The organism is Candidatus Pelagibacter sp. HIMB1611 (assembly GCF_052047715.1).
GTDB lineage: Bacteria > Pseudomonadota > Alphaproteobacteria > Pelagibacterales > Pelagibacteraceae > Pelagibacter.
Genome location: NZ_JBNAJM010000001.1, coordinates 57531 through 516708, shown reverse-complemented (window position 1 = coordinate 516708; position 459178 = coordinate 57531). Strand labels below are relative to the sequence as shown.

The window sequence follows — 459178 nt, the reverse complement described above, 5'->3', positions numbered from 1 at the left end:
TTTGTTATTATTTTGGTTCACAATATTTTTTCAAAAGGAAGTTCTGCATTCATGAAAACAGCAATAAATGTTGAAGTTTTTTTTGATCAAGAACTTTTAGAAATTCAAAATGGAGCTACAGAGAATGAGATTTTAGATGCTGATTTCTATGATGTTACTATTGAGAGCTTGTTAAAAGTTTATCCTGCTAAAAATTTAGATCAAGAAAATCAATTGATTGATTTATTTACTACAGATGCAGAGATTGAAATTAAAAGAGCTTTTTTAGAGAATAACAATTTAATTGGAAAAACATTAAATGTAGAGATAACAGCATCAGATGATATTGATCAATTACATAAAGGAAATTATCCAAGAGATTTACCAGAAGACAGAAGAAGAATATCTGATTTCCAATTAGTTATATACGATACATTGGTTGAAAATAAAAAAATCATTAAAAATTTTAATAATTATTTTTTTAAAAATGGAGATTCTCGTGATCCTGAACTTGCTGGTATTGGTGGTGCTTTAGTTGGATCTTTTTACAGTATAATTATCTGTTTATTATTAGCTTTTCCTGTTGCGGTGTTGGCTTCAATTTATTTAGAGGAATTTGCTCCAAAAAATAAAATTACTGATTTTATAGAAATTAATATAAATAATTTAGCTGCTGTTCCTTCAATAGTTTATGGTTTATTAGCTTTACAAATATTATTAGCCACAATCCAATTACCAAGATCTACACCATTAGTTGCTGGAATAACTTTAGCTTTAATGACTCTGCCTAGAATTATTATACCTTGCAGAGCTTCATTGAAAGCAGTACCTCCATCAATACGAGAAGGAGCTTTAGCAGTTGGTGCTTCCAAATTTCAATCTGTATTTCATCATGTTGTTCCTTTAGCGTTGCCTGGAACTTTGTCAGGAACAATTATAGGATTAGCTCAAGCTTTAGGAGAAACAGCTCCATTAATTTTAATTGGTATGGTTGCATTTGTAGTTGATATTCCTTCAACACCAATAGATCCTTCAGCCTCTCTACCTGTTCAAGTATATTTGTGGTCTGAGTCTGCTGAAAGGGGATTTGTAGAGAAAACATCTGCTACTATCATGATGTTATTAAGTTTTTTAATTGTAATGAATTTCTTAGCGGTATATCTAAGACAGAAATTCGAGAAAAGATGGAACTAATGAACGAAGTAAAAATTAAATCAACGAATTTAAATGTGTACTACGGTGAGAAGCAAGCGTTGTTTGATGTTAATTTAGATTTAAATGAAAAAGAGGTTACAGCTTTAATTGGTCCATCTGGTTGTGGAAAATCTACTTTTATTCGATGTTTGAACAGAATGAACGATGTTATTGATATCTGTAAAGTTACTGGAAATATAGAAATTGACGGTATTGAAATTAATGACAAAAATTTAGATGTTGTATCTTTAAGAGAGAGAGTAGGAATGGTCTTTCAAAAACCAAATCCATTTCCAAAAAGTATTTATGATAACATTTCGTATGGTCCAAAAATTCATGGAAAAGGTGAAACTAAAAGTGAATTAGATGAAATCGTTGAGAGTAGCTTAAGAAAAGCTGCTCTATGGGAAGAGGTGAAGGATCGACTTGACGAACCAGGTACAGGACTTTCTGGGGGTCAACAACAACGACTTTGTATTGCGAGAGCAATCTCTGTAAATCCTGAAGTTATATTAATGGACGAGCCTTGTTCAGCATTAGATCCTATAGCAACAGCAAAAATTGAAGAATTAATCGATGAACTTAAAAAAACATATACAATTGTGATTGTAACACACTCAATGGCTCAAGCAGTTAGAGTTTCACAAAAAACAGGCTTTTTCCATCTAGGTAAGTTAATTGAGGTAGGCAAAACTGAGAAAATTTTTAAAAATCCTGACAATAAAATGACACAAGACTATATTACAGGTAGATTTGGATAAATTATGAGCAATGAGCACACAGTAAAATCTTACGAAGAAGAATTAAGATACTTAATTGATTCAGTGATTAAAATGGGAAGTTTAACAGAGTCTCAAATGGTTGACTCTATGGATGCAGTAATCAAAGTTGATAAAGACTCTATTGATAAAATTATTAAAAGTGATGAAGAAATAAATAAATTTAGATCTAAAATTGATACTCAGATTATGACATTACTAGTCAAAAGAGCACCTATGGCTATTGATTTGAGAGAAACAATCAGTTCTTTAAAAATATCTCAAGATTTAGAAAGAATAGGCGACCTATCAAAAAGTAACGCAAAAAAAGTAAAACCTTTACCATTAGATTTACCTGAGGAACTATTAGGAAATTTAAAGAGATTAGGAGATTTAGTAATTAAACAATTAAATGATGTTCTAGATAGTTATGTAAATAAAAATTATGACAAAGCTAAAGAGGTATGGGAAAAAGATGAACAAGTTGATGATTTGACCTATATAGCTATGGAAAGTGTTATTGATTTTCTTTCAAAAGATAAAAAGAATTTAGATTTCTCTACTCATTTGATTTTTGCAACAAAAAATCTTGAAAGAGCTGGAGATCATATAACTAATATTGCTGAAACAATTTGTTTTTTAATTAAAGGTGAATACTTAAAAGGTAGCAGACCTAAAGGAAAAGTTATTCAACAATAAAAATGAATGGTAGGATATTTATTATTGAAGACGAACCTTCAATAACTCAATTAGTTCAACATAATTTAGAAAAAAACGGCTTTATAGTATCATCCTCATTAAATGGTAATGATGGTTTAAAAGAATTAAAAAAATTTCAACCTGATCTACTATTATTAGATTGGATGTTGCCTGATCTTTCAGGGATAGAAATTTGTAAAAGTATAAGAAAAGATAATAGTTTTAAAAGTTTACCTGTGATTATGCTAACTGCAAAGGGTGAGGAAGAAGACAAAATAAAAGGTCTAGATAGCGGAGTAGATGACTATTTAACTAAACCGTTTAGCTTTAATGAATTAATGGCAAGAATTAAAGCTGTGTTAAGAAGATCTAATCCAAATATAACATCTGATAGTTTAGAGTATGAAGATCTAAGCTTAGATAGAATTGAAAAAAGAGTGTTTAGAGATCAACAAGAAATTAAGCTTGGACCAACAGAATTTAGATTGTTGGAATTTTTTTTAACTAATCCTAAGAGAGTTTATTCAAGAGATCAAATTTTAGAAAATGTTTGGCCAAATAATGTAAATGTTGAAAGCAGAACTATTGATGTCCATATCAGAAGATTAAGACAATCTGTAAATTTAAAAAATAAAAAGGAATTAATTAGAACTGTAAGATCTTCTGGTTATTCACTTATTTAAAAAAACTTTTTTTACTAGATAAACAGCTATTATCATTCCAATCAATTCAGCCATTATATAAAACGGTGTATTCAAATAATTTATACCAGTAAATGATTCTGTAAAAGTTCTAGCTATAGCAACTGCAGGATTTGCAAAGGATGTTGATGAAGTAAACCAGTAACCAGCTGTAATATATAAACCAACTGAAGCAGCTACAGCAATTTTACCTGATTTCATTGAACCAAAAATTATCATTATAAGACCTAATGTAGCTACTATTTCTGATACAAATATATAAATGCCATCTCTTGATTTTGTTGATAGCTCAAATATTTGATGTTCAAAAAAGAAATTAGCTAAAGCTACACCTAACATACAGCCTAAGATTTGAGCAGAAATATAAAATGGAAGTAATCTTTTTTTTAATTTTCCTGTAATTGTCATTGCAATACTAACAAATGGATTGAAATGAGCACCAGATACATCAGCAAATACTGTGATTAATACAAATAAGCCTGCACCTGTTGCTACGGTATTGGCAATTAACATTACAGCTATATCGTTGGTCAAGTTTTCTGCCATTAAACCTGATCCAACTATGATCATTACTAGAAAGCAACTTCCAATAAATTCTGAAAGAAAATATCTACTTTTATTTTTCATTTATCCAATCTTTAATTTTACTACTAATAATATTAAATGTATTTCTAATGATTATTTGTTTTTCTTCATTATTTGCACTTTGAAGTTTGGATACAGGATCTTCAATATCCCAATGTATTATTTGTTCCTTTTGAGGCCAGATAGGGCACACCTCATTATTTGCGTTATTGCATACGGTAAATACATGATCCATTTTAATTTCATTATTTATAAATTCTTCAAAGTTTTTAGAGCTATAATTACTTAGATCATAATTTTTGTTTTTCTCTAAAAAACTTTTAACATCTTGATTGATTGTTCCAGAAGGATTGCTTCCAGCGCTAAAAGCTTTAAATATATTTGAGTATTCGTTGTTTATAATACTTTCAGCTATAATACTTCTTGCAGAATTACCAGTGCATACAAATAAAACATTTTTCATTAAAAAATAATTTTGTAAATACCGATTACAAATAGTGGAATTTGTAATCCAAAATTAGTTAAAATAGCCTTATCCTTTAACAAGAAACCTGAAATTGTCCATCCAACAACACCCAGTCCATGAAAATATATATTCAGTGGATAAATATTAAGATTTGTAAGCAAAATACCAGTTAACACCAAAAATGTGCTGATCCATTTAAGATATTTTTTTATAAACAACATTCAAATTTTATACGAATGTTATGTTAAAGATTTATTACAAAGAATTTAATTTAATTTTTTTGAAGTTCGTAGATAGAAACATAATGTTTCTTCTTTGGTAGTGGGATTATTGTTGGAACTTTAGTTAATCTTGGTTTTATTGATTTATTTCCTACAATAATATTTTTGTCATAATTTTCTAAATTTACTTCAGGATGAGGGTTTCCATCATTTATTAATGGCCAAGCATCGCAAGCTCTATAACCAAATAAAATTAGAGGCCTTGAGTTATTCATAAGATTGTGTCCTGATCCATGAATTGATCTACAATGAAAAAAAACAACTGTTCCAGCAGTTCCAGTTATAGAAACACTATCTTTAGTTCCTATCTTATTTTTTTTAGTATCTATTTTTCCAACAAAATAATTTTCTTTGCTGTGGTGGCTGTATAATTTCTTTTTGTGTGAATTTTTTATTATTTTAAGAGGCCCATTTTTCTCATAGCAATCATCTAAATATATACCAACTGTGATTAAATCATCGTTAGTATGAGGGTAAAAAGCCCAATCTTGGTGCCATCCAATTTCACTCCCTTTTTTCTTATTTGGAAGCTTAAAATTTAATTTACCAAGATGAAATCTAACTGTTCCACCTAACAATTTTTTAGCTATGGATATAATCTTTTTATCTCTAGATAATTCATAGAAGATTTTATGCCTGTTCTGAGGGTTATTTAGTCTTAATATTTCTTTATTTTTTGAAGAGTCTGAATTGTAAACAAAATGGTAATTATTATAGGATTGTGTTCCATTTACACCATTACCATTTTTTTTCTTTTTCTCTTTTGAAATTACTTCTTTAACAATTTTATTTATTTTGTTTATCTTTGTTTGAGAAATTAGGTTTTCTTTAACGATAAATCCATTTTTCTTAAATAAATTTAAGTCTTTCATCAATCTAATTTAATCAAAAATATCTAATCTAGACAATAATTTTTTTAAACATAAGTGTTAAATTATGTTGACAATGATTTGTTATGTTATAACATAACAATATGTCTAATAAAGAATTAGTCTTTAATATAATTAAAAAATCATCCAAGCATTTAACTGCTTATGAGATATTAGATAAGCTGCAAAAAATTAAAAAAACTCAACCAATGACTGTTTATAGAGCTTTAGACAGTTTGATTGAAGAAGAGAGAATACATAAATCAAATCAAACAAAAACGTATATTTTATGTAATCATACTCATGAAGATAATCATAATACAGCTATAGCGATATGTGAGAAATGTGGTGACACAGAAGAACTTAAATCAAATATCTTTTTAGAATTTTTTAAAAAAAACAATATTAAAAAATATGATTTTAATAAATTTAAAATGGAAGTGCTAACAACATGCAGGGAGTGTAATTAATGAAAAAAATATGGTTTTTATCTTCAGCCATCTACTTATTTAGTTTAACCGCTGTTCAAGCTGCAGAGGGACATTCTCATGAATTACCTGAAATCCTTCATTTTATGGAAGAACTAATAGAAGAGCACAGTATTTTAAGGGGAGCAACCTTTGGATTTATTCATACTTTAATTCCTTTGATAGGTTTTTATACAGGTTGGAGTATTAATAGATTTCTTAAAATTATCTCAAATGGAGCAATAGCTGGAATTGTTGGAATTGTTTTTGCACATATTATTGCTGACTTTATAGCAGCTTTAGCCGATCCAGATTTACAAAGTGCAGCTTTTGGTATTGTGATTGGAGGATTTTTACCTTTATTAGCTGTTCCATTCTTGGAAAAATATGTAACTAAAAGTAAATATCATACTGTTGTAGGTGATCACGAAGATCTAAAAAAGGATTTGAAAACCAAACATAAATAATATTTAATGATCGAGTGACTACTGTAGCACTTACATTAGATAAAATTTATGATTTAGCTAAAGAAACTCTTTTGGCTAATGGATGCGATGATGAGACAGCATCAATTTTATCAGATTTAATAAGAAATGCAGAAAGAGATGGCTCAGTATCACATGGTTTATTTAGATTGCCAGCATATGTTACTGGTCTTAAAAGCGGAAAAATAAATGGAAAAGGGAAACCTGAAGTAAAAAAAATATCTCCATCAGTAATTAAAGTTGAGGGAAATAATTGTTTAGCACCTGTTGTTTTAAATAGAGGTTTGCCAGAATTAGCTAAAGCTGCAAAAGAAAATGGTGTTGCCGTATTAGCAATAAACAATTCACATCATATGGCTGCTATGTGGCCTGAAACAGAAAAGTTAGCTGAAGATGGTTTGGTTGCTTTTGCATGTACGTCTTACAAGCCTGCTGTTGCACCAGCAGGAGCTATAAAACCATTATTCGGAACGAACCCAATTTCATTTGCTTGGCCAAGACCTGGCAAAACTCCAGTTGTTTACGATATGGCAACTGCATCGATGGCAATGGGTGAAGTTCAGGTTGCTAAAAGAGAAGGGCACAAAGTTCCACTTGGAACTGGTTTGACTAAAGATGGAAAAGAAACAACTGATCCGGGTGAAATTGCTGATGGTGGAGTATTATTACCTTTTGGTGGTTACAAAGGTTCTGCAATTGCAATGATGGTTGAATTATTAGCGGGCGCTTTAGTTGGTGATAATTTTAGTTATGAAACAGCTGCTAAAGATAATAACGATGGGGGTCCTCCAAGCGGTGGTGAATTTATATTAGCAATAAATCCAGATAAAACTTCAGGAACCGATTGGCAGAAACATACAGAAGAATTTTTTGAGAAGATGAAATCAATGGGTGAAGTAAGATTACCAGGTGAAAGACGTCATAAAAATAGATTGGACACTGGTCCAAGAAATATAAACGAAGAGTTAGTTAATAAAATTAAATCTTTAAGCTAAAGTAATTTCAATAGGAGTGTGGTCAGAGGGTTTTTCTCTTCCACGAGGATCTTTGTTAATGTTTATATCCTTAATTTGATCAATTAGTGAATTTGAAACTAAAAAATGATCAATTCTCATGCCATTATTTTTTTGCCAGGCACCCCTCATATAATCCCAAAACGTATATCCTTCTTTCTCTTCATTAAAATATCTATACACATCATTGAAACCTAGATTTATCATCTCTCTAAATTTTTTTCTGATTTCCAACCTATATAAAGCGTCATCCTCAAAACTTTTTACATTATAAACATCTTCTGCTGATGGAATTATATTAAAATCACCAGCTAAAATTAAATTTGGATTTTTTTTAGATAAAGTTTTTAGTTGTTTGATTAATTGATCAAGCCAATTTTTTTTGTAGTCATATTTTTCAGTATCAACAGGATTTCCATTTGGAGTGTATATATTAATTAATTGAATAGTTTTTTTTTTATATTCAAATTCAGCAGAAATTATTCTTGATTGTTTTAATTTATCTTTAATTAAATCAGTTTTAATATTTTTTAATTTATTTTTAGAAATAATTGCTACACCATTATAACTTTTTTGACCAAATACGTGGCTTTCATAATCCATTGAAGAAAAATCATCATAAGGAAAATTGATATCCTCGGTTTTGATTTCCTGCATCATTAAAATATCTGGTTTATATTTTAATAAATAACTTTTGATATTTTCAATTCGTGCTCTTACAGAATTTACATTCCAAGAAGAAATCAGCATTAAAGTGAGAAAGAAACACCACAACCACAAGAGGATTTTGTTTGTGGGTTAGATATTTTAAATTGTTCACCTATTAATTCAGAAACATAATCAACTTCAGATCCTTTAAGTAAATCTGCAGAAGTTTTATCAATTAAAATATTTTGATAATTTAAATCATCATCTTGTTTTGATTTATCAAATGTGAATTCGTATTGAAATCCTGAACAACCACCACCTTTAATAGCGATTCTAAAAAATGAACCTTTGTCTTTTTTTGCTAACAAACTTTCTATTTGTTTTAACGCATTATCTGTAAATTTAATTTCTTTAATCATGTCTCAACACTGATATTACTAATATAATACTTAATTATTTTAATTAAAGGATGAAAAAAGACGCTTTGTTAGGGGTATACAAAAGTAAAGGCAGACTAATCAAGGAAGCTAACTCAAAATATCGATCTCCTTTTCAAAGAGATAGAGATCGTATTATTCATAGCGCATCATTTAGAAGGTTAAAACACAAAACCCAAGTATTTGTTAATACTGAGGGAGATCATTTTAGAACAAGGATTACTCACTCAATAGAGGTTGCTCAGATTGCAAGATCAATAGCCAAATATTTAAAATTAAATGAAGATTTAGCTGAAACTTTAAGTTTAGCACATGATTTAGGCCACACGCCGTTCGGTCATGCTGGAGAAGATGCCTTACATGAATGCATGGATAATTATGGTGGTTTTGATCACAACCTTCAAACTTTAAGAATAGTTATGTTTTTAGAAAATAAGTATTTTAAGTTCAATGGATTAAACTTGACCATAGAAACGTTAGAAGGTCTTCTTAAACATAACGGACCTGTTGAGGATATTGGTTTAGTTAATAAGTTAATAGGGTTAAAAGCTTTTAAAGGTAAAATTAAATATAATTCATTTCCCTCTCTTGAAGCTCAAATTTCAGCAATTTCAGATGATATTGCATATAACAATCACGATATTCAAGACGGAATAAAAGCCAACCTTTTTAAAATGGAGGAATTGGTTGAAATAGATTTTTTTAAAAATATTCATAAAAAATATAAAAATAAAATTACTAATAAAAATTATAAAATTGCAATTTATCAGATTATAAGAGACTCAATTGACCTCATGGTTAGAGATTTATTGAGCAATACTCAGAAAAATATTCAAAAGCTTAAGATAAAATCCTCAAGAGATGTAGCTAGATCTAATGATTTAATCGTTTGTTTTTCTAACCAAATTAAGAATGCTGAAAAAGAAATTAAATCTTTCTTAAGAGACAAAATGTACGACAACAAGTCAGTATTGAAAAAAAATCATAAAGGTAAATTAATAATTAAGAAATTATTTAAAATAATTAAATCAAATCCAAGAAAATTTTTGTCCAAAGATCAATTGACTAAAGACAAATATAGAGCTATTTCAGATTTTATATCTGGTATGACTGATAGATATGCTATTAACCTTTATAACGATAATAAATGAATATTTTTGAATTATATTTAGACAAAATTAAATCAGTTATTGTTGATTTGAATAAAAATAATCATCTAGAAATTCCAGAGAGTTTTAATGGTATTAATGCAGAAATACCTCCACCGAAATTTGATTGTGATATTTCAACAAATGTTGCAATGGTTTTATCAAAAATCAATAAAACCTCACCATTACAGCTTGCAGAAAAACTTGCTCCTGAAATTAAAAATAATGACAGCGAAATTGAAACAATATCTGTAGCCAAACCAGGATTTATTAATATTAAATTTAAACCATCTTTTTGGTCAAATTTTATTAAAGATATTACAGATAATGCAGATAATTTTGGAATTAATGAGAAAGAAAAGAAAAATAATTATTTAGTGGAGTTTGTTTCGGCAAACCCTACAGGACCCTTACATGTAGGACATTGTAGAGGTGCTATTCTAGGCGATGTTATCTCTAATGTTTTAATTTTTAATAAACATAAAGTTACAAAAGAATATTATGTGAATGATTATGGTAACCAAATTATAAATTTTACTAAATCCGTATATTTTAGAATTAGAGAAGTTCATTTTAAAGAAACATTTCCTGAGGATAATCCTGATTTGTATCCTGGGGATTATCTAATTGATTTTGCAAAAAATATAATTTCAAACAATTCAAATCTTAACTTTGATAATTTTGACGAAATTAGTGATAAATTAACTGCCTTATCAATAGAGCAGGCTCTTCTGCTTATCAAAAACAATCTTAAAAGCTTGGGTATTAAACATGATAATTTTGTTAGTGAAAAAAGTATTGTATTAAACAATGAAGTTGAAAGTGTAATAGATTTTTTAGAAAAAAATAACTTTATTTATAAAGGAAAAATTAAAGCCCCCGCTGGTGAAGATAACAAAGATTGGGTTGAAAGAGAGCAATTATTATTTAAATCAACAGAATTTGGTGACGATAAAGATCGTGCACTTCAAAAATCAGATGGTACATGGACTTATTTTGCAAGTGACGTTGCTTATCATAAAAATAAAGTTGATAGAAATTTCGATTACTTAATCAATATTCTTGGAGCAGATCACGCAGGTTACATAAAACGGATTACTTCATCTGTTGAAGCACTGTCAGGAAAAAAAGATACATTAATTTGTAAAATTAGTCAGTTAGTAAAATTAATAAAAGATAAAAAGCCTTTTAAAATGTCTAAAAGAAAAGGGGATTACATTACGGTTGATGACTTGGTTGAAGAAGTTGGAAAAGATGCAACAAGATTTATTATGCTTAACAGAAGCAGTGATGTTGAATTAGATTTTGATTTCGATGCAGTCAAAGAAAAATCCAAAGACAATCCATTATATTATGTTCAATATTGTTATGCTAGAATTTCATCTGTATTTAGACATATAGATAAAGACTTAAATTCAAAAATTGAATTAAATGATTTCAATTTTGAATATTCTAATGATGAAATTAAAATTTTAAAAAAATTATCTGAGTGGCCAAAATGTATAGATTCTGCAAGCACAAAATTAGAACCACATAGAATACCTGTTTACTTATATGATCTTGCATCGGAATTTCACTCGTATTGGAATTTGGGAAAACAATTTCCAGAAAAAAGGTTCATTAATGATCAAAAAACAGTTTCACCAGATAAATTGATATTTTTGAAAGCTATTTCTAATGTTATTAAAACAGGTATGGATATTGTTGGTGTTGATACACCCAATCAAATGTAATGCTTAAAGAAATAAAGTACTTAATATTTGTTTTAGTAATACTTTTATTTATTTTTTTTACAGGCAAATATTATTTTTCTGATGAACACAAAAAAAAATCATATAGATCTCATCAAAATATTGATGAGAAAATAAAATTATACTCAAAAAATTTACCAGTTTTAGAGAATGATACTCAAAATGTAATTGAGTATGTTAAGCAAACAAACAAAAAGAAAAAGAAAAAATTTAATTTTTGGAAATTATTAGATAATGATAAGTAAAAGAAAATCTTTTATAGTTGGTTTAAAATCAACAAAGTTATCTAAAAATGAAATTTTATTTCTAAAAAAATATAAACCTTGGGGAATTATCCTATTTACTAGAAATATTACATCTTTTGATCAAGTTAAAAAATTAACCTCTAGCATTAGAAAAATTTTTAAGGATAAAAAATATCCAATCATGATTGATCAAGAGGGAGGAAGAGTAAACAGACTAAAAAATTTAATTTCCTTTGATAATATGACATCTGAATATTTTGGAGATTTGTTTAGTAAAGATAAAAAAAAATTTGAAATCGTTTATAAGTTATTTGTAGATAAGACCTCTTATTTATTGAATTTAATTGGTGTGAATATCAATACTGTTCCAGTTTTAGACCTTAGAGTTAATGGTGCAAGCAAAGTAATTGGTGATCGATCTTATTCAAAAAATAAAAAAATTGTCTCTAAATTAGGTGATATTTGTATTGAATTATTTCAAAATAACTCAATAGGAACTGTAATGAAGCATATACCTGGTCATGGTTTAGCAAAAGTCGACAGTCATTATTCAACACCGATTATTAATAAAACATATGGATATCTTCTCAAAAAAGATTTTTGGACATTCAAAAAGAAGAAATGTTTATTTGCAATGACAGGTCATGTTGTTTATTCAAAAATTGATAAAAATAACACCGCCACTCACTCTAAAAAAATAATTAATATTATTAGGAAAAATATAGGATTTAAGAATATTTTAATTTCAGATGACTTATCAATGAAGAGTTTAAGTGATGATTTAAAACTTAATACTATTAATTTATTCAGTGCAGGTTGTAATATAGCACTTCATTGCAATGGAAATATGAAAGAAATGAAGATAGTTGCAGAAAATTCACCTCAAGTGAATAGTTTTATTGTTAAAAAAACATCTCAATTTTATAAAATTTTAAGCTAATATCTTTTCATGTCTGTCACTGATTCTGAATTATTTAATGTAGATATAAATAATTATAATGGACCATTAGATGTACTTTTAGATTTAGCAAAAGCACAAAAAGTTGATCTAGAAGAAATATCTATAACTAAGTTAGCAGATCAATTTCATGAGTATATTACCAATGAAAAAAATTTAAATTTAGAAATTGCTTCTGAATATCTTTTAATGGCTACATGGTTAGCCTATTTAAAATCAAAATTACTTTTACCTGGTACTCCAGAAGAGGAATTTAAAGTTCAAGAAGTTGCAGAAAAGTTAAAATTACAGCTAAAAAAATTAGAATTAATTAGATTATTATCCGAACAAATGCTCAAGAGAAAAAGATTAGGTAGAGAGATAAGAACAAGAGGTATGAAAGGAAATATTAGATCAATTTATAGCACGGAATATAACCTAAGTTTATTTGAACTAATGAAAACTTACTCAACAATAATAATGACTAAAGATTTTCAAAAAATGAATATTCCTAAACTTCCTGTGTTCACAACAGAAGATGGCATCAAAACAATTAGAGAATTTTTTGGCAAACTATTTGAATGGAAAAAACTTGATGAATTAATACCAAGTAATTTTAAAAGTGGTTCAAAATACAAAAGAACTGGTAAGGCTGGGATATTTGCTGGATCATTAGAATTAGTTAAAGAAGGAAATTTATCAATTAAACAAGATAAATTGTTTGATGAAATATATATAAAGGAAATAAATGATTAAAAAAGCAAAAGCTTCAAAAGATAATGTTTTAAAGTTTCCATCAAAACTATCTGATTTAGATAAAGAAATAGAAGCAATTATTTTTGCTGCAGCTGAACCTTTAGATGTAGATACTATAGAAAGTAAAGTTTCTAAAAAAGGTAATGTTCCAGAATCTTTAGAAAAATTAAAACAAGAATATTCAAACAGGGGAATTAATTTAATTTGTATAAAAGATAAGTGGTCTTTTAGAACATCACCAAATTTATCAAGTTTGATGTCCCAAGAAAAAACTGTTGAAAAGAAACTATCTAGAGCTGCAGTAGAGACATTGGCTATAATTGTTTATCATCAACCAGTTACGAGAGCTGAGATAGAGGAAATAAGGGGAGTTGCTTTTGGTACAAATACTTTGGAGATATTAATGGAATTAAATTGGGTAAAACCAGGTGGTCGAAAAGATGTTCCAGGTAGACCAATTCAGTACATAACTACTGATGATTTTTTAAGTCACTTCAACATACAAAAATTGTCTGATCTTCCAACAATTGATGAATTGGGTGCTGCTGGTTTAATTGATAGTTCAAGTGTTGATAATGCTATTTTTGGAACTGGAAAGTTTTACAAAGAAAAGCAAGAAGAGAAAAAAGAGGATATTTATTCCAATATAGATGAAATGCTAAACAGCACTCTAGACCCTGAAGAGAAAGATTAATAAAAAAGTAACTTTCAAAATAACCTTAAAAAGGTTATAAGTTTTTCATGAGTATAGGAATTTGGCAAATAGCTATTGTAGTTATATTGGTTGTTTTATTGTTTGGAAGAGGAAAAATTTCAAGCTTAATGGGTGATGTAGCTAAAGGTATTAAAAGCTTCAAAAAGGGAATGGCGTCAGACGTGACTGACGATACAGAGCCAAAAAATATATCTGACGATAACAAAGACTCGGATAACAAAAATTAATTTAAATGCCTACTATCGGTTGGTTTGAAATTTTAATTGTTGTTGCTATTGCTATAATAGTTCTTGGTCCAAAGGATTTTCCAGTAATGTTAAAAAAAGCAGGCTCGTGGATCGGATCAGCAAAAAGATACGTTAACAATATTCAAAATGAAGTTTCAAATCTAGAGATAGATGAAGAAAAAATTGATAACGAAATAAAAAAAGAAATTAAAAAAGATGAGTAATGAAGATCAGGAAGGTGGATTTGTAAGTCACCTTACAGAATTAAGAAAAAGATTGATAAATAGCTTTATCTTTTTATTTATCTTTTTTGTGATTTGTTACTTATTTGCAGAACATATCTATGGTTTCCTTGTTGATCCATTTGCAAGAGCTGTAAAAGAAGATGGCTCTGATAGAAGATTGATATTTACAGCTTTACAAGAGACCTTTTTAACATACCTTAAAGTATCATTCTTCACAGCTTTTTTTGTTACATGTCCTTTTATCTTGATGCAAATTTGGAAATTTATTGCACCTGGTTTGTACAAACATGAAAAGGTAGCAATTCTGCCTTACCTTATATTAACACCAATATTATTTTTTTTAGGAGGTATGCTGGTTTATTATTTGATAATGCCACTTGCGATTAAATTTTTTCTTTCATTTGAAAGCACAGGTCTTTCTACAAATTTACCAATCCAATTAGAGGCTAAAGTTAATGAATATTTATCACTAGTTATGAAATTAATTTTTGCTTTTGGTATCAGTTTTCAGCTACCAGTCGTTTTAAGTTTATTAGCTAGAATCGGAATAGTTGATAGTCAATTTTTAAAAGAGAGAAGAAAATATGTAGTTGTTATTATATTTGCAGCAGCTGCATTGTTAACACCACCAGATCCAATAACTCAAATAGGTTTAGCAATACCTTTATTAATTCTGTATGAATTATCAATATTTTCAGTAAAATTTATAGAAAATAAAAATTTACAAAAAGAAGATGCATAACATTAAAGAAATACGAAAAGATTTTTCTAAATTTCAAAAATCTCTTGAAAAAAGAAACTTAGAAGTAGATTTTGAAAAAATACAAAAATTGGATGAACAAAATAGAAATTTAATTCAAAAAAAAGAAAGTTTAGAAAAAGAAAAAAAAGACATTTCTAAATCAAAAGATGAGAGCTTGTTTAAGAAATCTAAAGAAATTAGCAGAGAACTCGACAAAATTGTAGAAGATCAAAAACAAATTAAGTTTGATTTAGATAGTATATTGTCTAGCATACCTAATATACCGCATGAAGATGTTCCAAATGGTAAAGACGAAAATGATAATAAAGAAATATTAAAATCAGGAGAGATACCTAATTTAGAATTTAAACCTAAAACACATTACGAATTAGGTGAAAAACTAAATATGCTTGATTTTGATTTAGCTACAAAAACTACTGGTTCAAGATTTGTATTTGTAAAAGATAAATTGGCTCTTTTAGAAAGAGCAATATCAAATTTTATGCTTGATACACATATTCATCAAAATGGTTATAAGGAGATATCACCACCATTAATGGCATCAGAAAGCACTATGTACGGTACCGGACAGTTGCCAAAATTTGAAAATGATCAGTTTGAAATTAAATTTGACGAAGGTTCAGATAGAAAATTTTTGATACCAACAGCAGAGGTCATTTTAACCAATATTGTTAAAGATAAAATGATTGATCTTAATAATTTACCAATGAGATTTGTAGCTTCAACTCCTTGTTTTAGAAAAGAGGCTGGAAGCTATGGAAAGGATACAAGGGGTATGATTAGACAGCATCAATTTTACAAAGTTGAAATGGTAAGCATTGTTGAGAATGAAAAATGTTTAGAAGAATTAGAGAGAATGACAGATTGTGCAACTGACATACTAGATAAATTAGAGTTACCTTATCGGAAAGTAATTTTATGTTCAGGTGATATGGGTTTTAGCGCAGAGAAGACCTATGATATTGAGGTATGGTTGCCATCAGAAAATAAATATAGAGAAATATCATCATGTTCATCTTGTTCAACGTTTCAAGCACAGCGTATGAAGGCAAGATACAAAAACAATAATAAGGAAAATGTTTTTGCAGGTACGTTGAATGGAAGTGGTTTAGCTGTTGGAAGAACTCTGATTGCAATTATGGAAAACTATCAGCAAAAAGATGGTTCTATTATAATTCCTAAAGTTCTAAGACCTTATATGAACAATATGGAATTGATTTCTAACAATTAAAGTTGTTTTAATTAGTGAGATGGTATAAGAATGCCATAATTTAAAGGAGATTTATGGAAGGTTCAGGAATAGGTCAATTTATACCGCTAATTTTAATTTTTGTTATTTTTTATTTTTTCTTAATCAGACCACAGCAAAAAAAAGTTAAAGAGCATAAAGCAATGGTCGAAGGTTTAAAGAGAGGAGATAAAGTAGTCACTTCAGGTGGTATAACAGGAAGAGTAGAAAGATTAATCGATAACGACAAAGTAGAAGTTGAAATAGCTGAAAATGTTAAAGTAGAAATTGTTAAAGCTACAGGTATTCAAAGTCTCTTAAACAATACTCCAGAAGTTAAAAAATAATCAATTAAGATAAGTGCTTTATTTTTCTAAACTAAGAATCTTATTTGTAACTTTATTTTCTTTATTATTTATTTTAATTGCGTCATCAAATTTATTTAAGTTCGATGATAGTTTTTTTAATAAGAAAATAAACCTTGGTTTAGATTTACAAGGTGGTTCTTACCTTTTACTTGAAATTGATAATGAGCCTGTAATTGAACAAAAATTACAAAATTTAACAACCACTATTAGAAATTATTTCAAAGAGAAAAACGTCAAAATTAATAATATTAAAATTGATAATCAAAATATTTTTTTCAATGTTGCTGATTTAGACAAACAAGCAGTACTAGATGTGTTTCAAGATGAAAATAGTGATCTAAATCCTTATTACCCAAGATTTAAATCACACCAACTTGATATCGAAGATAATGGTATCAATTTAAAAGTAAGCTTTTCAAGACAAGGCATAATCAATCTTAAAACTTCATCGCAAGATCAAGCAATAGAAATTGTAAGAAGAAGGGTAGATGAAGTCGGTACTAATGAACCAAATATTTTAAAAAGAGGTAATGATAGAATACTTGTTGAACTTCCTGGGTTAGATGATCCTCAAAGAATTAAATCACTATTGGGAAAAACTGCAAATCTTACATTTAGATTTGTAACCAATGATGAAAGTGACAGATTTGGTGTTGAAAAGTTAAAATTTGAAGATGGCTTAGAAGAGGCAACAGTAAGCAAAAGAATAATCATCAGTGGTGAAAATCTATTAGATGCACAGCCAAAAATGGACACTCAAAACAATCAAACTATTGTGTCATTTACATTAGATAGAGTAGGTGCCAAAAGATTTGGTAAAGCAACATCTACTGGTATTGGAAAACAATTGGCCATTGTTTTAGATGGAAAAATAATTAGTGCACCTGTTGTTAGAGATACAATAGCAAGTGGGTCTGGACAGATCAGTGGTGGATTTACTTTCCAAAGTGCAACAGATTTAGCTTTATTATTAAGGTCTGGAGCATTACCTGCTCCATTAGAAATTATAGAGGAAAGGACTGTAGGTCCTGATCTAGGACAAGATTCGATTAATGCAGGAATGATTGCGTTAGCTATAGGTTTTTTATTAGTTATTATTTTTATGTTTGTTAAATACAAAGTTTTTGGATTAATCACTAACGTAACATTAATAATTAATTTATTTTTATTACTTGGTATTTTAACTTTATTTGAGGCAACACTAACTCTTCCAGGTATAGCAGGGATAATTTTAACCGTTGGTATGGCTGTTGATGCAAATGTTTTAATCTTTGAAAGAATTAAAGAAGAACTTAAGGATGAAAGTAATAATATTTTAGCTTTTGATGGAGGTTACACAAAATCAAGAACAGCAATTATTGATGCAAATATTACCACTTTATTAGCAGCTATAATTTTATTTTTTATGGGGTCTGGTCCAGTAAAAGGATTTGCTGTTACTCTAGGTGTAGGAATATTTACAACTCTATTTTCAGTATATTTTATAGCAAGATTGTTCACTAGTCTTTATGTGACAAGAAATAAAAATAAGGAAAAACTAATCTAATGATAGCTTTTAATAAATACTATAATCACTTTAACATACTATCTATATTCTTAATTACAGCATCACTTTTATTACTAATTTTTAAAGGTTTAAATTACGGTATAGACTTTAAAGGTGGAACATTAATTGAACTAAGGTCATCAGATAGCAAAATTAGCGTAAGTTCGTTGAGAGATAAATTTAATCAAATGGATTTAGGAGATGTTTCTGTTAAAAAATTTGGAAATGATACTGATTTTCTAATTAAATTTGAAAATAAAGATAATAAAAAAAACATTATTGAAGAAATTAAAAAGGATTTAGATAGTTCTTTTGGAAATAACTATGACTTTAGAAGAGTTGAGAACGTAGGTCCTAAAGTTAGTGCTGAATTGCTTAAAGCTGGCGTGATAGCAATTTCTTTATCTCTAGCTGTAATGCTTATTTATATTTGGATACGTTTCGAGTGGCAATTTAGTTTGGGTGCAATTTTGGCATTATTTCACGATGTAATAGTTACATTGGGAATTTTTTCATTATTTAGTCTTGAAATTAATTTATCAATTATTGCAGCTGTTCTAACTATTGTTGGTTATTCTATGAACGACACAGTTGTAATTTTTGATCGTGTTAGAGAAAATTTGAGAAAATATTCAGACATTAAAATTTTTGAATTAACAAACATTTCAATTAATGAAACTTTATCTAGAACAATAATAACCTCAGCTACAACTTTGTTAGCTTTATTGGCGATATTCTTTTTTGGTGGCGAAATTTTAAAAGGTTTTTCTTTAGCAATGATACTTGGTGTTGTGTTTGGAACTTATTCTTCGATTTATATAGCTAATACAGTTTTAGTGAGATTAAGAGTATCACAAAAAACAGTCTTAAGAGAAGACGATAATAAAACTGTTTAATATAAGTTTTGAGCAGCTACCATTGAAAGTAACATTGGTAGAGATAAAAGTGTATTTGTTCTTGAAAATAACATTGCAGTTTTAGCAGACTTAGCTTTAGTTTCCGGATCAGCTTCAACTATTCCTAAAGCTCTTTTTTGGTTTGGCCAAATTACAAACCAAACATTAAAAGCCATTACAATACCTAACCACATACCAATTCCTATTGCTGTATGTTTTGGAACACCAGATCCAATGCTAAAAGTCATAGCATCATGTAAATATCCATTTAACAGAGCTAGAATTAATCCTGAAAGAACAGTAAACGCAGCTGCCCATCTAAAATAAAATAATGCAGCAGGAGCAATTACTTTTCCAATAGCAGGTTTTTGTTCATCAGGTATTTTTCCCATATTTGGAATTTGAACAAAATTAAAATACCACAATAATCCTATCCACATTATTGCAACAACAACATGAATGTATCTAAATAACCAGCTCCAAAAAAGAGTATCGAATGCAATACCATCATTTAAATAGGAAAGACCTAAAAACAATATAATTGCTAATGCAAGCGATGCATGAATTGTTTTAGATAGTGATGATAATAAACTGCTCATGATTCTTAATTAATATACACTAAATTTAGATTTTTTATAAGTTTTTATATTTAGTACAAAAGAGGTTTTAAAAACTGGCCTGTGTAGCTTTCTTTTACTTTGCAAACTTCTTCAGGTTTACCTTCTGCAACAATTTTACCACCTTTAACACCGCCTTCAGGACCCATATCAACTATATGATCAGCTGTTTTTATAACATCTAAGTTATGCTCTATTACAACTACGGTGTTTCCTAATTTCACGAAGGTGTGAAGAATTTCTAGTAATTTTTTAATATCGTGCTGATGTAGTCCAGTTGTTGGTTCGTCTAATATGTACATGGTTCTACCAGTAGATCTTTTTGATAATTCTTTAGCTAGTTTAATCCTTTGTGCTTCACCACCTGATAGTGTAGTGGCTTGTTGTCCAATTTTAATGTAACCAAGTCCAACTTTTTTTAGGGTTAATAATTTAGATTTAATATTTGAAATGTTTTCAAAATATTCACAACCTTCATCAACAGACATATCTAAAACATCGGCTATACTTTTTCCTTTAAACTTAATCTCTAAAGTTTCTCTGTTGTATCTCGTTCCTTTACACTCATCACACTGAATATAAACATCTGGCAAAAAGTGCATTTCATAAGTAATAACTCCATCACCTTCACAGGCTTCACATCTACCGCCCTTAACATTAAATGAGAATCTTCCTGGTTTATAACCTCTAGTTTTAGACTCGGGTAAACTAGTAAACCAATCTCTTATAGGACCAAAAGCTCCAGTATATGTAGCTGGGTTAGATCTTGGAGTTCTACCAATAGGGGATTGATCTATATCAATAATTTTGTCAATTAATTCTACACCTTTGTAACCTTTAAAAGCTTTTGGAGTTTTTCTAGCTTTATTATTAAGTGTTAAGTTTAATGCATGAAATAATGTTTGTAATACTAATGTAGATTTACCACTACCTGAAACACCTGTTACACAAGTGAATGTGCCTGTAGGAATTTTAAGATTAACATTATTTAAATTATTCCCACTAGCACCATTTATTTCTACAAATCTTCCATTTTTGGCTAATCGTCTAGTTTTAGGAATTTCAATCTTTTGTTTATTTGCAAGATACTGTCCAGTTATGCTCTTCTTATCCTTTTTAAGTTCTTCATAAGTTCCTTGAGCTGTTATTTGACCACCATTCGTACCTGCTTCAGGTCCAAGATCAATAATATGATCTGCGTTTTCCATAGTTTCAGTATCATGTTCAACAACAATTACTGTATTCCCAAGATCTCTTAGTCTTTTTAATGCATTTATTAATTTAACATTATCTTTTTGATGCAAACCAATTGATGGTTCATCTAAAACATATAATACTCCTGTTAAACCAGATCCAATTTGTGATGCTAATCTAATTCTTTGAGCTTCTCCTCCTGATAAAGTTCCAGACTCTCTTGAAAGTGTTAAGTAATCTAAACCAACATTAAGTAAGAAATTTAATCTTTCATTTATTTCTTTTAGGACATGTTCTGCAATTTTAAATTGTCTTTTGTCTAAATTATTTTCTAAGCTTTTAAACCATTCAGCGGCATCATGAATTGATTTTTTAGTAACCTCACTAATATTTAAATCATTAATCTTAACACATAATGCTTCTTCTTTAAGTCTATCACCATTACAAGCTTCACATGCAGTATCAGATTGATATTCGGCTATTGCTTCTCTTTTCCATTCACTATCAGATTCTAAGAAACGTCTTTCAAGATTATTAATCACTCCTTCAAAGGTTTTTTTATATGAATATTTTTCATATCCATCATCATAATTAAATTTAATTTCGTCCTCATCTGAACCATATAAAATTATATCTTTTATTTTTTTTGGAAGCTTTTTCCATTTTTCATCAAGAGAAAATTCATAATGTTTTGCAAGAGAAGCCAAAGTTTGCGCATAATATAAAGTTGTCGATTTAGCCCATGGTTCAATTGCTCCATCCGCTAAACTTTTACGATCATCTGGAACTACTAAATTTGGGTCTACATTTAATTTCATTCCTATACCTTCACATTCTTCACAAGCACCATAGGGACTATTAAATGAAAACAATCTTGGTTCTATTTCTTCGATAGTAAAACCACTTTCTGGACAAGCAAACTTTGTGGAGTAAATTAATTTTTCAATTTTTCTAAATTTTTGAGGAAGAGTTTCATCTTCGTATTCAACAAAAACTAATCCATTAGCTAAATTTACAGCTGTTTCTACGCTTTCAGCTAATCTGTTTCCAAGTTTTGAATTAAGTACAATTCTATCAACTAGAATTGAAATGTCGTGTTTTAATTTTTTATCTAGGTTAGGAGATTTTTCTATATCGTATAATACATTATCAATTTTTATTTTTCTAAATCCACGTCTCTTATAGCTTAAAATATCTTTTTTATATTCACCCTTACGACCCCTAACTACTGGAGCATAAATATAAATTGTAGATTTTTTTGGTAATTTTTTAATTAAATCAACAATTTGAGTAATTGTTTGAGAGGTTATTGGCTTACCTGTAAAAGGAGAATAGGGTATGCCTGCTCTTGCATAAAGAACCCTCATATAATCATAAATTTCTGTAACAGTTGCAACAGTTGATCTGGGATTTTTTGAAGTGTTTTTTTGTTCGATTGCTATGGCTGGACTTAAGCCTTCAATTAAATCAACATTAGGCTTTTTCATTTTATCTAAAAATTGACGAGCATAAGCAGATAAGCTCTCGACATATCTTCTTTGACCTTCTGCATAAATGGTATCAAAAGCTAATGAAGATTTTCCTGACCCAGACAAACCTGTTATCACTACAAATTTATCTTTTGGAATTTCTACAGTCACATTCTTCAAATTGTGTTCTTTAGCACCCTTAATAACTATCTTTTTCATCATATTTTTAGTTGCTTTGAGTCAATAAAATTAATATTCAGAAGAATTGTGATATAAATCTTATTAATTAATTTAACAAATATTAAAATATTATGGCTGGAAGTTTAAATAAAGTATTATTAATTGGTCGTTTGGGCGCAGACCCTGAAATTAAACAAATGGTAAACGGAAAGAGTGTAGCTAGACTAAGTCTTGCAACCAGTCAAACATGGAAAGATAAAAATACTGGTGAAAGAAAAGAAAAAACTGAATGGCACCGTATAGTTGTATTCAATGAAGGATTGGTAAATGTTGTTCAACAATATTTAAAAAAGGGCGCACAAGTTTATGTAGAGGGACAACTGACAACACGTAAATGGAAAGATGAACAATCTGGCCAGGATAAGTATTCAACAGAAATTGTTATACAAGGTTACAATTCTTCACTTACAATGTTAGGTGGAGGAAATACAGGTGGTGGAATTCAGAATGACACAACTCAACAAAACAATATTGAGGATTCTTCTCAAGTGTCAAATGATATGGATGACGAAATACCATTTTAATTTCTATGCAAAAAACTGAAGAACCAAAAGATAAGAATATTAATCTAATCTCTATGCATGACGAGATGAGCTCGTCTTATTTGTCTTATGCTATGAGTGTTATTGTAAGTCGTGCATTACCTGATGTAAGAGATGGATTAAAACCAGTTCATAGAAGAATTCTTTATGCAATGTACAAAGGTGGTTATGATTGGTCTAAACAATTCAGAAAATCAGCAAGAATAGTCGGGGATGTAATTGGTAAATATCATCCTCATGGTGATCAATCAGTATATGATGCTTTAGTTAGGATGGTGCAAGATTTTTCAATGAGCTTACCTTTGGTTCAAGGACAAGGTAATTTTGGATCCATAGATGGTGATCCAGCTGCTGCTATGAGGTATACCGAAACAAGATTATCAAAAGTTTCACAATATTTGATTGATGATATCGAAAAAAATACGATTAGTTTTAAAAGTAATTATGATGAAACTGAGAAAGAACCTAGCGTATTACCTGCGCAATTTCCAAATTTGTTAGTTAATGGGGCTGGAGGTATAGCTGTTGGAATGGCAACCAGTATTCCTCCTCATAATCTTGGTGAGATAATTGATGGTACTTTAGCTTTAATAGACAATAAAGATATAAAAATAAAAGAGCTAATGAAACATATTCCAGGACCAGATTTTCCGACTGGAGGAGTAATAATCGGCAAAGATATAATTAAACAAGGTTACAACAATGGTAGAGGCTCATTTAAAATTAGAGGTGAAGTATCAGTTGAAAGCTTAAAGAATGGTAGAGATAGATTAGTAATTACTTCAATTCCATACCAAGTAAATAAAGCTGTACTAAATGAGAGAATTGCACAATTAGTTAGAGAAAAGAAAATTGAAGGTATTAAAGATATAAGAGACGAGTCTAATAGAGAAGGTATAAGAGTTGCTATTGATTTAAGAAATGGTGTTGAACCAGAAACAATTAAAAGACAACTTTACAAAAACACTCAAATAGAGAGCTCTTTTGGTTTTAATACTTTGGCAATAGTAGAAGGGAAACCAAAAACATGTACATTAAAAGAATTTCTTTCTAATTTTTTATCCTTTAGAGAAGATGTAGTAATCAAAAAAACAAAATTTGATCTTCAAAAAGCAGAAGAAAGGGCTCATATCTTAATTGGTCTGTCTGTAGCTGTAGAAAACTTAGATAAAATTATAAAAATTATTAGATCTTCTAAAACACCTGAAGATGCAAAAAATAGTATTCTTAAAACTAAGTGGAAAATAAACAAATCACAAAAGCTAATTTCTTTAGTAGAGGGAAAAAAAGGTAAAAATGTTTATTCTTTATCTGAACCACAAGTTTTAGCTATCTTGGAATTAAGATTACAGAAGTTAACAGCACTTGGTATCAACGAAATTGAAGTTGAGATTAAAAAATTAGCTGAATTAATAGCGAAATATAAAAAAATTATATCCTCTAAAAAAGAACTTTTGAAGGTGATAAGTGAAGAATTAAAAAATATTAAAGAGAAATTTGCTGTTCCAAGAAGAACTAAAATAATTGATGCAGTTTTAAATTATGACATCGAAGAAACAATCCAAAAACAATCTGTAATTATTACTGTAACTTTGCAAGGGTATATTAAAAGAGGTTCATTAAATAATGTAAAACAACAAAAAAGGGGTGGAAAAGGTAAATCTGGAATTACTACCAGAGATCAAGACTCTGTAATACAAACTCTTTCGGTAAATACTCATACATCAGTTTTATTTTTTTCAACAGAGGGGCTTGTTTATAAAATTAAAGCTTGGAAAATACCCGAAGGATCATCAGCGTCAAAAGGTAAATCTTTATTCAATATTCTTCCGCTAAAGAGCCATCAATCCATTAGTTCAATTATGCCAATGCCTGATGAAGATACAGACTCAAAAAATTATCAAATTATTTTTGCAACAGCACAAGGTAAAGTTAGAAAGAATAGTTTAGAGGATTTTTCATCCATTAATGCTTCAGGAAAAATTGCAATGAAACTTGATAACAACGATAAAATTGTTGGAGTTAAAATTTGCAAAGACGATCAAGATATAATTCTAAGTACTAGATTTGGTAAATGCATCCGTTTTGAAGCTAGAAAACTAAGAGTATTTAAGGGAAGATCTTCTAAAGGAATAAAAGGTATTGAACTTGCTTCTGGTGATCAAATTGTATCTTTGTCCGTAATTGATAATGATAAATTGAGTAAAAATGGAAAAAAATCAAAAGATGAAAAATCAGAATTAAAAGCAAAAGAAAAATTTGTTTTAGCAATAAGTGAAAATGGTTATGGTAAAAAGACTTCTCATATTGACTACAGAGTTACTAACAGAGGAGGAAAGGGTATTATTGGAATTATAAATTCACCAAGAAATGGAAATATAACATCATCCTTTCCTGTATTTGAAGGTGATGAAATTTTAATATCTACGAATAAAGGAAGAGTTATAAGAGTGGCGGTTAAAGAAATTAGAACCGCAAGTAGAAATACCCAAGGTGTAAGAATAATAAAATTATCTGGTGATGAAAAAGTTGTTTCTGCAATTAAAATTGATGATAATTTAATTTAATGAGTAAAATTGCTATTTATCCAGGAACTTTTGATCCAATTACTTATGGTCATATAGATGTTATTAAAAAAGCACTAAAGCTTTTTGATAAAATAGTAGTTGGTGTTTCGGATGTAAGTAATAAAAATTATTTATTCTCTTCTGAAGAAAGAATAGAAATTGTAAATAAAGCTTTATTCAAGGATTTAAAATTAAATAAAAAAAAAATTATCGTTGTTTCCTTTGGTTCACTAACCACAGATTTGTGCAAAAAATATAAATCAAATATCATATTGCGTGGCTTAAGAGCTGTATCTGATTTTGAATATGAATTTCAACTTGCTGGAATGAATAGAAAATTGAATCAAGACATTGAAACAATTTTTTTAATGTCAGATGTAGAAAATCAAATTATTTCATCTAGATTTGTTAAAGAAATTGTAAAATTAAATGGAAATATTAAAAAATTTACTACCAAAAGCACAATAAAATCTTTAAAAGAAAAATATGAATAGAATTTTATCATACATATTATTTTTATTTTTTATTAGTGCAAATCAATTAATAGCTGAGGAGAATATAATGATTTTAAAACTAAAAGATGGTGATGTAAAAATTGAATTATTTGAAGACGTTGCGCCAAACCATGTCAAAAGAATTAAAGAATTAGCTAACAGTGGAAAATATGACAATGTTGTATTTCATAGAGTAATCGATGGCTTTATGGCTCAAACAGGAGATGTTAAATTTGGAAATTCAGAGTCTAAAGAATTTGATTTAAGAAGAGCAGGTATGGGTGGATCTGATATGCCCGATTTAGAACAAGAGTTTAATAGTTTACCTCATGATAGGGGCACATTATCTATGGCTAGAGCTCAAGATCCAAATAGTGCAAATAGCCAGTTTTTTATTTGCTTTCAACCAGCTCCTTTTTTAGACAGACAGTATACTGTTTTTGGTAAAGTTGTTGAAGGAATGGAGTTTGTAGATAAAATTAAAAGAGGTGACCAAAATAATAATGGCGCTGTAACAGATCCTGATAAAATTATAAGCTTTAAATCTTTGTAAAATATTAAATGGCATTAAAAAATTTTGCCTTTAAAGTTTTAAACAAAGATAAATTTGCTAGACGAGGTGTTATAGAAACTCATAGAGGTGAGGTTAATACTCCAGCATTTATGCCAGTTGGCACACAAGCAACAGTTAAAGCTTGTACAATCGATGATATAAAGAAAACTGGATCAGAAATAATTCTATCTAATACATATCATTTAATGATCCGTCCTGGAGTGGAAAGAATTCAGTCAGCAGGGGGTTTACATGAGTTTATGAATTGTGATTTACCAATACTTACAGACTCAGGTGGTTTTCAAGTAATGTCTCTATCAAAGTTAAATAAAATAGATCGTGAAAAAGGAGCAATATTTAATTCACACGTTGATGGAAAAAAATTTTATTTAAGCCCTGAAGAAAGTATTAGGATTCAATTAGGCTTAAACTCAGATATTGTAATGATAATGGATGAGTGTCCAAAAAAAACTGAAGATTATAATTTAATAAAAAAATCTATGGATCTATCTTTGTATTGGGCTGAGAGATCTAAAAAAGCTTTTGGAAATAATCCTCACAAAGCTTTATTTGGAATTATTCAAGGAGGATTATTTAAAGATTTAAGATTAAAATCACTTGAAGGTCTTACAAACATCGGATTTGATGGCTATGCAGTTGGAGGATTAGCTGTAGGCGAAACTCAAGAGGAAATGTTTACTACTTTGGATGGTATCAAAGAGCATTTGCCAGAGGAAAAACCTCATTATTTAATGGGAGTTGGTACACCTACGGATATTTTAGGAGCTGTAAAAAGAGGTATAGATATGTTTGATTGCGTTCTTCCAACCAGATCAGGTAGAACAGGCCTCGCTTTTACTTGGAATGGACGGGTAAATATTAAAAATAATAAATACCAACATGATAACACTCCGTTAGATCCTAATTGTGAAAATTTAAATTTAAATAAATATTCAAAAAACTATTTAAATCATTTGTTTAATACCAATGAAATATTAGCATCAATGTTATTAACACTTCATAATATAAATTTTTATCAAGAATTAATGTCTGAAATCAGAAAAAATATTATGAATAATACCTTCGATGAATTTCATGATAAATACATTGATAAGTTGTAGTTTTATTAACTGTGCTATTATGTGTACAACTTTGTAATGAAAATCCCTCATTTATAACGAATTCTTTTTATAAAAATTACATTGAACGAATTGAAATATTAAAATTTATCTATATACAAACCATATTCATTTTCATAAAAATGAATCTTTGTGGGCCGTTAGCTCAGTTGGTAGAGCAATTCCCTTTTAAGGAATGGGTCGATGGTTCGAGTCCATCACGGCTCACCACTATTTGAATTTAACTTATTTCAATCGGTGGATAATCAAGAATTACCTCATTCATCCAATCATTTAATTGTTTAATTCTTGTATCAGATGAAGGATGAGTGCTCATAAATTGAGGAGGTTCTTTGCCTTTATTAAATTCTTTCATTCTTTCCCAAATTTTAACCGTCTCTCTAATATCATATCCTGATAAAGACGAAAAAATCATGCCAAGATAATCAGCTTCGCTTTCTTGTTTTCTATTAAATGGATTCATTAATCCAATTTGAGATAGTAGGCCAACAGTGTCCATTCCAGTTGTTCTGTTGATATCTGATAATATACCTCCACTTGCAATATCAATAATTCTTGTACCTGTGTTAAGTAAAACTCCTCTACTTGCTCTTTCAACAGAATGTTTGGCAACAGCATGAGCAACTTCATGTCCCATGACTGCTGCAAGACCATTAGTATTTTTTGTTACATCAAGTATACCTGTATAAACTGCAATTTTACCTCCAGGCATACACCAAGCATTTCTAACTTTTTTATTATCAATTAATATATATTCCCAATCAAAGTTAGCAGTTGGATCATTTAGATTAGATCTATAGAAATATTCACTAATTGAATCTTCCATTTTTTTTCCAATTTCTTTTATTTCATTTAAAGTTTTTGTGTCATCACTCATTTTCTCTTTTTCTTTAACTTTTTCATAAATTTGAGCAGCTTGAGCATTTAATTTAGCTTCTGGTATTAATTTTAATTGTTTTCTATCAGTAATTGGAGCACTTGTGCACGAAGGTAGAAGTAAGCTTCCACAACCACATCCAACATATGTTAAAAATTTTCTTCTATTCATTTCATTCTAAAATTGGTAATAATTTATCATTATGAATCTTAATAATAAAATTTTAGTTGTATTATTTATCATTGCAATAATTTTTGTTACATATTCTAGTTATAGTTAATAAATGAAAGAAACCAAAAAGAAACCTATAAAAAAAAGAGAAATTATAGGTCTATGGTTTTATATATTATCATTAAAAATTAGGAATTATTTTTTTACAGGTGTTGTTGTTTTAATACCAATAGGACTAACTATTTATTTAAGTAAATTTTTAATAAATACGTCTTCAAAAATTTTACCGTCTCAAATAAATCCAAATTATTATTTGCCATTTAATATACCCGGCCTAGAGATAATTATTTCAATTATTTTCATAACAATCATTGGATTTATATCTTTATCTTATTTAGGGAAAAAATTTCTTCAGTTAATAGACAGTTTATTCAAAAAAATACCACTACTAGGAACTTTTTGGTCTGCAATTAAACAAATGTCACAATCATTTAAAGAAAGTGGCAGTAAAAGTAAGAGTGTTGTTCTTGTTGAATATCCAAGAAAAGGTGTATGGGCTGTAGGTTTTGCTACTAAAGAAAATTCTGGAGAAATTGCTGAAAAAACAAATCAAAAATTAATAAACGTATTTGTTCCAACAACTCCAAATCCAACAAGTGGTTTTTTGCTAATGTTCCCAAAAGACGAAGTTATATTTTTAAACATGACTTTTGAAGAAGCTTCTAAATTTATTGTATCAGCTGGAACAACAACAACAGAAAAAAATTAAGCGATATCGTTAATTATATCTGCTCTATCATACAATTTAATTAATGGTTTAAACTTACTTAAATTTTCATTTTCAAGTTCAATTCTTTTTATTTCTTTTTCAGCTAATTCAAATAAGTCACTATTCTGTATTGGGTCTGCTAACTTGAAATTTTTAACACCACTTTGTTTAAAACCTAATATATCACCAAAACCCCTGATCTTCATATCTTCCTCAGAAATAACAAATCCATCATTGGTCTCTTTCAATATGTTTATTCTTTTTTTAGCATTTTCACTCAAATTTGACTTAAACATCAGAATACAAGTTGCTTCTTTCTCTCCACGACCAACTCTACCTCTTAATTGGTGGAGCTGAGATAGGCCAAACTTATTTGCATTTTCAATTACAATTACATTGGCATTTGGAAAATCTATTCCAACCTCGATAATGGTCGTAGATACTAATATTTTAAACTCTTTATTTAAAAATCTTTTTAAGATTTCATCTTTTTCATTTATATCTGTTTTTCCATGAAGAATAGAGACTTGTTTAGGGAATAATTTTTTTAAATATTCAAATTTTTGAATTGCAGAAGTATGATCTAATTTTTTAGACTCCTCAATTAATGGACAGACCCAAAATATTTGATTTCCTGAATTAATTTCTTTTTTTATAAATTTAATTACATCATCAATTTTACTTTCTAATTTACTGTAAGTTTTTATCATTTTACGGTTTTTAGGTTTTTCTCTAATAATTGATAAATCCATATCACCATAAATTGTCATTGTTAAAGTTCGTGGAATAGGTGTGGCAGTCATCAATAATACATCACAATCATTCCCTCCTTTGTCAGATAATCTTTTTCTTTGATTAACACCAAACTTATGTTGTTCATCAATAATAATTAATCCTAATTTTTTAAATTTAACTGTTTTTTGAAAAATAGCATGAGTACCAAAAATTATATTAATCTTATTATTTATTAATTCATTGAGGATTAATTTTTTTTCTTTGTAGGTAGACTTACCAGAAATTAACTCTGTTGATATGTTTGATGGAAAAATTTTTTTTGCTAAATTATAATGTTGTCTTGCTAGTATTTCGGTAGGGGCCATAACAGCTACTTGGAAGCCAGAATTGATAGTATTAAATGCAGCTAATAATGAGACAATTGTTTTTCCACTTCCAACATCTCCTTGCAACAATCTAAACATTTTAGTTGAGGATGATAAATCTTCATTAATTTCGTTAATCGATTTAATTTGATCGTCAGTTAATGTAAATTCTAATTTATTAATAAGTTGTTTTTGTTTATTTAAATTAATAATTTTATTTTTTTTTTTAACTTTCTTAATTTTTTTTCTTATTTCTGAATTAACTAAAAATGTTGCAAATATTTCATCAAAGGCAAGTCTTTGATAAAAATGATCTTTGTATTTTCCTATATTCTCATGCTTGTGTAATTCTTTAATTGCATCATTCCAATTGATATTATTGAATTGATTTAAAATTTTACTTGAGTGCCATTCTTTTAAGTTAGGTAATTTATCTATTATTTGTTTTATGATTTTATTATAAATTTTCTCAGATATTCCCTCAGTTAACGAATATTTATTATGAACTTGTTTAATTAAACTTGAGTCCTCAGATACATACTTGGGATTGGTAATTTGATATTTATTTTTAAAGTAGCCAATTTTGCCACTTACCGTTATTTCTTTTCCCAAAGGTAGTATTTTTTTAATATATCCCTCATAACTATTAAAAAAGACACAATCTAACTCACCTGTTTCATCTGAACATTTAACTCTATTTGGTAATTTTCTAATTCGTGGAAACAAATATTTATTTGCTACAACGGTAACAGTTTGATTTTCACCGATCTTTAAATCTTTTACTTTTGTTGATAAACTTCTATCTGTATAAGCCTTTGGAAGTTTCCAAAGTAAATCAAAAATATTATTTATATTCTTTTTCTTGAGTAAATTTGTTGTTTTTATACCAACACCATTTAAAGCTGTTAGATCAGATAATAAATATTCAAAATTAGTTTTATTATCCATGATAAATTAATTATATTCTAATAATGAGCCTCAATATAGATGATTTAAAAAAAAAAATTATTTATCGTTCCAATTATCGAGGTACCAAGGAAATGGATAAGCTCTTAGGTAAATTTGTAAAAAAATACATTAATGATTTGCAAAAAGAGGATTTAATTGATTTAGATAAATTTCTTAATATTGATGACACAAATTTATATAATTTCTATAATGGTTTTGATACTGAGTTTGAAATAGAAAAAAACAATATTAGCTTGTTGTTTAAAAATTTTAAATATTAAGAAGATGGCGGAGAGACTGGGATTCGAACCCAGGAAAGAGTTGCCCCTTTGCCGGTTTTCAAGACCGGTGCTTTCAACCGCTCAGCCATCTCTCCGTGAGCAAGGTTTTATAATTATAATTATTTAATTCAACCATAAAATAGTCGAAAAAAACTCATTAACGACTAATATCAAAGCTACATGAACAAAGAATTTAATAAAGGGCTTTTACTTGCTGGATTTGGATCTTTTTGGTGGGGTTTTTTTGGAGTTTTATATTTTAAATATATTACTTTTATTGGTTATATTGAGTTAGTAGTCCACAGATGTTTATGGACAACTTTGACTTTAATATTAACAACTTTCTTTTTTTCAAAGTGGGATATTTTTTTTAAGATAATTAAAAGTAAACAAAATCTTATTTATCTTTTTATTTCAGGTTTTTTGATTTTCATGAATTGGGGTGTATGGATTTATGCAATCGCTACCAACAGAATAATAGATGCGAGTTTTGGTTATTTTATAATGCCAATATTAAGTGTTCTTCTTGGTTATATTTTTTTTAAAGAAAAATTAAATAATAAAAGAATTTTTTCAATTACCTTGGTTATTTTGTCAATTTTATATTTAATTTTTGTAAGTCTAAAATCACTTCCTTGGGTTGGTATACTTGTGGCACTAAGTTGGGGCTTTTATAATTTAGTAAGAAAAAAGGTTAATGTTGATACTGATATTGGACTTTTAATAGAAAGTTTATTTATATTACCAATTGCAATTGTTGCATTCTATCTTATTGCAGTTAATGGTTACAATGATTTTTCGTTATCTAACCCTTCAATGATGTTAATAATATTGTTGGCAGGTCCAATGACGGTAATACCTTTATTTTTATATGTAAGAGGAGTTGAATTATGTGGATTAGGTCCGACTGGGATGATTTTCTATATCACACCAACTCTTCAATTTTTACTAGGTTTTTTTTATTACTATGAAGTTTTCTCATTTAATAAACTAGTAAGTTTCATTTTAATCTGGATTGCTGTAATAATATATTTGAGAGATTTATATGAAACTAATTAAACTTATACTGATTTTATCTCTTTTTTTTCATTCAAACACTTTAGCAGATATCAATATAGAATTCGAAAAATGGAAAAATAATTTCAAAAAAATTGCTCTAGAAAATAATATTTCTGAAGCAACATTTGATCTAGTTATGTCTAATACTAAGTTTTTACCCGATGTAATTAAATATGATAGATATCAACCAGAATTTTATGAAGATACAAAAACTTACATATCAAAAAGAACCTCTGACCAAAAAGTAAAAAAAGGAAAAAAACTTTATATAGATAATTTAAATTTAATTACCTCAGTTGAAAATGAATTTAGCATAGAAAAAGAACTTCTCTTATCATTAATGGGTATAGAAACAAATTTTGGAACTTATGTTGGTAAAATGGACATTCTTTCTTCACTAGCTACATTAAGTTTTGACAAAAGAAGATCAGAATTTTTTACCAAAGAACTTTTAATACTTTTAAATTTAATTGAGAAAAATCAAATTGATTATAAAACATTATATGGATCTTGGGCGGGTGCTTTTGGTTACTTCCAATTTATGCCTTCTACTATGAAAAATTATGCAACAGATTATGATGGCAATGGTTCAATAAATTTAAAAAGTAACCCTGATGCGTATGCTTCAGCGAGTAATTATTTAAAGAAAATAGGTTGGAAATCTAATGAACCATGTTTTTATAGAATTGATTTAAACAATGATATTCCAAAAAAATATTTAAATATTTCTGCAAAAAAATTACATGATAAGAAACAATTAAAGTTTTTTAGACAATACATTCAGAACAATTCAATTATTTCAAATAATTATGATGAATTAGAAGTTGCAATAATAACACCAGATAAAGATATAATTCCTGATGCGGAAACATTAAATCCAGCTTATGTGGTATTTAATAATTATGAAATAATTTTACAATGGAATAGATCTTTAAGATTTGCTTTAGCCGTCTGCACATTGAAGGATAAATTCAAAGATGAACTTTAAAATAATATTGCAATTATTGTTGTTTATTATTTTTATTGGATGCAAACAATTAGAAACAACTCAAAAAAAAACTATTAAGACAGAACCAGATACATCTACAGCAGAAACAACTTTAAAATCTTCAGATGAAGATGAAGAAGATAGTTCTAAATATATTTTTGATAGAGAGTATACCAACCAAGGCTTTGCATTAATTTACGACGACAATCTTTTTAATAAAAAAAGTGTTTCAAAAAAATTAGATAATAGAGGTTTGTTTATTTTTCATACCAAAATTAGAAAAAATTCTTTTGTGAAAATTACTAACCCTGAAAATACAAAAACTGTTATTGCGCAAGTGATATCTAATAAAGCAATTTTTTCAAATTTTTATAATTCAGTAATCACCAAAAGAATTGTTGATGAATTATTGCTTGATGAAAATGAACCCTATGTTGAATTATCTCTAATTTCTAATGAATCAACTTTTGTAGCAAAAAAAGCTAAAACGTTTGATGAAGAAAAAAAAGTAGCTCAAAAGGCTCCTGTGGATGGAATAACCATAGATAATTTAGGAACTGTAGAGAAAAAGGAATTGCCTAAGACTTCTCAAAGTAATTTTCTATATTCAATTAAAATTGCAGATTTTTATTATAAAGATTCAGCTGAAAATATGATCCAAAGAATTAAGGATGAAACAAAGATAACAAATCCTGTTATAAAAAAATTATCTCAAACAAAATATAGGGTATTATTAGGTCCATTTAATGATATAAAAAAAATTCAAGAGTCATTTGACGAAATAGAAAAACTAAATTTTGAAAACCTAAAAATTATTAAAGATGTTTAAAAAATTAAATTTAATTATTTTAATATTCATTTTATTTGCATCTAAATCATTTGCTAATTTTGATGTGAAAGCAAAAACTGCAATAATTCAAGATTATCATTCTGGAGAAATTCTTTTTGAAAAGGAAGCGGACTTATCAATTTATCCTGCATCCATGACGAAAATCATGACTTCAATCATTGCCTTTGACTTAATTAAGTCAGGAGATTTAAGTATGGATGAAAAATTTATCATTTCAGAAAAAGCTTGGCGATTATCTACATCAGGTTATTCCTCAATGTTTATTATGGTAGGTGATGAGGTTTCTGTCGAAAATTTACTAAAAGGTATAATCATAGCATCCGGTAATGATGCTTGTATTGCATTAGCAGAAGGTATAGCGGGTACTGAAGAAGAGTTTGCAATCTTAATGACAGCAAAAGCTAAAGAGTTAGGAATGGACAATACAAACTTTTCTAATTCCTCAGGAATTAATCACCCTGATAATAATTCAACAGTTAGAGACATAATGATCATGTCTAGATACTTAATTAAAGAACATCCAGAATTTTATAAAATGTTTGCTGAAAAAGAATTTACTTGGGATAGAACAGGGGGAGATCCAATAACACAAGGTAATAGAAATCCTTTGCTATATAAAAATCTTGGAGCAGATGGTATCAAAACTGGTTATTTAGCTGTAGAAAAATATTCATTAGCCTCATCCATAGAGAGAAATGGAAGAAGATTAATTGCTGTTGGCAGTGGTTTTAATTCAAAAAACGCCAGATCAAAAGAAAGTACTAAAATGTTAACTTATGGACTTACAAATTTTGATTTAGTTAAAATTACTGAAGCTAATAAACCTTTTCAAAAAATTGACGTATGGTTGGGAAAAGAAGATACAGTTGATGTTTATACAAATGAAGATATTTACAAAACTATTAAAAAGGCCAAAAAAAAATTCTTAAAGGTTTCTGTAAATTATGATGGTCCTGTAGAAGCACCAATAAACAAAGATCAAAAAGTTGCAACATTAAAAGTAGTTTATGACCAAGAATTAGTAGGTGAGTATGATTTGCTTGCTTTAAAAGAAATTAAAAAAGTAAATTTCTTTTCTAGATTGCTTAAATCATTAAACTACTTAATTTGGGGCGATGTCTAAGAAGCCAATAATTGTTTTTGAAGGTATAGAAGGCAGTGGCAAAAGTCATCATATTAAAATTGTTTCAAGGTATTTAGACAAAAATAAAGTTAAATATTTAAAAATCAGAGAACCAGGAGGGAGTTTAAATTCTGAAAAAATTAGAAAATTAATATTAAATAAGAAATCCAATTTTAATGTAAAAACTGATTTACTTTTATATCTAGCTGCCAGAAGTGAAAATATTAATCTTATTAAAAAATATTATAAAAAAAGAGTTATCTTAATTGATAGATTTATAGACTCTACAATTGCATATCAACATTATGGTATGGGTGTTGATATTAAAATTATAAATATAATTAATAAATACTTATTAAAAAATATTAAGGTTAATTTTACATTTCTTAATGTTGTAAATAAAAAAAATCTTTTCTTAAGATTAAAAATGAGAAAATCTTTAAATAGATATGATCAATTTAATACCAGTTTCTATAACAAAGTTCAAAATGGATTTCTTAAGATGTCAAAACTAAATAAGAAAAAATACAAGATAATTGATTCAAATTTAGATATTAAGAAAAATGAAAAATTAATTATCAATCATGTTAAAAAATTAATTAAATGAGCCTATATTCTTCTACACAACTTAATTTGTACAAACATCAAGAGATTTTCAACCATTTATCTAAATTATATTTAAATAATAAATTACCAAATAAAATTCTTTTATCTGGTGAAAAGGGTATTGGTAAAGCAACATTAGGTTATCATCTAATAAACTTTGTATTATCAGAAAATGAAGAACATTCTTATGATGTTGAAAACAATAAAATTAATTTAGAAAATAAATCATTCAAACTTATACAAAATAAATCTAATCCAAATTTTAATCTTATAGACGTAGCTGAAGATAAAAAAAACATTGATATAAATCAAATAAGAGAATTAATTGTTAATCTAAATAAATCTTCATTTAATAATAAAAAAAGATTTGTTTTAATAGATAATATAGAATTATTAAATTTGAATTCTATTAATGCATTACTAAAAGTCTTGGAAGAACCTAACGAAAATATTAATTTTATCTTAATTAATAATAATAAAAGAGTTTTACCAACTCTTAAATCTAGATGTTTAAATTTCAAAATTTTTCTAACGAATGCTCAATCTATTGAAATTGTTAATAAATTAATAAACGATGATGTTTATAATTTTATAAATCAAGATTTAGTAAATTACTTTACAACACCAGGTAAATTATATGAATTATTAAATCTTGCAGAAAACTTTGATTTAAATCTTAAGGATTATAATTTAGACACTTTTTTGCAAAGTCTAATATCAAGTAAGACTTACAAAAAAAACAAACCAATTATTCAATTAATCTATTCTTTTATTGAAGTTTATTTTAGAAACAATATATCTACGAAAAATATTAAATTATTTCACCATTATCATTACTTTTTAAAAAAAATTAATGATACTAAAATTTATAATTTAGACGAAGAGACATTATTTATGGAATTTGAAGATAAAGTTTTAAATGGATAAAAATTTTTATATTACAACACCTATTTACTATCCATCAGCTAAACCTCATATGGGTCACGCCTACTCAAGTATAGCTGCTGATTTTTTTGCAAGATTTAAAATCATTGATGATTATGCAGTACATTTTTTAACCGGTACAGATGAGCATGGTTTAAAAATTCAAAGATCAGCTGAACGAGCAGGGGAGACTCCTCAAAAATTTTGTGATCAAATAAGCAAAACTTTTCGAGATCTTTCAGATACTCTAAATTTATGCAACACTGATTTTATTAGAACAACCGAAGAGAGGCATAAAAAAACAGTGCAATATCTTTGGTCTGAACTTGAAAAGAATGATGATATTTATCTATCAAATTATTCTGGTTGGTATTCAGTATCAGATGAAGCTTTTTATAGCGAAGATGAGATAGAAGAAATAGATGGTAAAAAAATAGCTATATCATCAAAATCACCTGTCGAATGGATTGAAGAAGAGTCGTATTTTTTTAGACTCTCAAAATGGGAAAAACCTCTTTTAAAATATTATGAAGATAATCCTGATTTTATTTATCCAGAGTCTCGACGAAATGAAGTTATTAGTTTTGTAAAAAGTGGTCTAAAAGATCTATCAGTTAGTAGGAAAAGTTTTTCATGGGGTATACCAGTTCCAAGTAATAAAAATCATGTAATTTACGTTTGGCTAGATGCACTTACAAATTATTTAAGCGCACTAAATTACCCAAATAAAGATGATGAATTATTCAAAAAATTTTGGCCTGCATCAATGCATTTAATTGGCAAAGATATACTTAGATTTCATGCTGTTTATTGGCCAGCTTTTTTATTAGCTGCCAAGATTGAAGTACCAAAAAGAGTTTATGGTCATGGTTGGATTTTATCCGGAGAGGAAAAAATGTCCAAATCTAAAGGGAATATTTTGGATCCATTAGAAATAATTGATGAGTATGGGTTAGATCCATTAAGATATTATCTAATCAAAGAAGTTTCTTTTGGCAATGATGGTAATATTTCTCAAGAAAGATTGGAAGATTGTATAAACAGTGATTTAGCAAATAACTATGGTAATTTATGTCAAAGAGTTACCGCTTTTGCGATCAAAAATTGTGATGGAAAAATTCCTTCTGAAATTAAATTTCTAGATGAAGATTTGTTAATTTTAGACAAGTATAAAAAAAATTTAGATAATATTAGATCTAAAATTGATCATCAAAATATTAACTTTTATATAGACTACATTGTTAATTCACTATTTGAGGCAAATAAATATTTTAATGATCAAGAACCGTGGAAAAAAAAAGATGACCAAATCAGATTAAACACAATTGTCTATACTACATTAGAAATTGTTCGAAAAATAAGTTTCTTATTATATCCAATTATTCCAGAGTCTTCTTTAAAAGCACTAAAAATTTTTAATATTAATGAAGATCAAATAAAATTAAATTCCCTTACAGATAATGAGTATTTAACTAAAGGAAATAATATTAATAAAATTGATATATTATTTAAAAAAATAGAAAAAAATAATGATTGATTCCCATTGTCACTTAGATCACGAACCTTTGTTGAGTGATTTAACAAATGTTTTACAAAGGTCAAAAGATGTGGGTGTTGAAAAACTATTAACAATATCAACGTCTCATGAAAGTTTCTCTAAAGTTAAGCAACTAGTTAATAGAGATGAGATGATTTATGGTACAATTGGAATTCATCCACATGAAAGTTCTACAAACATAATTACTGCCAATGAAATTATTGATAACTTAAAAAATAACAAAAAAATTATAGGTATTGGTGAAACTGGATTAGATTTTTATTATAATAATAGTGAAAAAGATAAACAAATTGCCAGTTTTAAAGAACATATAGAAGCTTCAATAAAGACCAATGTTCCTCTAATTGTTCATTCAAGAAATGCTGAAGACGAAACATTTGAAATTCTAAATCAATATAAAGATGAGAATATTAAAATTTTAATGCATTGTTTTACTGGTTCAAAAGAATTTTCAGAAAAATTATTATCTTTAAATTCTTACTTTTCTGCTAGTGGAATAATTACTTTTAAAAATTCAGTTGATTTACAAGAGACATTTAAATCAATCCCAAATGAAAATATTTTAATTGAAACCGATAGTCCCTTTTTGGCGCCAGTGCCAAATAGAGGAAAAAAAAATGAACCATCATTTATCAATTTTACAGCTGAAAAATTAGCTGAAATAAAGAATATTTCAAAAAAAGAACTGATAGAGATTACTACAAATAATTTTAATAAACTTTTTTTTAATTAACAAATATGAAATTTATTATTTTAGGCTGTGGTAGTTCAATGGGTGTACCAAGACCAGATGGTTTTTTTGGAAATTGTGACCCAAATAATAAAAAAAATTACAGAACAAGATGCTCAGCTTTATTGAAAACTACTAATGAAAATATACTAATAGATACTTCACCAGATTTAAGAGAACAACTTTTAAGACATAAAATTAAAAAAATAAATAAAGTTCTGTTTTCTCATATGCATGGAGATCAAACTCATGGAATTAATGATTTAAGATCTTTTTATATAAATAGCAGAAAACAAATTGATGTTTATGCGGATAGTGATACTTCAAAATATCTTAAAAATTCATTTTCATACATTTTCAAAAGTTACTCAAAAGAATATCCAGCAACATTAAATTTAAATAAATTGCCAAAAAATATTTATACAAGAAATAAGAATAAAAAAATTAATATTCAATCTATTACGGTTGAGCATGGTAAGGTTGATTCAAATTGTTTTATTATTGATAAAAAATTAGCTTATATCAGTGATGTAAGTAAAATTTTTAAAAAAGATTTCAAATATTTTAAAAACTTGAAATATTTAATAATTGATTGTTTATGGTACAATTTTCACCCATCACATTTCAACTTGGAAAGTTCACTTAATATAATCAAAATGTTCAATCCCAAAAAAGCTATTCTTACAAATTTATCACCAGTTTTAGATTATAAAGTACTTAAAAAGTTATTACCTAAAAATGTTATACCTGCTCATGATGGTTTAACTTTAGAATTATAAAATATTTTCAATTGATTTAATTAACTTTTTTGACATTGGTTTAGTAAAAGATGCAAATGTATCTTCAACTTTTCCTTCTTTGTTAATTAAAATTTTATGAAAATTCCATTTTGGAACAGCAGATTTACCATGATTATCTTTTGCCCATTTGAAAAGTTCATGAGCATTTTCTCCTTTAACTTCTGTGATTGTTGTTAGTGGAAAATTGATATTGAAATTTACTTCACAGAACTCTTTTACATCTGCATTATTTTTTTTTTCTTGATTAAAAGAGTTTGAAGGGACACCAAGAACAACTAATCCTTTGTCTTTATATAAATCCCATAATTCCTGCAATTCGTCATATTGTTTGGTGAAACCACAAAAACTAGCTGTATTAACTACTAGAATAACTTTATCTTTGTAATCATTTAAATTTATTGTTTCACCGGTTATGCTTTCAATTTTAAAATCATAAAACTTTTTTTCATAGTTTGCTGTTGCTGAGGTTTTAAAAAAAATCATAAATATAGAAAATAGAAATACTACTTTTTTCATTTCTTAGGTTTATTTGGAGTAAGTAATATTAAAAAATAACCAAATAAAGTAGATAGTAAAGAACCAGTCAAAACACCGATTTTTACACCATCCATATATTGCATGTTTTCAACGAAAGCTAAATTTCCTACAAACAAACTCATTGTGAAACCAATACCAGTAAGAACTCCAACTCCATAAAAATTGTACCAACTTGTATCGTTTGGCATTTGGGCTACTTTTAATTTTATTGATATATAAGAGAATATAAATACACCAAGTTGTTTTCCCAAGAATAGACCAAGTACAATACCTAATGGAACTTTATCTAACAATGAAGCGAAAGATAAGCCTTCAAGAGAAACGCCTGCATTAGCAAACGCGAATAAAGGCATTATTCCAAAAGCAACATAAGGACTAATTGCATGTTCTATTTTTATTAATAAAGAAAAATCTTTGTCTTTTTTTCTATGTGGGATTGTAATAGCCAGCAAAACACCAGCAATAGTAGCGTGGATACCTGAGTTATGAGTAAAATCCCAAAGGAAAAGTCCTACTACTAAATAAGGTAAGAATTTTTTGATATTAAATTTATTTATTAACAACAAAACAATAAAAGCTAACAGCATTAATGTTAAATACTTAATGCTTAAATCTCCAGAGTAGAATAGAGCAATTATTACTATTGCTCCTAAATCATCAATTATAGCTAAAGCTGTTAAGAATACTTTTAATGATAAAGGGACTCTTTTTCCAAGTAATGACAAAACTCCTAAAGAAAAAGCTATATCTGTTGCTGAAGGAATAGCCCATCCATTTAAAGTTTCACTATCTCCTAAATTAATAAAAACATAGAATAATGCAGGAACCAACATTCCTCCTACAGCAGCTATGATTGGCAGTAAAGCTTGTTTAATATTAGAAAGTTCACCTTGTAGAAATTCTCTTTTTATTTCTAAGGTGACAAAGAAAAAGAATATTGCCATCAACGCATCGTTTATCCAATGTAATACAGATAATTTTAGACCAAAATTATTAATACCTATAAATAAGTATTTATTTAAAGTAGCAAAATATAAATCTGCTAATCCTGAGTTACTTATAAATAATGCAATTACTGCTGCAAACAAAAGAACGAGTCCACTTGCAGCTTCTAATTTAAAAAACCATCTAAAAGGTTTAGATATATAATTTATCATAAAATTTTAAATTAGGTCTATAATAAATAGTTTTATATCTTGCAATGTTTCAAAAAGGTTGAATAATATTACTTCTAGTCTAGGAAATACATTAATAAGTGGTGTTTTAAGTGTATCAACCAAGATTATTAGAGCAACAAAAGATATAATTAAAACTATCAAATAAGAAAATAATTTAGATTTTTTACTTTCTGACTTTTCAACAGTTTTTAAGTTTTCTTTTTTTATTTCAGCTTCAATTATTTTTTCTTGTTTTGATGGTTTACTAATTTCTAAATTTTTTTCATTTACTTTATTATTTTGTTCAGTTTTATTTGTAGAAACATTATTGTTTAATGTTAAGTGAGCTTCACTTTCATTTTGTGGCTTGTAAAACCAAACTCTTTCACATGATCCACATTGTAGCTCTCGTCCTTCATTGGGAATTAACGAACTATTAATTTTGAATTGTTTCTTTTCGCAAGGACAAGTAATTATCATGCCTCGTTATATAACAGATTTTACTCAAAATTCTTTTAATTTAGGCTTCTTTATACATTGAAATTATCAATAACTACTGTATTAGTACTTCGATCGGAGTGTAGCGCAGCCTGGTAGCGCATCTGGTTTGGGACCAGAGGGTCGCAGGTTCGAATCCTGCCACTCCGACCATCTTTATGAAAAAAGCAATTATTTACATTCCAAATAAAAACCCAATGCAATCAGGTTTAGCTAAAAATGACAAATGGGTATTAGAATTTAAAACAAAAGATCCAACAAAAAACCCTTTGATGGGTTGGGAAAGTTCATCGGATACTTATTCAGAATTAAAATTAGAATTTTCATCAAAAGAGCTTGCAATAAATTATGCAAAAAAAAAGAAAATAGAATTTGAATTAATTGAACCCAGAAAAAGAAAAACTGTAAAAAAATCTTACGCTGATAATTTTTTAAAATAAAAAATGTTTAGGTTTTTCACACAAAAACATTGGATGTTATGGTCATGGATTGGATCAGCGATAATTTTATCTTCACTTTGGATACAGGTAAAAATTGATGTAAAAATTAATGAATGGTTTGGTCAGTTCTACGATATGATTCAAAAAGCATTGGGCGCACCAAATTCTATAACCATAGAAGAATATTGGGCAAGCTTATTATCTTTCATAACGTTAGCTGCTATGTATGTGGGTGTAGCAGTTATTGTTAGTTTTTTTACTTCTCACTATTTATTCAGATGGAGAACTGCTATGGTTGAATGGTATCATAGCGTATATGATAAAGCTCGAAGAATAGAAGGCGCTGCTCAAAGGGTTCAAGAAGATACTATTAAGTTTTCTAGAATAATGGAATCGTTAGGAACTAGTTTAATTGAAGCTTTAATGATACTTGTTGAGTTTATGCCAATTTTATTTGGTTTAAGTGTTGGAATTCCAATTTTTTTCTTTGGTGATTGGGATTATGGATTAATAGTAGGTGCTTTAATCTGGTCAGTAGGGGGAACTATATTTTTAATTATTCTTGGTCTAATTTTGAGATTAGTAGGCGTTGAGTACGATCTACAAAAAAAAGAAGCAGCTTATAGAAAAATACTTGTAATTGCTGAGGATGATGGAACTATTCGTCCAAAAACTATTGAAGAATTATTTGACGGTGTGAGAAATATTCACTTTTTAAGTTATATTAGATACTTATATTTCAACATTGGTAGAATTGCATACTTGCAGGCAAATGTATTATCAGCATATGTTTTTTTAGCTCCAGCGATCGTAGCTGGAGCCGTTACGCTTGGTGTAATGCAACAGATAATTAGAGCTTTTGGTAGAGTTGAAGGTTCTATGCAGTATATATTGAAAGCTTGGCCAACTATAATTGAACTTGCTAGTGTGTATAAACGTCTAAGAGAATTTGAGTCAAAAATTGTACAAGAGGATTTAATTGATAAACAAGCCTAATGGCCATTAATAAAAAATTTATTGATCAATTTGTAAACGTAACCTCAAAAGCAGCAATAGCTTCATCATATTTTGTTGGCAAAAAAGATAAAATAGCTGCTGATAAAGCAGCAGTAGATTCTATGAGATCAGAATTAAATAATATAGATATGACAGGTCAAATAGTTATAGGTGAAGGTGAGTTGGATGAGGCTCCAATGTTGTACATTGGCGAAAAACTTGGAACTAAAAATGGCCCTGAATTTGATATAGCTGTTGACCCATTGGAAGGAACTAATTTTGCAGCCAATAACCTCCCTGGTGCCTTATCAGTAATAGCAATTGCGGAAAAAAATAACTTATTTAAAGCTCCAGAAACTTATATGGAAAAAATCTCAACCAAAGTACAAGAAAAAAATGTTGTTGATTTAGATTACTCAGTTAAAAAAAATATTTTTAATTTAAGCGAATACTTAAATAAAAAGCCAGAGAATTTAACTGCATGTATTTTGGAAAGACCTAGACATGATAAAATTATTACTGAATTAAGAGATTTAAAAGTTAAAACTAAATTTATATCTGATGGAGATGTATCTGGAGCACTATTAGTAACTGATGATAAATACTCTGTTGATATTTTTTTAGGAACAGGTGGAGGGCCTGAAGGTGTCTTGGCAGCTGCTGCATTAGATGCTTTTGATTGTGGTTTTCAAGGTAGATTTCTATTCGAAACGGATAAAGACAAGAAAAGAGCTAAAGAAATGGGAATCAAAGATCTATCAAAAAAATATGATTTAAATGAAATTATTAAAGGTGACTCGATTTTTTGTGCAACTGGGATTACCTCGGGTGATTTAGTTTCAGGCATAAAAAAGGAAGAAGATAAATTTATTTCAGAAACTTTAGTGACACATAAACACTCAAACCTTAAAAAGGTTGTAAAATTAAAACAAAAATTAATACGATAAGCTTGATTAATCATCTTTTTTGCAATAAAAAGCAGCAATTCGGTCCCTTCGTCTATCGGTTAGGACACGTGGTTTTCATCCTCGAAAGAGGGGTTCGATTCCCCTAGGGACCGCCAGATATGATATAAACCTTAATGGTTTATTATGTTTATTTAATTAAAACTTTAGAAAATTACCCAAAAAAGACATACGTTGGCTATACAAATGACCTAAATCAAAGATTAGTCAAACACAATAATAATAAAGGAGCTAAATCTACAAGAGGTTATAAATGGAAATTAATTTATAAAAAAAGATTTTATTCAAAATCAAAAGCGCTTTCATTTGAATATAAGTTAAAAAAAGATAGAAAAGAAAGATCACAGATAATTTATGATTTTACCAAAAAAAAATCTTAAGATCGCAACAATATTACCTTACAAAGAAAATTATTCTTTTAAAAAGGCTTCAGCTGCATCTCTTTGGGTTTCAGAATTTTTTAAAAAATCAAAATATAAAAAAGAGAATATAATTTATGGTCACACTAAACATACTGATTATTTAACTGTTAATTATAAAAACATAAAATTAAATAATATAAAGTCAAAATTTAAAAGTACGACAAATGAATATGCTAATAAATTGTCTAGAGAATTAAATAATCAAGCTTTTGATATAGTAGAAATACATAATAGACCTCAGTTATTATTTAAATTAATAAAGTTAGTTAAAAATAGATTTATTTTTTATTTTCATAACGATCCAATCTCTATGAAAGGTTCGAAAACAGTTAAAGAAAGATTAAAAATTTTAGAGTCAGTTGAAAAAATAATATTTGTAAGTGAATGGGTTCGTAATAGATTTTTTTTAAATTTAGATAAGAAATTACAGACTAAAACTGAAATAGTTTATCCAAGCGTCAATAAGCAAAAAAAAGTTAAAAAAAATAAAAATATAATATTTGTTGGTAGGTTAAATTATTCAAAAGGTTATGATATTTTTAAAACCGCTATACTTAAAATACTTGATGAATTTCCTAATTGGAATGCATATTCACTGGGCGACGAAGATAGAAGAAATATTTATATTAATCACAATAAACATAAAGAACTAGGTTTTCTTAACCACAAAAAAACATTAAATATTTTAAACCAATCAGAGATAGCTATCGTTCCATCAAGATGGGAAGAGCCATTTGGAAGAACATCTCTAGAGGCTTCTTCTCGAGGTTGTGCCACAATAATAAGTAATAGAGGAGGGTTACCAGAGACTACTGATGCAGCAATAATTTTAAAAAATCTTAATTCAAATGACCTTTATTTAGAAATTAAAAAATTGATTAAAAACAATAAAAAAAGGAAATCTTTACAATTAAATGGTCGAAATAATATCAAACATTTAATTAGTGAAAATACAAAAGTAATAGACCAAATACGTGAAAGTTGTGTTCCTTTTTTTAAAATTAATTTTAATAAAAAAAAATTAAAAATAATAAATTTATACAACCAAGGTCAGAAACTTAATCATAGGCTTTTTAATATTTCTTTAGGAAAAAAATTTACTAATGGTTTTGTTAGAAATGGTCATGATGTATTAGAAATTAGTGATAGAGATTTTCTAAAAAACAATAAATCGTTTAGTTTAATTCCTAACAAAAATAATTTTCAAAAATTCTTAATTGAAACCTTTAAAAATTACAATCCAGATATTGTTTTTTTTGGACATACTAAAAATATTGAACTTAATACTCTTGATGAATTTAGATCGATTAATAAAAATCTTATTATGTCACAATGGAATGAGGATCCGATCATGCCTAGTCTTAATTATTCGAAACAAAATATTTCTAATATCAAACAATATTCAAGTTTTGTAGATCATAACTTCATTACAACAGATCCATCGGTATTAAAAAAAGAAATAAACAATAATAATTTTCATTTTTTCTTTGTGCCTGTTGATAAAAATATTGAGAGTTTTGAGGTTTACAAAATGCGTCCTAAAAAAGATTTATTTTATGCAATGAGTCATGGTGTGAATAGAGCCACATTAAAAGAAGGGACAGAAGATGAAAGAATTAACTTTTTAGATAAACTTGTTAAAAAAATTCCAGATATAAAATATGATTTTTATGGATTTTCAAATAAACAACCTATTTGGGGAAATGAATTTAACAATGCTCTTATAAATTCAAAAATGGGTCTTAATCTTAGTAGGGGCAAGCCTACCAAATATTATTCAAGTAATAGAATTGCTTCAATAATGGGAAATGGTTTACTTACATTTATCGATGAGAAAGTTCAAATGAGAGATTTTTTTAATAAAAATGAAATTATTTTTTACAAAAATATTAACGATTTAGCTGATAAAATAAAATTTTATTCTAAAAATAATAAAATCAGACAAAAAATTGCTAGATCAGGACAAAAAAAATACTTTAAATTATTTAATGAAACCAAAATTTCAAAATTTTTTGTAGATATATCTTTGGGTAATAATACAAAGTTACTCTAAAAAAATTTATGTTAAGTTTTCTTGTTAAGATACCAATACTTAAAAGATTAATTCCTTCTTTTTATAAAAAATACATTTTTTTTTCAAAAGATCATGAAAAAACAATAGTTGTTAATGGTGTTTATTTTGATTTAGATTTACGGCATTTAATTGATAGACGTTTTTTTTTTCACAAAGCCTATGAAGATGAGCTATTTAATCCTTTGTCTAATATTATTGAGAAATACAATGTAGATTATTTTTTTGATATTGGATCTTGTTGGGGTATTTATTCCTTAAGATTGGCAAAAAAATTTAATAAACTTAATATTATTGCCTATGATCCTATTAAAAAAAATATAGAAAGATTAGAAAATTCTATAATTAAAAATAAAATTTCTAATATTCATACTTTAAAAGTTGCAATAGGAGATAAAAAAGGTTTTGTTACTTTGGGTGCCACTGAAACTTACTCTCCAAATTATGAGATAAATGAAAAAAATGCTGTAATCACTGAAAAGTGTGAAATTAATACATTAGATAATCTTCATATTAATATCAAAGATAAGTTTATTGTTTTAAAGATTGATACTGAAGGATTTGAATTTAATGTATTAAAAGGAGCTGAAAAATTACTATTAAATAATAAAGTATTTTGTCAAATTGAAATAAAAAATAAAAATTATCAAGATGTTTTCTCATTTTTAAAAAATTACAATTTTAAGTTAGTGTCAATAAATAAATATAATAAGACAGATTATTTTTTTTCTAACTTTTATGAAGAAAATATTACAATCTAAATTTATATTTTTACTTTATTCAAAGCATTATTTTTAAATAAATTTGCTTCTCTTATGTATCTTCTTACCATTTGTGTGGTTTTGTGTCCTGTCATCGCCATAATACTTCTTTCATCTGCACCTGCATCAGCTGCAACAGTAGCAAAACCTGATCTCAAACTATGACCTGCAAAGTTTTTGTTTTCTATGCCTGCCAATCTTAAATATTCTTTAATTAACAAAACTACAGATTGGTCAGTTAATCTATTGTCAGTTAAAACTGATCCTTTTGAAAATCTTCTAAAAATAGGACCAGATTTAATTTTAGAAATTTCCAACCAATTTCTAAGATTAATTACAGGGCAATAGTCTTTGTCATTAAAGTAGGGTAGTCCTTTAATCATTCCCTCTCCAAATTGGTCAGTTTTTGATTTTCTAATAGTTATTTTAAGCCCTTCAGGGACAAATTCTAAGTCTTCATAGTCAATGGATATTAACTCTGTTCGTCTAAATCCACCCCCAAAACCAATTAGAATTATCGCTTTATCTCTAAGCTTCATAGTTTCATTTGACTTTTGCTCATTTATTGAATTAATTATTAATTTTAAATGATTGATTAATATAGGTTTTTTGCCTTTTTGAATGCTTCCTTTTACCCTTCTAATACCCATTAAATTTTCAACAATTATTGGGTGTTTGGTATCCAAATAATGACCTTTAAGTTTATGAACCATGCTAATAGACACTAGACGTCTTCTTAAAGTGCTGAATTTTGAGTTTTTAGAAAGATGAGTCAAATATAACGAAACTATTTTGGGCTCAGTTGGTAATGAGTTTAATCCATGCCTGGAACAAAAAGCTCCAAAGTCTTTAAAATCAGATTTGTAAGCTCTTAATGTATTATTTGCCTTAGAACTTTTTAAATTTTCTAATGTAGCCTCATGAAGAATTTTTAGATCTGTAGATAGCTCATTCATATTATTACTAATGATAACAATTAATTATCGTTAGTAATATATTAATAGAAAATATAAGTCAAGCATATTAGTAATCAATAATGTTAATAAGAATACTTTTTGCTTTAATTATTTTAATTAGTCCAGTTGGTGCTGAAATTAACGAAAAATTTTTTGAAATTAAACTAAAACCCTGTGATCAAAACTATCGAGAATCCGAATTTAAAGATCCTCATTTCTACCATCCAATCAGTTTTGATATAAATTTTAATAAAAAAATCTATAAAAAACCTATTAATTTAATAAAAGCTTGTACCATATCAAAAAAACTTAAGTTTATAATAAATAAATAATATCAGTTATTTAATAATTAAAATTAAAGTAAATGATTAGAAAAATTAAAAGAAAAGATAAGGAAAAATGGATAAAATTGTACTGCGGATATGCAAAATTTTATAAAGTTCCTATGAAACAAGAGATTTTAGATACTTTATGGAGTTGGATACACGATGAAAATCATGTTGTTAATGGAATTTGTTACGAAATTGAAGATAAAATTGTTGGAATTGCACACTACAGAACAATGCCAAGACCAATAAAAGGCCAACACATAGGATTTTTAGATGATTTATTTGTAGATAAACACTTTAGGGGCCAGAAAATAGCTCAAAAACTTATAAAATACCTAGAATCCCTTTCTAAAGAAAATAATTGGGACGGAATTCGTTGGATAACCCACTCTTCCAATGAGACGGCGAAAAAATTATATGATAAGATTGCTAAAAATACAGGATTTGAATTATATGAACTTAAAAGGGACTAAATTTCAGATAAAAGTTTGGAATTATTTAAAAAAAATACCTAAAGGAGAAGTCAGAACTTACCTCCAGGTCGCAAAAGCTATCGGAAAGCCAAAAGCTCATAGAGCAGTTGCAAATGCAGTTGGGAAAAACCCATATCCTCCAAAAATACCTTGTCATAGGGTAATTAGGACTGATGGATCGCTCGGAGGATACTCAGGAAAAGGTGGAATTAAGACTAAACTGCGTTTACTTAGATCTGAAAAAGTGGACATTTAAGGTAAAAAAAGTGTTGAAAATAAAGACTTTTAGACGATTTTCATAAATAATCATGCAAATAGCACCATTCACCCTTCAGTTGTACTACATATCTAAATATAACTAAATAAGTACCCTCTATGGACGATTAAAGAGCATATTCTATTACTGCAATGCTCTACTATTCAATGAAATCAACCCTTTTTTAATGTCTTAAATTTGCTTTATTTTAAAGGTTTTTTAAGTCACCTGCTCTTCAATTTTTGCTTAAAAAATTTACTTTAGAATTTTATTAGTAAAAAAATGTTGGAATTAAACACTTCTAGCAATTTATATTATTTTTCAACGCTTTAACTAAAATTAGTATTTTTTTCTAAATCAATGTGGTCCAAAAAAGCTATTAATATTAATGATTTTAATTAAAAAACCAAAATATTACTCGACTTCAACAAATATTAATGCATTTTAATTATATTTATATATAAATAATTTATTCAATAATTACAATAATTTAGTTGTGTATATTAATGTAAAACATTAATAATTAGTACACAAATAAATACTATTAATTACTCCTTTTTAAAATGTATTCTCTTCTGGTTATATAGAGACCACTTAAGACAATTATAAAAAGACCTAAATAAGTCCAATTATCTGGTAATTCATGAAAGAAATAATAGCTAATTAATATGTTTGTTATGATTTCTGTATAGCCCAAAGGAGCTAATTTTGAAGCATCAGCATATTTGAGTGATAAAATTAAGAAAAGATGGGCTACAGAGGCTATAAGGCCGATTAAAGCCATTAAAATCCAATGATTTGTAGTCGGATTTACCCATACAGAAGGCATAAATAGGCTAATAATGACCGTTCCTATTAAACCTGAAAGCAAAAGCGTTAAAAGAGGGTTATCTGAAGTGCTAAGTTTTCTTGTTATAATAAGGTAAAATCCATAACAAATTCCATTACCTAAAGCAGCTAATGTAGCTAGATTAAGTTCAATAAATCCAGGTCTAATAACAATCAAAGTACCAACAAACCCTAACGATACAGCAGTCCATCTTTTCACCCCTACTTTCTCATTTAAAAAAAATGGAGATAAAGCTGTGACACAAATTGGTGCTACAAATGCTAAAGTTAAAGCTTTAGGGAGTGAAATTTCAGAAATCGCATAAAAGAATAAATACGTAGAAAAAACAAATATCAAACCTCTTATTAGTTGAAGAGCTGGTTTTTTAGTCCAAACTAATGACTGTCTGTAAAATATAAGCATTAAAGACAGAGTAAAAACTACGGTAAAAAAATATCTAGCCCATGTTATTTGCAAAACATCCATTGATGAACTTAAATATTTAGCAAACGCATCCATAACAGGGACAATCATCCAAGCAGACGCATTTAAAATTATAGCCTTCACAGCTGAAAGATATATCTTAATAGAAGTATTTTAAAGCAAAGAATACAACTATTGGAACTGTAATAAATGACATTAATGTAGAAACAACAATTGTGCTAGCAATGTTATCGACTATTTCCTTTGGTGAGTACATTGATCCAATTAAATAATTTAAAATAGCGCTTGGCATAGCAGATTGAATTAAAATTACACCTGCACCAAATCCAGAAAGATCGAAAAAAATTACAATTAAAAAACCAATTATGGGTCCAATGATTACTCTTCCAATAGAGGCAATTATTGAATTGGTGAAAGAAAAAACTTTTAATTTTGTTAATGCAATTCCTAAAGACATTAATATTAAAACAATTGCTGTATATGTTAACAATTCAGTTAAATTAATAATTGCTTTAGGCATCTCCAATTCAAAATAAATAAAAGTAACTGAAAATATAATTGCGTAAAAAGGTGGATTTTTAATTAAAATATTAAAGTCAAATTTTCTGTCGGCTAGAAACACTCCCAATGTAAAGTGAAGTAAAATTATAAGCGAAGATATTGATGCAGCTATTCCTAAACCTTGTGAACCATAAGCAAAAAGACAAATAGGAATACCCATATTTCCATTATTAGGAAGAAGAAAAACTGGGATTTCTCTAATGATATCTTTAGTTTTTAATAGATATAAAATAATTATGCCTGTTAAACCAAAACCAGCAATAGCAATTAAATAATAAATAAAATAACTGGTATATTGTTCAAATGTTATACCTGTAGAAGTAATAGAATATATAACCATTGCAGGCGTACCAACATTTGAGGCAAAAGTAGTAATAAAGGAATTATCGAAATCTGGTTTTTTCTTACCAAGATAATATCCAATCCCAACAACAAAAAATACAGGAAATAATACTTCAATAAGTTTGAAATATATTTCCATTAATCAAGCAATCTAATTAACGTAGGTGATTTTAAGATATTCTTATTTTTTTTAAATATAGATAAACAGCTATTACAATTTAATTCTGTGGTTTTATGAGTAACTATAACGATTGTAGCTTTATTATTTTTTTTATCTGGAGTTTGAATTAATCTTTTTACAGAAATTTTATATTTAGCTAAACGATTGGTTATTTGAGATAAAACGCCTGGTTTATCTTTAACTTCAAATCTTAAATATAGAGAATTAACATAATTATTTACGTTGTAAGTCTTTAAAGTTTTAAGCTTATTTACACTTACACCAAATGGCTTTTTGATATTTCCTCTTAAAATAGATAATAAGTCAGATAATAAAGATGATGAAGTAGGACCTGGTCCAGCACCCTCCCCTTGTAACACACTTTCTCCTACTGGCTTGCCATTAAGGATCACTGCATTCATTACTCCATTTACATTACCAATATATGATTTTTTACTTACAAGACATGGATGAACAGTTTCAAAAAGTTCATTGTTTTTGAGTTCAGAGATACCCAGTAGTTTAATTCTTAAATCTAATTGATTTGCAATTTTAATATCTTTTAAATCAATCTTTTCTATTCCTTCCATTAAACATTTTTTATTTGATATTTTACTATTGAAAGCTAAAGCGGATAAAATTCTCACTTTTGCAAATGCATCAAAACCATTTAAATCTAATTTTGGATTACCTGGTTCTGCATATCCAAGCAGTTGAGCTTTTTTCAAAACATCTACAAAATTTTGCTCAGAATTTTCCATCTCTGATAATATATAATTTGAAGTACCATTTAAAATTCCATAAACTTTAGATAATTTATTAGTAGCTAATCCTTCTTTAATAGATCTCAATATTGGTATCCCACCAGCAACAGATGCTTCGAATTCTAAATTGACATTATTTTTTTCAGCTAGTTTTGCTAAATTATTTCCGTGTTTTGAAATTAAAGCTTTATTTGGAGTAATTACATGAATTTTATTCTTTAAAGCAGTTTCAACTAATTTTTTAGAAACCCCATCAGATTGTCCAATTACTTCAAATAATATATCAACTTTTTCTTTTTTAAAAATATCAAAAGGGTTTTTATAAAAAATTTTTCTATTAATTTTATATTTTCTTTTTTTATTTATATTTTTTGCGGAAATAGCTACTACGTTAACTCTTTTGCCTGTTTTAAGTTCAATATCTTTTTTTTTAGCAATTAGTTCATTGAATAAATAATTACCAACTTGACCAAGTCCAACAACTGCAACATTTACTATATTATTCATTTGCTTATATCTGGATATTTACTTTTTTTAGTATAGTCATCTATATAAATCTCATATTCTTCTAATGTCATTTTTGTTATATCGTCTGACTTTTTAAGTATTTCAGTTATTTTTTTTTGATTTTTTTTATTTTCAGCTGGATGTTCTGTCCAATACTGAGAATCTTTATTTAAAGAGCAATTACATAAAAAAATTAGAAAAATAATTAATAAGTATTTCATTTTAAAGCAGTTCTTTCAGGAAAATTAAATTTATTATTTAAATTTTGTACAGCCTGACCTGCTCCGCCTTTTATTAAATTGTCTATTGCAGAAATAATGATTATTTTGTTTTTATATTTTGATTTACACACTGTGATAAAGCAATTGTTTGTATTTATAACATCATTTGTGCTCAAGAGTTTATCAGAGTCTAATATTTTAACAAAATTTTCACCCTTATAAGACATCTCAAGTGTTTTGATGATTTTTGATTGATTAACATTTTTTTCTAAATCTAAATAAATTGTACTTAATATACCTCTAAACATTGGAGATAAATGTGGAGTAAAACTAAATTGAAAATTTTTATTTGTAAATTTACTTAAAAATTGATGAATTTCAGAATTATGTCTATGAAAACCAACGCCATAAGCACTTAAAGACTCGTATAAATTCTTATCTTTATATTTTTTATGAACTCCTCTACCGGCACCAGAATATCCAGATTTTGAATCAATAATTATATTGTCTAATTTAACTAATTTTTTTTTAATTAACGGAACAAGAGGTAATAATATTGATGTTGGATAACATCCTGGACATGAAATAATATTGTGATTTTTTAATTCATCACGATTTATTTCGGGTAAACAATAAATGCTTTTCTTCTGTAATTTTGGAGCTCGATGTTTTTGTTTATACCATTTTAAATAATCATTAGCTTTTTTTAATCTAAAATCTGCTGCTAAATCAATTAGAGTAATATTATCGTTAAGTTTTTTTGCTATATCTTGAGCTTCACCATTTGGTAGAGCTGTAAAGACAACATCGATACTATTTAACAATTTAGGATTAAATTTTATGATTTTAGGTAATTTTTTTTTTGATAGAGATTTATCATAATAAGAAATATTTTTTCCAACAGATGAATTTCCACATAGATATTTAATATTAATATATTTGTGGTTAATTAATAACTTGATTAATTGAACACCAATATATCCTGTGGATCCGGCAACTAATGCATTAAGCTTAGGCATTTTTTATTATAGCAGTTTAAATTGTAAAAAAAATTATCTTTTAGAAAACTGGAAGCTTCTTCTAGCTTTTCTTCTACCAGGTTTTTTTCTCTCAACAGCTCTAGAGTCTCTGGTTGTGAGCTTTTCAGTTTTCAATGTTGTTTTTAAATTTTCATCAAAGAGAACCAAAGCTTTAGAAATACCATGAACCATTGCTCCAGCTTGACCTGTAGGTCCACCACCTTTTACGCTACATCTAACATCATAATCTGTAGCTTGATTTATAATCTCAAAAGGTCTTGTAATTTGCATTTTGTGAATTTCATCAGCAAAATATTCATTATATAATTTGCCATTTACATAAATTTTACCAGAACCTTTTTTTAACCAAACTTTCGCTATTGAAGTTTTTCTTCTACCTGTCGCGTACTTACTATCTTTAAAATCTAACTTTAATTTTGGAGTTTTAGTGTTTGATTGTACGTTTTCCATATTAGTTTCTTGCAATGTTTTTATTGTTTAGTTTATCTAATTCAATAACTTTTGGATTTTGTGCAGCATGAGGATGTTCACTTCCTGAATAAATTTTTAATTTTGTTAATTGTTTTCTACCCAAAACACCACCTGGTAACATTCTTTTAACTGCTAGTTTCAAAGTTTCTCCAGGTTTTTTTTCATGAAGTTTTTCTGGTGTAGTAACTTTAATTCCACCAGGATGTCCTGTATGTCTATAGTACTTTTTATTTTGAAACTTCTTACCAGTAAATTTTGCTTGTTCGATATTTTTTACTACAACAAAATCTCCATCATCCATGTGAGGTGTATAAGTAGTCTTATTTTTACCTCTAATAATATTAGATACAACGGTCGCTAATCTTCCGACAACTGCATTTTTTGCATCTATCTCATACCAAGATGATGTAACTTGATCTTTTTTTGTGAATTTTGTCATTGTGCGAGGATTAATACTATTAAATTATTCAAAGTCAATTTTATATTTAGCTTGTAAAACATAACTAATATGCTATTTATCAATTGCCGATTTGATCCTATTGCGGGCATAAAACTGCTAAAATGGAATTTTCATAAAATTATAATCGGTAGGCATTTGAACTATATTGTGCGCCTTGCATAAAGCAAAAGCACTAAAAAAGGAGTAAAAATGAGTACAAAAAGAAATAATCCAGAAACTATTGCGATACATGGTGGAGACTACAGAAGTGATCCAGCTACAAATTCAGTAGCAGTTCCAATTTATAGAACAACCTCGTATCAATTTAATAACACTGAACATGCAGCTAATTTATTTGCGTTAAAAGAGTTTGGAAACATCTATACACGAATAATGAATCCAACTAACGATGTGTTGGAAAAGAGAATCGCTGCGCTTGAAGGTGGTCTTGCAAGTTTAACTGTAGCATCTGGGCAAACCGCTTCTACTTTTGCAATATTAAACGTTGCTCAAGCTGGAGACAATATTGTTAGTTCAACAGATCTTTATGGTGGAACAGTTTCTTTATTTACGCATACTTTAAGTAAACTTGGTATAGAAGTGAGATATGCAGATCCATCTGATCCAAAAAACTTTGAAAAAGCAATAGACGATAAAACTAGAGCTTTTTATGGAGAAACATTACCAAACCCATATTTAAGAGTTTTTCCAATTAAAGAGGTTTCAGATATTGGTAGAAAATATAACATTCCATTAATTTTGGATAACACTGCAGCTCCTGTAATTTGTAAACCAATTGAACATGGTGCAGCTGTGGTTGTTTATTCTTTAACAAAATATATAGCAGGTCATGGAACAGTAGTTGGAGGTGCACTAGTAGATGGTGGAAATTTTGATTGGACAGCAGATCCAAAAAGACAACCACTATTTAATGAACCTGATGCAAGTTATGGAGGTGTTGTTTGGGGTAAAGCTGTGCCCGAATTAACAGGTGCAAATGTTGCTTTTGCAGTAAGAGCTAGAGTGACCTTGTTAAGAGATTTAGGATCAGCGCTTTCTCCGGATAATGCATTTGGTGTTATACAAGGACTTGAAACAGTTGCTTTAAGAATGAAACAACACTGTGATAATGCTGCAAAAGTTGTAGAGTACTTAAAAAATCATAAAGCTGTTGAGAGAGTAATTTATTCCACTGAACATAATGAAGAGATATCAAGTCGAGCAAAAAAATATCTGAAAAATGGTAATGGAGCTTTAGTTGGTATTGAATTAGCTGGTGGTATCGAAGCTGGTAAAAAGTTCATTGAGGCTTTAAAAATGTTTTATCACGTTGCAAATATAGGTGATGCTAGAAGTTTAGCAATACACCCAGCAACTACTACTCACAGTCAATTAAATGAGGATGAATTAGCTGCTTCAGGTGTAACTCCAGGATATGTTAGACTTTGTATTGGTTTAGAACATATTGATGATATCATTGATGATTTAGATCAAGCTTTAGACAAATCATCAAAAGGTAATTTAAAAGCAGTTAGTTAATTTTATTTATATGTCTACAAATAGAAATTAATTAATCTGTTTTTTGTATTTTGAAATAAATAAAAAATACAAAGTTGAAAGTATTATCAAAATAGAATTTATCTGGTGTAAAGATGCAAATAACATTTTTACTCCAGATAAAATAGTTATCACACCAAGAAAAATTTGAAATGCTAAAGTCAAACCAATTACAGTAATAGGTTTGTATAATTTTTTGTTTCCAGTGTTAATTACCTTAAAGAAGATTAAGACATAAAAGACAATAATTAAGTATGCTAAATTTCTATGCATAAATTGAACAATAGAGGGATTATCAAAAACTTTTAAATTCAAAAACTCTTTAAAACTACTATCATCTGGAAAATAATTAACTCCCATCAATGGCCAAGTGTTATAGATTTTACCAGCATCCATACCAGATACAAAAGCACCTATAATTAGTTGCAAAAATAATAAAACTAAAAAAATTTTTACTACAAAAAGATTAATTGAAATTGTTTGATTTGATGAGGATGATAACTTTAAAAATTGCCAATATACAATTGATAAAATGATAAATGCTGTTACCAAATGTATTGCTAGTCTATAATGGCTGACATCAATTCTTTCAACTAATCCACTTGATACCATGTACCAACCTAAAAATCCTTGAAAACAAACCAGTAAAAAAATGAGTCCATATTTTTTTATAATCCAAACTCCATGTTTTACTGAAAAATAAACCATTGGGAGCAATACAGTTAAACCAATTATTCTCCCTAACTGCCTGTGTCCCCACTCCCACCAGAATATTACTTTGAATTCATCAAGAGTCATATTGAAGTTTTGTTGGCTATATTCCGGAATTGTTTTATATAAACTAAAGTATTCCAACCATTTATCATCTGTAAAAGGAGGAAAAAAACCAACAAATAATTCCCAAGTAGTAATTGATAGACCGGAGTCAGTTAATCTTGTTAAACCTCCAACCAATATTATTAAAGAAACTAAAACTAATAATGACAGCATCCACAATTTAAGTTGATTATTTAAATGATTATTCTCACTGTACATGCTCAGATAAATATAATAATTATTAAGTATTCCAATAAATTAAATGTCGCCAAATAATAAAAAAAAACTAGATTTAATAAGAGTTAAGCTAGATAAATTAGATAATAAACTGTTATCACTTATAAAATATAGAACAAAACTAGTCGAGGAAGTTTTAAAGCTAAAAGAATTTAAAAAAGAAATCGTAGATAAGAAAAGAATTAATTTTATTTTAAAAAAAATTAAAGCAAAATCCTTAAAACAAGGCATAGATCCAAAAATAACTAATCGCATTTGGAAAAATATGATTTGGTCTTATATTGATTACGAAAGAAGAAATTTTAAAAAAAAATAATTTATTTACTATGTGGTGGAAGCTTTTTCTCCACAAACATTTCGTGTTTTCTAGTATCAGGATTGTATTTTTTTGCAGATAATTTTATTTTAGCTTTTTCGCCACCTGCAGGTTTTTTTACATAATAAAAGTAAGGACTATCTGGTTTAGCTTCAGGTACCATTCTAACTTTTACGTGTGTTTTTTTTGCCATCTATTTTAGTGTTTTTAAAATATTTGATATTTTGGTTAACTTATTTTTTAATTTTTCAGCTTTTATAGATTTATCTGCCATTTCGTCAAGCTTTAAAGTATCTTCATTATCAAGGATCTTTTTAACTCCATTAATTGTCATTCCTTGATCTTTTAGCAAATATTTAATCTTCTTAAGAAGATCAATATTTTTTTCATCGTAATATCTTCTATTAGAATTAAGAATTTTTGGCTTGATTTGTTTAAACTGTGTTTCCCAAAATCTTATTATGTGAGTAGGCAAAGAACCCTTCTTATTGACTTTTAAGTCTAAAATTTTAGCAACCTCACCAATAGTTTTATAAGCTTGATCAGCTTTATCCATAATCTTTAAGATTTATAAACTCTTTAAATTCTTTTGAAGGTTTAAATAAAACAACATCCCTACTAGTTATTACTTTAGTTTCCTTAGTTTTTGGGTTTCTACCAATTCTACTTTTTTTTTGTCTAATAGAAAAAGTTCCAAATTTAGATAATTTTAGCTTTTTTTCAGATTTAATATTGGAAACAATTGTTGATAAAAAATCATCAATTAGATTTTCTGAAATCTGTTTAGAAAAACCTAGTTGCATATAAACTAAATTAACTAAATCTTTTTTAGTTAAATTTATTCTCATTTAAAGATTCTGTTTAATCTTTTCTATCAAATTACCTTTAACAATTCTATGACAAACATCTAATGAGTTAGCAAAACCAACGTAATCAGTACCACCATGACTTTTTACTACAGGAGAGTCTAAACCTATAAAAATTGCACCATTATACAGTCTTGGATCTAATCTTTTTTTAAATTTTTTTAAATTTGAAATGTTTAAAAGAGAAGATAGTTTTCCTATCCAATTTCCAGTCATCGCTTTTTTTAATTCACTTGTAATAAAATTTGCTGTCCCTTCAGCTGTTTTTAATGCTACATTTCCAGTAAATCCATCAGATACAATTACATCAACTTCACCATCCATTATGTGATTACCTTCAATGTATCCAGAAAAATTAAAATTTTCAGGTTTTTTGTCATTAAGAATTTGATATGTTTCTTTTATTACTTCGTTACCCTTTAATTCTTCTGAACCAATATTCAACAAAGCAACATTGGCTATTTCATTTGGATATAATGAATTATAAAGAGCAGCTCCCATAGAAGAAAAATCACTTAAATTTTTTGAACTACACTCAATATTAGCTCCAAGATCTAATACAACACTCATACCTTTTTTATTTGGCCAAAGCGCAGACAAAGCTGGTTTGTCTATATTTTCAATCATTTTAAGATTTAATTTTGATACAACTAATAAAGCGCCAGTATTACCAGCAGATATAACTATATCAGCCTGCTTTTCCTTAACACTCTGAATAGCAAGCCACATACTTGTGTCTTTTCCTCTTTTTGCACCTTCTAAAGGACTGTCCGTACTTTTAATTGCATTCTGTGTATGAAAAATTTCATAGAACTCTTTATTAATTTTATTTTCAATTAATGGAGAAATTTTATTTTTATCTCCAAATATTTTGTAAAAAATGTTTTTATTTGATTGGTGGTTGTAAACAATACCATCAATGACTTTTTTTGGTGAACCATCACCACCCATTGCATCAACTGCAATTTTAATTTTTTCAGACATTAAACTTAATATACTATTCTTTTGGGTCTAAAACTTGTCTACCCTTATACATACCGGTTTTTAAATCAAGATGATGAGAAAGCCTATATTCACCAGATTTTTTATCCTCAACTATATTTTTAGTTGAAAATTTCATTGTTTGTGCCCTTCTCATTCCAGTTCTGGAAGGGGTTTGTTTTCGTTTTGGTACAGCCATAATTACGGGTTACTTACACTTTTTAAATAAGAATTCAAAGTTTTTTTTGATAAATTTAAGTTAAATTCCTCAAAATATTTAAGTAAATCAGCAATATTATTAAAATCAGCTAAAAATATTGATAATTTTTCAATTTTATCAGTTTGAGATAAATTATCCCAAAAATGAATTTCCGAAACCATGGAATGAAACAAATTGATATAATCTTTCATTTTTTTGTTTATAGACTGATCTCCATACCCTATTTCTCTAATACTCAATTCTAATTGTCTGAAGTTAAAATCATAAATTTCTTGTAAGATTTTTTTATTTTCTTCATTTTTATAATTTTTTAGAAAAAATGAAAAATGAAGCAAAAACAAAGTTAATCTATCAGAAAAACTATCTTCCCTGTTTAAATCCTTATATAAATCTTTATTTCTAGTGAAATTAATTAAATTATTATAAATATATATATACTTATTGCTCATGAATAAATTATATATATTTTTTTTATTTTTAATACTCTCAAATTGTTCTCTAAATCCTGTAGTAAAACATCATGGTGTACCATCGTTAGAAAAAAAACAAGTCAATCTAATTATTAACAAAAGTAACAAGAACGATATTACAAAAATTTTAGGAAACCCTTCTACAACCAGTAAATTTGATAATGATGTATGGATTTATATTGAAAGAAAACAAACACAATCGAAGTTAAGTAATTTTGGTCAGATGAAAATTTTTAAAAATGATGTGTTAGTTTTAGAAATTGATAATTATGGAATATTAAAAAAAAAAAATTTTTATAATTTAAATGACATGGAGAAAATAAAAATATCAGAGAATACAACAGAATCGGGTATTACTAAAAACTCTTTTGTTTATTCCTTTATGTCTAGTATGAGACAAAAATTAAATGACCCTCTAGGGAAGAGGGCCAAAAAACGTAAAGAAATTAGCCAGCGATAACAGCTAACAATAATAAAGCTACAATATTTGTAATTTTAATCATTGGGTTAACTGCTGGTCCTGCTGTATCTTTGTATGGATCTCCAACAGTATCACCTGTTACAGCAGCTTTATGAGCTTCTGAACCTTTTCCACCATGATTTCCATCTTCAATATACTTCTTAGCATTATCCCATGCACCACCACCAGCAGTCATAGAAACAGCCACAAAAAGTCCTGTGATAATAACTCCTAAAAGCATAGCTCCAACAGCAGCTAAGGCAGCTACCTGACCACCTATTGATAGAATTATAAAATATAAAACTACAGGTGATAGTACTGGTAATAATGATGGAATTATCATTTCTTTAATCGCAGCAACAGTCAACAAGTCAACTAATTTTGCATAATCAGGTTTTTGTTTTCTTTTCATGATACCTGGAAATTTTTTAAACTGTCTTCTAACTTCTACAACAACGGCACCACCTGCTCTTCCAACAGCTTGCATTCCCATAGATCCAAATAAGTAAGGCAACATTCCACCAATTAATAACCCAACAACAACATAAGGATTTGATAAATCAAAAGTTACAACGATACCTTCTAATGCAGAGCCTGCTTCTTTAGAAAAATGTTTGATATCTTCAGTGTAAGCTGCAAATAAAACTAGTGCACCTAAACCAGCAGAACCAATTGCATATCCTTTTGTAACAGCTTTAGTAGTGTTACCAACAGCATCTAAAGCATCAGTCGTTTTTCTAACTTTTTTATCCAAGTTAGACATTTCAGCTATCCCTCCAGCATTATCAGTAACTGGACCGTAAGCATCTAAAGCTACAACCATTCCAGCTAATGCAAGCATTGTTGTTACAGCAATTGCAATACCAAATAGACCAGCAATAGAGTTTGTAATTAAGATACCAGCAACAATAATTAAGGCTGGTATTGCTGTCGCTTCCATTGACACAGCTAAACCTTGGATAACGTTAGTTCCGTGACCAGTTGTTGATGATAAAGCTACAGATTTAACAGGTCTATAACTTGTTCCTGTGTAATATTCTGTAATCCAGATTAACAAACCAGTAATAACTAAACCAATTACTCCACAGTAATATAAATCCATTCCATTAAATGTATTTCCATTAACGGTGTATTCATTTGTAAAACCAATTACATGATCAGTTACAGGCCATAGAATAGCTAATGATGCAACAGCTGATACAATAAATCCTTTGTATAACGCGTTCATCACATTGTTATCTTTTCCAAGTTTAACAAAGAATGTACCTATAATAGATGTTAATAAACAAGCAGCACCAATTGTAAGAGGATAAATCATCATATTAAGATCACCTACAAAAAAAATTGATGATAAAACCATAGTTGCAACAATAGTCACGGCATATGTTTCAAATAAATCTGCTGCCATTCCAGCACAATCACCAACGTTGTCTCCAACGTTGTCAGCAATTACAGCAGGATTTCTTGGATCATCCTCAGGAATACCAGCTTCAACCTTACCAACAAGGTCAGCTCCAACATCTGCACCCTTAGTAAAAATACCTCCGCCTAATCTTGCAAAAATTGAAATTAAAGACGCACCAAACCCTAAAGCAACTAAAGCATTCACTATTTCTCTTTCATCTACTTCAAATTTCAATAATAAAAAATAATAAACTGCTATTGCCAACAATGCTAAACCAGCAACCAACATACCTGTTACAGCTCCAGATTTGAATGCCACTGAAAGACCTTGAGCTAGACCTTTTCTTGAAGCTTCAGCAGTTCTAACATTAGCTTCTACAGAAACTAACATACCAACATATCCTGCAATACCAGATAATGATGCACCTATTAAATAACCAAGACCAACTAATGGACTAAATGCAATGCTAACAATTACAAGAACAGCTGCACCAACAATTGCAATTGTTTTGTATTGTCTTGCTAGATAAGCTTTTGCTCCGATTTGAATAGCTGAAGCAATATCCTGCATTTTTGCATTTCCTGCGCTTGAATTTAAAATGTTTTTTCCAGTTAAAAATCCATAAACAATAGATAAAAAACCAGCTCCGATTGTGTATAATAAGATAGTTTCGACAGTTGCGTTCATATAACCCTTAGTTGTTGGTTGTTAATTTTTTAAGCCCGGACAATACAAAAAAAGTCAAAAAAGACAATAATTAACTTCAAAATTGGTGGACATAACCACTTACATTTTTGGCGATTTCTCTGCCTTTTTTATCTAAAATTAAAGACTTGTTTTTACCAGATAAAATAGTTCCTATTTTAGAAATTTTTACACCGAGAGATTTACTTAATTTATTTATGATTCTGGCATTGTTTGGTTTAGCAGTAAACAAAATTTGATAATCATCTCCATTAGAAACTAGATCAATTTTTTTTAAATTCTTACTATTGATAAGATTGGTAAGATTTCTTGATACAGGAATAAATTTTTCATAAATTTTATAAGAAACATTTTGCTTATTTATTAGTTTGTTTAAGTCAGTGATCAAACCATCGGATATATCCATAGAACTAGTTGCTAGAGAAAGTAAATTTTTAGAAAACTTATTTTGGATATCTGGCATATAATATTTATTTATAAAATACTTAGTTTTAGATTTATTCAACTTAATTTTATTTTTTAAAACTTGAAGTCCAATAAAACTATCACCTAAATTTCCTGTAACATATATATCATTATTTACATTAGATTGATTTCTGAAGATTATTTTTTTTGAATATCCTACTGAAGTTATTGTAAAGCTAAGTTTATTAGAAAAAGTTGTATCCCCTCCTCCTAATAATAAATCATATTTTTTCTGCTCTTCCTTTAAAGAATTAGATATTTTTTTAAGATTATTTTTTGTGAAGTTTTTTTTGTTACCTGATCCAGCAATAAAATAATATTTTGGATTAACTCCTTTACAAATTAAATCAGAAATTGAAGATCTTAAAATCTTTTTAATAACTAAATCTGGTCTTTTGAAATCTATAAAATGTGTACCTATGTTGTATGTGTCTACTGAAATAACTAATCCTTTTTTTTTGTCAAAAAAAACATCATCGTTTAAATTTAATGCTGCTTTATTTTTTTTGGAAATATTAGAAAAATAATTATTTATTAATTCGAATTCATGCATTTGTTCTTAATTTTTTTCCAACATTATCAAGCAAAGCATTTAGATACTTAGTTTGTGAATTTTCTAAGAAATAATTTGATGAATTTAAATACTCTTTAATAATGATGTTTAAGGATAAATTAGGTTTGTACATTAATTCATATGTAGCAGCTTTTAAAATAGTTTGAAAAACCTTATCTAAATTTTCAAAAACAAATTCATTACCTAATTTATTTTTTAATTCATCTATAATTAAATCATTTCTCTCAATAGTTCCTAGTACAATATCTTTAATAAATTTTTTAAATCTGTGTTTTGGAAACTGTAATTCATCATCTTCGTTATAAAATTTACCATAAAGTTTTTGAATTATTATAACCCTAGGATTATTTTTTGGATTAAAATGTGTTCTCATTTTTGAGATAGAACAGAAATTACTGCTTCAGCTGCTTCCGCACCTTTTTTCTTTCTCGCTTTAGCTTGAGACATATTCAAACAAGTAATTATTCCATTCCCAATTGGTTTTTTACTTGAAATTGATAATTCCATAATACCATTAGTTGCTGCTTGAGAAATAAAATCAAAGTGAGGAGTTTGACCTTTAATAACACAGCCTAGAGCTAAAAAGGCATCATACTTATTTATGTTTTTTGAAATAGTTACAGGTATTTCAAAAGCTCCAGGAACGTTAATCACTTTTATATTATTTTTTTTTGAGATTAATTTTAAAGCACTCTTAAGTAACCCATCTGCAATGTCTTTGTAATAATCAGCTATAACAATTAAAATTTTTTTCTTCATTATATCAATTCTTGTTTAGTAATTTTTATACCATAACCATCTAAACCAATAACTTTTTTTGGAGATTTCGTGATTAGTATCATATTTTTAATTTTTAAATCTTTTATAATTTGAGCTCCAATTCCATAATTTCTTATTAATTTGTCATTACCCTTTTTATAAAAATCTTTATTTTTATAATCTTTCAAAGTTTGTGTTACAGATTTTAAATTAGAGTCTTTAATAAAGACTAATACACAATTGTTATATTTTTTAAAATAATTTAAAGTTTTGTTAAATGAGTTTGGTAATTGTTGATTTATTAAATAATTTTGAACTACATTTGAAGAGATTACTCTTACCCTTGGAGTAATACCCTTTTTTATTTTTCCTTTAATTAGAGCAAAATGTTCTGCACCATCAATTAAATTTTCATAAATTCGAATATTATACTTTTGGTTTTTTACAATTATTGAGCTTTGTTTTTTTAATTTAATTAATTTTTCTTTTTTAAGTCTATAAGCAATCAAATCTTCAATCTTACCTATTTTAAGTTTATGCTTATTTGCAAAATTAAATAAATCCCTACCTTTGGCCATTGTTCCATCTTCATTCATGATTTCACAAATAACAGCTGAATTATTTTTTTTTGCCAATTTTGAAATATCAACCGAAGCTTCTGTATGACCAGCTCTAACAAGTACACCTCCATCTTTTGCTATTATTGGAAACACATGACCTGGAGATACAATTTCATTTTTGTTAGCATTTTTCTTTGAAGCTACTTTAATTGTTTTGGCTCTATCCTTTGCTGAAATTCCTGTTGTAATTCCCTTTTTAGCTTCGATAGAAATGGTAAATGCAGTTTTATTTCTTGATTGATTAATTGGTGACATTAATGAAAGGTTTAATTTTTTGGCCTGAACGCTATCTAAAGCTAAACAAATTAAACCTCTGCCATACTTAGCCATAAAATTTATATTTTTTGAATTAGTATCTGATGTGGATATTACTAAATCGCCTTCATTTTCTCTTTTTTCATCATCAACTAAAATGAACATTCCACCTTTTCTGGCAATACTGATAATAGTTTCTATTGATGCAAAATTATTTTTTGTCATTAAAATAATTTCTTACATATTTAGACAAGATATCAATCTCAATATTTACCAAACTAGATTTTTTTAAAGTAGATAAATTGGTCTCTTTATAAGTATGGGGAATAATCCAAATTTGAAAACCTTTTTTTGTAATTTTTGAAATTGTAAGAGAGATACCATTTACACATATTGACGCCTTCTCTATTAAATGTTTTCTTTCTTTTTTTGGTATCTCAAAATCAAAAAGATAAGATTTATCTATTTTACTAATACTATTAACTATTCCAACCGTATCCACATGACCCTGACAAATATGGCCAGAAATTTTAGTTCCATATTTCAAAGGTAATTCTAAGTTCAAAACATCATTTGTTTTGAGAAATTTAAATTTGGACCTAATTAAAGTTTCATTAGATAAATAAAATTCCATTATTTTTGACTTATAGGAAATTAGTGTGAGACATACCCCATCACATGCAACTGACAATCCCATATCTTTTGATGAAACCTTTAAGTTACTTTTAACAAATATATTGATGCCTTTTGGTCTTCTAGTAATACTTTTGACAGTACCTTGGTTATATATAATTCCGTTAAACATAATTTTTATATAATTCTATTTTATCTTTTTTTAATTTCAGATTTAGTTTTGAAGTATATCTATATTTTGATTTTAAAGTATTTAAACTGTTAAATTCAACAAATTCTGTATTTTTAGATAAATTATTTGAACTTTTAAACAAATAAAACTTATTAAAAATTTTATCATTTATGAATGATTTTGTAAGTTTATCTCCACCTTCAACCAATAAATTTCTACATCCTAAAGTATAAAGTTTTTTTAATATTTCTTTTAATTTGAATTCTTTATTTTTATTAATTTTAGATTTGATTAATAAGACCTTTTTAGATTTAAATAATGAGATTTTTGATTTTGTCGCTTCATTATAAAAAATAATTGTTTTTATTTTAGTTGCAGATTTTATTAAATAAGAGTTTGGATTAGAATTTAGCTTATTATCTAAAATAACTCTTATAGGTGAAAAATTATTTTTGTTTTTAAGTCTACAACTAAGTTTTGGATTATCCTTATTTAAGGTTTTGTATGAAATTAGTATCGTATCATTTTTGTATCTTAAAAAATGCGAAAACTTATCAGAATAAATATTAGTAATTTTTTGCTTTTCTTTACTATAAATTAAATTGTTCTTTGAAACTGCAATTTTACCTGTAACAAAAGGTATTTTGTTTTTTCTGTTAAAAAAATAAGGATAGTAAAACCGACTAATTTCTTTTTTTAAAAGATTTTTTCTAACTTTTATTTTACTTGATTTTAAAACTTTAAAAGATTTGCCACTAACACGCTCATCAATATCAGAAATTGAATAAATAATTTCTGATATTTTTGATTTAATTATTAAATTTGTACAAGGTGGTGTTTTTCCTTTATGACAACAAGGTTCTAATGTGACATACATCTTTGAGCCAGCAACATTTTCAATAGAGTCTTTAATTGCATTTCGTTCAGCATGAGGCCTTCCATCATGAGAAGTCTGTCCTATAGATATAATTTTATTATTTTTAACAATTACACATCCAACAGATGGATTTGTACCGGTTAAACCTTCACGAGCAATTGCCAAATTAAGGGCAATTTGCATGAATTGTTTATCTTTGCTGGTAAAATTATCTTTTTTTGTAGACATCTAATCTGTCCACGAATTGCACAAAGTCTTTTTCTTCTCTAAAATTTCTATAAACGGAAGCAAAACGCACATATGCTACAGGATCAAGTTCTTTTAATCCTTCCATAACCATTGTTCCAATTGTACTTGTTGATATTTCTGTTTGTCCAAGTTCTTCTAATGATCTTGAGATTTTACTTATAAATTTTTCTGCAGTTTCAGTATCAATTGGTCTTTTTTTCAGTGCTATATAGATTGATTTAGATAATTTATCTCTGTCAAAAGAAGATTTTCTTCCATTTTTTTTAACAACCATTAATTCTCTAAATTGAATTCTTTCAAAGGTAGTAAATCTTTCACCGCATATACATAATCGTCTTCTTCTGATTGCAGTTCCATCTTCAGTTGGTCTAGAATCTACAACAGATGTATCACCTTTTTTTTCACAAGGACAAATCATTATTTATAAATTTTTATATATTGGAAATGATGAAGTTAGATTAATAACTTCATTTCTTACTTCGTTTTCAACTTTACTGTTATCATCAGGATTTTCAGATAAACCTTTAATAGTTTTTGTTATCAATTCACCTACAGTTTTAAATTCATTTAATCCAAATCCACGTGTTGTAGCAGCTTGAGTACCCAATCTAATACCCGATGTAATCATTGGCTTCTCTGTATCAAAAGGTATTCCATTTTTATTACACGTTATGTTAGCTCTTGATAGACTTTCCGCTGCAAGATTTCCTTTAACATTAAAAGGTCTTAAATCAACAAGCATTAAATGAGTATCAGTTCCATCTGAATAAATTTTAAATCCATTGTTTTTTAAAGTTTCGGCTAAGATTTTTGCATTAGCTAAAACAGATTTTATATAATCTTGAAAATCTGGTTGAAGAGCCTCAAGAAAACCAGCAGCTTTAGCTGCAATAATATGCATCAAAGGTCCACCTTGATAACCAGGGAAAACAGCTGTGTTAAACTTTTTACCTAGCTCTTCGTCATTAGACAAAATTATTCCACCTCTTGCGCTTCTAAATACTTTATGTGTAGTTGAGGTTACAACATGAGCATAATCACATGGATTTGGATAACCTTTACCAGCCACAAGTCCTGAGAAATGTGCCATATCAACCATTAAATAGGCTCCTACTTTATCAGCTATTTCTCTAAATCTTTTAAAATCTATTACTCGAGAATAAGCACTGCCGCCTGCTATTATTAATTTAGGCTTGTGTTCTAAAGCAAGTCTTTCAACATTATCATAATCAATAAGCTCAGACTCTTTATCAACGTCATAACCTATAGCGTTAAACCATTTACCTGACATAGATATTTTCAATCCGTGTGTTATGTGTCCACCTGAATTTAAACTCATTCCCATAAATTTATCTCCAGGATTTAATAAAGCTAAAAATACAGCTCCATTTGCTTGTGCTCCAGAGTGCGGTTGTGCATTTGCATATTTACAATTAAATAATTTTTTTAATCTCTCAATTGCAAGACTTTCTGCAACATCTACATGTTCGCAACCATTATAGTATCTTTTTCCAGGATATCCTTCGGCATACTTATTAGTTAAAACTGATCCTTGAGCTTCAAGAACTGCTTGTGAAACTATATTTTCTGAAGCAATTAATTCTATATGTTGTTGTTGTCTTAAGAGTTCATCTTTTATAGCTTTATATAATTCAGGGTCCTTGCTAGACAAACCATCTTCAAAGAAACTCTTATAACTATCGTTTAAATAACTTTTTTCACTAGACATAATCAATTATATTTTTTTTACTCTTTTTAAGTGTCTCCCACCTTCAAAATTTGTATTTAAAAAAATGCTAATAAATTTTAATGCATTTTTTTTAGTTAGTAATCTTGATCCTAATGTAATGATATTTGCATCATTATGCAATCTAGATAATTTGGTCGATTTTTCATTAAAGCATTGAGCGGCTCTAACATTTTTATGTTTATTTGCCGCAATATTCATTCCAGTTCCTGATCCACATACCAAAATACCAATATTTTTTTTTGATGAATTTACTTTTCTTGCAACTTTATGTGCGTAATCTGGGTAATCAACGCTATTCTCATTTGAGGGACCAAAATCTTGGAAATTAATTTTTTTCTTTTCTAAAAAAATTTTAATTGCTTCTTTAAGTTTAAAACCAGCGTGGTCTGATGAAATAAATATCTTTTTCAAATTAATTGAATTTATAATCTAGCACACAAGCAACAAGGTGGACTCTATTTTCTTCACCACCATTAAATGCATTATGATATTTTGTGTTATTAGTCACCCACACAGAACCATCTGCTGGCATATGTTTTGCAACATTATCTATAACCATTAAGCATCCAGGATTAGTTACAATTGGAATGTGCAATCTTGGTTCTGGATCTCTATGCCAACTTAAAGTTGATCTTGGTTCTTTTAGCAAAATTCTTACTCTACCCAATTTGTATTTGCTTGATAAAACATCATAAACTTCTTTAAAATAAGTGTTCTCATAATCTTTTATAAATTCAGAATAAGCTGCTTCATCAATTTCAACATCTCTAGAAACTTCTTGTCCAGTTTTATCAGGTTTAGTCCAGTAAACACCTCTAGCTTTATTGCCTTTGATTGAGTCAGGATCACCAGGAATTTGAGTTAATGAAATTGCTCCAAAGTGTGTTATTCCAGCATCTTCGAATTTTTTTGTCTTAATAATTTGGTTATAGGCCTCTTGAAGTTTGTTTATATCAAATTTCAAGTTTTGTTTTTGAAAATCGCTAAAATCTAAAACTCTTTCTTCTTTTTTTAGGTTTAGGTTTACAACTTTTGTGTTATCAATGCTCATAAAAATGGTTTTGTACTTAAATTAAGAGTTATTTGTATAATACATTTGTCGCATTAATAAAGTAAATTTAAACATGATTGTAGGAAAATATCCAAGCCTAAGATTAAGAAGAAACAGAAAATCTTCTTGGACTAGAAAACTAATACAGGAAAATACCCTAAGTCCTAATGATTTTATTCTTCCAATTTTTCTTATTGATGGAGTAAATAAAAAACAACATATAAAATCAATGCCTGGCGTCTACAGGTATTCAGTGGATAGAATCGGTCAAATTATTGATAAAGCGATAAGCAAAGGAATTCCAATGGTTGCTCTTTTCCCAAATACAAAAAAATCATTAAAAAATGAACTGGGATCAGAAGCACTCAATGAAAATAATCTTGTTTGTAGAGCATCAAGAATGATTAAAAAAAAATACAAAAATCAAATTGGAATTATGTGTGATGTTGCATTGGATCCTTATACCTCTCATGGACATGACGGATTAATCAAATCTGATAAAATTTTAAATGATGAAACAATCCAAGTTTTAATAAACCAATCTTTGCTTCAAGCTGAAATGGGTTGTGATGTTTTAGCTCCATCAGATATGATGGATGGAAGGATTGGTAAAATTAGAAAAGCAATCGATCAAAGCAATTTCCAAGACGTTCAGATTTTATCTTATGCAGCAAAATATGCATCCAGCTTTTATGGTCCCTTTAGAGATGCAGTAGGGTCAAAAAATTCTTTAAAAGGAGATAAAAAAACATATCAAATGGATTTTAGAAATTCTGATGAAGCATTAAGAGAAGTTGCTTTAGATATAAAAGAAGGAGCTGATATGGTTATGGTTAAACCAGGAATGCCATATTTAGATATAATTAAATCAATTAAAGAAAAATTCAAAATCCCAGTTTTTGCGTATCAAGTATCTGGTGAGTACAGTCTAATAGAAAATGCTATTAATAAAAACCTTGTAAAAAAAGATGCAGTATATGAAAGTCTAGTGGCTTTCAAAAGAGCTGGTGCAAATGCAATTGTAAGTTATTACGCTGATCGAATTGATAAAATAATAAAATAATCACCTTAAAGTATTTAGAAATAACAATCTATTATTTGGAAAATTAATATTGTTTGGTTTTAAAATTGTTTTATCTAGATAATCATTAACTAACTTCAAACCTTTTAGTAAAATTTTAATATCTTCAACCTCTTTGTCTTTTTCAATAAGAAAGTTTGGAACATATTTTTTTTCGTTTGATGATGAAACATAGTAAACAGTTTCGTTATTTTCAGTATCTTTCACTACTAAGTTTTTTAATTCTAAATCATAACCTAATATTTTGAGTAATTCTAATTCCCAAAAAATATATTTTTTTAACCAATTTTTATCTTGTAAAATTAAAAAGAAATTTTGAATTATGAAAAAAACTTTTTCATTTGATTGTGAGTCTGCTGTTAAAATTTTAATCAAATTCATTGCAGAAGTTAAGCATGATAATTTTTGTCTGTCATCAAAATACAAAGGACTGTAAGCATTTAAAATTTCAATTTTAAAATAGCCAATTCTATTTTCATTTTTTGAATTATAATTAACATGCAACTTATTTCCAATTTGCAGATAATTTTTAATTTTTTTTGATGTTCCACCAAATATGATGCCTGATACTTTACCTTTCTCTTTGGTGAAAATTTCTACAATTAAGGAGTTTTCATTATATCTATTTTTACTTATCAAAAAACCTTCATCAGACCAATTCATATTATTTATTAAAACTATTTAGACACTCCATAGCAGCACTTTGCTCAGCATTTTTTTTGGAATTGCCAATGCCAATAAAGTATTTTGTATTAGGTAATTTTACTCCTACTTTAAATACAGGTTTGTGTCTTGGTCCAGTATTTGAGATTAATTTATATTTAGGAAGACTTTTAAATTTTTTTAATGTTTGCTCTTGTAACTTGGTTTTGGCATCAATTTCGGTAACAACGCTATCACTAATTTTTTCTTCCCACTGCTTTAAAATAAATTTTTCAACAATATTAAAACCTTTATCGAGATAAATTGCTCCTATTAAAGCTTCACAACTATCTGCAATAATTTTATCTTCAATTTTTATTTTTTTATTTCTTGGATTAAAAGTTTTTATATATTTGTCTAAATTAATTAATTTTGCAATTTCAAGACAAGATTTTTTATTAACAAGTGAAGCAAATTTCTTATCAAGTATTCCCTCTTTTTCGTTGGGATAAATTTCTAATAATTTTTTAGCCATGACCAGTCCTAATACACGATCACCTAAAAATTCAATTTTCTCATTATTTTTAGAGGAATTAAAACTTTTATGAGTAAGAGATTGGTCTAATAAATTTTTGTTTTTAAAAACTATATTTATTTTTTTTTCTAGTTCTTGATACTTTATTTTCATTAATTAATAACATTAAAGGTTCTTTTAAATCTTATAGATTTATGCCATTTCCAAAATTCAATAAAACTTCCTATTTTTTTATCAGATGAGAAAAAAATAAATTGAGCCTTACCAACCAAGTTATCTTTATGAACATAACCAACACTTGAAAGAAATCTGCTATCTTTAGAACAATCTCTATTATCACCTAAAAAGAAATAATGATCATCTGGAACTGTAAAAACATCTGAATTTTGATAGGTATAATTCTTTAAATAAACTGTATGAAATTTTTTACCATTAGGTAATTTTTCTTCAAACTTTAAGACATCTATTGTTGTGTCGCCACAATAAATTTTTGTTTTAAGTGGGATTTTAGATTTAAGTATTTCGCTACTATTTAAAAAAAGATTTGCGTCAATAAACTGAATTTTATCTCCTGGCAGCCCAATTAAACGTTTTATATAATCTGTTCTGTTGTCAGCTGGTGTTTTAAATACAATTACATCCCCTCTTTCAGGACTTTTAAACATTATTCTTTTGCTAAGTATTGGCGGACTAAAAGGGAAAGAATGTTTACTATACCCATATGAATATTTAGTAACAAATAATCTGTCACCAACAAGTAATGTGGGTTCCATCGAAGAAGAAGGTATATAAAAAGGTTGCACTAAAAGTGATCTAATTATTACTGCAATTATCAAAGCATAAAATAAAGTTTTTATATTTTCTGAAAAAAAGTTTTTATCTAGTTTCATTATGATTGAATAATAGCAAATGCTGTTGAATATTTTTTTTCATCAGAAATAGATAGAAAACAATTATATTTTTTAATTTTAAATTTGTTTTGGATCATTTTGGTGATTTTTTTATTTGTAACATAATTTGGTTTACCCATTTTATCGTTAACTACTTCTATATCTTTAAAGTTCAATTTCATTCTAAATCCGGTACCCAAAGCTTTTGAAAATGCTTCTTTTGCTGCAAATCTTTTTGAAAAAAAAGCCACTTTATTCTTTGTTAAGTTTGATTGTCTTTGTTCTCTCACACTATAAACTCGATTAATAAAAGATTTACTTTTTATAGCTTCTTTAATTCTTTTATTTTCAATTATATCAACTCCAATACCTAAAATTTTCATTAATTTTTAATAATTTTTTTAAAATCTTTAATTACTTTGGGTAGACCATAAAATATCGACTCTCCAATAATAAAATGTCCTATGTTGAATTCCTCGATTTCTTTAATTTTTGTTAAAATTTTAGTCGTTTTGTAATCTAAACCATGACCTGCATGTACTTCTATGTCTAGCTTAGATGCAAGTTTTGAGCTTTTTTTAATTCTATTCAATTCGCTTGAAAAATTTTTATGCGATTTAACATAATTAGCTAGTTTTCCAGTGTGGATTTCAACACAATCTACATTTAATTTTTTTGAAAGTTTAATATCATTTAAGTTGGGGTTGATAAATAAACTAGTTCTAATATTTGACTTTTTAAATTTAAAAATTATTTCTTTTAATTTTTTATAATTATCTTTTAAATTTAAACCACCTTCTGTAGTTATTTCTTTTCTGTTTTCTGGAACAATACAAATATAATTTGGATTATATCTTAAAGCTTTTTTAATTATTTCACTATTCATTGAGACTTCAAGATTCACCAACACTTTATTCAAAGCACAAATCTCTTTAGTATCTAAATCATTTATGTGCCTTCTATCTTCTCTCAAATGAATAGTTACGGAGTCTGCACCCAATTTTATAACTTTTTTTGCTGCAAATACTGGATTGGGATGTTTTTCACCACGTGCATTACGAAGTGTTGCAATATGATCTATATTTACACCTAGTCTTTTCACTTAATAAATCTACTTCCTGGTGTGGTAATTGGAATTGATTTTAGAGATTTAGGTATATTTTTAAGGTTATAGCTAGGTACATCTATTTTTAAATGAGAAACAATTTTATTTTTTATTTTCAAAGATTTTTTTGTTGATCTGTCAATTATAGAGGCAAATCCAACAAGTTTTGCGTTTGATTTTTTTATAAGTTTCACACATTCCAAACTGGATTTACCAGTCGTAATTACATCTTCTATAATTAAAACCCTTGCTCCCTTTTTTATACTAAAACCTCTTCTGAGAGTAAATTTTCCATTCACCCTTTCACAAAAAATTGTTTCTTTTTTTAAAATTTTACCAATTTCATAACCTATGATCACACCACCCATTGCAGGAGCAAGTATTAAATCTATTTTTTTAAAATTTTTTTTAATTTTATTTGCTAATGATTTGCAAATTTTGTCAGCTAAATTAGGAAAGCTTAAAAGTTTAGCGCATTGAATATACTTTGGAGAATGTAGTCCCGAGGATAAAACAAAATGTCCTTCTAATAACGCATCAGTCTTTTTTAAAATATTTAAGGATTTTTTGAGTGAAAGCATTTCTTTTTTCTTCGTGTCTAATTATCTTAAATTTTATACCTTTTTGCTTTAGCTCTGCAATAAAATTTGTAAAATTCTTAAGATTTCTAATTATTAATCTAAATTTAAAATTAATATAGTTCGGGTTTTTACCTGCCATCTCTAAATTAGAAATGTTAAGTTTATGACTTCCAATTAAAGAACTTATATCACCAAGTTGACCAGGTTTATCTGGTAGTGAAATCCATAGTGTAGTGTTATATTTTTTTGTTTTTTCCTCTTTTTGCTCACCTTTATCATGCCAATATCTTCTAATAGCAGCTCTTGCTTTACCTGTTTTGGTAGTAGGTATCCAATGCAAAGATGGTGAACTATTTTTAGATGTGAGAACGTTTACCCTATCACCATTTCTTAATATTGTTTGTAATTCACTGTTATTTCCATTTACTTCACATCCAATTGCAGAATTACCAATTTTAGTGTGAACAGCATAAGCAAAATCGATTGCTGTTGCATCTTTTGGTAATTTAATTACAGATCCTTTTGGTGTGAAGCAAAAGACATTTTCCTGAAACATTTGAAGCTTTGTATACTCATAAGAGTCCTCAGGATTTTCGTTTTTTTCAATAATCTCAACCAAATCTTTTAACCAATCATACTCTTTCCAACTTAATGAATTGAATTTTTCAGAAGATTTATACTGCCAATGCGATGCAACACCTCTTTGTGCAAAGTCATGCATTTCTTTTGTTCTAATTTGAATCTCTATAGGCTTTTTATTTGAACCAATAACAGAAGTATGAATTGACTTATATCCATTTATTTTGGGTGAAGAGATGTAATCTTTAAATTTGCCAGGAATACAGTTCCATTTCTTATGAAATATACCAAGAGTTTTATAACAGTCATCAATAGTATCTAATATAATTCTAAAGCCAATGATGTCTGTTATCTGCTCTAAAGAAACTCTTTTTTTTTGAACTTTTCTCCATATTGAAAATGGAGTTTTTTCTCTTCCATATATTTCAGCATTAATTTCGTGATCATTCAATATTTCACTAAGTTCATATGATTGTTCTTCAAAAATATCTTTTCTATCTAATTTAATTTCATCAAGTCTTTTTTTTATTAATTTTCTTGCATCGTAATTTAAAATTTCAAATGATAAATCTTCAAGCTCATCACGTATTCTGTGCATACCCATTCTGTCTGCCAATGGAGCATAAATTTCCATTGTTTCTTGAGCGATCCTTTGTCTTTTTTCCACTTTAGTAATCGCTTTAATCGTTCTCATGTTGTGCAATCTGTCTGCAATTTTTACTAACAAAACTCTAATATCTTTTGATGTTGCTAAAATTAATTTTCTAAAATTTTCTACTTTAGAATTTGATCCAGCTGTATTTTCAAAAACAGATATTTTAGTGACACCATCTACAAGATCAGCAACCTCATCACCAAATTCAGCTTTTATTGTTTCATAAGTTGCAAAGGTATCTTCAATAGTGTCATGCAATAACCCAGTGGCAATTGTAGCACTGTCTAATTTTAACTCTGTTAAAATATTTGCAACTTCAATTGGATGTACAGAGTAAGGATCACCGGAAGCTCTCTTTTGACTCTTATGGGCCTTTACAGCAAAATTATAAGCTTTATCTAATTTTTCAGGATTTAAAAATTTATTATAATTTTTAACTTTATTAATTAGTTCATTAGAATTTAGCATAACCCTATTATAACATTAATTTAAATTTGTTTAATAGACCTAATGTCTGCTTCAGAGAGTGAAGAAATCAAGCTTTTAAGATCTTTTTTAATAATTGGATGATGCCATTCTTTTTGAATTTCAAAAAAAGGGATGAGTACAAAATTTCTTTTATGCATAAGTTTATGAGGCAAAGTTAATTTGTTTTTTACTTTTAAAATCTTTTTATTAAAATCAATAATGTCAATATCACAAATACGTGGATCATTTTTTTTACCTTTTTTTCTTCCTAATAAAATTTCAATTTTCTTACATATTTTAAGAAGACTTTCAGGATCAAAACAAAACTTTGCCTTGATAACTACATTTAAAAATTTAGGTTTTTTGGGGTCCGGCCAAGAAGGTGTTTCATAAAAACTTGAGATAGATAAAAAATCCAAATTATTTTCGCTTAAATGAGATTTTGCAATTTCTATATTTTTTTTTCTATCACCCAAATTAGAGCCAATACCTAAGTAAACAATTTTAGCTTGATTTTCTGATATATCTTGCCTTTTCACGGTTCCAGTCTCTGCTCTTTTTTGTTGCTCTTTTATCGTATTGCTTCTTTCCTTTAGCAACTGCTAATTCAATTTTGGCCTTCCCTTTTTTAAAATACATTTTTGTTGGAACAATAGTAAATCCATCTCTTTGCATTTTTCCAATTAATTTATTTATTTCTCTTTTATTTAACAGTAACTTTCTTTCATCGGTTGGGTTATGATTGGAATAACTTGCTTGTTTGTAAGGTGAAATATGAGAATTAATTAAAATTATTTCTCCTTTTTTTTCAACAGCATAAGATTCTGCTATATTAACTTTTCCATCTCTTACTGATTTAATTTCAGAACCTTTAAGAACAATTCCTGCTTCTAAAATATCCTCAAAAAAATAATTAAAACTAGCTTTCCTATTTAAACAAATTATTTTTAAACCAGAATTGGTTTTTTTGTTCATTAAATCAATTTTGCTGACTGAAGAGACTTTTTAACAATTTCCTTAGTTTGATCGGTAACTTTTACCAGAGGCAATCTAACATCATCTTCGCACAGATTTAATAATTTAGCAGCATATTTTACTGGACTAGGATTACTTTCAACAAACATTGAATGATGAATTGGCTGTAAAATTTTATCTAATTTTTCAGCTTCACTAATATCATTTTCAGATTTAGAAAATTTTTGAAAATCTGAACAAAGTTTTGGCGCTATGTTTGCTGTTACACTTATTGCGCCTACTCCACCTCTTTTATTAAATTCTAGTGCATTGTCATCATTACCAGTCAATTGAATAAATTCTTTACCCATTTTTGATAACTGTTGATCAACTCTGTCCAAATCTCCAGTGGCATCTTTTACACCAACTATATTTTTTAACTCGAACAGTCTTGCCATTGTATCAACATTCATATCAATAACTGATCTACCTGGAATATTATAAATTATTATTGGTATCCCACATTTGTCATTTATAGCTTTATAATGCTGGTACAAACCTTCTTGAGTAGGTTTATTATAATAAGGTGTTACGATTAGAGCACCATTTGCACCTGCCTTTTCAGCGTGTGAAGTTAAAGAAATAGCTTCCTCAGTAGAATTTGAACCTGTTCCAGCTATAACTGGAATTTTTCCATTACTTTCTTTTATGCAGAGATCAATTACTTTTTGATGTTCATCATGACTTAATGTTGGGGATTCTCCTGTTGTACCAGCAGGTACAAGCCCACTAGTTCCATTTTCAATATGAAAATGTATTAATTTAATATACGCCTCCTCATCTAAGAGATTGTTTTTAAACGGCGTAATTAAAGCAACATTTGATCCTTTGAACATAAATACTTATAACATAGTTTAAAGATTCATATACCAAAAGATTATGATTAAAAAATTATTATTTTTAATAATAACTTCCTTGATTAGCTTTAATTTCAGTGGTGCACAGATTGTACCTTTAAAAAAACCATCGCTATCCTCTGAGGAATTAAATAAAAAAATAATATTAAACACAATCAAACCTCTAAAAAAACCTTCAAAAGTTAAAGTTGAGAAAAAGGTAGCTAAAAAAGAAACCAAACTTAGTTTTCTTTTACCTAAAAAAAAACCAGTTATTAGAGGATTAATTAATTCAGAAACAGTAAAAATTTCTAAATTTTATAATAAAAAAGATTTTGGGATTGCAAAAAAAGCTATTGGCGAAATGCAAAAAGGCCAGTGGAAATCTGCAATTAAAATCTCAAAAAAAGCTAAAGATAGATCTATATATAATTTTATAAAATGGAGACATTTATTAACTACAGGTAATCAAGAGTCATTTTTTGATTACCAAGTCTTTATCGAAGAAAATTCAGATTATCCAAGAATAGATAGATTGAGATATTTGGCTGAGCATAAACTTTCTACGGAAAAAGTTTCTCCAAGAAAAATAATCAATTGGTTTTCAAAAAATGAACCTTTAAGTGGATATGGTAAGATGATTTTAGGTGAAAGTCATATTTTATCAGGAGATAAAGCAAAAGGTATTGCTCTAATCAAAAATGGATGGATTTCTGCAGATTTATCAAAAAGTGAGTTAAGGTTTTTCAGAAAAAAATATAAAAAATATCTTGATGCAAATGACTATATTAAGAGAGCTGATCATCTTGCATGGAATAGTGATCATTGGGATTTAAAAAGACTAATCAGATATTTACCTAAAGACTATGAATTGCTCTATACAGCAAGACATATTTTGATGACCAAGGGATACGGAGTAGATCAAGCAATCAAAAATGTTCCAAACAAATTTAAAAATGATGCTGGATTAAACTATGATCGTTTAAAGTGGAGGAGAAAAAAGGGACGATTGGAGTCTTCTACTGAAATTTTGCTCAAGATAAGAAATGATAAAGATTATTTAGTTAGACCTGACAAATGGTGGAAAGAAAGAGAAATCATTTCTCGAAAGTTAATTTACAAAAAACAATTTGAACTAGCTTATAAAATTAGTAGCAATCACGGAATGTCTGAAGGGTCTGAATTTGCAGAGGCAGAATGGATGAGTGGTTGGATAGCACTAAGTTTTTTAAATGATCCACTTCTTGCTAAAGATCATTTTAAAAACTTTTTTGATAATGTTAATTATCCAATAAGTGTTTCTAGGGGTGCATATTGGTTAGGTAGATCATATGAAAAACTAAAAGATAAGGATCAATCGGAAAAATGGTATAAAGAGGCTACAAAATATTTAACTACATATTACGGACAACTAGCATTTTTAAAAATTAATCCTAATGGAAAATTTGAACTTGATAAAACAATGTTGGTTCAAGATGAATATAGAAAAGCTTTTTTTAATAAAGAATTAGTAAAAATTACACATCTTTTACATGAGTTAGATAAAGACAAGTATACAAAATTCATCTTAAGACATCTTGCTAATGATAACGTTTCTGAAGGCAGTGAACTTTTAGCTGCTGAACTTGCTACAAGTATCAGTAGATATGATTTTGCAATACAAGTATCAAAAATTGCCTCTTATCAAAAAAGATTTCATAACAAATACAATTATCCATTAATAAGCACACCTAAATACATTAATGGAAGAAAGATTCCTGAAAGCGCATTAATTTTATCAATTATAAGACAAGAAAGTGAATTTGATTTAAAAGCAAATAGTCATGCGGGTGCAAAAGGTTTAATGCAATTAATGCCTTACACAGCAAAATTAGTTGCTAAACAAGCAAAGCTTCCTTATGTAAAATCTCGATTAACAACCGATCCAGAGTACAATATAAATTTAGGATCTCATTATATTGCCGGTTTAATTCAGCAATATGATGGAGCTTATCCATTTGCAATAGCTGCGTACAATGCTGGCCCAAATAGAGTTAAATATTGGAAAAAATTAAATAAGGATCCACAAAAAAAACAAATAAATTATGTTGATTGGATTGAGCTGATTAAATTTAGAGAGACTAGAAACTATGTTCAGCGTGTATTGGAAAATTATAATGTTTACAGATATGTGCTGGAACAAAACCCAATAGTAATGAAAGATTTTTTTAAAGATCAGCCTTTATATTAGTGGCGGAGAGAGAGGGATTCGAACCCTCGGTACAAGTTTCCTCGCACGGTCATTTAGCAAACGACTGGTTTCAGCCTCTCACCCATCTCTCCGTATGACATTGTGTAATAAGTGATTTTATTGAAAATTCAATATTTATAAAGTAATTATTCAATTATTATGGGAAATAAATACTCAGTATTTTCATTAATCAAAAACGCTCTTTCATACCATGAGAATTGGCAAAGAGCATGGAAAGACCCTACTCCAAAAAAAGAGTATGATGCTGTTATAGTTGGTGGAGGTGGTCATGGTTTAGCGACAGCATACTATTTAGCAAAAAAACACAATATGAAAAATATTGCCGTTGTTGAAAAAGGATGGATTGGTGGAGGAAACACTGGTCGTAACACAACAATTATTAGATCGAATTATTTATGGGACGCTAGTGCTGGACTTTATGATCACGCTCTAAAAATTTGGGAAGGATTATCTCAAGAGTTAAACTACAATGTAATGTTTAGTCAAAGAGGTGTAATGAATCTTGCTCACAATTTGCAAGATGTAAGAGATTTAAAAAGAAGAACACACGCAAATAGACTAAATGGCATTGATGCTGTTTATTTGAGCACAGAAGAAGTTAAAAAGTTTTGTCCAATTATAAATACATCTCAAGATATAAGATATCCTGTACTTGGTGGTACATTACAAAGAAGAGCTGGTACAGCAAGACATGATGCTGTTGCCTGGGGTTATGCTAGAGGTGCTGATGAAATGGGTGTTGATATAATTCAAAATTGTGAAGTAAAAGGTATAAAAAGAAATGGTGATAATGTTGAAGGTCTAGAAACTACAAAAGGATTTATTAAAACAAAAAAAATTGGAGTTGTGGCAGCTGGACATTCAAGTGTGATCGCTAATATGGCTGGAATAAGACTTCCTCTAGAAAGTAAACCTCTTCAAGCACTAGTATCCGAACCGGTGAAACCAATTATTGATACAGTTGTTATGTCAAATGCTGTACACGCTTATGTAAGTCAATCTGATAAAGGTGAATTAGTTATTGGCGCTGGAACAGATGATTATGTTTCATACACTCAGAAAGGAAGTCATCAAATAGTTGAAGGTACTCTAAATGCTATTTTAGAATTGTATCCAATATTCAGCCGAATGAGAATGCTAAGACAATGGGGAGGAATTGTGGATATATGTCCTGATGCAAGTCCAATATTAAGTAAAACTTCTATCAAAGGACTTTATTTTAATTGTGGTTGGGGTACAGGGGGTTTTAAAGCTACACCTGGATCGGGAGATTTGTTTGCACACACAATTGCTAATGATGAGCCACACAAACTCAACGCAGCATTTAATTTAAATAGATTTGTAAGTGGAGACCTTGTTGATGAACATGGCGCTGCAGCAGTTGCTCACTAATGTTTGTTATTAATTGTCCATATTGTGGTGAGAGAGATCAGCAAGAATTTAAAGCTGGTGGTGAAGCTCATATTGAAAGACCAAAACAACCGACAGAACTTAGTGATGATGAATGGGCAGAATATTTATTTATGAGAAAAAATATTAAAGGTGTTCAATATGAAAGATGGAACCATGCTCATGGTTGTCGTAAATGGTTTAATATGATTAGAGACACTTCGAATGATGAGATTAAAGCAATCTATAAAATGGGAGAAAAACCCCCTTCGATATAAAACAAATGTCAGAAAATTTAAGAGTTAAATCTAGTCAATATATTGATGAAACAACAAGAGTTTCATTTAAATTTAATGGTACAACTTATTATGGATTTAAAGGAGACACGCTTGCTTCTGCTTTATTAGCAAATAATGTTCATTTAGTAGGTAGGAGTTTTAAATACCACAGACCTAGAGGTATAATGACATCAGGTTCTGAGGAGCCCAATGCAATTGTTCAAATTAATCCAAATACTAATAGAACTGAACCAAATGTTAGGGCAACTGAAGTTGAAATATATGAAGGTATGGAGGCATCAAGTCAAAATTGCTGGCCAAGTGTAAACTTTGATATTGGTGGAATAAATAATTTTTTATCACCCCTACTTCCTGCAGGATTTTATTACAAAACATTTATGTGGCCTGCAAGCTTCTGGGAAAAATATGAATACTTTATAAGACACTCAGCAGGACTGGGGAAATCACCAACATCAAACGATCCTGACATTTATGATCACAGAAATATTCATTGTGATGTTCTTGTAGTTGGCGCAGGTATATCTGGAATTCTAGCAGCTAAAAATGCTGCAAAGAATAACTACAAAACTTTACTTTTAGATGAAAAAAATGAATTGGGAGGATCAACTATTTATGAAAACAATGAAAGTAATAAAATTGATAACAAAATTTCATCTGAATGGTTAAAAAAAGAAATTGAAGAACTTAAAAATATTAAAAATTTAGAAATAAAAACTAGAACAAGTGTTGCTGCGTACCATCAATATAATTATTTACTAGCAAGAGAGAATTTAACAGATCATTTAGAAAAAAAAGATAAGACAAATAAAATTAGACAAAGGTTACTTAAAATAAGAGCAAAGAAGGTGATTTTAGCAACAGGTGCTTTGGAAAGACCGATGGTATTTAATAATAATGATAGACCTGGGATAATGCTTTCTTCTGCAATTAAAAAATATAGTGATTTTTATGGTGTAGCCTGTGGTAGAAAGATTGTATTTTTTACAAATAATGACAGTGCATATGAAAGTGCACTTTCATTAAACGATAAAGGTATCAAAGTTGAAGCAATAGTTGATATTAGAAAGCAATCCGAAACAAATTTAGAAAAAAGAGTTATTGATGTAGGTATAAAAATATACTGGGAACATACAGTTGTTGATACCTCTGGTTATAAAAGATTAAACAATGTCTCAATAATGAAACTATCAAATGATGGAACTTCAGTAACTGGAAATAAAATTTCTATTTCATGTGATTGCTTAGGAGTTGCTGGTGGATGGACTCCAGCTGTTCACCTATATACTCAGTCAGGTAACAAACTTACTTTTGATGAGGATAAAAAGATATTTATTCCAAATAAAAATAATTCAAATCAAATGAGTGTTGGATCTTGTAGTGGTGATTTTAAGCTTGATGAAATACTTAAAAACTTAAATGAAAAACTAAAAGATTTTTTAGAAATAAATAAAACAGATTTTGAAAATATTACTGTTAATAACGACCAAGAGATTTCAAAAAGAAACATATGGTTATTACCGTCTGATAAAGTTTTAGGCAAAACTAAGCCTTTTGTTGATTATCAAAATGATGCAACTGCAAAGGATATAAAATTGGCACTAAGAGAGGGTTTCAGATCTATTGAACATGTCAAAAGATATACAACAACTGGGATGGGAACTGATCAAGGAAAATTAGGAAATATGCATGCTTTGGGAATAATAGCAGATACAGCAGGTGTTAAGATGGGAGAACTTGGAACGACTACTTTTAGACCTCCTTATACCCCTTTAACATTTGGAACAATTGTAGGACGTAATGTTGGTAAGTTTTTTGATATTTTTAGAAGAACACCTATGAATGATTGGCATGTTGAACAAAAAGCAGAATTTGAAAATGTTGGTCAATGGAAAAGAGCTTGGTACTACCCTATCAATGGCGAAACTATGCACCAAGCAGTTCAAAGAGAAAGCAAAGCTGCAAGAGAAAGTTCAGGAATATTGGATGCGTCCACACTTGGTAAGATTGATATACAAGGAAGTGATGCCTCAGAGTTTTTAAATAGAGTTTATACAAATGCATGGTCAAAACTTGGCATTGGTAAATGTAGATATGGTTTAATGTTAAATGAAGATGGTATGGTATATGACGATGGTGTTACTACAAGATTAGGTGAAAATCACTATCTAATGACAACAACAACTGGTGGGGCAGCAAATGTTCTTGGAAAATTAGAGGATTACCTTCAAACTGAATGGCCAGAATTAGATGTATATTTAACTTCAGTTACAGATCAATTTGCTACAGCAAGTTTGTGTGGCCCTAATAGCAAAAAAATTCTTAAAAAAATTATTCCTGATTTAGATTTGTCTGATGAAAATTTTCCACACATGTCTTTTAAAGAAGCGAAAATCGGAAGTATTGTTTGCAGAATTATGAGAATAAGTTTCACAGGTGAGCAAAGTTTTGAAATTAATGTGCAAGCAAGTTATGGAAAAGATCTATGGGAGAAATGTATAGAGGCTGGTAAAGAATTTAATATTACTCCTTATGGTACAGAAACGATGCATTTACTAAGAGCTGAAAAAGGTTTTATTATTGTTGGCCAAGATACAGACGGAACAATGACACCAATAGATTTACAGATGGATTGGATTGTTAGTAAAAAGAAATATGATTTTATTGGCAAAAGATCTCTTTACAGATCAGATACTATGAGAGAAGACAGAAAACAGTTGGTGGGATTATTAACAGATGACCCTAAAGTTGTATTAGAGGAAGGAGCACAAATTGTTTCTGAACTAAATAAAAGTCCTGTTGAAATGCTTGGTCATGTAACATCAAGTTACTTTAGCCCTAATTTAAATAAATCTATAGCCCTAGCTGTTGTCAGAGGTGGGAAAGATATGATGGGTAAAAAACTATTTATCCCTATGGAAGATAAAACAATTAATGTAACTGTTTCAAATCCAGTATTTTTTGATCAAACTAATGAAAGATTAAATGCTTAGTTATAATCAAGTAACAAATAGTGAAATTAATAACAACGGGGTGTCCATAAAAGAAATTGCACCAATAATGAAATTAAATTTAAGAGGCAAAACAAGAGAATTTTTTACAAATGTAGGAAAAACTTTAAATATGATTTTGCCAACAGAAGCAAATACATCCTCATCTAGTGATAAACTTACTGCGATATGGTTAAGTCCAGATGAATGGATGATTGTATCAAATGAGACTACTAGCAAAGAAACCAATACATACCAATTAAATGATATATTATTTAACAATATATCAAAAATATCATTAGGAGCAGTAACTGATGTAACTGACCAATTTGTTCAATTAGAGATAAAAGGTGAAAAAATATATGAACTTTTTTCTTCAGGATGTCCTTTTAATTTTAACTTATTTCGTGAAAAAAAAGGGTCAACTACTCAAACTTTGCTAAATCACATAGATGTTATTATTCACAATAAAGACAAAGATTTTGTTAATTTATTTGTCAGAAGATCATTTGCTAAACATCTTTGGGAATGGATGGAAGACAGTTCTTCAAGACTATAAAGATTAATTTTTTCGCCTGTAATCCCATGGCATTTCAAATTTACCTTGCCAAATGCCTAATTTATTATTTTTGGCATTAATTTCATCAGTTACATATTTTTTAGAATACTTTCTATATGCTACTGCATAGCCATTTGAAACCATCCAAGAATTTAAATTTATATTTCTTTTAAAACACTCTCCTATTAACCTTTTATACCTGTCAACATCTAAAATATTACAATTTAATTTTTGTTTATTAATTTTTTTAATTAACTTTTGAGTAGATACTTCTCCACACATATAATCTTTAGTAAAAGACATAAAAGATATTGTTAAATAAGTTTTTTTACATTTTTGTTTTTTTTCAGGTGCATCAATACCGTATAATCTAATTTTTTTTGAATTGATCTTAATTGTATCTCCATCAACAACTTTAGCAAAACCCGATATTTTATTTATATTTTCAGATCTTACATCGTTGTATGTAAGTATAAAAAATATAGATGAAATAATTATCAAAATTATCAATTTCTTTTTTGTATAAAACATTAACCAGTAGTTAATTTATTGTTAATATAATATTTAACATAAAAGAATAGTAAGATTGATATTAACCATTGCAATATTGCCCAGATATAAAAAAAAGTTTTAAAGTCTGCATCAATAGAACGTGCTATATAATAAGATAAAAATGGAACCAAAACGTTCCTTAATATATTGTTAATCATTGCTTTCTCAGATTTTTTTAAAGCCATAAAAAAACCATTTGATAGAAAAAAAATTGGGTACGCTGGTAAGATAAATGCAGAAATTTTTAAATATATTGACCCATATTCAACAACTTCCGCATTAGATGAGAAAAATTTTGGCATTAGATCTGCAGTCACAAATACCAATACTCCAGACGCTAACATTATAACCAAGCCGTATTTTACTGATGTAAAATAAGATTGTTTTACTCTTTCATAATATTTCGCGCCTATATTCTGTGCAATAATTGATATTATTGCTGTATTTATCCCCAATACAGGCAGTAAGACAACCTGCTCTATCCTTGTTGCTGCTCCATAACCAGCTACGGCATATTCTCCTGTAAATGCAACATAGGTAAATACAATCGTTGCAGCAATTGAGTAACCAAGAATAGCTATTGTAATTGGCATTGATTGGAAAAAAATATTTTTAATGTAGAAGAATTTGATCTTAAAATTTTGAAAAGTGATCTCTTTAATACGTTTATTTTTTAACAATTTAATTACAACGATTATTAGAGAAAGAAATTGGGCAATCAAAGTTGCATAACCTATGCCCGCTACACCAAAGGCTGGGATAAACAAAAATCCAAATATAAATATTGGATTTAATAAAATGTTTAAAAAAAAAGATAATATAAGAGCATTTCTATATGTAACTGTATCTCCCTCAGCATGAAGAAATGAGTTTAATGCAACAACTAGAATAAAGAGAATAGTTCCATAAAATATTACATTAGTATACTCAAGGCCAAGAGTAATTACCTCTCTCGATGAATTCATGGTTAAAAATAATTTTTCAGAAAAACTAAAGCCAATTATTGATACAATTATTGAAATTATTACTGAATAAAGAATGATATTTGTAAAATAACCTAATACATTTTTTTCATTTTTTTCTCCAATACTACTTCCAATTAATGAAGTGCCCGCAACAGTGACACCAATAGATGTAGCAATAATTAGAAAGTAGATTGGAAAGGATTTACTTAAAGCAGATAAAGCTTCAGGTGAAATTTTCCCAGCATAAAAAGTATCAACTAAAGTGTACAATGTTTGAAATAATGTTCCAACACTTGCTGGTATTGCAAGTTTTTTTATAAGTTGAGAGACGTCATCTTTTAATAAATTCATTTATTTAAACTAAAAATATTTTAATATTCTTTTTGAAAGATATGACTTTTTCCAGTTTTTTTGGCAAGGTTAATTTGTTTTTGTCTCATTCTAAATCTTGATTTTTGATCATTTGTTAAATTATCGTGACAATTTGGACAAGAAACACCTTCTTCATATTTTTTAGATTTTTTATCTTTTGGAGAAATAGGTTTTCTACAACCACTACACATTGAGTAAGAACCTATTTTCAAACCATGCTTTAAACTAATTCTGTTATCAAAGACGAAGCACTCACCTTTCCATAAGCTTTTTTTTGGGTCTGTTTTTTTTAAATAATTTAAAATACCACCCTTTAATTGATAGACATTATTGTAGCCTTTGTTTTCCAAAAAAACTGACGCTTTTTCACACCTAATGCCTCCAGTACAAAACATAGCAATAGGTTGATTTTTTTTTAATTTTTTAAGATATTTTGGAAAATCTCGAAAATTATCTACATCTGGATTAATTGAACCTTTAAAAGTTCCAACTTTATATTCAAAAGGCTTTCTTGCATCAATTAAGACTGTTTTTTTGTCTTTTATTAAAGAGTTCCACTTTTGAGGGTTAACATGACTATCTTTTTTTTTAATTCTTTTTTTTAAACTTAAATTCATTGGAACCACTTCTTTTTTAATTTTTACTTTTGGTTTATGAAATGGCTGAAAAGAGCTTTTTGAATTGTTAATACTATCAAATTTTTCAAATTTAAATAATTTGTGTAAATAATTTTTGATCAATTTAATATCTTTGTTTTTTCCAGAAATTGTTCCATTTAACCCTTCCTTGGAAATAATAATTGTTCCTCGCATGTTTTTATTCAATAATTGATCTTGAAGTATTTTTTGATTTTTCTTTAAATAAGAAATTTTAATAAACTTATAAAATCCAAAAACATCAAACATTATAATTTTCTACAAACTGTCATACCATCACCTAATGGAACTATAATTTTTTCAACTCTTTTATCTTTAGAAATATAATTATTAAAATCTTTAATAGTTAAAGTGATTTTATCATCACTATTTTCATCAACAATTTGACCGTACCATAGAACATTATCAATTATTATTAAGCCATTTTTCTTTAAAAATATTAAAGATTTTTCATAATATTCTTTATAATTTTTCTTATCAGCATCAATAAATATTAAATCAAAATCATTTTCTTTTAATTCATTTAAACTTTCTAAAGCAGGTTTAATTATTGTTTGAATTTTATGACTTTGTTTTGCTTTTTCAAAAAATTTTATTGCAATTTCGTTAGTTTCTTGATTTTTGTCTAAAGCAATAATTCTACCATCTTCTGGTAAAGCAAGAGCCATTGACAAAGCACTTAAGCCAGTAAAAGTTCCAATCTCTAGGATTTTTTTAACATTAGATGTTTTTACTATTAAGTGTAAAAATTGAGATTGTGAGATAGATATTTGCATCCTTTTAATATCTCCAAGAGACTCATTATAAGAAATAATCTCTTTTTGAACTGAATGAAGATCTAGTCCATTATTTAAAATGTACTCTTGAATTTTAGTGCTAATTTTTAGGTCTGAGCCCATGAACCTAAAGTTTTTTCTTTAAAATCTCATTTACTAGCTGAGGGTTAGCTTTTCCACCTGAAACTTTCATTACCTGTCCAACAAAGAAGCCAAATAATTTAACTTTACCAGATTTATATTCAGTAGCTTTATCTCTATTGCTATCAATTACTTTATCAATTAAAGCCTCTAAAGCTTTTGGATCACTTTCTTGTTTTAAACCTTTTTCTTCAACAATTTTTTTAGGATCCTTGTCCCCTTCCATCATTTGTTCAAAAACCGTTTTTGCAATTTTTCCAGAAATTGTTCCATCCTTAATTAAATTAATTAATTTTGATAAATTACCGGCACTAATTGGACTATCGGTTATTTCTAAATTTTTTTCATTAAGTGCAGCAAATAATTCACCTATGATCCAGTTTGTTGCTAATTTAACGTCAGATTTTTTAACAACATCTTCAAAATAATTTGAGGTTTCTATATCTGAAACCATGATATTTGCTTCATATGGTGTTAATTTAAATTGATCTATAAATCTCTTTTTCTTTTCATCGGGTAACTCTGGTATTTCTGATTGCAATTGGTTTATGAATTCATCAGAAACTTCTAATGGTAATAAATCAGGGTCTGGAAAATATCTATAATCATGAGCATCTTCTTTTGATCTCATGGATCTAGTTTCATTTTTTTTAGTATCAAAAAGTCTTGTTTCTTGATCAACAGATTGTCCATCTTCAATTAAATCGACTTGTCTATTTGCTTCATATTCAATCGCCATTTGCATGAATTTAATAGAATTAACGTTTTTAATTTCACATCTAGTACCAAAATCTTTTGTTCCTTTTTTTCTTACAGAAACATTAACATCTGCTCTCAAAGATCCTTCCTGCATATTACCATCACAAGTTCCTAAATATCGCATAATTGATCTTAATTTCTTAATATAAGCATTAACTTCCTCTGGTGATCTTAAATCAGGTTTGCTAACAATTTCCATTAAAGCTACACCTGACCTATTTAAATCAACAAAGGTGTTTTTTGGATCTAAATCATGGATACTTTTACCCGCATCTTGTTCTAAGTGTAATCTTTCAATACCAACCTCTTTTTGACCATCTGGCATATCCAAAATAACTTTACCTTCACCAACTATTGGGTCCTTAAATTGAGAGATCTGGTATCCTTGAGGTAAATCAGCATAAAAATAATTTTTTCTATCGAATACTGATCGTTTGTTAATTTTAGCTTTTAATCCTATTCCAGTTTTAATTGCTTGCTTAACACAAAATTCATTAATCACTGGAAGCATTCCAGGAAAAGCAGCGTCTACTAAACTTACCTGTGTGTTTGGTTCAGCACCAAATTTAGTAGCTGAAGTAGAAAATAACTTTGATTGGGAAAGTACTTGTGCGTGAACTTCTAAACCAATAACAACTTCGTATTGATTGTCATTTCTATTAATTAAATATTCTAACTTTTCTTTACTCACTTAATCCACCAATCAGTAATTTTATTTTTAAAATTAATTTTTTCTTCCATTGCATAAGCAATGTTTAAGATATTTTGTTCATCAAATGCTTTTCCAATAATTTGTAAACCTAAAGGGTAACCTTTGGTGTCATGACCAGCTGGAATAGAAATTCCTGGCAAACCTGCTAAATTTACAGGAACGGTAAAAATATCATTTAAGTACATTGAAACTGGGTCATTTGTTTTTTCACCAATTTTAAAAGCAGAACTTGGTGTTGATGGGGTTAATATTGCATCTACTTTTTTGTACGCTTCATCAAAATCATTTTTAATTAGTTTTCTAACTTTTTGAGCTTTCAAATAATATGCATCGTAATAACCTGAAGATAAAACATATGTGCCTATCATTATTCTTCTTTGAACTTCGGCTCCAAATCCCTCAGATCTAGTTTTTTCATACATATCAATAAGATTTTCTCCATCAGCTCTAAAGCCATATTTAACACCATCATATCTTGCAAGATTAGAAGATGCTTCAGCTGGTGCCACTATATAGTAAGTTGGTAAAGCGTAATTTGTATGTGGGAGAGAAATATCAATTATTTCTGCACCACAATCTTTAGCGTATTCAATACCTTTCTGCCAAAGATCATCAATTTCTTTTGGCATTCCATCAACTCTATATTCTTTTGGTATACCTATTTTTTTTCCTTTAATATCTTTTGTTAATTCTTTGCTGTATTGGTTTCTTTTAAAATCAATAGAAGTTGAATCTTTTTGATCGTATGAGCTAATTACCTCTTGCAACAAAGCACAATCTTTAACATTTTGAGCCATTGGACCAGCTTGATCAAGAGAAGATGCAAAAGCAACTATTCCGTATCTAGAACAACTACCATAAGTTGGTTTTAAACCCACTGTACCTGTAAATGACGCTGGTTGTCTAATAGATCCACCTGTATCAGTTCCAATTGTAATTGGAGTTAATTGTGCTGCTACAGCAGAAGATGAACCACCAGATGAACCACCTGGAACTAAATTTTTATCAATCGGATTTTGAACATTGCCAAAAAAACTTGTTTCATTTGATGATCCCATTGCAAATTCATCACAATTTAATTTACCAATAAGAATTGCTCCCTCATTCCAGATATTCTGAGTAACAGTAGACTCATAAGTAGGTACAAAATTGTTTAATATTTTGCTACCAGCTGTTGTTCTAACATTAGCTGTACAAAATAAATCTTTTACAGCCATTGGTATTCCTGGTAATTTTAAATCCAATTTTGGGTTGTCATCAAATTCTTTAGCTTTTTCTAAAGCATTACTAAAATCTTCAGTAATATAAGTGTTTAATTCTTTTGATTTTTCCGATCTATCAACAAAAGCTTGGGTAATTTCTGAAGAAGAGAGTTTTTTTTCTTTAATATTATTAACTAATTCAGAAAGTGTTTGCTTGGTTATATCAGACATTATTCTATAACTTTTGGTACAACAAAATAATCTTCATTATCTTTTGGAGAATTTTTTATTATTTGTTCCCTTAAATTTTTACTTTTAACTTCATCAGGTCTTAATTTTAAAGTCGTTTCAGCCACTGATGTAAGTGGTTCAACATTTTCAGTTTTAAGTTCATTGAGTTTTTCAATGAAGTCAAAAATTGAATTCAAATCACTAGCAAGTTTTTCAGCTTTTTTCTCATCTACTGAAATTCTTGATAATTTAGATATATGCTTTATGGTTTTAAGATCGATGCTCATATGATATTTAAATATGATGCAAACTATCACTATAGTTTAAAATATACAACATGATCACAATAGAAGAATTTAAAAAAAAACAGTCAGAAAAATGTCGTTTGATAGGTTTAGATTTGGGCTCAAAAAGAATTGGTGTATCAATTTGTGACGAAAAGCAATTAATTGCTACCCCTTATAAAACTATACATAAATCAAAAAATAATGAATTAATTGAAGAGTTAAAAAACATTATTCAAGAGAATGACATAAAGGCAATTATCATTGGTTATCCTTTAAATATGGATGGATCTTCAGGCTCTTCAGCACAGTCAGTCAATGATGTGTCTAAAAATATAGATAAAGAGATAGATGTTGATGTATGTCTTTGGGATGAAAGACTATCAACTGTTGGGGCTTTTAATTTATCAAGCCAATTAGATATTAATGTATCTAAGAGAGAAAAGAATATAGATCAGAACGCAGCAGCTTTTATTCTTCAAGGAGCCATAGATTATCTAAATAATTAATGCTTGCCACTCATCGGCTTTATAGTTATAGAGTTAATTTTAATGGCAAAAAACATCAAAGCTATTAAAATTTCTCAAAAACATTTGTTAGGTATCCAAGATCTATCAGTTAGTGATATTAACTACATTTTAGATGAATCTGAAACTTTCATTAAATTAAATCAGAGTAAGAACAAAAAAATTGATGTTCTTAGAGGCAAAACTCAAATTAATCTATTTTTTGAACCATCAACAAGAACACAAAGTTCATTTGAGTTAGCTGGAAAAAGACTTGGTGCTGATGTCATGTCAATGAATATGAACAATTCAGCAATTAAAAAAGGTGAAACTTTAATTGATACAGCAATGACTCTAAATGCGATGCATCCTGACATTATTGTAATAAGGCATCAAGATTCTGGAGCATGCAATTTATTATCTCAGAAGGTAAATTGTGTAGTATTAAATGCAGGTGATGGAAGGCGTGAGCACCCTACTCAAGCATTACTGGATGCTTTAACAATAAGAAATAGAAAGAAAAAAATTGAAGGATTAAAAATTGCTATATGTGGAGATATTCTTCATTCCAGAGTCGCAAGATCAAACATTTATTTACTAACGATGCTTGGTGCTGAAGTAAATATTGTTGCCCCAACAAATTTGATGCCAAAAGAAATTGAAAAGTTTGGTGTTAATACTTTTACCGATATGAAAAAAGGATTGAAAAATTGTGACATTGTAATGATGCTAAGATTACAAAATGAGAGAATGACAAGTTCTTATTTGTCATCAAATAGAGAGTATTATGAATATTACGGTTTAACACCTGATAAATTAGATCATGCTAAACCTGATGCACTAATAATGCATCCTGGCCCAATGAATAGAGGTATCGAAATAGATACTAGATTGGCAGACGATATAAATAAAAGTGTAATCAAAGAACAAGTTGAACTTGGAGTTGCTGTAAGGATGGCCTGTTTAAAAATATTTTGTGAATAAATGAAAAAACGATACTTTATTAACGCAAATATAATTGATCCCCACAATTCAATTAATGAAAATGGAGGATTGATTGTTAGTGAAGAAGGTAAAATTGAAGCAATAGGAAAAAAAGTAAATACAAATAATTTACCATCCAGAGAAAAACCAATTGATTTAAAAGGAAAATATATATTTCCTGGTTTAGTCGACATGAGAGTTTTTGTTGGAGAACCTGGGTATGAGTATAAAGAAAATTTTAGAACCTTAAGTAATGCAGCTGTATCAGGAGGAGTAACATCTGTAGTAACAATGCCTAATACAGATCCTGTCATTGATAATGTTTCAATAGTAGATTTTTTAAAACGAAGAGGACGAGATAAATCTAAGATTAATATATTTCCATGCGCATCTCTTACACAAAATGTAGAGGGAACAAATATGACAGAATTTGGATTGTTAGCTAGTAAAGGGATTGTAGCTTTTACAGATGGTGTAAAGACTATTCAAAATACTAGATTAATGTCAAGAATAATGAATTCAGCAAAGGATTTAGGGTGCCTAATAATGCAACATGCTGAAGATTATGAGTTAGCAAAAAACGGTATGATAAATTCGGGTATAATTGCTACTAAACTAGGATTGTCAAGCATACCAGATGTGGCTGAGAGAATAATTATTGAACGAGATTTAACATTGTTAGAAAATGCAAAGTGTCGATATCACATATCTCAACTATCATCAGGTAAATCAGTAGAAATAATTAAACAAAGAAAAAATGATATTAAATTTTCTTGTGGAGTGTCAATAAATAACCTTTCCTTAAATGAAAATGATATTGGAGATTTTAAAACATTTTTAAAATTATCTCCGCCATTGAGAAAAGAAGAAGATAGATTGGCTTTAGTCCAAGGATTAAAAGATAAAACAATTGATGTCATTGTTTCAGATCATAAACCTGAAGATGAAGAATCAAAACGATTGACATTTTCGCAAGCAGCAACAGGTGCTTCTGGTATTGAAACTTTATTGTCTTTAAGTTTGGAACTATTTCATAATGGATCTGTAAAACTTGAAACAATAATACAAGCACTAACATCTAATCCAGCTAAAATTTTAAATATCAATAAAGGAAATCTTTCAATTGGTAATGATGCTGACTTTTGTATAGTTGATATAAATAAACCTTGGATTGTAAAAAAAGAAAATTTAATTTCTAAATCCAAAAATACATCTATTGAGGATAAAAAACTTCAAGGAAAAGTAACCAATACATTTGTAAAAGGTAAAGAATTATTTAAGATATAAAAATGGAATTATTTACAATAGGTATTATCTCATACCTAATGGGTTCTATCCCTTTTGGGTTAATATTAACTAAAATTTTTTTAAAAAAGGATATCCGAGATATTGGATCAGGTAACATTGGTGCAACAAATGCTCTAAGAACAGGAAATAAATTTATTGGTTATTCAACTTTAATACTTGATGTAGTTAAAGCAGTTATTCCAGTTTTATATGTAAAGGTAAATTTTCCTGATCAGATTTATGTATCAGCTTTATGTGCTTTTCTGGGTCATGTTTTTCCAGTTTGGTTAAAGTTTAAAGGTGGTAAGGGAGTAGCAACTTATGTTGGTATATTATGCAGTATGAATATAATGTTTGGAATAGTTTTTGGCATTTGTTGGCTTGTAACTTTTTTTATTTCTAAATTTTCATCATTAGCATCATTAATTGGATCCTTTTCAGTTCCTGTTTATTTATTTCTGTTTGAATCAACAGAAAATGAATTATTTTTTGGAATAATGTTTATTTTAATATTTTATACTCATAGAGAAAATATTAAACGACTGATAAATAAAGAGGAAAACAAGACTAAAATTTATTAATTTGACTATCAAACACTTTTAAGTAGTTTGTTAAATTATGAATCTAGTCATAGTTGAAAGTCCTGCAAAAGCTAAAACCATCAACAAATACCTTGGTGATAATTATACTGTTTTAGCTAGTTATGGTCATATAAGAGATCTACCATCGAAAAATGGATCGGTTGATCCTGATCATGATTTTAAAATGGAATGGGAAGTTGATAGTTTTTCAAAAAAATATTTAAAAGAAATAACTGATGTTGCAAAAGAATCCTCTAAAATAATACTTGCGACTGACCCTGACCGTGAAGGTGAAGCTATAGCATGGCATGTTAAAGAATATCTTGATGAAAAAAAAATTTTAAAAGATAAAGAAGTTGAGAGAGTTGTTTTTAATGAGATAACAAAAAAAGCCGTAATTCATGGCATTGAAAATCCACGACAAATCGAACCTTTGTTAGTGGATGCCTACATGGCAAGAAGAGCTCTTGATTACTTGGTTGGTTTTAATATTTCTCCAATACTTTGGACTAAACTACCTGGGTCAAAATCAGCTGGAAGAGTTCAGTCTGTAGCTTTAAAATTAATCACTGAAAGAGAGCATGAAATAGAATTATTTAATCCAGAAGAATTTTGGACACTTACTCTTAAATTTGGAGATGATAATAAAAATACTATTACTGCAAGCATCTCACAATTAAATGGTAACAAAATAGAAAAATTTACTTTTAGAGACAAGAATAGCATTGAAAAAGCAATCAAAGAAATAAAAGAAAAAAAATTTCAAATAACAGATATTTCATCAAAAGTTGTAAAAAGAAACCCCTCTGGTCCATTTACAACCTCAACATTACAACAAGTTGCATCTAGTAGATTAGGTTTTGGAGCTTCAAGAACAATGCAAATTGCACAAAAATTATATCAAGGTGTTGAGATTGATGGAGATACTGTTGGATTGATTACTTATATGAGAACTGATGGAACTAACTTATCAGCTGATGCAGTAAGTGATTTTAGAAATTTTATTAAAAGTGAGTATGGCAATGAATATTTGCCAGCTTCTGCAAATAATTATTCTGGTAAAAAAGCTAAGAATGCACAAGAAGCTCATGAGGCTATTAGACCAACAGATATAAATAGAGCACCCGACACTTTAAAAAAATATTTAAGCAGTGATCAACAAAAACTATACAATTTAATTTGGTCCAGAGCTTTATCCTCACAAATGGAAGTTGCTCAATTTGACAGAAATACCATAACAATAGAATCAGAGGATAATCAGACAATATGTAAGGCAAGTGGCTCTGTATTAAAATTTGATGGTTTTTTAAAAGTTTACTCAAATGCAAGCAAAGATGATGATGAAGAAATTTTACCAGAAATGTCTAAAGGACCAATTAATATTGAAGCATTAATTGATGAACAACATTTTACACAACCACCTCCAAGGTATTCTGAGGCAAGTTTAGTCAAAAAATTAGAAGAATTGGGAATTGGTAGACCTTCTACTTACGCAAGTATAATTTCCACAATATCTAATCGAGGTTATGCAGAAATAGTAAATAAAAGGTTTTTCCCCACGGATCGTGGCAAACTTATCTCTGCATTTTTAGAAAAATTGTTTTCTAAATATGTTGATTATAACTTTACTGCAGGCTTGGAAGATCAATTAGATGAAATTACATCTGGTAAAGAAAGCTGGATAAAAGTTTTAGAGATGTTTTGGAAAGATTTTAATAATAATGTTTCTGAAGTTAAGGAGAAAAGAACTAGAGAAGTGTTAGATCTTTTAAATGAAAGTCTAGGAGCTTTAATTTTTGATACTGATAAAGATGGAAATATTGTTCGAAAATGCCAGCTATGCGATACGGGTTCACTAAGCCTTAAAAATAGTTTTAGAGGTGGAGCTTTTATAGGATGTTCAAATTATCCAGAGTGTAAATTTACTAGACCCTTGTCTAAAGCAAAAGCAGCAGCTCAATCGCAGTTAGCAGAACCTAAATTTTTAGGAAAACATGAAAATGGTAATGATATATATCTGAAAAATGGAAGATTTGGCCCCTATCTGCAATATGAAAAACTTAAGGAAGAAGAATTAGAAGAGACAAAAACTAAAAAAAAGAGAAAAACCAAAAAATCTAAACCAGATGTTAATGAATTAATTAAAAATGTTTCTATACCAAAAGGTTTAGAGTTAGAGAGTATAGACTTAGAAAAGGCTCAGTTTTTATGCTCTCTACCAAAATCAATTGGAGTCAACCCTGATAATCAAAAAGAAATTATTTTAAATACTGGAAGATTTGGTCCCTATCTTAAGTGTGAAAATAAATCTGCTAGAATAGAAAATGTAGAAGAAATTTTCTCTATAGGATTAAATCGAGCAATTACCCTCATTGCTGAAGCGAAACCAGGCAGAATGTCTTCTTCAATTATTAAGGATTTAGGAGAACATCCTGAAGATAAAAAACCAGTTAGGGTTATGAAGGGGCAATATGGTCCTTATATTAAATATAAATCTTTAAATGCAACAATTCCTGAAGAAAAAGATCCAACAGAGCTTACTATGGAAGAAGCCTTAATCCTTATTGAGAAAAGGAAAGAATACGATAAAACTAAAAAGAAGAAAAAAACTAAAAAATAATGAAAATTAAATTACTTGCTTATTTATTAATTTTAACACTCTCTAATGTTAACTTATCTTTGGCAGATGATTGTAATAAATTCGATAAATTAAGTAAAGAATATGCAAAATGTACGGCTGAATTAATTAAAGAAAAAACCTCAGAAAAAGCTGAATTGATCAAAGAAAAAACCTCTGAAAAATATAAAGAAGGAAAAAAAAAAATTAATAAATTAAATTTAAAAGAGAAATTAATTAAATTTAAAAATAGTAAATCACACAAAGAATTCACGGAGAAATAAAATGAGCTTTGAAAAAAAAATAGAAGAATTAAATATTATTTTACCAGAAGCCAAACCTCCTGTTGGCTCATATGTTGCAACTAAAGTAACTGGTAATCTACTTTTTATTTCAGGTCAAATATCGATAAACGAAAACGGAGAATTAATTAAGGGAAAAGTTGGTAAAGATTTAAGTACAGATCAAGGCTACGAAGCTGCGAAAAGATGTGGATTGAGCTTGGTTTCTCAAGCAAAGGCTGCTTGTAATGGTGATTTATCTAAAATAAAATCATGCATTAAGTTAACTGGATACGTTAATTCGACAAATGACTTTACTGAACAACCAAAAGTAATTAATGGAGCTTCAGATTTAATTGCGTCAATATTTGGAGATGCTGGCATGCACACAAGAGCAGCGGTAAGTACCAATAGTCTACCACTTGGTGTTTCTGTAGAAGTTGATGCTATATTTGAATTAAACTAAACTATCTTCCAATACCAAAATATTTTATACCTAGTTTCTCTATTTTAGTTGGTGAAAATATATTTCTCATATCGTAAATAATAAGTCTTTTATTCTTAGAAAGTTTTCTAAAATTAATCGATTTAAAATCATTCCATTCAGTATGAATAATTATAATGTCTGAACCAGAAATACAGTTTTGTATTGAATTAGCATATTCAACATTTTTTAGATTATTGAATTCTTTTTTGGAACCAGTGGGATCGTAATATTTAATCTTTGCTCCCTTTTTGGATAAATAAGGAATTATTTTTAAACTTGAGGAGTCTCTCATATCATCAGTGTTTGCTTTAAATGTAACTCCTAAAACTGAAACTTTTTTATTATTAAATTTTTTAATTATTGAATGAAGCCTTTTAAGTAATAAATCTGATCTATTCTGATTAGATTTAATAACACTTTTAATTACTGATAAATTAGATTTAAATTTATCAGCTGTAGATACAATAGCTTTAGTATCTTTTGGAAAACAAGAGCCTCCATATGCGGGACCGGCTCTTAAAAATCTACTTCCTATTCTGTTATCAAGTCCAATTCCTATGGATATATCTTCAACATCGATACCAGTTTTTTCGCATAAATTTGCAATTTCATTTATAAATGTAATTTTAGTTGCTAAAAAAGCATTAGAAGCATATTTAATTAACTCAGCAGCTCGTCGATTTGTAGAAACATATTTTGCACCCTTGGATATTAATGGAGAATATAAATTTCTAAGTATTTTTTTTGATTTTTCTTCGTTTGAACCAACCACAACTCTATCAGGATAAATAAAATCTCTTATCGCCTCACCTTCTCTTAAAAATTCTGGATTAGATACTACTGAAAACAATCTTTTATTTACTTTTTTTGAAATAATCTTTTCTAGTTCATCACCTGTAGTAACAGGAACAGTTGATTTTGTTATTATTATTTTAAATTTGTTAATTGATTTAGATATTTCTTTTCCAACCGAATAAACTTGAGAAAGATCTGCACTGTTACTATTTTTTTTAGTTGGTGTTCCAACACATATAAAAATTATGTCAGATTTTATTACAGATTCTTTTAAATTTGTTGAAAAATTTAATCTATTATTTTTTATATTTTTTTTGACTAATTCTTCTAAACCTGGCTCGTAGATAGGTATTTTACCATTTTTTAAATTATTAATTTTATTATTATCTTTATCTACACAAATAACATCATTACCTAAGTCTGAAAAACAAACGCCACTCACCAAACCAACATAGCCAGTACCTATCATACAAAGTTTCATATTTTTCCTATTTCTTTATTAGAATTAATAAATCCTTGCATTGTCCCACAATCTAAATATTTCCCTAAAAAATTATGAGCAACAAATTTTTCACCTTCTTTTATTAAAGTTTGAATAGCATCTGTTATATGTATTTCACCACCATTACCAGGTTTTTGCTTGGCTAATTTATTAAATATAGTTTTGGGAAGGATATATCTTCCTATTACTGCTTTATTAGAAGGAGCATTTTTAATTGAAGGTTTTTCAACTACATCATCAATAAAATAATCATTTTTGGAAATTTTTTTGTTTAAACTATAGATGCCCCATCTTGAAACTGTTTTAGAATTAACTTTCATACTAGCCATTACAGAGGATTTGTACTTTTGATGTACTTTAATCATATCTTTAGAACAGTTTTTTTTTATTATCAAATCATCTGGTAGCAACATTAAAAAATATTTATCTTTTATATATTTTTTTGTTTTAAATACAGCGTCACCTGTTCCTTTTGGTATATTTTGATATACAAATTTTATTAGTTTTTTATATTTTAATATTTTTTTATATTCAGCAATTATTCTGGGATCTTTTTTTTTTTTAATAATTTTTTTATAAAAAGTATCACTATAAAAATAATTTTTAATCATTTTTTTTTTATTTGATATGATAAAAATAATTTCTTTAATTCCTGCTTCAATACACTCATCTAAAATATACTCAATTCCTGGCTTTCCATTTATTGGAAGCAGTTCTTTTGCAAAAACACTTGTTAAAGGCAAAAGTCTAGTTCCTTGACCTGCTAGAGGAATAATTGCTTGTTTAATCATATAAATGTTTTACTTATCTAGATTTCTAATACAAATGAAAATTATATTAAATAATAATTCATTATTTAAAGTTTTAAGGCCATTTAATGATATTGGCTTTGTTCCCACAATGGGGAGTATACATGAGGGTCATTTATCACTTATAGAAAAATCAAATAGAACTTGCAAAAAGACAATAGTAAGTATTTTTGTTAATCCCAAACAATTTAACAATAAAAAAGATTTTAAAAACTATCCAACAAATATCAAAGAAGATATTAAAATTTTAAAAAAAACTAAAAAGGTAGATTTCTTATACATTCCAAAATTTAAAGATATTTACAATAATAATAAAAAATCAAACATAAAAATCACAAAAAAAGATAAAATTTTATGCGCCAAATTTAGAAAAGGTCATTTTGAAGGGGTGCTAGATGTAATGGGAAGATTAACTAATTTAGTAAATCCAAAAAAAATATTTATGGGCAAAAAAGATTATCAACAATATTTCTTAATTAAAAATTATCTAAAAAATAAATATAAAGCTTCTATTATTCCATGTAAAACGATTAGAAATAAAAACAAAATAGCGTTATCTTCAAGAAATAATCATTTGGATTTAAATGGAATTAAAAAAGCAAGTTTCTTAAGTAAAAGTCTAATTAAATTAAAAAAAAATTTAGCAAATGATAAAAAAATAAAACAAAATTTAAAAATTCAAATGAAATATTTTGAGAAATTTTTAAAAATTAATATTGAATACTTAGAATTAAGATCAATTAAAAATCTTAAAATATCTAATACAGTTAAAGACTCACGTTTATTTATTGCGTATTATATTGATAACGTAAGATTAATTGATAATTTTTAGAGAAAGTAAGCCCCAACACCTAAAAATGATACAAAACCTATAACATCAGTTATGGTTGTAACAAAGACACTCGATGCAATTGCAGGATCAATATTCATTTTTTTTAAAGTAAAAGGAACAAGTATACCAAACAGTCCAGCTATAATCATAGTAAGTACCATTGATATTGAAATGATTATTGAAAGAATACTATCTTGAAACCAAATTTGAACTATTAAAGCACTTATGGCAGCAAATATAATTCCATTTAATATGCCAATTGAAAATTCTTTAAAAACATTTGATGAAAAATTATTTTGAGTTAAGTCATTTGTTGCAATTGTTCTGACTGTAACAGCCAATGTTTGCATTCCTGCATTTCCACCCATTGAGGCAACAATTGGCATCAGGAAAGCAAGAACAACCATTTGCTCAATAGTTGCTCCAAACAAGCTAATACACCAAGTTGCTAAGAAAGCTGTAAATAAATTCAATAAAAGCCAATTGAATCTTCTTTTGGTTTTTGTAACAACACCATCAGTAATTTCCTCATCACCTACACCTGCAAGCCTTAATGCATCTTCCTCCGCCTCTTCTTTCAGGACTGTAAGAACATCATCGTTCATAATCATTCCTACCAATTTATTATTTTTATCAATTACGGCTGCTGAATTTAGATTGTAATTTTCAAATAGATTGGCCACCTCTTCTTTGTCCATATCAACAGGCACTAATAATTGAGACTCAGACATGATGCTTGCCATTTTTGTGTCTCTTGGTGAAGTAAGCACTCTTGATGATGGAACTGTTCCAATAGGTTTAAATTCTTCATTAACAATAAAAATTTCCAAAAATTCTTCAGGCAAATCTTTATTTTCTCTCAAATAGTCAATTGTTTGACCTACAGACCAGTTGCTGGGTATAGCTGTAAACTCACGCTGCATAAGTCTAGCAGCAGTATCTTCAGGATAGCTTAAGCTTTCTAACAGAGCAAATCTGTCTTTAGGAGGTAATGAGCTTAATATAGTGTTCTTGTCTTCTTCAGGTACATTTTCTAAAATTGAAATAGCATCATCTGACTCTAAGTTAGTAAGAATAGTTACAATTGAATCTGAAGATAAATATTTTATTATTTCAATTTGTATAGATTCATTTAATTCTACAAAAACCTCTGCATCAATATTAAAATTATTTAATTTAATTAAACTTTCTCTATCACTAATGCTTAATTGTTCAATTATGTCTGCTGCATCAGCAGGGTGCATTTCATTGAATGAGTCATTAATAAATTTTGCATCATTGTTAGCTATTTTAGAGGTAACAACTCTCAAATATTCTTTATTGAATTCAAAATTTACTTTTTTATCTTTAGTTTTTTTAATTAAAGACATAAATGTACCTATAATTTAGTTGTGCACTATTAATACATAATTAAAATATTACAAATTTTAAATGGATATAGAGATCAAAAAGTCAATAAAACCGGTAAATTATTTTGAGGCAATTGATCTATTAGAGTCTAGATTAAAAAATATTACAGCTAATAAAGAAAAAGAATTAATTTGGATTTTAGAGCATCCTGAAATTTTTACCGCAGGTACATCGTATAAAGAAAATGAAATAATTGATAAATCAATTGATCTATTAAAAACAAACAGAGGTGGAAAAATTACGTATCATGGTCCAGGTCAATTAATTTGTTATTTTGTTATTGATCTAAGAGAAAAAAAAGACATTAGAAAATTTATCACAACCATTGAAAACACAATTATTCAAAGTTTAAAGAAATATAATATTGAAACCTTTCCTGATAAAGAAAATATTGGAATATGGTATAAAGACAAAAATGAAATTAAAAAAATTGCTGCGATAGGCATTAGAGTGAGTAAGTGGATTGCATATCATGGATTTGCAATAAATGTTGATAACAACCTAGAAAATTATAAAAAAATAATACCTTGTGGAATTTCAGATAAAGGTGTTACAAATTTAAAAAAAATTTCAAATCAAGATTATTCTAACTTAAATAATGAAATTATCAAAAATTTTATTTCAAATTTGAAAAAATAAGTCTTTTTGATTTTAACAACTTTTTAAAATATTCTGGTAATAAGGCTGAATAAGTATACTTCATATCATTTATTTTAAATTTAATTTGATACGAATGCAGCATAAGATTTTTATTTATACCTTTATCTGACTTGGATAGTTTGTATTTGGTATCACCAAATATAGGATTTCCGATTGCAAGAAGTTGTTTACGTAACTGATGTTTTCTTCCAGTTATTGGTTTTAGCTCCAATAAAGATGCTTCAGAATTTTTATCTATTACCTTGAATATAGTTTTTGCTTTTTCTATTAACTTTTTATCTCCATCATATCTTATTAATTCATCATCCCAAACACCTGTGTTTTTATTTATTTCTCCTTGGCATATGGCAAGATATGTTTTATGTACTTTTCTTAATCTAAATAATGATGTTAGTAACTGTGCACTCTCTCTATTTTTTGCCATTATAAATACACCAGATGTATCTTTGTCTAATCTATGAACAGAATAAGGTTTTGTTCCTTTAAAAATTTCACTCTTTGCGAAAATATCAACTAAGTTTTTTTTAGATTTTGTACCACCTTGTACTGATATTCCTGATGCTTTATTTAATACAACAAAATTATCATTATCATCAATTATTTGATCTTCGTTTGATTTTATTATTTCTTTAGTTGGTAAAAATTTTATTTTTTTTTGTTCTACCCTGTCTTTAAATTCAATATTAAATATTTTTATTTGATCTCCTTTTTTTATTTTGTGAGAACTTTTAACTTTTTTTTTGTTAATTTTAATTTTTCCTGTCCTAAGATATTTTTCAATTAAACCTTGAGGTATTTTTCCAATATTTAATCTCATCCATCTATCAATACGCATATCATTACACGTTGAATCAACGATGTATGACTTGTTCATGATTTAGGATTTAAGCTGTAGCTTGTTTGTTTTCTTCTGTTTTTGGAGCTTCTTTTGACGTATCTTTTTTCTTCTTATCTACTCTTTTGGCCTCAACATCTCTATCTACAAATTCTATAATTGCCATTGGAGCATTATCGCCATATCTAAAACCAGCTTTAATAATTCTAGTGTAGCCACCTTTTCTATTTGAATATCTTTTTGAAAGAGTTTTTTTTACTTTATTAGCTGATTTAATATCTTGGAGTTGAGATACAAGCATCTTAGTTGTTTGTAATGTATCTTTTTTACCTAAAGTAATAATTTTGTCTGCTTGAGGTCTTAAGAACTTTGCTTTTGGTAATGTAGTTTTGATCTGTTCATATTTTATCAAAGAATTTAACATATTCTTTAATAGAGCTTTTCTATGCTCAGATGTTCTGTTTAGTTTTTTATTGGCTAAGCCGTGTCTCATTAAATTGCTTCCTCTAATTTTTTAGACATTTCTGCAATATTATCTGGTGGCCAGTTAGGTATTTCCATACCTAAATACAGAGACATTCCAGTTAGAACTTCTTTTATCTCATTTAAAGATTTTCTACCAAAATTTGGTGTTCTTAACATTTCACCTTCAGATTTTTGAACTAAATCGCCAATATAAATTATATTGTCATTTTTTAAGCAATTCATTGATCTTACAGATAGTTCTAGTTCATCAACTTTTCTTAATAAATTCTTATTAAACTCAGGTTCAGATGAAACTTCTTTTACAGGAGCTTCAACAGGCTCATCAAAATTAACAAACATTTTCAACTGGTCTTGAAAAATCCTAGCAGAGTAAGCAACAGCATCTTCTGCAGAGATTGAACCATTAGTCTCTACTTCCATTGTTAATTTATCGTAATCAAGAGCCTTACCTTCTCTTGCTGTGCTAACAGAATAAGAAACTTTTTTTACGGGGCTATACAAAGAGTCAATGGCAATTAAACCTAATGGTGGCTCCTCTGGTTTATTAAGCTCAGCTGGAACATAACCTTTTCCAGTGTTTACATTCATTTCCATATGAAAAGTAGTATTTTCATCTAAGTTACAAATTACTAACTCAGGATTTAATATTTCTACATCAGTCACAGGAGCAATGTCTGAAGCTTTTATTTCACCTGGACCTTTTGCATCTAAAACTAATTTTTTTGTACCTTCAGAATTACATTTTAAGGCTAATGATTTAACATTTAATACTATGTCTGTTACATCTTCTCTTACACCTTTAATTGATGTAAATTCATGCAAAACACCATCTATTTGAATTGAAGTAACTGCAGCTCCTCTGATTGAAGAAAGCAAAATTCTTCTTAAAGAGTTTCCTAAAGTTAATCCGTAACCTTTTTCTAAAGGCTCAGCTATAATCTTGGCATGTGTTAAGTCATCACTAATTTGAACATCTAATTTAGATGGTTTAATTAAAGATTTCCAATTTTTAACATTAACGTTTTCTACTTCCATTAAACTCTCCTTTTTTTTGGTGGTCTAGTTCCGTTGTGAGGCATAGGTGTTGTATCTTTAATTGATAAAATTTTAAAACCTCTTGCTTGTAAAGCTCTTAATGCTGTTTCTCTTCCTGAACCAGGCCCTTTTACCTCAACAGATAAAGTTTTCATTCCATACTCTAATGCTTTTGATGCTGCGGAGTCAGCTGCTATTTGAGCTGCATAGGGTGTAGATTTTCTTGATCCTTTAAATCCTTTCTGTCCAGCAGATGCCCAGGATATTACATTTCCATTTGTATCAGCAATTGAAATTATTGTGTTATTAAATGTCGACTGCACATAAGCAATTCCATTTAAAATATTTTTTTTTATCTTTTTCTTTTTTGAATAAGAACTCTTAGCACTTTTTTTAGAAGATTTTTCTACCTTCTGATCTTTATTGTCAGTTTTTTCTGTTTTTGCCATTATTATTTTTTAGTTGGTGTTAATTTCTTTCCTGCAATAGCGATTGCTTTTCCTTTTCTTGTTCTTGCATTACATCTTGTTCTTTGACCTCTTACAGGTAATTTTTTTCTATGTCTTGTTCCTCTATAACACGCAAGATCTATTAATCTTTTAATACTTAAAGAATAATCTCTTCTAAGGTCACCTTCGACTTTAAAATTTTGATCGATATATTCTCTTATTTTTAAAATTTCATCATCAGTTAGCTCGTTCACTCTTTTGGCTCTTGGAATTTCTAGAGAAGAACAAATTTGTTGTGAGAATTTATCTCCAATTCCGTAAATATATGTTAGTCCAATGTGGACAAGTTTATTTTGTGGAATGTTTATACCTGCGATACGAGCCATAATTTTTGTGATAAATTGTGCCTTTTATATAAGAAGATTAATCAAAGTCAACGTCTTAAACATTTATAAAAGTGTCTATTTTCCTTGTTATTTCGTCTATTTCTAAGCTCCCATCAATTTCCTTAAATTTAGGATTCTCTGAGTAGTAATTAAGTACTGGCTCTGTTGTGTTCATGTATGTGTCAAAACGTTTTAGAATAGTATTTGTTTCATCGTCTGATCTATTTTCAATAATTTTTCTTTTCTCTAGTCTTTTTACAACTGTATCTTTATCAACTTTGAGATACAAAATTAAATCTATCTTTTGATTTGATGCCTCGAGTAAGATATCTAAATTTTTTGCTTGGCTCAAAGATCTAGGGTATCCATCAAATATTAATCTATTTTTTTTTTGAGGGTCAGAAACTAAATTTTCAATAAGCTTATTTACAATTTCATCACTTACAAATTTACCATTTTTCATGTCATTGGTAATCATCTTACCAATATCTGAATTTTTATAAATTTCTTCTCTTAAAAGTTCGCCAGTTGAGATCTGAAATGAATTAAGTTTCTTTACTAAATATTTGGCTTGAGTACCTTTACCAGCACCAGGCGGTCCAAACAAAACTATATTCACTTACTTTCCAAATTTAGTTTTTTTAATTAATTGTTCGTATTGAGAACTCATTAATCTTGTTTGAATTTGAGTTACAGTATCAATGGCAACAACAACAACAATTAAAATAGATGCACCACCCAAATAAAAAGGAATTGGGTAATTAGCTATTAAAAATTCTGGCATTAAACATACAAGTGTCAAATATAAAGCACCTATTGTAGTAAGTTTAGTTAGAATATTTTCAATATACAAAGCTGTACTTTCACCAGGTCTAATTCCTGGAACAAACCCACCATATTTTCTTAAGTTTTCTGCTGTTTCAGTTGGGTTAAATGTAATTGAAGTATAGAAAAATGTAAAAAATATTATACCAGATGCATATAGCAACATGTACAAAGGTTGACCTTGAGTAAAATAAGAACTTAAGTTTAAAAAAGTTTCATTATTTGAAAAAGAAAAATTAGAAAAAGTGACAGGTAACAATAATAAAGCTGATGCAAAAATTGCCGGTATTACTCCTGCTTGATTAATTTTCAACGGCAAATGAGAAGACTCTCCGCCATACATTTTGTTTCCCATTTGTCGTTTTGGATAATTGATAAGAATTTTTCTTAACGCTCTCTCCATAAAAACAACAAATAAAATAGTTAATATTAAAAGAACAAAAATTGCTAAGATCATGAAAGTTGATACAGCGCCTGTTCTACCTAATTCAAAAGTTGTAACTAAAGCTCTAGGTATTTCGGCAACAATACCAGCAAAAATAATTAAAGAAATTCCATTTCCAATTCCTCTTTGAGTGATTTGTTCACCTAGCCACATAAGAAAAATTGTACCAGCAACAATAGTTGTAACTGTTGTAATTTTAAAAAATGCTCCTGGATTAATTACCAAATCTGCAGAAGATTCTAAACCTACTGATAAACCATAACCTTGAACTGTAGCGAGTAAAACTGTTCCATATCTTGTTATTTGAGTAATCTTTGCTCTACCTGTTTCTCCCTGTGCTTTTAAATTCTTAAAATAATCTGAAACCCCTGTTAACAACTGAACTATAATAGCAGATGATATGTATGGCATTATACCAAGAGCGAAAATTGCCATTCTACTAACTGCTCCTCCAGCAAAAACATTAAACATACCAAGTAACCCTTTTTGATTACCGTCCATCATGATTTTTAATTGTTCTGGATCAATTCCTGGTAAAGGAACAAATGTACCAAATCTATATACTGCAAGAATTGCTATGGTAAAAATTATTCTATTTCTTAGATCATTTGTTGAAGATGATGCACTCATTTAAACAAATTATTTTTTTAATTGAATAGATCCACCAATTTTTTCTAGTTTTTCTATTGCTGATTTTGATGCTAAGTCAGCCTCAATATTAATTTTATCTCTTAACTCTCCAGTACCTAATATTTTTAATTTTGTAGAGTTTTTGTTTATTAATTTTAATTTTTTTAGAGATGAAGAATTAAGCACTTCATTTGGATTAATATTTTTTTTATCAATATAAGACTGAATTTTTTCTAAATTTAAAATTGCTATGTTTTCTCTGGAAATTGGATTAAAGCCTCTTTTAGGTAATCTTCTATACAAAGGCATTTGACCACCTTCAAAACTTTTAATTGCTACACCAGATCTAGATTTTTGACCTTTAACACCTCTCCCCGATGTCTTACCTTTTCCAGAACCAATACCTCTTCCTACTCTAATTTTGGGTTTATTAATTTTCTGTCTTGTATTTAATGTAATCATTATCCTCTTTTTTCAATAATTTCTGATATTTTTTTATTTCTTATTGCTGAAATTTGTTTTGGTGAATTTTGTTTCATTAAAGCTTTCATGGTTGCTCTAATCACATTGTGTGCATTTGATGTGCCCATTGATTTAGCAACAATATCTTTTACACCCAATACCTCACATACTGCTCTAACTGGACCACCTGCAATAATACCTGTACCTTTTGATGCTGCTCTTAAAACTATTCTACCAGAGCCATCTTTAGCTTTCACATCATGATGAATTGTTCTTCCTTCTCTCAAAGGTATATGAGTTAATTTTCTTCTCGCCATTTCATTAGCTTTTTTTATTGCATCTGGAACCTGTTTTGCTTTAGCGTGTGCTATTCCAATTTTTCCAGCCTGATTCCCTACAACTACGAGAGCTGAAAACCCAAATCTTCTTCCACCTTTTACAACTTTTGTAATTCTGTTGATATGAACTAACTTTTCTAAAATATCGTCTGTTTTTTTGTCTTTGTTATTTTCCATAATTAAAATTCCATCCCATTTTCTCTTAACGTGTCTGCAAATGCTTTAATTCTACCATGATATTTATAAGATCCTCTATCAAAATAAATTTTTTTAATATTTTTTTCATGAGCTTTTTTTGCAAGCTTTTGGGCAACTAATTTTGAAAGCTCTGTTTTGTTAATTTTATCAGATGATTTTAAATCTTTCTCAATGGATGAAGCTGATAACAAAGTTACTTTTTTTGTATCATCAATGATTTGAGCTGAAATATTTTTGGCAGATCTTGAAATACTTAATCTAAATCTATCTTTGGGAGCAACTTTTTTTACTTTATTGCTTACTCTAAATCTTTTTCTAATACTAGTGTTTAGTTTCATTATTTTTTCTTACCTTCTTTTTTAAGAACATATTGGCCTTTTTCTCTAACACCTTTACCCTTATATGGCTCAATTTTTCTAAATGTTTTAATTTTTGATGCAACTTCACCAACTAATTGTTTGTCAGATCCAGTGATCTTAAGTGTAGTTTGTTTTTCTACAGCAATTTTAATTCCTTCTGGAATGTCAAAATCAATATCATGACTGTAGCCTAATTGTAAATTTAGCTGATTTCCTTTTAATGCTGCTCTATATCCAACACCTACAAGCTCTAATACTTTTTCGTAGCCAGTACTTGAGCCAATCACGGCATTATTAATTAAACTTCTGTTCATGCCCCAAAGTCGTTTAGAATTTTGGTCAATTTTTTTTGGTTTTATTGAAATCTCTTTTCCTTCTTTGATATCCAAATTAAACATATCCAAATCAATATTTATTGATTTCTTTCCTAATGGCCCTTCTATATTTATAATATTGCCGGCTAAAGCCACTTTAACTTTTTCAGGTATTGATATATTTATTTTTCCAATTTTAGACATTAAAATACCTTACAAATAATTTCGCCACCAACACGTTGTTTTCTGGCGTCAATATCGGTCATTACACCTTTTGGTGTAGAAACTATTGCAATACCAAGACCGTTATTAATTTTAGGTAAACCTTCGGCACTAGAAAAAATTCGTCTTCCTGGTTTAGAAACTCTTTCAAATGCACTGATAACTGGGTTACCAGAGTGATATTTAAGTTCTAAAGACAATGTTGGTTTATTATCTTCTGAGATAATTTTAAAGTCTTTTATAAAACCTTCATTTTTAAGTATATCTGCAATTTTAGATTTAAAGTTTGATGATGGCAGATCTACTTTTTTATGATTTCTCGCTTGAGCATTCTTAACTCTAGCTATCATATCTCCTATTGGGTCACTTAAACTCATAATTTTCCTTCCTACCAGCTCGACTTAACTAAGCCAGGTATTTTTCCTTGTAATCCTAATTGTCTAAGAGCAATTCTTGATATTTTTAGTTTTCTATAAACACCATGTGGTCTACCTGTTATTTCACATCTATTCATCACTCTTGTTTTAGCTGAATTTCTTGGCAATTTTGATAATTTTTGCTGTGCCTTAAATCTTTCCTCTAATGGAAGTTTTTTATCCATTATTATTTTTTTCAAATTTTGTCTTTTCTTGAACATTTTGTCTGAAAGTTTAATTCTTTTTTTGTTTTTATTTACAGCACTAAGTTTAGCCATTTTTAATTGTCTCCTTTTTTAATAAATGGAAAATTCATTTTTTCTAATAATGCAAAGCTGTGCTCTTTGTTAATTGCTTTTATAACAATAACGATGTCTAAGCCTCTAACTTTATCAGCTCTATCAAAACTAACTTCAGGAAATATGATATGTTCCTTTATGCCAAAAGTGTAATTTCCGAATTTATCAAAACCTTTAGGCGACAATCCTCTGAAATCTTTAATTCTAGGAAGGGCAATATTTACTAATCTATCTAAAAACTCATACATTTTATTTTTTCTTAAAGTTACTTTTAAGCCTGCATTAGATCCTTTTCTTGTCTTAAAATTAGCTACAGATTTTTTGAATTTAGTAGTTACAGGTTTTTGGCCTGTTATCTTAGCCATATCCTCTTCACACGATTTAAGAATTTTAGAGTCTGAACCATCTAAACCAAGACCCATATTTAAAACAATTTTCTCAATTCTTGGCGCCATGTAAATATTTTTGAAGCCAAATTGGTCTTTTAAAGCTGGTTGTATTTCTTTATTAAAAATTTCTTTTAATCTTGGAGTCATTATTTCTTAGCCTCTTTTTTCTTTTCTGCTTTTTCATCTATTAATTTTAAATTTGATAAATGAATAAAACCTTCTTTTGAAAAAATACCACCTTTTTTCTCTTTTGTTGTTTTAACGTGTTTTTTAACCATATTAATTTCTTTTACTTTGGCTCTATTATTCGCTCTGTCGATTTCGATAACTTCACCTTCTTTTTTTTTGTCTTTTCCAGTTAGCACTCTTACTTTTAGACCTTTTTTAATCATCTTATAAAACCTCCGGCGCTAATGAAATTATTTTCATTTGCCCTCTACTTCTCAATTCTCTAGTAACAGGACCAAATATTCTAGTACCAACTGGTTCACCCTTATCGTCAACTAATACTGCTGCATTATTATCAAATTTTACTTTTGATCCATCGTTTCTATGAATTCCTTTTTTAACTCTTACTACTACAGCTTTATGAACAGTTCCTTTCTTTACTTTGCCCTTAGGAATAGCCTCTTTCACAGCAATTACAATTGTATCTCCAATGCTGGCATATCTTCTCTTAGATCCACCCAATACTTTGATGCACTCTATTCTTTTTGCGCCAGTGTTGTCAGCAACTTGTAATTCTGTCTGTACACCAATCATTATTTATTATTCTCCATAACTTGAAACTTTTTATTTTTTGAAAATGGTTTGCTTTCAATAATTGAAACTTTATCGCCTGTTTTAAATGTATTATTTTCATCATGAGCATTGTAATTTTTTCTGACTCTAATGACTTTTTTCAATACAGGGTGTGAATATTTTCTCTCTACCATTACTGTAATTGTTTTATTAGGTTTGTCGCTTATCACCACTCCTGTTAATATTTTTTTAGGCATTTGATTTTCCTTTTAAAATTGTTTTCAATCTTGCAATTGTTTTTCTTGTTTCTCCAATTTTTGCAGGGTTAGTTATTTGAGAATTCATTTTTTGAAATCGAAAATTAAATAAGTCTTTTTTAAGCTTATCAATATTTTTGATAACTTCATCTTTGCTTAATTTTTTAATCTCTTGTTTTTTCATTTATGCAAATCTCTTTATTGTCTTTGTTTTTATTGGTAACTTTGCTGAAGCTTTATAAAGTGCCTCTTTGGCAATTTGTTCTGAAACACCATCAACTTCAAATAAAATTCTTCCAGGTTTTACTCTGCAAGCAAAATATTCTGGTGATCCTTTTCCTTTACCCATTCTAACTTCTATTGGTTTTTTAGAAACTGGAATATTTGGAAAAACTCTTGTCCATACTCTTCCTTGTCTTTTCATATGTCTAGTTAAAGCAACCCTAGCAGCTTCAATTTGTTTTCCAGTAACTCTTTCAGGCTGTAATGCTTTCAAGGCATATGCACCGTAATTAATAGTACTTGCTCTAGTAGCATTACCATGAATTCTTCCTTTATGAGCTTTTCTCCATTTAGTTCTTACTGGCTGAAGCATTATTGTTTACCTTCCTTTGGAGTGACTTTGTTTGTTTCCTGGCTAAATTCTCTTGCAAAAACTTCACCTTTATAGATCCAAACCTTAATTCCAATAATTCCATATGTTGTAAGAGCTTCTGCTTCTGCATAATCTATATCTGCTCTTAAAGTGTGTGATGGTATACTACCATCTCTTAACCATTCAGTTCTAGCGATTTCATTACCGCCTAATCTTCCACTTACTGAAACTTTAATCCCTTTTGCACCTAGTCTAATACATGATTGCATAGCTCTCTTCATGGCTCTTCTGTATGAAATTCTTTTTACTAACTGTTGTGCAATGTTTTCAGCAACTAAATATGCATTTGTTTCAGGTTTTTTAACCTCTTTGATATTTAAGTTCACTTCATTTGTCGTAAATTTTGATAAGTTATTTTTAATTTTATCAATATCACTACCTTTTTTACCAATTACAAATCCAGGTCTAGATGTGTAAATTGTAACGTAGCATTTGTTTGATGTTCTCTCTATCATCACTTTAGATACACCTGAATTAATTACATTTTTCTTGATGTATTCTCTTATTTTAAAATCTTCAATTAGATAGTTGCCAAAATCTTTTTTCTTAGCATACCAAACAGAGTCCCAACCTCTGTTTACACCTAATCTAAAACCTACAGGATTAACCTTTTGTCCCATGTTTCTCCATTTGTTTTTCCTCTGATAAAATTATAGTTACTGTTGACCAAGGTTTTAAAATTGGTGCCGCTCTACCTTTTGCTCTTGGTCTAAATCTTTTCATAACAATTTTTTTTCCACAATACGCTTCTTTGACAATTAAATTGTCAATATCATATTGAAAGTTATTTTCAGCGTTTGCAACAGCTGAGCTAATTGTCTTTCTAATATCTCTTGTAACTCTTTTTTCTGAAAACTGCAGGTCTCTAATAGCTGCATCAACCTTTTTACCAACAATACTTTTTAAAATTGGATTAATCTTTCTTACGCTTGATCTAATTCCATTGTTTATAGACTTTACAGTCTTATCATTGTTTTTATCAATTTTCTTTTTCTTACCCATAATTATTTTTTCTCTGCTGGTTTAGCTTTCTTATCAGCTGGTGTGTGTCCAAAGAAAGTTCTTGTTGGCGCAAACTCTCCTAATTTATGACCAACCATATCTTCTGATACTGTTATTGGAATAAATTTTTTACCATTATATATTTGAAAAGCTACCCCTACAAAATCTGGAAGAATAGTAGATTTTCTAGACCAAGTTTTAATTGGAATTTTCTTAGGATCATCTTTGTACTTGTCTACTTTTTTCATCAAGCTTTCTTCAACAAATGGTCCTTTCCATACAGCTCTAGCCATTACTTAGTATCCTTCCTTTTATTTCTTCTCTTAACTATAAATTTATCTGTTCTCTTATTATCTCTAGTCTTTAAACCTTTTGCTGATTGTCCTGTTGGAGACACCGGATGTCTTCCGCCGGCTGACTTACCTTCACCACCTCCATGAGGGTGATCTACTGGGTTTTTAACAACACCTCTAGTATGAGGTCTTCTTCCCAACCATCTTGATCTACCAGCTTTACCAATTTTAATATTTTTTTGATCAGGATTACTTAATATTCCAATAGTAGCTAAAGCCCTTGAGTCTATTTTACGTACTTCCCCTGATGCTAATTTAATTAAACTATAATTTCCATCTAATCCACTAATCGTAACTGAAGAACCAGCTGCTCTAGCTATTTTACCGCCACCACCTGGTTGAATTTCAACGTTATGAATATTGATACCAACTGGTATATCTTGTAACGGCATGCAATTTCCAATTTTAATCTCTTTTTTTGATCCACTCTCAATCTTATCACCAACTTTAATTTTTTGAGGAGCTAAAAAATATGAATGTGTTCCATCTTCAAATTTAACCAACATTATGTAGCAAGATCTATTCGGATCATATTCTATTCTTTCAACAGTAGCCTCCATGTCGAATTTTTTTCTATAAAAATCAACATGTCTATACATTTTCTTATGGCCACCTGCTCTGTTAATTGAAGTGATGTGTCCATTATTATTTCTTCCCTTCATAGCATTTTTTGGAGAAACAAGAGTTTTAAAAGGTTTACCTTTCCATAGACCTGTTCTATCTACTAAAATAGTACCTCTCGTAGATTTTGTGTATGGTTTAAAAGTTTTTAATGCCATTTATTAAATTCCTGTTGTTAGATCAATGCTTTGACCTTTTTTTAGAGTTATGATTGCTTTTTTGTATCCTGAAACTTTCACTTTTTTACCTCTAGTAAGTTTAGTTCTATTTTGTTTATTAATGATGTTAATTTTAGTGACATTAACCTTAAAAATTTTTTCAATATTTTTTTTCAGGTTTTTTTTGTTAGCACCATCAGGAACCTTGAAAGTAATTTTATTCAATTCAGATAAGTTTGTTGATTTCTCAGTAACAACTGGAAAAAGAATTTTGTCGTATAAATGAATTTTATCCATATTAAGAATACCTTTTCTCCAATTCTTTTACTGAACTTTCTGTAAAAACAACTTTCTTAAATTTTATTATATCGTATGCACTAAAATGATTTACATCAGTAACTTTAACGTTTGGAATATTTCTTACAGATTTTTCTATCTTATCTTTTGAATTTTTATCAAGAATAATTAGTGAATTAGAAATCTCCAATTTGTTAATTATTGAATTCATTTCTTTTGTTTTTTTAATTTCAGAATTAAAATCATTTAAAATCAATAAGTTCTTATTATTATTTTTTTCAGTAATTAAAGAAGCAACACTTTGTTTCTTTTCATTTTTGTTCAACTTTCTTTTTTTATAAGCTAATTCACCTTTTGGACCATGAGCTATACCACCACCAACAAAAATAGGAGCTTTTCTACTAGCGTGTCTTGCTCCACCAGTTCCTTTTTGTGCATAAATTTTTGATGTCGGACCTTTTACCTCATTTTGTTGTTTAGTCTTAGCGTGTCTACCTTTGTAGTTAGCGTTTGTTTTGTACAAAACACTAGCAACTAACTTTTGATTAATTTTTGCAGAAAATATTTTGTCTAGCACTTCAATAGTATCTTTTTTTCCGTCTATGCTAATTTTATCTAATTTCATTATTTTTTCTTCTTATCTGGTGTTTTTTTTGCTTCCTCAGCAGCAGCTAATTTTTCACTGATTGTCATTTTATTTATATTTTTAACTGATCTTTTAACCATCACTTCAGCATTTTTTGATCCTGGAATAGATCCTTTTAAATAAAGTAGCTCATTTTCTAAATCTGTTTTTATTATTTCGATATTTTGCATTGTTCTTAGCTTATCACCCATATGACCAGCCATTTTTTTCCCTTTAAAAACTTTACCAGGATCTTGACTGTGTCCTGTTGAACCATGAGCTCTATGGGAAATAGAAACACCATGACTGGCTCTTAAGCCACCAAAGTTATGTCTCTTCATAGCACCAGCAAAACCTTTTCCAATTGTTTTTGATCTTGTATCTACAAATTTAATATCTTTGAAAATTTCTAAACCAAATTCATTTCCTTCTTTATAGGCAGAAGTATCGTTCACTCTAAATTCTTTTAATTTTTTCTTAGCTTCAGTGTTTTTCTTTGCAAAAACACCTTTCATTGCTTTTGTTAATTTTGAATTTTTTATTTTTCCATATCCAAGTTGAATAGCCTTATAACCTCTTTTTTCTTCCTCAATTACTTGAATAACTCTAGCTTTCTCAACTTTAAGAACTGTAACAGGCACTAATTGACCAGATTTATAAAACTCTCTAGTCATGCCAATTTTCTTACCTAATAATGCTATCTCACTCATAATTATATTTTTATCTCCACATCTACACCTGAAGCTAAGTCTAGTTTCATTAAAGCCTCTACTGTTTGTGGTGTTGGTTCAATAATATCAATTAATCTTTTGTGGGTTCTAGACTCAAATTGCTCTCTACTTTTTTTATCAATGTGTGGAGATCTTAAAACTGTGTATCTTTCAATTCTTGTAGGAAGTGGTATTGGACCCTTTATAGTAGCTCCAGTTCTTTTAACTGTATTAACTATTTCCTCGGTAGAAGCATCTAAGACTTTATTGTCGTATGCTCTTAGTTTAATTCTAATATTTTGTTTTTCCATTAACCTGCTACCTTTTTAGTTACTTCATCTTGAACGTTTTGTGGAACTTTAGAATAATGATCGAAGAACATTGAATATTGCGCTCTTCCTTGTGACATTGATCTAAGATTATTAATGTAGCCAAACATATTAGCTAAAGGGACCATTGCTGTTATAACAGTTGCATTTCCTCTTTGCTCTTGAGTGCTAATTTGGCCTCTTCTACTGTTTAAATCACCAATTACATCACCCATATAATCTTCTGGAGTAACAACTTCCACTCTCATAATAGGCTCTAAAAGCTTTAGTCCACCTTGTGTACAAGCTTCTTTAAAACATGCCCTGCTGGCAAGTTCAAATGCCAGAACGCTTGAGTCTACATCATGATGCAAACCGTCAACAATTGTTACTTTGTAATCAATCATAGGAAAACCTGCTAGTATTCCACTATCAGAAACTGTCTCAATACCTTTTTCAACACCAGGGATAAATTCTTTTGGAATAGCTCCACCTTTTATGGCACTTTCAACCTCTCTACCCTTGCCTGGTTCTTGAGGTTCAACAAATAATTTTACTTTAGCGAATTGGCCAGCACCACCACTTTGTTTTTTGTGTATGTATTCAAATTCAGCTGATTTTTCTATTGTTTCTCTGTAAGCAACTTGTGGAGCACCAACATTTGCTTCAACTTTAAATTCTCTTTTCATACGATCAACAATAATATCTAAATGAAGCTCACCCATTCCTTTGATGATAGTCTGACCAGATTCCTCATCAGATGAAACTCTAAATGAAGGATCTTCTTTAGCTAATCTTGCTAAAGCTTCACCCATTTTTTCTTGGTCACCTTTTGTTTTAGGCTCAACAGCAATTTCAATTACTGGTTCAGGAAATTCCATTGGCTCTAATAAAACAGGATTTTCTTTGTCACACAAAGTATGACCTGTCATAGTATTTTTTAAACCTGCCAAAGAAACAATATCACCTGCATTTGCTTCTTTAATATCTTCTCTAGAGTTTGCATGCATTAAAAGCATACGACCAACTCTTTCTTCTTTATCTGATGAAGAATTGTACACAGCAGTACCTGATTTAATTGTACCAGAATAAATTCTAACAAATGTTAATGAACCAACAAATGGATCATTCGCAACTTTAAATGCTAAACCTGAAAAAGATGATCCATCCTCGAATTTCATTTCAATTTCATCATCTGAACCAAGTTTAGTTCCTTTGATAGATCCAATATCCACTGGACTTGGAAGGTAATTAATAACTGCATCTAATAAAGGCTGAACACCTTTATTTTTAAAAGCTGAACCAGTTAAAACAGGAACAAAGCTAAAATTTAAAGTTCCTTTTCTAATGCACTTAACTAAATCTTCTTCTTTAATTTCATCGCCATTTAAATACGCTTCCATTAACTTTTCGTCTTGCTCAACTGCAGACTCAATTAATTCAGTTCTGTATTTTTCTGAAATTTCTTTTAAATCATCAGGTATATCTTTATATTCCCACTCAGCACCTAATGCTTCATTTTTCCACACTTGAGCTTTCATTTTAACTAGGTCAACAACACCAGTTAAAGAAGCTTCAATTCCAATAGGCACTTGTAAAACTAATGGTTTAGCACCCAATCTATCTCTGATCATATCAACACATCTAAAGAAATCTGCACCAGTTCTATCAAGTTTATTTACAAAACAAATTCTCGGAACTTTATATTTGTCTGCTTGTCTCCATACTGTCTCAGATTGAGGTTCTACACCAGCAACTCCATCAAATACAGCCACAGCACCATCTAATACTTTTAAAGATCTTTCTACTTCAATTGTAAAATCTACGTGGCCTGGAGTATCAATTATATTAACTCTGTGGTCATTCCAGAAACAAGTTGTTGCTGCAGAAGTAATTGTGATACCTCTTTCTTGTTCTTGCTCCATCCAATCCATTGTTGCAGCACCATCATGTACTTCACCAATTTTATGGCTTTTTCCTGTATAGTATAAAATTCTTTCTGTAGTAGTTGTTTTACCAGCGTCTATGTGGGCCATGATCCCAATGTTTCTATATTTATCTAATGTATGAGTTCTAGCCATAATTCTTTACCATCTAAAATGTGCAAATGCCTTATTAGACTCTGCCATTTTATGAACATCCTCTCTTTTTTTTACTGCAGCACCTTTTTTTTCATAAGCATCATACAGTTCGTTAAAAATTTTATCTGCCATGTGTTTGTCTTTTCTTTTTCTTGCTGAATCAACTAACCATCTTATTGCAAGTGCTTGAGCTCTTTTACTTTTTACCTCAACTGGCACTTGATATGTTGCACCACCTACTCTTCGTGATCTAACTTCTACAGTTGGTTTGATATTGTTAATCGCTTCATTGAAAATATTTATTGGTTCATCTTTAGTTTTTGTTTTGATTTTATCTATTGCTTCATAAACTATTTTTGCAGCAATACCTCTTTTGCCATCATACATAATGTTGTTTATTAATTTTGGAATTATAGTTGAATTAAACTTTGGATCAGGAACTATATTTTTTTTGGGTTGAGTTTTTTTTCTAGACATTATTTACCTTTTTTTGTTCCGTATAAAGATCTTCTCTGTTTTCTATTTGCAACACCTTGTGTATCTAAATTTCCTCTTAAGATATGATATCTAACACCAGGTAAATCTTTAACCCTTCCACCTCTAATTAGTACTACTGAGTGTTCTTGTAAGTTATGTCCCTCGCCTGGAATATAAGCAGTTACTTCAAAACCGTTTGACAATCTAACTCTAGCAACTTTTCTTAATGCAGAGTTTGGTTTTTTTGGAGTGGTTGTATAAACTTTAACACAAACACCTCTTTTTAAAGGTTGCTTTTGTAAAGCAGGAACTTTGTTCCTAGAAACTTGTTTAACTCTTTTTTTTCTTAACAACTGATTAATAGTTGGCATAATTTTTTTTTTTAAAATTAATTAATTTATTTTTGAGATGAAAATAACTGACAGGTTATTTTGTGGCAGCGTTTAGTACCTCAAGAGCACTACATTCCAACCAAAAACATCGCCAAAATACTTATTAATCAGCTATTGTCAAACTAAAACTGCAATTTTTAGGTGATTTTTTTATTGATTTACTTGTGTTTCTTCAGGCTCAGAAGCTTCAAGTTTGTCCTGTTCTGCTAAGAAGCTATTATCATCTTCCAAGGCCTTGTTGTTCCATCTGTTCTTGATATTACCCGTACCAGCAGGAACTAATCTTCCAACAATTACGTTCTCTTTTAAACCGTTTAATGGATCAACTTTCCCTTTAATTGCAGCATCTGTTAATACTCTTGTTGTCTCTTGGAAAGATGCAGCAGAAATGAATGATTCTGTTTGAAGTGAAGCTTTAGTAATACCCATTAAAACTCTTTCTCCAACTGCAGGAGTTTTGCCTTCAGCAACTAATTTTTCATTAGTATTATCAAACTTGATTCTATCAACCACTTCACCTGGTAAATAACTTGAATCTCCAGATACCTTAACTTCAACTTTCTTAAGCATTTGTCTTAGAATTGTTTCAATATGTTTATCGTTAATAATTACACCTTGTAATCGATATACTTCTTGAACTTGATTAACAAAATATTCTGTTAATTCTTTAATGCCTAAAATTCTTAAAATATCATGCGGTAATGGCTGTCCATCTAAAAGATATTCACCTTTTTGAATTTTTTCACCGGGATTAAAGTTAATGTGTTTTCCTTTTGGAATTAAATAATTTGATGGTTCTGATCCGTCTTCAGGAACAATCGAAATTCTTTGTTTACCTCTAACTTCTTTTCCAAAAACAACACTTCCATCATTTTCAGCAATAATAGCACTGTCCTTAGCTTTTCTAGCTTCAAAAAGTTCAGCTACTCTTGGAAGACCTCCAGTAATATCTTTGGTTTTCGTTGTTTCTTTAGGCAATCTTGCAATAACATCACCAGCATAAACTTTTTGACCATCTTTAATTGATAAAATTGAATCTGGTACTAAGTAATATCTAGCTTCATTGTCATCTGCTTTTTTAATTACATTTCCTTTTTCATCTCTTAAAGTAATTCTTGGTTTTAAATCTGTACTCTTAGATTGACCTCTCCAATCAATCACAGATTTTGATGAAATACCAGTTGCATCATCAGTAGTTTCTTGAATTGAAACGCCATCTATCAAATCAACATAACTTGCAATACCACTCTTTTCAGCAATAACTGGAGTTGTATATGGATCCCACTCACAAATTTTTGTATTTGCTTTAACTTTATCTCCATTATTAAAAAATAATCTTGATCCATAAGCAACTTTATAAACTGCTATTTGAACTCCTTTATCATCCTCAATAGAAAGCTGAGTATTTCTTCCCATTACAATTAAATTCTTTTTAGAATCTTCTAGAATATTTGAGTTAATAATTTTTAATGTTCCATCGCTTTTGCTGATAATTTGGTTATCTTGTTTAACCGAAGCTGTTCCTCCAACGTGGAATGTTCTCATCGTTAACTGCGTACCTGGTTCTCCAATTGATTGAGCTGAAATCATACCAATTGCTTCACCCACATGTACCATTTTACCTCTAGATAAATCTCTTCCGTAACAAGTGGCACAAACACCTTCTTTAGAACTACAAGTCATTACTGAATAAACTTTTATAGATTTAACACCTGCTGCATCAATTTTATCACAGCCTGCCTCATCAATCATTTCAGACTTTTTGATTATTACCTCACCACTTAAAGGATTTTTCACTTCAGCAGCTGTAACTCTACCTAGTGCTCTTTCTGCCAAACTAACAACTACATTACCACCCTCTAAGATCTCTGATAGTTCAATAAAACCTGGCTCTTCACATTTAATTTTTGTTACTGTTAAATCTTGAGCAACATCACACAATCTTCTCGTTAAATAACCAGAGCTTGCTGTTTTAAGCGCGGTATCTGCTAATCCTTTTCTTGCGCCGTGTGTAGAATTAAAATACTCTAAAGCTGTTAAACCTTCTTTAAAGTTAGATATAATTGGACTCTCAATAATTTCACCTGAAGGTTTTGCAATTAATCCTCTCATACCAGCCAATTGTTTCATTTGAGCTGCTGAACCTCTGGCACCGCTATCAGCCATCATAAATACTGAATTTATTTTTAAACCCTCTTCTGTTTTTTCAGTTGCAGAGATTCTTTTCATCATTTCACCCGCAACTTTATCAGTACATTTAGACCATGCGTCCACAACCTTGTTGTACTTTTCGCCTCTTGTAATCAAACCTTCGGCATATTGAGTTTCATAATCTGCAATTAATTTTTTAGTATCATCAATTAATTGAGTTTTATTTTCAGGAATAATTAAATCATCTTTTCCAAATGAAATTCCTGCTTTAAATGCATGCTTAAATCCTAAATCTTTAAGTTTATCACAGAAAATAACTGTCGTTTTCTGACCACAGAATCTAAAAACCACATCAATTATTTCAGAAACAACTTTTTTTGGTAGCAATCTATCAACTAATGAAAATTTAATATTGCTATTTTTTGGTAATAGGTTGGCTAATAAAAATCTTCCCGCAGTTGATGTATATTTTTCAATTTTCTTATTTCCTTGTTCGTCAACAGTTTCATATCTTGAAATAATAGTGCTATGAACGTTAATCTCACCTGAAGATAATGCAAACTCTATTTGATCAGAATTAGTAAAGTATCCAGATGGTTTATCCGTTACTGGTTCCTGTGAAAGATAATATATTCCTAAAATCATATCCTGACTTGGAACGATTATAGGTTTACCATTTGAAGGAGATAGAATGTTGTTTGTTGATAGCATTAATATTCTTGCTTCCAACTGAGCTTCTAAACTTAAAGGTACATGAACAGCCATTTGGTCACCATCAAAATCAGCATTAAAAGCTGCACAAGTTAAAGGGTGTAGCTCAATTGCATCACCTTCAATTAATTTTGGTTCAAAAGCTTGAACACCAAGTCTATGAAGTGTTGGTGCTCTGTTTAATAAAACAGGGTGTTCTCTTACGATTAACTCTAATGCATCCCATACAGCATTAGTTTCTTTCTCTACTAATTTTTTTGCTTGTTTAATTGTAGATGCTAAACCTAATTTATTTAATCTTGCGTATAAAAATGGTTTAAATAACTCCAAAGCCATTTTTTTTGGTAATCCACACTCATGTAATTTTAAGTCTGGACCAACAACGATTACTGATCTTCCAGAGTAATCTACCCTTTTTCCTAATAAGTTTTGTCTAAATCTACCCTGCTTACCTTTAAGCATTTCTGCAAGAGATTTAAGTGGTCTTTTACCTGTTCCAGTAATAACACGACCTCTTCTTCCATTATCAAAAAGAGCATCAACAGATTCTTGAAGCATTCTTTTTTCATTTCTAACAATGATGTCAGGAGCTTTAAGATCCATTAATCTTTTTAATCTATTATTTCTGTTAATAACTCTTCTGTATAGGTCGTTAAGATCTGAAGTAGCAAATCTACCACCATCTAACGGAACCAAAGGTCTTAATTCTGGTGGAATAACTGGAACCACTGTCATAATCATCCACTCTGGTTTTTGACCAGTTTCGATAAATGACTCTATTAATTTTAATCTCTTAATTGCTCTTTCTTCATTAACTTTAGATTTAGTCTCTTTAATAAAGCTAGCAAGATTTTTTCTTTCTAATTCTAAGTCAAGATTTTTTAACATCTCAAGAACAGCTTCTGCTCCAATACCTGCAGTAAAGCTTTCTTCTCCAAATTCATCTTGATATTTAGCTAATTCTTCTTCATTTAAAAGTTGGTTTTTTTGCAAACCAGTCAATCCCGGTTCGATTACTATAAAGTTTTCAAAATAAAGAACTCTCTCGATCTCTTTCAGCTTCATATCTACCGCAAGTGCAATTCTACTTGGTAATGATTTCAAGAACCAAATATGTGCCACAGGAGTTGCAAGATTAATGTGGCCCATTCTCTCTCTTCTTACATTAGATTTTGTTACTTCAACGCCACATTTTTCACAGATAATACCTCTAAATTTCATTCGTTTATACTTTCCGCATAAACATTCGTAATCTTTGATTGGTCCAAAAATTCTTGCACAGAATAGACCATCTTTCTCGGGTCTAAAGGTTCTATAATTTATAGTTTCTGGTTTTTTAATTTCACCAAATGTCCAAGATTTAATTTTCTCAGGACTAGCTAAAGAAATTTTTATACTATTAAAATTCTGTGCTTCAGAAATTTCACTACCTTTAAATAAATCAGTTAATTCTTTTTTCATTAATTAAGCTCCACGTTTAATGCTAATGATTTAATTTCTTTAACTAAGACGTTAAATGACTCTGGAATACCAGACTCGAAATTCTCTTCACCTTTAACTATAGTTTCGTAAACTTTGACTCTTCCAGCAACATCATCAGATTTTACAGTCAAAATTTCTTGTAAAGTATAAGAAGCTCCGTAAGCTTCAAGAGCCCATACTTCCATTTCTCCAAATCTTTGACCACCTAATTGTGCTTTACCACCGAGAGGTTGTTGTGTAACTAAACTGTAAGGACCTGTAGATCTTGCATGAATTTTATCTTCAACTAAGTGGTGTAGTTTCAACATATAAATTATTCCAACTGTAACTGGTCTGTCAAATTTTTCCCCAGTTCTTCCATCCCATAAATAAGTTTGTCCAGATCCTGGTAAGTTCGCTAACTCTAACATGTCAGTTACATTTTTCTCTTTAGCGCCATCAAAAACAGGAGTTGATATTGCGACACCATTTTGTAAATTTTCACACAGGTCTTTAAATTCGTTCTTACTTAATTTGTCTACTTTTTCATTGAAAGTATCTTCTCCATAAACAGATTTTAAAAATTTTTCTATTTTTTCAGTTCTTTCAATCTTTTTGTTGTTTTCGTTAACTAAATTTTTAATCTGCTCACCAAATTCTTTACAAGCCCAACCTAGGTGAGTTTCTAAAATTTGACCTACATTCATCCTACTTGGAACACCTAGAGGATTTAAAACAATATCAACTGGTCTACCATCTTCTCTATATGGCATATCTTCAACTGGTACTATTTTACTAACGACGCCCTTATTACCATGTCTTCCTGACATTTTATCGCCTGGTCTTAATCTTCTCTTAATAGCCACAAAAACTTTTACCATTTTCATAACACTTGGTAATAAATCATCACCACTTCTAATTTTTAAAACTTTATCTTCAAATCTTTCTGTAATGTCTTGTTTTGCTTTGTTGTATTGATCTTTAAGTTGCGTCAAAGTCGCTTCATCATTTACATTTCCAACTGTTATTTTAAATACATCATTTATAGAAAGATTATTAATTGCATCAAAATCAAGTTTTGTTCCTTCAGATAAATCTTTTACTTTTTTAGTTAATGATGATCCTGATAAAATTTGTGAAGCTCTTTGTTTAATGCTTCTCTCTAAAATTTCTTCCTCTACTAATTTATCTTGCTGAACTTGTTCAATTTCAGCTCTTTCAATAGTTATTGATCTTTCGTCTTTTTCAATACCATGTCTGTTAAATACTCTTACATCAACAACTGTACCACTAGCACCTCGCGACATTCTCAAAGATGTATCAGTAACGTCAATAGCTTTTTCTCCAAAGATTGATCTTAATAGTTTTTCTTCTGGTCCTGATGCTGAATCACCTTTGGGTGTAACTTTTCCAACTAAAATATCACCAGCATTTACTTCAGCTCCAATGTAAACTATTCCAGATTCATCAAGATTTTTTAAAGCTTCCTCGTTAACATTAGGAATATCTCTGGTAATTTCTTCTTCTCCAAGTTTTGTGTCTCTTGCCATTATTTCATATTCTTCAATATGTACTGAAGTAAATACATCGTCAGTTACACATCTTTCTGAAATCAAAATTGAGTCTTCAAAGTTGTAACCTTGCCATGGCATAAATGCTACTGTTACATTTTTTCCAAGTGCCAATTCACCTAATTTTGTTGATGGACCATCTGCAATAATATCACCAGATTTAACTTTATCTCCAACCCTAACAAGTGGTCTTTGGTTAATACACGTATTTTGGTTTGATCTTTTAAATTTTTGTAAGTTATAAATATCTACACCTGATTCACTAAAATCAGTTTCCTCTGTTACTTTAATAACAATTCTCTTACCGTCAATTTTATCAACAACTCCATCTCTCTTAGCAACAATCGTTACACCAGAGTCTAAAGCCACATCACTTTCAATTCCAGTACCAACCAATGGTGATTCTGGTTTTAAAAGAGGAACTGCTTGTCTCATCATGTTAGAACCCATTAGAGCTCTGTTTGCATCATCATTTTCCAAGAAAGGTATTAAAGATGCTGCAACAGAAACAAGTTGTTTTGGTGAAACGTCGATATAATCAATTGCATCTGGTTTTGATAAAAGGAAATTTAAATTTTGTCTGCAAGAAACAAGTTCCTCAACTATCTTTCCATTTTTATCTAACTTTGTATTTGCTTGAGCAATTGTAAATTTGGTTTCTTCCATTGCAGATAAATACTCAACTTTATCTTGCACAACCCCATCTTTTACTTTTTTGTATGGGCTTTCAATAAAGCCATATTTATTTATTTTTGCATAAGTTGATAAACTATTTATCAAACCGATGTTTGGTCCCTCTGGAGTCTCAATTGGACAAATTCTTCCATAATGGGTTGGGTGAACGTCTCGAACTTCAAATCCTGCTCTTTCTCTAGTTAGTCCACCTGGTCCAAGAGCAGAAACTCTTCTTTTATGTGTAATTTCAGATAATGGGTTCGTTTGATCCATAAACTGTGAAAGTTGAGAGCTAGCAAAAAAATCTTTCAACGAAACAGTTAATGGTTTTGCGTTAATTAAATCTTGTGGCATCGCAGACTCAACATCTAGGGTAGTCATTTTTTCTTTAATAGCCCTTTCCATTCTGTAAACACCAATTCTCGCTTGGTTTTCAACTAACTCACCTACAGAACGTACTCTTCTATTTCCTAAATGATCAATGTCATCAACATCATCCTTACCATCACGCAAATCTAACATTTTGTGAATAATTGCAATGATGTCATCATTTCTTAAGATCGTAATTTTATCAGAACACTCTTGGTTTAGTCTTGAATTCATTTTCACTCTACCAACATCAGATAGATCGTATCTGTCTGAGCTAAAGAAAAGATTGTTAAATATTTGAGTGGCTATCTCTATTGTTGGTGGCTCACCCGGTCTTAGCATCTTATATATTTCAGTTATAGCTTCATCTTTAGAGTTATTTTTATCTGCTAAAACAGTTGTTAACAAATATGGTCCTTTATTTATGGAATTTGTTACAGATATTTGTAAAGAGTGAATATTTGCATCTAGTATTTGTTGAATAATTGTATCATTAAGTTCAGTACCAATTTTAAACGTACCCTCTTCTTCATCACTTACCTTAACATCTCTATGTAAGAATTTTCCAAAAAGAGATTCCCTTGAAACTAAAATATCTTTAAGTCCGTCGTTAGCTAATTTTTTAGCATTTAAAAAATTAATTTTATCACCTAATTTTATTACTACTTCACCAGTTTTTGCATCAATTACTTCTTCAGAAAAGTTTTTAGATTTATAATTCTCAGGGTTAAATTTAGTTTTCCATTTTTCTGTTTTAGGATCAAAAGTATATTGCTCACTTTCGTAAAACTCATCTACAATTTCTGATTTTGAAAAACCTAAAGCTAAAAGTAAAGTTGAAGCAAATATTTTTTTCTTTCTATCAATTTTAAAATATAGAAAATCTTTAACATCATATTCAAAGTCTAACCATGATCCCCTGTTAGGTATTACTCTACAATTAAATAATAATTTTCCACTTGCATGAGTTTTTCCTTTATCATGATCAAAGAAAACACCTGGACTTCTATGCATTTGGTTTACAACAACACGTTGAACACCATTGGTAATAAATGTTCCACTATTAGTCATCATAGGTACTTCACCCATGTAAACTTCTTGTTCTTTTGCTGATAAAATATCTTTAGTATTGTTTTCTTGATCTATTTCGTAAACAACTAATCTTAAAGTACATTTAAGAGCTGAAGAATAAGTTAGACCTCTTGTTATACATTCTTCAACATCAAATTTAGGTTTTTCTAACCTGTATGAAACATATTCAAGAGTTGCTTTGTCATTTAAATCTTCAATTGGAAAAATACTTTTAAAAACTCTATCAAAGCCTTTTGTTAACTCGGTTTCAGCATAAAATTCGGTTAATTCTTTGTAAGAATTTTTTTGAACTTCGATAAGATTTGGTATTGATAAGCTTTCTTTTAGTTTACCAAAACTTTTTCTAATGTTTTTTTTTTCAGTAAAAGATAATTGCATCTATATATATTAATACTGATTAAAAATAACCAGTATTTGAATTCTTTCTAATTAATTTATTTAAGTTCTACTTTTGCGCCAGCAGCTTCTAACTTAGCTTTGATCTCTTCAGCATCTTTTTTGTTAACACCAGATTTAACTTCTTTTGGTGCTCCCTCTACAAGATCTTTTGCTTCTTTTAAACCTAATGAAGTAGCTGCTCTTACTTCTTTAATAACGTTAATTTTTTTATCGCCCGCAGAAACTAGCATGATAGTGAAATCATCTTTCTCTTCTGCTGGAGCTGCACCACCTGCTGCTGCTGGAGCTGCTGCTGCCATTGGAGTTACACCCCACTTTTCTTCTAACTGTTTTGAAAGTTCAGCTGCTTCAGCAACAGTCAAACTTGATAAGTCTTCAATAATTTTATTTAGGTCAGGCATATTTTTCTACTCTTTGGGTTGTGTTTCAGAATTTTCTGCGGACAAACTACTCATTTTTTCCGAATGTGCAAGCAAAATACTAATTAATTTTGAGGCCGGAGCGTTTAAAATACCCACAATATTGGCTCTTGCTTCATCTAGTGTAGGTAAACTAGCAACATTTTGGACACCGGCCTGATCTAAGACCTCATCATCCATTATTCCACCGATCAATTTAAGATTCTCGTTATCTTTAGCAAATTTAGACAATATTCTTGCAGACATTATTGCATCTTCACCAAATGCAACCGCTGTTGGACCTGTGAAAAGATTGGATAAATCTTTACACTTAGTTTTCTCCAATGCTAATTTTGTAATTCTGTTTTTAGTAATCTTAAAGACGATACCATGCTCTCTCATTTTTGCTCTTAAATCATCTAATTGAGTCATTGTTAAGCCTTGATAGTGTGTAACCATCACAGCTTTACTACTCTCAAATTTAGAAGTCATTTCTTCAATATAATTTTTCTTTTGTTCTTTGTTCATCATAACTATATCGATTTTCCTAATTTAACTTTGTAAGAAACACCCATAGTAGAAGTCGCAAAAACACCTTTTATTAAATCACCTTTGAGTGTGTTGTTAGATTTTTCTTTTTCAAGTGCATCTATTATTGCATTATAATTTTTTAATAATTGATCATCACTGAATGATTTTTTTCCAATACTTACTCCAATATTTCCATCTTTATCATTTCTAATTTCAACTTGTCCTGATTTTGCATCAGTAACTGCTTGTTTAATATTTTCAGATACTGAACCAAGTTTTGGATTTGGCATTAATCCTTTAGGACCTAAAACTTTTCCTAATTTCGAAAGTTTAATCATCATACCTGGTGTACAAATTAATTTTTCAAAATTTAAGTCCCCACCTTTTATTTGTTCAACAAATTCATCTCCACCAACAATATCTGCTCCTGCATCTTTTGCTTCTTGTGCTTTATTATCTTCACAAACAACAGCAACTTTTACTTTCTTACCTGTTCCTCCAGGAAGATTTACTACAGTTCTAATGTTGACTTCACTTTTCTTTTGCTTGTTATTTATTTGAAAACTTAAATCTAGAGACTCATCAAATTTTGTCGTGCAGTTTTTTTTCAGTTCAGGCAATAATTTTTCAATAGACTCTGAATTTAAGTCTTTAGTTTTTTCTGGTAATTTTTTATATCTTTTTGAAGCCATTATTCTTTCACCTCTATACCCATTGATCTAGCTGAACCTGCAATAATTTTTACTGCTTCATTTATATCGTGAGCATTTAAATCATTCATTTTTTCTTTAGCAATATCTTCTAATTGTTTTTTAGAAATCGAAGCTACAATATTTCTTCCTGGCTCTTTTGATCCACCTTTTAATTTAACAGCTTCTTTTATATAAAAAGATGCTGGTGGTGATTTAATTTTAAAATCAAATTTTTTATCTTTATAAACAGTAATTTCAACTGGAACAGGTTTTCCAGCCATAGATTTTGTTTTGTCATTAAATGCTTTACAAAATTCCATTATATTAACGCCACGTTGACCTAAAGCAGGACCAACAGGAGGAGCAGGATTAGCTTGTCCGCCTTTAATTTGTAACTTTATAAATCCACTTATTTCTTTTGCCATTAGCTTACTTTCTCAACTTGGTTATATTCTAAATCTACTGGTGTTGGACGACCAAATATAGAAACTGACACCTTAAGTCTAGCTTTTTCTTCATCAATTTCTTCAATCATTCCATTAAATGATGCAAATGGACCATCAACAACCTGAACTTTTTCACCAACGCTGTAATCTATACCAGATTTTGGCTGAGCCACACCATCTTTAATTTGGCCTAAAATCTTCTCAACTTCCTTATCAGAAACAGGTACTGGGATGCCTTTTGATCCAAGAAAACCACTAACTCTCTTTATTCCTTTAATCATATGATAAATATTGTTATCCATTTCACTCTTTATTAGTACGTATCCAGGAAAATATTTCTTTTTTCTTTGAATTCTCTTTCCTCTTTTAACTTCCGTAACATCGTGAGTTGGAACTATAATTTCTTCGAATTTCTCACTTATTTTAGCCTTATCCGCTTCTTCTTTAATTAATGAAGCAACTTTATTTTCAAAACTGGAGTGTGATTGAACAATGTACCAATTTTTCATTAAATACTCACCTTTAACAACAACTCTAAGAAGAATTTAAGAACCTGATCTAATAAAAGAAAGAATAAGGACATTACAACTGCCATAACGAATACCATTAAAGCACCTTGCAAAGTTTCTTTCCAAGTAGGCCAAGTAACTTTGAAAGCCTCTTGTTTTACTTCCTGAATAAATTTAATCGGGTTCTTCATAATTCTTTAGCTCAAATTGGCAGGAGCGGAGGGACTCGAACCCTCAGCCTCCGGTTTTGGAGACCGGCGCTCTACCAATTGAGCTACACTCCTATTTATAGAGTTACTCTATAATTTTAGTTACTACTCCTGCTCCAACAGTTCTACCACCTTCTCTAATAGCAAAGTTTAATTTTTCTGCCATTGCAATAGGTGTAATCAGTTTAACAGTGAATTTAGCATCATCACCTGGCATAACCATTTCAGTACCTGCTGGTAATTCTACTTCTCCTGTAACGTCTGTTGTTCTAAAATAAAACTGTGGTCTATATTTTGTAAAGAAAGGAGTGTGTCTTCCACCCTCGTCTTTTTTAAGAATATAGGCTTGAGCTTCAAATTTAGTATGAGGAGTTATTGATCCAGGCTTACAAAGAACTTGACCTCTTTCAATGTCAGTTCTCTCAATACCTCTCAATAAAATTCCTACGTTATCACCAGCTTCACCTGAGTCTAAAAGTTTTCTAAACATTTCTACTCCAGTACAAACTGATTTTTTTGTTTCTTTAATTCCAACGATTTCAACTTCCTCACCAGTTTTAATTACACCAGATTCTACTCTTCCAGTTGCAACTGTTCCCCTTCCTGAAATTGAAAATACGTCCTCAACCGGCATCAAGAATGGTTTGTCAACTTCTCTAGCTGGTTGCGGGATATGTTCATCAACAGCTTTCATTAATTCTAAAATTGAATTTTTTCCAATTTCATCATCTCTTTTTTCAACTGCTGCTAAAGCCGAACCTTTAACGATTGGAGTTGTATCTCCAGGATATTTGTATGAAGTTAAAAGTTCTCTAATTTCTTCTTCTACAAGTTCAATCATATCTTTATCATCAACTTGGTCTACTTTATTTAAGTAAACAACAATTGCTGGAATACCAACTTGTCTTCCTAAAAGAATATGTTCTCTTGTTTGTGGCATAGGACCATCAGCTGCATTAACAACTAATATTGCTCCATCCATTTGTGCTGCACCAGTAATCATATTTTTTACATAGTCAGCGTGACCAGGACAGTCTACGTGAGCATAGTGTCTTTTTTCAGTTTCATATTCAACGTGTGCTGTTGAAATTGTAATTCCTCTTTCTTTTTCCTCTGGAGCTTTATCGATTTGATCGTATGCTACAGCTGTTCCACCACCAGCTTCAGCTAATACATTTGTTATAGCTGCAGTAAGGGTTGTTTTACCATGGTCGACATGACCAATAGTCCCAATGTTACAGTGGGGTTTACTTCGTACGAATTTTTCTTTTGACATTTCTTTTTAACCTCAGTTTTTTTTTTTTGTTTCTTACTTTAATTTCTTGGAGCGGGTAAAGGGAATCGAACCCTTACATCCAGCTTGGAAGGCTAGCGTTCTACCATTGAACTACACCCGCACAACCCCAAGAGTAACACTCCATTGTTATTTAAAATTATATTAAATGGTGGAGGGGGAAAGATTCGAACTTTCGAAGACCGAAGTCAACGGGTTTACAGCCCGCCCCATTTGACCGCTCTGGAACCCCTCCTTTGGGGAAGTGTCCCCTTGTTCAATATAGCTTCAAATAACATGCGTTTTATATATTTTATTTATCCAAATGCAACACGTGATTTATTAAGAAAAACTATTAAAAAACGTGTAAAACACATCATAATTTTATGAATAAATCATCTTTTTTTATTGTTGGTCAACATGCGGTAATGGAAGCATTACGTAATCCAAATAGGAAAGTTTTAAGAGTGTTTTTAACAGAGGATGCTAAAAAAAGTATTCATAGAAAAAATCCAAATAAAAATCTTCTTGAAGAGGTAAAAGTCTATTTTAAATCAAAAAAAGAGTTAGACAAATACTCATCAAAAGAACAATTAATGCATAATGGATATGTTGCTGAGATTGAACATTTGGATCAACCAGAATTAAAAGAATTTATTAAAGAAAAAAATAATTTAACCTTTGTATGTTTGGATGAAGTTACTGATCCAAGAAATATAGGTTCACTCATTAGAAGTGCAGCATCATTTAAAATTGATGGTATAATAATTAAAGAGAGACATTTTCCAAAAGATAGTAAATTAATGTATAAATCAGCGAGTGGATGTATGGAGCATGTAAATATTTTTGAAGTTTCAAATATTAATTCTACTTTAAAAAATTTAAGAGAAAAAAATTTTTGGGTTTATGGTTTTGATTCAAAGGGCCAAAAAGATTTTACTGATGTCAAATGGGAGGGAAATAATATTTTACTTTTTGGATCAGAAGGATTTGGAATGAGGCAACACACTGGAAAATATGCAGACTTTTTTGTCAAAATTGACATCAATGAAGAAATAGAAAGTTTGAATATATCAAATAGTGCAGCAATAGTGTTTCATCATTTAAGTTATTTAAAAAAAAAGAGTTGATTATTTAACAAATAATTAATAATTATTGCGCATGCCCTTGTAGCTCAGTTGGTAGAGCAATTGATTTGTAATCAATAGGTCCGCGGTTCGAATCCGTGCGGGGGCACCACTTCTTTCTTTACCAAGCAGTTAACTTCAAACACTTATCAAAATTCTCGATACGAACATAGCAACCGAAGAATGACATTAATTTAAATGCAAAAAATCCTGCAAATAAAACTAAAGCAACTATTATAATTGGATTAAATTTATTCATTAAATCTAATTTGTTTCTTTTCTTATTTGTTCAATTTTAATTTTTTTTTGTAAACTTCTATTTTTATCATAGAGAAGATTAAACTTAATTTTATTATTTATTTTAACAGTAATAGATTTCGCATTTCTTACTTCCAAATTATCTGCAACTGCACTAATGGGTCTCTTCGATGGATTTAGATTTGTGATAACAATTTTAGATTTATCATTAACTATTTTACCCTTCCACCTTCTTGGTCTAAATGCGCTAATTGGAGATATGGATAATTTTTTTGAATGAAGACTTAATATAGGTCCATGAACAGATAAATTGTAGGCGGTGCTTCCAGCAGGTGTAGACACCAAAACTCCATCAGAAACTAATTTTTTTATAATTTGTCTAGAACCTTGTTTAATTGATAACGATGCTGCTTGTCTGCTCTGTCTTAATACAGAAACTTCATTAATAGCAATAGATTTTTTTATTTGATTATTTTTATTTCTTACAATCATCTCTAAAGGAGAAATTGAAACCATATTTGCTTTGGAAAGGTTTTTTATAATATCTTTTGAGGAAAATTTATTCATTAGAAAACCGTAGTTTCCAGAGTTAATCCCATAGAAAAATTTATTAGAATTTTTGTTTCTTTTAAGAGTTTGGAGCATAAAACCATCTCCTCCTATAACAATAGTTAAATTTTTGTTTTGAAAATTATTAGAACTAATTTTTTTTAATAAAATATTTTTTATACTTAAGGATTTCTTATTTTTATCAGAAATAATTTGTAGTTTGTTCATTTAATGGTGCCCTCGGCCAGACTCGAACTGGCACTCCGCAAGCGGCAAGGATTTTAAGTCCTTTGTGTCTACCAATTTCACCACGAGGGCATTAATGAATTTCACTGTTATATCCACAATTATTTATAACTCAACTATATTAAATTGTATTGGTAATCTCTAGCTTCTATTACCTCTTTTGGTAAATTAAGCTCAACATCACTAATTTTTATTATTTCATCTTTACTGATATTTTTTTTCAATATTGCATTATCGGTTAAACCAAGTGGTAAAATCATTTCATTTTTCGAATTTTGAGATGTAATTAATTTACCTCTTGCACAAAACCCTCCTTCTCCGTCGAGCTTTTCACCAACTTTTAAATCTTTTTTTGCAACACTTGCAACATCTGCATTATAGTTTTTCGTATAACCTGTTGCTCTATTATCAAGCGCTATAGAATATATAGACTGAGCAAGTTCTAAACCAATATAATGATAAGGTCTCCATATTGCCGAGTAGTTTCCAGAGGAATCTGTGACCATTCCATAATCTTTAAAACAATTTTTTACATATTCATTTTGAGCTTTAATTACAATGTATACACCCCACCTCAAGTCATTAGGAATATCTTTTTTATTTAAATCAATACTTGATATAACTTCAACTTGACCTTCAAAATCAATTAATCCACCATCTTTTTTTGGTATTAACATTTTTGCTATGTCATAAACTCCAACTGGAGGAAAAGTTAATCCGTTAGAAGGACATTTAAGATTTGCAGCATTGCTTACTGCGCACATTTCAATTGCAGATTTATCACCACATAGAAAACTATTAAACATTTTTGGATTCATTCCTGACTCATACTCTGCCCTTTCTTTAGTTAAGCCATAATGGCCCCAAACTGTATCGGGTGTGGAATATTCAAAACTTGGATGGTATTTTGTTCCTTTTCCAGCGCAAATAACTTCAAAACCATTAAGTCTAGCCCATTCAATTTGTTCTAGAATTAACGAAGGTTGATCGCCATAAGCCATCGAACAAATAACTCCATTTTCTTTAGCTAAATCTGATAAATATTTTCCACATGTGATATCTGCCTCTACGTTAACTAAAATCAGATGTTTCTTTTCTTTTAAAATTTTTGTAGCGTGGACAGTACCTACAATAGGGTTTCCTGTTGCTTCAATAAAGATTTCAATATTTCTATCAATAATCTGATCAAGAGAAGTTGAAAAATTCATTTTAGATACCTCTTCTTCACTTACTCCACTTTTTAAACAATTTTTTTTTGCTTGATCAATATTGAGGTCAACTATGCTATCAATTTTAATTTTATTTAAGTTGGAATATTGTGATAAAAACATACTTACAAATTTTCCACATCCAACAAAAGCTACTCTTATTGGATGTTTTCGATCCTCTAATTTTGTGTGTAAAAACATTTCAATTAAAATTGTAAGGCTTTTGTGAGAAATTTTTTATCTAACTTGCAATCTTTATATCCTCTTTTAACTATATTTAGATATCTTTCTGTAGGAAACTTAAAAGGAGATTTCTTAACCATTGTATAAGTCATGACTTTTTTTCCATAATAATAAAAATAGTGTTTTTTATATAAAATTGGAAAATCCTCATAAACATCCAACTTTTTCTCATCACTTTTTGAAATTTCAAATAATCCACCTGGTACGATTGAATTTTTTTTTGGCTCAATGTCTGCTGCTCTATATTTGCTTCTAAATGTTAATTTAAAATCTTTTAAATTTATTTTTTTTAAAAAAACACTGTCTTTGCATCTTCGTTTCATTTGAAAATGATGAAGATTGCTACCATAAGCAAAATACAACATTACCGCTCAACTACCTCAATTTTTTTTTCATTTACAAATTTTAAAATCTGCGAATTACAATCATCAATTTTATTTTGATCTTCTGATCTAATAACTATCGATACACCAAGCTTACCGGCATGAAAAAATGGGTAACTGCCAATCTCTACATCCAAATTATTATTTTGTACTTTTGTTAATGAACTTGCTATTTCACTTTCAACTGTTCTTAAACTTATAGTTAAGCTTTTGATTGGTTCACCTCCAACTATATTATTTGTTAATCCACCTAACATGGATTTTAAAATAGAAGGAACCCCTGGTAGAGAATAAACATTCTCAACATTAAATCCTGGAGCACCACTTGTTGGATTTAAAATAAGATTTGCATTTTCAGGCATCCATGCCATTTTCTGTCTTCCCTCATTAAATTCTCCTGGTTGATAATATTCTTCTAGAATTTTGAAAGCTTCTTTGTGAACTTCATATTTTATTCCAAATGCTTTTGAAACTGATTGGGCTGTTATATCATCGTGAGTAGGTCCAATACCACCAGTTGTAAAAACATAATCATATTTTGATCTAAGTAAATTCAGTGTTTCAACTATAATATTTTCTACATCAGGAATTACTCTAACTTCTTCAACCTTTACCCCTATAGAATTTAACCAAATTGCTAATGTTGAAGTATTAGTATCTTGTGTTCTCCCAGATAAAATTTCATTACCAATAATTAAAATTGAAGCTTTAAATTTTGCTTTTTTATCCATATGAAATATATAATTTACTCATGGAATTTACCAAGTCTTTAGTAAAAGGCAAACTAATCAAACGTTACAAAAGGTTTTTTACCGACATAAAACTTGGCAAAGAAATTGTCACAGCTCATTGTCCTAACACGGGTTCTATGAAAGGCTTATTGGATGAAGGTAATGAAGTTTATTTACTACCAAATAATGATCCAAAGAGAAAATTAAAATTTGGACTTGAGATAATTAAATCAAGAAGAAACTTGGTAGGTGTTAATACTCATATGGCTAACAAGATAGTAAATCATGCTATCGAGAATAATTTAATCAATGAATTAAAAAATAGCGATAAAATTAAACCAGAGGTATTCTTTAACAAGGAGACTAGATTTGATTTTTTGCTAGAAAAAAAAGATCAAAAAAGTTTTGTGGAGGTCAAGAACGTTACTTTATTCAGAGATAAAGAAACCGCTGAGTTTCCAGATGCCATTACTTCAAGAGGATCTAAGCATTTATTAACTCTTATTGATGCCATAAATAAAGGTTATGAAGGTTATCTAATATTTTTAGTTCAAATTCAAAATATGAAATATTTTAAAATAGCTAAAGATATCGATGAAGAATATTATGAAAATTATAAAAAAGCTAAAAAAGCTGGTGTAAATTTTCTAGCTTATAGATGTGATATAAGTTCAAAAAAAATTATTATAGATAAAAAACTTAAAATTTTAGATGAGTGATTATAAAGAAAAATTTGAAAAAATGAGAGTTGCTGGTGATTTAGCAGCAAGGACACTTGATATGTTAACTGATAACATTAAGGAAGGTGTCTCTACAGACTATATAGATAAATTAGGATATGAGTTTATAAGAGATAATGGAGGTCACTCTGCTCCACTCTACTATAGAGGTTTTACAAAATCTTTATGTACTTCACTAAATCATGTTGTGTGTCATGGAATTCCTTCCGATAGAATTTTAAGAGATGGTGATGCAGTTAACGTTGATGTTACAGCAATTGTAGATGAACATTATGGTGATACCAGTAGAATGTTTTGTATTGGTAAGACACCAATTAAATTGAATAATCTTATAGACGCTACATACGAATCTATGATGAGAGCAATTCGAATTTTAAAACCAGGAATTAAATTAGGTGATATTGGTTACGAAATTCAATCATTTGTTGAAGAAAAAGGATACTCTGTTGTTAGAGATTTTTGTGGTCACGGTATAAGTACAACATTTCATGAACCACCAAACATTTTGCATTATGGAAGTAAAAACTCAGGACCAGAGTTAAAACCTGGAATGACTTTTACAATCGAGCCTATGATAAATTCAGGTAAATATGATGTTAAAATGTTAAATGATGGTTGGACTGCTGTCACAAAAGATAAATCTTTATCAGCTCAATTTGAACATACGTTAGGAATTACTGAAAATGGTTATGAAATCTTTACAGAATCTGCTAAAGGTTATCAAAAGCCTCCATACTAATAATTAATGATTAAAAGATACTCTCGAAAAGAATTAACTGACATTTGGTCAGAAGAAAATAAATATAAAATTTGGCTGGATGTAGAAGTTGCAGCTGCTGAGGCTATGGAAAAACTTGGTCAAATACCAAGAGGAGTAGCTTCAATTGTTAGAAAAAAAGCAGTCATCAATGTAAATAGGATACATAGAATTGAATCTGAAGTTAAACATGATGTTATAGCTTTTCTTACCTCTGTTACAGAAAAAGCAGGAATTAAAGCAAGATATTTGCATCAAGGGATGACTTCATCAGATGTACTTGATACCAGTTTTAATATTCAATTAGTTCAATCTGGAAAAATAATTCTTAAAGATATCGATCAAATTTTAAAAGTACTTAAGAAGCAGGCAAAAAAATATAAAATGACTCCATGTATGGGAAGAAGTCATGGAATTCACGCTGAACCAGTTACTTTTGGATTAAAATTAGCTTCTTTTTATGAGGAATTTAAAAGAAACAGAAAAAGACTTAGAGATGCAATAGATGAGGTATCAACCTGCGCAATATCAGGAGCAGTTGGTACTTTTGCAAATATAAGCCCAAATGTAGAAAGGCATGTTGCAAAAAAACTAGGTTTAAAAGTTGAACCTATTTCAACTCAAGTTATTCCAAGAGATCGACATGCTTTTTATTTTTCAGTCCTAGGTATTATAGCAGGTTCAATTGAGAGAGTTGCAATTGAGATAAGACATTTACAAAGAACAGAGGTTTATGAATTGCAAGAGTATTTTTCAAAAAATCAAAAAGGATCATCTGCAATGCCTCACAAAAAAAATCCAATTTTAAGTGAAAACTTAACTGGTTTAGCAAGGATGGTTAGAAGTGCTGTGATACCAGCTCTTGAAAATATAGCGCTATGGCATGAAAGAGACATTTCACACTCAAGTGTTGAAAGAAATATTGGTCCAGATGCAAATATTACAACAGACTTTGCATTAGTTAGATTAACAAATATTTTAGACAACATGATTGTTTATCCTAAAAAAATGTTAGAAAACTTAAATGTAACAAAAGGGCTAATTTTCTCTCAAGAAATTATGCTAGAATTAACTAAATCTGGTTTAAGTAGAGAAAAATCTTACAGAATGGTTCAATCGTATGCGAAAAAATGTTTTGCAGAAAACTTAAATTTATTTGATGTGATCTCTAGTGATAAGTTTATTATGAGTAAAATTAAGACAAAAAGGCTTAAATCAATATTTAGTTACGCAAAACACTTTAAAAATGTGAATTTGATCTTTAGAAGAGTTTTTAAATAATGAAAAAAGGAAAAAAACTATACGAAGGTAAAGCAAAAATCATTTATGCAACAAATGATAAAAACTTAGTTATCCAATATTTTAAAGACGATGCGACAGCATTCAATAATCAAAAGAAAACTACAATTGAAGGTAAAGGTGTTTTAAACAATAGAATATCTGAACATATTCTCTCAAATTTATCTCAAATAGGAATTAAAAATCATTTAGTGAAAAGATTAAATATGCGTGAACAAATAATAAAACTAGTTGAGATAATTCCAATTGAATTTATTGTTAGAAATGTTGCAACAGGATCTATCACTAAAAGACTAGGTATTGAAGATGGAACTGTTTTAAAAGAACCATTAATTGAATACTGCTTAAAAGATGACAAATTAGGCGACCCTCTAATTGCAGAAGAACACATAATAGCATTTGATTGGGCTACTAAAAATGAAATTGATAAAGTTAAAAAAATGATTTTGAGAATTAATGACTTTATGATTGGTATGTTTAGAGGAGTTGGAATTAAGTTGATAGATTTTAAACTAGAATTTGGAAGATTAAAATCTAATGGGAAGCAAGAAGTAATACTCGCAGATGAAATTAGCCCAGATACATGTAGACTTTGGGACAGTATTACTGATAAAAAACTTGATAAAGACAGATTTAGAAAAGATTTAGGTGATTTAATTCCAGCCTACACAGAAGTTGCTAAAAGATTAGGTATTTTACATGAACAATCCAATGTAAGTGCCGTAAATGTAACAAAATTATCATCTGTTAAAAGAAAAAAGAAATGAAAATCTCAGTAGTAATCACTTTAAAAAAAGATGTGCTAGATCCACAAGGTAAAGTTATTCATCAAACTTTGGATGGTATGGGTTTTGATGATGTTAATGAAGTTAGACAAGGTAAATATTTTGAAATTGATACAAAAGAAAATGATCCAAAAAAAGCTAAAGATAAAGTTGAAGAAATGTGTAAAAAACTTTTAGCCAATCTTGTAATTGAAAACTATAAAATTATCGATCTAAAGTAATTAATGAAATCATCTGTCATTACTTTTCCTGGATCCAATTGTGATAGAGATATGGATGTTGCTCTAAAAAAATTTGGATTTAAGAATAAAATGGTTTGGCATGATGATGCTGAACTTCCAAAAAGTGATTTAATTGTATTACCAGGAGGATTTTCATATGGTGACTATTTAAGATGTGGGAGCATGGCATCTAAGTCTAAAATTATGAAGTCAGTCATTAATTTCGCTAACTCCGGTGGTATGGTAATGGGAATTTGTAATGGATTTCAAATATTAGTTGAAACTGGGCTAGTTCCAGGTGTGTTATTAAGAAATAAATATTTAGAATTTATTTGTAAAAATGTATTCGTAAAAATTAGTAATAAAACAAATAATTATTTTAATAATATTAAAAATGATGTTTTAGAATTTCATATTGCTCACAATGAAGGAAATTATTTTTGTACCAAAGATCAATTAAAAGAAATTGAAGATAATGAACAAGTTGCAATAAATTATTGTGATGAAAATGGAAAAATAGAAGAACAATTCAATCCAAACGGTTCAATTAAAAATATTGCTGGTATTTTTAATAAAAAAAAAAATGTTTTAGGTATGATGCCTCATCCTGAAAGAATGATTGATAATTTTTTATCAGGAGAAGATGGTTCAATTTTTTTTAATAATTTAATTAATAATTTAAAATGATAGTAAACGAACAAGTAGCTATTGATCATGGTTTAAAAAAAGATGAATATGCTAAAATTTGTGAATTATTAAAAAGAACACCAAATATTACTGAACTTGGTATTTTTTCTGCAATGTGGAATGAGCATTGCTCATATAAATCTTCAAGACTTCATTTAAAAAAACTTCCAACAAAAGGAAAAAAAGTTATTCAAGGTCCTGGAGAAAACGCTGGTGTTATTGATATTGAAGATAATGATGCCATAGTGTTTAAAATTGAAAGCCATAACCATCCATCTTTTATTGAGCCTTATCAAGGAGCAGCAACAGGTGTTGGTGGGATTATGAGAGATGTATTTACAATGGGTGCTAGACCTATTGCAAATTTAAACTCTATTCATTTTGGTTCGCCTCAACACAAAAAGACTAAAAATCTTTTAAGAGGTGTAGTTCATGGAATTGGAGGATATGGAAATTGCATGGGTGTTCCAACTATAGCAGGACAAACAAGTTTCGATAGTTCATATAATGGAAATATCTTGGTTAATGCAATGACCTTAGGTTTGGTTAAAAAAGATAAGATTTTTTACTCAAAAGCAGCTGGTTTAAACAAACCAGTTATTTATGTTGGTTCAAAAACTGGTAGAGACGGAATTCATGGAGCCAGCATGGCTTCAGCAAGTTTTGATGACAAAATAGAGGAAAAGAAACCCACTGTTCAAGTTGGAGATCCATTTACTGAAAAACTTTTACTGGAAGCTTGTTTAGAATTAATGGCTGGAGACTCAATTATAGCAATACAAGACATGGGAGCTGCTGGATTAACATCATCAAGTATAGAAATGGCATCAAAAGGAAATCTTGGAATTGAAATAAATCTAAACAAAGTTCCTTGCAGAGAAACTAAGATGACACCTTATGAAATTATGCTATCTGAAAGTCAAGAAAGAATGTTGATTGTTTTAGAAAATGGAAAAGAAAAACAAGCAAAAAAAATATTTGATAAATGGAATTTAGATTTTGCAGTAATTGGCAAAACTACTAATTCAAAAAAAATACAACTTTACTTTGACAATGAAAAGGTAGCAGACATCCCTGTAAATACATTGGTCGAAAATTCACCTATGTACGATCGTAAATGGAAAAAAGCAAAGCTACCTAAAAAGAATAAAATTAAAAAAGAAGATTTAAAAAATTTCAAAATTATAGATGTTCTGAAAAAAGTTTTAGCAAACCCAAATATTTGTAGCAAAGATTGGATTTGGCAGCAGTATGATCATACGGTTATGGGAGATACTATTCAAAAACCAGGTGGAGATGCTGGAGTTGTGAGAGTGCATGGAACAAATAAAGCTGTAGCTGCTTCAGTCGATAGTTCTGCTGTATATTGTTGGGCTCACCCTCTTACTGGTGGGAAACAAGTAGTTTGTGAAAGTTTTAGAAATTTAATTGCTGTTGGTGCAAAACCTATAGCTATTACTAATTGTTTAAATTTTGGAAGCCCTGAAAATGAAGAAAATATGGGAGAGTTTGTTGAATGTGTTCAAGGAATTGGTGAAGCAAGTGAATATTTAAAATTCCCAGTAGTTTCAGGAAATGTTTCTTTTTATAATCAAACTAAAGATGAAGGTATAAAGCCAACTCCTGCTATTGGAGGTGTGGGTTTGATAGAAGATTATAATAAAATGATCACAATGGATTTTAAAGAGATTGACAATGTGGTTTTGGTTATTGGAAAAACAGAGGGACATTTAGATCAAACTTTATTTGCAAGGAATATATTAGATGAAAAAAATGGTCCTCCTCCTGAAATAAATTTATTTAATGAAAAAAATAATGGAGAAACTTTATTGAAACTTATCGAAAGTAATCTAATCAAAAGTGCTCATGATGTTTCTTTAGGTGGAATTATTACAGCAGTAGCCAAAATGTGCATCAAAGGTAAAAAAGGAATAAATTTAAATAAACCAAAATATTTAATCAATGAATTGGAATATTTCTTTGGTGAAGATCAAGGGCGTTATATTACTGAGGTTAGTAAAAAAGATTTAAAAAAAGTCACAGATATATTGAATAAAAATGCTGTTCATTATGACGAACTTGGTACAATCAGTGAAAATGAACTATATTTTGATGATAAGACAAAAGTTACAATTGACGAATTAACAAGTTCAAATACAAAGTGGCTTACAGATTATATGAGTAACTAATGGCAATGGATTTAAAAGAAATTGAGAGTTTAATTAAAGAAGCAATGCCTGATGCGGTTGTAGAAATTCAAGATTTAGCAGGTGATGGAAATCATTATTCAGCAACTGTGACTTCTTCTCAATTTTCAGGAAAAAGTAAAATTGAACAACATAAAATGGTATATAATTCTCTAAAAGGACGTATGGGAAATGAATTACATGCCCTAGCAATTAAAACAAAGGAGCAATAATGGACGATAATACAAAAAATATAATTCAAAATCATATAGACAACAATGATGTTTGTTTATTTATGAAAGGAACCCCAGATGCTCCACAATGTGGTTTTTCAATGGCTGTTTCAAACATGTTAAAAATTCTTGAAGTAAATTTTAAAGGAGTAAATGTTTTAGAACATCAAAACATCAGAGAAGGTATTAAAGTTTACAGTGATTGGCCAACAATTCCTCAATTGTATATTAAAAAAGAATTTGTTGGTGGATGTGATATCGTAAAAGAAATGTACGAGAACGGAGAACTTAAAAAAGTTCTTGAGGATAAAGGTATTAATTTTAAAAATTAAATTTAGAAATTATCTAGAGTAATATTCAATTACAAGATTGGGTTCCATTATTACAGGATAAGGAACTTCTTCGAATTTAGGAATTCTCACAAATTTTAATTTTTTATTTTTCTCATCCATTTGGATGTATTCTGGTGTTTCTCTTTCTTTATTTGCTAGAGCGATATCAATGATTGCTAATTGCTTAGATTTGTCTCTAATTTCAATTGTATCTTCTTCTTTTACTAAATAGCTTCCAATATTTACTTTCTTACCATTAACTCTTACATGACCGTGGTTAATTAATTGTCTAGCTGAGAAAATAGTAGTTGCAAATTTTGCTCTATAGATAACAGCATCTAATCTTCTCTCTAAGAGACCAATTAAATTTTCACCTGTATCACCCTTAAGCATAACTGCTTTTTTATAAATATTTCTGAACTGTTTTTCGTTAATATTTCCGTAATATGCTTTTAATTTTTGCTTAGCTTGCAACTGAATCCCGTAATCTGAAGGCTTCGATGTTTTTGTTTGACCATGTTGGCCAGGTCCATAAGCTCTAGTATTAAAAGGACTCTTTGGTCTACCCCACAGGTTAACCTTTAACCTTCTGTCTACTTTATGTTTAGAGTTTAATCTTTTTGTCATTTAATAGTGGGCTTTATAGACTTACTCTTACTTTTGTCAATCAACGTTTTTTACCTAAACTGGCAAATACACCAGATAAAATACGCGTTTCTTTAGTTGATAATTCCATTCGGTAAAAGATATTTCTTAAGTTTTCAAGCATTATTGGCTTCTTGTCTTTTGATTTGAAGAAATTAATCTCTTCTAGATTCTGGATACATAAATTAGCCATAGCAACAATCTCTTTTTTAGAGGCAGATTTTACTTTATTTGATTTATTAAAAGAGGACACTTTTGAATTAAGAATACTTGATACATATTGAGCAATAATTATCAAACTATGAGAAAGGTTTAATGACTTGAAATCAGGATTTGTTGGAATTTGAAGGGTGTAATTGGCATAACTTATTTCATTATTGGATAAACCTGATGCTTCTGATCCAAATAGAAAAGCTACCTTTTTTTTATAATTAATTTTTTTTAAATCTTCTAATTGAATATGCTTAATATTTTTATTTCTAAATCTCGCAGATGTTGCAATAACAATATCGATATTCTTTAAAGATCTTTCTAAATTTTCATAATTCTTTGTTTTATTAATAATATTCTTAGCTCCAACAGAAGTTGCTAAAATTTTATCATTTGGAAATATTGGTTTAGGGTCTACAACAACTAATTTCTGAAAATTAAAATTTTTCATTCCTCTTGCGCAAGCTCCAATATTTTCTGAAAGCTGAGGCTTATGTAAAATGAAAGAAATATTATTAACTGACATTAATCAATGCCATGATTTCTGTTATAACTAGAAATAGCAGATGGTTTAATGTCTGTTAAATACTTGGGATCTACAGACCAAATAGAAACTTTTAATGGATAACATTTTGCAACATCAGAAGAGTGTTCAGATCCACAATCTCCTCCAGGACAAGCTGAAAGAGCTCCCAATAAATCTGTTTCAGCAAAAAATTCTAGATAATCTCCTGGTCTAACTGGACTAGCTTTCATAAAGTATTGTTTAGTATCATTAGTAAAACCAGTAAGCATAAATACATTTAATACATCATGAACTATTTTTTCAGCATGATCTAATTGAACATTTTTTTCTTTAACTAGTGCTCTTGTTAGATTTGAATGACAACAATAGTGGTAATCATTATCGCTTAAAAGTTTTGAAGTATAAGGATCGCATCTAGTACCAATTACATCATGGACAGAGCCACCATCTTTATCATAATCATACCAATCCAAAGTGTCCCAAGTTATTGTCGCTAAAGACCTAAGGTATGGAAAGCTGCTAAACATTTTGTCCCCAACGGATAGATGGGTCCCATATAAAGCTCTTGTTTTTCCTGAATAAAATTTTTCCTCTAAATTATTTAAATTAAATAAATTTAAATCACCTACTTGTGGGCCATCTAAACTTTCAATTCTAAAAAACTCACCAAATTTTACCTCAAACGTTTTTGCATCCCTTGGAGGAATAATTACCTCATCTTTTTTAACCAAATACTCTCTTGCAGAATGTAAAGTGCTTAAATTTTTATCTTCAATTGTGGTATTTGGATAACAAACGATAGGCTTTGCTCCAATTCTACTATCGATATCTGTTGGTTTTTCTGAAAATTTTTTAATTTTCATTTTTATAGACTTCCAGGTGCTTTATCCTTAAATAATTTGTAATCTAAACTATCCACTAAAGCTTTAAATGAGGCGTCAATTATATTAGGTGACACTCCAATTGTGAACCAGTTCACTCCTTTGGAGTCTGTGCTTTCAATACTAACTCTGGTAACTGCTTCTGTACCTGTATTTAAAATTCTAACTTTATAGTCAACAAGTCTTAAATCTTTCAAATACTCAGAATATTTAGCAAGTTTATTTACATTCTTTCTTATTGCATTATCTAAAGCATTAACAGGTCCGTTTCCTTGTCCTTCGCATAAAATTTTGTCTCCATCTACCTCTAATTGAGCTTTAGCATAAGATATAATCTCTCCAGTTTTATCTTTTTTTACTGAAACATCATACTCATTAATTGAAATATATCTTGGTATCTCTCCCATCAATCTTCTTGCAAGTAATTCAAAAGATGCATCTGCACCATCATAGCTGTAGCCAATGAACTCTCTATCTTTTACTTCATCTAAAAGTTTTTTTATTTTTGGGTCACTTTTCTGAACATTAATCCCAATTGAATTTAATCTAGACATTATATTTGATTGTCCTGATTGATCTGAAACTACAATATTTCTAGAATTTCCAACCTCTTCAGGATTGATGTGCTCATAAGTTTTTGGATCTTTTTGAACTGCAGATACATGCATTCCACCTTTGTGGGAAAAAGCTGATGCACCAACATAAGGTAAATGTTTGTTAGGTTTTCTATTTAATATTTCATCTAGTAATCTTGAGCATTGAGTTAAATTTTTTAAATTATCTCTCTTGATACTTAGTTCAAATTTATCTGCGAAATCTTTCTTTAAAAAAAATGAAGGGATTAGTGACATCAGGTTTGCATTACCACATCTTTCTCCTAATCCGTTTATAGTTCCTTGAACTTGTCTTACTCCTGCTTGGACTGCAGCAAGACTATTCGCTACTGCATTTTCAGTATCATTATGAGCGTGAATTCCCAAATTTTCTCCTGGAATATTTTTGCTTATTTCAGTTACAATTTTAGAAATTTCATGTGGAAGTGTTCCACCGTTAGTATCACACAATACAATCCATCTAGCTCCATTATCATAAGCAGCTTTCAAACAAGACAATGCATATTCTGGATTTGATTTATATCCATCAAAGAAATGCTCAGCATCAAACATGAATTCTTTACCTGATTTAACAATATGTTTGGTACTTTCGCTTATGTTTGTTAAATTTTCATCGTTAGTAATTCCTAAGGCAACTTTCACTTGGAAATCCCATGATTTACCAAATAAGCAAACAGATGAGCTTTTTGAATTAATTAATGATGATAGCATAGGATCATTTTCAGCACTATGTTCTGATTTTTTTGTCATCCCAAACGCTGTTAATTTTGTTGATTTAAAATTGTGATCTTTATTAAAAAATTCTGTATCTGTTGGATTGGCACCTGGCCAACCGCCCTCTACATAATCTACACCTAACATGTCTAATGCAGATGAAATTTTCTCTTTATCATCAATAGAAAAATCTACACCTTGTGTCTGTGCTCCATCACGTAGTGTTGTATCAAAAATATAAAGTTGTTCTTTACTCATTTAAATTTCCAGGTCGTTTTACCATCTTTATCTTCTATTAAAACACCTTTATCAAAAAGCTCATTTCTAATTTTGTCAGCTTCCTCGTAATTTTTGTTCTCTCTAGCTTTGTTTCTTTCTTCAATTTTTTTTAATATTTCTTCTTCTGAAATAGAAGCTTTGCTCATTTTGAAACTTAACCACTCTTCTTTATTTTGGTTTAAAAGTCCTACAAACTGACAGGCAGAAACAAATATAGCTTTGTCATTGTCATCACCTTTTTGTGCTTTTTCATATAATTTATGTAAATTTGCTATGTAACCTGGTGTATTTAAATCATCATACAGGGGTTCAAGAATTTCATCTGAGATATCTGTATTGTTTCTACTATCTACATAAACATTGTACCATTTATTAATTGTATTATAGCAATTTTCTAAAAGCTTATCGTTCCAATCTAATGGTTGTTTGTAATGTGCACTCATTAAAGCTAATCTTAAAATCTGGCCACTTATCTTATTTCTAAAATCTTTTATTTTTAAAATGTTACCCTGAGACTTTGCCATCTTTTCATTGGACATAGTAATAAATGCATTGTGCAACCAATAATTAGCAAATGTCTTTGTACCATTAGCACATCTTGATTGTGCTATTTCATTTTCATGATGAGGAAATATTAAATCAATACCACCTCCATGGACGTCAAACTCATCTCCTAAAAATTTTTTAGACATTGCTGAACATTCTAAATGCCATCCAGGTCTTCCTTTTCCCCATGGAGAATCCCAAGAAGGTTCGTCACTTGCTGATGGCTTCCATAAAACAAAATCTTCTGAATTTTTTTTATTTTCACTTATTTCAATTCTTGATCCTGCAATTAATTCTTCTAGTTTTTTGTTTGATAGCTGACCATAATCATTGAACTTTTTAACATCAAAATAAACATGGTTGTTATTCTCATAAGCAAAACCTTTTTTGATTAATTCAGAAACCATTTCAATCATCAAATCAATATTTTCAGTTGCTTTAGGTTGATGAGTTGGTGATTCACAATTTAAATAATTACAATCTTCACCAAAACTTTCTGTTACTTTATTTGTTAATTCTGAAATTGAAATATTATTTTCTTTTGATGATTTAATAATTTTATCATCTACATCTGTAATATTTCTAACATAAGTAACTTTTGAATATTTTTTATTAAAAATTTTATAAAGGATATCAAAAACAACTATTGGTCTTGCGTTTCCAATATGAGGATCATCATAAACTGTTGGTCCACAAACATACATTCTTATATTTTGTTCATCTATTGGAACAAATTTTTCTTTTTTGTTTGTTAGATTGTTTGTTAAAAAAATATCATTACTCATAATTTTAGAAATATACTTAAATTATAGATTTGTGAATCTATTTGATTAATTTGGAATTTTGCATACTGGAATAGGCTCCATTTTATGCAAATTTTGTTTTCTAATGATTTCGTATTTTGCTCTATTGGAAGATTTAGGATTATCCATAGCTTCCTCGAGTTCTTCATATTTTAACCCAAGCTGACCTTCATCTGTTCTACCGTCATCCCACAAACCATCAGTAGGTGCTGCTTCAATAATTTCATTTAATATACCAAGTTCTTTGCCGAGTTCCCAAACCTGAGTTTTATTACAATCTGCTATGGGAGAAATATCTACGCCTCCATCTCCATATTTTGTGTAAAATCCTACACCAAAGTCCTCTACCTTATTGCCAGTACCAACTACTATTCCTTTGTTAGCTGCAGCAACTTGGTAAAGAGTAGTCATTCTTAATCTTGCTCTAGAATTTGCCATTCCATGCTCGTTGTCAAATTTAGATAAACTTGAGCTAAATGCCAAAAACAATTCATCTAAATTAATTGTATGTGCTTCAACATTTTTAAAATTTTTTACCAACCATTCCTGATGTTTTAAGCTTAGATCATGTTGATGTGATTTTTGTTTAATTGGCATCGACAAAACTATTGTTTTCAAACCCGTCATAGCACTTAAGGTGCTAGAAACAGATGAGTCAATGCCTCCAGATATTCCAATAACAAGAGACAGTGCCTTTGAAGGCATATTGTCCACATAGTTTTTAATCCAATTAGATATAAACTTAGCTTTTTCTGAGGTGTTCATAGTTTATGATTTATTTTATTATATAGATTTTACAATGCCCTAAGATGCCGCTCTATCTGCATTTTTAGAATATAAGCTATTCTTTTTTATCTCATCTGAAATCATAAATGCTAATTCTAAAGCTTGGTTGGCATTCAACCTTGGATCACAATGAGTATGGTATCTTGAAGAAAGATCTTCTTCAGAAATTTTTTGTGCTCCACCAATACATTCAGTTACATCTTGACCAGTTAACTCAATGTGAAGACCTCCTGCAAAACTTCCTTCACTTTGGTGACATGCAAAAACATTTTTTACTTCATTTAGTACACTATTGAATGGTCTAGTTTTGAAACCTGTTGCAGCTTTAATTGTATTTCCATGACATGGGTCACAAGACCAAATTACATTCAATCCTTCTTTTTTAATTGCTCTAATTAATTTTGGTAAAAATTTTGAAACATTATCTGCTCCAAATCTTGAAATCAAAGTTATTTTACCTTTTTCATTTTTTGGATTAATTCGGTTACATAAATTAATTAAATCATCAGGTTTTAGTGTTGGTCCACACTTTATACCTATAGGGTTTTCAATCCCTCTACAAAACTCTACATGTCCTCCATCAAGCTGTCTTGTTCTGTCTCCTATCCAAACAAAATGTGCTGAGGTATCATGGTTCTCACCTGTGGTAGAGTCTGTTCTGGTCATTGCTTCTTCAAAAGGTAACAATAACGCTTCGTGTGATGTCCAAAAATTCACAGTATATAATCTATTGTTAAAATCTGATGTAATTCCACACGCTTTCATAAATGCTATTGCATCTGCAATTTTATCCTCTAAATCTTTAAATTTTTTTGCCTCTGGACTTTTTTTAATGTAGCCTAAATTCCATAAATGAACTTTATTCAAATCTGCAAAACCACCTTTAGAAAATGCTCTAATAAGATTTAGAGTTGCTGCTGACTGAGAATAAGCTTTAAATAATCTTTTTGGGTCGGGAATTCTTGCTTTTTCGGTAAATTCCATTCCATTTATGTTATCACCTAAATAACTAGGAAGCTCTACACCATCTTTATTTTCAACTGGAGAACTTCTTGGTTTTGAAAATTGACCAGCAATTCTTCCAACTTTAACGACTGGTAAAGAAGCTGAATAAGTTAAAACTAAAGACATTTGCAAAATTAATTTAAATGTATCTCTTAAATTATCAGGGTTAAATTCAGCAAAACTCTCTGCACAATCTCCACCCTGAAGTAAAAATGCTTTTCCATCTACAACATCAGCTAATTGATCTTTTAGGTGCCTAGTCTCACCAGCAAATACCAAGGGAGGAAAAGTTCCAATTTTATCTAAAACTTTATTCAGTTCCTTTTTATCTGGATATTCTGGTATGTGTTTAACAGGATGTTTTCTCCAACTATTTTTTTTCCAATTTTTCATATTCAACCTAGGAGTGTTTTAGCAGAGTTTAAACTTTATTCAACTGTGACCGATTTAGCTAAGTTTCTTGGCTTATCTATATCATAACCCATTTTCAAAGCAGAATAATAAGCAAGCTTTTGAAGTGGAATTGTTAAAAGGAATGGTAATAGATCATCATTGGTATTTTCAACCTCTATAGTTTCCCAAATATTCTCCGAAACAATTTCATCCTTGCTTTTGTTTGTAATTAGAAGAACTTTGGCACCTCTTGCTATAACTTCCTGCATGTTAGAAATTGTTTTTTTATAGTAATTATCTCTTGGTGCTAGAACAACAACTGGCATTCCCTCTTCTATTAAAGCAAGTGGTCCATGTTTCATTTCACCAGCTGGATAACCTTCCGCATGAACATAAGATAATTCTTTCAATTTCAAAGCACCTTCCAAAGCTATTGGAAACGAGAAACCTCTTCCAAGGAACATAGATCCTTTAGCTTCATTAAATGTTGAGGATATTGCTTGAATGTCATTATCTATTAATAAAGTTTTTTCTATTAAGTTTGGTAAGTTTTTAAGATCTTTAATTTTTTTTTGATAATTTTTTTTATCAATCTGATTAGACAAAGATCCAATTTTTAAAGCTAAAATATATAAAACAAGTATTTGACCTAAAAAAGCTTTTGTTGACGCAACCCCAATTTCAGGTCCACAGTGAATTGGTAAAACAAAATTTGAGTCTCTTGCTATAGAGCTTTCGATTACATTAACTACTGCACATGTTTTCATATTATTTTTGTTACAAAGATCCAAAGCTGCATAAGTATCTGCAGTTTCACCAGACTGAGAAACAAAAATATATAAACTATCCTTTTTAAATCTATTTTTTCTATATCTAAACTCTGAAGCTATATCGATATTTACATCTAAAGAAGTTAATTCTTCAAACCAATATTTTGCCATTAAACAAGAATGATAAGCAGTACCACAACCAATAAAAGTAACTGATTTAATTTCATTGATTTTCAATGGAAAATTGAAAATGTTTATCTCATTATTTACATTATCTAAATATTCTTTAATTCCAGTTTTTACTGTTACAGGCTGCTCCTCTATTTCTTTGGCCATGAAATGTTTAAAGTCACCTTTGTCATAATTTAACTCATTAGATGATAATTCTAAAATTTTTTTATTAATTTTTTTTCCCTCTTGATTGTAAAAATGAACTTGATCTTTTTTAACAATACAAAATTCTCCATCATCAAGATAAGTAATTTTATTTGTCATGGATTTTAAAGCATAAGAGTCTGACCCTAGGTAATTTTCATTAGGACCATAACCAACAGCTAGTGGCGATCCTCTTCTTGCACCTACAATTAAATCTGGAATATCTTTAAAAATTATACCTAATGCAAAACTTCCGTGAAGTTGTTTTAAAGTTTTGGTTATTGCCTCTTCCAGCTCCATAGTTTTTAAATTTTCTGTAATTAAATGAACTATTACCTCAGTATCAGTCTGAGATTTGAAAGTATAACCCTTATTAATTAAGTGTTTTTTTAAAATTGTTGAGTTCTCTATTATTCCATTATGGACAATAGATACATTATCTGATGAATGTGGGTGAGCATTAATGCTATTTGGTATACCGTGAGTAGCCCATCTTACATGACCTATTCCTATATTTCCTTTTAAAGATTTTAGATCAAAGTTTTGTTCTAAATTATCAACTCTTCCTTCAGATTTTACTTGATTAATTTCACCATTAAATAAAGTTGCAACACCGGCTGAGTCATAACCTCTATATTCTAGTTTTTTTAAAGAATTTATAATATTTGCAGAAACAGATTTATTACTAGATATTCCTATAATTCCACACATAATTTATTTTGTCTTTCTTTTATAATTTTTAATTTCCACTTGTACAGATCTTGTTAGTGCTAAAGATTTTTTTTTAACATTTTTTGTTATTACAGATCCTGCACCAATGATACTTTCTTTATCAATTTTTATAGGCGCAATTAAAGATGAATTTGATCCTATGAATACTTTATCTTTAATTATTGTCTTACTTTTTTTTAGACCATCATAATTACAAGTAATTGTTCCAGCACCAACATTTACCATCTTGCCAATATCACTATCACCGACATAAGATAAATGATTAATTTTTGATTTATTTCCAACAGTTGATTTTTTAATCTCTACAAAATTACCTACTTTTGAACCTTCTTTAAGAATTGTATCGGGTCTAATTCTTGCATAAGGACCTATCTCAACCTTATTTTCTACCTTACAAGTTTCAAGATGCGAAAAAGATTTAATAACAACATTATTTCCTATTTTAACTTTAGAACCTATTACCACATATGGTTCAATTGTTACTCCTTTTCCAATTTTGGTATCATTTGAAAAAAAAACAGTTTCAGGACCTGTCATTTTAACTCCAGCTTTTAAAAACTTATTTCGAAGTTTATTTTGATTATTTTGTTGCTTTGCATGTTTCATCTAGATTTTCTTTACATTAAGTATATATTTTAATTAATTCACAAATTATTTCTTTAAAATACTTTTAATATGAAACAAAAATTTACAGTATTGTTTGATTTAGATGGAACTTTAATAGACACAGCGCCAGATTTAATAACAGCGCACAACCATGTAATGAAAAAATTTGGTTATCCAACAAAAACATTAGGTGAATTAAAAAATGCAGTTGGCAAAGGTGCAAAAGCTATGATGGCAAAAGCTAACGGTCAATGGAAATGGTTTGATGAAAAAATTCAAAACGAAATGACAGATGAATTTTTGTCTTTTTATGGAAAAAATATTTATAACAAAAGTACTTTAATAAATGGAGTAAAAGAGTTTTTAAATTGGTGTAAGAACGAAAAAATCTCTATGGCTGTTTGTACTAATAAAACTGAGCACCTTGCTGTTGATCTTTTAAAAAAAATTGGAATTTATGATTATTTTGAATATGTGGCAGGATATAATACATTTGATTATTGTAAGCCTGATCCTAGACACTTAACGACAGTGATAGAAATATTGGATGGAGATTTAAAAAAATCAATTATGATTGGAGATAGTGAAACTGATGCAAACTCTGCGAAAGCGGCAGATATTCCAATGATATTGTTAAAATATGGATATACTGAAAAAAGATCTGATGAAATCTACCATAATCACCTCATAAAAGATTTTGTTGGTATAGAAAAAATCATATCTGAATATCTTTAATATTGATTAATTTATTTTAGCTATTAAAACAAAATTACTTATAAGGAGTTATTTTGTTACTACATACAGTTAAAGTTTTTCCATCTAAAATTCATTTACCTAAAAAAAAACAACTTGCCTGGAAAATTGCAGAAATTGCAAGTGATAACGCTAAACTAAACAAAGAAGCAGTTGAAATGGTTATCAACAGAATTATTGATAATGCTTCAGTTGCTATTGCTTCTTTAAATAGAAAACCCGTTATTTCATCAAGAGAGATGGCTTTGAAGCATTCTAGAAAAAATGGAGCAACTCTTTTTGGAGTTAATTCAAAACTAAAATTTGATTGTGAATGGGCAGCCTGGTCAAATGGAACCGCTGTAAGAGAACTTGATTTCCATGATACTTTTTTAGCTGCAGATTACAGTCACCCTGGTGATAATATTCCCCCACTATTAAGTGTAGCTCAACAAAATAAAAAGAGTGGCTTAGATTTATTAAGAGGTATTATTACAGCATACGAAGTTCAAGTAAATTTAGTTAAAGGGATTTGTTTACATAAACATAAAGTAGACCACATAGCTCACCTTGGTCCAAGTGTTGCTGCAGGATTGGGATCGATGTTAAAATTAAATACTGAAACAATTTACCAAGCAGTTCAACAAGCACTACACACAACTATTTCTACAAGACAATCTAGAAAAGGAGAGATATCTAGTTGGAAAGCATATGCACCTGCACATGCTGGGAAACTGGCAATAGAAGCTGTTGATAGAGTTATGAGAGGTGAAGGCGCACCAAGTCCAATTTATGAAGGTGAAGATAGTGTAATTGCAAGGATACTTGATGGAAAAAAAGCAAAATATAAAGTTCCATTACCTAAAAAAGGAGAAAGTAAAAAAGCAATATTAGAAACTTATACAAAAGAATATTCTGCAGAGTATCAATCTCAGGCTTTAATTGATCTTGCAAAGAAATTAAAAACCAAAATATCAAATTTAAATCAAATCAAAAAAATAGATATTTATACAAGTCATCATACACATTATGTAATTGGAACAGGTGCAAATGATCCACAAAAAATGGATCCAAATGCAAGTAGAGAAACATTGGATCACTCTATTATGTATATTTTTGCAGTCGCCTTAGAAGATGGTGATTGGCATCATGTAAAATCTTATACAAAATCAAGAGCTAATAGAAAAAATACTATTAAAATATGGAATTCAATAACAACCTATGAAGATAAAAAATGGACAAAAAAATATCATGATCCAGATCCAAAAAAGAAATCTTTTGGAGCAAAAGTTGTTGTTACATTGAACAGTGGGAAAAAAGTAACTGAAGAACTAGATAGAGCTGATGCTCATCCATATGGAGCAAGACCATTTAAAAGAGAAAATTATATAAATAAATTTTTAACTTTGACAGATGGTATTTTAGATAAAAAAGAGAGTGATCGTTTTTTAAGAAATGTTCAAAATTTAAAAAACTTAAAAGCTGGTCAATTAGATAAACTAAATATTGAGATTAAAAAAAGTAAGTTAAAAAGAAATTTGAAAAAAGGAATTTTTTAATGCACTTTGTTGAAAAAGAACCAGGTCAAAAAAGAATAGATTTTGACCAAAAACTTAAATCAAATAAAATTCTGAGAGTTCCTGGAGCTTACAATCCTCTAACAGCGAAATTAATTGAGGAAATTGGTTATGATGCAGTTTACGTATCAGGAGGTGTTATGGCTAATGATCTTGGTTTTCCTGATATTGGTTTAACAACACTTCAAGATGTGAGTACCAGATCTTATTTAATATCTAGGGTAACAAATCTTCCAACAATTGTTGATATAGATACAGGATTTAAATCTTGTAAAGAAACTATAGAAACTTTTGAAGAGTTTGGATTAACTGGCGTTCATTTAGAAGATCAAATTGAAAGAAAAAGATGTGGGCATCTAGATAATAAAGAGCTTATTTCAACAGAGGATATGGTTTCAAAAATAAAAGAATGTTTAGCTGCAAAAAAAGATCAAAATTTTAAAATTATAGCACGCTCAGATGCAAAAAGTGTTGAGGGAATTGATAAAATGATTGATAGATGTAAAGCTTATATTGATGCTGGAGCAGAAATTATATTTCCTGAAGCTTTGAATGATGAAAAAGATTTTGAAAAAGTAAGAAAAGAACTATCATGTTATTTGTTAGCTAATATGACTGAATTTGGTAAATCCAAATTATTTGACTATAAGGAGTTAGAAAACCTTGGCTATAATATTGTTATATACCCTGTAACTACGCAAAGACTAGCAATGAAAAATGTTGAAGATGGATTGAGGGACATTTATGCAAATGGACACCAAAATAATATAATAGATAAGATGCAGACTAGAAAAAGATTGTATGAATTAGTAGAATACGAAAAATATAATTCTTTAGACGAAAAAATTTATAATTTTAGTACAGAAGGGCATGAATAATGAGTGATGATATTAAAAAAGGTTTACTTGGAATTGTTGTAGATGAAACTGAAGTTTCAAAAGTTATGCCTGAGATTAATTCTCTGACATATAGAGGTTATGCTGCTCAAGATTTATGTGAATATTGCAGATTTGAGGAAGTCGCATATTTAATTTTAAATAAAGATCTACCTAATACTATTCAATTAAGACAATTTGAAAAAGAGGAGAGAAATAATAGAGAGCTTACAAAAAATTTATATGAAATTATAAAACACATGCCAAAAAAATCTCATCCAATGGATGTTGCAAGAACAGCTGTTAGTGTAATGGGATTAGAAGATAAAGAAACCTCCAACTCTACTCCAGAAGCCAATATGCGAAAAGCATTAAGAATTTTTGCAAAAACTCCCACAGCTCTTGCTGCTTTTTACAGAATTAGAAGTGGTAAAAAAATAATTAAACCTAAAAAAAATTTAACATTTGCAGAAAACTTTTTCTATATGTGTTTTGGGAAAGTACCTCAAAAAGAAATTGTTAAAGCATTTGATGTTTCTTTAATATTGTACGCTGAACATAGTTTCAATGTTTCAACTTTTACTGCTAGAACAATTACAAGTAGCTTGTCTGATATTCATGGAGCAATTACAGGTGCAATTGCTAGTTTGAAAGGTCCATTACATGGTGGTGCAAATGAAGAAGTAATGCACATGATGAATAGAATTAAAAAACCAGAGAATGCACTAAAATGGATTAATAACGCTCTTAAAAATAAAGAAGTAGTTATGGGCTTTGGTCATAGAGTTTATAAATCGGGAGACTCAAGAGTTCCAACTATGAGAAATTATTTTGGTAAAGTTGCTAAGCTTAAAAAAGATAAAAAATTTGAAAAGATCTATGATATTGTTGAAAAGGTTATGATCAAAAAGAAAAATATCCATCCCAATGTGGACTACCCTACTGGTCCAATGTATCATTTAATGGGTTTTGATACTGATTTTTTCACACCTATATTTGTTATTTCAAGAATTACAGGATGGTCGGCACATATTATGGAACAGCATACAGCGAATAAACTTATTAGACCCCTTGCTAAATATAAAGGAAACAAACACCGAAAAGTCATGCAATTAAACCAGAGATAAATTAATTTATCTCAATTTTTGCAAATCTATCATTACAAATAACAGACTTTTTGAAATTATTTTTTTTGCAAAACTCATCTATTGCTTGTTTGACACCTGGAGCATAACTTAAATTATAATCGTCACATAAAACAGTTCCATTATTTGTAATTACCTCCAGACAGCAATTTAAATCATTCGTAACCGTAGAATACTCGTGACCACCATCTAAAAAAACATAATCTACTTTAGACATATCAATTTTTTTTAAAACATTATTTGAATTACCTTTTATTAACGAAACATTATCACCAAATTTTTTCAATAAGTCTTGTACTGCCTCTAAACTATATGGGTTTTGTTTTTTGATGTAGTTAAAATAAATCGTTTTCAGTGGATTATTAAACTTTGTGTTGGGAATGATTTCATTAGAATTTTCCTCACTTTCAACAAATAAGTCTAAACCAACATATTTGAAACTATTACTATGTAAGTTTTTTAACAATTCACAAACATTTCTGGCAGTGACACCGTGAAAGACACCTACTTCTAGGAAAGTTTTAGGTTTTTTAAGTGCAATTTCTTTTAAAAAGAAATCACCAACACCTTTTTGTTTTAAACTTGTTTTCCTAAAATATTTTTTGTACTTCAAATTAACTAAATGCTTCTGCCCAAGTACCTTGGGTTGATGCTTTAGAATATTCTGTAGCCCTTCCTTCAAAGAAGTTCATGTGCTCTACAGCATTTAACATTGTATCTAACCAAGTTAATGGATTTTTATCAATGTCATATATTGCTTCTAAACCCAACTGATCTAATCTTCTGTTTGCGATAAAACGAATATATTTTTTAATATCATCAGCAGTTAAACCTTCCATTGGACCCATTTGAAAAGCTAAATCAATGAAAGCATCTTCATGCTCAACAATTGTTCTACATGCTTCGTAAATTTCTTTTTTCAATTGTGGTGTCCATGTTTCAGGATTTTCTTTAATGAAATCTTTAAATAATCTGATCATAGAATTGCAATGCAACGTCTCATCTCTTACAGACCAAGTAACTATCTGACCCATTCCTTTCATCTTGTTATGTCTTGGAAAGTTTAACAAAATTGCAAAACTTGCAAATAACTGAAGACCTTCTGTGAAAGCACTAAATACAGCAATTGTTTTTGCAATATCATGATTTGATTTAACATCAAAACCTTGCATGTAATCGTATTTATCTTTCATTTCTTTGTACTTCATGAATGCTGAATACTCAGACTCTGGCATACCAATTGTATCTAACAAATGTGAGTAAGCTGCAATATGAACTGTTTCCATTGAAGCAAAAGAAGACATCATCATTAATACTTCAGTTGGCTTAAATACATTCATGTAATGTCTTATGTAACAGTTACTAACTTCAACATCTGCTTGTGTAAAAAATCTGAAAATTTGTGTTAATAGATTTTTTTCTGAAGTTGAAAGATTTTTCTGCCAATCTCTAACGTCATCTCCAAGTGGAACTTCTTCAGGCAACCAATGAATTCTTTGTTGTGTTAACCAGGCATCATAGCACCATGGATATCTAAAAGGTTTGTAAACTGGATTTGCAACAAGCAACCCATTATTGTTTTTTTGTGGTTGAATAATTTCTGACTTAACATTTTCTGCTACTGACATGATAAACACTCCTCGTACTCTGGTTCACTATTTTCGGTTGATTTATTTTTATATACATTAGCCATGATGTCTGTTGACTTAGAATCGTTAACATTCTCAGCTCTTTGAATTGATTTTGATCTACAATAGTAAAGGCTCTTTAAACCTTTCTTCCACGCATCAAAATGAATTTTATGTAATTCTTTTTTATGAACATCTGCTGGTAAAAATAAGTTAACTGATTGAGCTTGTGAAATAAAAGGAGTTCTGTCTCCGCTCAATTCAATTATCCAGCTTTGATTAAGTTCAAATGCAGTTTTAAATACATCTTTTTCTAAATCAGTTAAAAAATCTAAATGGTTAACTGAACCTTGGTTTGTAGTAATACTGGACCAAGTTTCCTCATCATTTTTACCGTGACTTTCAAGAATTTCTTCAAGATATCTGTTTCTCACATTAAACGAACCAGATAAAGTTTTGTGAGTATAACTGTTTGCTGCAATGGGCTCTACTCCTGGAGAAGCTCCTCCACAAATAATAGAAATTGATGCTGTTGGTGCAATTGCAGTTTTGTTAGAAAATCTTTCTTGATAACCATACTCTGCAGCATCAGGACATGCTCCTCTTTCTTCAGCTAAATCTTTAGAAGCTTGATTAACTTTTTCGTGAATGTTTTTAAATATTTTTTTATTCCATGATTTTGCCATTACAGACTCAAGTGGAATTCTATTTTTCTGTAAGAAAGAATGAAAGCCCATCACACCTAAACCAACACTTCTCTCTCTTTCAGCGGAGTATTTAGCATCTTTAAATTGTTCAGGAGCTTTGTTAATGAAATCAGACAACACATTATCCAAAAATCTCATTACATCACTAATCATATCTGGATCATCTTTCCATTCTTCATATTTTTCTAAATTTAAAGATGATAAACAGCACACCGCTGTTCTATCTCTACCGTCTTTATCAATTCCTGTAGGAAGAGTTATCTCACTGCATAAGTTAGAAGTTTTAACAGTAAGATTTGCTAACTTATGATGTTGAGGAATTTGTCGATTAACTGTATCTATATAAATTATATAAGGCTCACCAGTTTCAATTCTAGCAGTTAATAATCTTATCCATAAATTTCTTGCAGAAATAGTTTGTTGCACAGTTCCGTCTGCTGGACTTTTTAATGCCCACTGTTCATCTGTTTCAACTGCTCTCATGAAAGCATCTGAAACTAAAACACCATGATGTAAATTTAATGCTTTTCTATTTGGATCTCCACCAGTTGGTCTTCTCATTTCAATAAACTCTTCTATCTCAGGATGATCAATTGGAAGATAACAAGCAGCAGAACCTCTTCTTAATGAACCTTGGCTGATTGCCATTGTTAAAGAATCCATCACTTTAATAAAAGGAATTATTCCTGAAGTTTTTCCAACTCTACCAATTTTTTCTCCAATAGATCTTAGGTTGCCCCAGTAGCTTCCAATTCCCCCACCCTTTGCAGCAAGCCAAACATTCTCGCTCCAAAGATCTAAAATTCCACCTAAGCTATCAGATGCTTCATTTAAAAAACATGAAATAGGTAAACCTCTCTTAGTTCCACCGTTTGATAAAACTGGTGTTGCTGGCATAAACCAAAGATTGCTTATGTAATTATAAATTCTTTGTGCATGTAAATTATCATCAGCATAAGTACTGGCTACTCTTGCAAATAAATCTTGATAAGATTCGTTTAAACCAAGGTATCTATCTTTTAAAGTCGCTTTACCAAAATCAGTAAGATTTGAATCTTTAGAACGATCAATTTTAATTATTATACCTTTGTCGTTTTGAAATAATTCTGTTTCGTTATTTAAAGAAAATAAATCAGGCTTATTCGCTTTTGAAACATCTTTAACTTCTGGACTATATTCGGAGACAGCTTTCTTGAGGGCTTGAGATAGAATCTTGTTCATATTTGTTATTATATTATTTTAGTTTTGCGAAAACAACTATATGTTGTAGGCGCTTTGATTAAGTATACTAAATAAACGTTTAATCAATGGAACATTTATAGAACGCGACAATATGATTATCAATAAAAAAATAAAATTTTTTTAAAGAAATTAACATAAAAAGAGTAAGTAGTGGATAAATGAGTAAAAATTTAAAAATAGATCCTTATGGATTTAGGGAATATGACGCCCGTTGGTTGTATGAGAAGGACATAAACTCAGCGGGTATAGAGAATCTTGGTAAAGGACTTGGGACACAAATAAAAAATCATACCAAAAAAGATCATCCAAGAATTATTGTTGGACATGATTACCGATCTTACAGTGAGGAAATAAAAACTTCACTTAAAAAAGGATTAAAGTCAACAGGATGTCATATAGAAGATATTGGTTTGTCATTATCTCCAATGGTTTATTTTGCACAATTTAATTTAGATGCAGATGCAGTTGCTATGGTTACAGCAAGTCATAATGAAAATGGTTGGACTGGTGTAAAAATGGGTATCAAAAAAGGCTTAACTCATGCGCCTGAAGAGATGAGAGAATTAAAAGAAATAACATTGAGTAAAAAGTTTTCAAAAGGTGATGGAAATGAAAAAGAAATAAAAGATTTCGATAAAATTTATAAAAATGACCTAATTAATAAAAACAAAATAAATAAAAAAATTAAAGCTGTAGTTGCTTGTGGCAATGGAACTGCAGGTGTTTTTGCACCAGATATTTTAAGGGGTATTGGGTGTGAAGTGATGGAGTTAGATTGTAACTTAGATTGGAATTTTCCAAAATATAATCCTAATCCGGAAGATTTAGAAATGCTTCACGAAATTGCTAAAGCGGTTAAAGAAAATAATGCTGATATAGGTTTTGGTTTTGATGGTGATGGAGATAGAGTTGGCGTTATTGATAATGAAGGTAACGAAATATTCTCTGATAAAATTGGTTTAATAATAGCAAGAAACTTATCTACTAAACACAAAAATTCTAAATTTGTAGTAGATGTAAAATCAACAGGTTTGTACTCAAAAGATAAAATTTTATTAGAAAACAATTGTAAAACAATTTATTGGAAAACAGGTCATTCCCATATCAAACGTAAAGTTAACACTGAAAAGGCATTGGCAGGCTTTGAAAAAAGTGGTCATTTCTTTTTCAATCAGCCATTAGGATATGGTTACGATGATGGAATAAATTCAGCCATTCATGTCTGTCATTTATTAGATAACGAAAATAAAAAAATGAGTGAAATAATTAATGATTTACCAAATACTTTTCAAACACCTACGATGGCGCCATTCTGTAAAGATGAAGAAAAATATCAAGTAGTTGAAGAATTAGTTAAAAAAGTAGAACAATTAAAAAATAATAAAACTAAAATTGATGATCAAGTAATAACTGAAGTTCTTACAGTTAATGGTGTGAGATTTTCTTTTGAAGATGGATCTTGGGGATTGATAAGAGCATCATCTAATAAACCTTCATTGGTAATTGTAACTGAAAGCCCAACCTCAGATAATAGAAAGAGGAAAATCTTTGATTTTATTGACGATTTACTTCAAAAAACTGGGAAAATAGGCGAATACGATCAAAAAATTTAGTCCTTAATAAAGTTAATTTTCAACTAATAAGTGTTCATAAAACTGTAAAGAATCATTTAAAAAACTATCTGAGGTGATGGAGGGAGACTAAAGTCACCTCTTTTTATTTTAGAGCTTTTCTTAATTTATCGACTATTTCTTTTAGAGCTGTTTTTGAATAATTTTTTCCTTTAACAACCCATACAGATAATGGCCATGAACTATCTTTTTTACTTCTAGCAATAATATGTATATGCAACTGAGGAACAATATTTCCAATTTTTTCTACGTTAAGCTTCGAAGTTTTAAATAACTTTTTCATTACTTTACTCACATAAACAATTTCTTTCATTAGCAGGGTTTGATCTTTAAAATCAAGGTCGCTTATGTCGGTAATCTTACTTCTTTTGGGAATTAGAATTATCCATGGAAATTTAGAATTATCGTTTAGCCTAATAGTGCATAATTTAAGATTAAAAAGATGATGTGAAGTATTTAAAAATTTCCTATTTAACTTAAACGACATGCTTATAATTTAATATATTCGTAGAAAAACTTAACTGCTACGATTAGTAAGAAAATAGCAAGTAATTTACTAATTTTATTTTTATCTATTCTGTGAGCTGTTCTTGCACCTAGTCTTGCCATAAAAGTTGTAATCGGAATGAAGATTAAAAAAGCTGGTACATTTAAAAATCCAATACTAAATGGTAAATTTGTTTTTAAATAACTTCCTGAAATAAAAAAACCTGTAGCACCGAATAGTGCAATTAAAAAACCAATCGCTGCGGCACTACCAATTGCTTTATTAATTGAATAACCAAAAAATTTAAGGATTGGTACATTCATAACAGCACCACCGATACCTGTTATAGCTGAAATAAATCCAACAATCGCACCAAGTATTATTTTTAAATACAATTTCATTTCAGATATTACATTTTGTTCTTTTTCTTTAATCGTAAGTAAATAAATTCCTAAAAGAAAGATTACGATTGCAAAAAAAAGCACTAATGATTTTGTTTTGAAAGTTGCAGCGAATATTGTTCCTAAAACAACTCCTGCAACTACAAAAATACCATAGCTTTTGACTACATTAAAATCGACAGAATTAAATTTATGATGGGTTAAAACTGAAACTATTGATGTTGGAATTATTATTGCAAAAGAAGTTCCTACCGCTAAGTGCATTATATAAGCTTTATCAATTCCAAGTTTGCCAAATATATAATAAAGAAACGGGACAGTTATTAAACCACCGCCTATACCAAAAAGGCCAGCTACAAATCCTACTGGAATTGCAGTCAAAACCATTAATAAAACTATATAGATATATTCATTTGCTAAGATTGAACTAAGCAGATTAACCTTCTCTCATATCAACATTGTTGTATTTAATTTTATCCATTATGTGATCAATTTTTTTTACATCAGCATCTCTCACACACATATTTTCGCTTAAATATCTTTTCCAATGGCTGGCACCAGATTGACCGTGAAATAAACCTAATGTGTGTCTCATAATTTGATTTAAACGAGTTCCTTTTTTCAATTCATCTTTTACATAAGGAATTAACTGCTCAACAACATCTTGCCTACTAGGAATATCTTCATTGTTAAAAATTTCTTTCTCAATATCTGCCAACAAATAAGGTGTGTGATAAGCAGCTCTTCCAATCATAACACCATTTGTTTTTTCTAAATGTCGTTTAATTTGATCAACTGAAGTTACTCCCCCATTTATAATTATTTCTTCATTTGGAAAATCTTCTTTTAATTTATAAACAAAGTCATATTTTAGTGGTGGAATATTTAGATTTTGTTTAGGTGTAAACTTGCCAAGCATAGCCTTTCTTGCATGAATAATAAAAGTTTTGATACCTGTGGATTTAAGAGTAGATATAAAATTATGTAAGTTTTCGTAATCTTCGACATTGTCATAACCAATTCTAGTTTTTATGGTTACAGGTAATTTAGTTTTTGATTGCATCTCTGTTAAACAATCTGCAACTAAGTTTGGCTCTTTCATTAAACAAGCACCAAATCTATTTTTCTCTACTTTTCTACTTGGACAGCCTAAATTTAAATTAATTTCATCGTAGCCAAAGTCTTCTCCAACTTTTGTCGCCTCCGCAAGTAACTTAGGTGAAGATCCACCTAGTTGAAGTGCAACTGGCTTTTCATTGATATTGAATTCTAGTAATTTTTTTTTATCACCTCTATTGATTGCTTCATCGACAACCATTTCGGTATAAAGAAGTATATTTTTAGATATTAGTCTGAGAAAATATCGTTCATGACGATCTGTACAGTCCATCATAGGAGCAATTGATACTAACCTATTCATAAACTAAGACTTTATATTATTTTTTTATGAGTTTGAAGCTTCTGGATCTTCAGAAGCAACATCTGCTTCTTGATTTTCTGATTCTGAAACTTCATCTAATGAAACTTCACCTTGTTCATTCATAGTTTCTTGACCAACTGAAGCGTCAACTTCAGGTGTAGCTGTTTCAGATAATTCAGCTAAATCTTCCTTTGATACTTGAATTTTTTCTGGAGTTTTTCTTGCTCTTTTTGATGGCAAAATTGGAGTTCCACTTTTTGAAATTTCTCCTTTGTAAAGATTTTCAAAATCGTCACCTATTTCTTCATCATCCTCCACACCGTCATCAACTTGTTCAACGTGTTTTCTAAGTTTATAAACTGCACTTTCGGTTAAATCTGATACTTTGATTTTTTCTTCAGCAATTTCTCTTAAAGATATCACTGTATTTTTATCATTATCTCTATCTATTGTTGGTTCTAAACCAGCATTAAGTTGAGTAGCTCTCTCTTTAGCCACTAAAACTAGTTCATAAGGACTTTCTACTTTATCTATGCAGTCTTCTACTGTTACTCTAGCCATGCGCAGTATCTACACAGTGAGTCTAATAAAATCAAGGGATATTTTTATAAATAATGAGGATTTAACTTATTTTTTATCATGAATAAAAGTACAAGCATAAATCCAACGTATATTGCGGAAAAAGTAGCGATTTGTTCAATACCAAAACCTTTGTCTATTAAAAATCCATATAAAGCAGTTCCAAAAGCAGTTGAGAAAACCATTAAAGCAGAAGTCATAGCCTTTATTCCTCCAATAAATCTTACACCATATAATTCTGCCCATGTAGATGTACCTAAAACATTTGCAAATCCATTGGTCATTCCCAATAATCCTAAAAAAATAAATGAAACAATAGGATGATCAAAAAATATCAATATCAAAGCAGCAATCAACATAGGAATGTTTGTAAAAATTAATAATTTCCTGCTCGAAAACTTATCTATTAAAATACCAGTTATAAATAAAGTCAAAACAGAACATATCGAATAGGCCATAAAAGATTGAGCTATCACATATGGACCCCACCCCTTAGAAATTTGTACAAAAGACTGAAAAACTGCAAAGCCTGTGAAAATCCATGGCATTGCTAATAAGTTTCCACAAATAATATAAAACTTATAATCTTTTAACACTTCTCCTCTGGACCATTGTTTGATTGTATCTTCTTGAGAATTATTATTACTGTCAGATTCTCTAGAATTAATATTTAAATTATTTATTAAGAACATTGATACAACAGGAAGAAATAAAATAATAATTAAAGAAAATCCTACCCATAATTCTCTCCAATGTATGAATGTTAAAAAATATACTATTAAAACTGGTAAAATAAATTCTGCTAAAGACAAACCTAGCCAAGATGTGCTTAATGCTTTTCCTCTTGATTTATCAAAATATCTTGAGACTGTGGTACTAGCAGTATGAGACATTAGCCCCTGACCAAATAACCTCATTAAAAAAATTGCTATAAATAAAAAAACTATTGAATTGATTTTAGAAAATATAAATGAAGATACGCTTAAAGATATAATTACAAAATATGCAAATTTAATTGTACTAAAATCATCTATTTTTTTTCCAACCCATATCAATATAAAACTACTAAATAAAGTTGCGGACGCGTAAATTGAACCAAATTGTCCATGAGATATTGAAAGAGCTTCTCTAATACTAGTGTTAAACAAACCAAGAAAATAACTCTGTCCAAAACTTGAAAAAAATGTAAAAATAAAACCAAATACAATTACTTTTAAACTTAAACTTTTAAACATAGAAAAAAATTATGACTTTTAATGTTGCTTTCATAGGTCTTGGGGTTATGGGCTACCCGATGGCTGGTTATATATCAAAAGCCGGACACAATGTAACTGTTTTTAATAGAACAAAATCTAAAGCTGAAAAATGGATTGGTGAATACAAAGGTAAAATGGCAGATACTCCTGCTCAGGCAGCAGAAGGTGCAGATTTTATTTTTACATGTGTAGGTAACGATAATGATTTAAGAGAAGTAGCTACAGGAGAGAATGGATTATTTAACACAGCAAAAGCTGGATCAATATTTGTTGATAACTCAACTGTATCCGCAGAAGTGTCTCGAGAATTATATAAAGCTGCAAAAGATAAAGGTTTTGATTTTTTAGATGCGCCAATATCTGGAGGTCAATCTGGTGCAGAAGGTGGAATACTAACTGTCATGGTTGGTGGTGATGAAGAAGTTTTTAAAAAAGCAGAACCAGTAATTGGTTGCTACAGTAAAAAAGTAAAATTAATAGGATCTTGTGGAAGCGGACAACTGACTAAGATGATGAATCAAATGTGTATTGCTGGAGCAGTGCAAGGTTTATCTGAAGCAATTAATTTTGGAATAAATGCAGGTTTAGATATGGATAAAGTAATGGAAACTATATCTAAAGGTGCAGCACAGTCTTGGCAGATGGAAAATAGATATCGAACTATGACGGATGATAAGTTTGATTATGGATTTGCAATTGATTGGATGAGAAAAGATCTTAAAATTGCAATTGAAGAAGCAAAAAGAAATGGTTCACCAGTGCCGATTACAGAAATCATAGATGGCTACTATGCTGAGGTACAAGAAATGGGTGGTAACCGTTGGGATAGTTCTGCTCTTATTGCTCGATTAAAAAAGAAAAAATAATCTGTGACTGATAACGTTCCTTATTATGAGGACTTTGTGGAGATCAAAAAGAAAATTTGGTCTATGTTAGATAGAGCTGTTAAAGATAGAAGTTCACCTTTTAGAATACCAGTATTTATATGTGGTAGCCAATCTGACTTAGATGGTAGAATTGTAGTTCTTCGTAAATCAGACCAATCTAATAACTTAGTTCAGTTTCATAGTGATATTCGTTCAGATAAAATTGAAAAGTTAAAGTCTAACAAAAATGCAGCAATGTTATTTTATGACAAAGATGAAAAAATTCAGGTTAGACTGAAAGTAGAGTGTACTATTAATCATAATAACGAAATAACTAAAGAATCTTGGTCAAAAACCCAACACATATCTAGAAAATGTTATTTAGTTGATAATGGACCAGGAACTGAGTCTGATATTCCTACATCTGGACTGAAACCTGAGCTTGATAATTTTGATTATACAAAAGAACAAAGTGAAGAAGGTTACAAAAACTTTACGGTTATTCAGTGTAAAATAAAATCAATAGAATGGTTATATTTGGCTGCTAAAGGTCACCGTCGAGCTAGATTTGATTTTGAAAACAACCTAGGTTCAGAAAATACAATCTCAAGAGATTATTGGCTTGTACCTTAAGGTACTAATTATTTTAAATTAATTATCAATTTTAGAAATGACGATCAAATTGTATTAAATTTTATAAGTTTATTTATCATTTTTTTAGCCTATTTTGAGTAATTAATCGTTAGTGAGCAAAAGTACATTTTTATTGATTAAGTAAGAATTGTATTGTATTTATAAATTCTGTTATGAATGATAATAAGACAGATAAAATATATCCTAAATTTCTGAACCAATTAGCTATTGATTTAAATGTATTTTATAAAAAAATAATTAATTCCAATCTTAATGTTAAAAATAAGAATAAATCAGGAAAATTTAATCCTGTAACCAGTTTCGATAAAGCATTTGAAAAATTTATTAGAAATAAAATAAATAAAAGATTTCCTAGGCACAATATTGTAGGTGAAGAATTTAAAACAAAAAGTAAAAAAAGTGATTATTCTTGGATTATAGATCCTATTGATGGAACTAAATCATTTGTTGTTGGAAATCCAACCTGGTCAAATTTAATTTCATTAAATTATAAAGGTAACCCACAATTTGGTTTAGCTAATTTTCCCGAGTTAAATAAGTACTATTTTAATCAAAGTTCAAATACTGCCTATGTTGTAAAAAATGGTAAAAAAAGAAAACTTAAAGCAAACAAAAAATCAAAATTTAAACAAATGAAATTAGCAGGAGAGTTTCATGGTTGGTTATCTTTAGAGCAACAACTAAAAATTCTAAAAGTTTTAGACTTAATGCAATTTCCATCTTCAGATGCATTAAGTTATGTGAATTTTTGTGAGGGAAAAATAGATTCTGTTATTCAATGTGTGAATAAAATTTGGGATATTCATGCTTTAATTCCAATAATTAAAGCGTCTGGAGGGATTGCTTCTACTTGGGGTAACAAAGATCCAAAGGAAGCAGGCACTATTTTAGTAAGTTCAAATAAAATTATTCACAATAAAATGCTCGGTTATTTAAAACCACTATCTGAATTTATTCCTGGGAGAATAAATTAAGTGATGCTTGGATTGTTTTTTTTTACCCTTAAAATTTTCTCTCCCAAGCATCACTTTATTAATTACTAATTCAAAAATTTAAATTTTAGTTTATTAGTATCTATATGTCTGAAAAATTTAAGATTGGTATTGATTATGGTGGTACAAAAATAGAAGGAATTCTTTTAGATCAAGATGGGAAACAAATTGAAAGAAAAAGATATCTACACAATAAAAATTATATTTCAGGTATCGAAATTGTAAAAAAACTAGTTAATGAACTTGATGATATAAGTGGACAAACTTGTTCAGTAGGTATTGGTATACCGGGTTTTTCATCAAAAGATACTGGCTTAATCACCAATTCTAATGCCCTATGGTTAAATGATAAACCATTTGGGAAAGATTTAGAAATTATACTAAATAGAGAAGTAAGATTGATGAATGATGCTAACTGTTTAACTTTATCTGAAGCAATAGATGGTGCAGGAAAAAATTATGACTCTGTGTTCGGGATAATAATAGGCTCAGGTTTTGGAGGAGGCTTATCATATAAAAAAGAAATTATTGAAGGTTCAAACCAAATTGCTGGAGATTGGGGTCATCAACCCTTACCCTATCCAACTGATGAAGAATATAAAGTAAATGTTAAATGCCCTTCTGGAAATTGTGGAAGACCCTTGTGTGCAGAGCAATTTATTTCAGGAAATGGTTTCACAAATATATTTAATAAAAAATATAATACAAATTTTACAACAACAGAAATTGTTGAACTTGATAAAAAAAATGATGATCGTGCTAATTTAGAATTTTCTTTATACGAGGATAGAATGGCAAGATTACTGGCTGTAATGATTGGTATTTTTGATCCTGGTGCAATTGTGATGGGTGGAGGAATGTCAAATATTGAAAGATTGTATAAAAATATTCCTCTATTAATTCCCAAATATACTTTCGCAAAAAAAATAGAAACCAAAGTTTTAAAAAACTTGCATGGTGATTCCAGTGGAGTAAGAGGAGCTGCTTGGTTATGGAAATAATTTTTTAAATTATAATAGTTTTTCTGCTGTCACTTCATCTGTAATTAAACCATTTACAAGCCTACCATTTAATGCCGCTTTTATTGCAAGAACTCTATCTGATCCTCCTGCAAATGCAATTACAGGTTTCTTTAAATTTGCATCTGGAAGAATAGACATTGGAATATAATTATCAATATTTTTTACTATTTTTCCTTTTTCGTCGAAACACACACCGTTAATTTGTCCCACTACACCTTTTGATTTCATTAAATGATATTTGTCATCGTCTATCAAAGAGTCTCTTAATAAGCCCGCTGTTTTTTTGGATCCAAATCCACCTATAGATAAAAAACAAGCATCAAAATTTTTAATTAATTTTATTGTTTTTTTAACTGGTAAATAATTCAAAAAAAATTTTTGAACTTCTTTACTTGATGAATAAATAGGAACTGTGAATGGAAAAAAATTAGACTCTACATTTTGACTAATTCTACCTAATACGAAATAAGGTGGCTCAAGACCATCTGGACCATGATTGCCTATATTTGATACTATTTTATGTTGTAAGCAAGTAACTGGTGACAGTTTATCGGCAACTTTTGAAAGAATTAAACCTGAGCCAAAAATTAAATTCATGGGCTTTTTTGCCATCAAAAAGGTATCTATAGTTTTTGACGCCAAATTCACTATTCCATCTAATTTGTCTATTTTGTTAGAAACATTTGGAGCAACATCAACATTCATTAAGTTAAATTTTTTTTTTAATTCTAGAGATAATTCTTGGCATGAAACTATTGAGTGATTTATTTTAAAATTAACCAAGTTTTCATTAACAGCTAAGGAAATTAACCTTTGAGCTCTTTGTCTTGAAATTCCCATGGTCTTTGCTATTTCATCTTGGTTCATTTTATAGATGTAATACATCCAAGCCGCTCTTGCTGCGTTATCGTTTTTATGTATTTTCGATCTATTCATTATAAAATAATTATATTGTTTAGTTGGTTTTTTCAATTAATAGTTGCACCAATTAACCCTGTTTGAGTATTTAATCGCACTTGAGCAAATATATTGATTTTCATAACCATCTATGATTAGGTTTCATTTTTAAACTAACAAGGAGAGATATGAATATAATTAGAACTGCTATTGCTTCTATCATCACACTATTCGTTTCTACTATTGCTATTGCTGAAACAATTAAAGTAGCAACAGTAAACAACGGTGACATGATTAGAATGCAAGGGTTAACAAATGAATTCACTTCTAAAACAGGAATAAATGTTGAGTGGGTTACATTAGAAGAAAATGTTCTACGTCAAAAAGTTACAACTGACATTACTACTAAAGGTGGTCAGTTTGATGTACTTACAATTGGTACTTATGAAGTTCCTATTTGGGGAGGTAAAGGTTGGTTAAATGAACTTAACTTTAGCGCTTCATATGATGTAGATGATCTTTTACCAGCAATCAGAAGTGGTCTATCTATAGATGGAAAACTTTATGCAGCTCCTTTCTATGGTGAGTCATCAATGATTATGTATAGAAAAGATTTAGTTGCTAAAGCTGGAATGACTATGCCTCAAAGACCAACATGGGGAGAAGTTTATGATATTGCTAAAGCAATCACTGAAGGTAATGAAGGTGTATACGGTGCTTGTTTAAGAGGTAAACCTGGCTGGGGTGAAGGTGGAGCTTTCATCACAACTGTAGCTAATGCATTTGGTGGTAGATGGTTTGATGAAAACTGGAACCCACAAATGGATAGTCCAGAGTGGAATGCTGCGGTATCGTTTTATGTAGATTTACTTCAAAACTATGGACCTCCAGGTGCGTCATCAAATGGTTTCAATGAAAACTTAGCATTGATGAACGAAGGTAAATGTGGAATGTGGATTGATGCAACAGTTGCAGCAAGTTTTGTAACAAATCCTGATCAATCAAAAGTACATGACAAAATGGCATTTGCTCAAGCACCATGTGCTGTAACTTGTAAAGGTTCAAACTGGTTATGGGCTTGGTCTTTAGCTATTCCTGGTGGATCAAAAAAAGTTGATGCAGCAACTAAGTTTATCGATTGGGCAACTTCCAAAGATTACTTAGAGCTTGTAGCATCTAAAGAAGGTTGGGCAAATGTACCTCCAGGTACTCGAACGTCGTTATATCAAAACCCAACTTATTTAAGTGAAGCACCATTTGCTGAGATGACTTTAAATGCCATTAACACAGCAGACCCTTCATTTAATGGTACTTTGAAGAAAAAACCTTACATGGGTGTACAGTTTGCTGCTATTCCTGAGTTTCAAGGAATTGCAACTTCAGTATCTCAACAAATCTCTTCAGCTTTAGCAGGAAAAATTACTGTAGAAAAAGCATTGAAAAATGCGCAGAAGATTGCTGCAAAAGAAATGAAGAAAGCTGGTTATACTAAATAATAACTAAGCTTTAATTATATTTAAAGGCCACTATTAAATTAGTGGCCTTTATAATAAAATCTTTATCATCAACATCTATGAGAAGTAATTTAATTCCAAAGCTAACCTCTTATCCAACTATTACTTTATTATTTATTTGGATGGCAGTGCCTCTAGGGATGACCATTTATTTTTCTTTTTTAAGATACAGCTTGATGTATCCAGATGTGAGAGAATTTACTGGTTTATTAAATTACGAATATTTTTTAACAGACTTTGCCTTTTTAGAAGCTTTATGGAACACTTTTGTTTTAGTTTTTTCTGTATTAATTTTTTCAATAATATTTGGCACAGGATTTGCAGTTTTATTGAATCAAAACTTCTTTGGTAGAGGTTTGGCAAGAGTTTTGGCAATAGCGCCTTTCTTCATCATGCCAACAGTAAGTGCATTAATTTGGAAAAACTTATTTATGAATCCTGTATCAGGATTATTTGCGTGGCTATTATCTTTATTTGGTCTTGGGCCTATAGATTGGTTTACTCATGTTCCAATGATTTCAATAATAATAATTGTTTCATGGCAATGGACTCCTTTTGCAACACTAATTTTATTAACAAGTTTACAATCAGTTGATAAAGATCAGCTTGAGGCTGTTAAACTAGATGGAGCAAATAGCTTCCAAGCTTTTAGGTATGTTGTGCTGCCACATTTATCAAGACCAATTGCCATAATCATATTAATAGAAACTATTTTTTTACTAACAATATTTGCCGAAATATTTGTTACTACAACAGGTGGGCCAGGTTTAGCTACTACAAATTTAGCATTCTTAGTATTTACCGAAGCCTTGTTAAAATTTGATATTGGTATTGCTTCAGCAGGTGGTGTTGTTGTTGTTATACTTGCAAATATCGCAGCATTCTTTTTGGTTAAAATGATTGGAAAAAATTTACAATAAATATGAAAAAAAAAATTATTATTACTTTTTTTGCTTGGTTCTTTTCTCTGTTAATTTTCTTTCCTATTTTATGGATGATAATTACATCATTTAAAACTGAAATTGATGCAGTGGCAATACCGCCTTTATTTTTTTCATTTGAGCCAACTTTAGAAAACTATGGGATTGTTCAAGAAAGAAGTAATTACCTAAAGTTTGCACAAAATTCTGTAATAATTTCATTTGGTTCATCAATTCTAGGTTTAGTGTTATCAATACCAATAGCCTGGTCAATGGCTTTTCATCCGACTAAGAGAACAAAAGGAACTCTTCTATGGATTTTGTCAACAAAGATGATGCCACCAGTTGGAGTGTTAATCCCTATTTATTTAATATTTAGAGACCTTTCACTTTTAGACACTAAATTGGGGATTGTTATTGTTTTATGTTTTGTCAATTTGCCAATCATGATCTGGCTTTTATATTCATATTTTAAAGAGATACCTAATGAGATCTTAGAAGCTGTGAGAATAGATGGTGCTAGCACACTTCAAGAAATTCTTTATGTTTTAGTTCCACTCTCTTTACCTGGAATTGCATCAACATCTTTGTTATGCATTGTGTTAGCTTGGAATGAAGCATTTTGGACTTTAAATCTTACATCTATTGATGCTGCTCCTTTAACAACATTTATTGCATCTTATTCCAGTCCAGAAGGTTTATTTTATGCAAAACTTTCGGCTGCCTCTACTCTGTCAGTATTGCCAGTTTTATTTTTAGGGTGGTTTACTCAAAAACAATTAGTCAGAGGATTAACTTTTGGAGCTGTTAAATAAATGTCTTTAGAAATAAAAAATCAAATAAATAATCCTAAATTAATTAAAGGTAATTTTGATAAAAATTCTATTCAAGCTGGGATATTGCATATAGGTGTAGGGAATTTTCATAGATCACATCAAGCAAATATTATTGATCAATTTATGGAAAACACAGGCAATTATAACTGGGGAATTGTTGGTTTAAATTTACTATCCGAAACTACTAACTTTCTGACAAATCTAAAAAAACGAAATGGAAATTATGTTTTAAAAACAATTTCACCAAATGGAGAGGTTGTATTTAGAGAAATAAAATCAATTGTTGAATTATTAGATTGGAATTCAGAAAAAGAAAAATCAGAAGAAATTCTTTTTAATGAAAATATACATTTAGTAACCATTACAGTTACAGAGACAGGATATTTTTTAACCGATGATGCTGAATTAGATATTAATCATGAGGTTATTAAAAATGAAATAATGGGTAAAAATACAAATTCACTTTACTCTTATTTAAGAATTGCTCTAAATAAAAGAAAAAATTCAATTAATAAACCAATTACGATTTTATGTTGTGATAATTTAAGAGAGAATGGAAAAATATTACAAAAAGCTTTTTTAAAATATTTAGAACTCTTAAATGAAAATGATTTAATAAACTGGGTTAAAAAAAATGTTTCTTTCCCACCGTGTGTAGTTGATAGAATTACACCAAGATCACCAGAAAAATTATCAAAAGAAATTGAAGATCATTTTGATATTAAAGGAGATAGCACTGTTTTGTCTGAAGATTTCATTCAATGGGTAATAGAAAAAGACTTTGCGGCACCATTTCCTGATCTTGATAAAATTGAAAATGTTAACTTTACAGAAAATGTATTTGATTATGAGGAAACTAAAATTAGAATCTTAAATGGAGGCCATACTTGTTTAACATATCTAGGAGCACTTAAAGGTTTAAAAACTTTTGATGAATGTTTTAATCATGAGGATCTAAAAACTTTTTTCAATAATTTACAAAATAAAGAGATAATTCCAGCATTGGGTAATATAAAGCCGATAAATTTAAATAAATATTTAGAAACAATATCTCATAGATTTCAGAATAGTCATATTAGTGATGCATTGGAGAGAATTTGCATGGATGGTTCAAGTAAATTTTTAATTTTTATAATACCCACTATAAAAAAATGTTTTGAAAATAATATTGAACCTGTAAATTCAATTACAGCTATTGCTAGTTGGTATATATTTATGAAAAAAATTTATGATAAAGAATTAGTATTTAATTATATTGATCCAAAATGGGATTGGTTAAAAACCTTCCTTAAAGATAATAAAATTGAAGAGTTTTGCTCTAACAAAGATTTATGGGGAAATTTGCCTGATAATTATCCATTATTTAAATCAATCTTAAAATCAAAAATAAAAAATTTAGCTATTTAAGAATTAAACTAAATTCCCTTAACTATAATATTGCTACCTTCTGAATTTTGTAATCGTATATCTTTAACTGGTTTGTATTCATCCGAATGATACCATTCTAAAGCTTTTTCATAAGACGGAAATTTAATGATTACTAATCTTGGAAAATTATCTTCACCCTCTACTACTTGATATTCTCCATTTCTAACAAGATATTCTCCACCAAATTTTTTTACAACTTCTGTAACTTTAGCAACGTACTCTTTATAGTTTTTTGGATTTGTTACCTTTAATTGTGCAATTACATATCCTGCTGGCATAATTTTCTCCTTTAAAAAATTGACTTTGAATATTTTTTCCAGTTATCTTGATAGTGTTTAGTGTTTTCCTCTACAGCTTTTTTTTCTTCATCAGTCACCTCTCTTACAATTTTTCCAGGTGAGCCCACTACTAAAGAATTGTCAGGTATCACTTTATTCTCAGTTATTAATGCTTTTGCTCCAATGATACAGTTTTTACCAATATTTGCTTTGTTCAGAATCACTGCACCAATTCCGATTAAACTATTATCTCCAATGGTACATCCATGAAGCATCACTAAATGACCTACAGTAACATTCTTTCCTACCTTTAAAGGACAGCCGGGATCTGTATGTAAGACACTACCATCTTGAATATTAGATCCCTCATCTATATGAATATTTTCTATATCTCCTCTTAGAACAGCATTAAACCAAATGCTTGTATTTTTCTCTAATGTAACATCTCCAATTATAGTTGCATTAGGAGCTACCCAATTTTCGCCAGAGTTTTTTGGTTTTTTATCTTTTAAATCATAAAACATAATTTATATATTCTTACAGTATGCCAATACAAACTCCAATATGTGATTTTGGTCAAAAAGCCATTCCATTTGAATTAAAATCAACTGAAAATAAAATTCTTTCTTTAGATGATATCAGAGGAGAAAATGGAATTTTGATAATGTTTATTTGCAATCATTGTCCCTATGTAAAAGCAGTTACAAAAGAAATAGTTGAGGATTGCAAAGAACTAAAAAAAATTGGAATAAATTCAGTTGCAATTTGTGCAAATGATGCTGAGAATTATCCTGAAGACTCTTTTGAAAATATGATTAAATTTTCAAAAGACAATAATTTTAATTTTCCTTACTTAAACGACGAAACACAAAATATTGCAAAAGCATATGACGCTGTCTGTACACCAGATTTTTTTGGATATAACAAAAATTTAGAACTTCAATATCGTGGAAGATTAAGAGAATTGAGAAATCTTATACCTGTTAAAGAAGGTGAAAGTGATTTGTTAAAAGCTATGAAACAGATTGCTGAAACAGGTGAAGGTCCTAAAGACCAAATTCCTAGTGCTGGCTGTAGTATAAAGTGGAAAACTGATTAATGTATTTAATTGTTACTAGATCTTTTCCTCCTGAGCTTGGTGGAATGCAAAGCTTGATGTGGGGTTTATCAAGAGAGTTGTCTAAAAACTTTATGATCAAAGTTTTTGCTGATCATATTGATAATCATAAAGATTTTGATGAACAAGCTTCGTTTTCAATTGAAAGAGTTGGTGGAATAAAACTTCTTAGAAAATATAGAAAAGCTCAATTAATTAATGAATTTATCAAAGAGAATAAGGTTGAAGGAATAATTGGAGATCATTGGAAAAGTTTAGAGCTTATTAAAACTTCAAAAAAAAAATATTGTCTTATACATGGTAAAGAAATCAATCATCCTAAAGGGTCAACTCAAAATAAAAGAGTTTTAAATGTTCTTAATAATGTAGAAAAAGTTATTGCTAACTCACAATATACTAAAAAACTTGCTATTGAATGTGGTGTTAATGAAAATAAAATTGTTGTTATAAATTGTGGAGTAGATCTACCAAAAGAATTAAACGAAAAATCATTAGAAAAAGTTGAAAGCTTATTAAAAGTCAAAACTCCTAGATTAATTACTGTTTCAAGATTTGATAAAAGGAAAAATCATGAAAAAGTAGTGATGGCTCTTAGAAATCTAAAACAAATTTACCCAGATATTGTCTACATTTGTATTGGATATGGTGATGAAGAAGAAAATATTAAAAAATTAATAAAAGAATTAAATTTAGATGAACAAGTAATGTTTTTTAAAAATATAAGTGATGATTTAAAAAATGCACTAATTGCTAAATCAAATTTATTTGTAATGCCTTCTGTAATTCATAAAAAATCTGTTGAAGGGTTTGGAATTGCTTATGTTGAAGCAGCACAATACGGTGTACCATCTATAGGTGGTAAAGATGGAGGTGCGGCAGATGCAATAGATCATGAAAAAACTGGTTTAATATGTGATGGAAACAATCTTGATGATATTTATTCTTCAATCAACTCAATGTTAGAAAATAAAAAATATTTAGAACTTGGTAAAAATGCAAAAGAATTTGTGAATAAATTTCAATGGTCAAAAATAATTGAGGAATACAAAAAGATACTAAATTGATTTCAAATAATAAATTAGCAATTTTTTTAATTATAATCTCAGTTTTTTGTGGAACATTAATGTTAACCTTTTTAAAATTAGCACAAGAGGAAGTTAATGTTTATGTAGCAGGTTTTTTTAGATTTTTATTTGGTTTCCTTATTATTTTTCCTTATATGTTAAAAACTAAATTTGCAGTTTTTAAATCTAATCATCATAATAAACATTTTCTTAGAGCAGTTTTAAACTTGCCTTCAATGCTTTTATATTTCTCAGCTTTAACAATGATGCCAATTGAAAAAGCTACAGCAATATCTTTTGTTGTTCCTTTCATAGTAACTATTTTAGCTGTTTTGTTTCTTGGAGAAAAAATTTATATCTACAGAAGTTTTGCGCTAGTTTTGGGATTTATTGGTATGCTGGTAATTTTAAGACCAGGTATGATTAACATCTCTATTGGAGTATATATGGCACTGGCATCATCTTTTATGTGGTCAATAGTGATTATAATTACAAAAACTATAACAAAAGACGATAGTTCGATTACAATTTTATCTTATGGATACTGTTATATGACTATTTTTAGTTTTTTTATTGCATTGTTTTATTGGCAAACACCTAGTCTACAAACTTTGGTTTATTTATTTTTTGCAGGTCTATCTGGTACATTGTTGCATCTTTGTATTAATCATGCATATAAACTAGTAGATGTGAGCATGACACAACCCTATTCTTTTCTAAGTTTAGTATTTGCATCTCTAATTGGTTACTTCGTATTTAGCGAAATCCCTGATCTCTTCACTTGGATTGGTGCAAGTATAATATTTTTAGGAGTTTTCATTATGTCTTATCGTGAAATGAAGCTTAATAAAGAAATTATTAGAAAACGAATAGATATTAAATCTTAATTTTTCTTCTTAAAGGTTTTATAAATGTGCCAAACTACAATTAAAATTGTAGTTGCTAGGATACATGCTGTTAATGTTCTGTCCCACAAAAATTCCCACGAACCATTACTCAATAACAAAGAACGTCTCAAGTTTTCCTCCATCAATCCACCGAGTACAAAAGCTAGTATCAAAGGTGGCATAGGGAAATCATATAATCTTAAAAAAGTTGCAACTACAGCTATCCCAATCATTAAATAAATATCAAAATTATTAAATGACATCACATAAATCCCAGTAACAGAGAAAAATAAAATTAAAGGAATTAAATAATTTTTAGGTACAGCAAGAATTCTAGCTATATAGGGAATCAGTGGTAAGTTTAATATAAGAAGAATTACCATTCCAATATACATAGACATAATTATTGACCAAAAAATCTCTGGATTAGTCATATAAAGTCTAGGACCAGGCTGAACACCAAAACCTAAAAGAGCACCAAGCATTACTGCTGTGGTTCCGCTCCCAGGAATTCCTAAAGTAAGCATTGGTACAAAAGAACCAGAGCAAGCAGCATTGTTTGCAGTTTCTGGTGCTGACAAACCATTTACGCTTCCCTTACCAAATTTTTCTTTTTCCTGATCACTAACTACGTTTCGTTCCATTCCATAAGCCAAAAAGGATGCAATTGTTGCGCCAGCTCCAGGTAAAACACCAATTAAAAAACCAATTACTGATGATCTTGGAATTGTTTTATACATTTTAGTTCGTTCTTCTTTATTAATCTTAATTGAGCCTAATTCAGTTAATGAAACTTGTTTAGCAGCAGTTGTTGGATCATTTCTCTTTAAAATAATTGTTAAAGCTTCACTCATCGCAAAAGTTGCCATTACAACTAATACAAAGCTAATCCCATCAGTTAAGTTCATATTGTTAAAAGTATATCTTGTAATATCAGACAAACTATCTTGACCAACTGAAGCTAACATCAAACCCAGAACAACCATCATCATTGCTTTTAAAAATTGTCCCTTAGATGAAAAAGCTGCAATGGCTGTTAAACCTAAAATCATCAAAGCAAAATAATCAGGTGATCTAAAAGATAAACTTACTTTAGATAAACTTGGTGCCATAAATAATAAATAAATTGCAGATAATGTTCCACCAGCGAATGAACTCCATGCAGCTATTGCTAAAGCTTTTCCAGCCTTACCTTGCTGTGCCATTGGATAACCATCAAATGAAGTTGCAACTGTTCCTGGAACACCAGGGGCATTTAATAATATTGAAGAAGTTGAACCTCCAAATACTGCTCCATAATAAACTCCAGCCATTAAAATTAATCCAGTTGCGGGTTCAAAACCATATGTAATAGGTATCATTAAAGCTATTGCAGTCATTGGACCAAGACCAGGAAGCATTCCAATGATTGTTCCAAAAAAACAACCAACCATAACCATTAGTATATTTTGGAATGTAAGTGCTGTAGTTAATCCAATTAGTATTCCTTCAATCATCCCATTACTCCAATTAATTGTAAAAACGGATCTCTTAAATAAATATCAAGAATACCATGAAGCAAATACATAAAGGCAGCAACAAATGGAAAGGATAATAAGAACATTAAAATCCACCTTCGTTCTCCTAAAAAATAATATGAAGCAAATAAAAATAAGGAAGTGGTTAAAAAATAACCAACTTTTAAAATTGTAGCTCCGTAAACAATTGCAATTAATATAAGTATACCAGTTTTTTTATACTCTAAATTTTTATGCTCTACTTTAATTGTATTTGGGTCTGGTAAAATAAGTTTTAATCCAGAAAAAAATAATCCTGCATAACCTAAATAAATTGGAAATGTTCTAGCATTAAATGGAGCATTTTCATCAAATGTAAAAACTTGAATTTGATAAGCTAAATATAAATAAAATGCTGAAAAAATAAAAAAGAGCAGTGATATAATTTTTGTAGTATTTATATTCACTGCTCTAATTTTTATTTCTAACCAAAGGTTAGATAACTCCTAGTTTTTTCATAAGAGCTGTCATTTCTTCAGTTTGCTTTTCTAAGAAAGATACAAACTTACCTTCAGGGTTATAAATATTTACCCATGCATTTCTTGCTCTTACTGTTTCCCATTCAGGAGTTTTTTGTACATCGCCAAGCATTTTTGCAATTGCAGCTTTATCAGAATTGCTCATACCTGGAGGGCCAAAGAAACCTCTCCAGTTAACGAATTGTACATCGTAACCCTGTTCTTTAAGAGTTGGTGCATCTGGTGCATCAGAAACTCTTGAAGGAGCAGTAATACCAATAATTGTTACTTGATCTCTTGCACCCATCAATTCACCTAAACCAGTTGAAATGATTTGAGTTTCTCCAGATAAAAGTCCTGCTAAAGCTTTTCCACCAGCATCATAAGGAATGTATGCAACAGCATTTGGATCTGCACCTGCAGCTTGGAATGCTAAAGCACCAATTAAATGGTCCATACTTCCTCTTACTGATCCACCAGCCATTTTAATTGAGCTTGGATCTTTTTTGTATGCATCAACTACATCTTTAAAGTTTTTGTAAGGTGAGTTTTTTGCAACTGCAATAGCACCGTAGTCACCAATAACACCTGCAATCGGCACAACATCTTTATAAGATAAAGTTCCACTACCTTTTACGTAACCTTCGTGTCTAGTAATAGATCTTAATACTAATGGTGTAGATTGAACTAAAACTGTGTTAGCAGGTTTAGTGTTAATCATGTAAGCAAGTGCTTTACCACCACCACCACCTGACATATTTTCAAATGATGCGCTTTTTAACATACCAGCTTTTGTTAAAGCTTCTCCAGTACCTCTAGCAGTTCCATCCCAACCACCACCAGCACCACCACCAATTACAAAGTGCAATTTATCAATTGCTACTGAGCTAGTAGTTGTTGCTGAGAATAGTAAGATTGCTGAGAATAATACTGAAAATAATTTTTTAAAATTACTCATAATACCTCTCTTCTTGTTTATTAATTAAATTATATTAAACATTTAATATAAAGTAGTGTCAATCATATAGAAATTTAAAGATGAATTCATCAATACAGAAAATTAAAGAAAATTTGTCTCATTTATTTACATTAAAGTTTATAACTGTTTTTTTGATAAGTGTACCAAGTGCAATAATTGCAGAACAATTCAATATTCCTCTTGCTTGGTTTTTAGGACCAATGATTATCACATCAATTGCTGCGTTATCTGGTCTTAAAATTATAATGCCTAAAATTGTATTAAGCTTCATCTTAATAATTTTAGGTTTGCACATTGGAAACTACATTGATGAAAATCTATTTAATCAAATGTTTGATTGGATTTGGACTTCGCTAATTATGCTAATCTACATAATAATTTGTATTTTAGTTGTTGCTAAATACCTCCAAAAATTTGCTAGTTATGGAGAAAAAGCTTCCATCTTTTCGGCAGCTCCAGGTGCGCTGGGTCCTTTAATGATTTTAGCTGAAAATGAAAAAACAGATTTATCTCAAGTTGCAACCTCTCACTTAATTAGATTAATCATCATAATAACCGTTATTCCATTTATTATAGTTAATAATACTGACAACGATATTTTGTTAAATGATGACTTCAATTATTTAGCTCAAAATCATTTAAATTTAATTTTACTTATTGTTGCATCTTTATTTTTTATTTTTGTTTTTGATAAAATTAGAATTCCTGCTGCTTTACTATCTGGAACATTATTTGCGAGTGGTTTATTACAAATTACAGATATAGCCTCATATAAATTGCCAGATGAAACGGTAAATTTTTGTCTGCTAATTCTTGGCTCTTCTGTCGGATGTAGGTTTGCTGAAAAAACTGTTAAAGAGATAGCCAATAATTCTCTTCATAGTATTGTAGCTACCACTATTTTGGTAGTATTAGGTTTGGTTGCAGCCTATGTTGCGACATTCTTTGTTGATACGAATATTTTAACTTTAATATTATCTTTTAGTCCTGGTGGAATTTATGAAGTGGCAGTTATAGCAATAGCTTTTGATTTAGACCCAGACTTTGTTGCTTTCCATCATATTATCAGATTACTTTTTATTCTTTTTACAGTTCCTCTATTTTTAAGATTTCTGGAAAGTGTTAAGAGATGATTTCAGCAAGTCTCTCGAAAACTTTTTCTGCAGATAGTTTAGATAATTCGGGAGCTTGTATTGCTTTAAAGTTGTCTCTTTCAATACTCACTTTAAATGGAGTAGTGTGAGAACCAAATAAAGCAATTCCTTTTGATCCTAAGTGTGCGGTTATATGAGCGGGTCCAGTATCATTAGCGACCACAAACAAGCTATCTTTAATTAATCCAGATAATTGTGAAATATTTAAAGCTTTTCCGTTATCTAAAACACATAAAGCGTTTATATTTTTTGCATCTTTAATTTCATCTGGTCCAGGTGCAGTAACCACTTTAAATTTATTTTCGAATTTTTCATTAATCATATTTATTAGGTCTTTATAGTAAGGCCATTTCTTTGAAGTTAAATGAGGTGAACAAAAAGGAAAAAGTATTATGTATTTATCAAGTTCGTAATTATTTTTTATTTCTGAAATATCAACTGTACTCCATGAAAAGTCTGGTTTCATTGTATGATTGGTATTAATTCCTGAAGATTTTAACTGATGGTCAAATCTTGAAAGAACAGAATCTTTATCAAAATCTTTTTTGGTTGTTCCTTCTGGTAGAGTTGTTTCTGTTGAACTCCAAATGGTTTTGTCAGCTTTGGGAAATAATATATTTTTGTAAAATGATGTTCTGCTAGAATTTTGAAGATCATAAACTTTTGAGAAATTATATTTTTTAATCTCTCTCATTAATAAATATAAATAAATTAAGTTAATCTTTGATAATCTCTTATCTAGAATAACATTTGAAATATGTGGGTTTTTTTTAAATAGGTCAAAATAAGGTTTGGTTGTTAATAAATGAATTTGATCTCCTTTATGATTTTCAGAAATATCTTGTATTGCCCCACATGCTTGAGCTATATCGCCTAAAGATCCATGTTTAATAATTAAAATATTAGACATATTTCTAACAACTTAACATAGTATAAAGTTTTATGAATAAAATTATAGTCGAGGTTTCTGTTGGTGAACTTTTAGACAAGATTTCAATATTAGAAATCAAACAAGATAAAATTAAAGACCCAGAAAAATTAAGTTTTATAAACAACGAGCACTCTATTCTTAAAAATCAGTTAGAAAAAAATGTTAAGTCTGATGAGAAACTTGAAAAATTATTTCAAGACTTAAAAGATATAAATGCCAAACTTTGGGTTATTGAAGATGATAAAAGAGATTGTGAAAAAAATAAAGATTTTGGAGAAAAATTCATAAAACTTTCTAGAGATGTACATTTTTTAAATGATGATCGTGCAAAAATAAAACTAGAAATGAATAACCATACTGGTTCAGTTATTAAAGAGATTAAAGAGTATACTAGTTACTAAAAACTTTTGGAAACCAATCCTCTCTCATCTGATCTCCTGATTTTAAATTAATTCCATCGAATGGTGGTGATGTTGGACCACCTCTTTCAACAAAAGTAACATCATCGCCTATAAATCTCATAGAGAATGCTCTACGAGATTGAGAACTTTGATTTCCTGTGGAACCATGAACAGTTTTAAAATTAAACAAAACTGCATCACCTAATTTTAGGTCGGGAACTAATACGTGTTCTTCAAATTCTTCTTTTTTTGGAAGACTCATAAAAGAACTATCATCTTTGTACCAAGGTTGATCGTTAGACCATTTAGTAGGTCTTAAAAGTTTTTGCCATTTATGTGATTTTAAAATTAATTTAAGGTTATTTTCTTTATTTACTTCATCTAATGGTATCCAAAAACTGCCTGTATCATTTCCATCAACACAGTAATAAGGCATATCTTGATGCCAAGGTGTTTCTTTGTTTGTTCCTGGGTCTTTAATAAAAAGATGATCATGAAAAATCTTTATAGATTTTGAATTTGTAGCCTCAGCAACTATTTGAGCTGCAGGAGAATTAAACATACAATCTTTAAATTCTTTTATTCTTTCCCAATTGCAATAGTCCTCAAAAAACCTTCCTTCATTTTCAGTTGCATTTTCTCTTCCATGTTGACTTGGGTTGTCTAAAACTTTTTGAAAACCTATTCTTAGTGGTTCAATCCAATCTTTAAATGCATCTTTAATTATTATTGCACCAAGATTTTGATAATCATCAATCTGTTTTTGAGATAGATACATTTTATTGTTGGAAACTATATTTTTTTTCTAAATACTTAATCACATTATGAATAACGAAAGTCATAAACAAATATATTCCACCAGCTACAATAAATACTTCTATAGGCTTAAATGTTGTTGATATGATGTATTTTGCAACACCAGTTAAATCCATTAAAGTTACTGTGCTTGCTAATGAAGTTCCTTTCATCATCAAAATTATTTCATTTCCATATGCAGGAAGAGATTGTCTAATCGCAATAGGTATTTGAATTTTATAAAATATAATTTTATTTGAAATACCTAAACTTTTTCCAGCTTCAATAATTCCAGGTTTTATAGTTTGAAATGCAGATCTTAATATCTCTGAGGTATAAGCACCTGTATTTAATGTAAAAGCAATAATTGCACACCAATAAGGTTCTTTTAAAACAACCCATAGAACTGTTGATCTTAAATATTCAATTTGTCCAAGACCAAAATAAATTATAAAAATTTGAACTAATAAAGGAGTACCCCTAAAAACATAGGAATATCCATAAGCAAATTTATTAATAAATATATTTTTATTTAATCTTAAAATTGCAAAAAATAATCCAAGAAATAATCCGAAGAATAAGGACGCTGACAAAAGTTTTAATGTAATTACAGTTGCTCCTAAAAGTTTTGGAAAACTAGAGATCATTAAATCAAAATCCATTAATAACCCCTACTATATTTGACTTCTAATTTATTAATTAACTTCATGCTTATGTAAGTGAGCAATAAATATAAAACTGCTGCAAAAGAGTAAAAAAATAATGGATCTCTTGTAGATCCTGCAGCAATATAAGATTGTCTCATGATTTCGACCAAACCAGTTACTGATATTAAAGAAGTATCCTTTAAAGTAATTTGCCAAACATTACTTAAATTTGGAATTGCCAGTCTTAACATTTGAGGAAGAATAATTTTATAGAATTGACCAAACTTGTTTATTCCTAAAACTTTAGCAGCTTCGAACTGCCCTTTATCAATAGACTGAATGGCTCCTCTAAAAACTTCTGTTGAGTAAGCTCCTGAAATTATACCAATAGCAACTGCACCAGTAATGAACGCATTGATTTCTATATATTCGTAATAACCAAATATTGATGCAACATACATTATTGCACCACTTCCTCCAAAAAATAATAAATAAATTACTAATAGTTCAGGAACACCTCTTATTACTGTGGTGTAAAAATTACCTACAAAGTTTAGTGTTTTATATTTTGAAAGTTTAAGTGGAGTAAAAATTAAAGCAAAAAGAAAACCAACCAACATTGCTGTAACAGATACAGCAACAGTCATTAAGGTTGCGTAAAATAACTCATCCCCCCAACCTGTTTTTCCAAATGCAAGTAGTTCCATATAGACTGGCGACTATATATTATAGTCGCCAAATCCAAAATTAATTACATAGAAGCGTCGAAACCAAAATGTTTAATTGCAAGTTTGCTAATTATTCCTTGTTTTCTAGCTTTGTTAATTGCTTTATTGAAATCTTTTAAGATTTTAGCGTCTCTTTTTCCAATAGCACTATCACTAGCTTGTCTAATTCCAACTCCAACACCATTTCCAAATGCACCACCTGAAAAAGTTGGACCAACTAAAACAACTGGCTTACCAGATTTGTCAGCATAATCTGTAAACGCTACAGCTGCAGCGAGTGCAACATCACATCTTCCAGAAGTTAAATCTAAGTTTACCTCGTCTTGAGTTTTGTAAGTTCTAACATTCACACTCCCAACATCACCAGACTCTAGAAAGTTTTGGTGAATTGTTCCTGTTTGCGTACAGACTGTTTTTCCAGCAAGAGCATCTGTTAGAGTTTTAAGTGCTTTTTTAACACTTGAACCACCTAAAGATAAGTTGATACCTTCTGGTGTGTCCATACCTTCTAAGCTTGAACCTTTCATTACAGCAAGAGATGCAACTTCATCAGCATAACCTTGTGAGAAAGTAATTGTTTTCTTTCTCTCGTCAGTGATTGACATCCCGGCCATGATTGCATCAAATTTTCTCATTACTAATGCAGGTATCATACCATCCCAATCTTGCTCAACGATTGTGCACTCATACTTCATAATTTTACAAAGTTCTTGAGCTAGCTCAACCTCAAACCCAATTAAATTGCCAGAAGCATCTTTTGAATTCCATGGAGGATAAGCACCTTCAGTTCCAATTTTAATTTTCTCAGCAGAAACATTTCCGATGATTAAAAAAGAAGCTAGAACTGTTAAAATAGTTTTTTTGAATATATTCATATTTTCTCCTTTAATTGGAATAATTATTTCACAATTTTTAGAAAGAAAAAAGAAAAATTAATGATTTATTGAGGATGAAAAATTCCAAGCACAATCAAAACTTGGTATGTAAACTCTAGATAATTTGGCATTACCAAAATTTTGATTAAAAACATTTAACCAACTATCAACTTGTTTAGGTTTTTTATCCTGACTTCCAACTTGAGCTGTTATCACCCCTTTTGGTTTTAATATTCTCACCAGAGAGTCCATATTTCTTGCTGCTAGGTCTATACAAAACTGATCATCATTAAGATCAACAAAAATATGATCGTAAGTATCATCAGCTACTGATTTAATACTTTCAAATGCATCTCCCCATACACATTTGACTGAATTTTTTTCTGTAGCTTTTTTTCCAATATCACCAAGATGTTTATTGCAAACATCCACAACTTCTGGATCTAACTCATACCAATCGATAAAATTAAAATTTTTAGAAATACATTCTCTTGCAACTCCACCATCTCCACCTCCGATGATAGCTGCTCTTTCATTATCTTTGTTTAGATTTAAACCTGAACCAACAAATGTTGAGCTATATAAATGTTCATCAGTTGCAGCAACTTGAATTTCACCATCTATAAACAATGATTTTCCAAACTGCTCAAGATCTAAAATTTCAATATGTTGACCAACTTTAGATTTAAAATCCTCCAAAACATCATTTACTACATAAGATTTTTGTAAACCTGGAGAACTATAAATGTCATGATAAAGTGATTTTGTATCTCTATTAAATTCTTTTTTAACAATTCTTGTATGTTCAAACTCCTTTTTGATTATATCAATTGCAACTGATGGACTTACTTTGCCACAAGTAAAAAAATCAAAACTAATAATTCCTTTTTCAGGAAATGTATGAAAGCTGATATGACTTTCAGCAAGAAGAGCTAATATTGTGAAACCTTGAGGTTCAAATTTATATTTAGAAATATTTAATATTGATACTTTTGCAGCTTTTGCAATTTCATGAATTACTTTTTCGTAAACAGAAGGATCATATTCTTTTGTAGTTCCAATGATGTCTAGAGTTATATGTTCTCCAACTTTTGTCATTAGCTATCCTTTTTGTAGTTTTTAGCTTTGGATAAAACTCTATTCATTTCTGCTATAGAAAGAATTTTAGGCTTACCCAATTTCAGGCTCGTTATATACTGAAGCGATATATTTTCAACCTCTTCAGCTAACTCAAAAGCTTTTGGTAAATTATCTTCAAATGCAATCTGACCGTGATTTGCAATTAAACAGGCTTTTCTACCTTTTAGAGCTCTTAAAATATTTTTAGATAATTCTCTCGTTCCAAAGGTTGCATATTTTGCACATTTAATGTCATATCCACCAGCCATTGCAACCATGTAATGAAAAGAAGGGATTCCTTTATTATGAGTAGATACAGCAGTTGCATTTGTTGAATGAGCATGAACAATCGCTTTAGCTTCTTTTTTATTTTTATAAATATCTTGATGAAATTTCCATTCTGAGGAAGGAATACCTTTTTTCTTGTCAAACTTACCCTCTAATGTAACGAAAACTATATCTTTATTTTTTAAAGTTGAGTATTTTTTTCCAGACGGAGTAATTAGAAAACCATTTTTATACCTTACTGAGATATTTCCAGATCTTAAAGCTGATAATTTTTTTGTATTCAACATTTTTGAATATTGAATAATTTCAGAACTTAAATTTTTCATTTGAATAAGTTTTTTAGTCCAACGGTGGAAGCTTCACATACTCCTCTCTCGGTAATTAATCCACTTACATATTTTGCAGGAGTTACATCAAAAGCTAAATTCATTGCCTTGCTTTGTTTTGGATAGATCAAAACTTTCTTAACTTGATTGTTTTCATCAACGCCCTCAACATGAGATAATTCCTCAGAATTTCTTTCCTCAATAGGAATGTCTTTTGCATCTTTGATATTCCAATCAATTGTTGAACTTGGAAGCGCAACATAAAAAGGGACTTTGTTATCATGTGCGGCTAAAGCTTTTAGATAAGTTCCAATTTTATTACACACATCTCCATTGGATAAGGTTCTATCTGTTCCAACAATACACATGTCAACTTCGCCTCTTTGCATTAAAATACCACCAGTATTATCAGCAATAATTGTATTTGGAATTTCTTCCTCATTTAACTCATATGAAGTTAAATTTGCACCTTGGTTTCTTGGTCTTGTTTCATCTACCCAGACATGAACTGGAAGTCCTTTTTTATGAGCATGATAAATCGGTGAAGTTGCTGTTCCCCAATTAATAGTTGCTAACCAACCTGCATTGCAATGAGTTAAAATATTTACTGTACTTTTTTTCTTATTGTAAATTTCTTCAATTATTCTTAATCCATTAATACCTATATTCTCACAAAATTTTTCATCCTCATCACAAATTTCTTTAGCTTCTTTTAAAGCTACATCTAAAATTTGATTACTATTGATGCCAGATAATTTTTTCATCATACGATCAACTGCCCATTTTAAGTTTATCGCAGTAGGTCTTGATTTAATTAATTCTTCTGAACATTTGCTTATAAATTCTTGAGAGTTGTTCTCATGAATAGCTAAAACTATTCCGTAAGCAGCTGTTGCCCCAATTAAAGGAGCACCTCTAACTTCCATAACTTTGATTGCATTTATTGCATCTTTAACTGATTTAAGATTTTTTATTATAAATTGATGTGGAAGCTTTGTTTGATCAATTATTTTTACTATCTTATCCTCGCACCATATTGTACGATATTCTTTTCCTTGAATTCTCATTTAATCAAAACTCTACCTGCAACAGTTTTTAACTTGTGTATTGTTTTTTGGGTTCGTTTTTCCGGAGCAGTAATGATAGCCACATCTAAGCAATTATTAGTTGGATCATTTGGATCTATATGGCTTTCAAAATTATCAATTAAATTTTTAATCATCACTTTTGCTTTTTCAGCATTTCCTAACAAAACTTTTATTACTTGTTGAACATCAACATTTTCATGATCTGGGTGCCAACAATCAAAATCTGTTACCATTGAAACTGATGCATATCTAATTTCTGCCTCTCTTGCGAGCTTTGCTTCAGGCATATTGGTCATACCAATTACATCAGCTTTCCAAGATCTATATAAATTAGATTCTGCCAATGTTGAAAATTGAGGACCCTCCATAACTACATAAGTTCCATTTCTTTGATATTCTATATTAGATTTTTTAATTGCATCTTCGCATGCATTCATTAATCCATTAGATGTAGGATGTGCCATAGATACATGAGCAACAATTTCATCATCAAAAAAAGTTTTTACTCTTGCAAAAGTTCTATCAATAAATTGATCAATAATAACAAATTTTCCAGGTTGCAACTCTTCTTTCAAAGATCCTACGGCTGAAACTGAAACAATATCAGTAACACCCAACTGTTTTAATGCATCAATATTTGCTTTAAAATTTATATTCGATGGAGAAACAAAATGCCCTCTTCCATGTCTAGGTAAAAAATATACTTCTTTATTTTTATAATTAGTTTTTAATATTTGATCAGATGGTTTGCCCCAGGGTGTATTAATTTCTAATAATTCTCTGTCAGTAAATTCTTCAACATCATAAAGACCACTTCCACCAATTATTGCTAATTTATTTGTTGTCATAATTTAAAATATATTTATTTATAATTGAGTATTATGAATTTAAAAGATCATATTAGATCAATTCCTGATTATCCTAAAAAAGGTATTCTATTTAGGGATATAACTACTCTAATTAAAAACGAGGAAGCTTTTGCTGAAACAATTAATCAAATTATTGAAAGATCTAAAAAATACAAAATTGATAAAATTGCTGCAATAGAATCAAGGGGTTTCGTGTTTGCCTCTGCTGTTTCTTATATACTTAAAAAACCTTTTATAATGTTGAGAAAAAAAAATAAATTACCAGCCGAAGTACATTCTGTAGATTTTGAATTAGAATATGGCACTGCAACTATTGAGGTTCATAAAGATTCTATTTTAAAAGATGAGTCTGTTTTAATTATTGATGACTTAATTGCAACAGGTGGTACCGCTGAAGCTGCTGCTAAATTAGTTGAAATGTGTGATGCAAAAGTAGCTGCATTTGTTTTCGTTATTAATTTATTTGATTTAGGTGGATCAGATAATTTGGTAAATAAAAATTATAAAGTTGAAAATTTAATAGAATTTCCAGGACATTAAATGGTAGCGGGAAGTGGGATCGAACCACTGACCTCGGGCTTATGAGTCCCGCGCTCTAACCAACTGCACCCTATCAACATCTAATATTCTTAATTTAGAACACTATTGTTTAGTTAGGTTACATTAGCTCATCACAGACTCCCTGTCAAAAATTTCTAACTGTCCCTACAGTGTCCCCAGAATTATAGCCAATGACTCTCTATGAGTCTGTATGGACTCTTAATCACTATGTTTTAACTAGGGGGTATATGCGGGGTGAACAGGGGGGCGTAGGTATACTATAGATGCTTATATTTTAAATTAGTAATTCACTCTGTTAACCAGATTATATTCCAAATAAATTCTCACGTTTATCCTAAGAGTGTTAACCATAATAATCTAGTTAACAGTTTTGTTCTGAGTATAGATAGGGGATACTATATACACCCTAAGATATGGCCTAGAGATACTACTTTATTAAAGGTATAGATGTTAACCCAGTATCTTTAATAGCATTATTCATAGTATCTATAATAAAATTACTGTTAGTCTCCTCTACTATGAAAGAATCATGAACACTCAATACAGGTATTAAATAACTGTAACATCTATTAATAATCTTCCTAGCTATTTCACTATCCTGAAACTGAAATCTTAGAGCAATCTGTTTGTAAACATAATCAGCTATCTTAGGGTTCATCTCCTTAAATATATTTAATCTTTTCTCTATTTCTTTTTTTCTTGGCTTGTTGCCTATTAGTTTTCCCTTTTTATATTGTCTCAGTAGTGCAGCATTTAAACTCTCCAAATCACTGCAATTCAAAGCTATCTGAATAATCGCTTTATTTATCTTCCTTTCTGTATCTGGAACTCCTCTTAGCAGGTAAGGATCATCTGAGTAAGTATTTTCCTCAAAATAATTTAATCCTACTTCACTGTAAATTTGGTGAATGATCAGGGAGGAGTAATCGTATTCAACAGTCTTATTGTTATTAATAGTTATAAATTGTCTTAGTTCAGAAGGGACATTAAGCCACCAGGGGCCATAGAACCTGCCACCGTGTTTGAAATCTCCATTAAATATTCTTTGGTAACTCTTGCTTTTGAAATCTATATTCTTCTCATTAAGATAATTTTTGACTTGCTTATTTCTTAACAGCCCTATTTTTTTAGAATACAAATAACTGTTATAAGTTAAGCATTCATCTCTTATTTTACTAGTAAAATCATCATCAGGGTAATCCTTGAGATATTTTTCAGAGTTCTTGAGGATTATAACATCTGAGTCTAATCTAAAAATGTGCTGTCTTGTTATAAAATGTTTACTCATTAAGATTAAAAACTTAGAAGTAGGCCTAATTCTTGAGCGATAACTGAGTTCTTTATCATGTTTAACATAGCGTCCTTTTCTATGTTCAATAAACTCATGCTTTATTAGAAGTGCGATGATCTTTTTAATCTTTCTAATTGAGATCTTGAGAGGGTTGTACCTTTCTATACTCTTATAGAAGTTGTTATCCCTAGAGTAATAAACAAATTCCCCCACTCTATTCAAATGAAAGAGCATTAAGTTAGCTGATATACAGGATAAATGATTAGAGTACTTGTTCCGTTTGTTACCTATCAAGCCTAATTGCTCAGACAGATTATAAAGAAAACTATTGGGATGGGACTTGGTTACTAATGAGAGGTTAATATCGAATTTAATATCATTATCATAATTATAGATTTCTTCAGCCACATTTTAGAAATGGTAACTAAAACCAATAGTTCAATAATAAGGTTAAAATTTTTTTAATATTTCACAATTAGACTCTCTGTTCAGGATTTGGTAATCTTGGATTATGGAAATTTCTGTGATTGAATTCATTGGTTTAATTGCGATAGGTGGTGCAATATTTTGGATTGGATTTCAATTAAGTCCTCCAAATACAAAAGAAATTAAAGTAGATTGGGTTTCTCCAAAAGTAAAAAAACAAAGAGCAAAAAAAAAAAGAAGAAAAATTAAATGAAAAAGTTTCTATCGATCCTTGTTCTTAGTTTGTTGTTTGGGGGGAGTGCTTTTGGTGATTTTCATAAAATACCTGATAAATTTATAATTGAATGTAAATCTACAATATCAAAAAAACATAGGGAAATTTATTACGTTATTGAAAATGGAGAGGTTATAAGAGCTGGTGGCTCAACCTTGTTTAGACCTGTTGAATTCTCATCAGTTTCACTTCATCCAGATAGATCAGGTAATTTACTAATTAAAGGTATATATGAAAAATATGCTGTTTATGTCTTTGATATATATTTAGATCTAACAAAGAAAAACCCTACTGGATATTTTAGCCAAACTATTTACCAAGGTGTAACAGGACACAATCAACTTCATAAATATGATGACGCAGTTCAATATTGGAAAAAACATAACCCACCTTTATTAAGTCAATTTTTAATTTGGGTCGGTGAGTACAGAGCTTTAGCTAGTTTATTTGCTTCGACAGATACTGAAACAGATAGTATTCAAAAATCTATGGATAAAAAATATTTATATACCCCTTTTAAGTACGTACAATTCAGAAGTGGAAAATGTAAATTATTAAAAGAACTACCTAAAGAATTAAGCAATTAGACTTCCTGTTCAGGATTTTAATTCTGCCATTATTGAACCAAAAAATAGACTTTAACTATTTCAATAATTGATATGTGCGATTTGCTATAATTTTATTTCTAATACTATTTTCTCAATCCTCATCTAAAGCAGATCATATTTTAAAAGAAGGAGTGTTTAAAAATGATCCTGTATATCATAATGATAAAAAATTTATCCTTAGCTGTACGTATGGAAAATCTGGAAAATATCATGTGATACTTGATATCAACGGAGATAATGCAAATGTTTATAATATTAACAAAAATGAAGTTTATTATTTTAATGATGTAGAAGTATCAGATCCTAACACTGTATACAAAGGTGGCTATGATTGGAATATATTATCGATAGGTGGTTACATAGCTGTTGAATTAAACTTATTGAGAATTCATTATGGTTATGCTTCAAAAGAAGAAGTGCCTAACGGTAAGGATTTATATGGTCCTTGTAGTGAGATAAATGAGGTTAATACTAAAAATATATCAAAAAGATATAATTAGATACTTCAAGCAAATAGACTCTCTTTTCAGGATTTGGTAATGTTATTCATGGCAAAAAGAAAAATAAAAACTGAAGTCAATAACAAACAAAAAACAACTTTTATCATAATTGGTGCTGTTGCAGGAGTATTTTTAATTTATTCTTTATTCTTATCACCTTACGCACAGTGTGTATCTGGATACAAAAAAATCCATACTGGTTATGAGCAAAATGTTAATGCTAGAGCAAAAATACATTGCAAAGCATTAGGTAAGTAAAAATATATTACCTTAAAAAAGTAAATAGCCAGATGAAGAAACTTAATAGTAAATTGGATGAGTTAATTAAATATTCTACCAGTAATAATAAAGCTCTCCCTATTAAATGGTATGAAATTGAAAAAATACTTCACTTAAATAAATTACCAAAATACTGCTACCATCATTACTGTTGTTATGTTTTAGCTTATGCTCATGCATTTAACTTTGAACAAAAAATTGAAAGATTTCATAAGCAATTACAATACGGAGTATTTTGGTCTCATAATCCAAAAGCATATGAGGAATTAAAAGATTATTTAATAAACTTAAAAAGAGAAGATTGGCTTTATAAATGGCCAGATACTGAAAGCTCGTATACTCCTAGAATAAAATTAAATAGCTAGATGTCTCTTACTTATAAAAACGCTGATCCATTAATCTATGGAGAAGTTAAAAATTTAACGTGTATCACCAAGGTAGATAAGCAACCTCATCATGAAGAACAATACTATTATATATTTTGGGTATCGCATATTAATAAAGTTCATATTTCTGGTGGATTAAATAAAAATGAAGTGATTGAAAGATTTAAAATTTCAGCAGAAGAATTTACTAATAAATTAGAGTTAAACGAATTTGTTTGTAAGATTTGTGGCAAAGAGAGTGATACAGCTTTTTCAAGACTTGCCAAGGAAGGTAAAAAGATCTGCTATAATTGTGAAAATAAATGACGACTAAGAAAAAAAAGAAAACAAAAAAGAGAAAAAATAATCCTAGAAGAGATTATTTAACTTACCAACTTTATTCTCCTTTCGCTGAAGAAAAAACATTTCCATGGGGTAAAGTCATATTATTTTTATTTATTGGATTTATTATAATTGGCATATTAACTGATGATGGTTCAAAAGTTGATGAGTGTCAAAAAGGTATATTTAATTTATTACCCTGCCATTGCTACTTGCCTAATGATCCAAATATACCAAGTGCCTGTTACTAAATTAAAATCTAAGCTAAACTCTTAAACTCTATAAATCTTAAATTTCATTTATTTAAAGGTTTTTTTTTTAATAAAGCTTACAGATATTTCTTTTGTTGTTTGATTTTCTCTATCTTGTCTTTCGTACTCGTCTATTAAGCTTTCAGCAAACATACCTATTTTCTCTCCATTTTTTTGTTTTTGTTTCAAAAGTTCGTATACTTCTTTAATTGTCGCCATTTTTTCCTCCAGATACTTTGTCAATAAATTTCCAACCAGCTTTTTTCATAGCTGTTAAAATTTGCTTTCGAATTTCTTTTCTAGAAGTGTTTGGTTTGATTTTTACAAACCACGCGTTTTTACGGTTGTTCATGTTTCTCCTTTAGCGTTATGTTTAAAGTCCTAGCAAGTAGAGTTTTTCTAAATCAGGACTCCTACAAATATACAATAAAGGTTATTATGTTCAAATAATTTATGAAAACTAAATCAAAAAAAGATTATATGATTGATTTTTTTAAAGATAAAAAAAATCACAATAGAGAATTTACCCTTGCTGAATACGATAGTGAGGTCAAAAAAGCATACGAAGCTGACACAGGTACAAATACTATCTATACAAATAGAACACCTAGAAACCTAATTAGGTATGGAGATCCAGATTTAGATGGAATTTTAAAAAGAACTAAAAGGGGAAATTACATTTTTCATCCAGGTGAAAAGTTTGTCATTAAGAAAAGTCCTTTTAGCGAGACAATAAAAAAGAAGATTAAAAAAAGAGATAATTATCAATGTCAATGGTGTGGGAAAAAAGAAACCAAACTAGAAATCCTTGCAGTTGATCATTTAGAACCAGAAGCATCTGGAGGTAAGGGAGTTTATGAAAATGGAATTACTTTATGTAATGTATGCAATAATAGAAAAAAAAATCTTAAAATAAGTTCTTTTGGTCTTAGCATGTTTAAGAAATATTTAGAAAAGTCAAAGATAAATAAAGATGAAAAAGCAATTAAATTCTTAGAGGATATAATTGAGGTGTATAATAAACATAAACTATCTTAATGAACGTAACAGAATACTTTTTAAAAAATGGAAAAATAAATGCTTCAAAAAGTAAAGCTCTAAAATTAATTGAAAAAGTTTGGCCAAATTTAAATTCTAATTCTCATATAAGATCTTCAATGTTCATCAACAATGTGTTTGATAAAATTGAAAAAAAATTTCAACCAAGCAATGCATTACGAGGATCAATTTTTGAATACTTAATAATGTGTGTTTTTTTTAGAAATGATATAAATCCTTTTTTTTATCAAGTGAATTTAAATTTTGTTCACAATGTTACTTTTGATTTAGTTTTGTTTGACACAAACAAAAAACCTATAATTATAAGTTTAAAAACTTCAGGTAAAGATGCGTACAAACAGGTTGAATTAGAGTTTTACGCAGCAAAACAAGTTCACAAAAATTGTAGAACTATATATGTAACATATGAAGATGATGCAGTTAGATTTATTGAAAGAAAAAAAGAACTATCTGAAATACATAGTATTGATGAAATTTATAGTACTCAAGACAAAGATTTTGATAAATTAATTAAAGACTTATCTAGCAGAGATTATATTGATCCACAGAAAATTAACTATGTGAGAACAGGTATATTCCTTGGTGATTAATTGTTTGTTCTTATATGTGAAATAATTTTCCTATTGAAGTAAGATCTATAAAATAACCTAGCCTCATTAGTCTCTTCACTCATGAACATAGCTAGCCAATATTCAGCACCTGTATTATGTCCATCAATATGTCCACCTCTACTTCTTCTTATTTCTCCAGGAATTTGATCTTTGTATTGATCTATAGATCTTATATTTTGTACGTAAATATTTTCATCATCTTGAGCGTCTGGGTCGTTAATTATTTCTTCATAGAAGGGTTTTAAAAAAATTTTTTCACCTATAAGTGAGTGTAATTTTTTTATCATTTCTAATTTATTCTCTTTAATTCCACTTAAATATAAATTTTTTAACTCTTCAGTTAATTTAAATTTTTCAAAATAGATTTCACCACTCTGCTCCACAACATTTGCCTTATCTATACTACTTGGCTGAGTTGTTTTAGTTCTTTTACTACTGAACCATAATGGATGATCAAAATTGTTTACTGTTGCCAAACTCTCTCTGTGTTCTTTAAATACTTGCCACCAGTCATTGTAAAGTTTAGATGGAATTGTTAACTCAAAGTCTTTAAAAAGCTCTTCTCTATTGCCAAACATTCTAGCCCTTTGAATATATGTCCCACTGTCTAGCTTATGTTTAGAGTCTCTTGAAAAAAACATTGATATTAAACCGTGAAACGTAAGACCTCTGGAAATGATATTCCCTCCAAAAATTATTGTAAATGGTGTTTGGGGGTCAGTTCCAGCATCAAAATTTTGTGACTTCATATCTTTATCACTGTTCATAATTACAGGTCTATACTGTTGTTTATTTTCCCATACATACTTTACTATTTCTTCAGAAAGTTTGCTGTCACCAAATTTAGTTTGCGCTGTGTTATAAATTTCCTCTAAAACTTTTGGATGTTTTTCCGTCTCCTCTTTTAAGTGTTTAAATATGTGGTCGTTTACAATTCTAAAATCCTCTTTGTGACCTTCTTTACCTGTGCTTGTGTGAACAATCATTGAGAAATTTTCTTCTGGAATATTTTTTTTAATTTTCTCAATATTTTTTTTTGCAACAGTTACTAAAAATTTATAAACCGCCTTTTTTATATATGAAGGATCGTCACCACTTTCTCCTAAAAATGTTACGTGATAATCAAAGGCCTTTTTATGCTCTTTACGATAGTTTGCGGGAAAAAAATGATACTGACCATAATATTTACTATGAGGTGGTAAATAGACCCATCTATTTGTTTCATTTGCATAGGTGTTATTTAAATCTAATCTACCTGGTGTTGCAGTTACACCTATCCAGATACCATTTTTGTTCATTATATTTTTTATTAAGCCGTTAATTACTGACCTTAGTTCTCTTGCTTCATTTGAATTATCTTTTTTATTTACTTTTGAGTTAGGTGTTGCGTAATCTGCCTCATCATCAATGATTATAAGATCATCTAATTCTGCAAGCTTAGTTTCGTTGATAAGTTTTCTCAACTCAGATGCATTTTTTTTACAAAAAATTATGAAAGGTACTTTTGCTATATTCAAATTATTTTCTTTAACCTCTCTTAAAAAATCTAGATTATCTTGAGGTGTTGGATTAATTCTTGATTTAGCAAATATACCTAAATTTTGATCTCTTAGTTTAACGTTATCTGTAACTAAGAGTAATATATGTTTTTTGCCCTCGTCTAATAATCTAGCCGTAAGAGCAATCATGGTTTCAGTTTTTCCACTTTGTGGTTCACCATAAATTACAAGTGCTTTACATTTTTCGTGAAAAATATTTTTTGAAACTTCCTCTACTACATCTTCTATATTTGAGGTGTCAAAACCTTTCTCATTTTTTAAAAGTTTTATCCTTTTTTTGTATTGATTTGGTTCAGATTTTTTAATTATTTGATCTAAATTGAATGACATAATATTATTTAAACATAAAATTTATATTATGACTATAGACAAATTTGAATTTTATCATGGTGCAGTCTTAACTAAGCTCATTAATTTTGGAGAGAAACTTTCAATTCAAACGTTTCCGTCAGAGAGTAATGCAACTTTCACAATTAATGGAAACATTGGTATTTATATAAAATATTCCGCAAAAAGAATGACACCGTGGGTGTTTACATTTAAAAAAATCCATCAAGTAGAATTGAAAGCGATAAGCGAACTTCATAAGGAGACATTCCTTGTTATGGTATGTGGTTCAGATGGAATAACATGTGTAAATTATAAGAGATTAAAAAAACTTTTAGATGATAATTTTGATTTAGCTGAATGGGTAAAAGCTCATAGGTATCGAAGAGAGCAATACCAATTAAGCGGAAGCGATGGTGAATTAAATTATAAAATTCCTAAGAAAAATTTTCCTGAAGAGATTCTTTCTGCCGTGAAGAAACATTCTATTTAGAAAAATTTTCTAAATGGTATTTAATTAAACTGCCTATTTCTTTAACAACATTTACTGCTACAGAATTTCCTAAAAGTTTCATAGCTTGATTATTTGAAACTGGCATTTTAAATTTTTTAGGAAAACCCATCATCTCTAGACCTTGTTGTGGAGAAATTCTAACAACTTTATTATTAACAACATATCCATCCCAGTTTCTTCTATCATCAATAGGAGATCTTCCTCCCCCTACTCTTAATGTAAAACCAATTTTTCTCTCTTCATTACTGTTAAGTTCTTTTGTAACTTTACCGCCAAAAATATCTGACATAGTTTTTTTCAAAGGTTTTTCTCTTGGGAAAGTAAATGACATTTCATTATACATTTCTTTAAGTCTAGGCTTATAAAAACCAACCATATAAATTCTAGGCCTGTGTTGGGGTAAACCAAACTCAGATGCCTTAATAACTTTATAATCAAATGTATAATTTAAATTCTGTAGGGTTTTATATATGACTTTAAATGTATTACCTTGATCATGGTTTTTTAAATGTCTGACGTTTTCTAAAAAGAAAGCTGAAGGTTTTTTTGCTTTTAAAACTTCCTCAATAGCAAAAAATAAATTTCCATCTTTATTATCCTTAAATCCTTTTTTATGCCCTGCTTGAGAAAAAGGCTGACAAGGAAAACCACCACATAAGATATCAAAGTCAGGTATTTTTTTGTAATCTACCTTCCAAATATCACCAGCGAATAGGTCTGGATGATCTAAATATTTATCCTTAAAGTTTGCTGAATAAGTTTTTCTAGCATACTTGTCTATTTCCGAGGTAAATACACACTTCATATCTAAAGATTTTAAAGCTAAATGAAATCCACCAATGCCAGCAAATAAATCGATAAATTTAAGTTGTTTTTTCATAATGAATCTTAACTGTAAATTTAAACTTATTTATTAATTTATTCGAGTCACTTTGACTCACTATATCTTAGTTTCTTGGCTAAATGCTCAGCTGAAATATGAGTATACCTTTTCAATACTTTAAGATCCTTCCATCCTCCTTGAGCAGATATTTCTGTAATACTCCAACCGTTCATGGATGCTCTCGTTGCAAAAGTATGCCTTGTTGAGTGAAATCTTTTATTAATTCCAGTCCATTTCTTTAACTGTTGCCAATAAAAATCAATCGTATCCCCTCTCTCACAATTAATAAGTTTTCCATTAATATTTATTGGAAGTTTATTGATCTCATCCATAGCTCTTTTAGATACACCTACTCTTCTAGATAAACCATTTTTAGTTTCTCTTAAAATCACAGTATGTTTATTAAAGTCTATATCTTCTCTTCTAATTTTTAGAATCTCTCCTCGTCTTATTCCACAATCTAAACCAAGCATAATAACTAACTTTAACCATTTAGCTTTTGAATGTTCTGCTTTTTCTAAAAGAACTTTCTCTTCATCAGGTTCTATGACTTCACCTTTAAACTCTGGTTCTCTTAAACGTTTAATAAACTCACAAGGATTTGTTGGAAGATAAATTCCAAGTATATGTCTTGCATATTTAATTGTTACATTTATCAAGATAATATATTTGTTTACTGTGCTTGGATTTAAATAACCACATAACTCATCTCTAAATTTAAGAATTATTGATGGATTCAATTTTGCTAAGCTAACTTTAGATATTTCATGCTTACAAAGCTTATTGATTTTATATCCTTCACTTTTCCAACTTTTCTTATTTTTTGTTACATTAGCTAAATATTCCTTTAGCATCTTACCTAGAGTTATTGAGTTTGCCTGACTTAGATCTTCAAAGAAATTCTTTTCTATTTTATTTTCTATTTCCCTTGCCCATTTTAGGGCTATTGATTTCTTTAAAAAAGTTTTGCTTATTTGATTTGAGTTATTTTTTCTAATTCTTACTTGCCACTTGTTGTTTCTTTTAATTATTGTTGCCATATCCTTACCTTTCTCAGTGTCCCCTGAGTGTCCCAAGAATATGTAGATCATCTAGAATGGTAGCGGGAAGTGGGATCGAACCACTGACCTCGGGCTTATGAGTCCCGCGCTCTAACCAACTGAGCTACCCCGCCATTACTTAATCGTGATCATTATCCAACAATCACAACATTTTTTGTTTGCAACATAGTATAAAAAAATAAAATTAAAAGCGATTATTTTCTTTAAAGCTATTACTGTGTGACCATGTGTGGACCAAAAATAGGGTCCCAAATTTAGTTCTTAATTAGAAAGAAAATTAACTTACTTAAATTGTTATTTTGAATGTGATGTTACTTATATTTTGACCTTTAGCCAATATGATCAGTTAGACTCTCTGTTCAGGATTTGTTAATCTTGGATTGTGAAAAAGCTTTTAGTGATCGTGATTCTTGGTTTATTGTTGAATGGATGCGGTGACTCTTCAAATGACTATGACAAAGGATATGAAGATGCCTGGGAGGGATATTCTCCAAAAAAAAGCTCAGAATCATATATGGAGGGTTACGAAGATGGAGAATTTGATGCAGATTGCGATTACTATAAAAGAAACAAATTTTGGGATAAATATAAAAACTTAGGATGCAGATAATTAAAAAACTTTCATCTTGTTATGAATGAAATTTTAAAAGACTTTAAAAAAATTGGATATATAAATCATATATCAATAGCCTTATTAACGATTTTCTTTATTATTGTCTCTAAAAAGATCAGTGTTCAGCTAAATCTTTTTGGGTGTATTTACTGGTATGTTTCAAGTTTATTAGTTGGTCATTATTCTGCTCACAACATTAAACCAACAAAAAAATTCAAGTATGTAAAAAGTAAAAATGATACTTTCGTTGCTTTGCCAATTGTGGGTTTAATTAATATGTTAACTTATGGAATTCCAATCTTAATACTTGATTATTTTTATAAATTTCTATGATTTTTTCATAGCTTTTAAAATTTATTTTTATTAAGATTAATTGTCCGTGATTTAGAAATAACTCTACTTGCTTCGGACATTAAACATTAACGCTAAAGGAGGCAATATGGCAACAGTCAAAGAACTGTACGATCTAATCAAACAAAAACAAAGAAATGGAGAAAAAATTGGTATTCTCCAACAATCAATTGTTAATTCTTATGAAGCAGAGGTACCACAAACAACCAAACAAGTAAGTGCTACTTTCATCAAAAACAAGAAAGGAGATGTATATGGCAACAATTAAAGGGGTCTATGAAGAATTGAAAAAGATGAAAAGAAAAGGTGTAGACATTGGTATGTTTGGAGAAAGTTACATTGAAATGTTTGAGAAAGATAAAGAACAACCTACAACTAAAGAAATCACCGTAAGCTTCATTAAGAACAAAAACGGGGGTAACAATGGCGACAGTTAAAGAGTTATATGACTATATAAAACTACAAGTAAAACTTGGAAAACCAATTACCCCTTTTCACCAAGCAATTGTTGATGCTTATGAAATAGAAAACACTAGAACTACGAAGGAAGTTAACGTTTCATATGTTGTAAATAAAAAATCCAAATAGTGTTTGGTCCGTGAGCCTTGGACAATGAGAAAAGGCTCACGGAACACGGAACCTTGACCGATTAAATTTAAAAAATACCCATGAAAAATATAGAGTTTTAAACAATTCTTTTAATTTAATCAGATCAATATTGGTCAATTAAACCTGGTTAATACCCTCAAGCAGAGACATAAGAAATATAAAGTATATAAAGTCCTTTTAGTCCTAGCTGTCCTTAATTAAAAAGACAGATAAGACTAATAAGACAGCTTTTAATTAGAATGGTACCTTTTTGGGTATTAGATTTCCATCTTTATCTATCTGGGAAAGATCGCACGCCAGCTTGTACTCACCATATTTCTCACCTTGATTTAACTCACTTTTGTCTTTCATTCTTTGCATATTTTTACTGATATTTGATTTTTCTTTTTGTGTCACAAGGTTCAGGGTCGAACACACATCTTTTGGTTTCACTGAATGTCTATTATCCTCAGCTAAGCTTTTCATTGCTAAATAAATTTTTTTCTTATGAAACTCAGTCTTAATTACATATGAGTCACCGGAATAACTATATTTTAATTCTTGTGAATTCCACTCAAGATCAAAGCTAAAATCTTTAAAGTTTCTACCCCGCCCTTTGAGCGTAGCCCTGTTTCCAACTTCATCCCTGTCCAACATATACATTGCATCTGGGACACCTTGGTGACCAGTAGATCCCATAATCCTGTCCCAAGAATAATCCATAGAAGCTTGTTTTAAATGGTGAACATATAAAATAAATAATTTATGTTTATGAGCTAAATCTTTTAACTTACCTAAATAATAATAATCTATTTCATAGGCATTAGCTTTTCCCTGTCCCTGACCTGAGAGTGGTTTTATCTTTTGAAAGGTATCAATAATCACGAACCTTGGATTGCTAACTTTAGAGCACCATTCAGACAAAGATTCTTCCAATCCTTGTGTCAATAACGGACAATTAAAATCCACAAAAGTTGTTGGATGAATTTTATCAGCATATTTCATCCCTTGTATTCTAAGTGCCATAGAGTCTTTGTTATCTTCAAGGGCTAACAAAAGTACATCTCCGTGATCTATCAAGCCTTGATTAAGAAAATTACTTTCTTGATTTTGAACTGAATATGCTAGATCTAAAGTTAAAAAAGATTTCATTGATTTTGGTCTACCTGCTAAAATACCAAGACCTTCTTTAGGGATTATAGGATTTATTAAAAATTCTCTTTTAATTTCCATTTTAAATTCATAACCGAGCATCCTATTAGAAAAAAAATCTACAATCTTTTTGGTGTCTTTTTTTTCTTCATCAGAATTAACTTTTCCTATCCATGAAAATAAATCTTTAGCATAACTAGAACTTACAGAAACTTCCTCAGCAAAAGCTTTGTATCCCGAAGATTTAGTATTTTCCTTGGAGTGATTATTTTCAATAGATTTTAATTTATATTCAATATCTCGCCAATTAAACTTGGGCAGCGTTGAAACAATTGCCTCAACAAACCACCATCTCTCCTTTTGATCCCAATCTGTATACTTCAATAAACATGAGGCCAGCTTAACAAAAGGGATATTGTTAGAATTTCTTTTTTCTAACAAATATCTAAGAGCACTTGCAGCACACAATTTATTAAACTTTTTCAAAAGGTCCTGGTCCGTGGCTATTGGGCCATCCTCCCTAATTGATACTCGCTCTACCCAATCGTTTTTACACAATTTTGATTTAGCAATAGAGGGAGGGCATACAGTATTACCCTCAACTCTAAGCTCAGCAATTGTACTTTTGTCTGGATATTCTCTTTTAAGATATTTTAGATTATTGGAATTCTTATAAAGAAAATGAGTTTTTAGTATTAAACCTTTATGAGGTTTAACTCCAAATATCATAGTATTTGGATTGAGGAACTTAGAACCAAATATCTCAGCGTTTTTTGAATCTAAATCAATATCGACCAAATTACTCAAGCCTATATTTATTCCAACATTATGATTTTCTGTGAAATTATCAGCAGTAAATATTTTAGTCTGCCAACCTTTTACAATACAACCTTTTCCATCATTATTTTTTGTTAAAGGGATTACTTTTAAACCTTTACTAAGGTATTCATTTACTTTTTGGGTTACTTTATTCATGTCTTTTTCTTGTTATGGACTGAACAATTACAGACGACATGAACTGCTCAGCCCATTACAAGTATCAAAAGACTAGATCTAGATTTGATTGGAATTACAAAGAATTGTAAGCCCTGTCCTATCACTTACAAACTTTGAAAGTTAATTTCCAAAAAAACAAAATCAAATTCTTTTTGTCGTCTGCTTATTGTAAATGAATTTAGAGTTTTTAAATTCGTGCGAGCCTTAGTTTTTACAGCGGTCTATTTTATGTCGTGACTTATGGCTTTTTCATCAATTGATGTCCATTGAGTAGCACCCTCGCTTCACTGCGATAAATTTAATTTAATTATTTATTTCTTAAGGTCAATACGTTCAAAAAAGCTATATTTTAGACTCTCTTTTTGAAGCTTATCTTATGATTATAAGATTAAGCATAAAGAATCATGACCAAGAATGATGCATCAAACATCAATAAGTTTATTTAAATCATATAAAGATTTAGGAAAATATTTTTTAAAAACTTCTGGAAAAAGTTCTGAAACCTTATTGTTTTCATACCATGTATAACCATCTTCTGGCATGTTACCTATATCGTATTTAGATAATCTGTTTGGATTATTTAATAAACAAAGTAAAATTGCTTTATATTTCTCATCTTCAATATCTTCATATGGAGATTTTTTTTCAAGAAATTCAATAATTTGACTTTCGCTAAAGTTTTTATTTTGAAAATGAGCCTTAAATTCTGAATAAGATGCTTTGGAAATAAATTCTTTAACTTCCTTAATTATAGGTGTTCCTGGAAAGGTATGAAACATTAAATCAAAAAACTGCTTGTCATTACTAAGTGCAGCCACTCTTATTGCCGTATCTTTCGAATTTGCATAAAGGTATTTAACAGTTTCAAAATCGAGAGAAAACTTTGCAAGGGCCATTAAAACAAGTTTATTATCATCCTTGATAAATTTTTGAATTAATGGATGCTTTAATTTAAATACATATTTATTTTTACTTTCAAAAAATTTATATATTTCATTAGGAGTTGAATTTTCTAAAAATAAAATTGTTTCTTCGGGACTCATTAATTTAATCCAATTTTTTTAATCTCATTATATAAATTTAATATTTTATTTTCATCATCTAATAATTCAGATAAATCTTCTGATAAATTCAAATCATTAATTTTATCTGGATAAAGCCTATTTAAGTAAGCAATATTATATAAAAGTTTAAAATGTAATATCTGAATAGGTGTTAAAGGAATTCGAACGTAATCATCTTTTATTCTTTTTGATTTCAATTTCATTTTATTTTCAACAATATTATCTTCAAATGTTTTTGGAAGAACTTTTTCAACTAATGAATAACCAAATGTTTCGACAAGATTTGCCTGATCAGCATTATAATTTTGTCCATTTTCGTCTGGATTGTGTTTAATATAATATTTAATAAATTTTAATAATGCTAACTCAGTATTCATTTTTTTAATACATCGTTAAATTATTCAGAAATAAAATCAGCACTTTCAAAATAGTTTTCATCAAAGAGCTGTTTTGCTAGTTTTGTGATATCCCTTAAGGTAATGCTATCAATAATAGAATTTAAATAAGTAAGTTTTTCAATATTTTGATTATATTTTGCAGCATTTAAAATTGAACTAAGCCAAAAACTATTAGTTTTTAAACCCGCATCAAAATCTTTCTTTAAAGCAATCTTTTGTTCTTCAAGTATTTTCTGATCAAATTTTTTATTTTGAATATTTTCTAATAATTCTTTTATTTTGCCGTTAATCAAGTCAACGTTATTTGGATCTGCTGTATAATATATATAAAAACTAGTTATTTCTTTTGGTACTTTTTCATCAAAATATTTTGCTGATGAAATAGAATAAACAAGATTATCTTTCTCTCTTATTTGATCAAAAAGCATTTTATCTAAAACAGCTAGCAACAAATATAACTTCGTTTTATCTCGATATGAATATTTGTAATCTTTGAAATAAATCCTGAAAATATTAGCTTTTTTTGCATCTTCCTCTCTGTATTCATTATATTTTTTCGCCTGTGTGTATCTTATGCCATGGTCAATATAAGGATCTTCTCTTTTAAGATCAGATAAACTTCCAATATATTTTTCAATTAAAGGTTCAATAACTGCAAATTCAAAATCTCCAACAATTACAAAATCAAAACTACCCCCATCTATAAATCTATCTTCATAAAATTCTTGAACATCTTTTAAATTAATTTGTTTGAGGACCTCATCAGTTGGATATTGGGTCCTTGGATGGTCTTGGTATAGTTTTTTTCTATATTCTAAATCAGATTGATGTTTGGGGTTCTCTTTATCTATATAATATTGATTAATCTTTATTTCTTTAAAACGGTCTATATGATTTTGTTTCACTCTTAAATCTGTAAAATTTAAGTAAAGCATCTTGAACATATTTTCTAAATTTTCATTGTTAGATTTACCCGTTACACCTTCACCACCTTCAGTAATAGTTGGAAAAACATCTACAAAATTTTCTTGGAATAAGTTTTCTTTTTCTACAACTGAAATTTCACCAAGATCAGCATAGCTTAAAACATCCTCTGCATATTTTGCTGAAGCAAGTTTATCTAAACTAGCTGTAGAAAATCCTCCATAACTAAATGCTTTCAGTTGAATTTCATCTTTTTTAAAATCTGTTTTCTTTAAATAAATATCTGCACCATTTTCTAATGTAAGTTTGGTGATATCTGATCTTGGAAATCTTTTTCTTTTAATGATTTTAGATCCTTTTAGATCTTCATTAATTAATTCAACTTGTTTTATTTCAAACTGGTAGGGCTCAATTTCTTTAGTACTTACTTTTTTAATTAAATTTTCAATCTGTTCTTCTGTTGGCATATTCTCAATTTGATCTTGAGCTACAATGGATATAATTCGATTTTCTTCTTTAAAGAAATTTCTGAAATAATCATTCAAATCTTTTACTGAAATTGTTTTTAAAATATCTTCTGTATACTCAACTTCTTTATCTATTCCCGATATCATCTCATCAAATAGAAAATGATCAGTATATTCTTCAATAAAGTCCTCAGAAGTTCTGGTAGTTTCTTCAATAGATGCTTGTTTTAAATAATCTAAACGTCTTTTTTTAGCTAGTTCCAATTCATTTTCCAAGAAACCATATCTATTTACTTGTTCTGCAATCGTAAGACTATCCTCTATTCCTTGCATGATTGAGTTTTGTTTTAAGGTAGTCACATACAAATAGTACATATCCAAATCAGAAACTTGGTACTCATAGATATAAGCACGATTAAATGCTGCTTCATTAGTTTCATTAATCTCTTGAAGTCTTCTATTATAAATATCATCTGCTAAATAACTGATGATTGCATGTCTGAAGTTTTCAATAGTATTGTATTTTTTAAAATCATCTTTTTTCCAAATACCAAATACGATGTCTTCTTGGACAGCATCTTGATATGAAAAGAACTGATTTTCTTTAAAATCAGGGATTTTATAATTAGGATCCTTAGTTTCTGTAGTATTTTCAAATGCTCCAAAATATTTGTTAATCAAATCTAATATTTCATCAGAGTTTATTTCACCAATAACAAACAAACCCATTCGCTCAGGCTGATACCATTTTTTGTAATAGCTAATGACATCCTCGTATATAAAGTTTTGTATAACCTCTAATTGCCCAATTGGTTTTCGATATAATAATCTCGAATTTTTATGAATATATTTATGTAATTCATCGAAGTAATTACTATAACCACCAATATCTGTTCGATATTCCTCTTCTACTATTTTACGTTCTCTCTCAAATGCTTCAGGTGTAAGATTTAAATTTTTGGCAATATCAGCTAATATTTGAATTGCCGTTTCGACATCTTTTTTATCGTCTGTGGGAATTTCAAAATCATAAGTAGTTTTAAAATAAGATACACCTGCATTATAGTGAGATCCTAAATTCAATCCTATTGAGGATAAATATTCATCTATTTTTCTATCTGGAAAATTTTTAGAGCCGTTAAAGGCCATGTGCTCTAATAAGTGAGCAAGTCCTCTTTGATGCTCTTCTTCCATTATAGAACCTGCTTTGATAAGTAATTTTATGGTTACTTTATCTTCGGGTGCTGAGTTTTCTCTTATGTAGTAAGTTAATCCATTTTCAAGCTTTCCATAATTAATTGCAGGATCTAATGGAAATACACTTTCGGCTTTTAAAGATGTTGTTATTAAAATAAAACAAATTAAAAGAGTCCTCATTATTTTTATTAGCAGAAAAAACTATGTCTGTCTAATTCACTATAAAATTTATATTCTAAAAATGAAAAGATTATTCCTATATTAAATTCGCTTAGACTATTTTATTTTTCTAACAAACCTTAAATTAAAAACTCGTATTACCAATTCATATAAACATAAAAAAATATTTAAAATTATCAAAATTAATAAAATATTGAAAAAACTTACAAAATTAAAACTATTAATAAATTTTAAATTTAAATAATCGATTAAAATATAATTTTCTAAAATCAAATGATTATAAGCAACAAAGCTTGAAAAAGTTATTAATAATAAAATTAACGAAATTGCATAGAATTTTAATAAATTATTTTTTTTATATCTAATCTTCAAATATGAAAAAACTTGATTCATATTATAAGTTTTTAACAAATGATTAATTTCATATCTTTTTATACCTTTGAATTTTCTTTCTTTTAAAGCCATAAATATAGTTTCAGATTTAATTTCATTGAAATGTTCATTGATTTTATCTTTGTTACTTATCTTCATATTTATAAAACCGATCCTCAATTGCACTTAGGTATTCTTTAAAATGATTTTTATTATTTCCAGACTGATCTTTAACTAGAAGATAATGTCTGCAAGTTTCTTTAGTTAATTCAAAAATTTCTTTTGTTTGATTTAAAAATTGATAAGAATTTAGAGAAACATTTTCCACTATACTATTTAAAGGAAGTTCTTTTCTTTCAGCAATTCTATGGGGGTATCTATTGTCAGTATTTAATAACACTATTCCAACATCGTTGATAATAGCATCATATAAATATTCTGGCCTGCTCATGCTGCCTTCTTTCTTCCAGCATGGAGGATAATCATTACCAAATCGTTCTTTGTAATATGCAAGTTGATCTCTAGTTTTCTCATAATCCTCTAATTTATTCATCAACTTTGCAATCTCGCTTTCTTTCTCCTTAATTTCGTTATAATTATCTCTAGCTAAGACTAATTCGCCTATAATTTCTTCTATTTCCATATCAGCAAAGTCACCATTATTTTCTTTTAATTCTTTTATCGCATCCTCAAATTTTCTAAATTCAACAAGCCTAGCTGAATTAACATCTAAATTTTTAAACTCTTCATTTAATAATCTTAAATTTTCAACTTCATTCTCTAAATCTTTGTTTTTCTGAATTAGTGAAGCTGTAATTAATAAAATTAAAAACAATAAAATTAAAATTATCTCAGTGATAGTAAGATTTAATAACTGCCGTCTACGTTCTCTGAGATTAATCACTTATTTTTTTTTAAATTATCCGAAATAAATTTCGCAACATTTACTAAATTTTTAGAGAGAGCTTCTAGAGTTTCCTTACTATTTGCAAATTCCTCATTAAGAAGTTTTGATTGATTTGAAATAGATGCATTTAATGATTTAAAATTTTCTGAAACCTTATGTATTTCACTTTCTGCAGAACTTTTTTTTAAACCAGCTTCTAAATCATTTAAAGTTCTTACTATACTATCTGTAGCATCTTGAAATTCCACAAATTTATCTGTCGGTATATTTATTTTAGAAATTTTTTTTGTAATATCGCTCGCTTTGATATTAAATTCATCAATAACCTCTTTAGATTTTTGGGTACTATCTTGAAGTATCTTGCTATTTTCCTCCATGTATTTTCTTAAACTAGATGAACTATCCTGCAAAGCTTTATCAGTGTTTTTTGAAATATTAACAGATTGGTTTTTTAATATGTCTATTGATGCAATAAGTTGAGTATTTAATTTACGAGCCGACTCTGAAATTTGAGCTTCAGCTTTTTCTTTAATTTCATCTAGATTTTCACGAAATTGACTAAGGACTATTCTTCCAATTAAACCAACCAATGTTGTTGTTATTGCTATACCAAAGTTTTTTAGTAAATCATTTACATCTTCATCAATACCAAACAAGGAAACTGCTAAAGCTGTTAATGTATACAAAAACCCCAAATAGTAAAAACTATCACCCAACTGTTCATCACGGACAAATTTATTAAATTTTTTATTTAGAAATAGTACTCCAAACAAATAAAAGATCATTAGACCAAATAAGATAAAAGTTGTTGTAAATTCTCCAGGAATTTTAAATCCTAAAGCTATTACAATTGCTCCAATTAAATATGTTCCAAAGAATACATATTTTACGGAACTATCATCTAATTTATCAAAATAAAATTTTTTTACTTTTTTCATAATATCTATCCATCAACAAAGGTAAGTTTAAAATCTTTAGCTTTATTTCCATTTACAAAAAATTGAACCCAAAAATTTGTAAACTGCTTGGTTCTTTGCATATTCCTGGAGCCATCTCTTTGAATAACCAAAAGCTCTATGGCTACATTTGACTCAAGATTTGTATGTACTTTTTTATAATATTCACTCTTTTTAAACTCTTTAAAAGGAGTTAATCCATTTTGATACATAGACATCTGTCTTGTATTTTGAATCATGTCTGAAAAAATAATTATATTGTTATCTACACCCTCAAAGCCTTTAAATTCATTTAAAGCAATCAATTGAAACATCTCCATTACCGGAGAAGAACTTTGACCATCTTCTTCTATTATGATGTTATTAATTACATTTGTTATTTGATTAGAAAAACCTTCGTTCCATCTTTTTGTTATTTCTTTTGGATTAATAGAAATCTTTTGGTACGTGGTACTAATATCCTCTATTGTGCCAGGATTACACATATTGATCTTTCTATTCGTATTTAAATCTAGACTTTCGTCTAAGTTATAAATTGTGAGGCTATGGTGTTTTGGTAAATTACTTTTTAATTCTTGAATTTCCTTTAAAAAGAATTCTTTTTGAGCCTTGTTGAGAGCGTCAGTTAAATCTAATAGAACAACTGTTTTTCCATAATTTTCTTTATTTTCTTTAGGACAAAATGTTTTTGGGTCTATTTTGACTTTTTTTTCTTCATTAATAAAAAAATATACACCACCAAATATAAACGCGACAGATACAACGGCTATTATTAAATAACCCATTAAATCTCCTGATCTTTTTTTATCTTTAAAGCTCATTAATTAAGTTTGTTTTTGTTTTCAACTACTCTAAATCTATCTCTAGCTGCTTCATAATTATTTGTAATTTCATTTTTAGCGTTTGTTAGGTGCACTCCTATTTGATCAACATACACAGAAGCTTTTTTTAGAATATTTTTATTTTCTTTTAAATTATTTTTAATTTTTAAATCATCATTAAATTTATATTTTTTCCCAAAATATTTTGGTTTAGGTTTATTTCTATTAGACTCGTTGTTTTCTTGATATTTTCGCAAACATACATTGCATGTCTGTTCTAGATATCTGTGACTATTTTTTAATTTTAACAAATATGTCTCTTCGTCTGCAATTATTGAAGTTGACATATTATAATTTACTCTTAAATCGTCAGATAATTTTGAAACATCTCTTATTTGTTGTTTTTGTATAGAGTCTAATTCTTCTTCAATAATATTTTTAGTTTCATTGTATTCTTGTCGTATATCTTGAAGTTGTCTATGAATTTTTCCATATCCAGGATAATTGTCATCCACGTTATAAGAAGTAACAAAAGCTATAATTGCAGCTACAAATCCAATAAGAAAAAGAAATAAATCATTTAAACTTAGTGGGTGGATTAGTGAAAACATGTTATCAAAAACTTCATTAAATTTGAAAGCTGTTTCATTTACTGTAGCTTTTGTTGCTATAGCTCTATAATTTGCAACAAAGTAATTAAGCACAATAGCTAGAATTATAAAAACTCCAAAAGACGACCAGCCAAACAATCTTTTATTATTATTGACGTGATTTTTGTACCAGAAACAATTTTTTCCAAAGAACCAGCCTAAGACACCTACATTTATTAATGAAAGAAAAAATGCAGTTATTACTCCTCCAATAATATAATCTTCTGAAACATCTTTAAAAAAACTAAAGTTAAAGAAAGTCTCTACCAGAACCTCAATAAATAAAATTGAAAATAGCAATACCCGACTTGGTGGATAATGTGGCTCGTATTCCAATTCATTTTCATTTTTAAATTTTTCATATTTTTTATTAAAACTTTCATAACTTGATTTTGATTGCTGCAATTTATCTGCAGCCTTTTGAATAACTTTTTCAAATGAATTCTTTGCATTTCTTGCAAAAGTATTAAGTTGAGATACCATTTCACTAAGTTTCATGTTCCCAAATTGCCTGTCTAAATCCTGAACATGAGATATTGCTTGATTTTTTCTTTCAGTCAAAACACCTGAGAAACTAGCTATAATTTGCTGTTCGTTAGAGCCGTGGGAAGTTGTTGATGAAGAAGGTATATTTTTTTTTCCATCATCTTCGCCTATTTTTGCAACTCGCCACTCTTCACAAAGCGACTCTACATCTAACAAAGGAAACTCAGTGGAAGAGTTTGTCAGCGCATCCAATGATTTTTTTTTAAAAATATCTGGAAATTTAAATAGGGAGTTTTTTATAGACATTTGTTTTATTCTAACAGTAATTTAATGTAACCTAATATAAAATTATAAAAAACTACCTTTTTTCCCTGAATTTCCAAGGATATTCAAAAATTGTATTCCATAATCCTAATTTATTTGTTTTTGCATAATTTTCGTCCTCGACAAATTTATTTGAATATTTTTTGTAAGCAAAAGCATATCCAGAGCGAACAAGAAATGACGACAAGCTTTGATCATTAACAAAACATTCTGCGATGATTCTATTGTACCGATCTAATCCTTCCTTAACGCATTTTACAATATTTTTAGAAATTTTTTGCTCTAATTTTTTTTTTGCAATAATTCCACAGAAAATTGTTTCTCCATTTAAGCTGCATGTTTGGTTTTTCTCAGGAGCATCTATCCCTGAGAAACGAATTTTTTTATTCCCAAGGTGAATTGTATCTCCATCTATAACTCTAATTTTGGTTGATGTAATTTTGGTCTCTTTACTTTTTTTATTTTTTTTATGACAGTGATAAGTGTTGTCACTTTTTTTATTATGACATCCTTTTGAGTTAGTTCTACCAGAATGAGCAGATACTGTAGATATTAAAAATAAGCTGATAAAAAATATAAAAATTAAAAGACTTACTTTTGTTTGTTGCATTAGGTTTCTAATTAAAATCTTTCTTCATTTAAAAGAATTTATAATGTAAAAAATCACCAATCTGATTATTATTGGTGCAAATATTCCACCAATAACTCCAAATAATATCTGACCTGAGCTATCTTTATTAAATCCACCTATGATAATTAAAGCACCTAATATTACCCATAACCAGAACGCAACATTAACAATTGCTTTTAATCCGTTTCCTATATTCATAATATTATTTTAAAATTTTAATCTGATGATTGCTCACACTCAAGTTTTTAATTCTGGTCCCTAAAAATTTCTATTATATCATTTAAATAGATTTCTTTTGCTTTTTGAACGTTATCTATCTTAAAACTTTCACCATTAACATTTATATCCGTATAAAGACCACTTAAATTTAGTTGTAGAGAAGATCTTTCATTATTAATATAAAAAGTAAAATTATCTTTTAAATTTTCTTTTTTAGAAATATCAAATTCAAATATTTTCCAAAAATATCTTTTGTTCTTAGGATCTATTTTTTTAAAAGTAGATAAGATTTGATTTAATTTGGAGTGAAAACTTTTATTGTTTAATACTTCTTTGTTCCAAATTTTAATTACTTTTTGATGAATTTCTTTTTCTCGCTTCTCAACCTTTTCTCTATGTTTTCTCTTTTTGAACCTAGTTTCTATTATTTTAGTCTCTAAATCTTTTAATTTTTCAGTTAAATTCATACGTATTTGATTGGTCTGAAGCATTTTGTTTACTTCTGAAGCTAACAAATAGAATTTAAGATTTCAAAATAAGATAATGAGTTATCCTCAGATTTTTCAAATAAATTCACCTCTCTCATTTTGATAAGGGTAATCATCTGTAATTCTTCTGATTTTGTCTTTGTATTTGTTTAAATCAACGCCTCTATAGTATTTTAGAAAAGTAGGCATCTCACAAGCTCTATAAATATCAAGTCGTTTGAAAAAATAGTCTAAAAAACTGATAGATCTTTCACAATATAGATCTTTGGCGTCTTGCATCTCCTTGTATTCTAAATGATACATTTCTAGCTGCTCTGGAAACCAATGAGCATCCATATAAGCATCTAAATCAAATAAATCTGAAGGTTTCCAAATTATTTTTCTATTACCAAAACCAAATTCTTTAACTAAATTAGCAAATTTTCCACCTCTTTCTTCGTGTGCGTAAGGTACTCTTGGATGACTTAATGTTCTATCAGTCAGATCTAAAAATATACCCTCCATTTGAAACAAATATGCCCCAACTGTTTTTCCATCTTTCATACTACCATCTTGATTTAATCCAAATGAAAAATCCATATTCATAAATTCCTGAGCTAATTCATAGTCTTGATTAGCAACCATAATATTTGTTCTTTTTTGGAAATAGTTTTGAATGAAATTCATTTTAAAAATTTTTTTTCAGATTTTTCAATAACTTTTGCATGGTCTAAAATTATTTTTTTCAATTTACTTATTGCCTCATCTTTTTTTAGCTCATAAAAAGATTTTCTATCATTGCCAAAACCAAACAATGTATCGAGACCACGATTATACTCGATCCGAAAAAGGTCAACATCAGGATATCCTTTTAATTCTGGAATATCATTAGAATATAGCCTCTCTTGAAATGCTAAATATAATCGAGATGTTACATTGGGTAAGTTATAATGAATTTTTGCATGATTTGGATACCAAATCTTAAAAAAAAATACATATCCATTCTTATATTCATTTTCAAAATGGCAAAATTCATGGCCATCATTATTGGCCATCCAAATTTCTTTTCCATTTTTAAATTTTTCTGTATTTTCAAAAACTTTTTTACCACTGTCAAAATCTGGGTATAGATTGTTTATATATTGTGTTGCACTCAAGATTTCTCGGGAAAAACTTTTATAAAGAGATTTATTCAAATTATAGATATCTTTTTCTTTCATAACTTAATTTTTCAAGTACCTACTATTCAAAAATTCTATAGTTAGCAATTTTTTTTTATTTTTATTTTTTTTAGCTAAAGAAATTCCCTTTTTAAAATCATTAGGCATATCATCAAAAAGTTTTTTAAAATAAGAAAATTCATCCTGCATTAAATCAGTATTTGATTTTCCAAAATAATAAAAAAATACATCAATTAAAAATGTTTGAAAATCAGCAACGCCACCATCATAATAATCTCTCAAATTTTGAAATATTATTCCATTAATCTTTGTGTCAAATTTTCTAAATATAATTCCTTTATTAGGTATAATTTTTTTTTTTCACACGCTTCAGATAAAGCATCACAAACATCGTTTTCTAAATATGAAATTCCCTTATTTATTGCTTTTTCAGAATAACTTAACTCTTCTTTTTTTAACGCTGCCTTCCAAACCCTCAAAGAATTAGACCAAGTCCACAAATTAAATCTAACCATAAGCCAAGATTACCAAATCTTGAACAGAGAGTCTATTTGCTTAATTTCTTAGCTAAATGCTCAGCTGAAATATGAGTATATCTTTTCAATACTTTAAGATCTTTCCATCCACCTTGAGCTGATATTTCAGTAATACTCCAACCATTCATAGATGCTCTTGTTGCAAAGGTATGCCTTGTTGAGTGAAATCTTTTATTAATTCCAGTCCATTTCTTTAACTGTTGCCAATAAAAATCAACTGTATCCCCTCTCTCACAATTAATTAATTTCCCGTTGATATTGATAGGAAGTTTATTGATTTCTTCCATAGCTCTTTTAGATAAACCTACTCTTCTAGATAAACCATTTTTAGTTTCTCTTAAAATCACAGTATGTTTATTAAAGTCTATATCCTCTCTTCTAATTTTTAGAATTTCTCCTCGTCTCATTCCACAATCTAAACCAAGTATAATAACTAACTTTAACCATTTAGCTTTTGAATACTTTGCTTTTTCTAAAAGAACTTTCTCTTCATCAGGCTCAATAACTTCCCCTTTAAACTCAGGTTCTCTTAGTCGTTTAATAAATTCACAAGGATTTTTGGGTAAATAAATTGCAAGAGTTTCCTGCCCGTACTTAATCGCCATCGAAATTAGTGTCGTGTATTTATTTACAGATGATGGTCCGTGGTCCAATAACCACGCATCACGGAACTCTCTTATTTTTAAGACTGTAAGTTTTGATAATTTGATATTTGCTATCTCTTGTCTGCAGAGTTTATCAATTTTATAACTTTCTTCTTTAAATCCCTTTTTCTTAATTGTTTCATCTTTTTTATATCTTTGAAGCAATTCCTTTAAAGTGATCTGATCTGCTTGATTTAAATCTTCTATTAAACCTTTTTGAATTTTAATCTCACATTCTCTTGCCCACTTAACTGCATCCTCTTTTAAGATATATGTTTTTGAGATTTGTTTATCTTTATTAAGCCTTATTCGGGCACTCCACTTGCCATTTCTTCTTCTATAACTTGCCATATATCCTTTCTTGTGTGACCAAGTGTGGACCAATGACACTAAAAACGATTAAAAGGTAATGGGAATGAGGGCAAGAACCACTGACCTCGGGCTTATGAGTCCCGCGCTCTAACCAACTGAGCTACCCCGCCATAAAGTGAAAGATTTATACTACATTTATTAACTCTTTCAACTATAAGTAAATTTCTTATGAAAAAAAAAATTACTTTTCTATTTATCAGTCACTTTTTCTTTTTAATAATTGGGTTTGGTTTAGGTGTATATTTTCTACCAATTTTAACTGCACCAGAGTCAGTCGAGGTAAGTAAAATTAATGAGTATGAAAATAAATCTCAATATCAAACTGAGTTTGTAAGAGATTTAAGAGGAAGTGATCCATTTCATTGGGGAGAAGCAAAAGTTACAATCTCAAACAAAAAAATTACAGTTAACGGTTCAATTTCACCTGGACCTGATTACAAACTTTATCTAACTAATGAATTTACACAACATGAAGATGAATTTTTACCAATTAAAGATGCAGCCAAATATGTTGGAGAGGTCAAAAGTTTTGAAAATTTTGTAATTGATGTTCCTTCAAATGTAGACGTAAGTAAATACAATACCGTAGTTATTTGGTGTGAAAGTTTCAGTGAATTTATAACTGCAGCTAAATACCAATAATTTTTTAATTAACTATTTTTAAAATTAGTTTGCTTTAATGGTTTAAAGATAATTTCAGCAGGATATTTGATTTTTTCAATTTCTATTGAAATATTTCCATTTAGAAGTTCTTCATCTGTATAGTCATTATTTATATAACCAAATGCAAGATTTTTTTTGAAGTTAAAAGAATAATTTCCCGATGTAGTTCTTCCAACTATTTTATCATCAAAATAGATTGGTTCATCGTGAAGCAGAAGAGGTTTTCCTGGTTCATTATTTTTAAGGACAAACATAGCAAATTTCCTATCTACTTTTTTATCTTTAATTTTTTCTAGTGCTTCTCTTCCAATAAAATTAAATTCTTTCTTATAGCTAATTGTAAAGTTAAGACCTGCTTGGTATTGATTTTCCTCTGGTGAAATATCATGGCCCCAATGTAAAAAACCACTTTCCATTCTCATAGTATCTAACGCATGCATTCCACAATTAGATAAATTATATTTTTTACCTTTTTCTATTAATTTCTCATATATATTTTTAGAATCAGAATTTTTAACATAAAGCTCATAACCTAACTCTCCAACGTAAGATAATCTTTGGGTCCATATTTTAGTTCCGTTAATTTCTATATATTTTGAATTCGCAAACTTAAAATTTTCATTACTAAAATCATCTGAACTTAAATCTTGCATTAACAGCCTACTCTTTGGCCCAAATATTCCAAACACACAATAATCATCAGTAATGTCAGTTAACTCAACATTATCCGATAGATGCTTTTTAATATGAAATTTATCTCTTTCTCTTGTTGCTGCAGAACTAATTATTCTAAAATGATTTTGATCAATACAAACTACTGTAAGATCTGTCTCTATTCCTCCATCTTTATTGAGCATATGAGTATAAGTACATTTTCCAGGTTCCTGTTTTATATTTGATGTGCAAATTCTCTGAAGATCTTCATGTGCTTTCTCGGATTTAATTTCAAATTTAGAGAAAGGAGACAAATCATATAGACCAACATTTGTTAGTGTGTTGTTAGTTTCGTATTCAACTGATGGATACCAGTTTTGGTAATTATAACTGTATTCATACTCTGCTTTTTCTCCATCAAGAGCAAACCACATTGGTCTTTCGTATCCAGCTGAAACTCCAAAGCATGCACCAAAACTTTTTAATTCATTGTGGTATGGTAGTTTTTTTACATTTCTTGATGTTTTATGTTGTTTATAAGGCCAATGCATTCCATACAAATCTCCAAGTGACTCCGTAATACGATCTTTAATAAAACCTAATTCTGAATGAAACTTTTGAAATCTCTTAATATCATAATTAAAAATATCTTCGTTAATATGGCCAGTCATTAACCATTCTGCAGTTACTTTTCCAACTCCTCCTCCACTACCAATACCAATGCTATTCAAACCACAGCTAACAAATAAATTTTTAACCTCAGGAACTTCACCCAATAAAGAATTGGTATCAGGCGTAAAAGATTCTGGTCCTGAAAAAAACTTTCTAATTCCAGCTTGCTCTAAAACTGGAAATCGCTTCATGGATTTTTCTAAATATGGTTCAAAATGATCAAAATTTTCTGGAAATTCACCAAATGAAAAATCTTCTGGAACTTTGTTGGTATCTTTAAATGCTGGGATTGATTTACCTTCAAATATTCCAATTAAAAGTTTTCCAGCATCTTCTTTAATATAAGTGCTGCTGTCAAAATCTCTTATTACAGGTAATGTTGGTGAAAGATTTTCAATTGGTTCTGTAATTACATAAAAATGTTCTGCAGGATATAAAGGAATACTAACTCCTATTTTTTCTCCAATTTGTCTAGACCACATGCCTGTTGCAAGGACCACATATTCACATTCAATATCTTGCCCATTAACTCTAACACCACTAACTCTACCATTTTTAGTTAATATTGTTTCAACAGGTGATTGCTCAAATAATTTTGCTCCACCTAATCTTGCACCTTTTGCTAACATGTGTGTAACACCACTTGGATCAGCTGCACCATCACCTGGCATTAAAACTCCACCTTTTAAATCCTCTGTGTACATGATTGGATAATTTTTCTTAATTTGATCTTTATCTAAAATCTTAATATCAACATCATACAATTGAGCCGTAGTTGCTTGTCTTTGAAGTTCTTGCCATCTAGCATCTGTTTGAGCAATAGATAAAGCTCCATTAATTCTTAAACCTGCAGAGTGATCAACTTCTTTCTCTAATTTTTTATAAAGATCTAAAGTATATTTTCTAATTTTTGTAACAGCTGCTGTTGGACCTAATTGACTAACTAGTCCTGCTGCATGCCAAGTTGTACCTGATGTTAATTGATCTCTTTCTAAAAGAACAACATCATTCCAACCAAATTTCGTTAAATGATAAGCAACAGAGCAACCAATAACTCCACCTCCAACAACAACTACCTTTGTGCTAGAAGGATACTTTTTTTCCATTACTAATGTTTGACAGCTTCTCCTGGATCTACAAAGTTGTGACCAAATACATCTGCAACTGCCTTATAAGTAACCATTCCTTTGTGAACATTTAATCCAGCCAAAAAGTTTTTATCTTCACTCAATGCTTTTTGATAACCATTGTTAGCAAGTTTAACTAGATAAGGTAACGTTGCATTGTTTAAAGCTAAAGTAGAAGTTCTTGGAACTCCACCAGGCATATTTGCTACACAATAATGAACAACATCATCAACAATATAAGTTGGTTCACCGTGAGTAGTTGGTTTGCTTGTTTCAACACATCCACCTTGATCAATTGCAACATCAACTATAACAGATCCTCTTTTCATACTTTTGATCATGTCTTTAGTAACTAATTTTGGTGCTTCAGCACCTGGAATTAAAACACCTCCAACTAATAAGTCTGCTTCAGAAACTAATTTTGGAAGATCAATTTTATCACTTTCCTCTGGAATAATTTTATCACCAAACATTTCTACTAATTGTTTTAATCTAGCTTCTGATTTATCAACGATATGCACTTTAGCTTGCATTCCTGTTGCTATTACTGCTGCGTTTTCACCTACAACACCACCGCCTAAAATAACTACAGTTCCACCAGTAACACCTGGGGCACCACCTAACAAAAGTCCTCTTCCACTTTGATTTTTTTCTAAACAGTGAGCACCAGCTTGTACTGACATACGTCCTGCAACTGCACTCATTGGAGCTAATAATGGTAATCTCCCATTATCATCTGTTACTGTCTCGTAAGCAATGTTAACACTTTTTGATTTAATTAATCCTTCAGTTAATTCTTTCGCTGCTGCTAAATGAAGATATGTGTAAACAATTTGATTTTCTCTAATCATATCAACCTCAACTTTTTGAGGCTCTTTAACCTTAACAATTATGTCTGCATCATTAAAAATATCAGCTGCAGTGCTAGCTATTTTTGCGCCTGCGTTTGTATATTGATCATTTTCAAATCCAGCTTCAAACCCACCATTGTTTTCAACAATAACTTCATGACCTTCCGAAACTAAAGTTTTAACACTCTCTGGTGTTAACCCTATTCTGTTTTCTTGAGGTTTTATCTCCTTAGGTACGCCTATCTTCATAAGCACTCTCCATGTCTTTAATTAAACTAATTAGTTCTTTTGGTTTTTTTGATAGTTCGTAATACCTGTTCTTAGTTTATCAATAATCTCATCTATATGTTTTTCTTCACATATAAATTGAGGAGCGATAATTAGACAGTCACCAGTTGCTTTAAAGTTCACACCTGCTTCATAACAAGCTTTAAAACATTCATAACCTGCTTTACCTGGTTTAGTATTCATTTTCATATCAATACCACCCATCATTCCATAACCTCTTATGTTTTCAACAGACTCTAAATCTTGAAGAGAAAATAATCCTTTTTGGAAATAAGGTGCTAAATTTTTTGCTCTGTTAAAAATATCTTCTTTTTCAAAAATATCTTGAACAGCTAAACCTGCTGCTACTGCAACTGGAATTCCTGAATAAGTGTAACCATGAAATAATTCAACAGATCCCATTGGAGAAGCATCCATTACTGCATCATAAATTTCATCTTTACATGCAACTACACCCATCGGAACAACTCCGTTAGTTGTTGCTTTAGCCATAGTCATTAAGTCTGGAGTAACACCAAACTCATGGCTTGCAAAAGAAGAACCTGTTCTTCCCCAACCAGTAATTACTTCATCAAATATTAAAAGAATTCCATGCTTATCACAAATCTCTCTTAATCTTTGCAAATATCCTTTAGGTGGAACTAAAGTTCCAGTAGATCCCGCAATAGGTTCCACTATACATGCTGCAATATTTTCTGGTCCAAAGTTACTTGCAATTCTCTCTAAATCATCTGCAAGATCTCCTCCTGTTTCAGGTTGACCACTAACAAATTTATGTTCTGGTAAATGTGTATGTCTCATATGTTGAACACCTGGCATTAATATACTTGCAAACGTTTTAACATTATTGATCATTCCACCAACTGATACACATCCAATGTTCATTCCGTGATAACCTCTTTCACGTCCTACAAATCTAAATCTATGAGCATTTCCTTTTGCTCTATGATAAGCAATTGCAATTTTAATTGCAGTTTCAACAGCAGTTGAACCACAAATTGTAAAAAACATTTTATTTAAATCACCTGGAGTGTGTTTTGAAATTTTTGTAGCTAATTCAAATGAGCCACCAAAACCCTGTTGAAATGGTTGAGCATAATCTAAAGTCTCTAATTGTTTAGTAACTGCTTCTGTAATTTCTCTTCTTCCATGTCCTAACGGATTGCAAAATAATCCTGAGCTCGCATCAATTTGTGTTTTTCCATGGTGAGTTTTTAAATAAACTCCTTTTGCTTCAGTAATTAATCTTGGGTTTGCTTTAAAATCTTTATTCGATGTAAACGGCATCCAATGTTCATTTAATGAATTTGGAACTGAAGTTCTTGTCTCTGAGCTCATAAATTTTTTTTCTCTCTTTATTAACTGTTATAAATATTCCCAACTATTAGACTAAATCAATTAGTTTGCTAGAAATATTTTGATCACCCAAAATGATGCGTCATATGTATACAACTTTTAATTGAACTTATCTTTTTGTTTTACAACCGCTCAAAATTGAATTTAAATAACGATAATTTAATTAAATTAACATAGGGGAATAAATGAAAAAAATACTAAGTTTTATTCTGGGATCTATTTTTGCTCTTAACCTTTCAATTTCAGTTGCAAACTCTGCAGCTACTGAAGTTAGAGTTGCATACTTTCTAGAATGGCCAAGTCCAAATCTAGAGGACATGCAGAAGAAAAATTTTGCAAAAGCTCTTGGTGTACCAGTTAAGTGGACAAACTTCACTAACGGTGGAGCTATGACTGATGCAATGTTAGCAGGAGATATTGATATTTCTTACTCACAAGGTTTAGTACCTTTCATCAATGCTGTAAAATCAAATGCACCACTTAAGTTAGTGGATATTGCTATGGAATACGGAATGGGTGGAACTACTTGTGTAACATCAAATGCATCTGGAATTACAAAAGCTAACGCTACTGAATTAGAAGGTAAAAAAGTTGCTGTTCCACTTGGAACAATGGCTGAATACGTTTTTGATGAAAGTATGAAAGTTGTTGGTGCTGACAGAAGTAAAATGGATATCATTCAAATGGACCCTGAAGAAGGTGCTGCTGCATTAGTAAGTGGTGATGTTGTAATGGCATGTTTATTTGGTGGTAACTCAATTAAAGCAGCAACTGCAGTTGGTTCAAGATTATTAACTGTAGATGAAGCAAGAGCTGCTGGTATCTTAGGTATAGATATCACATCTGTTACAGATAAATTCATGAAAGAAAATCCAGGAATGCTAAGAACTTTCATCGAAGTAACTCACGAAGCAAACGACAGATACAGATCAGGTAAATCTGATATGAATGCTATGTCAAAAGCTTCTGAAATGACTGTTGCTGACATGAAAGAAACTTTAAGTGGATTTAAATTCTTAACTCCAGAAGAAACTAAAGCTTCTATGGAGAGCGGAAACCTAGATGGGTTCTTAAAAGGAATGGGAACTCCAGCTGGTAACGTAGACACAAGTTTCTTACCTTTATAATTTTAAAGGTTTAAGACTTTTTAAATAGGCACTGATTTAAAAATTAGTGCCTATTTTTTTTAAAAAATTTCTAATATAAGGGCGCTATGAGTGATCTTGTTTCTCAAAATCTAAATATGATTTTTAAAACTCCAAAAGGAGAAACAGTTCATGCATTAAAAGATGTTAGTTTTACTTTAAAAAAAGGAGAACTACTTACTGTTCTTGGCCCATCTGGTTGTGGAAAAACAACTTTATTAAATATTACTGCTGGATTTTTAAGACCTACTTCAGGAAAAATTACTTTAAATAATAATGAAATAGATGGACCTGGTGTTGAAAGAGGAATGGTATTTCAACAAGGTGCTTTGTTTGAATGGTTAACAGTTGCTGAAAACGTGAACTTTGGTCTTCGTATGAAAAGTGAAGATCCAGAAGTAACATCAAAAAAAGTTGAAGAATGGTTAGATATAGTTGGCCTAAAAGGATTTGGTAACACTCCTACTTATCAATTATCTGGTGGTATGCAACAAAGGGTTGCGCTTGCAAGATGTTTGATCAATGATCCTGATTTAATATTAATGGATGAGCCATTAGGTGCCTTGGATGCATTAACAAGAGAAAAGATGCAGTCTTTAGTTTTAAAAATTTGGAAAGAAACTGGAAAAACAATTATTTTAATTACTCATTCTGTTGAAGAAGCTCTTTTACTTGGTGAAAGATTATATGTAATGGCACCAAGACCTGGAAGAATACATAAAGAGTACAATCTTCCATTTGCAGAAATGGGTCTTACTCAAGATTTAAGAGAAATAAAAAAAAATAAAGAATTTTCATCTACTAGAGAAGAAATTTTATCCATGATCTGGAATATGGAAGAAGAAATAATGGGGAAAGATAATTAATGTTAACCCAATTTGTAACAATACTTATTATCGTTTCTGTTATTGGGTGTGTTCTTTATGGAAGAAGATTAATCAGAACTGAAAAAGTAGATGCTGTTTTTGGAAACCCAGAAAGAGCTAAAGGTGGAACGCACTGGGTAATTGTTGGAAGTAGTGCAATCTTAATGCTATGGCTTTATTATTCATGGGATATAGCAAAAGGTTTTTATCCAAAATCAGCAAATGAATTATGTCAGGTTGCTAAAATAAATGAGTCATTATTAGGTTTAAAATATCAGTTCCCTATTGAAGAAAGAGAGTTCAAAAGTACATCTATTATTAAAATTGAAAATAAAAATCTTACAAAAATTGCAAATGAAATAAAAGGATCTCCAGATCTAAATGATCAACAAAAAACAATTCTTGTAAGTTACATTGATAGAACATCTAAATTAATTCCACTGTTAACAAGTGAAGAATTAATGGAAATGGATACCAAAATTAAACTTCAAGAAATAACAGAAGAAATAAAACTTCTAAGTTCTAATTTCCAAAAGAAAGATTACCCTTTTGAGACAGATGCTCAAAAAGCTGAAAGACAAAAACTTATTGATGAACAAGGTGGCTGGGGAATTACCACAATAGACTCTGGAAGTGGTTCTATTGAAAATACAATTGAAATACCAACCGCCCCTCAAACTAATAAAGGTTTAAAATTTCATGCGGCTGCAGCAGAATTAAAAAAAATTGACGACAAGTTTTTTAAATTAAAAAATCATAATCCACCTTTCAAAAGCTCAATTAAACAACTTAAAGATGACATTAAAGCTTACAGAAAAAGTTTAGATGATAGTGAAGAAATAGCATCTGACTATGCAAAAAATATTGTTAAAATTGCAAGAAGAATAGAGTTTGCAAGTATCTATCCTCCTAATGCATTAAATGAAATGCAAGCAGCAATCATAGAATTTGATGAGTTGCAAAATAAAGAACAAGCTGGATTAAGATTAATCGATATACTTTTATTTCCTGCTGGAACAATTGTTGCAAGTGGACCTACTTGTTCAGAACAAGGTTCTGGTAGATGGCTACCTAAACCATCTGATACATTTAATAAGTTTGTATTGATGTCTAAACCAAGTGTTGGATACAAAAATGTTCCTCTTTTATGGATTGAAATGGTTGATGTTAGTAAAATGATTGGCTTCGTTTTACCAGATTGGATAGCTGATATTTTACCTGGTGAGTATCCAGTTCATACAAAAGATGGAATAGTTAAAGAGAATTTTAAAAGCAATGTTTTAAAAGTTGTTACTGGTGACTTTAAATTATTCAAAGTTCCAGTTCCATACGGACATATCTGGGATTCTTTTATGCGGGTATTTTTAGGATTAGTGTTTGGAATTATTATTGGTGTTCCATTAGGATTATTTATGGGTCTAAACAGATTTGCAAAAGGTTTCTTTGATCCATTAATTGAACTTTATAGACCTGTTCCCCCACTTGCTTGGGCTCCGTTAATTATTTCTGTACTTGGAATTGATAACTCTGGAAAGATATTTTTATTATTTATGGTCTCTTTATCTATTATGATTATTTCAGCAAGAGCTGGGGCATCAGGAACTCAATTATCAAAAATTCATGCTGCTCACTCATTAGGAGCTACAAAAAAACAAATATTAAGATATGTAATTTTCCCAAATTCTCTCCCAGAAATTTTAACTGGAATAAGAGTTGCAGTTGGTATGTGTTGGGGAACATTGGTTGCAGCAGAATTTTTAGCTGGAACAACAGGTATTGGTTTTGTTGAGAACGTTGCTAAAAAATACTTCCAGTACGAAGTTATTTGGATAACGATATTTATTATGGGTCTTCTTGGTTTATTATTCGATGTAACTTTAAGAAAAATAATCGATAAAACTATTCCATGGCGTGGAAAAGGATAAATGAAAACTCCTTTGTTAAAAAATCAAGTAATTAAAATTTTTCAAAAATTTGGTTTAAGTAAAGATCATGCTTTAATTTCTGCTAATGCTTTAATCAATGCAGAGTTAGTTGGAGCTTACGGTCATGGTTTATCAAGACTTAAAATGTATTGTGATAGAATTTCTAAAAAAGTAATTAATCCAAAACCAAAAATAAAAATTAAAAAAATTTCATCTTCTATTTCTCATATTGATGCAAATAACAGTATTGGATTTGTTGCTGCTGATCTTGGAATTAAAACTGCTATTAAACATGCTCAAAAAACTGGAATAGGAATGGTTGCTGTAAAAAATAGTGGTCACTATGGTTTATCAGGTTATTACGCAGAACAAGCGGTTAAGAAAAATTTAATAGCGATGATTTATACAAATGCTCCTCCAGCAGTTGCTCCTCATGGTGCATTAAAAACTTTATTTGGAACTAACCCAATTTGTTTTGGAACCCCTACTGGTTCTAAAGTTCCTTTTATTTTAGATACTTCAATCTCAATGATTAACAGAGGTAAAATTAGAGTTGCTGCAAGAAACAATCAAACTATTCCTGCAGGTGTAGCATTAGATAAATTTGGAAAACCAACTACTGATGCAAAAAAAGCATTAGCAGGAGTTCAATTGCCTATTGCTGGATTTAGAGGTTCGGGACTTGCTTGGATGGTAGATATTTTAAGTGGTGTACTAACTGGAGGAAATCATGCAGGTCGAGTTAAAGATCCTTTTGATGATTTTTCAGGACCACAAAATATTGGACATTTATTTATAACGTTTAAAGCAAACTTATTTCAAAAAAATTATAATGAAAGAATTAAAGACAATATTAAAACAATAAAAAAACTTCCTAAGATTAAAGGTGTTAAAGAAATAATGTATCCAGGACAAAACAAATTTAATCGTTTCAAACAAAATCTTAAAAAAGAAATTAATATTCCTGATATTATTAAAAAAGATTTAGAAACTTTAATAAGTAAAAAAAGTTAAAACTCCTAAACAAGCAACAACAGAAGAAACAATGATTGTTCTTTTAACTTTTTCTTTTTTTTTCTCTTCAAGAAGTCTTTGCTTTAGAACATCCACATTCACTCTTTGTGGAGCTTCAATATTTTGAGGGGGGTTCTCAATTTCAACGGATGTTCTATTTAAGCTTTCTGTACTCATAATTTTTAAATACAAAATCATTTAATCATTAATAGTTACATTATTACATATTAGGAATGTCCAAAATGGGTTGACTCTTATTTATGTATTGTCCATATTGGGTTTTTTTAAATCATGAGCACACTACCAAGCATATCTGATGCACTGGATGAAAAAAAGGTTACATCAGTAATCAATAAAAAATTTAATAATTTCGTTCCAGCTTTTTATAAATTTGTATCTGAATGGGTAATTAGTGCTTATTCAAATTTCAAAGACATAGAAATGTATATGATCTTGATCTATTTGGTTAATAATAATTTTAAATTTTTTAAAAAAAATGGAATTCAGGTCGATTACAACACCTTTTATAAAGACAAAACTTTAGAAATCGAAGCAATTAAAATAATTGAAATTTCTAGAGATCTTCAAATGCCTAAAGAAAGTGTAAGAAGAAAGATTATTTATCTAGAAAAAATAGGCGTAATTAGACGAACAAGAAAAAAAATTTTTATTGATAGATCTGCTTATGAAACAGTACAGCCAATAAGTGCATTAAAAAATATATCGTATTTGGTATCAATTTCTTCAAAAATTTTAAAACAAGAAAATAAAATTCCAAACTCTTTTTCTTCCAATGAAATAACAGATACTATTAAGAATAATTTCTCATATTGTTGGTACGAATTTTATAAATTTATTTTTTCTTACTTTTTCAGATGGAGAAAAGAAACAAAAGATTTAGAAACATTATGCGTAGCTTTGCTTATAATATCAAATGCATCATCAAGTAAAAATTTTATTATCCAGGATATAGATATTGAAAAGTGGAGAAAGCGAATATCTTATGCAGATACAGTTGGTTTGAATTCCATGTCAATATCAGAGATTACAGGTATTCCAAGACCGACTGTTGTTCGAAAAGTTAATTTTTTAATTAAAAGAGGTTTTGCAAAAATGGATCAAAAAAAATTAATTTCACTTAAAATTGATGAAAAAATTTTTTCAAAAACCCAAAAAATACAAGAACAAACAATAAAAGAAATTTCAGAACTAATTTATAAAATTTTAAATAAAGCTACAATTAACTAGATCTTCTTAAAATATATATAAAAATAAATCCCGTAATATACATGACTAAAGCATAAGCAGCTGTTGGTATCATGTAAGCAACATCATTAAAAATTTGAGATGCAACAAATACTGCTAAAGTTCCATTTTGAAGGCCGCACTCTAAAGAAATGCATTTTCTCTGAGCAACTCCAGTTGCAAAAACTTTAGCAATATAAAAAGCTAAAATCATCATCACTATATTTAAAATTAAAACCGCTATTCCAGCTTGAGCTAAATAATTAAAAATATTTTCTCTTTCCTCAATCCATATTGTTGCAAATACAATAACAAATAATAAACTAGTAGTTCTATTGACAATGTTAATATTTGAAGAGATAAAATTCTCTGCAAATGCTCTTATAACCATTCCTATAATTACTGGAACAGTTACAACCAGAGCCATTTTAAGTGCAATCCCTGTCATCGTAATATCTGTAGACATTTCAGTAACCCCTAGTATTCCAGCTGAAGTAAAAACTATAAATGGAACTGAAATAATACTAATTAAACTTCCAACAGCTGTTAAAGAAATTGATAAAGCTACATCTCCATCTGCAAACTTGGTCAGAACATTTGATGTAACACCTCCTGGTGCTGCAGCTATAATCATTAAACCTAAAGCTATTTCGATTGGTAATCTTAAAATTAGAACCAATATGTAAGCTACAATTGGTAAAAGAATTAATTGGCAAGTTATTCCAATTAAAAAATCTTTTGGATTTCTAATTACTCTCGTAAAATCTTTTACAGATAAACCAAGTCCTAGGCCAAGCATTATCAACGCTAAAGCTAACGGTGCTATTTTAGTTACAATCTCCAAATATCTACCCTCTCAATAAAAATTTTTATATCATACATCTGATATGGATAACTAAAAAAAAAATTAAACCTGAAGGTGTATTTTGTAATAAAACGGTAACAATTAAATTAAAATCATAATAACTTTCTCGTTAATATAACTTTAGAGAGGATATTATGAATAAACTATTAAAAATAGCATCTATTGTCCTTCTTTTTTCATTAACAATGTTTGGCTTAACAAACAAAGCTTCTGCTGCAAAGTTAACTTTATATTGCAGTGTTGAAATTGATGTTTGTGAAATGCTTGAACAAGCTTATGAAAAAGAAACAGGCACAAAAGTTGCAATGACAAGAGCAAGTAGTGGTGAAACTTTTGCAAAAATTAAAGCAGAAGCTTCTAATCCAAAAGGTGATGTTTGGTTTGGTGGAACTGGTGATCCACACTTAACAGCTGCTCAGGAAAATTTAACTGAAAAATATAAATCAAAACACTTTGATGATTTATTACCAGCAGCTCAAAACCAAGCAAAAAATGCTGACTATAAATCTGTAGGAATTTATGTTGGTGCATTAGGTTTTGGATACAATAAAGATCTTTTAGCAAAAAAAGGTCTTCCAGCTCCTAAATCATGGATGGACTTAACAAAACCTATTTACAAAGGTGAAATCCAAGTAGCAAATCCAAATTCATCTGGAACTGCTTACACAACTTTAGCTACAATTCTTCAAATTTTTGGAGAAGATAAAGGTTGGGATTACATGAAGAAACTTCATGCAAATATAAACACTTATACTAAATCTGGTTCTGCTCCAATTAAAGCAACTGGAAGAGGTGAAAACTTAATTGGTATTTGTTTCCAACACGATGGTGTGAAACAAACTAAGAAAGGTTTACCTGTAGTAACTGTTTCTCCTGAAGAAGGAACTGGTTATGAGGTTGGATCAATGAGTATTATTGCTGGTGCAAGAAATATGAAGGAAGCTAAAAAGTTTTATGACTGGGCATTAAGTCCTGCAATACAAACTATGGTGTTCACTTCAGGAAAATCTTTGCAAGTACCATCTAATACTAAAGCAAAAGCTGATCCTGATGCTCCCGATTTATCAACTATAAACTTGATTGATTACAATTTTAAAGTTTATGGAGATAAAGCAACAAGAGCGAGTCTGTTATCTAAGTGGGATAAAGACGTATCTGTAATTCCTAGATAATTTTAGGAATTAATGAGAGGGCTCGTCATTTGTTGGATACTAATTGGTGGAACAGGTTTCTTTCTCTTTCCATGGTATGTAACAGGTGACGGGTTTTTCTCAATCAATTGGATTTTAGAGTATTCTTTAGAAGATTACGGATCTGCCCTACCTCAAGTTTTTATAAATAAAAAATATTGGTTATTCCCATTAATCTTTCCATTATTTTTACCCCTAACTACAATTAAATTAAATCAAACCAATCCTCTGTATTCAAAAATATTTTTGTACTCAGGTTTATTTGGTTTCTTTTATTTTTTCTTACAAGGTTTTGCTGTTGGGATCAGAGGGTGGAATTATGAAATATTCCAATCAATTTTTGGAGATGTAGAAAATCAATATGGAATGGGTTCAGGTGCAGTACTTACATGTTGTGCTTTTATATTTTATATTACTCACGGCCTTGCATCTCGTGGCTGGTTAAATGGAGATAATTTTATTGTAGGAAGTATTGGAAGTATAATTATTTTAGTATCTACTTTTGTTTTTTTTCCAATATTTAGAATGTTTGGTGTAGCCTTTAAAGGAACTGAAGGTGGTTACGAAATTAGTAATTTTTCAGATAAGATTTTTAACAAAGGGATATGGGGATTAGATTGTTTATATAGTGACTATGCTTGTGGTGTTTTTTGGAATACTATTACCATGGGTACTCTTACTGCTTTTTCATCCACAATTTTAGGTTTAGGTTTTGCACTTTTAATAGCAAGAACAAGTTTTAGATTTAAAAAAACAGTTAGAATATTATCTGTCTTGCCAATCATCACACCTCCATTTGTAATCGGTTTAGCTATCATAATTTTATTTGGAAGAACTGGTGTTGTAAGTTCGTTTCTTGAGTGGGGATTTGATATTGAACCTTCAAGATGGATTTATGGCTTACCAGGGATTTGGTTTGCACAAACTCTTGCTTTCACACCTATTGCATTTTTAGTTTTAATTGGTGTTGTAGAAAGTGTCAGCCCATCAATGGAAGAGGCATCACAAACATTAAGGGCTTCAAAGTGGCAAGTTTTTAAAACTGTTACATTGCCTTTAATGAGGCCAGGAATAGCCAATGCATTTCTACTTGGCTTTATTGAAAGTTTAGCAGACTTTGGAAACCCGTTAGTCCTTGGAGCTGAGTACGATGTTCTATCAACAGAAATATTTTTTGCAATTGTAGGTGCACAATATGATGAAACTAAAGCAGCAATACTTGCAATGATTTTATTGTCCGTAGTCTTAGTTGTTTTTTATCTTCAAAATCAATGGTTAGGAAAAAAATCTTATATTTCAATTTCTGGTAAAGGAGATAGTGGTGTTCATCCTGAGCTACCGAATAAAACAAAATGGGTAATTTATTCAACAGTGCTTCCTTGGGCTTTACTAACTTTTATTATCTACGTCATGATTATGTTTGGTGGATTTGTAGAAATGTGGGGCATTGATCATAGCTTTACTTTAAAACATTACATTGAAGCCTTCAGTGTTGAATGGGTAGAAGATAGAGGCTTTTTATGGACTGGAACTGCATGGAATTCATTTAATACAACATTCACTATCGCTTTGATTTCATCTTTACCAACTGCTGCAATAGGAATTTTAACTGCATATCTTTTAACAAGACATAGATTTAAAGGCAAAAATGCTTTCGAATTTGGAACTATGTTGAGTTTTGCAATACCTGGTAGTGTTATTGGTGTTAGTTATGTTTTTGCTTTTAACGTTCCACCATTAGAGCTAACAGGGACAGGAATTATTTTAGTAATTGCATTTGTATTTAGGAATATGCCAGTTGGTGTAAGAGCTGGAATAGCTGCCATGAACCAACTTGATCCTCATTTAGATGAAGCTTCTTCAACTTTAAATGCATCAAGTGCTCAAACTTTTAGAAATATAATTCTTCCATTGCTTAAACCAGCAATTACTGCTTCATTAGTATTTAGTTTTGTAAGAGCAATGACAGCAATTAGTGCTGTTATATTCTTAGTCAGTGCAAATTATGATCTTGCAGTATCTTATATTTTAGGAAGATTAGAAAATAATGACTATGGTTTAGCGATAGTATATTCATCTGCTTTAATTGTAGTAATGTTGTTTACAATTATGTTAATGCAATTAATAATAGGAAAACGTAAACTAGGAAGAAGAGATCAAAATTCATCAATTTTACAGGGAATTTAGATAATGAAAAAAGCTGAAGTAAAGTTTGAAAATATTACAAAGAAATTTAACGAAACTACAGCTGTTGATAATGTTAGTTGTAAATTTGAAGCTGGAACGTTGACAACTTTGCTTGGTCCATCTGGATGTGGAAAAACAACTTCACTAAGAATTATTGCAGGTCTTGAAAGAGCTACAAGTGGAAAAATTTTAGTTGATGATGAGGACGTAACATTACTGCCTGCAACAGATAGAGACGTGTCTATGGTATTTCAATCTTACGCTTTATTTCCACACATGAGTGTATTGGAAAATGTTTCTTATGGTTTAAAAATGATCAATGTAAATAAAGAGGAATACGTTCAAAAATCATTAGAAACATTAAAACTAGTAAACCTTGAAGGATATGAAAATAGAATGCCTTCAGAATTATCTGGAGGACAACAACAAAGAGTTGCTGTTGCAAGAGCAATTGTATTGGAGCCAAAAGTGCTTCTGTTTGATGAGCCTCTTTCAAACTTAGATGCAAAATTAAGAAGACAGGTGAGAGAAGATATTAGAGAAATCCAACAAAAATTAGGAGTTACAACTATTTACGTAACGCATGATCAAGAAGAAGCTTTAGCTATCTCAGACAAAGTAATCGTAATGAACAATGCAGTAATTGCTCAAGAAGGTAGTCCAAAAGATCTATATAATTTCCCTAGAAACAAATTTGTTGCAAATTTTATTGGTGATGCAAATGTTGTGAAAGCCGAGGTCATAAATAAAAATTCAAATTCATATAATATTAAAATAGCTGAAATGAATATAAAAATTGAGAGTGACAAAGAATTAAATGGAGATATTTCTGTCGCCTTAAGACCAGAAAAAATATCAATTGATAGAAATAAAGGTGATAATTGTATTCATGCTACTGTAAATAATGCATCTTTTGTGGGCAGTAGTTATCAATACATTTTAAATTCTAAAGTTGGAAAATTGTATGTTGTATCAGGTGATACAAATGACATTTTTAAAGTTGGAGAAGAAGTTTTCTTGAGTATAAATGAGCAAGAAGTAAAAATTCTTAACGACTAAAATTATGCTTTCAAACAAAGAAATTGTCTGTCCAAATAAACTATTAGACATAGCTCATAGTAAAAAAGGAGTTAAGGTTGCAGTTGTAAATGCTGGTAAACCCCTACCCATGTTATCTGTTCAAGACGCTGTAAATGAAAATCTAATTGAACCAGTTTTTATCGGTCATGAAGTTGAAATTCAAAAATGTGCTGAGGACCTTGGTTGGGATATATCAAAATATGAACTTATTCATGAGCCAGTTGAAAACAATACAGCAAAAATTGCAGCTAAACTTGCAAGTGAAGGTAAAGTTAAAATAATTGTTAAAGGACATATTCATACTGATGTTCTTATGAAAGAAGTTTTAAAGCGAGAGTACAACTTATTGGGTAAAACTAGATTAAGTCATATCTGGCATATGACTATTGGAAAAGATGATAAGCCATTAATAATAACTGATGGTGCTTTAAATGTATTGCCAAATGTTAAAACAAAAATGCATATTCTAAAAAATGTAATAAATTTTTCAAATCGTATAGGAATTGAAAGACCAAAAGTTTCCGTATTGTCTGCAACAGAAGAAGTTTTAGAAAGTGTACCAAGTTCAATTGAAGCAGCCGAAATAACAAAACTCGCAAAAGAAGAAAATTTGAACGCAGATGTCTTTGGACCTTTAGCTTTTGATAATAGTATTTCTAAAAAATCTGCTGGTATTAAAGGTATTAAAAATTTAGTTGCAGGAGAAGCTGACGTACTATTAGTTCCAAGTGTTGAAACTGGAAATGCCCTAGTTAAAATGATGATTTATTTTATGGGCGCATGTGCTGCAGGAGTTGTAGTAGGAGGAAAAGTTCCAGTTGTAATAACTAGTAGATCTGATGAAGCGCAAGCAAGATTAGCATCTATAGCTGCGGCAGTAGTAGCTTTGGACTAAATGATTAATTGAATTTTTTTAGAAATTAACCTAAAAAACTTTAAATTTTAAAAGGAGAGAAATGGCAATTACATACTTAAAAAAATCACCAAAAACATCATCAACTGATGATACAAAAACAAGAGAAATAGTTGAAAATATTCTTAAAGATATTGAAACAAGCAAAGAAGAAGGTTGCAAAGAACTTTCTAAAAAATTTGATAAGTATGAAGGTGAAGTAGTTATCTCTAAAGAAAAAATTGAAGATATTAAAAAAAATTTAGATCAAAAAACAAAAGATGATGTTCAGTTCGCTCACGAAAGAGTGAGAAAATTTGCGGAAGCTCAATTAAAAAATTATGGTCAAGATTTTGAAGTTGAATTGTCTGAAGGTTTATATGCAGGTCAAAGATTAATTCCTGTTAATACAGCTGGATGTTATGTACCTGCTGGAAGATATGCTCACATTGCATCTGCAGTAATGAGTGTAACAACTGCAAAAGTAGCAGGAGTTAAAAATATTTTAGTATGTAGCTCTCCAAAACCTGGTGTTGGTGTTCATCCAACTATTGTTTACACAGCTGATCTTTGTGGTGCAGATGTAATTATGAATTTAGGTGGAGTTCAAGCAATAGCTGCAATGACAAATGGTTTATTTGGAAATGCGCCTGCTGATATATTGGTAGGTCCTGGAAACCAATTTGTTGCTGAAGCTAAAAGAATTTTATTTGGTAAAGTAGGTATTGATTTATTTGCAGGTCCAACAGAAATTGGAATTATTGCTGATGAAAACGCAGATCCAGAAATTGTTGCAGTAGATTTGGTTGGTCAAGCAGAGCACGGATACAATTCACCAGCTTGGCTTTGGACAACAAGTAAAGAATTAGCAGAAAAGGTAATTAAAAGAGTGCCTGAACTTATTGCTGATCTTCCTGAGTTACCAAGAACTAATGCAGAAGCTGCTTGGAGAGATTACGGAGAAGTTGTTCTTTGTGATACAGACGAGGAAATGGCTACAATTAGTGATGAGTACGCACCAGAACACTTAGAAGTTCAAACTAAAAACTTAGATTGGTTCCACAAAAGATTAAAAAATTACGGGTCTTTATTTATTGGTGAAGAAACAACTGTTGCTTATGGTGATAAATGCTCCGGAACAAATCATATTCTTCCAACTAAAGGTGCTGGAAGATATACGGGTGGTTTGTTTGTTGGTAAATTTATTAAAACTTTAAGTTTCCAAAGAATGACCAAAGAATCTACTGAACTTGTTGGAGCAGCTGCTGCTAGACTTTCAAGATATGAAGGAATGGAAGCTCATGCAAGAACTGGTGATGTTAGATTGAAAAAATACGGTTACTAAACAATTTATTAAATAGGATTTAACATGAAAAAATTTGAAGATGTAATGAGCGTCAGCAATGAAATTGAAAACATCACTGCTGAAGAAGCAAAGAAGAAATTAAATGATCCTAACGTTCAATTTATTGATGTTAGAGATAAAGAAAGTTTTTCTAAAGGGACTATTGGAAATGCAATGCATTTAGATAGAGGTTTGCTAGAATTTTATTTAGCCGAAGGAAGTCCTATTGAAAACGATACTTTTAAAAATAATCCTGACAAAGAATATGTTGTATTTTGTGGTTTAGGTGGTCAAGGAACTCTTGCTACAAAAACAATGAAAGAAATGGGAATTAAGAACGTTAAAAATATTTCAGGCGGTATGTCTGAGTGGGATAAGTTAAAAGATTAGTCCTTAATTAAATCTAAAACATCAATACCTATTTGCTTAAGTATATGTATTAAGTCTATAGGTACCCAGTTTTCTCTAATTTTACCTTCGTGGTGATGGTAAAAATCCATTACTCTCATAGTTACATTTTGATTATCAGATTTGTATCCTAACCAATCATCTGACCCGTAAACTGCTTGTATACTATGCCAGCCAGCAGTCATTGAAAAGTTTCCATCACCAAGTTCACAGTAATGTCCTAGCTTCCAGTAATTTCTTTCTTTAAAAGTTTTTCTAAATGGTAACTGATGATTATCAACAAATCCCTCCAGGTTTCTTCCAGTACCTATTCCACTTGGTCCATACCATATCATTTTATCATGCCAAAATTCACTTTGTGGATGATTAATTAGTTTATCTTTTAATTCTTTATCTGAATTAGTTTCCAACTCTGGCTTTATGTTCAAGCTTCTTTGCATCGTTAAAGATTGGTCTAAACTTGCTTCAGAAACTTTCATATCTTTTTCAAAATAATTTACACCATCGGTATTAATTGGATTTAGCCAATTTCCTTCTGAACCTCTTGAAGGATTTATTGGATTTTTTCCTGTTTGAAATATTAAATCTAATAAATCAATTAAGATATAACTCTCTACAATTTTATCATTTTTCAATTCATGGACTTCGCAGCATTTAAGATTTACCATTTTATTAATTGGCTTTATTCCAAAAATAGGTTTTTTGAATGTGCCTGAAAGCATCGATACTGATCCAACTTGAACTTTATCTCTAAATGTACCCCCAATGACTATCTGTTCTCTTCTCTCAATGTCTGGAAAAGCTTCAAATAGAGGTAGCCAAAATTTTTCTTTAAATGTATTTGCACCTTCAAATTCATTAACAGGGTGAAAACAATTAACTTTTACATCTTTGTCAAAATAATTTTCTATATTTTGATCTAATTTAGATATTCCACCTTCTATAATTGTTTTTAAGTAGCCTCTTACTTTTGTTTTATTATTGAAATTTTCTTCAGGTGTAATTTCTAATTTTTTTACACCTTGCCGTTCTTTTAAACCTGTATCAAATTGTTGTATTGGCATTTATAATAATTTAAGTAGGGTTAATAACATAATTCAATTAGAAAAACATATGGAAAATAGGTTAGCAAAATTTAATGAGTTGGTTCCAAGCACCCTGCCCTTTGTGGAAGGAAAACTTGAAGGTCACAAAGAAAGAAAAAATTATTCTATAGTTGGACCTGGTGTAGCTGAAGATAGCAAACAATTTATAAAAATTGCTATGCCTCATAGTTTTAATTTAGGCGCTGTGTCAGCACTTCCCCAAAATGGTTCGGGCCTACATAGTCACACAACTGCAGAAGTATTTGTTATTTATTCTGGTAGATGGAGATTTTATTGGGGAGCAGAAGGAAAAGATGAAACAATTTTGAATGCTGGTGACATAATTTCAATGCCAACTAACATGTTTAGAGCATTTGAAAACGCAGGTGACGAAGAAGGACTAATTTTTGTTGTTTTAGGTGGAGATGATCCTGGAATAATAACTTGGGTTCCAAGTGTTTTAGAAAAAGCAAAAAAAACTGGTATGGCACTATTAAATGATAATTCATTAATTGATTTATCTGTTAATCAAATTCCAGACGGAAAAACAATTCTCGAGCCTATTTCTCAAGAGGAAATAAAAAAATTTGATAACTATAAATTGGATCAACTAGAAAAGTTTATATGTAAAAGTAATGAAAATTCAAAACATGAAAACAAACTCAATGAGAATGTTAATTTAATTCAAATTCTTGGAAGCAAATTTGAAAAAAAAGAGTTCTCTCCAGTAATAAATCAAGATACCGGATTTAATCATTCAATTTTAAAATCCAGCAAAGGTCATATAACTAATTTAAAATTTGAAAAACCTACAATAATGTTCTCAAGAACTGGAAAATGGGAAATAATGATTGATGATTTTCAGTGTGTTTTAAATGCTAAAGATACAATTTCTATTCCTATCAATTCAAAAGTTAATATTAAAATAGATGAAAATGAGGAATGTTACTTAAATTGTGTAACACAAATCTAATGAAAGGTTTTGATCCAAAATATAAAAACTTTCCTGATTACATACTAAAAATAACTAAACAAATTTGGGAAAATAAAGATGTTGAGTCTATTGGTCAATTTTATAGCGATAACATTCCAGTTAGATCACCATTTGGTGTCATCTATGGAAACAAACCTGTAATCGATGCTACTTATGCGACCTTAAAAGAATTTCCTAACAGACAATTGCTTGGTGAAGATGTGATTTGGAATGGAAATGATGATATCGGTTATCATTCATCTCATAGAATTTTAAGTAAAGGAACACATCTTGGAGATGGTTCATACGGCAAACCAACTGGTAAAGATATTTATTACAGAGTAATTGCTGATTGTGCATGCAAAAATAATCAAGTCTATGATGAATGGATTGTTCGTGATCAAGGTGCAATGGTAAGACAAATAGGATTTACACCAAAAGATTTTGCTCAAATGCTTATAGATAAAGAAGGCGGCGTTGAAAAAGCAAAACAATTATTTAATTCAAATTCTGAGATGAATTCAGATTACAAACAAGGCGTTGTACCTAATGATTCTGTTGGAGGCAAATACTCCAAAATATTAAAAAATATCTTTAAAGGTGATTATGATTTTTCCGATTATGCAAGAGCTGCAACTATTTATTGGCCCGGAAACAAAATAGGACATGGGAGAGAGGATATAATCAAATTTTGGAATGTTTTGAAAAATACTTTAAGTGATATGAAGTTTTCTGTTGAGCACATTGGTTATTTAGAAGAAGCAGATAAAAATCCTAAAGCATCAATAAGATGGTTTCTAGAAGGTAAACATTCTAAAGACACTGAAGAATTTGGAGAAAAATCAAATCAAAATATTTTTATAATGGGTATAAACCATGCAGAAATAATTGATGGAAATGTTATAAGAGAATGGGTTTTGTTTGATGAGGTTGCAATTTGGAAACAAATTTTAATGAAATAAATTATGAGTAAAATTAAAACAACACATGTTGGAAGTTTACCGAGATCAAATGAATTATCCGATCTTTTATTTAAGAAAGATCAAAAAGAAAATATAGATTTAAATGAATTTGATAAAATTGTTCAAAGAGATGTAGATAATATTGTTAAAAAACAAATAGAAGTAGGAATTGACTATATTAGTGACGGTGAAATGTCTAAGATTAGCTATGCAACTTATGTTAAAGATAGAATTGATGGCTTTTCAGGAGAGAGTGAAAGAAAAGCACCAAAAGATTTAGATGACTTTCCATCTTTTAAAGAAAGAATTGCAAGAACAGGTGGCACTCCTACTTACACAAGACCTTGTTGTACAAGTGAATTAAAAATTAAAGATAAAACTTCCCTAACAAAAGATATAAATAATTTTAAACAAGCTTTAGAAAAAAATAATCATAAAGATGCGTTCATGAATGCTGCTTCTCCAGGAGTTATTTCAGCTTTCTTACCCAATAAATTTTATAAAGATGATGATGAATATTTAGAAAATTTATCTAACCTGATGAAAGATGAATATGAAGAAATTACATCAAGTGGATTAAAACTTCAGTTAGATTGTCCAGATTTAGCTCTTGCAAGACACATGACTTTTAAAGATTTATCAGAAGAAGAATTTTTAAGAAGAGCAGAAAAACAAATAGAATGTTTAAATAACGCTATTAGCAATATAGATAGCTCCAAGATAAGAATGCATATTTGCTGGGGAAATTATGAAGGACCCCATTTACATGACATTGCGCTAGAAAAAATTATGCCTATAGCTTTAAAGGCTAATATACAAACTTATTTAATTGAGTCGTCAAATCCAAGACATTCTCATGAGTGGCAAATTTTTGAAAATTTAAAAATCCCAAACGACAAAATAATTGCTCCTGGAGTAATCGACTCAACCACAAACTTTGTCGAACATCCCGAGGTTGTAAAAAATAGACTTGTAACTTATTCAAAAGTTGTTGAGAAAGATCAACTGGTTGCTGGAACAGATTGTGGTTTTAGTACCTTTGCTGGCTTTGGAAATGTTGATGAAAATATTGTTTATAAGAAGCTAGAGTCTTTGGTGCATGGCGCAGAACTTGCGTCAAAAGTGATTTAATTACCTCTTTAATTTAAACTTCTTAATAGATATAGTTTTTGAACTTAAATTATAATTTAACAACAAATATAAAGAGAGAAAACATATGAGAAAAATACTAGTTACTTTATTGTTTTTACTTTTTGGAACTTCTGCAAATGCAGATTGTAACATTAAAAGTGGTTCAATAAATATTTTGGCTAATGATTTTCCTGCATTAAGAACTTTCGTTGAAACTTCTAAACAATGTAAAGGAAGTGCAGATTTTAAAGTGACTCATTCATCTGAGCACAATAAAATCGCAGTGCCAGCTCTTACTGCAAATCCATCTGAATTTTCAGCTAGAATTGCAGCAAACAGTTCAATCGTTCCTTTAATGAACCAAGACTTAATAAGACCTTTGGATGATCTTGTTAAAAAATATGGAAAAGGAATTCAAGACTCTCAATTGATCACAATTGATGGAAAAGTAATGGCTGTAGCATTTATGGCTAATACTCAACACTTATACTATAGAGAGGATGTTTTAAAAGATCTTGGTATAGCTATTCCGAAAACATATGAAGAGGTAGTTGCTGCTTCTGAAAAAATTAGAGCTTCAGGAAAAATGCAATATCCATATGCTGCTGCTTACAAAGCAGGTTGGAACTTAGCAGAAGAGTTTGTGAACATGTACATTGGTCATGGTGGTGAATTCTTTAAGTCTGGAAGTGCAGAACCAAATGTAAATAACGCAAAAGGTGTTGCTACTTTAAACATGCTTAAAAAATTATCTGAATTAAGTAACCCAGATTATTTAACACATGATAGTGAAGCTATCAAAGTTGAATGGGAAGCTGGAAATGTTGCATTAATGACATTGTGGGCTTCTAGATCAGGTACACTTTTAGATGATGAAGGTGATGCTAATATTACTAAAGCTACAAAACTAACAGGTCCAGCTACTGTTGCTGGTGGAAATATCCCTGCTGCAACTTTATGGTGGGATGGTTTCACACTTGCAAAAAATAGACCTGATGCTGATGCTGAAGCGACATTTAGAGCTTTAGCGCATGCTGCATCGAACAAGAAAATGGTTGCTGATGCTGCTGACCAAGCTGTTTGGTTAGTAGAAGGATTTGTTCCAGGACCAAAATCTATTGGTGTAATTGAAGCTGTAAAAATGGGTGCAAAACCATATCCAATGTTACCACAAATGGGTTTAATGCATGGCGCATTAGGAAGTGAGATTGTTGAGTTTTTACAAGGTAAAGAGTCAGCTGAACAAGCATTGAAAGATGTTGAAGCTGCTTACACTAGTAAAGCTAAAGAACAAGGCTTTCTATAAAATCTAATCTTTAAGTGGGGACTTGGTCCCCACTTAACAAAAATTTTCAATGCCTAATAAAACATTTTTTTGGTTTTTTTTACCAACAGGATTAGCAATGGTCCTATTTATTGGGCTTCCTATCATTTCTACTGGAATTCAATCTTTTTATGCTCAACATGATCAAGTAGTTAAAGAGGTTAAAAAATGTGATCCATTTGGCTGTACTGTTTCAATTGTAGTCGACAATGAAGCAACTACTAAAATAAGAGAGGCAAAACCTCTTGGAAAATTTAATGGTTTTGGGACGTATATAGATAGAAATCATTTAGCAACAGAAGAAATAAAAAAATTTTGGAATGAAACAGAAACTTTTGGTGAATTTGTTGACCAAGTAACTAATCTACCATTTTACAAAGCACTAATATTTACATTAACTTATTGCATATTTGTAACTCCAAATGTCTTGTTGTTAGGTTTTATTATAGCTTTGAGTTTAAACGCAATCTCAAGAAAAATTAGAGGTCCTTTAATTTTTGGTACTATTTTACCAATGATTGTAACTCCACTAGTTGGGTCTTTGGTATTATTCTGGATGATAGACTCTCAAGGAATAATTGGAGCTAATATTCAAAATTTAATGAATGATCCATATTTGTCTTTGAAATCGTCTAAAACTCTCACGTGGATAACAATTATTATATATGGAATTTGGCATCACTCCCCTTTTGCATTTGTAGTTTTTTATGCTGCGCTTCAAACAGTTCCTCAGGAACCTATTGAAGCTGCAATTATTGATGGTGCTTCAAGATTTCAAAGAATTAAACATATTGTACTACCTCATATCTACCCGGTAGTAACATTTGTTGCATTAATATCATTGATGGACAATTTTAGAGTTTTTGAGCCAATTATAGGTTTTAGTGCTGAAGGTAGTGCGCAATCTCTTTCATGGTTAATTTACGATAACTTAGTAAATGAAGAGGTTATTTTATTTGGTTCAGCTGCAGCGACATCAATGATGACAATCATCGGAATAGCTATTTTGCTTGCCCCTGTATTAGTTAGAACATGGAAAGAATTTAAAACTGCGAGATAAATATGGATTACGGTTTAGATAAAAAATCAAATACTTTAAAAACATTTAATACCATATTTATTATTTCTTGGTTATTAGTTGCATGCTTTCCATTCATCTGGACTTTTTGGGGATCATTTAAAGTAAGAGCAGATTTTTTCTCAAGGTCAGACTGGTGGTATGCTGTTTCAGCTTTTAATACCTTGATTGAAACTGGAGAAAAATTTACAACAAATGCTTATCATGAAGCTTGGTTTGAGGGTGAATTTTGGAAAGCGTCCAAAAATACGATTATTGTTACTGTGTTTGTTGTTAGTATTTCATTGTTTTTGGGAACTCTGGGAGCGTACGCTCTTTCAAGATCAACTGCGAAATACGCATTTTGGATTTTAATGGCAGCTTTAATCTTTAGAGCTATGCCACATATAACTCTAGTCTCGGGTTATCTATTTCCATTTTTTGAATTACAAATATGGGGAATACTGCCAACAACTATTGTTGTTTTAGTTGCTATTAATCAACCATTTACTTTATGGTTACTCTATTCATTCTTTAAAACAATTCCAAAAGAGCTTGATGAAAGTGCGTTGATTGATGGATGTTCATATTTTCAAGCATTCAGGCATATTATAATGCCAGTGATGTGGCCTGGAGTTATTACCGCTGGACTATTTAGTTTAATGCTTGCTTATAATGATTTCACGGTAACAGCTTTACTACTTAATCAAGAAAATCATACAATGGTTCCAAAGATACAAAGTTATTTAGGAACTAACCAACATGAGGGTAATCTAATGTGGGCAGTTTCAGCGGTAGTTTCTGCAACGGCACCATTATTTATGTTAGTCATGTTCTTCCAGAGACAAGTTATCAGTGGTTTAACTACTGGAGCTGTAAAAGGTTGAAGAAAAATTACAAAGCCTTGTTATTCGGTTCTATTGGAACTCTCGTTGAAACATCAGAAATTCAGAGAAAATCCTTTAATGAAGCATTTAAAAAAAAAGGATTGGATTGGTATTGGACTAAAAAAGAATATATCAAACTTCTAAACAAATCAGGTGGTAGAGATAGAATAACAGAATATGCAAGAACAAAAGGTATTAAAGTTAATGCTAAGCAATTAAGAGATTTAAAAACTAAACTATTCAATAATTATTTAAAAAAAAATCATTTAAAATTAAGACCTGGTGTTAAAAATATAATTAATTTTTGTAATAAAGAAAAAATTAAACTAGCTTTTGTAACTTCTACCTCAAAAAATAATATTAATTCTATTCTTTTCTCATTAAGAAAATCAATTAGTCCAAAAAACTTCAATTTTATTGGAAATTCAAAATTAGTTAAAAATTTAAAACCAAATCCAGACATATACCTTCTTGCATTAAAAAAGCTTAAATTAAAACCTAACCAATGTTTAGCTATTGAAGATTCTCAAGAAAGTTTAAATTCAGCAGTTAAAGCAAAAATTAAATGCATAATTTTTCCAGGAAAGTTTCACTTAAATAAAAAGTTTAAGAACGCTTTTAAAAAATTAGAGAAATTAAATAAAAATATTATTCTGAAATAAAATCATTTACCAGATTATTAAATCTATCTGGTTCTTCTAAGTGAACATTGTGACTGCAATTTTTAAATATTTCTAGACGACTATTTTTAATATTTTTATTTAACGTGTCGACCTGTTCAAAATTGTAAGAGATATCTTTATCACCCCATATAATTAAGGTGTCATTTTTAATGTTTTTCAAATTATCAATACCTCTCCAATTTTTCATTGCGAGTAAAGCGTTATCAGCAGTTTCTAATGAAACATTTTTAACTGCATTAGCACATAAAAAATAATTTTTATCTTTATCCCCTTTTACAAACCATTTAGGTGGAACTCTTGAAAATGATACTTCAGCACCCTCTTTCTTAAGTTTCTCTCTTGTTTCGTCCATAGTTTCAAATCTACCGGGGATATCTCCAATAGATCCTGTTGCAAAACAGATTAATTTATTAACTCTATCACCAATTAATTTTGTTATTTCTTGAACAATCATTCCACCCATTGAATGTCCAATTAAATTAAATTTTTCGATTTTTTTTTCATCTAGTATTTCAATTATTTTTTTTGCCATCGCATTAATAGAATTTAATGATTGCACATTATGACTTTCACCAAAACCAGGAAGTGCAGGAGCAATAACTCTAAAATTTTTTGAAAAGTAATCTTTTTGAAAGCACCACATCTCTGATGAGCCTAAATATCCATGTACTAAAACAAATGGAAAACCTTCACCTTTATCATCTACAAAAATATTACTCATAAAAGCTTAATTATCATTTCCTTTAAAATAAACAAAACTAAAAAACTCATAAAAGCTATGATGAATATATTTATTACCTGCCATATTTTTTTGTCATTAGCATACTTGGAAAGATAATTTGATAAATATCCCAAAATAAAGAAAAACAAAAATGAAGCAAAAGATGCACCTATCGCAAATGAAAGTTTTTGATTTAATAAGTAGTTCTTAGAAAAATTTCCAAGAATAAAAACTGTATCAGAGTAAACATGTGGATTTAAATATGTGAACCCTAATGTTTTTAAGAAAATATTTAACTTTGATACCGCAATAACATTACTTTGAAAATTAACTTCTTTGTAATGAGTTTTAATTTTTGAATAAATAAAATGAATTAAAAAAACCACTAAAAGAAGGTTAAAAATAAATTCAACTATTGAATTAAAAAATTGATTAAAAAAATGAAATAAAAAAATTCCAAAAAAAATTAATATTAAATCAGAAACTGAGCAAATAAAACAAACTAGAAATACATGCTGTTTTTTTAAACCTTGTTCAATTACAAAAATGTTTTGAGCACCAATTGCTAAAATTAAACTTAGGCCAGTAAAAAAACCTAACAGTGCGTATTCCATTGATTTTTCTTAAACTCGTTTTCTACCCTGAACAACTCTATCAAGAATAAGAGCTACAAATAATATTGCTACACCTGCTAAAATACCTTGTCCTACGTTTGCGTATTGAAGCGCTTCTAATACATCTTGACCTAAACCTTTGGCACCGATTAATGATGCAACAACTACCATTGCTAAACTTAACATAACTGTTTGGTTAACACCTGCTAATATAGATGGAGTTGCTAATGGTAAATCTACTTTTCTAAGCAAGTACCATTTAGATGCGCCATAAGCGATTGCGGCTTCCCTAATTGTTTCAGGCACTCCTCTTAAACCAAGAACTGTTAGCCTAACTACAGGTGTTCCACCAAATATCATTGTAATTATAACTGCTGCAACTTTTCCAGTTCCAAAAAATGCTATAACAGGAATCATGAAAACGAAAGCAGGCATTGTTTGCATGAAATCCATAATTGGTCTGATCATTGAATAAAATCTTTGTCTCCTTGCACAAAAAATTCCAAGAGGAATGCCAATTACAATACTTAACACTGCCGCTGTTCCTAAAAGAGCTAATGTTGTCATTGCTTTAACCCAGAAACCTAAAAATCCCATGTAACATAAAAATCCTGCTGAATATATTGCAGCTCTAGGTCCTGCCGCTAATCCCGTTAAGGTTACAATGGTTGTAATAATTACTATCCAGGGAGTTTTTACAAAAAGTAACTCTAAGAAATCTAGTACTGATCTAATACCTATGGTAATTGCTGTAAATAACGCATCTCCTTTCAATACTGCATAATCAAAGATTGTTTCTACCCATTTTATTGATGTTAACCTGATATCTGGATGAGTTGGAAAATCATCCATTAATGAAATTACACCAGGAAAACTATAATGCACTACAGAAAAAAACATAATAACTGCAGCAAACATTGCGCTTGATACAAAATTCTTAACTTGCATTCCAGGTCTTAGGGTTTTGTCTGATAACCATTCTGAATATCTTTTTTCTAATATCGAGTTAGCTAGTATTCCTTGAACAATTTTAATGGCAATTAACAATCCAATACCAAAAATCGTAATCCAAATAGCTGATGCTTCAATTCTTGCTACTTCATCTATATAGCCTTGCATTGCATCTTCTAGTGATTTGATATTTCTTTTATAAACATCAACTTTATCTGGATTATTTGTAATGGCTGCTTCTAACTGCTTATTTCTAAAAGCTATTGTTGATTCAACTTGTTTGATTTTTTCTACAGCTTCTTTGGTAATATTACCAAACAAACCTCTTATTATTTGAACTACAGAAAAAGTCTCTATTATTAGGAAAGCCAAAGCCCAATTCCAAATATTTCTCATTCCAAACCATATTGGTCCTAAAATTCCAGCATACAAATTGAATGAAAATGAAAAAGAAGGTTTGCTACCAATTTTTTGAAATTCTTTAATATAATATTCAGGATTAGATTTTACAAAATCTGTAATTAGTTCTGATCTGGTTGGATTATGAATTTGTTTATTCTCCATCTCCACCTTCTATAACCGCTTTTAAAAGATCTGATTGTGTTAACACACCAATATTATTTTGATTACTATCTTTAACTACCAATGGTCCTTCGCTAGATTTTGATAACTCAATGAGCTTGCTTAATAATTCATTCTCTCCAACACTGTTGCTGTTTTCATTTAATTTTCCATTAGCACTCTCGTGACTCTCAATGGATTGCATAATTGTTTTTGCTTGAACAACTTTTAGTCTTGAAATTCCTTTTACAAAGTCAGCAACATATTCATCTGCAGGACTTACAACTATTTCTTCAGGTGTACCTATTTGGATTACTTTTCCATCTCTCATAATTGCAATTCTGTGCCCTACTCTTACTGCTTCATCTAAATCATGAGTAATAAATACTGTGGTTTTTTTCATTTGTTTTGAGAGTTTGATGAATTCAGCTTGAAGCTGTCTTCTAATCAGTGGATCTAATGCGCTAAAAGGTTCGTCCATCAAAAGAAATTCAGGATCAGCTGCTAGTGCTCTTGCAAGACCTACCCTTTGTTGCATTCCTCCAGATAGTTCGTGAGCAAACTTATTACCCCAACCTTGTAGCTCTACAATTTCTAAAATTTTATTTGCAGCGTCTAATCTATCATTTTTACTTACACCTCTTATCTCAAGCGGCATTGCAATGTTATCAACAACAGATCTATGAGGCATGAGTGCAAAGTTTTGGAAAACCATCCCTATTTTTTTATTTCTTAATTCTTGAAGGTTTTCTCTATCTAAGGCCATTACATCATGACCATTAATTAAAATTTTGCCTGATGTTGGTTCTAAAAGTCTATTAATATGCCTTACTAATGTAGATTTTCCACTTCCAGAAAGCCCCATAACACAGAATATTTCACCTTGTTTAACATCAAATGAAACATCTGAAACTCCAATAACTGAGTTGTAATTTTCTAAGGCTTCTGTTTTTGAAATTTTTTTATTTTGGATTGCATCTAATGCTTCTTTAGAAGTATTGCCAAATACTTTCCAAACATTTTGAATTTGTATTGCTGAACTCGATGAATCCATTTTTGTCTTTTATTATAGGAAAATATACTCGGCAATCTTAAATTGCCGAGTATAGATTTTGATTTAGATTATAGTCCTAACCAACCGTCTACAGTTGATTTATTTGCTTCCATCCAAGCTCTTGCTACATCAGCTGGATCTTTTTTCTCAACTGAAACTGCATAAGCCATTGCAGAAACATCATCAGCTGTTAATTGAAAATTCTTAAAGAATTCTACAATTGCTGGTGATTGACTCTCTAAAGAAGTAGCCCAACCGATTTGAATTTGCTTAAGAGCATCTTTTGATGCAACATAAGATTTCTTGTACCAGTCAGCATCTGCTTTAGGTTGAATCATTTTATATTTCGCAGGATCATATTTTGGTTCTGTTAACATTACTACGTCAGCCATTCCCCAAATTGCATGAGGTTTGTAACAATAGAATGCATAACCTTCACCTTTTTTGATTGAGTCTAGTACTCTTGCATTTTTAACTGCTTCAGCAGCTCTAACTGCTTCGATACCAGCATCATATAAACCATAGTCTCTTAATTTAACTTGGTTAACATTAGCAGAAGCCCAACCATCAGCACCAATCCAAAACTCACCTTTACCATTTCCATCACTGTCCATTGCTTTAACAACTTCTGGTCTAGCTAAGTCTTCAATTGCTGTAATATTCATTTTTTTAGCAAACTGTTGAGAAACACAGTAACCTTGGTTTCCTTCATATGGTTTGCTGCTTAATTTTAAAGTTCCTTTTGGAACTAAATCATTAGTGTAAGCTTCTTGGTTTGGTAACCAAATATCAGGGTGAACATCGATTTCACCTTTTCCTCTGTCAATTGCTGCATAAATTGCAGTATTGTTCCCAGGAACTAATTCTGCTTCACCACCCATTTTGTCTATAACTACTGCAGCAAGTAAATTTGCAATTGCAGTTGCACCTGTCCAACCTGGATCTCCAATTTTAACTTTTTCTGCGTTTGCAGAGAAAATTGATAAAATTGAAATTAATCCAGCTACAAGTGTAGATTTGATTATTTTCATTATCTCTCCTTAATTATTTATAAATAAAGTCTAACGCGAATTGAGAGAAGGTGTCAAAGAAAATAAGTATCTAAAAATTAGATGTATTTTTACTATTCTGGGTTAGATGTAAGAGTTTTAATCTCTAGTATATTTTCGTTAGGGTCTTTTACGAAGAATGTTTCTTGTTCATACTTAGTGCCTTTAAATCTTAAGTATGGTTCGTCATAATATTTAGTGCCACTATCTTTTAATCTTTGTTTAAGTGCATCAAAATCTTTTCTAGATAAGTGTACACCAAAATGGGGTACAGACACATTTCCCATGTCCACATCATGTCTTTCATTATCTAATTTATGATCACTTTTATGAAGTGTTAATTCATTACCCCAAAAGTCAACATCAGCCCACTCTTGTGCAGAATTATCCAATCTACATCCTAAAGTTTCGCTGTAAAATTTTTTTGCGACCTCTAGATCACCACAAGGTATAGCTAAATGAAAACAATTAGTGTTTTTGTACATAATTAATCTTTAATAACAGAATATAATGACTATATAAGCCACTCATTAAAATTTCAAGTGAGCATAAAATACAATGAATGATTATTTACAATCGATAATTGATAGAGATCCTGCAGCAAAATCAAAGCTTAGTTTGATTTTAACCTATCCAGGTGTCAAAGCAGTATTCTTTCATAGAATAGCAAACTTTTTTAGTACTGCTAAATTTTATCTTGTTGCAAGAATCATTTCTCAATTTTCAAGATTCTTAACTGGAATTGAAATTCATCCTAATGCAAAAATTGGAAAAAATTTATTTATAGATCATGGTATGGGAGTTGTGATTGGTGAAACTTCAGATATTGGTGATAATGTTACTATCTACCATATGGTTACATTAGGTGGAATTGCACCAAGTATAAATTCAAATGATCAAAGAAACATGAAGAGACATCCAACAATTAAAGATGAAGTGGTTATTGGATCGGGAGCACAAGTACTAGGTCCGGTAACTGTTGGACGATGTGCAAAAATTGGAGCAAACGCTGTAATTACAAAAGATGTTCCTGAAAATGCAGTGATGGTTGGAATTCCTGCTAAGAATGTTGGAATAGCTGACAGTGAATTTAAACCTTACGGAATTACCCCTGATAGTGATAAAAAATCAGAAAATGAATAATACGCAAAACGATTTTATTTCTGGGATTGGAAATACTCCTCTCATTAAACTTAGAGCTGCATCAGAGATTACTGGTTGTAATATTTATGGTAAGGCAGAATTTTTAAATCCAGGTGGATCAGTAAAAGATAGAGCTGCACTTGCACTAATTAAAGACGCACAAGAAAAAAAATTAATTTCCAAAGGAGGAACTGTTGTTGAAGGTACAGCTGGTAACACTGGAATAGGTTTGGGTCTTTTAGGAAATTCTTTAGGTTACAAGACAATTATTGTAATGAACAACAATCAAACTCAGGAAAAAAAAGATTTACTTAGAAACCTTGGTGCTGAGTTAAGATTAGTTGAACCAAAGCCTTATAAAGATGACAATAACTTTGTAAAGGTTGCTGCAAGACTTGCAGATGAATTAAGACCTTCAAATAACAATGGAGTTATTTGGGCTAATCAATTTGATAATACTGCAAATGCAAAAGGTCATTACGAGGGAACAGGTCAAGAGATCTGGGAACAGACAGATGGTAAGGTAGATGGTTTTGTGTGTTCATCTGGAACTGGGGGCACCATTTCGGGTGTAAGTAATGCATTAAAAGAAAAAAATAAAGATATCAAAATTTATCTTTCAGATCCTAAAGGTTCTGCTCTTTATAATTATATAAAGAATGGAGAATTAAAATCTGAAGGAGGATCTATAACAGAAGGAATTGGCTCAAGTAGAGTTACAGCAAACTTTGGTGAAGCCAAAATTGATGACGCCTACTCGATTGATGACCATGAAGCTCTACCTATTCTTTATGATTTAATTCAAAATGAAGGTCTAAGTTTAGGAACTAGTTGTGGAATAAATATTGCTGGAGCTATTAGAATGGGAAAAGAATTAGGACCTGGTAAAACCATCGTTACAATCCTTTGTGACAGAAGCGATAAATATGCAACTAAAATGTTCAATAAAAAATTCTTAGAAGAAAAAGGTCTACCAATACCTAGTTGGTTTTAGATATAAATCTTATCTGCTAATCCGTAACAAAGTATTGCACTTAACAAAGTTAGAATACCTGGTGCAATAATTCCTTCATTAGATGTTTGTGGTGTGTGACCGAGCTTATTGATTTTAATATTATATATACCAACAATAAAAGCTGAAAGGTTTTGTAAAAACACTAAATTAAAAAATGCCCATGTTCCTTGAAGACCATCAGGTCTAATAAAGCCAACCCATATTGCCATCGCAACAGCACCTATAAACAAAGAACCAAAAAATCTGGTCATTCCAGCACCAGTATCATCAATACCGAACTTATCTAAAAATTTCTTTGTAGCGAAAACGGTTTGATATGCATAAACAGCAAAAACAATAAAATGTACTAAAAATACAATTAAATAAAAAATTCCATTAAATTTTTCGATCATATTAAAACCCTATCAAATTTTATCATCAGATAAAACAACATAATCAGCAATTTTTGTGCTCCTTAATTGCATAACTGACGCGCGTTATAAACACGAGAGACTTTGTCATGAATATGTAACAGTCTTCGATTACTTATAATTAATAATTAAAAAGAAAGATAAAATGAAAAAAATAATAATAGTTTTGATGCTTAGTTTATTTACTACAATTGCTAACGCTGACGGCCATGCAAAAGCGAATGCGTTTGCTATTACTTTGAAAGTTCCAGCTAGTGATGTTGCTAAAGTTGAAGAAATGTTGAAAACGCACCATAAATGGATGAAAGAAACTCATCCAATGACTGGTGAAAAAAAATTAAATTCATATTCAGTTATCAAAGGACCTGAATGGAATAATCCTGCAGATCCTTCACAAGGTATGACTGGAAATATGTATTTTATTTTAACTGAGTATTATGAAAATCCTGCTGGTTTTCAAAATCATCAAGAGCTTGGAAGCAAATGGCCAATGATACAAGAATTTCAACAAATGCTATTCAGTTACGTTGTGGGATACACTTTTCCTGGAACAACTGTTGTTACGATAAAATAAAAAAAAGAAAATTATGAAAAAAATAATATTAACATTAATTAGTATTCTATTTTTGACTTCTTCGTATGCAGGTATGAGTGAAGACGACAAAAAGAAGACAATTGAGTGTGCAGGAATTTATTATGCAAATAGTATGATTCCACAAGCAGAACTTGAATTGGAAAAAATTACACATTCTTTTGCTGCTAAGAAATTTTTAAGCTCTTACTTGGTTAAAGATGGTGTAAATGAAGACAATCTTAATAAAGAATTAATTAAGGTTGTTGATGAACGTTATGGAAAACCATACGAGGAAAATACCACAAAGGAATGTGATAGTTTTGTTTATAAATTAATCCCTAATTCAAAAGAGGAAATAGATAAATTGGTAAAATCAGGGATTTACTAAACAAAAAATTTAGAAACGAAAATATATGAAAAAAATAATAGTGATTTTATTCAGTGTATTATTTCTGACCTCTGCATATGCGGATATGTCTGATAGTGATAAAAATAGAGCTTGGGAATGCAGTGGTATTTATATGGCTAACTATTTCTTGCCAATTGGTGAAACATTTGAATATAGTATGAAAGAAAAATCTATGGCATCAGTTAAAGTTTTAAAAGCTTATGCTTTAGAAGTTGGAGTCCCTGAAAAGCAATGGGATGAAGGAGTAAACAAAGCTGTTGATAAGTTTTATGGATCTAAATTTGACGAGGCTAAAACTAATGCCTGTCATGAATTTGTAAACTCAACAGTACCTAATGGAGAAGATAGAGTTAAGAAAGTAGTTCAAACTTTATATTAATATTAAAAAAGGAGAAAAATGAAAGATATATTAGTGGTAGGAAAACTAAAAGAAGGAGCCTTTGAAAAATTTATGGGCTTTATGCAATCAGATGAGGGTATGGCTGAAAGAAAAAAAGTAGCTGATGTTACTAAAACAATAGCTAGTGTTTCACCTGATAAATCAACAGTAATGTTTAAAATTGTAGTTCATGATATGGCAGCACTTCATTCATTTATGGATGGGTCAAACCCAGTTTCAAAACCTGTATTTGATGAAGCAATGGATGGTTATGAAATTTACGAGTTAGCTAAAGTATAAAAAGAACAGAGACTCCACATGTTGGATTATCTCTGCTAGACTTTAATTATTAAATTAAGCAACAGGAGAAAAAATGTCTAAATTTTATATTATAGGAAAGATCAGTCGTGATCTTGCATTAAGAATGCAGAGCGATCCCAATGCAGATAGAGGAGCAGCAATCAAAGCTATTTGTGATACTGTTGGAGTAAAGTTTCATAGTTATGAGTGGGTTCGAGGAAGATTTGATGTAATCAATGTTATTGAAGGAGATTACGAAAGTGTTCTTGGAATGAAAGTTGCGATTATGAATGCAGGTTTAATGGAAGATATTATGATTCATGAAGTATTTGATTATAATAAAACTTTTAACAAAGCTGCAGATGCTGGAAAAAACTTTAAAAAACCTGGCGAATAAAAGAAAGGAATAAATGTCTATCTTAGAAAAATATAGTGCCGCATTAAAAAATAAAGACGAAGCAGCGATGAATGAGCTTTTGCATGATGATTTTAAATTTACAATGCATAAATCAGGAAATGTTTTAACAAAAGTTGATGTTATCAAATGGGCAATGAGTGGTGATATCAATCAAGATAAAGTTAGAATTGTTTACGAGAATGATGAAGTTGGAATTCATCATGCTTTTGTTACATTTAACGATGGAAATGTTGAGGCTGTAATGGCAGTTTATAAATATGACAATGGAAAAATTGTTAGTTTAGAAACTGGCGCTACTCCAATGCCTAAATAATTATATATATTTAGCGGGATTTCATTTAATATTATTAAATGAGTCTCGCTACTTCATACTTGTTCCTAGGTATTGCTGTATTCCTAGGAGTTACTTCAAATAGTTTTGCTAAAAGTGCTGAAGGATTTACTCTTCTCTTTCCAAGTATAATTACTGCAATTACAATTGTTCTGTGCATGTATGCCCTTTCCTTAGTGATGAAGAATATACCAATGGGTATCACTTACGCTTCATTTGCAGGATTAACAATCATTGCAACAGTTATAGTAGGCGTAATTAAATATAATCAAGTTCCAAATCTTTACTCCATGATCGGATTAGCATTTATTATCATTGGAGTTTTAATGGTTAATTTGTTAGGAAGTAAATAATATGAAGCCTCTTATAGGATATTTGTTTTTAGCTAACGGTATAATTTTTGGAATAGCTTCAAACAGTTTTGCTAAAATCTCTGAAGGTTTTACAAAGCTAACTCCTTCAATTTTATGTATTTTGTTTATGTGTATTACAATGTTTTCAATTGCAAAAGCTATGCATGCAATACCTGTAGGATTTGCTTATTCAATTTATAGTGGTTTGACAGTAACAGGAGTTGTTCTTTTTGCTGTATTAAAATTTAATCAAGTTCCTAATATTTATGGGATAATTGGAATTGCTTTGATTATTATTGGCGTTGTAATGGTTAATTACTTGGGTCGATTAAATTGATATTTTTTTAAAATGTCTGGAAGTTGATAACTTCCATCTTCATTTAAAGATAGTTCATATTCATTAACAACAGTAGTTATATCTAATGGAGAATATAAATGTGGGTACATATCACCATTTGATGCTTGTTCCCAAAGTAAGTGCTCAAGTTTAAAAGCATTTACTCTCAATAAAACTAGGTTTTCTTTATTTGGAAAATGTTTTTTTAAGGTTTCCTCGACCTGATCTTCTTCTGAGAAATGAATATATCCATCTTTAATATCTTTTTCAGATCCACCATAAGTTCCTGATTGCTTAGCTTTTTGCCATTCTTCTTTATCTATGACTTTAAAAATAAATTCTAAATTCATTTTACCAGGAAGAGTTCGGTCCTTTTAAAAATTCTAGTTCTTCTTCAGTAGACTCTCTTCCTAAAATTTCATTTCTATGAGGATATCTATGAAATTGTCTAATAGTTTTGGTGTGGTCTTGCCAAAATTTTTTAATCTTATTGTATCCTTCATGTTCCCTTAAATATTTATTTAATAAGTAATAAGCCATTTCATGATCACTAATTTCTTCACTATGAATTAAAGGTAAAAGCATAAAAAGTCTTTGATCAACATTCATAGCTTCTAAATATCCAGAATACACTGCATCATTTACTATCAATCTAGTTTTTTGATCTTGAGCAAATGCTTTTTTATTATCTCTAAATATATTTCTTGAAAATTGATCAAACAAAATTACTAAAGCTAAACAGCTCATGGGATTATCCTGCCAATCATCATATTCATTTTGACAAGCAAGCTCATAATCATTTAAAAATTTTTCTTTTATCTTTTGATCAAATTTATCATCCTTCTTAAATCTCATTTCAAAAGGAGTTTCTTTAAACCAGAAATCTAAAATTGATTGCGCTCGTTCTGGTATCATTCAGCTAAAGGCTTTAATAATTTTAATATTTGTTTATGATTTGCTTTATTATTTGAGACAATAATATTTCCTCCTACTACAGGATTTCTATTCCCCCACGTAGTTACTATGGCTCCACTTGCTCTCACTATTGGCATTATTGGATGAATGTCCCAAATTTTGTTTGCACACTGTGCAACCATTTCCAATCTACCTTCAGCTAGTTGACAATATGTTAAAGCATCAAAACATGGAAATTGCATTCTTTTAATAAATTTTTGAATTTTGGATTGTTGTTTTAAGGTTAGTTGATTATGAAAAGCTGCAGCTAATTTCGAATTTGCAAAATTTAATTTAGAATTAACTTTTAGTTTTCTTTTTTTATTATTTTCAAAAACGTATGCGGTGTTTTTATTTACATTTAAGTAATATTTTTTCATTTTAGGAAAATTTGCTAATCCTAGAATTGGCTCTCCATTGTAATTTAATGAAATCAAATTACTCCAACTAGGATTACCAACAACATATGATCTAGTTCCATCAATTGGATCTATTACCCATGAAAATTCACTTTTGGTATTTTTGTGACCATACTCCTCACCTATAATTTGATGATCTGGAAATCTTTTAGAAATTTTAGACCTTATAAACTTTTCAAAAGCTTTGTCAGATGTAGTTACTGGATCGTAACCTTTACCTTTCATCTTATTGGTTATCTTGAATGGCTTATCCAACTTAGCATAATAAAATTTTGTTAGATCTTTTGCTAACTGGTTTAAAAAACTTGAAAATACTGGATATTTTTTTGTATCAAAATTATTCACAAAGAACTCATACTATTTAATTTATATTGATTAAAGTTAAATTTTAAATAATGCTCAATGATTATTTATGAAAATTGAGCTTCACGAAAATAAAGTCTACTTCAATAATGGTACTGAAAAAAAAGAAATACATCCTTTTTGGTTAAGAGAAAGAGTGGATGGTGAAGAATTTGTTGATAAAGGAACTCAACAAAGACTTTTTGACCCAACTAGTTTGAGCAATGATATAATCATTAATAAAGCCTCTATTCATGATGAATTTTTAGAAGTTAACTTTAATGATGGAATTAGTTCTAAGCTTAATCTTAGTAAAATTGCTTTAGAATTCTCAAAAGAAGATACGGTTATAAAATCTATAGAAAAAACTAAATGGGATTCCAGTTTAAGTTATATTAAAAATTTTGAATACCAAGATAATTTTTATGAAAGTAAAGAAATGCATGACTTACTGGTTTCTTTCTATAAGTTTGGATTTGTTGTAATTAAAAATATACCAACAACTAAAAATTATATTGTTGAGTTTGCAAACTCAATAGGCAGTGTTAGACGAACAAACTTTGGAGAATATTTTGATGTTAAATCAAAACCTGACCCTAATGATCTTGCATATACTTCTTTAGCTCTTGCACCGCACACAGATAATCCATATCGAAACCCTGTACCATGTATCCAACTTTTGCATTGCATAGAGAGCAAAGTTTCAGGAGGATATTCTACACTGGTTGATGGATATACTGTTACTGAAGATTTAAAAAAAAGTTATCCTGATTATTATAAAATCTTAACAGAAGTAAAAGTAAGATTTAAATTTATTGATAAAGAAGTAATTTTAGAATCTTTATGTCCTTTAATTGAATTAGATGAGTATAAAAATTTTAAACAAGTAAGATTTAGTCCAAGATTAGATTTTGTTCCAATCTTAGATAAAGAAGAATTAGATTTATACTATCAAGCAAGAAAAAAACTGTCTGAAATGTACAATTCAGATAAATATAGAATAGAATTTAAACTTGCTCCAAAAGATTTAATGATGATGGATAATCATAGGTTGCTTCATGGGCGAACAGTTTATGATGCTAATGAAGGAGAAAGATTTTTACAAGGTTGCTATATAGACTACGATAGTACCGAAGGAAAATTAAGACACTTAAAAAGAAAGTTTAATCTATAGAAATATTTTCTATTTGAGCTTCTGCATCCCTAATAGATTTTTCATAGTCTAAAGCCATTTGATCAGCGCTTATAACTTCAACTTTTTCAATTCCAAAAAAATTTAAAATAAATTTTAACCATGGCGTTAAAAAATCTTCTGAGCTATTTAGTTTTGTTCCGCCAGAAGTAATTACAAGGTATGCTTTTTTATTTTTTAATAACCCTTCTCTTCTACCATTAGGTTTAAATTTAAAGGTTTCCCCTATTCTTGCAGCTAAATCTGACCAAGCTTTAAGAGTTGCGGGTGGTCCGTAATTATATATTGGAGCTGAAATTATAATAATATCACTCTCTTTTAATTCTTTTACAAGCTTGTCAGAAAGTTCAAACATTTTCTTATGTTCTGCAGTTTGATCCTTCTCATCAATTTTCATTCCAGATTCTGTTAAGCCACTTACAAAAAGCATTTCATCATCTAAATCTCTATAAATTACTTCATCCTCTGGTTTTTTGATTTTTTCCAAAAGTTTTTTTGCTAATGCTCTTGATGTTGAGCCTTTTTTTCTAGCGCTTGAATCTATTTGATAAATTTTCATTAATTACTTTAACCAAAGTTTTGCATAAAAGGAAAGATCTCAATTAAATAAAAACCAATTGCTTGCAATTTATTTGTAATAATTAATATTCCAGTTACTAAAAGAATTGCACCACCTACTTTTGAGATAATATTTATATACTGACGCATATTTTTTGAAAAAATTAAAAACTTTTGAATTAAATATCCTGATAAAACAAAAGGTATAGCCAAACCTAAAGAGTAAAAACTTAATAAAATTATTGCTCTTGATAAAGTATCTTCAATTGAAGCTAAAGCTAAAATTGATCCTAGTATTGGACCGATACAAGGTGTCCATCCAAATCCAAAAGCAGCACCAATTATCACAGGAAAGAAAAAACTATCAATTTTTTTAAAATCAAATCTTCTATCAATGTTTAAAAATCCAAAATTAAAAACACCTATTAATTGTAGTGAAAAAAATATAACAATTAGTCCTGCAATTAATCTTAAGGATTGAGAATTCTCTAACAATACTTGTCCCAAAAAAGATGCTGAAGCTCCAAAAATTATAAATACTAATGAAAAACCAAAACAAAATTTAATCAAAGGAATAATATTAAAATTTTGTTTCTCAGTTATTTCTTTAAGAGATTGGCCTGATACAAAAGATATATATCCAGGTATCAAAGGTAAAACACAAGGAGATAAAAAACTTATTAACCCTGCCCCAAAAGCAATTAAATATTCAATCATCTATCCAGTGTTTTTCATTGCTGCAGAAATTCCTGCGATAGATGTCATTAAAGCATCGTCTAAATATTTCTTATCTAAATTTTTATATTGTTTATTTGTTAATTTATTCATTATATTTGCCTGCAGAATGTTTAGCATCTCAGTGTAGTTGTTTCTGATAAATAATGCTTTTCTAAACTCTTTTCTCTCTTTTATAACTTCTTTTGGAGTAATTTTATTGTGCAATTTGACCAATGCATCAAATTGAAACCTTAATCTTTTTCCAATTCTTATCAAAGATTTGTCAGCTAAATTATTTTCATAAATTACTGATATTTCAGGATCAACCTTTGAAATCACCATGTCCAAAATATCCATTGTTGATACAAAATAAGGCCAGTTCCTCTCCATGTCTGTCATAGTTTTTTTAAATTTTTTAATTGATCCATATCTCAAAGCCTCAGTTGTACCGAGCCATGCAGGAAGCATTAATCTAATTTGTGTCCATGCAAAAACCCAAGGAATAGCTCTTAAACTTTGAATATTATCAACATTTTTTCTCTTGGTGGGTCTTGAACCAATTGCAAGTTTTCCAAGAGATTTATGTGGAGTAACAGTTTTAAAATATCTAATAAAATCTTCACTTTGATTTAAATACTTTCGGTAAGCAGATGTAGAAATCTCAGACATTTTTTGAATAAGCTCTCGCCAATTTGGTTTTGATCTAGGAGGTGGATTTAAAGTAGCCTCCATTACGGCTCCAATATAACTACATAGATTGTATTCAGCTAAAGGCTTATATCCATATTTTTGCTGTATCACCTCTCCTTGATCAGTAATTCTAATTTTTCCATTTACTGTTCCAGATGGTTGAGATTTAAGAGTTGCCTGAATTGGTCCTCCTCCTCTTCCTGGAGATCCTCCTCTTCCATGAAAAAATACAAGATCTATTTTATATTTTTTAGCTAAATTTCTAAGTTCTTCTTGAAGTTTGTATTGATGCCAACTTGCAGATAGTTTTCCTGCATCTTTACTAGAGTCTGAATATCCAATCATTACTTCTTGTTTTGAGTTGATCATTTTTCTGTACCAAGGAAGTTTAAATAAATTTTGCATAACACCATTGGCATTCTTTAAATCATCTAAAGTTTCAAAAAGTGGTACTACTCTTAACAAATTCTTTGTTTCGGCCTGTAATTGCAATAAATAAACAGATAAAATATCAGATGCTTTTGAAGTCATTGAAATCACATACGCGCCCATACATTGCTCTGGCTCTTTAGATATTTGTTTAAATGTTTTCCAAACTTCTAAATTCTCTTTGTCCCTTAAATTAATTTTATTAACAAAAGATTTTTTTTGTTTTATTGATTTATTAAGTAATTTAATTTTCTTTTCTTCAGGTAATTGTGAATAATTTATTTTATTTTTCTTTTTAAATATTTCATTTAAAAGTTTTTCATGTCTATCAGACTCCTGTCTGATATCTAATCTTGCTAAATTTATTCCAAAACATCTAACTCTTCTTATCAAATCCAACAAATCTGCATTTGCAATATGTTGACCTTTGTTCATGTTTAAAGATGTTCTTACTTCTCTTAATGGATTTATAATTTCATACTTATCTTTTAGTAATTTATTTTCATCTAATGGTTTATTATAATTTATATGTGCTTCAATTAACTGATGTGTTCTTCTTACTTTGTCTCTTAAAGGTCTTAAATAAACTCTATAAGGTTCAAAACTATTTCCAGTAACTTTTTTAATTTTATTAGAACATTCTTCCATTGATAGATCTTGAATTAATTTTGTAAGTTCTCTTTCGTATAACTTTGCAGCTTGCCATCTTGAAAATAAAATTACTTTTTTTGTTACTTCAGATGTAACATTTGGATTTCCATCTCTATCTCCACCCATCCATGAACCAAATTGAATTGGATTAAAGTTTCTAGGAAGATCTTTATTTAAATTTTTTCTGAAAATATCATTCAATCTTTTATAAACTCTTGGAATTGTGTCCCATAAACTATCCTCTATTACAGCTAAACCCCATCTAGCTTCATCTAGTGGTGATGGTTTGGTTCTTTTTAATTCATCAGTTTTCCAAATAATGGCTATCTCAGAATAAAGTTTTCGATCTATTTCAATAATTTTTGCCGGATATTTTTTATAAAGATGGCGTTGCTCCATCAAGGTAGTTAAATTTGCGTATTTTTGAATTAGTGTTCTTCTCTTAACTTCTGTTGGATGTGCGGTGAGAACTATTCCAATATCAAGTTTTGTTGCCTGATCATAAATTTTTTTGTCAGAGATTTTTCTATTTTTAAATAGATTATTAATGATATCCTCAATAAATAGATTTTGTTTTTTGTTCTTAAAATACGGATTATCATATTCATTGAGTTTTCTAGAAGCATCTAACGATTCAGCTAAATTCATTAAATTTAGAATATGTGAAAAAGCTCTAGTGACCTTAAAAGTAATTTCAGGTGAAAGCTTTCTTATATCTTTTGAAATTTTGGAAAATACTTTACTTTTATTTTTATCTAATAAGGTGTTTTTAGATAATAATCTTAATTGCTCAACAATATTGAAAAATTTTGTACCTTCTTGATCTTTGATTACTCTTCCAAGAAAAGTTCCTAATAATCTTATATCTTCTCTTAATAGCTTAGTAGGTATTCGCTCATAGTAAAGATCTCTTTGCTTCATTACTTAAAATAAATTTTTTTTGTAAAACTCCTTTTGTGTTTGTTTTTACACCAAAAAAGAATCCTGAATATCTAAATTTTCGCAAATCAGCCTTGTCCATTCCTTTTGTAGCTGTTGAAACGTACAGTTCTTGATTATTCTTACCACCAAACGCACAATTAGTAATATTTTTGGCTGGAAACTTAATTCTGTGAATTAATTTTGCTCTACTATTAAATACTGAGACACATGCCCCACGAAAATGCGCAACCCACAAATTTTTATTCTTATCTACAGTCATTCCATCTGGAACTCCTTCATCAGGAGTTAACTTTTTAAATATTTTTTTACTAATTATTTTATTATTTTTATTAATCTTAATTTTATAGATTGTTTTTTTAGGACTATCTGTGTGGTAAAAATTATATTGATCGATAAATGCTGGGCCATTTGTAATTCTGTAGTTTTTATCAACTCTAGTTAATTTTAAATTTTTATCTAATTTATACAAAGATCCTTTTTCAATTTTTCTCTCTAAGTTATCCATAGTTCCGAACCAAAGATTTCCAGCAGGATCAGTTTTGCCATCGTTTATTCTATTCAATTTTAATTTAGGTTCTATAGGTATCGATTTTAAAACTTTTTTTGATTTTAAATTTTGAATTCTTAATTTACCTTGTAATCCTAAAATAAATATATGATCTCTTACATGAGCAATGAAACCTATCTCTTTATTAACTTTAAATATTTTCTTTTTTTTATTTTTAATATTTAAAGAACAAATTTTCTTTTTCTTTATATCAACAAAATAAATTGAGTTGTGTTCTTTAACCCAAAGTGTTCCCTCACCTAAAGTACATCTTATTTTCCAAATTGGTTTAGGTTCTGTAGTTTTAATTTTATTCATTTACTTCAAACTCCTTAATAAATTCCTTATTTGGATTTATACCAATACCTACATTGTCTGTCACTGATGCAAACCCATTATTGTTTTTAACTTGATCTAAAATTGAAAAATTTTCTTTTGGTAGATCTGTAATAAAGATATTTTTCTCTGTTGTATCAAATTCTAGCATAGATTTTGTTGGGAATAATCCCCCTGGCATATCTGGTTGTGCGGTCAATAAATGAAGATTTACCGCTATACTTACAGCAGATCCCCAAACATGATTAATTACAGGAACAAAGTTAGCCTGCGCCAAGGCTGCAACTTTCAAATATTCTGTAATACCTCCTAATCCACATACTTCAGGTTGAGCTATATCAATACAATTATTGTTAATTAATTTATTCCAACCATACTTTGTAAATTCTGCCTCACCTCCAGCTACACTAGTTGATATATTTTTTTTCAATTCTCTATAACCGTTGTAATCTTCAGGAGCGACAGGTTCTTCAAACCAATAAACATCTAGTTCATCAAGTCCTTTTCCAACATAAAGAGCATCTTTCAGATTATAAGCATGGTTAGCATCCACCATTAATTTAAAATCTTCGCCTATAGAATTTCTAACTGCTTGAACTAACTTTAAATCTTCTTTTGGACCTAATCCAACCTTCATTTTCATAGCTTTAAAGTTTTTTGATTTAATCTGTTTAGCTTCTTCTTCAAACAATAGAATTAGCTCATCAACTGATTTTTTTTGCAACATCATTCCATATCCATACACAGGAACTTCATTATTACATTTTCCACCAACAAGTTGGTAAAGAGGAGAGTTTGTTTTTTTTCCTAAGATATCCCAAAGAGCTATGTCAACTCCTGACAAAGCTTGTATTGGCATTCCTTTTTGACCACTATCTCTTAAAAGATTGTAAACTTTTTGCCAAATATGTTCTTTATTCAAAGGGTTTTCACCTATTATTAAAGGCTGAATTACCTTTTCAACAATGAACTTATTAGCTAAAGCAATATTACCTGGACCAAAACATTCGCCCCATCCAGTAATACCTTCATCAGTTTGTACTTCGACTAAATGAGCTGTTCTGTGTTTATAATATTGTTGTGAATAACCTAATTCTTTCTCTAACTCATATTTAAGTACATGACTTTTAATAGAAGTTATTTTCACAAAAGATTATAAAGCAACTACTTTAGAGTTTTGCTCTCCTAAATTTTCAATTGATAATCTCATTGTATCACCAGCTTTTAAGAATTGTTGTGGTTTCATTCCCATACCAACTCCTGGAGGCGTACCAGTTGTAATAATATCACCCGGCTGTAATGACATGAATTTACTTAAATAAGATACAATAACGTTAACATTAAAGATCATAGTATTAGTGTTTCCAGTTTGCATTCTTTGACCATTAACATCTAAACTCATTTTTAAATTATTGATGTCAGCAATTTCATCTTTAGTTACTAAATAAGGTCCGATTGGTCCATACGTGTCATGAGATTTTCCTTTAACCCATTGACCCATTTTTTCTATTTGCCATTCTCTTTCACTAATATCGTTTACTAAACAATATCCTAAAATGTGATCTTGTGATTGAGCTTCTGAAATATGTTTTGTATGTTTTCCAATTACAATTCCTAATTCTACTTCCCAGTCTAATTTTTTTGAACCAGACACAATTTCGATATCATCGTTAGGACCATTGATACAACTTGTTGCTTTCATAAAAGTAATTGGCTCAGACGGAACTTCTGCTCCTGTTTCGGCAGCGTGATCTGAAAAGTTTAAACCAATTGCAATAAATTTTCCTGGTTTTGTAATACATGAACCAATTCTTTCACTTGAAGATATCTCTGGAAGACTTGCTAAATCAGCACTTTGTAATTTTGAAATAGTTTCAAAATTTAAATGATCAGGATTTAAATCTGAAATGTGTGAACTTATATCTCTAATTTTACCATCTTTGTCTAAAGCTGCTGGTTTTTCTTGTCCTTTTTGACCTACTCTTAATAATTTCATAATTTTCCTTTTGTTATCTAATTATATTGAAATTCCACCATCAACATGAATTGTACTTCCTGTTGTAAATGTTGCATCATCACTTGCGAGATAAACTGCTACTGCAGCAATTTCTTCTGCTGTACCTAATCTTCCCATAGGTTGTCTTGCTATAAAATCTTTTTTTGCTTGAACAGGATCTGGGCTCTGGTTTACTCTGTCTTGCCAAGATGGTGAGAAAACTGTTCCAGGAGCAATTGAATTACATCTGATATTTTGTTTTACAAAATCTGCTGCAATTGCTTTGGTTAAACCGATAACAGCACCTTTAGTTGTCCCATAAACAAATCTATTTGGAAAACCTTTAAAGCTAGATGCACATGAAGATATATTAATAATACTTCCACCATTTTGTTTGACCATTAAAGGTAAAATAGCTTTACACATAAAATACATCGACTTGACGTTTACATTAGAAGAAAAATCCCAATCTTTTTCTTCACATTCCAATATTGTTCCATGGTGAACAAATCCAACCGCATTAAACAATACATCTACTTTATTAAGAGTTTTAGTAAATTCTAAGATAGCGTTGTTATCAGTTGAGTCTAATTTGGTAACTTTAATATCTGGATATTCTTTATTTAAGTCTGCTAAAGTTTTGTCATTTAAATCCGTAGCTGTTACGTGAGCTCCTTCTTTATGAAATGCAATTGCTGTTGCTTTTCCAATTCCTTGTCCTGCTGCTGTTACAACAATCTGCTTCCCATTAAGTCTTCCACTCATTTTTTATTTATCCTTTCAATTTCGTTATAAAGTGAACTGTGATCAGTGTTACCATGACCATTATCAACTAAAGTCTTATACATTTCTTTAACTAAATTTGAAATAGGTAAATGGGTATTATAAGAATTTGCACATTCCAAAATATTATTCATATCTTTTAAATGGGTTGAAGTTTTTCCTTTTGGACTGAAATCCTTATCTATCATTCTTTTTCCATGTGTTTGAAGTATTTTACTATCTGCCCATCCACCTGAGAGAGCTTTAATTAATTTATTTGGATCTGCTCCAGCTTTTTCACATAATGTTATGGCTTCTGCAACAGCTCCTATTGTAACTCCAACAACAATTTGATTTGCTAGTTTTGATACTTGTCCACTTCCAATAGGTCCAACCAATGTTGGGTTTCCCATTGCTTTTAAAATTTTTTCAGAATTATCAAAAACACTTTGATCACCACCAGCCATGATGGCTAGTGAAGCTTCTTCTGCTCCGATTGTTCCTCCTGAAACTGGTGCATCTAAATAATTTACATTTTTTGATTTTAAATTAGTTCCATGTTTTGTTGCTGTTGTGGGTTTTACAGAACTCATATCAATGACTGTTGAGCCTGATTTTAAATTGTCTAGAAAATCTGAACTAGAAGTTATTGCATCTACAGCACTATCATCAGTTAACATGGTAATGACAAAATCACTATCCTTAACTACATCGCTTATTGTTTTTGAAATTTCTGCGCCAAACTCTTTTAAGGGTTCTGCTTTTTCTATTGATCGATTAAAGGCTTTTAATTTAAATCTAGATTTTAATATATTTTTAGCCATTGGAAGCCCCATTAGACCTGTTCCAATAAATCCAATTGTTATCATGGTTTAGGTTTAAACTCGTGAAAATTTTGTGTCATTATTTCTGGGAAGAACATAACACATGCTAATACAATTAACTGAATTACTATAAACGGAGCAAAACCTCTAAAGATATCTGTTAAAGATATATGTGGAGGAGCAACAGATTTTAAATAGAAAGCAGCGGGCCCAAATGGCGGACTTAAAAATGAAACCTGCATGTTTACACAGAATAATATTCCAAACCAAATCGGATCAAAACCAAGTGCAAGTACAATTGGTAAAAATACTGGCATTGCTAACAATACAATTCCAACCCAATCCATAAATGCTCCCATGATTAAGAACATAATCTGCATCATGAAAATTAAATACATTGGTTTCAAATCATAAGCTAAAATTGTTTCTGCTACATATTTTGGACCACCAGCAAGAGAATAAGCTCCTGCTAAAACTGTTGCACCAAAAGTAATAGTCAAAATCGTTCCAGATGCTTTGAAAGTTCTTGTCAATGCATCTTTAAATAAAAACCATGTAAGTTCTTTTCTTGCAAAGATAATAATTAAAGTAGCAACAACACCCATCCCTGCAGCTTCAGTAATACCAGTCATCCCAGAATAAATTGAACCTAATACAATAATTACAATACCGATTGGTGGAAGTAGACCTGGAAGGTAAGACATTTTTTCTTTTAAAGTTAAAGCCGGCTCATCACTCAATGGAGCTAAATGAGGTTGTAACCTTGTTCTAATAAGTATGTATGTAATAATTAAACCTGAGATCATTAAACCTGGAACAATTGCTTCTTGGAATAACATCGTAATAGAAGTCTCTGTTGTTAATCCATAAATAATTAAAACAATTGAAGGAGGTATCATTGTTCCTAAAGATCCAGATGCACAAATAATACCAATAGACATGTCTTGATCATATTTAAGTCTTAACATTTGTGGTAATGCAATTAACCCTAATAAAACTATTTCTCCTCCAATAATTCCACTCATTGCAGCCATGATGGTCGCCATGATTGCAGTAACTACACCTACTCCACCTCTAGTTTTTCTTAACCACGCGTTTAATGCATCATAAAGATCTCGTGCAATATTAGAGCGTTCGAGCAAGGAGGCCATAAAGATAAATAAAGGCACTGACAAAAATGAATAAGTAACAACCAATGAATAATATCTTGAAAGCAATATTCCTAATGCATGCTCACCTATGTATAAAAATACTAGTACTGCACCCATGAAACCTGATGCAAATCCCATAGGAACACCAATAGATATCAGTGCTAATAATCCAACTATTAATATTATCGAGAGTGTTCCTATTTCAAATTCCATCTTACTTTAATTCTTTAGAAGGGTCGTATTGTTTCTCTTTTGGATTTCTCCAATCAATGATTAAGTTATTTACTGATTGAACTGCAATAAGAAATACGCATAAAAGTGTAAGTGGTTTCATTGTAGCTGGAATTGGAGGATCCCAATAAGTTGCAAATCTCTCCCAGGTAGTAAAAGATCTATGTGCATCTTCCCATCCACCATAAATTACTGCTGTAGCAAAAAGAACAATAATTATAGTACTAATTAAGTCAAAAATTCTTTGAGTTGGTCTTCCAACCCAGTCGTAAAGTAAAACTATTCTAATATGGCTTCTTAATCTTGTTGCGTATATTCCACCAACCAAATAGCAAACACCAGCAAGCCATAAACATAACTCATTTGCCCACAAGGTTGGCTTAAATAAAACATATCGCATAAAAATTTCATACATCATCACAATTACAATTACAGGAATTAGATATTTTATTGTGTGACTTAAAAATAAGGAAACTCTATCAATCCAATTAATTGGAAAATCATCTTTACTCGCTACTTTTTCGTTCTGTTCTTGTAACTCTTTATCTATCATTGAGTAAAAATTTTAGATTTTATTCGAAGGGCCTTTTCAGGCCCTTCAAAAATTATTTATTACATAATACCATTAGCTTTCATGTAAGCTTTGTGTATTTCGATTAAAGCCGCAGCTTCTGGAGATTTAGTCTTCCATTCTTCCCAAGCAGCAAGTGCAGCTGTTCTGAATTTAAGTCTATCTTCTCTAGACCAGTCATGAAGAGTAACGCCCATTTCATTTAAAGCTTTAACAGCTTCAGCGTTTTTTCTCTCAACTAAGCTAGTAATAGTTCTTCCAGCGATTTCTATTCCAGCTTTCATAGCACCTTGCTCATGTGGCTTTAACTTGTTCCATACTTTTGTGTTACAAGCTAAGTGGTCAGCCGGCATAGAGTGGAAACCTGGGTATGTAGCATATTTGTTTTGCTCATAGTGTCCACCAGCATAGTTAGTTGCTAAAGATGAATAGTCAGCACCATCGATTAGACCAGTTTGTAAAGCTGTAGGAACTTCACCAAAGTCCATAACGATTGGCTTCGCACCTAAAGTTGTAAAGATCATACTTTCCATTCCTGGAGGTGATCTAAATTTAAAGTCTTTCAATGAAGCAACATCTGGAATTGGTCTGCTAGATATTAAAGACTCATGTCCTGGTATCCACCAACCAATCAAAGTCATTCCATATTTGTTGTATAATGCATCAACAGCATCTTGAGCACCTGGGTAGTTCAAGAATTCATATTGTTGGTATGGGTTATCGTATCCACCCATTACATCACCTGCGAATTGGAACGCTGCATTTTTACCAGTTTGGTAACCAGCACCAGTCATATCACAATCGATAATTCCAGTTTGTGCAGAGTTAAATACCTCAGCAGATTTACCTGTTACTGAAGATGAGTAGAACATTTCAATTTTCAAGCTTCCACCAGAAAACTTTTCTACATTTTTTGCGAACTGAGCCGCAACTTCACCATTTGGTGAGCTAGCAGTAAAGTGAGTTTCAATCTTTAAAGTCTTTGCATTTGCAGAGCCAAATAAAGCAACTGAAACCATAGCCACCGCTGCTAAAGTTTTAGATATTAATTTAAACATTATCTTCCTCTCGTTTATGTTTTTTCGAAAGTTAATCATAAATGATTTTCTATTTCAATTAAATCAGTTTAGTTATTATATATAGAAATTATATATATTTTATAAACACAGAGACTAGAATTGCTCTAAACTACTTCTGAAATCAGAGGTTTTTTATTGAAAAAACAGTAAATATTATCAACTGCCATCATACTCATTGCAAGACGTGTTTCATGTGTCGCACTACCTACATGAGGAAGAACAAAACAGTTATCTAATTTTAAATATCTATTATCTAAATTTGGTTCATTGTTAAAAACATCCAAACCAGCTGCATAAATTTTTTTATTTTCTAGTGCATCAATCAATGCATCATCATTAATTGTTGATCCTCTTGATGTGTTTATAACAACTGCATGTTTTGGTAATAAGCTAATTGTATCTTTATTGAGAATGTATTTTGTTTCTGCGGTAGCTGGTGTGTGTATACTTACAAAATCACAATTCGGTAACATTGAATTTAAATCTGAATAATATTTTGCACCATCCTCTAAATCTGCAGACAACTTATTTCTATTATAATAAATTATTTTCATGCCAAATGCTTTTGCACTTTTTGCAGCCATTCTTCCTATTCGTCCCATACCAATAATACCTAAAGTTTTGCCAGTAACTGAATTACCAATCATAAATTTAGTTAAGTCAGGTTTTTGATTTTTCCAATTATCAGTTCTAACTAAATTATAAGCTTCACCAATTCTTCTTGATGCAGCTAAAATTAAAAGAATAGTAAGCTCTGCAACAGCTTCATTTAACACGTTAGGTGTATTGGTAACTTTTACTTTTTTTTCTAAAGCTGAGTTAACAGAAATATTATCGTACCCCACTCCTACCTGAGCAATGATTTTTAATTTACCATTTAGATTATTGAAAAAATTTTCTCCAATTTTATCAAATCCTGTAGAAATCATCCCATCATAGTCGTTTATTATCTTAATTAATTCACTTTCTGGAATTGGCTCGTCTTTTGGATTTAATGTTACATCAAATTCTTTGCTTAATTTTTCTTCTGCTAAATCTGAAATTTTTCTAGAAACTAATATCTTTGGTTTCATTTAATGAGAGTCTCTAGGTAAACCTTTTGTATGAGATACATCCAAGTATTTTCCTCTAGAATTAATACAAGCACCATCATCTAATTGACCTACTGTATTTCTGAATATTTCTTGCCAAGGTGTTTGATTATTTGCTTTAAATTTCTTTTTATTTTTTCTTCGCTTCTTAAACTCAGCCTGAGAAATTAGTAAATCAACTCTTCTTTTATTTAAATCAATTTTAATTTTATCACCTGTTTTAACTATTCCTAAATCTCCTCCAACTGCGGACTCTGGAGATACATGAAGTATTGAAGGACTTTCAGATGTTCCACTTTGTCTTCCATCTCCTAAAGTAGGAAGATGTCTGATACCTTTTTTTAACAATCTGTCAGGTGGTTGCATATTAACTACTTCTGCAGAACCAGGGTAACCTACTGGACCACATCCTCTAACAATTAATATTGAGTTCTCATCAATTTTTAATTTCTTATCATTAAGTCTTTTATGGTAATCTTCAGGACCTTCAAAAACAATTGCCTTACACTCAAAAGCATTCGGATGTTTAGGGTTTGATAGATATTGATCTCTAAATTCTTTACTGATTACTGATGTTTTCATTATTGCAGATGAGAAGAAATTACTTCTCATAACTAAGAAACCAGCTTTTTCTGTTAGAGCATTTTTAAATGTTTTGATTACTTTGCTATCTACATCAATTTTCTTTTTCAAATTTTCACCTACTGTCTTTCCAGTTACAGTCTTTATGTTGGTATGAATTTTTTTATTCTTAATTAATTCTTTCATAACAGCTGGTATTGCACCTGCTCTGTGAAAACTTTCCATTAAATATTCACCAGCTGGCTGACAATTGACTAGCAATGGAATATCGTGACCTAATTTTTGCCAATCAGATAAATCAAACTTAATACCCATGTGTTTAGCTATTGCACTTAAATGTGTTGTGCAGTTACTTGATCCACCTATTGCGCTTGCAACTACTACTGCGTTTTCAAATGCTTTACGTGTCATGATTTTAGATGGAGTTAAATCTTCATGAACCATTCCAACAATTCTTTTTCCAGTTTCATATGAAATCTGTTCTCTTTCTCTGTAAGGTGCGGGAATTACAGCTCCTCCAGGTAAAGACATACCTAAAGCTTCTGCAACTGAATTCATTGAAGATGCTGTTCCCATAGTATTGCAATGACCAGCACTTGGTGCTGAAGATGCAACCATGTCCATAAATTCTTCGTATTTAATTTCTCCCTTAGCTAACATTTTTCTAGCTTCCCAAACTACTAATCCAGATCCGGCAAGTTTTCCTTTGTAAACTCCATCTAACATTGGGCCACCTGAAAGAACTATTGCAGGAATATTAACTGTGGCTGCTGCCATTAAGGCTGCAGGAGTAGTTTTATCACACCCTGTAGTTAAAATAACTCCATCGATTGGATAACCATACAAAACTTCTACCAAAGATAAATAAGATAGATTTCTGTCCAACATAGCTGTTGGTCTTTTTCCAGTTTCTTGAATAGGATGAGTTGGAAATTCCATTGGAATTCCTCCAGCTCTTCTGATCCCATCTTTAATTCTTTTTGTTAAAGACATAAAATGTCTGTTACATGGAGAAAGATCACTGCCTGATTGAGCAATACCTATAATTGGATTTCCAGATTGCAATTCTTTTCTTGTAAGACCATAATTTAAGTACCTTTCTAAATATAAAGCCGTCATGTCAGGGTTTTTAGGATTATTGAACCACTGTTGACTTCGAAAACTCTTTTTTCTTTTTTTAGGCATAATTAATATAATGGTTTGTTTAAGTTATTGGTTATATAATAAATTTATGAATAATCTAATAGTTTTAAATGGCAATGACAATGTTGGCGTAAGTCAATTTATCATACCAGAAAAAACAAAAATTGAAGGCCATGATATAAGTACCTTAGATCCAATCCCTTTTGGTCACAAAGTATGTTTAAAAGAGATTAAAAAAGGTGATCCTATTATCAAATATGATCAAATTATTGGATTTGCTTTAAATGATATTAAACCAGGAGAGCATGTTCACTCTCATAATTTAGAATTTAGAGAATTTAAAAGAGATTTCAAAGTAACTGATAAATCACACAATGTTGACGAAAAAGCAGATACTTTTTTCAATGGAATTTTAAGGGATAACGGCCAAGTAGCTACAAGAAATTATATTGGAATTGTAAGTACTGTTAATTGCTCTGCAACAGTTACAAAAATGATTGTTGAAAAAATAAAATATTCAGACATTTTAAAAGATTATCCAAATATAGATGGAATTGTTCCTATTACTCACTCAACAGGATGTGGAATGAATACTGAAAGTGAAGGAATGCAAATTTTCCAGAGAACTATAGATGGATTTAAAAATCACCCTAATTTTTCTCATGTTTTTGTTATTGGTTTAGGTTGTGAATGTGCTCAGGTAAGTTTATTTGACGAGTCATTAAAGAAACATAACCGAATTCATTTTCTAACAATCCAAGATGAAGGTGGAACTAAAAAAATTGTTGATAAAGTATTATCTCAAATAAAAAATCTTTTATCTGAAGCAAATAATGTTCAAAGAACATCTCAGCCTGTTAGTCATTTAACTTTAGCCTTACAGTGTGGAGGATCTGATAGTTATTCAGGAATTACAGCAAATCCTGCATTGGGAGTTGCTGCAGATATTTTAGTTAAAAAAGGTGGAAGCTCAATATTATCTGAAACACCAGAAATTTATGGAGCAGAACATTTATTAATTAATAGAGCTAATTCACAACAAACTGCAGATAAATTAATTAAAAGAATTGAATGGTGGAGACATTATACATCGATAAATAATAGTTCTATGGATAATAACCCCGCACCAGGAAATAAAAAAGGTGGACTTACAACTATTTTAGAAAAATCTTTAGGAGCAGTTGCTAAAGGTGGAAACTCAATTTTACAAGACGTATTGAATTATGCTGAACCTTTAAAAAATAAAGGTTTCAATTTTATGGATTCACCTGGATATGATCCAGTATCTGTTACAGGGCAAGTTGCATCAGGCGCAAATGTAATTTGTTTTACAACTGGAAGAGGATCTTGTTTTGGATGTAAGCCAGTTCCAAGTTTAAAGCTCTCAACTAATTCAGCAATGTTTGAAAGAATGTCAGAAGATATGGATATTAATTGCGGAACAATAGCTGAAGGAAAAGAAAAAGTTGAGGAAGTTGGTCAAAAAATATTTGAATTAGTAGTAAATACTGCATCAGGAAATAAATCAAAAAGCGAAATCAATGGCTACGGTGACGAGGAGTTTAATCCTTGGCAAGTAGGCGTTGTAATGTAAAAAATTTCCTAAAGTGCAAAATCAAACATCTTTATTAAACGTAATTTTATTAGCTGCAGGTGGTTTCTTTATGTTTGTTTGTATGGATTCTAGTGCAAAATACCTAGGTACAGTCATGCCTATTCCACAGGCTATATGGGGAAGATTTTTTTTTCATCTAGTATCTTTAATTGTGTTTTTTTTAATTTTTAAGCCAAAAGTAAACTTAAAAAAAAATTTCAAAGTTCAAATAATTAGATCAACATTAATGGTGACAGCTACAACGTTTATGTTTTTTTCTCTTCAAAAGTTTGACCTAGTAGATATTTATGTAGTTTTCTTTACAGCCCCATTAATCGTTGCTTTGCTTTCTGCTTATTTTTTAAAAGATATTTTGACTTTTAAAGGAATTCTTTTGATGCTTCTTAGTTTCAGTTCAATTGTTTATTCTTTAAGTCCTAGCATGAAAATATTTAGTGTAGATTTAATTTTTCCAATCGTTCCACCTATATGTTGGGCGCTTTACCAATTTTTTACAAAAGTTGTATCAAGTGATAACGATCCATTTGCAGCAATATTTTATACTTCTATTTTGGGAGCAATAATATTTAGTATTTATATTTTTTTTAACTGGGAACCATTAAGTAATAATATTTTTTGGTTATACTTAGCACTGCTTGGTATTGCAGGCTTTGTAAGTCACTCTTTAATTATTTATGCAATTCAATTATCAAATTTATCTTTTGTAACTAATTTTCAATATTCTCAACTAGTTTGGTCTACAATTTTTAATTTTTTCATTTTTGGTGTACCTTTTGATGTAAATAAGATTATGGGTGTTGTGGGTGTAATAATATTTGGTTTATTATTTATAAGAACTGAAGGTAAAAAAAAGTTAAATTAGGAGGTTGGATGAAAAATATTGGTTTTATTGGTGTTGGTTATATGGGTTATGGAATTGCTAAAAACATCATTAAGCACAAAAATAATCTTTTTGTAATTGCTAACAAAAATCGTAAACCTATTGAAAAGATAGTAAATGAGGGAGCTGAAGAAGTTAAGTCATTTGAAGATTTTGCGTCTAAAAATTTAGATGCTTTATTTATGTGTGTTACCAACACACCTATTGCAAAATCTATTTCAGAAAAATTATCAAATATCTTGAGTGATAAAACAATTGTGATTGATATTACTACTCACAATAAAACTGGCTCTATTGAAACTGACGCAATTTTTAAATCAAATAATATTAATTACGTTGAATGCCCAGTGATGGGAGGACCTGTTCAAGCAGAAGAAGGTGTTTTGGGTGGTATAGTTGGGGCGTCAGATGAGAATTTTAAAATAGCAGAGCCTTATTTTAATATATTTTGTAAGGATTATTTTCATTTTGGTCCAGTAGGTATGGGTGCAAAATCAAAACTTTTAAATAACTTTTTATCTTTAGGAAATGGAGCATTAGTAAATCATTTAGCAAAATGTGCTACTGGATTAGGATTAGATCTAAAAAAAGTATTTGATGTTGCAAAGCTAGGATCTGGAAACTCTGCGGCTCTGAACAGAGTTTTTGATAATTTACTTAAAGGTGATTACACAGGATTTAAATTTACTGCAAGTAACTCTGTTAAAGATTTAACTTACATTCAGGATCTTTTAAAAGATTTTCCTGAAGCTGAAAAAGTTGCTGAACTAAATAAAAATTATTTTCAAAAAGCTGTTGATGATGGTTATGGAGAAAATTTTATTAGTGAATTAATTAATAAAAAATAATTGAAGGAAGTTAAATAAGATATCGGGAATCTACTAAAGTGGTAGGTTGTATTCAACTTATATATTTGCATTAAATGCAAATAAATTTATTGAAAATAATTTTGATATAATTACCTTTTTATATGAAGGAGGTTTATGTTAAAATTGCTACCACCTGATACTTAGCTGAAGATCGTTAGATATAAAAAAACTTAAAATAATAAAATCCGTTTGGATTTAATGCCAAAGAGGCGATAAAAAGGGAGCTCTTTAGGTATCAACTAAAGAGCGAACCCTTAAAAAAATTAATTTTTAGACTTTAATATTTCTAGCGGGAGTGGTGCTTCAGGATATTTTTTTTCACATAACTTTTCATAAATTTCACAAAAGTTAAAAATTGTTTTTACAACTTCGTTTTCATCTGTTGAGTTTAATTTTGTAATTAACATATCTCGATCTTTTTCTAACTCTTTAATTTGTTCACCTGAAAAAAATTCTCCAGTTTCAATTTCCCAGTAAGTATCCTCTAATTCTACTTCACTTAATTCATTTAATTTTTTTTGTAACATTATAATTGTTTCATCATCAGTTTCTGTGTTTCTCATAGGAGAATTTTTTAATTTGCCTAAACATTTGTCTCTTAAACCATCAATAAAATGATCATAAGGTTTTCCTAAACTTAATTCTTTAAAATGATTACTAATAAAATATTTTTTGATTGCTGAATCTGTAGAAATTTTTTCTTTACCCTTAATTATTGCAACCTGAACATATATCTCTTGAGAAACGTATTCCTCTATATGATCTGTTACTGATACTGGAAGCATTGTTTATTTTAAGACTTTAGCCTGTCGTTATTTGAATCAAAAGCAGGTTCATCAATAACTTTTGATTTAACATCTTTTCCTTGGATTTTAATAAAAAACTCATTTCCAACTTTAGCAAATTCAGTTTTGACATATCCAAAGGCTAAACTTTTGTTTACTCTATACCCATAAGCCCCTGATGTAGTGAGACCCACTAAATTACCATTAGAGTAAATTGGTTCATTTCCATGAGCATCTGCATCTACAGCATCAACTTCCATATAAACTAATTTAATTTTTGGACCATTTTTTATTAAATTCGATACAATTTTGGATCCTTTAAATTCAGATTTTTTTTCAATATTAAAAAACCTTTCCAAGCCTGCTTCAACTACGCTAATTTCTGGAGTTAATTCTGACCCCCAACCTCTGTATCCCTTCTCAATCCTCATAGAATTCATTGCATGAGCTCCAAAATCTATAATATCAAATTCCTTACCAGCTTCACTTAATAACTCATATAGTTTTTCCATGTCTTTAAAGTCATGATGCAGTTCCCAACCTAGTTCACCCATATAGTTTACTCTTAAAGCTTCTACAGTAATGTTACCTAAACTTATTTCCTTACTTTTTAACCAAGGGAAATTTTCATTTCCTAAATCTGTATCTGTTAATTTTTGTAAAACCATTCTTGATTTTGGTCCTATAATACCAATTACACCTTTGTCTAAAGTTATATTTTTAATTTCAACTTTTTCGTTTTCTTTTTTATTCTGATTTAGCCAATCCAAATCTCTAATTTCTGATACTGCACCTGATAATGCGTAATAATGGTTATCTTTTAATTTAGTTAAAGTTAGTTCAGTTTGAATTCTTCCAATATCATTTAAAAGATGAGTTAAAACAATACTTCCATCTTTTTTTGGAACTCTATTAACACAAAGTCTTTCTAAAAAGTTATAACTATCTTCTCCAGTAATTTCATATTTTGAAAAAGTTGATAGATCTATCAAGCCTACATTGTTGTGAACATGTAGACATTCTTTTTGAATTATGGGAAATAAATTATTTCTTTTGTAACTTAATTCTTCTTTAATATTATCTTTATTAAACCAAGCTGGTTTTTCCCATCCATATAAATCAAAATATTCAGCACCTTTTTCTTTCAACTTTTGGTAAATTGGCGTTGTTTTCATTGGTCTTCCAACCTCTACAACATCATTAGGCATTGGAGTTACATACATTCTTCGATATTGCTCTTTTGATTTTTCAACTGAATAATTTTTATCAACCCAGCTCATGTATCTTCTTGGTTCAAATTCCATCATGTTTATTTCTGAGTCACCATGCACAATCCACTGAGCCATGTATTTTCCAGCTCCCCCTCCATGAGCAATTCCAATACTTGCTGCACAAAACATCCAAAAGTTTTTTAGTCCAGGTGCAGGACCAGCTAAAAAATTATCATCAGGAGTATGTGTAATAGGACCACATATAATTCTTTTAATACCTACATCTTTAAACTGTGGAATACGATCCATTCCTTTTTCTAAGTGTTCTGCAATTCTATCAAGATCTGGATCTAACAACTCCATATCAAATTTCCAATCCATTCCATCTAAAGCCCAAGCTGCTACATCTTTTTCATAAGGACCAATTAAAAGTCCTTTGCCCTCTTGTCTTAGATAAGAAGAAGAGTCTGGATCTCTTACAACTGGCAATTCTTTACTTAATTTTTCTATTTCAGTATGTGCTTCTGTAACTAAGTATTGATGGATCATATTTATACTTGGAACATTTTTTAAACCAACCATCTGTGCTACTTCTGGACAAAAACTTCCTGCAGCATTAACAACATGCTCACAAACAATATCACCCTTTTCAGTAATTACTTTCCACTCTCCTGAAGGCAATTTTTCAATATCAGTTACTCTATTTTTTCTATAAATTTTGGCTCCACCATTTCTTGCTCCTTTAGCCATTGCATTTGTAGTGCTAGTTGGATCTGTGTAGCCATCTTCTGGAGTTAAAAAAGCACCTTTAATTCCATCTAACTTTATAAAAGGATGATATTGATGAATTTCTTCTGTTGATATAATTGAACATGGAGAACCAGCTATATCTAAAATTCCTTTAGTATAATCAAACCACTCAAGATCCTCTTTGGTATATGCTAACCTTAAACTTCCTGTTTCATGAAATCCTGTTGGTTGTTCAGTTTCTTTTTCTAGTGACTTATAAAGGTTAGTTGAATGAAGATGTATTTTGGCAAGATTTAAACTCGTTAACATATGAGGACATTGACCTGCAGCATGCCAAGTTGATCCTGAAGTAAGTTCACTTTTTTCAATCAATACGACATCACTCCATCCTTCTTTTGTAAGATGGTAGAGCAAACTAACTCCCATTATTCCACCACCAATAATTACGAGCTTTGCGTGAGACTGAATTTTATCCATAAAAAAATGAAACTACTTAGATTTTAAATTAATTAAACAAAATTAATTTTAATTAACCAAAATGGGTATATGAATTTATTAATGCTGTTTTCTATATTTGGAATGACAGGCCTTACAATTTGCCCACATTAATTTTCCTAGAGTTCCTCTAATATCATCTGCATCTTCTATAATAGAAGTGAGTTTGATCATATTATCAGCAGATTTTTGCATTAATGCGTTGAAAGCATCTTTTTCTTCCCAAATTACAGGTAGTGCTTCTGTTTTAAATCCTTCTTTAGAATTTTCTGGAAATAGATCTAATAAAGTAATGTAATTTTCACTCATTTCTTTCATTAGTTCTATCGCTTCATCAAAATCTCCATTTGAAGAATAAGACTGTACTTTCTTAGCGGTGCTATAATTCTTACTAAATAGTGCTTTTCTACTTTTAATAATATCTTCTACTGACAACTCAGCATTAGCTAATGAGCCAGAAAACACCATAATTAAAGATAAGATTATTGTACCAAAGATCTTCTTGGTATGTTTTAATAAGTTATGCATGTTAAGAACACCTTAACAGAATATGGACTGATTTCAAAGTTAATGCACTGGTTAAGTGCAATCTTGCTTTTAATTCAAATTCCTCTTGGCTTTTATTTAGTTGGTTTAGATTTTGGTGAGGAAAGGATAACTATTGAAAACATTCATGTATTGATTGGTCTTGGAATATTTTACGTTATAATTTTTAGATTACTTAATAATTTGATTAATCCTGTTCCAAAGTTAGGACCTGCTACTTTTATGGGGCAAAGGTTTATTGCTAAACTCAATCATTTGTTGTTATACATTGCAGTCTTATCAATAACTATTTCAGGAATATTGAAAAAACTATTTAATGGTGAACCTTTGGTGATTTTTTTAAAAGAAATAAAAATAAAAGACAATTTTGAACTTGCTGATCAATTTTATAATATTCATATAATATCAAACTATCTACTTATTGGTTTAGTTGCTTTACATGTAAGTGCCGTAATAATTCATAAATTATTCTTTAAAGAAAATTTATTAAAAAAAATATTATAATAATTAATCATCAGACATGGAAAAATCATCTATTGGATATATTTTAAAATTATCTATTCCAATATTTTTTGCCAACTTGGCTATTCCATTAGTGGCAATTATTGATACGTCTTTAATGGGTAACTTAGGTAATGTTTCTTATTTATCTGCAACCTCTGTTGCAGCAAATTTATTTTCAATGATTTTTTGGAGCTTTGGATTTTTAAGAATGGGAACAGTCGGTATGGTTTCTCAAGCTAATGGAGCTGAAAATTATAAAGAAATTATTAATATTGTTTTAAGAAATTTGTTATTTGTAATTATACTTTCTATTGTCTTATTTTTTGCTCAAAATTTAATTCTTAAGATAAGTTTACAAATATTTGATCTAAATTCACAAACTACTTCTTTTTATGAAGAATATTTTAAAATTAGAATTTATTCAGCTCCAGGTGAACTTACTCTTTATATTATAACAGGTCTTTTTGTTGGATTACAAAAAACTAAAATTTCAAGTATTGCAGTAGGATTTTTCTCAATATTAAATATTATATTGAGCATAATTCTCGTAACTCAATACAATTTAAATATTAAAGGTGTTGCTTATGGAACTCTTTTTTCTGGGATAATTACCTCTACTGTTTTTTTAATTTATACTTTTTTTTATTTAAACAAGCTTACAAAGATTAATTTTATATTAAGGGAAATTGTTGATCTAAATAAATTAAAAAATATTTTTAATATTAATTTTAATATTTTTATTCGAACTATATTACTTACTTTTTCTTTTTTGTGGTTCACATACCTTGGATCAAAAATTGGAGAAGAGTATATAGCTGCTAACGCAATATTAATTAATCTCGTCTTTCTATCAGCATTCATTTTAGACGCTTACGCATTTTCAACTGAAGGAATTATTGGTTATTCATTGGGTAAAAAAGATAAAAATTTATTCAGTTCAATTGTTAAAAATTCTTTTATTTTAAGTTCAGTTACAGGCTTAGGTATTTCTGTTGTTTATTATTTTATTCATAAGAATGTGATTTATATGATGTCTGATATTGATCTAATAAGATCTTTAAGTTTAGATTATTCAATTTGGATGATTATCTTGCCTTTTTTTGCATCTTTTTGTTATCAATTTGATGGTATTTTTATTGGAGCCTCTCAAACAAAAGAAATTAGAAATGCTATGTTTTTTTCTGTTTCTTTATATTTATTAATTTCTTTAGTTCTTACAAATTACATTTCAAATCATGGTGTATGGATATCACTAACGATATTTATGATTTTGAGAGCTTTGTCTTTATTTTATTATTTAAACAAGATTTATTTAAGATTTAATGACAGTTAATCCCGTATTTTTTTAATCTCCAGTAATTGTAGGGCCATGGAGTTAAAAAACCTACTATCAGCATAATTGGAATAACCCACCAAGTTAAAATGGCACCACCTGTTAAAACAAAGTCGGTCAAATTCATCGTTACTTCCATACTAATCATTGAAATCAAACTCATTCCAGAAGCTGTCTTCAAAGCATTATTAAATACAAAACCTTGTCTCATTAGGATTATTGTTTCTAATATTATACTTGTAATTAAACCGTTTATTATTGCTAGAATCATTATACCTAATACTGGAAGAGGAATTTGTGTAAGTTGAAAAAATAAAATTGTTCCAAAATCTCCGATGGCACAACCTAATAGACACCATGCTGTATTCTTTGCACTTCTTCTCCAAGTATGTTTACAAGACCAATGAAAAGTTGATGCTGTCATTAGTTAATTTCTAATCCTTTTTTTTTCCATTTTTCTAGCCCACCAATTAAGTGAAAGCAGTTACCAAAATTATATGATTTAGAAATCTGAACTGCCAAAGTAGATCTGTGTCCATGAGCACAGTAAAAAAGAATTTTTTTATTTTTTAAGCTATCTTTATTTTTTTCAATGTAATCATGCATGGAAGGAAATGGGACTATATTACTGTTATCTAATTTACCTTCTTTATCTATTTCATTTTGCTCTCTTAAATCTATCAGAACTGTATTCTCCTCTTTTTTAATCTTGTTAAACTCCTCTGGCTCAATTCCATTGTTTACTTTTTGACGGTTTAAATCAATGCCCAACTTAAGATTACTTGGAACTGCAACATCCATCATTTTGGGATCTGGTAAATTTAAATTATTCATAATATCCACGTACTCTTCTACTGATTTTACCTGTAATCTTGGATTAAATTGTCTTTCTTCTATAATAGTACTTACCATTTCTCCTTTATAATCATGCGCAGGATAAACTAGAGTTTGATCAGGTAGTTTTAATAATTTGTTAAATATTGAATTATAAGAGTCTTTAGGATCTCCGTTTTGAAAATCTGTTCTACCAGTACCTCTAATTAACAATGTATCTCCTGTAAACACTCTATCACCCATCAAAAAACTAAAGCTCTCAGAAGTATGGCCAGGAGTGTATAAAGCTTGTAGATCAATTCCATCTATTTTGATTATCTCTTCATCTGATACTCTCATTGCAACTACATCGGCAGGAGTTTTATTACCCATAACAGTTACACAATTAGTTTTATCTCTTAGTTCAGCAATTCCAGAGATATGATCTGCGTGAATATGGGTATCTATCACCTTTACTAATTTTAAATCTAATTGATTTAACAAATTAATATACTGATCAACTTTTTCTAAGACTGGGTCTATTATTAAAGCTTCACGTCCCCTTCCAGATGCAATTAAATAAGTATAAGTGCTAGAAACACTATCAAATATTTGTCTAAAGATCATTTTAGATAAATATCAAAAACCAATAAGAAATTAAACCAGACAAAATAGTTGCGATTATATTTCTTGAAAAATAACCAACAATTACAGCAACAATTGCAGCAAATATTTTAGGGTCATCCATTTCAATGAACTGACCGTAGTCATTTATAAAAATTCCTGGAAATATTATTGCAGGAAACACGGCTGATGGAACATAAGCTAACACAGCTTTTATTTTATCTCCCAACATATCTCTACTCACTAAGGCTACCATCGTCATTCTAGTAAAGTAAGTTAATATTCCTGCAACAATAATTGATAACCAGGTCATTTTATTTTTTTAACCTCAATATTAAAGCCGCAACAAACAAAGCGAGTATAGGTGAAATAATTATATAAGATCTAAATGGAGCATCATAAAATAATAACGAACTCAATCCACATACAATCATTACAATTAAGTGATCAAGTTTTTTTAAATCTTGTATTACAATAGCTATAAAAGTAAGTGGTATTGCAAATTTTAGTCCAAGCTCCTCTGGAACAAATGAACCTAAAATAATCCCTGACAATGTAGCAATTTGCCAACAAACCCACATCGTGCAACCTGTACCAATCAAATGATAGTGTAAGTATTGCTCTGATTTGTTTTTTTTAAAAAATTTATTAGATTCTGCAAAACCTTGATCGACAATAATATAAGAGATTAATAATTTTTTTATTAATGATAATTTTTCTAGGTACTCTGATAAAACTGCTCCATACAAAAGATGTCTTGAATTAATAACGCCGACAGATGTTGCTGCCACTAATCCAGACGCACCACCTGATAGTAATTGTAAAAAAACAATTTGTGATGCACCACCAAAAATAATAATAGACATCGCATATACTAATAATGGGTCAAATCCCAATTCAACACCGATAGCTCCACAAATTATTCCAAATGGGATCACAGACAACATGTGTGGAGAAATATCCAACATGCCTCTAGTAAATAATTGTTTTTTTGTAAGCATTTATTTGGGTTCTATTAAAAACAAACTATGTGATCAATATTTATCGGTCGTTTAATCCCAAATTTTTCGTCAATTTCATGTTGATGAACGTGGTGAGAATGAACAAAAACAGGAATTAACAAATCACTACTGGTTTTTAGAGTATATATAAAATTTGTTCCTCTGAACTTTCTGTCTACCACTTCTAATTTTAAATTACTTTTATCATCATGTTCTAAATCTTCAGGCTGTAACAATAACTGGACTTTAGATCCTTTTGGATAATGTTTTGTAAAATTACCTTTAATTGTACCTAAATCATCATTTTCTAAAGTATTTTCATCTGTAACTTTTGCTGGAATTAATATTCCTCTGTTTAAAAAATTAACTACATCAACAGAATTTGGGAAGTGATAAACATTATAGGGATCATCAAATTGTTTGAGTTCTCCGTCTAAAATAATTCCGCATTTGTTACCTAAATAGAATGCTTCGTAAGAGTCGTGTGTAACAATTATTGTTGTAATTTTTAAGTCTTTTAAGATTTGCTTTAACTTTACCTGTATTTCTTCTTTGAAACTTTGATCTATATTCGACAAAGGTTCATCTAATAGTAACAAATCAGGATTTGATAACAAAGATCTGGCTAAAGAGGCTCTTTGAGCTTCTCCAGAACTAATTTCATGAGGATATTTTTCTAAGATTTTTTCTAAATGAAGAAATTTCACTATTTCTTTAAAATTTAAACCTTTCTTCTTTTTTTTATTTCTCTCAGCCCCAAAATTTATATTTTCCAAAACATTGTAGTGAGGAAATAAAGAGTTGTCTTGAAAAGCCAAAGATATATTTCTATCCTCAGGTTCAACATGGTTTTCTCTAGATGAAATAATTTTATTTTTTAAAATAATTTTACCAGACTGAATTTTTTCAAGACCAGCTATTGTTCTTAATATTGTAGTTTTTCCAATTCCAGAGGGGCCTAACAAACAAACTATGTCTCCTTCATTTTCAATATTAAATGAAACATTGGTTACTTTATTTTTAGAGCTTGCAGCAAAAGTAACATTCTCAATTTCTAAAAAATTATTTCTCATTTTATTTATCTTTAAACATATACTTAGATGTAATTAATATAAAAATACTTGCAATCATAATAAGTATTAATGAAGGTGCAGCAGCAGCTTCAAGTAAATCTTGTGAAGCAAATATATAGGCTTGGGTGGCAAATGTTTCAAAATTAAAAGGACGCATAATTAATGTAATTGGTAATTCTTTGATTATTTCGATTGATAACAATATAGCAATTAATAAGACTGAGTTTTTAAGATAAGGGATATGAATATTTAAAAAAGTTTTTAATTTTGAATAACCTAATAGATATGCACTTTCATCAATTGAATAATTAATTTTTAAATATCCAGATTTAATACCGTTGTTAGCTAAAGAATAAAATCTTACAAAATAAACAATTACTAAACCAATTATAGATCCAATAAAAATTTGTTTTATATCAAAAAAATAAAAAACATTTTCATCAAACCAAGAAATAAAAGTTATGAAGGCAACAGCTAATATTATGCCTGGTATCGCGTAACCAGTAATTGAAAAAGTTGTTAGTATGTTTAGTAACTTATTTTTGCTAATTCTATTTCCATAATTTGATATGAAAGATAAAAATATTAAAAGAGAGCCTGATAAGAAGACTAATATCAATGTATTTGACAGTAATTCTACAATATTTAAATCTATAAAATGTTTTGGAAATTTTATTGTCCAATACAACATTTGCAAAACTGGGAATATAAAACTTGCAAGAAATACAAATGAACAAAATATTATTGCCATTAAAGATTTATAACCATTTAATTTTTTGAGAGTTTTCGTTTTAAAATTTCCTTTAGCAGGCGAATGATACTGTGCTTTTTTTCTAGATATATTCTCTAAAAAAAATAATCCAAATATAAAAATTAAAAGAAAAAAAGATATTCTGTTTGCTAAAGCCAAATCATCAAAAGATATCCACGCATCATAAATTCCAGTGGTTAAAGTCGATATCCCAAAAAAAGATACTGCACCAAAATCTGATAAAGTCTCCATAGCAACTAAAGATAATCCAGCAATAATTGCTGGTCTTGCTGATGGTAAAATAATATTAAAAAATGTTTTTTTTGTTGAAAAACCAAGGTTTTTACCAAGTTCTAGCAAATTTTGAGATTGATAATGAAATGAGGTTCTTGTTAACACGTAAACATAACCAAATAGTGAAAATGAAATTGAAATTATAGCTCCTAGCATTCCATCAAATTTAGGTAAAACATTATTATAATTTCCATCACCAAATAAGTTTTTCATAATTGAAAAAGCTGTTCCATAGTTTTCAAAAAAAGCAGTTAATGAATATGCATAAATATAAGCTGGAACTGCAAACGATAAAATTAAAACCCATTTAAAAAAATTAACTCCAGGAAATTTATAAAATGAAACTAAATAAGCAGATCCCACACCAATTACAAAAGTTGTAATTAAAACTCCAATTACAAGAATTATTGAATTAGAAATATATTCAAACAAAAATGTGTTTTTAACTATTGATAAATACTCACCAGTTGGTTCAAAAAAACTAGTAAATACAGTTACAATTGGTATCGCAACTATCATAGAAATGAGCAAAGAGCTCAAAAACCAAATATTAATTTTATTACTCATTTTTAACGAAGTACTATTGGTATTAAGTAGGGTAATAAACTTTATAGCAAAAGTACTTAGTGTTAACCTCTTTTATTTCCAACCAGACATCAACATTACTTCTAATGCATCAGCCTGATTTTTTTTATAGTCTCCAACTTTTGTTTTTAAATCCTGTTTAAAATTTTCACCCATTTTTTTTATAAGAGGGTGTGGTTCAACACCATCTATCATTGGGTATTCAAATGTATTGTTTACTATATGTTGTTGTGCTTCTTTTGTTAAAAGAAATTCTAGTAATTTTTTTGCATTTTCAGGATTAGGAGAATTTTTTAAAATACCTCCACCACTTATATTCATATGTGTCCCTCTATTGTTTTGATTTGGAAAATAAGGTAATACCTTTTGAGCAGCTTCTTTTTGATCTTCTCCTTTTTGACCGGATAACATCAAAGCATAGTAATAAGTGTTTGCTATAGCCAAATCAGCTTCACCAGCAGCAACAGCTAAAATTTGAGCTCTATCATTTCCTTTAGGATTTCTTGCAAAATTTGAAACTAATTTTTTTGCCCATTCTAAAGTTTGTTCTTTACCATTATTTTTGATTAATGATGCAACAAGAGATTGATTGTAAATATTATTAGATTTTCTAATTACAATTTTTCCTTTCCATTTTGAATCTGACAAACTTTCATAAGTTATCCCTTTTAAATCTTCTGAACTTACTCTTTCTGGTGAGTAGTAAATTATTCTTGCTCTTTTAGCGATACCTGTCCAATTATCAGATCTAAAGTTTGCTGGCACTAAAGCTTCAATCTGCGCTGACATAGAGTTCTGAAACATACCTTTTTCGTCAAACGCACCTAGTCTTCCAGCATCTGCTGTAATATATAAATCAGCTTTAGAATCTTTTCCTTCTTCAGTAATTCTTTTTTGTAACGCTTTGTCTTTACCTGAAACTACGTTAACTTTTATACCTGTTTTATTAGTAAACTTTTCATACAACTGAATGTCAGAATCGTAATGTCTTGCACTAAAAACATTTACTTCACCAGCTAAGCTCATTTTGGCAAAGAAAAATAAAATTAATGCTAATAACGTTATTTTTTTCATTTGTATCCTTTTCTTTACCCTAATTTTTTTGCGAATGAGAATTATTCTCAATGCGAATGATTATCAATCGCATATATTGACGCATATATCAATAATTTTTTACAATTGCTAAATGTAGGAAATTTTTATTTCCAGTCGCCGATTTTGCTAAATAAGAAATTTCTAAATGCTTGAACTCTAGCAGTATTTTTTAATGACTGAGGATATACAAAGTGCGCTTCTGTTATAGGCCCTTCTACTTTCGGAAGTACTTTAATTACGTTGTTTGAATTTGTTACTAAATATTCAGGAAGTGCCGCCAATCCTACCCCAGATTCTACAGCTAACAAAAGACCCATTACACTATTTACCTTCATGATTGATTTTCTTTTTTTACCATCATGCATTCCAATTTTTAATGCCCAATCTGGATTATAAACTGGAGAAGGTGCTCCTTTTCCAAACGAAATAAATTTATGTTTATTTAGATCATTTATTGTTTTTGGCATTCCATTTTTTTCTAAGTACTTATTTGATCCATATATATAATATTTAATATCAACTAGCTTTTTTTGAATATAATTAAGCTGTTTTGGTCTTCTCATGAAAATTCCAATATCAGCCTGTCTTGTACTTAGATCTAATTCTTTATCATCAAAGACTAGTTCAATCTCAATCTCTGGATTAAGTCTCATAAATTCTTGAATTCTAGGTGTTAACCAGTGAGTACCAAAACTTCTTACTGTTGTTATGGTTAATTTTCCTGTTGGTTTATTCTTCTGATCACCTAAAGATGTTTCAACTTCTTTCAACTTACTTATTACTTCATGTGCAGTTTTAAAAACATATTCACCGTTTTCTGTAAGAGTTAATCCTCTTGCATGTCTTTCAAAAAGTTGTACTTTCAAATCTTGTTCTAGGGACTGTATTTGTCTACTGATTGCAGATTGGCTAAGGTTTAAATTTACAGTAGCATTTGTAAAACTTCCAGCTTCTGCGACTGCATGAAAAATTTTTAATTTATCCCAATCCATTATTTATTAACATCCACTAATACTCTTCCAGAAATTTCACCTTTTAAAATTTTAGGATAAGTTTCAATTAGTTCTTCTAAACCTACTGTTAAAACTGATTTTTCAAGCAATTCAAAATCAATTAATTTTGAAGCTTCACCCCACATAAATTCTCTTCTTTTTATACTACAATTTGCAGAGTCCATTCCCCAAACCTTAATACCTCGTAACATAAAAGGAAGTAAATTGGTGTTAAGTTCATTACTATTTGCATTTCCACATACAGCTATAATTCCATTAGGTTTTGTTTGTGCAATTGCGTTTGCTAAAATTTTCCCTCCAACGGTATCTACTACTCCATCCCATAAACCTTTATCTATAGGTCTTGGATCTTTGTCAAATTCAGCTCTATTTATAATGTTTTTTGCACCTAAAGATTTTAAATAATCTGACTTACTATCTTTTCCAGATACTGCAGTTACATTGTATCCTAATTTAGTTAAAACCATTATTGCAACACTGCCAACGCCTCCAGTTGCTCCTGTTACCAAAACATCATTTACTTTTTCTCCAAGCAAAATACTTTCTCTTGCTTGAATTGCAAAAGCACTCATTAAAGAAGTTAAGCCTGCTGTCCCTAAAATCATTGCCTGCTTGCTACTTAAGTTATCAGGTTTTTTTACTAGGAAGTCTGCATTAACTTTTGCTATCTGAGAATAACCACCAAAAAATACTTCTCCAACTCTAAAACCAGTTAATATTACTTCATCGCCTGATTTAAATTTTGAATTTTCACTTTCAATTACTTTTCCTGAAAAATCTATTCCTGGTATGTGTGGATACTCTTTTACTAGTCTTCCACCATTCTTTAGAATCATTCCATCTTTAAAATTTAAATCTGAATATTCTACCTGAACAGTTACATCCCCATGTTTTAAAAAACTTCTATCTAAAGATTTTACTTCTCTAGTAAAATTTTCACCTTGTTGATTAAGAACTATTGCTTTGAATTGATCAGACACTTTAATCTTTTAGCGTAGTGCTAATAAATCGTAAATATCTATTTTGAAAACTTAAATCTTCTTTGAATTGACCTAAATAATAATTTGTTACCGTAGTTGCTTGTTCTTTTTTAATTCCTCTCATAGTCATACACTGATGAGTTGAATCAATTGTTACTGCAACACCTTTTGCATCTAATGATTCCATTAAAGTATTTGCAATTTGCATTGTAAGTCTTTCTTGAGTTTGAAGTCTTTTAGAAAATACTTCAACTACTCTTGCAAGTTTACTTAAACCTACAACTCTTTCTTTTGGAATATAAGCAACATGAGCTTTTCCAATAATTGGTGCCATGTGATGTTCACAATGACTTTGAACAGAAATATTTTTTTGGACAACCATGTCATCATATCCCTCTACGTCACCAAAAGTTTTATCCAAAATTTTATCTGGATCTTCTTTGTAACCTTTAAAATATTCTTTAAATGCTTTAACAACTCTTTTTGGAGTTTCTAATAAACCTTCTCTGTTTGGGTCTTCGCCCATCCATGTTAAAATTGTTTTAAAAGCTTCTTCAGCATCTTTGTCTGAAACTTGCTTATTTTCACTTAACTTATTGTCAGTGTCTTTTACTAATTTCATAGCACCTTTTTATACAGTAATTACCTAATTTTAAAATATTTATTATATTTAGATATGTGCTACATAATCACATTCTATGTTCAAAAAAAGAGAAAATATCTACGATATCGAGGAAGGAAATCTTCTTTCACCAAAATTTGATAATGATGGCTTAATACCTGTCATTACAATGTGTTCAAAAACCAAAGACATTTTAATGCACGGCTATATGAATGTTGAAGCATTAAAAAAAACAATAGAAACCAAAGAAGCTCACTACTTTAGTAGATCTAGAAAAACAATCTGGCACAAAGGTAAAACAAGTGGGTTCACTCAAAAAGTGACTGAGATCAGAATTGATGATGATCAAGACTCAATTTGGTTAATAGTTGATATAGGTGACGGCGCTAGTTGCCATGTTGGATACAGATCATGCTTTTACAGATCTATTCCTATGGGACCAATTGATAATGGACGCAAAATAGAAATGGAATTTCTTGAAAAAGAAAAAAAATTTGATCCTGAAGAAGTTTATAAAGGACAGCCTAACCCAACAAAAATATAATTTATGTCGTCTCAAAAAGAAAATGATTGGCAAATTTCTAGGCCTTTTGGTCCATCAGTATTTAAAGTTAAAATTCCTCAAACAATGGTTGATAAATTAAATGAACATATAGATACAATTATATTAGATAATCAAAAATCAAATGAATTAAACTTAGGTTACAAACTTGCAGGTGATGTGACACAAGAGTTTAAATTAGAACAAAATTTTATGAAAGAGTGTGGATGGTTAAACTTTTTAGCGCAGTGTGTTCAAAAATGGATCAAAGTCTCAATAGATAAGGATATTACTAAATTTAATATAATAGAGTCATGGGTAGTAAGGCAATTTCAAAATGAATATAATCCAGTTCACTGGCACGCAGGACATATATCTGGTGCTGGTTTTTTAAAAGTACCGAGTACACTAGGAAAACATATTCAAAATAAAGAAGACGTTGAGTATTTGGGTGGAACTTTAAATTTGATACATGGAACAAGACAATTTTTGTCTAACTCAACTCAAAAAATAATTCCAAAAGTTGGTGATTTTTATTTTTTTCCACATTATCTCATGCATACAGTTTATCCTTTTAAGGACACTGATGAAGAAAGAAGATCAATATCTTTTAATGGTTTAATTGACGAGAGTATTTTTCAAAATTCTAAAATATAACGACAACGAAAATTTAATGACCAATAAAGAAAAAATTCAAAAAAATGTTCTAGGCGAAGATCTAGAAGAATGCTCCAATGATCCATTAACAGGTTGGTTTAGAGATGGATGTTGCAATACAGATGAAAATGACCACGGTGTACATACAGTTTGTGCTAAAGTTACTACCGAATGCTTAGAGTGGATGAAAAAAGCAGGTAACGATTTAATTACTCCACATCCTGAATTTGGGTTTCCAGGTCTAAAAGATGGAGATGGATGGTGTTTATGTGCCAGTTGGTATGCAAGAGCAGTTGAAGCCGGTAAAGGATGTCCAATATTTTTGAAAAGAACCCACGAAAACACTCTTAAATATGTACCTATTGAAACTTTAAAAAAGTTTGCAATAGATTTGTCCTAATTTACATATTTCCATATCTTGGTCCGCCACCACCTTCTGGTGTCACCCAAGTTATGTTTTGTGAAGGCTCTTTAATATCGCAAGTTTTACAATGAATACAATTTTGCGAATTAATTACAAACTTATTAACATCATTTTCTTTCTGCACTTCGTATACTCCAGCAGGACAATATCTTTGTGCAGGTTCATCAAATTTTTCTAAAGTGTATTTGATTGGTAAATCAGGATCTTTAAGTTGTAAGTGGACAGGTTGATTGTCAGCATGGTTAGTTCCTGTAAGATAAACTGAACTAGTTTTATCAAAAGTTATTACATTATCGTACTTTGGATAATCAATTTTAGGCATTTGACTTGCAGGTTTTAATGTTTCATGATCTGCATGTTTGTGTTTAAGAGTGAACGGAAGTTTTCCTCTAAACAAAATTTGATCAATACCTGTAAAGATAATCCCCAAAATTAGTCCCCAACTAAAACTAGGTTTTACATTTCGAGCCTCAAATAATTCTTTATATAACCAACTTTTTTTAAATTTATCTTCATAATTAGATAAATCTTTATTTTCTTTTAAGTGTTCATTGATAGTTTCAGCTGCTATCATTCCACTTTTCATTGCGGTATGAGAGCCTTTAATTTTAGGCATATTTAATGTACCGGCATCACATCCTACTAATAATGCACCTGGCATAAACATTTTAGGTAAACTTTGAAATCCTCCCTCGATTAATGCTCTTGCGCCATATGAAATTCTTTTTCCTCCCTCTATTATTTTTTTAATTGCTGGATGAGTTTTAAATCTTTGAAATTCATCATATGGAGATAAATGTGGATTTTTGTAATCCAATCCTATTACATAGCCTAAAAACACTTGTTTATTTTCAGCGTGATACATAAAGCTTCCACCGTAAGTATTATTATCAAGTGGCCACCCAGCTGTATGCATTACTAGTCCTTCTTCATGATTTTTTTCTTCTATTTCCCAAATTTCCTTAAAACCAATTCCATATTGCTGGGGATCTTTTCCTTTACTCAGTTCAAATTTTTGAATCAATTGTTTTCCTAGATGACCTCTGCAACCTTCAGCAAAAACTGTTACTTTTCCTAAAAGCTCAATGCCTGGTTCAAAGCTATCTTTTTTGTTGCCCTCTTTATCTATACCCATATCTTGAGTAGCTACTCCTTTAACAGACCCGTCATCGTTATATAAAATTTCACTTGCTGGGAAACCTGGAAAAATTTCTACACCCAAAGTTTCTGCTTGTTCAGCTAACCATCTACATAAGTTCGCTAAACTAATAATATAATTTTTATGATTTTGTTGAACTGCTGGCAAAAGCCAAGTTGGCCAACTTAAAGATTTTGTTTTTCCTAAAAATAAAAATTTTTCTTTTGTTACTTTTGTTTTAATTGGCGAGTTAAGTTCTCTCCAATTAGGTAATAACTCATCTAGAGCTCTTGTTTCAAAAACATTCCCACTCAAAATATGAGCTCCTATTTCTGAAGCTTTTTCAAGCAAACAAACATTCAAATTTGAATCTAATTGTTTTAATTTAATTGCAGTCGCTAATCCTGATGGGCCACCACCAATGATTACAACATCGTATTCCATAGATTCTCTAGACATAATCTAATTTTTAACTGTAAGGATTATTTTTGTATAGTGTTTAATTTGTTCAGTTCTTCCATGAACTGAGGCAAAGCTTCAAAGAGATCTGCTTCAAGACCATAATCAGCAACGCTAAAAATTGGGGCCTCACCATCTTTATTAATTGCAACTATAACTTTACTTTCTTTCATGCCCGCTAAATGCTGAATTGCTCCTGATATTCCAACAGCTATGTATAAATCTGGCACAACAACTTTTCCGGTTTGCCCAACTTGATGATCATTGCTTATATAACCTGCATCAACTGCAGCTCTTGATGCTCCAATAGCTGCCCCAAGTTTGTCAGCAATTTCAGTAATTAATTTAAAGTTATCTCCACTTTGCATTCCTCTTCCACCTGATACAACAATTCTAGCTGTACCAAGTTCAGGTCTATCAGATTTAATTTCTTCTCTTTTTATAAATTTTGTATTTGAAAATTCTTCACCAGCATCAATTTTCTCAATTGGTGCTGAGCCTCCTGAGCTTTCACAAGGTTCAAATGAAGTTGGTCTAATAGTTACACATTTTTTTGCATCATTACTTTTAACTGTTGCAAAAGCATTCCCAGCATAAATTGGTCTAACAAAAGTATCAGATGATATTACTTTTATAATGTCACTAACTTGTGAGGTATCAAGATGAGCTGCAATTCTTGGCATTAAATTTTTACCAAATGTATTTGCTGAACAAATGATATGAGAATAATTTTCTGCTAACTTAACCACAACCGGAGCAAAATTTTCTGCAGTGAAATTTTCATAGTGTGGTGCTTCAACGCTTAATACTTTTTTAATTACTGGAAGTTCTGATAATTGTTTTGATGCCTCTGCACTATCATTTCCAATTATCACAGCATGAACTTCACTATCAATTTGTGAAGCGGCTGTAGCCGCATTTAATGTAAATGGTCTTAACTCTTTATTATTATGCTCTGCTATAAGTAAAACTGCCATTATATTACCTTTGCCTCATTTTTTAATTTTTGAACTAATTCTGCTACATTAGCCACTTTAATGCCCGCTTTTCTTTTTGGTGGCTCTTCTACTTTAATTTGCTCTACTCTTGGAGAAGTATCAATACCTAGATCAGATGCAGAAATTTCTTCAATTGGTTTTTTCTTTGCCTTCATAATGTTTGGAAGAGAAGCGTATCTTGGTTCATTTAATCTTAAATCGCAAGTTACAATAGCAGGAACATTTATTTCAATTGTTTCAAGTCCCTCATCTATTTCTCTAGTAACTTCTAGCTTATTATCTTTTACATCAATCTTTGATGCAAAAGTTGCTTGTGGCCAATTTAATAATGCACTCAACATTTGACCTGTTTGATTACAATCATCATCAATTGCTTGTTTTCCCATAAAAACTAAATCTGGTTTTTCATTTTCAACAACTTTTTGTAAAATTTTTGAAACAGCTAATGGCTCTAGTATTCCATCTGCTTTCACATGAATTCCTCTATCTGCTCCAACTGCTAAAGCCTTTCTAACAGTTTCTTGAGCTTTTTCTTCACCTACAGTGATTGCAACCACTTCAGTTGCCTTTCCTGCTTCTTTAATTTTTACTGCCTCTTCGATTGCATTATCATCTGGTGGATTGGTTGACATTTTTACATTGTCTGTAACTACACCAGTGCCATCCTCTTTAACTCTGATTTGAACGTTGTAATCAATAACTCTTTTTACTGCTACTAAAATTTTCATTAAGCTCTCAACAAATTATTTTCTGAATCGTATGGACTTTCATCTAAGACGGTAGCGTCATACATTTCACCCAATATATCAACTTGTAATTTGTCGCCCACATTAGAACAATCAGGTTTTACCATTGCAAGAGCAATTGATTTATCTAATCTAAATCCAAACTCGCCGCCTGTTGCTCTTCCAACGACTTTACCGTCTTTAAATATAGGATTATTTCCTAGAACATCTGCGTCTTTAGTATTGTGAACTTCTAAAGTTACTAATTTGTTATCAAAACCTTTTTCTCTCCATTTATTAAGTGCCTCTAAACCAATAAAGTTTCCTTTATTTGGATGAATAAATCTATCTAGTCCTGACTCGTATGGAGAATATTCAATTGATAATTCTGTTCCTACTAGTTTGTAAGATTTTTCTACTCTTAAACTATTCATTGTTCTTATACCGAATGGTTTAATTCCTAAATCTTTACCAGCTTCCATTAATTTATCAAAAATATGATTTTGATACTCGATTGGATGATGAAGCTCCCATCCAAGTTCACCAACAAAATTTACTCTCATAGCATTAACTGGTGCATATCCTACATTTACATTTTTTGCTGTAAGCCATTTAAAGTTTTCATTAGAAAAATCATCTGTTGAAACTTTTTGCATTAGTTGTCTTGCTTTAGGGCCAGCAACTACCAATACACCTGTGCTATTTGTTAAATCTTCAAAAATTACAGATCCATCATCTGGCATCCATTTTTGAATCCAATCATGATCTAATCTTAAATTTGCTCCAGCTGATACTAAATAGTAACTATTCTCTGCTTCTTTCATAATTGTAAATTCTGAGTGCACACCTCCTTTGGTATTTAATGCGTGGCATAGATTTATTCTTCCAATTTTTTTTGGAAGTTTGTTTGCAACTAAATAATCTAAAAATTCCTCTGCTTTAGGTCCTCTTATTCTGCATTTTGCAAAAGCAGTCATATCTAAAAGACCAACATTTTCTTTTACATTTTGACATTCCTTTTTAATTGCATCAAACCATTTTGATCTTCTAAACGACCAATCATCCTTTTGTTCCATTCCATCTGTTGCAAAAAAGTTAGGTCTTTCCCATCCAAATTTTTGTCCAAAAACTGCTCCTAAATTTTTCATTCTTTCGTAACATGGAGCTGTTCTTAGGGGTCTTGCTGCAGGTCTTTCTTCGTCTGGATAGTGAACTATAAATACATGACTATAAGCCTCTTCATTTTTAGCTTTCAAATAAGATTTTGTTGCATAGTTTCCATATCGTCTTGGTTCAACTCCCAACATATCAATTGTTGGTTCACCATCTACAATCCATTCAGCAAGTTGCCAACCTGCACCACCAGCTGCAGTTATTCCGAAACTATGACCTTCATTAATCCAAAAATTTTTTAATCCCCAAGCAGGTCCAACAATTGGATTTCCATCAGGTGTATAACAAATTGCTCCATTATAAACTTTCTTAACTCCAACTTCTCCAAAAGCTGGAACTCTATGTATTGCTCCTTCAATATGTGGAGCTAATCTATCTAAATCTTCTTGAAATAATTCGTATTCAGAATTCTTTGATGGTCCTTCTACATAACATGCTGGTGCACCATCTTCATAAGGTCCTAAAATTAATCCACCCGCTTCTTCTCTCATATACCATCTACTATCGCTATCTCTTAAAACTCCCATTTCTGGTAAACCGTCTTTTTTTCTTTGTTGAATAGCAGGATGTGGTTCGGTTACGATGTATTGATGTTCAACAGGGATAACTGGAATATCTAATCCAACCATTTCACCAGTTTGTCTTGCAAAATTTCCAGAACAAGAGATTACATGTTCACACTCTATTGATCCTTTATCTGTTTCAACAATCCATCCATCTTTTGTTTGTCTCATTGACAGAACAGTTGTGTTTCTATAAATCTCCGCTCCCCTATTTCTTGCACCAGTAGCTAAAGCTTGTGTTAAATCTGCTGGTTGAATGTATCCATCTTCTGGGTGTTGAATTGCTCCAACTAAATCATCTGTATGACATAGAGGCCAAATTTCTTTTACTTGTTGTGGAGTTAAAAATTTTACATCTACTCCAATCGTTCGAGCAACACCTGCGTACTGATGGTATTCATCCATTCTATCTTTTGTACTTGCTAAACGAATATTTGAAACAACACTAAAGCCAACATTTTTTCCAGTTTCTTCTTCTAAAGTTTTGTAAAGATTTACTGCATACTTATGTAGCTGACCTACAGAGTAACTCATATTAAATAATGGCAATAAACCTGCTGCATGCCAAGTTGAACCTGAGGTTAATTCTTTTCTCTCAACAAGAACTACATCAGACCAACCTTTTTTTGCTAAATGATAAAGAGCACTTACACCAACTACTCCACCACCAACTACTACGACTTTAGTTTTTGTTTTCATTTCGTGATTCCTACTAAATTTTTATTAGTAACGAAACAAAAATGTATCTGTGGATAATCAAATTGAGCTGCCGAGTGGAATTGGACTTGAGACCATTGTGGTCAACCAGCAATCTTTTAAAACTCCTTCTTCTATATATTTTTCAACCTGCCAATTGAACTTGTGATAAATTTTGTCCTTATCTAAAATGATGACCTCAAATTGGGCCCATTTGTCACTACTGCCAAGCTCTGTGATAGTGTGGCTTAAATGGTTAATCATCATGTTATAGGAGGCTCCTTTGATCATTCGCTTAAAATTACCTAGGGGACCTGTTACTCTTTTATTGTTTGGGTGAGCAAAGGTCCAGGTTTGCTCAATCCCTCTGTCTTTATATTCTAAATCATTTTGTTTGAGACCATTAAGTTGAATTTCAACAACTTCTTTTGGAGAAATATTTTTGCTTGGGTTTATCAACTCTGAATATGAATAAACAGTAGTTAATAATAGAATTAATAAAGTGCTAAATATTATTCGCAGTTTTTCTAACATCTTCTAAGAACTCTTGTCTTTTTGAGTCACTTACAAAAGGTACTGCAAAATATCTTCGATAGGTAATGTTATATATGCCACACATATGAAATACCCCTCTTTTAAGTCTTCTAATCGGTAAATTTAAAAAAAATGTAGTGATAGCTAGTCTTGGTGAACCATATGTACAAAAAATTACGGCTTTCTTTTTTCTTAAATTACCAATTGGATAACCATAGTTTCCAACTAGTTGCTTAAATCTAAATGCCCATGGTGGTGCCAACACTTTATCAATCCATCCTTCAACAATTGCTGGCATTCTAAAATTCCATATTGGTGCAACTAATACAATTGTATCACTCTCTTCTATTCTCTTACGATGATCTAAGACTTCAGCGCTTGGGTCCTCACCAGCAAATACAGGATCAAACTTTTCTTTGTATAAATCTACAACGTCTACTTTATTACCTTTTAATTCAGAGTGTTTGATAAATTCATTTTTAATTGCTGCATTAAATGAATTGTCATTATAATGACCATAAACTAGGAAAATTTTTTTCATGATTTTTAATTAACAAAAAAAACCAAAAAAACTATAAAATTATTGTTTATTCTGAGGTTTTGTACTTACTATTGTTAATTATATAGACAAATAAAATAGGCAAAATTAGTGTAAGTAAAGTTACCACAATTAACAATAACCCAAGCTCTGAGTAATCAGCAGTAGTTTGAATTTCACCTGAAACTTTATCTTTTACTTCTCTAGTAACTGTAAAAATTTGATTTAAATATTTTGTTCCTAAAGAACTTGCTGAAAGAGCCAAATTTGTAAAAGAAGCAAAAACTGCAAAAAAAGTTGCTTTAAGATGTGAAGGAGCATTTTTTGCAATCCAAGCTAATAAAGGAATCATTGATACCTGACCCAATGGAGACTCTAAAGCTGTATTAAGTATCGCTATAAATTTAGCATCAACTACACCACCTGTTATTGAAGCGGTCCAATTATGAAATCCATAATACATTCCAACACTTGGTAAAAATAAAATCGCACCAGCTATACTTAATACAACAATAATTTTTGCAATTGAGTTATTGGCCATAAATGGTCTCAATAAAACAATTCCAGCCAATGTTAAAATTGATGCTAGTAAAGACAAAATTGAAAAAAATTGTTCATTAAAACCAAGTTCATCAATTTCAAACCACGTTAGACCAGGACCAGGCCCTGGCATTGCTCTAAATATAAATATAATTACTGCAGTACCAACAATTGTTAATCTTAAATTTTCTGGCAACTCTTTGATGAGCTTAAACATCAAAAATAAAATTATAATGACTGAACCAATGAAAACAATTTCTTGTGCAAAGGGAACTTTGAAGGATCCAATAGATAAAGTGAAAATAACAAAAATTAAGCTTCCTCCAAGTATCCACCAATTAATTTTAGTTTTCTCAGATCCTCTTTCCTCTTTAAATTCAAGTCCTTTAGATTTTAAATTTTGAATTTTCTTATTCCTTAAATATTTTGCTAAAAATACTCCTAAGATTGAAACAACTGGAATAATTAACGCATATAAATAAATTTTACCGTAAAGAGCAATTTTAGCAGCCTGTTCTAGGCTATCTACATCTCTAAATAAAATTACATTCACCAACGCAACTAAAACAGTACCTCCAATAATTGCAAAACGACCAAGGGTTTGCATTGTTGTATGCATAATTTTAACTTGATCTTTACTGTAATCATTTCCACTCTCATCAGTTAATGGGACAGCTTCAACAGTCATAGCATCAGCAACAACATCCTGAATTACATAACCAACAGGTGCTAAAATTACGCTAATCACAAACCAAGTCTCAACTGAGAAAATTTCAGACATGTCTCCTGTATGAATTATAAGTCCATACATAATCAGCAAACTTAAAGCGATTAAAGAGGCGCCAAAGTAAACCATATAATTTTTTCTATCCCATATAAGATCTACCAAATGTCCTAAAGGCATTTTTAAAGCCCATGGAATTCCAGCCCAGAACCCAAGTCCAGCTAAAAAAGCTGCAGATAAATTTAAGTAGTCTTTAACAAAAAAAGTTCCGACTATTCCAGTTAATCCAGAAATACCAGCTGCAACATAAACCATCAAAGGAGGCAAATAAGTCCATTTAAATTGTCGACCTAAATCTAAAAAAGTGTTGTCTAAAAATTTTAAAACTTTATTCATAAAAATTATTTCTACTCATTATAAACAATTAAGAAAAATTATAAATTTATCTTGGGGAGCTTAAATTGAATGATTTAACTAAGTAAAATCCTACAAACATTGAAGCAACAAAAGTTAGTGAGTAAATATTCAATAAAGCAACAGAAGTTATAGCCGGACCAGGACATAATCCTCCTAAACCCCATCCAGCACCAAATAAAGCTGAACCTAAAATTAATTGATTATTAATTGTTTTGTTATTTGAATAATTAAATTTCTCTGCAAGTAGTGGTTTTTCTTTTTTCTTAATTATATGAAACAAAGGAGATGAAATAACCAAAGCTCCAATCATCACAAATGCAAGAGAGGGATCCCAATTTCCAAATAAATCTAAAAAGCCTAATACTTTTGCTGGATTAACCATTTCAGATATCACTAAACCAATACCAAATATTATACCTGAAATAAGGGAAGCTAATTTGTTCATAATAAATTTTTTATAAATACAGTTAATATTCCAACAATCATAAATGTAATTGTTGCAATAATTGATCTTAAAGAAAATCTTCCAATACCACTTATACCGTGTCCACTTGTACAACCACCACTGATCCGTGTTCCGATTCCAACCAACAAACCAGCTGCTATCATCAAGACATAAGAATTAGAAATACTAATGCTAATTTCTCCTTTAGAAAATAAAGAATAAATAAATGGTGCAATAATTAATCCCAATAAGAATAATAAATTATCAAATTTATTTTCTTTCTCTGTTAACGCATTACTTGCGATACCACTAATTCCTACTAAACGACCGTTAAGTAAAAAAAACACCACCACTGCTAAACCAATGATCAATCCACCAGTAAAAGCCGGTATTGGTGTAAAATTTACTATGTTCATAAAATTAATTGCTTAAAACAGGAAAAGCCTGTCTTACTTTTAAAAAAAATTTTTGATATTCCATTTTGGTACATTTGTTTTCTACATATTCTATATTATTTTTTTCTACAAGTGACTTAGCATCTTCGTCTCTTATTCCAAGTTGTAACCATAATACCTTAGCGCCAATTTTCACAGTATCTTCAGCTATGCCAAAGGCTTCTTTAGAAGGTCTAAAAACATCTACAATGTCTATAGGATCTTTAATCTCTGTTATCGAAGCATACACTTCTTCACCTAAAATCTTTTTACCCTTAGCTGATGGATTAACTGGATAAACTTTATAACCATACTCTTGCATATATTTCATGACAATAGTTGAGGGTTTTTTTAAATCATTACTGACACCAATCATTGCTATAGATTTAGAATTTTTTAAAATCCTCTTTATGTCGCTCATTTTGTTATTTGTTTTCTTTTTTAATTTGTTCCTCGCAGAATTTTCTTGCTTCATCCAAATCAGTAATTTTAGTCTCAGATAATTTTTGGCTTCCTGCAATACAAGCATCTACTGCTCTTTTAAAGTTATGATCTTTAAAATTTAATACAAAGTACATTCCAAAAATAACAAATAAAATAATAAGTATATTTTTTTTGTTCTTCATTATTATTTATGTTTCCAATTTGGTTGTCTTTTTTCTAAAAAGGCCGAAATACCTTCTTTGGCATCCATGGCCATCATATTAATAGTCATCATTTTGCTAGTGTGAGAGTATGCTTTTCTTAGAGGCATTTCTAATTGTTTATAAAAAGCTTGTTTTCCAATTTTAATGGTCAAATTTGATTTAGATGCAATTTTTTTTGCAACTTTCAAAACTTCATCATTTAATTTTGATTTGGAAAAATGATCATTTATTAAACCAATTTCTTTTGCATAATTTGCTTTGATAGGCTCTCCTGTTAGAAGCATCTGCATCATTGGTTTACGATTAATTTTTCTACTAACAGCCACCATTGGTGTGCTGCAAAACAATCCAATATTTACACCTGGTGTCGCAAATAAAGAGTCTTTAGTGCTATATGCAAGATCACAACTTGCAACTAACTGACAGCCTGCTGCAAAAGCTGCACCATGAACCTTAGCAATAACTGGTTTTTTTCCCTCAACAATTTGCAACATAACTTTGGAGCAAAGATTAAATAACTTTTGGTATTTGTCTTTATTTTTAAGACTTCTAACTTCTTTTAAATTGTGGCCAGCACTAAATCCTTTACCTGCACCCTCTATGATTATTACTTTAGTTTTTTTATCAGCATCTAATTTTTTTAATGATTTTAATAAATCGGAAAGATTTTTAAATGAAAGAGAATTATATGTTTTTGGTTCATCAATTATAATTGATGAAATCTCTGAATTAATTCTCTTTATTTTAATATTACTTATCATTTAATCAGTTAATCCATCGGATCTAGCCTGATTTCTTTCTATATGAATTGGTAAAACTTTACCATAAATTGCTTTTGAGTGTTCTGGTGTATTTACCCTATAAGGATCTAAGACATAAGCAGGAATACACATATACCTAGATTTTTGACCTTCTACTTTTGTAACTCTATGCAGAGTAAATCTTCCTTTAAAAATTTGAAGATCTCCAGGTTCTAATTTAAGTTGTCTAACTCTTGATCTATCTCCTTCTAATACTTTTTTAACCTCATCAAAATTTTCATTACCTGGTGCTCTAATATTTGGACAATATTCAAAAACACCTCCTTTTTCAGGTTTCTGAATCATCAAGCTTAGAGTGAATTCACAACTATCAAAATGCCAAGGAAGAATTCCATCTGGTTTCATAACGTTGTAAGCATGACAAGCCAAAGGGTCTGCCCATCTATAAATAGGGGAAATACCTAAACATGCAGAAACAAATTTTAAAAGTTCTTCTGTTTCATAAAGATATTTCATTTCTGAATTTTTTGGAAAGCAATCTGAATTTAAATATCCATTATACCTTTCCATAAAATTTCTCTTTGGATGTTTTGCAGGTAAACTTGGATCATCTTTAGCATAAAGATATGCATTGATGCTTTCTTTTGACATATAAACTTCATCAAGTTGTTTTTCTAATTCTGTATTCATTACCTCTAAAGATTTAGGCAAAATAAAATTTGGAATAGTTGAACAACTATATTGGTCTAATTCTTCCTTACATTTTTTTACTAAACTTTTAATGATTGGAGAATTTAAATCGTGAATAGGATATCTTTTTAAATCGACAATAGTATTTAATCTATCGTTCATTAAAAATTATTTTAATTTACCCTCTTCTCTCATTTGAGCTCTAATTTTAGTTGCTGAGATTTTTTGAGTTTCTTCATCTAAAACTATTTCCTCAATTTTATATCCAACACCTCTTCCGTAACAAATATTTGTAATATTAGGAACCAACATAATTTTAAATTGACCTTCAAACTCAGGATTTAATCTTTCTTCAATATTTTTTTTTACAGTTTCAAAATCAAATGGATTATCATCAACACCTTGTACATCTCTTATTTGAATACAAACTTGTCCTGTTTTTTTAATTATTTCTTTAAACAATTTATAGTGCCCATCATGAAAGGGTTGCCATCTTCCTAACATTTGCGCTGTAGGTTTTTTATTATCCCATTGATATGTCATTATTTCTCCTAAATTTTAATTGTATTAAATATCTTCTAACGGATGATGGGACATTAATTCAAGTCCATTTTCACCAATTAGGTATTGTTGCTCAAGCTTAACACCTTCTTTACCACCTACTTTACCAATATAGCTCTCAACCGTTATAGTCATATTTTTTTGAAACGTTCCACTACGTTCACCACCATCTGTTGGATATCTAATCGCAGGCCACTCATCGCAAAGACCTATTCCATGTACCATTACAGAGTATCTATTTGGGTAGTAATCTTCAGGTAAAATCCATGATTTATCTGTGAATTCTTTAAAAGATAAACCATCTTTAATTAATCTTGAATTGTAATCTATTTGTTCAACAGCCATTGAGTAGAGCTTTTTTTGTTCTTCATTAAATTTGTTACCAACAACAAATGCTCTAGAAATATCCGCACAGTATCCATAGGGTCCTACCATGTCTGTGTCAAAAGCGACTAGTTCACCATCTTGAATAACTTTGTTTCCACATTCTTGCATCCAAGGATTGGTTCTTTCTCCTGAGGCTAACAATCTACACTCAATCCATTCACCATAATTTTCTATATTTGTTTGATGAAGTATCGACCATAATTCATTCTCTGTCATTCCTGGTTTTAATTGTTCTCTCATTTTAACAATACCCATTTCAGCAACATCTATTGCTGATCTCATACATTTAATTTCTTCAGATGATTTAATTACTCTTGCTTGTTCTAAAATTAATTTAGCATCAACCACTTGAATTTGTTCTTTATTTAACGCTAAAACTGCAGGGCCGTTTAAAACATCAATGGCAATTTTTTTTGACGTAAAATATGATTTAGATAAATGTTTAACTTCATTAATCCATTTTTGTAGTTGTGCATCTGATTGTTCTCCGTTACTAAAATAATCCCAAGTTATTGCAGGTCTCAATTCATCTATAAGATGAAGATGTTCAGATAACTTTTCACAATTAAAATATTCGTAAAGAATTACAGGACCATTAACAGGAACAAAACAGTATCGAGTTAAATTATGCATATTATAAACACTCATATTTACTGTGTCTAATGCATATCGAACATTTACTGGATCAAATAAAAAGCAAGCTTCTAAATTATTTTTTTCTAATTCTTTTCTAACTCTATCTAAACGATATGATCTCAGTTTATCAAAATCTATTTCATCTTCTCTTAATCTTTTTTTGGTAATAAAATTCTGTTTTGGTTTAAATTCTGGAGCTATTTTTCTACTAAATCTCATTTTGTAACTTTATAAATTCCTAACCATGCGTTTACATTTTTACTAGCAATGTAGTCTGATTTAAAGAAATCTTTTTCTTCCCACAATTTGTTCTTTTTAAATTGATCTATTTTAGTATCAAAACTATATTTCTTAAAAATACCCTCATTTATAGTGAAACCTATATAACCACCTGACTTAGTGATTCTTAAAAACTCATCTAAAGCATTATTTTTGACATGACCAAATGTGAAGGTTCCAACGCATAACACACTATCATAAGTATTATCTGCTTCAGGAATTTCTTTATTTAAATCTAATTTACTTAATTTTTTGTAAAGATTTTTTGGAACTGAATTTAAAAGATCTTGGGATAAATCTATTCCATGAAAATTATTAAACCCAAATTTCTCTAATTCTTGCGCAACTAGCCCTGTACCACAACCCGCATCGAGTATTAATGCATCTTTATTTTGCTGATGTTTTTTAAAAGCTGCAGCTGTTTCTTTTGGACCTGTATAATTCCAATCAATCATATCCTTATTATATTTGTTATTTTCAGCCCAATCTGCGTAATAATTCATTACGTCTTCTGTTTTGTCCAACTTATAAATGTTTAAATTTTTAGATACGTCTTTTTCTTGATCAGACATTAACTTCTCATTTTTTGACCACTTGGATCATAAAGTGGTTCTTTAATAATTGAGCAATTAAATAAATCTCCATTTATCTCTACTTGCACTTTATTTTCAAATTTAATTTTATCCTGATCCACAAAAGTAAAGGCAACACTCTTGTTTACAAAGTGTGCAAAACCACCTGAAGTAACGTAACCTATACTTTGATCTCCATTCATAACAGCCTCGTTATTTGTTACATCAATATCATTGGTTTCAACAATTAAAGGTATAAGTTTGTTTGAAGAGTTTTCCTTTTGTGCACTTTCTTTACCTATAAATTCTTTATCCCAATTTATAAAAACATCTAATCCTGTTTCTTTAGGAGTAAAATCTGGTCTGTAATCTAATGTCCAAGCTCCCCAATTTTTCTCTAATCTCATCGACATTAAAGCTCTTCCACCAAAGGGTTTAATATTAAATTCTTTTCCAGCTTCAACTAGTTCTTCGTATAATTTTAATTGATAATGAGGTGCTACATATATTTCGTAGCCAAGTTCTCCAGTAAATGAAATTCTATTTACTAATGCAGGAACTCCACCAACAAACATTCTTCTTGAGTCTCTAAACTTAAATTTTTCATTTGAAACATCATCTCTTACTATTTTTTCTAAAACCTTTCTTGAATTAGGTCCTGCAATTGATAATCCATGAAACTCATCAGATCTATTTTTATAATTTAAATTAAATTTATCTAAGTGACTTTCAAACCAACGTCTATGCATTTCTTGAGCAGCTCCAGAACCAAACACCATGAATTCATTTTCATCTAAACAAGCTACAGTTAAATCTCCACACAATTTCCCTCTATATGACAACATTGGAGATAAAGATATTCTTCCTGGTTTTGGAAGTCTACCAGCCATTATGTGATCTAAAAATTTTCTAGCATCTGGGCCTTTGAATTCATGTTTTGAAAAATTTGCAACTTCAATCAAACCAACATTCTCTCTTACATTAATAACTTCCTTTGAAACATAATCATGCGATCTAGATCTTTTTATTGTTGGTTCTTCATGAGCATCTTCTTTATTATTTGCAAACCACAAAACATTCTCTAATCCAAAACTATCTCCCATCACAGCTCCTTGATTAACAAAACGATCATAAAGTGCTGTTGTTTTTTGTTTTCGTCCCTTTGGTAAAGTTTCATTAGGAAATGTCATAATAAATCTTCGCTCATAATTTTCTGAAGATTTTATTGTTCCATATTGAGGGGATGCGTAATCTCCAAATCTTGCAACATCCATTGCCCAAACATCAATGGAAGGCTCACCATCAATAATCCATTCAGCAATACATTTTCCAACTCCACCCCCTTGGCAAAACCCAGCCATCACACCAACTGCAACCCAATAATTTTTCATTCCAGGTACAGGACCAATCAAAGGACTACCATCTGGACCAAAAGTAAAAGGCCCGTTAACTATATTTTTTATTCCTGCACGCTCTAAGGCAGGCATTCTCTCAAACCCAATTGCTAATCGATCTTCAATATTATCTAATTTCGGTTCCAATAATTCATGACCAAAATTCATTGGTGTCCCTTGTACTTTCCAGGGAGTAGATTTTGGTTCATAAGTTCCAAGCAACATTCCTTTTCCTTCTTGTCTAAAATAAATATTTCCCTCAAAATCTGTTCCGATAGGCAATCTTTGGTCACCCATTGCTTCAATTTCTGGAATAGGTTCTGTAATCAAATAATGATGCTCCATTGGTTGAACTGGAAGATTTAATCCTGCTAATTGGCCAACTTCTCTTGCCCACAAACCACCCGCATTAATTACTATTTCAGCATTAATGTTTCCTTTTTCAGTAAAGACATCCCAGGTTCCGTCTTCTTTTTGTTTAGTGTCTTTAACAACTGTATGAGTGTAATATTTTCCACCATGAACTTTTGCAGCTTTTGCAAAAGCATAAGTAACACCTGATGGATCAACTTCACCATCAATAGGATCCCATAAAGCTAGAAGATATCTTGAAGGATCAATTAAAGGATGTTTCTTTTTTACTTCTTCTAAAGATATAAATTCTTGGTCAAGCCCCATGTATCTTGCTTTTGATCTCTCTCTTTTTAAATAATCAGCCCACACTTCATTTGAAGCTAAATAAAAACCTCCACTAGGTTTAAATCCTGTTGAATGACCAGATTCTTTTTCAATCTCCTTATATAAACCTATTGTGTATGCCATCATCCGAGAGATATTTGGGTCAGAAGAAATTACATGAACATTTCCAGCAGCATGCCACGAAGAACCTGAGGTTAATTCATTTCTCTCAAGCAAAATGCAATCATTTAATCCAAATTTTGATAAATGGTAAAGAATAGAACATCCAACTACTCCACCACCTATGATTACTACTTTGGCATGTTTTTCCATTAATATTTAATTTCCTTATTTACTTTTTTTAAAGATTTATCTGTACCATGATGAAAATGTTTACTCATGTCTGGCATGTATTTCATTGAAATTGGTTTTTTACCAATTGCAACAGACATTTCTCTGACATGATGAGCTTCAGCACCACAACATATACCAATAAAATTTATTTTATTCTGAACACAATTTTTTGCAAATTCTGCCATTTCAAATCTGTTGCAAAATAAATTATCTAAAGCTACAGGAAATGCATTTCCACCAGGAATACAATCGCAACCATGATCAGTAATATTTAAAAAACCAGGTTCTTCCTCAGTAGTTCTGTAAGGAACTGGAAGACCTGACACATGACAAGAAACTTTGTCTCTAACTTTTTTTAAAAGTTTCATTGTCATCTCTGGTCCTCTGTAACAATTTAATCCAACTACATCAGCACCTAGATCTTCCATCATCTTACATGCATCTTCAGCACTGTGTCCTTCTCTAGTTTTATCACCTCTTGGAATTGCAAAATTACAAACTGCAATTAGCCCAGCGTCCTTAATTGCTTTCAAAGCAATTTTCATTTCATCAGTCCAACTAATTGTTTCAGCAATAACAAAATCAACTCCAGCTTCTTTTGCCCAAGCAACTTGCTCCTCATACATTTGTTGGCACTGCTTATGAGTATTTGCATCACCAGGATCAAATACGTTTGTGTTTGCAACATCTCCACAAACCATCAAATCTAAATCTTTAAATTCAGCTGCAGCATCTTTTGCAATTTTAAGAGCGCCTTTTTGCATTGGTTCTAACAAATGTTCTTTACCAATTATTCTTAGTTTTTCTCTATGACCATAATAAGTAAATGCCTGAACTACATCTGAACCAGCTCTGATAAACTCTCTATGTAATTGAGTTACTACTTCAGGATGCTCCAACACAACTTCAGGAACAAATGGACCTGCTGAAAGATAACCTCTTCTTTCCATTGCAAAAAGGTATCCTTCTGCACACATGATAGGACCCTCATTTAACCTTGTAATTAAATCTTTTTTCATAATTTATCCTTTCATTTTGTTAAATTTGTTGCAACCCATTTGTGAAACATCAAAGTAGGTGTATCCATTACAGGTGAAAAATTTCCACCATTATAAGCAGGTGAGCTTCGCCCTTTTTGCATTCCTTCAATTGCAGTTACATCTTCGTTCATAACTTCTTGCCAAAATGCAAAATTTTTTTCTCTAATCCCTTTAAACTCATCACTCGAAGCGCTTTCATCTCCGATATAATATAATTCAAAGTGTTCTTTTGTCTGATTGTTTGAAATTGGTTCTAACCAAAATGCATAAAAATGATCTATGTGAATTCCCAACATAACATTAGGGTATAATGATACATATTCAGATTTTTCAGATACTTCACTTGGCCAATTAGGAAAACATTTAAATTTTATATTCCCATCGAACTGTTGTGAATATTTATCACTTCCTTGTCCAGAGAAATTAAAATTTTCATCTTCTATATGATAATGATCTGCAATATTTGAAACTCTATTCAGCTCTGGATGTATCCATGGCAAATGATAGCTTTCGCAATAATTCTCTATAGCAAATTTCCAATTACTATTTACGGTCATATTAAAGTAACCATTGTCAGAAGCATGTCTTATTAGTTGTTGATCTTTTTTAGAAATAAACTTAGACCATCTATCTTCTAAAGGTTTAATAAATTCCTCAAATGGTTTTGCGTTAGAATTTATATTTATAAAGATTAAATCCATCCAAACTTTTGATTTTATTTCTTTTAGGTTGCTATTATTTTTTTTAAATCCTCGAACCTCATGTTTTCCTAGCCCACCTATATGAGGAGTAACAGTTAATTTACCATTAAAATCATAAGACCAGGAATGATAAGGACATCTTATTACATTTTTTAATTTACATTCTTGGCCAACTAATTTGAAACCTCTGTGACTACAAACGTTATGAAAAACTTTTATCTCATTATCTTTGTTTCTGACTATTAATATTGGAATATCTAAAAGATTAAATGGCTTTGCATCACCAGGATTTGGAACCGAGCTTGCAACACCAACCATCGTCCAATTATTTTTAAAAACTTTTTCTTTTTCAAATTCTAAATAATCGTCATTCAAATAACACTCATTAGGTAATCCATGAGCTTTCTCTATAGGATTTTTAACAACTTCTATTTTTTTAGGATCTAAGATGTCTGATAATTTTTTATTTAAATTCATAAACCTCCTTTAATTAATTAATTAAAAAATTAATTTAGGGTTTAAAAATTACGACTCTCTAATAATGATTTGCTGAAAAACTGTTTTGCAATTTAAAATATAAACAAACTCTTTGAAAAAAAAATTTGCTGAAAATTTCATATCAAAACCATAACTAAATTTATTGCATAGATAAAGACAATTTGACTTCAACTTATAATTGAATTTAATTTGCAATATTTCCCTCAATATGTTCAATTTAATTTTTAAATGAATCAAATATTGGGAGATATAATGAAAATTAAAAGAATACTTCTTTCCCTAGCCGTTGTTTTTGGTCTTACTTCTTTTGGAAGTGTAGCTAATGCTGCTTGTGGAAATATAACTATCGCTAATATGAACTGGGCCTCAGCAAACTTTATGGCTGAAGTTGATAAAATTATATTAGAAGAAGGTTATGGATGTTCTGTGGAGTTGGTGCCAGGTGCAACAATGCCTACATTTACATCTATGCAAGAAAAAGGTGAGCCAGATGTTGCTCCAGAATTTTGGGCTAACGCTGCAATAGTTGCTTTGAACAAAGCTGTTGATGAAGGCAAAATGCATTCAATCAATAAGGCTCCAATCACTGGTTTAGGTGAAGGTTGGTGGGTATTACCTGCTACTCTAGAAAAGCATCCTGAACTAACAACTGCTGCTGCAATTTTAGAAAGACCAGATCTATTCCCTCACCCTGAGGATCCTTCAAAGGGTGGATTCCACATTTGCCCTCCTGGATGGAACTGTGAATTAAGTAACAGGAATCATTTTAGAGCTTGGGGCATGGAAGAAAAAGGATGGGCAATTGTTGAAACTGGTTCTGCTGCAGGACTTGATGGTTCAATTGCTAAGGCTGCTGAAAGAGGAGAAAATTGGTTTGGTTACTATTGGTCACCAACAGCTTTAATCGGAAAATATGATATGAGAGCTGTAGACATGGGTGAATGGGGTGGTAAAGACAACTGGGACAACTGTATAGTTTTACCAGAACAAGAATGTGCTGACCCTAAAAAAACTTCATGGGTTAAATCAGAAGTTTTCACTATAGTAACAGATAATTTCAAAAACACAGCTGGAAGTTCTGGTATGGATTATTTCAAGAAAAGAACTTATCCTGGTCCAGTGATGAACGGTATGTTAGTTTGGATGGGTGAAAACCAAGCAGAAGGTGCTGATGCTGCAATTGAATTCCTAAAAACACAAGAGGGTGTTTGGTCTAAGTGGGTTTCAAGTGACGCTGCTGCAAAAATTAAAAAAGCACTTTAATAAATAAAATTATCGAACCCGTTGAAAAACGGGTTCGATATTAAAAAAAAATTTATGGATTTCTTTACTAAAATTCCAGTAATGGATAGGACGGCCTTAAGAGAGCTAAAAAAAGGTATTGATTTTAGTTTTAAGGAATTTTCAAGAGCATATGGAGATGGAATAGAGAGTTTTTTTGATCCTCTATTATATTTTTTAATATGGTTAGAAAAACTTTTAGTAAATAGTCCTTGGCCAATTGTTATTGCAGTTTTTGCATTATTGGCATGGATTGGTTCAAGAAGTGTTAAACTTGTTATAGGTACAGTGGTATGCTTTGTTATAATTGGCTATTTTGGAATGTGGAAAAATTGTATGGCTACAGTAGCTATTATATCAGTTTCAACTTTAGTTTGTATCGTTGTTGGAATTCCAATTGGAATTTTAATGTCAAAGTCGCAAAGAGCTGAAAAAGCAATTTTGCCAATATTAGATATGATGCAAACTATACCTAGTTTTGTTTACTTAATTCCAATTATTATGTTGCTCGGTATAGGAAAAGTTCCAGGACTTTTAGCAGTTTGCATTTATGCTTTACCTCCAATTGTAAGACTGACCAATCTGGGAATTAGAGAGGTAGATAAAGAAACTTTAGAGGCAAGTGAGGCATTTGGAGCAACTCCAATGCAGAAACTTAAATCTGTTCAAATTCCATTGTCACTTCCAACAATTTTTGCTGGGATTAACCAAACAATTATGATGGCCTTAGCAATGGTAGTAATTGCATCAATGATTGGTGTAAAAGGCCTTGGAGTGCCTATTTTACAAGCAATTTCTAACCAATATTTGGCATTAGGAATGATGAATGGTTTAGCTATTGTAGCCTTAGCAATTATCTTCGACAGAGTCACTCAGCAGTACGGTCAAAGAATTCAAAAGCACAGAGGTCAGCTTAAAAAGTAGACCAATTGTCATAATCGAATTTTCTAGACTCATATTTCAAAATCAATAAAGATCTAAAGTATGAATTTTTCTTTGGAGATAGGTCCTAAAACAGATCTTGAAACTGTACCTCCATTAAGTGATGTCTATATCACTATGCTTCCAGGAGGAGATTATAAAGAAACAGCAGATAAAGCAGTAGAGCTTGTAAAAAAAGGATTTAATCCAGTTCCACATTTTCCAGCAAGGTCAATGCATGATGAAAATGAGCTTAAAGATTATGTTACAAGATGCAAAGATGGAGGAGTGAAGCAAGCACTAATTATTGGAGGAGGAAGAGAGCCTCTTGGAAAATTTGATAGTTCATTTCAACTTTTAGAAACAGGTTATTTTGAAAAAATGAAAATAGGAATAGCTGGACATCCTGAAGGGAGTCCTGATATATCCGATACAGATTTAGAAAAAGCAATGATAGATAAAAAGCCTTACGCTGATTATATAGTAACACAGTGGTTATTAGATCCTCAGCCTATCATTGATTTTATTTCTAAACAAAGCGTGCCAGTGCATGTTGGAATCACTGGGCCTTTAAAAATATCTAGCTTAATTAAATTTGCTAATATTGTTGGGGCAAAAAATTCCTTAAACTTTCTTAAATCTAATTTTAGTAAGGCGTTAGATTTATTGAAACCTAAAGACCCTAATGATTTAATTGGGAAAGTTAAATCGCACACTGATAACTTCCACATTTATACATTCGGCGGCTTGAAGGAAACTAACAAGTGGTTGAGGGAGAATAGTTATGTCTAATGAATTTGACTATACTAAATTAAAACATGTTACTTCTGTTGATCAGTCAGACAGGGAAGTACCATACAACTTAAGACAAAGTGGGCCAACAAAAGTTGAAATGTTAATTTCAACAAGGGTAAGAAAATCACCTTATTGGCATTTATCAATGCAGGCAGGTTGTTGGAGAGCAACTGTATACAATCGTATTTATCACCCAAGAGGTTATGTAAAACCGGAAGATGGTGGTGCTATGGTTGAATACGATGCTATCGTAAACCATGTAACTATGTGGAACGTTGCTGTTGAAAGACAAATAAGAGTTAAGGGTCCAGATGCAGAAAAATTTACTGATTATGTGATCACTAGAGATGCAACTAAAATTTCACCAATGAGAGCAAGATATGTAATTCTATGTAATGCATATGGTGGGGTTTTGAATGATCCAATTCTTTTAAGAATTTCTGAAGATGAATTTTGGTTTTCATTATCAGACTCTGATATTGGTTTATATCTTCAAGGTGTAAACGCAGATGGAAGATTTGATTGTAAAATTGAAGAAATTGATGTGAGCCCAGTTCAAATTCAAGGTCCTAAATCAAAAGCATTAATGAAAGATTTATGTGGAGATCAAGTAGATTTCGATAATATGCCTTTCTACGGATTAGCTGAAGCAAAAGTTGGCGGTAGAGATGTTGTGATTTCACAATCTGGTTTCTCAGGAGAAGCTGGTTATGAAATTTATCTAAGAAACTCTACTTTATATGCTGAAGATATGTGGAATGCTGTACTTGAAGCTGGAAAAAAACACAGCTTGATGGTCATTGCTCCTGCTCACCACAGAAGAATTCAAGCAGGAATTCTTTCTTGGGGACAAGACATGGATCAACAACACAATCCGTTCCAATGTAATTTAGGTTATCAAGTTTCTTTGTCTGGAAAAGGAGAATGGAACAAAACCGCTGATTATGTTGGTAAGGCTGCACTAGAAAAAATGAGAGAGGAATTAAAAGCAGGTAAAAAACCATACAAACTTCAACTAGTTGGTATGGAATTAGGTGGTAAACCTATTGATAATTATGCACCTGACTTTTGGTTAGTTTCTCCCGAAAGTGGTGGAGATCCAGTAGGATTTTTAACATCACCATGGTGGCACCCTGAAAAGAAAACAAACATTGCAATGGGATATGTTCCTTTTGATGGAACATTGAATGCAAATGGTTTTCCAAAAGGAAAAGTAGGAACTAAATTTAAAGTTCATCTACCTGCAGAATATTCAGAAACTCCAGGAACACCTGTTGATGCTGTAGTAGTGGATATTCCATTCAAAGAGTCTTTCAACGCAAACACAAGAGAAGTTGTAAAAGGCTAAATTTATTTAGGGGGAGTTATTTAAACTCCCCCAAATTTCAATGACAAAAGGGTTTTTAATAGCAATTTGCATTATTATTGCGATTGCTTTAATAGTATTTCCATTAATTGTTTCTTATAAAGCTCAAAAAAATAAAAGAGATAAAAATTAATGTTTGGTGAATTTTTAAATATAGTTTTCAAATCAATAAAATTAGATAAGACACTTTATTCTGATAACAGAAATTTTGGTGAAGCTTCCATATATTTTGCAGGCTTAATAATGATTTTAGATGGAGTTGCTGGTGCAGTAGCAGCTAACACTGTCATTAAAACTGCAATAGGAATGTCAGGTCTAACAGCAATAGTCACTTGGTTAATATGGGCAATCTTCATTTTTGTAATAGGTGTTAAACTTTTTCCAGATAAACAAACTAAAGTATCATTTAAAAAAGTTCTAACCGCAGTTGGTTTTGCTCATGCTCCTGGTTTATTAAGATTTTTTGCAGTAACTCCAGATTTAATGATACCTATAATTTTTCTTACTCAATTTTGGATTTTTGCAGGTTTAATCATTTCAACAAAAGAAATTTTAAATTTAAAATCTAATTTTAAATCTTTTGGTATAGTCTTATTATCTTTTTTGATAATAGCTTTTCTATCAATTACTTTCGTAATGAGTAGAATGAACATGCTTCCAACTAATCAGATTAGCTAGATTGGAAAAATAGTTTTTGAAATTCTACAGGATTTACAAATTTTAAAGCCAGTTAAAATTAAATTTTGAGATACACTCTCATCCTCTTCTTTACACTCATCACAAATATTATTTAAATCTTCACTATTATCTTGATCCTTAACTTCATCAAAGTTATCAGTCATTATCTGTTAGGCCTGCACCTGCCCCAACTTGTTTTAAACTCTCGGATTCTTCAACAAAAGTATCTTCAGATAATTTGTATAAATTCTTCCACTCTTCCTCCGAAAAGTTATCAATATTTTCCAGAAAACTGATTGCTAAATGATTTGCAACAGATGGAAAGTCATAATTAGAAAGATTTGAATAGATATTTAAATTCAAATTTAAAATAATTTCTTTTTTATCAAGACTTAGATGAATTTTTTTACCGATAATTTCTGATGCTCTGCTTACAAAAGCTAAAAATATTGAAGGGTAAGCAACGTTATTTAGTTCAATTTTTTTAAAAGATTCTAAAGATTTTGATTGATCTAAAAAACTAACTCCTAGAATTATTGGACAATAAGATTTTTCTGAAGTTTGATTTTTTTCTAATATTAAATTTAAATTTTGAAAACTATTTTCTTTTCTTTCAGAAAAATATTTATTTATGTGCTTTATACCTGGAAGACCAAAGGATTCTAACAGTCTTACGCACTTTGCTGTTTCTTCAGCAACTCCCCAGGAATATCCACTAGCTTTAGTTGCTCTTTTAACAGTAGTTTCAATTTCACTTAATGATTTCATTTTAAATGTTAGTTTTATATACCCACTGCTCATCATAATTTTTTAATTCATGAGGTAAGGGCGCTCCTTGAAACATGCAAATTCTTAACCACTTGTCAGATCTTGGGTCAAATTTTAAAGCCCCAAAGAAAGATAGCTTCAATCTCAACATATCTATAGGCATTATATTTTTACCAATCGTATTATCTTGAATTTCTGAATAAGGAAATTTTTCAACTACAAAAACTCTTCTAATAACATGTCTCAAATCAGAGTTTTTTATTAAAAAGTCAGACACAGTTTGACTATTTTTTGAAACCATTAGTATTTCGTAAAGTTTTTTTATGTCTCTAGCTATAGCTAAAGGTTGTTCTAATTCTGAACCATGTTCTTCAAATCTATCAGCTAATCTTGGCTCTTCTTTATTTTTTGAGATAAACCAAAAATTTTGATTATTTTCTTTTTTTTCAAAATTTATTTCTAAAATATTTGGATATTTTTTCTCAATTATGTTTCTTAAATCTTCAACAGTTCTGTGAGCTGGTATATTAAAATATTTTTCTTCATCAGAGCTCATTTCTTTTACTAAAGGTTCGGTTATTTCACTATATGGTTCCATCATAATGGATACAACATATTCAATACATTCTTCACATGTTTCTTGCTCAAGCCACTCATAAATATTGTTGAAAGGATATTCCCTTGTAAAATCAAAATCATTTTCAATGAATTTCAAAAATTTTTGAACATCTTTCAGTAGATTATTAATTTTATTTTTTTGATATTCACTATCAGTGTTCCAGCTTGTGATATTTGTTAATGATTTTTTTACGCAATCAATAAAAAGTTCACTATCATTTTTATTTACATCTTTAATTTCTCTAATTTTTTTTAAAGCTATTTCTCTACTTAAGATCCAGTTATTTAAAAGTGTTGGGTGATTAACAATAAAAGGTGCCATTCCTAATCCAGTAGAATTTCCAATACCTAGATTTTTAGAGATTTGCTCGTCTAGTTTAACTGCTTTTTTTGGGTTCTTATGATACGCAACATGATTTACTTGGTCAAAAGTGAACTGTCTTACAAGATAAACCAGCATCATTTCTAATCTAAATGGTCCGTTAATTTCCTCACGATTTTTTATTCTAAACCTATCTGCTAAACCAAATTTACCAGATCCATAAACAGCAGTAGTTCTATATAAATAACCAACTTTTGATAATAAATTTAAATCTGGTTGTAATCCTTGACTTAAATTCTCTGTTACATGATTAAATAATCGTACAGATTTATTCGCTCTTGATAATGTAAGCTCTTTATAAGAAAGTCTTCCTACTTCTTGTTTGGGAACTTCATTTTTTAGTCTTTCAATATCTTTTTTACCTGGTACACCATCATGAAGAGTAAAAGCTGCATCCCATTTAGTAGCTATAACTCTGTCTGATCTTTCCCCATCTTTAATATGATTTGCAAAACAAACTAAAGAATAAACTCTTTTGTCTTTTTTAAATGAATATACTGCCTCACCATAACCATTTTCATCTAAATTAAACAAATCTTGTTTATATTCCCAGTCTTTAAATTCATTCAAAAAACTTCTTAAAAAAGATAATTTAGATTGATGAAAAGATCCCAAACGAGATAATTTCATAATAGTATTTGGATCCCTTAGTTCTACTTGCATAACTTAAATTGATTTATAAAAATTGTACCAATTATTTCCTAGTATCCCATGTGTCTCATCCTCAGAAAATCCAATTTTTTTGAGACCTTTTTCTATATTTGCAAACCCTCGTGTGTCTTCAAACCAATTAGGTTGTTTTGGAAAGCCTGGTTTATTTTTTGATCCTTCTCCATAATTTTTAGTTTTGGTCCAAGTACCATTTCTCATCCACTCAACTACGCTGTCAGGTTGATCAAGACAAAGATCAGACCCTATACCAATTTTACTTACTCCCATAATTTCTGCAGTCTTTGCTACCATTTCACAAAAACTATCAAGAGTACAATTAGTATTTTCTTTCAAGTGATGTGGGTATAAAGATAAACCTAACATTCCTCCACTATCACTTAGCATCTTAAGCAAATCTGAAGATTTGTTTCTTTTTGCAGCATGCCAAAAAGAAGGGTTTGCATGTGTAATTGCAATTGGTTTTTCACTTATTTCAATTGCATCCATTGTGCTTTTTTCTGCAGAGTGAGACATATCAACAACGATGCCTACTCTATTCATTTCTTTTATTGCTTCTCTTCCAAAATTAGTTACTCCGCTATCAATTTTTTCATAGCAACCGGTAGCAAGAAGAGATTGATTGTTGTAAGTTAGTTGCATGAATCTGCAACCAAGTTCATGAACTTTTTCAACCAAACCAATGTCATCCTCAATTGGTGAACAATTTTGAAAACCAAAAAATATTGCAGTTTTGTTTTCAAGCTTTGCTTTTTCAATATCTTTAAAATCTTTCCCTAGAAATATAAGATCAGAATTTGCTTCAAAAATTTTTTCCCACTTATTTAATTCTATTAGTAGTTCATCATAATCTTCATGATAAACTATAGTTACATGAACTGCATCTAAGCCTGCGGCTCTGTTTGTTTCAAAAATTTTTCTAGACCAATTGCAATATTGCAAATTATCGATTTTAAAATTCATAACGAAATAAGATTAATCAATCTAAATTGAAATACTATTAATTTTATTGAAATTTTTGATTAATTTTGAAATAAACAAGAGAGCATTTTCATGAAAAAAAATACTAATAAAAAAGTCTCAATAGTTATGGGTAGTCAATCAGACTACAAAACTATGCAATTAGCCGAAAAAACTCTTAAACAATTAGGTGTCTCGTTTGAAACTAAAATTGTTTCTGCTCATCGTACCCCAAAGAGAATGTACGATTTTGCATTAAAGGCAGAAAAAAATAATATAGGGGTAATTATTGCTGGTGCTGGTGGATCAGCACATTTACCAGGAATGATTTCTGCGTTAACTCAAATTCCAGTTCTAGGAGTGCCGATTGAAAGCAAAAAACTAAAAGGTTTAGATAGTTTACTTTCGATTGCTCAAATGCCAAAAGGGATTCCTGTCGGTACTTTAGCAATTGGAGAAGATGGCGCTATTAATGCTGCATTACTTGCTGCTGAAATAATGGCTATTACTAATTCATCGATCAAAAATAAGCTAAAAAGTTGGAGATCAAACCAAACTAAATCTGTTAAAAGAGCTCCAAAATAAAAATGTCTAATATTACTCTTGGGATTATTGGGGGCGGCCAATTAGGAAGTATGCTTGCAATTGCTGCAAAAAAACTAGGGATAAAGATAATAATTTTTTGTGATGATTTGGAAGCACCAGCTCAAAATTTTTGTGAAGAATTTATTGGTGCAAAATATGATGATAAAGAAAAAATAAATGAATTTGTAAACAAAGTTGATATCGTAACTTATGAATTTGAAAACATTCCATATGAAACATTAAATGATATCAACAAGTTAAAACCAGTTTTACCAAAACCTTCAGTAAATAGACTAATTCAACATCGATTAGCAGAAAAAGATTTTGTAAATAAATTAAATATAAGAACGACTAGATATGTCTCAGTTGAAAATCAATCTGATATTGATGTACTTGAAGATTTTTTACCAGGTATAATTAAAACTACTACATTAGGTTATGACGGTAAAGGGCAGCACCCTGTCTCGTCATCAAAAGAATTAAACAATCTTAAATTAGATTTATCAAGAGGATACATTTTAGAAAAATTAGTCAAACTTAAAAAAGAGATATCAATTATTATAACTAGGTTTAGTAATAATAAATATGAAATCTATGAACCTATAGAAAATACCCATGAAGATCAGATCTTAAAACATTCTAAAATACCTGCAGATATAAATGAAAAAATATTTAATCAATCTAAAGATTGGGCAATTCTTATTGCTGAGGAACTTAAATATGTTGGTACTCTATGCGTAGAATTCTTTATAGATAGAAATGATAATCTTTATGTAAATGAAATTGCTCCAAGGGTTCATAATTCTGGACATTTAACAATTAATGCTTTTAATGTAAGTCAATTTGAAAATCACATCAGAGCTGTTTGTGGACTTGAACAGATACCTTTAAAAAAATTATCAAATGCAAAAATGATAAATTTACTAGGAGATCAAATATCTCACTATAGAAATTCTCCAAAACTTAAAGATAACGAATTCTTTTTTGATTATTTAAAAAAAGAAATTAAAGATAAAAGAAAAATGGGTCATATCACTATTCTGGAATAAAATGTTAAAATCAATTGAAGGAAATTTTGATGATCCAGAAGTTCACAAGCTTTTAACAAAGCATTTTGTTGAACTTAGAGCTGCCTCACCAGAGGGAAGCGCTCATGTTTTAGACATTCCAGGTCTTAAAGTTCCATCTATAAAATTCTGGAGTTTATATAATAACGATCAACTAATGGGATGTGGTGCGTTAAAATTTTTAGAAAAAGGACATGGAGAATTCAAATCAATCAGAATTCATGATAATTTTAGAAAAAAAGGACATGGTGTTATTGTCATCAATCACCTTATTAGTGAGGCAAAAAAATTAGATATTAAAAAATTAAGTATTGAGACAGGTGCTGGAGATTTTTTTATTCCAGCTAGAAAACTCTTTAAATCTTGTGGTTTTGAGCCTTGTGAACCATTTGCTCATTATAAAGAAGATGTTAATTCTGTTTATTTGACTAAATTGATTGCTACAGATTGACAATAAGATCGGATAATTTCTCTATTTTGTTGACAAAACCCATTAAAATCTAAAGAAAGCCAAAATTACTTAATTATAAATTTTAAGTAATAATTAATATAACAAAAAGTAAGAAGAAATAATATGAGTCTAACAGGTAAAGTAAAATGGTTCAATCCAACCAAAGGTTTTGGTTTTATTGAAAGAGAAGACAAAGAAAAAGATGTGTTTGTACATGTTTCAGCAGTAAGAGATGCTGGTATGAACGGTTTAGATGAGGGTCAAGCTTTGACTTTCGATGTTGAAGATGGTCCCAAAGGTCCTTCAGCAGTTAACTTAAAAACTGCATAATTTCACACTTCCTATTGGCTGAAAAAATTTTATTTTTTAATAAATAATTTTATTCAGCCAATACCAAATCTTATAAAAAACAACTTTTAGTCAAAAAATTTAATTATATAAGTTGTATATAAGATAATAAGAATTTTATGATCGGAATTTTAGGTGGAATGGGTACTCAGGCTGGTCTTGATTTTTGCAATAAGCTTGCAGTGCTAAATAGAGGTAAAATTGATCAAGAATATCCTTTATTTGTTTTGTATAACAAATCAAATATTCCAGGAAGACCAGAATCTATAGGTACTCAAACAAAAAACTTATCAAATCTAAATACAAATAAATCCAATAGAACAAAATATAATAAAGTTTTAAAAAGTCTTCTTGAAGGTTGTAAGTTATTAGAAAAGAATAAATGCAAATTTATTGTTATCCCATGTAATACAGCTCATTACTGGTTTGATGATCTGCAAAAAAAAATCAATATCCCAATTATAAATATGCCAAAAGAAGTTTTTAAATTTACAAAAAAGAATTGTAAAAAAAATTCAAAAGTTGGTTTATTGGCCACTGAAGGTACTTTAAAAACTGGAGTGTATAATAAATTTTTTGATCAGAGCTATCAATTAGTTAACCCATCTGAAAATCTTCAAAAAAATTCAGTAAATAAAGCAATCAAGTTTGTAAAAATGGGTAATGTTAGAGCTGCTGAAAAAGCTATCAAACCAGCTATAAAATATTTGCTTAAAATGAAATGTAAAAAAATAATTTTAGGTTGTACTGAGTTGCCAATTGCAATATTCGCTTTTAAATCATTCAAGAATATTAAATCTTCAAAGATATTTTTGGATCCAAATTTAATTCTTGCTCACTCTGCAATGCAGAAACACAAAAGATAAACAGTGACATCTAAAATTGATAAGCCCTATGTTTTAAGAGTTGCAGAACTAATATATTCTAAAATTATTGAGATAAAAAACCAAAATCCTGAAGTTAATAACATCCAAGCATTTGAGATTTTCATGACAACAAAAGATTATGATTTTATTAGCTCAGGAAAATTTCATGAAAATTGGATATCTGAATTAAAAGATAACAATTTTGTTGATAAAATTACTGGTAAAAAAATTAATGAAGAAACATTAAGACTTTTAGACATTCAAAAAGATTCTATGGTTAAATTTTTGCTTAAAATACCAAAATTATACTACACAAAAACCCATTTCCCTTTGGAATTATCACAAAGAGCCTTTAATCATCTTTGGAGAGTTTGTGAAAGTTACGAAATGTGGTGCAAAGAAACTAAGCAAAAAAATTTGATTAAATTAAATTTAATTGATTAAATTTTAAATTAATAATTACTGTGATTAAGGTATTTCCATTTATATTTATTTTACTTTGGTCATCAGCATTCATAACCACGAAACCAATCATTGATTACAGCGATCCTTTTGCTGCATTAGCCTTTAGATTTGCACTAGTAGCATTTGGTTTTCTGATTTTTTCTATCTATTCAAGGCAGAAAATAATTGTAAATAAAAAAAATTTTTTACAATCTTTTTTCAGTGGAGTTCTTTTTCATGGATTTTATTTGGGAGGTGTTTTTTATTCAATTTCTATTGGAATGCCAACTGGTCTTGCTGCTTTAATTGTAACTCTTCAGCCAATACTAACTAATGTATTAAGTGGACCAATACTTAAAGAGAAGGTTTCTATTAAACAATGGATAGGTGTTTTACTAGGATTTATTGGAGCATCATTAGTTCTTGGTTTTGAAATTGGATCAAAAATTCCAACTAATGGATTAATTGCAACTATTATAGCTTTGATAGCAATAACAAGTTCAACTCTTTGGCAAAAAACAATAAGCAACAACCTACCCTTATCAGTAAGTAATATGAACCAAGCACTTGGAGGTTTTTCATTTCATTTATTAATTATAATTTTTTTTGCTGATCCTTACATTGAATTTTCAAAAACATTTATAATTGCAATGAGTCATCAAATTTTTTTAGTGTCCTTTGGAGCATTCACAATATTCATGTTCTTAATTAAAAAAAATTCTGCAAGCAAAACAGTTTCAATATTTTTTTTAATTCCTCCTACATCTGCATTCATGGCATGGTTATTTTTAAATGAGAAATTATCTAATTTAGATCTTTTAGGATTTTTTATAGCTACTATTGGTGTTTATATTGCTACTAGAGAAAAATAATTACTTTGCAATATATCCAAATTCTAAAGATGCATCTGTTATTGAGTGATAAAGAGATTCACCAAAACTTCTTAATCCAAATATTCTAAATTTATCTGGATCATCATCAAGCATATCAATAGTGACTGACATTCCGTTATAAGTAGAATTTAAAGATTGATTTTTTTCTAGCTCACCAAAATTAAATGGGCATCCTTTTTTTAAAACTTCCTTGGCTTCCTTACCTTCAATTTCAATTATTGCTTTTGAATGTGATATGTCTGTTATTGCAAATTCATTATCATTAAATTTTTGCTCTATTTCATTTAAAATATCCTTTTTCTTAGAAACTAAAATCCAATTTCTTGGACTGTTCCAAAGTATTCTTGTGTTATCATTTGAGCTAACTAAAGATGAATTGTCTCTTAAATTTAGACCATCTACCTGCATATTGTCTAATGATGAGTTTGAACTTTTATACTGAACTATCTGTACAATTAATAAATTAGTAGTTTCAGATATTGAAAGTAAATTTTTATCATCTTTACCTTCTAAATCTCCAAATTGACCTTTTGCATGCACATTATTTAAAGCTGAAATTAAACTCATGATCTAACTCTCTCTCCTTTCGGATCAACATAATGTGATGAAACTATTTCTACTGGAATAACTTTGTTTTTTAATGGAGACATTACAAATAATTTTTCTCCAATCATATTTTTTCCATCTTTTAATATTGCTAGTGAAAATGGATTATCATGCTCAACACTCCAACAAGAGGCTGAGATATGACCTAATTTTTTATTAGGTAAAGGAGCGTTAGCGTCTTTAACTAAGTGTGAACCTTCTGGAATACTAGTTTTTTTATCCAATGGAACAACGCCTACAATTCGCTGTCTATCCTCAGCTACAAAAGCTGATCTCTGTAGTGATCTTTTTCCAATAAAATCTTTCTTTTTACTCAATAGCCCTTCTAAAGCATTGTCGTAGGGAATTGTTCTTCCATCTAATTCAGAACCTGCAACATGTCCCATTTCAATTCTAAGTGTAGACAATGCTTCAGTTCCATATGGTTGAATTTGAAACTCTTCTCCAATTTCAATTATTTTTTCCCACATAAATCTTCCGTTATCAGACTCAACATTAACTTCGTAAGCTAATTCACCTGAGAATGAAATTCTGAAAATTCTTGCTTTAACACCAAATAAATCGCCTTCTACATATCCCATAAATGGAAGACCTTCATTGGATACATCTGTTTTAGGAAACAATTTCTGTAATAAATCTCTTGATTTAGGGCCAGCTATAGCAGCTCCTGCCCATTGCTCAGTTGTTGAAACTACATTTACATTAAGTTCAGGCCAAACAAGTTGCAAATAATACTCTAAATGCGAAAGCACATTAGCTGCTTGAGCCGTAGTTGTTGTCATGTGATAGTGGTTTTCTGAAATTCTAGTAGTTGTACCATCATCCATCACTATCCCATCTTCTCTTAACATCACTCCATATCTTGCTTTTCCAATAGGTAACTTCAACCATGCATTTGTGTATACTCTGTTTAAAAATTCTGCAGCATCAGGACCCTTAACGTCAATCTTACCAAGTGTTGTTACGTCACAAACTCCAACGTTTGTCCTTACATTTTTCGCTTCTCTTTTTGATGCTTCGAACAAAGTTTCGTTTCCTCTTTTATAATATCTTGGTCTTAACCAAACTCCTGCATCAACAAAAACAGCGTTATGCTCTTCATGCCAATTGTGAATTGGAGATTTTCTTGTTGGTTTTGAGTGCTTTCCTACTTCTCTACCAACAATAGCACCTATTGAAATAGGTGTATAAGGAGGTCTAAAAGTTGTGTGGCCAACAGACGGAACAACTTTATTTTCAATCTCAGATACTAATTGTAATCCATTTAAATTACTTGTTTTTCCTTGGTCTGTTGCCATACCTAAAGTGGTATATCTTTTTACATGTTCAATTGATCTATAACCTTCTCTTAATGCAATCTCTACATCAGAAACAGCAACATCATTTTGAAAATCTAAAAATCTTTTATAACTTTTACCTTTTGGTAATGGAACACACCAAAACTTATCATGTTTAGAATATTTTTTTTCAACTACATTTGGAATAGATATTTCGTTATCTTTCTCAGTAATTTTTTTTGATAATTCTTTTCCTTTTTCAAATGATGTTTTTAAAGTTTCTTCTAGTGTAAATACACCATTAGCAGCTCCCAAAGTTGTTTCATTTTGTTTTGAAACTCCTGGAACAAACGCGTCTATCTCTTCATTAAATTTAGTTTTATTTCCTGATTGTGATGCCAAATGAATTGTAGGTGTCCAAAATCCAGAAACACATATACAATCACAATTTATATTCTCTATTTTACCAAGTGTTTTCTTGTCTTCAGAAATAGTTGCCACATCAGCTGATTTTACTTTTTTATAACCTTGTGCTGCAACTACTACATATGAATTTTTAATATTAATTCCTAAATTTTTTGCTTCATCAATAATTTCTGATTGTGGATTTGATCTTGAATCTAAAACTATAGGCTCAACTCCGTGTTTTTTAAATTCAATTGCAGTTTCATAGCCACTATCATTGTTTGTAAATACTAAAGGTTTTTTTCCAACTAAGACACCATAAACTTTTAAATATTCTTTAGCTGCAGATGAAAGCATTACTCCAGGAGTATCATTGTTTCCAAAAACAATTGGTCTTTCGATTGATCCAGATGAAATTAGAACTTCTTTTGCTCTAATATACCAAAGTCTTTTGTTTGGATGGTATTTTTTAGTTTTAGGTAAATGGTCACTAACTTTTTCAGACATTACCAACATGTTGTGATCATAATATCCAAAAACTTGAGATCTATTTTTTACGATTACATTTGGCATCTCTTTCAATTCTGAAATAATACCGTCCGCCCAATCTTTTCCAGATTGGTTACCAATATTCACATCACTTGTTAATAATGAACCACCATATCTTGGTTTGTCCTCAGCTAAAATTACTTTGGCTCCATTTTTCGCTGCAGAATACGCACTTGCTAAACCTGATGGTCCAGATCCAGCAATTAAAAGATCGCAATACTCATATTTATGTTCATATCTTTCTTTATCATGTTTTGTTGATGCTACTCCTAATCCAGCTGCTTTTCTAATAAATGGCTCATAAATTTTGTACCAAAAGCTTTTTGGCCACATAAAAGTTTTATAATAAAATCCAGCAGGTAAAAATATTTTTAGAAAATTGTTTATAGCTCCAATATCAAAGTTAACACTTGGCCAACAATTAACACTGCTTGCCTCTAATCCTTCAAATAATTCTTGTTCGGTTGCTTTAATATTTGGCTCCGTTTCACCATTTCTATAAAGTTGAACAACAGCGTAAGGTTCATCAACTCCTGCACCAAAAAACCCTCTTGGTCTGTGATATTTAAAACTTCTACCAACTAAATGAACACCATTTGCTAGTAAAGCTGAAGCTAATGTATCGCCCTCATAACCAAAATAAGATGTGCCGTTGAACTTAAAAGAAATTTTTTTATTTCTATTTATTAAGCCACCTGTTTCTATTCGATAACTCTGAGTCATTAAGCAATTTCTTCGTTAGCTTTATAAGTTTTAAAAATTTCATGTGTTGCAGTATCTCTTTCAACTTTTATCCACTGTCTACAACCAGATAAATGCTGCCAAAGTTCTAAATGTTTTCCTCTAGGACTAACTCTATTGTATACGAAGTTATCCCATTCTTGATCTGTAACTTCTTTATTTAGTTCTGGTCTTTTAACAGTAGCATCTCCACCATAAGAAAATTCATTTTGAGATCTCATTCCACAATGTGGGCATTTAATATGTAACATTTATGAAATCCAAGTTTTTGTACCAAGACCTTTTTCATCAATAAGATGACCAGTACTAAATCTGTTCAAACTGTATCCTGCATTTAATTCATGAACTCTATCTTGAGCAATAGTATGTGCAAATGTCCATCCTGATGCTGGAGTTGCTTTAAAGCCTCCGTAACACCATCCACAATTTAAATACAAACCATCAATATGAGTTTTATCAATTATTGGTGAACCGTCCATTGACATGTCCATAATCCCACCCCAAGTTCTTAGCATTTTTAATTTACTTAAAAATGGCATCATCGCAATTCCTTCAGTTAAAACATGTTGTAATGTTGGAAGATTACCTCTTTGAGCGTAACTATTGTAACCATCAAGGTCTCCACCCATTACCATTTCACCTTTGTCTGATTGACTAATATAAAAATGACCTGCACCAAAAGTTACAACTTTGTCTAAAATTGGTTTCACTGGTTCAGAAACACAAGCTTGCAAAAGATGAGTTTCAATTGGCAAAGTCATATTTAATTTTTCTGCTAAAATATTTGTGCTACCAGCAACGCATAGACCAACTTTCTTTGCTTTAATATTTCCTCTAGATGTTCTGATCCCTTTTATTTTTCCTGCAGAAACATCAAAACCTGTGACTTCACAATTTTGGATTATATCTACTCCCATCGAGTCTGCTTGACGAGCGTACCCCCAAGCAACTGCATCATGACGAGCAGTTCCAGCACTTGGTTGCATCAATCCACCAAAGATAGGAAATCTTACGTTGTCTGAAAAGTCAGCCATTGGAATTAATTCTTTTACTTCTTCTCTGTTTAAAAGAACCGCATCAATTCCGTTTAATCTCATCGAATTTCCTCTTCTTGCGTATGCATTCATTTGTGCATCTGAGTGTGCAAGATTAATAATTCCTCTTGGAGAAAACATTACGTTGTAATTTAAGTCCTGACTCATCTTTCTCCATAGATCCATTCCAAACTCACTGAAAAGACCATTTTCATCATGCATGTAGTTTGATCTAATAATTGTAGTGTTACGTCCAACATTTCCACCGCCAATCCATCCTTTTTCAATGATGGCTACTTTTGTAATTTGATGTTCTTTAGCTAGATAATACGCTGTAGCTAAACCATGACCACCGCCTCCGATGATAACAACATCGTACTCTTCTTTAGGATTTGGATCTTTCCAAGCTAAATCCCAATTTTGATGGCCTGTTAATGCATTTTTAACTAAGCTAAAAATAGAATACTTTTGCATAACAGAATTTTATATTAATGAATTTAAATAGTTCTTATTTTTTTTATATATATATTTTAGAAGTTTCGAAAAATCTCAAATAAGATAATTATTATGCAAAAAAATTTACAATAAAGGATAACGAATGAGCGAAGTAAAATCAGATATACAGATAGCTAGAGAAGCTAAAATGCAACCAATAAATGATATTTTAGCAAAGATAAATGTACCTGATGAAAGCTCTGCGTTTAGTCCTATGGGCAGACATATTGCAAAAATAAATTTAGAATATTTAGAGCAACTAAAAGATAAGCCAGATGGAAAATTAATTTTAGTAACTGCTATTACTCCAACCCCAGCAGGAGAAGGAAAAACTACAACTTCGGTTGGATTAAATGATGGTTTAAATAAAATTGGAAAAAAATCTATTGTATGTCTTAGAGAACCAAGCTTAGGTCCTTCTTTTGGTATGAAAGGTGGAGCAGCTGGTGGAGGTTATGCTCAGGTCGTTCCAATGGAACAAATCAATTTGCATTTTACAGGTGACTTTCATGCAATTACATCTGCTCATAATTTATTATCAGCATTAATCGATAATCATATTTATTGGGGAAATAAACTGGATATCGATGTAAGAAGAATTGTTTGGAAAAGAGTTATGGACATGAATGATAGATCGTTAAGATCCATAAATATAAACTTAGGTGGTGTAGCAAACGGTTTTCCAAGAGAAGATGGTTTTGATATTACAGTTGCATCAGAGATAATGGCAATCTTTTGCTTATCAAATGATCTAGAAGATTTAGAAAAAAGAATTGGAAATATAACTATTGGTTATACCAGAGATAAAAAACCAGTTTACGCAAAAGACTTAAATGCTCAAGGTCCTATGACTGTTCTTTTAAAAGAAGCTATCAGACCTAATGTTACACAAACTTTGGAAAACAATCCTGCAATTATTCATGGTGGTCCATTTGCGAATATTGCTCATGGTTGTAACTCAGTTATTGCAACAAAGACTGGTTTAAAATTAGCGGACTATGTTGTAACTGAAGCAGGATTTGGTGCTGACCTTGGTGCGGAAAAATTCTTAGATATTAAATGTAGAAAATCAAATTTAAAACCTAGTTGTGTAGTAATTGTTGCAACTATAAGAGCTTTAAAAATGCACGGTGGTGTTTCTAAAGATGATTTAAAAAATGAAAATGTTGAAGCTTTAAAAAAAGGGTTAGTAAATTTAGAAAGACATATTCAAAATGTTAAAAAATTTGGTTTACCAGTAGCTGTAGCTGTTAATCATTTTATAAAAGATACTGATAATGAAGTGAAAGCGCTTATAGATTTTTGTGACAATTTAGGTGTTAAAGCTAGTCTATGTACTCATTGGGCAAATGGTGGTGAAGGTACAAAAGAATTAGCTGCTCATGTTTCAGAATTGTGCGAAAAAGATGAAGCTAAATTTCAATTTTTATACGAAAGCAAAACACCATTGTTTAAAAAAATAGAGACTATTGCAAAAGAAATTTATAGAGCAGATGAAGTAATCGCTGATACAAAAATTAGAGATCAACTTAAAAACTTTGAAGAAGCTGGATATGGTGATTTACCAATTTGTGTTGCTAAAACTCAATACAGTTTCTCAACAGATCCAAATCTTAAAGGAGCACCAACAGGTCATGCATTACCAGTGAGAGAAGTAAGGCTATCATCAGGAGCAGAGTTTATTGTGGTTATTTGCGGTGCAATCATGACTATGCCTGGATTACCAAGGGTTCCTGCAGCAGATTCAATTAAACTAAATGAAAAAGGTGAGATAGAAGGATTATTCTAAATTAAGATAACTCAACCAATTTTCTAGTTCTCTCATTCTGGAAATTTTATCTAACTTTTTATTTTCTATTTCTATATTTTTAATGTGATCATCAATATGATTTTGATCTTTAAAAGCACCACGTTCTATAAGTCTATCTTTTCTGAAAATAATTAAGTTAATCATCTTGTTGTAAGTAATTTCTGGATGATACTGAAGGCCCCACACATCACAATTTCCAATTTTAAAATTTAAACCTTGAACGTTATTAATTGGGTTCGAAGCTAGCAATGTCGAATTTTTTGGAAGAGTTACAACTTCATCAAAATTAAATGCTGGAGTATTAAACTTTTTATTTTTGTTTTTATATAATGGATGATTTAAACCATTTTCATTAATTTCAATATCTCTTGCAATCCCTCGGTGAGATCCTCTCTCAGCTTTTTTAACTTCACCTCCAGCAGCAGTTACCGCAACTTGCATTCCCCAACAAATCGCTAGAACTTTTTTAATTTTTTTCTGACACTCTTTCATAAATTCTATTTGTCTTAAAATTTCAGGTGTATTGTTATAAATATTTAAACTACTACCGCCCCAAATAAGACCATCATAACTTTCTAGTGGATCTATATTCTCACTTATATTTTCATCTGAAGAGGGATTAACCACATCTATATTTAGTTGATCAGTAAAATGAGAAAGGCTATGTTTTAAACTTTCTGTATGAGTTTGAATGCCTGCCTCTGTGAAGCTTTGATTTTCCTCTTTTAAATTACCTTCTACAACTAAAATATTCTTCATTAAAATAATTCTCCTGAAATGCTTTTTTTATACATTTCTTTTAAATCTTCTTTTGTTATTTTTTTTGGATTGCCTGCTGTAGATGGGTCTTCAAATGCCATTAGAGAAAGTTTTTCTAAATCTAATTCATTACAGTCCATAACATCTGAAAGTTTATGAGGAATATTTAATTCTTTACGCAAATTTAGTATCCATCCTAAAAAACTTTCAAATGTACTATTTAGATTAAGATAATTACAAATAGATATAATTCTGTTTTCAATGACTGATTTATTGAAAGTTAAAACATAAGGCATAAATATAGCGTTACTTAAACCATGATGTACATCAAACTGTGCATTTATTGGATGACTTAAAGAATGTATTGCACCAAGACCCTTTTGAAAAGCAGTAGAACCCATGCTGGATGCTGCTAACATTTCAGATCTAGCCTCTATGTTCGTACCATTTTTATAAACCTCTATTAAAGAATTTTTAATTAACCTCATACCCTCAAGCGCGATACCATCTGCCATTGGATGAAATCCAGGTGCACAAAAAGCCTCAAGATTGTGAGCAAGTGCATCCATTCCTGTTGCAGCTGTTATTCTTGGAGGAAGATCTTTGGTTAAATTTGGATCTAAAATTACAATAGAAGGTAAAATTTTTGGATGAAAAATTATTTTTTTTATTCCTGTTTCTTGATTAATAATGGCTGAAGCCCTTCCTGTTTCTGATCCTGTTCCTGCGGTAGTTGGAACCGCTATAATTGGAGAAATTTTATTTCCATCAGCTCTTGTCCAATAATCTCCTATATCCTCAAAATCCCATATAGGTCTTTTTTGACCGCACATAAAAGCTATTCCCTTTCCTACATCTAATGCACTACCTCCACCAAAGGCAATTACTCCATCACATTTTTTTTCTAAATATAAAGAAACACCTTCCATTACGTTTTTTCCAGTTGGGTTTCCTGAAAAATGTGAAAATACTTTTAAATTATCAAAGTCATTTTTTAATTTTTCAATTACTTTTGAAGTCATTAGAAGATTTAAAAGATCTTTATCGGTTACAAAAAGTGGATTTTTAATTTTTAAGTTTAAACAGGCGGTTGTAAGATCTTCTATTTTACCTGCTCCAAACCAAATAGTAGTGGGATAATTCCAAGGCATAAAAAAATTATAATTAGTATAATTATATAGATATTTTCTATAATTTAATATTAGAAACTATTTATAATTTACCAATTTTTTTTTGCGACAAATAGTAATCGAAATTTTCGTTTGTAATCGATTTGAAAAATACATAGTCTATCAATCATACATAATAAAAGGAGTATAAATGAAAAAGATTATTATCTCATTAATAATGACGTTTGGAATAATCTCTTCAACTTCATTTGCTGGAACTTTAGTAATAAACACAGATACATCTGATGCAGCACCTAAAGCAGCTTTTGAATATATCATTAAAAAATTTGAAGATGAAAATCCTGATGTCACAGTAAAATGGAATGTTTTTGACCATGAAGGTTACAAACAATCTATTAGAAATTTCTTGAACACTGATCCACCTGATGTGGCAAACTGGTATGCAGGAAACAGGATGTTACCATTTGTAAGAGCAGGTTTGTTTGAAGATGTGTCTGATATTTGGTCTGACTCAGGTTGGGTTGATGGAAACTTAAGTGAAAATATGGAGCATGCTAAAAAATCCATGACAATTGGTGGCAAGCAATGGGGAATTCCTTATACTTACTATCAGTGGGGAGTTTATTACCGAAAAGATATTTTTAATAACTTAGGTATTAGTGTTCCAAAAACTTGGGATGAGTTCGTTAAAGCTTGTGAAACAATTAAAGCAAGTGGAGTAACACCAATAACTATTGGATCAAAATATCTATGGACTACTGCAGGAGTATTTGACTACTTAAATTTAAGAACAAATGGATATGAATTCCATATGGATCTTACTTTAGGAAAAGTTCCTTATACTGATGCTAAAGTTCAAGCAGTTTTTGATAAATGGGATGAATTAGTTAAACCTGGTTACTTTTTAGAAAATCATGCTGCTCTAAGTTGGCAAGAAGCTCTGACACCAATGATTAATGGTGAAGCTGCAATGTACGTTATGGGTAATTTCGCAGTTGCTCCTTTAAAAGAAGGTGGTTTAAATGATGATACTTTAGGATTCTTTCAATTTCCTGAAATAACTCCGGGTATTCCAATGGCTGAGGAGGCACCTACTGATACAGTACATATACCTTCAAAAGCTAAGAATAAAACTGATGCAAAACGTTTCTTAATATTTATGTCTCGAGCTGATGTACAAGAAGAGATTAATAAAATATTGGGTCAGCTACCTATTAACAAAAACTCTGGTGTTAAAGAAGGAGATCCTTTCTTATCAGCAGGATTAAATATGCTTAATAATGCTTACGCAATGGCGCAATTCTACGATAGAGATGCTCCAGCTCAAATGGCATCAGAAGGTATGAAGGGCTTCCAAGAATATATGTCTAATCCAGACAGAAGACAAAAAATCTTGGAAAGATTAGAAAAAGTACGTCAAAGAGTTTATAAATAAACTTTTTAATTAACTTAGGGGCTAATAAGCCCCTAAGTTTAAAAATCGATTTCATCAATTTTTAAAATAGAATTAAATGGAACTAAATAATTCAAAAGCAAAAAGAATTACTTGGTGGCAAAAAAATCAAATTAAAGTAAGCCCATGGATTTTTTTAGCTCCAGGTTTAATATTTTTTTTCATTTATGTAATAGCTCCAATATTTGTATCTATTGGTATATCTTTTTATCAATGGGATGGGCTATCTCCTTCGATATATGTTGGTCTTCAAAATTATATTGAGCTACTAGATGATGAATATTTTTATATTTCACTTTGGAATAATCTTAAATGGCTAGTATTTTTCATGCTAGCTGTTCCTATTGGTCTAGGATTAGCGATATTCTTAAATCAAGTTGTTTTTGGAATAAGATTAGTAAAATCTCTATTTTTTTTTCCATTTGTTATATCTCAAGTAGTTATTGGTCTAATTTTTACCTGGTTTTACCAACCAAATTACGGAGTGATTGCACCATTTCTAAATTTCATTGGGTTAGAGGGATTTTCAATTCTTGCAAATGAAGATACTGCTACTTATGGGATAATATTTGCAGGTCTATACCCTCAAATTGCTTATTGTTTAATTTTATATTTAACAGGACTTAATAATATTAACCCTGAACAAATCGAAGCTGGAAGAATGGATGGTGCTAAGGGGTTTCATTTATTTTGGAATATAGTACTCCCACAGCTTAGACCCGCAACTTTCCTAGCAATTGTAGTTACTGTAATTGGTGCACTAAGAAGCTTCGATATGGTAGCAATAATGACTCAAGGAGGTCCTTATGGATATTCAAATGTCTTGGCGTATTACATGTTTGAGCAAGCTTTAAGTGAATATGGATACAGAATGGGATACGGGTCAGCAATAGCAACTGTTTTATTTACAATAATGATGTTTTATATTTTGTTTTTCATATACAGAATGTATCGAAATGAGAGAGAGGATAATAACTAAATGTTCCCTACTCCTATTCATCAAAGACCAGTTGTAAATCAATATATTTATAAAATATTCTTACCTATCTCGTTAATTATTTGGCTGATACCAATTTTTGGTATTTTAATGACATCTATCAGGGGCCTGGGAGATATTACAGCTGGAAACATGTGGGGAACACCAAGTGAATTTTTACTTTTTTCAAATTTACACGATGTTTTTACTAACACTCCAATGCTTAAATATACTCTAAATAGTTTTAAAGTAACTATACCAACAATGTTAGGAGCGGTTGCTTTAAGCTGTATGACTGGCTTTGCTCTTGCTAACTATAAATTTAAGACAAATTTAACAATATTTTTTATTTTTATAGCTGGAAACTTTGTTCCATTTCAAATTTTAATGATACCAGTTAGAGATCTTACTTTTAAGGTTGGTCTCTACAACACCATTACAGGATTAGTATTATTTCACGTAGCTTTTCAAACAGGCTTTTGCACACTTTTTATGAGAAATTTTATTAAAGCTCTACCTCAAGAACTTATTGAAGCTGCAAGAATGGATGGCGCATCTGAATTTAAAATATTTTGGAAAATAATATTACCTTTAACTAGACCAGCTATAGCAGCACTTTGTGTATTAATTTTTACATTTATTTGGAATGATTATTTTTGGGCAACTGTCTTAATACAAGGTGATCATGCAATGCCTATTACTGCTGGATTGAAATCATTGAATGGTCAATGGATTACAGCTTATCACTTGTTATCAACTGGATCCATTGTTGCTGCTATACCTCCCGTTATTATGTTTTTCTTAATGCAAAAACATTTTATTGCTGGATTAACTCTTGGAGCAACTAAGGGTTAATATGATTAAAGTTACATTTATTGGAGCAGGAAGTACTGTATTTATGAAAAATATACTTACAGATATTTTACTTGAAAAAAATTTCAGTAACTGTGAAATAGTTTTGCAAGATATTGATGAAAGAAGATTAAAAACCTCAAATTTAGTCGCAGAAAAAGTTGCAAAATCGATAGGTGTAAATCCAAAAATTATAATTGAAAAAAATCAAAAAAAAGCACTCAGTGGAGCTAACTTCGTAATATTGATGTTTCAAATAGGAGGTTATGAGCCTTCTACAGTTATTGATTTTGAAATACCAGCAAAGTATGGACTAAAACAAACTATTGGTGACACTTTAGGAATAGGTGGAATTATGAGAGGATTGAGAACAGTCCCTGCTTTGTTGTCCGTTGCAAAAGATATGAATGAAGTTTGTCCGGGCGCAACTATGTTGCAGTATGTTAATCCTATGGCAATTAATTGTTTAGCATTGTCTAAATTTGCCCCTGAGCTTAAATATGTTGGGCTTTGTCATTCTGTACAAGGAACTGCTGAAGATTTAGCAAAAGATATTGGTGAGGATATTAAAAATATTAATTATGAATGTTCAGGTATCAATCATATGTCTTTTTATACTAAGTTTGAAAAAATTAATCCTGATGGAAAAAAAGAAAATCTTTATCCTAAAATTTTTAAAGCTGGAAAAGAAAAAACATTTGGTACCAATTGGGATGGATGCACTAATGAGGTTAGATATAAAGTTTTAGAAAAATTTGGATACTTTGTTACAGAATCATCCGAACACTTTGCAGAATATACTCCTTGGTTTATTAAAAATAACAGAGAGGACTTATTAAGTGAATTCAATATTCCAATTAATGAATATATTAGAAGGTGCAAAAAACAAATTAAAGAGTGGGATCAACAAGAGCAAAATTTATTAGATGGAGAAAAATTTGTTTGTGAGAAGTCTTTAGAGTATGCTTCACGAATAATTGTATCAATTGTAGAAGGAAAAGAAGACACAATTAATGGAAATGTTTTAAATAATAAGTTAATTTCTAATTTACCAGATGATTGTTGTGTTGAAGTACCATGTAAAATAAATAATGAGGGAATTAACCCACAAAAAGTTGGTGATTTACCTATGCATTTAGCAAACCTAATGAAAACTAATATAAATGTACAACAGTTAACTGTTGAAGCTTTAAGAACTAAAAAGAAAGATGCTATTTATCATGCAGCTATGTTGGATCCACTTACTTCTTCTTTATTAAGTTTAGATCAAATAAGTTCTATGGTAGATGAGTTATTAATAGCTCACAAAAATTGGATACCAAAATTTAATTAATATGAAAAATAAATTTCCTGATGGTTTTTTTTGGGGAACTGCAACTGCAAGTTATCAAATAGAAGGTGCTATTGATAAAGATGGAAAGAGTAAAAGTATTTGGGATACTTTCACACATACACCTGGGAAAGTAAAAAATAATGAAAACGGAGATACTGCTGTAGATCATTATCATAGATACGAAGAAGATATTGATCTGATGGCTAATATAAATCTAAATTCTTATAGATTTTCTTTAGCATGGACTAGAATTGTTCCAGACGGGATTGGAAAAACAAATCCAAAAGGAATAGATTTTTATTCACGGTTAATAGACAAATGTTTAGAAAAAAATATTGAACCTTTCATAACTTTATATCATTGGGACCTTCCTCAATCTCTGCAAGATAAAGGAGGTTGGGCAAATAGAGACATGACAAATATATTTGCAGATTATTCGGAGGCTATTGTTAAAAATTTTGGAGACAGATGTAATCATTTTATCACATTTAATGAGCCAGCTGTTTTTACAATTTACGGATATGTAGATGGATACATGGCTCCAGGATACAAAGATTTAGAGAAGTATTTTGCATCAATACATAATGTTAATCTTGCACATGGTAAAGCTTTTCAAGCAATGAAATCTTTAAAAGATAAAATTAAAATTGGCTGTTCATTTAATATGGCACCCTGCATTCCTGCTACAAAATCAAGTGAAGATCTTCATGCTACTAAATTATTTGATACTTATTGGAATAGATCATTTGCTGACCCTATGTATCTTGGAAAGTATCCAGAATTATTAATTGATGATGTCTCAAAACATATTCAACAAGATGACATGAAAACTATTTTTCAAAAAAATGATTTTATAGGATTAAACCATTATCAACATTATAGAATAAAAGCTGATAACAATAATTTGCTCAAGGCAAGAGGGGCAGTTAATGATGAATTACCTTTTGGTCTTGAAGATAAAGATACAAAGTTAACTCTTATGGGATGGGAAATTGTTCCAGATGCTTATCATGATCAAATTATGGATTTAAAAAATAATTATGGGAATCCAGATATTTATTTAACTGAAAATGGTGCTGCATATCCAGATTTAATTGAAAAAAATGGAGAAATTAATGACACGGATCGGATTGATTATTTTAAAAAATATTTAACTGCTGTAAAAAAATCTATTGATGATGGAGCTAAAGTTAAAAGTTACTTTGCATGGACATTCATGGATAATTTTGAATGGGCATTAGGATTTGAAAAGAGATTTGGAATAGTACATGTAGATTTTAAAACTTTAAAAAGAACACCTAAAAAATCATATTTTTTTTTCAAAAAACTTGTGGAAGATAATTCCATTCCACTAGACTTTTAATTTATTAAATCCAAATATAAAGCTGCTGACCAAGAAAAGTTATTAGCACCATAAGGAGTTCCTGATTTACAACTGTAATATTCGTGAAAATTCTTTTCATGTATTATATCTAATGTATGTGATTTGATTTTGTTGGCAAAATCCAAATCTTTTTCCAATAATCCTTTGTATAAAATCCAATTACAATTAATCCAAATAGGTCCTCTCCAATATCTTATCTCCTCAAAATATTTGCTATCAGGCTTTATTGAAGAAAAGAAATATTTTTCATTAGAATTATACTTTTTTAAACTTTGAATTACTGAGTTATTAATTTCTTTATCTTGAATATCTGCAAACAAAATAAAATAATTTGTAATAGAAGGGATATCTAATGATTGCTTATTTAAAACATCGTATGAATAAAACGAATTATCTTTTTGATTATACAGACTAATCAATTTACTTTCAGTTTTTGTTATTTTTTTTTGAATTGATGTACATTCAATATAATTTTTTGATGCAATATCGACTAGATCTTTACAAGCTTTCAAAAACAAAGAATTAAAACCTATATCAGCAACATTAAACATTGAAATATCATAGAGCTTTTCAGGATTATATTTTTCATTTCTGAACTGATTTAAAAGAGTAATATAACAATCATAATCTCTTTTAAGTGGTCGTACATCACTACTTGAAACATCTAAATCTCTTCTTTTGTATTCAAGATTTTCTTCAATTAAAATTTTACTTAAAGGAAAATCCCATAAAGGCGAATTATCTGTGCCACTTTCCCAAGGATGTAATATTGACACTAAACCAGTATCATTTGGGTCTCTATATTTATAAAACCATTCTAAATATTTTTTTGTTTTTTTTATTAAGTTCAAAATTCTTTTCATTTCACTCGAACTAAATTCATGTTTATCCAACATTAATTTTAAAATACTTGAAACTATAGGAGGTTGAGTTATTCCAGATGATGGAATTTTATCGCCACACTGCCAAGTATTATGATTGGGAAAATAATTTTCATCCTTTTGATGAAACAAAATATGAGGAACCATACCGTCTGACCATTGTCCTTCAAACAACTTTTCTAACTCAACTATTGCGTATTCTTTATTAAAATAAGAATAACCGAGTGCTATATATGCTGAGTCCCAATTCCATTGAGCTGGGTACAACTTATTGTTTGTAGGCAGAGTGTATCCCTCACGCCTATTATTTAATAAAATATTCTCAGCTTCTCTTTTTAACAAACTCATTAACCCTTAACGCTCCCTGATGTTAATCCACTAACTAAATATTTTTCAAAATAAACAAAAATAAATAAAATTGGTAAAGTTACAACTACTGAACCAGCCATTAAATATTGTCTTGGTGTTTCAGCTCCTACATTTAAGAACTGTATTGCTCTTGATAATGTAAATGAGCTAGGGCTATCTAAAAACATTAGTGAAAATAAAAACTCATTCCAGGCAATCATAAATACATATAATGCTACAGAGGCAATTGCTGGTAAACTTAAAGGTAAAATGATTTTAACAATTATTCCAATCCAATTTTGTCCATCCATTATACCCGCTTCTTCAAGTTCTTTTGGTATACTTTTGAAATATCCTTGGAGCATATAAATTGCAACTGGCAGTGTTGTGGCTGTATAAATAATTAATAATCCAAATACAGAATTTCTTAGACCTAATTGACTAAAAACTGTGTAAAGAGGAATTACGAGCACTATCGCAGGAAACATATATATAATTAAAATAGATGTAGACAAAAAGTGTTTTCCAAAAAAGTTTAATCTTGCTACTGCATAAGCTGCTGGGATCCCAAGTAATAAAGTAATTATAACCGTGCCTACTGAAACAATTGAACTATTAAGCATGTACCTGCCAAAATTATATTCAGTAAAAACCACAATATAGGATTTGAATAAGGTTTTTATATCTTGTGTTAAATCAACACTGAAATCTAAAGGATTAATTAATAAAAGGGCTTGGGTCTTGAAGCTTGTTACTAGCATCAAGTAAAAAGGGAATAAAATTACAAAAGAAAAAAAGATTATTCCAAATAAGGTTAAAAAATCAAAAAATATAATTTGTGCAGAAAAATCATAATTAAAATGTTTTTTATTATAATTAGATAGCTTATTAACAAAAAATAATAGTATAAGAAATGTACCTATATAATGCCAAACAGGTAAAGAACTATTAATAAAATAATCAACTAAAACAAACACAGATGCTAATAAAATTACTTTAGATAATTTGTTAAATTTTTCACTTAAGAAAATTGAAATAATAGAAATTATAATTCCACTTAAAAAATAAAAATTAAAATTTAAAGTTTGAAGCTCAATTCCTTGTAATGTGGATAAAATTTTCCAAATAGAAATCAGTGAAAATAAAAAAAATGAGGAAATTAGACTAAATGTGATAATTGATTTAATTCTCATTGGCTCTTTTTCCTATAAGCTTAAAATAAATTAACATAAAAAATAAAAGTAATAATACAATCACCATTGATACAGCAGATCCCATTCCAATATTTCCTATTGAAAATCCCTGTTCATAGACATTAATTGGAAGTGTTCTTGTTCCTGACGCACCTCCTGTTAAAAGAAAAATATCTTCGAACTTATTAAAATTCCAAATAAACCTAATCATAAACAAAATTGAAATCACTGCAGTAATCTGTGGCAATGTTATATTCATAAATTTAGTGTAAGGCCCAGCACCATCAATATCTGCTGCCTCATAAAGTTCTTTAGGAACTGCTTGAAGTCTTGCTAATATAAAAAGAAAAGCTAAAGGAAAATATCTCCAGATTTCAAAGATAATAACAGTTGTAAGCGCTAATCTTAATTTAAATTCAAAACCAAAAATAAAAATTGATACATACTTTTGACCTAATAAATTTATTGGCTTATCTATTATACTATAATTCAGTAATAGATTATTTAAAGTACCACTATTAGGATCTAATAGAAGTTCCCATGTAAAAGCTAAGGCCACAACTGGAGCCACATAGGGAAACAATAACGTACTTCTAACAAAGCTTCGACCTCTAAACTTTTGATTTACCATTTGTGCTGACAAAATTCCAAAAACAATCGCACCCACAGTTCCAAAAAAAGTATAATAAAATGTTGTTAATAATAAATCTTTAAATTCATAGTTTGTGATTACTTTTTTAAAATTTGACAAAGTAAAATCACTTGTCAAAAGTATGTTATCTGCTTTTCCCTTTAAATTAGGTTTATTTAATTTAAATTGTTTTTTATCAATTTTTTCACCATTTTTTGTCTCAAAAAAAATTATAAATTGCTCCCTGTATTTTTTTGACCAATTACCAAAATCACACTGAACTTTATTTGAAGCGAACTTACATCTCTCATCTAAATCAATCGGTTTAACATTGCTTGGGAATTTATCTTGAAATTTAACATTTCTAATATCTTGAATTAAGGAACTATTTCTTAATTTATATATAATCTTTATTTTTGAATCTTCGTTTTTAATAGATTTAACTATTTTTTTAGCTCGTGGCTCTGGAATTCTTATATCTTTTAATTGAACTTCCTTAAAACTAATCCAAACGTTTGAAAATATTGGAAATAATACTATTGCAAATACTATTAAAACTGCAGGCAAAGTTAAGGCATAAGCAGTTCTTTTTTCTATTTTTGAAAGTGAATTACTCATAAAAAAAGCGGATAATTAATATTATCCGCTTTTTTAAAAAATTAAAATTAATTGAACTGTGCTAATGCAGTATTGATCATATCAACTGCTTCATCAACATCAATTTGATCATCAATATATAATCTTGTTATTCTATTAATGAATTGAGAATTGATAACTTTAGAAGCTCTAGAAAGTTCACCTTCTTTAACTCCCCATCTATTAGCAGTATCTAAACCAGCTACAATGTTATCGATAACATCTGCTGAATAAAGATCAGTTAATGGAGCTTTTCTATCTACTCCAACTGGAAGTTTTGACCAAGCTTTAGTATACGCAGCTGGATCACTTGCATTACCTCTTCTTACAGGAAATTTTCCTTCAGGAGCAATTGCTAAAGTTGAAGAATATCCTTCATCCATAGAATAAAGAATAAACTGTTTAGCTTCATCCGTATCTGCATCAGCTGTTATACCAAAGTATCTTACATCTGCCCAAGCAGCACCTTTTTTATTGTTCGGTCCACTAAAGTTTGTAATGAAACCAGTTTTTGATGCTAACTCACTTGAAGTTGGATCGTCATTTATTGTTGGAGGAGCAGAATCTCTTAAACCTGCTAACTCATCCATAATAAATGGAGACCAAATAATCATTGGAGTTTTACCTGCAAAATAAAGTTCTCTAGATTGCTTCCAGTATAATTCACCTTCTGGACTAGCTTTTGCAATTGTTTTATAAAACTCTAAAGCTTTTTTAAGTTTGTTTCCTTGTTTTTTAATACCACCTTTTTTAACTACGTTAACTCCATTAGCCAATAATACATGTTCTAAAACCTGACTCATGAAGTTTTCGTCTGTTTTTGTAGCAGCAACAAATCCAAACATATCACTTGAAGATAAAACCTCTATTGCTTTAGTGATATTTGCGTAACTAGTTGGTGGCTCTAAGCCCGCTTTCTCAAAAAGATCTTTTCTATAAACGATCATTTGAGTCCAACCATCAACTGGAACAGCAGCAATTTTTGATCCTTGCTTAGCCATTTTTAATGCTCCAGGTGCAAAAGTTTTCTTACCTAATTCTTTAACTACATCATTGTTAGCATCAACATCTAAAATTCCTGCTTCAGCCCATGGCAATACATATTGAAGTGTATGATAGATTACATCAGGTAAATCACCTGCTGCAGCTGCGGCTGTAGCTCTCTTACCTAATTCTTTTTCATCGATTGGGATAACTTCAACTGCAATACCAGTTTTTGCCTCGAAAGCTTTAGCCATATCTTCTTGCTTAGCCATTCTTGCTGGTTGAGTTTCAGTTGTCCAAAACTTGATATCTGCAAAAGCAACATTGTTGATAAAAAATGCTACAGCAGATAATAATATTAAAGTTTTTTTAAACATAATTACCTCTTGTTGTTTATTTCATTAACCATAATATTTTTTAAATAAAATTTCTTATGCAATAGTGTCATCCCTGTATTGGGGTAATTTCGACAGTATTTGATAAAAACCTTATTTAAAGGCTAAATTATTGCTATCGAATAAATGGCATTTGTTTAGATCGAAACCTAAACTAAGACTATCTCCAACATTGACTTTACTAGCTCCATCAGTTTGAACCACTAAGGGCTCTCCCTCTTTTTCAAGATATAAAAAAGTAGATGAACCTAATTTTTCGATTACGAAAACCTTGCTCTCCCAACATTTTTCACCACTATTGATTAAGATATGCTCAGGTCTGATACCAATTTTAACACTATCACCAGGTGAAACTTTATCTGAAATTTTTGGAACAATAATTTTCCCTTGTCCTGAAATTTCAACTTCTGTTCCAGAATTATTAGAACTTAGAACTTTAGAATTAATAAAGTTCATCTTTGGTGAACCAATAAATCCACCTACAAATAAATTTTCTGGCTCATTATATAATTTTAAAGGTGATCCTTTTTGAGAAACAATACCCTGGTCTAATACAACTATATCATCTGCAAGTGTCATTGCTTCTGTTTGATCGTGTGTAACATAAATCATTGTTGCATTTAATTGATCATGCAATTTAGCTAATTCTACTCTCATCTGAACTCTTAAAGCTGCATCTAAATTGGACAAAGGTTCGTCAAACAAAAATACTTTTGGTTTTCTTGTAATAGCTCTACCAATTGCAACTCTTTGTCTTTGTCCCCCTGATAATTGTTTTGGTTTTCTCTCTAAGTATTCTTCAATTTGAAGAATTTTAGCAGCTTCCATAACTCTTTCTGTAATTTCTTCTTTAGATTTTTTTTCAATCTTTAATCCAAAAGCCATATTATCAAACACTGTCATGTGTGGATACAAAGCATATGATTGAAAAACCATTGCGATATTTCTTTCTTTAGGAGGAAGGTCATTTACAACTTGTCCATCTATTGAAATTGTTCCTGAGTTGATCTCCTCTAAGCCAGCAATCATTCTTAACATTGTTGATTTTCCACATCCGCTTGGTCCAACCAATACAGTGAAAGATTCACTTTTTATATCCAAAGACACATCTTTGATCACATGCGTAGATCCAAAAGATTTATTTATATTAGAAATATTTATCTCAGCCATCTAGAGTTAATAATTATATTGTAATTTTATTTTTAATTTGTTTATATTTGGTAAGCATATTTATAAACTGGAGAAAACACAATGAGTAAAATTGCAATTATTGGAGCAGGACCTTGCGGTCTATCAATGTTAAGAGCATTCGAACATTTAGAAAATAAAGGTGAAAAAATCCCTGAAATAGTTTGTTTTGAAAAACAAGAAGATTGGGGAGGTTTGTGGAACTATAATTGGAGAACAGGTAGTGACCAATATGGGGATCCAATTCATAATAGTATGTATAGATATTTATGGTCAAATGGTCCTAAAGAATGTTTAGAGTTTGCAGATTATTCTTTTGATGAACATTTTGGACAGCCAATTCCTTCTTTTCCACCAAGAGAAGTTTTGCAAGATTATATTCTTGGAAGAGTAAGCAAAGGTAAAATTAAAAATAAAATAAAACTAAACACAAGAGTTACAAATGTAACTTTCAGCAATGAAAAATTTGAAATTACTTATCAAGACAAAGCTAAAGATGAAATTTCAAAAGATACATTTGATTATTTAGTTGTATCTACTGGTCATTTCTCTGTTCCATTTATTCCTGAATACAAGGGAATGAATTCTTTTCCAGGAAGAATAATGCATTCACATGATTTTAGAGATGCAGAGGAGTTTAGAGGAAAAGATGTGATTGTTTTAGGAAGCAGTTATTCAGCTGAGGATGTTGCTCTACAGTGTAATAAATATGGGGCCAAAAGTGTAACTATTGGATATCGAAATGCACCTATGGGATTTAAGTGGCCTAAAGGTATGAAAGAAGTTCATTATCTAGATAGATTGGTAGGGAAAAAAGCAATTTTTAAAGATGGTACAGAACAAGATGCAGATGCAATAATCTTGTGCACAGGTTACTTGCATCACTTTCCATTTTTAGATGAAAGCATAAAGTTAAAAACACATAACAGATTATATCCGCCAAAATTATATAAAGGAGTTGTCTGGCAAGATAATCACAAACTTTTATATCTTGGTATGCAAGATCAATTCCATACTTTTAATATGTTTGATTGCCAAGCTTGGTTTGCAAGAGATGTAATTATGGGAAAAATTAAAATGCCAAGTTCTGATGAAATCAATAAAGATATAGATAAATGGGTTGCTATGGAGGAAAAATTAGAAAACCCAGATCAAATGATTGATTTTCAAACTGAATACACAAAAGAACTTCATGATATGTCTGATTATCCAAAAATAGATTTTGAACTAATCAGAAAACATTTCAAAGAGTGGGAACATCATAAAGTAGAGGATATCTTAACTTACAGAAACAAATCGTTTTCATCACCTGTAACAGGTTCTGTTGCACCTATACACCATACTCCATGGGAAACTGCAATGGACGACTCGATGAAGACTTTTTTAAATAAATAATTAATAGTTAACTTTTAATTTTGTATTTTTTGTGATTGCACTTAATAGTGCATACATAAGCGGTATTTTATTTTTATTAATTTTTTTCAATATGTAGGGTGCAATCTCTTTAGCTAGATCTGCGCCCTCTACTGTGTCATTTTTCATAAATTTATTTTTTGCAACTTTAAAAGTAAAACCTTTTCCTAAATATTTACCCATTTTACTGTTTCTTCCTCCAACTGCACTAACATATAAGTCACCCACTCCAGCTAACCCATGAACTGTTTCTTTTTTACCTTTGAAATATTTTATTAAATATTCCATTTCATCTAATGATTTTCTAAATAAAGCTGAAGCAGTATTTTCACCTTCACCCGATCCAATAATCATTGAATATATATTTTTAATTGCAGATGAAAATTCAACGCCTTTTACATCACTTGAATATTCTGTTTTGTAATATTTAGTTGAGATTAATTTTCCTATATTTTTTGCAATATTAATATTCTTGTTAGCTATCACGGTGTAACTTTTGATTTTTTTTGCCAACTCTTTTGCCAAACAAGGTCCTTTTAAAACTGAAATATTTAAATTTTGATTTCCTTTGTTTAGCTGCTCAGACATAGTAATAATTTTTTTATTATTTCGATCATATTTAAGACCTTTGGTCAAAACGAGAATAGAAACTTTTCTTTTTATATTTTTTAAATGCTTTCTAACTATTTCAATTCCAATAGAACTTACTCCAACAACAACTAAGTCCCATTTTTCATTAAGTAAATCTGATGAAAATTTTTTGACAGAAACTCTTTTAGATAACTTAAGTTTTAATGCTGGATGAAATTTATTTTTTGTTATTAATTTATTTAATAGATCTTTACTGTAAGGCTCGGTTAAAGTTACTTTATGATTATTATCTGCAAGGGGAAAAGTGAATGCAGCACCCATTGCGCCGGCTCCAATTATTAAAATTTTTTTCATAGAACTAGTTACGCTAAAGTTTTTTTAATTGCTAGTTTCCATCCCGCTAAAAGTTCTTTCCTTAATGTTTTTTTAATATTTGGTGAGAAAACACGATCTTTTTTCCACATATTTTTGATTTGATTTAAAGATTTATATTCTCCTATTTGAAGTCCAGCTAATAAAGCTACACCCAAAGCAGTTGTTTCTAATATTTTTGGTCTAACTACTTTTAAATTAATAACATCAGCTAAAAATTGTGTGAACCAATTATTTGCAACCATTCCACCATCTACCTTAACTATTCTTGGTTTCAAGCCATCCTTATTCATTGAATCAAACAAATCAAAACTTTGATAACCAACAGATTCTACTGTTGCTCTAACTATACTTTTCCAATCACTATCTCTTGTTAGTCCTGTAATTACCCCCCTTGCATCTGGTCTCCAATAAGGCGCTCCCATTCCGCTAAAAGCTGGTACAACAAAAACACCATCGTTAATTTTAGATGATTTTGAAATTTTTTCAGTTTCAGGTGCTTTATTAATTAATTTTACTTTATCTCTTAGCCATTGTACTCCTGCGCCAGCTATAAAAATTGAACCTTCTAAGGCGTAAGTATTTTTATTATTTAATCGATAGCAAATAGTAGTCAGTAATTTGTTTTTTGAATTAATTTTCTTTGGACCGGTATTCATAATAACAAACGCGCCAGTACCATATGTACTTTTTATAGATCCTTTTTCAAAACAAGTTTGTCCAAATGCTGCAGCCTGCTGATCACCAAGTACTGCTGAAATTGAAATTTTAACTCCTGTAATTTTTTTGTCTGTTTTTCCAAAATTATCCGCTGAGTTTTTGACTTCTGGTAAAATCTTTTTTGGGATATTTAGTTTTTTTAAAATTTCTTTATCCCATTTATTGTTATTAATATTATATAGCATTGTTCTACTTGCATTAGATGCTTCAGTTAAATGTTGCTTACCTTTTGTTAATTTCCAAATCAAAAATGTATCTACTGTACCAAACAATAAATCATTTGAACTAAGAAGTTTTTTTGAAATTTTAACATTGTCTAAAATCCATTTAATTTTAGTTGCTGAAAAATATGGATCTATAAATAATCCAGTTTTATTTCTAAATGAGTTTTCATAATTTTTTTTCTTAAGTAATTTACAGTAATCTTGTGTTCTTCTATCTTGCCATACAATTGCATTATAAATTGGCTTTCCTGTTTTTTTATTCCATAAAATTGTAGTTTCCCTTTGATTTGTAATTCCGATTGTAAGAATGTGGCCTTTTAATTTTTTTGCTTTATTGATTACTTGTTTTAAAGCTTTAAGTGTCGTGGACCAAATTTCATTTGGATTATGTTCGACCCAACCATTTTTTGGAAAATATTGTTTAAATTCATATTGTGAAACAAAAACAATATTACCTTTTGTATCAAACAAAATTACTCTTGAAGATGTTGTTCCTTGATCAATAGAAATAATAAATTTTTTCAATGGACTAAGCTATACCTAAATATTTTTTTCTTTTCTCAACCCAAGTTCTTATTAAATTGTCAAAAATCAAACCTATGAAAGCAACACAGATACCTAGAGTTAAACCAATTCCAGCTCCATTTTTATCTGACAAAGCTTTTAAAATATATTGTCCAAGATCTTCTGTTCCAATAAAAGCCCCGATAATGACCATAAATAAAGCAAATACTATTGTTTGATTTATCCCAAGCATCATATGAGGGAAAGCCAAAGGAAATTCAATCTTAGTTAATCTTTGAAATTTATTTACACCAGACATTGTTGCAGCTTCATGTAAACCTGCAGGTACACTTCTTAAACCTTCAATAGTATATCTAGTTGCTGGAATTGTTGCATAAACAATTACTGCAATCAAAACTGAAGTATCTGTAATTCCAAATAACATCATTACTGGAATTAAGTATACGAAAGATGGAAACGTTTGAAAAATATCACAAACTCCTAACATAAATGCTGCTGACTTTTTATTTTGGAAACATAAAGTTCCAACTGTAAAACCTATTAAACAAGAAACAACTACGCCAAAAGTTGCCATGTACAATGTAACCAATGCTCTATCCCACCATGGACTTAATGCTATAAATAAAGTTAAAGCAGCAACAACTAATGCTGATCTAATTCCTCCAATTAAATAACCAGCACCCACAGCCAATACTAAAGTAGCAACCGCTGGCATTCTTAAATACAGAGCTCTCATTGGTTGGAGCACTTCTGTAATTAACCATGTGTTAAATGCTTTTATGTAAACAAAGAAAGTATCAAAAATCCAATCAACACCCTTGTTCCAAAAATCAGCTGTTGAAAATCCTTTATTGTGCGGAACTTCAAATAAATAATTAAACGTGTCTTTAAAAATAAACGTTCCAATGTAAGCAAGAATAGCTCCAACTACTATTGATCCACCAAAAAATATAATATTTTTATTTCTTTGGAAAAAAGTAAGATTACCAAAATAATCTTGTTGTTGGTTTGCCCAAGCCAATGACATCTTATCTAATAAGATTGCAATCAAACTAATACACAAACCTGCTTCAAGAGCTAACCCGATATTAAGTTGGTTTAAAGCAAGTAATAAGTTAAATCCTAATCCTTTAGCACCAATAAACGCAGAGATTACTGCCATAGAAAAACAAACCATAATAACTTGGTTAACTCCGATTAAAATATCTCTTCTTGCTGTTGGAATAAGTACTTTTGACATTAACTGCCAGTTTGTGCAGCCACTCATTCTTCCTGCTTCAATCACTTCTGGAGGAACTGCTCTTAGTCCAAGAATAGTTAATAAAATCATCGGAGGAACTGCTACTACCATTGTAATAATTACAGCTGCATGATCACCAACACCAAATAAAACAAGCGCAGGAACTAATACTGCGTATTGAGGCATTGTTTGCATCACCAAAAGAATTGGATACAAAGCATTTTCTACTCGTTTACTTTTGTAAGCTGCAATACCTAAGCCTAATCCGAAAATAAATGAAAGAGGAGCTGCAACCAAAATAAAGGAAAGAGTTTGCATTGAAGGTTTCCACTGACCAAATATTGAAATATAGATCATAGTTAAACCTGCAAATAATGCTAAACCAATACCACTTAATCTATAAGCAAGTATTGCTGCTCCTGCTGCAACGATAGTCCATGGTGTGCCAGGTAATTCTAACCAAGGATAAGCATCAATAAAGTCCCAACTAGTGAATGCAACTATAGTTTCTAATCCTCCGAGCAAAATTTCTCTAATCAACTCAATCAAAAACGTCATAAAAGACGTTAAATTTCTACTTATCTCTAATAACAGCGGTCTTGTTTTAAACTCTTGAGTATCTTCATTCCAAAACTCCATTGGCATCCACTCGTTCATTAAGAAAAATAAAGAGTCGTTTATCCAGATAGGCAACCAACCAAGTAAAGGTGGTAGTCTCCAAAACACATCAAACGCATAATATCTGACTTCTTTACCTAGAAAAAAATAAACACTTTGGTTAGGATCTTTTACAAATTCTGCTTGGCCTCTTATAAATTTATAAGTTTCAGGAACATCTATTGCAAAACATAGAGCAAAAAATACAAACAACAAAAATATCCATTGAAACAACTTTGGGTATTTTTTTAAATATTCCATGGTCTAGCTACTATTTTTTCTTCCTCCAAAAACTGTATCAATAATTGTTGAAGGTTTTATTGAACCAATAATATTGTTATTAGAGTCAACAACCCCTACAATTTTTTCTTGAGTAAGAATTTTTTCTGCAACATTTTCGATAATGTCATCTTTTGAAACTTTTATATCTCCTAAATTATCTTTAGTTGAACTATCCATTACATCTTCAATGACTAAAACTTTTTCTCTTGGAACTTCTTCAGTAAATTTTCTTACGTATTCTGTAGCTGGATTTAAAACAATGTTAGCAGGTGTATCTAGCTGTTCTATAATACCATCTTTCATGATCGCAATTCGATCCGCTAATTTTAAAGCTTCATCAAAATCATGGGTGATAAACATAATTGTTTTTTGTAATTTTTCTTGAAGTCTTAAAAACTCATCTTGCATTTCTTTTCTTATTAATGGGTCTAATGCTGAAAATGGTTCATCTAAGAACCAAATGTCGGGTTCCACTGCCAAAGACCGAGCAATCCCAACTCTTTGTTGTTGACCTCCTGAAAGTTCTCTTGGAAAATAATTTTCTCTACCATCAAGTCCAACTAGTTTAACCATTTCCATTGCTCTACTAATACTATCTTCAGTCTTAATACCTTTTATCTGAAGTGGAAAAGCAATATTTTCTACAACCGTTTTGTGAGGCAACAAGGCAAAGCTTTGAAAAACCATTCCCATTTTATTTCTTCTAAGCTCAATTAATTCTTTATTATTCAATTGAAGTAGATCTTGACCTTCTATGAAAATTTTTCCTCCAGTTGCATCTGTTAATCTTGAAATACATCTAAGTAATGTTGATTTACCTGATCCAGATAAACCCATTACTACTAGCATTTCTCCTTTTGAAACTTCAAACGAAGCGTTGTTAACTCCAACTATGCAACCGTTTTCTTGAAATGTCTTTGCATCTACATTGCCGTCAGACTCTTCTAGCATTTTTTTGGCATTCTCACCAAAAATTTTATAAACTGACTCACACTTAATAACGGTCTCAGACATAAATCTTCTCAAAGTTATATGAAATTCAATAAAATTTAAATGTTAATTATTGTAACCTTTCATCATTAAAAATTCTTAATATAGTAAACTCTAGTATCAATACCTGTACTTAAAAAACTCAAAGCTTCTCCACTAACAGTAATAGTTTCATCTACCCCAACATTGTTTCCACTTACTGTAAAACCTGCATAACACTTACTTTTTTCTTGATCCCATTTGACAAAAGTTTCATCAATTTTATTTCCGTTGATTGTGTAAATCTCGTGTGCTCTAAAATTTAAAAAATTAGCACCCATAATTGCTCGTTGTGGAATTAATTTCGTAGCTTTACATACTTGCTCATATACCTCATCAGTTAATCTATAGTGGTCAGTTCCATCAAAGGATACTAAAATTCCTGAAGGTAATTTAGATATTAATTCACTTAGTTTTCTTTCTTCAGCAATTCTTTGTTCTTCCAATTTCATTTTTTCTACAAGCTCGTCTCCCCCTCCAAATATTCCGTTTAAAACAGCAAAAAAAGCTATCACTATTGCTGTAACAATAACTAAACCAATAAATTGCTTTGTTGAGTTTGAATTGTTTTCAGTTTTATTTAAACTATTTTCTTTTGACATTACTCTTGTAACTTTCCGTTTACCCAAGTGCCTGATTTTTGTTTTCCATCTGCCCAAGTAAATGTTCCTTGTCCATTCATAAAACCTTTGGACCATTCACCGTCATAAGTAGATCCATCTGGAAAAGTCAAAACTCCTTTTCCACTCCATTGACTATTTTTAAATTCACCTTTGTAAATATATCCGTTTGGCCATGTCTCAACTCCTTGACCTTCTTTTTTTGTTGCAACCCACTCACCTTCATAAGTTGTCTTATCGGTATAAATCCATTTACCAAAACCATTTTCACAGTTTCCTTCTTTACATCCTGTACTTCGAGCAAATGCAGATGAGTTAATTAAAGAAATTAAAAATATGAAAATTAGAAATTTTTTCATTTTGTCACTTTACACAAATTAGAATAAAAAAAAATCCCCCCCAACAAGTTGGGGGAGATTTTAATTTTTTTAACTTTTACCCTTATTTAGTAAAAGGTTTCCAAACTGACTCGTTGTCAGCTAACCATTTTTTAGCTGCATCTTCGTGAGTCATTTTATCAACATCAACTAAAGCTGCCATCGCACCAATGTGACTTGTTGAGAATGACATCTTTTTAAATGCTGCTGCTGCATCTGGGTGAGTTTTTGGGAAATCCTCATGAACAGCTTTTTTCAAGTATCCATCAGGAGAACCACATTTACCATCACCACCATCTTCTGGTCTGCAACCTGCTGTGTAAGGAGGGAAGTCAATAAATGTAAAACCAGCACCATCTGTAAAGTTTGGTGTCCAGTTAAAGATTATAGTTCCTCTTCCTTCTTTTTCAGCTGCTGCTAATTCTGCCCAAAGTGCATCTGCACCTCCAGCAAATTTAACCCACCAAAGATCACCCAAACCTAAAGCTTCAACTCTTTGTGGTATTAAATCACCATGCCAACTTTGAGGTCCTTCCAACATTCTTCCTTTTCCATCCGGAGAGTCAGGTGTAGTAAAGTTTTTAGCACAGTCTGGATTTTTTAAAGCTGTCCAATCTGGTAGACCTGGGCATAAACCTTTATCAACAACCCAGTTTGGGTATCCCATATCTTCAAGAGTTCTTGCTTCATGATCACCCCAGTCAAGTAAACCACCTTTATCTAAAGCAGTAGTAAATGACTTACCAAAAGCAGACTCCCATACTTCGTGAGAAATAGTTACGTCCCCAATTCTGATTGATTCATAAACTGCTTGTGAGTCAGCGTTTACATATTTTACATTGTTACCCATGCTTTCAAAAATTCCACCAATAACATAAGCCATTACAATTTGAGATGACCAGTTATGAGTTGGGATTACGATGGGCTTTTTGCTATCAGCGTTAGAAATTCCTGAGAAACTTACTACAGAAATAACTAGAGCAGATAATAATGACATTATTTTTTTCATTTTTTTCCCCTCTATTAATATTAATACCAACACTCTATGTTAAAACGAATGGCGAGGTAAAGGATTATTAGTTCTAAAAAATATATATATATTTAAACAATAAAAATGGTGATAAAAAATATATCAATATTAAAAAGTTTTAAAAATGTTTGGAACAAGTAAAGACATCAAAAACCCTGGATTAAATATTTTACCACCTGGAGTTGAAAGACATATTGTAAATGGTGGTGCTCTAACTGCTTTTCAAATTTTTCCAGATGATGAAATAGAAATTATTAACGATGAAGGAAATCAAGTTTGTGAAATAATTTGTTTTAACAAAGATGGAAAGTCAGAGTTAGGAATTTTAAATTTAAAAGAAAATAGTCAAAAAAATTTCATAAGAGATATTTTAAATGGAAAAGACGAAACAATCTTAGCAACAAATTATCAATTAAAAAAAAGAAACTTAAATATAAAAGAGTCTAAATCATCAATAGTTTTTGATCTTGATACAAAAGCTGAAGAAAAGATTAAACTTAAATCAAAAGATAAATGTTATGCGATCTTTGCTGCACCTGGTGAAGATATGGATGTTACAAAACAAAATCCACCAACAGATTTAACTATTTTTATTAAAAGAGCTAAGGTAAAAAATGATAAAGAGTTAAGTGTTATACCTGATCCGGTTTTTGAACCACTTTATGAAGAAAACATAGATAAAGAAACTTCAACATCTTACCAAGTTAAAGAAGGAGATTTCATTCAAGTCATAAGTCCAACTGGAAGACAATGTTCAGACTTTGTAGCATTTGATACAAAAAAATTAGAAAAAGGAATTGAAAAAGGATTGGATTGGCAAACAACTAGAACTTTTATGGGAAACACTTTTCCTGGTCCTGGATTACATTCAAAATTTTATGATACTGATCATGAACCCTTGGTAGAGGTAATAAGAGATACTGTTGGTAAGCATGATACTTTTAATCTTGCATGTACTTCAAAATATTATGAAGATGCTGGTTACTTTGGTCATCCTAATTGCTCTGATAATTTAACTGAGAGTATGTCTAAATATGGGGTTCAAAAACAAAAAGGATGGCATGCAATTAATTTATTTTTTAATACTTCGGCTGCTGGATTAAACTCAGTAATATCTGACGAATCTTATTCTAGACCGGGTGACTACGTAATGTTTAGAGCACTAAAAGATTTAACAATTGGTACTACAGCTTGTCCTAGCGATATTGATGCTTGTAATTCATGGAATCCTACTGAGATTTTTGTTAGAACTTATGACAAAAATAAAGAATTTAGAAAGTCATTTGCTTTTCGGATGAAAACAGATTCAGAAAAAAAACTAACTAGAAATTCAGGTTTCCACGAACGAACATCTCAACTAACTAGAAATTATGTTGATGCAAGAGGTTTTTGGCTTCCAAATGATTATACAAAACACGGAATAGTAAATGAATATGATGCCTGCAGAAATGATGCTGTTTTAATTGACTTATCTTCTCTTAGAAAATTTGAAATAATAGGTCCAGATGCTGAAGAATTATTAAACTACACACTTACTAGAAACATCAAAAAATTATCAGTTGGCCAAGTTGTATATTCTGCAATGTGTTATGAAAATGGAATGATGTTTGATGATGGAACATTATTAAGATTAAGTGAAACAGGATTTAGATGGATATGCGGTGATGAATATGCTGGAGAATGGTTAAAAGAAATAGCAAAGAAAAAAAATTTTAATGCAAATGTTAAAAATTCAACTGACCAAATTAGTAATGTATCTATACAAGGTCCAAAAAGTAGAGAGATTTTAAAAAAGATAATTTTTACACCACCTACTCAACCATCTATTGATGAGCTTGGTTGGTTTAGATTTACAATTTGTAGAATTGAAGAATTACAAGGTATTCCGCTAATCATTTCTAGAACAGGTTATACAGGTGAACTTGGTTATGAAGTATGGTGTCATCCAAATCATGCTCCTGAAGTTTGGGATAAATTAATGGAAGCAGGAAAAGATTATGGTTTAATTCCTGCTGGTTTTGCTGCTCTTGATAAACTTAGAATAGAAGCTGGGTTAATTTTATTTGGAAATGAATTTGATGGTCAACAAGACCCCTTTGAAGCAGGGATCGGTTTTGCAGTTCCCTTAAAAACAAAAGAAGAGGATTTCATAGGTAAAGAAGAATTAATAAAAAGAAAAAACAATCCACAGAAAAAATTAGTTGGATTAGAATTAATTGGAAAAGAAATTGCAGGTCATGGTGATTGTGTTCATATTGGTAGAGCTCAAGTGGGTATTGTTACAAGTGGATGTCTATCATCAACTCTAAATAAAAATGTAGCTCTTTGTAGAATTGATTCTCAATATTCAGAAATTGGAACAGAAGTTGAAATTGGAAAAATAGATGGTCACCAAAAAAGAATTAGTGCAAAAGTGGTAGGATTTCCATTCTATGATCCAACTAAATCAAGAGTAAGATCTTAGAAAATGCCAAAAGAAAAAAAGACCCTTTTAGATTTTTGGGAAGAACAAATGAAACAATCCCATACGTCTAGTAATTATTTTTTTAGAAAATCACCTTCTCATTATCATATGATGTTGTTAGTTATGTCAGCTTTTAAAGAAGGTACAAAATTATCTGTTGAAGAATTAAAAACAAAATTATTTAAAACATCTAGGCCAAAATCAGCTTTAATAATTACAGAGGCTTGTGAAAAAGGATTCTTTAAACTGGAAAAAACTTCAACTGACCAGCGAATTAAAAATATAGTCCCAAGCGAGTCATTTATTAAAGAGTTTAATGATTATTTAGATACGCTCAAAAACATCAGTTATTAAATAAATTTTGATAACTGAAAAAAATATCTAATTTTTATATATAAAATTTACTTCTATAAATAATTATATTAATTGCTCGCATCAAAAAATAGTGTTTTGATATGACGACATTACCTTCAAAAGCAAAAGTAGTGATAATCGGTGGTGGAATACACGGTTTAAGTACTGCATGGAAACTTTCAGAAACTTACAAAAATCCTGGTGACATAGTTGTATTAGAAAAAAAAGATACAGCTGCTGGTGCAAGTGGAATTGCATGCGGAGTTGTAAGAAATAATTATTTTCAGCCAGCAATGAGAGAATTGATGGCACATTCAGTTTCAGTTTGGGAAAGTGATCCTAAAGCATTTAAATATAATCCTGTTGGATACTTACAAATATCTCCAGAAGTAATGCATGAAGATGTTGCAAGTATATATGAACAACAAAAAGCAATTGGATATGAGTCAGTTTTTATTGAAGGTGAAAAAGATTGCACAAATTACATGAAAGGAATTTTTGATGATTGGCAAGCTCAAGGTATCACTTCTGTACTTCATGAGAAAAAAGGTGGATACGCATTTAATAAAGATTCAATTAAAGCTTTAGAAAGTAAATCTACATCTAATGGTGTTCAAGTTATGAAAGGTGTAAGAGTAACTGGTTTTAAAAAAGGAAGTAACAGTCAAGCAGTAACTGGTGTTGAAACCGACAAAGGAACTATTGAGTGCGAACAAGTAGTTGTTGGTGCAGGACCATGGGCAAGAGATTTTTGGAATATGTTAGAGTTACCAAAGACAGCTCACATAAAAGGTAAAGATGGTAAGATGCATGAAACTGATATGTGGACTTACTGGATGCTTCAAGAAGGAGTTATCGGTGTTGAGCCAGATTTCTTAAAAACAAACGATGGTAGACAACCACCTGTAGTTCACGTTGACTCGACTGCACCTTTATACTCTGACAAAACAAAAAAATTGTTAACAGATAAAATTTGGGGAATTTATTATAAACCTGATATTGAAGGTTTAGGTGTACAAGGTGGAACTTCTCCTTACATTGTTAAAAAACATTTTGATCAAGTAAATGTTGATCCTTATGGAATTGAATCTCCAGAGTATCAAACAACAGATGCTTTTAGTGAAATGTGGTGTTCAGCACTTGCGCATTGCCAAAAAAGATTTGAAGGAAAATCAGACTTATACAGAAAAGGACCATCAGGTGGTTTAGGATGTATGACACCTGACTCTTTTCCTATCTTCGATAGATTTTTTGAAAACGTTTACATGATTGCTGATGCTAATCACGGATATAAAATGATTGGTGTTGGTGAACTTGTTGCAAAAGAAATTCTTGGTACTGAAAGTGATTTATTGAAGCCGTTTAGATTCAACCGTTACGAGAAGGGTGAACTTCATCCGACTTCTAACAGTCCGTTCCCTTGGAGTTAAACTCTAAGCCTAGACACTAATAAAATTTTCAGCTACGCTTGAATAATTAATAATTCATTGAGGGGTGAAAATGACGGATCTAGAAAAACATGTTAACCAGCCAGGTAGAGCTAAACTAGTAAAAAAAGTTCGAGAAAAAATTAACGAACTTGGAATAACTTATATTTATTATCAATTTATTTCTGTAACAGGAAGAGTTGTAGGTAAAGGTATACCTGCCGATCACTGGGAAAGAACAGCAGAAAAAGGATTTCAATTAGTTTATGGAGCAACAGCAAACTTATTTTTAGATCGTCACAATAACTACATTGGTTATGGTCCAGAAGCTATGGAGCTTGTTGGAATACCTGATCCAGAAACTTTTGTGCAACTACCTTGGGACAAAAGAGTTGGAAGAGTTTTTGTAACATGTTTTAGAAACAGAGAAGAAAGACAAAATCCAGGCGGTCACTTAACTTCAGACTGTAGAGGAAATCTAAGAATTTTCATGGATGAATTTAAGAAAAAACATGGTCTAGAATTAAGAGTTGGTACTGAGCCTGAAATGATGTGGTTAACAAAAAATGAAGATGGAACCCCAACAGGTAAAGGTTTTTCTAAGCCATTCTGTTATCACATTGATCAATTTGAATCGTTAAGACCAGTATTTATGAAGGTAATTGAATATGCAAAAGCAATGGGACTTGATATGATTCAAGGGGACCACGAAGATGCACCAGGTCAATTAGAATTAAATTGGACTTATGATAACGTCTTAAGAAATGCAGATAGATTATCAACATACAGACAAATTTGTGCTCAAGTTGCAAGGGAACATAATTTAATAGCTTGCTTTATGACTAAACCTTTTATGGGAGTTTCTGCAAGTGGATGTCATACAAATATGTCTTTGTGGAAAGGTGGAAAAGTTAAAGTAAACAAACTTGGAAACAAAAATCTTCCAGGTGTTGAAGAAGTGTTTAGTTATGTTGAAGGTGGAACTAATACTTTTATGCCTGATACTAAAGACATGCAGTTACCAGGTAAAATTGGTTTGCAATCAATTGCAGGTATCATGGAACACTTGCCAGCACTAACAGCATTAGGATCTTCTACGGTTAACTCTTATAGAAGATTATGGGATCAAGGTTTCTGGGCGCCAGTTTATGCTGACTGGGGATACCAAAATAGAACATGTGGATTAAGGGTTTCTGCACCGGGTAGATTTGAATACCGATCAGTAGACTCTATGCATAATCCATACTTATTAGGTGCAGCATTACTAAAAGCATGTGATCATGGAATTAGTAAAAAATTAAAACCAGCTGCTCCTGAGTCTAGAAATATTTACGAAGCTCAAAAGGCTGGTAAAGATGTTAAAAAACTTCCATTAAGTCTTGGTGAAGCTTTGGCTAGACTTGCAGAGGATGAAGTAATTAAATCTGCAATGCCGGATGAAATGTATAAAGTTTTCCATTGGTACAAAAACGATGAGTGGGAAAGATTCTTGGGTGCTACAACTCAATGGGATCTGGATACTTATCTTGATTGCTTACCGTAGGTCATAAAATAATAGAAAGGGTATAAAAATATGTGTGGGATAGCAGGATTAATTCATAGAGGAAAATCCTCAAATGTTGGAAGCGAATTACAAGGTATGCTTCAAGCGTTAAAACATAGAGGTGAAGACTCAACTGGATATGCTTTGTATGGAGATACAGATGGCAAAAATTTCATCATGCGTTTTAAAGTTGGTGAGAACGTTGGAGAAGGAAGTTCGTCTGTTATGGAAGATGTTTCTGTATATGATGAAAGAAAAAAAGTTGTAGATCAAACTCTAGCTGAGATGGGAGCAAAAGTTGTTAAAGAAGAAAGAACACTTCCCTACTCTTTAAGATATGAGATTGATTACAATACAAAAGATTTGTTAGATTTTTCTCAAAGAATAGAAAGTATTCCAGGTGTAGAAATTTTATCTATGGGTAAATCATTAGAAGTTATTAAAGATTTAGGTAACGCAAAAATGGTTTGTGATAGATATAGTCTAGATAAAGTTGTTGGAACTCATGCAATAGGTCATGCTAGAATGGCGACTGAGTCTGGTGTTGATATCAAATCTGCCCACCCTTTCTGGGGCTATCCTTTTAGTGACGTTTCTGTAGTTCACAATGGTCAATTAACGAACTATTGGAATAACAGAAGAGTGTTGGAAAATAAAGGAATGAGATTTATGTCTGAGTGTGACTCAGAATTAATCGCAGTTTATCTTGCAGAAAAAATGAGAGATGGTGCAACTTTAGAAGAAGGCATGAAAGAGAGTTTAACTGGTTTAGATGGTGTATTTACTTATTTTGTTGCTACAAAAGACTCTTTAGGAATGGCTAAAGACACTATGGCTGCAAAACCTTTAGTTTTATATGAATCAGATGATTTAGTTGCAATGGGATCAGAGGAGATAGCTATTAGATCAGTGTTACCACAAGAAATAGACACATATGATCCATTTGATGGGGAGGTTAAAGTATGGCAAATCTAAAAACAGTATCAAAAAAATCTAAAGCCCAATCAATGGGTATGCATACCGAAGTTCTAACAGGGAGAACTCAACAAAAATTCTTTAACCCAGATGAGGCAGAGAATTTTTATTACTTTGGAACTTATGACGTAGACTTTAACAAAAGAACTGATCTTGACGTTAAAGATATGACTGCTGCAGAGGCTAATAAAGAAATTGATAATTTAATGAGCCAAGGTTACGGAACAATTGTAATCAAAAACCCTCAAGGAAAACATAGTTTGGGTGTGGGTATCCTTAATAAATTAAATTTAATTTTTGAAGGAAGTTTAGGTTATTTTGGAATTGGTTCATGTGATGGACCAATTGTTAGAATCAATGGAAGAGTTGGTTGGTCTTGTGCAGAAAACTTGATGGCTGGCAAAGTTGTAATTGAGAAAAACGCTGGATCTTGTTTTGGTGCAGCTATCAGAGGTGGAGATTTGATCTGCAAAGGTAGCGTTGGTGCTAGAACTGGTATTGACATGAAAGGTGGAACTATCATTATTGGTGGTGACGCAGGTGCTTTCACTGGTTTTATGATGCAAAGAGGAAGAATAATAATTCTTGGAGATGTTGGAATTAACCTGGGCGACTCAATGTACGATGGGACAATATTCGTAGGAGGAGAAATTGGATCTTATGGTAGTGATGCTGTAGACGCTGAATTAACAGCAAGCGACCAAGATTGGCTAAAAAGAAAATTAAAAGTTGCTGAAATTGGTGAAAATTTTGACGTTAGTAAAATGAAAAAAATTGTAGCTGGTAAAAAACTTTGGAATTACGATAATTTAGAACCTACAGAGAAGAAGGGAGCAATTTAATGCCTAAGAAAAAAAATAAAAAGAACGGTAAAGGCGTTGGTGGAAAAGCTGATGTTCATGTTCATGAAGAAGGTAAAAGAAATAAAAGTCTACTAGGACACAATGCTATTTTTACTCCTGAAGTAATAGACGACATTCACATCAAATCTCAATTAGGAAGATACAGAATGCGTGGAATGGCATTAATGAAAAAAATTCCAACATTCGATGATTTGGTATTTTTGCCTGGGACACTTACAAGATTTGTGATCGAAGGTTACAGAGAAAAATGTGAAACTAAAACTGTAATTGGTCCAAGATGTGAAAACCCAATTGAATTAGATATACCTGTTTACATTACAGGAATGAGTTTTGGTGCACTTTCATATGAAGCAAAAACTGCTTTAGCTAGAGGAGCTACTATGGCAGGAAGCGCTACTTGTTCAGGTGAAGGTGGAATGATACCAGATGAGAGAAGATATTCAGAGAAATGGTATTACCAGTGTATTCAATCAAGATATGGTTTTAATCCTCATCACGCTCAATTGGCTGATGGAATTGAAGTATTTATTGGACAAGGACAAAAAGTTGGTATGGGTGGACACTTAATGGGTCAAAAAGTAACCGACCAAGTTGCAGAAATGAGATCACTACCATCTGGTATTGACCAAAGATCACCTGCAAGACACCCTGACTGGTTAGGTCCAGATGATTTAGCTCTAAAAGTTGAAGAGTTAAGACAATTGACAAAGAATAAAGTTCCAATTCAATTAAAACTTGGTGCATCTAAAGTTTATGATGATGTGCGTATGGCTGCAAAATGTGACCCAGACTCTATTTATTTAGATGGTATGGAAGGATCTACTGGAGCAGGACCACACATTGCTGCTGCAAATACTGGAATTCCAGGAATTGCTGCTATTAGAGAAGCGAGAAGAGCAATTGATGATGTGGGAAAAACTGGAAAAGTAACGTTAATCTACGCAGGTGGTGTAAGAGATGGTGCTGATATGGCTAAAGCTTTAGCTCTTGGAGCTGATGCAATTGCTATAGGTACTGGATCAATGATTGCACTTAACTGCAACAAAGATATTCCAGAAGCTGATTTCGAAAAAGAAATGGGTGTAAAAGCTGGGGAATGTTATCACTGCCATACTGGAAGATGTCCAGTTGGTGTTGCTACTCAGGATCCAAAATTAAGATCAAGATTAAATCCTGATGATGCAGCGTTGAGAGTATATAACTATCTACATTCAATGACTTTGGAAGCTCAATTATTAGCTAGAGCTTGTGGTAAGACGAATATTCACTCTTTAGAACCAGAAGATTTAGCGGCTTTAACTTCTGAAGCTTCTGCATTAGCGAAAGTTCCGCTTGCAGGTACAAACTACACTGTTGGTGTTGATAACTATCATAAAATATAAGAGGTAACGATGGCTAAAAAGAAAACTAAAAAAACTAAATCGAAAGCTAAAGTTTCAAAAGTTAAGTTTGGAGTAAAAAAACAAACTGCTAGAGAAAAAATGATAGGCCAGTCGATTGGTTATAGATACGACGTTAACCTGTTGCCTGATTATAAAAAAATAACTCCATTCTTAAAAAAATATATTGAGGCAATGGGATGGGATGATTTAAATTGGTTGGAAGATGTTCACATGGGTTACGAAGAAGGAAGACCTGCAGTGTTTTGTAGAAATGCAAATGGATGGGTAACAATTCCAAAATCAATTAAACTTCCTAACAATCAACAAGACAGAGACATGATTGCAAGAGAGCTTCTGGTTAAGTTTCAAATGTCTCCAAAACATCCTCTTGTTGATTTGAAAAAGGCATATCTAAAATTTTAAATAACAATCAATAGTTGATTTCAATTCTAAAAACCTAGTGACCACACTAGGTTTTTAGTCTCTCTTTATATTTGTAAGTAACCTAATAATTTTATAGGGTTTAGGATAACAAATATGGGGAGAGAATATGACTGATCAGTTAGCTGCTCTTACTACCATATTTACAGAGTTCTACTACTGGGTAACAGTGGTGCTGATGTTCTTAATTCACGTTGGATTCTGTATGTATGAAGTTGGAGCTTCTCGATACAAACACCATCAACATACTCTTATGAAAAACACAATGCTGATACCTTTGGTAACAGTAACTTGGTTTTTATTTGGTTGGTGGATTTACTGGGCTTTTCCAACAGGACCTGGATTAGCACCTTCAATAATGAATGAGAGTACTGCTCTAATCACAGACGAGTCTGCGTTTAGTGCTACTTGGTATACAGCTACAAGTGAACTTATGGCTATCAATCTAGGAGATCACATTTCTGGTGTCTTCTGGGCTGCTTTCCTTCTGTTTTCTTGGACAGCTGCTTCTATCGTTTCAGGAGCAATCATTGAAAGAATTACAACTTTTGCATTTGGTATTCTAGCAATTGCAATCGGATCTGTATTTTGGACAATTGATGCTGCTTGGGGATGGCACTTTGATGGATGGATGTTAAAACTTTTAGGGTATCATGATGCATATGCATCAGGAGTAATTCACGCAATTGCAGGTGGATTTGCTTTAGGTGTTCTTGTGGTTTTAGGTCCAAGAATTGGAAAATTCTCATCAAGTGGTGAACCTAGAAACATAGGGCCTAGAAATCCTTGGTTAGTAACAGTTGGATTATTTTTAATTTATACTGGTTTCTGGGGATTTTATGCTGCATGTAACATTCCAATTTTCGACTTAGGTCCAGAATATGGAATGGAAGGTATATCTTATTGGACAGCTACAAACATTTACGTAACTCCTACTACACTTAGTGGTATTACCTTTAACTTCTTGATGTCGTTATCAGGAGGATTATTGGCCGGATATTGGATTGCTAAAGGTGATCCTTTCTGGACATACTCTAGTGGACTAGCAGGTGTTATCTGTGCTTCAGCTGGAAATGACTTATATCATCCAATTCAATCAATGATCATCGGTATGATCGGTGTTGTGATTGCATACAAACTACATTACTGGGTTGAACGTAAGTTCAAAATCGATGATGCGGTTGGTGCAGTAGCAGTTCACGGTTATGCAGGATTTGTTGGTCTTGTAATTTGTGGTTTTGTTTTATGGGGATACCCTTCATCTGGTTACAGTGTAGGTGCTATGTGGGATGGAACTACTTATGCAACAATCAATCCTCTTGGACAGTTCATCGGAGCAATAATTATGTTTGTTGTTCTTGGACTAATACCAGGCTATGTCATAGCTAAAGTGCTTCACGGTATGGGTAAATTAAGAATCCCTCGAGAAGTAGAAATAGCTGGACTAGATTATGAAATGATGGAGGCTGCTAAAGAAGATGAGAAAGCAGTTTCATCTGCAACCAGGTAAAGGAGAAATATATGGCTACAGTAACAAACTGGATAGATCACCTTAACAAGCCGGCTGAGGAAGTAGTTGGTGCTGTTTACCCTGGTGCTGGATCTAGTGAAGGTATACTGGTAATCATTGCTATAATTTTATGGATTGGTTGGCACGTCTTAACTGCAAAATCTGAAAGTGATGAACTTTCAAGATTAGCAAAGAAAAGACATGGTGCTAACGATCATAAAAGCAATATTACCGATTGGTAATTAAAATAAAAATTTGGGCGCTGTTTTAATTAATAGCGCCCTTTTTAATCTAAATTTTTTATGACAGATGAAAATGAAGAATTAAGACCCTCAAAAATGAGAGGAGTTGCATTTCCTAAAGCTAAATACGGTGTAATTTTAGCAATAATAATTATCATAGTTGTAAATTTGATTTATTATAAAGAAACTATCTTATCTTTTTTTAAATAATTATGTTAAGCTAAATAATGGCTAAAAACTTATTTAAAATTGCAAAACAAAAAAAAATTAAATATTTTTTAATTAGCTTTGTAGATCTTTTTGGAGTTTTAAGATCAAAACTTGTTCCAGCTCATGCAATCAAAGAAATGCAAACTGCGGGTGCTGGTTTTGCTGGATTTGCAGCATGGCTAGATATGACGCCAGCAGACTCTGATATGTTTGGGATCCCTGATCCTGATAGCTTGATTCAATTGCCATGGAATAAAGAAGTTGGATGGTTAGCATCTGATTTATGGATGAACGGTAAACCAGTGGAAGCATCGCCAAGAGTAATGTTAAAAAATCAAATTAAAAAACTTAAAAAACAAAATTTAACAATGAAGTCAGGTGTTGAATGTGAATATTTTTTAACATCACCTGATGGAGAGTCAATTGCAGATCCAAGAGATACTCAATCAAAACCTTGTTATGATCAATCTGCATTGATGAGAAGATATGATTTAATTAAAGAAATTTGTGACTGCATGATTGAAATGGGATGGGGTCCTTATCAAAATGACCATGAGGACGCTAACGGACAGTTTGAAATGAATTGGGATTACTCTGACTGCTTAAAAACTGCAGACAGACATACCTTTTTTAAATACATGGTTAAAACAATTGCTGAAAAACACGGATTAAGAGCAACATTCATGCCTAAACCTTTTAACAATTTAACAGGTAATGGGTGTCATGCTCATGTATCAGTTTGGCAAGGTAAGAAAAATAAGTTTCTAGATAAATCTGATAAACTTGGATTGAGTAAAATTGCATATAATTTCTTAGGTGGAGTAATTAAAAACGCATCATCGTTGTCGGCATTTTTTAATCCAACAATTAATAGCTACAGAAGAATTAATGCACCACCTACAAAATCTGGAGCATCATGGTCACCAAGCAGTATTTCTTACACTGGAAACAACCGAACACATATGATTAGAATTCCTGATCCAGGAAGATTTGAATTAAGGTTAATGGATGGATCTGCTAATCCATATTTATTACAAGCTAGTATTTTGGCTGCTGGCTTAGATGGTATCAAAAATAAAATCAATCCCGGCAATCCTTTGCATTGCAATATGTACGAAGACTTTGCAAAATATCCTGACTTACCAAAATTACCAGATGAGTTAGATCAATCACTTTCTCAATTAAAAGATAATAAAAGTATGAATGAAGCTTTTGGATCAGATGTTATTTCAAGTTATATAAAATTAAGAGATACAGAAATTAAAGAATTTAAATCAAAAGAAAGTTTTGACAAGGCCAAAGCAGTCACTAAATGGGAAAAAGATAACACATTAGATTGTTAGTTTATGAGTATTTTATCTAACGGTCATCAATGGAAATTGACTGAATTTGCTGATAATAAAAAATATTCATTTGATAGAGATCAAATCTTAAGCTCATTAAACTCAACAGATATAGATGATGCTTACAATTCTATCTCAAAATGGGAAGGATACTCCCCTACACCCCTAGTTAAATTAAACAAATTATCTAAAGAATTAAATTTAAAAAATATTTTTTATAAAGACGAAAATAAAAGATTTAATTTAAAATCCTTCAAAGCCCTAGGAGGAGCTTATGCTGTTGAAAAAGTTACCAAAGGAAATAAAGAAATAGTCGTAGCGACTGCTACAGCTGGAAACCATGGTAGGTCTGTTGCTTGGGGTGCAAAAAGATTAGGTTTAAAATGTAAAATTTTTATAAGTGAATTTGTAAGTGATGCAAGAGGCAAAGCTATGGAAGCACTTGGTGCAGAAGTTATAAAAGTTAAAGGCAATTACGAAAATTCTTTGATTGAATGCATAAAACAATCTACAGAAAATAATTGGCAAATTGTTCAGGATGTTGCCTGGAAAGATTATATGCTAGTGCCTAAGTATACAATGGCTGGTTATTCAGTAATGATGAAGGAAATAGCTGAACAAATTAAAAATGAAAAAATTTCTCATATTATTCTACAAGCTGGTGTCGGTGGTATGGCTGGTGCAATGGTAGCTGGGATAGCGAGATACCTAGATAATATTCCTACGATAATTGTAGTAGAACCAGATAGTGCAGCTTGCGTAATGGAAAGTATTAAAACTGGAAAAATTGAAAAAATTGATATTAAACGAGAAAGTTTAATGGGTGGGATGTCGTGTGGAGAAGTGTCACTTGTGCCATGGGAAATCTTAAAAAACTCAGTTAAACACTGTATAAGTTTACCTGACGATGATATTGCAAAAACTATGAAATTACTTGGAAATGCAAGCTTTAGTGAAGAGAGTATAATAGCAGGTGAAAATGCTGCACCAGGTGTAATTAGTTTAATTGCAAGCTGTGAAGATGAAACAATTAAGACAAAAATTGATCTTAATGAAAATTCTAATGTATTAATTTTTGGTTGTGAGGGTGATACCGATCAAGAAATGTATCAAAAATTAGTAAATCAAAAATAATTATAATGAAAAGCACTGGAATATTTTGGATTAGAGAAGATTTTAGAATTGATAATAATCCAGCTCTTTCCTTTGCAACTAATAATCATGAGAATGTGATTGCGTTATATATTTATAACAATAATGAATTTGACAACAAAAGAGAAGCTCAGAAATGGTGGTTATTTAAATCATTAGAGTCAATAAAAACAGAACTTTCAAAATTTAAAATCAATCTAGAAATTTTAAAAGGAGATGAGTTAGATATTTTTTCAAAGCTTAAAAAAAAGGATGATGTATGCATCTATTGGAATAAAATTTATGAACCAGATATAATATCTAAAGGAAAAAAAATAAGAGATCTATTCATAAAAAACGGAATAGAATACAAATATTTTAAAGGTAATATTTTAAATGAATTTCAAGAAGTAACTAAAAATGATGGTACACCATTTAAAGTATTTACACCTTTCTGGAGAACTGCTGAACAAATTTATCTAAATCAACCTCCAAATAAAAATTACACTGTAAAAAAGAAAACTAAAGCCATCAATTTTTTTAAAAATTCTATAGATCTCAAAAATATTTTACCAAATAAAAAATGGTATGAAAAATTTGATAAGTATTGGAAAGTTTCAGAAAATGACTCTCAAAAAATTCTAAAAGATTTGTTAGAAAATAAAATTAAAGATTATGGGACTAATAGAGATATCCCTTCTATAAATGGTACGTCTAGGTTATCCCCATATTTAAAATTTGGTCAAATTCATGTGAATACAATTTGGAAAAAATGTAGTGAGCTAAAATCAAAAGGAATAGGATATAGAAAATATATAAACGAACTTGGTTGGCGAGAATTTTCTCATAGTCTAATTAATTATTTTCCTGAATTCTTAAAAGGTAACTTTCGAAAAGAATTTGACAAATTCCCATGGGTTAAAAATGAAAAATTTTTGAACGCATGGAAAAAAGGTATGACAGGGTATCCAATAGTTGATGCCGGTATGAGAGAATTATACGAAACTGGATGGATGCATAATAGAATTAGAATGGTTGTAGGATCCTTTTTAGTAAAACATTTGAGAATTAATTGGATAGAGGGAGAGAAGCATTTTAGAAACTGCTTACTTGATTTTAATAAAGCTAATAACGTTGCACAATGGCAATGGGTTGCTGGTTGTGGAGCTGATGCTGCACCATACTTTAGAATTTTTAATCCTATTCTTCAGGGTGAAAAATTTGACAAGGAAGGTATTTATGTAAAAAAATGGGTTCCTGAATTAAATAAAGTTCCTGCAAAATTTATTCACAAACCTTGGGAAATGGAAGTCAAATATCAAGAAGCTATTAAAACAATTATAGGTAAAGACTATCCACAACCAATAGTTATTCATGAAAAAGCAAGAGCTGCTGCATTGGATGCATTTCAATCTCTGAAGAAAAAATAACTTATTCTCCCAAAAAATGATGAATTATAGATCTTGTATGAGACTCTAATCTGTGTTCAAACAGATAGAGACCTTGCCAAGTTCCAAGTAATAATTCTTTATTTTTAATACTAAGAGAAATTTGATTATTCGTTAATACAGATTTTATATGAGCTGGCATATCATCTTTACCCTCAGTTGTATGAACATAAAGCGAATTATCCATTGGTGCCAGCTTATCAAAATATTTAATCAAATCAGTTTGCACATCTGGATCGGCATTCTCCTGTACAATTAAAGACGCACTGGTATGCTGGATGCTCAAATTTAAAATTCCATTCTTAAAATTATTTTCATTTATCCAATTAAGAGTTTGATCTGTAAATTCATATAACTTTTGACCATTTGTGTTTATTTGAAGATTAAAAAATTCTTGTTTCATGAATTCATCACTTTAGATGTTAATTCGTATAATCTACTGATTGTTCTTTCAAATGGTTTTTCTAATAGTTTTGATGATGTAAATTTATCCAAACTTTGATTAGCTGTTACTGCAATTGGAACATTATTATCATAAATTATATCTAATAAAGTAATAAATCTTTGCTGTTGGTTAGAATTAAAATTATCAAACTGTGGTATTTGATCGATAACTATAAAAACACAATTTTTAATAATTTCTAAATAATCTTCTGCACCTAAATTCTGATCACATAATGTTTTAAAATCAAATCTAGCCACTCCTTCATAAAAATTTTCTATTTTAAAATTTCTTCCTTTTACATTAATTATTTTCTCAGTTTTTTTTTTATCTTTTGTAACAGTTCTAAAAAATTTATTTATTTTAAAATTAGTCTCTTCATCAAGTGGAAAAAAGTATCTATCTTGTGAATTATTAGATTTTCTATAGTCATCTTCAATTACAAGTTCGTATTGAAAAGATTGATCCTCCATTATTTTTATAAATGGTTTGAACTGATCTCTTTGAAGACCATCTTTATAAAGTTCAGAGATTTTAGTATTTGAGGTTACGATTATTTTTATATCTTCTTTAAAGATTTGATCAAATAATTTTCCTAAAATCATAGCATCAACTATGTTAGTTACCTGAAACTCATCAAAATAAATTAATGATGCTTTTAATTTTAAATCTTTAACAAATTCATTAATAATATTTTCTTGGTTACTACCTTTTCGCTCATGAACAAAATTATGAAAACTCAACATAAACTCATTAAAATGTAATCTTAATTTCTTGTGATCTATTTGATCAAAAAAGAAATCTAAAATCATTGTTTTGCCTACACCAACATCTCCATATAAATAAAACCCCTTTTTAAAAGATTGGCTTTGAAAAATTTTTGATATTAATGATTTGAAATTACCCTCGTAATATTCTTGTAATTTTTTTATTAAATCTATCTGACTAGGATTAATTTCTAAATTTTGTTTTTTACAGTGTGATATAAATTCTTTTTCAAAAGATAGGGCCATTAACTTCTTTTAGTTTTAAAATCGATGCCATATTCTGATCGTGGTCCTTTTCGTAAACCAAATGGTCCTGGAATAAATATTGTCATTGGTTTTGTGCCTGGTGCTAAGTCAACTCTATGAAAAGCATTTGCCGATCTAAAACCAATGTATCCAGGCTTTCTCCAAAACCTTCCATTTTTTGTTGTTTCCCAGTACCCTCCTCTTAAAATTATTGTAATGTATGGGCATAAATGGTTATGCACCCCATCACCATGATCATCATCTAACATTTCGTGAATTAATATATTAAATGGAAACCATTTAGGTCTATTTCTGAATATCACATAATATCTATTCATCCACGGTTTTGCTTGATCAAATTTTGGGTGTGACGGTCCTCTATCTAGAACTACTTTTTTTCTTCCGATCTTTTCTAAAAATTTCAAGATCATATTTAATTGTATTGTACGATAGAACCGTTTCTAACTACATACAAATTATTATTAAATATAAATGGTTCTGAAACAATATCTCCAGAAACTTTTTCTACGTTTAAAACTTTTCCTTCACTTAAATCAGCAATTATTATTTTTCCATCAGAATTTGTTAAATATAGATTGGTATTACCTATAACAAGACCAACTGGTTCAATTTCTTTTCTTTTTTTAATTTTATAATTTTTAAAAAGATCTGTAATTCTAAGAATGTTACCTTTGTTTTTTTCAACTACATGCAAATATCCATCATTAGAAACTGTAAAAATCAAATTACCAGTAATTATAGGAGTAATGTTAGAATTTAAATCATTTATCCAATTAACTACTCCTGTTTTAACATCTACTGAATAAAATTCATTTTTATTATTTGAAAAAAAGATAGATTTTCCATCTGATACTAGTTTTGATATTTTAAAATTATAAGTTTCATTAATAATACTGCTGCTTTGCGTTGGTAGCTGCCAAGTGATTAATCCAGTCTCAACATCAACTGCCGTGATATCTCCAATTGAGTTACTAAACACCACCATTTCATCAATTACAATTAATGAATATTTTGCATTTGATATTGTAAAAGAATCTTCTGTTTGTAAATTCCAACATTCAGATCCATCTTCAATTTTATAACATCTCAAAGTATTTTTATAATCAACTACAAAAATATTGTTTTTATAACTTTTGATATCTGAATTAAATGGATAGGTGTTATTTTTTGTCCAATTCAATTCACCTGTTTCAAGATTAATCGAATAATATTTAGCAATACTGTCCGTTACTAAAATATTGTTTTCTTTAATTGCAAAATTTAACTTAGGTCTTAATTTTTTTTCTGACTTGGTGTAATGATTTTTTTTCCATAACACTTTTTTATTATTATCGTATCTAATAATTGTACCCTTTTTATCAAAGAAAATTAATCCATCTGATAGGAAAATTGGCTTGTAATTAAGATTATTTATTTCATCTAACTTTGAAAATTTAAAACTACCAATTTTTTCTAATTGACCCTCATAGCTTTGAGCACCGTAGTTGTTAGTATTATCTATTATTTTGTTGGTTGTTCTTAATCCAGATAAATCAAGTTTAACTTCTTGATTAAATTCAGAGGCTTTTACCTCTTCCTCTGCAAATATTTTTTTTACATTTTCTTTTTCTGATAAATCTTTTTCCTTGTCTTTCCAAATTCTTGAATTTTCATTGAAAGAACAATTATTTAAAAGAAAAAATGTAATAAATAATGCTAATAGTCTAATCACTCAAATCTCTGTTTAATCTTTTCTCTGATTCTATTCTTATATCTGGATTTGGATTTTCTAAAGTCGTTATTTGTTGAAAAAATTCTTTTGCTTTTTGTTTTTGATCTTGAGCATAAAAATATTCAGCCATTAAGTATAATGCGTGCGATTTCCATACACTTTCTGAATTAATTAATGGATTTAGCATATTTAGTAAATCAGCTTCATTTGCCTGATCTGCATTAAATAGTGCCTTTTTATAGATAACTAAATTTTTAATTTCTTTATCTAGTGATGTTTCATCGATTATGACATCAAATAATTTATTAACCTTGCTTTGATCAGAAAGGAGATTGTTATCAATTATAAAATAAAGAGAGAGTGGAGAATAAGTTGGATCTTTTTGATTAATTATCTCCAATAATTTATTTAAAGTTGTCTCTTTAGCACTTTCAGAATGATCAATAGTAATTGCATTAAAATTATCAGATATCTGTCTTTTTTTATCAGTTGTATATTTATCATAACTGTAAACACCTATTACAATCAAAACTAAAACAATAACTGAAGAAATTAGAACCTTTTTGTTATTAACAAAAAAGTTCTTAATTTTTTCGTTTCTAGTGTTTGCATTTATTATTGATAAATCTTCGTCCATATCAAATCATGTTCCTTAGCACATATTGGAGAATTCCTCCATTTTTATAATACTCCAGCTCATTTTTAGTATCTATTCTAGATAAAGTCTTCACTTTTTTAATTTCTCCAGAGATATATTTGATCTCTATAACAACTTCATCTGAAGGATTTATGCCTTTTTCAATATCAACTACACTTATCAGTTCTGAACCAACTAAATTTAAGCTTTTTCTGTTTTCTCCATCTTTAAATTGCAGTGGTAAAATTCCCATTCCAATTAAATTTGATCTATGAATTCTTTCAAAGCTTTCAGCAATAACTGCTTTTACTCGTAAAAGTTTAGTTCCTTTAGCAGCCCAATCTCTCGAAGAGCCAGTTCCATATTCTTTACCACCTATTACTACTAAATCAGTTCCTCTCTTTTTATACTCAACAACTGCATCATAAACAGGCATTACTTTTTCTTCAGGATATAATTTTGTAAATCCACCTTCAGTTCCTGGTGCCATTTCATTTCTAATTCTAATATTTGCAAAAGTTCCTCTCATCATAACTTCATGATTCCCTCTTCTTGAACCATAAGAATTATAATCTTTAGGTAAAATTTGATGTTCCATAAAATATTCTCCAGTCGGACTATCTTTTTGTATGCTTCCAGCTGGTGAAATGTGATCTGTTGTTATCATATCACCTAATATTAATAACGGTCTTGCATCTTTAATTTCCTTAAATCCTTCTGGCTCATCAGACAAACCTTCAAAGAATGGAGGTTTTTTTACATAAGTTGAACCTTCATCCCATTTGTAAATACTGCTTTTTTCAGTTTTAATTTGTTGCCATTGAGTAGGACCATCAGAAACATTTGAGTATCTTTGAATAAACATATCTGCATTCAAAGATTGTTTTAAAGTATCCTCTATTTCTTGATTTGATGGCCAAATATCTTTTAAAAATATATCTTTTCCATCTTTACTTTTTCCTAGAGGGTCTTTGTATAAATCAAACTCCATGTGCCCAGCAATTGCATAAGCAACCACCAATGGTGGAGAAGCTAAATAGTTTGCTTTAATATGAGGAGAAATTCTTCCTTCAAAATTTCTATTTCCTGATAATACAGAAACAGCATGAATATTTTCTTTTTGAATTGCCTCTACTATGTTTTCAGGCAATGGTCCTGAGTTTCCAATACAAGTAGTGCATCCGTATCCAACTAAATTAAAACCTAATTGATCTAAATAAGTATTTAAACCAGCTTTTTCTAAATAGTCAGTCACTACTTGAGATCCAGGTGCTAATGATGTTTTAACCCAAGGTTTAACTTCTAATCCATGCTCAACAGCTTTTTTAGCAAGCAAACCTGCTCCAATTAAAACATTTGGATTTGAAGTATTGGTACATGAAGTTATAGCAGCAATTAAAATTGAACCATCTTGAATTTCATAATCAGTATTTGAAACTTTTGATATTGATTTTTGATCTTTATTAGTTGCTTCAGATAAAACTTTTTTAAATGAGGTTGGTGCATCAGTTAACAAAACTTTATCTTGAGGTCTTTTTGGCCCAGAAATAGTTGGTACAACCGTAGACATGTCTAATGAAATTACATCAGTAAATTCTAAATCATTACTTGCCCATAACCCTTGTTCTTTAGCATATTTTTCAACTACTTCGACAGTGTGCTGATCTCTTCCTGAAAATTTTAAATATTTTAAAGTCTCATCATCTATTGGAAAAAAACCACAAGTAGCACCGTATTCTGGAGCCATATTTGCAATAGTTGCTCTATCTGCAAGAGTTAGATTTTTTAATCCATCTCCATAAAATTCTACAAATTTTCCAACAACACCTTTATCTCTTAACATTTTAACCACTGTTAAAACAAGATCTGTTGCCGTTGTTCCTTCGGGCATTTTATTTTTTACTTCAAATCCAATCACTTCTGGTATCAACATAGATATAGGTTGGCCTAACATTCCTGCTTCTGCTTCAATACCACCTACGCCCCAGCCTAAAACAGAAAGTCCATTAACCATCGTTGTATGGCTGTCTGTGCCGACAAGTGTATCTGGAAATATATATTTCTCACCTTTAAATTCTTCAGACCAAACTACTTTAGATAAGTATTCTAAATTTACCTGATGACAAATTCCTGTTCCTGGAGGGACAATTCTAAAATTATCAAAAGCTTGTTGTCCCCATTTTAAAAATGAATATCTCTCACCATTTCTATTGAATTCTATATCTACATTTTTTTCAAATGAATCTGCTTTTGCTGATTGATCAACTTGTACAGAATGATCAATAACAAGATCTACTGCTGATAACGGATTGATTGTATTTGGATCTTTATTTTTTTCTTTAACAGCTTCTCTCATTGCAGCTAGATCTGCAACAGCAGGAATTCCTGTATAATCTTGGAGTAAAACTCTAGCAGGTCTATATGCAATTTCAGTTTTTGATTTTTTTGTTTCCAGCCAATTTTTAATTGCTTGTATTTGAGATTTTGTAACACTCAAATCATCCTCATATCTCAATAAATTTTCTAATAAAACTTTTAGAGATTTTGGAAGTTTTTTAATCCCATCTAGCCCATTTTTTTCTGCTTCGCTTAATGAATAATAATTGTACTCTTTGTTATCAATACTAATTTTTTTTAGTGAGTTGTAAGAATTTTTGTTTCCTGGTGTCATATTTTATAAATAAAAAGTTATTATGCTTGTTAAAAGAAGCAGTGACATAGCATAATTAAAATAATTAATAAATTTCTGATTTGTCGCAAATTTCCTAAAGAATTTACCTAAAAATGTCCATAGAGTTATGCTCGTTACTGAAACTAGTAAAGCCATAGCAAGAATTTGAGTCGTATAACTCACAAATGTTTCTCCTGGATTTATATAAGTAGATACAAGAATTATAGATGCAATTACACCTTTTGGATTTAGAAACTGAAAGATAAAAGTTTCATGAAATTTAATTGGATTTTTATTTTTATTTTCTTGGTTTGATGGACCTGAAAAAGAAATTTTATAAGCTAAATAAATTAAAAATAGAGTTCCTAAATATTTTAATATTTCTTGAATTAAAGGATAAAGCTTAAATATATTTATCAAACCTAAAGCTAGGCATAATAATAAAAATGGAAAACCTAGAGTAACTCCGATTATATGTGGAAGTGTTCTAACTATACCAAAGTTAAAACCAGAATAAAAAGCAACAAAGTTATTAGGACCAGGTGTAAATGCAGCAACAATTCCAAATAAAGTTATCGAAAGAATTTCAGGATGCATTACTAAGCAATTGGTAAACCATTCTCAGCTTTTTGTGATGGATGTACTAGTGTAACTTTTCCTTCAGCATCAATTGCTCCTAAAACTAATACTTGTGAGACTACACCAGCTATATTTTTCTCAGGAAAATTACAAACTGCAATGACTTGCTTTCCTTTTAAATTCTCCTCATTATAGTAATGAGTAATTTGAGCTGATGATTGTTTGACGCCAATTTCACTTCCAAAATCAACTTCAACCACTAAAGATGGCTTTCTTGCCTTTTCATTTTTTTTGACTGAAATAACAGTGCCAACTCTAATATCTACTTTGTCAAAAGTGTCATAGGTAATTTGCTCTTTAATCATAATATAATATAGTGTTTTAAGTTTATGAGTATAGATAACAATTTATATGAAAAATCAATCAAGATTTTAACTGACTTAATTGCATTTAAAACTGTCTCAGGCCAAGATAATAGTAGTTTAATAGATTATTGTGAAAACATTTTAAATAGCATTGGAATAGATACTTTCAAAGTTTACGATGATGATAAAAAAAGGGTTAATCTATTTGGGACTTTAAAAGCAAAAAATCAAAGCTCAAAAAAACCAATCATTCTATCAGGACACACTGATGTGGTTCCAGTTTCTAAAGGTTGGAGCACCGATCCATTTGTTGCAACAATTAAAAACGATAAACTTTATGGAAGAGGCTCATGTGATATGAAAGGTTTTATTGCATGTACACTCGCTTATGCACCAATTTTTAAAGAAAGTAATTTAGATAGAGACTTACATTTCTGTTACACTTTTGATGAAGAGACTGCATGTATTGGCGCTCCTCTGTTGATAGAGGAATTAAAAAAAAGAGATATCAAAAATGGAATTTGTATAATTGGAGAACCAACTACAATGAAAATAATAGATGCTCACAAAGGTATGAATGAATACACAGTTCACTTTGGAGGACTAGCAGGACATAGTTCAAAACCACATTTAGGAGTAAATGCTGCAGAATATGCTACTAGGTATGTTGGAAAACTTTTAGAAATAAGAGAAGAACTAAAAAAAAGAGTTAAAGAAAATAGTATTTTTGACCCTCCACATTCAACTTTATCAATCGGAGGTATTAAAGGTGGTATTGCTCATAATGTCATTGCAGACAAATGTAGTGTTGAATGGGAAACAAGGCCAGTTGTTAAAGAAGATGGAGAATTTGTAACAAATGAAATTGATAAATATGCAAATGAAATACTTTTACCAGAAATGAAAAAAGTATTTCCAGATTCTTACATAAAAAAAGAAACGATTGGTGAAGTAGTTGGGTTTAATAGATTAGATGAGTCTGAGGCATGTGAATTTGTATCAAACATAACTGGTGATAATTCTAGGGAAGTAGTTTCTTTTGGAACTGAGGCTGGTTTATTTCAAGAATTAGGTATCAGTACGGTTGTTTGTGGACCTGGGTCCATAGAACAAGCTCATAAAATTGATGAGTTCATAGAATTAAACGAGATGAAAAAATGCCTTAAATTTTTAGAAGGTGTAAAGGATAAATCGATAAATTAACTCCAACCTCCCACAGCTTTTACTTCTAAAAATTCCTCTAAGCCGTGTTCACCTGCTTCTCTACCAATACCAGAGTGTTTAAAACCTCCAAAGGGTGCATCAACTGCAATACCAGCTCCATTAACATCCACCATTCCAGATCTTAATTTTCTGGCGACTCTTTGAACTTTTTCAGAGTCTTGAGTTTGAATATAGTTTGTTAATCCATAAGAAGTATCATTTGCAATTTTAATTGCCTCTTCCTCTGTTTCAAATGGGATAACAGATAGAACAGGTCCAAAAATTTCAGTCCTTGCAACATCCATATCATTATTTACATCTGCAAAAACAGTTGGTTTAACAAAGTAACCTTTATCTAATCCATCAGGTTTACCTGTTCCTCCAGCAACTAATTTTGCACCTTCATCAATGCCTTTTTGGATTAAAGTTTGAATTTTATTGTATTGAGTTTCTGAAATAACAGGACCTATGTGTTCTCCTTCTTTTTTAGGATCACCAACTTCAAAATTTTCAGTATATTTTTTTAATCTCTCAATAGCTTCATCATACATTGATTTTTCAACCAACATTCTTGTTGGAGCGTTACAAGATTGTCCAGAATTTCTAAAACATCTTAAAGCACCTCTTTCAATTGCTTCTGGATCAGCATCTTTGAAAATTATATTTGCGCCTTTACCACCTAATTCTAAGCTTACTCTTTTAAAATCTTTAGCAGCATTTTGAGAAATCAAAGCTCCAGCTCTTGTTGAGCCTGTAAAAGAGATCATATTAATATCTGGATGGCTTGTAAGAGCATCGCCTGTTGTTGCTCCATCGCCATTAACTAAATTAAACACACCTTTTGGAAATTTTACCTCATCAATAATTTCAGCAAGTATCATTGATGAAAGTGGCGCTAATTCTGATGGCTTTAATACCATTGTGCAACCTGCCGCAATTGCTGGCATTACTTTTAAACAAACTTGGTTCATTGGCCAATTCCAAGGTGTTATTAATGCACAAACACCTTTAGGTTCATAAATTAATCTTTGGTTAGGAGCGTGTTCTCCCAATGGTTTTTCAAATTCGAAATTTTTCAAATATCTGATAAATGATTTAATATGACTTGCTCCTGTTCCTGCTTGTAATTTTGTGGCAAAATCTTTTGGTGCACCCATTTCAAGAGTTATGGCTTCTGCAATATCTGCCCATCTTTTCTTATAATTTTCATAAAGTTTTTCTAATAATGCAATTCTTTCTTCTTTAGAAGAAAAAGCCCAAGATTCGTAAGCATCTTTTGCTGCAGCAACTGCTAAATCAACATCTGCTTTATTTCCCAAAGTAATTACAGCACAGTTATCTTCTGTAGCTGGATCGATTACTTTAATTTCTTCAGTACTGTTTGGTTTAACCCAAGCACCATTAATATAAAAATTCTTTTTATCTAACATGATTTAAAATTATCCTTTCCTTATGATTTTGCAAATAAATTTGTTAATTCGTAAACTATTGTTGCAGCTGCAAGAGATGTAACTTCAGCATGATCATATGCTGGTGAAACTTCTACTACATCAGCTGAAACTAAATTTAATCCTGACAACCCCCTTAAAACATTTACCATTTCTCGTGTGGTCATTCCCGCTATCTCTGGTGTTCCTGTACCAGGTGCAAAAGCTGGATCCAACACATCAATATCTATAGATAGATAAAGTGGATTATCTCCCACTCTTTTTCTAATCCTTTCTGCAATTTTATCTGTTCCTTCGGTTTGAAATTCATCACAGTGAATTATTTTAAAACCAAAACTTTCATCATTTTTAATATCATCTCTACTATAAAGAGGTCCCCTTATACCAACATGCATTGAAGCATCATCTAAAAATAAACCTTCTTCTCTTGCTCTTCTAAAAGGAGTTCCATGTGTATATGGAGCACCAAAATAAGTATCCCAAGTATCTAAGTGAGCATCAAAATGAACTAGAGAAACTGGTCCTTTATTTTTTTTATTAATTGCTCTTAACAATGGCACTGCAATTGTATGATCGCCACCTAAACTAATTATTCCACCTACTTTGTTTAATAGATCAGTTGCTCCCTCTTCTATTTGTTTAATAGCTTCATCAATGCTAAATGGATTACACGAAATATCTCCTGCATCTGCAACTTGTTGAATTTTAAAAGGTTCCACATCATAACTTGGATGATAATTTGTTCTTAAATGTCTAGATGCTTGTCTTATACTCTGAGGACCAAATCTCGCTCCTGGTCTATAACTGGTTCCAGCATCAAACGGAACACCAACAATCGCTACATCACAGCTCTCGACATCTCTTAATTCTGGTAATCTTGCAAAAGTACTTGGGCCAGCATATCGAGGTACTTTTGTTCCACTTACTGGTTGAATAGGATTTTTGTTTCTTTCTTTTGTCATTTTTTAATAATCTAAGATAATATTATCTAATCTAGTTCGTCTATAATAAATTAATGAAAATTATTATTTTATTCATCTTAATTTTTCAGTTTTCACAGGTAAATGCTGATGAAATATACAATCTAATCAAAATTCCGAACTTGGAAATCTATAAACTAAAAAATGAGAACAATATCCGTTATTTAAATGCAAAAGGAGATTTTAAAATAGGAGTAGATGACAACATTACTTGCAATAAGACAAATCAAGAAAATCTTAATACAAAATTTCCAACAATTGAGAGAAATATTAAAAGATACAATTTTAAATTTCTTAAAAAAATAAATTTAAAATATGTTGTATTTTGTGAAGGTTTATTTATTTCGAACATCAATACTGGCGGAATACCAGATAATAAAAATAGAACTTTAATATTAGACATAAACTTTAACGAAAAATATTTTGAAAGAATGATTCATCATGAGATTTTTCACATGATTCAAAATAGTTATGAGGATGATTTTAATGATCAAAAATTTTCTTTATTTAATAATTCTGATTTTGAATACGCTGAATGTTCCACTTGCTCAGATAGATTAAATTTGGATTTATATGAAAATACTAATGGTTTTTTAACAGAATACTCTAAATCAATTCCATCAGAAGATATGGCTGAAATCTTTTCTTTTTTAATGGTTAATAAAAATTTGATTGAAGAGAAAATAAAAAACGACTCTATATTAAATAATAAGGTTAATTTTATTAAATTAAATATATCTAAAATCGATGAAAATATTTTATGATTAAAACAATTAAGGCATCAAAATCAGAAAAAATTTTATTTATTTTTTTAATAGTTTTGGCCATTTCTGCTTTTTCATCTTTTTTTTTATTAAAAAGTAAATGTCTATTTATAGACAGAAACGATTTAAAAAAATTAAACTTTAAAAACCCAGATAATATTGCAGTAATGAATTTAGAATGTGGAAATGTTATTATTGAGTTATATCCTGAAATTTCTCCTAAAGCTGTTAAAAGATTTAAAATATTAATTGAAAAAAAAATGTATGATGGCTCAGCTTTCTATAAGGTAGTTGAAAATACTTTAGTACAAGCTGGTGATATTGAATTTGGGAACATTAAATATTTAGATTACTCAAAAATTGGAAGTGGAAAATCAGGATTAGGATTATTAAAATCAGAACTTAGTGATGATTTTGAATTTACTGAAGGTAGTGTTGGTTTTGCAAGATCAACAGAATTTGACTCTGAAGATAGTGAATTTTTTATTACCTTGAAAAATATCCCAATTTATCAAGGAGAATATACTCCGATTGGAAAAGTAAAGTTTGGTCTAGATATTCTTAAGAAAATTAAAACAGGCAATAAAGCTATCTATGTACTTAGACCTGATTATATAAACACTTTTAGAATGTTAAAGACTAATTAACTAAAGGTTTTCCAGTTGAAAGAGTGTGTTTAATTCTATCTTGAGTTTGTTTGGTTTCTATCAATCTCATAAAAGAATCTAACTCTAATTTATATAGATCATCTTCTGATAAAGTTTTATCTAAATTTGTATCACCACCACTTAAAACATTTGCAAGTTCAGTTCCAACATGCATTCCATGATCTAATATTATTTTATCATTATATAATTTCTCTAAGACTTTAATCATCTTTTCTTTCAAGGGTTTTCCAGATAAATTAAATTTACACTCTTCTGGAGGAACAAAATCGTTATTTTGATGAATAAGTTTTCTCGCCTCTTCAAAAAGACTGTTTCTATTCATGATTTTTTTATCCTCAGGTTTTAAGTATTTTAAAGGCTCTGCTTCTACAGGAGAAGTTGCAGTTTTTGCGTATCCAATAATATCAAATACTTTTAAAGGAGCATAATCAGGATCAGATTTTGCTTCTTCTGTTTGTGACCATCTCCATAACATTTCTTTACATCCACCTCCAGCTGGCACTAATCCAACAATTGTTTCTACAAGACCAACCACAATATTTGTGTGTGATGCAACAAAGTTACTTTGAACTAAAACTTCAAAACCACCGCCTAAAGTAAGACCTGAAGGTGCAGAAACTACTGGGTACTTAGAATATTTTAATGTTTTGCAAGTATCCTGAAAGTATTTAATAAATTTTTCTATAGATTTGAAATCATTCTTGTCTGCAAAATTCATCGTATAACTCAAATTCACACCTGCAGAAAATTGCATACTTTCATTTATAACAATGAGCGGTTTGTCAGTTGCATTTTTTAATGCATCCATCGAGTCGTAATCTAACGCGCAAGCTTTTGTAGTAAATTCTACAATATTAAAATCTTTAAAACGGTGAATTTCAGCAGAATTATTTTTATCTACTTTGATTGCTGTTGGTCTTATTTTTCCTAGTGTTTCAATGTCAGTATAAAGTTGTCTTTTTCCATAAAAGTTTTCATCTTTTGACTTAGATAAATTTTCTAAAAATTTATTATTTTCAAAATTATCTATCCTTGAAAAAAACTTTTCAACTCCAATTGATTTTAACATTTCAAAAGGACCCATTGCCCAATTGAAACCAAGTCTCATTGCTTCATCTATATCGTTGAATTTGTCTGTAATTCCTGGAACTAAAGAAGACGCGTATTTAATTATTTTAGAAATTACTTCCCAAGCATATTCTCCATATTTATCTTTTCGATTAATTAAATTATTAATATCTACAGTCTCAACTCCTAAATCTATTTTTTTTGAGGTTGTATATTCACCTGTTTCTAAATTGATAGCTTCTAATACTTTTTGGTTTCCACTTTTATTCATTCTGTAAAAACCACCTTTTCCTTTTCGTCCAGTGTAACCAGTATCAATCAATTTTTTTACTAATGGAATTTCTTTTGCAACAATTTGAAATTCGTCATGATCAGAAAGTTCTTTAATAAAGCTTTTTAAAACATCAGCCATCAAATCAATTCCAATTAAGTCATATAATCCAAAAACTCCTGTTTTAGGTATACCCATTGGTCTTCCAAAAACTGCATCAGCTTCTTCAATTGATAATTTCATTCTAAATGCTTCTGTCATTGCTACCTGCATTGCATAAACACCTATCCTATTTCCTAAGAAACCAGGTGTATCATTACAAACAATAGCTCCTTTGCCTAATTCAATTTCACAAAATTTTTTGAGAGAATTTATTTTATTTAAATCATTATTTTCATTTTTAACAATTTCAAGTAATCCCATGTATCTAACCGGATTAAAGAAATGGGTTATGCAAAAATCTTTTTTTTCTTCCTCAGTTAATTTTTCTGATAATACTTTAATTGGGATAGATGATGTGTTTGAAGAAACAATAGCTCCTTGTTTTCTATTCTTAAATATTTCTTCATAAATATTGTGTTTAATATCAATTCTTTCAACGACAGCCTCAACAACCCAATCAGCTTCTTTTACTACATCGAAATTGTCATTAATATTTCCAACTTTTATATTTTCAATTTTGGTTTTATCTAAAAGTAATGGAGGTCTTGATTTATGTATTCTGTCTCTAGCTTTTTCAGATATCTCTGTCGTTAAATCTAAAAGAGTAACAGGTACATTTGCATTACAAAGGTGTGCTGCAATTCCACTACCCATCGTACCAGATCCGATAACAACTACTTTTTTTATATCCATAATCAGCAAACTTTTATTGAATCAATCAAAAACTTGAAATAAGACAAATTTCCTGATTAATTAAATTGGTAAGCTATATAAATTAATACAATATTAAAGAAAAAAATGTACAATTCAGTAATAGCTGGTTACTCCAGATCACCTTTTGCAATGGCAAATAAAGGAAAATTAATAGATGTAAAACCAGTTAAACTGCTAGCTGAAGTAATAAAAAATCTTGTTTCACAATCAAAAATTAATCCAAAAGAAATTGATGATGTTGTTATTGGTTGCGCTTTTCAGGTTGGTGAACAGTGTTTTAATATTGGAAGATTAGTAACTTTTTTATCAGATCTAGATATTAGAGTTCCTGGTATGACTGTTGATAGATGGTGTGGATCTTCAATGGAAGCAATACATATTGCAGCAGGAAAAATAGCAATGGGATCAGGTAAGATATTTATTTGTGGAGGTGTTGAAAGTATGACAAGAGTTAGAACTGGCTTTGATCCTTTACCCTACCCTTACTCTGATGAAGAAAAACAAAATCCACATTTATATTTATCAATGGGAATTACTGCTGAGAATGTTGCAAAAAAATATAATATTTCAAGAACAGAGCAACAAGAGTTCTCATTAGAAAGTCATAGAAAAGCAAATGAAGCACAACAAAAAGATAAATTTAAAAATGAGATTACTAAGATAGGTGATTGTGAATTAGATGAAAATATCAGACCTAATAGCACAATGGAAAAATTAGATAGTTTAAAGTTAGTATTTGATCATAATGGAACTGTAACAGCTGCAACTTCGTCTCCTCTAACTGATGGGGCTGCCGCAACACTAATATGTGAAGAAAATTTTGCTAAAGAGAATGGTTTAGAAATTCTTGGAAAAATAAAATCTACTGCTGTTGAGGGATGTGATCCAAACTATATGGGATTAGGCCCAATTTCAGCAACCAAAAAAGCTTTGGAAAGAGCTAAACTTTCAATAAAAGACATTGATATTGTGGAGCTAAATGAAGCTTTTGCATCACAATCACTAGCTTGTATCAAAGATTTGGAAATAGATATAAATAAAGTAAATTTAGACGGTGGTGCAATTGCATTAGGACATCCTTTGGGTGCAACAGGTGCAAGGATTACAGGAAAAGCTGCACAACTTTTAAAAAGAGAAAATAAAAAATACGCTCTTGCTACTCAATGTATTGGTTTAGGAATGGGGATTGCAACAATAATAGAAGCAGTTTGATTATCTATTAATTCCTCTTAATCTCTCGGATCTTCTTCTTAATAATTCTGCACTAATTAAAATTAAAGTTGAGAGAATAATTAAACATGTTGCAACAGCTAAAATTGTTGGACTTAACTGTTCTCTCAAACCAGTCCACATTTGTACTGGAATTGTAGTATTTTCTAAACCAGCAAGAAATAAGACCACAACTACTTCATCAAATGAAGTTACAAATGCAAATAATCCACCTGATATTACACCTGGCAATATTAAAGGAAGAGTAATTTTCATAAAAGTATTTACTGGATTACTACCTAAGCTAGCGGCCGCTCTTGTTACACTATGATCAAATCCTGATAAGGTTGCAGTTACAGTGATTACAACAAACGGAGTTCCTAGTATTATATGCGCAAACACTATTCCTGTATGCGTTGCGGCTAAGCCAACTTTTGCCATGAAAAAGAATATTGCAACACCTGATATAATTAATGGAACAATCATTGGAGAAATAAGAGTAGCCATTATAATTCCTTTATAAGGCATGTGCCTACTACTCAAACCTAGTGCTGCCAAAGTTCCAAGAATTATTGAACCAATAGTTGCAAATATAGCAATTATAAAACTATTTTTTGCAGCTAATCCCCATGGGTTTTTAGTTCCATAAATCATATCTTTGTACCATCTCAAAGAAAACGCATCTGGATCTAGATTTTTCATTCCCTCAGAAAAAACTAAAAATTCTTCAGCATTAAATGACAATGGAAATATTACAAACAAAGGTGCAATTAAAAAGAAAAATACAAAAGCACAAACGGCTAAATAAAAATAATGCCAAATTCTATAACGTGTTTCTGTATAACTTGGTAATGCCATAATTATCCTAACTTAATATTATCTACACCAACTAATTTGTTATAAATCCAGTAAATTACTAAAACTCCAGTTAACAACATTAAACCCATTGCAGATGCAAAACTCCAATCCAAAGTTTGCTTCATATGAAATGCAATCTGATTACTAATCAATGTTCCAGAAGCACCTCCTACTAATGCTGGGGTAATGTAATATCCAATTGCTAAAATAAATACCAACAAACATCCAGCTCCTATGCCTGGAATAGTTAATGGGAAATAAACTTTCCAAAACGCAACAAAAGGAGTTCCTCCTAAAGATTTTCCTGCTCTCATTAAGCTTGGTGAGATAGTTTTCATCACGCTGTAAAGTGGAAGAACCATAAATGGTAACAGTATCTGTGTCATCGCCACATAAGTTCCAACTTTATTGTACATCATTTCTGGCCTGTTATCGTCTGCAACTAATCCTATCATGACAAAGAAATCATTAACGACTCCCTGTTGTTGTAACAAAATCATCCAACTAGCTGTCCTAACTAAAAGTGATGTCCAAAATGGAAGAAGGACACAGATCATTAATAGATTTGAGTACTTCATTGGTAATGTGGCTAATAAATGAGCAATAGGATAACCCATTGCAAAGCAAAATAGAGTTACGAAAAAAGCAATTTCAAGTGTTCTTAACCACAAAATTCTATGAATCCTTCTATCCTCGTCTACTTGGGTAATGCTTCCATCTGGTGCATAATACATATCCATACCTTTGAGGTATTTAGCTAATGTATAGGGTGGTGCAGTTCTTTTTATAGCCTGCCAATACTCAACCTTGCCCCAATTTTTATGCACTTTCATCATCTGTTCTTTAATGCTAGCACTTTCATCTATTTTTTTTCTTTTAATACTTCTAAACAATCTTTTAGTTGTTGAATTAAAACCATTTTTTTCTTTATTTAATCTTTGGCCAAGTTTTCCGTGTTCTTGTTTTTCAACAAGTGCCTTGTAATCATAATAAAAACTAGAAAAAATTTCTTCGGGTGGTAATTCTTTTCCATCCCATTTCTCCATTTCCTTAAATGTTTTGGGAAGCATATTGGTAATCATTTTGTCATCAATACTTCTCGTAAACATTTCTCCAATTGGAAATATATAAGTGATGACTAAAAATAATAATAAAGGAGCTACAAGAGCAAAAGCTTTAATTTTGTTTTTTCTCTCAGCTTTTTTTAAGCTAACTTCAAGAGGTATACCGTCGGTAGTTAATATTTTAGTTTCTGAGCTCATAAAAAAAGGGCGGTTATAAAAAACCGCCCTTAAATATTATATAATTTTTAAATTAAAAACTAGGTTTAATTTAAACCTGCTTTCATCGCTTCCCATTTTTCACCAATCTCTGTTCCATAATCAGCCCAGAAGAACGGGTCAACTAAAAAGTAATTTTTAGTGTTAGCAGGAGCTGTAGGCATTTGTGGCATCATTTCAGTTTTACCATCTTTATACCAAGGCTCACCAGCTTTGATTATTTCAAGAGAAGATTTTCTCCATGGAGCGTATGCAATGTACTTCGCGCTACCAGCTAACATTTCAGTGTTAGTCATCATAGCTAAAGCTTTCATAGCATTCTCTTGGTCTGGACCACCATCAACAAGTGCAAAATATTCATAGTCTAAACCTTGACCATCCCATACTTGTTTAATAGGAGCACCTTCACCAACTTCAGCGTTGAAGAATCTTCCGTTCCAACCTGTTGCCATTACAACTTCACCTGCAACTAATAATTCAGGTGGTTGTGCACCAGCAGACCAGAATACACATCCTCCATTTGGATCTTCACAAAGTGCTTTTACTTTGTTCATTGCTCTATCGATGTATCCATCTTTTTCTTCCATAAATCTATAAAGTCTGTCACCACCTTTACCCATTTTAACTCCATCAGCAGCTAAAGCGATTTCAAGGTTAGTTAAAGCACTTTTGTAGATTGCTCTTTTTCCAGGAAACTTTTTAGTATCAAAAAAGTCTTTGATAGTTTTAGGCTCTTTACCATCAAATGCTCTTGTATCAAACGCATAGTTCCAAGAATATAAGATGTTTCCTACAGCACATTCACTTGGCATTCCTGTGAAGAAGTCTTCACTTGCAGGAGTTCCATCTGGTGCAGCTGGGAAGTCTTTGTCAAAATCAAATTTAACAAATAAACCTTCATCACATCCGTTAATTGTATCGAATGCAAATAAGTCTATAATATCCCAAGTAATAGCACCTGCTTCTTTTTGTGCTTTAATTTCTGATAAACCACCAGAGTAGTCAACCCAGTTGACTTCAATTCCTAGTGCTTTAGCAGTTGGATCACCATACCCTAACTTTTGAGATTCAGTATAAGCTCCACCCCAAGATGCAACGGTAACTGCAAATGCTGATGAAGTTATTGAAAGAGCAAAAGAAAGAGTAAGCAACAATTTACTTAATTTTTTCATTATTCCTCCGTTTAAACGTTAATATAAATTAATTTATATAACGAAAGTACACCAAAATGAGCAAGTGAAGTCAACAGCTCATTTTATCTAATGTTATTTTGAATTTTTAAATGAAATTATTTAGGATCTAAAGCTCTGGCATCAACACTATTCCAGCCAATATTAATATCTTCTTTTACTTTTAGCTCAAGATTTGAGGTGCTGTTTGGCACTTTTAAAATAAACTCAGAACTACCAAGTAAGTCTAGTCTAACTCTTGTGTGGTCACCATGGTAAATTACTTCCTCGATTTTTCCAGTGAACATATTATCCATTTTATCAGTTGGATTTATCAATGCTCTTTCTGGTCTTAAAGATACTGTAGTTTTTTCACCTTTTGATTTTACCGAAATAGGGTTAGCTAATATTTCTGCATTACCTAATTTAACTTTACATTTGTCTTTATCAATATCCGATACCTCGCCATTGAATGTATTATTTTCACCAATAAATTCTGCTACAAAAGAGTTTACTGGTTTCTCGTACAGTTCTGCTGGATCAGATAACTGTTGAACTTTACCATCGTTAAATACAGCTATTCTGTTTGACATGGTAAGAGCCTCACTCTGATCATGTGTAACATATACTACGGTCACACCAATGCTTTCATGAATATGTTTAATTTCATATTGCATGCTCTCTCTTAAGTTTTTATCTAATGCGCCAAGTGGCTCATCCATTAAGACAACAGCGGGATCAAAAACTAGTGCTCTTGCAACAGCAACCCTTTGTTGTTGTCCTCCAGAAAGTTGAGCTGGCATTCTAGATTCAAATCCATTTAAGGATACCATCGACAAAGCTTTGTCTACTTTTTTATCAATTTCATCTTTTTCAACTTTTCTTACTCTTAAAGGAAAAGCTAAATTTTCATAAACTGTCATGTGTGGAAATAGTGCATAATTTTGGAACACCATTCCAATTCCTCTTTTATGAGGTGGAATGTTTGAAATAATATTTCCGTCTAATAAAATTTCTCCATTAGTTGGAGTTTCAAATCCAGCTAACATCATTAGACAAGTTGTTTTACCTGAACCAGATGGTCCAAGCATCGTTATAAATTCACCTTCAGCAATATCTAATTGAAGATCTTTAACGACTAGTACTTTACCGTCATAACTTTTGTCTACTTTATCAAATTTTACGAATTCTGGATTTTTAGACATAAAATTGATTATTAAACATTTGTGAAAGTAGATTTCAATAGTAAATTAACTCTTGATATGAAGCTCTTTTGGAAAATTACAAAATAACTCTGAACCGTTTTCTGTAACCCTAATAGCCTCTGACGCCTCAACACCCCAATCACCAAATTGCATCACAGCAATCATATGAAAACAAACATTTGGCTCAAGAACTGTCTTATCTCCTTTATATAAATTAAGAGTATGTTCTCCCCAATCAGGAGGGTAACCAATCCCTATTGAATAACCAGTTCTTGATCTTTTTTCGATACCATATTTATCGAGTATTTTCCAAAAAGCTTGGGCAACATCATCAACAGTATTTCCTGCTTTAATTGCCTGTATTCCTGAGTTTAAAGCTTCAATGGTTTTATTCATCGTATCAATTTTTAATTGATTGGGTTTTCCAAGCAAAACTGTTCTAGCCATTGGTGCATGATATCTTTTATAAACTCCAGAAAGCTCAATAATTGTTGCCTCTCCTTCAACAAATTTATCTTGGGTAGCGGTCAAATGTGAAGCAGAAGTACCTTTTCCTGTTGGAAGAAGAGTTGCAATACTTGAATATTCACCACCAAATTCCTCAGTTCCATAAAATAGTGCTTTTTGAATTTCACCAACTGCATCACACTGTCTAACACCTGGTTTAATAACTTCCATTGCAGTTTTCATTCCTTTTTCAGAAATTTTTGCTGCAGATTTCATGTAATTTATTTCTGCATCAGATTTTGTAAATCTTGCCCAATTCACCAATCGATCACTGTCTTTTATTTTGGCATTTGGCAAACCTTGTTTTATTTTTTCATAACAAAAAGCTGTAAAATAGTGAGCATCCATCTCTAACCCGATTGATAGATTGTCCCATTTTCTCTCTTTAATTATTTCAACTAATCTATCGTAAGGATGTTTTGGCCAAGTATGAATGTATTCTTCATCATACACTAAAATATTTTCATCTTTTAAATAAGTTTTTATATAAGCCCCACCTGCGTCTTGAGCTCTAACAAAACATAATGGCTCATCAGCATTTACATGAACAATAGCGCATTGAGCATAATAGAATGACCAGGCGTCATAACCAGTTAGATAATATAAATTATTAGTGTCATGAGAAATTAAAAGTTCGATGCCTTTTTCTTGCATCATTTTTTGAACTTTTTTTAATCTTTGTTTGTATTCTTCTTTAGTAAATGACATTAGTTTGCCTCAAATAGTTTTCCAAATCCCTCAACAGAGTTATTTTTATTTATTTTTACAAGTGTATCCCAAATTAATGCTTGATTGCTAGATAAAACTATTGTGTTTAATTTTTTTTCAAGTTTATCAATAATTGGTAACACAGGTAATGCTGTACACGAAACAAACAAAGCCTCTGCCCCATTTAAATCAATTTTAGATAATACTTCATATAAATAATCTTGATCTACTTTGCCAATGTCATAATCAGCTTCGATATCAAAGTAAGAATTAGAGGTAATTTCAAATCCCTCAGTTTTAAAATATTCTAAAACCTCATCATTTAATTTTTTACTATAAGGTGTGAACAAAGAAATTTTTTTTATATTTAATTTTTTTAAAGCTTTGATTGCTGCTGTGCTAGGCGTTGTAACATCAGCCATTGGTTTTGCTGCTTTTACTTTTTGTTCAATAGAATTATATCCAGCTGCAATGGTCCCAGAGGTGCAACCATAAACAACACAATCAATATCTTGATCTGGTAAAATATCTTTTGCAACTTCAGTTACTTTATTAGACATTTTAATCAGGTTTTCTCGAGTTAATGGATTGTAACACTCAATACGGTTAACAAAAAAATCAATTTCCCTGTCTTTTATGACATTAATGAAATCTCTCTCAATCATAAAATCACTTGCAAGAGCTATTAAGCCAACTCTTGGATTTGATTTACTAATATATTTTGGATCTATTTTTGTTGAATTCATATTTTAAAAGATGAATATACCAGAAGTTCTTTAATAATCATTAATATTAAATTAACGACATGAATTTAAAAGATACCTTCATTGCATCGCTGGTTCCGATTTTTTTAGGCTTTGGTTTTGTCATTGCAAAACCAGCATTTGAATCTTTTCCACCTATTTTATTAATGGGTTTAAGATTTATATTTGCAGCATCAATTTTAGTCTGGTGGTTTCCAATACCAAGAGGATATTTATTAAAAATATTCATTGCATCTTTAATAGCTAATACTTTGCAGTACAGTATTACTTACTCTGGTTTAGACTTGATTGATGCATCTTCTGCAGTTTTATTAGTTCAAATGGAAGTACCGTTTGGAGTTATTTTTGCTTACTTTATGCTTAAAGAGAAACCAACAATTAGAGCATTAATTGGTATTGGTATAGCATTTATCGGTGTTTATGTTTTAACTGGCTCACCAAATTTAGATGGAAAAATTATCGGTATTGGATTGACGATATTAGGCTCAGCTATTTGGGCTCTTGGGCAAGTGATGGTGAAACCTTTAAGTAAAGAAATAAATCCTTTGGCATTAGTTGCTTGGATGGCATTATTTTCTGGTCCAATTTTAATATTACTATCAGCAATCATTGATGGAAATACTATTGAATATTTTGCTAATGCAAAAATTGATCATTGGATAATTGCAATCTACATTGGTTTTATAATGCAGCCAGTTACATATGGTTGCTTTTATTATGTCATAAAAAACAATCCTATTTATAAAGTTCTGCCTATTGTAACCATGGGAATTCCTCCAACAGGATTATTAGCTGCAATTTTCCTTTTAGGAGAAGAACCGACAAAAGAATTGTTCATTGGTGGAGTAATAATAATTGTTGGTGTCATATTAATAGTTTTTACAAAAAATAAAAAAGAAGAGGTAAAATAATGAAGATAGGTTTTATTGGTCTAGGAAATGTAGGTGCTAAACTTGCAGGAAGTTTATTGAGAAATGGAATTGACTTAACAGTAAGAGATGTAGACCAAAATTTAACAGATCAATTTAAAAGTTCTGGTGCAAAAGTTGCAAACTCTGGAAAAGAACTTGCAAAACAAGTTGATCTTATAATTACTTCTTTGCCATCTCTAAAAGTAAGCGCAGAAGTTATGGAAGCTGAAGATGGAGTACTTCAGGGCCTTTCTGAAAATAAAATCTGGCTTGAAATGAGTACTACTGATGAAGCTGAGGTAAAGAGAATTGGAGAAAAAGTAATTGCAAAAAATGCTATACCTTTAGATGGCCCAGTAAGTGGTGGTTGTCATAGAGCTGCAACAGGAAATATTGCAATTTTTGTAGGTGGTGAGAGAAAAGCGTTTGAAAAAATTTTACCTGTCTTAACAGTCATGGGAAGAAAAGTTTTACATACTGGTGAATTGGGTACAGCAAGTACTCTAAAAGTAATTACAAATTATTTAGCTTCAGTACATTTGGTTGCTTTAGGAGAAGCTTGGACAGTTGCTAAAAAATCTAATCTAGATCTTGAAAAAACATTCAAAGGAATAGCTGCATCATCAGGAAATTCATTTGTTCATGAAACCGAAAGTCAGGTAATCTTGAATGGTTCTTATAATATAAATTTTACAATGGATTTAGTTTTAAAAGATACAGGTTTATTTGATGATCTGGCCAAAAAATTAAATGCTCCACTAGAGATATCTCCAAAAGTTGTTGAAATATTTAAAGATGGGCAAAAAAAGTATGGATCTAGAGCTTGGTCTTCTATGATCGTAAAAAGGATGGAAGATTTAAACAATATTGATTTTAGAGCTAAAGGTTTCCCAGAAGAATTAGTTGATAATGAGCCCGAGGAAAAAGGATATGAAATCTAAATAGTGTGCTAAAATAATATCATGTTAGATAAAAGAAAATTTTATATTGATGGTGAATGGGTAGATCCAATTAAAAAAAATGACTTTGATGTTATCAATCCATGTAATGAAGATCCTTGTGCAGTAATTTCTCTAGGGTCTACAGAAGATACAAATAGAGCAGTAAAAGCTGCAAAAACAGCATTTGAAACTTGGAAAGAAACCTCAAAAGAGGAACGAATTAAATTATTAGAAAAATTATTAACTATTTATAAAAAAAGATTTAATGAAATGGCAGAAGCTATTTCATTAGAAATGGGTGCTCCAATGGATTGGTCAACTGATGTTCAAACAGCATCAGGAAGAGATCATTTAGAGGATTTTATATTAAGACTTAAAAATTTTAACTTCGAAGAACATTTTGATGAAAAATCAAATAACCATATTTGTTATGAACCAATTGGAGTTTGTGGATTAATAACTCCTTGGAATTGGCCAATAAATCAAATCGCTCTTAAAGTTGCTCCAGCATTTGCAACTGGTTGTACAATGATTTTAAAACCCTCAGAAATTGCTCCTATATCGGGAATGTTGTTTGCTGAAATGATCCATGAAGCTGGTTTTCCTAAAGGAGTTTTTAACTTAGTAAATGGTGATGGGGCCGGAGTTGGAACAGATATTTCAAGTCATCCAGATATTGATATGGTTTCTTTTACTGGTTCAACAAGAGCTGGGAGATTAATTTCTAAAAATGCCGCTGATACAATTAAAAGAGTTTGTCTTGAACTGGGTGGCAAAGGTGGAAATATTGTTTTTGCTGACAGTTATAAAGATGCAGTGAGAGATGGTATTAGAAATGTAATGAGTAATTCAGGACAATCATGTGATGCACCTACAAGAATGTTGGTCGAAAAATCTATTTATGAAAGAGCAGTAAAAGAAGCTGTTGATGAAGCTAATAAAATTAAAGTTGATCAAGCGACTAAAAAAGGAGATCACATTGGTCCTGTAATTTCGAAAGTTCAGTACGATAAAATTATAAATCTTATTGAAAGTGGAATTTCTGAAGGAGCAACTTTGGCTGCTGGAGGACCAGAATTACCAAATGGTTTAAATAAAGGATATTTTATTAAACCAACTATTTTCACAGATGTTACTAATGAGATGAGAATTGCAAAGGAAGAAATCTTTGGCCCTGTTTTATCAATTATTCCGTTTGATACCGAAGATGAAGCGGTGAAAATTGTAAACGATACTTCATATGGTTTAGGAAATTATCTTCAAACAGATGACAAAGAAAAAGCACATAGAGTTGCAAAAAAATTAAGATCAGGATGTGTTTATATAAACGGTAATGCAGCTGATGTTGGAACTCCTTTTGGTGGTTACAGACAATCTGGAAATGGTAGAGAAGGAGGAGTTTGGGGATTGGAAGAATTTCTAGAAGTAAAAAATGTAACTGGTTGGAATTAATTTGAATTTTGCAAATATCTCAATCTTCCAATAATTTCATCACGATCCATGTAATATCCTTGAAGGTGCCTGTGACCTGAATTTGGATCAAATTCAGTTCTCCCATGAAGCAATCTTCTGTTGTTAAAAGTAAATATATCTCCTGGACCTAATCTAAATTTAATTTGAAATTTATCATCATGTAATAAATTGCCAAATCGATGATGAGCCTTATAAACTTTATCCATTAAATCAGGATGGCAATCTAGAGCATCCATAGTTGCAACACTAAATCTAATGTCGTGATAATCATTATCTTTAGTTAAAGAAATTGCTGGCGCATAATAACTCCTGACAGATTCTTGAGTATAGTCCATGTCTCTAAATTTAAGGTGAACATTAACTAATGTATCAAAGATTTCCTTTTCATTTTTTCTTAAATAATCTGCAACTGCAAATCCATCTACAGCTGAAGAGTCTCCACCATTTGCAGAATTGACCAAACAGTGAAGAAATTGATAACCTGGAGGCGTTTCAAACCAAGGTAAATCCATATGATTTCTCAAAGCATGTGCTGTATAAGCAGAATTATTTGGTTTTGGAATATTGATTACCTCAAATGGAGTTTTAAAAAAAGTTTCCCTAGTATGACTAATTCTGTTTAAAACTTTAAACCCAGAGTTCTCATCTGTGGGTGCATTTTTTACAATTGCAATTCCTGTATGATGTAAAAGTTCTAACCATTTTATTAAACCTTGATCTGAATTAATAATTTCATCATGATCAATTTCTACAGTTTTTAAGTGATCCTGGAGAGAATTATCCCAAAGCTTATAGGGTGATTTGTATTCTAGATTGTTTTTAATAGTGTAACAGTTATTTCTTAACCAGCTTTGATCGTAATAACTTATATGATCCCCTTCGCTCCACTCAATTTGGAGCTTACCATCATTGTTCAAAGAAAATTTTTTAGGATTTATATCTTTAGATACTTTGAGAATGTTAAACATTCTATGACGAGAATCTTTATCGTGTGCTGTAGGACAATTATCTCTTAACCACAAATAATTAAACTTGCTTTTTTTCCCATCACTCCAATCAACTTCTAAATTAGTAGAATTTTTAGTTATATTTTCAATTTTATAATTTTGTTCCATCAACTTTTATAATTTGAATTTTCACGATCTAGTTTTCTTAATAATGCAGCCCATTCTGTTTTTCCATCATAATTATAATCTTCTGAACTACTCATATTGTCCCAAAAATAAGCAGCTTTTTGTTTATCTATTTCATGTTTAGTTAATCCCATAGATAAGTTTTTAACTTGAACAGTGCATGCTTGTTCTAAATAATAAGCTCTAAAAAATGCTTCTGCAGCAGTTTTACCTACAGTGTAGTATCCATGATTTCTTGTAATTAAAATATCGTGCTTGCCTATAAGGTTTTCAAATTTTTTTCCAAAATCTTTATCTTCAACAAATTCATAATCGATATATCCAATTAAATGATTTAAATATACTGCTGCTTGTGAAAGATACATCAAACCTTCTTTAGTTCCTCCGACTGCCATAACATCGTTAGCATGTCCGTGAACATAAAAGTTAACATCAGAACGTGAATTAAAAATCCATTGTGCAAGATTGATACAACCATCATTTAACCATGGTCCATCTGAATTTATTTTTCTACCATCTTTATCAATCTTTACTAGAGAGGATGCTGTAATCTCTTCATAAAACATTCCATAAGGATGAACAAAAGAACAATCTTTATCTTCAGCTGATCTAGCCCCTGCGCATTGATTAGCTAAATCTGTCATCCCATACATGTGTAAAATTCTATAAAGAGCAGATAGTTCGCATCGAATATCTTGATCTGATTTGGTCATTATTTAAATGATTATTTAAATGACTAACAAAATCAAACAAAATCGAATTTATAAAAATCAATTTTGAGTTGTATAGAAATTGTTTTACATTATGCTCTATGAACTGTTAGAACTTACTGATGTCAAAAATCGAAATCAACAACGTATATAAAATCTTTGGTAATAATCCAAAATCAGTACTTCCAATGGTCAAGCAAGGTTCAACTAAAGATGAAATATTAGAAAAAACTGGGCACACAGTTGGTTTAGATAATGTTTCTCTTAAAATTGAGGAAGGCGAAACGTTTGTTTGCATGGGTCTTTCGGGCTCAGGAAAATCCACATTAATTAGACATTTAAATAGACTTATTGATCCAACTGATGGTGAAATTTTGGTTGAGGGCACAAATGTGATGTCGCTTGATAAAGAAAAGCTAATTGAGTTTAGAAGACACAAAATGAGTATGGTCTTCCAAAGGTTTGGTTTATTCCCGCACAAAACAGTCTTGCAAAATGTTGGATATGGTTTGGAAATGCAAGGTAAGTCCGAAGATGAGAGAAATAAAATCTCAATGGAAAAAATTGATGCTGTTGGATTAAATGGATTTGAAAATCAATATCCAAATCAATTATCTGGTGGAATGCAGCAGCGTGTAGGTTTAGCAAGAGCATTAGCAACTGATACGGACATAATGTTGATGGATGAAGCTTTTAGTGCTCTAGATCCACTAATAAGAAGTGATATGCAAAAACAACTTATTGATCTTCAATCAGAATTAAAAAAAACAATTGTATTTATTACTCATGATCTTGATGAGTCATTGAGGTTAGGTGACCATATTGGAATTTTAAATTCAGGAAAATTAGTACAAGTTGGAACTCCAGAAGAAATTATAATGAACCCTGCAGATGATTACGTAAAAGCTTTTGTTAAAGATGTGAATAGAGCAAAAGTAATCAAAGCAAAAATAATTATGAAAAATTTAAATGAATCTGAAAATATTGATAAATCAAACGTCATTAAAGTGAATGAAGATCAATTTATTGAGGAATTTTTACCTCAAATAGTTTGTTCAGACTCAAATTGTGAAGTGGTTGATAAGAATGGTAATATTAAGGGCTATATTACTAATCAAGAATTGCAGTCTTCTTTAACTAAATCTTAAAATAATTTTATTTAGCAAATCTTTTATATTTTGGAAGTTTGTCATTGATTTGATAAAAATCTGACTTTGAACCTACAAATATATTTCTAAAAGTTTTTAGTTTTGTTTTACCATCAAACATTCCTGCGGAAATTGAAACATTGTCAGATTTATCAACTTTAAAAAATATACTTGCCCCACATTTATTGCAAAAACCTCTCTTGGAATTCTTAGATGACTTAAACCACTTTAAAGTAGTTTTGTTTAAAAACTTAAGTTCTTTGTCTTTAATATTTGTATAGGCTCCAAATACACCATGAGTTTTTCTGCATTGCACACAATGGCAATTAGATACACTTCTTAGTTTATTAAGTGTTTTAAACTTTACACCTTTGCATAAACAACTGCCTGTTAATACTTTTTTCATAAAAACTTTATTATATGATATTAATGTTAAATTAAAAAAATAAATGTCTGTTTTTCTTAAAAGCTTCAATATCACAAAGAACTGGGTTGATTATAACAATCATATGAACATGGCTTATTATGTTTTGATATTTGATGAAGCATGGGAAGTAGCGCTTGAAAAGTTTAAAATGGGAGCAAGTGCAGCAAAAAATCTTAATAGAAGCACTATGGTTGTTGAGACAAACACTAAATATATTAATGAGGTCAAAGAAGGTGAAACTGTTGATATAAACCTCACTTACTTTGACCATGATAAAAAACGATTACATTTAAAAATGGAAATGGTTACAAAAGAGACTAAAAAAATCTCAGCATCGATGGAATGGATATCTCTATACATTGATCTCAACAAAAGAAAGGTTACCGAATTCGAAGAAGAAAAGTTGAAGTTGATGGCTAATTTTATAAAGGAAAATGAAGCTGAATTTTCAAGTGAAAATCTTTTGTTCTCTTCAAAACTGAAGAAATAATTAAATATTATTCATTATCTTATTTTGGTATAGGTGCGAAATGAGTACCGATAATAACTCTAAAGGAATTGTTCTTATTATTATTGCAATGACTTTATTTGCAATGCAGGACTCATTAATCAAATTTATATTTGAAAAAGCAGCATTATATGAAATTTTTTTTGGGAGATACTTTGTTGCTGCAATTTTATTGTTTTGCTACATCAAATTTAAACAGCAAAAGGTTAGTTTAAAAACGCATTATCCAATATTAACTTTGGTAAGAGTAATTTTACATTTTTTAGCTTTTTCTGCATTTTTTATTTCTCTAACTTACATGCCATTAGCAACAGCTAATGCGCTTTTTTTCTCCTGCCCTTTTTTTGTATCAATCTTTGCTAAATTTTTTTTAAAGGAATTTATTGGAATTAGAAGATGGTCTGCAATTGTATTTGGTTTTATTGGTGTGTTTATAGTTTTAGATCCAAATTTTTCAGATTTTGAATACAAAAGTCTGCTTCCTGTCGGATGTGCATTTTTTTATGCAGCCTCGATGACAATTACAAAATACACCTCTGATAAAGATGATGTAAATACTCAATTATTTTATTTCTATTTAATTGCGCTCATATTATGTGGAGTTATTTATCTGTTTATGGGCAATGGTCAGTTTAACAATTCTAATTTTGATCCAACAACTCAATTTATTTTTAGAGAATGGTTTTCTAACTTTGATTACACATGGAAATTTATATTATTTTTTGGTGTAGCAGCATCAATTGCTTTTCTTTGTATATTTTCTGCATACATAGTTGCCTCTCCATCGGTTGTTTCTTTATTTGAATACTCTCTAATTATAATGTCGATGATACCTGGGTATTTCCTATTTAATGAAATTCCATCTGGAAGAACATTTCTAGGTGTTGCCTGTATAATAGCAGCAGGAATATATATCTATTTAAGAGAAAGAGTTAGAGAGCAATACATTGCTACGGAAACACCAATTAGAAGATGACCAAAAATTATATACCTACAATTAACATATCATCACTTATTAAAAATAATTTTGAGACCCAGAGTGCGTTAAAAACAATTAAAGAAATTGAGAAAGCTTGTGTAAATATAGGTTTTTTTCAAGTGACTGGACATGGTCTCAATTTGAAAGAAATTAATAAAATATGTGGAATAGGAAACAAGTTCTTCAATTTGTCAGACAGTAAAAAAAGGAAATTATCACCAAAAAAATGGAATAAAAAAAATAACAATCTTTACAGAGGTTATTTTCCAAATGATGTAAATGGAAAAGAGGGTTTGGATATAGGAGATTTAAAAATTACTAAGAAATATTCTTCAAAAACCAGAAACCAATACATTGAATATTTAGATCTAAATAAATGTTTTAACAAAACTTCTATTCAGGCCTTGAATAAATATTTTGAAAATATTTACAATTTAAGTGAAACTTTGTTTAAAAGTGTAATTAAATTAAATAAACTTGATCCAAATATTTCAAACAAAGCTTTTTCAAGGTTAAAAACTTTAAGTACTTTAAGATTTAATTATTATCCAAATCAAACAAGGCCAGTGGAGATATCAAAACAAGATGGAGTTGCACTTGGATGTGAAACGCATGTAGATAGTGGAATATTTACAGTTCTATATCAAGATAAAAAAGGTGGTCTTCAAGTACAGAATAGAAAAACGAAAAAATGGAATGATGTACCATTTAATAAAAAAGCTTTGGTGGTAAATACAGGAAGAGCTTTAGAGTTTTTAAGTAAAGGTAAATTTAAAGCCACAAATCACAGAGTGCTATGGAACAAAAGCAAGAGACTTTCCATTCCATTCTTCTTTGAGCCTTCTTATGACTTTAAAATGAATAAATCTTTCCTTAATTCAAAAAAATATTCTAATACAGGTCAGATTTACGAAAAATTTCTAAATCAATCTTTAAAAAAATTTATTGAATACCAACGTTAGAATAATTTAAGTCGTTGAAAATTTATTATTACATTTTATAAACAATTCGGTTTGATGTCTAAAGTATTTGATTTATTCATAATAGGTGGCGGTATAAATGGAGCCGGTATCGCAAGGGATGCTTCTGGAAGAGGTTTGTCTGTATGTTTGGCAGATAAAGGAGAAATAGGAGGAGCAACTTCTTCTTGGTCAACAAAATTAATTCATGGTGGTCTTCGTTATCTGGAAAATTACGAATTTAAATTAGTAAGAGAGTCTCTTAAAGAAAGAGAAATTGTTTACAAAATTGCAAGACACATCTCAAAACCAATTCCATTCATTATTCCTCATACTGATAAAATTAGACCAGCATGGTTAATTAAATTTGGTTTACTTTTGTATGATAATTTAGGTGGAAAAACTAATATTCCAAAATCAAAAACATTAGATCTTAATAAAAAATTTCCAAATATTCTTAAGGAGAAATTCAAAACTGGTTTTCAATATTACGATATTCAAATTGATGATAAAAAATTAACAAAACTAAATGCACAAGATGCAAAAAAAAATAAAGCTAAAATACTAGAATACAATAAAGTTAAAAAAGCTGAAATTATTAATAATGAATGGGTCATTAGTCTTCAAGATAGAAAAAAAATAAAATCAAAAGTTTTAATAAATGCATCAGGACCATGGATAAATGAAACTTTGCATAAAAATATAAAAATAAAATCTAAAAATAAAATCAGATTAGTTAAAGGTAGTCACATAATTACAAAGAAATTATACAAAGAAGATGTTGCATTTACATTTCAAAATACAGACAAAAGAATAATTTTTGTAATTCCCTACAAAAAGAAATTTTCATTAATTGGAACAACTGAAGTGGAAGTTAAATCTCCAGAAAATACTGTAATATCAAAACAAGAAACTCAATATTTAATTCGATCAGTAAATAATTATTTAAAAAAACAAATCAGCAAAAAAGATATAGTTGATACTTATTCAGGAATAAGACCACTAATAGAGGATTTTAAGGAAGCCTCAAAAGTTACAAGAGATTATGTTTTTGATTTAAACATTGTAAAGAAATTACCTCTTTTAAACATTTATGGAGGAAAACTTACTACATACAGAAAGCTGTCTGAAAAAGTCCTATTAGATCTTAAAAAGTTTTTACCCAAAACAAAAAAAGGTCCATGGACAGATAAAAAGAGGCTTTTTTAGATTTCCACTGCTATTAAAAAGTGATATCGTTATTTTATAAAGCGATACATAACTCGTCGTTAAAATCAAAGATTTACGAAAGTGGGATCGGTCGTCTTTAAATTAACTTTTAAAGGAGGCTTTATGAAATTTGGTTATTTTTGCAATACCACTAACTGGACACACAAACCATATCATCAATTATTAGACGAAACTAAAGAAATCACAGAATATTGTGATCAAAATAATTGGAACTCTATTTGGTTTACTGAACACCACTTTAATCATGAAGGAATGGAGTCATGCACTAACCCAATAATGATGGGGGTAGATGCAGCTGCGAGAACAAAAAATATTAGAATAGGACAAGCTGCAAATGTAATTACATTTCATAATCCTATAAGACTGGCAGAGGATATTGCTACGCTAGATCAACTTTCAAAAGGAAGAGTTGAAGTAGGTGTTGCTAGAGGAATTTACGGTAGAGAAGCAATCAATTTGAACAAAGAAGCTGATCTTAAAGACCAGGCAAAAAACTTCAGATTGTTTGCTGAAACACTTGAAGTGCTAAAAAAAGCATGGAGTGAAAAGTTTTTTAGTCATCAAGGTGAGTTTTATACATATCCTTCTCCAAATTATGTTTGGCAACATGACATGAGTCCACCAAGTGAAGAATTTATGAATATGGAAGATAACACGATGAAAAAAATTAGTGTTTTGCCACAACCTTTTCAGAAACCTTATCCTCCTATCCATCAAGTAGTTGATGGAATTAGATCAATTGAGTGGGCAGCTGAGAATAATATTAATATTATAATGTGGATACCAACAGTAAAAGCTCTAAAGGCAAAATTTGAAGCTTATAAAAATAAAAGATCTGAAGTAACCAAAAAAAATATTCCTTTAGGTGAAGGTGTATCTCTTGTTAGAGATATGTTTGTAGCTGATACAATGGAAGAAGCTAAAGAAAAAGCTGGTGAACACATGGTAAACTATATGCGTTGGGTTTGTCATTGGCGTGGTCTAAGCAATCATATGGATCCAGGTGAAGAACTTCCAGAAACCAAAGGTAAGCTGGATTTATTAAATTATGAATTTTTACACAAAAGAAATATGTTATTTGGAACGCCTGAATATGTGATTGATAAAATTCATGAATTAAAATCTGAATTAAATTTACAAAACTTACAAGTTTGGTCAAACTTTCCTGGAGTGAAACATAATGATTGCATGAAAAGTATTAAACTTTTTACAGAAAAAGTTATGCCTCATTTTCAAGATGATTTAGGTACTGAAGTTAAAAAAGTTTCGTGATCAATTCCAAAAAAAAAATAAGTGGTGGTCAAGCTGCCGTTAAAGCTCTTAAGAGAGAAAAAACTAAACATGTTTTTGGTTTAATTGGTTCTGCAACAATGGAAATGTTTGATGCTCTTTATCATGAAAAAAGTATAAAATTTATTGGAGTTAGAGACGAAAGAACAGGCACTCATATGGCTGATGGATATGCAAGAGCATCTAATAAGCATGGTGTAATTATTGCAGGCCAAAATGGACCAGGTGCAACAAATTTAGTAACTGGAGTAGCGCAAGCAAAAGCCGCTTTCTCCCCTGTAGTTGCGATTGCAGGTTCTTACTCAACAAAAGATAAAATGGAAGATGCTTTTCAAGGCCTAGATCAACAATCCTTGTTTGCTCCAATTACAAAAAAGACTTGGACTGTAAAAAATTCTAAGATTGTTCCTAAAGTAATTGGCGATGCATTTGATTTATCAATGAAACCAAGAAGAGGACCTGTTTGTATCAACCTTCCAAGAAACATATTGGCGGAAAAAAATAATTACAATATTAATTTAAATAACCCTTCGTTCTCTAGTGAAAGTAATCTTAAAGGAAATAAAGAGAGAATAAATAAAGCAACTAAATTGCTACTGAAATCAAAAAATCCAACAATAATTGTTGGGGCTGGAATTAAATATAACTCAAAATATAGAGAAGTTATTAAATTGGCAGAATTGCTTAATGTTCCAATTGTTACAGCCGCAGGTCATGGAGATGCCATACCATTTAATCATAAATTAAATGCAGGGCAAATGGGACCAAGAGGCAATCCTGTTGCATCAAGATTAGTCAAAGAAGCAGATGTTATTTTGACTATCGGTACTCGACTAGGATTTAATTCAACATTTTACTCTTATGAAAATATAAATAAAAAAGCAAAAATAATTCAAATTGAATTAGAAAAAAAAATGATTGGAAAATATTTTCCAGTATCAATAGGAATTCATGCAGATGCTGCAACAGCAACTGTTCAATTATATAAAGAAATTAAAAAAGCAAAAATCAAATTAGATGCAAAAAAATGGACTGATTTGTATATTAAAGAAAGAAAAGAATTTTTAAATAATAGAGAAAGTGAAAATTTAGGAAAAAATTTTCCAATCCAGCCGAAAGGTTTGTTTAAACAACTAAGAAAAGTTTTACCTAAAAATTCGGCCATCACTTTAGATGCAGGAACCTTGTGCTTACAAGCAACAGACGCTTTAGAATACTATGATCCCCCTTCTCTATTTACACCTTTAGATTTTGGCCTAGTTGGTTTCTCTTTTGCTTGTGGACTTGGAGTTAAAGTTGCAAAACCAAAAAAAACAGTTGTAAGTTTGATGGGCGATGGTGGTTTTGGAATGACTATTTCTGAATTAAGCACAGCTGTTGAATATGGAATAAATACAACAACTATCGTGATGAATAATCAAAGTTGGGGAGCCGAAAAAGCTTATCAAAAAGATTTTTTTGGTAAAAGATATTTAGGTGCTGATATAACAAGTCCATCTTTTGATAAAGTTGCCGAATTATATGGGGCGACAGGATTTAAAGTTAAAAAAGTTTCTGAAATAAATGAAGCAGTTAGAGCAGCAATTAAAAGCAATAAACCCTCTGTGATTGATGTTGATGTAGATCCGAAAGCATTATACAGTTTTAGACGAGATAGTTTTCAACATAGAATTAAAAAATGAAATTAGAACTAAGAAAATTTACAAAATTTGTAGACAAAACTTTTATTGAAGGAGGCAAGGAAGCAAAAGAGCCTGTATTATTAGTATCTGTTGCTGCAGTTTTTAAAAATCCTTGGCATGGACAAGGCTTTGTGGAAAATTTAAGACCTGTGATTTTAGATCTTGCACCAAAATTGGGAGATATACTTGTACCAGAACTGATCAAAGAAATTGGTTCCCCAGAAAAAATACTAGCATACGGTAAAGCAGGAGTGGTTGGATTGGATGGAGAAATAGAGCATGCATCTGCTTTTATTCACACCTTGAGATTTGGAAATAAATTTAGAGACGCTGTGGGAGGCACATCTTATTTAAGTTTTACAAATACAAGAGGACCGGCAGGATCAAAAATTTCTATTCCGATGATGCATAAAACTGACTCTGGGTTAAGACCTTATTATCTAACACATGAATTTACTATTCATGATGCACCATTTAACGATGAAGTAGTTATTGCAATAGGTGGGGCATCTAGTGGAAGAGCACATGCTAGAACTGGTGATCGATATCAAGATATGAAAGAAATGGGTATTGAACCCAAATAAATCTTGATGACCACTGGAACTACTGCTTCTGGAACTTTTTACTCGTATAACAAGAAAGACCAAGAAATTCCAATTGTATTTGTTCATGGTGTAGGTTTAACCCACGAGATTTGGAAACCTCAATTAGATTTTTTTAATGATTATAGTACTCTTACATATGATATTCTTGGTCATGGAAAATCATCTTTAGATAAGCAAATAATTTCGTTTGATGACTTTTCGGATCAATTAATTGATTTAATTAACCACCTTAATATAAAAAAAATTCATTTGGTTGGTTTTTCAATAGGTTCTTTGATTGCGAGGAATTTTGCTATCAGTCACAGTTCACATTTACAATCACTAACTCTTTTATGCTCAATATATAAAAGGACCGAAGAGCAACAAAAAATTGTAAATCAAAGATTTGAACAAGCAAAGAAAGATCTTAAATTGTCAAGACAAGCTCTTAAAAGATGGTTCACAGACAAGTATATTGAAAACCATCCAAGTATTTATGATAAAATTAGCTCTATTTTAGCAGCTAATAATATGGAGCATTTTCTGAAAGTTTATGAGCTGTTTGTAAAACATCAAAATGATGAGGATTTTAATAAAATTCAAAACCACACTTTAGTTATGACTGGAGAATATGACATTGGCTCTACCGTTAAAATGTCTCAAGAATTGAATGCTTTAATACCAAAAAGCCGATTAAAGATAATCAAGGATGGAAAACATCTTTGTGGTATTGAGTGTGCCGATGATGTAAATTCATCTCTAAACAATTTTATCAAAGAAAATGAGTAAACTTAAAAAATATCAAATGTATATTGATGGACAGTGGGTTGATGCTGAAAACAATAAAACATTTGAAACTTTAAACCCTGAAAATAATGAACCTTGGGCAATTGTTCCAGAAGCAAGTGCTAAAGATACTGATAAAGCGGTTAAAGCTGCGCAAAAAGCTTTTGAAGGTGAATGGCCTAAATTACTTCCTAAGGAAAGAGCAAAATTTTTAAGAGCTATTGGGGACCAGTTAAGAGAAAATGCAGAAATGCTTGGGGAAATAGAAACAATAGATACAGGAAAATTGTTTAGAGAAACAAATAAACAAGCAATCTATATTGCAGAATACTATGATTACTATGCAGGTTTAGCTGATAAAGTTGAGGGTACAGTTTTGCCAATTGATAAACCAAATATTCAAGCAATAACCACTAGAATACCGATAGGTGTGGTGGCAGCCATTATCCCTTGGAACTCTCAAATGTTTTTAACTGCTACTAAATTGGCTCCAGCACTTGCAATGGGAAATACTGTTGTAATTAAATCATCAGAACTAGCGCCTGCGGTATTATTTGAATTTGCCAAATTAATTGAAAAAACTGGGATACCCAAAGGAGTAGTAAATGTCATAACTGGATTTGGAGATCCATGTGGAAAAACTTTAACAACTCATGATTTAGTTGAAAAAATTGCTTTCACAGGTGGACCAGAAACCGCAAGACATATAGTTAAAAATTCAGCAGAAAATCTTTCTGAAGTGAGTTTAGAACTTGGAGGAAAAAGTCCAGTGGCTGTTTTTGATGATGCCGAGCAAGAAAATGCAATTAATGGAATTACAGCAGGAATTTTTGGAGCAAGTGGTCAAAGTTGTATAGCTGGTTCAAGACTTTATATTCAAAAAGGTATTTATGACGAATTTTTAAACAAACTTTCTGAAAGAGCTTCTAAAATCAAAATAGGAGCACCTATGGATCCTGAAACTGAAATGGGCCCATTGAGTAATTTTAAACAATTAGAAACAATAGAAAAAAATATTAAAGAAACTATTGATCAAGGTGGAAAAATTAAATGTGGTGGTGAGAGACATTCTTTTTCAAATAAAGGTTATTACTTTCCACCGACTATAATTGAATGTGATAATCATAATTTACCTGTTGCAGAAAATGAATTATTTGGACCTGTTTTATCAGTAATGAAATTTGATACTGAAGAAGAGGTTATCTCAAAAATGAATGACAATCAGTATGGATTATCTTCAGGAGTATATACCAGCAATCTATCTAGAGGTATGAGAGTATCAAAAGCAATTAGAGCTGGAATAACATTTGTTAATACTTACAGATTAATTTCCCCGTCGGCTCCATTTGGAGGTATCAAGGATAGTGGATACGGTAAAGAGGCAGGAATTGACTCAATTAAAGATTACACAAGAGTAAAAACAACTTGGTTCTACACATCGGATGAACCATCTTTAGACCCATTCTCTATTAGATAATACTTTAAAATAAGCCAATTTTGTCATTGAATATTCAGATTATTCATACTTAAATTAGATTTTATAAATTGTTAACAATAATGAGGAAGATAATGAGAAAACTATTTATCGCTGCATTTATGTTTGTATCAAGCTTTGGTTCAAACGTTATGGCAGACGGACATTCGATCAAAATGGGAATCATTTTAGGATTTACAGGTCCTATTGAATCTCTTACTCCAGCTATGGCTGCATCTGCAGAGCTTGCATTTAAAGAAGCTTCAGATTCAGGTTCATTACTTGGTGGAAAAAAAATTGAAGCAATGAGAGCAGACTCAACTTGTGTTGACTCAGCAGCAGCAACAGCGGCAGCTGAAGGTTTAATTTCAGGTGGTGTAGCTGCAATTATGGGAGCTGACTGTTCAGGTGTAACAGGTGCTATTGCAACAAATGTTGCTGTACCAAACGGTGTTGTAATGATTTCACCTTCAGCAACCTCTCCAGGATTAACTACTCTAGATGATAATGGATATTTCTTTAGAACTGCTCCATCAGATGCTAGAGGTGGTCAAATTTTAGCTGACATTACTAAAGACAGAAAAGTAAAAAGCATTGCAATCACTTATACTAACAATGACTATGGAAAAGGTTTAGCTGATGTTTACAAAGCAGCAGTTGAAGCTCATGGTATTAAAGTTACAACTGTAACTGCTCATGAAGATGGTAAAGCAGATTACTCATCAGAAGTAGCAACTCTTGCTTCTGCTGGTGGTGATGCTGTAGCAGTTATTGGTTATCTTGACCAAGGAGGAAAAGGAATTATTCAGGCTTCTTTAGACTCTGGTGCATTTGATACTTTCGTATTATCAGATGGTATGATTGGTCAATCATTAGTTGATGCATTTGGTAAAGACTTGAGCAAATCATTTGGATCTCTACCAGGTTCTACTGGTAAAGGTGCTGGTGTATTTGCAGAAGTTGCAAAAGCTGGTGGTATAGATTCATCTGGTCCTTACACTGGAGAGTCTTACGATGCAGCTGCTTTAATAGTTCTTGCAATGCAAGCAGGTAATTCTGCTGACAGAGCATCTATTGCAAAAAATGTAATGGATGTTGCTAACGCTCCTGGTACTAAAATCTACCCAGGTGAATTAAAGAAAGGTTTAGACTTACTAGCAAAAGGTAAAAAGATAAATTACGAAGGTGCTACTGGAGTATCTTTTACTGAAGTTGGTGAAGCTGAAGGTTCTTTCTTAGAGCAAGAAGTTAAAGGCGGAAAATTCAAAACTAAAAAACAAAGATAATTTAAATCTTATTTTAAAAAGCCCTGGTAAATTAGTTTGCTGGGGCTTTTTTTATATCTGCTCTCAAAATTACAAATAAAATAATTATCAAAAAAGGAATGCACATAAAATTTACCATTTTCCAACTCAACAATGAAATTAAAATTCCTGCTGATAAACTTCCAATTGCTGTAGCAGAAAAAACTATTAGATCATTAAATCCTTGGGCTTTAAATTTTTCTTGCTCATTGTAAGTGGTAACTAACAAGCTAGTTCCTGAGATATATAGAAGATTCCATCCTATACCTAAAAATATCAATGAGGCAAAATAATTTATAAAAGTTGGTTCAAATAAGCTTAATGATATTGTCAAAGCATAAAAAAAAACTCCCATGTACATTATATTTGAAAAACCAAATCTCTTTATTAGGTTACCTGTGAACAATGATGGGAGAAACATTCCAAGTACGTGAAATTGGATAACCAGTCCAACTTTGTCTACACTTAATTTATGGACATAATGCATACTAATTGGAGTAGCTGTCATTAAAAATGCCATAACCACATAACCAAAAGTAGCAGCTACCATTGCTTGTAAAAATTTTGGATCAGAGACAAATTCTTTGTAAGTCCTAACATTGGAATATGTTGAATTATTTTTATTAGTAATTTTTGAATTTTTATAAAAACTTAAAAAAATTGCAGGCATTATAGTAAGACATGCTAATGCGATATACGATCCAACATAAACATGATCACTAATTAAATCTTTTGTTTTATTTGCTAAAGTAATTCCTATAAATGCAGAGACAATTCCAGCTAACAAAAGCATAGAAACTGCCTTGGGTGCTTTATCTTTTTCAACTGTTTCAGCTGCTGCAAATCTATACTGATGAATGAAAGCCATTCCAGTACCAAGTAAAAAACAAGAAAATGAAAATATTATGAAGCTATTAATAAAGATTGAGTAAGCAGCAAGTAAACAAGCTAAAGAGCTACCTATAGATGCCAAAACAAAACCTAAACGTCTGCCAATAATTGACATAACTTTTGCAGCAAAAATAGTAGAGATTGCTATACCAACTACATAAATTGAAGGAGGAAAAGTAGCTAATGATTTAATAGTTGAAAGCTGACTTCCGATTATTCCACTTAAAAAAACTGTTACATTGGCTGCTGTGAAACCAAAAACTTGGCTTGAAATAAGAAGTGAAAGATTTCTGTTCATTAAAACATATACTTGTCAGCCATATACATAGCCCAAGCAATAGCAGCACCTAAAATAATATATTTCATGTTTAATTATTTTATTTCTATTTTTTCTGGAAGTATACCTTTAGGTCGGTACCTCATTATGAATAACAAACCTAAACCCATCAATAAAAATCTAAAATAAGGAACACTTTCAATAAGATGAGCTTTGATAGCGTTTGTTTCAGGAATACCTGCTGTAAAGAAGTTAATTAAAAACATTGAAATTGGTGCTGCTTCGATCCATAAAAACCATACAACAAAGCCACCTAAAATTGCACCAAAATTGTTTCCACTTCCTCCAACAATTACCATTACCCAAATTAAGAATGTATATCTCATTGGTCTATAACTTCCTGGTGTAAATAATCCATCCTGAGTTACTAGCATTGCTCCTGCAATTCCAACAATTGCTGAACCTAAAATAAATATTAGCAAATGTTGTTTCACAACATTTTTACCCATAGCATTTGCTGCTTCTTCATTATCTCTTATTGCTCTCATCATTCTTCCCCATGGAGAATAAAGAGCTTTCTGCGTAAGAATTAAAAGTATTATAACAACAACTAAAAATAAACCTGAGTAACAAAGTTTAACAAATATTGAGGAGCCTTCTATTACGAATTGATTTAAAGCTGCTTGTCTTTCGGATAAATCAGTAATTAGATCTAACTTACTAGATTTAAACTTTTCTACTAAATTTATAAACCAATCAGTGGTCTGCAGATCGACCTCATATGGAGCTGGCCTCTTTAAGCCAATAACATTTTTAACACCTCTAGTTAACCAGTCCTCATGCTTAATTATTGCTATTACAATTTCTGAAATCAATAATGTTGCAATTGCTAGATAATCAGCTCTTAAACCTAAAGCAACTTTTCCAACTATAAACGCTAAACCTCCAGCAAATAATGCACCTACGATCCAGGAGAAAATAATAGGTAAACCAAACCCGCCTAGAAAACCAGTAGTTGCAGGATTTACAGCTTCAATTTTTTCAATACCTGGTTCCGCTGTAACTCTGATAATTATGATAGCTGCAATAATTAGAGCTGCAATACTGTAAGTTCTTAGTTTTGATTTTTCAAAATTTTTCAAAATAAATCTGATAACTAAAACCATTACAATGATGAGCCATAAGCACATTAAAATATCAAATCCACCAGCCCTCCATGCTTCTTGGACAGGATCAACTGAAATTATTACTGCAGCAAGACCTCCTAAAGCTGTATATCCCATTATTCCAAAATTTATTAAACCAGCATAACCCCATTGTATGTTTGCACCCATGGTCATGACTGCTGAAATTAAGCAAAGATTAAATATTGATAATGCAATATTCCATGATTGAAAAATTCCAACTAATAGAATTAGAACCATCATGATACTGTATGCTGCAATAACGTTTAGATTTTTTCTCACAATACTTTCCCTTTGAATATCCCTGAGGGTCTATAAAGTAATACAATCACCAAAATTGAAAATGAAACTGCAAATTTGTAATCGGTTGAAAGTAATTGAATTAGGCCTTCTGGTTCCATACTTTCAGGTAATATGTACATAAAAAATTTCTTATATGCATATGTTAATAAAATTTCTGAAAAAGCAATCACATAGCCACCCAAAAATGCACCAAAAGGATTTCCAATTCCTCCAACAATTGCTGCAGCAAAAATAGGAAGCATATTATTAAAGTAAGTGAAAGGTTTAAAACTTTTATCTAAACCATACAAAGCTCCTCCAATAGTAGCTAAAATTCCTGCAATTACCCAGGTTACCAATACTATTTTCTTAGGATCTATTCCTGAAAGCAAAGCAAGATCTTCATTATCAGAGTAAGCTTTCATGCTTTTTCCTGTTTTAGTTTTATTTAAAAACCAGAACAATAAAGAGACTAAAACTATTGTAACAAAAATAGTAATGACCTGAGTAGATTTAAGGGCGAGTCCTTCGTTTAAACCTGTCATTTCTTTAAATTCTCTAGCCTTGATAATGAATTTTTCTCCATCAAAAAACCTTCTATCTCCTGGACCTATTATAATTCTAACAACTGCTTGGGTCACAAACATCACACCTATACTAACCATAGCAAACTGAACTGGAGGACTTTTTTGAGTTCTGTAATACTTAAAAACAAATTTATCGATTGTAAGCATGTATAAAATCATAAAAAAAATACCAAATGGAAGTGCAATTAAAGCTGTAGGCAGAACTCCAAGAGAAATACCTAAAGATTGAAAATACCAAGTGAATAAAATTGTCATCATGGTTCCAAATGACATCATGTCTCCAGTTGCAAAATTAGCAAATCTCAGAATTCCATAAATTAAAGTAACAAAAATTGCACCCAAAGCTAATTGAGAACCATAAGTAAGTCCTGGAATAAAAATATAATTTAGTAAAAGAATTATTGCATTAATAAGATCCATATTATCCTCCTAAGAAAGAGCTTCTTACTCTTGGATCGTTCAATAATTCTTTGCCTGTTCCTGAATAACGATTTTCTCCAGTAACTAATACGTAGCCTCTATCAGAAATATTTAATGCTTGTTTAGCATTTTGTTCTACCATTAAAATAGCAACATTAGTTCTTTTTACTTTAACGATATGATCAAACAATTCATCCATAACAATTGGTGATACCCCTGCAGTTGGTTCATCTAACATTAGTACTGTCGGTTTAATCATTAACGCTCTTCCAAGTGCTACTTGTTGTCTTTGACCACCAGATAATTCACCTACCATTTGGTTTCTTTTTTCTCTAAGGATTGGAAATAGTTCGTAAATTTCCTCAATAATATTTTTTATCTCAGAGTTTACTAAAAAGGCGCCCATTTCTAAATTTTCCTCAACCGTCATTCCCGCAAAAACATTTTTTGTTTGAGGAACAAATGAAATTCCTTGTTTAACTCGATCCTGTGGAGAAAGTTTTGAAATATCCTTACCATCAATTTTAACTGATCCAGATTTTAAATTTAATAAACCTAACATTGCTTTCATAGCTGTAGATTTTCCAGCACCATTAGGTCCTAGAATAGAAACAATTTCTCCTTTGTTTACTTCAACAGAACAAGAATTAATTATATCTGGTCCATTTCCATAACCACCAGTCATCTCTATTCCTTCAAAATATGCCATTAAACTTCATCCTTTAATTTTGATCCTCTGCCAAGATAACTTTCTATTACCTTTTCATCTTTTTTAGCTTCATCAACCGTACCCTCAAATAAAACCGAACCTTCAGCCATAACAATCACAGGATCACATAATCTCCCTATAAAATCCATATCATGCTCAATCATACAAAAAGTATAACCTTTTTCTTTATTTAGCTTTTCGATTGCAGTACCCAGATCTTTTAATAAAGTTCTATTTACTCCTGCCCCTACTTCATCCAATAATACTAATTTTGCATCAACCATCATGGTTCTTCCAAGTTCTAACAACTTTTTTTGACCTCCAGAAAGATTTCCTGCAAGCTCATTTGACAAATGCCCTAGATTTAAGAATTCAACTACTTCTTTTGCTTTTTCTTTAACTTCCGCTTCCTCTTTTGAAACTAACCCTGGCTTAAATAATGCTGTCATTAGCTTTTCACCTGATTGATTTCCTGGTACCATCATCAAGTTTTCCAAAACAGATAAATTTGAAAACTCATGTGCTATTTGAAAAGTTCTAAGCAAACCTTTTGAGAATAATTCGTAAGATGGAACATCTGTGATATTTTCTTCATCAAACGTTACACTCCCACCTGAAGATTTTAAATTTCCAGCAATTAAGTTAAATAAAGTTGTTTTACCAGATCCATTTGGACCTATTATACCTGTGATAGTACCTCTTTTAACTTTAATAGAACAATCAGAAACTGCTGCAAGTCCTCCAAAATACTTTGATAAATTATTTATCTCTAAAATATTTTCAGACATTTATTTATCTAATCTTTTGTAAATACTATTTAAAGTTTTCTCTAATGATTTATAAAAACCAGATTTTGTCAATTCATTGACACCCTGTTCATTTAATCCTTTAGGTGTTTGTGACTCTTTAACTAACTCTTTTAAATTTTCTTTAGAATGCATAACCGCATCTTCTGACAAAGCTAAAAACAAAGAAGTTATATATTTTTGAGCATTATTTCTTTTTACCCCTTTTTTTACTAACCAATCAGACATTACTCTTTGCGTTTCATAAAAAGGTGCCATCATTCCAGAAGTAGACCAAAAGTTTATCGAAGATTTTTCATTTTTGATTTCCACAGTAGTTCCTAAGTGATTAAAAAAAGCTTTCACTTTTGAATTCGGAGGACAAATTGGAACTGGTCCTTTCTTTAATGATATTGGTGGCAAAGGAATTGCTCTTACTATTTTTGCTTTTACTTTAATGGCTTTTTTTAACTGTGATAGAGTTATTGTAGATATAAAGCTAACAATTGTTTGACTAGACTTAAATTTTAAATCTTTAATTATCTTCTCTCCCACCGTAGGTGTAATAGATAAAAATACCCAAGTAGATTGATCAACAATTTGTTGGTTATCTTTAGCAATAACTATTTTTTTAAACTTTTTTTTTAAACTTTTAGCAATCTGTTTATTCCTTGGAGAAATTATTATTTTATTAAATTTAAGATTAGATTTACATATTCCAGTTATTACTGAAGATGCAATTTTACCCGTACCAATAAAACCTAAAATCATAATATTTTGGTTACTTTATATTGATTATATTGAATTAATTAACAAAAAAAGATCCTCTAATTCTCAACAATTCTCTGCTTAATTCTTTATTTTCTTTGAAAGGTTTTCTTCCATGAAGCCAAAAATAATTATTTGCAATTATAGAGCAACCAACCGGTAACTTTGTAATTACTTTATTTTCACTTCCTTCCAGAGCATCAGATAATCTCTGTAAAAAATTGCCTTGTTCCATGTTTTTTGGTTCAGGAAATTGGTCAATATATGAAATATGTGGTCTTCCTTTATCATCTGAAGAAAAAACTGGATGCTCAACTTTATAATCTACATTTTTACTCTTAGGTGAGCTCCAAAGAAAATCTTGTTTACCCACAGGATCATTTGATAGTTCTTTGCAATGTTCCCAATCATCTAAATGCAACATCGCAGTCTCTCCACCCTCTACATTTTCTTCTTCTAACTTTGTCATAATTAACCAATCAGTAATTTCTTTAACATAAGTTCCATCTGTATGAAGATCCATATTACGGTAAGCTTTTCTTAAATAAGAGTCACTCGCGTCTTCGTGTTTAACATGAAAACGAGCATAGTATTTTCCTGCCATTGAATCATGGTTAGGATTTCCAATTAAATAGGCAATAGCTGTTGATAATTTTACTAAAAATTTATCATTAATTTTTGGTGAAATATTTTTTGGTCCAATTATAAAACAACCAGTTGAACGATCTCTAATTATTGAGTTCATTAGTTTACTAAGTTTATTTTCTGTTAAATCATCTAAACTTTTTGCTATTGTAAACCTTGTAAAAGGCTTTAGTTCTAAAGCTGTTAAGTCAAATTTATTAAATGGAAAAACTAATTTCTTAATAATCTCATCAGTAATTTTAATATTCAAAATTCTTTTTGATTTATCATGTTCTTGAATTTCTAAACCAGGTATTTTTTCCATAAGAAACCTTAAGTTAAGTTTTTTAATAAATCAATTTTATTTAGAAATAATTAATTAATATTGCCATACTTATGGCAGAGAAAATTGTGGGATAAACATAATTTTTTTTAGAAATAAAAAAAACAGTTAAGGATAGTACAACAACAACAAATCTTACTAAGTAGCTTGAGTCATCCATCACACCAACTGGAAAAATTATTGTTCTTGCAATTAGGGCTGCTAAAGTTGCATAAGCTAAACAGTTAAACCATTTAAATATCTTAGAAGTTTCTTTTATACCTTCTGAGCTTATTGCTCCAAGAAATCTTGATAAAAAAGTTGCAAGGGATGTCACCAAAATTGCTAAAACGATACTAGTTGACATTTTTTTCTCCTATTAAGTAAGCAATAGTGCCACCAACTACTCCACCTAATAAAATAGACCATTCAGGTGAAAAAAAATAAAAAACAGGTCCCAAAATAATTCCAAGTAAAACTGATAAAGTTACTTGTCTTGTTTTTGACGCTCCTACCATCATGCATAAAAAATATACAGGATTTAAAATAGCTAAACCCATCATCATTTCTTTGTTTAAATATTCTGAAAAATAAAAACCTATTAAAGTCCCAATTACAGCAACACTCCAAGTAGCGCTTCCAATCCCTATCCAATAATCAATTCTATATTTTTCTGGAATAGTCTTATAATTACTCTTCATAATCAACCAAGCTGATACAGCTATGAAATGGCATGAAAAATAATATTTCCACTTTGGTTGATCTTCATGCATCATTAATGGAAACAAAGAAACAGCCATTGGATATAAACGAGCATTAACAAACCAAACTGCTAAAAAAATATTTAATAAAGAAGCACCAACCAATAAAGACTCTGCCATAACTAGAGATCCTGGCAATGCATAAGTCAGCATGGTAGAAAAAATGCTTTCTTGAATATTGAAGCCAAGATTTTTTAAAAGAGCTCCTATAGCAATAAAACAACAACCTAAAGCTATTGCTGGGCTATCGTGAGCTAGTATTGATTTATAGCCTTTAAAAAAGAAATCTTTATTTATCATTAGCCACCAAGGAATAGTCTACCAACATCAGGGTTTTGCAATAAATCATCCCCTTTGCCAGCAATTGCAGTTTGTCCAGATACTAATACATATCCAATGTCTGCAAATTCTAGTCCTTTTTTGGCATTTTGTTCAACTAATATAATAGTTTTCTTTTCATTTTGTTGAAGATCTCTCAAAATTTCAAAAACCATGTCAATATATCTAGGTTCTAAACCAATTGAAGGTTCATCAACTAATAGAACGGATGGTTTCATAACTAAAGCTCTAGAGATTTCTAACAATCTTCTTTCACCACCTGATAAAACTTTAGCAGGCTGATTTCTTCTATTTCTTAATCTCTCGTATTTTTCTAAAATTCTTTCAGCTTCTTCAAAAGACTCTTCGGTTTTATCTTTAATATATCCACCCATTAATAAGTTTTCTTCAACTGTCATATCTGGGAATACAGAATTGTCTTGTAAGATATATGCAATTCCAACTGATTTTAATTTTTCAGCTGGTGTAAGATTTGTAATTTCTTTTCCTTCTATTTCAATTTGACCAGAGAAGATGTTTGTAAATCCATAAATTGAGTGAAGAATTGTAGATTTACCAGCTCCGTTTGGTCCAATCAAACACAATGATTGTGCTTTGTTCACGAATAAATCAAAATTATGTAAAATTTCCATTTTACCATAGCCAGCATTTAAATTTTTAATTGTAAGATGTATTTCATTTGGAGATAGTTTTTTTAAATCTTCTGGTGTTGGAGCTTTTCCTAAAACTTCATATTGATTTGACATTATTGGGCTCCTAGGTATGCATCGATAACACGCTTATCGTTTTTAATTTCATCTGGTGAACCATTTGCTAACATTTTGCCGTGAGCTAAACAAAATATATTCTCCGCTAATTGCATGATCACTCTCATATTGTGTTCAATAACCAAAAGAGTGATACCAAAATCTTGATTTACTTTTATCAACCTATCAATAATTCCATTGATTAAAGTTGGATTTATTCCTGCTGTTGGTTCATCTAGTAAAAGCATTTCTGGTTCATTCATTAATGCCATAGCAAGTTCTAAAAGTTTTTGTTGTCCAAAAGATAAATCACCTGCTCTAAGTTTTCTCTTTTGATATAAACCAACAAAATTTAGTAAATTTTCTGCTTTTTCTGTAAGCTCTTGAGGTATTTTTGAAAACAGTTTTAATATATTTTCATCACTACCCTTATGACTAATTAGCATATTATCAATGCAGTTCAGTTTTCCATATATTCTTGTTTGTTGAAATGTTCTTAATAAACCTAGCTTTGCTATTACGGGAACAGGAAGTTCAGAAACCTCTTTTCCATTAAATTTAATTGAACCCTGGTCTATTGGATAAGTGCCTACAATTGAATTAAATAAAGTTGTTTTTCCTGATCCATTTGGGCCAATTAATCCTACTATTTTACCTTTTTCAACTGACATGGAGATATCAACATTAGCTTTTACTCCTCCAAAAGATTTACTAACATTATTAACTTCTAAAATACTCATTTTATCTCTACCTGAGCCTTTCGATCAGCTTCATCAACTACCTCTCCAAATCTGTGAGGATATTTTTCTCTTAACCATCCCATTAATCCCTCAGGGAAATAAATTACGATCACCACGATTAATACTCCCAAGGCTACATACTGCCAGCCTAGGAAGAATGTCCAAAATCCTTCTTTAAAAATATGGAATATTGTTGCACCGATAACTGGTCCCCAAAGAGTTCCTTTACCACCTAATATTGCCATTAAAACCATGAACACTCCCATTTCTCTTCCATCAAAAGCAACATCTGTAGAGTCGATATATCCGACTAGTCCACCCATTATTCCTCCTGCAAGACCACAGAAAAATGCAGAAATCATCCAACCAATAATTTTATATTTCATTGTTGCAATTCCCATAGCTTCAGCCTTGTCTTCATTGTCTCTGATTGCATTAAGGATTAACTTAAATCTAGTAGAGTAAATCGCTTTAACAGTTATAAATGTCAAAACTAAAACTATAAAACTTAAAAAGTAAAAGAATTCTCCTCTAGCTTCTAAGCCTCCTACATTAGGAAAAGGTGGAGTAGTAAAACCTTGTCCTGCTCCAATAATTTCAATTCCTCCAGAAATTTCTCCAGCAGCTACTCCTAATCCTAGAGTGCAAATAGCAAAGTAGTGACCTCTCAATCCTAAAATTGCATAACCAATTAAACCAGCAACAATAGTTGGAACTACTGCAGCAACAACAAGTCCCATCGCCATACCTTGGAAAAATTGGGTAGGAGTATGTACAAATGTTTTTTCACCACCACTTTCTGTCCATTCTGCTAATGGAAAAAACATTCCAACCTGAACTGAAGCACACAAATACATACCCAGTCCATAAAACAAAATATTTCCAAATGTATTGTAGCCCATTTCTCCTCCTTGAATATTCCAAGTAGTTGCAAGAACAATTAGAATGCAAAGAATTGATAATTGTACTTTAAATGCTGGAAATATAAATGGTGCTGCTAAACCAAATATTAAAATTCCTATATAAAGTATTAAATTATTTTTGTTCATATAGACTATTAATTTTTTCTCTGAAATTTTGATCTACTGTAAAATAATGACCATCTTCATCATGTACACTTGAGCCTGATGAATGATATTCATCTAAGTGTTTTTTAAATTTATCTATGTCAACTTCAACTGTTTGACCTTGATTATCATTGATTTTAACTTTCCTCATTTTAAGTACTCTCTCTTTCTTGAAAGTTTAAATCTTCGATAAACTAAAATTAATACTAGTAATAAAAATACTGATCCAATTCTAAATTCTGTTCCTAAAATATAATCTGCAAATTCCTCAAAAACTCCTAATCCCATACCTGACATTGCAACACCTGGTAAATTTCCTAAACCAGCAACAATTACAATCATAAAAGATCTAATCGTATAAGGTAATCCCATATAAGGGTGAATAGTGAATGTTATAGAGATTAAAGCTCCAGCTACACCACATAAAGCAGCATTAATTCCAAAAGTTGCCGCATATACTTTTTCAGTATCTACACCTAAAATTTTTGCAGCACGTGCATTTTGAGCAGTTGCTCTAATTGCTCGTCCAAGCTTAGATTTTTTCATATAAATCACTAAGCAAACTGCAAATAAAATACTGATAAATGCTGAAAATATTTTTGAATTAGGAAGAACAACATTATTATCAAACAACATTGTTGTACCATAATGCGAATTTGCAAGCACAACATCTGCACCAAATGCAAAGTTCATTAATTGCATGAATAAAATACTTATTCCAAATGTAGCTAAAATTGAGATAAATAAATCTCTATCGACTACTTTATTTATAACCAGTTTATAGATCGCAATACCTACGAAATACATTATAATTGGAGCAACAATTACTCCCCATGCTGGATGAATACCATAAAGATACATAAAGTACGCAATGTATCCTCCTAAAATAACAAGATCTCCTTGAGCAATATTAATTATATTCATAACACCCCATTGAAGTGCCATTCCATAAGCAATTAATGCGAACAATACTCCTAAAAGAATACCATCCAAGCAAGCTTGAACAGTTATCATTGGGTATTGAAATACAAGAAAATCCATAAAATCTTTTTTGGTTTATATAAAAAAAAGCCCCCTATTACCAGGGGGCTCAATTTTTAATTTTTATCTTTCAGACCACTTAGGCATTGGGTGAATTAACTTAGCAGATGCCCATTTTAATGGAGCAACAACTTTGTTTTCACACTTACCAGCATCATCACACATTACTTGGAAAAGTACCATTGGTTTATCAACGTTCTGACCGCCAGGTGCAAATTTAATATTTCCATAGAATGTTTGCATGTTAGTAGCTGCAAGAGCATCTCTTACTTTCTTTTGATCAAAAGAATTGGCTCTTTCAAATGCATCTTTGAACACCAATAACGCAGCTGAAGACTCAGCAGATTGGTATGGTGGATCATATCCAAACTCTTTCTCAAAGTCTGCAGCATAGGTCATTCCATCTTTAAAGAAATCATCTTTATAAGTCAGAGATTTATGCCATTGAGAGGCACATAGTGCATACTGAGAATTAGCACCATGTTGTTTTGATAATTTCGCTGCATCACAGTGAGTCATAGCCAACATTGGAACATCAACCTTCATTTCAGCAATTTGTCTTACTGCAGTCAATGCACCTTTAGTATGACCTGATACAACTAAAACATCTGGTTTCATTTGTTTAACTTTAACCAAAGTTGCAGCCATATCATTTAACTCTTTAGGCAGTTTGTCATCGATGATGATTTCAGATCCAGTTCTTTCTGCGGCATCTAAAATACCTAATCTAACATCCTGTGAAAAAGCATCTTGTTCAAATGCTTGAGCAATTCTTACTGGTTTTCCACCATTTAGCTCAACTGCTGTTTCAATTGCTACATCAAGATATAAGTTTGCCGGAGCTAATACTGCAAATAGATATTTGTAACCTTTGGTAAACAAAGATCTAGAAGCACCATTCGCCTCTACCATTGGAACACCATATTTTTCAGTTACAGGTGCAATAGCTTTTGTAAGACCTGAACTGTATGGGCCAAGCATAAACTCAACACCATCTTGTGAAATTAATCTTTCTGCAAGCTGTGCAGCTCTCTTAGGGTTTGATTCATCATCGTAATAGATAATGTCAAACTTATAAGTTTTTCCACCAACCTTTACACCACCCATGCTATTAATTCTGTCAACGGCCATGTTATAACCATTTTGAGTATGAACACCATTTGATGAGTACTTACCAGTTAAGGAAATTGCAGCACCTAAAATAATTTTGTCACCAACTACTTTTGCAAAAGATGCAACAGAAGTTGAAAATAAAATTACTAATGCAGAAACAAAACTTAAAATTATTTTATTTAACTTCATTTTATTTCCCCTTTAATTAATTAATTACTAATTAAATAAACAATTTTCACACAATGCAAGTAGGAATAAAGACTTAGTATGAGTTTAATACTGTTGTGTAATAACAATAATTCCAGCAATAATGACTAAAACACTCGCTGAAATTGTATTAATAGTTTTCGGATTTGCAGTAATCCATTTAATCAATTTTTGTGCAAGTATTGCATAACCAATCAGAGATAAAAAATCTAACACAATGTAAGTTGTAATTAAAATTATAAATTGACTTAAAAGATTAGAACTAAAATCAATAAATTGTGGAAATATAAAAGGAAAAAACATCCAAGCTTTAGGACTGGTTCCTGCAACTAAAAATCCATCTCTAAAAAAAGATAAATTACTTTTTGTGACTTCTTCCTTATCTTTTAAATTTTTTGGACGAGACTTATAAATATCATAAGCAAGATATAAAATATAAAGAACTCCAATCCATTTAAAAATATTAAGGATTAATGAATTTTCTGAAAAAAAAGAACCTATTACAAAAATTACCAAAGTAGCTTGAATTAAATTTGCAGTAACATCTCCAAGCGCTGACCAAACACATTTCCCTACACCATAATTCATTGAGTAAGAAATTATAACTATTCTAGGAGTGCCGGGAGTAATGAATAAAAAAATGATAATCTGTAAATAAAGTATGAATTCTAAAGGAAGCATATTTTTAGAGAAGATAGTCCTTAAAAACCGGGAGCTAAAGATGGCTAAGAAGGACTATCTAAATCATAATATCAGAGGGTAAAAAAAATGCATTAAATTTTTTTTTCAAATATAAAGGATTTATGAAAAAAAAAGGCTACACCCCAGTAACTAAAGTTAAAAATCCTGAACCCAGTATTGATGACCCAGACTGGGTAATTTGGGCGGCATGGGCAGACAGAATTACTTTTGAGGAAATTGAGAAAAAAACCGGGAAGCGAGAATCTGATGTAATTAAAATTATGAGAAGATCTTTAAAACCATCATCATTTAGATTGTGGAGAAAAAGAGTAAATCAAAAAAGTATCAAACATAGAAAAAAATTTGAATATTCTAGAAAAGAAATCACTAGTAAAATTAAAAAAGGTGACTATCTATAAGTTATGAAAAAAATTACCATGTATACTGGCCCCCTATGTAACTATTGTGAGGCTGCAAAAAGATTATTAACAAGAAACAATGCTCCATATAATGAAATTGATATTTCAAAAGTTGAAGGTGCAATGGATGAAATGATTAAAAAAGCAAATGGAAAAAGAACAATTCCACAAATTTTTTTTGATGAGCAGCATATAGGTGGCTATGATGAAATAAGGGCCCTAGAAAAAGAAAATAAACTTCAAGATTTGTTAAAAAATTAAAATTATTTTTAAGCTTTTGGTTTAAAAACTAAACAGACACCATTATTGCAATATCTTTTTCCAGTTGGCTCTGGACCATCATCGAATATATGTCCATGGTGACCTCCACATTTTTTACAATGATACTCTGTTCTTCCATAACCTAAATGATAATCTGTTTTTGTTTCAAAAACATCTGGTAAAGATTCATAAAAAGATGGCCAACCAGATCCACTTTCATATTTAGTATTTGAGTCAAATAACTTCTCACCACAATTTGCACAATGAAAACTTCCTTCTCTTTTTTCATGATTAAGTTCACTTGATCCAGCAAGTTCTGTGCCTTCCTCAAACAAAATTAATTTTTGTTCTGCTGTCAGGTTTGGATTAATTTTTTTTGTCATTTAAATATATTTAGCACAAGTTTGATGCAGTATAGAGTGCAATTCTACTAATTTTTCAAAATCTTTATTGTATCCTCCTCCTAAAACTCCACAAAAAGGTATTCTTTTTGAATAAAAATTTTCTATTACTAGCTCATCTCTTAATTTTACACCTTGATCGGAAATTTTTAATTTACCTAATCGATCATTAAAATGAATATCTACTCCTGCAATATAAAAAACAAAATCAAAATTTTCTTGATTTAACTCTGTTAAATAGTGCTTTAACGTTTTGATGTAAGTATCATCCTCTGTGTTATCTTCTAGTTCTACGTCTAAATCACTAATAGATTTTTTTGCAGGATAATTAGTTTTTGAATGCATACTAAACGTAAAAACATTTCTATTTTCTTTAAAAATATCTGAATTTCCATTTCCTTGATGAACATCAAGATCTACAATTAAAATTTTATTTGCTAGGCCCCTGTTTAGCAAATAATGAGCTGCAACTGCTACATCATTAAATACACAGTAACCGGCACCACCATTGTAATTAGCGTGGTGGCTCCCTCCAGCAGTATTACAAGAAATTCCATAATTTATAGCAAGTTTTGATGCCAACACAGTCCCCCCTGTTGCAACCAAAGATCTCTTAACAACACTGTCTACCAAAGGAAAACCTATTTTTTTAACACCATCTATGTCTAAAGTTTTATTTGTGATGTCTCTTATATATTTTTCAGAATGAGCAAATTTTAATGTTTCAGATGAGCATGGATAAGGTTTATGAAACTTTTTGACTACATTTTTTTTAATTAAATAATTTGCAAGTTCACTAAATTTATTTATTGGAAATTTATGATCATCTCCAATTTTTGCAAAATAATCTTCGTGATTTACAACTGGTAACTCCATGGTTACTCTAAAACTCTGATTGGCTTTCCATTAACACAAGCCTCTAATCCCTCGATCATTTGATTGTAAAAAATACTGTAATTTTCTGCTGTTACATATCCTATATGCGGAGTTAACAAAGCGTTAGGTAAAAATCTTAATTTATTATTTTCAGGCAGAGGTTCTTTTTCATAAACATCGATTCCAGCACCAGCAATTACATTAGTTGATAATGCTATAATCAAATCATCTTCATTAACTATTGGACCTCTCGAAGTATTAATTAAAAAAGCTGTCTTCTTCATATTATCCAACTCTTTCAATGTTATACAATCTTTATATCTCTCTCCGCCCTGAACATGAATAGACAATACATCTGAATTCTTTATTAAATCATCTTTACTACATGGCAAGACATCTAGCTCTTTGCATTTATCTAAACTTAAATTTTCACTCCAAGCCATAACTTGCATTCCAAAAGCTTTTCCAATTTTTGCAACTTCACTTCCTACTCTTCCCAATCCAATTAATCCTAATATTTTTCCTTTTAGCTCAACACCAATAGTAGTTTGCCAGTATCCTTGATACATATTATCAAACTCTTCTTTAAAATTTCTAGCTAAGCCAAGAATTAATGCCCAAGTTAGTTCAGGAGTAGGATTGATATTAATATCTGTCCCACAAACTATAATTTTTCTTTTTTTAGCAGCTTCTAGGTCTATAGATCTATTTCTTAATCCACTCGTGATAACAAATTTTAAATCACTTAAATTATCAATTAGATTTTTTGTAATTGGGGTTCTTTCCCTCATTATCAAAAGAGCCTCAAAATCAGCTAATTGATCGATAGCATCTGCCTCATCTACGAAAGGTTCACTGAAAATTTTAAATTCATATTTTCCAGATAATTTTTCTAAATCAACAAATTGTTGAGCAACATTTTGGTAATCATCTAATATAGCTACTTTAAGCATTTTTAATTTTTTTGTTTGATAAAAATAGACCTAATATAATTAAAATAGACCCAATTAAATGAAAAAATAAAAATTTTTCATTAAAAAGTATGATTGCAAAAATTGTACTGAATAAAGGAATTAATGATAAAAAAATTCCTGCCCGATTGGCTCCAATAATCGCCACAGCACCTGCCCAACAATAGTAAGAGCCAATACTTGGAAACAAAGCAATATAAAATAAAATATAAAAAAAGTTACTATTTATCTCTACAACTTTATCTTGAATTATATCGATAAAAAATAAAGGCAAAAGAAATATTAGGCCAAACGTGCATATGATTTGTACAAGGGCAAGTAGAGAAACATCAAAATTTCTTTTTCTTAAATATGCTGAATAAACTCCCCATGCAATTATCGCACCTATCATAAATAAATCTCCTTTATTAAAACTTAAAGAAAGCAAAATATTAAGATCCAATCGTGTGATAATAGCTAAAATACCTAATACAGAAATAAACAGGCCTGATAATTGAAAAATATTTGTTTTTTCAATTTTTAACAAAAAACAAACTAAAATTATTGTAACTGGTATTGCAGTATTAAAAAGAGATGCATTGATTACTTGGGTATGATTTAAAGCATTATAAGTAAATGAAGTAAATATACAAACACTGGTAAAACCAAGGATAAAAAATAAATATAAATTTTCTTTAATTTTATACTTTAATTTAAATATTTCCTGATACGTAAAGGGAAATAAAATTATCCATACAAGACACCATCTTAAAAATGAAAGAGTATTTGGTGGTATGTTTTGCAAGTATGCAAACTTCGCAATTGTAAAATTGCCTGCCCAAAATAATGTTGCACAAACCAACATTAAATATGCTTTGGCGTTCTGACCCACTTAACTAAATCTTAACGAACTGTAAGGTTTTAAATCTAAGTTTGTATTTTCGTTCGCAATCATTCCTGAAACAATCTTTCCAGAAATTGGGCCTAAAGTCCATCCTAAATGATGATGTCCAAAACAATAATAAACATTTTTATAATTTTTTGATGGCCCCATGACAGGTAAAAAGTCTGGTAAAGTTGGTCTAAATCCTAACCACTCATCCTCATGCTCGGGTAAATCACCAAGCATATATTTTGCATTATTAATTAAATTTTTAACTCTAGATTTTGACAAAGGATTTTCTAATCCACCAAATTCAACTGTACCCACTACTCTTAATCCTTGTTCCATTGGTGTAATTCCAAAACCACGGTTTGAAAATATTACTGGTCGGCTTAATAAATGATCACAGTTTTTGAAATGAACATGATATCCTCTTTCAGTATCTAGAGGAATTTGTTCATCTAAATTGTCAGTCAATTTTTTAGAAAAAGCGCCACAAGCAATTACTGCTTTATCAAAAACATAACTTTGTGTTTCAGTTTTAAAAATAGGTTTTTCATCATCAAATTTTATATCTTTAATATTTACTTTGTTAAACTTTCCACCTTTTTGCAAAAATAGATCAAATAATTTTAAAAGGATTCTTTTTGGATTTCGAGCATGTCTTGCATAAGGATAGTAAACTCCAGCATGATAGAAAGGTTTAATATGGGGTTCTAAATCATGAATTTCAGCTTTATTAACTAGTTGCTGCTTTACTCCCAATTCATCTCTAACTCTTATTTCTAATTCCCTACTTTTTAGATCTTGATCATTCCAGATATAAAGTATTCCTTTGTTTTCCACTAATCCTTCAAGATCTATTTCATCAAATAATTCATCATACGCCGGTAGAGCTAAATCTAAAATTTGATGCATATTTTTTGCAGTATGCATCATCTTAGTTTTTGTAGTGTTCATGATAAATTTCATGAACCATGGAATCATTTTTGGAACGTAATTCCATTTTAAAGCTAGAGGACCAGTTGAACTTAATAACATAGCCGGAACATCCGCTAAGACATCAGTTCTATTTAAAGAAAGTGAAGCATAAGGCGAAAAATGTCCTGCATTTCCATAAGAAGCTGCTTGGCTTCCTGGATTATCTCTATCAAATATTGTTACATTAAATCCCTTTTTTTGAAGGAACAATGCATTTGATACACCTTGGATACCTGCACCAACTATTCCAACCTTAATGTTCTTATTCATATGAACGTTATACAATTAAAAAATTAAAGTTTCATAGTGACAAATTATGCTTAATTAAATTAAATATTTTAAGCAATCATCTGTTTATGATTTATCTTGGCGCTAAGAACAATACCAAACCCGATCATAGTTGCTAACATAGAGGAACCTCCATAGGACATTATCGGTAATGGAGAACCGACAATTGGCAATAAACCCAAGACCATCGAAAGATTTACAACAATATAAATGAATATTGCAAAAGCAAATCCAAAACAGAATAACCTTGAAAAATTACTTCTTGAGATAGCACCTATTCTCAAAATTCTGATAATGATAATTGAATACAAAACCAATAATCCTATTGATCCTATAAATCCAAACTCTTCAGAAAATAAAGTGAATATAAAATCAGTATGTTTTTCAGGTAAAAAATCCAAATAACTTTGTGTACCTTTTAAAAAACCTTTGCCCTCTAAGCCACCAGAACCTATTGCTATTTTTGACTGAATTATTTGATAACCAGCACCCAATGGATCTCTATCAGGGTCTAAAAAAGTCAATATTCTCAATTTTTGATAAGGCTTTAAGAAAGAAATTACAAAAGGTAGTGATATTAAAAAAACTATAAAAGAATAAATAAAATATTTTATCTTAACACCTCCCAACCATAAAACAATTAGTCCACTTGATGCAATGAGAATTGAAGTTCCTAAATCTGGTTGTGAGAGCACCATAATAATTGGTATTAAAATAATAGTTATAACTGTCATGATACTTGTAACTGAGTTTACATTTTCAATTTTAACCCTGTGATAATATTTTGCTAAGCAAAGTATAATTGCTATTTTCATTAACTCGGATGGCTGTAAATTAAATAAATATAAATCCATCCATCTTCTTGAGCCTGATGATTTTATTCCAAAAAAAGAAACATAAATTAGTAAAAGAATTACAGCTATATAAAACAAGTATGAAAAGTTGTGCCACCATCTAATATTAAAAAACGCAATTAAAATCATTAAAGGGAAAAAGACTACTATTTTACTAAAATGACTTTTTGTGTGAAATAGAATTTCTCCTCCATCTGTTGAATACATCACAAATAAACTTAATATTGAAAGTAAAAATATACTTATCAGTAAAATATAATCTAACTCTTTAACCTTTTGCCAAAAAGTAAGTTCGTTATTTAATCTATCGTGTTGAAACATCAAATTTCTATTTCTTCAAAATTTTTTTGTTTATTTCTTAAATCGTTTCTATCAATTATTAATTTGAACAATTCTTTTGCAATTGGTGCTGCAGTTTTACTTCCTGAGCCACCATGCTCAACTATAATACTTAATGCGTATCTTGGATTAATATACGGACCATAAGCAACAAATAATGCGTGATCTCGGTCTTTATAAGGAATTTGCTCAATTTTAAGATCAAGTTCTCTTTCTCGCATGCTAATTCTCTTAACCTGCGCAGTACCAGTTTTGCCAGCAAATTGATATTTTGGATCGTCTATTCTAGACTTGTATGATGTTCCGTATAATTCATTAGTTGAACTAAACATGGCCTCTTGGACAATTTTTATATTTTTGGGATTCTCAAATAATTTTTTTTCTTCAGAAAATAAAGACTCTTGTTCAAATTTATTTTTAGCTTCTTCGAAAGAAACAGTATTATTATCAACTATTATTCTTGGTTTTATAGAGTAACCTCCATTAGCAATCTGAGCTGTCATAAGGCATAATTGAAGTGGAGTTGTTTGCGTATAACCTTGACCTATTCCAGTTATTAATGTTTCTCCAAGTACCCATCCTTTTCCAAGATTATTTTTTTTCCATTTAGTGTTTGGAAACAAACCTGGTTTCTCAAAATCAAAATAATCTCCTAACACTTTTTTACCAAGTCCAAATTTTTCAGCTGTAATATTTAATCGATCTACTCCTAGTAATCTTGCAACTTCATAAAAATAAGTATCACATGATTGTTTCATTGCATTTTTTAAACTTACAAATCCATGACCTTTTTCTTTCCAACAGTGAAAAGTCTGTCCATAGAGCTCCATCTTACCAGTGCATTTAACTTTAAAACTTGGACTAACAATTTTGTTTTCTAAAGCAGATAAAGCTACAATTGGTTTTATTGTAGATCCTGGAGAATAAAGTCCTGCAAGTGTCTTATTTACTAGTGGTTTTAATGGATTATTTCTAATTAATGACCAATCATCATTACTTATTCCAAATAAAAATTTGTTTGGGTCATAAGAAGGAGAAGAGTACATTGCTATGATATCACCCGTATAAATATCCATCACACTTATAGATCCAGCTCGGTCATTTAAAAGTTTTCCACAAGCTTTCTGAACCTCCGTATCAACAGTTAATCTTACTCTTAAACCTTGTTTACCTTTTTGATGCTCAAGTTGATTAATCCTTTTTCCATAAGCATTTACTTCATACCTTTGGATGGCATTTGTGCCAATCAAGTAATTTTCTAAAGTTTTTTCTAGACCTAATTTTCCAATTTTCATACCTGGAACAAATCTTTCTTGAACAGTTTCATTAGCCAAAATCTCTTCTTCATTAGGTTGACTGACATATCCTAGAATATGAGTATAAGTTTCGCTAAAAGGGTAGTTTCTTGAAATGGTCATAACTGGTTTAACACCAACTAAGTCATATAAATAATTATTTATTTTTAAAAAATCACTCCAAGATAAATTTTCAGAAACAATAATACTTTCCCAAGGTTTTAATTTATTTTTTAATTTTACAATTTTTTCTATTTTTTTATCACTCAGGTTAAGTAGAGTTTTTAATCGAGTTAACAAATAATTGAAGTTTTCAACTTGTTCTGGAATTATATGAAGTTGATATACTTTTAAATTTCCGGCTATAACATTGCCAAAGTAATCCACTATATCACCTCTTATTGGTGGCAACTTCCACTCTCTAATTCTATTTTTATCTGAAAGAGTAAGATATTTTTTATTTTCGTTAACTTGCAGAGAAAAAAGTCTAGCTATAATTCCTGTAAAAATAATTATTTTTGCAGCACCAATAATAAACATCCGTCTATTAATTACGTCTGTTTTTCTAATACCTGAATTACCGCTAATCATTCTGTTTATTTGAAATTTTGCTATTTAAAATGTTAAATAAAATAAAAAATAATGGGTAAAATAGAAAAGTAAAACCAGAGTTTATTAAGTAGTCCATAAAATCTACCTGATATAAAAATACTAAGTCTAGAATTATTACTTGAATTGAATTGATAAGCAAAACAGCAATGATAAATGAAAGCCAATCATTTATAAATTTTGGACTTAGTGTAATTTGTCTAATATATGAGGTAATGGCACAGATTAGTAAATAACAAAAACTGCTTATTCCAATTGGAATACCAATTACTACATCGTTAATAATTCCTGCTAAGAAAATTGAGAAATATCCTAGGTAATCTGGATTTCTTAAAGTCCAAAAAAAGATTAAAATGAAAATGAAGTTGAATGAAAAATAATCTAACTTTAAATAATTAAAGTCAAATTCATTAAACACTGAAAAAAACAAAAGAATAATCGGCAAATAAGAGAGGAATGATTTAAAAAATGTACTTTTATTCAATGAAGCCATTATTGACCCTCCCCTATTTCAAATTCTACAATCTTTACAAAACTTAATTGTCCGAAATCAGAAAAAAAACTTAGTTGCTCTGAACTATTTGTTATTTTACCAACTGGAATACCTGGTTTAAAAATACCAGCAAGGCCAGAGGTGTATACAACAGCCCCCTTTTCAATCTGATTTTCTATGTACTCATCTTTGGTATATTCAATTATTCCATGATCTTTACCAGTTCCAGATGCTACAGCTTGTAGAAATGGGGGCTGAATTACTACTGGTATTTTGCTATTTAAATCTGACAGAAGTAGAGCTCTTGAATTTGAATAATTTGCCTCAATAATCTGACCGACCAAATAATTTCGATCCATTACTGCCATTCCCATTTTTACATTGTCTTTAGTTCCTCTATTTAAGACTATTGATTTTAAATATGGACTTTCTCTATCAATTAAAACTCTTGCAAATATATCTTCTGAATTTATGCTTTCATCAATCAACTCTCTAAGTCTTTTATTTTCAGCAGTTAAAATAGTATTTAATACTTTAATCTCATCTGCATTCTCTATTTTAATTAATTGGTTTTGATGATTTTTATAAAAATCAAGGTGTGATTTAAATTTAGCTATTGCCTCTTTAATTTTATTTTCTGGCACTGATACAACATAAGAAGATCTATATATTACTTCGTTAATTCCTAACTTAACAAGTTGAATTGGTTTAAAATTAAAATTACTTAAAATTATTATAACAACAGATAAAATAATTAAGCTTATAAGCGAAAACTTTTGTTGATCTTTCCTTTTTAAAAAAACTGATCTTAAGGCAATTACAAAGTCGTCTCTGCCTTTTACCATCTTTTAATATTCAGATAACATAGTAGAAAAAGTTTCTTCCTGATCCAAAGCCTTACCAGTTCCAACTGCAACACAAGATAATGGATCATCAGCAACATGTACTGGTAAACCTGTTTCCTTTGAGAATCTTTTATCAATATTTTTTAATAAAGCTCCACCACCTGTTAAAGTAAGACCCATATCTACTAGATCAGCAGATAATTCGGGAGGAGTATTTTCTAAAGCATCTTTTATTGCACTAACCATTTCTTTCAATATATCATTTAATGCTTCAGCAGTATCTTCCTCGGTAATATTTACTTCTTTAGGAGTGCCTGATCTTAAATCTCTACCTTTTACTGGGTAAGTGTTAGTTCCTGTTGGAACAGCTGTACCCATTTCCTTTTTAATTTTTTCAGCAGTAGTATCTCCGATAAGTAAATTGTATTCTTTTCTCATATAATTAACTATTGCTGTATCCATTGCATCACCCGCAACTCTCAAAGATTTAGAATAAACCAATCCACCTAGGGACATTACTGCTATCTCACTGGTACCACCACCTATATCAACAATCATTGACCCTGTGGCTTCAGAAATTGGAAGTCCGGCTCCAATAGCTGCAGCAATTGGTTCCTCAATTAATTGAACTCTTCTTGCTCCCGCAGCTAATGCGCTGTCTTGAATTGCTTTTCTTTCAACTGGAGTTGAACCAGTTGGTACACATATTAAAATTCTAGGATTAGCGAAAGTACTTCCTTTATGAACTTTTTTTATAAAGTGTTTGATCATCTCTTCTGTAACTATAAAGTCTGCTATAACACCATCTCTTAAAGGTCTGATAGCACTAATATTCCCAGGTGTTCTTCCAAGCATTGTTTTGGCTTCATCTCCAACAGCTAAAACATTTTTCTTTCCGCCTTGATCAACAATCGCAACAACCGAAGGTTCATTAAGAACAACACCTTTTCCTTTTAATACTACTAGTGTATTTGCTGTTCCAAGATCAATCGCCATATCTTGGCTCCATACTTTTTTAACGCTATCGAATAATCCCATTATATTCCCCTTACCTTTTGACTTTCTTGCTCCATTGGAGCTGTTTTATCTCGTTTAATTATCATTTTATTTAAAGCATTTATGTAAGCATTTGCAGAAGCTACTAAAGTATCAGTATCTGCTGCTTGACCTACAGTAGTTTTTCCATTTTCCTCAATTTTTACACTAACAGTAGCTTGAGCATCGGTACCTTCGGTTACAGCATGCACTTGATAAAGCTGTAAATTTACATCATGAGGATAAAGAGTTTTTATACATTTAAATATTGCATCAACTGGTCCATCCCCAGTTTCTGTAGCTTGTTTTACATCTCCATATACATCTAAAGTCATTTCTGCTTTTTGAGGCTCTCCTGTACCAGCAAACACTTTTAATGATTTTAAGTTAATTGCGCTAACTTTATTATCAACAATTAAACTATCATCAACTAATGCAATAATATCTTCGTCATAAACATGTTTTTTCTTGTCTGCCAAAACCTTAAACTTAGCAAATGCATTTCCTACTACATCGTCTGTTAAATCTGGATAACCTAAACTGTTTAATTTGTCTTTAAAAGCATGACGTCCAGAATGTTTGCCCATTACTAATGAGGTTTGTTTAACTCCAACACTCTCTGGGGTCATAATTTCATAAGTCTGTCTATTTTTTAACATTCCATCTTGATGAATGCCTGCCTCATGGGCAAATGCATTTTTTCCAACAATTGCTTTATTATATTGGACTGGAAATCCAGTTGCATTTGAAACTATCTTTGATGCTTTGCTTAATAAAGTTGTGTTAATTCCAGTTTCGTAAGGCATCAAGTCTGGTCTTGTCTTAATTGCCATAACAACTTCTTCTAATGCAGCATTTCCTGCTCTCTCACCTAAACCATTTATAGTACATTCAATTTGTCTTGCTCCTGCTTGAACACCAGCTAAAGAATTAGCTACTGCTAAACCTAAATCATTGTGGCAATGAGTAGATAAAATTGCTTTATCAATATTAGGAACTTTGTTTAAAAGTGTTTCAATGATTGTTGTGAACTCAGATGGTATTGTATAACCGACAGTATCAGGGATGTTAATTGTAGTTGCTCCATTTTTTATTGCAAGCTCAACTGTTTTACACATATAATCCATATCGGTTCTTGTGCCATCTTCACATGACCACTCAACATCATCAGTAAATTTTCTTGCATAAGAAACATGTTTACCAATTGACTCATAAACATCTTCTGGTGACATATTTAATTTATGTTTCATATGTAGAGGACTTGTTGAAATAAAAGTATGTATTCGGAATCTAGGTGCGTGTTTTAGTGCTTCGTAAGCTCTATCAATATCCTTTACTGAATGTCTAGATAATCCTGCTGGAATAGAATTTTTTAAAATCTTACTTACTTCAGAAACAGCCTCAAAATCTCCTGGTGATGCTATAGGAAAACCCGCTTCGATAATATCAATTCCCAGTTCATCAAATACTCTAGCAATCTGAATTTTTTCTTCCAAACTCATAGAAGCGCCAGGTGATTGCTCACCATCACGCATAGTTGTATCAAATATAAAGACTCTATCTTTGTCGCTCATAATAAAAATTTTTGGAAAATCTATAATACAATCTATAAGAGAGATTGCAAAATAATTAGTAATAATAGCTAAATTTTTTCGTCCATTTTAGGTGATACAAAAATTAATTATAAATAGACTCAATTTTAGGCATCAAGTGTAAAAGTTCCTTTGTGTATTCATGGCTAGGATTCAAAAATAAATCCTCAGTATTTGAAACTTCACATAACTTGCCATCTTTTAGAACTCCAATTCTATCGCACATTTGTCTTACAACAGGTAAGTCATGGCTAATAAATAAAATAGTCAAATTTAATTGCTCTTGAAGATCTTTTAACAAATTTAATATTTGTGCTTGAATACTGACGTCTAATGCAGATGTGGGTTCATCACAAACTAAGAGCCTTGGCTGAGTTGCTAAAGCCCTCGCAATCGAAATTCTTTGTCTTTGACCACCAGAAAATTCATGTGGATATCTATCTGCTGATTTTTGAGACATTTCAACAGAGTCTAATAAATCGTAGACATAATTATTTAGATCAGAATTAGATATCGAAGGATTGTGAAGCGTAATAGGCTCAGCAATAATATCTTTTACTTTCAATCTACCATTTAATGATGAATAGGGATCTTGAAAAATCATTTGTATTTGTTTTCTAAATTTCATTAGTTCTGACCTATTTTTTATCTTTGTAATACAAGTGCTGTCAAAAAATATGTCTCCTGAAGATGGTTTAAATAAATTTACAATCATTTTTGCAATAGTTGATTTTCCGCTACCACTTTCACCTACTAATCCAAATGACTCACCTTCTTTTATTTCGAATGAAACATTATTTACAGCTAATACAGAATTTTTAGAATTTTCTGTAAAAAAATTATCATCAAAACTTTTATTTAGATTTTTTACTTGAACTAAATCTTGATTGGTAATTTCTTTTTTAGTCCATCTATTCAAAATTTTGATGTTATTTTCTTTATTTTTATTTTCTTTTTCTACTATTACAAATCTTGAAATTTTCTTGTTGGTAGGTGGAACCGAACTTACAAGACTTTTAGTATAACTTTGTTGAGGAGTTGTTAATATTTTTTTTGTTTCGCCAATTTCAACTAAATTTCCACTTTTCATCACAGCTACACGATTGGCGGTTTCAGCAATAACACCCATATCATGAGTGATTAAAATCACAGCTAAGTTTCTTTCTTTTGTAAGTTTTTTAATTAAATCTAAAATCTGTGATTGAATAGAAACATCTAAAGCAGTAGTGGGTTCATCAGCTATTAATAATTCTGGTTCACAGCATAAGGCTAAAGAAATAACCACTCTTTGTCTCATTCCTCCTGAAAACTGATGAGGATAGTCATTAAATCTTTTTTCAGCATCCTTAATACCAACTTCTTTTAATAAATTAATGGATTTACTTTTTGATTCCTCTTTGTTTAAATTTAGATGAGTTTGTATAGTTTCAATTAATTGTTCACCAACTGTTAATATTGGATTTAAAGATGTTTGTGGGTCTTGAAATATTAATCCAATTTTATTACCTCGATATTTAATTATACTCTCTGAGTTTTCATGAATATTTAAGTCTCCCAAAATTACTGAGCCACTTGAAACCTTTCCTGGCTCATCAATTAAATTAATTATAGCATTTCCAACAGTGCTTTTTCCAGAACCAGACTCTCCAACCAATCCTAAAATTTCACCTTTATTTACCTCTATATTAACATTTTTGGCTGCGTAAACAGTCTCTTTACGCATTTTATAATCAACACTTAAATTATTTATTTTTAAAAAACTCATTTTTTTAATTTTGGATTTAAAGTATCTCTCATCCAATCTCCTAATAAATTAATGGAAAAAGCTAAAATCACCAAAAAAATTGCTGGAAAAAATGTAATCCACCATTCTCCTGAAAATAAAAAATCATTTCCTAATCTTATTAATGTACCTAAAGAAGGAGTTGTTGGTGGAACCCCAACACCCAAAAAACTTAAAGTCGACTCTGCCAATATAGCAAGAGCTAGACCAATTGTACCTATGACCAAAACTGGTCTCATAATATTTGGTAAAATATGTTTAAACATAATTACTATATTTGAAACACCAATTATCGTTGAGGCAGAAACATAATCTTTATTTTTTTCTACCAAAGTTGCTGCCCTAGATACTCTTGCAAACTGTGGCCATTCAGAAATTCCAATAGCAAAAATTAAAACATATATCGCCATTTCATCATGCATTTCTCTTGAAATTAATCCTCTTGCTATCCCATCAACCAAGAGTGCCATCAATATACTTGGTACAGTCAACTGAACATCTGTAAGCCTCATTACTACCATTTCATATTTGCCACCAAAATATCCAGCTGTTAATCCTAAACCAACACCAAGAACTAGACTAAATATAATTGCAGCAAAACCAACAATAAGAGATATTCTACATCCGTATAAAATGGTTGATAACATATCTCTTCCTTGACCATCTGTTCCTAGAATAAATTGTGCTAAACCATCTTCTGTCCAAGATGGTGGTGTAAATGCATCCATCAAAGATAAAGATGATGGATCAAAAGGAGTGTAAGGTGTTAAAAATTCAATAAAAAAAGAACAGAAAAAAATAATAAATAAAATTGCTGAAGATATAATTGCTGTCGGAGATTTTATAAAGCTATGATAGATATCACTATCCTTAATTCTTTCCCATCTTGTTAAATTTAAATTATTATCCACTTGCAGCATCTCCTTTAACTCTAATCCTTGGATCAATAAAATAATAAAGAATATCAACTATAAAATTTATCATCACAAAAACAAATGCAATGAAAACTAAATAAGCCGACATAATTGGTATATCTACAAACTGAACAGCTTGAATAAACAAGAAACCCATTCCAGGCCATTGAAAAACCGTTTCAGTTATTATTGAAAACGCGATTAAAGTTCCAATATTAATCCCAGCAATTGTTATTACGGGTATCAAACCATTTTTTAAAGCATGTTTATATTTAATACTATCTTCGCTAATTCCACGTGCTCGAGCAAATTTTATATAATCAGTTTGTAAAATTTCCATCATTTCAGCTCTTACTAGCCTGATGATATATGTCATTTGAAAAAGACTTAATGTAACTGATGGAAGAATTATCGCTTTAAGACCTGAAACTGTTAAAAAACCTGTTGTCCAAAATCCTATATCAACAACTTCTCCTCTACCAAACGAGGGAAGCACTCCTAGAATTACAGCAAATAAGTAAATAAATAATATCCCAATTACAAATGTGGGGAGAGACACTCCAAGCAATGAAATTGCTAAAACAAAGTCACTTAAAAAACCCTTTCTATTTATACCTGTATAAACTCCTAAAAGAGTTCCTGTCACTAATGCTATCAACGCAGAAATTACAACAAGTTCAATAGTAGCTGGTAATCTCTCAACAATCAGTTCTGATACTGGTCTTCTTAATTGATAAGAAATACCAAACTCTCCTTTAGACGCATTGATTACAAATCTTGAAAATTGAACATGAATTGGGTCCATTAAGCCCAATGTTTCTCTTAATTCAGCTCTTTCTTCATCTGAAGTTTCTTCTCCAACCATGTTGTTTATTGGGTCTCCAACAAAATTGAACAAGGAAAAAGAGACAAAGGCAACAACTAGCATTACCAAAGCTGATTGAAATAATCTTTTAAAAAAATACTTTATCAATTTATGAGGATTTTAAATTTATAAGCCCCTTATAAACTTAAGGGGCTTATAATAATTTTAATTTAATTTACGCTAGCAGCTCTAAATAATGGTTCGTTATTAGGTCTGATAGGAACGTTCACGTTACTTTTAGATGCCCAAGAAATTACTTGGTGGTGTAAAGGAAGATAAGCAATATCATCTTTTACAATTTTCCAAGCATTTGCAATAGCAGCGTTTCTTTTATCTAAATCAACTTCACCTTCCATAACTCTAATTGCAGCATCTACATCAGGGTTACTGAAGTTAACTTTGTTCCAACTAGCACCTGTTTCATATAAATAATGAAATACGTAATGACTGTCTAAAGTTGGTACACCCCATCCAAGCATATAAAAATCACCTTGGTCATCTTTTAGCTCTTTGAAGTGTTTACTTTTTGTTTGAGCAAACAAGTTAACGTTAACTCCAATTTTACCCAACATACCAACAACAGCTGTACAAATTGCTTCATCATTTACATATCTATCGTTAGGACATCTTAGTTCGACATCAAACCCATTAGGATAACCTGCGCTAGCTAAAAGTTTTTTTGCAGCATCAACATCATAAGGTAATCTTTTATCAAGTTCTGCAGTGTAACCATTTACACCTGGGAATGTAATTATTCCAGCTGGCTCACTTAGACCTCTCATTACTTTTTTCTTAATAGCCTCAATGTCAATTGCTTGATAAAGTGCTTGTCTAACTTCTTTTTTCTTGAAAGGATTATCACCAGTGTTTCCAGTTCTTAATTTATCTGCTGCTTGATCCATTCCTAAAAAGATTGTTCTCATCTGCGGTGTACTTACAACTTGGTGTCCTGAAGAAGAACCAATTCTTTTTAAATCTTGAACAGGTGCATCAGTCACTAAATCAATCTCACCGGATAGTAAGGCAGCTACTCTTGTTGCAGCATTTTTAATTGGAAGTAACTCAATTTGCTTTATGCCATCATCTTCCATATCACCCCACCAATGCTTATTTCTTTTAAACACTGTTTTTGTGTTCGGTTCTCTCAAAGTAATTTTAAATGGACCCGTTCCTAAAGCGTTAGTTGCTGAAAAAGTTTCTTGTCCTGCATCCCAATTTTGTGGAGACATTGCAAAATTTTTCTCAGACCAAGCTCTAGACATTATAAATATGTTTGATAATTGATTTAAAAGTATAGGGTTTGGTTTACTTGTTGTGATTTTAACAGCATATTCACCAACTGCTGTCACATCAGATATTGTACTGATATATTCTTTGAAATCAGATGTTCTTTGTTTAGCTCTTAATATACTAAATACAACATCAGCTGACGTCATTTTAGAACCATCAGAAAATTTTACATCTTCTCTTAAATTAAAAATCCAAGTATTAGGATCTGTTGCTGTCCATTTTCTTGCTAACGCTGGTTCAATTTTCATATCTACTGCTCTTTGAACAAGAGCTTCATAAACTTGTCTAGATACTTGTGTAGTTGGACCTTCGTTTTGTGCGTGTGGATCTAGTGTAAGACTGTCTCCTTGCATTGACCATTTGATAGTTTTTGCCCATGCTGAAGAAAATCCAAAAACTAGAACTAATGATAGTAATATTCTTACTAAATTTTTAGCCTTCATAATTAACCTCTTTTTTAAATTTATAAAAAAATTATAAGTGAAAAAAAAAGATTATTACAGATATAAAATTCTATTAATAATTAACTTTTATCGCTATCAACTAATTTTTTCTTACTTATCCAAGGCATCATGGCTCTTAGCTCTGCCCCAACTTTTTCTACAGAATGTTCAGCCAATTTCGCTCTAGTTGCTAAAAAGTTTTTTTGACCAGTTTTGCACTCATCCATCCACTCTTTGGTAAATTTACCTGATTGAATATCTGCCAAAACTTCTTTCATTCTTTTCTTTGTTTCTTCCTTATTGATAATTCTTGGACCAGATTGATACTCACCATATTCAGCAGTATTTGAAATTGAATAATTCATATTTGCAATTCCACCTTCATAGATCAAATCAACAATTAATTTAACTTCATGAACTGTTTCGAAATATGCCATCTCTGGTTCATACCCAGCTTCAACTAAAGTTTCATATCCGTTTTTAATTAGTTCAACTAAACCACCGCATAAAACTGTTTGCTCACCAAATAAGTCTGTTTCAACTTCGTCTTTGAAAGTAGTTTCAATAATTCCTGATCTTCCTCCACCTACTGCTGAAGCATAGGAAAGAGCTAAATCTCTTGCTTTACCAGATCCATCTTGATGAACAGCAAACAAACATGGAACTCCACCACCTTTTTCATATTCACTTCTTACTAAATGACCAGGTCCTTTTGGAGCAACCATAAATACATCTAAATCTTTTCTTGCTTTAATTAAGTCATAGTGAACATTTAAACCATGAGCAAAAGCAATACTTGTTCCTTCTCTCACTCTTTGTTCAATATGATTTTTATAAATTTCAGCTTGTAATTCATCTGGAGTTAATATCATAACAACATCTGCCCAAGCAGCTGCATCAGATAAATTCATCACTTTTAAACCTTTTGATTCAGCTTTAGCAACACTTGATGAACCTTCTCTTAACGCAACAACAATTTCTTTAACTCCACTATCCTTTAGATTAAGTGCATGAGCGTGACCTTGGCTCCCATAACCAAAAATCGCAATTTTTTTATTTTTAATTAAATCTACATCTGCATCTTTTTCATAAAACATTTTCATAATTTATCTCCTATTAATTAGTTAAAAATTTTTGCACCTCTTGTCATTGCAACAGCCCCTGTTCTTGAAGTGCTTATAAGTCCCAAGGGTTTTAATTTTTTGTTCATTTTATCAATCTCTCGTCTAAGTGCTGTTATTTGAATAACCGCAGATGATTTTGTTTCATCCAATACTATTGGGTTAAATTTTTTACAAGCATTTAAACATTTTTCAATTTTATTTTTTTTACCTACAATTTTAAATAAAGCCATTTCTTTAAAAATCACGTCTTTATCGTCTCTCTTAAATTCAGCAACTTTGTGTACAGGAACTAATTTGGTTAATTGCAGTCTAATCTGGTCAATTACTTGTGGTGTTCCAGTTGTTACAATTGTTATTCTGGATATGTTTTTGATAGCATCAATTTCTGCTACTGCCAAAGACTCAATATTATAACCTCTGCCAGAAAACAGGCCAACCACTCTTGCAAGAACACCCGCTTCATTATCTACCCAAACTACAAAAATATAGGTATCTGATTTTTGTTTTATAGATGGAGAGCTATAAGCTGACTTTGATTTTGGCATTTTGATTAAACTAAGGCTTTGCCTTTTCCTTTTATTTTATTCTCTTCTTGATCGTTTGGTCCAAGTATCATTTGATTATGAGGTTTACCTGAAGGTATCATCGGGAAACAGTTTTCATTTGGATCCACATGACAATCAAAAATAACAGGACCATTATGTTCAACCATTTCTTGAATTTTTTCATCAAGCTCTAATGGATTATCAGCCTTAATTCCTTTACAGCCATAAGCATCAGCCATTTTCATAAAATCTGGTAATGCTTCTGAATAACTCTCAGAATAATTCTTTTCATGAAGCAGCTCTTGCCACTGTCTTACCATTCCCATGTACTGGTTGTTCAAAATAAATATTTTTATTGGCAAATTGTATTGAACAGCTGTGGACATCTCTTGCATTGTCATTAAAACTGATGCTTCTCCTGCAATATCAATAACTAATTTTTCTGGATGAGCTACTTGAACTCCAACAGCTGCTGGTAATCCATAACCCATAGTTCCTAATCCACCTGAAGTCATCCATCTATTGGGTTTGTTAAATTTATAATGTTGAGCAGCCCACATTTGATGCTGACCAACTTCTGTTGTTACATAAGTATCTTTATTTTTTGTTAACTCATAAAGTCTTTGAACAGCATGTTGAGGTTTTATGCTATCTTCACTGTTAATAAAATTTAAAGAGTCTTTACTTCTCCATTTTTGAATTTGCTCCCACCATTTTGCAATATTTGGTTTATTTGATTTACCATTACCATTTTTCTTTTTAACAATTGTTTTGTTTACTTTATCAATTACTTTCGTTACATCACCTACGATTGCAAGATCTACTTTAATAATTTTATTAATTGATGATGGATCAATATCAATATGAACTTTTTTTGAATTAGGAGAGAACTCATCAATTTTTCCAGTAATACGGTCATCAAATCTTGCGCCAATGTTTATTAATAAATCACAGTCATGCATTGCATTGTTTGCTTCATACGTTCCGTGCATTCCTAGCATTCCTAAAAACTGATTATCGTCTCCAGGATAAGCACCTAGACCTTGCAAAGTTGAAGTAATTGGAAATCCTGTTAGCTCAACAAATTTTCTAAGAGCTTCACTTGCTTTTGGTCCTGAATTAATTACGCCTCCGCCACTATAAATTATTGGCTTCTTTGCTTTACTAATTAAATTAATTAATTGGTCAATTTCATCAGTTGAAAACTTATTGTGAGATTTGCCATTTAAACTTTTTTCGTTTTTTGGTTTTTTATATTTTGCTTTTGCAAATTGAATATCTTTTGGAATATCGATTAATACAGGACCTGGTCTTCCAGTTGTTGCAACTTTAAATGCTTCATGCATAACATCTGAAAGATCGTTGATATCTTTTACTAACCAGTTATGCTTTGTGCATGGTCTTGTAATTCCTGTTGTGTCACATTCTTGAAATGCATCCGTACCAATAAGGTGTGTTGGAACTTGACCCGAAATACAAACCATTGGAACTGAGTCCATGTATGCATCAGTTAAAGCTGTAACAACGTTAGTGGCACCAGGGCCTGAAGTAACTAAAACAACACCAGGTTTTCCAGACGATCTTGCATAACCTTCGGCTGCATGTCCTGCACCTTGCTCGTGTCTTACAAGAATATGTTTTATAGATGGATGATTTTTTAACTCATCATATATTGGCAGTACTGCACCACCAGGATAGCCAAAGATATGATTTACCTTTTGGTCTTCAAGACACTTAAATACGATTTCAGCTCCGGTTAATAATTTTGGCATTTCGCAATCTAGCTGAAGTTGTGCTGATTGGTCAAGGTTAAGTATGGAAAAATTAAATTTTTTTTAAAAAATTATTAATCTCAGATGGCTTAAGCTTAACCCAATCACTCATGTTTCCTCGAGCCCATGTGCTTTGTCTTTTAGCGTATTGTCTAGTTTTTATTGATATTTTTTCTTTGATTTCATCAATTTTTTTTTCTTTTGCTAAATATTCATGAATTTCATTTATTCCAATTGCTTTACATGCAGTCATTTGTTCATTAATTTTTAGTTTTAAAAATCTTTTAACCTCATTCACGGCACCCATTTTAATCATTTTTCCGGTTCTTTGATGAATTCTTTCAACCAACTCATCACGTGGATAATCAATATAAATTTTTAAAAAATCTTCTTCTAAATAGTTTGATTTAGTATTTTTAAACCATTCATGAAGAGATTTCTTTGTAAACTTTTTAACTTCAAAAGCTCTTATTGATCTTTGGGTATCCGTTGGATTAATTTTATTTTTTGAAAGAGGATCCAGTTTTAATAATTGCTTGTAAAATTTATTTTGGCCAATTTTTTTGTTTAGATTTCTAATTTTATTTCTAAACTTTACTGGAATGTTAGGAATTTGAACCAAACCATCAGTTAATGCTTTAAAATAAAGTCCAGTACCTCCAACAAGAATTGGAATTTTTTTTCTATTTTTAACTTCAATTATTTTTTTATTTGCAATTTTAAGCCAATCACCGGTAGAAAAACTTTTCTTTGCATCTTGGAAACCATATAGATGATGTTTTATTGATTGATAATTTTTTGGGCTAGGTCTTGCAGACAAGATTTTAAGTTGCTTATAAACTTGCATACTATCTGCATTAACAATCTCTCCTTTAATTATTTTTGCAAGTTTAATTGCAAAACTTGATTTTCCAGATGCTGTGGGTCCTGAAATTAAAATTATCTTGGATTTCAAATCCATTACTAATCTAATTTAACACCAATATATCTTCGTTGATTTTGATTGTTATAAATTGCAATTAAAATAGTTTTTTGATTTGAGTTTATTGCTTTCTGAGTGATATCTCTTAAATCATCTGCTGATTTAATTTTTTTCTTCTGAGCTTCAATAATAATACTATTGATCTCAATTGAGTTTACTAAAGGACTGTTATTAGCCATATTGGTAATTACTAATCCTGTAGTTTGGTTTGGTAATTTACGGTTTTTTATATCCTCTTTAGTTAAAGGTCTTACTGATATTCTTAAACTCTCAATAATTTCATCTAAATTATTTTCATCTTTTTTTGGATTTTCACTTACTTTAAAATCATCAGAAGTTTCTAATCTTCCTAACAAAACCTTTTTAGTTATTTCTTTTTTATTTCTCCAAATTTTTACATCTACATTTTTTCCAACTTCTGTTCTTGCAACAATTGCTGGCAACTCTTTCATTTGCTTAATCTCAAATCCATTAAACTCTAAAATAATATCTCCAGCCTGAATTCCTGCTTTTTCAGAAGGACTATTTTCAGCAACACTTGCAACTAAAGCACCTCTTGGTTTATCTAGTTCTTCAACCTCAGCAATTTCTTTTGTTACATCTTGAATTCTTACACCTAGCCAACCTCTTTTTGTTTCACCAAACTCAATTAATTGTTTAATTACTTGTTGAGCACTATTGGATGGAATTGAAAATCCTATACCAATAGAACCATTTCTTCCTAAGATGGCTGTATTAATTCCAATTACATTTCCTTCCATGTCAAATAAAGGTCCACCTGAATTTCCTGAATTTATTGATGCATCTGTTTGAATAAAATCTTCATATCTTGATAACCCAATAGATCTGTTCCTTGCTGAAATAATTCCAGCAGTTACTGTTCCTCCAAGACCAAATGGATTTCCAATTGCTAAAACCCAATCACCAATTCTTGCTTTATCAGAGTCTCCAAAGCCAACTGGTTTAAATTTATCTTCTGTATCTAATTGTAACACTGCTATATCCATTAAAGGATCAGCACCAAGCACTTTTGCTTTATATTCTTGGTCTCCGTTAACTCTAACTATAATATCATCAGCATCCTGAATTACGTGATTATTTGTAACCACTACTCCCTTCTCATCAATAATAAATCCAGAACCCAAAGCTGCTGATTTTCTCTCTTGAGGAGTTCCAAATTCTTTAAACATATCTTCAAATGGAGATCCTGGAGGGAATTGAAATGGAAAAGAGTTATTATTTGTAACCACAGTAGTTGATGTGGAAATATTTACCACAGAAGGCATTAATTTTTCTGCAAGATCTGCAAACGATGCTGGAACAGGCCTAGAGTTTGATTGTAATGAAAAACTTAGAGAAAATATAATTGTTAAAACAATAAATTTTAATTTTTTCATATTAACTTTTAATAAAATAAATAATCACAAAACCTATAACTGCAAAAATAAGTCCTCCTGATCTTAGTTGACTATCTTTAACAAGTTCAAGTTTTTTAAGCATACTTTTCATTTTTGCTGGAAATAAGGCATATAAAATTCCCTCTATAAATAAAAAAAGACCAAAAGCTATGACTAGCTCAATCATCTAAAAATTATTGTTTAATATCGGGAGTTGTATTTCCAAAAAATTTAAAAAATTCACTATCTGGAGACAAGATCATTGAGGTTTCACCTGCAGTAAACGCTTTACTATAAGATTGCATTGATCTGTAGAAAGAAAAGAATTCAGGGTCTTGTCCGAAAGCATCTGCAAAGATTTTATTTCTTTCACCGTCACCTTCTCCCTTCATAATTTCTGATTGTTTTTGAGCATCTGCTAATATCACGGTTACTTCTTTGTCAGCAGTCGAGGTAATTGTTACTGCCATCTCAGCACCTTTTGCTCTAAATTCCTTTGCTTCTCTTTCCCTCTCAGTCTGCATTCTTCTATAAATTGCATCACTGTTTGCTGTAGGAAGATCGGCTCTTTTTATTCTCACATCAACAATATTAATTCCAAAATTTTGAGCTTCATTATTAACGCCATCCTTAATCAAAGACATTTGTTTTGATCTATCTTGTGATAGTAAAGTTTGTAACTCTTCTTGACCCAAAACATTTCTAATTCTTGAGTTTATAATTGTAGATAATCTTGATCTAGCAACTCTTTCATCTCCAACAGAAATATAAAATTTCAAAGGATCCACTATTTGAAATCTCGCAAAAGCATCAACAATTAATCTTTTTTGGTCAGATGCAATTACTTCCTCTGGCGGAGTATCTAAATTTAAAATTCTTTTATCTAAGTAAACAACGTTTTGAATGAATGGAATTTTAAAGTTTAAACCTGGTTTCATTATAATTCTTTTCGGATCACCAAATTGAAGTATTATCGCTTGATTTACTTCTTTAACTATAATTACTGATAGGAATGCTACAACACCAATTAAAACTAGTATTCCAGCTACTATTTTTCCAGCTTTCATTTAATTTGTCTCTTTCTTTTTTAGCTCTGGCAATGGTAGATATGGCACTACACCAGAACCAGACTCTTTATCAATAATAATTTTATTAATATCTGCTAAAACTGTTTCCATTGTCTCAAGAAACATTCTTTCTTGTGTAACTTGTTTTGCTTTAGCATACTCATTGTAAATCGCTAAAAATCTACTAGCTTCACCTTCTGCCTTAGCAACAACTTCTTTTTTATAAGCTTCTGCAGCTTGTAAAATTTTTTGCGCTTCCCCTCTTGCTCTTGGAATCACATCATTTGCATAAGCTTCAGCCTCATTTTTAGATCTTTCCATATCCGCTCTTGCAGCTTGAACATCTCTAAAAGCGTCAATTACTTGATCTGGTGGATCAGCTTTTTGCGTTTGTACCTGAGTAATTTGTACTCCACTTTCATAATCATCTAAAATACTTTGAATAATTTCTTGAGTTTCAATCTCAATACTTGATCTACCTTCTGTTAATATTGGTTGAATATCACTTTTAGCAATTACTTCTCTCATTGCTGTTTCTGCAGCTGCTTTAACAGTTCCTACAGGATCCTGAATTTTAAATAAAAAATTTCCAGCATCTTTAATAACCCAAAATACTGAAAAATCGATGTTTACAATGTTTTCATCACCAGTAAGCATTAAACTTTCTTGAGGAACATCTGCAACTCCTCCACCTGTAGAAAAACCACTATCTCTTTCAGACCTAAATCCAATATCAATTCTATTTACTTTGGTTACTTTTGGAGTTTGAACAGTCTCAACTGGAAAAGGAATATGATAGTTCAATCCAGGTTGAGTAGTTTTAACAAATTTTCCAAATCTTAGAACAACTCCTTGTTCATCCGGTAATACTCTATAAAGTCCACTTGCAAGCCATACAAAGGCGAAGACTAATAAAATTAATCCAATAGACTTTCCACCTGAAGATTTTCCACCAGGTAAAAACTTTCTTATTTTATCTTGAAACTCTTTAATGATTTCATCTACGTTTGGTGGTGTTGGCCCTCTTCCTGAACCATTTCCTCCACTTCCACCTCCTGGAGGTGTTCCCCATGGGCTTCCGCCTCTGCCTCTGAAATCATCTGACATATGTCAAAGTATATAGTGTCTTTATCTCAAAAAACAAGTAAGGATAGTTTTATGTCAGATAAAAAGCCAGAACTTAGTGACGCAATGAAAAAGAAGGTGGAGCCTAGAGTTTTTACAAAAAATCCAATTCTAGGAACTAAGTTTACTATTGCTATATCAAGTGCAAAAGGTGGTGTAGGTAAATCTACATTTGCAACGAATCTTGCTTTGGCTTTAAAAAAAGTTGGATGCAAAGTTGGATTGTTAGATGCTGATATTTATGGCCCTTCAATTCCAAAAATGTTTGATATTAATGAAAAGCCAAAAAGTGACGGTCAAAAATTAGATCCCATAACAAAATATGACATTCAATGTATGTCAATTGGATTTTTAGCAGATCAGCAAACGCCGATGATTTGGCGTGGTCCAATGGTGACGAGTGCAATTAAAACTTTTACTCAGAAGGTTAATTGGAAAGATTTAGATTTTATAATTGTTGATATGCCTCCAGGAACAGGTGACACTCAATTAACTTTTTCACAAGAAATTAAAATGGATGGTGCAATCATAGTATCAACTCCACAAGAAGTTGCTCTTTTGGATGTAAAAAGAGGTATTAAAATGTTTGATAAGCTTGGAGTTAAAATTTTAGGTTTAGTTGATAACATGAGTTTTTTTGTTGGAGATGATGGAAAGAGGTACAAAATTTTTGGAGAAGGCGGAGTAAAAAAAACAGCAGAAGAATTTCAAAAAGATTTTTTAGGTGAAATACCAATAAATCCTGATGTTGGAAATTCTGGTGACCAAGGAAAACCAATAGTCGAATTAAACCCAGACCATCAAATTTCAAAAATATATCTAGATTTTGCTGAGAAGATTAAATCAACTTATCTTTAAGATCAAAAGCAGCCATCAATTCATTCCATTCTCTTTTAGATAGACCTGAGTTTTCAACATCTACATTTTCACCTTTAATAAGTTTTTGAATTATAACTTTTCCCTTAGCAGAAACCTCTGTTCCTCCTACTCTGTAATCCATAAATGCATCATAAGTTATCGGTACCCATTTTTTAACTGTATCTAACATTATGTCTGCATAAACTCTAATTTCATACTGAGCGTGACTATCAGCTCTTAACCTTAAAAAGTTCATTAAATTTAATAAATCAGTTTTCCAATACCACTGGGTATAAGTATTTAATGTTAGGTTCATTCTTGCAAGTTCTCTTGCTAATCCTTTTTTATTCTCGTCAATTGTTGAACCATCATATCTTTCATTAAGCATTGTTTCATAATTATCATAAGTTCTCTCTGCATCACTTTTCAAAAGTTCTAAAACTTCTTCTGCTTGTTTTCCTTCAAGGACATCTCCTCTTCCTTGTCGGTTGCTGGTAGATTGCGCTGCTAAATTTTCTTTAGTTGGTAAATAAAATTCTTTATCTAAAATTGAATATCTTGCAGAGTATTCATTTACGTTGGCAGTTCTATGTCTGATCCACTGCCTTGCAATAAATATTGGAAGTTTAATGTGATATTTTATTTCACACATTTCAAATGGCGTGCTATGCCAATGTCTCATCAAGTATTTTATTAAACCTTTGTCTGTTGAAACTTGCTTTGTCCCTTTTCCATAAGATACTCTTGCTGACTGAACTATAGATGTGTCATCACCCATATAATCAACTACTCTAACAAATCCATGATCTAATGCTGGCAGCGCTTCATAGAGTATTTTTTCAAGCTCTGGAGCGGTAACTCTTTTAGTTTGATTGCTTTGGGATTGCTGGTTTTTTATTTCTTCTGATTGTTCTTTTGTTAATTTCATGATTGTTATTGAATCTGTTGTAATTACTTTTATATTATTAATGTTGGATTTCCAACTACGACGATAAACGAATTTCGTAATAACCATTGCGGACGTGGGGGCAGTACCCACCACCTCCACCATTACAACTTACGGGGGTGAACTAGAATCGACGGGTGACTAAAGGCTATTCTTTCGTTCGGGATTGTTCCACCGTAACGGGCTAATTTATAATTGCTAACGAAAGTTACGCACTTGCTGCATAATTAACTTAGTTAATTAAGCACGGGGTCCGGGGCACCTGGCAACAGAACGCCCCCTGCTTTAAATTAATGATAAATTAATTTTTTTTGAGTATTTTTTTTTAGGTGAATTTTTTATGACTGCTTGTCCGCAACGCATAACACCTCTCTTTTTATCAAATGTCATTTTTGGCTCTCCATATAAAGTCCAACCATTTGATAAAGCTTCTGTTACACGGTGGCAAAACTTTGATGTGTCGTCATCTGTAATAAATCTATATCCTTTCATAAATTTCTCTCTATTTATTTTTTAATTCGGCTTGTGCAGCAGCCAATCTTGCTACAGGAACTCTGTATGGAGAACAAGAAACGTAATTTAGCCCTGCTTTTGAGCAAAATAAAATACTATTAGGGTCACCGCCATGTTCGCCACAAATTCCAAGTTTTATATTTTTATTTTGACTTTTTCCCTTTTCTACAGCTATTTTTATTAAATCTCCAACACCATCATCTATCGAAATAAATGGATCAATTGAAAAAATTTTATTATCTAAATAATCATTTAAAAATTTTCCACTATCATCTCTGCTTATTCCAAATGTAGTTTGAGTTAAATCATTAGTTCCAAAGCTAAAAAATTCAGCATGTTTAGCAATATCTTTAGCTTTTATAGCAGCTCTAGGAAGTTCAATCATCGTACCTACCATAAACTCAATTTTTAATTTATGTTCTTTTTGAACTTCAGTTGCAATTCTAATTACTAGATCTTTCATAATTTTTATTTCTGCTTCAGTAGACACTAATGGAATCATAATTTCTGGAAAAGCAGATTTAATTTTTTCTTTTTTGAGCTCAGCTAAAGCTTCAAATATTGCTCTACATTGCATTTCATATATTTCGGGGAAAGATATTCCAAGTCTACATCCCCTATGACCCAACATAGGATTTTGTTCATGCAATTCATCAATTCTAGATTCTACTTCTTTTACAGGAAGATTTACAATATTTGCGACTTCATTAATTTCTTTATCTGTTCGAGGCAAAAACTCATGGAGGGGTGGATCCAACAATCTTACCGTTACTGGTAATCCACTCATAATTTTAAATATTTCTACAAAATCCTTTTTTTGATGAGGTAAAAGTTTTTTTAATGCAATTGATCTATCTTCTTTAGTTTTCGATAAAATCATTTCCCTTACTGATAAAATTCTTTCTTCATCAAAAAACATGTGTTCTGTTCTGCAAAGACCAATTCCTTCAGCTCCAAAATCTTTTGCTATTTTGGTATCCTTAGGTGTTTCAGAATTTGTTCTAATTTTTAATTTTCTAAAACTATCTGCCCAAGTCATTATCTTGGAAAAATCTCCAGATATCTCTGGTTTAACTGTTGCAACACTTCCTGATATTATTCTACCGGTTGATCCATCTATAGTAATTACGTCCCCTTCTCTAATTTCCATTGAAGATGTTTTAAATGTCTTCATCTCATAATTTATGTCAATTTCACTTGAGCCAGATACGCATGGCCTTCCCATGCCCCTTGCAACTACTGCAGCATGACTCGTCATTCCTCCTCTGGCCGTCAAAATTCCTTTTGCAGCGTGCATTCCTTGTATATCTTCAGGTGACGTTTCTACTCTTACTAAGATAGTGTCTTGCATCATCGAAGTTAATCTTTCAGCTTCCTCTGAAGTAAACACCACTTTCCCACTTGCTGCTCCTGGTGAAGCAGGTAAACCATTTGCTATTACATTGATTGTACTTTTTTCATCAAGTGTAGGATGCAAAAGTGTATCTAAAGAATTTGGATCAATTCTTAATACTGCTTCTTTTTTTGATATTAATTTTTCCTTAACCATATCAACTGCAATCTTTACCGCAGATTTTGCAGTTCTTTTTCCCGATCTAGTTTGAAGCATCCACAGTTTATTATTCTCAACCGTAAATTCTACATCTTGCATATCTTTGTAATGTTTTTCTAATTTTTTTAAAATTTTTTTTAATTCATTAAAAACTTTTGGCAAAGACTCCTCCATTGAAGGTTCTTCAACTTTAGCATTTTTTCTTGCCTTCTTTGTTATATATTGAGGTGTTCTTGTACCAGCAACAACGTCCTCACCTTGTGCATTAATCAAGTACTCACCATATATTTCATTTGATCCATCTGATGGATTTCTTGTAAATACAACTCCAGTAGCACAATCATCACCCATATTACCAAAAACCATTGATTGAACGTTGACTGCTGTTCCCCATTCTGCTGGTATTTGATTTAATTTTCTATAGACTTTTGCTCTATTACTTTCCCATGATAAAAATACAGCGCTAATTGCTCCAAATAGCTGTTGAAATACATCTTGAGGAAATTCTTTTTTTGTTTTTTCTTTTACTGTTCTTTTAAAATCTTCAATTAAACCATCCCAATCATTTTCGTCTAAGTCCGTGTCTAACAAAACACCTTTTGTTAATTTATAATTTTCGATTAACTCCTCAAAATGATAACCCTCTACACCCATCACAACGTTTCCATACATTTGAATAAATCGTCTGTAACTATCTTTGGCAAATCGTCCATTTGAAGTTTTCAAGGCTAACGCCTTTACTGTTTTATCATTTAAGCCTAAATTGAGAATTGTATCCATCATTCCTGGCATAGATACTCTGGCACCCGATCTAACCGA

The 459178-nt window shown here is 30.3% G+C and carries 500 protein-coding genes, 11 tRNA genes, 1 other RNA gene, 1 pseudogene and 1 riboswitch (2 of these 514 only partly in view); of the genes and pseudogenes, 204 read left to right on the top strand and 309 right to left on the bottom strand.

Features of this window, described 5'->3' with window-relative positions:
• The 4 genes in view from pstA to phoB are tightly spaced (at most 3 nt apart) and all read left to right on the top strand, a layout consistent with a single transcriptional unit that may run on beyond the window.
• On the top strand, positions 1 to 1173 hold the 3' portion of the coding sequence (gene pstA / locus ACTTAS_RS02900; protein ID WP_440678263.1) for a phosphate ABC transporter permease PstA. Its footprint begins 90 nt before the window's first position; only the last 1173 of its 1263 coding nucleotides appear in the window; the start codon falls outside the window, past its left edge; its stop codon occupies positions 1171 to 1173.
• The gene (gene pstB, locus ACTTAS_RS02895) at positions 1173 to 1934 is read left to right on the top strand and encodes a phosphate ABC transporter ATP-binding protein PstB (protein WP_440614405.1); all 762 of its coding nucleotides are present in this window, start codon (positions 1173 to 1175) and stop codon (positions 1932 to 1934) included. Before pstA ends, pstB begins: the two co-directional genes overlap by 1 nt.
• A 3-nt stretch (positions 1935 to 1937) precedes the next feature.
• Positions 1938 to 2630 carry a phosphate signaling complex protein PhoU gene (gene phoU / locus ACTTAS_RS02890; RefSeq protein WP_262589241.1) on the top strand — a complete coding sequence of 231 codons (693 nt, stop codon included), beginning with the start codon at positions 1938 to 1940 and terminating at the stop codon, positions 2628 to 2630.
• 2 nt (positions 2631 to 2632) lie between these two features.
• The gene (phoB, locus tag ACTTAS_RS02885) at positions 2633 to 3313 is read left to right on the top strand and encodes a phosphate regulon transcriptional regulator PhoB (RefSeq protein WP_440678262.1); all 681 of its coding nucleotides are present in this window, start codon (positions 2633 to 2635) and stop codon (positions 3311 to 3313) included.
• On the opposite strand, the gene ACTTAS_RS02880 is transcribed toward phoB, so the two are convergent.
• The 4 genes from ACTTAS_RS02880 to ACTTAS_RS02865 are packed head-to-tail and all read right to left on the bottom strand — an operon-like array spanning position 3302 to position 5535.
• Positions 3302 to 3958 carry an aquaporin gene (locus ACTTAS_RS02880; protein ID WP_440678261.1) on the bottom strand — a complete coding sequence of 219 codons (657 nt, stop codon included), beginning with the start codon at positions 3956 to 3958 and terminating at the stop codon, positions 3302 to 3304. The two genes, phoB and ACTTAS_RS02880, sit on opposite strands and share 12 nt — an antisense overlap.
• Positions 3948 to 4379, bottom strand: a complete 432-nt coding sequence (locus ACTTAS_RS02875; protein WP_440678260.1) for an arsenate reductase ArsC — start codon at positions 4377 to 4379, stop codon at positions 3948 to 3950. Before ACTTAS_RS02875 ends, ACTTAS_RS02880 begins: the two co-directional genes overlap by 11 nt.
• On the bottom strand, positions 4379 to 4600 hold the full coding sequence (locus tag ACTTAS_RS02870; RefSeq protein ID WP_440678987.1) for a DUF6552 family protein: 222 nt from the start codon (positions 4598 to 4600) through the stop codon (positions 4379 to 4381). The genes ACTTAS_RS02875 and ACTTAS_RS02870 overlap by 1 nt, the downstream gene beginning before the upstream one ends.
• Before the next feature lie 53 nt (positions 4601 to 4653).
• Positions 4654 to 5535, bottom strand: a complete 882-nt coding sequence (locus tag ACTTAS_RS02865) for a phytanoyl-CoA dioxygenase family protein (protein WP_440678259.1) — start codon at positions 5533 to 5535, stop codon at positions 4654 to 4656.
• 101 nt (positions 5536 to 5636) lie between these two features.
• On the opposite strand from ACTTAS_RS02865, the gene ACTTAS_RS02860 reads away from it, so the two are divergent.
• From ACTTAS_RS02860 to ACTTAS_RS02850, 3 genes are read left to right on the top strand one after another with little or no spacing between them, the layout of a single operon-like run.
• The gene (locus ACTTAS_RS02860; RefSeq protein ID WP_440678258.1) at positions 5637 to 6002 is read left to right on the top strand and encodes a transcriptional repressor; all 366 of its coding nucleotides are present in this window, start codon (positions 5637 to 5639) and stop codon (positions 6000 to 6002) included.
• Positions 6002 to 6466 carry a hypothetical protein gene (locus ACTTAS_RS02855; RefSeq protein ID WP_440678257.1) on the top strand — a complete coding sequence of 155 codons (465 nt, stop codon included), beginning with the start codon at positions 6002 to 6004 and terminating at the stop codon, positions 6464 to 6466. Before ACTTAS_RS02860 ends, ACTTAS_RS02855 begins: the two co-directional genes overlap by 1 nt.
• Before the next feature lie 14 nt (positions 6467 to 6480).
• Positions 6481 to 7479 (top strand): Ldh family oxidoreductase, encoded by a 999-nt coding sequence (locus ACTTAS_RS02850; protein WP_440678256.1) that lies wholly within the window; start codon positions 6481 to 6483, stop codon positions 7477 to 7479.
• Here ACTTAS_RS02850 and xth read toward each other — a convergent pair.
• Together xth and ACTTAS_RS02840 are read right to left on the bottom strand one after the other, a co-directional pair.
• Positions 7471 to 8247 carry an exodeoxyribonuclease III gene (gene xth, locus ACTTAS_RS02845; protein ID WP_440614394.1) on the bottom strand — a complete coding sequence of 259 codons (777 nt, stop codon included), beginning with the start codon at positions 8245 to 8247 and terminating at the stop codon, positions 7471 to 7473. The two genes, ACTTAS_RS02850 and xth, sit on opposite strands and share 9 nt — an antisense overlap.
• Positions 8247 to 8564, bottom strand: coding sequence for a HesB/IscA family protein (locus ACTTAS_RS02840; RefSeq protein ID WP_262589230.1), 318 nt, complete (start codon positions 8562 to 8564; stop codon positions 8247 to 8249). Before ACTTAS_RS02840 ends, xth begins: the two co-directional genes overlap by 1 nt.
• 50 nt (positions 8565 to 8614) lie before the next feature.
• Between ACTTAS_RS02840 and ACTTAS_RS02835 the strand changes: the two genes are divergently transcribed.
• Genes ACTTAS_RS02835 through secF form a run of 13 tightly spaced genes read left to right on the top strand, consistent with a single transcriptional unit; the run spans position 8615 to position 19407 of the window.
• Positions 8615 to 9733 carry a deoxyguanosinetriphosphate triphosphohydrolase gene (locus ACTTAS_RS02835; protein WP_440678255.1) on the top strand — a complete coding sequence of 373 codons (1119 nt, stop codon included), beginning with the start codon at positions 8615 to 8617 and terminating at the stop codon, positions 9731 to 9733.
• Positions 9730 to 11463 carry an arginine--tRNA ligase gene (gene argS / locus ACTTAS_RS02830; protein WP_440678254.1) on the top strand — a complete coding sequence of 578 codons (1734 nt, stop codon included), beginning with the start codon at positions 9730 to 9732 and terminating at the stop codon, positions 11461 to 11463. The genes ACTTAS_RS02835 and argS overlap by 4 nt, the downstream gene beginning before the upstream one ends.
• Positions 11463 to 11726, top strand: coding sequence for a hypothetical protein (locus tag ACTTAS_RS02825; protein WP_262589227.1), 264 nt, complete (start codon positions 11463 to 11465; stop codon positions 11724 to 11726). Before argS ends, ACTTAS_RS02825 begins: the two co-directional genes overlap by 1 nt.
• A complete protein-coding gene (locus ACTTAS_RS02820) occupies positions 11716 to 12666 on the top strand; it encodes a glycoside hydrolase family 3 N-terminal domain-containing protein (RefSeq protein WP_440678253.1) in 951 nt (316 codons plus the stop codon). Before ACTTAS_RS02825 ends, ACTTAS_RS02820 begins: the two co-directional genes overlap by 11 nt.
• A 9-nt stretch (positions 12667 to 12675) precedes the next feature.
• Positions 12676 to 13419 carry a segregation and condensation protein A gene (locus ACTTAS_RS02815; protein WP_440678252.1) on the top strand — a complete coding sequence of 248 codons (744 nt, stop codon included), beginning with the start codon at positions 12676 to 12678 and terminating at the stop codon, positions 13417 to 13419.
• Positions 13412 to 14113 carry an SMC-Scp complex subunit ScpB gene (gene scpB / locus ACTTAS_RS02810; protein WP_440676306.1) on the top strand — a complete coding sequence of 234 codons (702 nt, stop codon included), beginning with the start codon at positions 13412 to 13414 and terminating at the stop codon, positions 14111 to 14113. Before ACTTAS_RS02815 ends, scpB begins: the two co-directional genes overlap by 8 nt.
• A 47-nt stretch (positions 14114 to 14160) precedes the next feature.
• Positions 14161 to 14361 carry a twin-arginine translocase TatA/TatE family subunit gene (tatA, locus tag ACTTAS_RS02805; protein WP_262589223.1) on the top strand — a complete coding sequence of 67 codons (201 nt, stop codon included), beginning with the start codon at positions 14161 to 14163 and terminating at the stop codon, positions 14359 to 14361.
• A gap of 5 nt (positions 14362 to 14366) precedes the next feature.
• Positions 14367 to 14585 (top strand): Sec-independent protein translocase protein TatB, encoded by a 219-nt coding sequence (tatB, locus tag ACTTAS_RS02800; protein WP_262589222.1) that lies wholly within the window; start codon positions 14367 to 14369, stop codon positions 14583 to 14585.
• On the top strand, positions 14578 to 15348 hold the full coding sequence (tatC, locus tag ACTTAS_RS02795; protein WP_262589221.1) for a twin-arginine translocase subunit TatC: 771 nt from the start codon (positions 14578 to 14580) through the stop codon (positions 15346 to 15348). Before tatB ends, tatC begins: the two co-directional genes overlap by 8 nt.
• Positions 15341 to 16600 carry a serine--tRNA ligase gene (gene serS / locus ACTTAS_RS02790; RefSeq protein ID WP_440678251.1) on the top strand — a complete coding sequence of 420 codons (1260 nt, stop codon included), beginning with the start codon at positions 15341 to 15343 and terminating at the stop codon, positions 16598 to 16600. Before tatC ends, serS begins: the two co-directional genes overlap by 8 nt.
• A gap of 53 nt (positions 16601 to 16653) precedes the next feature.
• Positions 16654 to 16944: a preprotein translocase subunit YajC gene (yajC, locus tag ACTTAS_RS02785; RefSeq protein WP_262589219.1), complete on the top strand. Its 291-nt coding sequence runs from the start codon at positions 16654 to 16656 to the stop codon at positions 16942 to 16944.
• A 13-nt stretch (positions 16945 to 16957) separates the two neighbouring features.
• Positions 16958 to 18511 (top strand): protein translocase subunit SecD, encoded by a 1554-nt coding sequence (gene secD / locus ACTTAS_RS02780; protein WP_440678250.1) that lies wholly within the window; start codon positions 16958 to 16960, stop codon positions 18509 to 18511.
• Positions 18511 to 19407 (top strand): protein translocase subunit SecF, encoded by an 897-nt coding sequence (secF, locus tag ACTTAS_RS02775; RefSeq protein ID WP_262589217.1) that lies wholly within the window; start codon positions 18511 to 18513, stop codon positions 19405 to 19407. Before secD ends, secF begins: the two co-directional genes overlap by 1 nt.
• On the opposite strand, the gene ACTTAS_RS02770 is transcribed toward secF, so the two are convergent.
• Complete coding sequence (locus tag ACTTAS_RS02770; RefSeq protein ID WP_262589216.1) at positions 19404 to 20006, bottom strand: urate hydroxylase PuuD; 603 nt, start codon at positions 20004 to 20006, stop codon at positions 19404 to 19406. The two genes, secF and ACTTAS_RS02770, sit on opposite strands and share 4 nt — an antisense overlap.
• 50 nt (positions 20007 to 20056) lie before the next feature.
• A complete protein-coding gene (gene uvrA, locus ACTTAS_RS02765) occupies positions 20057 to 22909 on the bottom strand; it encodes an excinuclease ABC subunit UvrA (RefSeq protein ID WP_262589215.1) in 2853 nt (950 codons plus the stop codon).
• An 89-nt stretch (positions 22910 to 22998) separates the two neighbouring features.
• Here uvrA and ssb point away from each other — a divergent pair, with 89 nt between their 5' ends.
• The 6 genes from ssb to ACTTAS_RS02735 all read left to right on the top strand — a co-directional run bounded on the left by ssb (position 22999) and on the right by ACTTAS_RS02735 (position 28432).
• On the top strand, positions 22999 to 23451 hold the full coding sequence (ssb, locus tag ACTTAS_RS02760; RefSeq protein WP_262589214.1) for a single-stranded DNA-binding protein: 453 nt from the start codon (positions 22999 to 23001) through the stop codon (positions 23449 to 23451).
• Positions 23452 to 23456: 5 nt separating this feature from the next.
• Entirely contained in the window at positions 23457 to 26036 is a 2580-nt protein-coding gene (gyrA, locus tag ACTTAS_RS02755; protein ID WP_440678249.1) for a DNA gyrase subunit A, read from the top strand.
• A complete protein-coding gene (coaD, locus tag ACTTAS_RS02750; protein ID WP_440676884.1) occupies positions 26036 to 26530 on the top strand; it encodes a pantetheine-phosphate adenylyltransferase in 495 nt (164 codons plus the stop codon). The genes gyrA and coaD overlap by 1 nt, the downstream gene beginning before the upstream one ends.
• Entirely contained in the window at positions 26523 to 27083 is a 561-nt protein-coding gene (locus tag ACTTAS_RS02745) for a peptidylprolyl isomerase (RefSeq protein ID WP_440678248.1), read from the top strand. Before coaD ends, ACTTAS_RS02745 begins: the two co-directional genes overlap by 8 nt.
• An 8-nt stretch (positions 27084 to 27091) precedes the next feature.
• A complete protein-coding gene (gene tgt, locus ACTTAS_RS02740) occupies positions 27092 to 28204 on the top strand; it encodes a tRNA guanosine(34) transglycosylase Tgt (protein ID WP_440678247.1) in 1113 nt (370 codons plus the stop codon).
• 152 nt (positions 28205 to 28356) lie between these two features.
• Positions 28357 to 28432, top strand: a tRNA-Lys gene (locus tag ACTTAS_RS02735).
• Positions 28433 to 28442: 10 nt separating this feature from the next.
• Here the strand turns inward: ACTTAS_RS02735 and ACTTAS_RS02730 are convergent.
• Positions 28443 to 29270 carry a M48 family metallopeptidase gene (locus tag ACTTAS_RS02730; protein ID WP_440618428.1) on the bottom strand — a complete coding sequence of 276 codons (828 nt, stop codon included), beginning with the start codon at positions 29268 to 29270 and terminating at the stop codon, positions 28443 to 28445.
• Positions 29271 to 29382: 112 nt separating this feature from the next.
• Here ACTTAS_RS02730 and ACTTAS_RS02725 point away from each other — a divergent pair, with 112 nt between their 5' ends.
• Entirely contained in the window at positions 29383 to 30039 is a 657-nt protein-coding gene (locus ACTTAS_RS02725; protein WP_440634822.1) for a DUF502 domain-containing protein, read from the top strand.
• Here ACTTAS_RS02725 and recG read toward each other — a convergent pair.
• On the bottom strand, positions 30036 to 32087 hold the full coding sequence (recG, locus tag ACTTAS_RS02720; RefSeq protein WP_440678246.1) for an ATP-dependent DNA helicase RecG: 2052 nt from the start codon (positions 32085 to 32087) through the stop codon (positions 30036 to 30038). The two genes, ACTTAS_RS02725 and recG, sit on opposite strands and share 4 nt — an antisense overlap.
• Positions 32088 to 32110: 23 nt before the next feature.
• Here recG and ACTTAS_RS02715 point away from each other — a divergent pair, with 23 nt between their 5' ends.
• Entirely contained in the window at positions 32111 to 32368 is a 258-nt protein-coding gene (locus ACTTAS_RS02715; protein ID WP_440676316.1) for a succinate dehydrogenase assembly factor 2, read from the top strand.
• A gap of 5 nt (positions 32369 to 32373) precedes the next feature.
• On the opposite strand, the gene ACTTAS_RS02710 is transcribed toward ACTTAS_RS02715, so the two are convergent.
• Positions 32374 to 32463, bottom strand: a tRNA-Ser gene (locus tag ACTTAS_RS02710).
• Positions 32464 to 32548: 85 nt separating this feature from the next.
• Between ACTTAS_RS02710 and rarD the strand changes: the two genes are divergently transcribed.
• Genes rarD through ACTTAS_RS02665 form a run of 9 tightly spaced genes read left to right on the top strand, consistent with a single transcriptional unit; the run spans position 32549 to position 40985 of the window.
• Positions 32549 to 33427, top strand: coding sequence for an EamA family transporter RarD (gene rarD, locus ACTTAS_RS02705; protein WP_440678245.1), 879 nt, complete (start codon positions 32549 to 32551; stop codon positions 33425 to 33427).
• Positions 33414 to 34415 (top strand): lytic murein transglycosylase, encoded by a 1002-nt coding sequence (locus ACTTAS_RS02700; protein WP_440678244.1) that lies wholly within the window; start codon positions 33414 to 33416, stop codon positions 34413 to 34415. Before rarD ends, ACTTAS_RS02700 begins: the two co-directional genes overlap by 14 nt.
• Entirely contained in the window at positions 34405 to 35244 is an 840-nt protein-coding gene (locus ACTTAS_RS02695; protein WP_440678243.1) for an SPOR domain-containing protein, read from the top strand. Before ACTTAS_RS02700 ends, ACTTAS_RS02695 begins: the two co-directional genes overlap by 11 nt.
• On the top strand, positions 35237 to 36388 hold the full coding sequence (locus ACTTAS_RS02690; protein WP_440678242.1) for a D-alanyl-D-alanine carboxypeptidase family protein: 1152 nt from the start codon (positions 35237 to 35239) through the stop codon (positions 36386 to 36388). Before ACTTAS_RS02695 ends, ACTTAS_RS02690 begins: the two co-directional genes overlap by 8 nt.
• Positions 36381 to 36995, top strand: a complete 615-nt coding sequence (gene tmk, locus ACTTAS_RS02685; protein ID WP_440614370.1) for a dTMP kinase — start codon at positions 36381 to 36383, stop codon at positions 36993 to 36995. The genes ACTTAS_RS02690 and tmk overlap by 8 nt, the downstream gene beginning before the upstream one ends.
• Positions 36992 to 37921 (top strand): AAA family ATPase, encoded by a 930-nt coding sequence (locus ACTTAS_RS02680; protein ID WP_440678241.1) that lies wholly within the window; start codon positions 36992 to 36994, stop codon positions 37919 to 37921. The genes tmk and ACTTAS_RS02680 overlap by 4 nt, the downstream gene beginning before the upstream one ends.
• A complete protein-coding gene (gene metG / locus ACTTAS_RS02675) occupies positions 37914 to 39455 on the top strand; it encodes a methionine--tRNA ligase (protein WP_440652432.1) in 1542 nt (513 codons plus the stop codon). The genes ACTTAS_RS02680 and metG overlap by 8 nt, the downstream gene beginning before the upstream one ends.
• The gene (locus ACTTAS_RS02670; RefSeq protein WP_440678240.1) at positions 39448 to 40209 is read left to right on the top strand and encodes a TatD family hydrolase; all 762 of its coding nucleotides are present in this window, start codon (positions 39448 to 39450) and stop codon (positions 40207 to 40209) included. The genes metG and ACTTAS_RS02670 overlap by 8 nt, the downstream gene beginning before the upstream one ends.
• A 5-nt stretch (positions 40210 to 40214) precedes the next feature.
• On the top strand, positions 40215 to 40985 hold the full coding sequence (locus ACTTAS_RS02665) for an MBL fold metallo-hydrolase (RefSeq protein WP_075506711.1): 771 nt from the start codon (positions 40215 to 40217) through the stop codon (positions 40983 to 40985).
• Here ACTTAS_RS02665 and ACTTAS_RS02660 read toward each other — a convergent pair.
• The 3 genes from ACTTAS_RS02660 to ACTTAS_RS02650 are packed head-to-tail and all read right to left on the bottom strand — an operon-like array spanning position 40980 to position 43180.
• Positions 40980 to 41522, bottom strand: coding sequence for a glutathione peroxidase (locus ACTTAS_RS02660; RefSeq protein WP_440678239.1), 543 nt, complete (start codon positions 41520 to 41522; stop codon positions 40980 to 40982). The two genes, ACTTAS_RS02665 and ACTTAS_RS02660, sit on opposite strands and share 6 nt — an antisense overlap.
• Positions 41519 to 42700 carry a Na+/H+ antiporter NhaA gene (nhaA, locus tag ACTTAS_RS02655; protein ID WP_440678238.1) on the bottom strand — a complete coding sequence of 394 codons (1182 nt, stop codon included), beginning with the start codon at positions 42698 to 42700 and terminating at the stop codon, positions 41519 to 41521. Before nhaA ends, ACTTAS_RS02660 begins: the two co-directional genes overlap by 4 nt.
• A 6-nt stretch (positions 42701 to 42706) precedes the next feature.
• Positions 42707 to 43180, bottom strand: coding sequence for a zinc-ribbon domain-containing protein (locus ACTTAS_RS02650; RefSeq protein ID WP_440678237.1), 474 nt, complete (start codon positions 43178 to 43180; stop codon positions 42707 to 42709).
• Positions 43181 to 43274: 94 nt separating this feature from the next.
• Here ACTTAS_RS02650 and ACTTAS_RS02645 point away from each other — a divergent pair.
• The 8 genes from ACTTAS_RS02645 (at position 43275) to ACTTAS_RS02610 (ending at position 48853) form a co-directional block, all read left to right on the top strand.
• Positions 43275 to 43351 (top strand) — tRNA-Pro (locus tag ACTTAS_RS02645).
• A 5-nt stretch (positions 43352 to 43356) separates the two neighbouring features.
• Positions 43357 to 43638, top strand: coding sequence for an ETC complex I subunit (locus ACTTAS_RS02640; RefSeq protein ID WP_440678236.1), 282 nt, complete (start codon positions 43357 to 43359; stop codon positions 43636 to 43638).
• A 3-nt stretch (positions 43639 to 43641) separates the two neighbouring features.
• Complete coding sequence (locus ACTTAS_RS02635) at positions 43642 to 44634, top strand: putative transporter (RefSeq protein ID WP_440678235.1); 993 nt, start codon at positions 43642 to 43644, stop codon at positions 44632 to 44634.
• Positions 44634 to 45581: a class II fructose-bisphosphatase gene (glpX, locus tag ACTTAS_RS02630; protein ID WP_440678234.1), complete on the top strand. Its 948-nt coding sequence runs from the start codon at positions 44634 to 44636 to the stop codon at positions 45579 to 45581. The genes ACTTAS_RS02635 and glpX overlap by 1 nt, the downstream gene beginning before the upstream one ends.
• A 41-nt stretch (positions 45582 to 45622) precedes the next feature.
• Positions 45623 to 45697: transfer RNA gene (locus tag ACTTAS_RS02625), tRNA-Glu, on the top strand.
• An 18-nt stretch (positions 45698 to 45715) separates the two neighbouring features.
• Positions 45716 to 45979: a GIY-YIG nuclease family protein gene (locus ACTTAS_RS02620; RefSeq protein WP_440678233.1), complete on the top strand. Its 264-nt coding sequence runs from the start codon at positions 45716 to 45718 to the stop codon at positions 45977 to 45979.
• Positions 45954 to 48074: a glycosyltransferase gene (locus ACTTAS_RS02615; protein WP_440678232.1), complete on the top strand. Its 2121-nt coding sequence runs from the start codon at positions 45954 to 45956 to the stop codon at positions 48072 to 48074. Before ACTTAS_RS02620 ends, ACTTAS_RS02615 begins: the two co-directional genes overlap by 26 nt.
• Before the next feature lie 8 nt (positions 48075 to 48082).
• The gene (locus ACTTAS_RS02610) at positions 48083 to 48853 is read left to right on the top strand and encodes an FkbM family methyltransferase (protein WP_440678231.1); all 771 of its coding nucleotides are present in this window, start codon (positions 48083 to 48085) and stop codon (positions 48851 to 48853) included.
• 2 nt (positions 48854 to 48855) lie between these two features.
• Here the strand turns inward: ACTTAS_RS02610 and ACTTAS_RS02605 are convergent, their stop codons facing one another.
• The gene (locus ACTTAS_RS02605; protein ID WP_440678230.1) at positions 48856 to 49809 is read right to left on the bottom strand and encodes a site-specific integrase; all 954 of its coding nucleotides are present in this window, start codon (positions 49807 to 49809) and stop codon (positions 48856 to 48858) included.
• Positions 49810 to 49889: 80 nt separating this feature from the next.
• Between ACTTAS_RS02605 and ACTTAS_RS02600 the strand changes: the two genes are divergently transcribed.
• Genes ACTTAS_RS02600 through ACTTAS_RS02590 form a run of 3 tightly spaced genes read left to right on the top strand, consistent with a single transcriptional unit; the run spans position 49890 to position 50867 of the window.
• A complete protein-coding gene (locus ACTTAS_RS02600) occupies positions 49890 to 50141 on the top strand; it encodes a hypothetical protein (RefSeq protein ID WP_440678229.1) in 252 nt (83 codons plus the stop codon).
• 32 nt (positions 50142 to 50173) lie between these two features.
• Positions 50174 to 50611 carry an N-acetyltransferase family protein gene (locus tag ACTTAS_RS02595; RefSeq protein ID WP_440678228.1) on the top strand — a complete coding sequence of 146 codons (438 nt, stop codon included), beginning with the start codon at positions 50174 to 50176 and terminating at the stop codon, positions 50609 to 50611.
• Positions 50592 to 50867, top strand: coding sequence for a methylated-DNA--[protein]-cysteine S-methyltransferase (locus tag ACTTAS_RS02590; RefSeq protein WP_440618399.1), 276 nt, complete (start codon positions 50592 to 50594; stop codon positions 50865 to 50867). The genes ACTTAS_RS02595 and ACTTAS_RS02590 overlap by 20 nt, the downstream gene beginning before the upstream one ends.
• 544 nt (positions 50868 to 51411) lie before the next feature.
• Here ACTTAS_RS02590 and ACTTAS_RS02585 read toward each other — a convergent pair.
• Genes ACTTAS_RS02585 through rplM form a run of 7 tightly spaced genes read right to left on the bottom strand, consistent with a single transcriptional unit; the run spans position 51412 to position 56645 of the window.
• The gene (locus ACTTAS_RS02585) at positions 51412 to 52263 is read right to left on the bottom strand and encodes a DMT family transporter (protein WP_440614350.1); all 852 of its coding nucleotides are present in this window, start codon (positions 52261 to 52263) and stop codon (positions 51412 to 51414) included.
• 16 nt (positions 52264 to 52279) lie between these two features.
• The gene (locus ACTTAS_RS02580; protein WP_440678227.1) at positions 52280 to 53182 is read right to left on the bottom strand and encodes an AEC family transporter; all 903 of its coding nucleotides are present in this window, start codon (positions 53180 to 53182) and stop codon (positions 52280 to 52282) included.
• Positions 53182 to 54474, bottom strand: a complete 1293-nt coding sequence (locus ACTTAS_RS02575; RefSeq protein WP_440678226.1) for a homoserine dehydrogenase — start codon at positions 54472 to 54474, stop codon at positions 53182 to 53184. Before ACTTAS_RS02575 ends, ACTTAS_RS02580 begins: the two co-directional genes overlap by 1 nt.
• On the bottom strand, positions 54471 to 54695 hold the full coding sequence (locus tag ACTTAS_RS02570) for a hypothetical protein (protein ID WP_440618395.1): 225 nt from the start codon (positions 54693 to 54695) through the stop codon (positions 54471 to 54473). The genes ACTTAS_RS02575 and ACTTAS_RS02570 overlap by 4 nt, the downstream gene beginning before the upstream one ends.
• On the bottom strand, positions 54692 to 55714 hold the full coding sequence (gene argC / locus ACTTAS_RS02565; protein ID WP_440678225.1) for an N-acetyl-gamma-glutamyl-phosphate reductase: 1023 nt from the start codon (positions 55712 to 55714) through the stop codon (positions 54692 to 54694). The genes ACTTAS_RS02570 and argC overlap by 4 nt, the downstream gene beginning before the upstream one ends.
• Positions 55715 to 55747: 33 nt before the next feature.
• On the bottom strand, positions 55748 to 56185 hold the full coding sequence (gene rpsI / locus ACTTAS_RS02560) for a 30S ribosomal protein S9 (protein ID WP_440614345.1): 438 nt from the start codon (positions 56183 to 56185) through the stop codon (positions 55748 to 55750).
• Between the two features lies 1 nt (position 56186).
• The gene (gene rplM / locus ACTTAS_RS02555; protein ID WP_440614344.1) at positions 56187 to 56645 is read right to left on the bottom strand and encodes a 50S ribosomal protein L13; all 459 of its coding nucleotides are present in this window, start codon (positions 56643 to 56645) and stop codon (positions 56187 to 56189) included.
• 141 nt (positions 56646 to 56786) lie between these two features.
• Positions 56787 to 56853, top strand: a riboswitch (SAM riboswitch).
• 2 nt (positions 56854 to 56855) lie between these two features.
• On the opposite strand from rplM, the gene ACTTAS_RS02550 reads away from it, so the two are divergent.
• Entirely contained in the window at positions 56856 to 58184 is a 1329-nt protein-coding gene (locus tag ACTTAS_RS02550; RefSeq protein WP_440649103.1) for an O-acetylhomoserine aminocarboxypropyltransferase/cysteine synthase family protein, read from the top strand.
• Positions 58185 to 58211: 27 nt separating this feature from the next.
• Here the strand turns inward: ACTTAS_RS02550 and ACTTAS_RS02545 are convergent, their stop codons facing one another.
• Entirely contained in the window at positions 58212 to 59192 is a 981-nt protein-coding gene (locus ACTTAS_RS02545) for a COX15/CtaA family protein (RefSeq protein WP_440678224.1), read from the bottom strand.
• An 88-nt stretch (positions 59193 to 59280) separates the two neighbouring features.
• Here ACTTAS_RS02545 and ACTTAS_RS02540 point away from each other — a divergent pair, with 88 nt between their 5' ends.
• Positions 59281 to 59571 (top strand): chorismate mutase, encoded by a 291-nt coding sequence (locus ACTTAS_RS02540; RefSeq protein ID WP_075506733.1) that lies wholly within the window; start codon positions 59281 to 59283, stop codon positions 59569 to 59571.
• Position 59572: 1 nt separating this feature from the next.
• Here the strand turns inward: ACTTAS_RS02540 and ACTTAS_RS02535 are convergent, their stop codons facing one another.
• From ACTTAS_RS02535 to ACTTAS_RS02510, 6 genes are read right to left on the bottom strand one after another with little or no spacing between them, the layout of a single operon-like run.
• Positions 59573 to 59764 (bottom strand): 50S ribosomal protein L33, encoded by a 192-nt coding sequence (locus ACTTAS_RS02535; protein WP_440678223.1) that lies wholly within the window; start codon positions 59762 to 59764, stop codon positions 59573 to 59575.
• Positions 59765 to 60127: a MerR family transcriptional regulator gene (locus ACTTAS_RS02530; protein WP_440651442.1), complete on the bottom strand. Its 363-nt coding sequence runs from the start codon at positions 60125 to 60127 to the stop codon at positions 59765 to 59767. It lies immediately after the preceding gene.
• Positions 60120 to 60419: an HU family DNA-binding protein gene (locus ACTTAS_RS02525; protein ID WP_262589169.1), complete on the bottom strand. Its 300-nt coding sequence runs from the start codon at positions 60417 to 60419 to the stop codon at positions 60120 to 60122. Before ACTTAS_RS02525 ends, ACTTAS_RS02530 begins: the two co-directional genes overlap by 8 nt.
• Complete coding sequence (gene plsX, locus ACTTAS_RS02520) at positions 60420 to 61421, bottom strand: phosphate acyltransferase PlsX (protein ID WP_440678222.1); 1002 nt, start codon at positions 61419 to 61421, stop codon at positions 60420 to 60422.
• 13 nt (positions 61422 to 61434) lie between these two features.
• Positions 61435 to 61617: a 50S ribosomal protein L32 gene (gene rpmF, locus ACTTAS_RS02515; protein ID WP_023853776.1), complete on the bottom strand. Its 183-nt coding sequence runs from the start codon at positions 61615 to 61617 to the stop codon at positions 61435 to 61437.
• Positions 61618 to 61619: 2 nt separating this feature from the next.
• Positions 61620 to 62087: a ubiquinol-cytochrome C chaperone family protein gene (locus ACTTAS_RS02510; protein ID WP_440678221.1), complete on the bottom strand. Its 468-nt coding sequence runs from the start codon at positions 62085 to 62087 to the stop codon at positions 61620 to 61622.
• Here ACTTAS_RS02510 and bamE point away from each other — a divergent pair.
• Positions 62086 to 62568 carry an outer membrane protein assembly factor BamE domain-containing protein gene (gene bamE, locus ACTTAS_RS02505; RefSeq protein ID WP_440678220.1) on the top strand — a complete coding sequence of 161 codons (483 nt, stop codon included), beginning with the start codon at positions 62086 to 62088 and terminating at the stop codon, positions 62566 to 62568. The genes ACTTAS_RS02510 and bamE overlap by 2 nt on opposite strands.
• On the opposite strand, the gene ACTTAS_RS02500 is transcribed toward bamE, so the two are convergent.
• From ACTTAS_RS02500 to ACTTAS_RS02450, 11 genes are all read right to left on the bottom strand, one after another.
• Entirely contained in the window at positions 62555 to 64660 is a 2106-nt protein-coding gene (locus ACTTAS_RS02500) for a sodium-translocating pyrophosphatase (protein ID WP_440678219.1), read from the bottom strand. The genes bamE and ACTTAS_RS02500 overlap by 14 nt on opposite strands.
• Before the next feature lie 76 nt (positions 64661 to 64736).
• The gene (gene thiL / locus ACTTAS_RS02495; protein ID WP_440678218.1) at positions 64737 to 65696 is read right to left on the bottom strand and encodes a thiamine-phosphate kinase; all 960 of its coding nucleotides are present in this window, start codon (positions 65694 to 65696) and stop codon (positions 64737 to 64739) included.
• Positions 65689 to 66090, bottom strand: coding sequence for a transcription antitermination factor NusB (locus ACTTAS_RS02490; RefSeq protein ID WP_440678217.1), 402 nt, complete (start codon positions 66088 to 66090; stop codon positions 65689 to 65691). Before ACTTAS_RS02490 ends, thiL begins: the two co-directional genes overlap by 8 nt.
• On the bottom strand, positions 66087 to 66476 hold the full coding sequence (gene ribH, locus ACTTAS_RS02485) for a 6,7-dimethyl-8-ribityllumazine synthase (protein ID WP_440614335.1): 390 nt from the start codon (positions 66474 to 66476) through the stop codon (positions 66087 to 66089). Before ribH ends, ACTTAS_RS02490 begins: the two co-directional genes overlap by 4 nt.
• Positions 66476 to 67576, bottom strand: a complete 1101-nt coding sequence (ribB, locus tag ACTTAS_RS02480) for a 3,4-dihydroxy-2-butanone-4-phosphate synthase (RefSeq protein ID WP_440678216.1) — start codon at positions 67574 to 67576, stop codon at positions 66476 to 66478. Before ribB ends, ribH begins: the two co-directional genes overlap by 1 nt.
• Positions 67563 to 68156: a riboflavin synthase gene (locus ACTTAS_RS02475; protein ID WP_440678215.1), complete on the bottom strand. Its 594-nt coding sequence runs from the start codon at positions 68154 to 68156 to the stop codon at positions 67563 to 67565. Before ACTTAS_RS02475 ends, ribB begins: the two co-directional genes overlap by 14 nt.
• Positions 68149 to 69261 (bottom strand): bifunctional diaminohydroxyphosphoribosylaminopyrimidine deaminase/5-amino-6-(5-phosphoribosylamino)uracil reductase RibD, encoded by a 1113-nt coding sequence (gene ribD / locus ACTTAS_RS02470; RefSeq protein ID WP_440614332.1) that lies wholly within the window; start codon positions 69259 to 69261, stop codon positions 68149 to 68151. Before ribD ends, ACTTAS_RS02475 begins: the two co-directional genes overlap by 8 nt.
• Positions 69242 to 69700 (bottom strand): transcriptional regulator NrdR, encoded by a 459-nt coding sequence (gene nrdR, locus ACTTAS_RS02465; RefSeq protein WP_075506746.1) that lies wholly within the window; start codon positions 69698 to 69700, stop codon positions 69242 to 69244. The genes ribD and nrdR overlap by 20 nt, the downstream gene beginning before the upstream one ends.
• A 3-nt stretch (positions 69701 to 69703) precedes the next feature.
• The gene (glyA, locus tag ACTTAS_RS02460) at positions 69704 to 71011 is read right to left on the bottom strand and encodes a serine hydroxymethyltransferase (RefSeq protein WP_440678214.1); all 1308 of its coding nucleotides are present in this window, start codon (positions 71009 to 71011) and stop codon (positions 69704 to 69706) included.
• A 6-nt stretch (positions 71012 to 71017) separates the two neighbouring features.
• Positions 71018 to 71443 carry a ribose 5-phosphate isomerase B gene (rpiB, locus tag ACTTAS_RS02455; RefSeq protein ID WP_440678213.1) on the bottom strand — a complete coding sequence of 142 codons (426 nt, stop codon included), beginning with the start codon at positions 71441 to 71443 and terminating at the stop codon, positions 71018 to 71020.
• Position 71444: 1 nt separating this feature from the next.
• Complete coding sequence (locus tag ACTTAS_RS02450) at positions 71445 to 72083, bottom strand: aspartyl/asparaginyl beta-hydroxylase domain-containing protein (RefSeq protein WP_440614331.1); 639 nt, start codon at positions 72081 to 72083, stop codon at positions 71445 to 71447.
• A gap of 73 nt (positions 72084 to 72156) precedes the next feature.
• Here ACTTAS_RS02450 and hemB point away from each other — a divergent pair, with 73 nt between their 5' ends.
• Positions 72157 to 73146, top strand: a complete 990-nt coding sequence (hemB, locus tag ACTTAS_RS02445) for a porphobilinogen synthase (protein WP_440678212.1) — start codon at positions 72157 to 72159, stop codon at positions 73144 to 73146.
• Here hemB and recO read toward each other — a convergent pair whose 3' ends face one another.
• Genes recO through dapA form a run of 10 tightly spaced genes read right to left on the bottom strand, consistent with a single transcriptional unit; the run spans position 73147 to position 80469 of the window.
• Entirely contained in the window at positions 73147 to 73827 is a 681-nt protein-coding gene (gene recO, locus ACTTAS_RS02440) for a DNA repair protein RecO (RefSeq protein ID WP_440678211.1), read from the bottom strand.
• A 1-nt stretch (position 73828) separates the two neighbouring features.
• Positions 73829 to 74494 carry a ribonuclease III gene (gene rnc, locus ACTTAS_RS02435; RefSeq protein ID WP_440678210.1) on the bottom strand — a complete coding sequence of 222 codons (666 nt, stop codon included), beginning with the start codon at positions 74492 to 74494 and terminating at the stop codon, positions 73829 to 73831.
• Positions 74494 to 75231 (bottom strand): signal peptidase I, encoded by a 738-nt coding sequence (lepB, locus tag ACTTAS_RS02430; protein WP_440678209.1) that lies wholly within the window; start codon positions 75229 to 75231, stop codon positions 74494 to 74496. Before lepB ends, rnc begins: the two co-directional genes overlap by 1 nt.
• Positions 75231 to 75614: a holo-ACP synthase gene (gene acpS, locus ACTTAS_RS02425; protein ID WP_440678208.1), complete on the bottom strand. Its 384-nt coding sequence runs from the start codon at positions 75612 to 75614 to the stop codon at positions 75231 to 75233. Before acpS ends, lepB begins: the two co-directional genes overlap by 1 nt.
• The gene (locus tag ACTTAS_RS02420; RefSeq protein WP_440678207.1) at positions 75614 to 76333 is read right to left on the bottom strand and encodes a pyridoxine 5'-phosphate synthase; all 720 of its coding nucleotides are present in this window, start codon (positions 76331 to 76333) and stop codon (positions 75614 to 75616) included. Before ACTTAS_RS02420 ends, acpS begins: the two co-directional genes overlap by 1 nt.
• Positions 76330 to 76917 (bottom strand): orotate phosphoribosyltransferase, encoded by a 588-nt coding sequence (pyrE, locus tag ACTTAS_RS02415; protein WP_440648546.1) that lies wholly within the window; start codon positions 76915 to 76917, stop codon positions 76330 to 76332. The genes ACTTAS_RS02420 and pyrE overlap by 4 nt, the downstream gene beginning before the upstream one ends.
• A complete protein-coding gene (locus ACTTAS_RS02410; RefSeq protein ID WP_440678206.1) occupies positions 76874 to 78619 on the bottom strand; it encodes a RelA/SpoT family protein in 1746 nt (581 codons plus the stop codon). The genes pyrE and ACTTAS_RS02410 overlap by 44 nt, the downstream gene beginning before the upstream one ends.
• Positions 78620 to 78639: 20 nt before the next feature.
• Positions 78640 to 79158: a 2-amino-4-hydroxy-6-hydroxymethyldihydropteridine diphosphokinase gene (folK, locus tag ACTTAS_RS02405; protein WP_440678205.1), complete on the bottom strand. Its 519-nt coding sequence runs from the start codon at positions 79156 to 79158 to the stop codon at positions 78640 to 78642.
• Positions 79124 to 79594, bottom strand: a complete 471-nt coding sequence (gene smpB / locus ACTTAS_RS02400; protein WP_440678204.1) for an SsrA-binding protein SmpB — start codon at positions 79592 to 79594, stop codon at positions 79124 to 79126. Before smpB ends, folK begins: the two co-directional genes overlap by 35 nt.
• On the bottom strand, positions 79594 to 80469 hold the full coding sequence (gene dapA, locus ACTTAS_RS02395) for a 4-hydroxy-tetrahydrodipicolinate synthase (protein WP_440614322.1): 876 nt from the start codon (positions 80467 to 80469) through the stop codon (positions 79594 to 79596). The genes smpB and dapA overlap by 1 nt, the downstream gene beginning before the upstream one ends.
• Positions 80470 to 80512: 43 nt before the next feature.
• On the opposite strand from dapA, the gene ACTTAS_RS02390 reads away from it, so the two are divergent.
• Positions 80513 to 82699: a lytic transglycosylase domain-containing protein gene (locus ACTTAS_RS02390; RefSeq protein WP_440678203.1), complete on the top strand. Its 2187-nt coding sequence runs from the start codon at positions 80513 to 80515 to the stop codon at positions 82697 to 82699.
• Here ACTTAS_RS02390 and ACTTAS_RS02385 read toward each other — a convergent pair.
• Positions 82700 to 82791: transfer RNA gene (locus tag ACTTAS_RS02385), tRNA-Ser, on the bottom strand. It abuts the gene before it with no gap.
• Between the two features lie 67 nt (positions 82792 to 82858).
• Between ACTTAS_RS02385 and ACTTAS_RS02380 the strand changes: the two genes are divergently transcribed.
• The 4 genes from ACTTAS_RS02380 to ACTTAS_RS02365 are packed head-to-tail and all read left to right on the top strand — an operon-like array spanning position 82859 to position 87954.
• Positions 82859 to 84112, top strand: coding sequence for a sarcosine oxidase subunit beta family protein (locus tag ACTTAS_RS02380; RefSeq protein ID WP_440678202.1), 1254 nt, complete (start codon positions 82859 to 82861; stop codon positions 84110 to 84112).
• Entirely contained in the window at positions 84112 to 84387 is a 276-nt protein-coding gene (locus ACTTAS_RS02375; RefSeq protein WP_075506763.1) for a sarcosine oxidase subunit delta, read from the top strand. Before ACTTAS_RS02380 ends, ACTTAS_RS02375 begins: the two co-directional genes overlap by 1 nt.
• Before the next feature lie 5 nt (positions 84388 to 84392).
• Complete coding sequence (locus tag ACTTAS_RS02370; protein WP_440678201.1) at positions 84393 to 87398, top strand: sarcosine oxidase subunit alpha family protein; 3006 nt, start codon at positions 84393 to 84395, stop codon at positions 87396 to 87398.
• Positions 87391 to 87954, top strand: coding sequence for a sarcosine oxidase subunit gamma (locus ACTTAS_RS02365; protein ID WP_440678200.1), 564 nt, complete (start codon positions 87391 to 87393; stop codon positions 87952 to 87954). Before ACTTAS_RS02370 ends, ACTTAS_RS02365 begins: the two co-directional genes overlap by 8 nt.
• Before the next feature lie 3 nt (positions 87955 to 87957).
• On the opposite strand, the gene ACTTAS_RS02360 is transcribed toward ACTTAS_RS02365, so the two are convergent.
• Genes ACTTAS_RS02360 through gatC form a run of 7 tightly spaced genes read right to left on the bottom strand, consistent with a single transcriptional unit; the run spans position 87958 to position 94607 of the window.
• Positions 87958 to 88485, bottom strand: coding sequence for a thermonuclease family protein (locus tag ACTTAS_RS02360; protein WP_440614317.1), 528 nt, complete (start codon positions 88483 to 88485; stop codon positions 87958 to 87960).
• The gene (locus ACTTAS_RS02355; RefSeq protein ID WP_440678199.1) at positions 88485 to 89822 is read right to left on the bottom strand and encodes an MATE family efflux transporter; all 1338 of its coding nucleotides are present in this window, start codon (positions 89820 to 89822) and stop codon (positions 88485 to 88487) included. The genes ACTTAS_RS02360 and ACTTAS_RS02355 overlap by 1 nt, the downstream gene beginning before the upstream one ends.
• 20 nt (positions 89823 to 89842) lie before the next feature.
• Positions 89843 to 90748, bottom strand: a complete 906-nt coding sequence (gene trhO / locus ACTTAS_RS02350; protein WP_440678198.1) for an oxygen-dependent tRNA uridine(34) hydroxylase TrhO — start codon at positions 90746 to 90748, stop codon at positions 89843 to 89845.
• Positions 90748 to 91398, bottom strand: coding sequence for an O-methyltransferase (locus tag ACTTAS_RS02345; protein WP_440678197.1), 651 nt, complete (start codon positions 91396 to 91398; stop codon positions 90748 to 90750). The genes trhO and ACTTAS_RS02345 overlap by 1 nt, the downstream gene beginning before the upstream one ends.
• Positions 91399 to 91402: 4 nt before the next feature.
• Positions 91403 to 92866 (bottom strand): Asp-tRNA(Asn)/Glu-tRNA(Gln) amidotransferase subunit GatB, encoded by a 1464-nt coding sequence (gene gatB, locus ACTTAS_RS02340; RefSeq protein ID WP_440634567.1) that lies wholly within the window; start codon positions 92864 to 92866, stop codon positions 91403 to 91405.
• A complete protein-coding gene (gatA, locus tag ACTTAS_RS02335) occupies positions 92863 to 94320 on the bottom strand; it encodes an Asp-tRNA(Asn)/Glu-tRNA(Gln) amidotransferase subunit GatA (RefSeq protein ID WP_440678196.1) in 1458 nt (485 codons plus the stop codon). Before gatA ends, gatB begins: the two co-directional genes overlap by 4 nt.
• Complete coding sequence (gatC, locus tag ACTTAS_RS02330) at positions 94320 to 94607, bottom strand: Asp-tRNA(Asn)/Glu-tRNA(Gln) amidotransferase subunit GatC (protein WP_075506772.1); 288 nt, start codon at positions 94605 to 94607, stop codon at positions 94320 to 94322. The genes gatA and gatC overlap by 1 nt, the downstream gene beginning before the upstream one ends.
• A gap of 50 nt (positions 94608 to 94657) precedes the next feature.
• Between gatC and ruvX the strand changes: the two genes are divergently transcribed.
• From ruvX to ACTTAS_RS02295, 7 genes are read left to right on the top strand one after another with little or no spacing between them, the layout of a single operon-like run.
• Positions 94658 to 95113 carry a Holliday junction resolvase RuvX gene (gene ruvX / locus ACTTAS_RS02325; RefSeq protein ID WP_440678195.1) on the top strand — a complete coding sequence of 152 codons (456 nt, stop codon included), beginning with the start codon at positions 94658 to 94660 and terminating at the stop codon, positions 95111 to 95113.
• A 42-nt stretch (positions 95114 to 95155) separates the two neighbouring features.
• Complete coding sequence (locus ACTTAS_RS02320; protein WP_440678194.1) at positions 95156 to 96094, top strand: aspartate carbamoyltransferase catalytic subunit; 939 nt, start codon at positions 95156 to 95158, stop codon at positions 96092 to 96094.
• Positions 96095 to 97381 carry a dihydroorotase gene (pyrC, locus tag ACTTAS_RS02315; RefSeq protein ID WP_440678193.1) on the top strand — a complete coding sequence of 429 codons (1287 nt, stop codon included), beginning with the start codon at positions 96095 to 96097 and terminating at the stop codon, positions 97379 to 97381.
• Positions 97382 to 97383: 2 nt separating this feature from the next.
• On the top strand, positions 97384 to 97962 hold the full coding sequence (plsY, locus tag ACTTAS_RS02310) for a glycerol-3-phosphate 1-O-acyltransferase PlsY (protein WP_440678192.1): 579 nt from the start codon (positions 97384 to 97386) through the stop codon (positions 97960 to 97962).
• Between the two features lie 37 nt (positions 97963 to 97999).
• Positions 98000 to 100582, top strand: a complete 2583-nt coding sequence (gene topA / locus ACTTAS_RS02305) for a type I DNA topoisomerase (RefSeq protein WP_440678191.1) — start codon at positions 98000 to 98002, stop codon at positions 100580 to 100582.
• Positions 100582 to 100863 (top strand): hypothetical protein, encoded by a 282-nt coding sequence (locus ACTTAS_RS02300; protein ID WP_440678190.1) that lies wholly within the window; start codon positions 100582 to 100584, stop codon positions 100861 to 100863. Before topA ends, ACTTAS_RS02300 begins: the two co-directional genes overlap by 1 nt.
• Before the next feature lies 1 nt (position 100864).
• On the top strand, positions 100865 to 101326 hold the full coding sequence (locus ACTTAS_RS02295) for a RidA family protein (protein ID WP_440678189.1): 462 nt from the start codon (positions 100865 to 100867) through the stop codon (positions 101324 to 101326).
• A 1-nt stretch (position 101327) separates the two neighbouring features.
• Here ACTTAS_RS02295 and ACTTAS_RS02290 read toward each other — a convergent pair whose 3' ends face one another.
• Both ACTTAS_RS02290 and ACTTAS_RS02285 read right to left on the bottom strand, forming a co-directional pair.
• Positions 101328 to 102623 carry a UDP-glucose dehydrogenase family protein gene (locus ACTTAS_RS02290; protein ID WP_440678188.1) on the bottom strand — a complete coding sequence of 432 codons (1296 nt, stop codon included), beginning with the start codon at positions 102621 to 102623 and terminating at the stop codon, positions 101328 to 101330.
• Positions 102620 to 103435, bottom strand: a complete 816-nt coding sequence (locus ACTTAS_RS02285; protein WP_440678187.1) for a sugar phosphate nucleotidyltransferase — start codon at positions 103433 to 103435, stop codon at positions 102620 to 102622. The genes ACTTAS_RS02290 and ACTTAS_RS02285 overlap by 4 nt, the downstream gene beginning before the upstream one ends.
• Before the next feature lie 4 nt (positions 103436 to 103439).
• Here ACTTAS_RS02285 and panC point away from each other — a divergent pair, with 4 nt between their 5' ends.
• Entirely contained in the window at positions 103440 to 104285 is an 846-nt protein-coding gene (panC, locus tag ACTTAS_RS02280) for a pantoate--beta-alanine ligase (RefSeq protein WP_440678186.1), read from the top strand.
• Here the strand turns inward: panC and mgtE are convergent.
• On the bottom strand, positions 104282 to 105655 hold the full coding sequence (mgtE, locus tag ACTTAS_RS02275) for a magnesium transporter (protein WP_440678185.1): 1374 nt from the start codon (positions 105653 to 105655) through the stop codon (positions 104282 to 104284). The genes panC and mgtE overlap by 4 nt on opposite strands.
• Positions 105656 to 105716: 61 nt before the next feature.
• Here mgtE and lipB point away from each other — a divergent pair, with 61 nt between their 5' ends.
• Entirely contained in the window at positions 105717 to 106334 is a 618-nt protein-coding gene (gene lipB / locus ACTTAS_RS02270) for a lipoyl(octanoyl) transferase LipB (protein ID WP_440678184.1), read from the top strand.
• Here lipB and ACTTAS_RS02265 read toward each other — a convergent pair.
• From ACTTAS_RS02265 to ACTTAS_RS02060, 42 genes are all read right to left on the bottom strand, one after another.
• Positions 106312 to 107229 (bottom strand): RluA family pseudouridine synthase, encoded by a 918-nt coding sequence (locus ACTTAS_RS02265; RefSeq protein ID WP_440678183.1) that lies wholly within the window; start codon positions 107227 to 107229, stop codon positions 106312 to 106314. The genes lipB and ACTTAS_RS02265 overlap by 23 nt on opposite strands.
• Before the next feature lie 10 nt (positions 107230 to 107239).
• Positions 107240 to 107683: a 50S ribosomal protein L17 gene (rplQ, locus tag ACTTAS_RS02260; RefSeq protein WP_262589113.1), complete on the bottom strand. Its 444-nt coding sequence runs from the start codon at positions 107681 to 107683 to the stop codon at positions 107240 to 107242.
• Positions 107683 to 108711, bottom strand: coding sequence for a DNA-directed RNA polymerase subunit alpha (locus tag ACTTAS_RS02255; protein ID WP_075506787.1), 1029 nt, complete (start codon positions 108709 to 108711; stop codon positions 107683 to 107685). The genes rplQ and ACTTAS_RS02255 overlap by 1 nt, the downstream gene beginning before the upstream one ends.
• A complete protein-coding gene (gene rpsK / locus ACTTAS_RS02250; protein WP_075506788.1) occupies positions 108711 to 109160 on the bottom strand; it encodes a 30S ribosomal protein S11 in 450 nt (149 codons plus the stop codon). The genes ACTTAS_RS02255 and rpsK overlap by 1 nt, the downstream gene beginning before the upstream one ends.
• Before the next feature lie 2 nt (positions 109161 to 109162).
• Complete coding sequence (gene rpsM, locus ACTTAS_RS02245) at positions 109163 to 109546, bottom strand: 30S ribosomal protein S13 (RefSeq protein ID WP_075506789.1); 384 nt, start codon at positions 109544 to 109546, stop codon at positions 109163 to 109165.
• 55 nt (positions 109547 to 109601) lie between these two features.
• On the bottom strand, positions 109602 to 110165 hold the full coding sequence (locus tag ACTTAS_RS02240) for an adenylate kinase (protein WP_440656745.1): 564 nt from the start codon (positions 110163 to 110165) through the stop codon (positions 109602 to 109604).
• On the bottom strand, positions 110166 to 111446 hold the full coding sequence (gene secY, locus ACTTAS_RS02235) for a preprotein translocase subunit SecY (protein WP_075506791.1): 1281 nt from the start codon (positions 111444 to 111446) through the stop codon (positions 110166 to 110168). It abuts the gene before it with no gap.
• A gap of 9 nt (positions 111447 to 111455) precedes the next feature.
• Positions 111456 to 111908: a 50S ribosomal protein L15 gene (gene rplO / locus ACTTAS_RS02230; RefSeq protein WP_440678182.1), complete on the bottom strand. Its 453-nt coding sequence runs from the start codon at positions 111906 to 111908 to the stop codon at positions 111456 to 111458.
• Positions 111908 to 112423 (bottom strand): 30S ribosomal protein S5, encoded by a 516-nt coding sequence (gene rpsE / locus ACTTAS_RS02225; protein ID WP_075506793.1) that lies wholly within the window; start codon positions 112421 to 112423, stop codon positions 111908 to 111910. The genes rplO and rpsE overlap by 1 nt, the downstream gene beginning before the upstream one ends.
• Before the next feature lie 2 nt (positions 112424 to 112425).
• Complete coding sequence (gene rplR, locus ACTTAS_RS02220; RefSeq protein ID WP_440678986.1) at positions 112426 to 112785, bottom strand: 50S ribosomal protein L18; 360 nt, start codon at positions 112783 to 112785, stop codon at positions 112426 to 112428.
• The gene (gene rplF, locus ACTTAS_RS02215; protein WP_262589108.1) at positions 112782 to 113321 is read right to left on the bottom strand and encodes a 50S ribosomal protein L6; all 540 of its coding nucleotides are present in this window, start codon (positions 113319 to 113321) and stop codon (positions 112782 to 112784) included. The genes rplR and rplF overlap by 4 nt, the downstream gene beginning before the upstream one ends.
• A complete protein-coding gene (gene rpsH / locus ACTTAS_RS02210) occupies positions 113321 to 113716 on the bottom strand; it encodes a 30S ribosomal protein S8 (protein ID WP_440618343.1) in 396 nt (131 codons plus the stop codon). Before rpsH ends, rplF begins: the two co-directional genes overlap by 1 nt.
• An 11-nt stretch (positions 113717 to 113727) precedes the next feature.
• The gene (gene rpsN / locus ACTTAS_RS02205) at positions 113728 to 114033 is read right to left on the bottom strand and encodes a 30S ribosomal protein S14 (protein ID WP_075506797.1); all 306 of its coding nucleotides are present in this window, start codon (positions 114031 to 114033) and stop codon (positions 113728 to 113730) included.
• A 2-nt stretch (positions 114034 to 114035) separates the two neighbouring features.
• Positions 114036 to 114590 carry a 50S ribosomal protein L5 gene (gene rplE, locus ACTTAS_RS02200; RefSeq protein ID WP_262589106.1) on the bottom strand — a complete coding sequence of 185 codons (555 nt, stop codon included), beginning with the start codon at positions 114588 to 114590 and terminating at the stop codon, positions 114036 to 114038.
• On the bottom strand, positions 114590 to 114835 hold the full coding sequence (rplX, locus tag ACTTAS_RS02195) for a 50S ribosomal protein L24 (protein ID WP_262589105.1): 246 nt from the start codon (positions 114833 to 114835) through the stop codon (positions 114590 to 114592). Before rplX ends, rplE begins: the two co-directional genes overlap by 1 nt.
• Before the next feature lies 1 nt (position 114836).
• Entirely contained in the window at positions 114837 to 115205 is a 369-nt protein-coding gene (gene rplN / locus ACTTAS_RS02190; RefSeq protein WP_008544079.1) for a 50S ribosomal protein L14, read from the bottom strand.
• Positions 115205 to 115441 carry a 30S ribosomal protein S17 gene (gene rpsQ / locus ACTTAS_RS02185; RefSeq protein WP_428080011.1) on the bottom strand — a complete coding sequence of 79 codons (237 nt, stop codon included), beginning with the start codon at positions 115439 to 115441 and terminating at the stop codon, positions 115205 to 115207. The genes rplN and rpsQ overlap by 1 nt, the downstream gene beginning before the upstream one ends.
• Positions 115434 to 115625, bottom strand: coding sequence for a 50S ribosomal protein L29 (gene rpmC / locus ACTTAS_RS02180; protein WP_075506802.1), 192 nt, complete (start codon positions 115623 to 115625; stop codon positions 115434 to 115436). Before rpmC ends, rpsQ begins: the two co-directional genes overlap by 8 nt.
• Positions 115626 to 116036 (bottom strand): 50S ribosomal protein L16, encoded by a 411-nt coding sequence (gene rplP / locus ACTTAS_RS02175; RefSeq protein WP_075506803.1) that lies wholly within the window; start codon positions 116034 to 116036, stop codon positions 115626 to 115628.
• Positions 116036 to 116716: a 30S ribosomal protein S3 gene (gene rpsC, locus ACTTAS_RS02170; RefSeq protein WP_075506804.1), complete on the bottom strand. Its 681-nt coding sequence runs from the start codon at positions 116714 to 116716 to the stop codon at positions 116036 to 116038. The genes rplP and rpsC overlap by 1 nt, the downstream gene beginning before the upstream one ends.
• Positions 116700 to 117098 (bottom strand): 50S ribosomal protein L22, encoded by a 399-nt coding sequence (gene rplV, locus ACTTAS_RS02165; protein WP_440678181.1) that lies wholly within the window; start codon positions 117096 to 117098, stop codon positions 116700 to 116702. Before rplV ends, rpsC begins: the two co-directional genes overlap by 17 nt.
• Positions 117099 to 117100: 2 nt before the next feature.
• Positions 117101 to 117391, bottom strand: coding sequence for a 30S ribosomal protein S19 (rpsS, locus tag ACTTAS_RS02160; RefSeq protein WP_075506806.1), 291 nt, complete (start codon positions 117389 to 117391; stop codon positions 117101 to 117103).
• Entirely contained in the window at positions 117391 to 118230 is an 840-nt protein-coding gene (gene rplB / locus ACTTAS_RS02155; RefSeq protein ID WP_075506807.1) for a 50S ribosomal protein L2, read from the bottom strand. Before rplB ends, rpsS begins: the two co-directional genes overlap by 1 nt.
• A 3-nt stretch (positions 118231 to 118233) precedes the next feature.
• Positions 118234 to 118527 carry a 50S ribosomal protein L23 gene (rplW, locus tag ACTTAS_RS02150; protein WP_262589101.1) on the bottom strand — a complete coding sequence of 98 codons (294 nt, stop codon included), beginning with the start codon at positions 118525 to 118527 and terminating at the stop codon, positions 118234 to 118236.
• Between the two features lies 1 nt (position 118528).
• Positions 118529 to 119152 (bottom strand): 50S ribosomal protein L4, encoded by a 624-nt coding sequence (gene rplD, locus ACTTAS_RS02145; RefSeq protein ID WP_262589100.1) that lies wholly within the window; start codon positions 119150 to 119152, stop codon positions 118529 to 118531.
• The gene (gene rplC / locus ACTTAS_RS02140) at positions 119152 to 119862 is read right to left on the bottom strand and encodes a 50S ribosomal protein L3 (RefSeq protein WP_440678180.1); all 711 of its coding nucleotides are present in this window, start codon (positions 119860 to 119862) and stop codon (positions 119152 to 119154) included. Before rplC ends, rplD begins: the two co-directional genes overlap by 1 nt.
• 2 nt (positions 119863 to 119864) lie before the next feature.
• Entirely contained in the window at positions 119865 to 120173 is a 309-nt protein-coding gene (gene rpsJ / locus ACTTAS_RS02135; RefSeq protein WP_023853699.1) for a 30S ribosomal protein S10, read from the bottom strand.
• The gene (fusA, locus tag ACTTAS_RS02130) at positions 120173 to 122251 is read right to left on the bottom strand and encodes an elongation factor G (RefSeq protein WP_440676382.1); all 2079 of its coding nucleotides are present in this window, start codon (positions 122249 to 122251) and stop codon (positions 120173 to 120175) included. Before fusA ends, rpsJ begins: the two co-directional genes overlap by 1 nt.
• 6 nt (positions 122252 to 122257) lie before the next feature.
• Positions 122258 to 122728 (bottom strand): 30S ribosomal protein S7, encoded by a 471-nt coding sequence (gene rpsG / locus ACTTAS_RS02125; protein ID WP_262589096.1) that lies wholly within the window; start codon positions 122726 to 122728, stop codon positions 122258 to 122260.
• Positions 122728 to 123099, bottom strand: a complete 372-nt coding sequence (rpsL, locus tag ACTTAS_RS02120) for a 30S ribosomal protein S12 (RefSeq protein WP_075506813.1) — start codon at positions 123097 to 123099, stop codon at positions 122728 to 122730. Before rpsL ends, rpsG begins: the two co-directional genes overlap by 1 nt.
• 171 nt (positions 123100 to 123270) lie before the next feature.
• Positions 123271 to 127443, bottom strand: a complete 4173-nt coding sequence (rpoC, locus tag ACTTAS_RS02115) for a DNA-directed RNA polymerase subunit beta' (RefSeq protein ID WP_440678179.1) — start codon at positions 127441 to 127443, stop codon at positions 123271 to 123273.
• On the bottom strand, positions 127443 to 131528 hold the full coding sequence (gene rpoB / locus ACTTAS_RS02110) for a DNA-directed RNA polymerase subunit beta (protein ID WP_440678178.1): 4086 nt from the start codon (positions 131526 to 131528) through the stop codon (positions 127443 to 127445). Before rpoB ends, rpoC begins: the two co-directional genes overlap by 1 nt.
• Before the next feature lie 56 nt (positions 131529 to 131584).
• On the bottom strand, positions 131585 to 131950 hold the full coding sequence (gene rplL / locus ACTTAS_RS02105) for a 50S ribosomal protein L7/L12 (RefSeq protein WP_262589092.1): 366 nt from the start codon (positions 131948 to 131950) through the stop codon (positions 131585 to 131587).
• Between the two features lie 6 nt (positions 131951 to 131956).
• The gene (gene rplJ, locus ACTTAS_RS02100; RefSeq protein ID WP_428081222.1) at positions 131957 to 132475 is read right to left on the bottom strand and encodes a 50S ribosomal protein L10; all 519 of its coding nucleotides are present in this window, start codon (positions 132473 to 132475) and stop codon (positions 131957 to 131959) included.
• Between the two features lie 5 nt (positions 132476 to 132480).
• A complete protein-coding gene (rplA, locus tag ACTTAS_RS02095) occupies positions 132481 to 133170 on the bottom strand; it encodes a 50S ribosomal protein L1 (RefSeq protein WP_440656754.1) in 690 nt (229 codons plus the stop codon).
• Entirely contained in the window at positions 133170 to 133595 is a 426-nt protein-coding gene (rplK, locus tag ACTTAS_RS02090) for a 50S ribosomal protein L11 (protein ID WP_262589090.1), read from the bottom strand. The genes rplA and rplK overlap by 1 nt, the downstream gene beginning before the upstream one ends.
• Positions 133595 to 134125, bottom strand: a complete 531-nt coding sequence (gene nusG / locus ACTTAS_RS02085; protein WP_262589089.1) for a transcription termination/antitermination protein NusG — start codon at positions 134123 to 134125, stop codon at positions 133595 to 133597. The genes rplK and nusG overlap by 1 nt, the downstream gene beginning before the upstream one ends.
• On the bottom strand, positions 134125 to 134316 hold the full coding sequence (gene secE / locus ACTTAS_RS02080; RefSeq protein ID WP_262589088.1) for a preprotein translocase subunit SecE: 192 nt from the start codon (positions 134314 to 134316) through the stop codon (positions 134125 to 134127). Before secE ends, nusG begins: the two co-directional genes overlap by 1 nt.
• Positions 134317 to 134333: 17 nt before the next feature.
• Positions 134334 to 134409, bottom strand: a tRNA-Trp gene (locus ACTTAS_RS02075).
• Positions 134410 to 134419: 10 nt separating this feature from the next.
• Positions 134420 to 135610, bottom strand: coding sequence for an elongation factor Tu (gene tuf, locus ACTTAS_RS02070; RefSeq protein ID WP_262589086.1), 1191 nt, complete (start codon positions 135608 to 135610; stop codon positions 134420 to 134422).
• 47 nt (positions 135611 to 135657) lie between these two features.
• A tRNA-Gly gene (locus ACTTAS_RS02065) sits at positions 135658 to 135731 on the bottom strand.
• Positions 135732 to 135777: 46 nt separating this feature from the next.
• Positions 135778 to 135863 (bottom strand) — tRNA-Tyr (locus tag ACTTAS_RS02060).
• Positions 135864 to 135993: 130 nt separating this feature from the next.
• On the opposite strand from ACTTAS_RS02060, the gene rlmB reads away from it, so the two are divergent.
• Both rlmB and ACTTAS_RS02050 read left to right on the top strand, forming a co-directional pair.
• Positions 135994 to 136737 (top strand): 23S rRNA (guanosine(2251)-2'-O)-methyltransferase RlmB, encoded by a 744-nt coding sequence (gene rlmB, locus ACTTAS_RS02055; RefSeq protein WP_440678177.1) that lies wholly within the window; start codon positions 135994 to 135996, stop codon positions 136735 to 136737.
• 33 nt (positions 136738 to 136770) lie between these two features.
• A tRNA-Thr gene (locus tag ACTTAS_RS02050) sits at positions 136771 to 136846 on the top strand.
• A gap of 152 nt (positions 136847 to 136998) precedes the next feature.
• Here the strand turns inward: ACTTAS_RS02050 and ACTTAS_RS02045 are convergent.
• The 5 genes from ACTTAS_RS02045 to ACTTAS_RS02025 all read right to left on the bottom strand — a co-directional run bounded on the left by ACTTAS_RS02045 (position 136999) and on the right by ACTTAS_RS02025 (position 140352).
• Positions 136999 to 137769, bottom strand: coding sequence for an NAD kinase (locus ACTTAS_RS02045; RefSeq protein ID WP_440678175.1), 771 nt, complete (start codon positions 137767 to 137769; stop codon positions 136999 to 137001).
• A gap of 4 nt (positions 137770 to 137773) precedes the next feature.
• A tRNA-Leu gene (locus tag ACTTAS_RS02040) sits at positions 137774 to 137859 on the bottom strand.
• A gap of 44 nt (positions 137860 to 137903) precedes the next feature.
• Positions 137904 to 139196, bottom strand: a complete 1293-nt coding sequence (locus tag ACTTAS_RS02035; RefSeq protein ID WP_440678174.1) for an NAD(P)H-dependent oxidoreductase — start codon at positions 139194 to 139196, stop codon at positions 137904 to 137906.
• A 5-nt stretch (positions 139197 to 139201) separates the two neighbouring features.
• The gene (locus ACTTAS_RS02030) at positions 139202 to 139603 is read right to left on the bottom strand and encodes a gamma-glutamylcyclotransferase family protein (protein WP_440672185.1); all 402 of its coding nucleotides are present in this window, start codon (positions 139601 to 139603) and stop codon (positions 139202 to 139204) included.
• Complete coding sequence (locus ACTTAS_RS02025) at positions 139603 to 140352, bottom strand: competence/damage-inducible protein A (protein WP_440678173.1); 750 nt, start codon at positions 140350 to 140352, stop codon at positions 139603 to 139605. The genes ACTTAS_RS02030 and ACTTAS_RS02025 overlap by 1 nt, the downstream gene beginning before the upstream one ends.
• 20 nt (positions 140353 to 140372) lie before the next feature.
• Here ACTTAS_RS02025 and sfsA point away from each other — a divergent pair, with 20 nt between their 5' ends.
• The 9 genes from sfsA to grxD are packed head-to-tail and all read left to right on the top strand — an operon-like array spanning position 140373 to position 147592.
• A complete protein-coding gene (gene sfsA / locus ACTTAS_RS02020) occupies positions 140373 to 141071 on the top strand; it encodes a DNA/RNA nuclease SfsA (RefSeq protein ID WP_440678172.1) in 699 nt (232 codons plus the stop codon).
• Positions 141064 to 141831 carry a type I methionyl aminopeptidase gene (gene map / locus ACTTAS_RS02015; RefSeq protein WP_440678171.1) on the top strand — a complete coding sequence of 256 codons (768 nt, stop codon included), beginning with the start codon at positions 141064 to 141066 and terminating at the stop codon, positions 141829 to 141831. The genes sfsA and map overlap by 8 nt, the downstream gene beginning before the upstream one ends.
• A gap of 6 nt (positions 141832 to 141837) precedes the next feature.
• Positions 141838 to 143130 carry an adenylosuccinate lyase gene (gene purB / locus ACTTAS_RS02010; protein WP_440678170.1) on the top strand — a complete coding sequence of 431 codons (1293 nt, stop codon included), beginning with the start codon at positions 141838 to 141840 and terminating at the stop codon, positions 143128 to 143130.
• Complete coding sequence (gene purC, locus ACTTAS_RS02005) at positions 143130 to 143915, top strand: phosphoribosylaminoimidazolesuccinocarboxamide synthase (protein WP_440678169.1); 786 nt, start codon at positions 143130 to 143132, stop codon at positions 143913 to 143915. The genes purB and purC overlap by 1 nt, the downstream gene beginning before the upstream one ends.
• A complete protein-coding gene (gene purS / locus ACTTAS_RS02000) occupies positions 143912 to 144154 on the top strand; it encodes a phosphoribosylformylglycinamidine synthase subunit PurS (protein ID WP_262589074.1) in 243 nt (80 codons plus the stop codon). The genes purC and purS overlap by 4 nt, the downstream gene beginning before the upstream one ends.
• Before the next feature lie 3 nt (positions 144155 to 144157).
• Positions 144158 to 144841, top strand: coding sequence for a phosphoribosylformylglycinamidine synthase I (gene purQ / locus ACTTAS_RS01995; RefSeq protein WP_440678168.1), 684 nt, complete (start codon positions 144158 to 144160; stop codon positions 144839 to 144841).
• Positions 144838 to 147030, top strand: coding sequence for a phosphoribosylformylglycinamidine synthase subunit PurL (purL, locus tag ACTTAS_RS01990; protein WP_440678167.1), 2193 nt, complete (start codon positions 144838 to 144840; stop codon positions 147028 to 147030). Before purQ ends, purL begins: the two co-directional genes overlap by 4 nt.
• Entirely contained in the window at positions 147030 to 147260 is a 231-nt protein-coding gene (locus ACTTAS_RS01985) for a BolA/IbaG family iron-sulfur metabolism protein (protein ID WP_262589071.1), read from the top strand. The genes purL and ACTTAS_RS01985 overlap by 1 nt, the downstream gene beginning before the upstream one ends.
• Positions 147260 to 147592, top strand: a complete 333-nt coding sequence (gene grxD, locus ACTTAS_RS01980) for a Grx4 family monothiol glutaredoxin (RefSeq protein WP_440678166.1) — start codon at positions 147260 to 147262, stop codon at positions 147590 to 147592. Before ACTTAS_RS01985 ends, grxD begins: the two co-directional genes overlap by 1 nt.
• Before the next feature lie 9 nt (positions 147593 to 147601).
• Here the strand turns inward: grxD and rpsD are convergent, their stop codons facing one another.
• Genes rpsD through ACTTAS_RS01935 form a run of 9 tightly spaced genes read right to left on the bottom strand, consistent with a single transcriptional unit; the run spans position 147602 to position 157477 of the window.
• The gene (rpsD, locus tag ACTTAS_RS01975; protein ID WP_440678165.1) at positions 147602 to 148219 is read right to left on the bottom strand and encodes a 30S ribosomal protein S4; all 618 of its coding nucleotides are present in this window, start codon (positions 148217 to 148219) and stop codon (positions 147602 to 147604) included.
• 40 nt (positions 148220 to 148259) lie between these two features.
• Complete coding sequence (locus tag ACTTAS_RS01970) at positions 148260 to 148973, bottom strand: RNA methyltransferase (protein WP_440678164.1); 714 nt, start codon at positions 148971 to 148973, stop codon at positions 148260 to 148262.
• Positions 148973 to 149836: an urea carboxylase-associated family protein gene (locus tag ACTTAS_RS01965; protein WP_440678162.1), complete on the bottom strand. Its 864-nt coding sequence runs from the start codon at positions 149834 to 149836 to the stop codon at positions 148973 to 148975. Before ACTTAS_RS01965 ends, ACTTAS_RS01970 begins: the two co-directional genes overlap by 1 nt.
• A gap of 2 nt (positions 149837 to 149838) precedes the next feature.
• Entirely contained in the window at positions 149839 to 151440 is a 1602-nt protein-coding gene (cimA, locus tag ACTTAS_RS01960) for a citramalate synthase (protein ID WP_440678161.1), read from the bottom strand.
• Positions 151437 to 152792 (bottom strand): cysteine--tRNA ligase, encoded by a 1356-nt coding sequence (gene cysS / locus ACTTAS_RS01955; RefSeq protein ID WP_440678160.1) that lies wholly within the window; start codon positions 152790 to 152792, stop codon positions 151437 to 151439. The genes cimA and cysS overlap by 4 nt, the downstream gene beginning before the upstream one ends.
• A 45-nt stretch (positions 152793 to 152837) precedes the next feature.
• Positions 152838 to 153575 carry an NAD(+) synthase gene (gene nadE, locus ACTTAS_RS01950; protein ID WP_440678158.1) on the bottom strand — a complete coding sequence of 246 codons (738 nt, stop codon included), beginning with the start codon at positions 153573 to 153575 and terminating at the stop codon, positions 152838 to 152840.
• A 39-nt stretch (positions 153576 to 153614) separates the two neighbouring features.
• Positions 153615 to 154994 carry a class II 3-deoxy-7-phosphoheptulonate synthase gene (locus ACTTAS_RS01945; RefSeq protein WP_440678157.1) on the bottom strand — a complete coding sequence of 460 codons (1380 nt, stop codon included), beginning with the start codon at positions 154992 to 154994 and terminating at the stop codon, positions 153615 to 153617.
• 35 nt (positions 154995 to 155029) lie between these two features.
• A complete protein-coding gene (glmS, locus tag ACTTAS_RS01940) occupies positions 155030 to 156850 on the bottom strand; it encodes a glutamine--fructose-6-phosphate transaminase (isomerizing) (RefSeq protein WP_440678156.1) in 1821 nt (606 codons plus the stop codon).
• 3 nt (positions 156851 to 156853) lie between these two features.
• Positions 156854 to 157477, bottom strand: coding sequence for a DapH/DapD/GlmU-related protein (locus ACTTAS_RS01935; protein WP_440678155.1), 624 nt, complete (start codon positions 157475 to 157477; stop codon positions 156854 to 156856).
• Between the two features lie 69 nt (positions 157478 to 157546).
• On the opposite strand from ACTTAS_RS01935, the gene ACTTAS_RS01930 reads away from it, so the two are divergent.
• From ACTTAS_RS01930 to ACTTAS_RS01915, 4 genes are read left to right on the top strand one after another with little or no spacing between them, the layout of a single operon-like run.
• On the top strand, positions 157547 to 158212 hold the full coding sequence (locus tag ACTTAS_RS01930; RefSeq protein ID WP_440614258.1) for an HAD family hydrolase: 666 nt from the start codon (positions 157547 to 157549) through the stop codon (positions 158210 to 158212).
• Positions 158213 to 158265: 53 nt separating this feature from the next.
• Positions 158266 to 159768 (top strand): MmgE/PrpD family protein, encoded by a 1503-nt coding sequence (locus ACTTAS_RS01925; RefSeq protein WP_440678154.1) that lies wholly within the window; start codon positions 158266 to 158268, stop codon positions 159766 to 159768.
• Complete coding sequence (prpB, locus tag ACTTAS_RS01920; protein WP_440678153.1) at positions 159768 to 160664, top strand: methylisocitrate lyase; 897 nt, start codon at positions 159768 to 159770, stop codon at positions 160662 to 160664. Before ACTTAS_RS01925 ends, prpB begins: the two co-directional genes overlap by 1 nt.
• Positions 160664 to 161788 carry a bifunctional 2-methylcitrate synthase/citrate synthase gene (locus ACTTAS_RS01915; RefSeq protein WP_440678152.1) on the top strand — a complete coding sequence of 375 codons (1125 nt, stop codon included), beginning with the start codon at positions 160664 to 160666 and terminating at the stop codon, positions 161786 to 161788. The genes prpB and ACTTAS_RS01915 overlap by 1 nt, the downstream gene beginning before the upstream one ends.
• Before the next feature lies 1 nt (position 161789).
• On the opposite strand, the gene ACTTAS_RS01910 is transcribed toward ACTTAS_RS01915, so the two are convergent.
• From ACTTAS_RS01910 to ACTTAS_RS01900, 3 genes are read right to left on the bottom strand one after another with little or no spacing between them, the layout of a single operon-like run.
• Positions 161790 to 162419 carry a class I SAM-dependent methyltransferase gene (locus tag ACTTAS_RS01910; RefSeq protein WP_440678151.1) on the bottom strand — a complete coding sequence of 210 codons (630 nt, stop codon included), beginning with the start codon at positions 162417 to 162419 and terminating at the stop codon, positions 161790 to 161792.
• Position 162420: 1 nt separating this feature from the next.
• Positions 162421 to 163434, bottom strand: coding sequence for a ribonucleotide-diphosphate reductase subunit beta (locus ACTTAS_RS01905; protein WP_440678150.1), 1014 nt, complete (start codon positions 163432 to 163434; stop codon positions 162421 to 162423).
• Positions 163425 to 165362 (bottom strand): ribonucleoside-diphosphate reductase subunit alpha, encoded by a 1938-nt coding sequence (locus ACTTAS_RS01900; RefSeq protein ID WP_440678149.1) that lies wholly within the window; start codon positions 165360 to 165362, stop codon positions 163425 to 163427. Before ACTTAS_RS01900 ends, ACTTAS_RS01905 begins: the two co-directional genes overlap by 10 nt.
• A 179-nt stretch (positions 165363 to 165541) precedes the next feature.
• Here ACTTAS_RS01900 and ACTTAS_RS01895 point away from each other — a divergent pair, with 179 nt between their 5' ends.
• Positions 165542 to 166996: a phosphomannomutase/phosphoglucomutase gene (locus tag ACTTAS_RS01895; protein ID WP_440678148.1), complete on the top strand. Its 1455-nt coding sequence runs from the start codon at positions 165542 to 165544 to the stop codon at positions 166994 to 166996.
• Positions 166997 to 167099: 103 nt separating this feature from the next.
• Here the strand turns inward: ACTTAS_RS01895 and ACTTAS_RS01890 are convergent, their stop codons facing one another.
• The 5 genes and pseudogenes from ACTTAS_RS01890 to ACTTAS_RS01870 form a co-directional block, all read right to left on the bottom strand.
• Positions 167100 to 167501: an HIT family protein gene (locus ACTTAS_RS01890; RefSeq protein ID WP_440678147.1), complete on the bottom strand. Its 402-nt coding sequence runs from the start codon at positions 167499 to 167501 to the stop codon at positions 167100 to 167102.
• Positions 167502 to 167503: 2 nt separating this feature from the next.
• Positions 167504 to 168289 carry a sulfite exporter TauE/SafE family protein gene (locus ACTTAS_RS01885; protein ID WP_440678146.1) on the bottom strand — a complete coding sequence of 262 codons (786 nt, stop codon included), beginning with the start codon at positions 168287 to 168289 and terminating at the stop codon, positions 167504 to 167506.
• Between the two features lie 49 nt (positions 168290 to 168338).
• Positions 168339 to 169322, bottom strand: coding sequence for a tRNA dihydrouridine(20/20a) synthase DusA (gene dusA, locus ACTTAS_RS01880; RefSeq protein ID WP_440678145.1), 984 nt, complete (start codon positions 169320 to 169322; stop codon positions 168339 to 168341).
• A gap of 180 nt (positions 169323 to 169502) precedes the next feature.
• A pseudogene (rpoZ, locus tag ACTTAS_RS01875) lies at positions 169503 to 169883 on the bottom strand (DNA-directed RNA polymerase subunit omega); the annotation flags it as partial.
• 44 nt (positions 169884 to 169927) lie between these two features.
• Positions 169928 to 171136 (bottom strand): MFS transporter, encoded by a 1209-nt coding sequence (locus ACTTAS_RS01870; protein WP_440678144.1) that lies wholly within the window; start codon positions 171134 to 171136, stop codon positions 169928 to 169930.
• An 11-nt stretch (positions 171137 to 171147) separates the two neighbouring features.
• Between ACTTAS_RS01870 and ACTTAS_RS01865 the strand changes: the two genes are divergently transcribed.
• The 4 genes from ACTTAS_RS01865 to ACTTAS_RS01850 all read left to right on the top strand — a co-directional run bounded on the left by ACTTAS_RS01865 (position 171148) and on the right by ACTTAS_RS01850 (position 174670).
• On the top strand, positions 171148 to 172023 hold the full coding sequence (locus tag ACTTAS_RS01865) for an NAD(P)-dependent oxidoreductase (protein ID WP_440678143.1): 876 nt from the start codon (positions 171148 to 171150) through the stop codon (positions 172021 to 172023).
• Positions 172024 to 172026: 3 nt separating this feature from the next.
• On the top strand, positions 172027 to 172656 hold the full coding sequence (locus ACTTAS_RS01860; protein ID WP_440678142.1) for a flavin-binding protein: 630 nt from the start codon (positions 172027 to 172029) through the stop codon (positions 172654 to 172656).
• A 173-nt stretch (positions 172657 to 172829) separates the two neighbouring features.
• Entirely contained in the window at positions 172830 to 173651 is an 822-nt protein-coding gene (locus tag ACTTAS_RS01855; RefSeq protein ID WP_440678141.1) for an inositol monophosphatase family protein, read from the top strand.
• Between the two features lie 104 nt (positions 173652 to 173755).
• Positions 173756 to 174670, top strand: coding sequence for an ROK family protein (locus tag ACTTAS_RS01850; protein ID WP_440678140.1), 915 nt, complete (start codon positions 173756 to 173758; stop codon positions 174668 to 174670).
• 9 nt (positions 174671 to 174679) lie between these two features.
• Here the strand turns inward: ACTTAS_RS01850 and ACTTAS_RS01845 are convergent, their stop codons facing one another.
• Positions 174680 to 175627 (bottom strand): sugar-binding transcriptional regulator, encoded by a 948-nt coding sequence (locus tag ACTTAS_RS01845; RefSeq protein WP_440678139.1) that lies wholly within the window; start codon positions 175625 to 175627, stop codon positions 174680 to 174682.
• Positions 175628 to 175776: 149 nt separating this feature from the next.
• On the opposite strand from ACTTAS_RS01845, the gene ACTTAS_RS01840 reads away from it, so the two are divergent.
• The 4 genes from ACTTAS_RS01840 (at position 175777) to ACTTAS_RS01825 (ending at position 180265) form a co-directional block, all read left to right on the top strand.
• Entirely contained in the window at positions 175777 to 177084 is a 1308-nt protein-coding gene (locus tag ACTTAS_RS01840; RefSeq protein WP_440678138.1) for an ABC transporter substrate-binding protein, read from the top strand.
• Positions 177085 to 177161: 77 nt separating this feature from the next.
• Positions 177162 to 178022 (top strand): carbohydrate ABC transporter permease, encoded by an 861-nt coding sequence (locus tag ACTTAS_RS01835; protein ID WP_440678985.1) that lies wholly within the window; start codon positions 177162 to 177164, stop codon positions 178020 to 178022.
• A gap of 2 nt (positions 178023 to 178024) precedes the next feature.
• Positions 178025 to 178837 (top strand): carbohydrate ABC transporter permease, encoded by an 813-nt coding sequence (locus ACTTAS_RS01830; RefSeq protein ID WP_440678137.1) that lies wholly within the window; start codon positions 178025 to 178027, stop codon positions 178835 to 178837.
• Positions 178838 to 180265 carry a mannitol dehydrogenase family protein gene (locus tag ACTTAS_RS01825; protein ID WP_440678136.1) on the top strand — a complete coding sequence of 476 codons (1428 nt, stop codon included), beginning with the start codon at positions 178838 to 178840 and terminating at the stop codon, positions 180263 to 180265.
• Between the two features lie 8 nt (positions 180266 to 180273).
• On the opposite strand, the gene ACTTAS_RS01820 is transcribed toward ACTTAS_RS01825, so the two are convergent.
• Both ACTTAS_RS01820 and ACTTAS_RS01815 read right to left on the bottom strand, forming a co-directional pair.
• Positions 180274 to 180564 (bottom strand): DUF1330 domain-containing protein, encoded by a 291-nt coding sequence (locus ACTTAS_RS01820; RefSeq protein ID WP_440678135.1) that lies wholly within the window; start codon positions 180562 to 180564, stop codon positions 180274 to 180276.
• An 11-nt stretch (positions 180565 to 180575) separates the two neighbouring features.
• The gene (locus ACTTAS_RS01815) at positions 180576 to 181088 is read right to left on the bottom strand and encodes a gamma carbonic anhydrase family protein (protein ID WP_440678134.1); all 513 of its coding nucleotides are present in this window, start codon (positions 181086 to 181088) and stop codon (positions 180576 to 180578) included.
• Positions 181089 to 181108: 20 nt separating this feature from the next.
• Between ACTTAS_RS01815 and ACTTAS_RS01810 the strand changes: the two genes are divergently transcribed.
• From ACTTAS_RS01810 to ACTTAS_RS01800, 3 genes are read left to right on the top strand one after another with little or no spacing between them, the layout of a single operon-like run.
• Complete coding sequence (locus ACTTAS_RS01810) at positions 181109 to 181663, top strand: thioredoxin family protein (protein ID WP_440678133.1); 555 nt, start codon at positions 181109 to 181111, stop codon at positions 181661 to 181663.
• Positions 181663 to 182745 carry a glycosyltransferase family 4 protein gene (locus ACTTAS_RS01805; protein WP_440678132.1) on the top strand — a complete coding sequence of 361 codons (1083 nt, stop codon included), beginning with the start codon at positions 181663 to 181665 and terminating at the stop codon, positions 182743 to 182745. Before ACTTAS_RS01810 ends, ACTTAS_RS01805 begins: the two co-directional genes overlap by 1 nt.
• Entirely contained in the window at positions 182742 to 183632 is an 891-nt protein-coding gene (locus tag ACTTAS_RS01800; RefSeq protein WP_440678130.1) for a DMT family transporter, read from the top strand. The genes ACTTAS_RS01805 and ACTTAS_RS01800 overlap by 4 nt, the downstream gene beginning before the upstream one ends.
• Here the strand turns inward: ACTTAS_RS01800 and ACTTAS_RS01795 are convergent.
• Genes ACTTAS_RS01795 through ACTTAS_RS01785 form a run of 3 tightly spaced genes read right to left on the bottom strand, consistent with a single transcriptional unit; the run spans position 183629 to position 186604 of the window.
• Positions 183629 to 185128, bottom strand: coding sequence for a tripartite tricarboxylate transporter permease (locus ACTTAS_RS01795; RefSeq protein WP_440678129.1), 1500 nt, complete (start codon positions 185126 to 185128; stop codon positions 183629 to 183631). The two genes, ACTTAS_RS01800 and ACTTAS_RS01795, sit on opposite strands and share 4 nt — an antisense overlap.
• On the bottom strand, positions 185125 to 185595 hold the full coding sequence (locus ACTTAS_RS01790; protein ID WP_440678128.1) for a tripartite tricarboxylate transporter TctB family protein: 471 nt from the start codon (positions 185593 to 185595) through the stop codon (positions 185125 to 185127). Before ACTTAS_RS01790 ends, ACTTAS_RS01795 begins: the two co-directional genes overlap by 4 nt.
• Positions 185596 to 185623: 28 nt before the next feature.
• The gene (locus ACTTAS_RS01785; RefSeq protein WP_440634503.1) at positions 185624 to 186604 is read right to left on the bottom strand and encodes a tripartite tricarboxylate transporter substrate binding protein; all 981 of its coding nucleotides are present in this window, start codon (positions 186602 to 186604) and stop codon (positions 185624 to 185626) included.
• 80 nt (positions 186605 to 186684) lie between these two features.
• On the opposite strand from ACTTAS_RS01785, the gene ACTTAS_RS01780 reads away from it, so the two are divergent.
• Positions 186685 to 187758, top strand: coding sequence for an AbrB family transcriptional regulator (locus ACTTAS_RS01780; protein ID WP_440678127.1), 1074 nt, complete (start codon positions 186685 to 186687; stop codon positions 187756 to 187758).
• Here ACTTAS_RS01780 and ACTTAS_RS01775 read toward each other — a convergent pair.
• Positions 187748 to 188689 (bottom strand): glycosyltransferase family 9 protein, encoded by a 942-nt coding sequence (locus ACTTAS_RS01775; protein WP_440678126.1) that lies wholly within the window; start codon positions 188687 to 188689, stop codon positions 187748 to 187750. The two genes, ACTTAS_RS01780 and ACTTAS_RS01775, sit on opposite strands and share 11 nt — an antisense overlap.
• A gap of 32 nt (positions 188690 to 188721) precedes the next feature.
• On the opposite strand from ACTTAS_RS01775, the gene ACTTAS_RS01770 reads away from it, so the two are divergent.
• A complete protein-coding gene (locus ACTTAS_RS01770) occupies positions 188722 to 189111 on the top strand; it encodes a DUF6165 family protein (RefSeq protein ID WP_440678125.1) in 390 nt (129 codons plus the stop codon).
• On the opposite strand, the gene ACTTAS_RS01765 is transcribed toward ACTTAS_RS01770, so the two are convergent.
• From ACTTAS_RS01765 to ACTTAS_RS01730, 8 genes are read right to left on the bottom strand one after another with little or no spacing between them, the layout of a single operon-like run.
• On the bottom strand, positions 189101 to 189889 hold the full coding sequence (locus ACTTAS_RS01765; protein WP_440678123.1) for a phytanoyl-CoA dioxygenase family protein: 789 nt from the start codon (positions 189887 to 189889) through the stop codon (positions 189101 to 189103). The genes ACTTAS_RS01770 and ACTTAS_RS01765 overlap by 11 nt on opposite strands.
• A gap of 1 nt (position 189890) precedes the next feature.
• Positions 189891 to 190568: an ABC transporter permease gene (locus tag ACTTAS_RS01760; protein WP_440678122.1), complete on the bottom strand. Its 678-nt coding sequence runs from the start codon at positions 190566 to 190568 to the stop codon at positions 189891 to 189893.
• Complete coding sequence (locus tag ACTTAS_RS01755) at positions 190568 to 191260, bottom strand: ABC transporter permease (RefSeq protein ID WP_428079890.1); 693 nt, start codon at positions 191258 to 191260, stop codon at positions 190568 to 190570. The genes ACTTAS_RS01760 and ACTTAS_RS01755 overlap by 1 nt, the downstream gene beginning before the upstream one ends.
• A gap of 44 nt (positions 191261 to 191304) precedes the next feature.
• Positions 191305 to 192156, bottom strand: a complete 852-nt coding sequence (locus tag ACTTAS_RS01750; RefSeq protein ID WP_262589018.1) for a transporter substrate-binding domain-containing protein — start codon at positions 192154 to 192156, stop codon at positions 191305 to 191307.
• A 57-nt stretch (positions 192157 to 192213) separates the two neighbouring features.
• Positions 192214 to 193254 (bottom strand): adenosylmethionine decarboxylase, encoded by a 1041-nt coding sequence (gene speD, locus ACTTAS_RS01745; protein WP_440677020.1) that lies wholly within the window; start codon positions 193252 to 193254, stop codon positions 192214 to 192216.
• Positions 193254 to 193889 (bottom strand): class II aldolase/adducin family protein, encoded by a 636-nt coding sequence (locus ACTTAS_RS01740; protein WP_440678121.1) that lies wholly within the window; start codon positions 193887 to 193889, stop codon positions 193254 to 193256. Before ACTTAS_RS01740 ends, speD begins: the two co-directional genes overlap by 1 nt.
• Complete coding sequence (gene mtnA / locus ACTTAS_RS01735) at positions 193886 to 194956, bottom strand: S-methyl-5-thioribose-1-phosphate isomerase (RefSeq protein WP_440678120.1); 1071 nt, start codon at positions 194954 to 194956, stop codon at positions 193886 to 193888. The genes ACTTAS_RS01740 and mtnA overlap by 4 nt, the downstream gene beginning before the upstream one ends.
• Positions 194953 to 195825 carry an S-methyl-5'-thioadenosine phosphorylase gene (locus tag ACTTAS_RS01730; RefSeq protein ID WP_262589014.1) on the bottom strand — a complete coding sequence of 291 codons (873 nt, stop codon included), beginning with the start codon at positions 195823 to 195825 and terminating at the stop codon, positions 194953 to 194955. The genes mtnA and ACTTAS_RS01730 overlap by 4 nt, the downstream gene beginning before the upstream one ends.
• 33 nt (positions 195826 to 195858) lie before the next feature.
• On the opposite strand from ACTTAS_RS01730, the gene ACTTAS_RS01725 reads away from it, so the two are divergent.
• On the top strand, positions 195859 to 196386 hold the full coding sequence (locus ACTTAS_RS01725) for an adenine phosphoribosyltransferase (protein WP_440618283.1): 528 nt from the start codon (positions 195859 to 195861) through the stop codon (positions 196384 to 196386).
• A 448-nt stretch (positions 196387 to 196834) separates the two neighbouring features.
• On the opposite strand, the gene ACTTAS_RS01720 is transcribed toward ACTTAS_RS01725, so the two are convergent.
• The gene (locus ACTTAS_RS01720) at positions 196835 to 197695 is read right to left on the bottom strand and encodes a hypothetical protein (RefSeq protein ID WP_440678119.1); all 861 of its coding nucleotides are present in this window, start codon (positions 197693 to 197695) and stop codon (positions 196835 to 196837) included.
• A gap of 514 nt (positions 197696 to 198209) precedes the next feature.
• Between ACTTAS_RS01720 and ACTTAS_RS01715 the strand changes: the two genes are divergently transcribed.
• The 7 genes from ACTTAS_RS01715 to ACTTAS_RS01685 all read left to right on the top strand — a co-directional run bounded on the left by ACTTAS_RS01715 (position 198210) and on the right by ACTTAS_RS01685 (position 200743).
• Positions 198210 to 198377, top strand: coding sequence for a hypothetical protein (locus ACTTAS_RS01715; RefSeq protein ID WP_440678118.1), 168 nt, complete (start codon positions 198210 to 198212; stop codon positions 198375 to 198377).
• Positions 198374 to 198985, top strand: coding sequence for a hypothetical protein (locus ACTTAS_RS01710; RefSeq protein WP_440678117.1), 612 nt, complete (start codon positions 198374 to 198376; stop codon positions 198983 to 198985). The genes ACTTAS_RS01715 and ACTTAS_RS01710 overlap by 4 nt, the downstream gene beginning before the upstream one ends.
• A 74-nt stretch (positions 198986 to 199059) precedes the next feature.
• A complete protein-coding gene (locus ACTTAS_RS01705; protein WP_440678116.1) occupies positions 199060 to 199506 on the top strand; it encodes a hypothetical protein in 447 nt (148 codons plus the stop codon).
• Positions 199507 to 199554: 48 nt separating this feature from the next.
• Complete coding sequence (locus ACTTAS_RS01700) at positions 199555 to 199764, top strand: hypothetical protein (protein WP_440678115.1); 210 nt, start codon at positions 199555 to 199557, stop codon at positions 199762 to 199764.
• A gap of 32 nt (positions 199765 to 199796) precedes the next feature.
• Positions 199797 to 200150, top strand: coding sequence for a hypothetical protein (locus ACTTAS_RS01695; protein WP_440678114.1), 354 nt, complete (start codon positions 199797 to 199799; stop codon positions 200148 to 200150).
• A complete protein-coding gene (locus ACTTAS_RS01690; RefSeq protein ID WP_440678113.1) occupies positions 200151 to 200477 on the top strand; it encodes a hypothetical protein in 327 nt (108 codons plus the stop codon).
• On the top strand, positions 200474 to 200743 hold the full coding sequence (locus ACTTAS_RS01685; protein ID WP_440678112.1) for a hypothetical protein: 270 nt from the start codon (positions 200474 to 200476) through the stop codon (positions 200741 to 200743). Before ACTTAS_RS01690 ends, ACTTAS_RS01685 begins: the two co-directional genes overlap by 4 nt.
• A 48-nt stretch (positions 200744 to 200791) precedes the next feature.
• Here the strand turns inward: ACTTAS_RS01685 and ACTTAS_RS01680 are convergent, their stop codons facing one another.
• Together ACTTAS_RS01680 and ACTTAS_RS01675 are read right to left on the bottom strand one after the other, a co-directional pair.
• A complete protein-coding gene (locus tag ACTTAS_RS01680) occupies positions 200792 to 200962 on the bottom strand; it encodes a hypothetical protein (protein WP_440678111.1) in 171 nt (56 codons plus the stop codon).
• Positions 200949 to 201095, bottom strand: a complete 147-nt coding sequence (locus ACTTAS_RS01675) for a hypothetical protein (protein ID WP_440678110.1) — start codon at positions 201093 to 201095, stop codon at positions 200949 to 200951. The genes ACTTAS_RS01680 and ACTTAS_RS01675 overlap by 14 nt, the downstream gene beginning before the upstream one ends.
• Positions 201096 to 201196: 101 nt before the next feature.
• On the opposite strand from ACTTAS_RS01675, the gene ACTTAS_RS01670 reads away from it, so the two are divergent.
• Positions 201197 to 201781 (top strand): HNH endonuclease, encoded by a 585-nt coding sequence (locus tag ACTTAS_RS01670; protein ID WP_440678109.1) that lies wholly within the window; start codon positions 201197 to 201199, stop codon positions 201779 to 201781.
• Positions 201781 to 202392, top strand: a complete 612-nt coding sequence (locus ACTTAS_RS01665; protein ID WP_440678107.1) for a hypothetical protein — start codon at positions 201781 to 201783, stop codon at positions 202390 to 202392. Before ACTTAS_RS01670 ends, ACTTAS_RS01665 begins: the two co-directional genes overlap by 1 nt.
• Here the strand turns inward: ACTTAS_RS01665 and ACTTAS_RS01660 are convergent.
• Positions 202389 to 204302, bottom strand: coding sequence for a Z1 domain-containing protein (locus ACTTAS_RS01660; RefSeq protein WP_440678106.1), 1914 nt, complete (start codon positions 204300 to 204302; stop codon positions 202389 to 202391). The genes ACTTAS_RS01665 and ACTTAS_RS01660 overlap by 4 nt on opposite strands.
• A 28-nt stretch (positions 204303 to 204330) precedes the next feature.
• On the opposite strand from ACTTAS_RS01660, the gene ACTTAS_RS01655 reads away from it, so the two are divergent.
• On the top strand, positions 204331 to 204792 hold the full coding sequence (locus ACTTAS_RS01655) for a hypothetical protein (protein WP_440678105.1): 462 nt from the start codon (positions 204331 to 204333) through the stop codon (positions 204790 to 204792).
• Here the strand turns inward: ACTTAS_RS01655 and ACTTAS_RS01650 are convergent.
• From ACTTAS_RS01650 to ACTTAS_RS01640, 3 genes are all read right to left on the bottom strand, one after another.
• Positions 204785 to 205693: a DNA cytosine methyltransferase gene (locus ACTTAS_RS01650; protein WP_440678104.1), complete on the bottom strand. Its 909-nt coding sequence runs from the start codon at positions 205691 to 205693 to the stop codon at positions 204785 to 204787. The two genes, ACTTAS_RS01655 and ACTTAS_RS01650, sit on opposite strands and share 8 nt — an antisense overlap.
• A gap of 47 nt (positions 205694 to 205740) precedes the next feature.
• Positions 205741 to 206736, bottom strand: a complete 996-nt coding sequence (locus ACTTAS_RS01645) for a tyrosine-type recombinase/integrase (RefSeq protein ID WP_440678103.1) — start codon at positions 206734 to 206736, stop codon at positions 205741 to 205743.
• A gap of 57 nt (positions 206737 to 206793) precedes the next feature.
• A tRNA-Met gene (locus tag ACTTAS_RS01640) sits at positions 206794 to 206870 on the bottom strand.
• Positions 206871 to 207154: 284 nt separating this feature from the next.
• Here ACTTAS_RS01640 and ACTTAS_RS01635 point away from each other — a divergent pair.
• The 5 genes from ACTTAS_RS01635 to ACTTAS_RS01615 all read left to right on the top strand — a co-directional run bounded on the left by ACTTAS_RS01635 (position 207155) and on the right by ACTTAS_RS01615 (position 208309).
• Positions 207155 to 207367 carry a hypothetical protein gene (locus ACTTAS_RS01635; protein WP_440678102.1) on the top strand — a complete coding sequence of 71 codons (213 nt, stop codon included), beginning with the start codon at positions 207155 to 207157 and terminating at the stop codon, positions 207365 to 207367.
• Positions 207368 to 207388: 21 nt separating this feature from the next.
• Entirely contained in the window at positions 207389 to 207703 is a 315-nt protein-coding gene (locus ACTTAS_RS01630; protein ID WP_440678101.1) for a hypothetical protein, read from the top strand.
• Between the two features lie 106 nt (positions 207704 to 207809).
• Entirely contained in the window at positions 207810 to 207989 is a 180-nt protein-coding gene (locus ACTTAS_RS01625; RefSeq protein ID WP_440678100.1) for a hypothetical protein, read from the top strand.
• Complete coding sequence (locus ACTTAS_RS01620) at positions 207976 to 208158, top strand: hypothetical protein (RefSeq protein ID WP_440678099.1); 183 nt, start codon at positions 207976 to 207978, stop codon at positions 208156 to 208158. Before ACTTAS_RS01625 ends, ACTTAS_RS01620 begins: the two co-directional genes overlap by 14 nt.
• On the top strand, positions 208145 to 208309 hold the full coding sequence (locus tag ACTTAS_RS01615) for a hypothetical protein (RefSeq protein WP_440678097.1): 165 nt from the start codon (positions 208145 to 208147) through the stop codon (positions 208307 to 208309). The genes ACTTAS_RS01620 and ACTTAS_RS01615 overlap by 14 nt, the downstream gene beginning before the upstream one ends.
• A gap of 255 nt (positions 208310 to 208564) precedes the next feature.
• Here ACTTAS_RS01615 and ACTTAS_RS01610 read toward each other — a convergent pair whose 3' ends face one another.
• From ACTTAS_RS01610 to ACTTAS_RS01530, 17 genes are all read right to left on the bottom strand, one after another.
• Positions 208565 to 210436, bottom strand: a complete 1872-nt coding sequence (locus tag ACTTAS_RS01610) for an AAA family ATPase (RefSeq protein ID WP_440678096.1) — start codon at positions 210434 to 210436, stop codon at positions 208565 to 208567.
• Positions 210437 to 210879: 443 nt separating this feature from the next.
• Complete coding sequence (locus tag ACTTAS_RS01605; RefSeq protein WP_440678095.1) at positions 210880 to 211500, bottom strand: hypothetical protein; 621 nt, start codon at positions 211498 to 211500, stop codon at positions 210880 to 210882.
• Positions 211500 to 211898, bottom strand: a complete 399-nt coding sequence (locus ACTTAS_RS01600; RefSeq protein ID WP_440678094.1) for a hypothetical protein — start codon at positions 211896 to 211898, stop codon at positions 211500 to 211502. The genes ACTTAS_RS01605 and ACTTAS_RS01600 overlap by 1 nt, the downstream gene beginning before the upstream one ends.
• 20 nt (positions 211899 to 211918) lie before the next feature.
• Entirely contained in the window at positions 211919 to 214687 is a 2769-nt protein-coding gene (locus ACTTAS_RS01595) for a M16 family metallopeptidase (RefSeq protein WP_440678093.1), read from the bottom strand.
• Positions 214688 to 214783: 96 nt separating this feature from the next.
• Positions 214784 to 215218: a hypothetical protein gene (locus ACTTAS_RS01590; protein ID WP_440678091.1), complete on the bottom strand. Its 435-nt coding sequence runs from the start codon at positions 215216 to 215218 to the stop codon at positions 214784 to 214786.
• Positions 215205 to 215963 carry a hypothetical protein gene (locus tag ACTTAS_RS01585; protein ID WP_440678090.1) on the bottom strand — a complete coding sequence of 253 codons (759 nt, stop codon included), beginning with the start codon at positions 215961 to 215963 and terminating at the stop codon, positions 215205 to 215207. The genes ACTTAS_RS01590 and ACTTAS_RS01585 overlap by 14 nt, the downstream gene beginning before the upstream one ends.
• On the bottom strand, positions 215960 to 216904 hold the full coding sequence (locus ACTTAS_RS01580) for a hypothetical protein (protein ID WP_440678089.1): 945 nt from the start codon (positions 216902 to 216904) through the stop codon (positions 215960 to 215962). The genes ACTTAS_RS01585 and ACTTAS_RS01580 overlap by 4 nt, the downstream gene beginning before the upstream one ends.
• A gap of 5 nt (positions 216905 to 216909) precedes the next feature.
• Positions 216910 to 217743, bottom strand: a complete 834-nt coding sequence (locus tag ACTTAS_RS01575) for a hypothetical protein (protein WP_440678088.1) — start codon at positions 217741 to 217743, stop codon at positions 216910 to 216912.
• A complete protein-coding gene (locus ACTTAS_RS01570; RefSeq protein WP_440678087.1) occupies positions 217743 to 219185 on the bottom strand; it encodes a hypothetical protein in 1443 nt (480 codons plus the stop codon). The genes ACTTAS_RS01575 and ACTTAS_RS01570 overlap by 1 nt, the downstream gene beginning before the upstream one ends.
• Before the next feature lie 52 nt (positions 219186 to 219237).
• Positions 219238 to 219813 carry a thermonuclease family protein gene (locus ACTTAS_RS01565; RefSeq protein WP_440678086.1) on the bottom strand — a complete coding sequence of 192 codons (576 nt, stop codon included), beginning with the start codon at positions 219811 to 219813 and terminating at the stop codon, positions 219238 to 219240.
• A 24-nt stretch (positions 219814 to 219837) separates the two neighbouring features.
• The gene (locus tag ACTTAS_RS01560) at positions 219838 to 220032 is read right to left on the bottom strand and encodes a hypothetical protein (RefSeq protein WP_440678085.1); all 195 of its coding nucleotides are present in this window, start codon (positions 220030 to 220032) and stop codon (positions 219838 to 219840) included.
• Between the two features lie 47 nt (positions 220033 to 220079).
• The gene (locus tag ACTTAS_RS01555) at positions 220080 to 220520 is read right to left on the bottom strand and encodes a hypothetical protein (RefSeq protein ID WP_440678084.1); all 441 of its coding nucleotides are present in this window, start codon (positions 220518 to 220520) and stop codon (positions 220080 to 220082) included.
• Between the two features lie 96 nt (positions 220521 to 220616).
• Positions 220617 to 221207, bottom strand: coding sequence for a hypothetical protein (locus ACTTAS_RS01550; protein ID WP_440678083.1), 591 nt, complete (start codon positions 221205 to 221207; stop codon positions 220617 to 220619).
• Complete coding sequence (locus ACTTAS_RS01545) at positions 221204 to 221740, bottom strand: hypothetical protein (RefSeq protein ID WP_440678082.1); 537 nt, start codon at positions 221738 to 221740, stop codon at positions 221204 to 221206. The genes ACTTAS_RS01550 and ACTTAS_RS01545 overlap by 4 nt, the downstream gene beginning before the upstream one ends.
• 3 nt (positions 221741 to 221743) lie before the next feature.
• Positions 221744 to 221983, bottom strand: a complete 240-nt coding sequence (locus tag ACTTAS_RS01540) for a hypothetical protein (RefSeq protein WP_440678081.1) — start codon at positions 221981 to 221983, stop codon at positions 221744 to 221746.
• 11 nt (positions 221984 to 221994) lie between these two features.
• Entirely contained in the window at positions 221995 to 222216 is a 222-nt protein-coding gene (locus ACTTAS_RS01535) for a hypothetical protein (protein ID WP_440678080.1), read from the bottom strand.
• Positions 222217 to 222248: 32 nt separating this feature from the next.
• Positions 222249 to 223232, bottom strand: a complete 984-nt coding sequence (locus tag ACTTAS_RS01530; protein WP_440678079.1) for a tyrosine-type recombinase/integrase — start codon at positions 223230 to 223232, stop codon at positions 222249 to 222251.
• Between the two features lie 189 nt (positions 223233 to 223421).
• Between ACTTAS_RS01530 and ACTTAS_RS01525 the strand changes: the two genes are divergently transcribed.
• Complete coding sequence (locus tag ACTTAS_RS01525) at positions 223422 to 223895, top strand: DM13 domain-containing protein (protein ID WP_440678078.1); 474 nt, start codon at positions 223422 to 223424, stop codon at positions 223893 to 223895.
• A gap of 8 nt (positions 223896 to 223903) precedes the next feature.
• Here ACTTAS_RS01525 and ACTTAS_RS01520 read toward each other — a convergent pair whose 3' ends face one another.
• From ACTTAS_RS01520 to ACTTAS_RS01510, 3 genes are read right to left on the bottom strand one after another with little or no spacing between them, the layout of a single operon-like run.
• A complete protein-coding gene (locus tag ACTTAS_RS01520) occupies positions 223904 to 226348 on the bottom strand; it encodes a GcvT family protein (protein ID WP_440678076.1) in 2445 nt (814 codons plus the stop codon).
• Positions 226349 to 226350: 2 nt separating this feature from the next.
• Entirely contained in the window at positions 226351 to 227469 is a 1119-nt protein-coding gene (ald, locus tag ACTTAS_RS01515; protein WP_440678075.1) for an alanine dehydrogenase, read from the bottom strand.
• A gap of 30 nt (positions 227470 to 227499) precedes the next feature.
• Positions 227500 to 228846: an aspartate aminotransferase family protein gene (locus ACTTAS_RS01510; RefSeq protein WP_075505902.1), complete on the bottom strand. Its 1347-nt coding sequence runs from the start codon at positions 228844 to 228846 to the stop codon at positions 227500 to 227502.
• 203 nt (positions 228847 to 229049) lie between these two features.
• Here ACTTAS_RS01510 and ACTTAS_RS01505 point away from each other — a divergent pair, with 203 nt between their 5' ends.
• The 4 genes from ACTTAS_RS01505 to ACTTAS_RS01490 all read left to right on the top strand — a co-directional run bounded on the left by ACTTAS_RS01505 (position 229050) and on the right by ACTTAS_RS01490 (position 233814).
• Positions 229050 to 229991, top strand: a complete 942-nt coding sequence (locus ACTTAS_RS01505; protein WP_440614218.1) for an ABC transporter substrate-binding protein — start codon at positions 229050 to 229052, stop codon at positions 229989 to 229991.
• Positions 229992 to 230077: 86 nt separating this feature from the next.
• Complete coding sequence (locus ACTTAS_RS01500; protein ID WP_440678074.1) at positions 230078 to 230875, top strand: ATP-binding cassette domain-containing protein; 798 nt, start codon at positions 230078 to 230080, stop codon at positions 230873 to 230875.
• Positions 230875 to 232800 carry an ABC transporter permease gene (locus ACTTAS_RS01495; RefSeq protein WP_440678073.1) on the top strand — a complete coding sequence of 642 codons (1926 nt, stop codon included), beginning with the start codon at positions 230875 to 230877 and terminating at the stop codon, positions 232798 to 232800. The genes ACTTAS_RS01500 and ACTTAS_RS01495 overlap by 1 nt, the downstream gene beginning before the upstream one ends.
• On the top strand, positions 232801 to 233814 hold the full coding sequence (locus ACTTAS_RS01490) for an Ldh family oxidoreductase (RefSeq protein WP_440678072.1): 1014 nt from the start codon (positions 232801 to 232803) through the stop codon (positions 233812 to 233814).
• Here the strand turns inward: ACTTAS_RS01490 and ACTTAS_RS01485 are convergent.
• Positions 233794 to 233991 carry a hypothetical protein gene (locus ACTTAS_RS01485; protein ID WP_440651552.1) on the bottom strand — a complete coding sequence of 66 codons (198 nt, stop codon included), beginning with the start codon at positions 233989 to 233991 and terminating at the stop codon, positions 233794 to 233796. The two genes, ACTTAS_RS01490 and ACTTAS_RS01485, sit on opposite strands and share 21 nt — an antisense overlap.
• Positions 233992 to 234105: 114 nt before the next feature.
• Here ACTTAS_RS01485 and ACTTAS_RS01480 point away from each other — a divergent pair, with 114 nt between their 5' ends.
• Positions 234106 to 235062 carry a MarR family transcriptional regulator gene (locus tag ACTTAS_RS01480; protein WP_440678071.1) on the top strand — a complete coding sequence of 319 codons (957 nt, stop codon included), beginning with the start codon at positions 234106 to 234108 and terminating at the stop codon, positions 235060 to 235062.
• Here ACTTAS_RS01480 and ACTTAS_RS01475 read toward each other — a convergent pair.
• A complete protein-coding gene (locus tag ACTTAS_RS01475; protein WP_440678070.1) occupies positions 235055 to 235903 on the bottom strand; it encodes a bile acid:sodium symporter family protein in 849 nt (282 codons plus the stop codon). The genes ACTTAS_RS01480 and ACTTAS_RS01475 overlap by 8 nt on opposite strands.
• A 155-nt stretch (positions 235904 to 236058) precedes the next feature.
• On the opposite strand from ACTTAS_RS01475, the gene ACTTAS_RS01470 reads away from it, so the two are divergent.
• The 6 genes from ACTTAS_RS01470 to ACTTAS_RS01445 all read left to right on the top strand — a co-directional run bounded on the left by ACTTAS_RS01470 (position 236059) and on the right by ACTTAS_RS01445 (position 243008).
• On the top strand, positions 236059 to 237096 hold the full coding sequence (locus tag ACTTAS_RS01470; RefSeq protein ID WP_262590513.1) for an ABC transporter substrate-binding protein: 1038 nt from the start codon (positions 236059 to 236061) through the stop codon (positions 237094 to 237096).
• Positions 237097 to 237108: 12 nt separating this feature from the next.
• Positions 237109 to 239301 (top strand): ABC transporter permease, encoded by a 2193-nt coding sequence (locus ACTTAS_RS01465; RefSeq protein WP_440651555.1) that lies wholly within the window; start codon positions 237109 to 237111, stop codon positions 239299 to 239301.
• Positions 239302 to 239304: 3 nt separating this feature from the next.
• Positions 239305 to 240360 carry an ABC transporter ATP-binding protein gene (locus ACTTAS_RS01460; protein WP_440678069.1) on the top strand — a complete coding sequence of 352 codons (1056 nt, stop codon included), beginning with the start codon at positions 239305 to 239307 and terminating at the stop codon, positions 240358 to 240360.
• A 4-nt stretch (positions 240361 to 240364) separates the two neighbouring features.
• Positions 240365 to 241276 carry a bifunctional enoyl-CoA hydratase/phosphate acetyltransferase gene (locus tag ACTTAS_RS01455; protein WP_440678068.1) on the top strand — a complete coding sequence of 304 codons (912 nt, stop codon included), beginning with the start codon at positions 240365 to 240367 and terminating at the stop codon, positions 241274 to 241276.
• A gap of 61 nt (positions 241277 to 241337) precedes the next feature.
• Complete coding sequence (hisD, locus tag ACTTAS_RS01450; protein WP_440648053.1) at positions 241338 to 242618, top strand: histidinol dehydrogenase; 1281 nt, start codon at positions 241338 to 241340, stop codon at positions 242616 to 242618.
• A 24-nt stretch (positions 242619 to 242642) separates the two neighbouring features.
• The gene (locus ACTTAS_RS01445) at positions 242643 to 243008 is read left to right on the top strand and encodes a rhodanese-like domain-containing protein (protein ID WP_440648055.1); all 366 of its coding nucleotides are present in this window, start codon (positions 242643 to 242645) and stop codon (positions 243006 to 243008) included.
• On the opposite strand, the gene ACTTAS_RS01440 is transcribed toward ACTTAS_RS01445, so the two are convergent.
• On the bottom strand, positions 243005 to 244090 hold the full coding sequence (locus tag ACTTAS_RS01440) for an ester cyclase (protein WP_440678067.1): 1086 nt from the start codon (positions 244088 to 244090) through the stop codon (positions 243005 to 243007). The two genes, ACTTAS_RS01445 and ACTTAS_RS01440, sit on opposite strands and share 4 nt — an antisense overlap.
• Positions 244091 to 244139: 49 nt before the next feature.
• Between ACTTAS_RS01440 and ACTTAS_RS01435 the strand changes: the two genes are divergently transcribed.
• The 7 genes from ACTTAS_RS01435 (at position 244140) to ACTTAS_RS01405 (ending at position 251107) form a co-directional block, all read left to right on the top strand.
• Positions 244140 to 245084 (top strand): cupin domain-containing protein, encoded by a 945-nt coding sequence (locus ACTTAS_RS01435; protein WP_440678066.1) that lies wholly within the window; start codon positions 244140 to 244142, stop codon positions 245082 to 245084.
• Complete coding sequence (locus tag ACTTAS_RS01430; protein ID WP_440678065.1) at positions 245054 to 246046, top strand: ester cyclase; 993 nt, start codon at positions 245054 to 245056, stop codon at positions 246044 to 246046. Before ACTTAS_RS01435 ends, ACTTAS_RS01430 begins: the two co-directional genes overlap by 31 nt.
• A gap of 3 nt (positions 246047 to 246049) precedes the next feature.
• Complete coding sequence (locus ACTTAS_RS01425) at positions 246050 to 247177, top strand: cobalamin-independent methionine synthase II family protein (protein ID WP_440648063.1); 1128 nt, start codon at positions 246050 to 246052, stop codon at positions 247175 to 247177.
• A gap of 85 nt (positions 247178 to 247262) precedes the next feature.
• Positions 247263 to 248483: an ABC transporter substrate-binding protein gene (locus ACTTAS_RS01420; protein WP_440648065.1), complete on the top strand. Its 1221-nt coding sequence runs from the start codon at positions 247263 to 247265 to the stop codon at positions 248481 to 248483.
• Positions 248484 to 248532: 49 nt separating this feature from the next.
• Entirely contained in the window at positions 248533 to 249561 is a 1029-nt protein-coding gene (locus ACTTAS_RS01415; protein WP_440648067.1) for a carbohydrate ABC transporter permease, read from the top strand.
• Between the two features lie 2 nt (positions 249562 to 249563).
• Positions 249564 to 250445: a carbohydrate ABC transporter permease gene (locus ACTTAS_RS01410; RefSeq protein ID WP_440678064.1), complete on the top strand. Its 882-nt coding sequence runs from the start codon at positions 249564 to 249566 to the stop codon at positions 250443 to 250445.
• Positions 250442 to 251107, top strand: a complete 666-nt coding sequence (locus tag ACTTAS_RS01405) for an HAD-IA family hydrolase (protein ID WP_440678063.1) — start codon at positions 250442 to 250444, stop codon at positions 251105 to 251107. The genes ACTTAS_RS01410 and ACTTAS_RS01405 overlap by 4 nt, the downstream gene beginning before the upstream one ends.
• On the opposite strand, the gene ACTTAS_RS01400 is transcribed toward ACTTAS_RS01405, so the two are convergent.
• From ACTTAS_RS01400 to ACTTAS_RS01375, 6 genes are all read right to left on the bottom strand, one after another.
• Positions 251094 to 251849 (bottom strand): alpha/beta fold hydrolase, encoded by a 756-nt coding sequence (locus ACTTAS_RS01400; protein ID WP_440648071.1) that lies wholly within the window; start codon positions 251847 to 251849, stop codon positions 251094 to 251096. The two genes, ACTTAS_RS01405 and ACTTAS_RS01400, sit on opposite strands and share 14 nt — an antisense overlap.
• Positions 251846 to 252463, bottom strand: coding sequence for a LysE/ArgO family amino acid transporter (locus ACTTAS_RS01395; protein ID WP_440648073.1), 618 nt, complete (start codon positions 252461 to 252463; stop codon positions 251846 to 251848). Before ACTTAS_RS01395 ends, ACTTAS_RS01400 begins: the two co-directional genes overlap by 4 nt.
• Positions 252464 to 252472: 9 nt before the next feature.
• Positions 252473 to 253978 (bottom strand): ABC transporter permease, encoded by a 1506-nt coding sequence (locus tag ACTTAS_RS01390; RefSeq protein WP_440648075.1) that lies wholly within the window; start codon positions 253976 to 253978, stop codon positions 252473 to 252475.
• On the bottom strand, positions 253968 to 255029 hold the full coding sequence (locus ACTTAS_RS01385; RefSeq protein WP_440678062.1) for a quaternary amine ABC transporter ATP-binding protein: 1062 nt from the start codon (positions 255027 to 255029) through the stop codon (positions 253968 to 253970). The genes ACTTAS_RS01390 and ACTTAS_RS01385 overlap by 11 nt, the downstream gene beginning before the upstream one ends.
• Before the next feature lie 68 nt (positions 255030 to 255097).
• Positions 255098 to 256060, bottom strand: a complete 963-nt coding sequence (locus tag ACTTAS_RS01380) for an ABC transporter substrate-binding protein (protein ID WP_262590496.1) — start codon at positions 256058 to 256060, stop codon at positions 255098 to 255100.
• A gap of 92 nt (positions 256061 to 256152) precedes the next feature.
• Complete coding sequence (locus ACTTAS_RS01375) at positions 256153 to 256563, bottom strand: VOC family protein (protein ID WP_145595791.1); 411 nt, start codon at positions 256561 to 256563, stop codon at positions 256153 to 256155.
• 73 nt (positions 256564 to 256636) lie between these two features.
• Between ACTTAS_RS01375 and epsC the strand changes: the two genes are divergently transcribed.
• Together epsC and ACTTAS_RS01365 are read left to right on the top strand one after the other, a co-directional pair.
• The gene (epsC, locus tag ACTTAS_RS01370; RefSeq protein ID WP_262590495.1) at positions 256637 to 257221 is read left to right on the top strand and encodes a serine O-acetyltransferase EpsC; all 585 of its coding nucleotides are present in this window, start codon (positions 256637 to 256639) and stop codon (positions 257219 to 257221) included.
• Positions 257214 to 258215 carry a cysteine synthase A gene (locus ACTTAS_RS01365; RefSeq protein WP_440678061.1) on the top strand — a complete coding sequence of 334 codons (1002 nt, stop codon included), beginning with the start codon at positions 257214 to 257216 and terminating at the stop codon, positions 258213 to 258215. Before epsC ends, ACTTAS_RS01365 begins: the two co-directional genes overlap by 8 nt.
• On the opposite strand, the gene ACTTAS_RS01360 is transcribed toward ACTTAS_RS01365, so the two are convergent.
• Positions 258212 to 258628 (bottom strand): hypothetical protein, encoded by a 417-nt coding sequence (locus ACTTAS_RS01360; protein WP_440614185.1) that lies wholly within the window; start codon positions 258626 to 258628, stop codon positions 258212 to 258214. The genes ACTTAS_RS01365 and ACTTAS_RS01360 overlap by 4 nt on opposite strands.
• Before the next feature lie 163 nt (positions 258629 to 258791).
• Between ACTTAS_RS01360 and ACTTAS_RS01355 the strand changes: the two genes are divergently transcribed.
• The 8 genes from ACTTAS_RS01355 (at position 258792) to ACTTAS_RS01320 (ending at position 261747) form a co-directional block, all read left to right on the top strand.
• Positions 258792 to 259220: a hypothetical protein gene (locus tag ACTTAS_RS01355; protein ID WP_051384226.1), complete on the top strand. Its 429-nt coding sequence runs from the start codon at positions 258792 to 258794 to the stop codon at positions 259218 to 259220.
• A gap of 73 nt (positions 259221 to 259293) precedes the next feature.
• Positions 259294 to 259608 (top strand): hypothetical protein, encoded by a 315-nt coding sequence (locus tag ACTTAS_RS01350; RefSeq protein ID WP_440618243.1) that lies wholly within the window; start codon positions 259294 to 259296, stop codon positions 259606 to 259608.
• A gap of 25 nt (positions 259609 to 259633) precedes the next feature.
• Complete coding sequence (locus tag ACTTAS_RS01345) at positions 259634 to 260008, top strand: hypothetical protein (RefSeq protein WP_440678060.1); 375 nt, start codon at positions 259634 to 259636, stop codon at positions 260006 to 260008.
• An 18-nt stretch (positions 260009 to 260026) separates the two neighbouring features.
• Positions 260027 to 260308: a hypothetical protein gene (locus ACTTAS_RS01340; RefSeq protein ID WP_440678059.1), complete on the top strand. Its 282-nt coding sequence runs from the start codon at positions 260027 to 260029 to the stop codon at positions 260306 to 260308.
• 73 nt (positions 260309 to 260381) lie between these two features.
• A complete protein-coding gene (locus ACTTAS_RS01335; protein WP_075505873.1) occupies positions 260382 to 260705 on the top strand; it encodes a GYD domain-containing protein in 324 nt (107 codons plus the stop codon).
• A gap of 13 nt (positions 260706 to 260718) precedes the next feature.
• Positions 260719 to 261039: a nuclear transport factor 2 family protein gene (locus tag ACTTAS_RS01330; RefSeq protein ID WP_440652294.1), complete on the top strand. Its 321-nt coding sequence runs from the start codon at positions 260719 to 260721 to the stop codon at positions 261037 to 261039.
• A 38-nt stretch (positions 261040 to 261077) separates the two neighbouring features.
• Complete coding sequence (locus ACTTAS_RS01325; RefSeq protein ID WP_262590487.1) at positions 261078 to 261410, top strand: DMT family transporter; 333 nt, start codon at positions 261078 to 261080, stop codon at positions 261408 to 261410.
• Position 261411: 1 nt separating this feature from the next.
• A complete protein-coding gene (locus ACTTAS_RS01320; RefSeq protein ID WP_440648086.1) occupies positions 261412 to 261747 on the top strand; it encodes a DMT family transporter in 336 nt (111 codons plus the stop codon).
• Here the strand turns inward: ACTTAS_RS01320 and ACTTAS_RS01315 are convergent.
• The 3 genes from ACTTAS_RS01315 to ACTTAS_RS01305 are packed head-to-tail and all read right to left on the bottom strand — an operon-like array spanning position 261726 to position 263465.
• On the bottom strand, positions 261726 to 262097 hold the full coding sequence (locus ACTTAS_RS01315) for a DUF952 domain-containing protein (RefSeq protein ID WP_440648088.1): 372 nt from the start codon (positions 262095 to 262097) through the stop codon (positions 261726 to 261728). The two genes, ACTTAS_RS01320 and ACTTAS_RS01315, sit on opposite strands and share 22 nt — an antisense overlap.
• A gap of 1 nt (position 262098) precedes the next feature.
• Positions 262099 to 262662 carry a DUF924 family protein gene (locus ACTTAS_RS01310; RefSeq protein WP_440648090.1) on the bottom strand — a complete coding sequence of 188 codons (564 nt, stop codon included), beginning with the start codon at positions 262660 to 262662 and terminating at the stop codon, positions 262099 to 262101.
• Positions 262659 to 263465, bottom strand: a complete 807-nt coding sequence (locus ACTTAS_RS01305; RefSeq protein WP_262590483.1) for an inositol monophosphatase family protein — start codon at positions 263463 to 263465, stop codon at positions 262659 to 262661. The genes ACTTAS_RS01310 and ACTTAS_RS01305 overlap by 4 nt, the downstream gene beginning before the upstream one ends.
• A gap of 67 nt (positions 263466 to 263532) precedes the next feature.
• Between ACTTAS_RS01305 and ACTTAS_RS01300 the strand changes: the two genes are divergently transcribed.
• The gene (locus tag ACTTAS_RS01300; RefSeq protein WP_440648094.1) at positions 263533 to 264636 is read left to right on the top strand and encodes a TauD/TfdA family dioxygenase; all 1104 of its coding nucleotides are present in this window, start codon (positions 263533 to 263535) and stop codon (positions 264634 to 264636) included.
• Here the strand turns inward: ACTTAS_RS01300 and ACTTAS_RS01295 are convergent.
• From ACTTAS_RS01295 to ACTTAS_RS01235, 13 genes are all read right to left on the bottom strand, one after another.
• Positions 264626 to 265213: an FMN-dependent NADH-azoreductase gene (locus ACTTAS_RS01295; protein WP_262590481.1), complete on the bottom strand. Its 588-nt coding sequence runs from the start codon at positions 265211 to 265213 to the stop codon at positions 264626 to 264628. The genes ACTTAS_RS01300 and ACTTAS_RS01295 overlap by 11 nt on opposite strands.
• A gap of 8 nt (positions 265214 to 265221) precedes the next feature.
• Positions 265222 to 265929: a cytochrome c biogenesis CcdA family protein gene (locus ACTTAS_RS01290; RefSeq protein WP_440678058.1), complete on the bottom strand. Its 708-nt coding sequence runs from the start codon at positions 265927 to 265929 to the stop codon at positions 265222 to 265224.
• Positions 265930 to 268620, bottom strand: a complete 2691-nt coding sequence (gene ppc / locus ACTTAS_RS01285) for a phosphoenolpyruvate carboxylase (protein ID WP_440678057.1) — start codon at positions 268618 to 268620, stop codon at positions 265930 to 265932.
• Positions 268595 to 269506 carry an SMP-30/gluconolactonase/LRE family protein gene (locus ACTTAS_RS01280; protein WP_440678056.1) on the bottom strand — a complete coding sequence of 304 codons (912 nt, stop codon included), beginning with the start codon at positions 269504 to 269506 and terminating at the stop codon, positions 268595 to 268597. Before ACTTAS_RS01280 ends, ppc begins: the two co-directional genes overlap by 26 nt.
• Positions 269499 to 270671, bottom strand: coding sequence for a mandelate racemase/muconate lactonizing enzyme family protein (locus ACTTAS_RS01275; protein ID WP_440678055.1), 1173 nt, complete (start codon positions 270669 to 270671; stop codon positions 269499 to 269501). Before ACTTAS_RS01275 ends, ACTTAS_RS01280 begins: the two co-directional genes overlap by 8 nt.
• 6 nt (positions 270672 to 270677) lie before the next feature.
• Entirely contained in the window at positions 270678 to 271520 is an 843-nt protein-coding gene (locus tag ACTTAS_RS01270; protein WP_075505861.1) for a fumarylacetoacetate hydrolase family protein, read from the bottom strand.
• Between the two features lie 21 nt (positions 271521 to 271541).
• On the bottom strand, positions 271542 to 272285 hold the full coding sequence (locus tag ACTTAS_RS01265; RefSeq protein ID WP_440678054.1) for an SDR family oxidoreductase: 744 nt from the start codon (positions 272283 to 272285) through the stop codon (positions 271542 to 271544).
• Positions 272282 to 273151 carry an NAD(P)-dependent oxidoreductase gene (locus ACTTAS_RS01260; protein ID WP_440678053.1) on the bottom strand — a complete coding sequence of 290 codons (870 nt, stop codon included), beginning with the start codon at positions 273149 to 273151 and terminating at the stop codon, positions 272282 to 272284. Before ACTTAS_RS01260 ends, ACTTAS_RS01265 begins: the two co-directional genes overlap by 4 nt.
• Positions 273148 to 274470 (bottom strand): TRAP transporter large permease, encoded by a 1323-nt coding sequence (locus ACTTAS_RS01255; RefSeq protein WP_440614168.1) that lies wholly within the window; start codon positions 274468 to 274470, stop codon positions 273148 to 273150. The genes ACTTAS_RS01260 and ACTTAS_RS01255 overlap by 4 nt, the downstream gene beginning before the upstream one ends.
• A 1-nt stretch (position 274471) precedes the next feature.
• A complete protein-coding gene (locus tag ACTTAS_RS01250) occupies positions 274472 to 275041 on the bottom strand; it encodes a TRAP transporter small permease subunit (protein ID WP_262590473.1) in 570 nt (189 codons plus the stop codon).
• Between the two features lie 59 nt (positions 275042 to 275100).
• Positions 275101 to 276117, bottom strand: coding sequence for a TRAP transporter substrate-binding protein DctP (gene dctP, locus ACTTAS_RS01245; RefSeq protein WP_262590472.1), 1017 nt, complete (start codon positions 276115 to 276117; stop codon positions 275101 to 275103).
• A 125-nt stretch (positions 276118 to 276242) separates the two neighbouring features.
• Positions 276243 to 277211, bottom strand: a complete 969-nt coding sequence (locus tag ACTTAS_RS01240; protein WP_440652284.1) for a 2-hydroxyacid dehydrogenase — start codon at positions 277209 to 277211, stop codon at positions 276243 to 276245.
• The gene (locus ACTTAS_RS01235; RefSeq protein WP_440678052.1) at positions 277212 to 278996 is read right to left on the bottom strand and encodes an IlvD/Edd family dehydratase; all 1785 of its coding nucleotides are present in this window, start codon (positions 278994 to 278996) and stop codon (positions 277212 to 277214) included.
• 46 nt (positions 278997 to 279042) lie between these two features.
• Between ACTTAS_RS01235 and ACTTAS_RS01230 the strand changes: the two genes are divergently transcribed.
• Genes ACTTAS_RS01230 through ACTTAS_RS01220 form a run of 3 tightly spaced genes read left to right on the top strand, consistent with a single transcriptional unit; the run spans position 279043 to position 282297 of the window.
• Positions 279043 to 280548, top strand: coding sequence for a UxaA family hydrolase (locus tag ACTTAS_RS01230; RefSeq protein ID WP_440678051.1), 1506 nt, complete (start codon positions 279043 to 279045; stop codon positions 280546 to 280548).
• Positions 280549 to 280561: 13 nt separating this feature from the next.
• A complete protein-coding gene (locus ACTTAS_RS01225; RefSeq protein ID WP_440678050.1) occupies positions 280562 to 281431 on the top strand; it encodes a DMT family transporter in 870 nt (289 codons plus the stop codon).
• A gap of 8 nt (positions 281432 to 281439) precedes the next feature.
• Positions 281440 to 282297: an NAD(P)-dependent oxidoreductase gene (locus ACTTAS_RS01220; protein WP_440678049.1), complete on the top strand. Its 858-nt coding sequence runs from the start codon at positions 281440 to 281442 to the stop codon at positions 282295 to 282297.
• A 284-nt stretch (positions 282298 to 282581) separates the two neighbouring features.
• Here ACTTAS_RS01220 and ACTTAS_RS01215 read toward each other — a convergent pair whose 3' ends face one another.
• The 3 genes from ACTTAS_RS01215 to ACTTAS_RS01205 form a co-directional block, all read right to left on the bottom strand.
• The gene (locus tag ACTTAS_RS01215) at positions 282582 to 283103 is read right to left on the bottom strand and encodes a hypothetical protein (RefSeq protein WP_440618226.1); all 522 of its coding nucleotides are present in this window, start codon (positions 283101 to 283103) and stop codon (positions 282582 to 282584) included.
• An 8-nt stretch (positions 283104 to 283111) separates the two neighbouring features.
• Positions 283112 to 285541 carry an FAD-dependent oxidoreductase gene (locus tag ACTTAS_RS01210; RefSeq protein WP_440678048.1) on the bottom strand — a complete coding sequence of 810 codons (2430 nt, stop codon included), beginning with the start codon at positions 285539 to 285541 and terminating at the stop codon, positions 283112 to 283114.
• A 78-nt stretch (positions 285542 to 285619) separates the two neighbouring features.
• Positions 285620 to 286087 (bottom strand): c-type cytochrome, encoded by a 468-nt coding sequence (locus tag ACTTAS_RS01205; RefSeq protein ID WP_440678047.1) that lies wholly within the window; start codon positions 286085 to 286087, stop codon positions 285620 to 285622.
• Between ACTTAS_RS01205 and ACTTAS_RS01200 the strand changes: the two genes are divergently transcribed.
• Together ACTTAS_RS01200 and ACTTAS_RS01195 are read left to right on the top strand one after the other, a co-directional pair.
• Positions 286082 to 286609, top strand: coding sequence for a cytochrome b (locus ACTTAS_RS01200; RefSeq protein WP_440678046.1), 528 nt, complete (start codon positions 286082 to 286084; stop codon positions 286607 to 286609). The two genes, ACTTAS_RS01205 and ACTTAS_RS01200, sit on opposite strands and share 6 nt — an antisense overlap.
• 16 nt (positions 286610 to 286625) lie before the next feature.
• A complete protein-coding gene (locus ACTTAS_RS01195) occupies positions 286626 to 287942 on the top strand; it encodes an MATE family efflux transporter (protein WP_440678045.1) in 1317 nt (438 codons plus the stop codon).
• Here ACTTAS_RS01195 and ACTTAS_RS01190 read toward each other — a convergent pair.
• The 10 genes from ACTTAS_RS01190 to folE form a co-directional block, all read right to left on the bottom strand.
• Positions 287929 to 288366, bottom strand: a complete 438-nt coding sequence (locus ACTTAS_RS01190) for a DUF4396 domain-containing protein (RefSeq protein ID WP_440678044.1) — start codon at positions 288364 to 288366, stop codon at positions 287929 to 287931. The genes ACTTAS_RS01195 and ACTTAS_RS01190 overlap by 14 nt on opposite strands.
• Complete coding sequence (locus ACTTAS_RS01185; RefSeq protein ID WP_440647622.1) at positions 288366 to 289382, bottom strand: MBL fold metallo-hydrolase; 1017 nt, start codon at positions 289380 to 289382, stop codon at positions 288366 to 288368. The genes ACTTAS_RS01190 and ACTTAS_RS01185 overlap by 1 nt, the downstream gene beginning before the upstream one ends.
• Before the next feature lies 1 nt (position 289383).
• Positions 289384 to 289692, bottom strand: coding sequence for an AzlD domain-containing protein (locus tag ACTTAS_RS01180; RefSeq protein ID WP_075506129.1), 309 nt, complete (start codon positions 289690 to 289692; stop codon positions 289384 to 289386).
• A gap of 1 nt (position 289693) precedes the next feature.
• A complete protein-coding gene (locus ACTTAS_RS01175) occupies positions 289694 to 290380 on the bottom strand; it encodes an AzlC family ABC transporter permease (RefSeq protein ID WP_262590458.1) in 687 nt (228 codons plus the stop codon).
• Between the two features lie 14 nt (positions 290381 to 290394).
• Positions 290395 to 291453 (bottom strand): ABC transporter ATP-binding protein, encoded by a 1059-nt coding sequence (locus tag ACTTAS_RS01170; protein WP_440678043.1) that lies wholly within the window; start codon positions 291451 to 291453, stop codon positions 290395 to 290397.
• A gap of 1 nt (position 291454) precedes the next feature.
• Entirely contained in the window at positions 291455 to 293065 is a 1611-nt protein-coding gene (locus ACTTAS_RS01165) for an ABC transporter permease (protein WP_440678042.1), read from the bottom strand.
• Positions 293066 to 293137: 72 nt separating this feature from the next.
• The gene (locus ACTTAS_RS01160; RefSeq protein WP_440678041.1) at positions 293138 to 294157 is read right to left on the bottom strand and encodes an extracellular solute-binding protein; all 1020 of its coding nucleotides are present in this window, start codon (positions 294155 to 294157) and stop codon (positions 293138 to 293140) included.
• Between the two features lie 125 nt (positions 294158 to 294282).
• Positions 294283 to 295170: a LysR family transcriptional regulator gene (locus ACTTAS_RS01155; RefSeq protein WP_075506134.1), complete on the bottom strand. Its 888-nt coding sequence runs from the start codon at positions 295168 to 295170 to the stop codon at positions 294283 to 294285.
• Positions 295170 to 296171 (bottom strand): MDR family oxidoreductase, encoded by a 1002-nt coding sequence (locus ACTTAS_RS01150; protein WP_440678040.1) that lies wholly within the window; start codon positions 296169 to 296171, stop codon positions 295170 to 295172. Before ACTTAS_RS01150 ends, ACTTAS_RS01155 begins: the two co-directional genes overlap by 1 nt.
• A gap of 1 nt (position 296172) precedes the next feature.
• Positions 296173 to 296793, bottom strand: a complete 621-nt coding sequence (gene folE, locus ACTTAS_RS01145) for a GTP cyclohydrolase I FolE (protein WP_440678038.1) — start codon at positions 296791 to 296793, stop codon at positions 296173 to 296175.
• A gap of 76 nt (positions 296794 to 296869) precedes the next feature.
• On the opposite strand from folE, the gene hisI reads away from it, so the two are divergent.
• The 3 genes from hisI to ACTTAS_RS01130 are packed head-to-tail and all read left to right on the top strand — an operon-like array spanning position 296870 to position 298391.
• A complete protein-coding gene (gene hisI / locus ACTTAS_RS01140; protein ID WP_440678037.1) occupies positions 296870 to 297337 on the top strand; it encodes a phosphoribosyl-AMP cyclohydrolase in 468 nt (155 codons plus the stop codon).
• 3 nt (positions 297338 to 297340) lie between these two features.
• Positions 297341 to 297991 carry a putative 2OG-Fe(II) oxygenase gene (locus tag ACTTAS_RS01135; protein ID WP_440678035.1) on the top strand — a complete coding sequence of 217 codons (651 nt, stop codon included), beginning with the start codon at positions 297341 to 297343 and terminating at the stop codon, positions 297989 to 297991.
• Positions 297992 to 298007: 16 nt separating this feature from the next.
• The gene (locus ACTTAS_RS01130; protein ID WP_440678034.1) at positions 298008 to 298391 is read left to right on the top strand and encodes a DUF2237 family protein; all 384 of its coding nucleotides are present in this window, start codon (positions 298008 to 298010) and stop codon (positions 298389 to 298391) included.
• 1 nt (position 298392) lies between these two features.
• Here the strand turns inward: ACTTAS_RS01130 and ACTTAS_RS01125 are convergent, their stop codons facing one another.
• The 19 genes from ACTTAS_RS01125 to ACTTAS_RS01035 are packed head-to-tail and all read right to left on the bottom strand — an operon-like array spanning position 298393 to position 316976.
• Entirely contained in the window at positions 298393 to 300012 is a 1620-nt protein-coding gene (locus ACTTAS_RS01125; RefSeq protein ID WP_440678033.1) for an electron transfer flavoprotein-ubiquinone oxidoreductase, read from the bottom strand.
• Between the two features lie 23 nt (positions 300013 to 300035).
• On the bottom strand, positions 300036 to 300989 hold the full coding sequence (locus tag ACTTAS_RS01120; protein WP_075506139.1) for an electron transfer flavoprotein subunit alpha/FixB family protein: 954 nt from the start codon (positions 300987 to 300989) through the stop codon (positions 300036 to 300038).
• Positions 300989 to 301738 (bottom strand): electron transfer flavoprotein subunit beta/FixA family protein, encoded by a 750-nt coding sequence (locus tag ACTTAS_RS01115; RefSeq protein WP_440678032.1) that lies wholly within the window; start codon positions 301736 to 301738, stop codon positions 300989 to 300991. The genes ACTTAS_RS01120 and ACTTAS_RS01115 overlap by 1 nt, the downstream gene beginning before the upstream one ends.
• A complete protein-coding gene (locus ACTTAS_RS01110) occupies positions 301738 to 304170 on the bottom strand; it encodes a GcvT family protein (protein WP_440678031.1) in 2433 nt (810 codons plus the stop codon). The genes ACTTAS_RS01115 and ACTTAS_RS01110 overlap by 1 nt, the downstream gene beginning before the upstream one ends.
• Positions 304171 to 304227: 57 nt before the next feature.
• A complete protein-coding gene (locus tag ACTTAS_RS01105; RefSeq protein ID WP_440678030.1) occupies positions 304228 to 304701 on the bottom strand; it encodes a hypothetical protein in 474 nt (157 codons plus the stop codon).
• Complete coding sequence (locus ACTTAS_RS01100) at positions 304673 to 305242, bottom strand: NAD(P)H-dependent oxidoreductase (protein ID WP_262590444.1); 570 nt, start codon at positions 305240 to 305242, stop codon at positions 304673 to 304675. The genes ACTTAS_RS01105 and ACTTAS_RS01100 overlap by 29 nt, the downstream gene beginning before the upstream one ends.
• Before the next feature lie 46 nt (positions 305243 to 305288).
• Positions 305289 to 306899, bottom strand: coding sequence for a hypothetical protein (locus ACTTAS_RS01095; RefSeq protein WP_440678029.1), 1611 nt, complete (start codon positions 306897 to 306899; stop codon positions 305289 to 305291).
• A gap of 46 nt (positions 306900 to 306945) precedes the next feature.
• A complete protein-coding gene (locus ACTTAS_RS01090) occupies positions 306946 to 307365 on the bottom strand; it encodes a DUF6691 family protein (RefSeq protein WP_440678028.1) in 420 nt (139 codons plus the stop codon).
• Entirely contained in the window at positions 307362 to 307781 is a 420-nt protein-coding gene (locus tag ACTTAS_RS01085; RefSeq protein WP_440678027.1) for a YeeE/YedE family protein, read from the bottom strand. The genes ACTTAS_RS01090 and ACTTAS_RS01085 overlap by 4 nt, the downstream gene beginning before the upstream one ends.
• Before the next feature lie 4 nt (positions 307782 to 307785).
• A complete protein-coding gene (locus ACTTAS_RS01080; protein WP_440678026.1) occupies positions 307786 to 308220 on the bottom strand; it encodes a CoA-binding protein in 435 nt (144 codons plus the stop codon).
• Positions 308221 to 308224: 4 nt separating this feature from the next.
• The gene (locus ACTTAS_RS01075; protein ID WP_440678025.1) at positions 308225 to 308425 is read right to left on the bottom strand and encodes a hypothetical protein; all 201 of its coding nucleotides are present in this window, start codon (positions 308423 to 308425) and stop codon (positions 308225 to 308227) included.
• A 2-nt stretch (positions 308426 to 308427) separates the two neighbouring features.
• Entirely contained in the window at positions 308428 to 309207 is a 780-nt protein-coding gene (locus ACTTAS_RS01070) for an enoyl-CoA hydratase (RefSeq protein WP_440678024.1), read from the bottom strand.
• A complete protein-coding gene (locus tag ACTTAS_RS01065; RefSeq protein ID WP_440678023.1) occupies positions 309208 to 310059 on the bottom strand; it encodes a HalD/BesD family halogenase in 852 nt (283 codons plus the stop codon). It lies immediately after the preceding gene.
• Positions 310060 to 310065: 6 nt separating this feature from the next.
• Entirely contained in the window at positions 310066 to 310440 is a 375-nt protein-coding gene (locus ACTTAS_RS01060; RefSeq protein ID WP_075506148.1) for a cytidyltransferase, read from the bottom strand.
• A gap of 24 nt (positions 310441 to 310464) precedes the next feature.
• The gene (locus tag ACTTAS_RS01055; protein WP_440678022.1) at positions 310465 to 311700 is read right to left on the bottom strand and encodes a M24 family metallopeptidase; all 1236 of its coding nucleotides are present in this window, start codon (positions 311698 to 311700) and stop codon (positions 310465 to 310467) included.
• Positions 311697 to 312332 (bottom strand): class I SAM-dependent DNA methyltransferase, encoded by a 636-nt coding sequence (locus tag ACTTAS_RS01050; protein WP_440678021.1) that lies wholly within the window; start codon positions 312330 to 312332, stop codon positions 311697 to 311699. The genes ACTTAS_RS01055 and ACTTAS_RS01050 overlap by 4 nt, the downstream gene beginning before the upstream one ends.
• A complete protein-coding gene (locus tag ACTTAS_RS01045; RefSeq protein WP_440678020.1) occupies positions 312332 to 314737 on the bottom strand; it encodes a GcvT family protein in 2406 nt (801 codons plus the stop codon). The genes ACTTAS_RS01050 and ACTTAS_RS01045 overlap by 1 nt, the downstream gene beginning before the upstream one ends.
• Entirely contained in the window at positions 314737 to 315777 is a 1041-nt protein-coding gene (locus tag ACTTAS_RS01040; RefSeq protein WP_440678019.1) for a homocysteine S-methyltransferase family protein, read from the bottom strand. Before ACTTAS_RS01040 ends, ACTTAS_RS01045 begins: the two co-directional genes overlap by 1 nt.
• Positions 315778 to 315788: 11 nt before the next feature.
• Complete coding sequence (locus ACTTAS_RS01035; RefSeq protein ID WP_440678018.1) at positions 315789 to 316976, bottom strand: aromatic ring-hydroxylating oxygenase subunit alpha; 1188 nt, start codon at positions 316974 to 316976, stop codon at positions 315789 to 315791.
• Between the two features lie 273 nt (positions 316977 to 317249).
• On the opposite strand from ACTTAS_RS01035, the gene ACTTAS_RS01030 reads away from it, so the two are divergent.
• The 5 genes from ACTTAS_RS01030 to ACTTAS_RS01010 all read left to right on the top strand — a co-directional run bounded on the left by ACTTAS_RS01030 (position 317250) and on the right by ACTTAS_RS01010 (position 322038).
• Complete coding sequence (locus ACTTAS_RS01030) at positions 317250 to 318260, top strand: glycine betaine ABC transporter substrate-binding protein (RefSeq protein WP_440614128.1); 1011 nt, start codon at positions 317250 to 317252, stop codon at positions 318258 to 318260.
• A 54-nt stretch (positions 318261 to 318314) separates the two neighbouring features.
• Positions 318315 to 319202, top strand: a complete 888-nt coding sequence (locus ACTTAS_RS01025) for an ABC transporter permease (RefSeq protein ID WP_440678017.1) — start codon at positions 318315 to 318317, stop codon at positions 319200 to 319202.
• A gap of 60 nt (positions 319203 to 319262) precedes the next feature.
• Complete coding sequence (locus ACTTAS_RS01020; protein WP_440678016.1) at positions 319263 to 319991, top strand: methylenetetrahydrofolate reductase; 729 nt, start codon at positions 319263 to 319265, stop codon at positions 319989 to 319991.
• Complete coding sequence (locus tag ACTTAS_RS01015; RefSeq protein WP_440678015.1) at positions 319984 to 321342, top strand: aminomethyl transferase family protein; 1359 nt, start codon at positions 319984 to 319986, stop codon at positions 321340 to 321342. The genes ACTTAS_RS01020 and ACTTAS_RS01015 overlap by 8 nt, the downstream gene beginning before the upstream one ends.
• A gap of 150 nt (positions 321343 to 321492) precedes the next feature.
• Positions 321493 to 322038, top strand: a complete 546-nt coding sequence (locus ACTTAS_RS01010) for a hypothetical protein (protein WP_440614125.1) — start codon at positions 321493 to 321495, stop codon at positions 322036 to 322038.
• Here the strand turns inward: ACTTAS_RS01010 and ACTTAS_RS01005 are convergent.
• From ACTTAS_RS01005 to ACTTAS_RS00990, 4 genes are read right to left on the bottom strand one after another with little or no spacing between them, the layout of a single operon-like run.
• Positions 322035 to 322202 (bottom strand): hypothetical protein, encoded by a 168-nt coding sequence (locus tag ACTTAS_RS01005; RefSeq protein ID WP_440678014.1) that lies wholly within the window; start codon positions 322200 to 322202, stop codon positions 322035 to 322037. The two genes, ACTTAS_RS01010 and ACTTAS_RS01005, sit on opposite strands and share 4 nt — an antisense overlap.
• Positions 322195 to 322806 carry a DUF3726 domain-containing protein gene (locus ACTTAS_RS01000; RefSeq protein ID WP_440678013.1) on the bottom strand — a complete coding sequence of 204 codons (612 nt, stop codon included), beginning with the start codon at positions 322804 to 322806 and terminating at the stop codon, positions 322195 to 322197. The genes ACTTAS_RS01005 and ACTTAS_RS01000 overlap by 8 nt, the downstream gene beginning before the upstream one ends.
• A gap of 1 nt (position 322807) precedes the next feature.
• Positions 322808 to 324469, bottom strand: a complete 1662-nt coding sequence (locus tag ACTTAS_RS00995) for a hypothetical protein (protein ID WP_440678012.1) — start codon at positions 324467 to 324469, stop codon at positions 322808 to 322810.
• 3 nt (positions 324470 to 324472) lie between these two features.
• A complete protein-coding gene (locus ACTTAS_RS00990) occupies positions 324473 to 325438 on the bottom strand; it encodes a membrane dipeptidase (RefSeq protein ID WP_440678011.1) in 966 nt (321 codons plus the stop codon).
• 90 nt (positions 325439 to 325528) lie between these two features.
• Here ACTTAS_RS00990 and purE point away from each other — a divergent pair, with 90 nt between their 5' ends.
• From purE to ACTTAS_RS00955, 7 genes are all read left to right on the top strand, one after another.
• Positions 325529 to 326020, top strand: a complete 492-nt coding sequence (purE, locus tag ACTTAS_RS00985; protein WP_440678010.1) for a 5-(carboxyamino)imidazole ribonucleotide mutase — start codon at positions 325529 to 325531, stop codon at positions 326018 to 326020.
• 2 nt (positions 326021 to 326022) lie between these two features.
• The gene (locus ACTTAS_RS00980) at positions 326023 to 327069 is read left to right on the top strand and encodes a 5-(carboxyamino)imidazole ribonucleotide synthase (RefSeq protein WP_440678009.1); all 1047 of its coding nucleotides are present in this window, start codon (positions 326023 to 326025) and stop codon (positions 327067 to 327069) included.
• A gap of 1 nt (position 327070) precedes the next feature.
• A complete protein-coding gene (locus ACTTAS_RS00975; RefSeq protein ID WP_440678008.1) occupies positions 327071 to 327538 on the top strand; it encodes a GNAT family N-acetyltransferase in 468 nt (155 codons plus the stop codon).
• A gap of 123 nt (positions 327539 to 327661) precedes the next feature.
• Positions 327662 to 327868 carry a cold-shock protein gene (locus tag ACTTAS_RS00970; protein WP_075506166.1) on the top strand — a complete coding sequence of 69 codons (207 nt, stop codon included), beginning with the start codon at positions 327662 to 327664 and terminating at the stop codon, positions 327866 to 327868.
• 137 nt (positions 327869 to 328005) lie between these two features.
• Positions 328006 to 328752, top strand: a complete 747-nt coding sequence (locus ACTTAS_RS00965; protein ID WP_440678007.1) for an aspartate/glutamate racemase family protein — start codon at positions 328006 to 328008, stop codon at positions 328750 to 328752.
• A gap of 3 nt (positions 328753 to 328755) precedes the next feature.
• Positions 328756 to 329196, top strand: a complete 441-nt coding sequence (locus tag ACTTAS_RS00960) for a hypothetical protein (protein ID WP_440678006.1) — start codon at positions 328756 to 328758, stop codon at positions 329194 to 329196.
• Between the two features lie 20 nt (positions 329197 to 329216).
• Entirely contained in the window at positions 329217 to 330068 is an 852-nt protein-coding gene (locus tag ACTTAS_RS00955; RefSeq protein ID WP_440678005.1) for a DMT family transporter, read from the top strand.
• Here ACTTAS_RS00955 and ACTTAS_RS00950 read toward each other — a convergent pair whose 3' ends face one another.
• Genes ACTTAS_RS00950 through ACTTAS_RS00935 form a run of 4 tightly spaced genes read right to left on the bottom strand, consistent with a single transcriptional unit; the run spans position 330069 to position 335175 of the window.
• Positions 330069 to 330656 (bottom strand): sarcosine oxidase, encoded by a 588-nt coding sequence (locus tag ACTTAS_RS00950; RefSeq protein WP_440678004.1) that lies wholly within the window; start codon positions 330654 to 330656, stop codon positions 330069 to 330071.
• Complete coding sequence (locus tag ACTTAS_RS00945; protein WP_440678003.1) at positions 330653 to 333649, bottom strand: sarcosine oxidase subunit alpha family protein; 2997 nt, start codon at positions 333647 to 333649, stop codon at positions 330653 to 330655. Before ACTTAS_RS00945 ends, ACTTAS_RS00950 begins: the two co-directional genes overlap by 4 nt.
• Positions 333649 to 333918 carry a sarcosine oxidase subunit delta gene (locus tag ACTTAS_RS00940; protein ID WP_075506172.1) on the bottom strand — a complete coding sequence of 90 codons (270 nt, stop codon included), beginning with the start codon at positions 333916 to 333918 and terminating at the stop codon, positions 333649 to 333651. Before ACTTAS_RS00940 ends, ACTTAS_RS00945 begins: the two co-directional genes overlap by 1 nt.
• Positions 333919 to 335175: a sarcosine oxidase subunit beta family protein gene (locus tag ACTTAS_RS00935; RefSeq protein WP_440672020.1), complete on the bottom strand. Its 1257-nt coding sequence runs from the start codon at positions 335173 to 335175 to the stop codon at positions 333919 to 333921. It abuts the gene before it with no gap.
• Positions 335176 to 335299: 124 nt separating this feature from the next.
• On the opposite strand from ACTTAS_RS00935, the gene ACTTAS_RS00930 reads away from it, so the two are divergent.
• Positions 335300 to 336985 (top strand): formate--tetrahydrofolate ligase, encoded by a 1686-nt coding sequence (locus tag ACTTAS_RS00930; RefSeq protein ID WP_440678002.1) that lies wholly within the window; start codon positions 335300 to 335302, stop codon positions 336983 to 336985.
• Here the strand turns inward: ACTTAS_RS00930 and ACTTAS_RS00925 are convergent.
• Together ACTTAS_RS00925 and ACTTAS_RS00920 are read right to left on the bottom strand one after the other, a co-directional pair.
• Positions 336977 to 337765 (bottom strand): type 1 glutamine amidotransferase, encoded by a 789-nt coding sequence (locus ACTTAS_RS00925; protein ID WP_440678001.1) that lies wholly within the window; start codon positions 337763 to 337765, stop codon positions 336977 to 336979. The two genes, ACTTAS_RS00930 and ACTTAS_RS00925, sit on opposite strands and share 9 nt — an antisense overlap.
• Positions 337765 to 338916 (bottom strand): iron-containing alcohol dehydrogenase, encoded by a 1152-nt coding sequence (locus ACTTAS_RS00920; RefSeq protein WP_440678000.1) that lies wholly within the window; start codon positions 338914 to 338916, stop codon positions 337765 to 337767. Before ACTTAS_RS00920 ends, ACTTAS_RS00925 begins: the two co-directional genes overlap by 1 nt.
• 169 nt (positions 338917 to 339085) lie before the next feature.
• Here ACTTAS_RS00920 and ACTTAS_RS00915 point away from each other — a divergent pair, with 169 nt between their 5' ends.
• The 5 genes from ACTTAS_RS00915 (at position 339086) to ACTTAS_RS00895 (ending at position 344872) form a co-directional block, all read left to right on the top strand.
• Positions 339086 to 340330, top strand: coding sequence for an ABC transporter substrate-binding protein (locus ACTTAS_RS00915; protein ID WP_440614108.1), 1245 nt, complete (start codon positions 339086 to 339088; stop codon positions 340328 to 340330).
• 76 nt (positions 340331 to 340406) lie between these two features.
• Entirely contained in the window at positions 340407 to 341327 is a 921-nt protein-coding gene (locus ACTTAS_RS00910; RefSeq protein ID WP_440633607.1) for a carbohydrate ABC transporter permease, read from the top strand.
• The gene (locus ACTTAS_RS00905; protein ID WP_440677999.1) at positions 341328 to 342179 is read left to right on the top strand and encodes a carbohydrate ABC transporter permease; all 852 of its coding nucleotides are present in this window, start codon (positions 341328 to 341330) and stop codon (positions 342177 to 342179) included.
• Position 342180: 1 nt separating this feature from the next.
• A complete protein-coding gene (locus ACTTAS_RS00900; protein ID WP_440677998.1) occupies positions 342181 to 343509 on the top strand; it encodes an alpha-glucosidase/alpha-galactosidase in 1329 nt (442 codons plus the stop codon).
• 1 nt (position 343510) lies between these two features.
• Positions 343511 to 344872: a GH1 family beta-glucosidase gene (locus tag ACTTAS_RS00895; protein WP_440677997.1), complete on the top strand. Its 1362-nt coding sequence runs from the start codon at positions 343511 to 343513 to the stop codon at positions 344870 to 344872.
• Here the strand turns inward: ACTTAS_RS00895 and ACTTAS_RS00890 are convergent.
• The 5 genes from ACTTAS_RS00890 to ACTTAS_RS00870 all read right to left on the bottom strand — a co-directional run bounded on the left by ACTTAS_RS00890 (position 344869) and on the right by ACTTAS_RS00870 (position 351131).
• Entirely contained in the window at positions 344869 to 346122 is a 1254-nt protein-coding gene (locus ACTTAS_RS00890) for an MGH1-like glycoside hydrolase domain-containing protein (RefSeq protein ID WP_440677996.1), read from the bottom strand. The genes ACTTAS_RS00895 and ACTTAS_RS00890 overlap by 4 nt on opposite strands.
• Positions 346122 to 347315 carry a carbohydrate ABC transporter permease gene (locus ACTTAS_RS00885; protein WP_440677995.1) on the bottom strand — a complete coding sequence of 398 codons (1194 nt, stop codon included), beginning with the start codon at positions 347313 to 347315 and terminating at the stop codon, positions 346122 to 346124. The genes ACTTAS_RS00890 and ACTTAS_RS00885 overlap by 1 nt, the downstream gene beginning before the upstream one ends.
• Positions 347305 to 348564, bottom strand: coding sequence for a carbohydrate ABC transporter permease (locus tag ACTTAS_RS00880; RefSeq protein WP_440677994.1), 1260 nt, complete (start codon positions 348562 to 348564; stop codon positions 347305 to 347307). The genes ACTTAS_RS00885 and ACTTAS_RS00880 overlap by 11 nt, the downstream gene beginning before the upstream one ends.
• Positions 348565 to 348611: 47 nt before the next feature.
• The gene (locus ACTTAS_RS00875) at positions 348612 to 349943 is read right to left on the bottom strand and encodes an ABC transporter substrate-binding protein (protein WP_440677993.1); all 1332 of its coding nucleotides are present in this window, start codon (positions 349941 to 349943) and stop codon (positions 348612 to 348614) included.
• Between the two features lie 111 nt (positions 349944 to 350054).
• The gene (locus tag ACTTAS_RS00870) at positions 350055 to 351131 is read right to left on the bottom strand and encodes an ABC transporter ATP-binding protein (protein WP_440677992.1); all 1077 of its coding nucleotides are present in this window, start codon (positions 351129 to 351131) and stop codon (positions 350055 to 350057) included.
• 81 nt (positions 351132 to 351212) lie between these two features.
• Here ACTTAS_RS00870 and ACTTAS_RS00865 point away from each other — a divergent pair, with 81 nt between their 5' ends.
• Positions 351213 to 352544, top strand: a complete 1332-nt coding sequence (locus tag ACTTAS_RS00865; protein ID WP_440677991.1) for an NAD(P)-binding domain-containing protein — start codon at positions 351213 to 351215, stop codon at positions 352542 to 352544.
• Here the strand turns inward: ACTTAS_RS00865 and ACTTAS_RS00860 are convergent, their stop codons facing one another.
• From ACTTAS_RS00860 to ACTTAS_RS00830, 7 genes are all read right to left on the bottom strand, one after another.
• Positions 352545 to 353507 carry a 2-dehydropantoate 2-reductase N-terminal domain-containing protein gene (locus tag ACTTAS_RS00860; RefSeq protein WP_440677990.1) on the bottom strand — a complete coding sequence of 321 codons (963 nt, stop codon included), beginning with the start codon at positions 353505 to 353507 and terminating at the stop codon, positions 352545 to 352547.
• An 8-nt stretch (positions 353508 to 353515) separates the two neighbouring features.
• The gene (glpK, locus tag ACTTAS_RS00855) at positions 353516 to 354994 is read right to left on the bottom strand and encodes a glycerol kinase GlpK (protein ID WP_440677989.1); all 1479 of its coding nucleotides are present in this window, start codon (positions 354992 to 354994) and stop codon (positions 353516 to 353518) included.
• A 4-nt stretch (positions 354995 to 354998) separates the two neighbouring features.
• Positions 354999 to 357152: an ABC transporter permease gene (locus ACTTAS_RS00850; RefSeq protein WP_440677988.1), complete on the bottom strand. Its 2154-nt coding sequence runs from the start codon at positions 357150 to 357152 to the stop codon at positions 354999 to 355001.
• Positions 357153 to 357155: 3 nt separating this feature from the next.
• Positions 357156 to 358187 carry a quaternary amine ABC transporter ATP-binding protein gene (locus ACTTAS_RS00845; RefSeq protein WP_440677987.1) on the bottom strand — a complete coding sequence of 344 codons (1032 nt, stop codon included), beginning with the start codon at positions 358185 to 358187 and terminating at the stop codon, positions 357156 to 357158.
• 65 nt (positions 358188 to 358252) lie between these two features.
• Positions 358253 to 358804 (bottom strand): hypothetical protein, encoded by a 552-nt coding sequence (locus ACTTAS_RS00840; protein WP_440677986.1) that lies wholly within the window; start codon positions 358802 to 358804, stop codon positions 358253 to 358255.
• Complete coding sequence (locus tag ACTTAS_RS00835) at positions 358804 to 359181, bottom strand: MORN repeat-containing protein (RefSeq protein WP_440633621.1); 378 nt, start codon at positions 359179 to 359181, stop codon at positions 358804 to 358806. Before ACTTAS_RS00835 ends, ACTTAS_RS00840 begins: the two co-directional genes overlap by 1 nt.
• A gap of 82 nt (positions 359182 to 359263) precedes the next feature.
• Positions 359264 to 360208 carry an ABC transporter substrate-binding protein gene (locus tag ACTTAS_RS00830; protein ID WP_440677985.1) on the bottom strand — a complete coding sequence of 315 codons (945 nt, stop codon included), beginning with the start codon at positions 360206 to 360208 and terminating at the stop codon, positions 359264 to 359266.
• Positions 360209 to 360353: 145 nt separating this feature from the next.
• Here ACTTAS_RS00830 and gcvT point away from each other — a divergent pair, with 145 nt between their 5' ends.
• From gcvT to ACTTAS_RS00760, 14 genes are all read left to right on the top strand, one after another.
• On the top strand, positions 360354 to 362693 hold the full coding sequence (gene gcvT / locus ACTTAS_RS00825) for a glycine cleavage system aminomethyltransferase GcvT (protein ID WP_440677984.1): 2340 nt from the start codon (positions 360354 to 360356) through the stop codon (positions 362691 to 362693).
• A 3-nt stretch (positions 362694 to 362696) separates the two neighbouring features.
• The gene (locus ACTTAS_RS00820; RefSeq protein ID WP_262590395.1) at positions 362697 to 363047 is read left to right on the top strand and encodes a hypothetical protein; all 351 of its coding nucleotides are present in this window, start codon (positions 362697 to 362699) and stop codon (positions 363045 to 363047) included.
• Between the two features lie 101 nt (positions 363048 to 363148).
• Positions 363149 to 364477, top strand: a complete 1329-nt coding sequence (locus tag ACTTAS_RS00815; RefSeq protein ID WP_440677983.1) for an NAD(P)/FAD-dependent oxidoreductase — start codon at positions 363149 to 363151, stop codon at positions 364475 to 364477.
• Positions 364478 to 364547: 70 nt separating this feature from the next.
• Positions 364548 to 366017 (top strand): glutamine synthetase family protein, encoded by a 1470-nt coding sequence (locus tag ACTTAS_RS00810; RefSeq protein WP_440614089.1) that lies wholly within the window; start codon positions 364548 to 364550, stop codon positions 366015 to 366017.
• A gap of 30 nt (positions 366018 to 366047) precedes the next feature.
• Positions 366048 to 366992 (top strand): glutamine amidotransferase, encoded by a 945-nt coding sequence (locus ACTTAS_RS00805; protein ID WP_075506194.1) that lies wholly within the window; start codon positions 366048 to 366050, stop codon positions 366990 to 366992.
• A complete protein-coding gene (locus ACTTAS_RS00800; RefSeq protein WP_262590392.1) occupies positions 366980 to 367834 on the top strand; it encodes a GXGXG motif-containing protein in 855 nt (284 codons plus the stop codon). The genes ACTTAS_RS00805 and ACTTAS_RS00800 overlap by 13 nt, the downstream gene beginning before the upstream one ends.
• Positions 367834 to 369237 (top strand): FMN-binding glutamate synthase family protein, encoded by a 1404-nt coding sequence (locus ACTTAS_RS00795; RefSeq protein ID WP_440677982.1) that lies wholly within the window; start codon positions 367834 to 367836, stop codon positions 369235 to 369237. Before ACTTAS_RS00800 ends, ACTTAS_RS00795 begins: the two co-directional genes overlap by 1 nt.
• Before the next feature lie 9 nt (positions 369238 to 369246).
• On the top strand, positions 369247 to 369660 hold the full coding sequence (locus ACTTAS_RS00790) for a hypothetical protein (protein WP_075506197.1): 414 nt from the start codon (positions 369247 to 369249) through the stop codon (positions 369658 to 369660).
• Between the two features lie 127 nt (positions 369661 to 369787).
• Positions 369788 to 371188 carry an ammonium transporter gene (locus tag ACTTAS_RS00785; RefSeq protein WP_262590390.1) on the top strand — a complete coding sequence of 467 codons (1401 nt, stop codon included), beginning with the start codon at positions 369788 to 369790 and terminating at the stop codon, positions 371186 to 371188.
• A gap of 11 nt (positions 371189 to 371199) precedes the next feature.
• Positions 371200 to 371430, top strand: a complete 231-nt coding sequence (locus tag ACTTAS_RS00780; protein ID WP_440614087.1) for a hypothetical protein — start codon at positions 371200 to 371202, stop codon at positions 371428 to 371430.
• A 60-nt stretch (positions 371431 to 371490) separates the two neighbouring features.
• On the top strand, positions 371491 to 371640 hold the full coding sequence (locus ACTTAS_RS00775) for a hypothetical protein (protein WP_262590388.1): 150 nt from the start codon (positions 371491 to 371493) through the stop codon (positions 371638 to 371640).
• Between the two features lie 17 nt (positions 371641 to 371657).
• A complete protein-coding gene (glnT, locus tag ACTTAS_RS00770) occupies positions 371658 to 372983 on the top strand; it encodes a type III glutamate--ammonia ligase (protein WP_440677981.1) in 1326 nt (441 codons plus the stop codon).
• 3 nt (positions 372984 to 372986) lie between these two features.
• Complete coding sequence (locus tag ACTTAS_RS00765) at positions 372987 to 374117, top strand: diaminopropionate ammonia-lyase (protein WP_440677980.1); 1131 nt, start codon at positions 372987 to 372989, stop codon at positions 374115 to 374117.
• Positions 374118 to 374122: 5 nt separating this feature from the next.
• Positions 374123 to 375544, top strand: a complete 1422-nt coding sequence (locus tag ACTTAS_RS00760; RefSeq protein WP_440677979.1) for a cryptochrome/photolyase family protein — start codon at positions 374123 to 374125, stop codon at positions 375542 to 375544.
• A gap of 1 nt (position 375545) precedes the next feature.
• Here ACTTAS_RS00760 and ACTTAS_RS00755 read toward each other — a convergent pair whose 3' ends face one another.
• The 8 genes from ACTTAS_RS00755 to ACTTAS_RS00720 are packed head-to-tail and all read right to left on the bottom strand — an operon-like array spanning position 375546 to position 382998.
• Positions 375546 to 375965, bottom strand: coding sequence for a secondary thiamine-phosphate synthase enzyme YjbQ (locus tag ACTTAS_RS00755; RefSeq protein WP_440677978.1), 420 nt, complete (start codon positions 375963 to 375965; stop codon positions 375546 to 375548).
• Entirely contained in the window at positions 375962 to 377017 is a 1056-nt protein-coding gene (zapE, locus tag ACTTAS_RS00750; RefSeq protein WP_440677977.1) for a cell division protein ZapE, read from the bottom strand. Before zapE ends, ACTTAS_RS00755 begins: the two co-directional genes overlap by 4 nt.
• The gene (locus tag ACTTAS_RS00745) at positions 377017 to 377448 is read right to left on the bottom strand and encodes a hypothetical protein (protein WP_440677976.1); all 432 of its coding nucleotides are present in this window, start codon (positions 377446 to 377448) and stop codon (positions 377017 to 377019) included. The genes zapE and ACTTAS_RS00745 overlap by 1 nt, the downstream gene beginning before the upstream one ends.
• A 2-nt stretch (positions 377449 to 377450) precedes the next feature.
• Positions 377451 to 378749, bottom strand: coding sequence for a PQQ-binding-like beta-propeller repeat protein (locus ACTTAS_RS00740; protein ID WP_440677975.1), 1299 nt, complete (start codon positions 378747 to 378749; stop codon positions 377451 to 377453).
• Positions 378742 to 379386, bottom strand: a complete 645-nt coding sequence (locus ACTTAS_RS00735; protein ID WP_440677974.1) for a tetratricopeptide repeat protein — start codon at positions 379384 to 379386, stop codon at positions 378742 to 378744. Before ACTTAS_RS00735 ends, ACTTAS_RS00740 begins: the two co-directional genes overlap by 8 nt.
• A 1-nt stretch (position 379387) precedes the next feature.
• Positions 379388 to 382057 (bottom strand): aconitate hydratase AcnA, encoded by a 2670-nt coding sequence (gene acnA / locus ACTTAS_RS00730; protein WP_440677973.1) that lies wholly within the window; start codon positions 382055 to 382057, stop codon positions 379388 to 379390.
• A 3-nt stretch (positions 382058 to 382060) separates the two neighbouring features.
• On the bottom strand, positions 382061 to 382654 hold the full coding sequence (locus tag ACTTAS_RS00725) for a LysE family translocator (protein ID WP_440677972.1): 594 nt from the start codon (positions 382652 to 382654) through the stop codon (positions 382061 to 382063).
• Positions 382655 to 382656: 2 nt separating this feature from the next.
• Positions 382657 to 382998 (bottom strand): tRNA-binding protein, encoded by a 342-nt coding sequence (locus ACTTAS_RS00720; RefSeq protein WP_440619473.1) that lies wholly within the window; start codon positions 382996 to 382998, stop codon positions 382657 to 382659.
• Positions 382999 to 383025: 27 nt separating this feature from the next.
• On the opposite strand from ACTTAS_RS00720, the gene argE reads away from it, so the two are divergent.
• Positions 383026 to 384204 carry an acetylornithine deacetylase gene (argE, locus tag ACTTAS_RS00715; RefSeq protein WP_440677971.1) on the top strand — a complete coding sequence of 393 codons (1179 nt, stop codon included), beginning with the start codon at positions 383026 to 383028 and terminating at the stop codon, positions 384202 to 384204.
• Here the strand turns inward: argE and ACTTAS_RS00710 are convergent.
• A complete protein-coding gene (locus ACTTAS_RS00710; RefSeq protein WP_262590375.1) occupies positions 384201 to 385634 on the bottom strand; it encodes an aldehyde dehydrogenase family protein in 1434 nt (477 codons plus the stop codon). The two genes, argE and ACTTAS_RS00710, sit on opposite strands and share 4 nt — an antisense overlap.
• A gap of 20 nt (positions 385635 to 385654) precedes the next feature.
• Positions 385655 to 386614: an agmatinase gene (speB, locus tag ACTTAS_RS00705; RefSeq protein WP_440614075.1), complete on the bottom strand. Its 960-nt coding sequence runs from the start codon at positions 386612 to 386614 to the stop codon at positions 385655 to 385657.
• Between the two features lie 53 nt (positions 386615 to 386667).
• Between speB and ACTTAS_RS00700 the strand changes: the two genes are divergently transcribed.
• Together ACTTAS_RS00700 and ACTTAS_RS00695 are read left to right on the top strand one after the other, a co-directional pair.
• Positions 386668 to 387396 (top strand): putative zinc-binding metallopeptidase, encoded by a 729-nt coding sequence (locus ACTTAS_RS00700; RefSeq protein WP_440677970.1) that lies wholly within the window; start codon positions 386668 to 386670, stop codon positions 387394 to 387396.
• The gene (locus ACTTAS_RS00695; RefSeq protein WP_440677969.1) at positions 387393 to 388043 is read left to right on the top strand and encodes a peptidylprolyl isomerase; all 651 of its coding nucleotides are present in this window, start codon (positions 387393 to 387395) and stop codon (positions 388041 to 388043) included. Before ACTTAS_RS00700 ends, ACTTAS_RS00695 begins: the two co-directional genes overlap by 4 nt.
• On the opposite strand, the gene ACTTAS_RS00690 is transcribed toward ACTTAS_RS00695, so the two are convergent.
• The gene (locus tag ACTTAS_RS00690) at positions 388036 to 390258 is read right to left on the bottom strand and encodes a 3-hydroxyacyl-CoA dehydrogenase NAD-binding domain-containing protein (RefSeq protein WP_440677968.1); all 2223 of its coding nucleotides are present in this window, start codon (positions 390256 to 390258) and stop codon (positions 388036 to 388038) included. The genes ACTTAS_RS00695 and ACTTAS_RS00690 overlap by 8 nt on opposite strands.
• A 105-nt stretch (positions 390259 to 390363) precedes the next feature.
• On the opposite strand from ACTTAS_RS00690, the gene ACTTAS_RS00685 reads away from it, so the two are divergent.
• Positions 390364 to 391491, top strand: coding sequence for a thiolase family protein (locus ACTTAS_RS00685; RefSeq protein ID WP_440677967.1), 1128 nt, complete (start codon positions 390364 to 390366; stop codon positions 391489 to 391491).
• Here the strand turns inward: ACTTAS_RS00685 and ACTTAS_RS00680 are convergent, their stop codons facing one another.
• From ACTTAS_RS00680 to ACTTAS_RS00655, 6 genes are all read right to left on the bottom strand, one after another.
• Complete coding sequence (locus ACTTAS_RS00680) at positions 391492 to 392346, bottom strand: ABC transporter permease (RefSeq protein WP_440677966.1); 855 nt, start codon at positions 392344 to 392346, stop codon at positions 391492 to 391494.
• A 2-nt stretch (positions 392347 to 392348) separates the two neighbouring features.
• A complete protein-coding gene (locus ACTTAS_RS00675) occupies positions 392349 to 393608 on the bottom strand; it encodes an ABC transporter permease (RefSeq protein ID WP_440677965.1) in 1260 nt (419 codons plus the stop codon).
• A 65-nt stretch (positions 393609 to 393673) separates the two neighbouring features.
• Entirely contained in the window at positions 393674 to 394798 is a 1125-nt protein-coding gene (locus tag ACTTAS_RS00670) for an extracellular solute-binding protein (RefSeq protein WP_440677964.1), read from the bottom strand.
• Positions 394799 to 394914: 116 nt separating this feature from the next.
• Positions 394915 to 396000: an ABC transporter ATP-binding protein gene (locus ACTTAS_RS00665; protein WP_440618131.1), complete on the bottom strand. Its 1086-nt coding sequence runs from the start codon at positions 395998 to 396000 to the stop codon at positions 394915 to 394917.
• A gap of 45 nt (positions 396001 to 396045) precedes the next feature.
• On the bottom strand, positions 396046 to 397215 hold the full coding sequence (locus ACTTAS_RS00660; RefSeq protein WP_440677963.1) for a M24 family metallopeptidase: 1170 nt from the start codon (positions 397213 to 397215) through the stop codon (positions 396046 to 396048).
• Positions 397215 to 397961: a maleate cis-trans isomerase family protein gene (locus tag ACTTAS_RS00655; protein ID WP_440677962.1), complete on the bottom strand. Its 747-nt coding sequence runs from the start codon at positions 397959 to 397961 to the stop codon at positions 397215 to 397217. The genes ACTTAS_RS00660 and ACTTAS_RS00655 overlap by 1 nt, the downstream gene beginning before the upstream one ends.
• Positions 397962 to 398020: 59 nt before the next feature.
• Here ACTTAS_RS00655 and ACTTAS_RS00650 point away from each other — a divergent pair, with 59 nt between their 5' ends.
• Genes ACTTAS_RS00650 through ACTTAS_RS00640 form a run of 3 tightly spaced genes read left to right on the top strand, consistent with a single transcriptional unit; the run spans position 398021 to position 401283 of the window.
• Positions 398021 to 398890: a DMT family transporter gene (locus tag ACTTAS_RS00650; RefSeq protein WP_440677961.1), complete on the top strand. Its 870-nt coding sequence runs from the start codon at positions 398021 to 398023 to the stop codon at positions 398888 to 398890.
• Positions 398890 to 399831 carry an NAD(P)-dependent oxidoreductase gene (locus tag ACTTAS_RS00645; protein WP_440677960.1) on the top strand — a complete coding sequence of 314 codons (942 nt, stop codon included), beginning with the start codon at positions 398890 to 398892 and terminating at the stop codon, positions 399829 to 399831. The genes ACTTAS_RS00650 and ACTTAS_RS00645 overlap by 1 nt, the downstream gene beginning before the upstream one ends.
• Positions 399832 to 399852: 21 nt before the next feature.
• Positions 399853 to 401283, top strand: a complete 1431-nt coding sequence (locus tag ACTTAS_RS00640; protein WP_440677959.1) for an aldehyde dehydrogenase family protein — start codon at positions 399853 to 399855, stop codon at positions 401281 to 401283.
• Here ACTTAS_RS00640 and ACTTAS_RS00635 read toward each other — a convergent pair.
• Entirely contained in the window at positions 401280 to 402419 is a 1140-nt protein-coding gene (locus ACTTAS_RS00635; RefSeq protein WP_440677958.1) for a TauD/TfdA family dioxygenase, read from the bottom strand. The genes ACTTAS_RS00640 and ACTTAS_RS00635 overlap by 4 nt on opposite strands.
• Complete coding sequence (locus ACTTAS_RS00630; protein WP_440677957.1) at positions 402419 to 403150, bottom strand: class II aldolase/adducin family protein; 732 nt, start codon at positions 403148 to 403150, stop codon at positions 402419 to 402421. The genes ACTTAS_RS00635 and ACTTAS_RS00630 overlap by 1 nt, the downstream gene beginning before the upstream one ends.
• 119 nt (positions 403151 to 403269) lie before the next feature.
• On the opposite strand from ACTTAS_RS00630, the gene ACTTAS_RS00625 reads away from it, so the two are divergent.
• Complete coding sequence (locus tag ACTTAS_RS00625) at positions 403270 to 404295, top strand: quaternary amine ABC transporter ATP-binding protein (RefSeq protein WP_440677956.1); 1026 nt, start codon at positions 403270 to 403272, stop codon at positions 404293 to 404295.
• A 7-nt stretch (positions 404296 to 404302) separates the two neighbouring features.
• On the opposite strand, the gene ACTTAS_RS00620 is transcribed toward ACTTAS_RS00625, so the two are convergent.
• Positions 404303 to 404701: a GFA family protein gene (locus ACTTAS_RS00620; RefSeq protein WP_440677955.1), complete on the bottom strand. Its 399-nt coding sequence runs from the start codon at positions 404699 to 404701 to the stop codon at positions 404303 to 404305.
• Positions 404702 to 404744: 43 nt separating this feature from the next.
• On the opposite strand from ACTTAS_RS00620, the gene ACTTAS_RS00615 reads away from it, so the two are divergent.
• The 10 genes from ACTTAS_RS00615 to ACTTAS_RS00570 all read left to right on the top strand — a co-directional run bounded on the left by ACTTAS_RS00615 (position 404745) and on the right by ACTTAS_RS00570 (position 415500).
• Positions 404745 to 405212 carry a thioesterase family protein gene (locus tag ACTTAS_RS00615; protein ID WP_440618121.1) on the top strand — a complete coding sequence of 156 codons (468 nt, stop codon included), beginning with the start codon at positions 404745 to 404747 and terminating at the stop codon, positions 405210 to 405212.
• Positions 405213 to 405252: 40 nt separating this feature from the next.
• Entirely contained in the window at positions 405253 to 406206 is a 954-nt protein-coding gene (locus ACTTAS_RS00610) for a DMT family transporter (protein ID WP_440677954.1), read from the top strand.
• A complete protein-coding gene (locus ACTTAS_RS00605; protein ID WP_440677953.1) occupies positions 406203 to 407171 on the top strand; it encodes a 2OG-Fe(II) oxygenase family protein in 969 nt (322 codons plus the stop codon). Before ACTTAS_RS00610 ends, ACTTAS_RS00605 begins: the two co-directional genes overlap by 4 nt.
• Before the next feature lie 54 nt (positions 407172 to 407225).
• Entirely contained in the window at positions 407226 to 408377 is a 1152-nt protein-coding gene (glpD, locus tag ACTTAS_RS00600) for a glycerol-3-phosphate dehydrogenase (protein ID WP_440677952.1), read from the top strand.
• Positions 408378 to 408500: 123 nt separating this feature from the next.
• Positions 408501 to 409670 carry an LLM class flavin-dependent oxidoreductase gene (locus ACTTAS_RS00595; RefSeq protein ID WP_440677951.1) on the top strand — a complete coding sequence of 390 codons (1170 nt, stop codon included), beginning with the start codon at positions 408501 to 408503 and terminating at the stop codon, positions 409668 to 409670.
• On the top strand, positions 409667 to 411370 hold the full coding sequence (locus tag ACTTAS_RS00590) for a thiamine pyrophosphate-binding protein (RefSeq protein WP_440677950.1): 1704 nt from the start codon (positions 409667 to 409669) through the stop codon (positions 411368 to 411370). Before ACTTAS_RS00595 ends, ACTTAS_RS00590 begins: the two co-directional genes overlap by 4 nt.
• Positions 411367 to 411954 carry an amino acid synthesis family protein gene (locus ACTTAS_RS00585; RefSeq protein ID WP_440677949.1) on the top strand — a complete coding sequence of 196 codons (588 nt, stop codon included), beginning with the start codon at positions 411367 to 411369 and terminating at the stop codon, positions 411952 to 411954. The genes ACTTAS_RS00590 and ACTTAS_RS00585 overlap by 4 nt, the downstream gene beginning before the upstream one ends.
• A gap of 6 nt (positions 411955 to 411960) precedes the next feature.
• The gene (locus tag ACTTAS_RS00580; RefSeq protein WP_440677948.1) at positions 411961 to 412743 is read left to right on the top strand and encodes an alpha/beta fold hydrolase; all 783 of its coding nucleotides are present in this window, start codon (positions 411961 to 411963) and stop codon (positions 412741 to 412743) included.
• Positions 412736 to 414217, top strand: a complete 1482-nt coding sequence (locus ACTTAS_RS00575; RefSeq protein ID WP_440677947.1) for an aldehyde dehydrogenase — start codon at positions 412736 to 412738, stop codon at positions 414215 to 414217. Before ACTTAS_RS00580 ends, ACTTAS_RS00575 begins: the two co-directional genes overlap by 8 nt.
• A gap of 92 nt (positions 414218 to 414309) precedes the next feature.
• Complete coding sequence (locus tag ACTTAS_RS00570; RefSeq protein WP_440618112.1) at positions 414310 to 415500, top strand: ABC transporter substrate-binding protein; 1191 nt, start codon at positions 414310 to 414312, stop codon at positions 415498 to 415500.
• 31 nt (positions 415501 to 415531) lie between these two features.
• Here ACTTAS_RS00570 and ACTTAS_RS00565 read toward each other — a convergent pair whose 3' ends face one another.
• From ACTTAS_RS00565 to ACTTAS_RS00490, 16 genes are all read right to left on the bottom strand, one after another.
• Positions 415532 to 416707: an MFS transporter gene (locus ACTTAS_RS00565; RefSeq protein WP_440677946.1), complete on the bottom strand. Its 1176-nt coding sequence runs from the start codon at positions 416705 to 416707 to the stop codon at positions 415532 to 415534.
• Positions 416708 to 416781: 74 nt separating this feature from the next.
• Positions 416782 to 418113, bottom strand: coding sequence for a branched-chain amino acid ABC transporter permease (locus ACTTAS_RS00560; protein WP_075506298.1), 1332 nt, complete (start codon positions 418111 to 418113; stop codon positions 416782 to 416784).
• 35 nt (positions 418114 to 418148) lie between these two features.
• Complete coding sequence (locus ACTTAS_RS00555) at positions 418149 to 419159, bottom strand: branched-chain amino acid ABC transporter permease (RefSeq protein ID WP_440651770.1); 1011 nt, start codon at positions 419157 to 419159, stop codon at positions 418149 to 418151.
• 1 nt (position 419160) lies between these two features.
• Positions 419161 to 419868 (bottom strand): ABC transporter ATP-binding protein, encoded by a 708-nt coding sequence (locus ACTTAS_RS00550; protein ID WP_262590337.1) that lies wholly within the window; start codon positions 419866 to 419868, stop codon positions 419161 to 419163.
• A complete protein-coding gene (locus ACTTAS_RS00545) occupies positions 419868 to 420656 on the bottom strand; it encodes an ABC transporter ATP-binding protein (protein WP_440677945.1) in 789 nt (262 codons plus the stop codon). Before ACTTAS_RS00545 ends, ACTTAS_RS00550 begins: the two co-directional genes overlap by 1 nt.
• Positions 420657 to 421424: a pyrroline-5-carboxylate reductase gene (locus ACTTAS_RS00540; protein ID WP_440677944.1), complete on the bottom strand. Its 768-nt coding sequence runs from the start codon at positions 421422 to 421424 to the stop codon at positions 420657 to 420659.
• A 34-nt stretch (positions 421425 to 421458) separates the two neighbouring features.
• Positions 421459 to 422370, bottom strand: coding sequence for a glutarate dioxygenase GlaH (gene glaH / locus ACTTAS_RS00535; RefSeq protein WP_075506239.1), 912 nt, complete (start codon positions 422368 to 422370; stop codon positions 421459 to 421461).
• Positions 422371 to 422410: 40 nt separating this feature from the next.
• Entirely contained in the window at positions 422411 to 422734 is a 324-nt protein-coding gene (locus ACTTAS_RS00530) for an AzlD domain-containing protein (RefSeq protein WP_440677943.1), read from the bottom strand.
• Positions 422724 to 423428, bottom strand: coding sequence for an AzlC family ABC transporter permease (locus ACTTAS_RS00525; protein WP_075506241.1), 705 nt, complete (start codon positions 423426 to 423428; stop codon positions 422724 to 422726). Before ACTTAS_RS00525 ends, ACTTAS_RS00530 begins: the two co-directional genes overlap by 11 nt.
• A complete protein-coding gene (locus tag ACTTAS_RS00520; RefSeq protein WP_440677942.1) occupies positions 423428 to 424213 on the bottom strand; it encodes an ABC transporter ATP-binding protein in 786 nt (261 codons plus the stop codon). The genes ACTTAS_RS00525 and ACTTAS_RS00520 overlap by 1 nt, the downstream gene beginning before the upstream one ends.
• Entirely contained in the window at positions 424213 to 424953 is a 741-nt protein-coding gene (locus tag ACTTAS_RS00515) for an ABC transporter ATP-binding protein (protein WP_023854239.1), read from the bottom strand. The genes ACTTAS_RS00520 and ACTTAS_RS00515 overlap by 1 nt, the downstream gene beginning before the upstream one ends.
• Positions 424950 to 426002, bottom strand: a complete 1053-nt coding sequence (locus ACTTAS_RS00510; RefSeq protein ID WP_075506244.1) for a branched-chain amino acid ABC transporter permease — start codon at positions 426000 to 426002, stop codon at positions 424950 to 424952. Before ACTTAS_RS00510 ends, ACTTAS_RS00515 begins: the two co-directional genes overlap by 4 nt.
• A complete protein-coding gene (locus ACTTAS_RS00505) occupies positions 425989 to 426171 on the bottom strand; it encodes a hypothetical protein (RefSeq protein WP_075506245.1) in 183 nt (60 codons plus the stop codon). Before ACTTAS_RS00505 ends, ACTTAS_RS00510 begins: the two co-directional genes overlap by 14 nt.
• On the bottom strand, positions 426168 to 427061 hold the full coding sequence (locus ACTTAS_RS00500; RefSeq protein ID WP_075506246.1) for a branched-chain amino acid ABC transporter permease: 894 nt from the start codon (positions 427059 to 427061) through the stop codon (positions 426168 to 426170). The genes ACTTAS_RS00505 and ACTTAS_RS00500 overlap by 4 nt, the downstream gene beginning before the upstream one ends.
• A 63-nt stretch (positions 427062 to 427124) precedes the next feature.
• Complete coding sequence (locus ACTTAS_RS00495; RefSeq protein WP_075506247.1) at positions 427125 to 428363, bottom strand: amino acid ABC transporter substrate-binding protein; 1239 nt, start codon at positions 428361 to 428363, stop codon at positions 427125 to 427127.
• A gap of 84 nt (positions 428364 to 428447) precedes the next feature.
• The gene (locus ACTTAS_RS00490; RefSeq protein WP_075506248.1) at positions 428448 to 429062 is read right to left on the bottom strand and encodes a LysE family translocator; all 615 of its coding nucleotides are present in this window, start codon (positions 429060 to 429062) and stop codon (positions 428448 to 428450) included.
• 122 nt (positions 429063 to 429184) lie between these two features.
• Here ACTTAS_RS00490 and ACTTAS_RS00485 point away from each other — a divergent pair, with 122 nt between their 5' ends.
• Positions 429185 to 429481, top strand: coding sequence for a TIGR03643 family protein (locus ACTTAS_RS00485; RefSeq protein ID WP_075506249.1), 297 nt, complete (start codon positions 429185 to 429187; stop codon positions 429479 to 429481).
• Positions 429482 to 429484: 3 nt separating this feature from the next.
• Positions 429485 to 429742, top strand: coding sequence for a glutaredoxin 3 (gene grxC / locus ACTTAS_RS00480; protein ID WP_440677941.1), 258 nt, complete (start codon positions 429485 to 429487; stop codon positions 429740 to 429742).
• A gap of 8 nt (positions 429743 to 429750) precedes the next feature.
• Here grxC and msrB read toward each other — a convergent pair whose 3' ends face one another.
• From msrB to hflK, 23 genes are all read right to left on the bottom strand, one after another.
• Positions 429751 to 430125: a peptide-methionine (R)-S-oxide reductase MsrB gene (msrB, locus tag ACTTAS_RS00475; RefSeq protein ID WP_075506251.1), complete on the bottom strand. Its 375-nt coding sequence runs from the start codon at positions 430123 to 430125 to the stop codon at positions 429751 to 429753.
• On the bottom strand, positions 430126 to 431019 hold the full coding sequence (locus ACTTAS_RS00470; RefSeq protein ID WP_440677940.1) for a histone deacetylase family protein: 894 nt from the start codon (positions 431017 to 431019) through the stop codon (positions 430126 to 430128). It lies immediately after the preceding gene.
• Between the two features lie 2 nt (positions 431020 to 431021).
• A complete protein-coding gene (locus ACTTAS_RS00465) occupies positions 431022 to 431972 on the bottom strand; it encodes a D-2-hydroxyacid dehydrogenase family protein (protein WP_262590328.1) in 951 nt (316 codons plus the stop codon).
• Positions 431965 to 432861, bottom strand: a complete 897-nt coding sequence (locus tag ACTTAS_RS00460) for a DMT family transporter (RefSeq protein ID WP_440677939.1) — start codon at positions 432859 to 432861, stop codon at positions 431965 to 431967. Before ACTTAS_RS00460 ends, ACTTAS_RS00465 begins: the two co-directional genes overlap by 8 nt.
• Positions 432862 to 434103, bottom strand: a complete 1242-nt coding sequence (locus tag ACTTAS_RS00455; protein WP_262590326.1) for an NAD(P)/FAD-dependent oxidoreductase — start codon at positions 434101 to 434103, stop codon at positions 432862 to 432864.
• 68 nt (positions 434104 to 434171) lie between these two features.
• The gene (gene rodA / locus ACTTAS_RS00450; RefSeq protein ID WP_440677938.1) at positions 434172 to 435296 is read right to left on the bottom strand and encodes a rod shape-determining protein RodA; all 1125 of its coding nucleotides are present in this window, start codon (positions 435294 to 435296) and stop codon (positions 434172 to 434174) included.
• Positions 435296 to 437200 carry a penicillin-binding protein 2 gene (mrdA, locus tag ACTTAS_RS00445; protein ID WP_440677937.1) on the bottom strand — a complete coding sequence of 635 codons (1905 nt, stop codon included), beginning with the start codon at positions 437198 to 437200 and terminating at the stop codon, positions 435296 to 435298. The genes rodA and mrdA overlap by 1 nt, the downstream gene beginning before the upstream one ends.
• Positions 437193 to 437711 carry a rod shape-determining protein MreD gene (gene mreD / locus ACTTAS_RS00440; protein WP_440677936.1) on the bottom strand — a complete coding sequence of 173 codons (519 nt, stop codon included), beginning with the start codon at positions 437709 to 437711 and terminating at the stop codon, positions 437193 to 437195. Before mreD ends, mrdA begins: the two co-directional genes overlap by 8 nt.
• Positions 437711 to 438556 carry a rod shape-determining protein MreC gene (gene mreC, locus ACTTAS_RS00435; RefSeq protein WP_440677935.1) on the bottom strand — a complete coding sequence of 282 codons (846 nt, stop codon included), beginning with the start codon at positions 438554 to 438556 and terminating at the stop codon, positions 437711 to 437713. Before mreC ends, mreD begins: the two co-directional genes overlap by 1 nt.
• A gap of 3 nt (positions 438557 to 438559) precedes the next feature.
• The gene (locus ACTTAS_RS00430; protein WP_262590321.1) at positions 438560 to 439594 is read right to left on the bottom strand and encodes a rod shape-determining protein; all 1035 of its coding nucleotides are present in this window, start codon (positions 439592 to 439594) and stop codon (positions 438560 to 438562) included.
• Positions 439594 to 441165 (bottom strand): 2-isopropylmalate synthase, encoded by a 1572-nt coding sequence (locus tag ACTTAS_RS00425; RefSeq protein ID WP_440633691.1) that lies wholly within the window; start codon positions 441163 to 441165, stop codon positions 439594 to 439596. Before ACTTAS_RS00425 ends, ACTTAS_RS00430 begins: the two co-directional genes overlap by 1 nt.
• Positions 441166 to 441268: 103 nt before the next feature.
• The gene (locus ACTTAS_RS00420; RefSeq protein ID WP_440677934.1) at positions 441269 to 442948 is read right to left on the bottom strand and encodes a dipeptide ABC transporter ATP-binding protein; all 1680 of its coding nucleotides are present in this window, start codon (positions 442946 to 442948) and stop codon (positions 441269 to 441271) included.
• A complete protein-coding gene (locus ACTTAS_RS00415) occupies positions 442945 to 443877 on the bottom strand; it encodes an ABC transporter permease (RefSeq protein WP_425321972.1) in 933 nt (310 codons plus the stop codon). Before ACTTAS_RS00415 ends, ACTTAS_RS00420 begins: the two co-directional genes overlap by 4 nt.
• The gene (locus tag ACTTAS_RS00410; RefSeq protein ID WP_440652176.1) at positions 443870 to 444853 is read right to left on the bottom strand and encodes an ABC transporter permease; all 984 of its coding nucleotides are present in this window, start codon (positions 444851 to 444853) and stop codon (positions 443870 to 443872) included. Before ACTTAS_RS00410 ends, ACTTAS_RS00415 begins: the two co-directional genes overlap by 8 nt.
• Positions 444854 to 444915: 62 nt before the next feature.
• A complete protein-coding gene (locus tag ACTTAS_RS00405) occupies positions 444916 to 446478 on the bottom strand; it encodes an ABC transporter substrate-binding protein (protein ID WP_440677933.1) in 1563 nt (520 codons plus the stop codon).
• An 80-nt stretch (positions 446479 to 446558) separates the two neighbouring features.
• Positions 446559 to 447581, bottom strand: coding sequence for a ketol-acid reductoisomerase (ilvC, locus tag ACTTAS_RS00400; RefSeq protein WP_075506263.1), 1023 nt, complete (start codon positions 447579 to 447581; stop codon positions 446559 to 446561).
• A 17-nt stretch (positions 447582 to 447598) separates the two neighbouring features.
• On the bottom strand, positions 447599 to 448147 hold the full coding sequence (gene ilvN, locus ACTTAS_RS00395) for an acetolactate synthase small subunit (RefSeq protein WP_440677932.1): 549 nt from the start codon (positions 448145 to 448147) through the stop codon (positions 447599 to 447601).
• Between the two features lie 5 nt (positions 448148 to 448152).
• Positions 448153 to 449919 (bottom strand): acetolactate synthase 3 large subunit, encoded by a 1767-nt coding sequence (locus ACTTAS_RS00390; RefSeq protein WP_440677931.1) that lies wholly within the window; start codon positions 449917 to 449919, stop codon positions 448153 to 448155.
• Between the two features lie 52 nt (positions 449920 to 449971).
• Positions 449972 to 450880 carry a tRNA (adenosine(37)-N6)-dimethylallyltransferase MiaA gene (miaA, locus tag ACTTAS_RS00385; RefSeq protein WP_440677930.1) on the bottom strand — a complete coding sequence of 303 codons (909 nt, stop codon included), beginning with the start codon at positions 450878 to 450880 and terminating at the stop codon, positions 449972 to 449974.
• A gap of 2 nt (positions 450881 to 450882) precedes the next feature.
• Complete coding sequence (locus tag ACTTAS_RS00380) at positions 450883 to 452298, bottom strand: Do family serine endopeptidase (RefSeq protein ID WP_440677929.1); 1416 nt, start codon at positions 452296 to 452298, stop codon at positions 450883 to 450885.
• Position 452299: 1 nt separating this feature from the next.
• Entirely contained in the window at positions 452300 to 452485 is a 186-nt protein-coding gene (locus ACTTAS_RS00375; RefSeq protein ID WP_440677928.1) for a DUF2065 domain-containing protein, read from the bottom strand.
• Between the two features lie 7 nt (positions 452486 to 452492).
• A complete protein-coding gene (gene hflC / locus ACTTAS_RS00370; protein ID WP_262590310.1) occupies positions 452493 to 453365 on the bottom strand; it encodes a protease modulator HflC in 873 nt (290 codons plus the stop codon).
• Positions 453366 to 454472, bottom strand: coding sequence for an FtsH protease activity modulator HflK (hflK, locus tag ACTTAS_RS00365; RefSeq protein ID WP_440677927.1), 1107 nt, complete (start codon positions 454470 to 454472; stop codon positions 453366 to 453368).
• Between the two features lie 51 nt (positions 454473 to 454523).
• Between hflK and ACTTAS_RS00360 the strand changes: the two genes are divergently transcribed.
• Entirely contained in the window at positions 454524 to 455348 is an 825-nt protein-coding gene (locus tag ACTTAS_RS00360; RefSeq protein WP_440677926.1) for an Mrp/NBP35 family ATP-binding protein, read from the top strand.
• On the opposite strand, the gene thyX is transcribed toward ACTTAS_RS00360, so the two are convergent.
• Positions 455329 to 456276 (bottom strand): FAD-dependent thymidylate synthase, encoded by a 948-nt coding sequence (gene thyX / locus ACTTAS_RS00355; RefSeq protein ID WP_440677925.1) that lies wholly within the window; start codon positions 456274 to 456276, stop codon positions 455329 to 455331. The two genes, ACTTAS_RS00360 and thyX, sit on opposite strands and share 20 nt — an antisense overlap.
• Before the next feature lie 4 nt (positions 456277 to 456280).
• On the opposite strand from thyX, the gene ssrA reads away from it, so the two are divergent.
• Positions 456281 to 456579: a transfer-messenger RNA gene (gene ssrA, locus ACTTAS_RS00350) on the top strand.
• On the opposite strand, the gene ACTTAS_RS00345 is transcribed toward ssrA, so the two are convergent.
• Both ACTTAS_RS00345 and ppdK read right to left on the bottom strand, forming a co-directional pair.
• Positions 456580 to 456786 (bottom strand): DUF1737 domain-containing protein, encoded by a 207-nt coding sequence (locus ACTTAS_RS00345; RefSeq protein WP_440677924.1) that lies wholly within the window; start codon positions 456784 to 456786, stop codon positions 456580 to 456582.
• Between the two features lie 10 nt (positions 456787 to 456796).
• A protein-coding gene (ppdK, locus tag ACTTAS_RS00340) for a pyruvate, phosphate dikinase (RefSeq protein WP_440677923.1) crosses the window boundary here: on the bottom strand, positions 456797 to 459178 show its 3' portion. 279 nt of this gene lie beyond the right edge of the window; the window shows 2382 of its 2661 coding nt (coding positions 280-2661); the start codon falls outside the window, past its right edge; its stop codon occupies positions 456797 to 456799.

What these genes read in the sequence shown, in the direction of transcription:
- glnT (WP_440677981.1), top strand. Translation starts at nt 371,658, where the DNA reads ATGGCTAAAAACTTATTTAAAATTGCAAAACAAAAAAAAATTAAATAT.
- ACTTAS_RS02300 (WP_440678190.1), top strand. Translation starts at nt 100,582, where the DNA reads ATGAAAATTAAATTACTTGCTTATTTATTAATTTTAACACTCTCTAAT.
- ACTTAS_RS01165 (WP_440678042.1), bottom strand. Translation starts at nt 293,065, where the DNA reads ATGAGTAATAAAATTAATATTTGGTTTTTGAGCTCTTTGCTCATTTCT.
- ACTTAS_RS02835 (WP_440678255.1), top strand. Translation starts at nt 8,615, where the DNA reads ATGAAAAAAGACGCTTTGTTAGGGGTATACAAAAGTAAAGGCAGACTA.
- ACTTAS_RS00380 (WP_440677929.1), bottom strand. Translation starts at nt 452,298, where the DNA reads ATGAAAAAATTAAAATTTATTGTTTTAACAATTATATTTTCTCTAAGT.
- ACTTAS_RS01125 (WP_440678033.1), bottom strand. Translation starts at nt 300,012, where the DNA reads ATGTCTAGAGAATCTATGGAATACGATGTTGTAATCATTGGTGGTGGC.
- phoB (WP_440678262.1), top strand. Translation starts at nt 2,633, where the DNA reads ATGAATGGTAGGATATTTATTATTGAAGACGAACCTTCAATAACTCAA.
- ACTTAS_RS01660 (WP_440678106.1), bottom strand. Translation starts at nt 204,302, where the DNA reads ATGTCATTCAATTTAGATCAAATAATTAAAAAATCTGAACCAAATCAA.
- ACTTAS_RS01065 (WP_440678023.1), bottom strand. Translation starts at nt 310,059, where the DNA reads ATGAACGATAGATTAAATACTATTGTCGATTTAAAAAGATATCCTATT.
- ACTTAS_RS02715 (WP_440676316.1), top strand. Translation starts at nt 32,111, where the DNA reads ATGAGCCTCAATATAGATGATTTAAAAAAAAAAATTATTTATCGTTCC.
- ribH (WP_440614335.1), bottom strand. Translation starts at nt 66,476, where the DNA reads ATGAAGAAAAAAATTTTAATTGTTATAGCTGATTATTACAAAGACATT.
- ACTTAS_RS00550 (WP_262590337.1), bottom strand. Translation starts at nt 419,868, where the DNA reads ATGGCATATTTTGAAGGAATAGAGATGACTGGTGGTTATGGAAATGGA.
- tatC (WP_262589221.1), top strand. Translation starts at nt 14,578, where the DNA reads ATGAGTAATGAAGATCAGGAAGGTGGATTTGTAAGTCACCTTACAGAA.
- ACTTAS_RS02380 (WP_440678202.1), top strand. Translation starts at nt 82,859, where the DNA reads ATGGGAAATAAATACTCAGTATTTTCATTAATCAAAAACGCTCTTTCA.
- ACTTAS_RS02285 (WP_440678187.1), bottom strand. Translation starts at nt 103,435, where the DNA reads ATGATTAAACAAGCAATTATTCCTCTAGCAGGTCAAGGAACTAGACTT.
- ACTTAS_RS01695 (WP_440678114.1), top strand. Translation starts at nt 199,797, where the DNA reads ATGAAGAAACTTAATAGTAAATTGGATGAGTTAATTAAATATTCTACC.
- fusA (WP_440676382.1), bottom strand. Translation starts at nt 122,251, where the DNA reads ATGGCTAGAACTCATACATTAGATAAATATAGAAACATTGGGATCATG.
- ACTTAS_RS01220 (WP_440678049.1), top strand. Translation starts at nt 281,440, where the DNA reads ATGAAAAATATTGGTTTTATTGGTGTTGGTTATATGGGTTATGGAATT.
- ACTTAS_RS00555 (WP_440651770.1), bottom strand. Translation starts at nt 419,159, where the DNA reads ATGGATCTTATTAATGCAATAATTCTTTTACTAAATTATATTTTTATT.
- ACTTAS_RS01580 (WP_440678089.1), bottom strand. Translation starts at nt 216,904, where the DNA reads ATGAAAAAAGTAAAAAAATTTTATTTTGATAAATTAGATGATAGTTCC.
- ACTTAS_RS01600 (WP_440678094.1), bottom strand. Translation starts at nt 211,898, where the DNA reads ATGAATACTGAGTTAGCATTATTAAAATTTATTAAATATTATATTAAA.
- ACTTAS_RS01680 (WP_440678111.1), bottom strand. Translation starts at nt 200,962, where the DNA reads ATGGCGACAATTAAAGAAGTATACGAACTTTTGAAACAAAAACAAAAA.
- ACTTAS_RS01000 (WP_440678013.1), bottom strand. Translation starts at nt 322,806, where the DNA reads ATGAAATCATTAAGTGAAATTGAAACTACTGTTAAAAGAGCAACTAAA.
- tgt (WP_440678247.1), top strand. Translation starts at nt 27,092, where the DNA reads ATGGCATTAAAAAATTTTGCCTTTAAAGTTTTAAACAAAGATAAATTT.
- ACTTAS_RS01280 (WP_440678056.1), bottom strand. Translation starts at nt 269,506, where the DNA reads ATGAATAAAATTAAAACTACAGAACCTAAACCAATTTGGAAAATAAGA.
- ACTTAS_RS02295 (WP_440678189.1), top strand. Translation starts at nt 100,865, where the DNA reads ATGAGCTTTGAAAAAAAAATAGAAGAATTAAATATTATTTTACCAGAA.
- ACTTAS_RS01445 (WP_440648055.1), top strand. Translation starts at nt 242,643, where the DNA reads ATGAAAAAATTTGAAGATGTAATGAGCGTCAGCAATGAAATTGAAAAC.
- nhaA (WP_440678238.1), bottom strand. Translation starts at nt 42,700, where the DNA reads ATGATAAATTATATATCTAAACCTTTTAGATGGTTTTTTAAATTAGAA.
- ACTTAS_RS00760 (WP_440677979.1), top strand. Translation starts at nt 374,123, where the DNA reads ATGAAAAGCACTGGAATATTTTGGATTAGAGAAGATTTTAGAATTGAT.
- ACTTAS_RS00670 (WP_440677964.1), bottom strand. Translation starts at nt 394,798, where the DNA reads ATGAAAAAATTAAGTAAATTGTTGCTTACTCTTTCTTTTGCTCTTTCA.
- ACTTAS_RS00895 (WP_440677997.1), top strand. Translation starts at nt 343,511, where the DNA reads ATGAAAAATAAATTTCCTGATGGTTTTTTTTGGGGAACTGCAACTGCA.
- ACTTAS_RS01310 (WP_440648090.1), bottom strand. Translation starts at nt 262,662, where the DNA reads ATGATACCAGAACGAGCGCAATCAATTTTAGATTTCTGGTTTAAAGAA.
- ACTTAS_RS02365 (WP_440678200.1), top strand. Translation starts at nt 87,391, where the DNA reads ATGCTTAGTTATAATCAAGTAACAAATAGTGAAATTAATAACAACGGG.
- ACTTAS_RS01190 (WP_440678044.1), bottom strand. Translation starts at nt 288,366, where the DNA reads ATGACAGCATCAACTTTTCATTGGTCTTGTAAACATACTTGGAGAAGA.
- ACTTAS_RS01435 (WP_440678066.1), top strand. Translation starts at nt 244,140, where the DNA reads ATGGAAAATAGGTTAGCAAAATTTAATGAGTTGGTTCCAAGCACCCTG.
- ACTTAS_RS00695 (WP_440677969.1), top strand. Translation starts at nt 387,393, where the DNA reads ATGATTAAAACAATTAAGGCATCAAAATCAGAAAAAATTTTATTTATT.
- ACTTAS_RS01265 (WP_440678054.1), bottom strand. Translation starts at nt 272,285, where the DNA reads ATGAGTGGAAGACTTAATGGGAAGCAGATTGTTGTAACAGCAGCAGGA.
- ACTTAS_RS01740 (WP_440678121.1), bottom strand. Translation starts at nt 193,889, where the DNA reads ATGAAAAATTTAAGTTCTGAAATTATTCAATATTCAAAAATGTTGAAT.
- ACTTAS_RS00455 (WP_262590326.1), bottom strand. Translation starts at nt 434,103, where the DNA reads ATGAATAAGAACATTAAGGTTGGAATAGTTGGTGCAGGTATCCAAGGT.
- ACTTAS_RS02410 (WP_440678206.1), bottom strand. Translation starts at nt 78,619, where the DNA reads ATGCTAAATTCTAATGAACTAATTAATAAAGTTAAAAATTATAATAAA.
- glpD (WP_440677952.1), top strand. Translation starts at nt 407,226, where the DNA reads ATGTCTAAAGTATTTGATTTATTCATAATAGGTGGCGGTATAAATGGA.
- ACTTAS_RS01610 (WP_440678096.1), bottom strand. Translation starts at nt 210,436, where the DNA reads ATGAATAAAGTAACCCAAAAAGTAAATGAATACCTTAGTAAAGGTTTA.
- ACTTAS_RS01350 (WP_440618243.1), top strand. Translation starts at nt 259,294, where the DNA reads ATGAGTGAAGACGACAAAAAGAAGACAATTGAGTGTGCAGGAATTTAT.
- ACTTAS_RS00810 (WP_440614089.1), top strand. Translation starts at nt 364,548, where the DNA reads ATGACGGATCTAGAAAAACATGTTAACCAGCCAGGTAGAGCTAAACTA.
- ACTTAS_RS00945 (WP_440678003.1), bottom strand. Translation starts at nt 333,649, where the DNA reads ATGACTCAGAGTTATCGAATAGAAACAGGTGGCTTAATAAATAGAAAT.
- rpsM (WP_075506789.1), bottom strand. Translation starts at nt 109,546, where the DNA reads ATGGCTCGTATCGCAGGTATAAACATTCCACAAAATAAACTTGTCCAC.
- ACTTAS_RS01240 (WP_440652284.1), bottom strand. Translation starts at nt 277,211, where the DNA reads ATGAAACCAAAGATATTAGTTTCTAGAAAAATTTCAGATTTAGCAGAA.
- rpsG (WP_262589096.1), bottom strand. Translation starts at nt 122,728, where the DNA reads ATGTCTAGAAAAAAAACTCAACCCAAAAAAAATATAGTTCCTGATCCA.
- ACTTAS_RS01835 (WP_440678985.1), top strand. Translation starts at nt 177,162, where the DNA reads ATGAGAAGTAATTTAATTCCAAAGCTAACCTCTTATCCAACTATTACT.
- ACTTAS_RS02770 (WP_262589216.1), bottom strand. Translation starts at nt 20,006, where the DNA reads ATGAGCAGTTTATTATCATCACTATCTAAAACAATTCATGCATCGCTT.
- pyrE (WP_440648546.1), bottom strand. Translation starts at nt 76,917, where the DNA reads ATGCTTTCACTCAAAAAATCCTTAAATATTTTAAAAAAGACTGATGCG.
- ACTTAS_RS01380 (WP_262590496.1), bottom strand. Translation starts at nt 256,060, where the DNA reads ATGAAAATAATCAAATCTACACTTGTAGCTGGATTAATTTCAATTTTA.
- ACTTAS_RS01915 (WP_440678152.1), top strand. Translation starts at nt 160,664, where the DNA reads ATGAGTGATGATATTAAAAAAGGTTTACTTGGAATTGTTGTAGATGAA.
- plsX (WP_440678222.1), bottom strand. Translation starts at nt 61,421, where the DNA reads ATGTCTGAAAAAATTAAAATTGCAGTTGATGCAATGGGTGGTGATGGT.
- ACTTAS_RS01410 (WP_440678064.1), top strand. Translation starts at nt 249,564, where the DNA reads ATGGATTACGGTTTAGATAAAAAATCAAATACTTTAAAAACATTTAAT.
- ald (WP_440678075.1), bottom strand. Translation starts at nt 227,469, where the DNA reads ATGAAGATAGGCGTACCTAAGGAGATAAAACCTCAAGAAAACAGAATA.
- ACTTAS_RS00675 (WP_440677965.1), bottom strand. Translation starts at nt 393,608, where the DNA reads ATGAGCTCAGAAACTAAAATATTAACTACCGACGGTATACCTCTTGAA.
- ACTTAS_RS01570 (WP_440678087.1), bottom strand. Translation starts at nt 219,185, where the DNA reads ATGTCTATAAAAAACTCCCTATTTAAATTTCCAGATATTTTTAAAAAA.
- ACTTAS_RS02450 (WP_440614331.1), bottom strand. Translation starts at nt 72,083, where the DNA reads ATGAGCATTGATAACACAAAAGTTGTAAACCTAAACCTAAAAAAAGAA.
- ACTTAS_RS02375 (WP_075506763.1), top strand. Translation starts at nt 84,112, where the DNA reads ATGTTTGTTATTAATTGTCCATATTGTGGTGAGAGAGATCAGCAAGAA.
- ACTTAS_RS01840 (WP_440678138.1), top strand. Translation starts at nt 175,777, where the DNA reads ATGAATATAATTAGAACTGCTATTGCTTCTATCATCACACTATTCGTT.
- rpmF (WP_023853776.1), bottom strand. Translation starts at nt 61,617, where the DNA reads ATGGCTGTACCAAAACGAAAACAAACCCCTTCCAGAACTGGAATGAGA.
- ACTTAS_RS00865 (WP_440677991.1), top strand. Translation starts at nt 351,213, where the DNA reads ATGAGTAAAATTGCAATTATTGGAGCAGGACCTTGCGGTCTATCAATG.
- ACTTAS_RS00900 (WP_440677998.1), top strand. Translation starts at nt 342,181, where the DNA reads ATGATTAAAGTTACATTTATTGGAGCAGGAAGTACTGTATTTATGAAA.
- ACTTAS_RS02530 (WP_440651442.1), bottom strand. Translation starts at nt 60,127, where the DNA reads ATGGATAAAGCTGATCAAGCTTATAAAACTATTGGTGAGGTTGCTAAA.
- ACTTAS_RS01815 (WP_440678134.1), bottom strand. Translation starts at nt 181,088, where the DNA reads ATGTTTTATGATTTAAAAGATAAAAAACCAAAAAACTCTGGCGAAAAT.
- ACTTAS_RS01485 (WP_440651552.1), bottom strand. Translation starts at nt 233,991, where the DNA reads ATGAGTACAGAAAGCTTAAATAGAACATCCGTTGAAATTGAGAACCCC.
- ACTTAS_RS01390 (WP_440648075.1), bottom strand. Translation starts at nt 253,978, where the DNA reads ATGGAGAATAAACAAATTCATAATCCAACCAGATCAGAACTAATTACA.
- ACTTAS_RS00745 (WP_440677976.1), bottom strand. Translation starts at nt 377,448, where the DNA reads ATGATCTTGAAATTTTTAGAAAAGATCGGAAGAAAAAAAGTAGTTCTA.
- lipB (WP_440678184.1), top strand. Translation starts at nt 105,717, where the DNA reads ATGGATATAGAGATCAAAAAGTCAATAAAACCGGTAAATTATTTTGAG.
- trhO (WP_440678198.1), bottom strand. Translation starts at nt 90,748, where the DNA reads ATGTTTGATGTTTTTGGATTTTATAAGTTTATTAAAATTTCTTATTTA.
- ACTTAS_RS00545 (WP_440677945.1), bottom strand. Translation starts at nt 420,656, where the DNA reads ATGTCTGAAAATATTTTAGAGATAAATAATTTATCAAAGTATTTTGGA.
- ACTTAS_RS01905 (WP_440678150.1), bottom strand. Translation starts at nt 163,434, where the DNA reads ATGTCAGTAGCAGAAAATGTTAAGTCAGAAATTATTCAACCACAAAAA.
- mgtE (WP_440678185.1), bottom strand. Translation starts at nt 105,655, where the DNA reads ATGTCTTTAATTAAAAAAACTAAAGATAAAAAAGTAAATTTTGAATTC.
- glyA (WP_440678214.1), bottom strand. Translation starts at nt 71,011, where the DNA reads ATGTCTAGTGAAAAAAGTTATTTAAACGATAGTTATAAGAGTTTCTTT.
- ACTTAS_RS01685 (WP_440678112.1), top strand. Translation starts at nt 200,474, where the DNA reads ATGACGACTAAGAAAAAAAAGAAAACAAAAAAGAGAAAAAATAATCCT.
- rarD (WP_440678245.1), top strand. Translation starts at nt 32,549, where the DNA reads ATGAACAAAGAATTTAATAAAGGGCTTTTACTTGCTGGATTTGGATCT.
- ACTTAS_RS00580 (WP_440677948.1), top strand. Translation starts at nt 411,961, where the DNA reads ATGACCACTGGAACTACTGCTTCTGGAACTTTTTACTCGTATAACAAG.
- ACTTAS_RS00785 (WP_262590390.1), top strand. Translation starts at nt 369,788, where the DNA reads ATGACTGATCAGTTAGCTGCTCTTACTACCATATTTACAGAGTTCTAC.
- ACTTAS_RS01760 (WP_440678122.1), bottom strand. Translation starts at nt 190,568, where the DNA reads ATGGATTTTGATTTAATGATCTCTAGTTTTCCAAAACTTTTAGGAGCA.
- bamE (WP_440678220.1), top strand. Translation starts at nt 62,086, where the DNA reads ATGAATAAATTATATATATTTTTTTTATTTTTAATACTCTCAAATTGT.
- ACTTAS_RS01460 (WP_440678069.1), top strand. Translation starts at nt 239,305, where the DNA reads ATGAAAAAAGCTGAAGTAAAGTTTGAAAATATTACAAAGAAATTTAAC.
- rnc (WP_440678210.1), bottom strand. Translation starts at nt 74,494, where the DNA reads ATGAAAATAAAGTATCAAGAACTAGAAAAAAAAATAAATATAGTTTTT.
- ACTTAS_RS01810 (WP_440678133.1), top strand. Translation starts at nt 181,109, where the DNA reads ATGCCAATACAAACTCCAATATGTGATTTTGGTCAAAAAGCCATTCCA.
- ACTTAS_RS02370 (WP_440678201.1), top strand. Translation starts at nt 84,393, where the DNA reads ATGTCAGAAAATTTAAGAGTTAAATCTAGTCAATATATTGATGAAACA.
- scpB (WP_440676306.1), top strand. Translation starts at nt 13,412, where the DNA reads ATGATTAAAAAAGCAAAAGCTTCAAAAGATAATGTTTTAAAGTTTCCA.
- ACTTAS_RS02855 (WP_440678257.1), top strand. Translation starts at nt 6,002, where the DNA reads ATGAAAAAAATATGGTTTTTATCTTCAGCCATCTACTTATTTAGTTTA.
- rplV (WP_440678181.1), bottom strand. Translation starts at nt 117,098, where the DNA reads ATGGGTAAGAAAAAGAAAATTGATAAAAACAATGATAAGACTGTAAAG.
- ACTTAS_RS00690 (WP_440677968.1), bottom strand. Translation starts at nt 390,258, where the DNA reads ATGGATATAAAAAAAGTAGTTGTTATCGGATCTGGTACGATGGGTAGT.
- ACTTAS_RS01725 (WP_440618283.1), top strand. Translation starts at nt 195,859, where the DNA reads ATGAATTTAAAAGATCATATTAGATCAATTCCTGATTATCCTAAAAAA.
- nrdR (WP_075506746.1), bottom strand. Translation starts at nt 69,700, where the DNA reads ATGATTTGTCCTTGTGAAAAAAAAGGTGATACATCTGTTGTAGATTCT.
- ACTTAS_RS00835 (WP_440633621.1), bottom strand. Translation starts at nt 359,181, where the DNA reads ATGAAAAAATTTCTAATTTTCATATTTTTAATTTCTTTAATTAACTCA.
- argE (WP_440677971.1), top strand. Translation starts at nt 383,026, where the DNA reads ATGAGTATAGATAACAATTTATATGAAAAATCAATCAAGATTTTAACT.
- ACTTAS_RS01195 (WP_440678045.1), top strand. Translation starts at nt 286,626, where the DNA reads ATGGAAAAATCATCTATTGGATATATTTTAAAATTATCTATTCCAATA.
- ACTTAS_RS02600 (WP_440678229.1), top strand. Translation starts at nt 49,890, where the DNA reads ATGTTAATAAGAATACTTTTTGCTTTAATTATTTTAATTAGTCCAGTT.
- ACTTAS_RS02545 (WP_440678224.1), bottom strand. Translation starts at nt 59,192, where the DNA reads ATGCTGTCATTATTAGTTTTAGTTTCTTTAATAATATTGGTTGGAGGT.
- ACTTAS_RS02030 (WP_440672185.1), bottom strand. Translation starts at nt 139,603, where the DNA reads ATGTTGTATTTTGCTTATGGTAGCAATCTTCATCATTTTCAAATGAAA.
- ACTTAS_RS01590 (WP_440678091.1), bottom strand. Translation starts at nt 215,218, where the DNA reads ATGAAGATAAGTAACAAAGATAAAATCAATGAACATTTCAATGAAATT.
- mreC (WP_440677935.1), bottom strand. Translation starts at nt 438,556, where the DNA reads ATGGTAAAAGGCAGAGACGACTTTGTAATTGCCTTAAGATCAGTTTTT.
- dctP (WP_262590472.1), bottom strand. Translation starts at nt 276,117, where the DNA reads ATGTTTAAATTAATATCTAAAACTTTAGCAGCGGTGGCTATGGTTTCA.
- ACTTAS_RS02690 (WP_440678242.1), top strand. Translation starts at nt 35,237, where the DNA reads ATGTTTAAAAAATTAAATTTAATTATTTTAATATTCATTTTATTTGCA.
- ACTTAS_RS00820 (WP_262590395.1), top strand. Translation starts at nt 362,697, where the DNA reads ATGCCAAAAGAAAAAAAGACCCTTTTAGATTTTTGGGAAGAACAAATG.
- dapA (WP_440614322.1), bottom strand. Translation starts at nt 80,469, where the DNA reads ATGTTCAAAGGATCAAATGTTGCTTTAATTACGCCGTTTAAAAACAAT.
- ACTTAS_RS01270 (WP_075505861.1), bottom strand. Translation starts at nt 271,520, where the DNA reads ATGAAATTATTAAGAGTAGGTCAAAAAGGACAAGAAAAACCAGCAGCT.
- ACTTAS_RS02725 (WP_440634822.1), top strand. Translation starts at nt 29,383, where the DNA reads ATGAAAGAAACCAAAAAGAAACCTATAAAAAAAAGAGAAATTATAGGT.
- ACTTAS_RS01895 (WP_440678148.1), top strand. Translation starts at nt 165,542, where the DNA reads ATGAGTAAAAATTTAAAAATAGATCCTTATGGATTTAGGGAATATGAC.
- ACTTAS_RS01750 (WP_262589018.1), bottom strand. Translation starts at nt 192,156, where the DNA reads ATGAATATATTCAAAAAAACTATTTTAACAGTTCTAGCTTCTTTTTTA.
- ACTTAS_RS02360 (WP_440614317.1), bottom strand. Translation starts at nt 88,485, where the DNA reads ATGTTTTATACAAAAAAGAAATTGATAATTTTGATAATTATTTCATCT.
- ACTTAS_RS00875 (WP_440677993.1), bottom strand. Translation starts at nt 349,943, where the DNA reads ATGTTTAAAAAAACTTTAATATTATTATCTGCTGTAGCATTTTTTATC.
- hflK (WP_440677927.1), bottom strand. Translation starts at nt 454,472, where the DNA reads ATGTCAGATGATTTCAGAGGCAGAGGCGGAAGCCCATGGGGAACACCT.
- ACTTAS_RS01420 (WP_440648065.1), top strand. Translation starts at nt 247,263, where the DNA reads ATGAGAAAAATACTAGTTACTTTATTGTTTTTACTTTTTGGAACTTCT.
- ACTTAS_RS02550 (WP_440649103.1), top strand. Translation starts at nt 56,856, where the DNA reads ATGAGTACAAAAAGAAATAATCCAGAAACTATTGCGATACATGGTGGA.
- ACTTAS_RS02620 (WP_440678233.1), top strand. Translation starts at nt 45,716, where the DNA reads ATGGTTTATTATGTTTATTTAATTAAAACTTTAGAAAATTACCCAAAA.
- rplQ (WP_262589113.1), bottom strand. Translation starts at nt 107,683, where the DNA reads ATGAGACACGGCTTAGCCAATAAAAAACTAAACAGAACATCTGAGCAT.
- rpsE (WP_075506793.1), bottom strand. Translation starts at nt 112,423, where the DNA reads ATGGAAAATAACAAAGACAAAAAAACAGACGATATTTTAGAAAAGTTA.
- rplD (WP_262589100.1), bottom strand. Translation starts at nt 119,152, where the DNA reads ATGAAATTAGATAAAATTAGCATAGACGGAAAAAAAGATACTATTGAA.
- ACTTAS_RS01625 (WP_440678100.1), top strand. Translation starts at nt 207,810, where the DNA reads ATGGCAACAGTCAAAGAACTGTACGATCTAATCAAACAAAAACAAAGA.
- ACTTAS_RS00905 (WP_440677999.1), top strand. Translation starts at nt 341,328, where the DNA reads ATGTTCCCTACTCCTATTCATCAAAGACCAGTTGTAAATCAATATATT.
- ACTTAS_RS00755 (WP_440677978.1), bottom strand. Translation starts at nt 375,965, where the DNA reads ATGAAACAAGAATTTTTTAATCTTCAAATAAACACAAATGGTCAAAAG.
- secY (WP_075506791.1), bottom strand. Translation starts at nt 111,446, where the DNA reads ATGAGTGCATCATCTTCAACAAATGATCTAAGAAATAGAATAATTTTT.
- glmS (WP_440678156.1), bottom strand. Translation starts at nt 156,850, where the DNA reads ATGTGTGGAATTATAGGAATATCTAGTAATAAATCTGTTTCTGCAAAT.
- ACTTAS_RS00940 (WP_075506172.1), bottom strand. Translation starts at nt 333,918, where the DNA reads ATGTTACATATTAAATGCCCACATTGTGGAATGAGATCTCAAAATGAA.
- ACTTAS_RS01615 (WP_440678097.1), top strand. Translation starts at nt 208,145, where the DNA reads ATGGCGACAGTTAAAGAGTTATATGACTATATAAAACTACAAGTAAAA.
- ACTTAS_RS01070 (WP_440678024.1), bottom strand. Translation starts at nt 309,207, where the DNA reads ATGATAAGTAATATTAAAATAAAGAGAATTAATTCAGAGATTTCATCA.
- ACTTAS_RS01765 (WP_440678123.1), bottom strand. Translation starts at nt 189,889, where the DNA reads ATGTATCTATCTCAAAAACAGATTGATGATTATCAAAATCTTGGTGCA.
- ACTTAS_RS02635 (WP_440678235.1), top strand. Translation starts at nt 43,642, where the DNA reads ATGTTTAGGTTTTTCACACAAAAACATTGGATGTTATGGTCATGGATT.
- ACTTAS_RS00625 (WP_440677956.1), top strand. Translation starts at nt 403,270, where the DNA reads ATGTCAAAAATCGAAATCAACAACGTATATAAAATCTTTGGTAATAAT.
- ACTTAS_RS01665 (WP_440678107.1), top strand. Translation starts at nt 201,781, where the DNA reads ATGAACGTAACAGAATACTTTTTAAAAAATGGAAAAATAAATGCTTCA.
- rodA (WP_440677938.1), bottom strand. Translation starts at nt 435,296, where the DNA reads ATGTTTCAACACGATAGATTAAATAACGAACTTACTTTTTGGCAAAAG.
- acpS (WP_440678208.1), bottom strand. Translation starts at nt 75,614, where the DNA reads ATGAAAATTTTAGGTATTGGAGTTGATATAATTGAAAATAAAAGAATT.
- rplX (WP_262589105.1), bottom strand. Translation starts at nt 114,835, where the DNA reads ATGATTAAAAAAGGTCTAAAAGTAAGAGTGCTAACTGGAAAAGACAAA.
- ACTTAS_RS02695 (WP_440678243.1), top strand. Translation starts at nt 34,405, where the DNA reads ATGAACTTTAAAATAATATTGCAATTATTGTTGTTTATTATTTTTATT.
- ACTTAS_RS00650 (WP_440677961.1), top strand. Translation starts at nt 398,021, where the DNA reads ATGAATTTAAAAGATACCTTCATTGCATCGCTGGTTCCGATTTTTTTA.
- rplE (WP_262589106.1), bottom strand. Translation starts at nt 114,590, where the DNA reads ATGACTCCAAGATTAAAAGAAATTTTTAATAAAGAAATACAACCAGCT.
- ACTTAS_RS02595 (WP_440678228.1), top strand. Translation starts at nt 50,174, where the DNA reads ATGATTAGAAAAATTAAAAGAAAAGATAAGGAAAAATGGATAAAATTG.
- ACTTAS_RS01900 (WP_440678149.1), bottom strand. Translation starts at nt 165,362, where the DNA reads ATGAACAAGATTCTATCTCAAGCCCTCAAGAAAGCTGTCTCCGAATAT.
- ACTTAS_RS00990 (WP_440678011.1), bottom strand. Translation starts at nt 325,438, where the DNA reads ATGAATTTTAAAATCGATAATTTGCAATATTGCAATTGGTCTAGAAAA.
- ACTTAS_RS01930 (WP_440614258.1), top strand. Translation starts at nt 157,547, where the DNA reads ATGAAACAAAAATTTACAGTATTGTTTGATTTAGATGGAACTTTAATA.
- ACTTAS_RS00930 (WP_440678002.1), top strand. Translation starts at nt 335,300, where the DNA reads ATGAGCGAAGTAAAATCAGATATACAGATAGCTAGAGAAGCTAAAATG.
- ACTTAS_RS01825 (WP_440678136.1), top strand. Translation starts at nt 178,838, where the DNA reads ATGTCTTTAGAAATAAAAAATCAAATAAATAATCCTAAATTAATTAAA.
- ACTTAS_RS00620 (WP_440677955.1), bottom strand. Translation starts at nt 404,701, where the DNA reads ATGAAAAAAGTATTAACAGGCAGTTGTTTATGCAAAGGTGTAAAGTTT.
- ACTTAS_RS02700 (WP_440678244.1), top strand. Translation starts at nt 33,414, where the DNA reads ATGAAACTAATTAAACTTATACTGATTTTATCTCTTTTTTTTCATTCA.
- rpoB (WP_440678178.1), bottom strand. Translation starts at nt 131,528, where the DNA reads ATGCAATTATCTTTTACTGAAAAAAAAAACATTAGAAAAAGTTTTGGT.
- ACTTAS_RS01455 (WP_440678068.1), top strand. Translation starts at nt 240,365, where the DNA reads ATGCTTTCAAACAAAGAAATTGTCTGTCCAAATAAACTATTAGACATA.
- dusA (WP_440678145.1), bottom strand. Translation starts at nt 169,322, where the DNA reads ATGAATAGGTTAGTATCAATTGCTCCTATGATGGACTGTACAGATCGT.
- ACTTAS_RS00515 (WP_023854239.1), bottom strand. Translation starts at nt 424,953, where the DNA reads ATGAGTATTTTAGAAGTTAATAATGTTAGTAAATCTTTTGGAGGAGTA.
- ACTTAS_RS00645 (WP_440677960.1), top strand. Translation starts at nt 398,890, where the DNA reads ATGAAGATAGGTTTTATTGGTCTAGGAAATGTAGGTGCTAAACTTGCA.
- ACTTAS_RS02265 (WP_440678183.1), bottom strand. Translation starts at nt 107,229, where the DNA reads ATGAACAAGTCATACATCGTTGATTCAACGTGTAATGATATGCGTATT.
- ACTTAS_RS00630 (WP_440677957.1), bottom strand. Translation starts at nt 403,150, where the DNA reads ATGACCAAATCAGATCAAGATATTCGATGCGAACTATCTGCTCTTTAT.
- ACTTAS_RS02575 (WP_440678226.1), bottom strand. Translation starts at nt 54,474, where the DNA reads ATGAATAATATAGTAAATGTTGCAGTTGTTGGACTTGGTCAAGTTGGT.
- ACTTAS_RS01755 (WP_428079890.1), bottom strand. Translation starts at nt 191,260, where the DNA reads ATGGAACTACTTGCATTTGGAAAAACAGGTTGGGGGGATGAGTTATTT.
- ACTTAS_RS01970 (WP_440678164.1), bottom strand. Translation starts at nt 148,973, where the DNA reads ATGTCAGTTAATAATATTTCTTTCATTTTACATAAGCCTCAGCTTTCA.
- ACTTAS_RS01110 (WP_440678031.1), bottom strand. Translation starts at nt 304,170, where the DNA reads ATGAAAACAAAAACTAAAGTCGTAGTAGTTGGTGGTGGAGTAGTTGGT.
- ACTTAS_RS01525 (WP_440678078.1), top strand. Translation starts at nt 223,422, where the DNA reads ATGAAAAAAAAAATTACTTTTCTATTTATCAGTCACTTTTTCTTTTTA.
- ACTTAS_RS02345 (WP_440678197.1), bottom strand. Translation starts at nt 91,398, where the DNA reads ATGGGCTCAGACCTAAAAATTAGCACTAAAATTCAAGAGTACATTTTA.
- rplN (WP_008544079.1), bottom strand. Translation starts at nt 115,205, where the DNA reads ATGATTGGTGTACAGACAGAATTACAAGTTGCTGACAACACTGGCGCA.
- acnA (WP_440677973.1), bottom strand. Translation starts at nt 382,057, where the DNA reads ATGACACCAGGAAACAAAAATTCTTACAACTCACTAAAAAAAATTAGT.
- thiL (WP_440678218.1), bottom strand. Translation starts at nt 65,696, where the DNA reads ATGCATGAATTCGAATTAATAAATAATTATTTTTCTAATATTTCCAAA.
- ACTTAS_RS02840 (WP_262589230.1), bottom strand. Translation starts at nt 8,564, where the DNA reads ATGATTAAAGAAATTAAATTTACAGATAATGCGTTAAAACAAATAGAA.
- ruvX (WP_440678195.1), top strand. Translation starts at nt 94,658, where the DNA reads ATGATCACAATAGAAGAATTTAAAAAAAAACAGTCAGAAAAATGTCGT.
- ACTTAS_RS00530 (WP_440677943.1), bottom strand. Translation starts at nt 422,734, where the DNA reads ATGTCAACTAGTATCGTTTTAGCAATTTTGGTGACATCCCTTGCAACT.
- ACTTAS_RS01100 (WP_262590444.1), bottom strand. Translation starts at nt 305,242, where the DNA reads ATGAAAAAAATTTTCCTAGTTTATGGTCATTATAATGACAATTCATTT.
- ACTTAS_RS01775 (WP_440678126.1), bottom strand. Translation starts at nt 188,689, where the DNA reads ATGTCTAATATTTTAATTATTAAACATGGATCTTTAGGCGATATAGCT.
- recO (WP_440678211.1), bottom strand. Translation starts at nt 73,827, where the DNA reads ATGAATTGGTCTGATGAAGGTTTTTTGATAAGTAAAAATAGATATAAT.
- ACTTAS_RS00425 (WP_440633691.1), bottom strand. Translation starts at nt 441,165, where the DNA reads ATGAGCGACAAAGATAGAGTCTTTATATTTGATACAACTATGCGTGAT.
- rpsN (WP_075506797.1), bottom strand. Translation starts at nt 114,033, where the DNA reads ATGGCTAAACTTAGTGCTGTAAATAAAAACAAAAAAAGAATTAAACTT.
- purQ (WP_440678168.1), top strand. Translation starts at nt 144,158, where the DNA reads ATGAAATCATCTGTCATTACTTTTCCTGGATCCAATTGTGATAGAGAT.
- smpB (WP_440678204.1), bottom strand. Translation starts at nt 79,594, where the DNA reads ATGAACAAAAAAACCAATTCTGGTTTAAAAATAATTTGTTTAAATAGG.
- gatA (WP_440678196.1), bottom strand. Translation starts at nt 94,320, where the DNA reads ATGTCTGATATAACCAAGCAAACACTTTCTGAATTAGTTAATAATATT.
- ACTTAS_RS02390 (WP_440678203.1), top strand. Translation starts at nt 80,513, where the DNA reads ATGATTAAAAAATTATTATTTTTAATAATAACTTCCTTGATTAGCTTT.
- ACTTAS_RS01465 (WP_440651555.1), top strand. Translation starts at nt 237,109, where the DNA reads ATGAGAGGGCTCGTCATTTGTTGGATACTAATTGGTGGAACAGGTTTC.
- ACTTAS_RS00925 (WP_440678001.1), bottom strand. Translation starts at nt 337,765, where the DNA reads ATGAAGAATATTTTAGTTGTAGAAGGTAATTTAAAAGAGGAAAATCAA.
- ACTTAS_RS01715 (WP_440678118.1), top strand. Translation starts at nt 198,210, where the DNA reads ATGGAAATTTCTGTGATTGAATTCATTGGTTTAATTGCGATAGGTGGT.
- purE (WP_440678010.1), top strand. Translation starts at nt 325,529, where the DNA reads ATGAAAAAAAATACTAATAAAAAAGTCTCAATAGTTATGGGTAGTCAA.
- tuf (WP_262589086.1), bottom strand. Translation starts at nt 135,610, where the DNA reads ATGTCAAAAGAAAAATTCGTACGAAGTAAACCCCACTGTAACATTGGG.
- ACTTAS_RS01180 (WP_075506129.1), bottom strand. Translation starts at nt 289,692, where the DNA reads ATGACCTGGTTATCAATTATTGTTGCAGGAATATTAACTTACTTTACT.
- phoU (WP_262589241.1), top strand. Translation starts at nt 1,938, where the DNA reads ATGAGCAATGAGCACACAGTAAAATCTTACGAAGAAGAATTAAGATAC.
- ACTTAS_RS00345 (WP_440677924.1), bottom strand. Translation starts at nt 456,786, where the DNA reads ATGAAAGGATATAGATTTATTACAGATGACGACACATCAAAGTTTTGC.
- ACTTAS_RS01035 (WP_440678018.1), bottom strand. Translation starts at nt 316,976, where the DNA reads ATGAATTTAAATAAAAAATTATCAGACATCTTAGATCCTAAAAAAATA.
- ACTTAS_RS00485 (WP_075506249.1), top strand. Translation starts at nt 429,185, where the DNA reads ATGAAAAAAAAAGGCTACACCCCAGTAACTAAAGTTAAAAATCCTGAA.
- ACTTAS_RS02610 (WP_440678231.1), top strand. Translation starts at nt 48,083, where the DNA reads ATGTTAAGTTTTCTTGTTAAGATACCAATACTTAAAAGATTAATTCCT.
- ACTTAS_RS01155 (WP_075506134.1), bottom strand. Translation starts at nt 295,170, where the DNA reads ATGGATTGGGATAAATTAAAAATTTTTCATGCAGTCGCAGAAGCTGGA.
- hemB (WP_440678212.1), top strand. Translation starts at nt 72,157, where the DNA reads ATGATTGTAGGAAAATATCCAAGCCTAAGATTAAGAAGAAACAGAAAA.
- ACTTAS_RS01135 (WP_440678035.1), top strand. Translation starts at nt 297,341, where the DNA reads ATGTCGTCTCAAAAAGAAAATGATTGGCAAATTTCTAGGCCTTTTGGT.
- ACTTAS_RS01400 (WP_440648071.1), bottom strand. Translation starts at nt 251,849, where the DNA reads ATGAGTAATATTTTTGTAGATGATAAAGGTGAAGGTTTTCCATTTGTT.
- ACTTAS_RS02665 (WP_075506711.1), top strand. Translation starts at nt 40,215, where the DNA reads ATGAAATTTATTATTTTAGGCTGTGGTAGTTCAATGGGTGTACCAAGA.
- ACTTAS_RS00420 (WP_440677934.1), bottom strand. Translation starts at nt 442,948, where the DNA reads ATGAGTTTTTTAAAAATAAATAATTTAAGTGTTGATTATAAAATGCGT.
- ACTTAS_RS01500 (WP_440678074.1), top strand. Translation starts at nt 230,078, where the DNA reads ATGAGTGATCTTGTTTCTCAAAATCTAAATATGATTTTTAAAACTCCA.
- map (WP_440678171.1), top strand. Translation starts at nt 141,064, where the DNA reads ATGAGTGATTATAAAGAAAAATTTGAAAAAATGAGAGTTGCTGGTGAT.
- ACTTAS_RS02535 (WP_440678223.1), bottom strand. Translation starts at nt 59,764, where the DNA reads ATGGCAAAAAAAACACACGTAAAAGTTAGAATGGTACCTGAAGCTAAA.
- panC (WP_440678186.1), top strand. Translation starts at nt 103,440, where the DNA reads ATGTTTTACTTATCTAGATTTCTAATACAAATGAAAATTATATTAAAT.
- ribD (WP_440614332.1), bottom strand. Translation starts at nt 69,261, where the DNA reads ATGTCTACAAAAAAAGATAATTTTACCAGCAAAGATAAACAATTCATG.
- ACTTAS_RS00840 (WP_440677986.1), bottom strand. Translation starts at nt 358,804, where the DNA reads ATGTCAAAAGAAAATAGTTTAAATAAAACTGAAAACAATTCAAACTCA.
- topA (WP_440678191.1), top strand. Translation starts at nt 98,000, where the DNA reads ATGAATCTAGTCATAGTTGAAAGTCCTGCAAAAGCTAAAACCATCAAC.
- ACTTAS_RS01055 (WP_440678022.1), bottom strand. Translation starts at nt 311,700, where the DNA reads ATGAGATTTAGTAGAAAAATAGCTCCAGAATTTAAACCAAAACAGAAT.
- rpsQ (WP_428080011.1), bottom strand. Translation starts at nt 115,441, where the DNA reads ATGCCTAAAAAAATATTAACAGGAGTGGTGATAAGCGACAAACCTAAT.
- metG (WP_440652432.1), top strand. Translation starts at nt 37,914, where the DNA reads ATGGATAAAAATTTTTATATTACAACACCTATTTACTATCCATCAGCT.
- ACTTAS_RS01650 (WP_440678104.1), bottom strand. Translation starts at nt 205,693, where the DNA reads ATGAAAAAACAACTTAAATTTATCGATTTATTTGCTGGCATTGGTGGA.
- ACTTAS_RS01230 (WP_440678051.1), top strand. Translation starts at nt 279,043, where the DNA reads ATGAATAATCTAATAGTTTTAAATGGCAATGACAATGTTGGCGTAAGT.
- ACTTAS_RS00800 (WP_262590392.1), top strand. Translation starts at nt 366,980, where the DNA reads ATGGCAAATCTAAAAACAGTATCAAAAAAATCTAAAGCCCAATCAATG.
- ACTTAS_RS01250 (WP_262590473.1), bottom strand. Translation starts at nt 275,041, where the DNA reads ATGATAGATAAAGAGTTACAAGAACAGAACGAAAAAGTAGCGAGTAAA.
- ACTTAS_RS01295 (WP_262590481.1), bottom strand. Translation starts at nt 265,213, where the DNA reads ATGAAAATTTATCAAATAGATTCAAGCGCTAGAAAAAAAGGCTCAACA.
- ACTTAS_RS00680 (WP_440677966.1), bottom strand. Translation starts at nt 392,346, where the DNA reads ATGGCATTACCAAGTTATACAGAAACACGTTATAGAATTTGGCATTAT.
- ACTTAS_RS01490 (WP_440678072.1), top strand. Translation starts at nt 232,801, where the DNA reads ATGAAAACTCCTTTGTTAAAAAATCAAGTAATTAAAATTTTTCAAAAA.
- ACTTAS_RS00780 (WP_440614087.1), top strand. Translation starts at nt 371,200, where the DNA reads ATGGCTACAGTAACAAACTGGATAGATCACCTTAACAAGCCGGCTGAG.
- nadE (WP_440678158.1), bottom strand. Translation starts at nt 153,575, where the DNA reads ATGAACACCTCAGAAAAAGCTAAGTTTATATCTAATTGGATTAAAAAC.
- ACTTAS_RS00360 (WP_440677926.1), top strand. Translation starts at nt 454,524, where the DNA reads ATGTCAGATAAAAAGCCAGAACTTAGTGACGCAATGAAAAAGAAGGTG.
- tatB (WP_262589222.1), top strand. Translation starts at nt 14,367, where the DNA reads ATGCCTACTATCGGTTGGTTTGAAATTTTAATTGTTGTTGCTATTGCT.
- ACTTAS_RS02860 (WP_440678258.1), top strand. Translation starts at nt 5,637, where the DNA reads ATGTCTAATAAAGAATTAGTCTTTAATATAATTAAAAAATCATCCAAG.
- ACTTAS_RS00710 (WP_262590375.1), bottom strand. Translation starts at nt 385,634, where the DNA reads ATGTTAGATAAAAAGAATTTTTATATTAATGGTGCTTGGGTTAAACCA.
- ACTTAS_RS01865 (WP_440678143.1), top strand. Translation starts at nt 171,148, where the DNA reads ATGACTTTTAATGTTGCTTTCATAGGTCTTGGGGTTATGGGCTACCCG.
- purL (WP_440678167.1), top strand. Translation starts at nt 144,838, where the DNA reads ATGATAGTAAACGAACAAGTAGCTATTGATCATGGTTTAAAAAAAGAT.
- rpmC (WP_075506802.1), bottom strand. Translation starts at nt 115,625, where the DNA reads ATGAAAAAACAAGAGATTAAAAAATTAAGCAAAGATGAAGTTATCAAA.
- msrB (WP_075506251.1), bottom strand. Translation starts at nt 430,125, where the DNA reads ATGACAAAAAAAATTAATCCAAACCTGACAGCAGAACAAAAATTAATT.
- ACTTAS_RS00390 (WP_440677931.1), bottom strand. Translation starts at nt 449,919, where the DNA reads ATGCCAAAATTATTAACCGGAGCTGAAATCGTATTTAAGTGTCTTGAA.
- ACTTAS_RS01090 (WP_440678028.1), bottom strand. Translation starts at nt 307,365, where the DNA reads ATGAACAAATTAGCTTCCCTTATTTCAGGTATAATATTTGGTATTGGT.
- ACTTAS_RS00660 (WP_440677963.1), bottom strand. Translation starts at nt 397,215, where the DNA reads ATGTCATTTACTAAAGAAGAATACAAACAAAGATTAAAAAAAGTTCAA.
- ACTTAS_RS00725 (WP_440677972.1), bottom strand. Translation starts at nt 382,654, where the DNA reads ATGCATCCTGAAATTCTTTCGATAACTTTATTTGGAATTGTTGCTGCA.
- zapE (WP_440677977.1), bottom strand. Translation starts at nt 377,017, where the DNA reads ATGGCCCTATCTTTTGAAAAAGAATTTATATCACACTGTAAAAAACAA.
- ACTTAS_RS01480 (WP_440678071.1), top strand. Translation starts at nt 234,106, where the DNA reads ATGAGCACACTACCAAGCATATCTGATGCACTGGATGAAAAAAAGGTT.
- ACTTAS_RS01805 (WP_440678132.1), top strand. Translation starts at nt 181,663, where the DNA reads ATGTATTTAATTGTTACTAGATCTTTTCCTCCTGAGCTTGGTGGAATG.
- ACTTAS_RS00995 (WP_440678012.1), bottom strand. Translation starts at nt 324,469, where the DNA reads ATGCAAGTAGAACTAAGGGATCCAAATACTATTATGAAATTATCTCGT.
- grxD (WP_440678166.1), top strand. Translation starts at nt 147,260, where the DNA reads ATGGACGATAATACAAAAAATATAATTCAAAATCATATAGACAACAAT.
- rplC (WP_440678180.1), bottom strand. Translation starts at nt 119,862, where the DNA reads ATGAGTGAGATAGCATTATTAGGTAAGAAAATTGGCATGACTAGAGAG.
- ACTTAS_RS01215 (WP_440618226.1), bottom strand. Translation starts at nt 283,103, where the DNA reads ATGCTTCCAGTATCAGTAACAGATCATATAGAGGAATACGTTTCTCAA.
- ACTTAS_RS01340 (WP_440678059.1), top strand. Translation starts at nt 260,027, where the DNA reads ATGAAAGATATATTAGTGGTAGGAAAACTAAAAGAAGGAGCCTTTGAA.
- ACTTAS_RS01560 (WP_440678085.1), bottom strand. Translation starts at nt 220,032, where the DNA reads ATGAATATAGGAAACGGATTAAAAGCAATTGTTAATGTTGCGTTCTGG.
- ACTTAS_RS01965 (WP_440678162.1), bottom strand. Translation starts at nt 149,836, where the DNA reads ATGAAAATTAAAAAATTTTCAGAAAAACCAACAGATATCGATAGTAGA.
- ACTTAS_RS00615 (WP_440618121.1), top strand. Translation starts at nt 404,745, where the DNA reads ATGTCTGTTTTTCTTAAAAGCTTCAATATCACAAAGAACTGGGTTGAT.
- ACTTAS_RS00890 (WP_440677996.1), bottom strand. Translation starts at nt 346,122, where the DNA reads ATGAGTTTGTTAAAAAGAGAAGCTGAGAATATTTTATTAAATAATAGG.
- ACTTAS_RS01260 (WP_440678053.1), bottom strand. Translation starts at nt 273,151, where the DNA reads ATGATAACAATTGGATTTATTGGAACAGGTCTAATGGGGCTTCCAATG.
- sfsA (WP_440678172.1), top strand. Translation starts at nt 140,373, where the DNA reads ATGGAATTTACCAAGTCTTTAGTAAAAGGCAAACTAATCAAACGTTAC.
- rplJ (WP_428081222.1), bottom strand. Translation starts at nt 132,475, where the DNA reads ATGAACAAAGAACAAAAGAAAAATTATATTGAAGAAATGACTTCTAAA.
- ACTTAS_RS02650 (WP_440678237.1), bottom strand. Translation starts at nt 43,180, where the DNA reads ATGATAATTACTTGTCCTTGCGAAAAGAAACAATTCAAAATTAATAGT.
- ACTTAS_RS00520 (WP_440677942.1), bottom strand. Translation starts at nt 424,213, where the DNA reads ATGTCAAATCAATATGAAGTTTTAGGAAAAGCTCCAACACCAGAAGAT.
- pyrC (WP_440678193.1), top strand. Translation starts at nt 96,095, where the DNA reads ATGAAAAAACGATACTTTATTAACGCAAATATAATTGATCCCCACAAT.
- ACTTAS_RS02660 (WP_440678239.1), bottom strand. Translation starts at nt 41,522, where the DNA reads ATGAAAAAAGTAGTATTTCTATTTTCTATATTTATGATTTTTTTTAAA.
- ACTTAS_RS00505 (WP_075506245.1), bottom strand. Translation starts at nt 426,171, where the DNA reads ATGAGGAAAGTTAAAATCAATGATAATCAAGGTCAAACAGTTGAAGTT.
- ACTTAS_RS00430 (WP_262590321.1), bottom strand. Translation starts at nt 439,594, where the DNA reads ATGGGATTATTCGATAGCGTTAAAAAAGTATGGAGCCAAGATATGGCG.
- ACTTAS_RS02355 (WP_440678199.1), bottom strand. Translation starts at nt 89,822, where the DNA reads ATGAATTTATTAAAAGATGACGTCTCTCAACTTATAAAAAAACTTGCA.
- ACTTAS_RS01575 (WP_440678088.1), bottom strand. Translation starts at nt 217,743, where the DNA reads ATGAGCTTTAAAGATAAAAAAAGATCAGGAGATTTAATGGGTTATTTA.
- ACTTAS_RS00635 (WP_440677958.1), bottom strand. Translation starts at nt 402,419, where the DNA reads ATGGAACAAAATTATAAAATTGAAAATATAACTAAAAATTCTACTAAT.
- ACTTAS_RS00795 (WP_440677982.1), top strand. Translation starts at nt 367,834, where the DNA reads ATGCCTAAGAAAAAAAATAAAAAGAACGGTAAAGGCGTTGGTGGAAAA.
- purS (WP_262589074.1), top strand. Translation starts at nt 143,912, where the DNA reads ATGAAAATCTCAGTAGTAATCACTTTAAAAAAAGATGTGCTAGATCCA.
- ACTTAS_RS02680 (WP_440678241.1), top strand. Translation starts at nt 36,992, where the DNA reads ATGAGCCTATATTCTTCTACACAACTTAATTTGTACAAACATCAAGAG.
- ACTTAS_RS00605 (WP_440677953.1), top strand. Translation starts at nt 406,203, where the DNA reads ATGACCAAAAATTATATACCTACAATTAACATATCATCACTTATTAAA.
- rpoC (WP_440678179.1), bottom strand. Translation starts at nt 127,443, where the DNA reads ATGAAAAAAGAATTAACTGATTTATTTAAAGGTAGTGAAATTTCTGAA.
- ACTTAS_RS00655 (WP_440677962.1), bottom strand. Translation starts at nt 397,961, where the DNA reads ATGAATTCAACAAAAATAGATCCAAAATATATTAGTAAATCAAATCCA.
- epsC (WP_262590495.1), top strand. Translation starts at nt 256,637, where the DNA reads ATGAATGATTATTTACAATCGATAATTGATAGAGATCCTGCAGCAAAA.
- ACTTAS_RS00805 (WP_075506194.1), top strand. Translation starts at nt 366,048, where the DNA reads ATGTGTGGGATAGCAGGATTAATTCATAGAGGAAAATCCTCAAATGTT.
- ACTTAS_RS00935 (WP_440672020.1), bottom strand. Translation starts at nt 335,175, where the DNA reads ATGCAAAAGTATTCTATTTTTAGCTTAGTTAAAAATGCATTAACAGGC.
- ACTTAS_RS01050 (WP_440678021.1), bottom strand. Translation starts at nt 312,332, where the DNA reads ATGTCTGATCAAGAAAAAGACGTATCTAAAAATTTAAACATTTATAAG.
- ACTTAS_RS02865 (WP_440678259.1), bottom strand. Translation starts at nt 5,535, where the DNA reads ATGAAAGACTTAAATTTATTTAAGAAAAATGGATTTATCGTTAAAGAA.
- ACTTAS_RS01375 (WP_145595791.1), bottom strand. Translation starts at nt 256,563, where the DNA reads ATGTACAAAAACACTAATTGTTTTCATTTAGCTATACCTTGTGGTGAT.
- secF (WP_262589217.1), top strand. Translation starts at nt 18,511, where the DNA reads ATGATAGCTTTTAATAAATACTATAATCACTTTAACATACTATCTATA.
- ACTTAS_RS00585 (WP_440677949.1), top strand. Translation starts at nt 411,367, where the DNA reads ATGAAATTAGAACTAAGAAAATTTACAAAATTTGTAGACAAAACTTTT.
- ACTTAS_RS01550 (WP_440678083.1), bottom strand. Translation starts at nt 221,207, where the DNA reads ATGAATTTCATTCAAAACTATTTCCAAAAAAGAACAAATATTATGGTT.
- ACTTAS_RS02570 (WP_440618395.1), bottom strand. Translation starts at nt 54,695, where the DNA reads ATGAAATACTTATTAATTATTTTTCTAATTTTTTTATGTAATTGCTCT.
- ACTTAS_RS01185 (WP_440647622.1), bottom strand. Translation starts at nt 289,382, where the DNA reads ATGATCTTTAGACAAATATTTGATAGTGTTTCTAGCACTTATACTTAT.
- ACTTAS_RS01945 (WP_440678157.1), bottom strand. Translation starts at nt 154,994, where the DNA reads ATGAAAAATTGGAAAAAAAATAGTTGGAGAAAACATCCTGTTAAACAC.
- ACTTAS_RS01545 (WP_440678082.1), bottom strand. Translation starts at nt 221,740, where the DNA reads ATGAAAGAAAAAGATATCTATAATTTGAATAAATCTCTTTATAAAAGT.
- rplB (WP_075506807.1), bottom strand. Translation starts at nt 118,230, where the DNA reads ATGGCATTAAAAACTTTTAAACCATACACAAAATCTACGAGAGGTACT.
- pstB (WP_440614405.1), top strand. Translation starts at nt 1,173, where the DNA reads ATGAACGAAGTAAAAATTAAATCAACGAATTTAAATGTGTACTACGGT.
- ACTTAS_RS01205 (WP_440678047.1), bottom strand. Translation starts at nt 286,087, where the DNA reads ATGCATAACTTATTAAAACATACCAAGAAGATCTTTGGTACAATAATC.
- ACTTAS_RS00470 (WP_440677940.1), bottom strand. Translation starts at nt 431,019, where the DNA reads ATGGAGTTACCAGTTGTAAATCACGAAGATTATTTTGCAAAAATTGGA.
- ACTTAS_RS01730 (WP_262589014.1), bottom strand. Translation starts at nt 195,825, where the DNA reads ATGACAACAAATAAATTAGCAATAATTGGTGGAAGTGGTCTTTATGAT.
- mrdA (WP_440677937.1), bottom strand. Translation starts at nt 437,200, where the DNA reads ATGATTAGCGGTAATTCAGGTATTAGAAAAACAGACGTAATTAATAGA.
- ACTTAS_RS01655 (WP_440678105.1), top strand. Translation starts at nt 204,331, where the DNA reads ATGACTATAGACAAATTTGAATTTTATCATGGTGCAGTCTTAACTAAG.
- ppc (WP_440678057.1), bottom strand. Translation starts at nt 268,620, where the DNA reads ATGAAGCAAAGAGATCTTTACTATGAGCGAATACCTACTAAGCTATTA.
- ssb (WP_262589214.1), top strand. Translation starts at nt 22,999, where the DNA reads ATGGCTGGAAGTTTAAATAAAGTATTATTAATTGGTCGTTTGGGCGCA.
- ACTTAS_RS00465 (WP_262590328.1), bottom strand. Translation starts at nt 431,972, where the DNA reads ATGCTTAAAGTAGCTATATTAGATGATTACCAAAATGTTGCTCAACAA.
- hflC (WP_262590310.1), bottom strand. Translation starts at nt 453,365, where the DNA reads ATGAAAGCTGGAAAAATAGTAGCTGGAATACTAGTTTTAATTGGTGTT.
- tatA (WP_262589223.1), top strand. Translation starts at nt 14,161, where the DNA reads ATGAGTATAGGAATTTGGCAAATAGCTATTGTAGTTATATTGGTTGTT.
- ACTTAS_RS01255 (WP_440614168.1), bottom strand. Translation starts at nt 274,470, where the DNA reads ATGGAATTTGAAATAGGAACACTCTCGATAATATTAATAGTTGGATTA.
- ACTTAS_RS00920 (WP_440678000.1), bottom strand. Translation starts at nt 338,916, where the DNA reads ATGCCTTGGAATTATCCCACTACTATTTGGTTTGGAGCAGGTAAAATA.
- gyrA (WP_440678249.1), top strand. Translation starts at nt 23,457, where the DNA reads ATGCAAAAAACTGAAGAACCAAAAGATAAGAATATTAATCTAATCTCT.
- ACTTAS_RS00540 (WP_440677944.1), bottom strand. Translation starts at nt 421,424, where the DNA reads ATGATTTTAGGTTTTATTGGTACGGGTAAAATTGCATCTTCAGTAATA.
- ACTTAS_RS00510 (WP_075506244.1), bottom strand. Translation starts at nt 426,002, where the DNA reads ATGAACAAAAATAATTTAATACTTTATATAGGAATTTTAATATTTGGT.
- ACTTAS_RS01365 (WP_440678061.1), top strand. Translation starts at nt 257,214, where the DNA reads ATGAATAATACGCAAAACGATTTTATTTCTGGGATTGGAAATACTCCT.
- ACTTAS_RS00735 (WP_440677974.1), bottom strand. Translation starts at nt 379,386, where the DNA reads ATGGACGAAGATTTATCAATAATAAATGCAAACACTAGAAACGAAAAA.
- ACTTAS_RS02025 (WP_440678173.1), bottom strand. Translation starts at nt 140,352, where the DNA reads ATGGATAAAAAAGCAAAATTTAAAGCTTCAATTTTAATTATTGGTAAT.
- ACTTAS_RS00405 (WP_440677933.1), bottom strand. Translation starts at nt 446,478, where the DNA reads ATGAAGGCTAAAAATTTAGTAAGAATATTACTATCATTAGTTCTAGTT.
- lepB (WP_440678209.1), bottom strand. Translation starts at nt 75,231, where the DNA reads ATGAAACTAGATAAAAACTTTTTTTCAGAAAATATAAAAACTTTATTT.
- ACTTAS_RS01320 (WP_440648086.1), top strand. Translation starts at nt 261,412, where the DNA reads ATGAAGCCTCTTATAGGATATTTGTTTTTAGCTAACGGTATAATTTTT.
- ACTTAS_RS00975 (WP_440678008.1), top strand. Translation starts at nt 327,071, where the DNA reads ATGTTAAAATCAATTGAAGGAAATTTTGATGATCCAGAAGTTCACAAG.
- ACTTAS_RS01170 (WP_440678043.1), bottom strand. Translation starts at nt 291,453, where the DNA reads ATGAGAAATAATTTTTTAGAAATTGAGAATGTTACTTTTGCTGCAAGC.
- ACTTAS_RS01235 (WP_440678052.1), bottom strand. Translation starts at nt 278,996, where the DNA reads ATGCCTAAAAAAAGAAAAAAGAGTTTTCGAAGTCAACAGTGGTTCAAT.
- ACTTAS_RS01985 (WP_262589071.1), top strand. Translation starts at nt 147,030, where the DNA reads ATGGCAATGGATTTAAAAGAAATTGAGAGTTTAATTAAAGAAGCAATG.
- ACTTAS_RS01085 (WP_440678027.1), bottom strand. Translation starts at nt 307,781, where the DNA reads ATGAACATAGTAAATTTTACACCAATACCGGCTTTTACTGGTGGATTG.
- ACTTAS_RS01300 (WP_440648094.1), top strand. Translation starts at nt 263,533, where the DNA reads ATGAAAATTGAGCTTCACGAAAATAAAGTCTACTTCAATAATGGTACT.
- ACTTAS_RS01710 (WP_440678117.1), top strand. Translation starts at nt 198,374, where the DNA reads ATGAAAAAGTTTCTATCGATCCTTGTTCTTAGTTTGTTGTTTGGGGGG.
- ACTTAS_RS02045 (WP_440678175.1), bottom strand. Translation starts at nt 137,769, where the DNA reads ATGAACAAACTACAAATTATTTCTGATAAAAATAAGAAATCCTTAAGT.
- ACTTAS_RS01630 (WP_440678101.1), top strand. Translation starts at nt 207,389, where the DNA reads ATGAATGAAATTTTAAAAGACTTTAAAAAAATTGGATATATAAATCAT.
- ACTTAS_RS02820 (WP_440678253.1), top strand. Translation starts at nt 11,716, where the DNA reads ATGATAAGTAAAAGAAAATCTTTTATAGTTGGTTTAAAATCAACAAAG.
- ACTTAS_RS01495 (WP_440678073.1), top strand. Translation starts at nt 230,875, where the DNA reads ATGTTAACCCAATTTGTAACAATACTTATTATCGTTTCTGTTATTGGG.
- prpB (WP_440678153.1), top strand. Translation starts at nt 159,768, where the DNA reads ATGCACTTTGTTGAAAAAGAACCAGGTCAAAAAAGAATAGATTTTGAC.
- ACTTAS_RS00830 (WP_440677985.1), bottom strand. Translation starts at nt 360,208, where the DNA reads ATGAAAAAAATAATGTCATTATTATCTGCTCTAGTTATTTCTGTAGTA.
- ACTTAS_RS01720 (WP_440678119.1), bottom strand. Translation starts at nt 197,695, where the DNA reads ATGAGTAAACATTTTATAACAAGACAGCACATTTTTAGATTAGACTCA.
- ACTTAS_RS01095 (WP_440678029.1), bottom strand. Translation starts at nt 306,899, where the DNA reads ATGAATAAAGTTTTAAAATTTTTAGACAACACTTTTTTAGATTTAGGT.
- ACTTAS_RS00765 (WP_440677980.1), top strand. Translation starts at nt 372,987, where the DNA reads ATGAGTATTTTATCTAACGGTCATCAATGGAAATTGACTGAATTTGCT.
- ACTTAS_RS00915 (WP_440614108.1), top strand. Translation starts at nt 339,086, where the DNA reads ATGAAAAAGATTATTATCTCATTAATAATGACGTTTGGAATAATCTCT.
- ACTTAS_RS01045 (WP_440678020.1), bottom strand. Translation starts at nt 314,737, where the DNA reads ATGGAAAAACATGCCAAAGTAGTAATCATAGGTGGTGGAGTAGTTGGA.
- mreD (WP_440677936.1), bottom strand. Translation starts at nt 437,711, where the DNA reads ATGGCTTCATTGAATAAAAGTACATTTTTTAAATCATTCCTCTCTTAT.
- speD (WP_440677020.1), bottom strand. Translation starts at nt 193,254, where the DNA reads ATGACAAAAGTTGGAGAACATATAACTCTAGACATCATTGGAACTACA.
- ACTTAS_RS01830 (WP_440678137.1), top strand. Translation starts at nt 178,025, where the DNA reads ATGAAAAAAAAAATTATTATTACTTTTTTTGCTTGGTTCTTTTCTCTG.
- argS (WP_440678254.1), top strand. Translation starts at nt 9,730, where the DNA reads ATGAATATTTTTGAATTATATTTAGACAAAATTAAATCAGTTATTGTT.
- ACTTAS_RS01355 (WP_051384226.1), top strand. Translation starts at nt 258,792, where the DNA reads ATGAAAAAAATAATAATAGTTTTGATGCTTAGTTTATTTACTACAATT.
- ACTTAS_RS00525 (WP_075506241.1), bottom strand. Translation starts at nt 423,428, where the DNA reads ATGATAAATAAAGATTTCTTTTTTAAAGGCTATAAATCAATACTAGCT.
- uvrA (WP_262589215.1), bottom strand. Translation starts at nt 22,909, where the DNA reads ATGATGAAAAAGATAGTTATTAAGGGTGCTAAAGAACACAATTTGAAG.
- rlmB (WP_440678177.1), top strand. Translation starts at nt 135,994, where the DNA reads ATGAATAAATCATCTTTTTTTATTGTTGGTCAACATGCGGTAATGGAA.
- ACTTAS_RS00575 (WP_440677947.1), top strand. Translation starts at nt 412,736, where the DNA reads ATGAGTAAACTTAAAAAATATCAAATGTATATTGATGGACAGTGGGTT.
- ACTTAS_RS01030 (WP_440614128.1), top strand. Translation starts at nt 317,250, where the DNA reads ATGAAAATTAAAAGAATACTTCTTTCCCTAGCCGTTGTTTTTGGTCTT.
- ACTTAS_RS00980 (WP_440678009.1), top strand. Translation starts at nt 326,023, where the DNA reads ATGTCTAATATTACTCTTGGGATTATTGGGGGCGGCCAATTAGGAAGT.
- ACTTAS_RS00495 (WP_075506247.1), bottom strand. Translation starts at nt 428,363, where the DNA reads ATGAAGTTAAATAAAATAATTTTAAGTTTTGTTTCTGCATTAGTAATT.
- ACTTAS_RS01620 (WP_440678099.1), top strand. Translation starts at nt 207,976, where the DNA reads ATGGCAACAATTAAAGGGGTCTATGAAGAATTGAAAAAGATGAAAAGA.
- ACTTAS_RS02525 (WP_262589169.1), bottom strand. Translation starts at nt 60,419, where the DNA reads ATGAGAATAAATTTAACTAAAAAAGATTTAGTTAATTTAGTTTATATG.
- ACTTAS_RS00565 (WP_440677946.1), bottom strand. Translation starts at nt 416,707, where the DNA reads ATGAACAGAAATCTTTCACTTCTTATTTCAAGCCAAGTTTTTGGTTTC.
- ACTTAS_RS01080 (WP_440678026.1), bottom strand. Translation starts at nt 308,220, where the DNA reads ATGAGCGACATAAAGAGGATTTTAAAAAATTCTAAATCTATAGCAATG.
- ACTTAS_RS01565 (WP_440678086.1), bottom strand. Translation starts at nt 219,813, where the DNA reads ATGCAACAAACAAAAGTAAGTCTTTTAATTTTTATATTTTTTATCAGC.
- ACTTAS_RS00595 (WP_440677951.1), top strand. Translation starts at nt 408,501, where the DNA reads ATGAAATTTGGTTATTTTTGCAATACCACTAACTGGACACACAAACCA.
- ACTTAS_RS01325 (WP_262590487.1), top strand. Translation starts at nt 261,078, where the DNA reads ATGAGTCTCGCTACTTCATACTTGTTCCTAGGTATTGCTGTATTCCTA.
- ACTTAS_RS02500 (WP_440678219.1), bottom strand. Translation starts at nt 64,660, where the DNA reads ATGAACGCAACTGTCGAAACTATCTTATTATACACAATCGGAGCTGGT.
- ACTTAS_RS00910 (WP_440633607.1), top strand. Translation starts at nt 340,407, where the DNA reads ATGGAACTAAATAATTCAAAAGCAAAAAGAATTACTTGGTGGCAAAAA.
- hisD (WP_440648053.1), top strand. Translation starts at nt 241,338, where the DNA reads ATGGCAATTACATACTTAAAAAAATCACCAAAAACATCATCAACTGAT.
- rpsI (WP_440614345.1), bottom strand. Translation starts at nt 56,185, where the DNA reads ATGGAAAACGTACAATCAAACACTAAAACTCCAAAATTAAAGTTAGAT.
- ACTTAS_RS01520 (WP_440678076.1), bottom strand. Translation starts at nt 226,348, where the DNA reads ATGGAAAAAAAGTATCCTTCTAGCACAAAGGTAGTTGTTGTTGGAGGT.
- ACTTAS_RS01555 (WP_440678084.1), bottom strand. Translation starts at nt 220,520, where the DNA reads ATGAATTTAACTGAAAAATTAAAAGATTTAGAGACTAAAATAATAGAA.
- ACTTAS_RS01290 (WP_440678058.1), bottom strand. Translation starts at nt 265,929, where the DNA reads ATGATTGAATATTTAATTGCTTTTGGGGCAGGGTTAATAAGTTTTTTA.
- ACTTAS_RS01200 (WP_440678046.1), top strand. Translation starts at nt 286,082, where the DNA reads ATGCATGTTAAGAACACCTTAACAGAATATGGACTGATTTCAAAGTTA.
- glaH (WP_075506239.1), bottom strand. Translation starts at nt 422,370, where the DNA reads ATGGAAAAAATACCTGGTTTAGAAATTCAAGAACATGATAAATCAAAA.
- ACTTAS_RS00570 (WP_440618112.1), top strand. Translation starts at nt 414,310, where the DNA reads ATGAGAAAACTATTTATCGCTGCATTTATGTTTGTATCAAGCTTTGGT.
- ACTTAS_RS01115 (WP_440678032.1), bottom strand. Translation starts at nt 301,738, where the DNA reads ATGAAAATTTTAGTAGCAGTAAAAAGAGTTATTGATTACAACGTTCAA.
- ACTTAS_RS01530 (WP_440678079.1), bottom strand. Translation starts at nt 223,232, where the DNA reads ATGGCAAGTTATAGAAGAAGAAATGGCAAGTGGAGTGCCCGAATAAGG.
- ACTTAS_RS00880 (WP_440677994.1), bottom strand. Translation starts at nt 348,564, where the DNA reads ATGAGTAATTCACTTTCAAAAATAGAAAAAAGAACTGCTTATGCCTTA.
- ACTTAS_RS01120 (WP_075506139.1), bottom strand. Translation starts at nt 300,989, where the DNA reads ATGGCAGTTTTACTTATAGCAGAGCATAATAATAAAGAGTTAAGACCA.
- ACTTAS_RS01850 (WP_440678140.1), top strand. Translation starts at nt 173,756, where the DNA reads ATGTCTGAAAAATTTAAGATTGGTATTGATTATGGTGGTACAAAAATA.
- ACTTAS_RS00775 (WP_262590388.1), top strand. Translation starts at nt 371,491, where the DNA reads ATGACAGATGAAAATGAAGAATTAAGACCCTCAAAAATGAGAGGAGTT.
- secE (WP_262589088.1), bottom strand. Translation starts at nt 134,316, where the DNA reads ATGAAGAACCCGATTAAATTTATTCAGGAAGTAAAACAAGAGGCTTTC.
- serS (WP_440678251.1), top strand. Translation starts at nt 15,341, where the DNA reads ATGCATAACATTAAAGAAATACGAAAAGATTTTTCTAAATTTCAAAAA.
- ACTTAS_RS00885 (WP_440677995.1), bottom strand. Translation starts at nt 347,315, where the DNA reads ATGAGAATTAAATCAATTATCACATTTAGTCTAATTTCCTCATTTTTT.
- ACTTAS_RS01855 (WP_440678141.1), top strand. Translation starts at nt 172,830, where the DNA reads ATGAATGATAATAAGACAGATAAAATATATCCTAAATTTCTGAACCAA.
- ACTTAS_RS02615 (WP_440678232.1), top strand. Translation starts at nt 45,954, where the DNA reads ATGATTTTACCAAAAAAAAATCTTAAGATCGCAACAATATTACCTTAC.
- ACTTAS_RS01795 (WP_440678129.1), bottom strand. Translation starts at nt 185,128, where the DNA reads ATGATTGAAGGAATACTAATTGGATTAACTACAGCACTTACATTCCAA.
- ACTTAS_RS01425 (WP_440648063.1), top strand. Translation starts at nt 246,050, where the DNA reads ATGAGTAAAATTAAAACAACACATGTTGGAAGTTTACCGAGATCAAAT.
- rplM (WP_440614344.1), bottom strand. Translation starts at nt 56,645, where the DNA reads ATGACAAAATTCACAAAAAAAGATCAAGTTACATCATCTTGGTATGAG.
- ACTTAS_RS01890 (WP_440678147.1), bottom strand. Translation starts at nt 167,501, where the DNA reads ATGTCGTTTAAGTTAAATAGGAAATTTTTAAATACTTCACATCATCTT.
- ACTTAS_RS00500 (WP_075506246.1), bottom strand. Translation starts at nt 427,061, where the DNA reads ATGGATTTTCTTGTATTTCAATACCCAATGATAACTGTTCAAGCTTGC.
- ACTTAS_RS00950 (WP_440678004.1), bottom strand. Translation starts at nt 330,656, where the DNA reads ATGAGTTTAATTTCAGCTTTAAATAATGTGCATGCAAAAGGTCAATTT.
- coaD (WP_440676884.1), top strand. Translation starts at nt 26,036, where the DNA reads ATGAGTAAAATTGCTATTTATCCAGGAACTTTTGATCCAATTACTTAT.
- rpsD (WP_440678165.1), bottom strand. Translation starts at nt 148,219, where the DNA reads ATGACAAAAAGATTAAACTCTAAACATAAAGTAGACAGAAGGTTAAAG.
- ACTTAS_RS01785 (WP_440634503.1), bottom strand. Translation starts at nt 186,604, where the DNA reads ATGAGTAATTTTAAAAAATTATTTTCAGTATTATTCTCAGCAATCTTA.
- ACTTAS_RS00490 (WP_075506248.1), bottom strand. Translation starts at nt 429,062, where the DNA reads ATGCTTCCTTTAGAATTCATACTTTATTTACAGATTATCATTTTTTTA.
- rplL (WP_262589092.1), bottom strand. Translation starts at nt 131,950, where the DNA reads ATGCCTGACCTAAATAAAATTATTGAAGACTTATCAAGTTTGACTGTT.
- ACTTAS_RS01770 (WP_440678125.1), top strand. Translation starts at nt 188,722, where the DNA reads ATGAATAAAATTATAGTCGAGGTTTCTGTTGGTGAACTTTTAGACAAG.
- ACTTAS_RS01395 (WP_440648073.1), bottom strand. Translation starts at nt 252,463, where the DNA reads ATGGAATACGCACTGTTAGGTTTTTTTACTGGCCTAAGTTTAATTTTA.
- tmk (WP_440614370.1), top strand. Translation starts at nt 36,381, where the DNA reads ATGTCTAAGAAGCCAATAATTGTTTTTGAAGGTATAGAAGGCAGTGGC.
- ACTTAS_RS02745 (WP_440678248.1), top strand. Translation starts at nt 26,523, where the DNA reads ATGAATAGAATTTTATCATACATATTATTTTTATTTTTTATTAGTGCA.
- ACTTAS_RS02255 (WP_075506787.1), bottom strand. Translation starts at nt 108,711, where the DNA reads ATGGAAGTAGAAAACGTTAATGTTAAAAATTGGAAATCTTTAATTAAA.
- ACTTAS_RS02510 (WP_440678221.1), bottom strand. Translation starts at nt 62,087, where the DNA reads ATGAGCAATAAGTATATATATATTTATAATAATTTAATTAATTTCACT.
- yajC (WP_262589219.1), top strand. Translation starts at nt 16,654, where the DNA reads ATGGAAGGTTCAGGAATAGGTCAATTTATACCGCTAATTTTAATTTTT.
- gcvT (WP_440677984.1), top strand. Translation starts at nt 360,354, where the DNA reads ATGTTTGGAACAAGTAAAGACATCAAAAACCCTGGATTAAATATTTTA.
- ACTTAS_RS00640 (WP_440677959.1), top strand. Translation starts at nt 399,853, where the DNA reads ATGTTAGATAAAAGAAAATTTTATATTGATGGTGAATGGGTAGATCCA.
- ACTTAS_RS02815 (WP_440678252.1), top strand. Translation starts at nt 12,676, where the DNA reads ATGTCTGTCACTGATTCTGAATTATTTAATGTAGATATAAATAATTAT.
- ACTTAS_RS01345 (WP_440678060.1), top strand. Translation starts at nt 259,634, where the DNA reads ATGAAAAAAATAATAGTGATTTTATTCAGTGTATTATTTCTGACCTCT.
- ACTTAS_RS02290 (WP_440678188.1), bottom strand. Translation starts at nt 102,623, where the DNA reads ATGAAACTTTGTATGATAGGTACTGGCTATGTTGGTTTGGTGAGTGGC.
- ACTTAS_RS02035 (WP_440678174.1), bottom strand. Translation starts at nt 139,196, where the DNA reads ATGTTTTTACACACAAAATTAGAGGATCGAAAACATCCAATAAGAGTA.
- hisI (WP_440678037.1), top strand. Translation starts at nt 296,870, where the DNA reads ATGTTCAAAAAAAGAGAAAATATCTACGATATCGAGGAAGGAAATCTT.
- ACTTAS_RS00790 (WP_075506197.1), top strand. Translation starts at nt 369,247, where the DNA reads ATGGCTAAAAAGAAAACTAAAAAAACTAAATCGAAAGCTAAAGTTTCA.
- ACTTAS_RS00700 (WP_440677970.1), top strand. Translation starts at nt 386,668, where the DNA reads ATGAAAATTATTATTTTATTCATCTTAATTTTTCAGTTTTCACAGGTA.
- ACTTAS_RS01535 (WP_440678080.1), bottom strand. Translation starts at nt 222,216, where the DNA reads ATGGTTAGATTTAATTTGTGGACTTGGTCTAATTCTTTGAGGGTTTGG.
- ACTTAS_RS02730 (WP_440618428.1), bottom strand. Translation starts at nt 29,270, where the DNA reads ATGAATAGAAGAAAATTTTTAACATATGTTGGATGTGGTTGTGGAAGC.
- ACTTAS_RS01430 (WP_440678065.1), top strand. Translation starts at nt 245,054, where the DNA reads ATGTTACTTAAATTGTGTAACACAAATCTAATGAAAGGTTTTGATCCA.
- ribB (WP_440678216.1), bottom strand. Translation starts at nt 67,576, where the DNA reads ATGACAAAAAATAATTTTGCATCAATAGAAACTATTATCAGTATTGCC.
- xth (WP_440614394.1), bottom strand. Translation starts at nt 8,247, where the DNA reads ATGCTGATTTCTTCTTGGAATGTAAATTCTGTAAGAGCACGAATTGAA.
- ACTTAS_RS01605 (WP_440678095.1), bottom strand. Translation starts at nt 211,500, where the DNA reads ATGAGTCCCGAAGAAACAATTTTATTTTTAGAAAATTCAACTCCTAAT.
- ACTTAS_RS01385 (WP_440678062.1), bottom strand. Translation starts at nt 255,029, where the DNA reads ATGGATTCATCGAGTTCAGCAATACAAATTCAAAATGTTTGGAAAGTA.
- ACTTAS_RS01870 (WP_440678144.1), bottom strand. Translation starts at nt 171,136, where the DNA reads ATGTTTAAAAGTTTAAGTTTAAAAGTAATTGTATTTGGTTTTATTTTT.
- ACTTAS_RS01015 (WP_440678015.1), top strand. Translation starts at nt 319,984, where the DNA reads ATGTCTAATGAATTTGACTATACTAAATTAAAACATGTTACTTCTGTT.
- ACTTAS_RS00560 (WP_075506298.1), bottom strand. Translation starts at nt 418,113, where the DNA reads ATGATGGTTCTAATTCTATTAGTTGGAATTTTTCAATCATGGAATATT.
- cimA (WP_440678161.1), bottom strand. Translation starts at nt 151,440, where the DNA reads ATGAGTAAAGAACAACTTTATATTTTTGATACAACACTACGTGATGGA.
- ACTTAS_RS01415 (WP_440648067.1), top strand. Translation starts at nt 248,533, where the DNA reads ATGCCTAATAAAACATTTTTTTGGTTTTTTTTACCAACAGGATTAGCA.
- nusG (WP_262589089.1), bottom strand. Translation starts at nt 134,125, where the DNA reads ATGAAAAATTGGTACATTGTTCAATCACACTCCAGTTTTGAAAATAAA.
- ACTTAS_RS01780 (WP_440678127.1), top strand. Translation starts at nt 186,685, where the DNA reads ATGAATTCATCAATACAGAAAATTAAAGAAAATTTGTCTCATTTATTT.
- ACTTAS_RS01505 (WP_440614218.1), top strand. Translation starts at nt 229,050, where the DNA reads ATGAAAAAAATACTAAGTTTTATTCTGGGATCTATTTTTGCTCTTAAC.
- folE (WP_440678038.1), bottom strand. Translation starts at nt 296,793, where the DNA reads ATGAAATTAGTAAAAGACACTGACAATAAGTTAAGTGAAAATAAGCAA.
- ACTTAS_RS02320 (WP_440678194.1), top strand. Translation starts at nt 95,156, where the DNA reads ATGGCAAAAAACATCAAAGCTATTAAAATTTCTCAAAAACATTTGTTA.
- thyX (WP_440677925.1), bottom strand. Translation starts at nt 456,276, where the DNA reads ATGAAATTAACAAAAGAACAATCAGAAGAAATAAAAAACCAGCAATCC.
- ACTTAS_RS01335 (WP_075505873.1), top strand. Translation starts at nt 260,382, where the DNA reads ATGTCTAAATTTTATATTATAGGAAAGATCAGTCGTGATCTTGCATTA.
- ACTTAS_RS02640 (WP_440678236.1), top strand. Translation starts at nt 43,357, where the DNA reads ATGAAAAAAGCAATTATTTACATTCCAAATAAAAACCCAATGCAATCA.
- ACTTAS_RS01005 (WP_440678014.1), bottom strand. Translation starts at nt 322,202, where the DNA reads ATGACTGATAACTTTGATGAAGTTAAGGATCAAGATAATAGTGAAGAT.
- ACTTAS_RS01510 (WP_075505902.1), bottom strand. Translation starts at nt 228,846, where the DNA reads ATGAGCTCAGAGACAAGAACTTCAGTTCCAAATTCATTAAATGAACAT.
- ACTTAS_RS02880 (WP_440678261.1), bottom strand. Translation starts at nt 3,958, where the DNA reads ATGAAAAATAAAAGTAGATATTTTCTTTCAGAATTTATTGGAAGTTGC.
- glpX (WP_440678234.1), top strand. Translation starts at nt 44,634, where the DNA reads ATGGCCATTAATAAAAAATTTATTGATCAATTTGTAAACGTAACCTCA.
- ACTTAS_RS00870 (WP_440677992.1), bottom strand. Translation starts at nt 351,131, where the DNA reads ATGGCTGAGATAAATATTTCTAATATAAATAAATCTTTTGGATCTACG.
- ilvN (WP_440677932.1), bottom strand. Translation starts at nt 448,147, where the DNA reads ATGCCAAAATCAAAGTCAGCTTATAGCTCTCCATCTATAAAACAAAAA.
- ACTTAS_RS02670 (WP_440678240.1), top strand. Translation starts at nt 39,448, where the DNA reads ATGATTGATTCCCATTGTCACTTAGATCACGAACCTTTGTTGAGTGAT.
- ACTTAS_RS00860 (WP_440677990.1), bottom strand. Translation starts at nt 353,507, where the DNA reads ATGAAAAAAATTTTAATAATTGGAGCCGGCGCAATGGGTGCTGCATTC.
- ACTTAS_RS01700 (WP_440678115.1), top strand. Translation starts at nt 199,555, where the DNA reads ATGGCAAAAAGAAAAATAAAAACTGAAGTCAATAACAAACAAAAAACA.
- ACTTAS_RS00665 (WP_440618131.1), bottom strand. Translation starts at nt 396,000, where the DNA reads ATGTCTAAAAATCCAGAATTCGTAAAATTTGATAAAGTAGACAAAAGT.
- rplF (WP_262589108.1), bottom strand. Translation starts at nt 113,321, where the DNA reads ATGTCTAAAATTGGAAAAATAAATATATCAATACCTGAAAAAGTTAAA.
- ACTTAS_RS01440 (WP_440678067.1), bottom strand. Translation starts at nt 244,090, where the DNA reads ATGCCAATACAACAATTTGATACAGGTTTAAAAGAACGGCAAGGTGTA.
- ACTTAS_RS00845 (WP_440677987.1), bottom strand. Translation starts at nt 358,187, where the DNA reads ATGTCTGAGACCGTTATTAAGTGTGAGTCAGTTTATAAAATTTTTGGT.
- ACTTAS_RS01885 (WP_440678146.1), bottom strand. Translation starts at nt 168,289, where the DNA reads ATGGTTTTGACTGCAATTCCAGTAGGATTTGTAGCTGGCCTTTTTGGT.
- ACTTAS_RS01935 (WP_440678155.1), bottom strand. Translation starts at nt 157,477, where the DNA reads ATGAAACATGCAAAGCAACAAAATAATCAAAATAAACTTCGAAATAAG.
- ACTTAS_RS02605 (WP_440678230.1), bottom strand. Translation starts at nt 49,809, where the DNA reads ATGAATGAGCTATCTACAGATCTAAAAATTCTTCATGAGGCTACATTA.
- rplP (WP_075506803.1), bottom strand. Translation starts at nt 116,036, where the DNA reads ATGCTTCAGCCAGTAAGAACTAAATGGAGAAAAGCTCATAAAGGAAGA.
- speB (WP_440614075.1), bottom strand. Translation starts at nt 386,614, where the DNA reads ATGACAAAAGAAAGAAACAAAAATCCTATTCAACCAGTAAGTGGAACA.
- ACTTAS_RS01820 (WP_440678135.1), bottom strand. Translation starts at nt 180,564, where the DNA reads ATGCCAGCAGGATATGTAATTGCACAATTAAAGGTAACAAATCCAAAA.
- rpsL (WP_075506813.1), bottom strand. Translation starts at nt 123,099, where the DNA reads ATGCCAACTATTAATCAGTTGTTAAGAAAAAAAAGAGTTAAACAAGTT.
- rplK (WP_262589090.1), bottom strand. Translation starts at nt 133,595, where the DNA reads ATGGCAAAAGAAATAAGTGGATTTATAAAGTTACAAATTAAAGGCGGA.
- rpsS (WP_075506806.1), bottom strand. Translation starts at nt 117,391, where the DNA reads ATGGCTAGAGCTGTATGGAAAGGACCATTTGTTGAAGAAAGCTTGATG.
- ACTTAS_RS01025 (WP_440678017.1), top strand. Translation starts at nt 318,315, where the DNA reads ATGGATTTCTTTACTAAAATTCCAGTAATGGATAGGACGGCCTTAAGA.
- ACTTAS_RS00375 (WP_440677928.1), bottom strand. Translation starts at nt 452,485, where the DNA reads ATGATTGAGCTAGTCATAGCTTTTGGTCTTTTTTTATTTATAGAGGGA.
- rplO (WP_440678182.1), bottom strand. Translation starts at nt 111,908, where the DNA reads ATGATTACATTAAATACAAGACAGAAAATTAATAAACCCAAAATTAGA.
- ACTTAS_RS01675 (WP_440678110.1), bottom strand. Translation starts at nt 201,095, where the DNA reads ATGAACAACCGTAAAAACGCGTGGTTTGTAAAAATCAAACCAAACACT.
- ACTTAS_RS02590 (WP_440618399.1), top strand. Translation starts at nt 50,592, where the DNA reads ATGAACTTAAAAGGGACTAAATTTCAGATAAAAGTTTGGAATTATTTA.
- rpsC (WP_075506804.1), bottom strand. Translation starts at nt 116,716, where the DNA reads ATGGGACAAAAGGTTAATCCTGTAGGTTTTAGATTAGGTGTAAACAGA.
- gatC (WP_075506772.1), bottom strand. Translation starts at nt 94,607, where the DNA reads ATGAGCATCGATCTTAAAACCATAAAGCATATATCTAAATTATCAAGA.
- ACTTAS_RS01670 (WP_440678109.1), top strand. Translation starts at nt 201,197, where the DNA reads ATGAAAACTAAATCAAAAAAAGATTATATGATTGATTTTTTTAAAGAT.
- purB (WP_440678170.1), top strand. Translation starts at nt 141,838, where the DNA reads ATGATTAAAAGATACTCTCGAAAAGAATTAACTGACATTTGGTCAGAA.
- ACTTAS_RS02490 (WP_440678217.1), bottom strand. Translation starts at nt 66,090, where the DNA reads ATGAGAACACATTTTAATCCAAAAAATAATCCTAGGGTTATAATAATT.
- ACTTAS_RS02875 (WP_440678260.1), bottom strand. Translation starts at nt 4,379, where the DNA reads ATGAAAAATGTTTTATTTGTATGCACTGGTAATTCTGCAAGAAGTATT.
- ACTTAS_RS01330 (WP_440652294.1), top strand. Translation starts at nt 260,719, where the DNA reads ATGTCTATCTTAGAAAAATATAGTGCCGCATTAAAAAATAAAGACGAA.
- ACTTAS_RS00685 (WP_440677967.1), top strand. Translation starts at nt 390,364, where the DNA reads ATGTACAATTCAGTAATAGCTGGTTACTCCAGATCACCTTTTGCAATG.
- ACTTAS_RS00970 (WP_075506166.1), top strand. Translation starts at nt 327,662, where the DNA reads ATGAGTCTAACAGGTAAAGTAAAATGGTTCAATCCAACCAAAGGTTTT.
- ACTTAS_RS01645 (WP_440678103.1), bottom strand. Translation starts at nt 206,736, where the DNA reads ATGGCAACAATAATTAAAAGAAACAACAAGTGGCAAGTAAGAATTAGA.
- rpsK (WP_075506788.1), bottom strand. Translation starts at nt 109,160, where the DNA reads ATGGCAAAAACAGAAAAAACTGACAATAAAGATCAGAAGGTAGAAAAA.
- ACTTAS_RS01210 (WP_440678048.1), bottom strand. Translation starts at nt 285,541, where the DNA reads ATGGATAAAATTCAGTCTCACGCAAAGCTCGTAATTATTGGTGGTGGA.
- cysS (WP_440678160.1), bottom strand. Translation starts at nt 152,792, where the DNA reads ATGAGTAATGATATTTTTTTAACAAACAATCTAACAAACAAAAAAGAA.
- miaA (WP_440677930.1), bottom strand. Translation starts at nt 450,880, where the DNA reads ATGGATTTGAAATCCAAGATAATTTTAATTTCAGGACCCACAGCATCT.
- ACTTAS_RS01690 (WP_440678113.1), top strand. Translation starts at nt 200,151, where the DNA reads ATGTCTCTTACTTATAAAAACGCTGATCCATTAATCTATGGAGAAGTT.
- purC (WP_440678169.1), top strand. Translation starts at nt 143,130, where the DNA reads ATGAAAAAAGGAAAAAAACTATACGAAGGTAAAGCAAAAATCATTTAT.
- ACTTAS_RS02580 (WP_440678227.1), bottom strand. Translation starts at nt 53,182, where the DNA reads ATGGAAATATATTTCAAACTTATTGAAGTATTATTTCCTGTATTTTTT.
- ACTTAS_RS01040 (WP_440678019.1), bottom strand. Translation starts at nt 315,777, where the DNA reads ATGAAAAAAGATTTAATTACAAGGTTAAATGAGGGTCCTATCATGTGT.
- ACTTAS_RS01175 (WP_262590458.1), bottom strand. Translation starts at nt 290,380, where the DNA reads ATGCTTACAAAAAAACAATTATTTACTAGAGGCATGTTGGATATTTCT.
- ACTTAS_RS01010 (WP_440614125.1), top strand. Translation starts at nt 321,493, where the DNA reads ATGTTTGGTGAATTTTTAAATATAGTTTTCAAATCAATAAAATTAGAT.
- ACTTAS_RS02475 (WP_440678215.1), bottom strand. Translation starts at nt 68,156, where the DNA reads ATGTTTAACGGAATTATATATAACCAAGGTACTGTCAAAAGTATTACT.
- ACTTAS_RS01130 (WP_440678034.1), top strand. Translation starts at nt 298,008, where the DNA reads ATGACCAATAAAGAAAAAATTCAAAAAAATGTTCTAGGCGAAGATCTA.
- argC (WP_440678225.1), bottom strand. Translation starts at nt 55,714, where the DNA reads ATGCCTAAGCTTAATGCATTAGTTGCCGGATCCACAGGATATATTGGT.
- ACTTAS_RS01360 (WP_440614185.1), bottom strand. Translation starts at nt 258,628, where the DNA reads ATGATCGAAAAATTTAATGGAATTTTTTATTTAATTGTATTTTTAGTA.
- grxC (WP_440677941.1), top strand. Translation starts at nt 429,485, where the DNA reads ATGAAAAAAATTACCATGTATACTGGCCCCCTATGTAACTATTGTGAG.
- rplA (WP_440656754.1), bottom strand. Translation starts at nt 133,170, where the DNA reads ATGGCTTCAAAAAGATATAAAAAATTACCAGAAAAAACTAAAGACTTA.
- ACTTAS_RS00610 (WP_440677954.1), top strand. Translation starts at nt 405,253, where the DNA reads ATGAGTACCGATAATAACTCTAAAGGAATTGTTCTTATTATTATTGCA.
- ACTTAS_RS00965 (WP_440678007.1), top strand. Translation starts at nt 328,006, where the DNA reads ATGATCGGAATTTTAGGTGGAATGGGTACTCAGGCTGGTCTTGATTTT.
- ACTTAS_RS01315 (WP_440648088.1), bottom strand. Translation starts at nt 262,097, where the DNA reads ATGAATTTAGAATTTATTTTTAAAGTCATAGATAAAGAAGAATGGCAA.
- ACTTAS_RS01845 (WP_440678139.1), bottom strand. Translation starts at nt 175,627, where the DNA reads ATGAATAGATCGAAAATACATAAAAACGATAACGCAGCAAGAGCGGCT.
- plsY (WP_440678192.1), top strand. Translation starts at nt 97,384, where the DNA reads ATGGAATTATTTACAATAGGTATTATCTCATACCTAATGGGTTCTATC.
- ACTTAS_RS01075 (WP_440678025.1), bottom strand. Translation starts at nt 308,425, where the DNA reads ATGAAGAACAAAAAAAATATACTTATTATTTTATTTGTTATTTTTGGA.
- ACTTAS_RS01470 (WP_262590513.1), top strand. Translation starts at nt 236,059, where the DNA reads ATGAATAAACTATTAAAAATAGCATCTATTGTCCTTCTTTTTTCATTA.
- ACTTAS_RS01020 (WP_440678016.1), top strand. Translation starts at nt 319,263, where the DNA reads ATGAATTTTTCTTTGGAGATAGGTCCTAAAACAGATCTTGAAACTGTA.
- recG (WP_440678246.1), bottom strand. Translation starts at nt 32,087, where the DNA reads ATGGATAATAAAACTAATTTTGAATATTTATTATCTGATCTAACAGCT.
- ACTTAS_RS01160 (WP_440678041.1), bottom strand. Translation starts at nt 294,157, where the DNA reads ATGAAAAAAATAACGTTATTAGCATTAATTTTATTTTTCTTTGCCAAA.
- rplW (WP_262589101.1), bottom strand. Translation starts at nt 118,527, where the DNA reads ATGGATAAAATTCATTTATACGACAAAATTCTTTTTCCAGTTGTTACT.
- ACTTAS_RS01060 (WP_075506148.1), bottom strand. Translation starts at nt 310,440, where the DNA reads ATGACATATCAATGGGATAATAAAAAACCTACAGCGCAAATGTTAGGA.
- mtnA (WP_440678120.1), bottom strand. Translation starts at nt 194,956, where the DNA reads ATGAGAATTCAAGGAAAAGAATATCGTACAATATGGTGCGAGGATAAG.
- rpsH (WP_440618343.1), bottom strand. Translation starts at nt 113,716, where the DNA reads ATGAGTTTAAGTGACCCAATAGGAGATATGATAGCTAGAGTTAAGAAT.
- ilvC (WP_075506263.1), bottom strand. Translation starts at nt 447,581, where the DNA reads ATGAAAATGTTTTATGAAAAAGATGCAGATGTAGATTTAATTAAAAAT.
- rpsJ (WP_023853699.1), bottom strand. Translation starts at nt 120,173, where the DNA reads ATGGAAAAACAAAATATTAGAATTAAACTAAGAGCATACGACAATAAA.
- ACTTAS_RS01595 (WP_440678093.1), bottom strand. Translation starts at nt 214,687, where the DNA reads ATGAGGACTCTTTTAATTTGTTTTATTTTAATAACAACATCTTTAAAA.
- ACTTAS_RS00815 (WP_440677983.1), top strand. Translation starts at nt 363,149, where the DNA reads ATGACGACATTACCTTCAAAAGCAAAAGTAGTGATAATCGGTGGTGGA.
- ACTTAS_RS02825 (WP_262589227.1), top strand. Translation starts at nt 11,463, where the DNA reads ATGCTTAAAGAAATAAAGTACTTAATATTTGTTTTAGTAATACTTTTA.
- ACTTAS_RS02540 (WP_075506733.1), top strand. Translation starts at nt 59,281, where the DNA reads ATGTCGCCAAATAATAAAAAAAAACTAGATTTAATAAGAGTTAAGCTA.
- ACTTAS_RS00850 (WP_440677988.1), bottom strand. Translation starts at nt 357,152, where the DNA reads ATGGAATATTTAAAAAAATACCCAAAGTTGTTTCAATGGATATTTTTG.
- ACTTAS_RS01105 (WP_440678030.1), bottom strand. Translation starts at nt 304,701, where the DNA reads ATGTTAGAAAAACTGCGAATAATATTTAGCACTTTATTAATTCTATTA.